Origin of the sequence: Jiangella mangrovi, assembly GCF_014204975.1 — a bacterium.
GTDB lineage: Bacteria > Actinomycetota > Actinomycetes > Jiangellales > Jiangellaceae > Jiangella > Jiangella mangrovi.
The window spans coordinates 4554585-5011322 of sequence record NZ_JACHMM010000001.1 but is presented as its reverse complement, the minus strand read 5'-3'; the positions used below and the strand labels follow the sequence as shown (position 1 = coordinate 5011322).

General features: G+C 73.0%; 419 protein-coding genes and 2 pseudogenes (2 of these 421 running past the window's edge). 271 read left to right on the top strand and 150 right to left on the bottom strand.

Features of this window, described 5'->3' with window-relative positions:
* A protein-coding gene (locus HD601_RS23185; RefSeq protein WP_184825872.1) for a phytoene desaturase family protein crosses the window boundary here: on the top strand, positions 1 to 78 show its end. The gene continues 1530 nt to the left of window position 1, outside the view; the window shows 78 of its 1608 coding nt (coding positions 1531-1608); its start codon lies off the left edge, out of view; its stop codon occupies positions 76 to 78.
* A 146-nt stretch (positions 79 to 224) separates the two neighbouring features.
* Here HD601_RS23185 and HD601_RS23180 read toward each other — a convergent pair whose 3' ends face one another.
* On the bottom strand, positions 225 to 1028 hold the full coding sequence (locus tag HD601_RS23180) for an IclR family transcriptional regulator (RefSeq protein WP_184825870.1): 804 nt from the start codon (positions 1026 to 1028) through the stop codon (positions 225 to 227).
* A gap of 129 nt (positions 1029 to 1157) precedes the next feature.
* Between HD601_RS23180 and HD601_RS23175 the strand changes: the two genes are divergently transcribed.
* Genes HD601_RS23175 through HD601_RS23160 form a run of 4 tightly spaced genes read left to right on the top strand, consistent with a single transcriptional unit; the run spans position 1158 to position 4913 of the window.
* Positions 1158 to 2324 carry an FAD-dependent oxidoreductase gene (locus HD601_RS23175; RefSeq protein ID WP_184825868.1) on the top strand — a complete coding sequence of 389 codons (1167 nt, stop codon included), beginning with the start codon at positions 1158 to 1160 and terminating at the stop codon, positions 2322 to 2324.
* 39 nt (positions 2325 to 2363) lie between these two features.
* Positions 2364 to 3440: a cupin domain-containing protein gene (locus HD601_RS23170; protein ID WP_184825865.1), complete on the top strand. Its 1077-nt coding sequence runs from the start codon at positions 2364 to 2366 to the stop codon at positions 3438 to 3440.
* Positions 3437 to 4252, top strand: a complete 816-nt coding sequence (locus HD601_RS23165; protein WP_184825863.1) for a fumarylacetoacetate hydrolase family protein — start codon at positions 3437 to 3439, stop codon at positions 4250 to 4252. The genes HD601_RS23170 and HD601_RS23165 overlap by 4 nt, the downstream gene beginning before the upstream one ends.
* A 7-nt stretch (positions 4253 to 4259) precedes the next feature.
* The gene (locus HD601_RS23160) at positions 4260 to 4913 is read left to right on the top strand and encodes a maleylpyruvate isomerase family mycothiol-dependent enzyme (RefSeq protein ID WP_184825861.1); all 654 of its coding nucleotides are present in this window, start codon (positions 4260 to 4262) and stop codon (positions 4911 to 4913) included.
* On the opposite strand, the gene HD601_RS23155 is transcribed toward HD601_RS23160, so the two are convergent.
* Entirely contained in the window at positions 4891 to 5865 is a 975-nt protein-coding gene (locus HD601_RS23155; RefSeq protein WP_184825859.1) for an alpha/beta hydrolase, read from the bottom strand. The two genes, HD601_RS23160 and HD601_RS23155, sit on opposite strands and share 23 nt — an antisense overlap.
* A gap of 66 nt (positions 5866 to 5931) precedes the next feature.
* Here HD601_RS23155 and HD601_RS23150 point away from each other — a divergent pair, with 66 nt between their 5' ends.
* Positions 5932 to 6549: a TetR/AcrR family transcriptional regulator gene (locus HD601_RS23150; RefSeq protein ID WP_184825857.1), complete on the top strand. Its 618-nt coding sequence runs from the start codon at positions 5932 to 5934 to the stop codon at positions 6547 to 6549.
* A gap of 28 nt (positions 6550 to 6577) precedes the next feature.
* Here the strand turns inward: HD601_RS23150 and HD601_RS23145 are convergent, their stop codons facing one another.
* On the bottom strand, positions 6578 to 7507 hold the full coding sequence (locus HD601_RS23145) for a shikimate dehydrogenase (protein WP_184825855.1): 930 nt from the start codon (positions 7505 to 7507) through the stop codon (positions 6578 to 6580).
* Positions 7508 to 7546: 39 nt separating this feature from the next.
* On the opposite strand from HD601_RS23145, the gene HD601_RS23140 reads away from it, so the two are divergent.
* Positions 7547 to 8281 carry an endonuclease/exonuclease/phosphatase family protein gene (locus HD601_RS23140; protein WP_184825853.1) on the top strand — a complete coding sequence of 245 codons (735 nt, stop codon included), beginning with the start codon at positions 7547 to 7549 and terminating at the stop codon, positions 8279 to 8281.
* A gap of 397 nt (positions 8282 to 8678) precedes the next feature.
* Entirely contained in the window at positions 8679 to 10007 is a 1329-nt protein-coding gene (locus HD601_RS23135) for a hypothetical protein (RefSeq protein ID WP_184825851.1), read from the top strand.
* Here the strand turns inward: HD601_RS23135 and HD601_RS23130 are convergent.
* From HD601_RS23130 to HD601_RS23100, 7 genes are read right to left on the bottom strand one after another with little or no spacing between them, the layout of a single operon-like run.
* On the bottom strand, positions 9994 to 10620 hold the full coding sequence (locus HD601_RS23130; protein WP_184825849.1) for a hypothetical protein: 627 nt from the start codon (positions 10618 to 10620) through the stop codon (positions 9994 to 9996). The genes HD601_RS23135 and HD601_RS23130 overlap by 14 nt on opposite strands.
* Complete coding sequence (locus HD601_RS23125) at positions 10617 to 11201, bottom strand: hypothetical protein (protein ID WP_184825847.1); 585 nt, start codon at positions 11199 to 11201, stop codon at positions 10617 to 10619. Before HD601_RS23125 ends, HD601_RS23130 begins: the two co-directional genes overlap by 4 nt.
* A gap of 50 nt (positions 11202 to 11251) precedes the next feature.
* Positions 11252 to 11908 (bottom strand): hypothetical protein, encoded by a 657-nt coding sequence (locus tag HD601_RS23120; protein WP_184825845.1) that lies wholly within the window; start codon positions 11906 to 11908, stop codon positions 11252 to 11254.
* Positions 11909 to 11932: 24 nt separating this feature from the next.
* A complete protein-coding gene (locus HD601_RS23115; protein ID WP_184830135.1) occupies positions 11933 to 12676 on the bottom strand; it encodes an ATP-binding cassette domain-containing protein in 744 nt (247 codons plus the stop codon).
* A gap of 18 nt (positions 12677 to 12694) precedes the next feature.
* Positions 12695 to 13732 (bottom strand): ABC transporter permease, encoded by a 1038-nt coding sequence (locus HD601_RS23110; RefSeq protein WP_184830134.1) that lies wholly within the window; start codon positions 13730 to 13732, stop codon positions 12695 to 12697.
* Positions 13723 to 14808, bottom strand: coding sequence for a substrate-binding domain-containing protein (locus tag HD601_RS23105; protein WP_184825843.1), 1086 nt, complete (start codon positions 14806 to 14808; stop codon positions 13723 to 13725). Before HD601_RS23105 ends, HD601_RS23110 begins: the two co-directional genes overlap by 10 nt.
* 58 nt (positions 14809 to 14866) lie before the next feature.
* Complete coding sequence (locus HD601_RS23100) at positions 14867 to 16828, bottom strand: glycoside hydrolase family 32 protein (RefSeq protein WP_184825841.1); 1962 nt, start codon at positions 16826 to 16828, stop codon at positions 14867 to 14869.
* Between the two features lie 229 nt (positions 16829 to 17057).
* On the opposite strand from HD601_RS23100, the gene HD601_RS23095 reads away from it, so the two are divergent.
* Together HD601_RS23095 and HD601_RS23090 are read left to right on the top strand one after the other, a co-directional pair.
* Entirely contained in the window at positions 17058 to 18164 is a 1107-nt protein-coding gene (locus HD601_RS23095; RefSeq protein WP_184825839.1) for a LacI family DNA-binding transcriptional regulator, read from the top strand.
* The gene (locus tag HD601_RS23090; RefSeq protein WP_184825837.1) at positions 18161 to 19111 is read left to right on the top strand and encodes a carbohydrate kinase family protein; all 951 of its coding nucleotides are present in this window, start codon (positions 18161 to 18163) and stop codon (positions 19109 to 19111) included. Before HD601_RS23095 ends, HD601_RS23090 begins: the two co-directional genes overlap by 4 nt.
* Here HD601_RS23090 and HD601_RS23085 read toward each other — a convergent pair.
* From HD601_RS23085 to HD601_RS23060, 6 genes are all read right to left on the bottom strand, one after another.
* A complete protein-coding gene (locus HD601_RS23085; RefSeq protein ID WP_184825835.1) occupies positions 19089 to 20354 on the bottom strand; it encodes a sigma-70 family RNA polymerase sigma factor in 1266 nt (421 codons plus the stop codon). The genes HD601_RS23090 and HD601_RS23085 overlap by 23 nt on opposite strands.
* Before the next feature lie 39 nt (positions 20355 to 20393).
* Positions 20394 to 20783, bottom strand: coding sequence for a YciI family protein (locus HD601_RS23080; RefSeq protein ID WP_184825833.1), 390 nt, complete (start codon positions 20781 to 20783; stop codon positions 20394 to 20396).
* A 153-nt stretch (positions 20784 to 20936) separates the two neighbouring features.
* Positions 20937 to 21401: a hypothetical protein gene (locus HD601_RS23075; RefSeq protein ID WP_184825831.1), complete on the bottom strand. Its 465-nt coding sequence runs from the start codon at positions 21399 to 21401 to the stop codon at positions 20937 to 20939.
* Between the two features lie 205 nt (positions 21402 to 21606).
* Positions 21607 to 21951: a type II toxin-antitoxin system PemK/MazF family toxin gene (locus HD601_RS23070; RefSeq protein WP_184830133.1), complete on the bottom strand. Its 345-nt coding sequence runs from the start codon at positions 21949 to 21951 to the stop codon at positions 21607 to 21609.
* Entirely contained in the window at positions 21945 to 22199 is a 255-nt protein-coding gene (locus tag HD601_RS23065; protein ID WP_184825829.1) for a ribbon-helix-helix domain-containing protein, read from the bottom strand. The genes HD601_RS23070 and HD601_RS23065 overlap by 7 nt, the downstream gene beginning before the upstream one ends.
* A 32-nt stretch (positions 22200 to 22231) precedes the next feature.
* The gene (locus HD601_RS23060; protein ID WP_184825827.1) at positions 22232 to 23101 is read right to left on the bottom strand and encodes an SDR family NAD(P)-dependent oxidoreductase; all 870 of its coding nucleotides are present in this window, start codon (positions 23099 to 23101) and stop codon (positions 22232 to 22234) included.
* Positions 23102 to 23190: 89 nt separating this feature from the next.
* Between HD601_RS23060 and HD601_RS23055 the strand changes: the two genes are divergently transcribed.
* The 4 genes from HD601_RS23055 to HD601_RS23040 all read left to right on the top strand — a co-directional run bounded on the left by HD601_RS23055 (position 23191) and on the right by HD601_RS23040 (position 28947).
* A complete protein-coding gene (locus HD601_RS23055) occupies positions 23191 to 23769 on the top strand; it encodes a TetR family transcriptional regulator (RefSeq protein WP_221441227.1) in 579 nt (192 codons plus the stop codon).
* A gap of 145 nt (positions 23770 to 23914) precedes the next feature.
* Complete coding sequence (locus HD601_RS23050) at positions 23915 to 25957, top strand: hypothetical protein (RefSeq protein WP_184825825.1); 2043 nt, start codon at positions 23915 to 23917, stop codon at positions 25955 to 25957.
* A 30-nt stretch (positions 25958 to 25987) separates the two neighbouring features.
* Entirely contained in the window at positions 25988 to 28000 is a 2013-nt protein-coding gene (locus HD601_RS23045; protein ID WP_184825823.1) for an NHL repeat-containing protein, read from the top strand.
* Positions 27997 to 28947 carry a phosphotriesterase family protein gene (locus HD601_RS23040; RefSeq protein ID WP_184825821.1) on the top strand — a complete coding sequence of 317 codons (951 nt, stop codon included), beginning with the start codon at positions 27997 to 27999 and terminating at the stop codon, positions 28945 to 28947. Before HD601_RS23045 ends, HD601_RS23040 begins: the two co-directional genes overlap by 4 nt.
* A gap of 220 nt (positions 28948 to 29167) precedes the next feature.
* Here HD601_RS23040 and HD601_RS23035 read toward each other — a convergent pair whose 3' ends face one another.
* Positions 29168 to 29881 (bottom strand): GntR family transcriptional regulator, encoded by a 714-nt coding sequence (locus HD601_RS23035; protein ID WP_184825819.1) that lies wholly within the window; start codon positions 29879 to 29881, stop codon positions 29168 to 29170.
* A gap of 113 nt (positions 29882 to 29994) precedes the next feature.
* Between HD601_RS23035 and HD601_RS23030 the strand changes: the two genes are divergently transcribed.
* The 9 genes from HD601_RS23030 (at position 29995) to HD601_RS22990 (ending at position 40821) form a co-directional block, all read left to right on the top strand.
* Positions 29995 to 30912, top strand: coding sequence for an ROK family protein (locus HD601_RS23030; RefSeq protein WP_184825817.1), 918 nt, complete (start codon positions 29995 to 29997; stop codon positions 30910 to 30912).
* A 1-nt stretch (position 30913) separates the two neighbouring features.
* Positions 30914 to 31654, top strand: coding sequence for a sugar isomerase domain-containing protein (locus HD601_RS23025; protein ID WP_343076441.1), 741 nt, complete (start codon positions 30914 to 30916; stop codon positions 31652 to 31654).
* On the top strand, positions 31651 to 32361 hold the full coding sequence (locus tag HD601_RS23020) for an SDR family NAD(P)-dependent oxidoreductase (protein WP_184825813.1): 711 nt from the start codon (positions 31651 to 31653) through the stop codon (positions 32359 to 32361). Before HD601_RS23025 ends, HD601_RS23020 begins: the two co-directional genes overlap by 4 nt.
* Positions 32358 to 33638: an FAD-dependent oxidoreductase gene (locus HD601_RS23015; RefSeq protein WP_184825811.1), complete on the top strand. Its 1281-nt coding sequence runs from the start codon at positions 32358 to 32360 to the stop codon at positions 33636 to 33638. Before HD601_RS23020 ends, HD601_RS23015 begins: the two co-directional genes overlap by 4 nt.
* A gap of 44 nt (positions 33639 to 33682) precedes the next feature.
* Positions 33683 to 34954, top strand: a complete 1272-nt coding sequence (locus HD601_RS23010; protein WP_184825809.1) for an ABC transporter substrate-binding protein — start codon at positions 33683 to 33685, stop codon at positions 34952 to 34954.
* A gap of 59 nt (positions 34955 to 35013) precedes the next feature.
* Positions 35014 to 35871: a carbohydrate ABC transporter permease gene (locus HD601_RS23005; RefSeq protein ID WP_221441225.1), complete on the top strand. Its 858-nt coding sequence runs from the start codon at positions 35014 to 35016 to the stop codon at positions 35869 to 35871.
* Positions 35868 to 36767 (top strand): carbohydrate ABC transporter permease, encoded by a 900-nt coding sequence (locus HD601_RS23000; protein WP_184825805.1) that lies wholly within the window; start codon positions 35868 to 35870, stop codon positions 36765 to 36767. The genes HD601_RS23005 and HD601_RS23000 overlap by 4 nt, the downstream gene beginning before the upstream one ends.
* Positions 36764 to 37780 carry an NAD(P)-dependent oxidoreductase gene (locus HD601_RS22995; protein WP_184825804.1) on the top strand — a complete coding sequence of 339 codons (1017 nt, stop codon included), beginning with the start codon at positions 36764 to 36766 and terminating at the stop codon, positions 37778 to 37780. Before HD601_RS23000 ends, HD601_RS22995 begins: the two co-directional genes overlap by 4 nt.
* Positions 37781 to 37890: 110 nt before the next feature.
* Positions 37891 to 40821, top strand: coding sequence for an alpha/beta hydrolase (locus HD601_RS22990; RefSeq protein WP_184825802.1), 2931 nt, complete (start codon positions 37891 to 37893; stop codon positions 40819 to 40821).
* A gap of 6 nt (positions 40822 to 40827) precedes the next feature.
* On the opposite strand, the gene HD601_RS22985 is transcribed toward HD601_RS22990, so the two are convergent.
* Positions 40828 to 41316 (bottom strand): SRPBCC family protein, encoded by a 489-nt coding sequence (locus HD601_RS22985; RefSeq protein WP_184825800.1) that lies wholly within the window; start codon positions 41314 to 41316, stop codon positions 40828 to 40830.
* A complete protein-coding gene (locus HD601_RS22980; RefSeq protein ID WP_184825798.1) occupies positions 41313 to 41669 on the bottom strand; it encodes an ArsR/SmtB family transcription factor in 357 nt (118 codons plus the stop codon). The genes HD601_RS22985 and HD601_RS22980 overlap by 4 nt, the downstream gene beginning before the upstream one ends.
* A gap of 92 nt (positions 41670 to 41761) precedes the next feature.
* Here HD601_RS22980 and HD601_RS22975 point away from each other — a divergent pair, with 92 nt between their 5' ends.
* Together HD601_RS22975 and HD601_RS22970 are read left to right on the top strand one after the other, a co-directional pair.
* On the top strand, positions 41762 to 42208 hold the full coding sequence (locus HD601_RS22975) for a CBS domain-containing protein (RefSeq protein ID WP_184825796.1): 447 nt from the start codon (positions 41762 to 41764) through the stop codon (positions 42206 to 42208).
* Between the two features lie 158 nt (positions 42209 to 42366).
* Complete coding sequence (locus HD601_RS22970; protein ID WP_184825794.1) at positions 42367 to 44922, top strand: outer membrane protein assembly factor BamB family protein; 2556 nt, start codon at positions 42367 to 42369, stop codon at positions 44920 to 44922.
* Between the two features lie 78 nt (positions 44923 to 45000).
* Here the strand turns inward: HD601_RS22970 and HD601_RS22965 are convergent, their stop codons facing one another.
* The 7 genes from HD601_RS22965 to HD601_RS22935 form a co-directional block, all read right to left on the bottom strand.
* Positions 45001 to 45558 carry a DUF937 domain-containing protein gene (locus tag HD601_RS22965; protein ID WP_184825792.1) on the bottom strand — a complete coding sequence of 186 codons (558 nt, stop codon included), beginning with the start codon at positions 45556 to 45558 and terminating at the stop codon, positions 45001 to 45003.
* A 148-nt stretch (positions 45559 to 45706) separates the two neighbouring features.
* Positions 45707 to 48097, bottom strand: a complete 2391-nt coding sequence (locus HD601_RS22960; RefSeq protein ID WP_221441224.1) for a WD40/YVTN/BNR-like repeat-containing protein — start codon at positions 48095 to 48097, stop codon at positions 45707 to 45709.
* A gap of 137 nt (positions 48098 to 48234) precedes the next feature.
* Entirely contained in the window at positions 48235 to 48720 is a 486-nt protein-coding gene (locus tag HD601_RS22955) for a hypothetical protein (protein WP_184825790.1), read from the bottom strand.
* Positions 48721 to 48743: 23 nt separating this feature from the next.
* Positions 48744 to 49625 carry an ABC transporter permease subunit gene (locus HD601_RS22950; protein WP_184825788.1) on the bottom strand — a complete coding sequence of 294 codons (882 nt, stop codon included), beginning with the start codon at positions 49623 to 49625 and terminating at the stop codon, positions 48744 to 48746.
* Entirely contained in the window at positions 49622 to 50668 is a 1047-nt protein-coding gene (locus HD601_RS22945; protein WP_184825786.1) for an ABC transporter ATP-binding protein, read from the bottom strand. The genes HD601_RS22950 and HD601_RS22945 overlap by 4 nt, the downstream gene beginning before the upstream one ends.
* A gap of 2 nt (positions 50669 to 50670) precedes the next feature.
* Complete coding sequence (locus tag HD601_RS22940) at positions 50671 to 51969, bottom strand: ABC transporter substrate-binding protein (protein WP_184825784.1); 1299 nt, start codon at positions 51967 to 51969, stop codon at positions 50671 to 50673.
* A complete protein-coding gene (locus tag HD601_RS22935; RefSeq protein WP_184825783.1) occupies positions 51966 to 52793 on the bottom strand; it encodes an ABC transporter permease subunit in 828 nt (275 codons plus the stop codon). The genes HD601_RS22940 and HD601_RS22935 overlap by 4 nt, the downstream gene beginning before the upstream one ends.
* A gap of 266 nt (positions 52794 to 53059) precedes the next feature.
* Between HD601_RS22935 and HD601_RS22930 the strand changes: the two genes are divergently transcribed.
* Entirely contained in the window at positions 53060 to 53344 is a 285-nt protein-coding gene (locus tag HD601_RS22930) for an antibiotic biosynthesis monooxygenase (protein ID WP_184825782.1), read from the top strand.
* Between the two features lie 9 nt (positions 53345 to 53353).
* Here the strand turns inward: HD601_RS22930 and HD601_RS22925 are convergent, their stop codons facing one another.
* The 4 genes from HD601_RS22925 to HD601_RS22910 all read right to left on the bottom strand — a co-directional run bounded on the left by HD601_RS22925 (position 53354) and on the right by HD601_RS22910 (position 56195).
* On the bottom strand, positions 53354 to 53746 hold the full coding sequence (locus HD601_RS22925; protein ID WP_184825781.1) for a DUF1761 family protein: 393 nt from the start codon (positions 53744 to 53746) through the stop codon (positions 53354 to 53356).
* Entirely contained in the window at positions 53739 to 54419 is a 681-nt protein-coding gene (locus HD601_RS22920; protein ID WP_184825780.1) for a hypothetical protein, read from the bottom strand. The genes HD601_RS22925 and HD601_RS22920 overlap by 8 nt, the downstream gene beginning before the upstream one ends.
* A 177-nt stretch (positions 54420 to 54596) precedes the next feature.
* Entirely contained in the window at positions 54597 to 55481 is an 885-nt protein-coding gene (locus HD601_RS22915; RefSeq protein ID WP_184825779.1) for an aminoglycoside phosphotransferase family protein, read from the bottom strand.
* A gap of 42 nt (positions 55482 to 55523) precedes the next feature.
* Positions 55524 to 56195 (bottom strand): LLM class flavin-dependent oxidoreductase, encoded by a 672-nt coding sequence (locus tag HD601_RS22910; RefSeq protein WP_221441223.1) that lies wholly within the window; start codon positions 56193 to 56195, stop codon positions 55524 to 55526.
* A gap of 51 nt (positions 56196 to 56246) precedes the next feature.
* On the opposite strand from HD601_RS22910, the gene HD601_RS22905 reads away from it, so the two are divergent.
* Complete coding sequence (locus HD601_RS22905; RefSeq protein ID WP_184825778.1) at positions 56247 to 56891, top strand: methyltransferase; 645 nt, start codon at positions 56247 to 56249, stop codon at positions 56889 to 56891.
* 5 nt (positions 56892 to 56896) lie between these two features.
* On the opposite strand, the gene HD601_RS22900 is transcribed toward HD601_RS22905, so the two are convergent.
* A complete protein-coding gene (locus HD601_RS22900) occupies positions 56897 to 57109 on the bottom strand; it encodes a CDGSH iron-sulfur domain-containing protein (protein WP_184825776.1) in 213 nt (70 codons plus the stop codon).
* The gene (locus HD601_RS22895; protein ID WP_184825775.1) at positions 57106 to 58065 is read right to left on the bottom strand and encodes an iron-containing redox enzyme family protein; all 960 of its coding nucleotides are present in this window, start codon (positions 58063 to 58065) and stop codon (positions 57106 to 57108) included. Before HD601_RS22895 ends, HD601_RS22900 begins: the two co-directional genes overlap by 4 nt.
* 126 nt (positions 58066 to 58191) lie before the next feature.
* On the opposite strand from HD601_RS22895, the gene HD601_RS35010 reads away from it, so the two are divergent.
* Complete coding sequence (locus HD601_RS35010) at positions 58192 to 58605, top strand: helix-turn-helix domain-containing protein (protein WP_184825773.1); 414 nt, start codon at positions 58192 to 58194, stop codon at positions 58603 to 58605.
* Positions 58606 to 58728: 123 nt separating this feature from the next.
* On the opposite strand, the gene HD601_RS22885 is transcribed toward HD601_RS35010, so the two are convergent.
* Both HD601_RS22885 and HD601_RS22880 read right to left on the bottom strand, forming a co-directional pair.
* Positions 58729 to 59346, bottom strand: coding sequence for an ATP-dependent Clp protease proteolytic subunit (locus tag HD601_RS22885; protein ID WP_184825771.1), 618 nt, complete (start codon positions 59344 to 59346; stop codon positions 58729 to 58731).
* A complete protein-coding gene (locus HD601_RS22880; protein ID WP_184825769.1) occupies positions 59343 to 59957 on the bottom strand; it encodes an ATP-dependent Clp protease proteolytic subunit in 615 nt (204 codons plus the stop codon). The genes HD601_RS22885 and HD601_RS22880 overlap by 4 nt, the downstream gene beginning before the upstream one ends.
* A gap of 142 nt (positions 59958 to 60099) precedes the next feature.
* On the opposite strand from HD601_RS22880, the gene HD601_RS22875 reads away from it, so the two are divergent.
* Positions 60100 to 60795, top strand: coding sequence for a class E sortase (locus tag HD601_RS22875; RefSeq protein ID WP_184825767.1), 696 nt, complete (start codon positions 60100 to 60102; stop codon positions 60793 to 60795).
* Between the two features lie 261 nt (positions 60796 to 61056).
* Here the strand turns inward: HD601_RS22875 and HD601_RS22870 are convergent, their stop codons facing one another.
* Complete coding sequence (locus tag HD601_RS22870; RefSeq protein ID WP_184825765.1) at positions 61057 to 61656, bottom strand: dihydrofolate reductase family protein; 600 nt, start codon at positions 61654 to 61656, stop codon at positions 61057 to 61059.
* A gap of 257 nt (positions 61657 to 61913) precedes the next feature.
* Between HD601_RS22870 and HD601_RS35005 the strand changes: the two genes are divergently transcribed.
* The gene (locus tag HD601_RS35005) at positions 61914 to 62624 is read left to right on the top strand and encodes a hypothetical protein (protein WP_221441222.1); all 711 of its coding nucleotides are present in this window, start codon (positions 61914 to 61916) and stop codon (positions 62622 to 62624) included.
* Positions 62597 to 62878, top strand: a complete 282-nt coding sequence (locus tag HD601_RS33160; protein ID WP_221441221.1) for a hypothetical protein — start codon at positions 62597 to 62599, stop codon at positions 62876 to 62878. Before HD601_RS35005 ends, HD601_RS33160 begins: the two co-directional genes overlap by 28 nt.
* Here HD601_RS33160 and HD601_RS22860 read toward each other — a convergent pair.
* Positions 62862 to 63740 carry an EamA family transporter gene (locus HD601_RS22860; protein ID WP_184825763.1) on the bottom strand — a complete coding sequence of 293 codons (879 nt, stop codon included), beginning with the start codon at positions 63738 to 63740 and terminating at the stop codon, positions 62862 to 62864. The genes HD601_RS33160 and HD601_RS22860 overlap by 17 nt on opposite strands.
* An 80-nt stretch (positions 63741 to 63820) precedes the next feature.
* Here HD601_RS22860 and HD601_RS22855 point away from each other — a divergent pair, with 80 nt between their 5' ends.
* Both HD601_RS22855 and HD601_RS22850 read left to right on the top strand, forming a co-directional pair.
* Positions 63821 to 64411, top strand: a complete 591-nt coding sequence (locus HD601_RS22855; RefSeq protein ID WP_184825760.1) for an ABATE domain-containing protein — start codon at positions 63821 to 63823, stop codon at positions 64409 to 64411.
* Positions 64412 to 64467: 56 nt separating this feature from the next.
* Positions 64468 to 65229: an SDR family NAD(P)-dependent oxidoreductase gene (locus HD601_RS22850; RefSeq protein ID WP_184825758.1), complete on the top strand. Its 762-nt coding sequence runs from the start codon at positions 64468 to 64470 to the stop codon at positions 65227 to 65229.
* A 241-nt stretch (positions 65230 to 65470) separates the two neighbouring features.
* Here the strand turns inward: HD601_RS22850 and HD601_RS22845 are convergent, their stop codons facing one another.
* Both HD601_RS22845 and HD601_RS22840 read right to left on the bottom strand, forming a co-directional pair.
* Entirely contained in the window at positions 65471 to 66130 is a 660-nt protein-coding gene (locus HD601_RS22845) for a response regulator (protein WP_184825756.1), read from the bottom strand.
* Positions 66127 to 67359, bottom strand: coding sequence for a sensor histidine kinase (locus HD601_RS22840; RefSeq protein WP_184825754.1), 1233 nt, complete (start codon positions 67357 to 67359; stop codon positions 66127 to 66129). The genes HD601_RS22845 and HD601_RS22840 overlap by 4 nt, the downstream gene beginning before the upstream one ends.
* Before the next feature lie 153 nt (positions 67360 to 67512).
* Here HD601_RS22840 and HD601_RS22835 point away from each other — a divergent pair, with 153 nt between their 5' ends.
* Complete coding sequence (locus HD601_RS22835) at positions 67513 to 68649, top strand: hypothetical protein (protein ID WP_184825752.1); 1137 nt, start codon at positions 67513 to 67515, stop codon at positions 68647 to 68649.
* Between the two features lie 204 nt (positions 68650 to 68853).
* Positions 68854 to 70077: a Cmx/CmrA family chloramphenicol efflux MFS transporter gene (locus tag HD601_RS22830; RefSeq protein ID WP_184825750.1), complete on the top strand. Its 1224-nt coding sequence runs from the start codon at positions 68854 to 68856 to the stop codon at positions 70075 to 70077.
* A 5-nt stretch (positions 70078 to 70082) separates the two neighbouring features.
* Here HD601_RS22830 and HD601_RS22825 read toward each other — a convergent pair whose 3' ends face one another.
* Positions 70083 to 70805, bottom strand: coding sequence for an IclR family transcriptional regulator (locus HD601_RS22825; protein ID WP_131977238.1), 723 nt, complete (start codon positions 70803 to 70805; stop codon positions 70083 to 70085).
* Between the two features lie 83 nt (positions 70806 to 70888).
* Between HD601_RS22825 and leuC the strand changes: the two genes are divergently transcribed.
* The 3 genes from leuC to HD601_RS22810 all read left to right on the top strand — a co-directional run bounded on the left by leuC (position 70889) and on the right by HD601_RS22810 (position 74316).
* The gene (leuC, locus tag HD601_RS22820; protein WP_184825748.1) at positions 70889 to 72298 is read left to right on the top strand and encodes a 3-isopropylmalate dehydratase large subunit; all 1410 of its coding nucleotides are present in this window, start codon (positions 70889 to 70891) and stop codon (positions 72296 to 72298) included.
* A 28-nt stretch (positions 72299 to 72326) separates the two neighbouring features.
* Positions 72327 to 72917: a 3-isopropylmalate dehydratase small subunit gene (gene leuD, locus HD601_RS22815; RefSeq protein ID WP_184825746.1), complete on the top strand. Its 591-nt coding sequence runs from the start codon at positions 72327 to 72329 to the stop codon at positions 72915 to 72917.
* Between the two features lie 130 nt (positions 72918 to 73047).
* Complete coding sequence (locus HD601_RS22810; protein WP_184825744.1) at positions 73048 to 74316, top strand: HU family DNA-binding protein; 1269 nt, start codon at positions 73048 to 73050, stop codon at positions 74314 to 74316.
* A 74-nt stretch (positions 74317 to 74390) separates the two neighbouring features.
* Here the strand turns inward: HD601_RS22810 and cofC are convergent, their stop codons facing one another.
* Positions 74391 to 75044, bottom strand: a complete 654-nt coding sequence (cofC, locus tag HD601_RS22805; RefSeq protein WP_184825742.1) for a 2-phospho-L-lactate guanylyltransferase — start codon at positions 75042 to 75044, stop codon at positions 74391 to 74393.
* Between the two features lie 114 nt (positions 75045 to 75158).
* Between cofC and HD601_RS35965 the strand changes: the two genes are divergently transcribed.
* From HD601_RS35965 to HD601_RS22790, 3 genes are read left to right on the top strand one after another with little or no spacing between them, the layout of a single operon-like run.
* A complete protein-coding gene (locus HD601_RS35965) occupies positions 75159 to 75974 on the top strand; it encodes a 1-acyl-sn-glycerol-3-phosphate acyltransferase (protein WP_221441220.1) in 816 nt (271 codons plus the stop codon).
* A complete protein-coding gene (locus HD601_RS22795) occupies positions 75971 to 76978 on the top strand; it encodes an NAD(P)H-dependent glycerol-3-phosphate dehydrogenase (protein ID WP_184825740.1) in 1008 nt (335 codons plus the stop codon). Before HD601_RS35965 ends, HD601_RS22795 begins: the two co-directional genes overlap by 4 nt.
* A 20-nt stretch (positions 76979 to 76998) precedes the next feature.
* Positions 76999 to 78117 (top strand): D-alanine--D-alanine ligase family protein, encoded by a 1119-nt coding sequence (locus HD601_RS22790; RefSeq protein ID WP_184825738.1) that lies wholly within the window; start codon positions 76999 to 77001, stop codon positions 78115 to 78117.
* Here the strand turns inward: HD601_RS22790 and HD601_RS22785 are convergent.
* The 3 genes from HD601_RS22785 to HD601_RS22775 are packed head-to-tail and all read right to left on the bottom strand — an operon-like array spanning position 78114 to position 79330.
* Entirely contained in the window at positions 78114 to 78626 is a 513-nt protein-coding gene (locus tag HD601_RS22785) for a GNAT family N-acetyltransferase (protein ID WP_184825736.1), read from the bottom strand. The genes HD601_RS22790 and HD601_RS22785 overlap by 4 nt on opposite strands.
* 9 nt (positions 78627 to 78635) lie before the next feature.
* Positions 78636 to 79115, bottom strand: coding sequence for a DUF3515 family protein (locus tag HD601_RS22780; RefSeq protein ID WP_184825735.1), 480 nt, complete (start codon positions 79113 to 79115; stop codon positions 78636 to 78638).
* Positions 79094 to 79330, bottom strand: a complete 237-nt coding sequence (locus HD601_RS22775) for an Lrp/AsnC ligand binding domain-containing protein (protein ID WP_184825734.1) — start codon at positions 79328 to 79330, stop codon at positions 79094 to 79096. Before HD601_RS22775 ends, HD601_RS22780 begins: the two co-directional genes overlap by 22 nt.
* An 83-nt stretch (positions 79331 to 79413) precedes the next feature.
* Here HD601_RS22775 and HD601_RS22770 point away from each other — a divergent pair, with 83 nt between their 5' ends.
* Entirely contained in the window at positions 79414 to 80367 is a 954-nt protein-coding gene (locus tag HD601_RS22770) for a thiamine-phosphate kinase (protein ID WP_184825733.1), read from the top strand.
* Between the two features lie 725 nt (positions 80368 to 81092).
* Here HD601_RS22770 and rpmB read toward each other — a convergent pair.
* Positions 81093 to 81281: a 50S ribosomal protein L28 gene (rpmB, locus tag HD601_RS22765; RefSeq protein ID WP_046771409.1), complete on the bottom strand. Its 189-nt coding sequence runs from the start codon at positions 81279 to 81281 to the stop codon at positions 81093 to 81095.
* Between the two features lie 132 nt (positions 81282 to 81413).
* On the opposite strand from rpmB, the gene HD601_RS22760 reads away from it, so the two are divergent.
* Together HD601_RS22760 and recG are read left to right on the top strand one after the other, a co-directional pair.
* Positions 81414 to 83030: a DAK2 domain-containing protein gene (locus tag HD601_RS22760; RefSeq protein ID WP_184825732.1), complete on the top strand. Its 1617-nt coding sequence runs from the start codon at positions 81414 to 81416 to the stop codon at positions 83028 to 83030.
* Positions 83030 to 85243: an ATP-dependent DNA helicase RecG gene (gene recG, locus HD601_RS22755; protein ID WP_184825731.1), complete on the top strand. Its 2214-nt coding sequence runs from the start codon at positions 83030 to 83032 to the stop codon at positions 85241 to 85243. The genes HD601_RS22760 and recG overlap by 1 nt, the downstream gene beginning before the upstream one ends.
* 308 nt (positions 85244 to 85551) lie before the next feature.
* Here the strand turns inward: recG and HD601_RS35960 are convergent, their stop codons facing one another.
* Complete coding sequence (locus tag HD601_RS35960) at positions 85552 to 85962, bottom strand: hypothetical protein (RefSeq protein WP_184825730.1); 411 nt, start codon at positions 85960 to 85962, stop codon at positions 85552 to 85554.
* A gap of 135 nt (positions 85963 to 86097) precedes the next feature.
* Here HD601_RS35960 and corA point away from each other — a divergent pair, with 135 nt between their 5' ends.
* The 12 genes from corA to ftsY all read left to right on the top strand — a co-directional run bounded on the left by corA (position 86098) and on the right by ftsY (position 97032).
* Positions 86098 to 87069, top strand: a complete 972-nt coding sequence (gene corA, locus HD601_RS35955; RefSeq protein WP_184825729.1) for a magnesium/cobalt transporter CorA — start codon at positions 86098 to 86100, stop codon at positions 87067 to 87069.
* Positions 87070 to 87115: 46 nt separating this feature from the next.
* Positions 87116 to 87676: a 16S rRNA (guanine(966)-N(2))-methyltransferase RsmD gene (gene rsmD, locus HD601_RS22740; protein WP_184825728.1), complete on the top strand. Its 561-nt coding sequence runs from the start codon at positions 87116 to 87118 to the stop codon at positions 87674 to 87676.
* Positions 87677 to 87696: 20 nt separating this feature from the next.
* Positions 87697 to 88176, top strand: a complete 480-nt coding sequence (gene coaD / locus HD601_RS22735; RefSeq protein ID WP_184825725.1) for a pantetheine-phosphate adenylyltransferase — start codon at positions 87697 to 87699, stop codon at positions 88174 to 88176.
* A 30-nt stretch (positions 88177 to 88206) separates the two neighbouring features.
* Positions 88207 to 88881, top strand: a complete 675-nt coding sequence (locus tag HD601_RS22730) for a F0F1 ATP synthase subunit B family protein (RefSeq protein WP_184825723.1) — start codon at positions 88207 to 88209, stop codon at positions 88879 to 88881.
* 75 nt (positions 88882 to 88956) lie between these two features.
* Positions 88957 to 89565 carry a YceD family protein gene (locus HD601_RS22725; protein WP_184825721.1) on the top strand — a complete coding sequence of 203 codons (609 nt, stop codon included), beginning with the start codon at positions 88957 to 88959 and terminating at the stop codon, positions 89563 to 89565.
* 2 nt (positions 89566 to 89567) lie between these two features.
* The gene (gene rpmF, locus HD601_RS22720) at positions 89568 to 89771 is read left to right on the top strand and encodes a 50S ribosomal protein L32 (protein WP_132107829.1); all 204 of its coding nucleotides are present in this window, start codon (positions 89568 to 89570) and stop codon (positions 89769 to 89771) included.
* A gap of 20 nt (positions 89772 to 89791) precedes the next feature.
* Positions 89792 to 90541, top strand: a complete 750-nt coding sequence (gene rnc, locus HD601_RS22715; RefSeq protein WP_184825719.1) for a ribonuclease III — start codon at positions 89792 to 89794, stop codon at positions 90539 to 90541.
* On the top strand, positions 90525 to 91385 hold the full coding sequence (mutM, locus tag HD601_RS22710; RefSeq protein ID WP_184825717.1) for a bifunctional DNA-formamidopyrimidine glycosylase/DNA-(apurinic or apyrimidinic site) lyase: 861 nt from the start codon (positions 90525 to 90527) through the stop codon (positions 91383 to 91385). The genes rnc and mutM overlap by 17 nt, the downstream gene beginning before the upstream one ends.
* Before the next feature lie 162 nt (positions 91386 to 91547).
* Positions 91548 to 91751: a hypothetical protein gene (locus HD601_RS35950; protein ID WP_131977300.1), complete on the top strand. Its 204-nt coding sequence runs from the start codon at positions 91548 to 91550 to the stop codon at positions 91749 to 91751.
* Positions 91752 to 91797: 46 nt separating this feature from the next.
* The gene (gene smc / locus HD601_RS22700) at positions 91798 to 95349 is read left to right on the top strand and encodes a chromosome segregation protein SMC (RefSeq protein WP_184825715.1); all 3552 of its coding nucleotides are present in this window, start codon (positions 91798 to 91800) and stop codon (positions 95347 to 95349) included.
* Between the two features lie 143 nt (positions 95350 to 95492).
* Positions 95493 to 95780, top strand: coding sequence for a hypothetical protein (locus HD601_RS22695; RefSeq protein WP_184825713.1), 288 nt, complete (start codon positions 95493 to 95495; stop codon positions 95778 to 95780).
* 55 nt (positions 95781 to 95835) lie between these two features.
* Positions 95836 to 97032 carry a signal recognition particle-docking protein FtsY gene (gene ftsY, locus HD601_RS22690; protein ID WP_184825711.1) on the top strand — a complete coding sequence of 399 codons (1197 nt, stop codon included), beginning with the start codon at positions 95836 to 95838 and terminating at the stop codon, positions 97030 to 97032.
* Between the two features lie 169 nt (positions 97033 to 97201).
* On the opposite strand, the gene HD601_RS22685 is transcribed toward ftsY, so the two are convergent.
* Positions 97202 to 99463, bottom strand: coding sequence for an MMPL family transporter (locus HD601_RS22685; RefSeq protein WP_184825709.1), 2262 nt, complete (start codon positions 99461 to 99463; stop codon positions 97202 to 97204).
* A 142-nt stretch (positions 99464 to 99605) separates the two neighbouring features.
* Here HD601_RS22685 and HD601_RS22680 point away from each other — a divergent pair, with 142 nt between their 5' ends.
* From HD601_RS22680 to HD601_RS35940, 4 genes and pseudogenes are all read left to right on the top strand, one after another.
* The gene (locus HD601_RS22680) at positions 99606 to 100805 is read left to right on the top strand and encodes a sensor histidine kinase (protein ID WP_184825707.1); all 1200 of its coding nucleotides are present in this window, start codon (positions 99606 to 99608) and stop codon (positions 100803 to 100805) included.
* Positions 100802 to 101479, top strand: coding sequence for a response regulator transcription factor (locus HD601_RS22675; protein WP_184825705.1), 678 nt, complete (start codon positions 100802 to 100804; stop codon positions 101477 to 101479). Before HD601_RS22680 ends, HD601_RS22675 begins: the two co-directional genes overlap by 4 nt.
* Positions 101480 to 101552: 73 nt before the next feature.
* Positions 101553 to 102596, top strand: a pseudogene (locus HD601_RS35945) (glycerophosphodiester phosphodiesterase); the annotation flags it as partial.
* Positions 102573 to 103586, top strand: a complete 1014-nt coding sequence (locus tag HD601_RS35940; RefSeq protein WP_343076519.1) for a glycerophosphodiester phosphodiesterase family protein — start codon at positions 102573 to 102575, stop codon at positions 103584 to 103586. The pseudogene HD601_RS35945 and the gene HD601_RS35940, both read left to right, overlap by 24 nt.
* Positions 103587 to 103656: 70 nt before the next feature.
* Here the strand turns inward: HD601_RS35940 and HD601_RS22665 are convergent, their stop codons facing one another.
* A complete protein-coding gene (locus tag HD601_RS22665) occupies positions 103657 to 104256 on the bottom strand; it encodes a LysE family transporter (protein ID WP_184825701.1) in 600 nt (199 codons plus the stop codon).
* Positions 104257 to 104325: 69 nt separating this feature from the next.
* Here HD601_RS22665 and HD601_RS22660 point away from each other — a divergent pair, with 69 nt between their 5' ends.
* Complete coding sequence (locus HD601_RS22660; protein ID WP_221441214.1) at positions 104326 to 105261, top strand: LysR family transcriptional regulator ArgP; 936 nt, start codon at positions 104326 to 104328, stop codon at positions 105259 to 105261.
* Here HD601_RS22660 and HD601_RS22655 read toward each other — a convergent pair.
* The 5 genes from HD601_RS22655 to HD601_RS22635 all read right to left on the bottom strand — a co-directional run bounded on the left by HD601_RS22655 (position 105255) and on the right by HD601_RS22635 (position 109415).
* Positions 105255 to 106898: a thiamine pyrophosphate-binding protein gene (locus tag HD601_RS22655; RefSeq protein WP_184825699.1), complete on the bottom strand. Its 1644-nt coding sequence runs from the start codon at positions 106896 to 106898 to the stop codon at positions 105255 to 105257. The two genes, HD601_RS22660 and HD601_RS22655, sit on opposite strands and share 7 nt — an antisense overlap.
* Positions 106898 to 107671 carry a cyclase family protein gene (locus HD601_RS22650; protein ID WP_184825697.1) on the bottom strand — a complete coding sequence of 258 codons (774 nt, stop codon included), beginning with the start codon at positions 107669 to 107671 and terminating at the stop codon, positions 106898 to 106900. Before HD601_RS22650 ends, HD601_RS22655 begins: the two co-directional genes overlap by 1 nt.
* Positions 107672 to 107843: 172 nt before the next feature.
* Positions 107844 to 108248 carry a VOC family protein gene (locus HD601_RS22645; RefSeq protein ID WP_184825694.1) on the bottom strand — a complete coding sequence of 135 codons (405 nt, stop codon included), beginning with the start codon at positions 108246 to 108248 and terminating at the stop codon, positions 107844 to 107846.
* On the bottom strand, positions 108245 to 108850 hold the full coding sequence (locus tag HD601_RS22640) for a dihydrofolate reductase family protein (RefSeq protein WP_184825692.1): 606 nt from the start codon (positions 108848 to 108850) through the stop codon (positions 108245 to 108247). The genes HD601_RS22645 and HD601_RS22640 overlap by 4 nt, the downstream gene beginning before the upstream one ends.
* A gap of 10 nt (positions 108851 to 108860) precedes the next feature.
* Complete coding sequence (locus HD601_RS22635; protein WP_184825690.1) at positions 108861 to 109415, bottom strand: dihydrofolate reductase family protein; 555 nt, start codon at positions 109413 to 109415, stop codon at positions 108861 to 108863.
* A 200-nt stretch (positions 109416 to 109615) separates the two neighbouring features.
* Between HD601_RS22635 and HD601_RS22630 the strand changes: the two genes are divergently transcribed.
* Positions 109616 to 110827 carry an MFS transporter gene (locus tag HD601_RS22630; RefSeq protein ID WP_184825688.1) on the top strand — a complete coding sequence of 404 codons (1212 nt, stop codon included), beginning with the start codon at positions 109616 to 109618 and terminating at the stop codon, positions 110825 to 110827.
* Positions 110828 to 110880: 53 nt separating this feature from the next.
* A complete protein-coding gene (locus tag HD601_RS22625) occupies positions 110881 to 111516 on the top strand; it encodes an alpha-ketoglutarate-dependent dioxygenase AlkB (RefSeq protein ID WP_184825686.1) in 636 nt (211 codons plus the stop codon).
* 10 nt (positions 111517 to 111526) lie between these two features.
* Here the strand turns inward: HD601_RS22625 and HD601_RS22620 are convergent, their stop codons facing one another.
* Both HD601_RS22620 and HD601_RS22615 read right to left on the bottom strand, forming a co-directional pair.
* Positions 111527 to 112120, bottom strand: coding sequence for a DUF3558 family protein (locus HD601_RS22620; protein WP_184825684.1), 594 nt, complete (start codon positions 112118 to 112120; stop codon positions 111527 to 111529).
* A 104-nt stretch (positions 112121 to 112224) separates the two neighbouring features.
* Positions 112225 to 113190, bottom strand: a complete 966-nt coding sequence (locus tag HD601_RS22615) for a helix-turn-helix domain-containing protein (RefSeq protein ID WP_221441213.1) — start codon at positions 113188 to 113190, stop codon at positions 112225 to 112227.
* 130 nt (positions 113191 to 113320) lie between these two features.
* Between HD601_RS22615 and HD601_RS22610 the strand changes: the two genes are divergently transcribed.
* Positions 113321 to 117655, top strand: coding sequence for a S8 family serine peptidase (locus HD601_RS22610; protein ID WP_184825680.1), 4335 nt, complete (start codon positions 113321 to 113323; stop codon positions 117653 to 117655).
* Positions 117656 to 117713: 58 nt separating this feature from the next.
* Here HD601_RS22610 and HD601_RS22605 read toward each other — a convergent pair whose 3' ends face one another.
* Positions 117714 to 117974: a hypothetical protein gene (locus HD601_RS22605; RefSeq protein ID WP_184825678.1), complete on the bottom strand. Its 261-nt coding sequence runs from the start codon at positions 117972 to 117974 to the stop codon at positions 117714 to 117716.
* A gap of 123 nt (positions 117975 to 118097) precedes the next feature.
* Here HD601_RS22605 and HD601_RS22600 point away from each other — a divergent pair, with 123 nt between their 5' ends.
* From HD601_RS22600 to HD601_RS22590, 3 genes are read left to right on the top strand one after another with little or no spacing between them, the layout of a single operon-like run.
* On the top strand, positions 118098 to 119027 hold the full coding sequence (locus HD601_RS22600) for an ABC transporter ATP-binding protein (protein ID WP_184825677.1): 930 nt from the start codon (positions 118098 to 118100) through the stop codon (positions 119025 to 119027).
* Between the two features lie 4 nt (positions 119028 to 119031).
* The gene (locus HD601_RS22595; protein WP_184825675.1) at positions 119032 to 119868 is read left to right on the top strand and encodes an ABC transporter permease; all 837 of its coding nucleotides are present in this window, start codon (positions 119032 to 119034) and stop codon (positions 119866 to 119868) included.
* Between the two features lie 44 nt (positions 119869 to 119912).
* The gene (locus HD601_RS22590; protein WP_184825672.1) at positions 119913 to 120800 is read left to right on the top strand and encodes an aminoglycoside phosphotransferase family protein; all 888 of its coding nucleotides are present in this window, start codon (positions 119913 to 119915) and stop codon (positions 120798 to 120800) included.
* Positions 120801 to 120809: 9 nt separating this feature from the next.
* Here HD601_RS22590 and HD601_RS22585 read toward each other — a convergent pair whose 3' ends face one another.
* Genes HD601_RS22585 through HD601_RS22570 form a run of 4 tightly spaced genes read right to left on the bottom strand, consistent with a single transcriptional unit; the run spans position 120810 to position 123526 of the window.
* On the bottom strand, positions 120810 to 121388 hold the full coding sequence (locus HD601_RS22585; protein WP_184825670.1) for a GNAT family N-acetyltransferase: 579 nt from the start codon (positions 121386 to 121388) through the stop codon (positions 120810 to 120812).
* A complete protein-coding gene (locus HD601_RS22580; protein ID WP_184825668.1) occupies positions 121385 to 121993 on the bottom strand; it encodes a histidine phosphatase family protein in 609 nt (202 codons plus the stop codon). The genes HD601_RS22585 and HD601_RS22580 overlap by 4 nt, the downstream gene beginning before the upstream one ends.
* Complete coding sequence (locus tag HD601_RS22575; RefSeq protein ID WP_184830128.1) at positions 121990 to 122922, bottom strand: alpha/beta hydrolase fold domain-containing protein; 933 nt, start codon at positions 122920 to 122922, stop codon at positions 121990 to 121992. The genes HD601_RS22580 and HD601_RS22575 overlap by 4 nt, the downstream gene beginning before the upstream one ends.
* Positions 122912 to 123526, bottom strand: a complete 615-nt coding sequence (locus HD601_RS22570) for a GNAT family N-acetyltransferase (protein WP_184825666.1) — start codon at positions 123524 to 123526, stop codon at positions 122912 to 122914. The genes HD601_RS22575 and HD601_RS22570 overlap by 11 nt, the downstream gene beginning before the upstream one ends.
* A gap of 94 nt (positions 123527 to 123620) precedes the next feature.
* Here HD601_RS22570 and ffh point away from each other — a divergent pair, with 94 nt between their 5' ends.
* From ffh to HD601_RS22480, 18 genes are all read left to right on the top strand, one after another.
* Positions 123621 to 125231, top strand: coding sequence for a signal recognition particle protein (gene ffh / locus HD601_RS22565; protein WP_184825664.1), 1611 nt, complete (start codon positions 123621 to 123623; stop codon positions 125229 to 125231).
* Entirely contained in the window at positions 125228 to 126322 is a 1095-nt protein-coding gene (locus tag HD601_RS22560) for an amidohydrolase family protein (protein WP_343076440.1), read from the top strand. Before ffh ends, HD601_RS22560 begins: the two co-directional genes overlap by 4 nt.
* Before the next feature lie 720 nt (positions 126323 to 127042).
* Positions 127043 to 127657, top strand: coding sequence for an ArsR/SmtB family transcription factor (locus HD601_RS22555; RefSeq protein WP_184825662.1), 615 nt, complete (start codon positions 127043 to 127045; stop codon positions 127655 to 127657).
* Between the two features lie 9 nt (positions 127658 to 127666).
* Positions 127667 to 127882 (top strand): hypothetical protein, encoded by a 216-nt coding sequence (locus HD601_RS22550; protein ID WP_184825660.1) that lies wholly within the window; start codon positions 127667 to 127669, stop codon positions 127880 to 127882.
* A 4-nt stretch (positions 127883 to 127886) separates the two neighbouring features.
* Complete coding sequence (locus tag HD601_RS22545; protein WP_184825658.1) at positions 127887 to 129107, top strand: MFS transporter; 1221 nt, start codon at positions 127887 to 127889, stop codon at positions 129105 to 129107.
* Positions 129108 to 129271: 164 nt separating this feature from the next.
* Complete coding sequence (gene rpsP, locus HD601_RS22540; protein ID WP_184825656.1) at positions 129272 to 129850, top strand: 30S ribosomal protein S16; 579 nt, start codon at positions 129272 to 129274, stop codon at positions 129848 to 129850.
* The gene (locus HD601_RS22535) at positions 129850 to 130089 is read left to right on the top strand and encodes an RNA-binding protein (RefSeq protein ID WP_092618113.1); all 240 of its coding nucleotides are present in this window, start codon (positions 129850 to 129852) and stop codon (positions 130087 to 130089) included. Before rpsP ends, HD601_RS22535 begins: the two co-directional genes overlap by 1 nt.
* Before the next feature lie 7 nt (positions 130090 to 130096).
* Positions 130097 to 130621: a ribosome maturation factor RimM gene (gene rimM / locus HD601_RS22530; RefSeq protein ID WP_184825654.1), complete on the top strand. Its 525-nt coding sequence runs from the start codon at positions 130097 to 130099 to the stop codon at positions 130619 to 130621.
* Between the two features lie 10 nt (positions 130622 to 130631).
* Positions 130632 to 131414 (top strand): tRNA (guanosine(37)-N1)-methyltransferase TrmD, encoded by a 783-nt coding sequence (trmD, locus tag HD601_RS22525; RefSeq protein WP_184825652.1) that lies wholly within the window; start codon positions 130632 to 130634, stop codon positions 131412 to 131414.
* A 130-nt stretch (positions 131415 to 131544) separates the two neighbouring features.
* The gene (gene rplS / locus HD601_RS22520; protein WP_343076518.1) at positions 131545 to 131898 is read left to right on the top strand and encodes a 50S ribosomal protein L19; all 354 of its coding nucleotides are present in this window, start codon (positions 131545 to 131547) and stop codon (positions 131896 to 131898) included.
* A 139-nt stretch (positions 131899 to 132037) separates the two neighbouring features.
* Entirely contained in the window at positions 132038 to 132775 is a 738-nt protein-coding gene (lepB, locus tag HD601_RS22515) for a signal peptidase I (RefSeq protein WP_184825648.1), read from the top strand.
* A gap of 1 nt (position 132776) precedes the next feature.
* On the top strand, positions 132777 to 133466 hold the full coding sequence (locus HD601_RS22510; RefSeq protein WP_184825646.1) for a ribonuclease HII: 690 nt from the start codon (positions 132777 to 132779) through the stop codon (positions 133464 to 133466).
* On the top strand, positions 133463 to 133771 hold the full coding sequence (locus tag HD601_RS22505; RefSeq protein ID WP_046772400.1) for a DUF2469 domain-containing protein: 309 nt from the start codon (positions 133463 to 133465) through the stop codon (positions 133769 to 133771). Before HD601_RS22510 ends, HD601_RS22505 begins: the two co-directional genes overlap by 4 nt.
* A gap of 132 nt (positions 133772 to 133903) precedes the next feature.
* Entirely contained in the window at positions 133904 to 134260 is a 357-nt protein-coding gene (locus HD601_RS22500) for a YraN family protein (RefSeq protein ID WP_184825644.1), read from the top strand.
* The gene (locus HD601_RS22495) at positions 134257 to 135798 is read left to right on the top strand and encodes a YifB family Mg chelatase-like AAA ATPase (protein WP_184825641.1); all 1542 of its coding nucleotides are present in this window, start codon (positions 134257 to 134259) and stop codon (positions 135796 to 135798) included. The genes HD601_RS22500 and HD601_RS22495 overlap by 4 nt, the downstream gene beginning before the upstream one ends.
* A 261-nt stretch (positions 135799 to 136059) precedes the next feature.
* Positions 136060 to 137235: a DNA-processing protein DprA gene (gene dprA, locus HD601_RS22490; protein WP_184825639.1), complete on the top strand. Its 1176-nt coding sequence runs from the start codon at positions 136060 to 136062 to the stop codon at positions 137233 to 137235.
* 78 nt (positions 137236 to 137313) lie between these two features.
* Complete coding sequence (locus HD601_RS22485; protein WP_184825636.1) at positions 137314 to 137520, top strand: dodecin family protein; 207 nt, start codon at positions 137314 to 137316, stop codon at positions 137518 to 137520.
* A gap of 70 nt (positions 137521 to 137590) precedes the next feature.
* Complete coding sequence (locus HD601_RS22480) at positions 137591 to 138520, top strand: tyrosine recombinase XerC (RefSeq protein WP_184825634.1); 930 nt, start codon at positions 137591 to 137593, stop codon at positions 138518 to 138520.
* Between the two features lie 172 nt (positions 138521 to 138692).
* Here HD601_RS22480 and HD601_RS22475 read toward each other — a convergent pair whose 3' ends face one another.
* From HD601_RS22475 to HD601_RS34990, 4 genes are all read right to left on the bottom strand, one after another.
* Positions 138693 to 139985, bottom strand: coding sequence for a pyridoxal phosphate-dependent aminotransferase (locus HD601_RS22475; RefSeq protein ID WP_184825632.1), 1293 nt, complete (start codon positions 139983 to 139985; stop codon positions 138693 to 138695).
* A gap of 152 nt (positions 139986 to 140137) precedes the next feature.
* Positions 140138 to 140410, bottom strand: a complete 273-nt coding sequence (locus HD601_RS22470) for a hypothetical protein (protein ID WP_184825630.1) — start codon at positions 140408 to 140410, stop codon at positions 140138 to 140140.
* Between the two features lie 2 nt (positions 140411 to 140412).
* A complete protein-coding gene (locus HD601_RS22465) occupies positions 140413 to 140643 on the bottom strand; it encodes a hypothetical protein (RefSeq protein WP_184825628.1) in 231 nt (76 codons plus the stop codon).
* A complete protein-coding gene (locus tag HD601_RS34990) occupies positions 140640 to 141674 on the bottom strand; it encodes a peptidoglycan DD-metalloendopeptidase family protein (RefSeq protein WP_184825626.1) in 1035 nt (344 codons plus the stop codon). Before HD601_RS34990 ends, HD601_RS22465 begins: the two co-directional genes overlap by 4 nt.
* Before the next feature lie 280 nt (positions 141675 to 141954).
* Here HD601_RS34990 and HD601_RS22455 point away from each other — a divergent pair, with 280 nt between their 5' ends.
* From HD601_RS22455 to HD601_RS22435, 5 genes are read left to right on the top strand one after another with little or no spacing between them, the layout of a single operon-like run.
* Complete coding sequence (locus HD601_RS22455; protein WP_184825624.1) at positions 141955 to 143532, top strand: ABC transporter substrate-binding protein; 1578 nt, start codon at positions 141955 to 141957, stop codon at positions 143530 to 143532.
* Positions 143529 to 144482, top strand: a complete 954-nt coding sequence (locus HD601_RS22450) for an ABC transporter permease subunit (RefSeq protein ID WP_184825622.1) — start codon at positions 143529 to 143531, stop codon at positions 144480 to 144482. Before HD601_RS22455 ends, HD601_RS22450 begins: the two co-directional genes overlap by 4 nt.
* On the top strand, positions 144479 to 145342 hold the full coding sequence (locus HD601_RS22445) for an ABC transporter permease (protein ID WP_184825621.1): 864 nt from the start codon (positions 144479 to 144481) through the stop codon (positions 145340 to 145342). Before HD601_RS22450 ends, HD601_RS22445 begins: the two co-directional genes overlap by 4 nt.
* Positions 145339 to 146355, top strand: coding sequence for an ABC transporter ATP-binding protein (locus HD601_RS22440; RefSeq protein ID WP_184825620.1), 1017 nt, complete (start codon positions 145339 to 145341; stop codon positions 146353 to 146355). Before HD601_RS22445 ends, HD601_RS22440 begins: the two co-directional genes overlap by 4 nt.
* Positions 146352 to 147308 (top strand): ABC transporter ATP-binding protein, encoded by a 957-nt coding sequence (locus HD601_RS22435; RefSeq protein WP_184825619.1) that lies wholly within the window; start codon positions 146352 to 146354, stop codon positions 147306 to 147308. The genes HD601_RS22440 and HD601_RS22435 overlap by 4 nt, the downstream gene beginning before the upstream one ends.
* On the opposite strand, the gene HD601_RS22430 is transcribed toward HD601_RS22435, so the two are convergent.
* Positions 147295 to 147906 carry a hypothetical protein gene (locus HD601_RS22430; RefSeq protein WP_184825618.1) on the bottom strand — a complete coding sequence of 204 codons (612 nt, stop codon included), beginning with the start codon at positions 147904 to 147906 and terminating at the stop codon, positions 147295 to 147297. The genes HD601_RS22435 and HD601_RS22430 overlap by 14 nt on opposite strands.
* A 678-nt stretch (positions 147907 to 148584) precedes the next feature.
* Here HD601_RS22430 and rpsB point away from each other — a divergent pair.
* The 7 genes from rpsB to HD601_RS22395 all read left to right on the top strand — a co-directional run bounded on the left by rpsB (position 148585) and on the right by HD601_RS22395 (position 155290).
* On the top strand, positions 148585 to 149565 hold the full coding sequence (rpsB, locus tag HD601_RS22425; protein ID WP_184825617.1) for a 30S ribosomal protein S2: 981 nt from the start codon (positions 148585 to 148587) through the stop codon (positions 149563 to 149565).
* 83 nt (positions 149566 to 149648) lie between these two features.
* Positions 149649 to 150473 (top strand): translation elongation factor Ts, encoded by an 825-nt coding sequence (gene tsf, locus HD601_RS22420; protein ID WP_184825616.1) that lies wholly within the window; start codon positions 149649 to 149651, stop codon positions 150471 to 150473.
* Positions 150474 to 150564: 91 nt separating this feature from the next.
* Positions 150565 to 151341, top strand: a complete 777-nt coding sequence (pyrH, locus tag HD601_RS22415) for a UMP kinase (RefSeq protein ID WP_184830126.1) — start codon at positions 150565 to 150567, stop codon at positions 151339 to 151341.
* 64 nt (positions 151342 to 151405) lie between these two features.
* On the top strand, positions 151406 to 151963 hold the full coding sequence (gene frr, locus HD601_RS22410; protein ID WP_184825614.1) for a ribosome recycling factor: 558 nt from the start codon (positions 151406 to 151408) through the stop codon (positions 151961 to 151963).
* A 22-nt stretch (positions 151964 to 151985) separates the two neighbouring features.
* Entirely contained in the window at positions 151986 to 152837 is an 852-nt protein-coding gene (locus HD601_RS22405) for a phosphatidate cytidylyltransferase (protein WP_184825612.1), read from the top strand.
* Positions 152838 to 152936: 99 nt separating this feature from the next.
* Complete coding sequence (rlmN, locus tag HD601_RS22400) at positions 152937 to 154058, top strand: dual-specificity RNA methyltransferase RlmN (protein ID WP_184825610.1); 1122 nt, start codon at positions 152937 to 152939, stop codon at positions 154056 to 154058.
* A gap of 128 nt (positions 154059 to 154186) precedes the next feature.
* Positions 154187 to 155290, top strand: a complete 1104-nt coding sequence (locus HD601_RS22395) for a DivIVA domain-containing protein (RefSeq protein WP_184825608.1) — start codon at positions 154187 to 154189, stop codon at positions 155288 to 155290.
* A gap of 168 nt (positions 155291 to 155458) precedes the next feature.
* On the opposite strand, the gene HD601_RS22390 is transcribed toward HD601_RS22395, so the two are convergent.
* A complete protein-coding gene (locus HD601_RS22390) occupies positions 155459 to 156193 on the bottom strand; it encodes an SDR family oxidoreductase (RefSeq protein ID WP_184825606.1) in 735 nt (244 codons plus the stop codon).
* A gap of 33 nt (positions 156194 to 156226) precedes the next feature.
* On the opposite strand from HD601_RS22390, the gene HD601_RS22385 reads away from it, so the two are divergent.
* From HD601_RS22385 to HD601_RS22360, 6 genes are all read left to right on the top strand, one after another.
* Positions 156227 to 156769, top strand: coding sequence for a MarR family winged helix-turn-helix transcriptional regulator (locus tag HD601_RS22385; RefSeq protein ID WP_184825604.1), 543 nt, complete (start codon positions 156227 to 156229; stop codon positions 156767 to 156769).
* A gap of 24 nt (positions 156770 to 156793) precedes the next feature.
* Positions 156794 to 157630 carry a M55 family metallopeptidase gene (locus tag HD601_RS22380; protein ID WP_184825603.1) on the top strand — a complete coding sequence of 279 codons (837 nt, stop codon included), beginning with the start codon at positions 156794 to 156796 and terminating at the stop codon, positions 157628 to 157630.
* The gene (locus HD601_RS22375; protein ID WP_184825602.1) at positions 157623 to 158918 is read left to right on the top strand and encodes a M20/M25/M40 family metallo-hydrolase; all 1296 of its coding nucleotides are present in this window, start codon (positions 157623 to 157625) and stop codon (positions 158916 to 158918) included. The genes HD601_RS22380 and HD601_RS22375 overlap by 8 nt, the downstream gene beginning before the upstream one ends.
* A gap of 32 nt (positions 158919 to 158950) precedes the next feature.
* Positions 158951 to 160921 (top strand): prolyl oligopeptidase family serine peptidase, encoded by a 1971-nt coding sequence (locus tag HD601_RS35935; protein WP_184825601.1) that lies wholly within the window; start codon positions 158951 to 158953, stop codon positions 160919 to 160921.
* The gene (locus HD601_RS22365) at positions 160918 to 161868 is read left to right on the top strand and encodes a S66 peptidase family protein (RefSeq protein WP_221441209.1); all 951 of its coding nucleotides are present in this window, start codon (positions 160918 to 160920) and stop codon (positions 161866 to 161868) included. Before HD601_RS35935 ends, HD601_RS22365 begins: the two co-directional genes overlap by 4 nt.
* A 125-nt stretch (positions 161869 to 161993) precedes the next feature.
* Positions 161994 to 162719 (top strand): ZIP family metal transporter, encoded by a 726-nt coding sequence (locus HD601_RS22360; RefSeq protein ID WP_184825600.1) that lies wholly within the window; start codon positions 161994 to 161996, stop codon positions 162717 to 162719.
* A gap of 18 nt (positions 162720 to 162737) precedes the next feature.
* On the opposite strand, the gene HD601_RS22355 is transcribed toward HD601_RS22360, so the two are convergent.
* The 3 genes from HD601_RS22355 to HD601_RS22345 are packed head-to-tail and all read right to left on the bottom strand — an operon-like array spanning position 162738 to position 166151.
* Complete coding sequence (locus HD601_RS22355) at positions 162738 to 163391, bottom strand: hypothetical protein (protein WP_184825599.1); 654 nt, start codon at positions 163389 to 163391, stop codon at positions 162738 to 162740.
* Positions 163391 to 164470: a hypothetical protein gene (locus HD601_RS22350; protein WP_184825598.1), complete on the bottom strand. Its 1080-nt coding sequence runs from the start codon at positions 164468 to 164470 to the stop codon at positions 163391 to 163393. The genes HD601_RS22355 and HD601_RS22350 overlap by 1 nt, the downstream gene beginning before the upstream one ends.
* Positions 164471 to 164501: 31 nt before the next feature.
* The gene (locus tag HD601_RS22345) at positions 164502 to 166151 is read right to left on the bottom strand and encodes a metallophosphoesterase family protein (protein WP_221441208.1); all 1650 of its coding nucleotides are present in this window, start codon (positions 166149 to 166151) and stop codon (positions 164502 to 164504) included.
* Positions 166152 to 166418: 267 nt separating this feature from the next.
* Here HD601_RS22345 and HD601_RS22340 point away from each other — a divergent pair, with 267 nt between their 5' ends.
* Together HD601_RS22340 and HD601_RS22335 are read left to right on the top strand one after the other, a co-directional pair.
* Entirely contained in the window at positions 166419 to 168629 is a 2211-nt protein-coding gene (locus HD601_RS22340; RefSeq protein ID WP_184825596.1) for an MMPL family transporter, read from the top strand.
* Between the two features lie 132 nt (positions 168630 to 168761).
* Positions 168762 to 169376, top strand: coding sequence for a TetR/AcrR family transcriptional regulator (locus tag HD601_RS22335; RefSeq protein WP_184825594.1), 615 nt, complete (start codon positions 168762 to 168764; stop codon positions 169374 to 169376).
* On the opposite strand, the gene HD601_RS22330 is transcribed toward HD601_RS22335, so the two are convergent.
* Genes HD601_RS22330 through HD601_RS22310 form a run of 5 tightly spaced genes read right to left on the bottom strand, consistent with a single transcriptional unit; the run spans position 169336 to position 175207 of the window.
* Positions 169336 to 170346, bottom strand: coding sequence for an oligopeptide/dipeptide ABC transporter ATP-binding protein (locus HD601_RS22330; protein ID WP_184825592.1), 1011 nt, complete (start codon positions 170344 to 170346; stop codon positions 169336 to 169338). The two genes, HD601_RS22335 and HD601_RS22330, sit on opposite strands and share 41 nt — an antisense overlap.
* On the bottom strand, positions 170343 to 171407 hold the full coding sequence (locus HD601_RS22325; protein ID WP_184825590.1) for an ABC transporter ATP-binding protein: 1065 nt from the start codon (positions 171405 to 171407) through the stop codon (positions 170343 to 170345). The genes HD601_RS22330 and HD601_RS22325 overlap by 4 nt, the downstream gene beginning before the upstream one ends.
* Positions 171407 to 172291 (bottom strand): ABC transporter permease subunit, encoded by an 885-nt coding sequence (locus HD601_RS22320; protein ID WP_184825588.1) that lies wholly within the window; start codon positions 172289 to 172291, stop codon positions 171407 to 171409. The genes HD601_RS22325 and HD601_RS22320 overlap by 1 nt, the downstream gene beginning before the upstream one ends.
* Positions 172288 to 173322 (bottom strand): ABC transporter permease, encoded by a 1035-nt coding sequence (locus tag HD601_RS22315; protein WP_184825586.1) that lies wholly within the window; start codon positions 173320 to 173322, stop codon positions 172288 to 172290. Before HD601_RS22315 ends, HD601_RS22320 begins: the two co-directional genes overlap by 4 nt.
* Before the next feature lie 7 nt (positions 173323 to 173329).
* The gene (locus HD601_RS22310) at positions 173330 to 175207 is read right to left on the bottom strand and encodes an ABC transporter substrate-binding protein (RefSeq protein WP_184825585.1); all 1878 of its coding nucleotides are present in this window, start codon (positions 175205 to 175207) and stop codon (positions 173330 to 173332) included.
* A gap of 328 nt (positions 175208 to 175535) precedes the next feature.
* Here HD601_RS22310 and dxr point away from each other — a divergent pair, with 328 nt between their 5' ends.
* The 10 genes from dxr to HD601_RS22260 all read left to right on the top strand — a co-directional run bounded on the left by dxr (position 175536) and on the right by HD601_RS22260 (position 187858).
* Positions 175536 to 176741, top strand: a complete 1206-nt coding sequence (gene dxr / locus HD601_RS22305) for a 1-deoxy-D-xylulose-5-phosphate reductoisomerase (RefSeq protein WP_184825583.1) — start codon at positions 175536 to 175538, stop codon at positions 176739 to 176741.
* A complete protein-coding gene (locus tag HD601_RS22300; protein ID WP_184825581.1) occupies positions 176741 to 178063 on the top strand; it encodes a M50 family metallopeptidase in 1323 nt (440 codons plus the stop codon). The genes dxr and HD601_RS22300 overlap by 1 nt, the downstream gene beginning before the upstream one ends.
* A 25-nt stretch (positions 178064 to 178088) precedes the next feature.
* On the top strand, positions 178089 to 179240 hold the full coding sequence (gene ispG, locus HD601_RS22295) for a flavodoxin-dependent (E)-4-hydroxy-3-methylbut-2-enyl-diphosphate synthase (protein ID WP_184825579.1): 1152 nt from the start codon (positions 178089 to 178091) through the stop codon (positions 179238 to 179240).
* Positions 179241 to 179289: 49 nt separating this feature from the next.
* Complete coding sequence (locus HD601_RS22290) at positions 179290 to 180135, top strand: GNAT family N-acetyltransferase (RefSeq protein WP_184825577.1); 846 nt, start codon at positions 179290 to 179292, stop codon at positions 180133 to 180135.
* A 43-nt stretch (positions 180136 to 180178) separates the two neighbouring features.
* Complete coding sequence (locus HD601_RS22285) at positions 180179 to 181402, top strand: CapA family protein (protein WP_184825575.1); 1224 nt, start codon at positions 180179 to 180181, stop codon at positions 181400 to 181402.
* A 72-nt stretch (positions 181403 to 181474) separates the two neighbouring features.
* Positions 181475 to 183235, top strand: a complete 1761-nt coding sequence (locus HD601_RS22280; protein ID WP_184830123.1) for a proline--tRNA ligase — start codon at positions 181475 to 181477, stop codon at positions 183233 to 183235.
* Positions 183236 to 183239: 4 nt separating this feature from the next.
* Positions 183240 to 184058, top strand: a complete 819-nt coding sequence (locus HD601_RS22275) for a helix-turn-helix domain-containing protein (RefSeq protein ID WP_184825573.1) — start codon at positions 183240 to 183242, stop codon at positions 184056 to 184058.
* Between the two features lie 514 nt (positions 184059 to 184572).
* Positions 184573 to 185484 (top strand): EamA family transporter, encoded by a 912-nt coding sequence (locus HD601_RS22270; protein WP_221441206.1) that lies wholly within the window; start codon positions 184573 to 184575, stop codon positions 185482 to 185484.
* A gap of 32 nt (positions 185485 to 185516) precedes the next feature.
* Positions 185517 to 186929 carry a Si-specific NAD(P)(+) transhydrogenase gene (gene sthA / locus HD601_RS22265; protein WP_184825571.1) on the top strand — a complete coding sequence of 471 codons (1413 nt, stop codon included), beginning with the start codon at positions 185517 to 185519 and terminating at the stop codon, positions 186927 to 186929.
* A 35-nt stretch (positions 186930 to 186964) separates the two neighbouring features.
* Entirely contained in the window at positions 186965 to 187858 is an 894-nt protein-coding gene (locus HD601_RS22260) for an alpha/beta fold hydrolase (RefSeq protein ID WP_184825569.1), read from the top strand.
* 13 nt (positions 187859 to 187871) lie between these two features.
* Here the strand turns inward: HD601_RS22260 and HD601_RS22255 are convergent, their stop codons facing one another.
* Complete coding sequence (locus HD601_RS22255; RefSeq protein WP_184825567.1) at positions 187872 to 188285, bottom strand: ferritin-like domain-containing protein; 414 nt, start codon at positions 188283 to 188285, stop codon at positions 187872 to 187874.
* Positions 188282 to 188800 (bottom strand): hypothetical protein, encoded by a 519-nt coding sequence (locus HD601_RS22250; protein WP_184825565.1) that lies wholly within the window; start codon positions 188798 to 188800, stop codon positions 188282 to 188284. The genes HD601_RS22255 and HD601_RS22250 overlap by 4 nt, the downstream gene beginning before the upstream one ends.
* A 144-nt stretch (positions 188801 to 188944) precedes the next feature.
* Here HD601_RS22250 and rimP point away from each other — a divergent pair, with 144 nt between their 5' ends.
* From rimP to HD601_RS22195, 11 genes are all read left to right on the top strand, one after another.
* Positions 188945 to 189439, top strand: a complete 495-nt coding sequence (gene rimP / locus HD601_RS22245; protein WP_184825564.1) for a ribosome maturation factor RimP — start codon at positions 188945 to 188947, stop codon at positions 189437 to 189439.
* Between the two features lie 4 nt (positions 189440 to 189443).
* Positions 189444 to 190445: a transcription termination factor NusA gene (nusA, locus tag HD601_RS22240; protein ID WP_184825562.1), complete on the top strand. Its 1002-nt coding sequence runs from the start codon at positions 189444 to 189446 to the stop codon at positions 190443 to 190445.
* A gap of 33 nt (positions 190446 to 190478) precedes the next feature.
* Positions 190479 to 190817: a YlxR family protein gene (locus HD601_RS22235; RefSeq protein ID WP_343076439.1), complete on the top strand. Its 339-nt coding sequence runs from the start codon at positions 190479 to 190481 to the stop codon at positions 190815 to 190817.
* A 90-nt stretch (positions 190818 to 190907) separates the two neighbouring features.
* Complete coding sequence (infB, locus tag HD601_RS35930; RefSeq protein WP_184825560.1) at positions 190908 to 193964, top strand: translation initiation factor IF-2; 3057 nt, start codon at positions 190908 to 190910, stop codon at positions 193962 to 193964.
* Between the two features lie 22 nt (positions 193965 to 193986).
* Positions 193987 to 194286: a DUF503 family protein gene (locus HD601_RS22225; protein ID WP_116948300.1), complete on the top strand. Its 300-nt coding sequence runs from the start codon at positions 193987 to 193989 to the stop codon at positions 194284 to 194286.
* A 4-nt stretch (positions 194287 to 194290) separates the two neighbouring features.
* A complete protein-coding gene (gene rbfA, locus HD601_RS22220) occupies positions 194291 to 194761 on the top strand; it encodes a 30S ribosome-binding factor RbfA (RefSeq protein WP_184825558.1) in 471 nt (156 codons plus the stop codon).
* Positions 194754 to 195626: a tRNA pseudouridine(55) synthase TruB gene (truB, locus tag HD601_RS34130; protein WP_184825556.1), complete on the top strand. Its 873-nt coding sequence runs from the start codon at positions 194754 to 194756 to the stop codon at positions 195624 to 195626. The genes rbfA and truB overlap by 8 nt, the downstream gene beginning before the upstream one ends.
* On the top strand, positions 195623 to 196066 hold the full coding sequence (locus tag HD601_RS22210) for a MarR family winged helix-turn-helix transcriptional regulator (RefSeq protein WP_184825554.1): 444 nt from the start codon (positions 195623 to 195625) through the stop codon (positions 196064 to 196066). The genes truB and HD601_RS22210 overlap by 4 nt, the downstream gene beginning before the upstream one ends.
* Positions 196067 to 196149: 83 nt before the next feature.
* Entirely contained in the window at positions 196150 to 196608 is a 459-nt protein-coding gene (locus HD601_RS22205; protein ID WP_184825552.1) for a MarR family winged helix-turn-helix transcriptional regulator, read from the top strand.
* Entirely contained in the window at positions 196608 to 198197 is a 1590-nt protein-coding gene (locus tag HD601_RS22200) for a DHA2 family efflux MFS transporter permease subunit (protein ID WP_184825550.1), read from the top strand. Before HD601_RS22205 ends, HD601_RS22200 begins: the two co-directional genes overlap by 1 nt.
* Positions 198198 to 198241: 44 nt before the next feature.
* A complete protein-coding gene (locus HD601_RS22195; RefSeq protein ID WP_184825548.1) occupies positions 198242 to 199183 on the top strand; it encodes a bifunctional riboflavin kinase/FAD synthetase in 942 nt (313 codons plus the stop codon).
* Here the strand turns inward: HD601_RS22195 and HD601_RS22190 are convergent.
* From HD601_RS22190 to HD601_RS22175, 4 genes are all read right to left on the bottom strand, one after another.
* Entirely contained in the window at positions 199180 to 199731 is a 552-nt protein-coding gene (locus HD601_RS22190) for a GNAT family N-acetyltransferase (protein WP_184825546.1), read from the bottom strand. The genes HD601_RS22195 and HD601_RS22190 overlap by 4 nt on opposite strands.
* A gap of 14 nt (positions 199732 to 199745) precedes the next feature.
* Complete coding sequence (locus tag HD601_RS36280) at positions 199746 to 200111, bottom strand: lasso peptide biosynthesis B2 protein (RefSeq protein WP_425503487.1); 366 nt, start codon at positions 200109 to 200111, stop codon at positions 199746 to 199748.
* A 335-nt stretch (positions 200112 to 200446) separates the two neighbouring features.
* On the bottom strand, positions 200447 to 202165 hold the full coding sequence (locus tag HD601_RS22180; protein ID WP_184825542.1) for an albusnodin/ikarugamycin family macrolactam cyclase: 1719 nt from the start codon (positions 202163 to 202165) through the stop codon (positions 200447 to 200449).
* Between the two features lie 62 nt (positions 202166 to 202227).
* Positions 202228 to 202368, bottom strand: a complete 141-nt coding sequence (locus HD601_RS22175) for an albusnodin family lasso peptide (protein ID WP_184825540.1) — start codon at positions 202366 to 202368, stop codon at positions 202228 to 202230.
* A gap of 160 nt (positions 202369 to 202528) precedes the next feature.
* Here HD601_RS22175 and HD601_RS22170 point away from each other — a divergent pair, with 160 nt between their 5' ends.
* From HD601_RS22170 to uppS, 5 genes are all read left to right on the top strand, one after another.
* Positions 202529 to 203755, top strand: coding sequence for an NsdA family TPR-like regulatory protein (locus HD601_RS22170; protein WP_184825538.1), 1227 nt, complete (start codon positions 202529 to 202531; stop codon positions 203753 to 203755).
* A gap of 153 nt (positions 203756 to 203908) precedes the next feature.
* Positions 203909 to 204178, top strand: coding sequence for a 30S ribosomal protein S15 (rpsO, locus tag HD601_RS34120; RefSeq protein WP_184825536.1), 270 nt, complete (start codon positions 203909 to 203911; stop codon positions 204176 to 204178).
* 233 nt (positions 204179 to 204411) lie between these two features.
* Complete coding sequence (locus HD601_RS22160) at positions 204412 to 206640, top strand: polyribonucleotide nucleotidyltransferase (RefSeq protein WP_184825529.1); 2229 nt, start codon at positions 204412 to 204414, stop codon at positions 206638 to 206640.
* A 7-nt stretch (positions 206641 to 206647) separates the two neighbouring features.
* Positions 206648 to 207967 (top strand): insulinase family protein, encoded by a 1320-nt coding sequence (locus HD601_RS22155; protein WP_221441204.1) that lies wholly within the window; start codon positions 206648 to 206650, stop codon positions 207965 to 207967.
* Positions 207967 to 208722 carry a polyprenyl diphosphate synthase gene (uppS, locus tag HD601_RS22150; protein WP_184825527.1) on the top strand — a complete coding sequence of 252 codons (756 nt, stop codon included), beginning with the start codon at positions 207967 to 207969 and terminating at the stop codon, positions 208720 to 208722. Before HD601_RS22155 ends, uppS begins: the two co-directional genes overlap by 1 nt.
* Positions 208723 to 208760: 38 nt before the next feature.
* On the opposite strand, the gene HD601_RS22145 is transcribed toward uppS, so the two are convergent.
* Genes HD601_RS22145 through HD601_RS22130 form a run of 4 tightly spaced genes read right to left on the bottom strand, consistent with a single transcriptional unit; the run spans position 208761 to position 213506 of the window.
* Positions 208761 to 210476, bottom strand: coding sequence for an HNH endonuclease signature motif containing protein (locus HD601_RS22145; RefSeq protein WP_184825525.1), 1716 nt, complete (start codon positions 210474 to 210476; stop codon positions 208761 to 208763).
* A 50-nt stretch (positions 210477 to 210526) separates the two neighbouring features.
* Positions 210527 to 212005, bottom strand: a complete 1479-nt coding sequence (locus HD601_RS22140; RefSeq protein WP_184825523.1) for a pyridoxal phosphate-dependent decarboxylase family protein — start codon at positions 212003 to 212005, stop codon at positions 210527 to 210529.
* A gap of 41 nt (positions 212006 to 212046) precedes the next feature.
* On the bottom strand, positions 212047 to 212508 hold the full coding sequence (locus HD601_RS22135; RefSeq protein ID WP_184825521.1) for a TrmH family RNA methyltransferase: 462 nt from the start codon (positions 212506 to 212508) through the stop codon (positions 212047 to 212049).
* Positions 212509 to 212537: 29 nt separating this feature from the next.
* Positions 212538 to 213506, bottom strand: a complete 969-nt coding sequence (locus HD601_RS22130; protein WP_184825520.1) for a GlxA family transcriptional regulator — start codon at positions 213504 to 213506, stop codon at positions 212538 to 212540.
* 16 nt (positions 213507 to 213522) lie between these two features.
* On the opposite strand from HD601_RS22130, the gene HD601_RS22125 reads away from it, so the two are divergent.
* On the top strand, positions 213523 to 214872 hold the full coding sequence (locus tag HD601_RS22125) for an MFS transporter (protein ID WP_184825518.1): 1350 nt from the start codon (positions 213523 to 213525) through the stop codon (positions 214870 to 214872).
* Positions 214873 to 215104: 232 nt separating this feature from the next.
* Here the strand turns inward: HD601_RS22125 and HD601_RS22120 are convergent, their stop codons facing one another.
* On the bottom strand, positions 215105 to 215845 hold the full coding sequence (locus tag HD601_RS22120) for a hypothetical protein (RefSeq protein WP_184825516.1): 741 nt from the start codon (positions 215843 to 215845) through the stop codon (positions 215105 to 215107).
* A gap of 216 nt (positions 215846 to 216061) precedes the next feature.
* Between HD601_RS22120 and HD601_RS22115 the strand changes: the two genes are divergently transcribed.
* The 5 genes from HD601_RS22115 (at position 216062) to ggt (ending at position 220901) form a co-directional block, all read left to right on the top strand.
* Positions 216062 to 217258: a hypothetical protein gene (locus HD601_RS22115; protein WP_184825514.1), complete on the top strand. Its 1197-nt coding sequence runs from the start codon at positions 216062 to 216064 to the stop codon at positions 217256 to 217258.
* Positions 217259 to 217310: 52 nt separating this feature from the next.
* Positions 217311 to 218051, top strand: a complete 741-nt coding sequence (gene dapB, locus HD601_RS22110; RefSeq protein ID WP_184825512.1) for a 4-hydroxy-tetrahydrodipicolinate reductase — start codon at positions 217311 to 217313, stop codon at positions 218049 to 218051.
* Complete coding sequence (locus HD601_RS22105; RefSeq protein WP_184825510.1) at positions 218048 to 218242, top strand: hypothetical protein; 195 nt, start codon at positions 218048 to 218050, stop codon at positions 218240 to 218242. Before dapB ends, HD601_RS22105 begins: the two co-directional genes overlap by 4 nt.
* A complete protein-coding gene (locus HD601_RS22100; protein ID WP_343076438.1) occupies positions 218239 to 218685 on the top strand; it encodes a hypothetical protein in 447 nt (148 codons plus the stop codon). The genes HD601_RS22105 and HD601_RS22100 overlap by 4 nt, the downstream gene beginning before the upstream one ends.
* A gap of 380 nt (positions 218686 to 219065) precedes the next feature.
* Positions 219066 to 220901, top strand: coding sequence for a gamma-glutamyltransferase (gene ggt / locus HD601_RS22095; RefSeq protein WP_184825508.1), 1836 nt, complete (start codon positions 219066 to 219068; stop codon positions 220899 to 220901).
* Between the two features lie 14 nt (positions 220902 to 220915).
* Here ggt and HD601_RS22090 read toward each other — a convergent pair whose 3' ends face one another.
* From HD601_RS22090 to HD601_RS22080, 3 genes are read right to left on the bottom strand one after another with little or no spacing between them, the layout of a single operon-like run.
* Positions 220916 to 221221 (bottom strand): NIPSNAP family protein, encoded by a 306-nt coding sequence (locus tag HD601_RS22090; protein ID WP_184825506.1) that lies wholly within the window; start codon positions 221219 to 221221, stop codon positions 220916 to 220918.
* A gap of 10 nt (positions 221222 to 221231) precedes the next feature.
* Positions 221232 to 221543 (bottom strand): AzlD domain-containing protein, encoded by a 312-nt coding sequence (locus HD601_RS22085; protein WP_184825504.1) that lies wholly within the window; start codon positions 221541 to 221543, stop codon positions 221232 to 221234.
* Positions 221540 to 222268: an AzlC family ABC transporter permease gene (locus HD601_RS22080; RefSeq protein WP_184825502.1), complete on the bottom strand. Its 729-nt coding sequence runs from the start codon at positions 222266 to 222268 to the stop codon at positions 221540 to 221542. The genes HD601_RS22085 and HD601_RS22080 overlap by 4 nt, the downstream gene beginning before the upstream one ends.
* Positions 222269 to 222342: 74 nt before the next feature.
* Here HD601_RS22080 and HD601_RS22075 point away from each other — a divergent pair, with 74 nt between their 5' ends.
* Positions 222343 to 222927 (top strand): ASCH domain-containing protein, encoded by a 585-nt coding sequence (locus tag HD601_RS22075; RefSeq protein WP_184825500.1) that lies wholly within the window; start codon positions 222343 to 222345, stop codon positions 222925 to 222927.
* 1 nt (position 222928) lies between these two features.
* Here HD601_RS22075 and HD601_RS22070 read toward each other — a convergent pair whose 3' ends face one another.
* The 3 genes from HD601_RS22070 to HD601_RS22060 are packed head-to-tail and all read right to left on the bottom strand — an operon-like array spanning position 222929 to position 225364.
* Positions 222929 to 223564 carry a TIGR02453 family protein gene (locus HD601_RS22070; protein ID WP_184825498.1) on the bottom strand — a complete coding sequence of 212 codons (636 nt, stop codon included), beginning with the start codon at positions 223562 to 223564 and terminating at the stop codon, positions 222929 to 222931.
* Positions 223561 to 224142, bottom strand: a complete 582-nt coding sequence (locus HD601_RS34115) for a GNAT family N-acetyltransferase (protein ID WP_184825496.1) — start codon at positions 224140 to 224142, stop codon at positions 223561 to 223563. Before HD601_RS34115 ends, HD601_RS22070 begins: the two co-directional genes overlap by 4 nt.
* Before the next feature lie 37 nt (positions 224143 to 224179).
* Positions 224180 to 225364, bottom strand: coding sequence for a nitric oxide synthase oxygenase (locus HD601_RS22060; protein WP_221441202.1), 1185 nt, complete (start codon positions 225362 to 225364; stop codon positions 224180 to 224182).
* A 397-nt stretch (positions 225365 to 225761) separates the two neighbouring features.
* Between HD601_RS22060 and HD601_RS22055 the strand changes: the two genes are divergently transcribed.
* From HD601_RS22055 to paaE, 6 genes are all read left to right on the top strand, one after another.
* Complete coding sequence (locus tag HD601_RS22055) at positions 225762 to 226685, top strand: hypothetical protein (protein ID WP_184825488.1); 924 nt, start codon at positions 225762 to 225764, stop codon at positions 226683 to 226685.
* Positions 226686 to 226773: 88 nt separating this feature from the next.
* Positions 226774 to 227736, top strand: coding sequence for a 1,2-phenylacetyl-CoA epoxidase subunit PaaA (gene paaA, locus HD601_RS22050; RefSeq protein ID WP_184825486.1), 963 nt, complete (start codon positions 226774 to 226776; stop codon positions 227734 to 227736).
* On the top strand, positions 227733 to 228020 hold the full coding sequence (gene paaB, locus HD601_RS22045; RefSeq protein ID WP_184825484.1) for a 1,2-phenylacetyl-CoA epoxidase subunit PaaB: 288 nt from the start codon (positions 227733 to 227735) through the stop codon (positions 228018 to 228020). Before paaA ends, paaB begins: the two co-directional genes overlap by 4 nt.
* Complete coding sequence (paaC, locus tag HD601_RS22040; protein WP_184825482.1) at positions 228017 to 228748, top strand: 1,2-phenylacetyl-CoA epoxidase subunit PaaC; 732 nt, start codon at positions 228017 to 228019, stop codon at positions 228746 to 228748. The genes paaB and paaC overlap by 4 nt, the downstream gene beginning before the upstream one ends.
* The gene (gene paaD / locus HD601_RS22035) at positions 228745 to 229218 is read left to right on the top strand and encodes a 1,2-phenylacetyl-CoA epoxidase subunit PaaD (RefSeq protein WP_184825480.1); all 474 of its coding nucleotides are present in this window, start codon (positions 228745 to 228747) and stop codon (positions 229216 to 229218) included. The genes paaC and paaD overlap by 4 nt, the downstream gene beginning before the upstream one ends.
* Complete coding sequence (gene paaE / locus HD601_RS22030) at positions 229215 to 230309, top strand: 1,2-phenylacetyl-CoA epoxidase subunit PaaE (RefSeq protein WP_184825478.1); 1095 nt, start codon at positions 229215 to 229217, stop codon at positions 230307 to 230309. Before paaD ends, paaE begins: the two co-directional genes overlap by 4 nt.
* Here paaE and HD601_RS22025 read toward each other — a convergent pair.
* Together HD601_RS22025 and HD601_RS22020 are read right to left on the bottom strand one after the other, a co-directional pair.
* On the bottom strand, positions 230297 to 230986 hold the full coding sequence (locus tag HD601_RS22025) for a response regulator (RefSeq protein ID WP_184825476.1): 690 nt from the start codon (positions 230984 to 230986) through the stop codon (positions 230297 to 230299). The two genes, paaE and HD601_RS22025, sit on opposite strands and share 13 nt — an antisense overlap.
* Positions 230983 to 231846 carry a sensor histidine kinase gene (locus HD601_RS22020; RefSeq protein ID WP_184825474.1) on the bottom strand — a complete coding sequence of 288 codons (864 nt, stop codon included), beginning with the start codon at positions 231844 to 231846 and terminating at the stop codon, positions 230983 to 230985. The genes HD601_RS22025 and HD601_RS22020 overlap by 4 nt, the downstream gene beginning before the upstream one ends.
* Positions 231847 to 231945: 99 nt before the next feature.
* Here HD601_RS22020 and HD601_RS22015 point away from each other — a divergent pair, with 99 nt between their 5' ends.
* The 6 genes from HD601_RS22015 to HD601_RS21990 are packed head-to-tail and all read left to right on the top strand — an operon-like array spanning position 231946 to position 237825.
* Positions 231946 to 232647: an ABC transporter ATP-binding protein gene (locus HD601_RS22015; protein WP_184825472.1), complete on the top strand. Its 702-nt coding sequence runs from the start codon at positions 231946 to 231948 to the stop codon at positions 232645 to 232647.
* Positions 232644 to 233372: an ABC transporter permease gene (locus tag HD601_RS22010; protein WP_184825470.1), complete on the top strand. Its 729-nt coding sequence runs from the start codon at positions 232644 to 232646 to the stop codon at positions 233370 to 233372. The genes HD601_RS22015 and HD601_RS22010 overlap by 4 nt, the downstream gene beginning before the upstream one ends.
* A 30-nt stretch (positions 233373 to 233402) precedes the next feature.
* Entirely contained in the window at positions 233403 to 234044 is a 642-nt protein-coding gene (locus HD601_RS22005) for an HAD-IA family hydrolase (protein WP_184825468.1), read from the top strand.
* On the top strand, positions 234041 to 235165 hold the full coding sequence (locus tag HD601_RS22000) for a PrsW family glutamic-type intramembrane protease (protein ID WP_184825466.1): 1125 nt from the start codon (positions 234041 to 234043) through the stop codon (positions 235163 to 235165). Before HD601_RS22005 ends, HD601_RS22000 begins: the two co-directional genes overlap by 4 nt.
* Positions 235166 to 235207: 42 nt before the next feature.
* On the top strand, positions 235208 to 236140 hold the full coding sequence (gene dapA / locus HD601_RS21995) for a 4-hydroxy-tetrahydrodipicolinate synthase (RefSeq protein WP_184825464.1): 933 nt from the start codon (positions 235208 to 235210) through the stop codon (positions 236138 to 236140).
* The gene (locus tag HD601_RS21990) at positions 236137 to 237825 is read left to right on the top strand and encodes a ribonuclease J (protein ID WP_184825462.1); all 1689 of its coding nucleotides are present in this window, start codon (positions 236137 to 236139) and stop codon (positions 237823 to 237825) included. Before dapA ends, HD601_RS21990 begins: the two co-directional genes overlap by 4 nt.
* A 65-nt stretch (positions 237826 to 237890) precedes the next feature.
* Here HD601_RS21990 and HD601_RS21985 read toward each other — a convergent pair whose 3' ends face one another.
* From HD601_RS21985 to HD601_RS21975, 3 genes are read right to left on the bottom strand one after another with little or no spacing between them, the layout of a single operon-like run.
* Entirely contained in the window at positions 237891 to 238331 is a 441-nt protein-coding gene (locus HD601_RS21985; RefSeq protein WP_184825460.1) for an SRPBCC domain-containing protein, read from the bottom strand.
* Complete coding sequence (locus HD601_RS21980; RefSeq protein WP_184825458.1) at positions 238328 to 238675, bottom strand: metalloregulator ArsR/SmtB family transcription factor; 348 nt, start codon at positions 238673 to 238675, stop codon at positions 238328 to 238330. Before HD601_RS21980 ends, HD601_RS21985 begins: the two co-directional genes overlap by 4 nt.
* Before the next feature lie 14 nt (positions 238676 to 238689).
* Complete coding sequence (locus tag HD601_RS21975) at positions 238690 to 239055, bottom strand: VOC family protein (RefSeq protein ID WP_184825456.1); 366 nt, start codon at positions 239053 to 239055, stop codon at positions 238690 to 238692.
* Between the two features lie 124 nt (positions 239056 to 239179).
* Between HD601_RS21975 and HD601_RS21970 the strand changes: the two genes are divergently transcribed.
* From HD601_RS21970 to HD601_RS21905, 14 genes are all read left to right on the top strand, one after another.
* A complete protein-coding gene (locus HD601_RS21970; RefSeq protein ID WP_221441201.1) occupies positions 239180 to 239647 on the top strand; it encodes a septum formation family protein in 468 nt (155 codons plus the stop codon).
* A 25-nt stretch (positions 239648 to 239672) separates the two neighbouring features.
* On the top strand, positions 239673 to 240059 hold the full coding sequence (locus tag HD601_RS21965) for a DUF4280 domain-containing protein (protein WP_184825452.1): 387 nt from the start codon (positions 239673 to 239675) through the stop codon (positions 240057 to 240059).
* Positions 240060 to 240208: 149 nt separating this feature from the next.
* Complete coding sequence (locus HD601_RS35925; RefSeq protein ID WP_184825450.1) at positions 240209 to 241780, top strand: phage tail sheath subtilisin-like domain-containing protein; 1572 nt, start codon at positions 240209 to 240211, stop codon at positions 241778 to 241780.
* 28 nt (positions 241781 to 241808) lie between these two features.
* Positions 241809 to 242288, top strand: a complete 480-nt coding sequence (locus HD601_RS21955; protein ID WP_221441200.1) for a phage tail protein — start codon at positions 241809 to 241811, stop codon at positions 242286 to 242288.
* Entirely contained in the window at positions 242285 to 242794 is a 510-nt protein-coding gene (locus tag HD601_RS21950) for a hypothetical protein (protein ID WP_221441199.1), read from the top strand. Before HD601_RS21955 ends, HD601_RS21950 begins: the two co-directional genes overlap by 4 nt.
* A 6-nt stretch (positions 242795 to 242800) precedes the next feature.
* A complete protein-coding gene (locus HD601_RS21945; protein WP_157740718.1) occupies positions 242801 to 242974 on the top strand; it encodes a DUF6760 family protein in 174 nt (57 codons plus the stop codon).
* The gene (locus tag HD601_RS21940; protein WP_184825448.1) at positions 242967 to 243452 is read left to right on the top strand and encodes a phage tail protein; all 486 of its coding nucleotides are present in this window, start codon (positions 242967 to 242969) and stop codon (positions 243450 to 243452) included. Before HD601_RS21945 ends, HD601_RS21940 begins: the two co-directional genes overlap by 8 nt.
* 2231 nt (positions 243453 to 245683) lie before the next feature.
* Entirely contained in the window at positions 245684 to 246259 is a 576-nt protein-coding gene (locus tag HD601_RS21935; RefSeq protein ID WP_184825446.1) for a hypothetical protein, read from the top strand.
* Positions 246259 to 246912 (top strand): CIS tube protein, encoded by a 654-nt coding sequence (locus HD601_RS21930; protein WP_184825444.1) that lies wholly within the window; start codon positions 246259 to 246261, stop codon positions 246910 to 246912. The genes HD601_RS21935 and HD601_RS21930 overlap by 1 nt, the downstream gene beginning before the upstream one ends.
* Complete coding sequence (locus HD601_RS35920; protein WP_184825442.1) at positions 246909 to 248669, top strand: phage baseplate assembly protein V; 1761 nt, start codon at positions 246909 to 246911, stop codon at positions 248667 to 248669. The genes HD601_RS21930 and HD601_RS35920 overlap by 4 nt, the downstream gene beginning before the upstream one ends.
* An 83-nt stretch (positions 248670 to 248752) precedes the next feature.
* Complete coding sequence (locus tag HD601_RS21920; protein ID WP_184830115.1) at positions 248753 to 249112, top strand: GPW/gp25 family protein; 360 nt, start codon at positions 248753 to 248755, stop codon at positions 249110 to 249112.
* 3 nt (positions 249113 to 249115) lie between these two features.
* Entirely contained in the window at positions 249116 to 251041 is a 1926-nt protein-coding gene (locus HD601_RS21915; RefSeq protein WP_184825440.1) for a putative baseplate assembly protein, read from the top strand.
* Positions 251038 to 251601, top strand: a complete 564-nt coding sequence (locus HD601_RS21910) for a phage tail protein (protein WP_221441197.1) — start codon at positions 251038 to 251040, stop codon at positions 251599 to 251601. The genes HD601_RS21915 and HD601_RS21910 overlap by 4 nt, the downstream gene beginning before the upstream one ends.
* Entirely contained in the window at positions 251582 to 252175 is a 594-nt protein-coding gene (locus HD601_RS21905; protein ID WP_184825438.1) for a hypothetical protein, read from the top strand. The genes HD601_RS21910 and HD601_RS21905 overlap by 20 nt, the downstream gene beginning before the upstream one ends.
* Before the next feature lie 88 nt (positions 252176 to 252263).
* Here the strand turns inward: HD601_RS21905 and HD601_RS21900 are convergent, their stop codons facing one another.
* The 7 genes from HD601_RS21900 to HD601_RS21870 form a co-directional block, all read right to left on the bottom strand.
* A complete protein-coding gene (locus HD601_RS21900; RefSeq protein WP_184825436.1) occupies positions 252264 to 258254 on the bottom strand; it encodes a carboxypeptidase regulatory-like domain-containing protein in 5991 nt (1996 codons plus the stop codon).
* Positions 258251 to 260845: a carboxypeptidase-like regulatory domain-containing protein gene (locus HD601_RS21895; RefSeq protein ID WP_184825434.1), complete on the bottom strand. Its 2595-nt coding sequence runs from the start codon at positions 260843 to 260845 to the stop codon at positions 258251 to 258253. Before HD601_RS21895 ends, HD601_RS21900 begins: the two co-directional genes overlap by 4 nt.
* 1 nt (position 260846) lies before the next feature.
* The gene (locus tag HD601_RS35915; RefSeq protein WP_184825432.1) at positions 260847 to 263120 is read right to left on the bottom strand and encodes a carboxypeptidase regulatory-like domain-containing protein; all 2274 of its coding nucleotides are present in this window, start codon (positions 263118 to 263120) and stop codon (positions 260847 to 260849) included.
* Positions 263117 to 263692 (bottom strand): Pvc16 family protein, encoded by a 576-nt coding sequence (locus HD601_RS21885; protein ID WP_184825430.1) that lies wholly within the window; start codon positions 263690 to 263692, stop codon positions 263117 to 263119. The genes HD601_RS35915 and HD601_RS21885 overlap by 4 nt, the downstream gene beginning before the upstream one ends.
* Positions 263693 to 263782: 90 nt before the next feature.
* A complete protein-coding gene (locus HD601_RS35910) occupies positions 263783 to 265492 on the bottom strand; it encodes an AAA family ATPase (RefSeq protein ID WP_184825428.1) in 1710 nt (569 codons plus the stop codon).
* The gene (locus HD601_RS33155; protein WP_221441196.1) at positions 265489 to 268785 is read right to left on the bottom strand and encodes an eCIS core domain-containing protein; all 3297 of its coding nucleotides are present in this window, start codon (positions 268783 to 268785) and stop codon (positions 265489 to 265491) included. Before HD601_RS33155 ends, HD601_RS35910 begins: the two co-directional genes overlap by 4 nt.
* A gap of 107 nt (positions 268786 to 268892) precedes the next feature.
* Positions 268893 to 269666, bottom strand: coding sequence for a TetR family transcriptional regulator C-terminal domain-containing protein (locus HD601_RS21870; RefSeq protein ID WP_184825426.1), 774 nt, complete (start codon positions 269664 to 269666; stop codon positions 268893 to 268895).
* A gap of 325 nt (positions 269667 to 269991) precedes the next feature.
* Here HD601_RS21870 and HD601_RS21865 point away from each other — a divergent pair, with 325 nt between their 5' ends.
* The gene (locus HD601_RS21865) at positions 269992 to 271593 is read left to right on the top strand and encodes a PucR family transcriptional regulator (RefSeq protein ID WP_184825424.1); all 1602 of its coding nucleotides are present in this window, start codon (positions 269992 to 269994) and stop codon (positions 271591 to 271593) included.
* Between the two features lie 39 nt (positions 271594 to 271632).
* Here HD601_RS21865 and HD601_RS21860 read toward each other — a convergent pair whose 3' ends face one another.
* From HD601_RS21860 to HD601_RS21840, 5 genes are read right to left on the bottom strand one after another with little or no spacing between them, the layout of a single operon-like run.
* Complete coding sequence (locus HD601_RS21860; RefSeq protein WP_184825422.1) at positions 271633 to 273240, bottom strand: hydantoinase/oxoprolinase N-terminal domain-containing protein; 1608 nt, start codon at positions 273238 to 273240, stop codon at positions 271633 to 271635.
* The gene (locus HD601_RS21855; RefSeq protein ID WP_184825420.1) at positions 273237 to 274310 is read right to left on the bottom strand and encodes an S-methyl thiohydantoin desulfurase domain-containing protein; all 1074 of its coding nucleotides are present in this window, start codon (positions 274308 to 274310) and stop codon (positions 273237 to 273239) included. The genes HD601_RS21860 and HD601_RS21855 overlap by 4 nt, the downstream gene beginning before the upstream one ends.
* A 60-nt stretch (positions 274311 to 274370) precedes the next feature.
* Positions 274371 to 276251: an FtsX-like permease family protein gene (locus tag HD601_RS21850; protein ID WP_184825418.1), complete on the bottom strand. Its 1881-nt coding sequence runs from the start codon at positions 276249 to 276251 to the stop codon at positions 274371 to 274373.
* Positions 276248 to 276940: an ABC transporter ATP-binding protein gene (locus tag HD601_RS21845; RefSeq protein WP_184825417.1), complete on the bottom strand. Its 693-nt coding sequence runs from the start codon at positions 276938 to 276940 to the stop codon at positions 276248 to 276250. Before HD601_RS21845 ends, HD601_RS21850 begins: the two co-directional genes overlap by 4 nt.
* Positions 276927 to 277475, bottom strand: coding sequence for a PadR family transcriptional regulator (locus HD601_RS21840; RefSeq protein ID WP_184825416.1), 549 nt, complete (start codon positions 277473 to 277475; stop codon positions 276927 to 276929). Before HD601_RS21840 ends, HD601_RS21845 begins: the two co-directional genes overlap by 14 nt.
* Positions 277476 to 277610: 135 nt before the next feature.
* Here HD601_RS21840 and HD601_RS21835 point away from each other — a divergent pair, with 135 nt between their 5' ends.
* The 7 genes and pseudogenes from HD601_RS21835 to HD601_RS21805 all read left to right on the top strand — a co-directional run bounded on the left by HD601_RS21835 (position 277611) and on the right by HD601_RS21805 (position 284310).
* Positions 277611 to 280157 carry an FtsK/SpoIIIE family DNA translocase gene (locus tag HD601_RS21835; protein ID WP_184825415.1) on the top strand — a complete coding sequence of 849 codons (2547 nt, stop codon included), beginning with the start codon at positions 277611 to 277613 and terminating at the stop codon, positions 280155 to 280157.
* Complete coding sequence (locus HD601_RS21830; protein ID WP_184825414.1) at positions 280150 to 280818, top strand: alpha/beta hydrolase; 669 nt, start codon at positions 280150 to 280152, stop codon at positions 280816 to 280818. Before HD601_RS21835 ends, HD601_RS21830 begins: the two co-directional genes overlap by 8 nt.
* Positions 280815 to 282248 (top strand): 30S ribosomal protein S12 methylthiotransferase RimO, encoded by a 1434-nt coding sequence (rimO, locus tag HD601_RS21825; protein WP_184825413.1) that lies wholly within the window; start codon positions 280815 to 280817, stop codon positions 282246 to 282248. Before HD601_RS21830 ends, rimO begins: the two co-directional genes overlap by 4 nt.
* Positions 282249 to 282257: 9 nt before the next feature.
* The gene (gene pgsA / locus HD601_RS21820) at positions 282258 to 282833 is read left to right on the top strand and encodes a CDP-diacylglycerol--glycerol-3-phosphate 3-phosphatidyltransferase (RefSeq protein WP_184825411.1); all 576 of its coding nucleotides are present in this window, start codon (positions 282258 to 282260) and stop codon (positions 282831 to 282833) included.
* Positions 282830 to 283300, top strand: coding sequence for a nicotinamide-nucleotide amidohydrolase family protein (locus HD601_RS21815; RefSeq protein WP_184825409.1), 471 nt, complete (start codon positions 282830 to 282832; stop codon positions 283298 to 283300). Before pgsA ends, HD601_RS21815 begins: the two co-directional genes overlap by 4 nt.
* 171 nt (positions 283301 to 283471) lie before the next feature.
* Positions 283472 to 283741, top strand: a pseudogene (locus tag HD601_RS34975) (helix-turn-helix domain-containing protein); the annotation flags it as partial.
* A gap of 98 nt (positions 283742 to 283839) precedes the next feature.
* Positions 283840 to 284310 (top strand): flavin reductase family protein, encoded by a 471-nt coding sequence (locus HD601_RS21805; RefSeq protein ID WP_184825407.1) that lies wholly within the window; start codon positions 283840 to 283842, stop codon positions 284308 to 284310.
* Here HD601_RS21805 and HD601_RS21800 read toward each other — a convergent pair.
* Both HD601_RS21800 and HD601_RS21795 read right to left on the bottom strand, forming a co-directional pair.
* Complete coding sequence (locus HD601_RS21800) at positions 284303 to 284749, bottom strand: GNAT family N-acetyltransferase (RefSeq protein ID WP_221441195.1); 447 nt, start codon at positions 284747 to 284749, stop codon at positions 284303 to 284305. The genes HD601_RS21805 and HD601_RS21800 overlap by 8 nt on opposite strands.
* A gap of 272 nt (positions 284750 to 285021) precedes the next feature.
* The gene (locus HD601_RS21795) at positions 285022 to 289644 is read right to left on the bottom strand and encodes an ATP-dependent helicase (RefSeq protein WP_184825405.1); all 4623 of its coding nucleotides are present in this window, start codon (positions 289642 to 289644) and stop codon (positions 285022 to 285024) included.
* Between the two features lie 65 nt (positions 289645 to 289709).
* Between HD601_RS21795 and HD601_RS21790 the strand changes: the two genes are divergently transcribed.
* The 9 genes from HD601_RS21790 (at position 289710) to rny (ending at position 298971) form a co-directional block, all read left to right on the top strand.
* A complete protein-coding gene (locus tag HD601_RS21790; RefSeq protein WP_184825403.1) occupies positions 289710 to 289904 on the top strand; it encodes a DUF3046 domain-containing protein in 195 nt (64 codons plus the stop codon).
* 21 nt (positions 289905 to 289925) lie between these two features.
* On the top strand, positions 289926 to 290522 hold the full coding sequence (locus HD601_RS21785; protein ID WP_184825401.1) for a hypothetical protein: 597 nt from the start codon (positions 289926 to 289928) through the stop codon (positions 290520 to 290522).
* A gap of 90 nt (positions 290523 to 290612) precedes the next feature.
* Positions 290613 to 291527 (top strand): ABC transporter ATP-binding protein, encoded by a 915-nt coding sequence (locus HD601_RS21780; RefSeq protein WP_184830112.1) that lies wholly within the window; start codon positions 290613 to 290615, stop codon positions 291525 to 291527.
* Complete coding sequence (locus HD601_RS21775; RefSeq protein ID WP_221441193.1) at positions 291527 to 292339, top strand: ABC transporter permease; 813 nt, start codon at positions 291527 to 291529, stop codon at positions 292337 to 292339. Before HD601_RS21780 ends, HD601_RS21775 begins: the two co-directional genes overlap by 1 nt.
* The gene (locus HD601_RS21770) at positions 292336 to 293145 is read left to right on the top strand and encodes an ABC transporter permease (RefSeq protein ID WP_184825399.1); all 810 of its coding nucleotides are present in this window, start codon (positions 292336 to 292338) and stop codon (positions 293143 to 293145) included. The genes HD601_RS21775 and HD601_RS21770 overlap by 4 nt, the downstream gene beginning before the upstream one ends.
* On the top strand, positions 293142 to 294446 hold the full coding sequence (locus HD601_RS21765) for an MFS transporter (RefSeq protein ID WP_184825397.1): 1305 nt from the start codon (positions 293142 to 293144) through the stop codon (positions 294444 to 294446). The genes HD601_RS21770 and HD601_RS21765 overlap by 4 nt, the downstream gene beginning before the upstream one ends.
* 154 nt (positions 294447 to 294600) lie before the next feature.
* Positions 294601 to 295638, top strand: coding sequence for a recombinase RecA (gene recA, locus HD601_RS21760; protein WP_184825395.1), 1038 nt, complete (start codon positions 294601 to 294603; stop codon positions 295636 to 295638).
* Between the two features lie 286 nt (positions 295639 to 295924).
* Complete coding sequence (locus tag HD601_RS21755) at positions 295925 to 296416, top strand: RecX family transcriptional regulator (RefSeq protein WP_221441192.1); 492 nt, start codon at positions 295925 to 295927, stop codon at positions 296414 to 296416.
* A gap of 920 nt (positions 296417 to 297336) precedes the next feature.
* A complete protein-coding gene (gene rny, locus HD601_RS21750; RefSeq protein ID WP_184825393.1) occupies positions 297337 to 298971 on the top strand; it encodes a ribonuclease Y in 1635 nt (544 codons plus the stop codon).
* Between the two features lie 9 nt (positions 298972 to 298980).
* Here rny and HD601_RS21745 read toward each other — a convergent pair whose 3' ends face one another.
* The 4 genes from HD601_RS21745 to HD601_RS21730 all read right to left on the bottom strand — a co-directional run bounded on the left by HD601_RS21745 (position 298981) and on the right by HD601_RS21730 (position 302288).
* Entirely contained in the window at positions 298981 to 299859 is an 879-nt protein-coding gene (locus tag HD601_RS21745; RefSeq protein ID WP_184825391.1) for an amino acid ABC transporter permease, read from the bottom strand.
* Positions 299856 to 300506 (bottom strand): amino acid ABC transporter permease, encoded by a 651-nt coding sequence (locus HD601_RS21740; protein WP_184825389.1) that lies wholly within the window; start codon positions 300504 to 300506, stop codon positions 299856 to 299858. The genes HD601_RS21745 and HD601_RS21740 overlap by 4 nt, the downstream gene beginning before the upstream one ends.
* 92 nt (positions 300507 to 300598) lie before the next feature.
* A complete protein-coding gene (locus HD601_RS21735; RefSeq protein WP_184825387.1) occupies positions 300599 to 301498 on the bottom strand; it encodes a glutamate ABC transporter substrate-binding protein in 900 nt (299 codons plus the stop codon).
* 34 nt (positions 301499 to 301532) lie between these two features.
* Positions 301533 to 302288, bottom strand: coding sequence for an amino acid ABC transporter ATP-binding protein (locus tag HD601_RS21730; protein WP_184825385.1), 756 nt, complete (start codon positions 302286 to 302288; stop codon positions 301533 to 301535).
* Positions 302289 to 302617: 329 nt separating this feature from the next.
* On the opposite strand from HD601_RS21730, the gene HD601_RS21725 reads away from it, so the two are divergent.
* From HD601_RS21725 to HD601_RS21695, 7 genes are all read left to right on the top strand, one after another.
* On the top strand, positions 302618 to 304090 hold the full coding sequence (locus tag HD601_RS21725) for a M14 family metallopeptidase (protein ID WP_184825383.1): 1473 nt from the start codon (positions 302618 to 302620) through the stop codon (positions 304088 to 304090).
* Between the two features lie 142 nt (positions 304091 to 304232).
* The gene (locus HD601_RS21720) at positions 304233 to 304898 is read left to right on the top strand and encodes a response regulator transcription factor (protein WP_184825381.1); all 666 of its coding nucleotides are present in this window, start codon (positions 304233 to 304235) and stop codon (positions 304896 to 304898) included.
* A 5-nt stretch (positions 304899 to 304903) separates the two neighbouring features.
* Positions 304904 to 306280 (top strand): ATP-binding protein, encoded by a 1377-nt coding sequence (locus HD601_RS34085; protein ID WP_184825379.1) that lies wholly within the window; start codon positions 304904 to 304906, stop codon positions 306278 to 306280.
* Entirely contained in the window at positions 306277 to 307239 is a 963-nt protein-coding gene (locus HD601_RS21710) for a TAXI family TRAP transporter solute-binding subunit (RefSeq protein ID WP_184825377.1), read from the top strand. Before HD601_RS34085 ends, HD601_RS21710 begins: the two co-directional genes overlap by 4 nt.
* Before the next feature lie 106 nt (positions 307240 to 307345).
* Positions 307346 to 309697 (top strand): M14 family metallopeptidase, encoded by a 2352-nt coding sequence (locus HD601_RS21705; RefSeq protein ID WP_184825375.1) that lies wholly within the window; start codon positions 307346 to 307348, stop codon positions 309695 to 309697.
* Positions 309698 to 309755: 58 nt separating this feature from the next.
* Positions 309756 to 311252, top strand: a complete 1497-nt coding sequence (gene miaB / locus HD601_RS21700) for a tRNA (N6-isopentenyl adenosine(37)-C2)-methylthiotransferase MiaB (RefSeq protein WP_184825373.1) — start codon at positions 309756 to 309758, stop codon at positions 311250 to 311252.
* A complete protein-coding gene (locus HD601_RS21695; protein WP_184825371.1) occupies positions 311245 to 311664 on the top strand; it encodes a VOC family protein in 420 nt (139 codons plus the stop codon). The genes miaB and HD601_RS21695 overlap by 8 nt, the downstream gene beginning before the upstream one ends.
* 209 nt (positions 311665 to 311873) lie before the next feature.
* On the opposite strand, the gene HD601_RS21690 is transcribed toward HD601_RS21695, so the two are convergent.
* The 8 genes from HD601_RS21690 to HD601_RS21655 form a co-directional block, all read right to left on the bottom strand.
* Positions 311874 to 316412 carry a ThuA domain-containing protein gene (locus tag HD601_RS21690; RefSeq protein ID WP_184825369.1) on the bottom strand — a complete coding sequence of 1513 codons (4539 nt, stop codon included), beginning with the start codon at positions 316410 to 316412 and terminating at the stop codon, positions 311874 to 311876.
* A 15-nt stretch (positions 316413 to 316427) separates the two neighbouring features.
* On the bottom strand, positions 316428 to 317303 hold the full coding sequence (locus HD601_RS21685; protein ID WP_184825367.1) for a sugar phosphate isomerase/epimerase family protein: 876 nt from the start codon (positions 317301 to 317303) through the stop codon (positions 316428 to 316430).
* Positions 317304 to 317401: 98 nt separating this feature from the next.
* Complete coding sequence (locus HD601_RS21680) at positions 317402 to 318574, bottom strand: purine-cytosine permease family protein (RefSeq protein ID WP_184825365.1); 1173 nt, start codon at positions 318572 to 318574, stop codon at positions 317402 to 317404.
* Positions 318571 to 319407 carry an ABC transporter ATP-binding protein gene (locus HD601_RS21675; protein WP_184825363.1) on the bottom strand — a complete coding sequence of 279 codons (837 nt, stop codon included), beginning with the start codon at positions 319405 to 319407 and terminating at the stop codon, positions 318571 to 318573. Before HD601_RS21675 ends, HD601_RS21680 begins: the two co-directional genes overlap by 4 nt.
* 8 nt (positions 319408 to 319415) lie before the next feature.
* Positions 319416 to 320429 carry an ABC transporter substrate-binding protein gene (locus HD601_RS21670; RefSeq protein ID WP_184825361.1) on the bottom strand — a complete coding sequence of 338 codons (1014 nt, stop codon included), beginning with the start codon at positions 320427 to 320429 and terminating at the stop codon, positions 319416 to 319418.
* Between the two features lie 47 nt (positions 320430 to 320476).
* A complete protein-coding gene (locus HD601_RS21665; RefSeq protein WP_184825359.1) occupies positions 320477 to 321346 on the bottom strand; it encodes an ABC transporter permease in 870 nt (289 codons plus the stop codon).
* The gene (locus HD601_RS21660; protein WP_184825357.1) at positions 321339 to 321680 is read right to left on the bottom strand and encodes a cupin domain-containing protein; all 342 of its coding nucleotides are present in this window, start codon (positions 321678 to 321680) and stop codon (positions 321339 to 321341) included. The genes HD601_RS21665 and HD601_RS21660 overlap by 8 nt, the downstream gene beginning before the upstream one ends.
* Positions 321681 to 321867: 187 nt before the next feature.
* Complete coding sequence (locus tag HD601_RS21655) at positions 321868 to 324120, bottom strand: hypothetical protein (protein WP_184825355.1); 2253 nt, start codon at positions 324118 to 324120, stop codon at positions 321868 to 321870.
* 66 nt (positions 324121 to 324186) lie between these two features.
* Here HD601_RS21655 and HD601_RS21650 point away from each other — a divergent pair, with 66 nt between their 5' ends.
* Positions 324187 to 324897: a class III extradiol ring-cleavage dioxygenase family protein gene (locus HD601_RS21650; protein WP_184825353.1), complete on the top strand. Its 711-nt coding sequence runs from the start codon at positions 324187 to 324189 to the stop codon at positions 324895 to 324897.
* 45 nt (positions 324898 to 324942) lie between these two features.
* Here the strand turns inward: HD601_RS21650 and HD601_RS21645 are convergent, their stop codons facing one another.
* Positions 324943 to 325152, bottom strand: a complete 210-nt coding sequence (locus tag HD601_RS21645; protein WP_184825351.1) for an antitoxin — start codon at positions 325150 to 325152, stop codon at positions 324943 to 324945.
* A gap of 137 nt (positions 325153 to 325289) precedes the next feature.
* Here HD601_RS21645 and miaA point away from each other — a divergent pair, with 137 nt between their 5' ends.
* The 3 genes from miaA to hflX all read left to right on the top strand — a co-directional run bounded on the left by miaA (position 325290) and on the right by hflX (position 328879).
* Positions 325290 to 326207 (top strand): tRNA (adenosine(37)-N6)-dimethylallyltransferase MiaA, encoded by a 918-nt coding sequence (miaA, locus tag HD601_RS21640; protein WP_281386921.1) that lies wholly within the window; start codon positions 325290 to 325292, stop codon positions 326205 to 326207.
* On the top strand, positions 326204 to 327043 hold the full coding sequence (gene dapF / locus HD601_RS21635; protein WP_184825349.1) for a diaminopimelate epimerase: 840 nt from the start codon (positions 326204 to 326206) through the stop codon (positions 327041 to 327043). Before miaA ends, dapF begins: the two co-directional genes overlap by 4 nt.
* A gap of 363 nt (positions 327044 to 327406) precedes the next feature.
* Complete coding sequence (gene hflX, locus HD601_RS21630) at positions 327407 to 328879, top strand: GTPase HflX (RefSeq protein ID WP_184825348.1); 1473 nt, start codon at positions 327407 to 327409, stop codon at positions 328877 to 328879.
* A gap of 12 nt (positions 328880 to 328891) precedes the next feature.
* Here hflX and HD601_RS21625 read toward each other — a convergent pair whose 3' ends face one another.
* The gene (locus HD601_RS21625; RefSeq protein WP_221441191.1) at positions 328892 to 330007 is read right to left on the bottom strand and encodes a glycoside hydrolase family 183 protein; all 1116 of its coding nucleotides are present in this window, start codon (positions 330005 to 330007) and stop codon (positions 328892 to 328894) included.
* Between the two features lie 97 nt (positions 330008 to 330104).
* The gene (locus tag HD601_RS21620) at positions 330105 to 331949 is read right to left on the bottom strand and encodes a S9 family peptidase (RefSeq protein WP_184825346.1); all 1845 of its coding nucleotides are present in this window, start codon (positions 331947 to 331949) and stop codon (positions 330105 to 330107) included.
* Positions 331950 to 332050: 101 nt separating this feature from the next.
* On the opposite strand from HD601_RS21620, the gene HD601_RS21615 reads away from it, so the two are divergent.
* Entirely contained in the window at positions 332051 to 334018 is a 1968-nt protein-coding gene (locus tag HD601_RS21615; protein WP_343076437.1) for an ATP-dependent DNA helicase, read from the top strand.
* Position 334019: 1 nt separating this feature from the next.
* Here HD601_RS21615 and lexA read toward each other — a convergent pair whose 3' ends face one another.
* Positions 334020 to 334748: a transcriptional repressor LexA gene (gene lexA, locus HD601_RS21610; RefSeq protein ID WP_425503426.1), complete on the bottom strand. Its 729-nt coding sequence runs from the start codon at positions 334746 to 334748 to the stop codon at positions 334020 to 334022.
* Positions 334749 to 334964: 216 nt separating this feature from the next.
* Here lexA and HD601_RS21605 point away from each other — a divergent pair, with 216 nt between their 5' ends.
* The 3 genes from HD601_RS21605 to HD601_RS21595 all read left to right on the top strand — a co-directional run bounded on the left by HD601_RS21605 (position 334965) and on the right by HD601_RS21595 (position 340310).
* Positions 334965 to 335426 carry a LysM peptidoglycan-binding domain-containing protein gene (locus tag HD601_RS21605; protein ID WP_184825342.1) on the top strand — a complete coding sequence of 154 codons (462 nt, stop codon included), beginning with the start codon at positions 334965 to 334967 and terminating at the stop codon, positions 335424 to 335426.
* A gap of 1434 nt (positions 335427 to 336860) precedes the next feature.
* Positions 336861 to 337382 (top strand): transcriptional regulator NrdR, encoded by a 522-nt coding sequence (gene nrdR, locus HD601_RS21600; RefSeq protein WP_184825340.1) that lies wholly within the window; start codon positions 336861 to 336863, stop codon positions 337380 to 337382.
* A 54-nt stretch (positions 337383 to 337436) separates the two neighbouring features.
* Positions 337437 to 340310 carry a vitamin B12-dependent ribonucleotide reductase gene (locus HD601_RS21595; RefSeq protein ID WP_184825338.1) on the top strand — a complete coding sequence of 958 codons (2874 nt, stop codon included), beginning with the start codon at positions 337437 to 337439 and terminating at the stop codon, positions 340308 to 340310.
* 60 nt (positions 340311 to 340370) lie between these two features.
* Here HD601_RS21595 and HD601_RS21590 read toward each other — a convergent pair whose 3' ends face one another.
* From HD601_RS21590 to HD601_RS21580, 3 genes are all read right to left on the bottom strand, one after another.
* The gene (locus HD601_RS21590; RefSeq protein ID WP_184825335.1) at positions 340371 to 341024 is read right to left on the bottom strand and encodes a DUF998 domain-containing protein; all 654 of its coding nucleotides are present in this window, start codon (positions 341022 to 341024) and stop codon (positions 340371 to 340373) included.
* A gap of 91 nt (positions 341025 to 341115) precedes the next feature.
* On the bottom strand, positions 341116 to 342315 hold the full coding sequence (gene solA / locus HD601_RS21585; protein ID WP_184825334.1) for an N-methyl-L-tryptophan oxidase: 1200 nt from the start codon (positions 342313 to 342315) through the stop codon (positions 341116 to 341118).
* The gene (locus HD601_RS21580; protein ID WP_221441190.1) at positions 342312 to 343151 is read right to left on the bottom strand and encodes a fused MFS/spermidine synthase; all 840 of its coding nucleotides are present in this window, start codon (positions 343149 to 343151) and stop codon (positions 342312 to 342314) included. Before HD601_RS21580 ends, solA begins: the two co-directional genes overlap by 4 nt.
* 18 nt (positions 343152 to 343169) lie before the next feature.
* Here HD601_RS21580 and mgrA point away from each other — a divergent pair, with 18 nt between their 5' ends.
* The 3 genes from mgrA (at position 343170) to HD601_RS21565 (ending at position 345588) form a co-directional block, all read left to right on the top strand.
* Entirely contained in the window at positions 343170 to 344231 is a 1062-nt protein-coding gene (gene mgrA, locus HD601_RS21575) for an L-glyceraldehyde 3-phosphate reductase (protein ID WP_184825332.1), read from the top strand.
* Between the two features lie 4 nt (positions 344232 to 344235).
* Positions 344236 to 344982 (top strand): methyltransferase domain-containing protein, encoded by a 747-nt coding sequence (locus tag HD601_RS21570; protein ID WP_184825330.1) that lies wholly within the window; start codon positions 344236 to 344238, stop codon positions 344980 to 344982.
* Between the two features lie 177 nt (positions 344983 to 345159).
* Positions 345160 to 345588 (top strand): DUF3040 domain-containing protein, encoded by a 429-nt coding sequence (locus tag HD601_RS21565; RefSeq protein WP_184825328.1) that lies wholly within the window; start codon positions 345160 to 345162, stop codon positions 345586 to 345588.
* 455 nt (positions 345589 to 346043) lie between these two features.
* Here the strand turns inward: HD601_RS21565 and HD601_RS21560 are convergent, their stop codons facing one another.
* From HD601_RS21560 to HD601_RS21550, 3 genes are read right to left on the bottom strand one after another with little or no spacing between them, the layout of a single operon-like run.
* Positions 346044 to 348410, bottom strand: a complete 2367-nt coding sequence (locus tag HD601_RS21560; RefSeq protein WP_184825327.1) for a transglutaminase TgpA family protein — start codon at positions 348408 to 348410, stop codon at positions 346044 to 346046.
* Positions 348410 to 349747, bottom strand: a complete 1338-nt coding sequence (locus HD601_RS21555; protein ID WP_184825326.1) for a DUF58 domain-containing protein — start codon at positions 349745 to 349747, stop codon at positions 348410 to 348412. Before HD601_RS21555 ends, HD601_RS21560 begins: the two co-directional genes overlap by 1 nt.
* 6 nt (positions 349748 to 349753) lie before the next feature.
* Positions 349754 to 350713 carry an AAA family ATPase gene (locus HD601_RS21550; protein WP_184830107.1) on the bottom strand — a complete coding sequence of 320 codons (960 nt, stop codon included), beginning with the start codon at positions 350711 to 350713 and terminating at the stop codon, positions 349754 to 349756.
* 638 nt (positions 350714 to 351351) lie between these two features.
* Between HD601_RS21550 and mraZ the strand changes: the two genes are divergently transcribed.
* From mraZ to HD601_RS21490, 12 genes are all read left to right on the top strand, one after another.
* Positions 351352 to 351783 (top strand): division/cell wall cluster transcriptional repressor MraZ, encoded by a 432-nt coding sequence (mraZ, locus tag HD601_RS21545; RefSeq protein ID WP_184825325.1) that lies wholly within the window; start codon positions 351352 to 351354, stop codon positions 351781 to 351783.
* Positions 351784 to 351954: 171 nt separating this feature from the next.
* Positions 351955 to 352923 (top strand): 16S rRNA (cytosine(1402)-N(4))-methyltransferase RsmH, encoded by a 969-nt coding sequence (gene rsmH / locus HD601_RS21540; RefSeq protein WP_184825324.1) that lies wholly within the window; start codon positions 351955 to 351957, stop codon positions 352921 to 352923.
* On the top strand, positions 352920 to 353306 hold the full coding sequence (gene ftsL / locus HD601_RS21535; protein WP_184825323.1) for a cell division protein FtsL: 387 nt from the start codon (positions 352920 to 352922) through the stop codon (positions 353304 to 353306). Before rsmH ends, ftsL begins: the two co-directional genes overlap by 4 nt.
* Positions 353306 to 355360 (top strand): peptidoglycan D,D-transpeptidase FtsI family protein, encoded by a 2055-nt coding sequence (locus HD601_RS21530; protein ID WP_184825322.1) that lies wholly within the window; start codon positions 353306 to 353308, stop codon positions 355358 to 355360. Before ftsL ends, HD601_RS21530 begins: the two co-directional genes overlap by 1 nt.
* Positions 355361 to 355379: 19 nt before the next feature.
* Entirely contained in the window at positions 355380 to 356894 is a 1515-nt protein-coding gene (locus HD601_RS21525; protein WP_184825320.1) for a UDP-N-acetylmuramoyl-L-alanyl-D-glutamate--2,6-diaminopimelate ligase, read from the top strand.
* A complete protein-coding gene (locus HD601_RS21520) occupies positions 356891 to 358288 on the top strand; it encodes a UDP-N-acetylmuramoyl-tripeptide--D-alanyl-D-alanine ligase (RefSeq protein WP_184825318.1) in 1398 nt (465 codons plus the stop codon). Before HD601_RS21525 ends, HD601_RS21520 begins: the two co-directional genes overlap by 4 nt.
* Entirely contained in the window at positions 358285 to 359346 is a 1062-nt protein-coding gene (gene mraY, locus HD601_RS21515) for a phospho-N-acetylmuramoyl-pentapeptide-transferase (RefSeq protein ID WP_184825315.1), read from the top strand. Before HD601_RS21520 ends, mraY begins: the two co-directional genes overlap by 4 nt.
* On the top strand, positions 359328 to 360791 hold the full coding sequence (murD, locus tag HD601_RS21510; RefSeq protein WP_184825313.1) for a UDP-N-acetylmuramoyl-L-alanine--D-glutamate ligase: 1464 nt from the start codon (positions 359328 to 359330) through the stop codon (positions 360789 to 360791). Before mraY ends, murD begins: the two co-directional genes overlap by 19 nt.
* Positions 360778 to 362028: a putative lipid II flippase FtsW gene (gene ftsW, locus HD601_RS21505; protein WP_184825311.1), complete on the top strand. Its 1251-nt coding sequence runs from the start codon at positions 360778 to 360780 to the stop codon at positions 362026 to 362028. The genes murD and ftsW overlap by 14 nt, the downstream gene beginning before the upstream one ends.
* A gap of 55 nt (positions 362029 to 362083) precedes the next feature.
* Complete coding sequence (murG, locus tag HD601_RS21500) at positions 362084 to 363175, top strand: undecaprenyldiphospho-muramoylpentapeptide beta-N-acetylglucosaminyltransferase (RefSeq protein WP_184825309.1); 1092 nt, start codon at positions 362084 to 362086, stop codon at positions 363173 to 363175.
* Between the two features lie 4 nt (positions 363176 to 363179).
* A complete protein-coding gene (gene murC / locus HD601_RS21495; protein ID WP_184825307.1) occupies positions 363180 to 364592 on the top strand; it encodes a UDP-N-acetylmuramate--L-alanine ligase in 1413 nt (470 codons plus the stop codon).
* A complete protein-coding gene (locus tag HD601_RS21490) occupies positions 364589 to 365341 on the top strand; it encodes a cell division protein FtsQ/DivIB (protein ID WP_184825305.1) in 753 nt (250 codons plus the stop codon). Before murC ends, HD601_RS21490 begins: the two co-directional genes overlap by 4 nt.
* Before the next feature lie 40 nt (positions 365342 to 365381).
* On the opposite strand, the gene HD601_RS21485 is transcribed toward HD601_RS21490, so the two are convergent.
* On the bottom strand, positions 365382 to 365702 hold the full coding sequence (locus tag HD601_RS21485) for a hypothetical protein (RefSeq protein ID WP_184825303.1): 321 nt from the start codon (positions 365700 to 365702) through the stop codon (positions 365382 to 365384).
* Positions 365703 to 365848: 146 nt separating this feature from the next.
* On the opposite strand from HD601_RS21485, the gene HD601_RS21480 reads away from it, so the two are divergent.
* On the top strand, positions 365849 to 367474 hold the full coding sequence (locus HD601_RS21480; protein ID WP_184825301.1) for an HNH endonuclease signature motif containing protein: 1626 nt from the start codon (positions 365849 to 365851) through the stop codon (positions 367472 to 367474).
* A 23-nt stretch (positions 367475 to 367497) separates the two neighbouring features.
* Here the strand turns inward: HD601_RS21480 and yidC are convergent, their stop codons facing one another.
* Complete coding sequence (yidC, locus tag HD601_RS21475) at positions 367498 to 368220, bottom strand: membrane protein insertase YidC (protein WP_184825299.1); 723 nt, start codon at positions 368218 to 368220, stop codon at positions 367498 to 367500.
* 532 nt (positions 368221 to 368752) lie between these two features.
* Here yidC and ftsZ point away from each other — a divergent pair.
* The 5 genes from ftsZ to HD601_RS21450 all read left to right on the top strand — a co-directional run bounded on the left by ftsZ (position 368753) and on the right by HD601_RS21450 (position 372550).
* Positions 368753 to 369931: a cell division protein FtsZ gene (gene ftsZ, locus HD601_RS21470; protein WP_184825297.1), complete on the top strand. Its 1179-nt coding sequence runs from the start codon at positions 368753 to 368755 to the stop codon at positions 369929 to 369931.
* A 17-nt stretch (positions 369932 to 369948) separates the two neighbouring features.
* Entirely contained in the window at positions 369949 to 370671 is a 723-nt protein-coding gene (gene pgeF / locus HD601_RS21465; RefSeq protein ID WP_184825295.1) for a peptidoglycan editing factor PgeF, read from the top strand.
* A 118-nt stretch (positions 370672 to 370789) separates the two neighbouring features.
* Complete coding sequence (locus tag HD601_RS21460; protein WP_184825292.1) at positions 370790 to 371317, top strand: cell division protein SepF; 528 nt, start codon at positions 370790 to 370792, stop codon at positions 371315 to 371317.
* Positions 371318 to 371424: 107 nt separating this feature from the next.
* Positions 371425 to 371703, top strand: coding sequence for a YggT family protein (locus HD601_RS21455; RefSeq protein WP_197683307.1), 279 nt, complete (start codon positions 371425 to 371427; stop codon positions 371701 to 371703).
* A gap of 46 nt (positions 371704 to 371749) precedes the next feature.
* Positions 371750 to 372550, top strand: coding sequence for a DivIVA domain-containing protein (locus HD601_RS21450; RefSeq protein ID WP_184825290.1), 801 nt, complete (start codon positions 371750 to 371752; stop codon positions 372548 to 372550).
* A gap of 57 nt (positions 372551 to 372607) precedes the next feature.
* Here the strand turns inward: HD601_RS21450 and ileS are convergent, their stop codons facing one another.
* Positions 372608 to 375775 carry an isoleucine--tRNA ligase gene (ileS, locus tag HD601_RS21445; protein ID WP_184825288.1) on the bottom strand — a complete coding sequence of 1056 codons (3168 nt, stop codon included), beginning with the start codon at positions 375773 to 375775 and terminating at the stop codon, positions 372608 to 372610.
* Between the two features lie 232 nt (positions 375776 to 376007).
* On the opposite strand from ileS, the gene HD601_RS21440 reads away from it, so the two are divergent.
* The 4 genes from HD601_RS21440 (at position 376008) to HD601_RS21425 (ending at position 378247) form a co-directional block, all read left to right on the top strand.
* Positions 376008 to 376271, top strand: coding sequence for a DUF167 family protein (locus HD601_RS21440; protein WP_184825287.1), 264 nt, complete (start codon positions 376008 to 376010; stop codon positions 376269 to 376271).
* Between the two features lie 91 nt (positions 376272 to 376362).
* Positions 376363 to 376818, top strand: a complete 456-nt coding sequence (locus tag HD601_RS21435) for a TraR/DksA family transcriptional regulator (protein WP_184825285.1) — start codon at positions 376363 to 376365, stop codon at positions 376816 to 376818.
* Positions 376791 to 377324 carry a signal peptidase II gene (gene lspA, locus HD601_RS21430; RefSeq protein ID WP_184825283.1) on the top strand — a complete coding sequence of 178 codons (534 nt, stop codon included), beginning with the start codon at positions 376791 to 376793 and terminating at the stop codon, positions 377322 to 377324. The genes HD601_RS21435 and lspA overlap by 28 nt, the downstream gene beginning before the upstream one ends.
* The gene (locus tag HD601_RS21425; protein WP_184825281.1) at positions 377321 to 378247 is read left to right on the top strand and encodes an RluA family pseudouridine synthase; all 927 of its coding nucleotides are present in this window, start codon (positions 377321 to 377323) and stop codon (positions 378245 to 378247) included. Before lspA ends, HD601_RS21425 begins: the two co-directional genes overlap by 4 nt.
* On the opposite strand, the gene HD601_RS21420 is transcribed toward HD601_RS21425, so the two are convergent.
* Positions 378240 to 379634, bottom strand: coding sequence for an FAD-binding oxidoreductase (locus tag HD601_RS21420; RefSeq protein ID WP_184825279.1), 1395 nt, complete (start codon positions 379632 to 379634; stop codon positions 378240 to 378242). The genes HD601_RS21425 and HD601_RS21420 overlap by 8 nt on opposite strands.
* A gap of 152 nt (positions 379635 to 379786) precedes the next feature.
* Here HD601_RS21420 and HD601_RS21415 point away from each other — a divergent pair, with 152 nt between their 5' ends.
* The 4 genes from HD601_RS21415 (at position 379787) to HD601_RS21400 (ending at position 388251) form a co-directional block, all read left to right on the top strand.
* Entirely contained in the window at positions 379787 to 382960 is a 3174-nt protein-coding gene (locus HD601_RS21415) for an AAA family ATPase (protein WP_184825277.1), read from the top strand.
* Between the two features lie 476 nt (positions 382961 to 383436).
* Complete coding sequence (locus HD601_RS21410; protein WP_221441188.1) at positions 383437 to 384096, top strand: chorismate mutase; 660 nt, start codon at positions 383437 to 383439, stop codon at positions 384094 to 384096.
* A 154-nt stretch (positions 384097 to 384250) separates the two neighbouring features.
* On the top strand, positions 384251 to 387721 hold the full coding sequence (gene dnaE, locus HD601_RS21405; protein WP_184830106.1) for a DNA polymerase III subunit alpha: 3471 nt from the start codon (positions 384251 to 384253) through the stop codon (positions 387719 to 387721).
* Entirely contained in the window at positions 387718 to 388251 is a 534-nt protein-coding gene (locus HD601_RS21400; protein WP_184825273.1) for a DUF2567 domain-containing protein, read from the top strand. The genes dnaE and HD601_RS21400 overlap by 4 nt, the downstream gene beginning before the upstream one ends.
* 51 nt (positions 388252 to 388302) lie before the next feature.
* On the opposite strand, the gene ybaK is transcribed toward HD601_RS21400, so the two are convergent.
* Together ybaK and HD601_RS21390 are read right to left on the bottom strand one after the other, a co-directional pair.
* The gene (gene ybaK, locus HD601_RS21395; protein WP_184825271.1) at positions 388303 to 388800 is read right to left on the bottom strand and encodes a Cys-tRNA(Pro) deacylase; all 498 of its coding nucleotides are present in this window, start codon (positions 388798 to 388800) and stop codon (positions 388303 to 388305) included.
* Positions 388801 to 388857: 57 nt separating this feature from the next.
* A complete protein-coding gene (locus tag HD601_RS21390) occupies positions 388858 to 392043 on the bottom strand; it encodes a glycosyl hydrolase family 95 catalytic domain-containing protein (protein WP_184825269.1) in 3186 nt (1061 codons plus the stop codon).
* Positions 392044 to 392243: 200 nt separating this feature from the next.
* On the opposite strand from HD601_RS21390, the gene HD601_RS21385 reads away from it, so the two are divergent.
* The 4 genes from HD601_RS21385 (at position 392244) to HD601_RS21370 (ending at position 396131) form a co-directional block, all read left to right on the top strand.
* Positions 392244 to 393218, top strand: coding sequence for an acetylxylan esterase (locus HD601_RS21385; protein ID WP_184825267.1), 975 nt, complete (start codon positions 392244 to 392246; stop codon positions 393216 to 393218).
* 515 nt (positions 393219 to 393733) lie between these two features.
* Entirely contained in the window at positions 393734 to 394522 is a 789-nt protein-coding gene (locus HD601_RS21380; RefSeq protein ID WP_221441187.1) for an IclR family transcriptional regulator domain-containing protein, read from the top strand.
* Positions 394519 to 395184, top strand: coding sequence for a bifunctional 4-hydroxy-2-oxoglutarate aldolase/2-dehydro-3-deoxy-phosphogluconate aldolase (locus HD601_RS21375; protein ID WP_184825265.1), 666 nt, complete (start codon positions 394519 to 394521; stop codon positions 395182 to 395184). Before HD601_RS21380 ends, HD601_RS21375 begins: the two co-directional genes overlap by 4 nt.
* Positions 395181 to 396131, top strand: a complete 951-nt coding sequence (locus tag HD601_RS21370; RefSeq protein WP_184825264.1) for a sugar kinase — start codon at positions 395181 to 395183, stop codon at positions 396129 to 396131. The genes HD601_RS21375 and HD601_RS21370 overlap by 4 nt, the downstream gene beginning before the upstream one ends.
* On the opposite strand, the gene HD601_RS21365 is transcribed toward HD601_RS21370, so the two are convergent.
* Positions 396128 to 396862, bottom strand: a complete 735-nt coding sequence (locus tag HD601_RS21365) for a VOC family protein (protein WP_184825263.1) — start codon at positions 396860 to 396862, stop codon at positions 396128 to 396130. The genes HD601_RS21370 and HD601_RS21365 overlap by 4 nt on opposite strands.
* Before the next feature lie 88 nt (positions 396863 to 396950).
* Between HD601_RS21365 and HD601_RS21360 the strand changes: the two genes are divergently transcribed.
* Positions 396951 to 397547: a TetR family transcriptional regulator gene (locus tag HD601_RS21360; protein ID WP_221441186.1), complete on the top strand. Its 597-nt coding sequence runs from the start codon at positions 396951 to 396953 to the stop codon at positions 397545 to 397547.
* Positions 397544 to 398137 carry a SanA/YdcF family protein gene (locus HD601_RS21355; RefSeq protein WP_184825261.1) on the top strand — a complete coding sequence of 198 codons (594 nt, stop codon included), beginning with the start codon at positions 397544 to 397546 and terminating at the stop codon, positions 398135 to 398137. Before HD601_RS21360 ends, HD601_RS21355 begins: the two co-directional genes overlap by 4 nt.
* Here HD601_RS21355 and HD601_RS34080 read toward each other — a convergent pair.
* Positions 398134 to 398580, bottom strand: a complete 447-nt coding sequence (locus HD601_RS34080) for a GNAT family N-acetyltransferase (protein ID WP_184825259.1) — start codon at positions 398578 to 398580, stop codon at positions 398134 to 398136. The two genes, HD601_RS21355 and HD601_RS34080, sit on opposite strands and share 4 nt — an antisense overlap.
* A gap of 87 nt (positions 398581 to 398667) precedes the next feature.
* Between HD601_RS34080 and HD601_RS21345 the strand changes: the two genes are divergently transcribed.
* The 4 genes from HD601_RS21345 to hisB all read left to right on the top strand — a co-directional run bounded on the left by HD601_RS21345 (position 398668) and on the right by hisB (position 402361).
* Positions 398668 to 399177, top strand: a complete 510-nt coding sequence (locus HD601_RS21345; protein WP_184825257.1) for a hypothetical protein — start codon at positions 398668 to 398670, stop codon at positions 399175 to 399177.
* Positions 399178 to 399361: 184 nt separating this feature from the next.
* A complete protein-coding gene (gene hisD, locus HD601_RS21340; protein WP_184825255.1) occupies positions 399362 to 400681 on the top strand; it encodes a histidinol dehydrogenase in 1320 nt (439 codons plus the stop codon).
* Positions 400674 to 401765 (top strand): histidinol-phosphate transaminase, encoded by a 1092-nt coding sequence (locus tag HD601_RS21335; protein WP_184825253.1) that lies wholly within the window; start codon positions 400674 to 400676, stop codon positions 401763 to 401765. The genes hisD and HD601_RS21335 overlap by 8 nt, the downstream gene beginning before the upstream one ends.
* Entirely contained in the window at positions 401762 to 402361 is a 600-nt protein-coding gene (hisB, locus tag HD601_RS21330) for an imidazoleglycerol-phosphate dehydratase HisB (protein WP_184825251.1), read from the top strand. The genes HD601_RS21335 and hisB overlap by 4 nt, the downstream gene beginning before the upstream one ends.
* Before the next feature lie 2 nt (positions 402362 to 402363).
* Here hisB and HD601_RS21325 read toward each other — a convergent pair whose 3' ends face one another.
* The gene (locus HD601_RS21325; RefSeq protein ID WP_184825248.1) at positions 402364 to 403557 is read right to left on the bottom strand and encodes a prolyl oligopeptidase family serine peptidase; all 1194 of its coding nucleotides are present in this window, start codon (positions 403555 to 403557) and stop codon (positions 402364 to 402366) included.
* A gap of 29 nt (positions 403558 to 403586) precedes the next feature.
* On the opposite strand from HD601_RS21325, the gene hisH reads away from it, so the two are divergent.
* From hisH to HD601_RS21285, 8 genes are all read left to right on the top strand, one after another.
* Positions 403587 to 404234, top strand: a complete 648-nt coding sequence (hisH, locus tag HD601_RS21320) for an imidazole glycerol phosphate synthase subunit HisH (RefSeq protein WP_184825246.1) — start codon at positions 403587 to 403589, stop codon at positions 404232 to 404234.
* Between the two features lie 2 nt (positions 404235 to 404236).
* Complete coding sequence (locus tag HD601_RS21315) at positions 404237 to 404977, top strand: methyltransferase domain-containing protein (protein WP_184825244.1); 741 nt, start codon at positions 404237 to 404239, stop codon at positions 404975 to 404977.
* Complete coding sequence (gene priA / locus HD601_RS21310; protein WP_184825242.1) at positions 404977 to 405702, top strand: bifunctional 1-(5-phosphoribosyl)-5-((5-phosphoribosylamino)methylideneamino)imidazole-4-carboxamide isomerase/phosphoribosylanthranilate isomerase PriA; 726 nt, start codon at positions 404977 to 404979, stop codon at positions 405700 to 405702. The genes HD601_RS21315 and priA overlap by 1 nt, the downstream gene beginning before the upstream one ends.
* Positions 405699 to 406460, top strand: a complete 762-nt coding sequence (hisF, locus tag HD601_RS21305) for an imidazole glycerol phosphate synthase subunit HisF (RefSeq protein WP_184825240.1) — start codon at positions 405699 to 405701, stop codon at positions 406458 to 406460. Before priA ends, hisF begins: the two co-directional genes overlap by 4 nt.
* A 167-nt stretch (positions 406461 to 406627) precedes the next feature.
* Positions 406628 to 407221: a choice-of-anchor L domain-containing protein gene (locus tag HD601_RS34075; RefSeq protein WP_184825238.1), complete on the top strand. Its 594-nt coding sequence runs from the start codon at positions 406628 to 406630 to the stop codon at positions 407219 to 407221.
* A complete protein-coding gene (locus tag HD601_RS35905) occupies positions 407130 to 407900 on the top strand; it encodes a choice-of-anchor L domain-containing protein (RefSeq protein ID WP_343076514.1) in 771 nt (256 codons plus the stop codon). Before HD601_RS34075 ends, HD601_RS35905 begins: the two co-directional genes overlap by 92 nt.
* A gap of 604 nt (positions 407901 to 408504) precedes the next feature.
* Positions 408505 to 410253, top strand: coding sequence for an ABC transporter ATP-binding protein (locus tag HD601_RS21290; RefSeq protein ID WP_246401683.1), 1749 nt, complete (start codon positions 408505 to 408507; stop codon positions 410251 to 410253).
* Positions 410250 to 412037 (top strand): ABC transporter ATP-binding protein, encoded by a 1788-nt coding sequence (locus tag HD601_RS21285; RefSeq protein WP_184825234.1) that lies wholly within the window; start codon positions 410250 to 410252, stop codon positions 412035 to 412037. The genes HD601_RS21290 and HD601_RS21285 overlap by 4 nt, the downstream gene beginning before the upstream one ends.
* Before the next feature lie 31 nt (positions 412038 to 412068).
* On the opposite strand, the gene HD601_RS34065 is transcribed toward HD601_RS21285, so the two are convergent.
* Together HD601_RS34065 and HD601_RS21275 are read right to left on the bottom strand one after the other, a co-directional pair.
* The gene (locus HD601_RS34065; protein ID WP_184825232.1) at positions 412069 to 412641 is read right to left on the bottom strand and encodes a septum formation family protein; all 573 of its coding nucleotides are present in this window, start codon (positions 412639 to 412641) and stop codon (positions 412069 to 412071) included.
* A 97-nt stretch (positions 412642 to 412738) separates the two neighbouring features.
* Positions 412739 to 413227, bottom strand: a complete 489-nt coding sequence (locus HD601_RS21275; protein WP_184825230.1) for a septum formation family protein — start codon at positions 413225 to 413227, stop codon at positions 412739 to 412741.
* Positions 413228 to 413368: 141 nt separating this feature from the next.
* Between HD601_RS21275 and hisI the strand changes: the two genes are divergently transcribed.
* The 6 genes from hisI (at position 413369) to trpC (ending at position 417469) form a co-directional block, all read left to right on the top strand.
* Positions 413369 to 413728 (top strand): phosphoribosyl-AMP cyclohydrolase, encoded by a 360-nt coding sequence (hisI, locus tag HD601_RS21270; RefSeq protein ID WP_184825228.1) that lies wholly within the window; start codon positions 413369 to 413371, stop codon positions 413726 to 413728.
* Entirely contained in the window at positions 413725 to 415257 is a 1533-nt protein-coding gene (locus HD601_RS21265; protein ID WP_184825226.1) for an anthranilate synthase component I, read from the top strand. Before hisI ends, HD601_RS21265 begins: the two co-directional genes overlap by 4 nt.
* Positions 415254 to 415838, top strand: coding sequence for a Trp biosynthesis-associated membrane protein (locus tag HD601_RS21260; RefSeq protein ID WP_184825224.1), 585 nt, complete (start codon positions 415254 to 415256; stop codon positions 415836 to 415838). The genes HD601_RS21265 and HD601_RS21260 overlap by 4 nt, the downstream gene beginning before the upstream one ends.
* Before the next feature lie 91 nt (positions 415839 to 415929).
* Positions 415930 to 416181, top strand: a complete 252-nt coding sequence (locus HD601_RS21255) for an HGxxPAAW family protein (RefSeq protein WP_184825222.1) — start codon at positions 415930 to 415932, stop codon at positions 416179 to 416181.
* Positions 416182 to 416253: 72 nt separating this feature from the next.
* Positions 416254 to 416535, top strand: coding sequence for a winged helix-turn-helix domain-containing protein (locus HD601_RS21250; RefSeq protein ID WP_221441183.1), 282 nt, complete (start codon positions 416254 to 416256; stop codon positions 416533 to 416535).
* Between the two features lie 118 nt (positions 416536 to 416653).
* Complete coding sequence (gene trpC, locus HD601_RS21245) at positions 416654 to 417469, top strand: indole-3-glycerol phosphate synthase TrpC (protein ID WP_184825218.1); 816 nt, start codon at positions 416654 to 416656, stop codon at positions 417467 to 417469.
* A 147-nt stretch (positions 417470 to 417616) separates the two neighbouring features.
* Here the strand turns inward: trpC and HD601_RS21240 are convergent, their stop codons facing one another.
* On the bottom strand, positions 417617 to 419395 hold the full coding sequence (locus HD601_RS21240; RefSeq protein WP_184825216.1) for a GMC family oxidoreductase N-terminal domain-containing protein: 1779 nt from the start codon (positions 419393 to 419395) through the stop codon (positions 417617 to 417619).
* A complete protein-coding gene (locus HD601_RS21235; RefSeq protein ID WP_184825214.1) occupies positions 419395 to 420291 on the bottom strand; it encodes a hypothetical protein in 897 nt (298 codons plus the stop codon). The genes HD601_RS21240 and HD601_RS21235 overlap by 1 nt, the downstream gene beginning before the upstream one ends.
* A gap of 204 nt (positions 420292 to 420495) precedes the next feature.
* Between HD601_RS21235 and trpB the strand changes: the two genes are divergently transcribed.
* The 8 genes from trpB to pyk all read left to right on the top strand — a co-directional run bounded on the left by trpB (position 420496) and on the right by pyk (position 433676).
* Positions 420496 to 421737, top strand: coding sequence for a tryptophan synthase subunit beta (gene trpB / locus HD601_RS21230; protein ID WP_184830104.1), 1242 nt, complete (start codon positions 420496 to 420498; stop codon positions 421735 to 421737).
* Positions 421734 to 422528 (top strand): tryptophan synthase subunit alpha, encoded by a 795-nt coding sequence (trpA, locus tag HD601_RS21225; RefSeq protein ID WP_184825212.1) that lies wholly within the window; start codon positions 421734 to 421736, stop codon positions 422526 to 422528. The genes trpB and trpA overlap by 4 nt, the downstream gene beginning before the upstream one ends.
* Positions 422528 to 423271 (top strand): DsbA family protein, encoded by a 744-nt coding sequence (locus HD601_RS21220; protein WP_184825210.1) that lies wholly within the window; start codon positions 422528 to 422530, stop codon positions 423269 to 423271. The genes trpA and HD601_RS21220 overlap by 1 nt, the downstream gene beginning before the upstream one ends.
* 88 nt (positions 423272 to 423359) lie before the next feature.
* On the top strand, positions 423360 to 424199 hold the full coding sequence (locus HD601_RS21215) for a DsbA family protein (protein ID WP_184825208.1): 840 nt from the start codon (positions 423360 to 423362) through the stop codon (positions 424197 to 424199).
* A 131-nt stretch (positions 424200 to 424330) separates the two neighbouring features.
* A complete protein-coding gene (gene lgt / locus HD601_RS21210) occupies positions 424331 to 425701 on the top strand; it encodes a prolipoprotein diacylglyceryl transferase (protein WP_221441182.1) in 1371 nt (456 codons plus the stop codon).
* Positions 425702 to 426229: 528 nt separating this feature from the next.
* Positions 426230 to 430750, top strand: coding sequence for a glutamate synthase large subunit (gene gltB, locus HD601_RS21205; protein ID WP_184825206.1), 4521 nt, complete (start codon positions 426230 to 426232; stop codon positions 430748 to 430750).
* Positions 430743 to 432209: a glutamate synthase subunit beta gene (locus tag HD601_RS21200; protein ID WP_184825204.1), complete on the top strand. Its 1467-nt coding sequence runs from the start codon at positions 430743 to 430745 to the stop codon at positions 432207 to 432209. The genes gltB and HD601_RS21200 overlap by 8 nt, the downstream gene beginning before the upstream one ends.
* Before the next feature lie 27 nt (positions 432210 to 432236).
* Positions 432237 to 433676, top strand: coding sequence for a pyruvate kinase (pyk, locus tag HD601_RS21195; RefSeq protein ID WP_184825203.1), 1440 nt, complete (start codon positions 432237 to 432239; stop codon positions 433674 to 433676).
* Positions 433677 to 433699: 23 nt separating this feature from the next.
* Here pyk and HD601_RS21190 read toward each other — a convergent pair whose 3' ends face one another.
* A complete protein-coding gene (locus tag HD601_RS21190; protein WP_184825201.1) occupies positions 433700 to 433924 on the bottom strand; it encodes a P-loop NTPase family protein in 225 nt (74 codons plus the stop codon).
* A 169-nt stretch (positions 433925 to 434093) separates the two neighbouring features.
* Between HD601_RS21190 and HD601_RS33150 the strand changes: the two genes are divergently transcribed.
* The 6 genes from HD601_RS33150 to yicI all read left to right on the top strand — a co-directional run bounded on the left by HD601_RS33150 (position 434094) and on the right by yicI (position 442200).
* On the top strand, positions 434094 to 434264 hold the full coding sequence (locus HD601_RS33150) for a hypothetical protein (protein ID WP_221441180.1): 171 nt from the start codon (positions 434094 to 434096) through the stop codon (positions 434262 to 434264).
* Positions 434251 to 434748 carry a LysE family translocator gene (locus HD601_RS21185; protein WP_221441179.1) on the top strand — a complete coding sequence of 166 codons (498 nt, stop codon included), beginning with the start codon at positions 434251 to 434253 and terminating at the stop codon, positions 434746 to 434748. The genes HD601_RS33150 and HD601_RS21185 overlap by 14 nt, the downstream gene beginning before the upstream one ends.
* A gap of 17 nt (positions 434749 to 434765) precedes the next feature.
* A complete protein-coding gene (locus HD601_RS21180; protein WP_184825199.1) occupies positions 434766 to 435659 on the top strand; it encodes an exodeoxyribonuclease III in 894 nt (297 codons plus the stop codon).
* Between the two features lie 41 nt (positions 435660 to 435700).
* Positions 435701 to 436861 (top strand): ROK family transcriptional regulator, encoded by a 1161-nt coding sequence (locus HD601_RS21175; RefSeq protein ID WP_184825197.1) that lies wholly within the window; start codon positions 435701 to 435703, stop codon positions 436859 to 436861.
* Between the two features lie 1017 nt (positions 436862 to 437878).
* Positions 437879 to 439876 carry a beta-galactosidase gene (locus HD601_RS21170; RefSeq protein WP_184825195.1) on the top strand — a complete coding sequence of 666 codons (1998 nt, stop codon included), beginning with the start codon at positions 437879 to 437881 and terminating at the stop codon, positions 439874 to 439876.
* Positions 439873 to 442200, top strand: a complete 2328-nt coding sequence (gene yicI, locus HD601_RS21165; protein WP_184825193.1) for an alpha-xylosidase — start codon at positions 439873 to 439875, stop codon at positions 442198 to 442200. The genes HD601_RS21170 and yicI overlap by 4 nt, the downstream gene beginning before the upstream one ends.
* A gap of 411 nt (positions 442201 to 442611) precedes the next feature.
* Here the strand turns inward: yicI and HD601_RS21160 are convergent, their stop codons facing one another.
* From HD601_RS21160 to HD601_RS21150, 3 genes are all read right to left on the bottom strand, one after another.
* Complete coding sequence (locus tag HD601_RS21160) at positions 442612 to 443466, bottom strand: carbohydrate ABC transporter permease (RefSeq protein ID WP_221441178.1); 855 nt, start codon at positions 443464 to 443466, stop codon at positions 442612 to 442614.
* 61 nt (positions 443467 to 443527) lie between these two features.
* On the bottom strand, positions 443528 to 444469 hold the full coding sequence (locus tag HD601_RS21155) for a carbohydrate ABC transporter permease (RefSeq protein WP_221441177.1): 942 nt from the start codon (positions 444467 to 444469) through the stop codon (positions 443528 to 443530).
* A 5-nt stretch (positions 444470 to 444474) separates the two neighbouring features.
* Complete coding sequence (locus tag HD601_RS21150) at positions 444475 to 445794, bottom strand: ABC transporter substrate-binding protein (protein ID WP_184825189.1); 1320 nt, start codon at positions 445792 to 445794, stop codon at positions 444475 to 444477.
* Positions 445795 to 445914: 120 nt separating this feature from the next.
* On the opposite strand from HD601_RS21150, the gene HD601_RS21145 reads away from it, so the two are divergent.
* Entirely contained in the window at positions 445915 to 448518 is a 2604-nt protein-coding gene (locus HD601_RS21145) for a hypothetical protein (protein ID WP_184825187.1), read from the top strand.
* Between the two features lie 92 nt (positions 448519 to 448610).
* Positions 448611 to 451469 carry an AfsR/SARP family transcriptional regulator gene (locus HD601_RS21140; RefSeq protein WP_184825185.1) on the top strand — a complete coding sequence of 953 codons (2859 nt, stop codon included), beginning with the start codon at positions 448611 to 448613 and terminating at the stop codon, positions 451467 to 451469.
* 22 nt (positions 451470 to 451491) lie between these two features.
* Here HD601_RS21140 and HD601_RS21135 read toward each other — a convergent pair whose 3' ends face one another.
* Positions 451492 to 452922 carry an MFS transporter gene (locus HD601_RS21135; protein WP_184825184.1) on the bottom strand — a complete coding sequence of 477 codons (1431 nt, stop codon included), beginning with the start codon at positions 452920 to 452922 and terminating at the stop codon, positions 451492 to 451494.
* 86 nt (positions 452923 to 453008) lie between these two features.
* On the opposite strand from HD601_RS21135, the gene HD601_RS21130 reads away from it, so the two are divergent.
* Positions 453009 to 453605 (top strand): TetR/AcrR family transcriptional regulator, encoded by a 597-nt coding sequence (locus HD601_RS21130; protein WP_184825183.1) that lies wholly within the window; start codon positions 453009 to 453011, stop codon positions 453603 to 453605.
* Between the two features lie 18 nt (positions 453606 to 453623).
* Here HD601_RS21130 and thrS read toward each other — a convergent pair whose 3' ends face one another.
* The gene (thrS, locus tag HD601_RS21125) at positions 453624 to 454835 is read right to left on the bottom strand and encodes a threonine--tRNA ligase (protein WP_184825182.1); all 1212 of its coding nucleotides are present in this window, start codon (positions 454833 to 454835) and stop codon (positions 453624 to 453626) included.
* 344 nt (positions 454836 to 455179) lie between these two features.
* On the opposite strand from thrS, the gene HD601_RS21120 reads away from it, so the two are divergent.
* From HD601_RS21120 to HD601_RS21100, 5 genes are all read left to right on the top strand, one after another.
* Entirely contained in the window at positions 455180 to 455317 is a 138-nt protein-coding gene (locus HD601_RS21120) for a hypothetical protein (RefSeq protein ID WP_184825181.1), read from the top strand.
* 77 nt (positions 455318 to 455394) lie between these two features.
* Positions 455395 to 455517: a type B 50S ribosomal protein L36 gene (ykgO, locus tag HD601_RS21115; protein WP_184825180.1), complete on the top strand. Its 123-nt coding sequence runs from the start codon at positions 455395 to 455397 to the stop codon at positions 455515 to 455517.
* Positions 455518 to 455550: 33 nt separating this feature from the next.
* Complete coding sequence (gene rpmG, locus HD601_RS21110; RefSeq protein ID WP_184825179.1) at positions 455551 to 455715, top strand: 50S ribosomal protein L33; 165 nt, start codon at positions 455551 to 455553, stop codon at positions 455713 to 455715.
* Positions 455716 to 455741: 26 nt separating this feature from the next.
* A complete protein-coding gene (locus HD601_RS21105) occupies positions 455742 to 456347 on the top strand; it encodes a DUF1707 SHOCT-like domain-containing protein (RefSeq protein ID WP_184825177.1) in 606 nt (201 codons plus the stop codon).
* Between the two features lie 31 nt (positions 456348 to 456378).
* On the top strand, positions 456379 to 456738 hold the start of the coding sequence (locus HD601_RS21100) for a DUF4118 domain-containing protein (RefSeq protein WP_184825174.1). The gene runs 384 nt beyond the window's last position; the window shows 360 of its 744 coding nt (coding positions 1-360); its start codon is at positions 456379 to 456381; the stop codon falls past the right edge of the window.

The window sequence follows — 456738 nt, the reverse complement described above, 5'->3', positions numbered from 1 at the left end:
GTCATCGCCGCCGACCTCGGCGTGAAACCGTGGTGGACGCCGACCGACGCCCGCGCGGAGCTCTCGGACCTTGCGTAGGGAGGCGGGGCGACCTTGCTGAGCTCGCCTTGGCACGGCTGGCCACGGTCTTGGCTCGGCTGGTCGGCGTTGGAGGGTCCGTTTCGTCCCTATTCCCAGGGCGGCCAGCCGAGCCAAGGCGGCACCCGCCGCCAACCGTCGAGCCGTCAGGCGGGTTCGGGGTGGTCGAGGCCGGCGCCGCGCAGGGCGGACGCCATCTCCTTGCGGGCCTCGAAGAGCTGCTCGAGCGCGCCGGCCTTGAGCAGCCGGTCCAGTCGCACGATGGGGGTGGCGACGGAGTACGCGGCCAGCGGGCGGCCGTCGTCGCCGAGGATGGACATGCCGATGGCGCCGATGCCGCCCTCGGACTCCTCGCGGTTGACGGCGTAGCCCTGCTCGCGGACGGTGTCGAGCTCGCCCAGCAAGGAGTCGAACTGGGCCCGGTCCAGGGCGTGCCCGGCGGTGAGTGAGCCCTTCCCGAGGTAGAGCCGGGCCAGGTAGTCGGTGTTCTCGTGGCAGAGCAGTGCCTTGCCGCCCGACGTGGTGCGTGCGGGCAGGACGGTGCCGGCGCGGTCGCCGACGCGCAGGACGGAGTGCGCCTCGACGGAGTGGAGGAACCGCACGTGCGCGCCGACCCGGACCACGAGGTTCGTCGTCTCGTCGAAGCGGATGCACAGCTCCTCGAGCAACGGCTGCAGGACCTGCCGGATCTCGCGGTTCCAGCTGGTGTTGAGGGCGCGGGCGCCCAGCGCGGGGCCGGGCGCGTACCGCTTGGAGTCGTCCTGGATGGCGAACCCGCGGTAGACGAGCATCGCCATGAGCCGGTGCGCCGTCGACACGGCGATGCCCAGCTCGGCCGCGACGTCGGTGAGCCGCACGCTGCCCTGGTCGCGCAGGATCTGCACGATGCGCAGCGCGTTGTCGACGGACGTGATGGGGTACGGAGGCCGCTGGATGGATTGCTTCCGCATAGCAGAACAGTACCGGCTGATCGCCCCGTCGGCGGATTCGTGGAGGGGAGACTTGGACCAGCGCCAGGGCGCTCTCGGAGGCTGACCACACCCGATGCAGGCGCCTCCAGAGACGAGAGGAGTTCTGCTGTGAAGAAAACGGGTCGCGTGATCGTCGTCGGCGGTGGCATCGGCGGGCTCTCGGCGGCCCTGGCGCTCCGGTCCCGCGGCGTCGCCGTCACCCTGCTGGAGCGGGCCGACGAGTTCGGCGAGGTCGGCGCGGGCCTGCAGCTGGCCCCGAATGCGACCCGGATCCTGGACGACTGGGGGCTGCTCGGCGAGACGATGCGGCAGGGCTTCGAGCCGCGCAGCCTGGTGCTCAAGGACGCCGTCAGCGGCGACGAGCTGACCCGGCAGGACCTCGGCACCGACTTCCGCAACCGCTACGGCGCCCCGTACGTCGTCATCCACCGCAGCGACCTGCACGCCATCGTGCTCGAGGCCGCCCGCGCCGCCGGCGTCGAGCTGGTCACCGGTGCCGACGTCGTCGCGGTCGCCGACCTCGAGCCCGGGGTCAGCGTCAGCGTCGCCGGTGAACCCGCAGGGCTGACGGCGGACGCCTGCGTGGCCGCCGACGGGCTGACCTCGCGCATCCGCGACACGATTGTCGGCGACGAGCCGGTCGCGTCGGGCTACGTCGCCTACCGCGGCACGCTGCCGGGGTCGGCGTCCGGACTCGACGACGTCGTCGCCTGGCTGGGGCCGGGCTGCCACTTCGTCCGTTACCCGCTGCGCCAAGGCGAGCTGCTCAACCAGGTCGCGGTCTTCCGCTCGGCCAGGTACGCGGCCGGCGACGACGAATGGGGCACCGTCGACGAGCTGGACGCGGCGTTCGCGGACTGCTGCGACGAGATCCGCGCCGGCACGCCGCACCTGTGGCGGGACCGGCGCTGGCCGATGTTCGACCGGGTCCCGACGACGCGGTGGCGGCACGGCTCGACGCTGCTGGTCGGCGACGCCGCGCACCCGATGTTGCAGTACCTCGCGCAGGGCGCCTGCCAGGCCATCGAGGACGCGGCCGCGCTCGGGCGGGCCGTCGACGCCGTCGGGCCGGGGAGTGCTGCCGATTGGCCCGCCGTCTTCGACGCCGTCGCCGCCGAACGGGAGCCGCGGACGTCGCGGGTGCAGCTGACCGCGCACCTCTGGGGCGACATCTGGCACACCGACGGGCTCGGCCGGACGCTGCGCAACGAGCTGCTGCGCCGCCGCGACACCAAGGACTTCCGCTACTTCGACTGGCTGTACGGCGCGGCCTGACCCCCGGCTGTTGACACGTTCCAAGGAGAGGACACCCCGATGACCGATCTGCAGCCGGACGAGGAGGCGGAGCTGAAGCAGCTCTACGCCGACTTCGAGGCCAACGACCTCACGCCGCTCTGGACCCAGCTGAACGACCTGATGCCGCTGGTGCCGGCGCCGTCCGCGAAGGCGCACGTGTGGCGCTGGAAGACGCTGCACCGGCTGGCCGAGCGCGCGGGCGACCTCGTCCCCGTCGGGCGCGGGGGAGAGCGGCGGGCGATCGCGCTGGTCAACCCGGGTCTGCCCGGCACGGCGTACGCGACGCCGACGCTGTGGTGCGCCATCCAGTACCTCGGCCCGCACGAGACCGCGCCCGAGCACCGGCACAGCCAGAACGCGTTCCGGTTCGTCGTCGAGGGCGAGGGCGTCTGGACGGTCGTCAACGGCGACCCGGTCGCGATGCGCCGCGGCGACTTCCTGCTGACGCCGGGCTGGCACTTCCACGGCCACCACAACGACACCGACCAGCCGATGGCCTGGATCGACGGGCTCGACATCCCGTTCACGCACTACTCCGACGTCGGCTTCTTCGAGTTCGGGTCCGAGCGCGTGACCGACGAGGCGTCGCCGCCGGTCTCGCGGTCGGAGCGGCTGTGGGCGCACCCCGGGCTGCGGCCGCTGTCGGAGCTGGACCAGCGGGTCAGCTCGCCGCTGGCCGCGTACCGCTGGGAGCACACCGACCGCGCACTCACCGAGCAGCTCGCGCTCGAGGACGAGGGCCACCCGGCGACGGTCGAGCAGGGCCACGCCGCGATCCGCTACGTCAACCCGACCACCGGCGGCGACGTCATGCCGACGATCCGCGCGGAGTTCCACCGGCTGCGGGCGGGGACGGCGACCAGGGCGCGGCACGAGGTCGGCTCGTCGGTCTGGCAGGTCTTCGAGGGCAGCGGCTCGGTCGTGCTCGGCGGCGAGGAGCGGCAGCTTGCGACCGGCGACCTGTTCACCGTCCCGTCGTGGGCCGCGTGGTCGCTGCGGGCCGACACCCAGCTGGACCTGTTCCGGTTCAACGACGGGCCGATCATCGACCGGCTCGGCTTCGCCCGCACCTGGATCCCGGAGGACGAGTCATGAGGCTGGCGACGGTACGGGTGGGCGACGGCGGCGGGACGGCTGCCGCCGTCGTCGACGATGACGGCCTGACGGTGATCGACGGCGTCCCGGACGTGGGGTCGCTGCTGACGGACCCGTCGTGGCGGGAGGTCGCGGCGGGCGCCGACGGCGAGCAGCTCGCGTTGGACGCGCTCGCACCGGTCGTGCCGCGGCCGGGCAAGGTGCTCTGCGTCGGGCTCAACTACCGCAATCACATCAAGGAGATGGGCCGCGAGCTGCCCGAACACCCGACGCTGTTCCCGAAGTACCCCGAGACGCTGATCGGCCCGTACGACCCGATCCGCTGGTCGGCGCACTCGGCCGCGCTGGACTGGGAGGCCGAGCTGGCCGTCGTCGTCGGCGCTCGCGTCTTCGAGGCGAGTGCCGCGGAGGCCGAGGCGGCGATCGCCGGGTACGCCGTCCTGAACGACGTGACGCTGCGCGACTACCAGTACCACACGACGCAGTGGCTGCCGGGCAAGAACTTCGCCGGCACGACGCCGCTCGGACCCTGGCTGACCACGGCCGACGCGTTCACCGACGGGCGCATCACGACGACGGTGAACGGCTCGCTCGTGCAGGACTCGTCGACGGCGGACCTGGTGTTCTCGCCGGCCGAGCTGATCGGCTACGTGTCGCGGTTCCTGCCGCTGGCGCCCGGCGACGTCATCGCGACCGGCACGCCGGGCGGGGTCGGCCACGCGCGCAAGCCGCCGGTCTACCTGCGGCCCGGCGACGTGGTCGAGACGGCGATCGAAGGGCTCGGGTCGCTGCGCAACGTGGTCGGCGGCTGAGCGCTCGATGGCTGCGCGGACCGACCGCACCACCGATCCGGCGATCGTGGCCGACCTGCTGCTCGCCCGGCGCGGGACGGCGTACTTCCTGCGCAAGCTGAAGGAGCTGCCCGACGACGCGCTGGGCGAGCCGTCGCTGCTGCCCGGCTGGACCCGCGCCCATGTCGTCGCGCACGTCGGCTACAACGCGCGGGCGCTCAGCCGGCTCGTCACCTGGGCCGCGACCGGCGTCGAGACCCCGATGTACCCGTCGCCGTCGGCGCGCGCCCACGAGATCGAGTTCGGCGCCACGCTGACGCCGAACGCGCTGCGCAACCTGGCCGAGCACTCCGCCGTCCACCTCAACGTCGAGTGGCGCGACCTGCCGCCGGACCGGTGGGCGGCGACGGTTCGGACGGCGCAGGGACGCGAGGTGCCGGCCGCGGAGACGGCGTGGATGCGGGCCCGCGAGGTCTGGCTGCACGCCGTCGACCTCGGCAACGGCGGCCGGTTCGAGGACCTGCCCGCCGACTTCCTCGGGCGGTTGCTGGCGGACGTGACGGGGACGTGGTCGCGACGTCCCGACGCGGTGCCGGCGCTGGCGCGGCTGGCGGCCTGGGCGACCGGCCGTTCGGCCGGTGGCGTCGGCGGTCCCGGCTTCACCGCGCCGCGGTGGCTGTGACCGTCCGGAGGAAGTCGTCGACCTCGCCCTGCCAGTCGCGGGCGGACGCGACGACGGCGGTCATGTCGTGCGAGCCGTGGACGTGACCGGCCCACTCGTGCAGCGTGACGGGCACGCGGGCGGCGGCCAGCCGCTCGGCGTAGGCGCGGCCGTCGCCGCGGAGGACGTCGAACTCGGCGGTCATGATCAGCGTCGGCGGGAGGCCGCTCAGGTCGGGCGAGAGCAGCGGCGAGGCGTACGGCTCGCCGCGGCGGTCCGGGTCGCAGTACCGCTCGATGTTCTCGGCCAGCTCGTCGTAGGTGAGGACGACGGCGTCCGGGTCGGCCTCGCGTTCGGCGTGGGCGAGGGTGAGGTCGAGCACCGGGATCTCGAGCACCTGCGCGGCCGGCCGCGGACCGCCACGGTCGCGGGCCATCAGGACGGCTGCGGCGGCGAGGTTGGCGCCGGAGGAGTCGCCGCCGATCGACAGCCGCCCCGGATCGACCTGAAACGTGTCAGCGTGGGCGGCGACCCAGCTCAGGGCCGCGTACACGTCCTCGGCGGGGACGGGGTAGCGGCGCTCGGGCGCCGGCCGATGGGCGACGGAGACGACCACGCTGCCGGTGCTGACGGCCCGACGGGCGAGGAGCGCGTCGCGGTGGTCGAGTGTGCCGAGCCACCAGCCGCCGCCGTGGACGTAGACGTGCCCGGGGCGCGGCTGCTCGTCGCCCGCCGGCTCGCCGCCCGGGTGATAGGAGCGGAGGTCGATGCTGCCGCCGTCGTCGGCCGTGATGGTGTGGTCGCGGTGGGTGACCAGCGCGGGCGCGGGGAGCGTGACCGTGGCCGCGCGCTGGTCCATGCCGCGGTGGATGGCGGCGCGTCGGTCGGCGACGCTCTGCGCGGGGTCGGCCGGGAACTGGCGCGCCTGGGCGATCCGGGACACCATCGGGTGGAGTTCGGGGAGGACGGGCATCGGCGGGCTCCTCTGCGTTGACTACAGTGACTGTAACGAAGGCTGGGATCGCGGGGTTTCACGGGCATGGTGGGAGTACGGGCGGAGCGCAAGCAGCGCACGCGCGAGCAGATCGCGGCGACGGCGCTGCGGCTGTTCGCCGAGCGCGGGTTCGAGGCTGTCTCCGTCGCCGAGGTGGCCCGGGTCGTGGGCGTCACCGAGAAGACGGTGTTCAACCACTTCGCGACCAAGGAGGACCTCGTCTACAGCGGCGACGAGGCGTTCGAGTCGGCGCTGGTCGACGCCGTCGGCGCCAGGCCGCCCGGCACGCCGGTCGCGGCCGCGGTGGCCGCGTTCCTGCTGGACCGCTACGCCGGCTTCGGCGACGACCCGGCCCGGCAGGAACGGCACGCGGTGCTCGCCCGGCTGGTCACCGACAGCCCGGCGCTGCAGGCCCGCGAGCGGCAGATCCTCGCCCGATACGCGTCGACGCTGAGCTCGCACATCGCGCTGGAGCTGGGGGTCGACGGCGACGGCGACGACCTGCGCCCGCAGGTGGTCGCCGAGGCGCTGATCGCCGCCCACGGCGCCGTCATCGGGGCCTTCCGCCGGGCGACGCTGTCCGGCGCGCCGCCCGCGCAGTACGCGCCGCGGGTGCTCGCCGCCGCCCGCGAGGCGTTCGGGCTGCTCGCCTCCCTGCCCTGAGCGGTTCAGCCGGGCAGCTGCCCTGAGCTCAGTCGGGCAGCATGCCCGCGGTGAACGGGACGCCGGCGATCGCCGTCAGCGCCGCGGCCCACCCGGCGACGAAGTAGTCCCAGCCGTCGACGGCGGTGGCGCCCTGCGCGCGGGCGTCGGCGAGGAACGTGAGGTCGCCGCGGTAGTTGAAGTCCCACGCCGTCGCCGATGCCGGGAGCACCGTGCCGGGCGGCAGGGGAGACCCGGGCCTGTCCTTGCCCAGCCCGGTCGCGTTGACGACGAGCGCGTGCTCGGGGATGCGGGTCGTGGCGCTGTCGCTGTCGCCGTCGCCGGCGGCGAGCAGGTGGAGGCGGTCGTCCAGGAGGCCGCACCGGTCCGCGGTGGCGCGGAACGCGGCCAGGGCGCCGTCGTCGCTGTCGATGACGGTGATGGTGCGCGGCCGGCGCGACTCGTCCAGCGTCAGGGCGAGCAGCAGCGCCGTCCCGGCCCCGCCCGCCCCGTAGACGACGACGTCGCGGCCGGCGGGGTCGAGCCGGTGCACGACGGCGGCCAGCGCGAGCGGGTCGCGGGCGAACCCGTCGACGACACCGCCGCCGACGCCGTCGTCGCGCCGGGCGAGCGCGTTGACCTCGAGCGTCAGCTCCGCGAAGGCGTCGATGCTCCGCAGCCGCGCGGCCGCGGCCCGGTACAGGCGGAGCTTGTGGCTGGTGACGACGGCGCCGGCGATCTGTGGGTTGGCGGCAATGGCGTCGACGAGGTCGCGGTAGGTGGCGGCTGGGGTGGTGGTCGGCAGGTCGACGCCGCGCAGCACCCACTCCGGCCGGCCGAGCCGCGCGGCCCACGCCGGGAACTCCTGGTGGATCCGCGACCCGCTGGTGTCGACGCCGACGAACGCGACCAGCCGCCGTCCGCCGTCGCTCCACGTCGCGAGGTCCTCGGGGGCGATCACGCGGCCGTCGTGCGTCACGCGGCCCAATCTACGGCGGGTCGGCTAGCGTGACCGGCGATGGCTGCGACCCGGGTCCTGCACTGGAACATCCACTCCTGGCGCGACGAGGACGGCGACCGGCCCGGCGGGCCGAACGCGGACGCCGTCGCCGCTGTCATCGCCGAGACGGACCCGCAGATCGTCTCCCTCGTCGAGGTCGACGAGCGGTGGGGTGCGGTGGAGTCGCTCGCGGGGCTGGCGTCGCGGTTCGGGTTCTCCTGGGTCTTCCCGCCCACCGTCCACTACGGCGACGACGACGGCCCGCGCGGCGGCTACGGCAACGCGCTGCTGGTCAAGGCGCGGATCCTGGCGGTGCAGCAGTGGCAGCTCCGGTGGCCGCCGCGCCCCTATGACGGCTCGGAGTCGTCCGAGGCGCGCAGCGTGCTGCTGGTGAAACTGGGCATCGGGCCGGACGGGCTCTGGGTCGGCAGCACCCACCTGCCCCGCCGCTCGGCCCCCGCACGATCAGCCGGGCTGGGACGGCTGCTCGAGCTGGTCGGCGGCCTCGACGCACCCTGGCTGATCTGCGGCGACTTCAACACCGCGGCCTCGTCGTGGGTTCCGGCCGACGGCTCCGTGCTCGTCCGCCCCTCGGCGCCGGAGCCGTCGTACCCGGCGAGCGCCCCCACCGAGCCGATCGACTACGTGGTCGCCGCTCCTGGGCTGACGGTGTCCGCTGCGGTTCTCGATCGTCCCGGCTCCGACCACCTCCCGCTCCGGGCGACGGTCACCGTCGGCGAGGGCGCAAGCTGATGCTCGCCCTCGTCGTCGACCGCACTCGTGCGGGCGGTCCTCACTCGCCGCATGGTCGATCGCGGCGGCCGGGGACGTGTTCCCCGAGCGAGTGAGGCGCACCCCGCGAGGAGTCTTGGCACGCCGGGGCGCTCCACAAAAGGGGCGAGTCGGGCGTGATAGGTCACGTCCAGCGTGCCAAGCACGACGCCCTGGCGTGCCAAGCCGGGCCCCAACCGGTCCCCGCGCGGTGACGTGCTCTCCATGCGAGTGAGGAGCGCCGTGGGAGCGGCACCGTGCCGAGCACGGCGCCCGGCCTTGGTTGAGCGGGATGGCGGATGGTTTGGTGGGGCCATAGCGCCACCAAACCGCCCACCATCGGGGGCGTCAGCCGTGCGGAGGCCCTATTCTCAGCTCGATGGCCGTGACCGAGACCCCCAGCCGCTCGCGCGTCGTCGCGACGCTGCGCTCGGCGGCGGTCGACGTTTTCGCGGTCCTCCTCCAGGCGGGGAAGCTGCTGGTGCGGCACTGGCCGGTGCTGCTGGCCATCCTGTTCGCCGGCGAGGCAGGCCGGTACGCCGCGCTCTGGGCGGCCATCGAGCTGAGCAAGATCAGCGGCACGCTGGGCGTTCTGGTGCTGGTGCTGGGGCCGCTCGCGGCGGTGTGCGCGCTGATCGCGGCGCTGTACGCGCTGAGGCACTCGCTGCCGTCGCTGCAGTCGTCGGCCGACGAGGCGGCGGCGATCGGCGACGACGACCAAGTCGGCCGCAGGCCGCGCACCAGCATCCTCACCGTCCTCGGCAGTGTCATGGTGCCGTTCCTGGCCATCTACGCGTCCTACGGGTACCTCTCCGAGGACGTCTTCCGGTTCATCAACACCGCCGTCACCGACGAGCTGTTCAACAACCCGGACGCGCTGCTCGGGACCGGTGACATCGACGTCGACCGGACGGCGCTCGCCACTGGCTGGCTGGCACTGGCGCTGGTCGCGGTCGCGATCGTGCTGCGCTACGGCCTGGGCATCCTCGCCCAGCGCAAGCCGATGAAGTGGATCCCGTGGGCGGCCGCGTACGTCGAGGTGCTCTGGCTCGTCACGCTGGCCCGCATGCTCGCCGTCCACCAAGAGGCCGCCATCACCTGGATCCAGGAGCGCAGCGTCGCCCGCGCCATCGCCGACGGGTGGGCGGCGGTGCTCGACTTCTTCGGGCCGGTCGGCCACGCCGTCGACGTCGGGACGACGTGGCTGTTCGAGCTGCTCAGCCAGGCCGACGCGCTGCTGGTCATCCCGGTCGCCTGGCTGACGGTGGGCGCCGTCGTCTACGGGCAGCAGCTGCGCGATCCCGAGCGCCGCCGCGCCACGTCGCACCGCCGGCCGCGCAGCGGGCTGGTCCGGCGCATGCACGCCCCGGCCCGGCAGGTCGGCAACGAGCTGACCGGCGGCCTCGGCGACCGGTTCGGCGCCCTCGCCAAGGGCCTGCGTCGGCTCGCCGTCGCCGGCCTGGCGCCCATGCTGCTGTTCGCGCTCGCGTTCGTCGTGGCGCAGCGCCTGGAGTACGCCGTCGACCTGCTGTGGCGCCTGGTGCTCGGGCCGATGCCGCTGGACGTCTACCTGGCCTTCGTGCCGCACACCGGCATGGTGTCGCACGTCATCGGGACCGTCGCCGTGGTGTGCCTGCTGGGTGCCGCGATCGACCGCGTGCTCGACCGCGGCGGCCACACCGAGCGGCAGACCGTCAGGATACGGTGATCAACAGCCCGTCCGGCGGGCCCCAGCTGAGCCGCACGTCGGTCACCTCGACGCCGTCGGGCAGCAGGACGACGGGGCTGACCGTCCACTCGTCGGGGCGGGTCGGGCCGGTGTCGGGGTCGAGGCCCTCGATGAGGTCGAGCTCCGGCCCGCGCGCGTCCGGCGGCACGCACGGCGACGTCGCCTGGCTGCGGATCGTCGGCGACGAGATCTCGTAGGCGTACTCGGTGCCCTCGGCGTCGCGCAGCACCAGGGAGCAGCCGGTCAGCGGGACGTCCGAAGGTGCCGCCAGCGTCAGGTCGACGGCGAGCGCCTGCACCCCCGCGGGCGGGTCCAGCACGTCGTCGTCGCTGACCGGGCCGAACAGCTCCGTGGCCGGGCGGACGCCGTCGAGGCGCACTCGCACGCTGAACGGCACGTCGCCGGTGCGGTCGTACTGGCTGGACGAGAACGTCACCCACTCGCCCTGCTCCCCGTGCTGCAGGTCGCGCGGCTTCTCCAGCCACCACTGCGTCTCGACGCGGTACGAGGCCGCCGCCAGCGCCGCGGCCGCCGCCACCGGCAGCACGAGCAGGCCCCAGCGGTTGCGCCGCCACCAGCCCGGCGACCTCACGACGCACCTCCGTCGACCGGATCGGCGACCTCGAGCGGCTCCTCGGCCGCCGCATACGCCTCGGCGTCGTCCGCGGTGAGCCCGAGGTCGACGACGGCGATGTCGTCGCGCCGGTGGTCCTCGTCGTTGTCGGGCAGAGCAATGACCAGGTGCGCCCCGGCGACGGCGTCGGCGGGCACCTCGATGGCGGTGGCCAGCTGTCGCGTGATGCCGGGCTGTGCCGCGCCGCCGGAGCTGTACGGGTTGCGCTGGCTGCCGGAGCGGAACACCCGGCCCTCGCCGTCGCGGATCGCCACGTACGCCGGGATCTGCGGCTCGCCGGCCGCGGTGTACGTCCAGTCGACGACGACGTAGACACCGGCACTGATGCGCCCGGTGCCGGCGGAGTCGACGATCCGGGTGGAGCCGTCGACGGCGGTGACCTCGACGGTGCCCCAGCGGGTCTCGATCGGCTCGCCGACGGCGCCGGCCCGTTCGAACGGCTCGGACGCCGCGGTCTCGGCCGGCATCAGGCCCTGGACGGCGCGGCCGGTCGCCAGCGCCGCGACCAGCAGCACGGCGAACGCGGTCTGCCGGGACATGCGAGCGAACCGCCCCACCGGCGGACGCGCCACGCGCCGGGCGCCGCCCATCAGGAGTCACCCTCGGGCTCGCTGACCGCGAGGTCGCCGGCCGCGATGGGCAGCGGGTCGAGCCACTCGTCGGTGTGGTCGATGGAGCTCTGCCGCAGCGTGTGCCCGACCAGCACGAGCCGCGCCTCGGCCGGCACGTCGGCCCGGGCGTCCTGCTCCCACACCAGCGCGACCTCGTACTCGAGGCCGGGCTGGATCGCGTCGAGGACGGAGCCGTCGGCCATGACGTAGGCGCCCTCGGCCGACACGGTCTCCTCGGGGTCGCGTGTGCGGCCGGGGACCTCGTACGACGGCACGCCGGGCATGCCGTCGAGGGTCACGCTCTCGTTCAGCAGGTAGCCGTACTGGGTCTTCGTTCCGGTCGCCTCGACCGTCGCGACGACGGCGAGTACGCGGGTCTCGTCGTCGCCCTCGGAGACGCCGGGTAGCTCGTCGACCACGCGCATGCGCTCGATGGTGACGATGAACGGGCCGACGTCGACGGTGTCGCCCTCGGCCAGCGGCGCGACCTCGGCGGCGGTCTTCTCCGTGGGGTCGAAGCCGCCGGCCACGAGCACGGTCAGCGCGACGGCGCCCGCCGCGCTGCCGGCCAGCGTCAGGTGCTGGCGCGAGGCTCCCCGGACCACCCGTCGCAGCCGACCCCCCGACTCAGCCATCACGGCACCAGAGTGTAAGGCCCGTCAGGCCGCCGCCGCTCCCGTCATGATCGCCACGCCCTCGGCCATGGTGTGCGACGACGGCGTGATGACGCCGGCCGACCGGCCCAGCCGCTGGATGTGGATGCGGTCGGCCACCTGCCAGACGTGCGGCATGTTGTGGCTGACCAGGATCACGCCCAGCCCGTTCTCGCGCAGCCGCTCGATCAGCGCCAGCACCTGGTTGGACTCCTTCACGCCCAGCGCGGCCGTGGGCTCGTCGAGCACGACGATGCGGCTGCCGAACGCCGCCGCCCGGGCGACCGCGACCGCCTGGCGCTGCCCGCCGGACAGCGACTCGACCGGCTGGGTGATGTTCTGGATGGTCGTGATGCCGAGGTCGCGCACGGCCGCCTCGGCGCGCGAGCGCATGCCCTGCTTGTCGAGCATGCGGAACACCGAGCCGAGAATCCCCGGCCGGCGTTCCTCGCGGCCGAGGTAGAGGTTGCTCGCGACGTCCAGGGCGGGGGCGACGGCGAGCGTCTGGTAGACGGTCTCGATGCCGGCGTCGCGCGCGTCCTGCGGCCGGCGGAAGACGACCTCGGCGCCGTCGGCGGTGATCGTCCCCGCGTCCGGCACCAGCGCGCCGGTGAGGCACTTGATCAGCGTCGACTTGCCGGCGCCGTTGTCGCCGATGACGGCGAGCACCTCGCCGGCGTGCACGTCGACGTCGACGCCGTCGAGCCCCACGACCCGGCCGAACGTCTTCACCAGTCCCCGGGCGGCCAGCCGCCGTCTGCGTCGTCGTCATGCCCGCACCCTCCTGATCCACTGGTCGACCGACACCGCCGCGATGACGAGGATGCCGACGGCGAGCAGGCGGTACTGGTCGTCGACGCCGGCCAGCGACAGCCCGATGGCGAACGACTGCACGATCAGCGCGCCGAGCAGCGTCCCCACGATGCCGCCGCGGCCGCCGAACAGGCTGGTCCCGCCGATGACGACCGCGGTGATCGACTCGAGGTTGGCGTCGGCGATGGCGTTCGGGCTCGCCGCCCCCGCCCGCCCGATCAGCACCCACGCGGCCAGCCCGTAGATGAGGCCGGCGACGGCGTACACGCTGAACAGCACCCGGCTGACCCGGATGCCGGCCAGCCGCGCCGCGTCGGAGTCGTCGCCGACGGCGTACACGTGCCGGCCCCACGCGGTCTGGCTCAGCGCCCAGCCGACGACCACGTACATGAGCGCGACGATGACGACGCCGTACGTCAGCCGGAAGTCGCCGATGGGGAACGTCGTGCCGGTCCAGCTCAGCAGGTCCGGCAGGTCGGCGCCGGGCACGCTCTGCCCGCCGGTGTAGATGAGCACGACGGCGGTGAAGACGCTGAGCGTGCCGAGCGTGACGATGAACGGCGGCAGCCCGACCCGGGTGACCAGCAGCCCGTTGAGGCTGCCCGCCGCCAGGCCGGCCGCGACGCCGATGACCAGCGCGATGGGCGCCGGCACGCCCTGCTCGGCGGCGAGCAGGGCGGCCAGCATGGACGAGAGCACCGCGATGGCGCCGACGGACAGGTCGATGCCGGCGGTGAGGATGATCAGCGTCTGCCCGATCGCCAGCGCCGCCACGACCGCCGTCTGCTGGATCAGCAGCGACAGCGCGGCGGGCGCGGCGAACCGGTCGTTGAGCAGGGTGAACGCGATGCACGTCAGCAGCAGGATGATCGCCGGGCTGAGCGCCGGGTGGGTGTGCAGGACGTGCTGGACGCGTTGCGCGGGGGCGCGGCGGCGGCGCTCCAGCTCCGCCGCCGCCCCACCCTGACCGCCGGGCTCGGTGGTCAGCCCCAGCACTTGTCCGCGCCCTCGGTCGTGTCGATGCTCTCGACGCCGTCCGCCGGCGTGTCCGTCACCAGCGCGACCCCGGTGTTGAAGAAGTCGAGGCCGTCGCTGGGCTGCGGGGCCTCGCCGCCGCGGGCGATGTCGGCGATCGCCTTGACGCCCTCGGACGCCATGAGCAGCGGGTACTGCTGCGACGTCGCGCCGATGCGGCCGTCCTTCACCGCCTGCACGCCGTCGCAGCCGCCGTCGACGGAGACGATGAGCACGTCCTCGGCGACGCCGGCCGCCTCGAGCGCGGCGTACGCACCCGCGGCGGACGGCTCGTTGATCGTGTAGACGACGTTGACGTCGGGGTTGCGGGTCAGGCAGTTCTCCATGGCCGTGCGGCCACCGTCCTCGGCGCCGCCGGTCGGCTCGTTGCAGACGATCTCGTACGTGCCGCCGGAGTAGTTGCCGGTCGCGGGCTCGTCGCCGTTGCGCTTGTCGTCGCCGAGCTCGATGCCCATGCCGGACAGGAAGCCCTGGTCGCGGTTGTAGTCGACCGACACGATCTTGTCGTTGAACAGGTCGAGCAGCGCGATGGTGGCGGGCTCGCCGCCCAGCTGCGCCGCCGCCCACTGGCCGATCAGCTCGCCGGCCTCGAAGTTGTCCGTTGCGAACGTGATGTCGACGATGTCGGCCGGGTCGGGCGGGGTGTCCAGCGCGATGACGAACAGGCCGGCGTCGCGGGCCCGCTCGATGGCCGGGTTGACGCCGGGGCCGTTGGGCACGATGAGGATGCCCTGCTCGCCGGCGGCGATGGCGTTCTCGATGGCCTGGATCTGGCCCTCCTCGTCACCGTCCTCGGCGCCGGCCGCGATGGTGAGGTCGACGTTCTCGGTCTCGGCGACCTCCTTCGCGCCGTCCTGCATGGCGACGAAGAACGGGTTGATCGAGTCCTTGGTGATGAGGGTGACGGCGACGGAGTCGCCCTCGCCCGCGGCGGTGGTGCCGCCGTCGTCGTCGGAGCCGCAGGCGGTGACGGCGAGTGCGGTGGCGACGGCGAGGGCTCCCGCCACGGCGAGCCGGCGTCGGGGGTGGGTCATGACGATCTTCCTTCTGCTCGGGTGCTGCTCTGCATCAGAGGGGTGGGGACGTCGACGGTCAGGGCACCGGCCCGACCTGGACGTTCTGGATGACCGCGGTGCCGTTGAACACGTTGAGGCCGAACTGGCCGCTGGGGATCGTGTCGTCGACGGCATCGATGACGGGCTCCGCGCCGCCGTCGAGGTATACCCGGATCCGGGAGCCCTCGGCCACCACTTTCAGGTGATAGGTGCGTCCGTACTCGACGTCCAGCGGGTAGGTGGCGATGTCGCGGCCCGGCCGCCAGAGCTTGATCACGTTGGCGTGGGCGTCGACGTTGGCGGTGTAGTGCCGGCTGGCGTCGCGGTTGGAGCGGAACGTGAGCGCCGCGGCGACGCCGGAGTCGAGGCGGACGTCGGCCTCGTAGGTGAAGTCGGTGCCGGTGGCGGTGTTCAGGTAGAACGCGTCGCCGCCGCTGGTGCCCTTCTTGCCGCCGGACGCGTCGGACCACACGCCGGAGTCGGTGTACCACTGCCCGCCGACGTTCGACTCGAAGGTGGACTCGCCGCCCCAGATGGACCCGAGCCGGTGCACCGTCATGCCGGTCAGCCGCACGTTCCCGTCGGTGAACAGGTCCATGGTGTCGCCGCCGGGCATGCTGTCGAAGTTGACGTTCAGGCTGCGGTACAGCCGGCCGTCGTTGCCGAAGATCTCGAGCTGGCCGCGGTCGATCAGCAGCCGCAGCTTCACCTTGCCGTCCTCGAGCGGCAGCGGGACGCCGTCGAGCGTCTGCGTCTTGGTGTCGTAGACGACCTCGTGGTCGAACCAGCCGTCGTCGCCGGTGCCCAGGCGGAAGCCGAAGCGCGGCTCCGTCCGGCCGATGACCTCGAACTCGGCCTCGATCTCGGTGGTGTCCATCTCGACGCCGTCGAGCAGCGCGGCCGCGCGGTCGCCGTCGAGCATGCGCGCCTTCCAGGTCTGCGTGTCGGTGCGCAGGGTCTCGATCTCCTCGACCGGCGTGCTCAGGACCGTCGGCGCGCCGTCGACGGTCTCGAGGCGCATCTCGACCGGGAAGGTGTGGTTGCCGGTCCAGACCGTGCCGCCGTTCTGGCCCTGCCAGGCCATGGACACGATGCGGTCGTCGGGCATGTTCGTGAAGGTCAGCCCGGCGTAGTAGCTGCTGCCGGCGTAGGTGTCGACCTGGTTGAACTGCAGCGGCGTGGTCTGGGTGGTGGTGAACGTGGTGCCGTCCCAGTCGCCGACGACGTACTCGCCGCCGCCGCCGTTGAGCACCCACTGGACGTTCTCGGGGTCGCCGTCGAGCGGCATCGCCACGAAGTCGGGGCACTCGAACAGCCAGTCGGCGTCGTAGCGCGAGGCGTGGGTCCAGTCGAGCAGGTTCGCCGACGTGTAGAAGTCCACCCCGTTGCCGCCCGGCGCGTCGGACCAGACGACCATGCCCCAGGTACCGGACTCGTCGTCCCAGAAGACCTTCGGGTCGCGGCTGGTGCCCTGCGGGACGACGACCTTGCGGCCGCCGTCGTAGGTCTGGAACGTGTCGCCGCCGTCGGTGGAGTAGAAGATCTGCACGCCGTTGGTGCCGGAGTAGACGACGATCGGGTCGTCGTCGCCGTCCTTCAGGCCGCTGACGTTGCCGGTGTCGACGACGCCGCCGCCGGACCACAGGTCACCCGGGTGGACGCCGGGCTCGAGCGCGATCGGCTGCTGCTTCCAGTGCACGAGGTCGGTGCTCGTCGCGTGCCCCCAGTGCATGGTGTCCCACTGCAGGCCGTGCGGGTTGTGCTGGTAGTAGAGGTGGTACTCGCCGTCGTAGTACAGCGGCGCGTTGACGTCGTTGATCCAGCCGCCGCGCGCGCTGAAGTGGAACTGGCCCCGGTTGTCCTCCTGGTAGTTGGTGACGGGGTAGGGGAACTCCGGGTAGTCCTGCACCGTCCCCGCCGACCCGGTCTGCACCATCACGCCCGCGATGCCGGCGGCCGCGGCGAGCGTCGCCACAGCGGACCGCACTCTCCTGCGCATACGTCCCAGCTCCCTTGCCAGTGATCGTGGTCAGGCTTTGACAACCTTGTCAGGGGAGTTTGGAGGTTCGTGGCGCGCGTGTCAATACTTGCTTTCTGCGGTGTTACGGGGCGATGATTCCGGCCCAGGAGGCGGCCTGACAATGTTGTCAAAGCGGCGGCGCGCGGGCGTCGCGCGCAGCGCCCGTCCGTCCCACCCGTGCCGGATACTGTGTCGAAGGGAGGGGCCCATGACCGAACACGCCGATCCGGCGGCGCATGCCGACGCGGCGGCGCAGGCCGACCCGGCGGCCGTGCCGTACCGGCCGCGGGCGACGCTGCGCGACGTCGCCGCCATGGCGGGCGTCAGCATGAAGACCGTCTCGCGGGTGGTCAACGGCGAGAACGGCGTCACGCCGCAGAAGGTCGACGCCGTGCGGCTGGCCATCACCCGGCTCGACTACCGCCCCAACCTGTCGGCCAGCGCGCTGCGCCGGTCCAGCGGCCGCACCGCCGCCATCGGCACCGTCCTCGAGGACCTCGCCAACCCGTTCTCCAGCGCGCTGCTGCGCGCCGTCGAGGACGTCGCCAACGAGCGTCGGGTGCTCATCCTCGCCGGCAGCGTCGACGAGGACCAGCAGCGCGAACGCGCCCTCGTCCGGGCGTTCACCGAGCGCCGGGTCGACGGCCTCATCGTCGCGCCGGTCGGCGAGGACCAGGGCTACCTGCGCGCTGAGATGGAGGCCGGCACGCCGCTGGTGTTCGTCGACCGCCAGCCGCAGGGCCTGCTCGCCGACTGCGTGCTGTCCGACAACGAGGCCGGCGCCGGGCAGGCGGTGCACCAGCTCGCCGACGTCGGCCACCGCCGCATCGCCTATCTCGGCGACCTCGCGGGCATCCCGACCGCGGAGCAGCGCTTCGCCGGCTACCAGCGGGCGCTGCTGGAGCGCGGGCTGCCGCTCGACCCCGCGCTGGTCGTCCACGACCTGCACACCGTCGACGACGCGGCCCGGGCGACGACGGCGCTGCTGCGTTCGGGCGGGGGCTCAGGCGACGGCGACGGCCCGACGGCGGTATTCGCCAGCCAGAACCTCGTCACCATCGGGGCCATCACGGCGCTGCAGGACCTCGGGCTCGAGACCTCCGTCGCGCTCATCGGCTTCGACGACTTCCCGCTGGCCGACCTGCTGAAGCCGCGGGTCAGCGTCATCGCGCAGAACCCGGCCGAGATGGGCCGGGTGGCGGCCGAGCTGCTGTTCCAGCGGCTCGACGGCGACCGCGGCCGGCCGCAGCGCATCCTGCTGCCGACGACGACGGTGCTGCGCGGCTCCGGCGAGATCCCTCCGGCGGTTCCATGAGGCCGGACGAGGCCTCCGGGGTCGCCGTCGTCGTCGGGGAGGCACTGACCGACGTCATCGTCGGCCGTTCCGGTGCCGAGACGCGACATCCCGGTGGCAGCCCGGCCAACGTCGCCTACGGCCTCGGCCGGCTCGGGCGGCGGACGGCGCTGGTCACCGAGCTGGGCGCCGACGCCGACGGCGACGCCATCAGGGCGCACCTGGCGTCGGCCGGCGTCGAGGTGCGCACGCAGGAGAGGGCGGCGCGGACGTCGACGGCGGTCGCGAGCCTCGGGGCCGACGGCTCCGCCGACTACAAGTTCGACCTCACCTGGGACCTCGGCCCGGTGGCGCTGGGCGGCGAGCCGCCGCTGGTGCTGCACACCGGCTCACTGGCGACGACGGTGCCGCCGGGGGCCGCGTCGGTCGAGCGGCTGGTGCGCGACGTCCGCGCGGGCAGCACCGTCAGCTACGACCCGAACATCCGGCCCGCGCTCATGGGCCCGGCCGGCGACCTGCGCGAGCGGGTCGAGCGGCTGGTGGCCGGCAGCGACGTCGTCAAGGCCAGCGACCAGGACACCGGCTGGCTGGCGCCCGGCCGCTCGCCGCTCGAGGTCGCGCGCGACTGGCTGCGGCTGGGGCCGGCGCTGGTCGTCGTCACGCTGGGCGGCGCGGGCGCCGTCGCCGTCAGCCGCGGGGGAGAGGTGCACGTGCCGGCCGCGCCGGTCACGGTCGCCGACACCGTCGGCGCCGGCGACTCCTTCACCGCCGGTCTGCTCGACGGGCTCTGGCACGAGGAGCTGCTCGGCGGCGCCGCGCGTGGGCGGCTGCGGGTGGTGCCGGCCGACGTCGTCGAGCGGGTCGTCCGCCGCGCGACCATGGCCGCCGCCGTCACCGTCTCGCGCGCCGGGGCCAACCCGCCCACCCGCGACGAGCTCGACGCCGTCAGCCGCGTGGCAGGCGGCTGAGGGCGGCCGCGCGCTCGAGCAGCAGGCGGCGCTCGCGGTCGTTGCGGGTGAGCTCTGCCGCGCGCTCGAACTCCGCGCGTGCCTCGTCCGGCCGGCCGAGCCGTTCCAGCAGGTCGCCGCGGACACTCGGCAGCAGGTGGTAGCCCTTCAGTGCGGGCTCGCCGGCGATCTGGTCGACGAGCGTGAGCCCGGCCGCCGGCCCGTACGCCATGCCCAGTGCGACGGCGCGGTTCAGCTCCGTGACCGCGGTGCCGCCGAGCCGGCCGAGCCGCTCGTACAGGTCGGCGACGGCGGCCCAGTCGGTGTCCTCGGGCCGGGCCGCGCGGGCGTGGCAGGCGGCGATGGCGGCCTGCAGGGCGTAAGGACCGGGCTGCCGCGTCAGCTGGGCCGAGCGGTCGAGGGCGTCCAGTCCGCGGCGGATGCGGGCGTGGTCCCAGCGGGTGCGGTCCTGGTCGGCCAGCAGCACGGGCTCGCCGTCGGGCCCCACCCGCGCCCGCAGCCGCGACGACTGCAGCTCCATGAGGGCGGACAGGCCGTGCACCTCGGGCTCGTCCGGCACCAGCGTCGTGAGGATGCGGCCCAGCCGGACCGCCTCGGCGCACAGGTCGGGCCGGGTCCAGTCGCTGCCCTCGGTGGCCGAGTAGCCCTCGTTGAACAGCAGGTACACGACTCCGAGGACCGCCGCCAGCCGGGCCGCCCGCTCGGCGCCGACCGGCTCGTCCAGCGCGGCGCCGGCCTCGGCCAGCGTCCGCTTCGCCCGGACGACCCGCTGCGTGATCGTCGCCTCCGACGTCAGGTAGGCACGGGCGATCTCGCGGCTGCTCAGCCCGCCGACCAGCTTCAGCGTCAGCGTCGTCCGCGCCTCCGCCGTCAGCGACGGGTGGCAGCAGACGAACATCAGCCGCAGCACGTCGTCCTCGACGTGGTCGACGGCGGCCGCGAAGTCCGGCTCGACGACGTCGGCGCCCCGGTCGCGCGCGATGGCTTCGTAGAGGACGTCGCGCCGCTCGTGCCGGCGGTAGAGGTCGACGGCCCGGCGCTTGGCGATGGTCATGAGCCAGGCCGCCGGCCGGTCCGGGATCCCCGCGCGCGGCCAGGTGTCGAGGGCCGCGACCAGGGCGTCCTGGGCGAGGTCCTCGGCCAGACCGACATCGCGCACGATGCGCACCAGCCCGGCGACCAGCCGCGTCGACTCCAGCCGCCAGACGGCCTCGACGGCGGCGCGGGTGGTCTCCTCGGTCACCCGTCGATTCGACCACCCGGCCGCGGGCGGGGCAAACCGCTAGGTTCTCGGCAGGTCCGGGTGCGGGTGGTCGGCGTCCTCGACCTGGCGCAGCTCGATCGACCCGGCCCAGCCGGGCCAGTGCTGCTGGTGCAGCCGGAGCATCCGCCGGGCCAGCTCGACCGCCTCCTCCCGGGACCGCACGTCGAGCATCGCGAACCCGCCGATCAGCTCCTTGGCCTCCGCGAACGGCCCGTCGACCGCACTGATCCGCCCATCGACCAACGACACGATCGCCCCGGCCGAGCTGGGCAGCAGCCCGCCCATGTCGACGAGCGATCCGGACACGCTCATCTCCTGCGCGAGGTCGCCGACCGCCTGGAACAGCTCCGGTGGCGGCGGCCCGGCCGGATTCGGCTCATCCGACCGGATGAACGACACGAACCGCATGATTGGCTCCTCTCGGTTCGACGGCGGGCGCCGTCATTCTCTCGCCCTGTCGTCGAACGGGAGCCCCGATTCCCGACACCATCGCGCCGGTTCCGCCCGCCACCCATGATCATCAAGGATTCGACCCCCTATGGTGTGGTCAATCCTTGATGATCACGGGACCTCGAGGTCGATGGTCTGAGGGTGGGTGGGCTCGGCCGGCGCGGTCCACGGGTCGCTACGGGCGTTGCCGTCGGGGGACTCTGCGGCGACGGCGAACTCGACGAGCCCGTCGTCGTTCGTGAGCAGGGCGTCGCGCAGTTCTGCGGGAATGCGCAGCTCGTAGCTCCCGTCCACACCCGACCTGGTGACGGCGACGGGGTGGGACGGTTCGCCGCTGGACGACGTGGACTCGAGCGTCACCAGCGCGTCGGCCACGCCCGTGCCGTCGGCGCGCAGGACCCGGCCGCGGGCGACCACGGGCTCGGACAGCTCGGCGGAGTCGGGGACGCCCGGCGACAGCGTCGGCGCGGGCGAGGTCGCGGCCGGCGGGTGGCCCGCCCCGTGCTCGGGCGTCGAGCAGCCGGCCGCGAGCAGCGCTGCCGCTGCGGTGGCCGCGACGGACGTCCTCGCCGTCATGCCGGCGAGTCTAGTTCGACGCCTTTCGGAAAGAATGCGACGGGCCGGTAGATGCAGCGCGAGCATGTAGACGCTGACGCCAACTGTTGGCGTCATTGTCTACACGGGCGAGAAATGGATCCGCGCGTGGGCGAAGCCCGTGGCGGTGAACGACCTGAACTACCCAAAACGCGGCTCAGATTAGGTAGTTGAGGTAGTTCCTTGCTCAGAGGCCGAGGACGCGATGGAGGCCGTCGTCGACGGCGAGCATGAGGTGCGGAGGGACCTGGCCGGCCCGCTCGCGCAGGTCGCGCTTGTCGACGGTGACCAGGGCGGCGACGGTGACGACGGAGTCGCGGGGGAGGCCGGTCGCCGAGGCCGGGAGGAAGACGTTGCCGGGGAGCTCGGCCCGCGCGGTGTTCGAGGTGACGACGGCGGCGAGGGCGGTGCCGAGGCGGCTGGCGTTGTAGGGGTCGGCCTGGACGATCAGCACCGGGCGCCGTTTGGCGGGACGGCTGCCGCGGGCCGGTCCGAGGTCGACCCAGTAGAGGTCGCCCCGGTGGATCACCAGTCGGGCTCGTCCCAGGTGGTGGCGGCGAGCGTGCCGCGACCGGCGGCGACGGCCGCCGAGGCGGAGTCGTCGTCGCCGGTGCGGTCGAGGATCGCGTCGATCTGTGCCGTCAGCGAGGCGTCGTCGAGGTGGCGGAGGTACTGCTCGGCGGCGCGCGCGAAGAACTCCGAGCGGCTCATGCCGAGTTCGGCCGCACGTTGCGTGGCGCGCTCGAACGTCTCGTCGGGCAGCGAGATCGCGGTCTTCATCCCCCGAGTATACCTCCGGGTATAACTCGGTACTACCGCTGTGCGGCACCCAGCGGATCGAGCTGCTCGGCGGTCGCGTCGTCGGCGACGGTCGACTCGCTGAGCTCACGATTCTGCTCGTCGGCCGCCAGCAGTGCCCGGCCGACGGCGGTGCCGTAGAGGTAGGCGTCCGGCCCGACGAGCAACCGCAGCGGCGGCTCGTCCATGGCGACCACGCGGAGCACCAGCTCGGCCACCTTGGCCGGGTCGCTGGCCTGGGTGAGGGCCGCCTCGCCCATCCGCGCCGCGTTGGCGCCGACCGTCTCGGCGTACTCCGGGCGGACGGGATCGACCCGCATCGACGAGCCGGCCCAGTCGGTGCGCATGCCGCCGGGCTCGAGGACGCTCACCCTGATGCCGAGCGGCTCGACCTCCGCGGCCAGCACCGACGAGAAGCCGCCGACCGCCCATTTCGCGGTCTGGTACGCCGCGAGCCCGGCCGACGCCATGCGCCCGCCGACCGACGACACCTGCACGATGTGCCCGCCGCGCTGCTCGCGCAGCACCGGCAGCGCCGCCCGGGTGACGTTGACGACGCCGAACAGGTTCGTCTCGACCTGCGCGCGGAAGTCCGCCGGATCGGTGTCCTCGATGCTGCCGAGGTTCGCGTAGCCGGCGTTGTTCACCAGCACGTCCAGCCGCCCGAACTCATCGACGACGGTGTGAACGGCCCGTTCCGCGGCGGCCGGGTCGGTGACGTCGAGCGGGACGACGACGAGCCGGCCGTCGGCACTGCCGAGGAGGTCGTCGAGGGCGTGCGGATCGCGGACCCCGGCGACCACCTGGTGGCCGGCGGCGAGTGCGGCGACGACGACGGCGCGGCCGAGCCCGCGGGAGGCGCCGGTGACGAGGAACGTGGACATGGCTCCAACTCCTAACTAACTGATTAGTTGATACCAGTGGACCGCGCGGTTCCCGGTTTGTCAACTAACTCGTTGGTAAGCTCGGTCACGTGACGTCCCCGATGCCCCGCGATGCCGAGGCGACCCGCCGCCGGCTGCTCGACGCCGCGCGCGACGAGTTCGCGGCCGTGGGCATCGCTGGGGCGCGGGTTGACCGCATCGCGGCCGCCGCGGCCAGCAACAAGGCGCAGATCTACCACTACTTCGGCAGCAAGGACGGCCTGTTCGACGCCGTCTTCGACGACCTGTGCCGGGCGACGCTCGACGCCGTCCCGGTCGACGCCGGCGCCCTGCCGGAGTACGCCGGGCGGCTGTTCGACTCCTACGAGGAGCGGCCCTGGGTGCAGCGGCTGGCCACCTGGTACCGGCTGGAACGCGCCGGTGCACGGCCGCTCGAGATCGTGCTCGAGAGCAACGCGGCGAAGGTGAAGGCCATCGCCGACGCCCAGGCCGCGGGCGCGCTGCCGTCGACGTTCACCCCGGTCGAGCTGCTCGGCCTGGTGCTGCACCTGTCCGGCTTCTGGAGCTCGAACACCCCCGAGTTCGACACCGCCGTCGACGCCATCGGCAGCGAGCGCCGCCGGGCCGTCGTCGTCCGCGCGGTCGAGGCCGTCCTCGCCGCACGCTGACCCCGTCGTCGACCCCTCGTCGATCCCGCCGCGCAGCCCCGGTGATCACGGGGCGAAATCCGGCATTGACCGAAATCCAGACAGGCCGCTAGGGTGCCGCCACAAGTGTCTATCTGTCTATACCGCTAGACAACCGGGAGGCACGATGAGCACCTTCACCCGCCGCGCACTGGTCACCGCCGCCACGGCCGGTGCCGCAGCCGGAGTCGTCGCGACCGCGCCGGCGGCCGGCGCCGCGCGACCCAGCCCCAGGAGGCTCTTCTCCGCGGGCGAGTTCGAGAGCACCATGGACCCGGCCGCCACGGGGGCCGCCAACGCGGCCGCGTTCCTGGCCGACGTCACCGCGGCGGACGGCCGGCAGGTCGTCGTCCCGCCGGGCACGTACACCGTCGCTCAGGTGATCATGACCGATCTGGTCGTCAACGTGCGGTTCATGCCGGGCGCGCTGCTGCTGCCCGACGCGAGCCTGCACGCCGTCGGCCCGGCCGGCCGCTGGTTCCACGCGACCAACTGCGACACCCGCCTGTACGGGCTGAACGCCGACGGGCAGAACCTCCCCGAGGACTGCTGGCGCTCCGACGGCGGCGAGTTCCGCGCGTACGACACGACCATGATCAACATGGGGTTCACCGATCTCGTCGGCAACTCCACGTCGCTGGGCACGCTCGGGATCCTGTGCAAGACGGTCAAGGAGGTGATCATCGACGGCTACGTGGGCCGCGACTTCGTCGGGCGCAAGGACGACGTCTACGCCAACCAGGCCGGCAAGGTCAACCACCTGATGATGTACGAGTGTGAGCGGGTCGCCATCCGCAACGTCACCATCTCCGGTGGTGAGGGCGAGGACAACGACTTCTTCCACCTGCTCGACCTGCGTCCGGTGCCGACCATGCACGGCACCATCGAGAGCTGCCACCTCTACTACAACGGGCAGACCCGGCGCTGCATGAAGTTCCAGGGCGGCAACTGGGACGTCCGCGACGTCCACTGCTACCCGGGGGCGGACTTCGTGTCGGTGAACCCGGCCGAGACCGACATCGGCGAGCAGAACCTCAACTGCATCGACTGGGCCGGCTCAGTCGAGGGCACGCTGCGCCTGTCCGGCAGCTACATCGACGCGACGGGGTACTCGGTCGGCGTCTCGCACACGTGGGGGCCGCTCGGGCGTGTGATCGTCGAGAACTGCACCATCGTCGGCGGCCGCCGCCTGGCCAAGCGGAACAACCCGGAGCCGCCGCACGCGTACTCCGAGACCCAGACCATGGGCTTCTTCGCGATCCCGCAGGACAACGACAGCGAGATCCGCGACAGCCTCATCAAGGGCTTCTCGCGCTCCGTCGTCGTGCAGGGCAACCGCAACCGGGTCGTCGGCAACACGATCGACGACCCGCAGATCTTCTGGCTGCAGGCCGGCAGCTCGACGGCGAAGGACTTCCTCGAGGTCAGCGACAACAAGGTCATGACGCGGACGCCGGGGGCCATGGCGACGCGCTGCAGCCGGATCGACAACTACACGAACGTCGAGGTCCGCGACAACACGCTGATCCGCGTCCCCGGCACCGTCGTCAACGACACCCACGGCGTCTTCATCGACATCACCAACGCGGGCGCTACCGGGTTCGCGACCAACAACCGCGCGCCCGCCGGCACGACGTCGGTCCGCGCCGGCGCGTCCAACGTCGCCGTCTACCAGAACCAGGGCCAGCTGCTCCGGCCGCTGCTCACCACCGGCCCCGTCGGCAACGGCGGCACGGGCGAGGACAACCTGCAGATCCAGGCGGTGCCGGCCTACAACCTGCACCGGATCGGCAACGCGGTGCGCTCGACCTTCACCGGCACCACCGCGAACAACGCCAACGCGAAGACCCTGCGCGTCTATGTCGGCACGACGGTGGTGCTGACCGCGCCGCTGACGCCCGGCCAGGCCGGCAGCTGGGAGGTCCAGCTCGTGGTCATCGCGGTCCCCGTCGTCGGCGGCGAGCTGAAGTACACCGTCAAGCTGCTGGAGTGCGACACCGCCGGGGCCGGCGCTCCGACCGTGGCCCTGGTCGCCACCGGCGCGACGACGCAGGTCACGACCCAGCCGATCATCCTCAAGACCACCGCCGAGGCCGTCGCGAACGGCGACGTCATCAGCCAGGTCGCGGTGACCGAGGCGCTCGACGGCCGGCACTTCATCTTCACCTGAGCCACTCAGTCCCGACGGGAGAACGTTTCAATGCCACGTCTCGCTCGACGAGTCGCGACGCTCGCCGTCGCCGGTGCCCTCGTGGTCGCCGGTGCGGCGAGCGCCCCGGCCGACCCCGCCGTCGACCCGGCGGCCGCTACCGAGGTGACCGAGGTCGGCACGCCGATCACCAACGTCGCCATCGACAAGGTCACCTACGCCACGCTGCCCGACGGCCGGCCCGTCATCTACACGGTGCTGCTCGGCTCCGGCACGACCAGCCTGCACGTCATCGACCTGCGCAGCCGCGAGTCGATCCGGTCGGTCCGGCTGCCGGGCGCCATCGGGTCGCGTGACCTCGCCGTCGCCCCCGACGGCACGGTCTACATCGCAACGTTTCAACAGGGTCGGCTGTACTCCTACGACTACGCGACCGACACGCTCACCGACCTCGGCCGGCCGTCGACGGCGGTCAGCTACCTGTACGGCCTGGGGATCGGTCCGGACGGGACGGTGTTCTTCGGCGGCTACCCGACGGGGCAGCTGTTCAGCTACGACCCGGACACCGGGGCGTTCCGCGACTACGGCAACCTCTCGCCGGACTCGCAGTACGTGCGCAGCGTCGTCGTCTGGGGCGACTCCGTGTACGCCGGGCTGGGGACGCAGAAGGCCCGGCTGGTCCGCGTCGACATCGCCTCCGGCGCCGTCACGCCGGTCCCGCTGCCGGCCCCGTACGACGCCGAGCACGAGGTCAACCAGGTCAGCCAGCGCGACGGTGTCGCCTACGTGCACCTGACCGCGTCGCGCACCATGCTCCGCTACGACCTCGACGCGCGGGAGTGGCTGACACCGCTCGGCCCGGCCGGCGGGCTGGACGTCTCGCCGATCTCGCCGATGCGCAAGGAGGTCTACTTCGTCGGCACCAACGGCCGGCTGCGCGCCTTCAGCACGCTCACCGGGCGCACCCGCGAGACCGGCGCGTTCCCGTCGATGTTCACGTCGCGCGGGTTCGCCTGGATCGACCTGCAGGAGGACGGCTACCCGGGCGAGTCGCTGGTGATGACCGACTACATCGGCCGGCTCTGGGTGCACAACCCGCGCACCGGTGAGTCCCGCGTCGACCAGCTGGACATCGTCGGCGAGCCGGTGCACATCCGGTCGCTGGGTGTGGGGCCGGACGGGCGCATCTGGGCCGGCGGCCTCGGCTCCGGCGGGCTGTCCTGGTACGACCCGGCGACGGGCGGCATGGAGCAGGTGCCGCGGGGGACCGTCGGGCAGACCGACGAGATGCTCCGCGTCGGCGACGACCTCTACCTCGGCACGTATCCCGCGGGATCGGTGCTGCTGTACCGGCCGTCCGAGCCGTTCGTGTGGGGCAGCAACCCGGGCCCCGTCGCGAACCTCGCCGGGCAGGGCCAGGACCGGCCGCTGGCGCTGGCGTCGGCGGCGGGCCGCGTGGTCATCGGGACGGTGCCGAACTACGGCCAGCTCACCGGCGCGATCAGCGTCTACGACCCGGCGACGGGGTCGGTCTCGGTCGACCGCGGGGTCGCCGGGACCGGCAGCGTCGTGTCGGCGGTCGCGATCGGCGACGTCGTCTACGCCAGCACGTCGAAGTGGGCGGGGCTCGGCATCGTGCCGCTGGAGGACGACGGCCGGGTGTTCGCGTACGACCCGGTCACGCGCACCAAGCTCTGGGAGGTCGTACCGTACCCGGGCACGCCCGCGGTCACGGAGCTGGCGGTGTCGCCGTCCGGCACCCTGTGGGGGCTGACCCGCGGGCGGCTGTTCGAGCTGGACGTCGACTCGCGGCAGGTCGTGCGTGAGATCGCGGTGCCGGCCGAGAACTGGGACACCGTCGACCACGTCTGGTCCGAGGGGCAGCGGCTCGCGGTGCTGCCCGACGGCACCGTGTACGCCGTCGTCGGCGGGCAGCTGCTGCGCGTCGACACCTCGACGGGCACGGTGACGACGGCGGCGGACGGCGTCTCCGCGGTCGTTCTGGGCGACGACGGCGCGTTGTACCTGTCGAAGGGCGCCGTGTTGCACAAGCTGGTGCCGTGAACGGATTCGTCATGACGGTGCTCGGCCCGGTCGACCCGGCCGGGCTGGGCGCCGTCGACGCCCATGAGCACCTCTTCCTGCACTCGGCCGCCTTGCAGGGCGACCAGTTCGGCGACGTCGATGCGATGGCTCGCGAGGTCGAGTCGGTGCAGGCCAGCGGCATCGACACGATCGTCGAGCTGACGCCGGTCGGGCTCGGCCGTTCGGTCACCGGGCTGGCGGCGGTGAGCCGGCAGACGGGGGTCCACGTCGTCGCCGCGACCGGCTACCACCGCGACGCCCACTACCCGGCGGGGCACTGGGTGTACCGCGAGCCTGCGTCGGTGCTGGAGGAGGTGCTCGTCGCCGACCTGACCAGCGGCATCGACGGGCGCGACTGGCAGGGACCGCAGCCGTCGCCGTCGTCGCACCGTGCCGGGATCATCAAGCTCGGCGCGTCCTACCAGCGGGCGTCGGCGGCCGAGCGCCTGCGGCTGTCCGCGGGTGCCGCGGCCGCGCGGCGGACGGGTGCGCCGGTCGCCGTCCACTGCGAGATCGGGACCATGGGCCCGGAGCTCCTCGACCTGCTCGCCGACGACGGCGTGCCGGCGAACCGGGTGCTGCTGGCGCACCTCGACCGCAACCCCGACCCCGGGCTGCACGCCGAGCTGGCCGCGCGCGGCGCCTACCTGCTGTACGACACCGTCGGGCGGATCAAGTATCGGCCCGACTCCGTGCTGCTCGAGCTGATCGGGCGCATGGTCGACGGCGGCTACGGCGACAAGGTCCTGCTGGGCACGGACGTGGGACGGCGCTCGCAGCTGCGCGCGTACGGCGGCGGGCCCGGCATGGCGGTGCTGGGGGAGACGTTCGTGCCGCGGCTGCGCGCCCTGGCCGGCGACGACGCGACGGCGGCGATCCTGCGCACCAACCCCTGGACCGCTTTGACGTGGTCCGCTTCGGAATGATCACGTTCACCACGAAATCCCGTGCCGTACTACGCCTGCAATCGTGGTGATGCTCGGGTGATCGTGGTGGGCGGCCCAGCCCGCTGCGGGAAAGCGGTTGTCCAGGGGCGCCACTACGTTTACCCGAGCGTCATGAGGCCTGCAATCGTGGTGCGGCACGGGATTTCGTGCTGAACGTGATCATTTCCAGGCGGGCGGGCGGGCGGGCGGGCGGGCAGGGTCAGCCGGGCTGGCGGAGCAGCTCGATGTCGAAGAGGTAGCGGCCGCCGACGTAGCGGGACTCGGTGAACTCGACCGGCACGTCGGCCTGGTCGTGGATGGTGCGCTGCTCGATCAGCAGCGGCGCGCCCGTCGGCACGTTCAGCCACTGCGCCTCCTGCACGTCCGCCGCGGCCGCCGTCAGCGTGCCGTAGGCCTGCGTGGGGGTGCGGCCGATCGCCTCGAGCGCCACGAACAGCGACGACTCCTCGAGGTTCGCCTCGAGCACCCCGGCGCAGACGGCGGGCAGCCGCACGTGCTCGACGGCCATGGGGACGCCGTCGGCGAGCCGGAGCCGCTGGATCGCGACCACCAGGCTGCCGACCGGGAGTTGCAGCGCGACGACCTCTTGGTCGGTGCCGGCGCGCACCCCGGACTGGAGCATGCGCGACCCGGCCTTGAGGCCGCGGCGGCGCATCTCTTCGGTGAACGAGAGCAGGGTGTTGATGCGACGGTGCACGGGCGTCTGCGCGACGAACGTGCCACGGCCGGACACGCGGTACAGCAGGCCGTCGGAGGCGAGTCGCTGCACGGCCTGACGCGCCGTCATGCGGCTGACGCCGAAGCGCCGGCACAGCTCGGCGTCGGACGGCAGCGGGTCGCCGGGCTGCGCCTTCGCGATCATCTTGCGCAGCTCACGCTCGATGATCACGTAGGCGGGCGGTGTGGTCGTCATCGTTCTGGCCCCCGACCTCGCAGTGGTTGACGAACTCACTAGCAGTATAGATACTCTACCCATCTAGACAGCCAGTCAGGTTGATCGGATCGGTCGGGAGAAGGGTTCGAGACGTGCGCGAGCAGGTCCTGGGCATCGATGTGGGCGGCACCACGGTCAAGTGGGCCGTCCTCGATGCGCGGACCGCCACCGTCGTCGTGCGCGGCAGCATTCCCACCGCGGACGACCCGCACACCGTCGCGGCCGAACTGGCCGCCGTCGCCGAGACCGCCGCCGGAGGCGACACCGCGGCCATCGGGGTCGGCGTCCCCGGCCACGTCGACCGGCGCACGGGGATCGTGCGGTTCGTGCCGAACCTGCGCGGCGACTGGCCCGGCTTCCCGCTCGCCGCCACCCTGCGCGCGTCCACCGGCCGCCCGGTCACCGTCCTCAACGACGCCCGCGCGTTCTGCCTGGCCGAATGGGTGCTCGGTGCCGCCCGCGGCCACGACGACGCGCTCTTCCTGACGCTCGGGACGGGCGTCGGCGGCGGGGTCGTCAGCGGCGGCTCGCTGCTGACCGGCCCGGACGACCGGCTGGGCGAGATCGGGCACCTCGTCCACGACCGCACCGGGCCGCGCTGCGGCTGCGGCCACCGCGGCTGCCTCGAGACCTACGCCAGCGCGACGGCGATCGCGCGGGCGGCCGGCCTGCCGACGGCGGAAGCCGCCTTCGAGGCCGCGACGAGCGACCCCGCGGCCAGCGAGGCCGTCGCCGCCGCCGGCCGGGCCGTCGGCGAGACCATCGCCAGCCTGTGCGCCGTCCTGCCCGCGGACCTGCTCGTCATCGGCGGCGGCGTCGCGGCAGGACTGCCGCAGCTGCGCCCGCACATCGAGCACGCGCTTGCCGAACGACGCGACTTCATCGGTGCGGTCGACGTCGTCGCGGCCAGGCTGGGGGCCGACGCGGGAGCCGTCGGCGCCGCCCTGGCCGCCACTCGGATCATGACGACGGACGGAGGTGGACGTGAGCTGGATTGGGCGAGCGCATGAGGTGCTCGACACGATCGCGCGGACGCAGGGTGAGGCCATCGAGACGGCCAGCCGGTACTGCGCGGAGTCGATCGGCGGTGGCGGCGTGGTGCACACCTTCGGCACCGGCCACTCGCGGATCCCGGTGGAGGAGCTCTTCCCGCGCTACGGCTCGTATCCCGGCTTCCACCCCATCGTCGAGCTGTCGATGACGTTCCACACGCAGGTCGTGGGCGCCAACGGGCAGCGGCAGGCGATGTTCATCGAGCGGGTCGAGGGCCTCGCCGAGCAGATCCTGGCGAACTTCACCCTGCGCGAGACCGACGCGATCATCGTGTTCAGCGCCAGCGGCCTCAACGCCGTCCCCATCGAGATCGCCCAGCAGGCCCGCAAGTCCGGCCTCAGGGTCATCGCGGTGACGGCGCTCGCGGAGTCGCGCTCGGCCCCGGTCCGGCACAGCTCGGGCACGCGCCTCGCCGACCACGCCGACGTCGTCATCGACCTGTGCACGCCGCCCGGCGACGCCCTGTGCAGCATCGACGGCCTCGACGTGCCGGTCGGCCCGGGCAGCACGCTGGCCGCCGTCGCGATCGTCAACGAGATCAAGGTGCGCGTCGCCGAGCTGCTGACGGCCGCCGGCACCATGCCGCCCGTGCTCACCAGCAAGGCGCTCGTCGGCGCCGAGGACTCCGCCGCCCGGTTCGAGGCGGCCTACCTCGAGCACGGGCGCCGCGCCGCCGAGGTCCTGCGGGGCACCCCATGAGGATCCTGGTCTGCGGCGGGTCCGGCGGCATCGGGTCGGCGTGCGTCGCCGCCCTGACCACCGCGGGCCACCAGGTCCACGCCGTCGACCGCGACGGGCCCGACGGCGTCGACATCACCGAGCCCGGGGGAGCGGAGAAGGCGGTCGCCCAGGCCGTTGACACGTTCCAAGGACGCCTCGACGGCGTCGTGCACGCCGTTGGCCGCTCGGGCCGGCGCCTCGGCGACGGGCCGGTCAGCACCTGCAGCGACGAGGCCTGGCGCGACGTCCACCGGGTCAACCTCGACTCGGTGTTCTGGCTGCTCCGCGCGGCGCTTCCGGTGCTGCGCCAGAACGACGGCGGCGGCTCGGTCGTCGTGGTCGGCTCGGCGCTGGCCCGCACCCTGGACCGCGACTTCCTCACCGCCGCATATCTCACCAGCAAGAGCGCCGTTGAAACGTTGGTCCGCGCGGCCGCGTTCGAGGGGGCGCCCGACGGCGTCCGCGTCAACGTCGTGGCACCCGGCCTGGTCGAAACCCCGATGGCGGCCCGCGCGCTGACCGACCCGGCCATCGCCGCGCGGCTCCCGGAATTGATGCCACTCGGTGACGGGCGCGCCAGCACACCGGCCGCCGTCGCCGCCGCCGTCGAATGGCTGCTGTCGCCGTCGTCGAGCCAGGTCACCGGCGCGGTGCTGCCCGCCGACGGCGGCTGGAGCCTGCGATGACCGCGGCGCCGCTGCTCTGGGAGGGCGACGTCGTCGTGGTCGGCGGCGGGTCCGCGGGCTGCGCGGCCGCGGTCGCGGCGGCCCGGACCGGCGCCCGGACGCTGCTGGTCGAGTCGGCCGGCTTCCTCGGCGGCACCGGCGCGGCCGTCCTCGACACGTTCTACGGCTTCTACGCCCCCGGAGGTGACGGGCGCGTCGTCGGCGGCATCGGCTGGGAGGTGGCCGCCGCCCTGCTCGACAGCAAGCAGGCGTTCGAGCGGCCGAACAGCTACGGCGCCGGCACCGGGGTCACCTACGAGCCCGAGGCGCTCAAGCTGGTCTGGGACCGCCTGACGCAAGCTGCCGCCGTCGACACCCTGCTGCACACGACGCTCATCGGTGTCGAGACCGACCCGGCCACCCGACGGGTCACCCAGATCACCGTCGCCACAAAGGCAGGAACCCGCATCGTCCGGGCGAACGCCGTCGTCGACGCCAGCGGCGACGCCGAGGTCGCCTGGCGGGCCGGTGCCGCGCTCGAACGGCCCAGCAAGGACCAGAAGCTGCAGCCGCTCACCGCGACGTTCCGGCTCGGCGGCGTCGACACCGGCGTCATCAGTACGAAGGACCTGCACGAGCGGCTGGCCAAGGCGGCCGAGTCCGGGCGCTACCGGCTGCCGCGCCGCGAGGGCTCGGTGCACCGGACGGTGCTGCCCGGCGTCGTGCACACGAACCTGACACGTGTCAGCGGGCTGGACCCGACCGACCCGTGGCAACTCTCGGCGGCGGAGGCCGAGGGACGGGCCCAGGTGGCCGAGTACGTCCGCTTCCTCACCGAGGAGGTGCCGGGGTACGAGGACGCCTACCTGCTCTCCACCTCGGTCCGGATCGGGGTGCGCGAGACCCGCCGGCTGATCGGGCGGTACGTGCTCACCCGCGACGACGTGCTCGGGGCGCGCGAGTTCCCCGACGCCGTCGCCCGCTGCGGCGCCCCCGTCGAGGACCACGACGGCGGCGAGTCGACCATCTGGGAGTACGTCGGCGGGCACCGGTCCGGACGCACCTACGGCGTGCCGTACCGCTGCCTGCTCCTCACGGAACTGGACAACGTCGCCGTCGCCGGCCGGTGCCTGTCCGCCACCCACGACGCGCACGCCTCGGTGCGCTCGATGGCCCAGTGCATGGCACTCGGCCAGGCGGCCGGGACCGCCGCGGCGCTCGCCCCGGGCGGCGCCGTCGGCGACCTCGACGCGACGGTCCTGCGGGACCGCCTGGCCGACGACGCGGCCGTGCTCTGAGAACCACCCCACGACACCTGGCAACAGAGAGAAGGAGACCGGAGATGCGTACTCGCTACGCTCCGACCGCAGCGGTGCTCGCCCTGAGCATCGGCCTGCTGGCCAGCGCCTGCGGTGGCGACGACGACGCCGACACCACCGGCGGCGAGGGCGGTGACAGCGGCGCCGTCTCGGGCGAGGTCACCATGTGGATCTACCCTGCGATCGCCGACGAGCCCACGCACCGCGGGTTCTGGGACGACACCATCGCGGCGTTCAACCAGGAGTACCCGGATGTCGACGTGACGGTCGAGATCTTCCCGTGGGCCGACCGCGACCAGGCCCTGACCACGGCCATCGCCGGCAACAGCGCCCCCGACGTCGTGTACCTGATCCCGGACCAGCTGCCGGGCTACGCCCGCAACATCGAGCCGATCGACGACTACCTGAGCGAGGACGAGAAGGCCGACTACCGGCCCAACGTCGTCGACTCCGTCAGCATCGACGGCCAGATGATGGGCGCGCCGATCCTGCAGAGCGTCCTCGCGCTGGTCTGCAACAAGCAGGTCTTCGACGCCGTCGGGCAGACGGAGTACCCCGAGACCTGGGACGACCTGCTCGAGATGGCGCCCACGTTCAAGGACGCCGGCTTCGACATGACGGCGTACGGCGGCGACGTCGCCAACTCGCTCAACCTGTCCTTCTACCCGCTGCTCTGGCAGGCCGGCGGCGACGTCTTCAACGAGGACGGCACCGAGGTCGCGTTCAACAGCGACGAGGGCGTCAAGGCGCTGGAGTTCGTGCAGCAGCTGGTCGAGGGCGGCTTCGTCGACCCGGCGCAGCTCACCACCGAGCCGCCGCTCGAGCAGACCCGCATCGCGCAGAACAAGGTCGCCTGCGTCTGGCACATGGAGCCGCAGTACCTCGTCGACTTCTGGGGCGAGGAGAACGTCGTCGTCCGGCCGCCGCTGACGGACGCCGAGCAGATCCAGTACGGCACCGTAGGCTCCCTGTCCATGCTGAACAGCTCGGAGAACAAGGACGCCGCCGGCGCCTGGATCGACTTCGCCACGTCCGCCGAGCGGGCCGCGGAGTACGACACCACCGGCAAGTTCTTCTCCACCAAGGAGTCCGTCGGCACGCTGTACGACGGCGACCCGATCCTGGGCGAGCTCGAGCAGTTCGCCGGCCTGACCACCGTCGGCCCGCTCAACGCGCACGCCCGCGAGGTCATGGGCGTGCTGGCGCCGGAGATCCAGGCGGTCCTCGTCGGCGACAAGGACCCGCAGCAGGCGCTCGACGACGCCGCCGAAGCGGCGAACCCGCTCCTCGGATGACCGTGAGCGGAACCGCGTCGGCCTCCCGCACGGCGCCTCGTCCGGCCTCCCGCCGGGCGATGCGCCGGCGGGAGGCCCGCATCGGGCTGCTGTTCGTCCTGCCGGTCCTGCTGCTGTTCCTGGCGTTCCGGTTCGGGCCGGCGATCGCGGGCGGCCTGCTCGCGTTCACCGACTACACGATCGGCGCCGAGACCAGCTGGACCGGCCTGGACAACCTGCAGCGCATGGTCGACGACCCGCTGTTCTGGCGGGCGCTGCGCACGACGCTGATCTACTCGGTGCTCGCGGTGCCGCTGTCGATCCTGGCCGCCCTGGGCATGGCGCTGCTGGTGCGGCGCTCGTTCCGCGGGGTCAAGCTGTTCCGGTCGATGTTCTTCCTGCCGGTCGTGACCAGCCTCGTGCTGGCCGGCATCGTGTTCACCTGGATCTTCTCGGCCGACGGCCCGTGGTCGTCGCTGCTGGGCGCCGTCGGGTTGCCGTCGGGCTCGTGGCTCTCCGACACCACGCTGGTGGTGCCGGCGCTGGTGATCGTCGCCGTGTGGACGCGCTTCGGCTTCGGCATGCTCATCCTGCTCGCGCGGCTGCAGGACATCCCGCGCGAGCTCGAGGAGGCCGCGCTGACCGACGGCGCCAACGCCTGGCACCGCTTCCGCTACATCGTGCTGCCCGAGCTGAAGCCGGCGCTGTTCTTCCTCGCGGTCATCGAGACGACGGTGTCGTTCCAGGTCTTCGACACCGTCTACGTCATGACCGGGGGCGGGCCGGCGCAGTCCAGCTACATGCTCGTCTTCCAGCTCTACGACCAGGCGTTCCGGTACTTCGACTTCGGGTACGCGAGCGCGATCGGGCTGGCGCTGTTCGTGATGACGCTGGTGGTCGCGCTGATCCAGCGGCTGACCCTGGGGAGGGACCGATGACCGCGCTGAGCACTCCGGCCGCGCTGGACGCCGACGTGGCCTCGGCGCCGCCGGGTGAGCGCCGTCCGTACAAGGCGCTCGAGCCCACGCGCGGCGGGAAGGCCGCGCGGGCGGTGCTGCTGTTCCTGGCCGCCGTCGTCACGCTGTTCCCGTTCTACGCGATGGTCGTGCTCTCGTTGAAGCCGACCGGCGCCATCGTCATGCCCGAGGCGCTGTTGCCGTGGCCGATCTCGGGCGAGGCGTACGAGCACGTCCTGGGCGCGGAGTCGGTGCTGCGCTGGACCCTGAACACCGCCGTCTACTCCATCGTGTCGGTGGTCGCGGTGCTGTTCCTGGCGTCGCTGGCCGGCTACGCGTTCGCCCGCAAGCGGTTCCCGGGCAAGGAGGTGATGTTCTGGTCGTTCATCGCGATGATCATGGTCCCGTACCACGTCACGCTGGTGCCGAGCTTCATCGTCATCTCCGAGGCCGGCGGCGTGAACACGTACTGGGGCCTGATCCTGCCGACGCTGGCGAACGCCCAGGCCGTGTTCCTCATGCGGCAGTTCATCAAGTCGCTGCCCGACGAGCTGTTCGAGGCGGCCATGCTGGACGGCTGCTCGGAGTGGCGCATGTACGTGTCCATGGTGCTGCCGCTGATCAAGCCGATCCTGGCGACGCTGGGCGTCTTCGTCTTCCTGTGGCACTGGAACGACTTCCTCTGGCCGCTGATCGTCGGGCAGAGCAGCGACATGCGCACGCTGACGACGGGCCTGGCGTCGCTGAACGCCGAGAACGCGCCGTTGAACGTCGTGCTGGCCGGGTCGGTGGTGGCGTTCGTGCCGATCTTCATGGCCTACCTGGTCGGGCAGCGCTACTTCACCGAGGGCGTCACCATGACCGGGGTCAAGGGGTGAGCGCTGTCGTCGCGGTGGCGGTGCCGGCGGACCTGCGGGCGCTGTTCTTCGCCGGCTCGCTGTGGTCGGAGCTGGCCTCGCTCGGTGAGCTGCGGGTGGTGGCCGACGACGACGGCGGCAGCCTCGGCTCCGCGGCCGGGCTGGCGGCGCTCGCCGGTCCGGCCGACGTGCTGGTGACGAGCTGGCCCTGTGCCGCCGTGACCGGGGACGTGCTGGACGCGGCACCGTCGCTGCGGCTGGTCGCCCACACCGGCGCGTCCGTGAAGCCGTATGTGAGCGCGGAGCTGTTCGCGCGAGGGGTCCGCGTCACCCAGGCCGGCGCCGCCATGGGCCGGGCCGTGGGGGAGCAGGCGTTTGCCCTGACACTTGCCCTCCTGCACCGCGTGCACCGGTTCGACCTTGCCCTGCGTACCGGAGTGCCCTGGGCCGACGCGAAGGCGTCGGCGCCGCCCCGGCACGAGCTGCTCGGCTGCCCCGTTGGCGTCGTCGGGGCGTCGCGGACCGGCCGGGCCTACATCGAGCTGGTGCGCGCGCTCGGCGGGATCGTCACCGTCGCCGACCCGTATCTGTCCTCGGAGGAAGCGGCGGAGCTGGGGGTGACGGTGGCCGACCTCGACACCGTCCTGCGCACGTCGCGGGTGCTCGCGCTACACGCCCCGGTGCTGCCCGAGACGCGGCGGATGATCGGCGCCCGCGAGCTGGCCCTCCTGCCCGACGAGGCGCTGCTGGTCAACACCGCGCGGGCGGCCCTCATCGACGGCGACGCGCTGCTGGCCGAGCTGCGCACCGGGCGCATCGACGCCGCCATCGACGTGTACGACGAGCAGCCGCTACCGGTCGACCACGCGCTGCGGTCGCTGCCGAACGTCCTGCTCACGCCGCACGAGGCGGGCGGCACGGTGGAGGCGCGGGTCCGTGGCGGCCGCATCGTCGTCGACGAGATCGCCCGGTTCCTCGCCGGCGAGCCGCTTCAGCACGAGGTCACCGAGGACCAGCTGGCGCGCCTCGGCTGATCAACTCGGGGGAAGGGTGTGGATACGAAATATCGGCGCTAAATCAATGAAATGGTACGGAAAGCTTCGCTGGACAGACTGTGGCTCCCTTCTACCCCTAGGAGCCATCTGTGGGCACGTCTGCTCGCCGGGGTCTCGTCCCCGGCGCGACGGCACTGCTGTCGTCCGCGTTGCTCGCCGCGCTGGTCGCGGGGCCGTCCCCGGCCGGCGCGGCACCGGCACCACCCGAGCCGGCGGCCGAGGTCGCGTCCGGCCCGAACTGGTCCGTCGAACGGGCGCCCGGCGGCTATCAGGTCACCGTCGAGCTCGATCGCCCGCTGCCGATCCGCGGTGACGCCCCGACGATCGTCGTCGACGGCGAGCCGATCGGCCTGGCCACCGAGTCCGGCGACGGCCGGTCGCTGACGGTCGTCACGGCCGACCCCGCGGTCGCGGCGGCTGACACCGTCGTCCCCGGGTGGTCGAGCGAGGCTCCCGCGGCGACGACGGCGCCCGCCCCGGACGCTAGTGCCGCCACCGTCGTGCCGGACGCGGCCATCGCCGCGATCGCGGCCGACCCGCTGGACCCGGGCCCGTTCGACTGGACCGAGTCGATCTACGCGTTCGGCGACCAGGCGATCCCGCTGGCCGCGATCGGCGGGATCCGCGGTGAGCTCGAGGGGAAGATCTACCTGCCCACGACCGGCGGCGCCCGGCCCACCGTGATCCTGCTGCACGGGCGGCACGGCTCCTGCTACGGCGCCGGCGAGGCCAACCCGAACCGCTGGCCGTGCGCGCCGTCGCCGGACGCGGACCCGGCCCGGCTCTCGATCCCGAGCTACCTGGGGTACGACGGCACCGCCCGCGCGCTGGCGAGCCACGGCTACGCCGTCGTGTCGATCTCGGCCAACGCGGTCAACGCGAACGACAACCAGCTCGCTGCCGACCAGGGCGCGCAGGCCCGCGGCCAGCTGCTCCTCGACACCCTGACCATGCTCGACCAGGCCACCAAGGGCCGCCGGGTCGCCTACTACGACGCCTGGACGGACCGTGAGGTCACCCTGAACCAGGCCCTCGCGGCAGGGTCCGCAGCCCTCGCCGCGCGGGCCGACGCCTTCCCCAACGGCGTCGACGCCCTCGACAGCGTGCGCGCCGCCGACCTGCGCGGCCGCTTCGATCTGAGCCACATCGGCATGATGGGGCACTCGCGCGGCGGCGAAGGCGTGACGTCGGCGACGGTGCTCAACCAGGCGCTGGCGCAGCCGTGGGCGATCGAGTCGATCCTGCCGCTCGCGCCGGTCGACTTCGGCCGCATGACCGTGCCGGACGTCCCGATGAACGTGATCCTGCCCTACTGCGACGGCGACGTCTCGAACCAGCAGGGCCAGCACATGCTCGACGACTCCCGCTACGCCTTCGACGACGACGTGCTGCGCAGCGGCGTGTGGGTCATGGGCGCCAACCACAACTTCTTCAACACCGTCTGGACCCCGGGGCAGTTCTCCTTCAGCGTCAGCGACGACTGGGGGAGCGCGACCCGGCGGGTCGAGCCAACCTGCGGCACCGACCCGTCCGTGGCGGCGACCTCGATCCGGCTGACCCCGGCCGAGCAGTACGACGTCGGGACGGCGTACATGTCGGCCTGGTTCCGGCTGACGATGGGCGGCGAGGAGCAGTTCCTGCCGATGTTCGACGGCGCCGGCGCGGTGCCGTCGTCGCTGGACGGGGCGGACGTGCGCAGCGTGTCGACGGCGCCGGCCGGGTCGCGGTCGACGTTGGCGACGTTCGAGGAACCGTCGCCGGCCGTGACGACGGTCGGCGCGGCGTCCGCCGTCGTGTGTGCGAGCCTCAGCGGCCGGACCACGCCGCAGGAGCTGCCGCCGTGCGCCTCGGTGCCGAGCGCGGTGGCGCCGCACTGGACCCCGGCGTCCAACGGCGGCAACGTGCCGGCGACGCCGCTGACCCGGCTGACCTGGGCCGCACCGGGTGACGGGCTCGCCGTCGCCGTCCCGGCCGGGCAGGCCGACGCGAGCGGGTTCGAGCGGCTCTCGGTGAAGCTAGCCGCCGACGAGACCGTGGCGACGGCGACGGACCTGGTGCTGTCGGTGACGGACGCTCGCGGTGCGACGTGGTCCGCGCCGGTTTCCGAGCTGAACCCGTACGCGCTGGTGCGGCTGCCGACGTCGGCCACCGACGCGGCGGCGAGCACGCTGAAGAAGATCGTGCTGCAGCAGGCCGACGTGGCGGTGACGGCGCTGGCCGCGGCCGGGCTGGACGTCACCGACCTGGTGTCCGTCGGGTTCACCGGGACGACGGCGGGCGCGGCGTACCTGTCCGACCTGGCGTTCGAGTCCTCCGCGGTCGGGACGGCGCAGGCGCGGACTTGGCGGACGATCGACGTGTTCGCGCCCAACGCCGACGAGGGCGACGGCCCCGGCACGACGGAGGTCGCGGTCTACCTCGACCGGCCGTCGCCGACGCCGGTGACCGGCTATGTGTCGGTGCTCGGCTCGGCGACCAGCCGGTTCGGCGCGACGATGCAGGCCGTGACGTTCGCGCCGGGCGAGACCTGCAAGGTCGTCACCGCCGGCCGCCAGGGCGACGACGCGCCGAGCACGAGCGCCGGGACGCAGGTCAAGGCCAGCGTCATCAACACCTCCGGCGCGGTGATGGGCAGCCGGTCCATCGGCTTCACCTGGCTGCGCGAGGACGACGGCGTGCTGGAGGACGCGGTGGAGCTGCCGTCCTACGGGACGCCCGGCTCGGCCTGCGCCGAGCTGGCCCGGGTGCAGGCGGGTGCGCGGATCGGCGCTCGCGGCGCGGTCCGGCCCGGCTCGGACGCGGTCGTGACGGCGTCCGGCTTCCGTCCCGGCGAGACGGTGACCGTCACCGTCGGCGACCTCGCGGCGGTCGACGTCGTGGCCGACGCGAGCGGCGCCGTCGCACACACCGTCGCCGTCCCCGCCGTCGTCGACGGCCGGTTCCTCGTGCTCACCGGGGTCGGCGCCGGCACCGGTCTGACCGCGACCGGCCAGCTGGTGGTGACGTCGCCCGGCCGCTGACACGTGTCAGAGGCGGAGGCGGGCGACCGTCTCGCGCACGCCCGGCTCGACGCCGAGGTCCAGCCAGCTCTGGACCTCGGCGTCGGTCAGGTGGTCCGGGAAGCCGAAGTGCACGGTCATCTCGGTGCCGCCGTCGACGCCGTCGCCGTCGTCGACGGGCTCGAACGTGACGGTGACGACGGGGTTGTCGTCGGGCCGGGCGGGGTCGAGAGCGGGCCAGCCGCCGTCGGCGCCCCAGGTGAACACGAGCCGCTCCGGCGGGACGATCTCGCGGTAGACGCCGCCGGTGGTGTAGCGGCGCTCCGGGCTCTCGACCATGTCGATGCGCCAGGCGCCGCCGACCCGCAGGTCGACCGTCGTCGGGTGCCGGTCGGCTGGTACACCGGTGTCGGCGAACCACCGCAGCAGGCCGGGGTCGGTCCAGGAGCGGAAGACCAGCTCGCGGGATGCGGCGAAGCGGCGGACGATGACGAAACCGCGGGTCAGGGTGCTCATCGGGACTCCTCGTCCGGGTGCGGGGGTTGCTCGGTCATCAGGGTCGTGAGGTGCTGCTCGAGGCGGTCGAACCGCTCCTCGAAGAACGCGCGGTACGGCGCCATCCAGGCGTCGACGTCGCGCAGGGGAGCGGTCTGGAGCCGGCACGGCCGCCACTGCGCCTCGCGGCCCTTGACCACCAGCCCGGCCCGCTCGAGCACCTTGAGGTGCCGCGACACCGCGGGCAGGCTCATCGCGTGCGGCGCGGCCAGCTCCTTCACCGTCGCCTCGCCGCGGGTGAGCTGCGCGAGGATCGAGCGCCGGGTCGGGTCGGCGAGGGCCGCGAAGGTGAGGCTGAGCTCGTCGTCGATCATGTAGTTACCCACTCGGTTAATTAACAATGAAGCTAAATACACCACCGTGCGCCGACGGTGTCAACCCCGGCGGTCTCGGGTATGGACCGGCGATGACGAGTGAGCGATCCATCGGCGACGTGATGACGCCGCACGTGGTGACCCTGCCGCCCGACGCGACCGTCCGCGAGGCGGCGGCGCAGATGCGCGAGCACGATATCGGCGACGTCGTGGTGGTCGACGGCGAGGGCGGCGGCGAGGGCGGCGGCATCCGCGGGGTGCTGACCGACCGCGACGTCGTCGTCCGGGTCGTCGCCGCCGACCGCGACGCCAACACCGCCACCGTCGGCGAGTGCTGCACCGGCGACGTCGTCACCGTCCGCCCGGACACCGGCCTCGACGAGGCGGTCCAGCGGCTGCGCGAGTCGGCCGTGCGCCGGCTGCCCGTGGTCGACGACGAGGGCCGCCCGGTCGGCATGGTCTCGATCGGCGACCTCGCCCGGTCCGACGACTCCCGCTCGGCGCTCGCCGACATCAGCGCCGCCCCGCCCAACACCTGACCCGCCGACACGGCGCCGGACGACACCCGACCGGGCGTCGCCGTCGCGCGAACTTCATCTCCCGGACATACGCCCAGCATCTGGGCGACTGGATACGATCGATCGTCCTTCCTACCGTCGGGCGCGCACCCCCCGACTCCCCGTAGGAGGGACCCCCCATGTCTGTACCCGAGCAACGCCGCCGCACGGCGGCCTGGCTCGCCCTGGGCACGGTGACGGCCGCGCTGGCCGCCACGCTCACGGCGACCGTGGCCGTCGATGACGCGCGGGCCGACGGCGGCGCCGTCGTCACCGGCACCGTGTTCGCCGACCGCGACGGCGACGGCACCCAGGAGCGTGGCGAGCGCGGCCTGGCCGGCGTCAGCGTGTCCGACGGCGTCACGATCGTGCGGACCGACCGGGACGGCCGGTACTCGCTCGAGACCAACCCGGCCAGGCGCACGCTGGAGATCGTCTTCGTGTCGCAGCCGGCCGGCTACGAGGCGCCGCCGGACGAGGCGATGACGCCGCGGTTCTACCGCGACCTGGGCGAGCTCGAGGCCGGCGAGCAGGCGAGCGCGGACTTCGGGCTGCTGGAGTCGCCGTGGAGCCGTACCCGCGACTTCACCTTCGGCCTGCTCGCCGACCCCCAGTCGCTGAACTTCACCGACGAGGGCCAGGCCATATTCGAGGACCTCGTGGGCGAGCTGAACGTGCTCACCGACCAGCCAGACTTCCTGATGGTCGCCGGCGACCTCACCGACGAGGCCCTCGACGAGGAGTTCGTCCGTTACAAGGCGACGACGGGGACGTCGCGGGTGCCGGTGTGGCCCGCCGTCGGCAACCACGACTTCTACGACAGCGCGATCTACGACAACTACCGCGAGCACCTCGGCCCGGAGTGGTACTCCTTCGACCACGGCGGCCGGCACTTCGTGATCCTCGAGAACACCTCCGGCTTCTCCGACCCCGCCCAGCTGGAGTGGATGCGCCAGGACCTCGAGCTGAACGCCGGCGGCGGCAAGGACGTGGTCGTGATGGTGCACCGGCCGATGAACACGCCCGCCACTGGCGGCGGCGGCAACAGCCCGGCGCCGTACATCGAGCTGATGGAGCAGTACGACGTCAAGCTCGTCCTGGCCGGGCACACGCACCGCAACGACGTCGACCTGTCGGTGGTCGGCGGGGCGGCGCACGTCGTCACCAACAGCTCCGCCACCACGTCGGACGCGGAGCCCAACGGCTTCCGCGTCGTCTCGTTCGACGGCCAGGAGGTCGACTACGGCTTCAAGATGTACGGCGTCTCGCACGCCCTCACGATCACCAGCCCGGCGCCGGGCAGCACCGTGCCGACGACCACCGACACGGTCCAGGTCAACGCCTACAACACGACGTCGACCGTCACCGGCGTCAGGTACCGGATCGACCGCGGCCCCTGGCGGCCGCTGCGTCAGAGCAACGACATGACGTGGGCGGGGCCGGTCCGCGGGCGCGCCCTGACCCCGGGCCGGCACACCATGGACGTCGAGGTCACCGACGACGGCGGGCAGGCGTGGACGGAGTCGTCGACGTTCACCGTCGTGCCGGCCGCCGACGTCGAGACGCCGCGCGGCGGCAGCCCCTGGTCGATGTTCAAGGGCGGCCCGTCCTACACCGGCGTCGCGCAGGACGTGCTGGCGCCGTCGCTGCGACCGGCGTGGAGCTACCGCACGCCCGGCACGATCCTCACGTCGTCGCCGGTCATCGCCGACGGCGTCGTGTACGCCGGCACCCGCGACGAGAACAGCGAGACGCACCGCGCCGTCCACGCCGTCGACCTCGCCACGGGCGCGCCGCTCTGGACGTTCCGCACCGACGGGGACGTCGAGGGCACGCCGGTGGTCGCCGACGGCCGGGTCTACGCGTCGACGGTCCGCGGCACGCTGTACGCCCTGGACGCCGGCACCGGCGCGAAGCTGTGGTCGGTGACCAAGGGCGACGAGCAGACCGACGGCGTGCACCGCGGCTGGATGTACGAGCCCCCGAACTACGCCGACGGCATCGTCTACCAGGTGTACAGCATGGGCGACCGGCGGCTGATGGCGCTGGACGCCGCGACCGGCGAGGCTCTGTGGGACGTCCGGCTCAACAGCGGCTGGATCGCCGAGACGGCGCCCACCATCGGCGGCGGCCGCGCCTACGTCGCCGGCGACGGCAGCTGGATGGTGTCCGTCGACGCCCGCACCGGGGCGGAGCTCTGGCGGCGGCCCAGCGGCGTGCCGTGCCGCAACACCACGCCGGCGTACTCCGGCGAGCTGCTCTACCTGGGCTGCACCGGCGACGACCTCATCGTCCTGAACGCGGCCACCGGCCAGGAGGTCTGGCGCTACTCCAGCCCGGACACGTCGTACGTCCGCGGCACTCCGACCGGCTCCTCGCCGGCCGTTGCCGACGGCGTCGCGTACATGGGCTTCTCCGACGGCAACGTGACGGCGCTCGACGCCCGGACCGGCGCGCTGCTGTGGACGCAACGGACCGGCGGCGGCATCACGTCGTCGCCCGTCGTCAGCGGCGGGACCGTCTACGTCGGGTCGAACGACGGGTACGTCTACGGGCTCGACCGCGCGACCGGAGCCGTCACGTGGCGGTTCGAGATCGGGACGTGGGTCGCGTCGTCGCCGGCGATCAGCGGCAACACGCTGGTGATCGGCGCCTTCGACGGCAACCTCTACGCGTTCACGTCGACGGAGGCCTAGCCGGTTGACACGTGTCAGGGCCCCTCACCCGTCGTGGGGTGAGGGGCCACTGATCGTGTGTCGTGCCGGGTGACGGCGTCAGCGCTTGCCGCCGCCGAGGAGGCCGCCGAGGCTGCCCAGGAGGTCGCCGAGGCCACCGCCGCCGCCCTGGCCGCCGCCCCCGCCCAGCAGGCCGCCGAGGATGTCGGCCAGCCCGCCGCCGGACTGCGCCTGCTGCGACGGCGCGGCCGCCTTGTCGCCGCCCTTGAGCTGGCCGGCGAGGTAGGACAGCACGATGGGCGCGAGCATGGGCAGCAGCTTGCTGACCAGGCCCGATCCGGCCTCGCTGTTGAAGCCGGCGAGTTGGTTGACGACCTGGTCGCGGTTGTCGCCGAACACGTTCTTGACGATCTTCTCGCCGTCGTCGGTGTCGACGTCGTCGAGGTTCACGCCACCCTTGACGAGCTCGTCGTCGTGTGCGTCGAGGGCCTTGGCGAGCGACCGCTCGCCGTCGGCGTCTTGGGCGTTGGCCTGCATGCCGCCGATGAGCGCCGGCAGCGCCTGCCGGGCCGCCTGTTCGGCGGTCTTCTCGTCGACCCCCAGAGAGGCCGCGATCTGGTCGATCGGAAGCCGGGACAGCAGGTCGTCGAAGTCCATGGTGGTGCCTCTCGGTCCGAGTCCAGCGGCGCGGCGGCTGCTACGTCGCGATCTGCGACGAGTATGCCGCCGCGCCGCCCGGCCCGCGACCGGTTCCGGCACTGCTACCAGCGGCGTGTCGTGCCCGCCGCCGGCAGCATCGCCGTCGTCACTGGCGGCAGGACGCGAGCACGCCGTTCACGCCGACGCCGGGATCGCGCAGCGGCAGCCGCGTCGACGAGCCGCGGCAGGTGGGCACGTCGACCTGGTAGATGCCGCGGCCGAAGGTCGCGACGCTGAGCTGCCGCGTCGGCTCGTGGTAGCGCAGGTACATGACGGGCGCGTTCGGCAGGTTGGTGCCGAGCGCGGCCCACTCGCCGCCGTTCCACGCCGACACGTACACGCCGACGTCGGTGCCGGCGAGCAGCAGGCCGTCGGTCGTGGCGACGACGGAGTTGACCGGTGCGTCCGGCAGCCCCTGCCCGATGTCGGTCCAGGTGGCGCCGCCGTCCTCGGTGACCATGACGTGCGGGCGGTCGCTGCCGGCGCGGAACCCGGAGAACGTCGCGTAGGCGATGTCCTCGTCGGCCGGGTTGACGGAGATGCGGGTCACCCAGGTGCCGGGCAGCTCGTCCTCGTCGACCTGGTTCCAGGTGGCGCCGACGTCGTCGGTCCACCAGAGGTTGCCGTCGTCGGTGCCGACGTAGATGGTGTCGCCGTCGGTGGGCGCGGCGGCGACGGCCGTGATGGTGCCCCACGGGTAGCCGTCGTCGTCGTTGGGGCCGCCGTCGGTGAGGTCGGGGCTGATGGCGGTCCAGGTGCGGCCGTTGTCGGTCGACCGGTTCAGCCGGTCGCCGGCGTAGTACATGACGTCGGGGTCGCTCGGGTCGAACTGCAGCGGCGTGAACCAGTTGCGCCGCTCCGAGGTCGTCTGCCCGGTGCCGATGTTCTGCCGCGGGGTGCCGCCACTGTTCTCGGACCGGTAGCAGGAGCCGTACTGGCTGCAGCCGAAGACGATGCTCGGGTTCTCGGGGTGGATGATCACCTGCAGGCCGTCGCCGCAGCCGATGGCGTCCCAGCCGCCGCCGACGCCGTTGTAGCCGCGGTTGCAGCCGTTGTCCTGCGCGCCGCCGACCTTGAGCTGGTTGTCGGTCTGGGCGACGTCGACGGAGTAGAACTGCGTGTACGGCTCGTGGGTGGCCTTGGTCCACGAGTTGGTGACGCCGTTGGTGTCCGAGCGGTACATGCCGCCGTCGTTGCCCAGGTAGACGCGGTTGGGCACCTTCGGGTCCCAGGCCATCTTGTGCTGGTCGGCGTGCACGCCGCCGGAGTTGGCGAACGTCATGCCGCCGTCGGTCGAGCGGCGCAGGTTCACGCCCATCATGAACACGTGGTCCTGGTTCGCCGGGTCGACGAAGAGCTTGCCGAACCACCAGCTGAACGTCGACTGCGAGGCCTGACCGGCGGTGACCGGCGTCTGCTGCCAGCTGTCGCCGCCGTCGTCGGAGCGGAAGAACGCCCGGAACGGACCAAGCGCGGTGCCGACGTACGCGTACAGCCGGTCGGGGTTGCTCGGCGCGAGCGCGAGGCCCCAGCGACCCTGATCGGGGTCGGTGGGCAGGCCGTTGGTCATCCGCTCCCAGGTGTCGCCGCCGTCGTCGGAGCGCCACAGGCTGGAGCCGGGCCCGCCGTACGTGCGCTGGTGCGGCTCGCGCAGGTGGTCCCACATGGCCGCGTAGACGCGGTCGGGGTTCGTGGGGTCGATGATGACCTCGGTGGCGCCGGTGGTCTCGTTCAACGGCGCCAGCACGCGGTCCCAGCTGTCGCCGCCGTCCTCGCTGAGGTAGACGCCGCGCTCGCCGCCGGGCACGAACAGGTTGCCCGCCGCCGCCGCGAAGATGCGGTCCTCGTCACTGGGGTCGATGGCGAACCGGGCGATGGCGTGGCTGTCGGGCAGGCCCACGTGCTCCCAGGTGCCGCCGCGGTCGAGCGAGCGATAGATGCCGTCGCCGCCGAACGTGATGGAGCCGCCGCCGGGCTGCGGCTCGCCCGTGCCGGCGAACAGCACTCCGTCGCTCGTCATGGCGACCGCGCCCATGCCCTGGACCCAGTCGTCGGGCCAGACGGCCTCGTAGGTCATGCCGGCGTCGCTGGAGCGCCAGACGCCGCCGGACGCGGCGGCGATGAAGAGCTGGTCCTCGACCTGTGGGTCGACGGCGATGTCGACGACGCGGCCGCCGATGTCGCTGGGGCCGAAGAACTCCCACTGCCGCTCCGCGAGCGGGCGGTACATGCTGCGGGTGCGGATCTCGACGTTGCGCGCCTCGGCGCGCGCCTCGGTGTAGACCTCGGTCGACAGCTCGGTGCTGCCGTCGCTCAGGCGCTGCGCCGTCATCCACTCGTCGGGCAACTCCATGGGTCCGGTGGCGGTGCTGGTGCTCAGGGTGGTCGTGCGCTCGTCGCCGTAGACCATGGCGGCGACGAGCGAGATTGCTGCGACGGGCGCGGCGACGGCCGCGACCCTCACGGTTCGGCGATAGCGGGCCAGTCTGGCGATCATGCCGGGGCTCCCTCTCCGCGCGGGAAGAAACGACCTTGGGGGCGGGCCGTGCGCGAAGGATAGCCACTGTCGTGTGAGATGTCACCGGACAATGTATGAGGATGACCACGAATCCTCACGACAGGTGTCGAACGGTGTCAGTCGCTCTGGAACTCCGGCAGCCCGGCGTCCTCGGAGTCCGGGCCCACGACGGCCATGAGCGCGGTGCCGTCGGCGCACAGCGCGGTGGCACGCAGGTACATCCGCCGGCCGCCGGCGCGCAGGAGCACCTCGGTCTCGAACACCTCGTCCTCGACGCGCAGCAGCTCGACGTCGGAGCGGCCCTCGTAGTCGGCGCGCAGGTCCAGCGGGGTCATCCGGATCGAGCCCTCGACGGTGACCAGCGCGCCCTGCTCGACGACGGAGGTGACCCGGGCGCCGTCGGGCAGCATCAGGCCGTCGACGGGGTCGTCGGTCTCGGGCGCCTCGTCCAGCGGGACCCGGTCGCACGAGGGGAGGTTGGCCAGCATCGCGTCGCCAGGGTTGCCCGGGCCGGCCGAGTCGTCCCCGTCACCTCCACAGGCGGCGAACGTCAGGGCGGCCAGGGTGGCGGCGGCGACGGCTGCGGTCCGGCGCGTGGTCATCGCCGCAGCCTGCCACATCGCCGTCACCGCAGCACCCGCCAGCGCCGCACCGCGAGCAGTTGCACGGCGATGATCGTCCCCGTGATCAGCATCAGCACGATCGTGATGAGCGCGGCGTAGGCGAACCCGGAGAACTCGAAGGCCTGGTCGAAGATGTAGACCGGCAGATACAGCGTCGCGTTCGCCGGCCGCCCGTCGGTCAGCACGTACGCCGGTACGAAGTTCACCTGAAGCGTCAGGATCGTGTCGCGCACGGCCAGCAGCACCAGCACGGGCGCCAGCAGCGGCAGGGTGATCCGGCGCAACTGCCCGAACGGGCCGCAGCCCTCCAGCGCGGCCGCCTCGTAGAGCCGGCCGTCGAGCAGCCGCCGCGCCGCCAGCACCACCACGAACCCCTCGCCGATCGGGAACAGCAGCATCAGCACCACCCCGACCCGCGCCGTCGTCGGGTCCGACAGCCAGGTGTAGCCGGGGTGGCCGAACAGCCCGAGCAGCTGGTTCAGCGGCCCGTACAACGGGTTCAGCACCCACAGGAACAGCACCGCCAGCGCGACGTCGGGGACGACGGTAGGCAGGTAGACGGCGGTGCGGAACCAGCGCCCGCCCGGCCGTGGCGCCGCGAGCAGCAGCCCCAGCCCGACCGCCGCGAGCAGCCGCAGCGGCACCGACAGGGAGACGTGGAACAGCGACGCCTCGAGGGTGTCGGCGAGGAAGGTGTCCTCGGTCAGCCGGCGCACGTTGTCGAGGCCGACGAACTGCGGGTCGCGGGTCAGCCCGGTGTGGTCGGTGAACGCGTAGCCGACGTTGAGCAGGGCGGGGACGGCGATCAGCAGGACGACGGCGAGGGCGTACGGCGCGAGGAACGCCCAGCCCGACAGCGACCGCCCGCCGTTGACACGTGTCACACGCGCCGCCCGGCGGCGTCGAAGCGGTGCAGCCGGTCCGGGTCGGGGCGCAGGCGGACGGCGTCGCCCGGGCGCAGGCCGAGCCGCGGCGGCGTGCGGACCGTGAGCCGGACGCCGTCGGGCCCCCGGGTCAGCAGCACCGCCTCGCTGCCGAGGGTCTCGACGGTCTCGACAGTCGCCTCGAGGGGACCGGCGGGATCGAGGGCGAGGTCCTCGGGGCGGATGCCGACGGTGCCGCCGTCGGTGTCCTTGCCGCTGATGGCGCCGCCGAGGAGGCCGCCGAGAAGGCCGCCGGCGGGGACGAGGTTCATCGGCGGGCTGCCGAGGAAGCGGGCGACGAAGGTGTCCGCGGGGGCGTCGTACACCTCTTGCGGAGGGCCGGCCTGGCGGACCCGCCCGCCCTCCATGACGACGACGCGGTCGCCCAGCGTCATCGCCTCGGCCTGGTCGTGCGTGACGTGCAGCGTGGTCGCGCCGAGCCGGCGGTGCAGGGCCAGCAGGTCGGTCCGGGTGGTGAGCCGCAGCTGAGCGTCGAGGCTGGCCAGCGGCTCGTCCAGCAGGTAGACGGCGGGCGAGCGGACCAGCGCGCGGGCGAGCGCGACCCGTTGCCGCTGCCCGCCGGAGACCTGGTCGGGGTAGCGGTCGAGCAGGTCGGCGATACCCAGGCGGTGGGCCGCGTCGGCCGCCTGGCGCCGCGCCTCGTCCTTGGGCACCTTGCGGACCCGCGGGCCGAACATGATGTTCTCGCGCACGGTGAGGTGCGGGTAGAGCGCGTAGTCCTGGAAGACCATGGCGACCGACCGGCGGTGCGGCGGGACGTCGCGCAGGTCCTGCCCGCCGACGGCGACGGTGCCGGCGTCCGGCCGCTCCAGCCCGGCGATGAGCCGCAGCACCGTCGACTTCCCGGAGCCCGACGGCCCGACGACGGTGACCAGCTCGCCCGCCGGGACGTCGAGATCGACGCCGTCGACGGCGCGCACCGGGCCGTACGCCTTGGCCAGCCCGGTGAGCCGCAGGCCGCCGCCGGCTGTCGTGACGGTCATCGTCAGGACCCGCCGGCGGGTTGCTGGAACAACGGGCGCAGCTCGTCCTCGAGCCGCCGCAGGCCCTCCTCGCGGTCGACCCTGCCGTAGAAGACCTCGGCGAGCAGGTCGTTCGCCTCGCCCTCGATGCGTGACCAGGTGGCAGTGCGCGGCGTGGCCCGCAGGTGCGGCTCAATGTCGAGGTACACCTGCGACGACGCCGGCGGCTCGGCCGGCGCGAGGAACACGTCGGAGTTCGCGACGTCGAGCCGCGACGGCACCGTCCGGCCGGACTCGGCGAGGATCGTCTGACCCTCCACCCCCATGGCGAACTCGATGAACTCCCAGGCCGCGGCGTGGTCGTCGAGGCCGGCGCTCATGCAGTAGGCGTCGCTGTGCAGGATCGACGCCGGCTCGCCGCCGGGCGCCACGGGCAGCGGCGCGACGTCCCACTCGAACCCCTCGATGCCGCGCAGCGTCGGCACCGCGACCCGGCTGTTCAGGTACATGCCGAGGGTGCCGCGCAGGAACCGGGCCTCGCTGGACTCGCTCTGCTCCTCGGCGTCGGGCGGGACGACGCCGTGCATGAGCTGCAGGTCGAGGAACCAGTCGACGGCTCGGCGCGTGGCGGGGTCGGTCGTCAGCGTGAAGGTGGTGGGCTCGTCCGGGTCGTCGACGACGTCGCCGCCGTTGGACCACGCGAACGGCGCGACCCGGATGACCGACGGCTCCACTCCCGCCCCGTACGTGCCGCCGCCGGTGAGCGCCGTCGCCGCCGCGAGGAAGTCGTCCCAGGTCCAGCCCTGGGCCGGCGGTTGCAGGCCGGCGGCCTCGAACAGGTCGCGGTTGTAGTAGACCACCAGCGACGAGAGGTTCTGCGGCATGCAGGTGAGCTCGTCCCCGTCGAACCGGAACGCGTCGAGCGCCCGCGGGCTGAAGTCGTCCTCGTCGAGCACGTCGCTGTCGTCGAGGTAGCCCTGGACCGGCTCGATGACGTCCTGCGCGGCGAACTGGCCGTAGCGGCGGAAGTTGAGCAGGAAGACGTCCGGCGGTTCGCCGCCCGCGAACGCCGTGGTCAGCCGCGCCATCAGGTCGTCCTGCGTGGCGACGGGGGAGAGCGTGACACCGACGTCGCTGGACTCCTCGAACGCCTCGACCAGCGACGTGTACCCGGCGACCTCCTCGGCGTCACCGAACAGCGTGACGGTGATCTCGCGGTCGTCCCCGCCGCCGTCGTCCCCGCTGTCGGTCTCGGAGCCGCAGGCGGCGGTGAGCAACCCGGCCAGGGCGACGGCGGTGGCCGTGCGGCGGGTGCGGGTCATGGGCGTCCTCTCCGTAGGGCGGCCAGGGGGTCGTCGCTCAGCAGGACGCGCTGGGCGAGCAGGAACACGACCACGCAGGGCAGGGTCGCGATGATGCAGCCGGCCATCAGCAGCGGCCAGTCGGTGGGGTTGAGCAGCAGCAGGAAGCGCAGCGCCAGCGGGAATGTGTAGCGGTCGCCGCTGTGCAGGTAGAGCAGCGGGTCGATGAAGTTGGCCCAGTGGAACGTGAACGCCAGCACCGCGACGGCGAGCGTGGCCGGGCGCACCTGCGGCAGCGCGACCCGACGCCAGACCGTCAGCCAGCCGGCCCCCTCCAGCCGCGCCGACTGCAGCTGGCTGTCCGGGACGCCGCCGAAGCTCCAGGCGTAGAGCAGCACGAGGAACGGGCTGACGGCGAGCAGCGCCGGCGCCAGCAGCGGCACGATCGTGTCGGTGACGCCGGCCAGCCGGAACACCTCGAACCGCGTCGCCCACACGGCGGTCACCGGAACCAGCAGGACCACGAGGAGCCCGATGACGGCCTTACGTCGTGTGGGCGGCGGGAGGAGCCGGACGCCGAACCCCGTCAGCGCCGCCGTCACGACGGTCAGCGGCACCGCGATCGCGACCACCGCGGCCGAGTTGGCCAGGTACCGGAACAGCGGGATCAGCTCCGGCAGCCGCCGGTACGCCTCGAGCGTCGCCTCAGGCGGCCACAGCTCGAGCGTCCGCGGCGGCGGCAGCCCCGCCGGGCGCAGCGAGCCCACCAGCATGAACCACAACGGCGCCGCGAACAGCGCGGCGACCAGCGCCGGCAGCACGAACCGCCCCGCCACCCGGCTCACGGGCGCGGGCCCGTCGGGAGGGGACGGCGGGCCGGCATGGCCCGCAATATGTCACATTCGCCGGAGCCCCGTCACCGGCCTTGATCTTGGCGCGGCCCGCCGGGCGGGACTTTCACCCGCTCTGGCGGGGACAACTCCCTCCTGACGGAGCGAAGGTCGGGCGTCGTGAGGTTGCGTGCGGGTCATCGCCCGCCCGCGCGGGGAGAACTCCCTCCTGAGCCGCGTATCGTCGGCTGGTCAGAAGCCGAGCCCTCGAGGAGCATGCCGTGATCATCGTCGCCGGGTATCTGCGCGTCGACGCCGCCGACCGCGAGGCGTACCTCGCCACCTGCGTCCCCGTCGTCGAGCAGGCGCGGGCGACCGAGGGGTGTCTGGACTTCGCGCTGTCCGCGGACCTCGTCGACCCGGAGCGGATCAACGTCCTCGAGCGGTGGGCGACGCGGGCGGCGCTGGACGCCTTCCGCGGCGACGGCACCGGCGACGAGCAGACCGCGCTCATCACCGGTGCCGACGTCCGCGAGTTCACCACCGAGTCGGAGACCCGGCTCTAGCCGGAGCCGCTAGCCGAGCACGCCGGCGACCAGGCCGATCGCCAGCAGCTTCAGCAGCCAGTCGCCGCCGTGGACGAGCGCAGTCCGTAGCGGGACACCCTCGTGGAACATCGCGCCGGTCCACAGCACGAGCGGGAACCCGACCCACAGCACCAGACCGAGCAGCAGCCCGCCGCCGGCCGACGACACATCCGCCGCGGCGGCCACGCCGATCACCACCGCGGCCAGCACGAGGTTGCGGGCGAGCTCGGCCACCGGCAGCAGCCACCTGGGTCGCGCCGGGACCTCCCCACGGCCGTCGCCGGACCCGCCCGGCACGCCGACCACCCCGTAGTACACGAACCCGATCACGAACGCCGCCACGGTGCCGACGGCGACGGCGAGCAGCGACACGTCAGGCATCGGAACCGCCCTCCAGCCGCGCCTTGAGCACGTCGAGCCGCTCGCGCCAGAACGCTTTCATGGCGGTCGCGGCGTCGGCGTCGGCGAGCCGGACGTGCGACAGGCTGAGCGTCGCCTTGTCCGCGCCCTTGGCGTCGAAGACGAGGTGCACACGCGAAGCGCCGCCGTCGAAGTCGAACCGCGCCGACTTCGCCCGGGTCGCCGTCCGCTCGACGAGCTTCCCGTCCGGCAGCCAGTCCTCTCGCTGCGACGGGTCGACGACGGCGTCGTAGAGCCGCTCGGCGCTCACCGCGACGGTCCGAGAGACGGTGACGGTGAAGCCGTCCTCCTTCTCGCCGACCGCGCGGCCGAGCCGGGCCTTCTCGTAGCTGCCGACGACGGCCTGCGCGTTCCACGCCAGCGGCACGACGCCGAGCTGGTCGGCGACCCAGCGGGCGGTCTCGCGGTGCGACTTGTCCGCCGCGCCCCATTCGTCGAGGAGTTCGAACCACTCTTCCCAGCCGCGGCCGGTGCGCTCGCGGATGGTCTCGTCGGAGGTGGCGAGGACGGGCGCCGTCGCACCGGCGGGAACGTCCTGTGCGGCGAGGAGCACGGCGCGCGCGGCGGTGTAGCTCTCGCCGGTCTTGGCCATGCGGGTGCGGACGAGATGCTTGAAGGATCGTTGCCTGGTCATCTGGTGTTCCTCTCGTCGGCGGCGCGACGCGACTCACGCTCACGACGTCCGCCGGAAAGGACACACCGAACCGGCATCCCGAGGACTCGAGCCCCCTTTGCCCCCGCTGACGCCGGTGGCGTGAGCACCGGAACCGAGGGTTGGGCGCGGGACGGCGCCACACCGGCAACGTACCACCTAGGCGAGCGAGGCGTCGATGACCTCACGGGCGAACGCGGCGAACACCGGGTTGGTCTCACGGTAGTAGGGCAGCGCGATCAGCCCTTTGGCCAGCGCATAGCCGCGGCCGCGGGCCCAGGCGGCGTCGTCGGGCGCGAGCTCCGCCCGGAACGCCTCTCGCGCGGCGCCGGTGAAGAGGGTCCACGCGGGCAGCAGGTCGTAGGCGCCGTCGCCGGCCCCGGCCGACCCGAAGTCGAGGACGGCGGACAGCTCGCCGCCGCGGGTCAGCAGGTTGAGGTGCAGCAGGTCGCCATGCACCCAGACCCGCTCGCCGTCCCACACCTCCGCGGCCAGCGCGTCCGTCCAGACGGCGGTCGCGGCGGCGGTGTCGACGGTGCCGGCGAGCGACGCGATCGCCTCACGCACGGCGTCGTCGTCGGCGGCGAGCAGCCGCTGCCCCTTGCCTTCCGGTGCGCCGCCGGGGTCGAGGTCTCGTAGCGCGCGGACGAACTCCGCCAGCCGGCCGGCGGTGCGCGGGTCGTCCAGACCTCTCCACTCCGGTGTGACGCCGTCGAGCCAGCGGTAGACGGCCCACCGCGCCGGGTAGCCCTCGCCCGGCTCGCCGGCCGCGACCGGCTCCGGGATCTCGAGCGGCAACCCGCCGCCGTCCGCCAGCCGGGGCAGCCACTCCAACTCGCTCTCGAGGTCGCCCGCCCACTCCGGGACCAGTGGCAGCCGGACCGACAGCTCGTCGCCGAGCCGGTAGACGGCGTTCACCGTCCCGGCCGACCGCACGCGCCGCAGCGCGAGGCCCGCCCACTGCGGGAACTGCGCGGCCAGCAGCCGGCGCACCAGGGCGGCGTCGATCTCGAGCTGGTCGGCGTGCATCCGCGGGGTCGTCATCGCGGGCATCCCACCGCGCGACACGGGCGCGTGTCCACCCATTTACGACGGCGTCAGCCGGCGGCCGGGCCGTCGTGGATGACGCCGCGGACCTGGTCGGCGGTGACGACGCCGGGCTCGAACTCGGGCAGCCACCAGGTCGTGCCGGGCGGCCCGGCGCATCGGCGCGACCTTGCCGGGCATGCCCGCGATCCACACGGGCACGCCACCGGGCCGGGACGGCGCGGGCAGGAAGCTGACGCCGTCGACCACGTAGTGCTCACCCCGGTGCTCGACCGTCTCGCCGGTCCAGGCGGCGGTCAGGATGTCCAGCCCCTCGTCGAGCATGCGGGCGCGGACGCGGTCGTCGAGCTCCTCGCCGGTGCGGCTGAACTCCTCGGCGAAGCGGTCGCTGCCCAGCCCGGCGCCGAAGATCAGCCGGCCGCCGGACAGCAGGTCCAGAGACGCTGTCTCGCGGGCCAGCTTCGCCGGCCGGCGGCGGGGGAGCGGCGTCACCATGGGCCCCAGAGCCAGCCGCTCGGTCGCCGTCGCGACCGCCGTCAGGGTGATCCACGGGTCAGCGACCGCCTGCACCGGCTCGCGCCAGCGCAGCTGGTCCCAGACGAACAGGCCGTGCCAGCCCGCCTCCTCGGCCTCGGCGGCCAGCCACATCACGACGGCGGGATCGGCCAGTTCGTCGAAGAGCGGCAGCCAGATCGCGGAGCGCAGCGTCATCGCGTCACCGTACCCGTACATGCGGGAGCCGACGAGGGGTAGAGCGCGTGGGTGACGACCGACCTCGCGCCGCGCACCGCCGCCTTCGGAGCGCTGCAGATCGACTACGACGCCCGCGTCCTGCGACCGCGCCCCTGGACGACCGCGCAGTCGGTCTGGGCCGCGGAGCTGCTGCACGACGCGCCGCCCGGGCCGGTGCTGGAGCTGTGCGCCGGCGCCGGCCAGATCGGGCTGCTGGCGCTGACGCTCGCGGGCTCCGGCCGCGACCTCGTCCTCGTCGACCGCGACGCCGTCGCCTGCGGGTTCGCCCGGGTCAACGCGGCGCGGGCGCGGCCGGCCGGCGCCGTCGACGTCCGGTGGTCGTCGCTGCGGAGCGCGCTGGCGCCGGCGGAGCGGTTCGCGCTGGTCATCGCCGACCCGCCCTGGGTCCCGACGGCGTCCGTCGCCCGGTTCCCGGACGACCCGGCGTCGGCGATCGACGGCGGGCCGGACGGGCTCACGGTCGCGTGGACCTGCCTGGACGTCATCGCCTCGCACCTGGCGCCGGGCGGGTCCGCCGTCGTGCAGCTCGGCACGGGGGAGCAGGTGGACCGGGTCGCGGCGCAGCTGGCCGGCGACCCGGCCTCGCGGTTGCGGGTGGTGGGGCGGCGGTCCTACGGGTCGCGGGGCGTGCTGGCGCTGGTGGTTGGGGCCTGACGAGGTCAGGGCTTCTGCTTGTCCGGGAGCACCTTGTGGGTGCCGTCGCACCAGGGCTGGTCGGCGGACTTGCCGCAGCGGCAGACCGCGCTGACCGGACGCGTGGTGCGGTGCTGACGGCCGTCGGCGTCCTCGACGACGTGCTCGCCGCGCAGCAGCAGCGGCCCGCCGGGGCAGATGACGACGTCGGGGTGGGCGAAGTCGCGCTGCTCGGTCATGCGGCGTCCCACTCGGCGAGCATGCGCTGGGCGAACCGGTCCTCGAGGCCGAGGCACGCGAGCGCGCCGAACGCGACCTCCGCGGCCTGTGCCGGCTCCTCCTCGACCAGCGCGGCGCAGATGGTGCGGACGGCGAGCTGCTCGTGGACGGCGTCGGCCTCGACGTGCTCGTCGTAGTAGGCGATCATCTCCGCCGGCAGGCCGAGCCGGTCCAGCCCCTGCGCCATGCGCCGCGACGGCATCGAGCTGGTCGCCTCGAACGCCGCCAGGTGCCCCAGTGCCGCGCCGCGCAGCCGGCGGTGCAGCCCGAACAGCGACATCGCGTTGTTCTGCACCAGCACCTCGACCGGGACGTCGTCGACGTACGCGCCGTAGTCCGACCGCAGCCCGGCCGCGTCGAGCCCGCGGACGAACAGGTGCGAGTGCAGCCGGTTCGGGTCGCCGCAGCCGTACTCGTCGTACTGCAACTCCATGAGCGCGGCCTTCGGCCCGGTGGTGAGGCGCGGCACCACCCACGCCGTCGGATCGGCCTCCTTGAGGTGGTAGATCGTGCGGTACCGCAGCAGCTCCAGGGTCTGCTCGACGGTGGCGTCGCGCTGCACGTACGAGGCGACCGAGGCGCCGTCGAACCCCTCGATCAGCGCGAACAGCGCGTCGCCGAAGGGCCCGTCCAGCTCCGGCGGCGGGAACGCCTCGCGCAGCTCGGCCTCGAAGGGCCGCTCGAGCCGGCGGCGCAGCGCCAGCAGCTCCGGCGCCCACTCCAGCTCGTCGTCGACGTCCTCGAAGCCGCGATAGTGCAGCTCGTACAGCGTCCACAGCGCCAGGTGCCGGTCGCCGTCGTCCGTCGCCTCGACCTCGGCGAGCCGGGCTGCGGCCGTCGCCGTCGTCGCTGCTCCGTCGTGCAGGGCGGCTCCCAGAGCCTCGCTCAGCTCGCCCCGTGCCTTCGGTACCCGCATCCGTCCCCCTCGTTCACTCGTCCGGCTCACCTGCAGTACCCACGCGACCCGGCCGGATGCGCGTCGAGGTTCGCCGGTGGCGAACCGCTCTCCCGGACGCGAGGCCGACGCCGTTAGCGTGGATGCATGAGCGGCCCGGAGGAACGCGAAGATCGGTCGACGCCGCTGCTGCGGACGATGCTCGGCGACGTGCTGCGGCGGACGCGACAGGACCAGGGCCGCACCCTGGCCGACGTCGCCACCGACGCCAAGGTCTCGATGCCCTACCTGTCCGAGGTCGAGCGCGGCCGCAAGGAGGCCTCGTCCGAGGTGCTCGCCGCGGTCTGCGACGCGCTCGGGCTGGAGCTGTCCGACCTGCTCGGCGAGGTCCGCCGCGACCTGGTCGAACACCGCGCGACGGTCATCCGCCTCGACACCGTCCGGGCCCTGCGCCGCCGCGAGCCGCTGCCGGTGCCCGCGCCCGTGGTCGCCCCGCGCAAGGTCCCGCGCCGCCGTCCGTCCACCGAGCGCAACGGCGACGTCCTCCTGCTCGCCGCCTGACGGCAGGTGTGCGCGGCGTTCGCTTCCGAGCGGATGTCCTCAGGCGACGTGTAGACGCTGATGCCAACTGCTGTTGGCATCAGCGTCTACACGTCGTTTCAGTTGCCCGCGCGGGCGTCGGCGTCAGCCGTAGACGGCGCCGGCGGGGATCGCCTTGCGACTGGCGATGATCTGGTCGGCGAGGCCGTAGTCGACGGCCTCCTGGGCGGAGAAGGTCTTGTTGCGGTCGGTGTCGGCGCGGATCTTGTCGACGGCGTGACCGGTGTGCCGGTGCAGGATCTCGTCCATCTCCGAGCGGACCTTGGCGACCTCCTTGGCCTGGACGGCGAGGTCGGGCAGGGTGCCGCGGGCCTGGCTGGACGGCTGGTGCAGCATGACCTTCGCGTGCGGCAGCACGAACCGCCGGCCGGGCGCGCCGGCCGCCAGCAGCACGGCCGCCGTCTCGGACGCCTGGCCCATGCACGTGGTCGACACCGGCGGCGTCACGTACTGCATCGTGTCGTAGATGGCGGTGAGCGCGCTGTACGTGCCTCCGGGCGAGTTGATGTACAGGCCGATCTCGAGGTCGGCGCTTGCCGACTCGAGGTGCAGCAGCTGCGCCATCACGACGTTCGCGACGCCGTCGTCGATGGGGGTGCCGATGAAGACGATGCGCTCGTTGAGCAGCCGCGAGTAGATGTCGAACGCGCGCTCGCCCGTCGGCGTCTTCTCGATGACCGTGGGGATCGTGTACTGGCTCACGCTCCCACCCCCACGACCGGGCGGCCCGACTGCGGCCGGACGTCGTTCATGTGCTCGACGATGTGGTCGATGAAGCCGTAGGCCAGCGCCTCGTCGGCGGTGTACCAGCGGTCGCGCTGGCTGTCCTCGTCGATCCGCTCGCGGGACTGGCCGGTGTGCTCCGCCGTCAGGGTCGTCATCAGCGCCGACGTGCGGGCCAGCTGCTCGGAGTAGATCTCGATGTCCGCCGCCGTCCCGCCGAACCCGGCCGAGCCCTGGTGCATGAGCACCTGCGCGTGCGGCAGGCTGAAGCGCTTCCCGGGCGTGCCGGCGGTCAGGAGGAACTGGCCCATGCTCGCGGCCAGCCCCATGGCCAGCGTGCTGACGTCGTTGGGGATGAGCCGCATGGTGTCGTAGATCGCCAGCCCGGCGCTGACCGAGCCGCCGGGGGAGTTGATGTAGAGACTGATGTCGCTGCGCGGATCCTCGGCGGACAGCAGCAGGAGCTGCGCGCAGAGCCGGTTCGCGACCTGGTCGTCGACCTCGGTGCCCAGGACGATGATGCGCTGGTGGAGGAGCCGGGTGGCCAGCTGGTCGTCGAGCGTCCCGGTGATGGGTCCCGCGTTCGTCACGGTGTTCTCCCTGCTCTTCTGCGGTTCAGGTGGTTCGTGATGTCCTGAGACCGATCATTCGTCGCGCGGGAGAGCCCCTCCAACACAATCTGCTGCCAGCAGAGGAGCATTGTGGCAATGCGTTTCGGGTTAGGGTCGGTTCATGCCAGGTCATGCCCGCCGGGGACGGCGTCGAGCCCCCCGCCGCTCGCCGGTCGCGACCGTCGCCGGTGGCGTCGGTGAGCTCATGCTGACCGCCGGCGCCGTCGTCCTGCTGTTCGTCGTCTACACGCTGTGGGGGACTGGCATCCAGACGGCGAACGCGCAGGACGACCTGCGCGACGAGCTCGGCGCGGTGGCTCCCGGTGGGGAGCTGACCAAGGAGCCGCCGTCAGTCGATGAGCTCGACCTCGGCGACGCGTACGGGCTGCTGCGCATCCCGCGGTTCGGCGCCGACTGGGAGTGGGTCGTCGTCGAGGGGGTGGAGCCCGAGGACCTCGAGAACGGCCCCGGCCACTACCCCGAGAGCGCCGACGCCGGCGAGGTCGGCAACTTCGCCGTCGCCGCGCACCGCTCCGGTCACGGCTGGCCGTTCGCGCCGTTCCCGGAGCTGCGCGTCGGCGACCGCATCGAGATCGTCACCGCTCAGGGCACCTTCGTCTACGAGCTCGACGACGCACCCGGCGGTCATCCGGACGGCAACAAGATCGACGTCGACGAGCTGTGGGTCGTCGCGCCGGTGCCGGGCGAGCCCGCCGGCACCGAGCCGACCGAGCGGCGCATCACGCTCACCACGTGCTGGCCGGAGATCGGCTCGTCGCACCGCATGTACGCCACCGGCGTGTTGATCGACGGTTAAGGCGTGTCTGACGGATCACTGGTTCCGCATCCTCGGATCCCGGTTGATCATGGAGATGAGCGGGTTTCCAGTGCCGTGGAAGCCGCTCTTCTCCATGGTCAACAACGACCTCATGCGGGTGAGGTGATCCCCGCGCGAGTGAGGACGTCCGCCGATGACAGTCGTCGTTGTGATGATCAGGTTCCCTCACGGCGCCACAGCGACCGCGAGGGAACGTGATCACGAACGGGTTGAAAGGCGCGTCGATCCGTCGGGCACACCCTAGCGCCGGCGGTCGTAGGTCAGGTAGATCGCGCCGGACTCCGAGGTCGACAGGTCGGCCAGCGACCACGAGGTCACCGGGATGCCGTCCTCGAAGAGCCGGGCGCCGCCGCCGACCAGCTCGGGGCAGAGGTTGAGCGTGAGCCGGTCGATCTCGTCGGCCACGAGCAGGGTGCGGATGATGCTGGCGCTGTTCTGCACGACGATGTCGCCGCCCGGCTCGTCGCGCAGGCGCTTCACGACGGAGACGGGGTCGCCGTCGGCGAGGCGGGAGTTCTGCCAGGGGGTCTCGGTCAGCGTGGTCGAGAAGACGATCTTCTCGACGTCGTCCAGCCAGCGGGCCAGGGTCCGGTCGCGGGGCTCGGCGTTCTCGTCCCGGGCGACGGTCGGCCAGTAGCCACCGAAGCCCTCGTAGTTCTTGCGGCCCAGCAGGATCGTCGTCGCGGTGGTGGTCATCCGGACCGACTGGTCGCGCATCGACTCGGTGACCGCGTGCGGCGCGACCCAGCCCATGTCGTACTCGCCGCCGGCGCCGTAGTAGCGGCCGTCGAGCGACAGGGACATGTTGGCGACGACCTTGCGGGTGGTGGTCTCGGTCATGATCGTGGTGTCCTTCGGTTCCGCCGGCGCCCCGATGGCGCCGATGGACCGATCGTGTCGCCGATCGCCGGCCGGAACATCTGCCACCTGGCCGATCTGCGCGACCTGCGCCAGAGGTATGTCCCCTGGGCCAGCTCGATGGCCCGGACCTTGCACGAGATCGCGGCGGGTGGAGCGGGGAACCGCAGCGCTTTCATGCCTGCCTCACCGGGAAACGGCGTTGCGTTCGCACGGCGAGGCGCGGAGGATCGGTGCGCATGGACGGCGATCCCGGGCTCGCGACGGCGATCGAGATCGCCTGCGACGAGTCCGGGTCCGAGGGCGAGCGGCTCACCGGCGGCAACACCGACGTGTTCGGGTACGGGAGCGTGCTCATCGACGGCGCCGCCGCGGCCGCGTGCGTGGCCGAGCTGCGGGTCCGCATCCGCTCGCCCGCCATGGAGTACAAGGCCAACCACCTGCTGCGGCGCAAGCACCGGGCGGCGCTGGCCTGGTTCCTCGGCCCGGCCGGGCCGATCGCCGGACGCGCCTGCGTGTATCTCGTCGACAAGCCATTCCTACTGGTCACGCGGGTGGTTGCGGAGGTCTCGGGCGGGACGGCGGCAGCTGCGGCCACGCTGTACCGGGCCGGGCCGGCGGTCTTCGGGGCGGCGCCGTGGACGGCGTTCCTGACGGCGTCCAACGCGCTGCTGCGGGCGGGCGGCCGGTGGCCGGCTCTGGACGACCCCGCGGCGGCGTTCGCGCGGGCGGTCGGCGCGCTTGCCCACACCGGGACCGAGGCTGACGCCGTCGTCGACGATCTGCGCAACGGGCGGGAGCGGCGGCGTCGTTGCGCGACGAGCTGGACCGGCTGCCGGGTGCGGTGCCGTCGCTCGACCCGCTGGTCCCGTCGTTCGCGCACACGGTCGAGCACTGGAGCGACGGCGGGCGCCCGGTTCGCGTGCTCCACGACGAGCAGCGGATCCTGACGCCGGAACGGCTCGCGGCGCTCGGCACGCTGAACGGGCGGCTGGCGGGGTTGCGGTTCGCGGACTCGATCGTCGAGCCGCGCGTACAGGTCGCCGACTTCCTGGCCGGGGTCGCGCGGCGGATCGCCGAGGACGCGCTGGCCGGTGCGCTCGACCCGGAGCTCGCCGGACTGCTGCGCCCGTACGTCGACCCGCGCTCGGTGTGGGCCGACGAGGCGAGCTGGGCGGCGCTGGGGCCTACTCGCGTGCGGTGAGGGGTTCGGGCTCCGGCGCGGCGGGTGCGGGTCGCTCGCGGTGGACGACGACGGCCGTGATGACGAGCGCGACGCCCAGGACCTCGGTCGCGGTGGGGATCTGCGTGAGCACGACGACGCCGATGACGGTCGCCGTCGCCGGAAGCAGGGCGACCATCAGCGCATACGTGCCGCGGGCGAGCCGGCGCATCGCGAGCTGGTCGAAGACGTAGGGCAGCACCGACGACGTGACACCGACCCCGACGGCGGCCGCCAGGAGCGCGAGGTCGGTGGCGGCGGGCACGGCGTCGGCGACGCCGATGGGTGCCGCCAGCACGGCCGCGATCAGCATCGCCATCGCGAGCCCGTCGATGCCGGCCAGCCGCTCCTGCCGCGACACCCGATGCGCGACCACGATGTAGCCGGTGAAGAGGACCATGTTGGCGATCGCGAAGGCGAACCCGGCCGGCGACCCGGTGAGGCTGACCTCGGCCAGCGCGCCGACGCCGGCAGTGGCGAGGAGCAGCGCGGCGACGTTGCGGCCGCTGCGGGCGGCCAGCGCCGCGAGCGCGATGGGGCCGGCGAACTCGATGGCGGCGACGGTGCCCAGCGCCAGGCGGTCGATCGCCAGGTAGAAGCAGGCGTTCATGAGGGCGAGCAGGGCGCCCCAGACGACGACGGTGCGTCGTTCGGTGGTCGTGGCGCCGGCCCAAGCGCGCCAGGGGCGGCGCCAGACGGCGAAGATCAACCCGGCCGACAGGATGCGCAGCCAGGCGACGCCCAGCGGCTCGAGTCGGGCGAACAGCAGCACCGCGAACGCCGGCCCGAGGTAGTGGAAGACCGCCGAGCCGACGAAGTAGAGCTCCGGGCGCACCCGTGGCATGCCGTCACTCCACCACGACGGCTGCTAACGTGTCAATGCCTAATAGATCGTTAGGTTCGTTCCTGTGCTCTGGAGGTCGGGTGGCGGAGGCGGTCGCGCTGGATCCGGGCGCGTACGGCGGGACGTACAAGCTCATCGGCGGTGCGGCCGCGCTCGACTTCGCCAACCTCGTCAGCTATCGCGACACCGATCGCGAGCACGACTGGCTGGCGCCGCCGTCGAACCTGGGGCTGTGGGTCGCGGCCGCGGGCCTGGATGTCGGTGGACCGGGATCGTCGGGGGAGGTTCGTGAGGCTCGTGAGCTGCGGGAACTGCTCGCGCGGGTGTTCCTGGCGGTCGCCGACGGTGTCGCGCCGGCCGCCGCCGATCTCGCCCGGATCGGGTCGCTGGCGGACGGGAGGAGCGGCGGGCGGCGGCTGGAGTGGGACGCCGATGCTGCCGTGGCGCGCTGGGTCGCCCCGCCGCCGTCGTTGCCGGTGGCGCTGGGGTCGGATGCGGCGGCACTGCTCACGTCGGCGGAGCTGCTGCGGCGCGTGACGGCGTGCGACGAGTGCCGCTGGGTCTTCCTCGACTCCACCCGCAACCGCAGCCGCCGCTGGTGCGATCCCGCCGACTGCGGCAACCGCTCGCGGCAGCGCCGCCACTACCAGCGACACCGCACCGCCGGCTGATCAGCGCGAATGCGCTGGGCCGGAGTGTGTCGGTGGTGGCGGCTAACGTGTTGATCATGGACATTCGAGATCGGGTGGCGGTCGTCACCGGCGGCGCGTCCGGCGTCGGCCGGGTCATCGCGCTGGCGCTGGCCGGCCGCGGGGCCGCCGTGCTGGTGGCCGACGTCGACGGCCAGCGGTGTGCCGACGCGGTGGCGGCGATCGAACGGGCCGGCGGGCGCGCGTCCCCGGTCGTGGTCGACGTGTGCGATCCGGCGGCCGCGGACGTGCTGGTCGAGGCCGCGGCGCGGGCGGGTCCTGTCGGTGTGCTGGTGAACAACGCCGGCGGGTGGGGCGGGTCGGGGCGGCGATTCCCCGACGCGGCGCCGGGTGAATGGGACGCGGTGCTCGACCTCAACCTGCGCGCGCCCATGCTGCTCACCCAGGCGATGCTGGGGCCGATGCGCGCGGCCGGCGGTGGCGCGGTGGTCAACGTGGCGTCGAGCGCGGGACACGAGCTGTCGCCCTACCGGTCCCCGGAGTACGGGGCCGCGAAGGCCGGGCTGATCCGCTTCACCGCCGCGGTCGCCGGGCTGCGCGAGACCCACGCGGTCCGGGTCAACTGCGTCGTGCCGGGCTGGATCGGTCTCGAGCGCGCCCACGCCGAACTGGCCGCCATGCCGCCCGAGGCGCGTGCCAAGGCCCCACCGCTCATCCCGCCCGAACACGTCTCGGCCGCCGTCGTCGACCTCGCCGAGGACGACGACCTGTCCGGGCGCGTCCTCGTCCTGCGCGGCGGCCGCCCGCCCGAGGTGCTCGCCCCCGAACCCTTCGAGTAACGCCGACGAGGGTGACCGAGGACGCTGTCCGGCGCCCTCGCCGAGGCGAGGACGACGGCCTGGCCGGCCGCGCGCGCATTGCGCGGCTCCCCGGGCCGAGGAGCCGGCGGGTCGTGTTCTCGTGTTGTGCGGCGGTGGCCGCCGGCACTGCACGCCCCGAGCCGTTCGAGTCGTGCCGACGAGGGTCACCAACGAGGGTGACCGACGAACCGCATCGAGGTGCGCGCGTCGGCGGGCGGTGTCAGGTGTCGCCGTCGGCGGTGACGAGCCCGCTCGCCCAGGCCCATCCGGCGACGGCGACGCGGTTGCGGACGCCGAGTTTCTGCTGGATGTTCGCCAGGTGGTTCTTGGCGGTGCCGGCGCTGATGAACAGCTCGGCGGCGATCTCGGCGTTGCTGAGGCCGCGCGCCACCAGCCGGGCGACCTCGCGTTCGCGGTCGGTGAGCACGTCGTCGGCGACGGCGCTGGGCGTGGGGCGGCGCAGGTGGCGCAGCAGCCGCACCGTCACCTGCGGGCTGATCAGGGTGTCGCCGGCCACCGCGGCACGGACCGCCTCGACCAGCAGCGTCGGCCCGGACCGCTTGAGCAGGAACCCGCACGCGCCGCCCGCCAGCGCCGCGTGCACGTAGGTGTCGAGGTCGAAGGTCGTCACGACGACGACCCGCAGCGGATCGGGGACTCCCGGGCCGGCCAGCCGCCGGGTCAGCTCCAGCCCGTCGATCCCGGGCATCCGGATGTCGGCCAGCACGACGTCCGGCCGGAGCTCGCGGGCGAGCCGCAGCGCCTGGTCGCCGTCGGCCGCCTCGGCGACCACGTGCATGTCCGGCTGCGCGTCGACGACCATCCGGAACGCGCTGCGGATCGCCTCCTGGTCGTCGGCGATGAGAACGCGGGTGCTCACGATGCGCCTCCGGTGCCCGCCGGTCCGGTCAGGGGCAACCGCGCCACCAGCCGCCAGCCCGCGCCGTCGGGACCCGCGCGCAGACTCCCGCCCAGCGCGCCCACCCGCTCGGCCAGGCCGGGCAGCCCGAGCCCGCCCGACCGGCCCAGGCCCGGCCCCGAGCCCACCGCCACGGGATCCGCGCTGCCGCCGTCGTCGAGCACCGAGACCTCGAGTTCGTCGCCGCACCGCCGCAACCGCACCTCGACGGCGGCGCCAGGGGCGTGCCGCCGGACGTTGGTGAGCGCCTCGACGATCACCCGGTGCGCCGTGCCGCCGACCTCGCGGGGGACCAGCGCCATCAGGTCGTCGTCGGAGTCCAGTCGCACCTGGGCGGGCCCGGAGGCGGCGAACCGCTCGACCAGCGCGGGCAGGTCGGCGAGCCCGGGCTGCGGGCGCACGACCCCGCTCCCGGAGCCGCCACCCGAGCCGCCGGAGCCACCCGAGCCGCTGCCAGAACCAATCTCGTCGTCGGTGCTCAACACGCGCACCGTCCGGTCCATCGAGGCCATGGCGCGCAGGCCGGCCGCCTCGATGCGGCGCAGCGCGTCGCCCGCGGGGGTGCCTGCGGGCGCGATCGTGCCCGCGGCCTGAGCCTGGGCGATCATCTCGCTAACGTCGTGGGCGACGTAGTCGTGCAGGTCGCGGGCGAGCTCGAGCCGCTGCGCCCGGCGAGCGGCGGCGACGGCGCGGGCCCGGCGGTCGTGCTGGTAGCGCAGGAACAGCCCGGCGCCCGCCGCGACGATCGGCGCCAGCGCCCAGAACGACACCGCGTAGACCGCCTCGAGCGCCGTCAGGTCGTCGGGCGCGCCTGCGTCGGTCGCCCGCAGCAGACTGGTCGCGCCGCCCAGTCCCGCCAGCACGGCGGCCGGCACCGCCGACCGGCCCGGCGCCCACCGCGCACACGCGCCGACCAGCCCCGACAACGCGAGCAGTTCGACCATCCCAAAGGGCGGCGAGCCCGGCCACGGCCCGGCCACATGGGCGGCCGTCGCGGCCAGCGAGACGACACCGGCGCCCGCGGCGCCCCACGCCAGCCAGGCTCGCGACCGCGGCCACCAGAGCGGCACGACGACCGCGACCACCAGGGCGCACCCCAGCGGCACCGTCCACGGCCGCGTCGCGCCCACGATCACGGCACCGGCCACGACGGCGCCCGTGACCACGAGGCGCCACGACCGGTCCGGCATGCCGTCGAGTCTAGGGAGCCGGCCGCCGGCGCACCCGTGCCGATCGGCACATCCGCGCCCGTCACGGCACGCGTGAACCGGCCGATCGGCATCTCGGCCGGGCGCCGCCGCCCCGGAACGCTGGAGCCAGCTCCCCGACGGAAGGCGAGGACCATGACGACCGCGACCATCACCACCACCGCACCACCCCGGCCGAGTCCGGTGCGCCGGGCGATCCGCGCCTGGCCGGCCTGGACCCCGTACGCCGCCGCCGTCTGGTCGGCCGGGTATGGCCTGCTCGGCCTGCTCTGGGCCCTGGGCGTCGACGGGTACCCGTTCGGCCCGGGCGACCTGCCGGACGCTCGCGAGGAGTCGATCCTCGGCGCGACGACCGCGGCAGGCGTCGGACCGTGGATCGCCGGCCTGGGGTTCGCCGGCGCGGTGATTGCCCTCACGATGGCCCGATTGCCCGCGGGACGTGCCCGGTTGCCCGCTCGGCTGCCCGCCAGGGTTGCCCGAGTTGCCCTGGCCGGCTGGGGCTGGGCGAGCGCGTTCCTGCTCGTGGTGCTCGTGCCCGACCAGCGCGTGCTCACCACCGTCGCGTACACGCCGCTCGCGCTGGTCGGCATCCCGTTCGGATGGCCGCCCATGGCCTACGGCGAGTTCGTCGAGACGGTCCTTCCCTGGCCGAACGTCAACCAGTGGATCTGTGTGTTCGGCGGGCTGCTGTGGGCGGCGACGGCGCTGGCGTTCCAGCGGCGGACGGCGTCGGCCTGCGTCCATTGCGGGCGCCGGGATGCTCATTCGTACGGCTGGACCTCGCGGGCGGGCGCCGCGCGCTGGGGCCGCTGGGCCGCCTACGCCGCCTTCCTCATGCCGTTCGCCTACGCGGTGGTCCGGTGGGCGTGGGCGCTCGGCATCCCCCTGACCATCAGCCAGGAGTTCCTCGACGAGCTGCACCGCAGCGGGATGGTCTGGGCCGGCGCCTATCTGGCGTCGTTCGCCGCGGCGGGCGGCGTGCTCACGCTCGGTCTCACGCAGCGGTGGGGCGTCATCTGGCCGCGCTGGGTGCTCGGCCTCGCCGGCAAGTCGGTGCCGCGCGCGTTCCCGCTGGTCTTCGCGACGACGGTGACGCTGGCGCTGGCCTCGGGAGGTTCGGTGATCCTGCGCCTGACCGACTGGTCCGACCCGGCCGAGTGGGCCGCCAACCCGCTCATGGTGCTGGCGCCGTGGTCCGTGCTGCTCGGCGCGGCGACGCTCGGCTACCACCTGCGCACCCGGCGCGCGTGCCGTGCCTGCGGACGAGGCTGACGGTGAACAAATCCGTCGCGCGCGGGCCGGGCGGCACCGTACGCTCGGCCCGTGCGCAGCCCCGAGGCGTCCAGATCCGAGCCACCGGCCGACCGGTGGCTCGCTCGACGCTGCCCTCGTTGAGGCACGCCCGAGCACCTCGCTGACTCCACCGGCCCGGCCCGACGCGTCCGTCGCCGTCCCCTCGGGTTCGTGGAGTCCTTCATGCCTGCTGTCGTCTACCTGCTCGCCCTGGCCGTGTTCGCCCAGGGCACCTCCGAGTTCATGCTCGCCGGCCTGGTGCCGCAGATCGCCGCCGGGTTGTCCGTGTCGGTCCCGGCCGCCGGGTCGCTGACCTCTGCCTACGCCGTCGGCATGGTCGTCGGCGCGCCCGCGATGGCGCTGCTGAGCCGCCGATGGTCGCCGCGCGCCGCCCTCCTGGCGTTCCTGACGGCGTTCCTGCTCGCCCACGTCGTCGCGGCCACCACCGGCAGCTACGCCGTCCTCGTCGGCACCCGGATCGTCGCGGCGCTCGCGAACGCCGGCTTCCTCGCCGTCGCTCTGTCGACGACTGCGGCGATCGCCGGCCCGCGCGCTACCGGCCGGGCGACGTCGGTGCTGCTCGGCGGGGTGACCGTCGCCTGCATCGCCGGCGTTCCGGGCGGCGCGCTGCTCGGCCAGTCGTGGGGCTGGCGGGCGCCGTTCTGGGCGGTCGCGCTCGCCTGCGTCCCGGCGCTGCTCGCCATCGTGCGCGCCGTCCCGCGGGCGACCGCCGACCACCGATCCACGGAGCCGACGGCGTCGGCTCGCGCCGAGCTCGCGGTGCTGCGCCGGCCCCGGCTGCGGCTCGTGCTGCTGCTCGGCGCACTGGTCAACGGCGCGACGTTCGGGGCGTTCACCTACCTCGCGCCCGTGGTCACCGACGTCGCGGGGCTGGGGAAGGGATGGGTGCCGCCGGTGCTCGCGCTGTTCGGGCTGGGCGCCTTCGCCGGCGTGACGGCGGGCGGGCGGCTCGCCGACCGGCCGGGCCTGCGCCGCACGCTGGGCCTGCTGACGACGGCGCTCCTGGCCGGCTGGGTGCTGCTCGCCCTGCTGGCGCACGTCGCCGCCGTCGTCGTCGCCGGGGCAGGGGTGCAGGGGACGCTCTCGTTCGCCGTCGGGTCGGCGTTGATCGCCCGCTCCCTCGCGGCCGCGGGCGACCGGGCGCCGCGGCTGGCCGGCGCCTACGCGACCGCCGCGATGAACATGGGCGCCGCCGCCGGGCCCTGGCTCGCCGGAGCGGCGATCGCCGCCGGAGCCGGGTACCGCTCGCCGCTCTGGGTGAGTGCGGCCCTGGTCGCCGCTGCCGCCGTCGTCACCCTTTCGTCGTTGATCTTGGAGAAAGCGCGGAATCGATCGGACATTCCGGGCGGTGACTCTGCCGTTACTCCAAGATCAACGAGAGGGTGACGGGGTCAGCCGTCCTCGGCGCTGCGCAGGACGCCGGTGAGGTGTTCGGCGGCGGCGAGGACGGCGGGAGCGTGCACGCGCCCGGGCTGTCGCGTCAGCCGCTCGATCGGCCCGGAGACCGACACGGCGGCGACCACGCGACCGGACGACGAGCGGATCGGCGCGGACACCGAGGCGACGCCGGGCTCGCGCTCGCCGACGCTCTGGGCCCAGCCGCGGCGGCGGACGGCGGCCAGCATGGTCGCCGTGAAGCGCGCGCCCTGCAGGCCGCGGTGCATGCGCTCGGGCTCCTCCCACGCCAGCAGGACCTGGGCGGCGGAGCCGGCGAGCATGGTGACGGTGGCGCCGACGGGGATGGTGTCGCGCAGGCCGCTGGGCCGCTCGGCGGCGGCGACGCAGATGCGCTGGTCGCCCTGGCGGCGGAAGAGCTGCGTGCTCTCCTGGGTGGCCTCGCGCAGGCGGGCCAGGACGGGTCCGGCGGCGGCCAGCAGCCGGTCCTCGCCGGCCGCCGTGGCCAGTTCACCGAGCCGTGGACCGAGGACGAAACGACCGTGCAGGTCGCGGGAGACGAGCCGGTGGTGCTCCAGCGCGACGGCGAGCCGGTGGGCCGTCGGACGGGCCAGACCCGTCGAGGCCACGAGGTTGGCGAGGGTGGCCGGGCCTGCCTCGAGGGCGGACAGGACCAATGCCGCCTTGTCTAGAACGCCGACTCCGCTAGAGTTGTCCATGACTCGATATTGCCATCTCAACATACGAGACCGCAAGTGGTGTGTATCCACGCAGATGGCGCGACGACGAAACGGAGCAGGTGATGGGCCAGACCCTGGCGGAGAAGGTGTGGGACGCGCATGTCGTGCGTCGAGCCGAGGGTGAGCCGGACCTCCTCTACATCGATCTTCATCTTGTCCACGAAGTGACCAGTCCGCAAGCCTTCGACGGCCTGCGGCTGGCCGGCCGCCCGGTGCGACGCCCGGATCTCACGCTGGCCACCGAGGACCACAACACCCCGACGCTCGACATCGACAAGCCGATCGCCGACCTCACCAGCCGCACGCAGATCGAGACGCTGCGTCGCAACTGCGAGGAGTTCGGCGTGCGCATCCACTCGCTGGGTGACGTCGAGCAGGGCATCGTGCACGTCGTCGGCCCGCAGCTGGGCCTGACGCAGCCGGGGCTGACGGTGGTCTGTGGCGACTCGCACACGTCGACGCACGGGGCGTTCGGCGCGCTGGCGTTCGGCATCGGCACCTCTGAGGTCGAGCACGTGCTCGCGACCCAGACGCTGCCGCTGCGGCCGTTCAAGACGATGGCGATCAATGTCGAAGGTTCGCTGAAGCCGGGCGTGACCGCGAAGGACATCATCCTCGCGGTCATCGCCAAGATCGGCACCGGCGGCGGTCAGGGCTACGTCCTCGAGTACCGCGGCGAGGCCATCCGCGCGCTGTCCATGGAAGCGCGGATGACGATCTGCAACATGTCCATCGAGGCGGGTGCCCGGGCGGGCATGATCGCGCCCGACGAGACCACCTTCGCCTACATCGACGGCCGCCCGAGCGCGCCGCAGGGCAAGGAGTGGGACGCCGCGCTGGAGTACTGGCGCACGCTCTACACCGACGACGACGCCGAGTTCGACGTCGAGGTGAGCATCGACGCCGACGCGCTCGAGCCGTTCGTCACGTGGGGCACCAACCCCGGCCAGGGGCTGCCGCTGTCCGCGTCGGTGCCCGACCCCGACAGCTTCGCCGACGAGTCCGAGAAGGCGGCCGCCCGCCGCGCGCTGGAGTACATGGCGCTCGAAGCCGGCACGCCGCTGCGCGACATCGCCGTCGACACCGTCTTCATCGGGTCGTGCACCAACGGTCGCATCGAGGACCTCCGGGCGGCTGCCGCCGTCGTCAAGGGCCGCAAGAAGGCCGACACCGTCCGCGTCCTCGTCGTGCCCGGGTCGGCCAAGGTCCGGCTGCAGGCCGAGCAGGAGGGCCTCGACCAGGTCTTCACCGAGTTCGGCGCCGAGTGGCGGCACGCGGGCTGTTCGATGTGTCTGGGCATGAACCCCGACCAGCTGGCCCCGGGCGAGCGCAGCGCGTCCACGTCGAACCGCAACTTCGAGGGTCGCCAGGGCAAGGGCGGCCGCACCCACCTGGTCAGCCCGCTCGTCGCGGCCGCCACGAGCGTGCGCGGCACGCTGTCGTCGCCCGCCGACCTCGAGCCCGTCGGCTGAGCGCCGCCTCAAGGAGAGACGCACACTCATGGAGAAGTTCATCCGGCACACCGGCGTCGGTGTCCCGCTGCGGCGCAGCAACGTCGACACCGACCAGATCATCCCGGCGGTGTACCTCAAGCGGGTCACGCGCACCGGCTTCGAGGACGGGCTGTTCGCGGCCTGGCGCGGCGACGAGACGTTCGTGCTCAACAACCCGGCGTTCGCGTCCGGTTCGGTGCTCGTCGCCGGGCCCGACTTCGGCACCGGCTCGTCGCGCGAGCACGCCGTCTGGGCGCTCAAGGACTACGGCTTCAAGGCCGTGCTGTCGTCGCGGTTCGCCGACATCTTCCGGGGCAACTCGGGCAAGCAGGGTCTGCTCACCGGCCAGCTGAGCCAGGACGACATCGAGCTCATCTGGAAGGCGCTCGAGAACGCTCCCGGCACCGAGGTGACGGTCGACCTCGAGCAGCGTGTCGTGACGTGCGGCGACATCGTCGCGCCCTTGCAGGTCGACGACTACACGCGGTGGCGGCTCATGGAGGGCCTCGACGACATCGGCCTGACGATGCGTCACACCGACGCGATCGACGACTTCGAGGCGGCCCGTCCGTCGCACAAGCCGCGCACTCTGGTCTGATCGAGTTCGCCCGGACCTGCGCCGTTCATCCGGCGTTGTCCTCGGGTCCACTTACCGTCCTCCTCGCCGTCTGACGTCTATGGTGGGTGACGAGAACTCGCCCGCCGGGCGAGACGGCTGAGGAGCAACGGTGGGGAAGAAGAAACTGATCGACCGCATTGCCGACGGGTTCGACGGCAATCGCGAGGTGGCGCAGCACGCTCTCGACTCCGTCGTCGAAGGCATCCAGCGCTCGCTGGCCAAGGGCGAGACGGTCGTGGTGAAGGGCCTCGGCGTCTTCGGCCGTGACAAGACCGAGGACAAGACCAAGGGCAAGAAGAAGGCGAAGAAGCGCACCATCCCGACGTTCAGCCCGGCCGACGAGCTGAACGACGTCGTCGCCGGCGTCAAGAAGGCGAGCACCCGCGTCATGGAGTCGGTGTCGCTGGTGCCGGCGAAGGCCGCGGCGGTGGCCGAGACGGCGACCCGCTCGGTCTCGGCGGCGGCCAAGAAGGCGGCCGGCGCGGTCCGCGGCGAGTCCGAGTCGACGACGGCGTCCGCTGCGGCCGGCGGTGCCGGTGGCGCCGCGAAGAAGGCGGCGTCGACGGCGCGCAAGGTGCCCGCCAAGCGGCCCGCGGCGCCGAAGAAGGCGGCCGGCCCGGCCCGCAAGACCGCCACCACGACGGCGAAGAAGACGGCGTCGTCCGCGACCGCCGCCAAGAAGGCGACCGGCGCCGCCGCCTCGTCCGCTTCGTCCGCGGCGAAGAAGGCCGCCCCGGCCGCGCGCAAGACCGCGGCGGCTGCCGGCGCGGCGCGCAAGACCGCGGCGAGCCCGGCCCGCAAGACCGCCGCCACGGCGGCCAAGAAGACCACGACCGCGCGCAAGACGACGCCGTCGTCGACCACGGCCGCCAAGAAGGCGACCTCGTCCGCGACGACCGCGGCGAAGAAGACTGCCTCGTCCGCGTCGAGCGCTGCGAAGAAGGCGACCCCGTCCGCATCGACGGCCGCCAAGAAGGCGACTGCGCCCGCGTCGACCACGGCCGCCAAGAAGACGGCCTCGTCCGCGTCGAGCGCTGCGAAGAAGGCGACCGCGCCCGCGTCGACGGCCGCCAAGAAGGCGACCGCGTCCGCGTCGAGCGCTGCGAAGACGACCTCGTCCGCGACGACGGCCGCCAAGAAGACGACGTCCACCGCGGCCCGGAAGACGACCACGGCGGCGAAGAAGGCGGCGCCGTCGGCGACCGCCGCCAAGAAGACGACGGCCACCGCGGCGAAGACCGCCGCCCCGGCGGCCGGCGCCAACGCGACTGCGGCGAAGAAGACGACCGCCACGCCGGCTAAGCGCGCCGCGGCCACGCCGGTCGAGCCGACCACGTCGGCGCCGGGCACCACCACGCCGCCCTCGACGCAGGGCTGAGTCCGGACACCCGACGAGCCGGGCGGCTGTCGCGAGCACGCCGCCCGGCTCGTCGCTGGTCGGGCAACGCCGCGTCAGAGCGCGACGTCGAGCTCCTCGAGCAGCGCGGTCGTGCGCGGGCCGACGCCCAGGCGGCGGGCGTCCCAGAGGTCGACGGCGGTGTCGACGTCGCGGCGGACCGACGGGATGCCGTCCAGTTCCAGCTCGACGGCGCCGGTCAGCCGGTGCGCCGCCCGTGACCGCCCGCCGAACTCCGGCTTGAACGGCGCGCCCGGGCCGGCGGCGTAGATGGTGGTCCCGATGCCGGCGGCGTCGGCGACGAACGACAGCGGGTGCTCGGCCGCCGCCTCGAGCACGCGCGAGAGCTCGGCCGGCCGCAGCGCCGCGAGGTCGGCCGACAGCGACGCCACCGCCACCTCGGCGCCGTCCACGGCACTGGAGCGCGCCTCGGCCGCGCCGTGCCGCAGTGCGGCGTTCAGCCCGGCGTCCGGCGCGTCGGCCACGACGTCGGCGCCCAGCGAGCGCGCCTCGTCGGCCGCCTCGGCGTCGTCGGTGACCACGATGACCCGGTCGACGAGGGGACAGGCCAGCGCCGCGAGGACGGTGTCGGCGGCGAACGCGCGCGCGAACCGCGGCCGGAACTCGCCGACGGCGTCGGCCAGCCGGGTCTTGGCGTGTTCGGGTCGCTTGACGGGGACGACGACCGTCCAGTGCTGCGGTGTGCTCATCGGGATCCAGTCTGGCGCATCGGCCGCCGCGGCGCGCCGGTGGCCGGTTCGACGCGCGCGCCCCGGGGGAGCGACACTGTCTGCGGGCATGCACCTGGGCGGAGGGAGAGGTACGTGGCGGGACCGAGTGCGAACGGGCCGGCGGGGGTGGGGTTCGCGTTCAAGTTCATCGCAACCCTGCTCCGTCCCTTCCTCATGGCGTTCACCCGTCAGAACTGGCGCGGCGGCGAGCACATTCCGCCGGCCGGCACCGGGGTGGTCGTCGCGGGCAACCACATCTCGCACTTCGACCCGCTCTCGTTCGCGCACTTCCTGTGGGACAACGGCCGGGCCACCCGGTACCTCGCCAAGTCCGGCGTGTTCCGGGTTCCGGTCTTCGGCCGGCTCATCACGGCCGCCGGGCAGATCCCGGTCTACCGCGAGTCGCGCGACGCGTCGCAGGCGTACCGGGCCGCGGTCGCCGCCGTCGACGCCGGCGAGCTGGTCGCGATCTACCCCGAGGGCACCATCTCGCGTGATCCCGGCCTCTGGCCCATGGTCGGCAAGACGGGGGCGGCGCGGGTCGCGCTCGAGACCGGCTGCGACGTCATCCCCGTCGCGCAGTGGGGCGCCAACCACGTGCTGGCGCCGTACTCCAAGCGCATCCGGCTGCTTCCGCGCAAGACCATGTCGGTGACGGCCGGGCCGCCGGTCGACCTCGACGACCTGCGCGGCAAACCGGTCGACGCCGTCGCCCTGCGCATCGCGACCGACCGCATCATGGCCGCCATCACCGCGCAGCTGGCCGAGATCCGCGGCGAGATCGCGCCGGCCGAGCGGTTCGACCCCAAGGCCGTCGGGCTGCCACCGGTCGGCGACCCCAAACACCAGCCCGACCAGCGCGAGGACCAGCCCGCAGTGCAGCCGCGCGAGACCGAGGAGCAGCCGTGACCCGCGCCACCGTCTTCGGGGCGGGCTCGTGGGGGACGGCGTTCGCCCTGGTCCTCGCCGACGCGGGCGCGGACGTGACCATGTGGGGCCGCCGGCCCGAGCTGTGCGAGGCCATCAACGACACCCACGTCAACCCCGACTACCTGCCCGGCGTCGAGCTGCCGCCGGTCATCCGGGCCACCCACGATCCCGCCGAGGCCGCCCACCGCGCCGACCTCGTCGTGCTGGCCGTGCCGTCGCAGTCGCTGCGTGCCAACCTCGCCGAGTGGGCGCCGGTGCTGCCGCCGTCGTCGGCCCTCGTCAGCCTGATGAAGGGGGTCGAGCTCGGCACCGCGAAGCGGATGAGCGAGGTCATCGACGACGTCACCGACGCCGGCCCGAAGCGCATCGCAGCGGTGTCCGGGCCGAACCTCGCCGGCGAGATCGCCCAGCGCCAGCCGGCCGCCAGCGTCGTCGCCGCGGAGTCCGAAGAGCTGGCCCAGCAGATCCAGAGGGCCTGCCACTCGCCGCACTTCCGCCCGTACACCAACCACGACCTCGTCGGCGCGGAGCTCGGCGGCGCCGTCAAGAACGTCATCGCGCTCGGCGTCGGCATCGCCGTCGGGCTCGGGTTCGGCGACAACGCCCGCGCCAGCGTCATCACCCGCGGGCTGGCCGAGACCGCCCGGCTCGGGGCCGCGCTGGGCGCCGACGCGTACACGTTCTCGGGGCTGGCCGGGCTCGGCGACCTCGTCGCGACCTGCATGTCGCCGCTGTCGCGCAACCGCTCGTTCGGCGAGAAGCTGGGCCGCGGCATGACGGTCGCCGAGATCGTCGCCGGCACCCGGCAGGTCGCCGAGGGGGTCAAGTCCTGCGAGTCGATCCTCGACCTCGCCGGCCGCCACGGCGTCGACATGCCGATCGTCGAGCACGTCACCGGAGTGGTCCGCGGCGAACTGACGCCGGCCGCCATGCTGGGGTCGCTGCTGTCCCGATCGGCCAAGCCCGAGCGTCACGGGCACTGAGGACGGGTATGGTCGGCGCGATGAACGCCACGCAGGACCGCCGCATCAGGGTCGCCGTCGTCTACGGGGGCCGCAGTTCCGAGCACGAGATCTCGTGCGTCACGGCCGGGGGAGTGCTCGCCGCCCTCGACCCGCGCCGCTACGAGGTGCTCCCCATCGGCATCACCACCTCCGGCCGCTGGGTGCTGACCGGCGGCGATCCCGGGTCGCTGGCCATCGGCACCGGCGGGCGCATGCCGCAGGTCGACGACGCCGGCGGCACCGTGGTGCTGCCCGGACGGGGTGAGCTGGCGGTCCAGTCGCCGGGCCAGGTCCCGCGCGCCCTCGGCGAGGTCGACGTCGTGTTCCCGCTGCTGCACGGCCCGTACGGCGAGGACGGCACCATCCAGGGGCTGCTCGAGCTGGCCGACGTCCGCTACGTCGGCTCCGGCGTGCTGGCCTCGGCCGTCGGCATGGACAAGCACGTCATGAAGCTGCTGCTGGCCGGCGCCGGGCTGCCCGTCACCCGGCACGTCCTGGTGCGCCCGTCGGCCTGGGAGCCGCAGCGCGACCGCGTCGTCGCCGAGGTCGAGGAGCAGTTCGGGTACCCCGTCTTCGTCAAGCCGGCGCGGGCGGGATCGAGCATGGGCGTCAGCAAGGTCCGTTCGGCCGAGGAGCTCGAGGCCGCCGTCCTGGCCGCCCGCGAGCACGACCCCAAGGTGCTGATCGAAGAGGCCGTCGTCGGCCGCGAGGTCGAGTGCGGCGTGCTCGAGGGCCCGGCCGGCGGCGAGCCCGAGGCCAGCGTTGTCGGCGAGATCCGCCTCGGCTCCGCGCACGAGATGTACGACTTCCAGGCCAAGTACCTGCCCGGCGACGACGTCGGACTCGACATCCCCGCCGACCTGCCCGCCGACGTCGCCGAGCGGGTGCGCCGGATGTCCGTCGACGCGTTCCAGGCGCTGTCCTGCGAGAGCCTCGCCCGGGTCGACTTCTTCCTGCGCGAGGACGGGTCGCTGCTGGTCAACGAGCTGAACACGATGCCGGGCTTCACGCCGACGTCGATGTTCCCGCAGCTGTGGGCGAAGACCGGCATCGACTACCCGTCGCTGGTGGACCGCCTCGTCGACACCGCGCTGCGGCGGCCGACGGGGCTGCGCTAGTCGTTGTCGCGCGCGTACACGACGAGGTCGAGGCCGTCGTGCGTCGTCTCCTGCCAGAGCGTGAAACCGAGCCGGCGCATGACGGCGATCGACCTCTGGTTCGCGGGCACGGTGATGGAGATGAGCCGGGGCAGGCCGAGCTCGCGGAAGGCGTGCGCCATCCACGCCGTCGCGGCCTCGGTGGCGTAGCCGTGGCCCCACGCGTGCCGGGCCAGCCGCCAGCCGATCTCGACCTCGCCGGGAAACCAAGGGTGCCGGTGGATGCCGGTGAAACCGAGGAACACGCCGTCGGACGTCCGCTCGACGGCCGCCAGCCCGAACCCCTCACTCAGGTGCTGCTCGCGCATCCTGGCGAGCATGCGGTCGGCGGCGGCACGGTCCAGGGGTCCGGTGGTGAAGTGCTCCATGACGGCCGGGTCGGCGTTCATGGTGGCCCACGCGTCGGCGTCGCGCGGCTCGATGGGGCGGAGGATCAGGCGGTCGGTCGTGAGGCTCGTGGGCTCAGGCACCGTTCGACGTTACTGCAGCTCCCGCTCCGGGACGGTGTCGAGGATGGCCGGCGCGAGGTCGGCCAGCACGTTCGCCTCGGGGGCGTAGTCGTCGGGGACGGCGACCTCGACCAGGATCTCGCGGTCGGCGGAGGTGAAGAAGGTGCCGCCGTCGCCCTCGTCGGGCAGCCAGCCGACGCCGTCGATCTCGAACAGCTGGGAGTCAGGGCGGTACGACGCCGGCATCGGGACGCCGCAGCGCAGCACGATGGCCGGCTGCCCCCAGGCGGCGACGTACTCCGAGGACGGGTCGACGTCGCGGCGGACGGCGTCGTCGACGGTGTCGGGCAGGGCGTCCTGCAGCGCCGCGCACACGTCGGCGCTGCCGGGCTCGGGCTCGTGCGGCGTCACCTCGACGGCGCCGTACCCGCAGCCGGCCAGCGCCGCCGACCCCGTCGCGACCGTCGTGAGCAGGAGGGCTCGGAGGGTCAGATGTGGACGACGGGGCACGTGAGGGTGCGGGTGATGCCGTCGACCGTCTGCACCTTCGCGACCACGAGCTTCCCCAGGTCGTCGACGTTGCCGGCCTCGGCGCGCACGATGACGTCGTACGGGCCGGTGACGTCCTCGGCGAGTGTGACACCGTCGATCTCGGCGATCTTGCGGGCCACCTCGGCGGCCTTGCCCACCTCGGTCTGGATGAGGATGTAAGCCTGTACGACCACGGGTTTGTCCTCCCACGCGTAAGTGTGCGAACGGTCAACCTACCTGGTCGAGGAAACGTGCGGGAGAAGAGGGAGCGCAGAGAATGCCCGACAGCGTTGGCGAGTTGGGAGAGTTCGGCCTCATCGGTGCCGTCACCGCACGGCTGCCGCAGGGCCCGGACGTCCTGCTCGGTCCCGGCGACGACTCCGCCGTGGTCGCCGCGCCGGACGGCCGTGTCGTCGTCACCACCGACCTGCTGGTCGAGAACCGGCACTTCCGCCGCGACTGGTCCGACGCCGTCGACATCGGTCACAAGGCGGCCGCCCAGAACCTCTCCGACATCGAGGCGATGGGCGCCCGCCCGACGTCGCTGGTGGTGGGGCTGGGGGTGCCGGCCGACCTCCCGGTGTCGTGGGCGCTGGGACTGGCTTCCGGTCTGGGCGACGAGGCCGCGCTGGTGGGAGCGTCGGTGGTGGGCGGCGACGTGGTCCGCTCACCCCTGGTGGTGGTGTCGGTGACCGCTTTGGGGTCGTTGGACGGTGGTCCTGCGGTGACGCGGTCGGGGGCGCGGCCCGGCGACGTCGTCGCAGTGTGCGGGCGGCTGGGCTGGGCGGAGGCCGGCTACCAGGTGCTGAGTCGCGGCTTCCGCACCCCTCGCGCCGTCGTCGAGGCGCACCGGCGGCCCGCGGTCCCGTACGGGGCGGGGGTCGAGGCTGCGTCGTTGGGAGCGACGGCGATGTGCGACGTGTCGGACGGGCTGTTGGGGGATCTGGGGCACGTGGCGGTCGCCAGCGGGGTGGTGATCGACGTGTCGGCGTCGGCGGTGACGGTGGCGCCGCAGTTGAAGGAGGTCGCGTCGGCGCTCGGGGCCGATCCGCTCTCCTGGGTGCTGACCGGTGGTGACGACAACGCGCTGGTGGCGTGCTTCCCGGCGGAGGTGTCGCTGCCCGAGCGGTGGACGGTGATCGGGGTCGTGTCGTCCGGTGAGCCGGGGGTGACGGTCGATGGTGCGTCGTATGGGTCGGCCGGGGGGCATGACCACTTCGCCGGGTCGTGAGGTTCTGCGGTGGGGTCCTGACGTGGGTCGGGCCCTGCTGTCTCCATTGTCGAGGGCGCGGGCGGCCGCCTCAAGCGGACCGAGTGGCGCTTCGCGCGAAGAGGACCGCTTGACCCGGCCGCCCGCGCCCTCGCTCTCCACAGCACCAGGGCCCCCTCCCCCCAAGGGCCCCGGCCCTCAGTGCTGCTGTTCTCTCTTTGCGTTGGCCGCTGACGGTTCCGCTGGGGTGTTCGGCAGTTGGTCTCGTTGTGGTCCACTTCCGCCGGCCGCTTGCTGTTGATGCCCGTGATCATCAACCTTTTGCGTCGTCAGGACAGCACAAAAGGTTGATGATCACGGGTCGGGTGCTCGGATTGATCACGTTCAGCGTGGTGGGGGTTGGGTGATCGTGGTGATGGCCCCGCTGCCGGGCCTGGTAAGCGGTTGCCGGGCGTCCTTCCCGAGGTGTTCTCCTGCTTCACGGGGCATGCATGCCTGGTGGAGCGGGAGTAGGCCTGCTTAACGTGGTCATTTCGAGGCCGGCGGGGCTGGATGTCGGCGGGGCCGGTCGCCATACCCCAGCGGGACCGCCAGCGGCCGGCGCAAAGAGAGCGCAGTGGGTCTGGGGGCCGGTCAACTGGGCAAACCCAGCCAACGGCCGCCCGGCACAACCGGAAGAACCCGGAAACGACAATGAGACGCCCCACCAAGGGGACGTCTCAGGGTCGTTCAGGTGCGGCGGAAGGTCAGCGGCGGGCGACCTTGCCGGCCTTGAGGCACGAGGTGCAGACGTTCAGCCGCTTCGGGGTGCCCCCGACGACCGTACGAACGGTCTGGATGTTCGGGTTCCAGCGACGCGGGGTCCGGCGGTGCGAGTGCGAGATCGAGTTGCCGAAGCCCGGGCCCTTGCCGCAGACATCGCAGGTGGCAGCCACGGAGACTCCTACTGAGACGGATTGGGAAGACGACATGTGGTGTGCCCGCACCGGAAACCCGATCCGAACAACCGCATCAGGGTACCGGTCCGGTGCGCCAAGAAACAAACCGACGCGGGGTAGTCTCGCGTGGTGCCACCGGTCCCCGACGCTGAGATCGTTCTGCGCTGGTGCGCCGCGGGCCTCGATGCGCTCGCGGCGGCACGCGAGGAGATCGATGCGCTGAACGTGTACCCGGTGCCCGACGGCGACACCGGGACCAATCTGTATCTCACCTTCGAGGCCGCCCGCGAAGCGGCCGAGCAGGCCGAGCCGACCCTCGCCGCGACGGCGGAGGCGATGGCGCGAGGCGCCCTCATCGGGGCCCGCGGGAACTCCGGCATCATCGTCGCGCAGATGCTCCGGGGTGTTGCCGACGTGCTGAGCCGGCCCGGAACCAGTCTCGCCGACGGACGAGCGCTCGCCGAAGGTCTCACCCGGGCGGCCGACGAGGCGCACCGGGCCGTCGCGGACCCCGTCGAGGGCACGATTCTCAGCGTCGCCCGCGCCGCCGCCCAGGCGGCGACCGCCCGCGCCACCGGACCCGACCCCAGCCTGCCCGCCGTCGCCCTCGCCGCGGCCGCCGCCGCCCACGACGCGCTCGACCACACGCCCGAACAGCTCGACGTCCTCGCCGACGCCGGGGTCGTCGATGCGGGCGGGCGGGGGCTGACGGTGCTGCTGGACGCGTTCGACACCGTGCTCACGGGACGGCGTCCGCTGCCGAGGCCGCGCACCGTCGGCACCCACACCGTCCCCGCGCCGGCCCTGCCCCCACCCCACGAACAGGACCAGAACGCCCCCGCCTACGAGGTCATGTACCTCCTCGACGCGACCCGGCCCCAGGTCGACGCGCTCAAGGAGACCCTCGCCGAGATCGGCGACTCGCTGGTCGTCAGCGGCGCGGGGGAGCAGTGGAACGTGCACGTGCACACCGACGACGCCGGCGCGGCCATCGAGGCGGGCATCGCCGCCGGTCGGCCGCACCGCATCAGCGTCACCTACCTCCCCGTCCAGCACGCGCCGCACCCGGCGGAGCAGCAGCGTGTCGTCGTCGCGTTCGCGGCCGGCGACGGGCTGGCCGAGCTGTTCGCCGAGGCGGGCGCCGTCGTCGTCGCCACCGCCACCGGGCACCGGCCGTCGACCGGCGAGATGCTGGCCGCCGTCGACCGCGGCGACGCCAGCCGCACCGGCGACGTCGTCATCCTGCCGAACGAGCGCGACGCGGTCCCGGTCGCCGAGGCCGCCGCCGCGGAGCTGCGCACCCACGGCCGGAGGGCCGCCGTCATCCCCGCCGTCGCCCAGGTGCAGGGCCTGGCCGCGCTCGCCGTCCACGAGCCGCACCGGGCCTTCGACGCCGACGTCGTCGCCATGACCGCCGCCGCGGGCCAGACCCGGCACGGCGCCGTCACCATCGCCGCGCGCGAGGCGGTCACCATGGCCGGCGTCTGCCAGCCCGGCGACGTGCTCGGCGTGGTCGACGGCGACTTCGCGGTCATCGGCTCGGATCTGCTGGACGTCGCCACGGAGGTGGTCGCCCGTATGCTCGCCGCAGGGGGTGAGCTGGTCACCGTCGTCACGGGCGACGGCGCCGGCCCCGGCCTCGCCGACGGTGTCGCGCGCGCGGTCCGCCGCGGGCACCCCGAGGCCGACACCGTCGTCTACCGGGGTGGACAGCCCCGCTACCCGCTACTGCTCGGAGTCGAGTGATGGTCGGATTCGACACGAAGCTGGCCGCCGTGGTCGGCGACAAGACCGCCAAGGCGCTGGCGAACACGCTGGACCTGCACACCGTCGGCGACCTCATGCGCCACTACCCGCGCCGCTACGTGCAGCGCGGCGAGCTGACGGAGCTGAGCTCGCTGCGCGAGGACGAGCTGGTCACCGTCGTCGCCATGGTGAAGACGGTCTCGAAGCGGAGCATGCGCAACCGGCGCGGCTCGCTCCTCGAGGCGGTCGTCACCGACGGCACCGGCGAGCTGAACCTCACGTTCTTCAACCAGGCCTGGCGTGAGCGCGACCTGCGGCCCGGGCGCATCGGCCTGTTCGCCGGCAAGGTCGGCGCGTTCCGCCAGCAGCGCCAGCTCGCCCACCCCGAGTACGAGATGTTCCCCGACGACGCCGCCGACATCCGCGAGGCGGCCGAGAAGTACGCCGACGAGATCATCCCGGTCTACCCGGCGAGCGTGAAGATGCCGTCGTGGCTGATCGCGAAGTCGGTCGACCTCGTGCTGCAGCAGCTCGGCGACCCGGACGACCCCATCCCCGCCGGCGTCCTCCGGAAGCGGCACCTGCCCGGCCTGGCCGAGGCGCTGCACGCGGTGCACCGGCCGAACGCCATCGAGAAGGCGTGGGCGGCGCAGCGCCGCCTCCGGTACGAGGAGGCGTTCGTCCTGCAGACGGAGCTGGCCCGGCGGCGGGTGTCGACGGCGGCGCTGGCGGCCACGCGGCGCAGGGCCACGCCCGGCGGGCTGGTCGACGCGCTGGACGAGCGGCTGCCGTTCGAGCTGACCGAGGGCCAGCGGCGGCTGGGCGAGCAGATCGCCGCCGAGCTGGACACCGAGCACCCCATGCACCGGCTGCTGCAGGGCGAGGTCGGCGCCGGCAAGACGGTCGTCGCGCTGCGGGCCATGCTGGCGGTCGTCGACGCGGGCGGCCAGGCCGCGCTGCTGGCGCCCACCGAGGTGCTGGCCCAGCAACACTACCGGTCGCTGACGGCCATGCTCGGCCCCCTGGCGCAGCGCGGCATGCTCGGCGGCTCGGACATCGGGACGCAGGTGGCGCTGCTCACCGGCTCCATGGGCGCGGCGGCGCGCAAACGCACGCTGCTCGACGTCGGGGTCGGCGACGCCGGCATCGTCGTCGGCACGCACGCCCTGCTCGAGGAGAACGTGCAGTTCTTCGACCTCGGCCTGGTCGTGGTCGACGAGCAGCACCGCTTCGGCGTCGAGCAGCGCGCCGCCCTGGCCGCCAAGAGCCGCGACGGCACGCGCCCGCACGTGCTGGTCATGACGGCGACGCCCATTCCGCGGACGGTCGCCATGACGGTCTTCGGCGACCTCGAGATCTCCACGCTCTCCGACGTTCCCCGCGGCCGCGCCGACGTCGCCACGCACGTCGTCCCGGTCGGCGAGAAGCCGCACTTCCTCGACCGCGCCTGGCAGCGCGTGCGCGAGGAGGTCGACAAGGGCCACCGCGTCTACATCGTCTGCCCGCGCATCGGCGACGACGGCGTCAGCGGCGGCCCGGGCGGGCCGGCCGCCTCGGCCGAGGAGGAGCCGCCGCCGCCCGAGGACGGCGAGGAGAAGCGGCGCCCGGCCGCCGTCCTCGAGCTGGCGGAGTACCTGCGCACCGGCCCGCTCGCCGGCGTGGGGCTCGAGGTGCTGCACGGCCGGCTGCCGTCGGACGCGAAGGACGCGGCCATGGCCGGGTTCGCGGCCGGGACGACGCCCGTGCTGGTCGCGACCACCGTCATCGAGGTCGGCATCGACGTCCCGACGGCGTCGATGATGGTCATCGTCGACGCCGACCGGTTCGGCGTCTCGCAGCTGCACCAGCTGCGCGGCCGCATCGGCCGTGGCTCGATCCCGGGCGTGTGCCTGCTGGTGACCGAGGCGCCGTCGGGCACCCCGGCCCGCGAGCGGCTCGACGCCGTCGCCGCCACCCGCGACGGGTTCGAGCTGTCGCAGGTCGACCTCGAGCACCGGCGCGAGGGCGACGTCCTCGGCGCGTCGCAGTCCGGCCACCGCTCCAGCCTCAAGCTGCTCCGGGTGATCCGCGACGCGGACACCATCGAGCAGGCGCGCGAGGACGCGTCCGCAGTCGTCGAGGGCGACCCCGACCTGACGGACCACCCGGCCCTGCTCGACGCCGTCAGGGCGGTCCTGGCCGAGCAGGAGGCCGACTACCTGGACAAGGCCTGAGCCGCGAGCGCCTGGCGACGAGGTCTGAGCCGCGAGCGCTCGGCGACGGGGCCTGAGCCGCGAGCGCTCGGCGACGAGGCCTGAGCCGCGAGCGCCTGGCGACAGGGCCTGAGCCGCGAGCGCTCGGCGACGGGGCCTGAGCCGCGAGCGCTCGGCGACGGGGCCTGAGCCGCGAGCGCTCGGCGACGGGGCCCGAGCCGCGAGCGGCCGGCCGACTTCGCCCGGTTGGCATGCCCCGCCCGGTTGGGAGGGGGCCCACCCTACGGGCGGGCACCGACAGTCGCCGCTTTCGCCGGCCCTCGCGGTGATCATCCAGGATCGGCGGGGTGATGGCCCCGCCGATCCTGGATGATCACGCAGATGCGGGCGGCCCGCGCGACGGCGGAACCGGCGGCGGCCGCGAGCAGGAACGCGCCCAGCCGCAGCGCGTCCGCCCGGCCGGTCAGGGCCAGTTCGCCGCCGTGGCCGAGCAGGAACGCCGTCGCCGCGCACCAGGCCACGACGCCGACGCACAGCGCCGCCACCAGGCGCGCCGCCCACAGCGCGTACACGCCGACGACGACCACCACCAGCCCGATCCGGACCTCGCCGTGCTCCGCGGGGACGGCGAGTGCCGCCAGCCCGCAGCCGGCGAACAGGGCGACGTAGCCGGTGACCAGCACGAACTCCAGCGGCCAGGAGGCGGCACGGGCGACGAACGGGGGAGGGGAGTCGGTCACGGCACCAGGCTGCGCCGACGCGCGACCGTCACCGCCGTCTCCGTACGGGACCCTGACGGCACGCCACCGAATCTCAGCGCTTTCTTGACGCCACTACGGGCCGGCGACAGCGCCGCGCGTGCTGGAATCGTCGGTGTGATCGTGGACAAGGCCATCTATCTCGACGGCGAGCGCGCGGAGATCGACGGCGACATCAGTGAGGCGTTCGAGCGGGCCAAGACGCGCGGCAACGCCTTCCTCTGGGTCGGCCTGTTCGAGCCCACACACGAGGAGTTCGACCTCATCGTCGACGAGCTGAAGCTGCACCCGCTCGCCGTCGAGGACGCCGTCAACGCCCACCAGAGACCCAAGCTCGAGCTCTACGGCGACACCCTCTTCGCCGTCCTCAAGACGCTCAAGCACCACGAGGACAAGCCCACGCTCGTCGTCGGCGAGATCATGCTGTTCATCGGCGAGGACTTCGTCATCACCGTCCGGCACGGGGCCATCAACCCGCTGGACATCGTGCGCGAGCGCGTCGAGGCGGAGAAGTGGCTGCTCGACGCCGGCCCGCCCGGCGTGCTGTACGCCGTCTGCGACCTGGTGGCCGACACCTACACGCGGCTGGCCCGGCACGTCGAGGCCGACGTCATCGAGACGGAGCGGCAGGTGTTCGAGCCCGGCGCCGACGACGCCACGGAGCTGATCTACGCGCTGAAGCGGCAGGTGCTGCAGTTCCGCATCGCCGTCGACCCCCTGGTCCCCGTCATGGAGGACCTCACCCAGGGCCGGGTCGCGCTGTGCGCCGGGCTCAGCGAGTACTTCCGCGACATCCTCGACCACCTGCTGCGGGTCGACCGCATGGTGGAGGCGCAGAACGAGCTGCTGACCGGCGCGCTCGCCGCGAACCTGTCGCTGGTGACCATGCAGCAGAACATCGACCTGCGCAAGATCTCGGCGTGGGCCGCGATCGTCGCCGTCCCCACGCTGATCGCCGGCATCTACGGCATGAACTTCGACCACATGCCCGAACTGCACTGGGCGATCGGCTACCCGCTCGTGTGGGCCGTCATGATAGGCGCGTGTCTGTTGCTCTATCGGAAGCTGCGCCGCAGCGGCTGGCTCTGAGGCCTCCGGGGTCCCTGAGGTCCGTACCACGTGGTCCGGTCCGCCCATGACCCGCATAGTGGCCGGCGCGGCCGGCGGCCGGCGGCTCTCGGTCCCCCCTGGTGAGCGCACCCGGCCGACGTCGGACCGCGTCCGCGAGGCGCTGTTCTCGTCCTTGGAGTCGCTGTACGGGGGAGCGCTGGGTGGGCTGCGGGTGCTGGACCTCTACGCCGGCACCGGCGCGCTCGGCCTGGAGGCGCTCTCGCGCGGCGCGGCGCACTGCCTGCTGGTGGAATCGGACCCCCGCGCGGCGGCCGTGATCAGGGCTAACGTCAAGTCCGTGGGTCTGCCGGGCGCCGTCGTCGCCGCATCGCCGGTCGAGCGGGTCCTGGCCGCGCCGCCGGAGGCCCCGTACGACCTCGTTCTGGCCGATCCTCCGTACGCGATGGTTGACGCCGAGCTGTCCGGGGTACTCGTGTCTCTGACCAAGGGCTGGCTCGCGCCCGAGGCCGTCGTGGTGGTCGAGCGTGACCGCCGCGGCGCCCCGGTGACCTGGCCCGACGGCATCACCGGCTCGCGCGAACGCACCTACGGAGAGACCATGCTCTGGTACGGTCGCGCCCGGTGATGTGATCAGCAGGAGGACGTGTGCGCCGCTGTCTGTGCCCGGGCTCGTTCGACCCGGTGACCAACGGGCATCTGGATGTCATCGAGCGGGCGGCGAGCCTGTTCGACGAGGTCATCGTCGCGGTCCCGGCGAACGTCTCGAAGAAGAGCCTGTTCACCGTCGACGAGCGGGTCGACATGCTCGGCAAGGCCTGTGCTCACCTGCCCCACGTGCGGATCGAGAGCGTCGAGGGCCTCTTGGTCGATTTCGCCCGGGAACGCGGCATTCCCGCTGTCGTGAAAGGCCTGCGCGCGGTCACGGATTTCGACTATGAACTACAGATGGCACAGATGAACCATCGCCTGTCCGGGTTGGAAACGTTGTTCGTCGCGACCAATCCGGAATACTCGTTCCTTTCGTCATCTCTGGTCAAAGAGGTAGCGTCCTATGGCGGTGACGTCGCTGGGCTGGTACCAGAGGTGGTGCTCCAGCGGCTTCATGAGAGATTGGGACGCCGGTGATCCCACTCCGGCACTCATGGGGGGATGGTCATGGAAGTTCATGACAAGATCGCCGAGATCGTCGCACTCGTCGACTCGGCGCGGACGATGCCTATGTCGTCCACCGCAATGGTGAACAAGCAGCAACTGCTCATCCTGCTCGACGAGGTCCGCGAGGGCCTGCCGGCCAACCTGCAGGCGGCCGAGGCGGTCCTGGGCCAGCGCGAGGCGCTGCTGCTCGAGGCCCGCGGCAACGCCGAGCGGGTCATCGCCAACGCCCAGGCCGAGCAGGCCCGGCTGGTGGCCGACCACACGGTGACGCAGGCCGCCCGCATCGAGGCCGAAGAGATCCTCCGTCAGGCCCGTGAGCAGGCCGAGAACATCCGCAGCGACGCCGACGACTACGTCGACGCGAAGCTCGCGCGGCTGGAGATCTCGGCGGCGCGCATCGTCGAGACCGTCCGCGACGGCCGCGAGCAGCTGCGCCACCCCACGGCGTACGAGGAGCTGTCTCAGCGCCGCAACGGCCACCCGGTCGTCGTTCCGGAGCTCGACGGCGCCCAGAACGGGGCCGACGAGTTCGCGCCGGGGTCCGACCCGCGGGTCGACCGGTTCGCCCCGGACGCCGACCTGACCGACGACGACCGGTCCGGTGACCTCCGTCCCGGTGACCACCACGAGCCGCGTGACGCCGAGACACACCAGCTGAAGTCGGGTTTGGGTTAGCGGCTCGATTCCAGTAGGATTCATCGTCGGCCTCTCGTTGAGGCCGAGATCTGCATGCCCTTACCAGCACGAGAGTTGACTACGCTGAGCACGCTCGATCCGCGCGCCCCGTTCGTCCTCGCCACGCACGAGCTCGGACGTCGGCCTGGCTCGACCCAGCGGCTCTCTCTCACGGTTCCGGCGCCTGCCGATCTCGGTCTGAGCGGAGTGGTCGGGGTGCCCGAAGGGGCCGACGTCGAGCTGGACCTCAGGCTCGAGTCGGTCATGGAGGGCGTGCTGGTGTCCGGCACCGTCCGGGCTCCCTGGTCCGGAGAGTGCGTGCGCTGCCTGGAGCCCGTCGACGGCGAAGTCGTCGCTGAGGTCCAGGAACTGTACGTCTACCCGGAACGGGCCGACGACCCCGACACCGAGACCGACGACGAGGAGATGCGGGTCGAGGACGACCTCATCGATCTCGAACAACCGGTCCGGGACGCGGTGGTGCTCGCACTGCCGCAGTCGCCGGTCTGCAGGGACGACTGCCCGGGCCTGTGCCCGGACTGCGGAGCCCGGCTGGCCGACGACCCGGACCACGCGCACGACACCACCGATCCGCGGTGGGCGGCCCTGGCCGGGCTGCTCGCCGATGACACGAACGAGACCGGCTCGCCCTCGAGGCAAACCGGCATGACCGAGGAGAGCTAGCCGTGGCCGTCCCGAAGCGGAAGATGTCGCGCAGCAACACCCGCCACCGCCGAGCGCAGTGGAAGGCGAAGCTGCCGCAGGTCCAGAAGCGCACCGTCAACGGTCGCACCACCTGGGTCGTCGCGCACCGCGCCACCGTGGTCGAGGACTCCCAGGGCACGCCGCTGTTCCTGGAGTACAACGGTCGCCAGGTCGGCGACGTCTGAGGGCTCGTCAGGAGCTCCCCATGACGGCCGAGACCCCACTTCTGTCCGTGCTGGAGGGGCGTCTCGGCGTGCCCGTCGACCCTGAGCTGCTGCAGCTGGCACTGACCCACCGCTCGTTCGCCTACGAGAACGGCGGGCTCCCGACCAACGAGCGGCTCGAGTTCCTGGGCGACGCGGTCCTGGGCCTGGTCGTCACCGACGCGCTGTACCGGCTGCACCCGGACCTCTCCGAGGGGCAGCTGGCCAAGCTGCGTGCCGCCGTCGTCAACATGCGCGCGCTCGCCGGCGTCGCCCGCGAGCTCGAGCTGGGTGGCTTCGTCCGCCTCGGCCGCGGCGAGGAGACCACCGGCGGCCGCGACAAGTCCTCGATCCTCGCCGACACCGTCGAGGCGCTCATCGGCGCCGTCTACCTCGACCGCGGCCTGGTCGAGACCTCCGCGCTCGTGCACCGCCTGGTCGACGACCTCATCGAGGCGTCCGCGCTGCTCGGCGCCGGGCTGGACTGGAAGACGTCGCTGCAGGAGCTGACGTCGCGGCACGCGCTGGGCGTCCCCGAGTACCGCATCACCGAGGACGGCCCGGACCACGCCAAGACGTTCACCGCCGACGTCGTGGTCAGCGGCGAGGTGCGCGGCACCGGCACCGGCCGCAGCAAGAAGGAGGCCGAGGCCCGCGCCGCCGAGCTGGCCTGGAAGGCCCTCAGCGAGGCCGCCGAGCCCCCCAAGCCGCCCGTCGACCCGGTCGACGATCCCGGTGCCCGAACTCCCTGAGGTCGAGGTCGTCCGGCGCGGGCTGGCCGCCCACGTCGTCGGCCGCGTCATCGACCACGTCGAGGTGGGCCACGACCGCGCGGTGCGCCGTCATGTCGCCGGCGCCGCCGACTTCGCCGACTCGCTGGTCAAGGCGGTCCTCACCGACGCGCGCCGCCGCGGCAAGTACCTCTGGCTGCCCCTCGACGACGGCGTCCGCGCGGTCGTCGGCCATCTGGGCATGAGCGGCCAGCTGCTGGTCCAGCCGGCGGCCGCCCCCGACGAGACCCACCTGCGGGTGCGGTTCGTCTTCGCCGACGGCGACCCCGAGCTGCGCTTCGTCGACCAGCGCACGTTCGGCGGGCTGGCGGTCGCCGGGCTCGGTCCCGACGGCGTCCCCGTCCCCATCGCGCACATCGCGCCCGACCCGCTCGACCCGGCGTTCGACGACGAGGTGTTCCGGCTGGCCCTGGGCCGGCGGCGCACGGGCGTCAAGCGCGCGCTGCTGGACCAGTCGCTGATCTCCGGCGTCGGCAACATCTATGCCGACGAGGCGCTGTGGCGGGCGAGGCTGCACTACGCGCGGGCCACCGAGACGCTGCGCCGGCCCGACGTCACGCGGCTGCTGCAGGGGATTCGCGAGGTCATGGCCGCCGCGCTGCGGCAGGGCGGCACGTCGTTCGACAGCCTGTACGTCAACGTCAACGGCGAGAGCGGATACTTCGACCGCTCGCTGCACGCCTACGGGCAGGAGGGCCGGCCGTGCGAGCGCTGCGGCACCCCGATCCGGCGTGACCCGTTCATGAACCGGTCGTCGTACACGTGTCCCCGCTGCCAGCCCCGTCCGCGGCATGCGCGCTGGTGAACGTGATGACCGATACCCGCGAACGTGTTGACCAAGAGGCATGCGCGGTGGGATGCTGGTAAGTGCTGCGGCCTGTGCGTCTCGGTCAGACTTGTGCCCGCCGCGGCCTCAATGATGAATGTTTGATCATATTCTCTATGGCCTTTGTGGAGGGCTTCGACAATGGCGAAGGCGCTGTTGGGTTATGTCGGGGGTACTGATCCCAGGATCGCAACCGAGGTCCAGCGCTTGCGTAGGCGGGTGACCGATCTCGAGGCACAGGTGCTCCGGCTCCAGGCGGAGAACGACCACCTGGCCGAGGCGGCTGTCGATCACAGCCGCCTGGTGCTCGACGACACACAGGTGCCGCAACCGGCCCTGACCTGAGGGTCGCGGTTGTAGGCTGACCCCCGAGTCCAGGGGAGTCGGTCTATTGCACCTGAAGAGCTTGACGTTACGGGGATTCAAGTCCTTCGCGTCGTCGACGACGCTGCGCCTGGAACCGGGCATCACGTGTGTGGTCGGTCCCAACGGCTCGGGTAAGTCGAACGTCGTCGACGCCCTCGCCTGGGTCATGGGCGAGCAGGGCGCCAAGAGCCTGCGCGGCGGCAAGATGGAGGACGTCATCTTCGCCGGCACCGCCGGGCGCCCCGCGCTTGGCCGTGCCGAGGTCGTCCTCACCATCGACAACACCGACGGCGCCCTGCCCATCGAGTACTCCGAGGTCACCATCTCGCGGACGATGTTCCGCAACGGCGGCTCGGAGTACGCCATCAACGGCCAGGGCTGCCGTCTCCTCGACGTCCAGGAGTTGTTGTCCGACTCCGGCATCGGCCGCGAGATGCACGTCATCGTCGGCCAGGGGCAGCTCGACGCCGTCCTCTCCGCCACGCCCGAGGACCGCCGCGGCTTCATCGAGGAGGCCGCCGGCGTCCTCAAGCACCGCAAGCGCAAAGAGAAGGCGCTGCGCAAGCTCGAGGCGATGCAGGCCAACCTCACCCGCGTGCAGGACCTCACCGCCGAGCTACGGCGGCAGCTCGGGCCGCTGGGCCGGCAGGCCGAGCTGGCCCGCAAGGCCGCCACCATCCAGGCCGACCTGCGCGACTCCCGGCTGCGCGTCCTCGCCGACGAGCTGGTGCAGGCCCGGGCGAGCCTCGAGCAGGAGGTCGCCGACGAGACCGCGCTGAAGACCCGTCAGGCCGAGCTGGTCCGCGCGCTCGAGCAGGCCCGCGCCGCGGAGTCGCGCCTCGACGCCGAGGTCGCCCAGGTGGCGCCGCGGCTGGCCCAGGCCTCCGACGCCTGGTACCGGCTGTCCGGGCTGCGCGAGCGGGTCCGCGGCACCGCGTCGCTGGCGTCCGAGCGGGCCCGGCACCTGTCCGCGGCCGGCGAGGTCCCGCGCACCGGCCGCGACCCCGACGAGCTCGAGCAGGAGGCTGCCGCCGTCCGCGAGCAGGAGGCGGAGCTCGACGAGCAGATCACCGCCGCCCGCGAGTCGCTCGACGACGCGCTGGAGGCGCGCCGCACGGCCGAGGAGGCCGCCGAGGCCGAGGAGCGCCGGCTGGCCGCCGCCGTCCGCGCCAGCGCCGACCGCCGCGAGGGCATGGCCCGGCTCTCGGGCCAGCTCGACGGCGCCCGCCGCCGCGCCGCCGCCGCCGAGGCCGAGCTGACCCGGCTCACCGCCGCCCGCGAGGAGGCGCAGCGCCGCGCCACCGCGGCCGAGCACGAGCACACCGTCATCGAGACCACCATCGCCGGGCTCTCCGTCGGCGAGGAGGGCCTCGACACCGAGCACGAGCGGGCCGCCGCCGCGCTGGCCGCCGCCGACGGCGTCCTGACCAAGCTGCGCGAGCAGGAGCGCGCCGCCGAGGGCGAGCGGGCCGCGCTGGTGGCCCGGCACGAGGCGCTGCAGATGGGCCTGGCCCGTCGCGACGGGTCCGAGGCGCTGCTGGCGGCGTCGGACCGGCTCTCCGGCGTCCTCGGCTCGGTCGCCGCGCTGCTCACCGTCGAGCCCGGCTGGGAGGCCGCCGTCGCCACCGCGCTGGGGGCCGCCTCCGACGCCGTCGCCGTCGGGTCCGTCGACGCCGCCGTCGACGCGCTGCGGCTGCTGCGCGACGAGGACCTCGGCCGGGCCGGCCTGCTGGTCGGCGGCGCGCCCTATGACGACCCGGGGACGTGGCAGCCGCTGCCCGGCGGGCTGCGCTACGTCGTCGACCTCGTCACCGCGCCGGCCGAGCTGCGGCCCGCGCTGACCCACCTGCTGCGCGGCGTCGCCGCCGTCGACGACCTCGCCGCCGCCCGCGCGCTGGTCGGCGAGCTGCCCGAGCTGGTGGCCGTCACCCGCGACGGCGACCTGCTCGGCCGCGACCGCGCCTACGGCGGGTCCAGCAGCGCGCCCAGCCTTCTCGAGGTGCAGGCCGCCGTCGACGAGGCCGCCGACCGCCTGGCCATCGCCACCGGCAAGGCCGAGGACCTCGCCCGCAAGCTGGCCGCCGCCGAACGGGCCCGCGCCGAGGCGGCCGCCGCCGAGTCGCACGCGTTGACGAAGCTGCGCGAGTCCGACGCCGAGCTGTCCGCCGTCGCCGAGCAGCTGGGCCGGCTCAGCGGCACCGCGCGCGCCGCCTCCGAGGAGGCCGAGCGGCTGGCCGACGCCGTCGCCCGCGCCGAGGAGGCCCGCGACCGCGACCTCGGCGCGCTCGAGGAGATGGAGGAGCGGCTCGCCGCGGCCGAGGAGACCGGCGACGACGACGTCGAGCCGTCCACCGAGGAGCGCGACCGGCTGGCCGAGCGGGTCCGCTCGCTCCGGCAGGCCGAGACCGAGGCGCGGCTGGCGCTGCGCACCGGCGAGGAGCGCGCCCGCGCCCTGACCGGCCGGGCCGAGAGCCTCGAACGGGCCGCCCGGCAGGAGCGGGCCGCCCGCGAGGCCGCCGTCGCCGCCGCACGCCAACGCGCCCGCGAGGCCCGGGTCGCCGACGCGGTCGGCCGCGGTGCCGCCGTCGTGCTCCGGCACCTCGAGCAGTCCCTCGAGCTGGCCGCCGAGGAGCGCGACGAGGTCGCCCGCGTCCGCACCGAGCGCGAGGCCGCCCTGACCCAGGAGCGGGCCCGCGTGCGCGAGGTGTCCACGGAGCTCGACGAGATCACGTCCTCGGTCCACCGCGACGAGCTGGCCCGCGCCGAGCACCGCATGCGGGTCGAGGCGCTCGAGACCAAGGCGCTCGAGGAGCTCGGCGTCGACCCCGGCACGCTGGTCGACGAGTACGGCCCGCACCTGCCCGTCCCGGTCCCGCCCGGCGACGACGGCGAGCCGCGCGAGCCCGTGCCGTACGTGCGCGAGCAGCAGCTGAAGCGGCTCAAGGCGGCCGAACGCGGCCTGACGGCGCTGGGCAAGGTCAACCCGCTGGCGCTCGAGGAGTTCGCGGCGCTCGAGGAGCGGCACGCGTTCCTCACCGAGCAGCTCGAGGACCTCAAGAAGACCCGCGCCGACCTCCTCGACATCGTCAAGGAGGTCGACGACCGCGTGCAGCAGGTGTTCGCGTCGGCCTTCGAGGACACCGCCCGCGAGTTCGCCGACGTCTTCTCGCGGCTGTTCCCCGGCGGCGAAGGTCGTCTGATCCTGACGGAACCGGACGACATGCTGTCCACCGGCATCGAGGTCGAGGCCCGGCCGCCGGGCAAGAAGGTCAAGCGGCTGTCGCTGCTGTCCGGCGGCGAGCGCTCGCTGGTCGCGGTGGCGTTCCTGGTCGCGCTGTTCAAGGCCCGGCCGAGCCCGTTCTACATCCTCGACGAGGTCGAGGCAGCGCTCGACGACACCAACCTCGGCCGGCTGCTGGGCATCTACGAGGAGCTGCGCGAGCGCAGCCAGCTCATCGTCATCACCCACCAGAAGCGGACCATGGAGATCGCCGACGCCCTGTACGGCGTCTCGATGCGCGGCGACGGCGTGACGGCCGTCATCTCACAGCGCATCCGCGAGTCCGAGCCGGTCTGAGTTTCGTCCGAGCCCGGCTGGGGCTCGTCGGAGCAACCGTCCGGACACGCCGCGCGTAATACCGGTGAGGGGCTTCACCGTTGCGCTACCGTCGGTGGTGCGAGAGTGAAAGATGTTACTGCTGTGACCAACGGGGGTGTCACATGACGGCAGTCGTCGTAGCAATGCTGGCGATCGTGATGGTGGCGACGGCCGTACTGGCCGCCGTCGGGGCCTACTACCACCTGGCGGGATCCGCGGCGGTGCAGCGCAGGCTGCGTCGCTGGCGATTTCTGGCCATGACACGCATGGATGACGGGCGCGAGGCCGCGTTCCACGGGCTGCGCATGGCGCGCCGCGGGCTCGCGAAGCGGCTGTCCCGCCCGGCGGTGGACGCGGGCGGCCGGCCGGCGCCGAGGCCGGCCGCCTCGCCCGCGCCGCGTCTGGGGTGACGACGACGCCGTCGGGCCCCGATGGGGTCCGGCGGGTCGCTGAGAACGTGCGAGGATGGCGGCCGTGGAGTACATCGTCATCGTCGTAGCCATCGTGGTCGTCGCGGCCGTCGCCCTGGCGGCCTTCCTGATCCCTCGTCGCCGACGGGGCCAGGTCGAGGCGCCGCCGCCACGGCCGGGGGTCGACTACCAGCCCGGCGTCGGTGACGACGCGACCACGCCGGTCGACGAGCAGCGGGCGCCCATCAGCGACGTCCGGCTGCCCGAACCCGTCCAGGCCGAGCCGGTCGTCGAGGAGCCGGCGGCGCCTGCCATCGAGCGGCCCGAGCCTGCGGCCGGACGGCTGGTGCGGCTGCGCTCGCGGCTCGCGCGCTCGCAGACGAGCCTGGGCAAAGGCCTGCTGAGCCTGCTGTCGCGCGAGCGGCTCGACGACGACACGTGGGAAGAGATCGAGGACACGCTGCTCACGGCCGACCTCGGTGTCGCGCCCACGCAGGAGCTGGTCGAGCGGCTGCGCACTCGCGCCCGGGTCGAGGGCATCCAGAGCCCCGAGGCCGCGCGCACCATCCTCCGCGAAGAGCTGCTCGCCCTGGTCGACCCGTCGCTCGAGCGCGCCCTGCGCACCGAGCGGCACGTCGAGGACGGCCGCCCCGCCGTCGTGCTGGTGGTCGGCGTCAACGGCACCGGCAAGACGACGACGGTGGGCAAGCTGGCCCGCGTGCTGGTCGCCGAGGACCGCGACGTCGTCCTCGGCGCCGCCGACACCTTCCGCGCCGCCGCCGCCGACCAGCTCACGACCTGGGGCGACCGCGTCGGCGTCGTCACGGTCCGCGGCCCCGAGGGCGGCGACCCCGCCAGCGTCGCCTTCGACGCCGTCAAGGCCGGCATCGAGCAAGAGGCCGACACCGTCCTCGTCGACACCGCCGGCCGGCTGCAGACCAAGGTCGGGCTCATGGACGAGCTCGGCAAGGTCAAGCGCGTCATCGAGAAGCACGGCCCGGTCGACGAGGTCCTGCTCGTGCTCGATGCCACCACCGGCCAGAACGGCCTCGTGCAGGCCCGCGTCTTCGGCGAGGTGGTCGACGTCTCCGGCATCGTCCTCACCAAGCTCGACGGCACCGCCAAGGGCGGCATCGTCGTCGCGGTCCAGCGCGAGCTCGGCGTCCCGGTCAAGCTGGTCGGCCTCGGCGAGGGCCCCGACGACCTCGCCCCCTTCGACCCCGAGGCCTTCGTCGACGGCATCCTCGGCTGACCGCGCGGTTCCGGCTCGAGCCGGGCGTGCTCGGCTGATGGTGGGTGGGCTAGTGGTGCTATGGCCCCACCAATCCGCCCGCCATCCAGCCGCGCTCACGTGCGGGCGCTGCGCGTTCTCGACGCCCCGCGACATCATGAGGGAAGGGCGAGACCGCTCGAGTCGGGGCTCACGTGCGGGCGGCGGGTTCCGGGGTCGGCTGCGCAGCCGCGGCGGGGAGGAAGAGCTCCGGCCGGCCCTCGACGTAGAGCTGGGGGAGCCGGCGGTCCAGCCACCCGGGCATCCACCAGTTCGCCCGCCCGAGCACGTGCATCGTCGCGGGCACGAGCAGCATCCGCACGACCGTCGCGTCGATGAGGATCGCCGCCGCCATGCCCAGGCCGAGCGACTTCAGCACGACGTCCGGGCTGGGGACCAGCGCCGCGAACACAGTCACCATGATCGCGGCCGCCGCGGTGATCACCCGCCCCGTCCCGGCCAGGCCGTCGACGATCGAGCGGGCGTTGTCGCGAGTGCGCAGCCAGGACTCGCGCATGCGGCTGATCAGGAACACCTCGTAGTCCATCGACAGCCCGAACAGCACCGTGAACATCACCACGGGCACGTACGCGGGCATCGGCGTCTCGGTGTCGATGCCGACCAGCTGACCGGCCCACCCGCCCTCGAGCACCAGCGCGACCACCCCGTAGGCGGCGACGACGGAGAGCAGGTTCATCACCGCGGCGGTGAGCATGACCACGACGCTGCGGAACGACACCAGCAGCAACAGCATCGACACCACCACGACGCCGCCGATGAGCAGCGGCAGCCCGCCCGCCATGGTCTCGTTGACGTCGATCGCCGCGGCCGTCACGCCGCCCACGTGCACGTCCAGCCCGGTCGACTCCGAAGCGGCCGGCAGCACGTCGTCGCGCAGGGTGTGGACGAGCGACTCGGTCGCAGCGTCCTGTGGACCGGTCGACGGCAGGACGGTGAGCAGCGCAGTGTCGCCGGCGGGGTCGAGCGCGGGCGGCAGGACGGCGGCCACGCCCGGGGTGGCGGCCACGGCGTCGGTCACGGCGGGCAGCGCGCTCTCCCCGTCGGACCCCGCACCGCCGAGCGACGTCACCAGCAGCAGCGGCCCGTTCGCCCCCGCGCCGAACCCGTCGGCGAGCAGGTCGTACGCCTGCCGCGCGGAGTGGTCCTCGGGGTCGTTGCCGGCGTCAGGAAAGCCGAACCGCGCGCCCAGGAACGGCGCCGCCAGCGCCAGCATCACGCCCGTGCCCAGCACGACGGCGACCACCCGGCGCCGCTCGATCAGCCGGCTCCACCGCAGCCAGCCGCGCGACGGCGCCAGATGTCCGCCGTCCGCCACGGCCACCGAACCCGCGCCGCGCCCGCGCCGCCCGAACCCCAGCCGCCACCGCTCGATCCGGTGCCCGAAGAACCCGAGCAGCGCCGGGAACAGCGTCGCCGACGCGGCCAGCACGACCAGCACCGCGACCATCGTCACGACGGCGGTGCCCTGCATGAACGTCAGCCCGGTCGCGAACAGCCCGAACATGCTGATCATCACGGTGCTGCCGGCCACCATGACGGCGCGCCCGGCGGTGTCCAGCGTCGCCACCGTCGCGTCGTGCGGCGACAGCCCGGCCGCCCGCCACTCGCGGAACCGCGTCACCATGAGCAGCACGTAGTCGATGCCGAGCGCGATCCCGAGCAGCGACGCCAGGATCGGCGCCCAGTTCGGCACGTCCATGACGGCGGCGACCAGCCCGGTCAGCGTCGAGCTCACCGCCAGCCCGGCGACGGCGACGCCGATCGGCAGGCCGGCCGCGACCACCGTCCCGAACGTCACCAGCAGGATGACGGCGGCCGCGACGATCCCGACCATCTCGCCGCCGAACTCGCCGGCCTCGGCGGTGCGGATCGTGTCGCCGCCCAGCGCGACGTCCAGCCCCGGCCGGGCCGCGGCCGACGCCGCGTCGAGCAGCCGCTCGGTGTCCGCGACCGGCATGTCCTCGGGCGCGTCGACGTCGAGGCCGAGGCGCGCCACCAGGGTCTGCCCGTCCGGCGCCACACCTCCGGGCGACGTGTAGGGGTCGTCGACGGCGGCGACGTGCGGCAGGTCGCGCAGCGAGTCCAGCAGCGCGCCCACCTCGGCCCGCACGGCCGGGTCGGTCACGGGGACGTCGTCGGAGCGCACCACGACGTCGACCGGCTCCCCGGCCTGCGCGGGGAACCGCTCCATGAGCAGCTGCTGCGCCTGCTGCGAGTCGCTGCCGGGCGTGGAGTAGTCGACCTCGTAGTCGCCGCCGAACGCCGCGGCCAGTCCGGCGGCGACGGCGAGCGCGGCGGCCCAGCCGAGCAGGACCCGGCGGCGGTGACGGAACGAGACGCCCGCGAGCCGGCCGAGCGGCCCCGGGCGCTGGTGCTGGACAGATGTCGTCATGCTCTCGATCATCGAAGGGCGACCCGGACCCCGTCGTCGCCCACTCGGAGCGTTCCCGAACGGCCGGCTACGCCCCCGGGAGTAGGGCCGTGGTCCCGCGGGCGGACGTTCCCACCAGCGCCGCGTCGCTACGATCGACCCCATGGAGCGGTTGGTACGACGTCTCCCGACGCTGTCGGCGCGCACCCAGGACGTGCTGATCGCCGGTTTCGTCACGCTGCTGCAGGTGCAGGGCACGCACGCCGCCGTCGTCGTGCAGGACGAGTTCGACCGGCCTGCGGCCACGGCGCTGGGCCTCGCCGGCAACGCCCTGCTGGCGCTCGGCGGGCTGGTGCTGCTGGTGCGGCGGCGCTGGCCGGTCCCGGTCTTCCTCGTCACGGCCGCCATCAGCGTCGGCTACTTCTGGTCCGGGTATCCCGACGGCCCCGGCTGGCTGTCGCTGTTCGTGGCGACGTACACGCTGACGGCGCACGGCGACGGCCGCCGGTCGCTGGTCGTCGCGGCCAACGGGCTGTTCGTGCTGTTCGTCTGCTGGATCCTGGCGGCCGACCTCGAACCGGGGGAGCTGGGCTGGCTGGCGTTCCGCATCGGGGCGACCATCATGGCGGCGGCGCTGGGCGAGTCGGTGCGCTCGCGCCGGGTCATCGCGGCCGACGCGGTGCGGCGGGCCGAGGAGGCCGAACGCACCCGCGACGAGGTGGCCCGCCGCCGGGTCGACGCCGAGCGGCTGCGCATCGCCCGCGAGGTGCACGACACCGTCGCGCACGCCATCGCGATCATCAACGTGCAGGCCGGCGTCACGGCGCACGTGCTGGACAAACGGCCCGAGCGGGCCCGCGAGACGCTGCTCACCATCGAGCAGACCAGCGCCCGGGCGCTGCGCGAGATGCGGGCGATCCTGGGGGTGCTGCGCGGCGACGACGACGGGCCCGGTCCCAGCCTGGCCGCCCTCGACGAGCTGCTGGCGGTGGCGCGGCGGGCGGGTCTCGACGTGACGGTGTCCGGCTCGGTCCCCGCAGGGGCGCTGCCCGAGGCGACCGACCGCGCCGCCTACCGCATCGTGCAGGAGGCCGTCACCAACGTCATCCGCCACGCCGGACCGGCCCGGGTCGCCGTCACGCTCGACCTGGCGCCCGGTGAGCTGCGGGTCGCCGTCGCCGACGACGGGGGAGACCTCACCGCCGCACAACAGGGGCCGCCGGTCGAGCCGGGCCGCGGCCTGGCCGGCATGCGCGAACGGTGCGAGCTGCTGGGCGGCGCGTTCGAGGCGGGGCCCGACGGCGCCGGCTTCCGGGTGAGCGCGCGGCTGCCGCTCGAGCGCGCCGAGGTGGCCGTCCGTTGACCAGCGCGGTCCGGGTCGTGCTGGCCGACGACCAGGTGCTGGTGCGCACCGGGTTCCGGGTGCTGCTCGACGTCGAGGACGACATCGAGGTCGTCGGCGAGGCGGCCACGGGCGCCGAGGCGATCGAACGCTGCCGCGAGACGCGCCCCGACGTCGTCCTCATGGACATCCGCATGCCCGTGCTCGACGGCATCGAGGCGACCCGGCGCATCGCGGCGATCCCCGGACTCGACCAGGTCAGGGTGCTGATCCTCACCACGTACGACACCGAGGAGTACGTGTTCGACGCGCTCGAGGCCGGCGCCAGCGGGTTCCTGCTCAAGGACGCCGGGCCGCAGGAGCTGCTGCACGCGATCCGCGTCGTCGCCGCCGGCGAGGCGCTGCTCGCACCGAAGATCACCCGCCGGCTGATCGCGCAGTTCACCGCCACGCGCGTGGCGCACCAGGTGGCCGAGGACCGCCTCGGCGTGCTCACCCAACGCGAGCGCGAGGTGCTGGCGCTCGTCGGCACCGGCCTGTCCAACGCCGAGATCGGCGCCGCGCTGTCGCTCAGCCCGGCGACGGCGAAGACCCACGTCAGCCGCGCGATGATCAAGCTGGGTGCGCGCGACCGCGCCCAGCTCGTCGTCATCGCCTACCAGACCGGACTGGTGCGCGCCAATTCGGTGAGCTGATGTCGGCCTGCCGGTCGGCTGCCGGTCACCTGAGCACACTACGGTGTTCAACCGGCGTGGACACGATCGCGCCATGTCGAAGCCAATCTTGCGTACCGCCCTCGCGGCCGCCGTGCTGGGCGCCGGGCTGCTCGCCGTCCCCGCACAGGCGGCGCCGCCCGGGGAGTTCGATCTGCAGGCGCATCGCGGCGGGCTGGGGCTGCGGCCCGAGAGCACGCTCGCCTCGTTCGGCAACGCCCTGCAGCTGGGCGTGTCGACGCTGGAGCTGGACATCCAGATCACCAAGGACGGGTACGCCGTCGTCACCCACGACCGGCGCATCAACCCGGCCAAGTGCGCCGACACCGCGCCGGTCACGCCGGGCGACCCGCAGTTCCCGTACGCCCAGGGCAGGTACATCAAGGACCTCACGCTCGCCCAGGTGCAGACGCTCGACTGCGGCGCCCGCCAGCTGGCCGGCTACCCGGAGCAGCAGGTCGTGCCGGGCGCCGGCATGCCGCTGCTGAGCGAGGTCTTCGACCTGGTGAAGGCCTACGACGCCGACGACGTCATGCTCAACATCGAGACCAAGGTCGAGGCCGGCGCGCCGCACGAGACCGCGCCGCGCGAGCAGTTCGTCCAGGTCGTCGCCCGCGAGATCCGTGACGCGACGATGGAGAAGCAGGTCACCATCCAGTCCTTCGACTGGGGCGCGCTCATGCGCATGGGTGAGGTGGCGCCCCGGCTGCGGCTGGTGGCCCTGACCAACTACGACTTCCTGCAGGTCGACCGGCCGGGCGCCTCGCCGTGGCTGGGCGGCATCGACATCGACGACTTCGACGACGACCCGATCGCGGCGATCGAGTCCTTCGGTGCCGACGCGTTCTCGCCGGTGCACGGCTTCCCGCAGGGCGGCTCCGTCGATGACCCGGGCTACGTCCCGTACGTCACCCGCGACATGGTGCGCCGCGCCCACCGGGCCGGCATCGAGGTGGTCCCGTGGACCATCGACGACCCCGCGACCATGAACAAGCTCATCGACGACGGCGTCGACGGCATCATCACCGACTACCCGGACCGGCTGCGCACCGTCCTGGCCGAGCGCGGGTTACGGCTGCCGGAGCCGATCGCGTCGCCGCTGGACGTCCAGGCGCACCGCGGCGGTCGCTGGGACCGGCCCGAGAACACGCTGCCGGCGTTCGCGCACGCGCTGGAGAACGAGGCGATCTCGACGCTCGAGCTGGACACCGGCGTGACGGCGGACGGCGTGCTGGTGGTGTCGCACGACCGGGCGATCAACGGCTCGCACTGCATCGACACCGCCCCGGCAACCCCCGGCGACCCCGAGTTCCCGTACGTCGGCGACCTGGTCCGCGACCTCACCCTCGCCCAGATCAAGACCATCGACTGCGGCACGAAGCTGCTGCCGGAGCTGCCCGAGCAGGTGGCGGCGCCGGGTGCGCGCATCCCGACCCTCGACGAGGTGTTCGAGCTGGTCGAGCAGAGCGGCCGCGACGATATTCGGTTCAACATCGAGACGAAGATCAGCCCGCTGGTGAACGACACCGCGCCGTACCAGGAGTTCACCCGGAAGCTGGTGTCGGCGATTCAGGCTGCCGGGCTCGAGGACCGGGCGACCATCCAGTCGTTCGACTGGCGCACCATCCGCTACGCCCGCCGGCTCGACCGCGACATCGAGACCGTCGCCCTCGTCTGGCAGTACGGCCCGGCCGAGTGCGCGTCGCTCGCCGACGAGTGCTCCCTGCAGGCGGTGTACGGCGACCGCTCGGTGACGAGCCCCTGGACCGGTGGCCTCGACTGGTGGCGGGTGCGCGACCTCGGCCGGCTGACCCGCCAGGCGGGCGCCTCGACGGTGTCGGCCAACTGGCAGGTCCACGACCCGGCGCAGGGGACCGTCGTGTCGTCGGACTGGTACCTGCGCGAGGACCCGTCCTACTTCCACGGCCCGACGATCGAGGAGCTGCACCGGCAGAACGTGAAGGTGGTCCCGTACACCATCAACGACGCGTCGATCATGCAGCGCCTCATCGACCTCGGCGTCGACGGCATCATCACCGACGACCCGAACCTGCTGATCGAGGTGGCCACCCTCAACGGCCTCCGCTGAGGGTCTCGTTCGCCCGATGAGGGGTGGTTTGGTGGCGTCATGGCGCCACCAAACCACCCCTCATCCCGAGTCAGCCGAGCAGGAGGCCGGCGCCGATCGCGACCATGACCAGCGCGATCAATCCGTCCAATACCTGCCAGGCGCGCGGCCGCTCGAACACCGAGCTCAGACCGCGGGCGCCGAAGCCGAGCGCGGTGAACCAGCCGACCGACGCCGCCATGGCGCCCAGTCCGTAGAGCCAGCGGCCGTCGTCGCCGTGCTGGTTGGCCAAGGCGCCCAGCAGCACGACGGTGTCGAGGTAGACGTGCGGGTTGAGGAACGTGAACCCCAGGCAGGCGAGGACCGCCGCGCGCGCCGTCGTCGCCGATCGGCCCGCCGACGACAGCGACGACGGCCGCAGCGCCCGCCGGGCCGCCAGCGCGCCGTAGCCGATGACGAACGCCGCGCCGCCGTAGCGGGCCACGTCGAGCGCCCACGGGTGCGCCGTCAACGCGGCGCCTAGCCCGGCGATCCCGGCGCCGATGAGCAGCGCGTCCGCCGTCGCGCAGACGAGCACCACCGGCAGCACGTGGCGTCGCGCGATGCCCTGGCGCAGGACGAACGCGTTCTGCGCGCCGATGGCGACGATCAGCGACAGGGAGGTGACGAACCCGATGGCGGCACTGGACACATCTCGACGCTACGGACGCGGCGACCCGAAGGCCAGCTCAAGTTTCTTCACCTTCATTAGCATGGCTTCATGATGCGGATCGACCTGGCGCAGCTGAGCGCGTTCGCCGCCGTCGTCGAGGAGGGCAGCTTCGAGGCCGCCGCCCGCCGGCTGCACGTGACGCCGTCGGCCGTGAGCCAGCGGATCAAGACGCTCGAGTCGCGCATGGGCCAGATCCTGGTCACCCGCACGCGACCGGCGGGGGCGACGCCGGCCGGGCAGGTGCTGGCACGCTACGCGGGCCAGGTGCGGCTGCTCGAGAGCGAGGCGCTGGCCGGGCTCGCCTCGGCCGGAGCGGGTTCCGCCGACGGCGTCGACGTGCGACTGGCGGTCGCCGTCAACGCGGACTCGCTGTCGACGTGGTTCCTGCCGGCCCTCTCCGGCCTGGCCTCAGAGCGGGACGCGCGGTTCGAGATCCACCAGGAGGACCAGGACCACTCGGCGACGCTGCTGCGCGAGGGCGCCGTCGTGGCCGCCGTCACCGCCGACCCGCGCGCCGTCCAGGGCTGCGCCGTCCGCCCGCTCGGGCGCATGCGCTACCTCGGGGTCGCGACGCCCGCCTTCGCCGCGCGGTGGTTCCCCGACGGCCCGACGGCGACGGCGCTCGCTTCCGCCACGACGCTGCAGTTCAACCGCAAGGACCTGCTGCAGACACGGTTCGCCCGCGAGGTCGCCGGCCGCCGTGTCGACCCGCCGGTCACCGTCCTGCCCTCGTCCGTGGGCTTCGCCGACGCGACGGTGCTCGGGCTGGCCTGGGCGATGCTGCCGGAGTCGATGGCGCGCGCGCCCCTGGCCGACGGCCGGCTGGTCGAGTTCGCGCCGGGCCGCCATCTCGACGTGCCGCTCTACTGGCAACGGTGGAAGCTCGAGTCGCCGCTGCTCGCCGAGCTGACCGACGCCGTGGTCGCCGCCGCGGGCGCTCCGGGTCAGCTGCGGGGTGCCCTCCGCCCAACGGCGGGTCAGTGACCGCGGAAGGCCTCCTCCAGCCACCACGAGCCCTGCGGCGCGGCGACCTTGGCGTCGATGAGCAGCGGCCGGCCGCGAGGCCCGTCGAGCCATTCGCGCACGGCGACGAGGTCGCCGATCGACCGGACGGTGACGCCGTCGAAACCGTACCCGGCGCCCACCGCGGCGATGTCGGTCGGCGGGAACGTCACCGTCTCGAGCGGCGCGGACGAGCCGAAGTGGTGCACCTCGGCGCCGTAGGCGTCGTCGTTGTAGACCACGACGACCATCGGCAGCCCCAGGCGCCGAACGGTGTCGAGCTCCGCGGCCGCCATCAGCGCCCCGCCGTCGCCCAGCGCGGCGACCGGGAGCCGGTCCGGCCGGGCCAGCGCCGCGCCGATCGCCGTCGCCAGCCCGAGCCCGATCGACTGGAACGCCTGCGTGAAGCAGAAGCCGAACTCGTCGGGCACGGAGAGGTACATGCTCGGGTAGCCCATGAAGTTGCCGGAGTCGACGGCGACGACGCGCTCGGCGGGCAGCAGGTCGTCCAGGGCGATCGTCAGCGACCGCGGGTCCACGCGACCGTCGCCGCCCCAGTCGTCGTGCGGCACGTCGCGCCAGCGCAGCTCCCGCGCGATCCGCTCGCGCACCTCCTCGCCGCGGTATCCGGGGCCCGACGGCGTCAGCTCACCCAGCGCCGTGGTCACCGCGGCCGCCACCGCCGCGCTGTCGCCGACCACGCCGAGGTCGACGGGGCGGTTGCGGCCGACGGCGTCCGGGTCGAGGTCGACCTGCGCGACCCGTGCCGAAGGCCCGATCAGCCGGCCGTGCCGCATGGTCCACATGTTCAGTACGCAGCCGAACCCGACGATCACGTCGGCCGACGAGATCAGCGACGCGGCCAGCGGCGACGCGAACCCGCCGGACACGTCCAGCGACCACGGGCTGCCGTGGAACAGGCCCTTCGCGACGGCGGAGGTCGCGACCAGCGCGCCGCAGGCGTCGGCCAGGGCGAGCAGCTCGGCGCGGGCGTGCCGGGCGCCGCGGCCGGCGATCAGCACCGGCCGTTCGGCCCCGGCCAGCAGAGCGGCCAGCTCACCCACGTCCGGCACCGGCACCGGCGGCGGAACCGGAGCCGCCGCGGGCCCGACCGGCCGCAGGCTGACGCCGTCGTCGATGAGAAGTCCCTGGACGTCGAGGGGCAGGTTGACGACGACGGTGCGCCGCTCGTCCCGCGCCAGCGCGTACGCCCGCGCCACGTCATCGAGGGCCGTCGAGGCCGACGACACCCGCACCGACGACGCCCCCACCGCGGACGCCAGCCCCGGCTGGTCGACGAAGAAGTTCGAGCCGGGCACGGTCGCCTCGGCCGCGAGCACCAGCAGCGGCGTCCGGCTCTTGGCCGCCTCGGTGATGCCGGTCAGCGCGTTGGTGAGCCCGCAGCCCTGGTGCAAGGTCACCGCCGCGACCTCGCCTGACATCCGCGCGTACGCGTCGGCCATGGTCACAGCACCCCCTTCGTGCCGGGCCGCGACGAACCGTGCGCCGCCGCTGACCAGCGCGTTCGTCACGTGGAAGTTGCCGCTGCCCACGACGCCGAACGCCTGCCGCACGCCGAGCTCCGCCAGCGCCCGCCCGGCCGCCTCGCCAACGAGCATCAGCGCTCGACCAGTGCCAGCACCCGTGCCGGGCTGCCCGAGCCGCCCACGATCGGCAGCGGCGCCGCGACGACCACCGCGCCCACCGGCGGCAACGACGCCAGGTTCTGCAGCTGCGTCAGGCCGTACTTCCCGGCGCCGAGCAGGAACGAGTGGCACGGGAACGCCGGGTCGAACGAGTGCGCGGCGCCCGCGTCGGTGCCGACGGTCTCGACGCCGATGCCCAGGATCGGCGCCTCGTCGGCCAGCCAGCGCGCGCACTCGATGCTGACGCCGGGCGTGTGCGGGCCGGTCTCGTTGGCGTTGAGGAACGCCTCCTGGTCGTCCGACCGCGCGTCCCAACCCGTGCGCAGCATGAGCCAGCCGCCGTCGGGCAGCGGGCCGTGCTCGGACTCCCACGCCTTGACGTCGTCGATCTCGAGCAGGAAGTCGGGGTCGGCCGCCGCCTGCTCCGTCACATCGACGACGGCGGCAGGCGCGACCAGGCGGGGGAGCGGTACCTGCGCGACGTCGCCGCCGTCCTGCCCGGTGACCCAGTGCACGGGCGCGTCGAAGTGGGTGCCGGTGTGCTCGCCGGTCGTGATGTTGTTCCAGTACCAGGCCGGGCCGCGGTCGTCGTAGCGGCTGATCTCCTGCAGCTGGAACGGGACCGTCTGGCCGAACGGCTCGGGGAGCTTCAGGATCGGCGTCTGCGAGCTCAGCGGCGCGGTGAGGTCGACGACCTCGATGCGGCCGCCGGCGACGGCGTCGAGCAGGTCGGCGAGAACGGTCATGTCGGCTCCTCTGCGGCGGTCCACGGGTCGGATCATCCTGGCCGGACCGGGCGCACCCCGTCCAGCGTCGATCGAGCCGTGGACGTCGCTGCCCGTTCGTCCCGCGTTCGCCTTCGTCGCGCCGGAGGCGGCGGATAACCTGCGGTCGACGGCTCCTGCGCGCAAGGGCTGGCTACGCCGCCGGTCGTGACGTCCACAACCCGAGGCTGATGCCCTGCGGGTCCCGGACGTTGGCGAACCAGTGGTCGTCGCCGCCGAGCAGGGTGCGGCCGCGCTCGCTGACCGCCCCGAGCGCCACCGCCCGCGCCACCGTCGCCTCGAGGTCGTCGACACGCACATACAGCCGCACGCCGGCGGCCGGGGCCGGCTGCCCCGGGAGCGCGGCCTGCAACCCGCCGATGCCGCGGCCGACGCCGTCGCCGTCGCCCCGCCTGATGAGCCAGTAGTCGCGGCCGAGCTCGGACCCCGGGCCGTCGAAGGCGCGCTCGAACGTCCAGCCGAAGAGCGCGCCGTAGAACGCCCGGGCACCGGCGGGGTCGGGCGTCTCGATCTCCCACCAGACGACGTCATGGGTCATGAGCGGGCCACGGGGAACACGAGATGGGTGACGCGGTCGCCCTGAACGCAGACCGTGGGGTTGCCGAGCATGACGTCGCCGGCCGAGAGCGTGCCGAAGAAGGGACGGTTGCCTTCGCCCATCACGACCGGGACGAGGTCGACGGCCACCTCGTCGAGCAGCCCCAGCTCCAGGCACTGCCGGGCGATGGTGCCACCGGTGACCGCGACGACGCGGTCGCCGGCGAGTGTCTGTGCATGAGCGACGGCGGCCGCCACCCCGTCGGTCACGAAGGTGAACGGCGCCTCGGGGTGTGCGTCGACCCAGTCGGCGGGGACCTGGTGCGTCACGACGACGATGGGGACGTCCATCGAATGGCGACCCTGCCAGCCCCCGGTCGCGTCGAACAGCGTCCGGCCGCAGACCAGTGCGCCGACCGAGGACACCCACTGCTGCCAGTGGTCCGAGCTGGCCGGAGTCAGATGGACGGCGAAGTCGCCGGCCGGAGTCGGGAGCTCGACCTCGCCGTTCTGCAGCCAGTCGAACAACCGGCCGATGGAGTTGTCCTGCTTGGCGACATATCCGTCGAGGGACATGATCGCCTGCGCCACCACCTTGCCCACGGTGCCTCCCTCAGGCCTGCTGCGGCCGGTAGATCTGCACCACGACGCCGCTGGGGAACGGCACGGCCTCGACGAGGTCCAGGTGCCGCGAGTCCGGCAGTTGGTCGAACAGCGCCCGTCCCCGGCCCAGCACCAGCGGCTGGACGAGGAGACGGTACTCGTCGATCAGGTCCGCCGCGGCCAGAGCGCCGGCGAGCCCTCCGCCGCCCCACACGATGACGTCCGGGCCGGGCGCGGCCTTGATGGCGGCGATCTCGGTCGCGAGGTCCCCACGTGCGACCCGCGTGACCGGCCAGTCCGCCTCGGCGTCGCTGAGGGTCCTGGAGAACACGACCTTGGGGATGTCGTTCATCGGTGCCGCGTACGGGTCGTCCGAGTGCGGCCAGAGCGACGACATCTGCTGGTACGTGACGCGACCCATGAGGTGGGCGCCGGCCTTGCTGATGCGGTCGATCTTCCACTGCTTGAGCTCGGCGCCCTCGGGGATCGCGACCCCGGGGTGCTCGCGGTCGCTGTCGACGAACCCGTCCAGTGACATCGACATGTACAGAATGACGTCTCGCATGACTTGTCTCTCCTCGATCTCGTTCGGCCCGGTCGACGGGCGCCGGCGACTCGCACGGCGTCCCAGCGAATCATCGGGTGGCTTCATCTCTGCTTCATGCTTCTCCCTACCGACCGCCCGCGGGCCCGGAACTCATCGCCGCCGCGCGGGTCCTCGCGGGGGCAGCGGCGGGTGCTGGGCTCCGGACCTACGATGGGCGGATGCGTCTGGGTGGCCGGTTCTGGCGGTTCTGGGCGGCGGCGACGTTGGCGAATCTCGGTGACGGCATTCGCGTGGCCGCGTTTCCGCTGCTGGCGGCGTCGCTGACCGACGACGCGTTCGCGGTGGCGGCGGTCGGCGCGGCGACGGCGCTGCCGTGGCTGCTGACGGGGCTGGCCGCCGGGTCGCTGGCGGACCGCCGTGGCGCGCGGACGCTGCTCGCCGGGGCCGATGCCGGCCGCATCGTCGTGTTGCTCGGACTGGTGGCGGCGCTGCTGACGGACACCGCGACGCTGCCGCTGGTCGCCGCCGCCGCGTTCGCGCTGGGTGTCGCCGAGACCGTCCGCGACACCGCCGCGCAGACCGTCGTGCCGCGGCTGGTGCCGTCGAGGCTGCTGGAGCGGGCCAACGGGCGGCTGGTCGCGGGCGAGGTGGCCGGCAACGAGTTCGTCGGGCCGCTGATCGGCGCGGGGCTGTTCTCGGCCGGCGTGGCGCTGCCGTTCGCGGCCAACAGCGCGACGCTGGCGATCGCCGTCCTGCTGGTGCTGTCGTTGCCCGCGTCGCTGCTGGCCGCGACCGCCCGGGGCGGCGAGGCCGGCGCGCCCGTGGTGGCCGACGGGGTGCGCGCCGGGCTCGGCTGGCTGGCGCGGCAACGGGTGCTTCGCGGGCTGCTGGGCGCGGTCGCGATGGTGATGCTCGCCGACGCCGCCTGGTTCGCGGTGTTCGTGCTCTACCTGGACGCGCGGCTCGACGCCGGCGCGCTCGGCTTCGGCGTGTTCCTCGCGATCGGCGGGGTCGGCGGCCTGACCGGCGCACTGCTCGCCGACCGCCTCATCGGCCGGCAGCGGCACCGGGCCGTGCTGCTGGGCAGCATCGCCGTCATCGCCGTGACACCGGCGCTTCTGCTCGCCGCTCCGACGACGTGGGCGGCGGTCGTCGTCGTGGTGGCGACCAGCGGCGGCTTCACGGTGCTGAACGTCGCGGCCGTCTCGGTGCGGCAGCGGCTGACGCCGCCGGGGCTGCTGGGACGGGTCACCGCGGCCTGGCGGACGGTGGTGTTCGGCGCCGGCGCGGTGGGCGCGCTCGGGGGCGGCGCGGTCGCCTCCTGGCAGGGTCTGCAGGCGCCGTTCGTGCTCAGTGCCGTCCTCGGCGTCGTCGCGGTCGCGCTCTGGTGGCTGTCGACCCGCCGCGGCTCCGGCCCGCTGATCGCGTAGCTCCGCGCACGCGACGGGTAGAACATTCGTTCGAACACGGCTAGTGTGGAGGCATGACCGTAGCGTTCCAAGCCTCCCTGCTCGACGGCGTCAGCGGTGGCGCCACGCTGGGCGCGCTCGGCGACACCGTCGAGCGCACCGCCCTCACCCTCGGCGCGTGGGTCGACGTCCGGCGCGGCTGGGTCGACGGGTCCGACCAGCTCTTCACAGGCCTCGTCGAGTCGGTGCCGTGGCGGGCCGAGCGGCGCGCCATGTACGACCGCGTCGTCGACGTGCCGCGGCTGGTCCGCTTCTACGGCGACGGCGAGCCGCTGCCCGATTCGTTGCTGACCGAGGCGCGCCAGGAGCTGAGCCGGCACTACGCGCACGAGCTGGGCGAGCCGTTCACCACGGCCGGCATGTGCTTCTACCGCGACGGCCGCGACAGCGTCGCCTGGCACGGCGACACCATCGGGCGCAGCAGCACCGAGGACACCATGGTCGCCATCGTCTCGCTCGGGGCGCCGCGCTCGCTGCTGCTGCGTCAGCGCGGCGGCGGCAGCGCGACCCTCCGCTTCGCCGTCGGCCACGGCGACCTCCTGGTCATGGGCGGGTCGTGCCAGCGCACCTGGGAGCACGCCGTCCCCAAGACCGCGAAGCCGGTCGGGCCGCGCATCAGCGTCCAGTTCCGCCCCACGGGCGTGCGCTAGGCGCTGCGGCTCAGGGCAGCGCGGGCTCGACCAGTGCGGCCAGCGCGGTCGCGTGCTCGCACGCCAGGTCCTGATCGCCGCCGACGGCGGTCGCGTCGACCCTCGAGGTCGCACTGACGCCGATGCCGATCCCGCAGCCGCCGGTGATGTCGATGAACCGCCGCGACTCGTGGGCGCCCATCGGCGCCGGCGCGTCGACGCTCTCCGCCACGATGTCGTCCAGGCCGTACGTGCCGAAGAACTCGACCGACACGGTGAAGCTCTCGGTGAGCGTCGGCCCCTCGAACCGGTAGCGGCAGACCCTCGCCTGGCCCAGCGTCTCCGGCTCGCCGCCGGTCAGTCCGAGCGACGCGAGCCCGGCAGCGTCCACCAGGGCGCACGGGTCCAGCGCGGCCAGCGCGGGATCGCCCTCGAACCCCGGCTCGGGGGTCGCGGTCTCCGGCGGCTCCGGCGGCTCCGTGGTCTCCGGGGCTTCGGGTGGCGTGGGCGCCGTGCTCACGTCCGCCGCCGGCTCGTCCTGCGGGCCGCCGTCCCCGCCGCACCCACTCAGCAGGACGAGGGCGGCGACGAGGACGACTGCGGTTCTGGATCCAGTTCTGCGCACGGCGCCACATCCTGGCACGCGGCGCCGACCGGCGCGGGCGGCTCGCCGTCCCGCACACCGTCCTGCGCCCGCAGCGCGCCCCCGCCCGTGGGTGGGTCGCGGGGTCAGAGCCAGCCGCGGCGGGCGGCCTGGATGCCGGCCTGGAACCGGTTCGTCGCCTCCAGCTCGTCGAAGAGGCGGCGGGTCCGGCGGCGCATGGTGCGGGTCGACAGCCCGAGCTGGCGGGCGATCGCGTTGTCGGTCAGCCCGGCGGCCAGCAGTTGCACGAGCTGCCGGTCGTCGTCCGGGACGTCCGCCACGGCCGCCGGCCCGAGCGGCGTCGCCCGCGCCCAGTAGGTCTCGAACAGCTCCACCAGCGCGTCGAGCAGCGTCGACTCGCGGACGATCAGCCCCTGTGCGTGATCGACGTCCATCGACAGCGTGAGCAGCGCGATCCGGCGGTCGGCGATCGCCAGCTTCATCGGCAGCCCGGCCAGCACGCGGGCCTGCTCGCCGCGGCTCGTGAGGTCGTTGACCTCGTCCATGGCGCCGGGGATCTCGAGCGCCTCGGGTGCGTAGACGGCCCGCCAGCGCACGCCGCTGCCGAGGCGGACGGGCTCGACGGGGTTGACGGCGGCCAGGACGTACGGCGGCCGGTCGAAGACCATCATCTCCGAGCGCACCTGGTGCTGCAGCCGCACGAACCAGCGGCCCTGCTCCTCGGGGCCGTCGAGCAGCTCGACGGTGCTGCCGCCGCCCTCCTGCCGCCGCACGGCGTGGAAGATCGACGACAGCGCGACGGCGGAGCTGCGCACGTGGTCCAGCTCGCCGGCGCGTTCCCGCACCAGCGCGTCGAGGGCGGCCTCGGGGTCGACGGCGGTGTAGCGGCGGCGCCGTCCGGACATCCGCGTGACCAGGCCGAGCGCCCGCAGCCGGGCGAAGGCGCGGTCGACCCGGCCTTCGGGCTGCCCCAGCTGCTCCGCCAGTGCCGCCGGCGTGGCGTCGGCGCAGGTCAGGAGCGCGCGGTAGACCTCCTCGTCGAACGGGCCGAGGCCCACGGGCGCGAGCGAGAAGTCCTCATCTGCCGTCATGGCACCAATGTGGCCGGATTGTGCCACCGGCCGCAACCGGCCAGGCGCAACCATTGATAGCGGAGGAGGCCAGCCAGTACGAATGGGCAATCCCCGCGGCTCCCCCCGGCCGCGGTCCTACCCCGGGAGCATGATGATTGCTCGACGACTCCGCGCCGGATCCGGCGCAGCACTCGCCGTCGCCCTCGCCGCAGCGGGCCTGACCCCCCTCGTCGCCGGCACGGCACCCCAGGCAGGCGCGGCCCCCGAGGCCGGCCAGGACGCCCGCGTCATCGTGCTCATGGCGGGTCCCGACGGCGATCCCGTCGCGCCCGCCGAGCTCGCGACCGCGAACGCCCGGACCGAGCGGGCCGCCGTCGCCGCCCAGCGCACCATGCTGGCGGCCGCCGCCGGCCAGGGCATCGACGCCCAGGTCGAGCACGAGTTCACCGACCTCGTGCACGCCGTCGCCCTCACCGTCGACGCCGAGGACGTCGACGCGCTGCGGGAGCTGCCCGGCGTCGCCGACGTACTCCCGGACCAGCGGATCCGCACCGCCACGGACGTCAGCGTGCCGCACATCGGCGCGCCGGAGGTGTGGGAACGGCAGGCGCCCGGCGGCGGCGCGGCCGACGGCACCGGCACGATCGTCGCGGTCGTCGACACCGGCATCGACTACACGAACCCCTCGCTGGGCGGCGGCTTCGGCGAGGGCCACAAGGTCGTCGCCGGCCACGACTTCGTCAACGGCGACGCCGACCCGATGGACGACAACGGCCACGGCACCCACGTCGCCGGCATCGTCGCGGGCACGGGCGCCGGCACCCCCGAGACCACCGGCGTCGCGCCCGGCGCGCTGCTCACCGCCTACAAGGTGCTCGACGGCTGGGGCGCGGGCTACGAGTCCGACATCATCGCCGGGCTGCAGGCGGCCGTCGACCCCGCGAACCCGTACCGCGCCGACGTCGTCAACCTGAGCCTCGGCGGCCCCGGCGACGGCACCGACCCCATCGGGCTGGCCGCCACGGCCGCCACCGAGGCGGGCGTCGTCGTGGTCGCGGCCGCGGGCAACTCCGGACCCGGCGAGCAGACCATGGGCAGCCCGGCACTGGCCGACGGCGTCCTCTCGGTCGGCGCGTCCGCGAGCGGCCTGGTGCTGCCGTCGGCCCGGCTGACGGCGCCGCGCGACGAGCCCATCGACACCTTCCGTGCGCCGTTCTCCGCGCCCGCGCCGACCACGCCGGTCGTGGGCGAGCTCGTCGACGTCGGCGACGGCTACGAGGAGGACTACGACCGCGTCGGCGACGTCACGGGCAAGGTGGTCGCCTACCGGCAGAACCTGCCGCGCAACCTCGCCGACGTCGCGCCGTTCCTCGTCGAGCAGGCGCGGCTGGCCGAGGAACGCGGCGCGCTCGCGCTCATCGCCTACACCGGCGGCGGTGGCGGCCCGGTCCTCGCGGCCGACGGCGTCGCACCCGGCGCCGACACGCCGCAGCAGGAGCCCGGCGTCGTTGACGTCCCGCTCTCCGGCGTCCTGGAGGAGCCGGGCGAAAGCTTCCGGCTGGACCGCCTCGTCGTCATGGGCCTGTTCGAGATGCAGTGGGAGCAGCTCAGCCGCGACCTCGCCGCCGGCCCGGTGCACATCGAGATCTCCGGCCAGGACGTCACCGACCAGATGGCCTCGTTCAGCTCCCGCGGCCCGGCGCCGGACTTCGACCTCGAGCCCGACATCGTCGCGCCCGGCATCGAGATCCGCTCGACCTGGCCGCTGGAGTTCTGGGCGCCCGGCGTCTACCGCATCTCCGGCACCAGCATGGCCGCGCCGCACGTGGCCGGCGCGGCGGCGCTGCTGCGCCAGCTCCGGCCGGACGAGTCCGTCGCGGACGTCAACGGGCGGCTCACCGGCTCGGCCGTGGCGGTCGAGGGCACCGGCCCGACGACCTCCGGCGCCGGTCGCGTCGACATCCCGGCGGCCGTCGACAGCCCGCTGATCGCCGCCCCGACGTCGGTCTCGCTCGGCCTGGCGGACCTGTCCGGCGCGACGGTCGGCGGCAGCGGTACGACGACGCTGCGCAACCCCGGTGACGCCGAGGTCGCCGTCACCCTCGCCGTCGAGCAGGCGCCGACCACCATCGGCACCGCCACCGTGACGCCCACCCATGGCACGATCCCCGCCGGCGGCGAGCTCGAGGTGACGGTCACCGTCGCCGCGGACACCCCGGACGGCGATGCCGACCTGACCGGCTGGGTCGTCGCGACGACGTCGGGCGACGGCGGCAGCCCCGCCACCGTCCGGGTCCCGTACCTGCTGGCCGCCCGGCACCTGGTCGTCCAGACGTCGCCCGACCCCAGCGACGGCACCTCGGAGGCCTTCATCTGGAGCCCGGCGCCGCTGGCCGAGCCGCCGACCGTGACGGTGACCCCGCCGCGCGGCCGCCCGGTCACCGTCCAGGCCGAGCACGACTACGACAGCTGGTACCGCGCGGAGCTCACCGGGTCGCGGGCCGGAGCGTACGCCGTCGGCGTCACCGCTGGCACGACGCTCGGCGCGATCATCACCGGAAGTGCGTCCTTCGAGGTCACCGCCCCTTCGGGCAACTCGGGCAACCCGGCCGCGTGGCAGCCGATCGGCCCCAATACGTCGTCCGGCCCGATCACCGTGAGCGGCGCCGACCCCGACACGGCCGCCGTCACGCAGTACGGCAAGCCGGGTCCGTGGACCACGGACGACGGCGGTGAGACGTGGCGGCAGCACAACCGGCTGCCCGTCGCGGCCGGCAGCGGCAACGACAACCTCGTCATCGCCGCCGACGACCCCGACACCATGTGGTACGCCGTCAACGCCGCCACCGGCCTCAGCTTCGGCGTCCGCCTCGACAACACCTACGAGGGCCGGATCCTGCGCAGCGAGGACGGCGGCGCGACCTGGCAGCAGCTCGACGTGCCCGACGCGCACACGATCGCGCTGCTCAGCGATCCGCAGACGCAGGTGCTGGTCGCCGTCCGGCCGGACGCGATCCTCGTCAGCCACGACGGCGGCGACGGCTGGGCGAGCTACCCGAACCCGGCCGGCAGTGACCTGACCGGCGCGGCCGTCAGCGGCGACGACCTGTACCTGGCCGGCTTCGACGCCGTCTGGGCGGTCCGCGGCATCCTGGCCGGCGAGCCGACCGGCAGCGACACCGTCTACAAGACCGAGGACGGCTTCGTCGAGGGCCTGGCCGCCACGGCCGACGGCGAGACCGTGGCCGCGTTGGTCGACGACGTCGTCATCGGCAGCCACGACGGCGGCGCCACCTGGGCCGAGCTGTACCCCGTCCCCGACGGCGGCGCCCTCGACCTCGTCGTCAGCGACGACCTGATGATGGTGACGACCTACCGCGACGTCCAGCACGTCAGCCGCGACGGCGGCACGACGTGGGAGCAGCTGCCCGAGCCGATCAACGGCGCCGTCGAGGACGACGTCCAGCCGTGGGCCGGCGGGCTGCTGTGGTCGTCGCCGGGCGCCGGGCTGTTCCTGACCGGCGACGACGGCGACGACCCGCGGCGCATCGGCGTCCAGGGCAGCACCGTCCACGACCTCGAGATCGCCGACGACACCGACGGCACGCCGCGGCTGCTCGCCGGCACCGACACCGACATCTACGCCACCGACCTGCCGACGCGGCCGAAGCTGCCGGCCGGCGGTGCGGAGTGGGGACTGTCGGGCTACGAGGCCTACGTCGGCACCCGCATCGGCCAGCTCGCCGTCGACCCGCAGGACCCGCAGACGGTGTGGAAGATCCGCAAGGACGCGCTGTCGCAGTTCTGGGTCTACCGCAGCACCGACGGCGGCCACGAGTGGGACCTGCGCGGACGCACCAACGAGGTGCCGCTGGACCTGGTGGTGGGGACGGCCGACTCCGACACCGTGGCGGTCTCGTTCTGGAGCCTCGGCGGGACGGGCCTGTACGTCACCCGCAACGGCGGCACGGTCTGGCGCAAGTACTTCCACGACCAGCTGTTCTGGTCCGTCGCCACCGATCCCGCGCACCCGGAGCGGCTCTGGCTGGCCGCCGACGACGGCCTCTACCGCAGCGACGACTTCGGCGTCACCGCGGAGAAGGTCGTGGACGGCCGGTACACGTCGGTGTCCGTCGACGGCGACCGCGTGGTCGCCGCCGGCCCGGCGATCCGCGTCAGCGACGACGGCGGCACGACCTGGCACGACGCGGACACTGGCGGGCTGCCGATGCTGGTCGGCGACCTGGCCGTCTCGCCGACGGACCCGGACACCTGGTACGCCGCGACCGGCTCGTTCAGCGCGAACGGGCTGATCAAGGGCGGCCGGGGCGTGCTGCGCAGCACCGACGGCGGGCGCACCTGGGCGAACGTGTCCGGCGGCCTGCAGAACCTGTCGGTGGTGTCACTGGAGATCAGCCCGGACGGCCGGTGGCTCTACGCCGGCACCCAGCTCGGCGGTGTGCACCGGGTGCGCACCAGATAGGTGCCCCCGGGTCCCCAGGCACGCCGCCGGGACCGGTGACGAGTGGGACGACGTGTCCTCAGCCGTCGTCCCACTCGTCACGCAACTCCTTGCGCAACACGTCGACCTGCACCATCAGCGCGCCGAGCAGCTCTTCGCGGTTCAGCCGGTTGGTGGTGCGGTACGACCACGCCGGCCGCCCGTCGGCGTCGAAGACCTTGATCAGCACGAACGCCTCGATGGCCGTCTCGCCCTGGGCGAGCGGGTGCACCTCGAGGCCGCTGAGCACCTGAGCGACCGGCACGCGCTCGTCGCCGGTCGAATCGGGGTCGCTGTCCATGGGCAGTATCCAAGCACTCCCTGACACCGCGCTCAGGGGCGACCCCGAGATGTCCCTGAGCTACCCCTGAAAGCACCCTTGAACTGCTGTTTTACCGTTCCCGGCGGTCGTAGCGTAGCCGCCATGATCACAGCGGAACGGCTGACGAAACGCTACGGAGACAAGACCGCGGTCGACGCGATCGACTTCACGGTCCGGCCGGGCGCGGTCACCGGCTTCCTCGGCCCGAACGGCGCCGGCAAGTCGACGACCATGCGCATGGTGATGGGCCTCGACCACCCGTCCGGCGGCCGGGTCACCGTCAACGGCAAGGCCTACCGCGACCTGCCCGCGCCGCTGCACGAGGTCGGAGCGCTGCTCGAGGCCAAGGCGATTCACGGTGGCCGCTCGGCGTACCACCACCTGCTGTGGCTGGCGAAGACCAACGGCATCCCTCGCCGTCGCGTCGACGAGGTCATCGGCCTGGTCGGGCTGGAGGCCGTCGCGCACAAGCGGTCCGGCGGGTTCTCGCTCGGCATGGGCCAGCGGCTCGGCATCGCCGCCGCGCTGCTCGGCGACCCCGGTGTGCTGCTCTTCGACGAGCCGGTCAACGGCCTCGACCCCGAGGGCATCCGCTGGATCCGCAACCTCATCCGTGCGCTGGCCGCCGAGGGCCGGACGGTGTTCGTGTCCAGCCACCTCATGTCCGAGATGGCGCTCACCGCCGACCACCTGCTGGTCATCGGGCGCGGGCAGATCCTCGCCGACACCGGCATGGCCGACTTCATCGCCCGCAACTCCGCCGCCCACGTGCGGGTGCGCTCGCCCCAGGGCGGGGCGCTGGCCGAGGCGCTGCGCGAGCACGGCTGGACGGTCCGCCGCGACGACGACGGCGCGCTGCTCGTCGAGGGGGCCTCGTCGGACCAGATCGGCGACGTCGCCGGCACCCGCGGCCTGTTCCTGCACGAGCTGAGCGTGGTCAACGCCTCGCTCGAGGAGGCGTTCATGCGTCTCACCGCCGACAGCGTCGAGTACCACGCCCGCACCGACCAGCCCGTTCTCGCCGGAGTGTGACCAGATGACCACAGCGACCCTCGAGCCGGCCGCCGCGAGCGCGCGGCCGGCGGCCTCCACCGGCGCGGCCCGGCTCACGTTCGGGCGCATCCTCGACGCCGAGTGGACCAAGATCCGCACCGTCCGCTCCACCGTCTGGACCCTCGCCTCCCTGTTCGTCCTCAGCGTCGGCCTGACGGCGCTGGTCTGCCTCGCGGCGGCCGGCGACCTCGCCAGCGGCGCCGCCGGCGACGAGCCGGTGGGCGCGTTCGCCACCTGGGGCCTGATGTTCGGCCAGATCGCCGCGCTCGTGCTCGGCATCCTGGTGGCCACGTCGGAGTACTCCAGCGGCATGATCCGCACGACGCTCGCGGCCGCGCCACGCCGGTGGTCCGTGCTCGCCGCCAAGACGACGGTGCTCACCGGGCTGCTGCTGGTGCTCGGCACCATCACGTCCGCCGCGGCGTTCCTGGCCGGCAACTTCTTCCTCGACCGCGAGGGCATCGGGTTCTCGGTCACCGACCCCGATGTGCTCCGGACCATGATCGGCGGCGGCCTGTACCTCGCCGTGCTGGGCGTGTTCGGCCTGGCGCTCGGCCTGCTCATGCGGCACACGGCCGGCGCGGTCACCGTCGGCATCGCCCTGATCTTCATCGTCGGCAACCTCGTCGGGCTCATCCCCGGCGCCACCGGCGAGTGGCTGACGAAGCTGATGCCGGGCAACGCCGGCTCGACCATCGCCACCGTCGAGTCCTTCAACCCGGACCTGCTCGGGCCGTGGACGGGCCTGGGGGTGTTCGTCGGCGAGGCGGCGCTGCTCCTGCTGGTCGCGGGGTGGCTGTTCCAGAAGCGCGACGCCTGAAACCTGGGTGCGCGACGGCGGTCGCGTCGGCTTCAATGGCCGGCGTGACCGCCTTCCGCATGCCCATGCTGCTCGCCCGCGCCGCCGACCGCGGCCTCGAGCCCGGCCTGACGGCGTGGGCGGCGTCGACGCTGCCGTCCCTGGTGCCGGCACTGGCCGAGCGGTGGGAGCTGAGGGTGGCCGAGCCGTACGAGCCGGGCGGGCAGGCGTCGTGGGTGGCTCCGGCGACGACGGCGGCAGGTGACGCCGTCGTGCTCAAGGTCGGCTGGCGCCACCCCGAGGCCGAGCACGAGGCCGACGGGCTGCGCTTCTGGGACGGCGACGGCGTCGTCCGCCTGCACGACGAGTTCGTCAGCGACGACACCCGGGCGTTGCTGCTCGAGCGGTGCACGCCCGGCACCTGGCTGAAGGACTCGATGCCGCCGCCGGAGCAGGACGTCGTGCTCGCGGGCATGCTGCGGCGACTCTGGCGCCGTCCGCCCGAGGGTCACCCGTTCCCGTCGCTCACCTCGATGTGCGACCACTGGGCGCGCGAGTTCGAGGCGCGGGCCGACGCCGTCGCCGACGAGCGAGGATGGGACCGCGGCCTGCTGCGCGAGGGCGTCGCGCTGTACCGCGAACTGCCGCGCACCAGCGACGACGACGTGCTGCTCTGCACGGATCTGCACCCCGAGAACGTGCTCGCCGCCCGGCGCGAGCCGTGGCTCGTCGTCGACCCGAAGCCGCACGTCGGCGACCGCACCTACGACGCGACCCAGCACATGTTCAACATGGAGCGGCTGCAGACCGACCCCGGGGCACTGTCGGACCGCATGGCCGGGCTGCTCGACCTCGACCCGAAGCGGCTGCGGCTCTGGCTGTTCGCCCGGTGCGTGCAGGAGGCGCCGGAGTGGGACGGCATGTACGAGGTGGCGCTGAAGCTGGCGCCGTAGTTCGGGCCGTCAGAAGTCGATGCGCATGACCTTGCGGCGCGGGGTCGGGTGGCCGACTTCCTCGAAGCCGGCGGCCGCGAACATGGCGACGGTGCCGACGTGCAGCTCCTCGAGGATCACCTTCGTCGTGGTGATCGGGTAGCCCTCGATCGCGCGGGCGCCGTTGTCCCGGGCGACGGGGGCGGCCGCCGCCGCGAGCGCCGTCGCGATGCCGCGCTTGCGGAAGCCGGCGCGGGTGACGAAGCAGGTCACCGCCCATACGCCCGAGTCGGCCGGGTCCTCGTCGCGGTCCTTCCAGGGGACGGTGAAGACGCGTCGGAGCCCTTCGTAGTCCGCGCGTGGCTGGACGTTGCACCAGCCGGCCGGCTCGCCGTCGAGGTAGGCGACCAGGCCGGATGGCTGGTCGTACTGGTCGCGCAGCCGTTCGGCGCGGTCCTCGGCGGGGAACGAGCCGAACGACTCGCGCGGCGCCAGCTTGTAGCGCTGGCACCAGCAGCGTTGTGGCGTTCCGCGGGTGCCGAACACCGCCTGCAGGTCCTCCCAGCTCGCCTCGTTCGCGGGAACGACGGTGATGGCCGGTGTGGTCATACCCGCAGCTCCGGTGGGAAGCCGGTCCACCGCAGCTCGCCGGGCAGGTGCCGGGTGTCGTTGTGCACCAGGACCGACGGCGCGCGCTCCGGCGCGTAGCGGATGACGGTGAGCGCGGCGTTGCCCTGGTTGACCGTCAGCCAGCGCCACGGCGGCGCGTCGAGGGCGTGCCGCAGCAGCCAGCCGACGGTGAACGCGTGCGTGACGACCAGCTCGTGCCGGTCGGCGTCACCATCGGCCGGGCCGGTGAACCGCTCGACCGCCTGCGTGGCCAGCTGGGCGCCCTGGTCGTCGGCGTCGTCGTCGAGCTGGTCGACGAACCGCCGATAGTGGGCGGGCGCCTCGTCGGGGCCGGGGCGGTACGGGACGTAGTCGCCCGCCGCCGGGTCCTGTTGCGGCTCGACCCCGAGGGCGGCGGCGACGATGCGGGCCGTCTCGGCAGCGCGGGGGAGCGGCCCGTGGTGGACCGAGGCGATGGGTGCGGTGGCGTCGCGGAGCCGCTCGCCGAGCAGGCGGGCCTGTTCGCGCCCGTTCGTCGTCAGGCCGATCTCGTCGGACGTGGCCTCGGCGTGCCGGGCGAGGTACAGGTAGCGGGTGGCGGTCATGGGTGCGGCTCCAGCAGGGTGGCGACGGCGTCGAGGACGGCCGGCCAGGCGGCCGACTCGGGGTCGATGAGCCCGAAGTGCTCCACACCGGGCATCTCCCGCAGCGTGGCTCGCGGTCCGGCCGCGGCGGCGTAGCGGCGGCTGAGATCGGGCGGGACCTGCCGGTCGTCTCTGCCGTGCAGCAGGACGACCGGGATGGCGGGCGGGACGAGTCGCATCGGGTCGGCGACGGCGTATCGCTCGGGCTGCGTCGTGGGATCGCCGTCGAGGAGCTCCAGCGCCGCGCCGTCGTCGAGCTCCAGCTCGGCCGCCGCGGTGAGGTCGAGGACCCCGGCGAGCGAGACGACCCCGGCGGGCGGGACGACCCCGGCGGGCGGGACGCCCCCGCCCGGCCGGGCTCGGCCGCCGGCCGGGGTCGCCCACCGAGAACCCGGCGGGAGCCGGTGCTGCGACGCCGCCCAGACCGCGAGATGCGCTCCGGCCGAGTGCCCCACGTGCACGATCCGGCTCACGTCGACCTCGACGGGTCCGCCCGCCGTCGCCGCCGCGACGAGGCCCGGGACCGTGTCGAGCGCTTGCGCGACGTCGTCGAATGTCTCCGACCAGCCGCCGCCCGCCCCGATCCGGCGGTACTCGATCGCGGCGACGGCGTATCCCGCGGCCGCGAGCCCGGCGCACTGCGGCCGCGTATGGGTGCGGTCGTACTCCGCTCGCCAGAATCCGCCGTGCACCACGACGACCAGCGGCGCATTGCCCGACGTGCCCGAGTAGCCCTCGCCCCCATCGGGGTTGCCCGAGTTGCCCGCGAGCAACTCGGGCACGTCGGGCAACCAGACGTCGGCGACCTGGTCGGGCAGGTCCCCGTAGGCGACCGTGAGCCGCGGCGGGGGAGCGGCGCGGGTCAGCACCTCGCGCGGATCACGCACCAGGTGCCCCGGCCAGGTCGTGGCGCATCACCCAGCGCGGCCGCCGGGCGCTGGTCGCGTCGGTGCCGGCGACCCGCCGGAAGCCGGCCCGCTCGAACATCCCGGTCGTGCCCACGTACGCCAGCGCCGTGCTGAGCCGCGCGCCGCCCGTCTCGACCGGGTAGCCCTCCAGCGCCGGCGCGCCGTGCGCCCCGGCGAACTCGACCGCCCCGTGCAGCAGCTCCTCCGCGAGCCCCTGCCGGCGGTAGCCCGTCCGCACCACGAAGCAGACGACGGACCAGACGGGGAGGTCGTCGACCGCGTGGATGGTCGTCGAGCGCACCAGCCGCTCCATCGCCGTCCGCGGGCCCACGTTGCACCAGCCCGCGGGCTCGTCGTCGACGTAGGCGAGCAGGCCGGGCGGCGGCTCGGCGGCGACCAGCTCCCGCAGCCGGTCCTCGCGGTCGGGGCCGGCCATGCGGCCGAACTCGCCCGACGGCAGCCGCCAGGCCAGGCACCAGCAGGCGTCCGCCCCCTCGCCGCGCGGGGAGAGCAGGGCGCGAAGATCGTCCCAGCGATCGGGCGTGGCGGGGTGGACCCGCACCACCGGGGCGACGTCGGCAGCCATACGGGGCAGTCTGGCGCATGCCGCGGGCGAGGGCAGCGCGTTACCCTTGCGATGGACCCCCGCACTCCGCCGACACCCGAGGACTCCAGCCGACGTGTTCGCCACCCTCAGTGACCGCCTCACCGCGACGTTCAAGAACCTGCGTGGCAAGGGTCGCCTCTCCGAGGCCGACATCGACGCCACCGCGCGCGAGATCCGCGTCGCGCTGCTCGAGGCCGACGTCGCGTTGCCGGTGGTCAAGGACTTCATCGCGGCCGTCCGCGAGCGCGCGCGGGGCGAAGAGGTCTCGCAGGCGCTCAACCCCGCCCAGCAGGTCATCCAGATCGTCAACGACGAGCTGGTCCGCATCCTCGGCGGCGAGACGCGCCGGCTGCGGTTCGCCAAGCAGCCGCCGACGGTCATCATGCTCGCGGGTCTGCAGGGTGCCGGTAAGACGACGCTGGCGGGCAAGCTCGCCCTCTGGCTCAAGGAGCAGGGCAAGCAGCCGCTGCTGGTGGCCGCCGACCTGCAGCGACCCAACGCCGTCACCCAGCTCCAGGTGGTCGGCGAGCGCGCCGGCGTTTCCGTGTGGGCGCCCGAGCCGGGCAACGGCGTGGGCGACCCGGTCTCCGTCGCCAGGTCCAGCATCGAGCACGCCACCAGCAAGCTCTACGACGTCGTCATCGTCGACACCGCCGGCCGCCTGGGCGTCGACGCCGAGCTCATGAAGCAGGCCGCGGACATCCGCGACGCCGTGAAGCCCGACGAGACGCTGTTCGTCGTCGACGCCATGATCGGCCAGGACGCCGTCAGCACCGCCCTGTCGTTCCAGGACGGGGTCGGGTTCGACGGTGTCGTCCTCACCAAGCTCGACGGCGACGCCCGCGGTGGCGCCGCGCTGTCGGTCGCGTCGGTCACCGGGAAGCCGGTCATGTTCGCGTCGGCGGGCGAGAAGCTCACCGACTTCGACGTGTTCCACCCCGAGCGCATGGCGTCGCGCATCCTCGACCTCGGCGACATGCTCACGCTCATCGAGCAGGCGCAGAAGGCGTTCGACGCCGAGCAGGCCGAGGACATGGCCCGCAAGCTGCAGGCCAAGGGTGGCAAGGAGTTCACCTTCGACGACTTCCTGCAGCAGATGCAGGCGATCAAGAAGATGGGCTCGTTCAAGAGCCTCATCGGCATGCTCCCCGGCGCCGGCCAGATGCGCGAGGCGCTCGAGGCGTTCGACGAGCGCGAGCTCGACCGCGTCCAGGCCATCGTCCACTCGATGACCCCGGGCGAGCGCGCCAACCCGAAGATCATCAACGGCTCGCGCCGCGCCCGCATCGCTCGCGGGTCCGGTCGCCAGGTCAGCGAGGTCAACCAGCTCATCGAGCGGTTCTTCATGGCGCGCGAGATGATGAGTCAGGCCGCGCGGGGCAAGCTCGGCGGCCTCGGCGGGATGCCCGGCATGCCCGGCATGGCGGGCGGCATCCCCGGCTTGCCCGGCATGGGGGGCAAGAAGAGCAAGGGCAAGCAGCCGAAGCAGGGCAAGAAGGGCAAGGGCGGGTCCCGTTCGGGCAACCCGGCCAAGCGAGCGGCCCAGCTCGCGGCCGCCGACGAGAAGCGCGCCGCGGAGCCGCAGCCCGGCCAGGTGCCCTCGGCCTTCGGTGGCGACGCGCCCGCCGGCGACGGCACGCTGGACCTGCCCGACGACATCGCGCAGTTCCTCAAGCGGCGGTGAGCGCGTCCGCACCGGCGCCCGCGCTGCACCTGCGCGGGGTCGTGCTGCCCGACGGCGAGCATCGTGACCTGTGGGTGCGCGACGGCCTCGTCACGTACGAGCCGGTGCCGGGAGCGTCGACGGTCGCCTCGGGCTGGATCCTGCCCGGCCTGGTCGACTTGCACTGCCACGTCGGCCTCGACGCCGGCGGCGCCGTCCCCGACGACGTCGCGGAGCAGCAGGCGCTGACCGACCGCGACATCGGCGTCCTCCTCATCCGCGACGCCGGCTCGCCCGCCGACACCCGCTGGATCGACGCGCGCCCGGACCTCCCGCGCATCGTCCGAGCCGGCCGGCACCTCGCCCGCACGAAGCGCTACCTGCGCAACTTCGGCTGGGAGATCGAGCCCGAGGACCTCGTCGCCTACGTCGAGCAGGAGGCCCGGCGCGGCGACGGCTGGGTGAAACTGGTGGGCGACTGGATCGACCGCGAGAAGGGCGACCTCTCGCCCTGCTGGCCTCGGTGGGCCCTCGACGCGGCGATCTCGCGGGCGCACGAGCTCGGGGCGAGGGTGACGGCGCACGTGTTCGGCGAGGACGCCCTGCCCGATCTGCTGGGCGCCGGCATCGACGGCATCGAGCACGGGACGGGGTTGTCGTCCGACCTGATCGGTGCGATGGCGTCGCGAGGTGTGTCGTTGGTGCCGACGCTGGTGAACATCGACAACTTCCCGAAGTTCGCGTCGCAGGGTGAGGCGAAGTTCCCCGCGTACGCCTCGCACATGCGGTCGCTGCACGCGCGGCGATACCAGAACGTCCGCGACGCGTACGACGCCGGCGTGCCGGTGTTCGCGGGGACCGACGCCGGGGGGCAGCTGCCGCACGGGTTGATCGCGCGCGAGGTGCTGGAGTTCGTGGCGGCGGGTCTTCCTGCCCCCGATGCCGTGGCCGCTGCGTCGTGGAAGGCCCGGTCCTACTTGCTGGGTGGGAGCGGGTTGGTGGAGGAGGGTTCGGCCGCGGATCTGTGCGTGTACGCCGCCGATCCTCGGGTCGATCCGTCGACGTTGCTGGAGCCGGTTCGGATCGTTCTGCGGGGGCGCGTGGTGCGCTGAGGTTCTGCAGGTATTTGAGGTTCTGCGGTGGGGTGCTGACGTGGGTCGGGCCCACTGCTGTCTCGATTGTCGAGGGCGCGGCGGCGCGCCTCAAGTCTGCGCGCGTGGTGGTCGGGTCGCTGCTGTGGTGGGGGCGCTGGACTTGACCCGCGCCGCCGCGCCCTCGCCTTTCACAGCACCAGGGCCCCCTCCCCAAATGGACCCGGCCCTCAGGCCCGCTGTTCTCTCTTCTCGCTGGCCGCTGGCGGTTCCGCTGTGGGTTCGGCCATTGGTCTCGCTGTGGTCCAGTTGCGCCGGCCGCTCACTGTTGATCATGGAGAAGAGCAGGTTCTGAAGCCCGTTTGAGGCGCATTTCTCCATGGTCAACAGTGGGCGGGCCCGCGCGGCGGCGTGGTGACGCCTCGCGATCCGGCTCACGCTCGGGAATCCGGCGCTTGCGGCCCGGATTCGGCTGCCAAGCGCCGGATTCCCGAGCGTGAGCCTGTTTCCGGGGCGTCAGCCTGCCTCACCCCATGATCATCAATGATCCAACCACCTATAGAGGGTTGGATCATTGATGATCATGGAAAATGGCCGGCGGGAACTGACCGCGGCGCGACCAGTTGCCGACCTTGCGACGGGCCGCCCGGCGAACCCCGTCCAGCCCACGTTTTCCCACCCCCGAACTTAATCCTCAAGAACCCTTGCTAAAGGCGTCTTTAGCAAGGTAGCTTTAGGGTCATGAACAACGAGGAGACCCAGAGGATCACCGATCCGCAGTCCATGCGGGCTCTCGCGCATCCGCTGCGCCTGCAGCTCATGGACCTGCTGGGCCTCGAAGCGGAACTGACCGCCACCCAGTGCGCCGAGCGCACGGGCGAGAGCGTCGCGAGCTGCTCGTTCCACCTGCGCATGCTGGCCAAGTACGGCTATGTCGAGCCGGGGGAGCAGCGCGGACGCGAGAAGCCGTGGCGGTTGGTGAGCCGCAGCCGCAGCATCGGCGCCGACGTCGAGAATCCGGAGTCGGTCCAGGAGGCGTCGTTGTTCGCCGGGGTCATCGTCGACCGCGAGGCGGCGCGCCTGCATCGGGCGCTCGGCCGGACGTCGGAGCTCGGGCCTGAGTGGCTCGACACCATGACCATCAATACGTCGTCGTACTGGATGACCGCGGGCGAGGCTCTCGAGATCGTCGAACGTCTTCGCGAGTTCCAGGATGACCTCGCCGAGCGGTTCGCCAGCCGCATCGAGGATCCCGCATCACGGCCCGAGGGCGCCCGCGTCGTGCACTTCCTCGGTTCCGTGTCGCCCGATCCTGACATCCACCCGCAGCCTGCCGCCGCAGACGACCAGCCGTAGGGGACCGCCATGTTCCTCGACCCCAGCATTCACTACGATCCGCACGCCGAGCGCCGCACCGCCGCGGCCGCCGAGCGCACCCGTCGCGCCCTGGCCCGCAGTCGCCGCCTGCACCGCTGGGCCGACCGGTCCGCGCGGCTGGCCGAGCTGCTCGACCGCCGCGCCCGCGACGGCCGGCCCCAGCTCAACCGGCCGGCCGTCGACCGGCTGATCAGCGCGGCCTGAGCCGATGCCGTCGGCGCTGGCGTACCGGCCGTTCCGCCGGCTCACCGTCGCCTGGACGTTCAGCAACTTCGGCGACAGCGCGCTCTACCTCACCGTCGCCATCTGGGCCAAGGATCTGACCGGCAGCAACGCCGCCGCCGGGCTGGTCTTCCTGGCGCTCGGCCTGCCCGTGTTCCTCGCGCCGCTCGCCGGGCAGCTGGCCGACCGCGTGTCGCGCAAGCGGCTCGTCGCCGTCGTCAACCTCGTCGCCGCCGCCGGGGTGCTGGCGCTGCTCGCCGTCGACGACGCCGCCGACCTGTGGGTGATCTACGTGGTCACCTTCGGCTACGGCTGGGTCGGCTACGTGACCTCGGCGGCGCAGTCGGGCCTGCTCAGGGACATGCTCGACGACGGCGACCTGGCCGGCGCGAACGGGCTGCTCACCACGTTGGACCAGGGTCTGCGCCTGCTCACGCCGCTGGCCGGCGCCGGCGTCTACGCGTTGTACGGCGGGGGAGCGGTCGCCGTCCTGACGGCGTCCATGCTGGTCATCGCGGCGTTGGTGCTGCTCACCGTCCGCGTCGACGAGAGCCCGCCCACGCCCGCCGCCGAGCGCGAGAGCTTCCGGCGCGAGCTGACCGCCGGCTTCCGGCACCTGCGCGCCACACCGGCGCTGGCCGACCTGATCCTGCTGCTCAGCATCGCGGTCGCCGTCACGGGCTTCGCCAACTCCGCCTCGTTCGCCATCGTCGAGGGCCTCGGCCTGCCGACCGAGTTCTTCGGCATCATGTCCAGCATCCAGGGCGGCGGGTCCATCGTCGGCGGCCTGACGGCGGCACTGCTCATCCGGCGACTCGGCGAGCGGGCCTCCGTCGGCGTCGGGCTCGTCGTCATCGGCGCCGGGCTGGGACTGGCCCTGACCCCGTCGGCCGCCGTCGTCCTTGTCGGTGCCGCCATTCTGGGGCTCGGCGTGGTGTGGGCCGTCGTCGGCATGGTGACGCTGCGCCAGCGGCTCACCCCGCCGCAACTGCAGGGCCGCACGTCGGCCGCCACGAACATGGCGCTCAACGGGCCGCAGGTGGTCGGGACCGCCACGGGAGCCGCGCTGATCGCCGTCGTCGACTACCGCGTGCTCGTCGCCGCCATGACCGTCACCATCCTGACCTGCGCGATCGTCCTGCTGGCCCGCAAGGTGACCGCACCTGACGCCGTCGTCGATGAGGAGCCGGCCGCCCAGCGGGTGTAGGAGTTGGGTCAGGACGCCGCCATCTGGCACAATGACCTGCTGAACCGGCGATCGTGCGGCCCTCTCACCCTCGAGCTCCGGATCCATCGAACCGTCGTCATCGGTGCCCCACTCAGGTGACGACGGCTCACCCGTGCGTGAACATCCAAGGAGACTCCACCCCAGTGGCTGTCAAGATCAAGCTGAAGCGGATGGGCAAGATCCGCTCGCCGCACTACCGCATCGTCGTCGCCGACTCCCGCACCAAGCGCGATGGCCGGGCCATCGAGGAGATCGGCCTGTACAACCCCAAGCTCGAGCCGAGCCTCATCAAGGTCGACTCCGAGCGCGCGCAGTACTGGCTGGGCGTCGGCGCGCAGCCGACCGAGCCGGTGCTGGCGATCCTCAAGGTCACGGGTGACTGGCAGAAGCACAAGGGCCTTCCGGGCGCCGAGGGCACGCTGAAGGTCGCCGAGCCGAAGCAGGAGAAGCGCGCCGCGTTCGACGCCGCTCTGGCCGAGGTCCACGGCGAGCCGAAGTCCGACGCCACCACGCCGAAGAAGAAGCCGGCCAAGAAGGCTGCGGCCAAGAAGGCCGAGGCCAAGGCCGACGAGGCGCCGGCCGCCGAGGCTCCTGCCGCTGAGGCTCCGGCCGAGGAGACCAAGGTCGAGGAGGCCAAGGTCGAGGCTCCCGCTGAGGAGGCCAAGGCCGAGGCGAAGGCCGACGACGCGCCGGCCGCCGAGGCGAAGGCTGACGAGTCCTGATGCTGGCCGAGGCGCTGGAGCACCTGGTCGCCGGGGTGGTCGACCACCCCGACGACGTCAGCGTGCGCACGCGTCAGCTCCGCCGCGGCCGCCTGCTCGAGGTCCGGGTGCACCCCGACGACCTCGGCAAGGTCATCGGCCGCGGCGGCCGCACGGCCACGTCGTTCCGCACGGTCGTCGCGGCGCTGTCGAACGACGGCGGCGTGCGCATCGACTTCGTCGACGTCGACGGGCGCTGACGACGGCGTGATCGTCACCGTCGGGCGCATCGGGCGCGCGCACGGCATCCGCGGCGAGGTCAGCGTCGAGGTCCGTACCGACACGCCCGACGAGCGGTTCGCCGACGGCGCCGTGCTCACCACCGACCCCGTCCGGCGGGGCCCGCTCACCGTGCGCGGGTCCCGCTGGCACAGCGGGCGGCTGCTGGTGACGTTCGACGCCGTCACCGACCGCACCGTCGCCGAGGGGCTGCGCGGCACGTTGCTGCTGGCCGAGGTCGCCGACGACGAGACCACGGGCGACCCCGACGAGTTCTTCGACCACCAGCTGGTGGGCCTGAAGGCCGTCGGGGTCGACGGCGCCGCCATCGGCGTGGTGCGCGAGATCATCCACGCCCCCGGCCAGGACCTGCTGTCCATCGAGCTCGGGGACGGCCGCGAGGCGCTGGTGCCGTTCGTCGTGGAGATCGTGCCGGAGGTCGACGTCGCCGGCTCGCGGGTCGTCATCGACCCGCCGCCGGGGCTGTTCGAAGAGGATCCGTCTGCTGAGTGAGGCCGTGCGCATGAGGATCGACGTCGTCACGATCTTCCCCGACTACCTCGCGCCGCTGGACCTGTCGCTGGTCGGCAAGGCCCGCGAGGCGGGCGTGCTCGACCTGCGCGTCCACGACCTGCGCGACTGGGCCACCGACCGGCACCGCACCGTCGACGACACCCCGTACGGCGGCGGCGCCGGCATGGTCATGAAGCCCGACGTGTGGGGTGCGGCGCTCGACGACGTCGTCGGCAGCGGCGACCCCGCCCGGGCCCCGCGGCTGCTGGTGCCGGCGCCGTCGGGCCGCCCCTTCACCCAGGCGCTCGCGCACGAGCTGGCCGCCGAGCCCTGGCTGGTGTTCGCCTGCGGGCGCTACGAGGGCATCGACGCCCGACTCGTCGAGGACGCCGCGACCCGCATGCCGGTGACCGAGGTGTCGCTCGGCGACTACGTGCTCAACGGCGGCGAGGTGGCGGCGCTGGTCATCGTCGAGGCCGTCGCCCGGCTGCTGCCCGGCGTCGTCGGCAACCCGGAGTCGCTGGTCGAGGAGTCGCACGGCGCCGATGGCCTGCTCGAGTACCCCGTCTACACCAAGCCGCCCACGTGGCGCGGACTCGACGTCCCCGAGATCCTGCTGTCCGGCCACCACGGCAACGTGGCCCGCTGGCGGCGCGACCAGGCGCTGCGTCGTACGGCCGAACGCCGTCCGGACCTCGTCGCGCGGCTCGATCCGTCGGCCCTGGACGCCCGCGACCGCGCGGTGCTCGACGAGGCCGGGTTTCCGGTTCAGCCGCCGTCTGTGGCAGACTGATCAGCTGTTGCCCGGCTCGCGACGCCCTGCCACAGGGGGACGCCGACGCGAAGGCCGGGAACCTGCGGTACACCCTGACAGCACACTGAATCCGTAGGCGACCTGTGGCGCCCGCGAGAGAGCGAACACGATCATGCACATCCTCGACTCCGTCGACTCCGCGCAGCTGCGCGACGACATCCCGGCCTTCCGCGCCGGCGACAACCTCAAGGTCCACGTCCGGGTCGTCGAGGGCAACCGCTCTCGTGTCCAGGTGTTCCAGGGCGTCGTCATCCGCCGTCAGGGCTCGGGCATCCGCGAGACGTTCACCGTCCGCAAGGTGAGCTTCGGCGTCGGCGTCGAGCGCACCTTCCCGGTGCACACGCCGGTCATCGAGAAGATCGAGCTGGTCACCCGCGGCGACGTCCGCCGGGCCAAGCTGTACTACCTGCGCAACCTGCGCGGCAAGGCCGCCAAGATCCGCGAGAAGCGCGAGACGGCCTGACGCTCCCCGCTCGGGGACCCGGTGGCACGGCACGGCACCGCCACCGGGTAGCGTGCCCGAGGCACGTATTGTTGCTCACGTGCCGCCGGAAGCGTTCGACTCTTCTCCGGGCTCGCCCCGGACACCCCAGGGGGATGCCGTGACCGAGGAGAGCCTGCCTCGGGGAGGCGACGGGAGCCCGCGTCGCGGTGGCGACGACAGCGAGCCGGCCGGCAAGCCGGCCCGCACCGGGCTGAGCGCCTTCTTCAAAGAGACCGCCATCGTGGTGGCGCTCTCGCTGCTCATCGCCACGGTGGTGCGCATCTTCCTCGTGCAGGCCTTCCTCATCCCGTCCGGGTCCATGGAAGACACGCTGCTCGTCGGCGACCGCGTGCTCGTGTCGAAGATCAGCCTGCAGTTCAGCGACATCCACCGCGGCGACGTCGTCGTGTTCGAGGATCCCGACCGCTGGCTCGGCGACCAGGCACCCGACGGCGGCTCCGGCGTCGGCGGCGCCATCAAGGACGTCTTCGAGTTCGTGGGCGTGCTGCCCGACGACTCCGAGGAGCACCTGATCAAGCGGGTCATCGGCGTCGGCGGCGACACCGTCCGCTGCTGCGACGACCAGGGCCGCATCCAGGTCAACGGGCACTCCATCGAGGAGTCCGCCTATCTCTACCCGGGCGACTCGCCGTCGCTCAACGAGTTCGAGCGCACCGTCCCCGAGGGCGAGCTGTTCGTCATGGGCGACCACCGCTCCAACTCCGGCGACTCCCGCATCCACGGCACGTTCTCGGCCGACCTCGTGGTGGGGCGCGCCTTCGCGATCGCCTGGCCGCTGAGCCGCTGGGGTGGGGTGAGCAGCCACGGCGCGTTCGACGGCGTCCCCGAACCCTGACATGTCGACCCTGGCCCGACGACGAGTCGTGGTCCGGCGCGACGCCGGGCTGTACGCCTACGAGCGGACGTTGGCCCGGTCCGGGTTCACGCCGGTCGCGGGCGCCGACGAGGCCGGACGGGGTGCCTGTGCGGGTCCGCTGGTGGTCGGCGCGGCGGTCCTGGCGCCGGGCAAGCGCGGCGAGATCCCGGGCCTGGCCGACTCCAAGCTGCTCACCCCTCTGGCGCGCGAGCGCGCCTACGACCAGGTGATCGCCCGCGCCGTCGCGTGGTCGGTCATCATCGTCCCGCCCGACGAGGTCGACCGCGTCGGGCTGCACCGCAGCAACATCATCGCCATGCGCCGCGCGCTGGCCCGGCTCGAGCCGGCGCCGTCGTACGTGCTGACCGACGGCTTCCCGGTCACCGGACTGGGGGTCCCGGGACTGGCCATGTGGAAGGGCGACCAGGTGGCCGCGTGCATCGCCGCAGCGTCGGTCATCGCCAAGGTCACCCGCGACCGCATCATGTGTGAGCTGCACGAACAGTGGCCCCACTACGGGTTCGACGCGCACAAGGGCTACGTGACCGACGATCACCAGAGCGCACTCGGCCGACACGGTCCGAGTCCGGTTCACCGACGGTCATACGCCAACGTCGCGCGCGTGGTATCCCTTGGAGACGAAGGCTGGAAAGGAGAGCCCGACCTATGAGTGCTGAGGATCTCGAGAAGTACGAGACCGAGATGGAGCTGTCGCTCTATCGCGAGTACCGCGACGTGGTCGGCCTGTTCTCGTACGTGGTCGAGACCGAGCGACGGTTCTATCTCACGAACAACGTCGACTTCCAGGTCCGCGGTGAAGGCGGCGACGTCTACTTCGAGGTGACCATGAGCGACGCCTGGGTGTGGGACATGTACCGCCCCGCGCGCTTCGTCAAGAACGTCAAGGTCGTCACGTTCAAGGACGTCAACGTCGAAGAGCTCGCCAAGAGCGATCTGGAGATCCCGAAGACCTGACGCCTGGCTCGTTCCGCCGGGCGCTCGCTCGTCCACAGGCCTGACCAGTTTCGCCGGCTGTCCACATTTCGCGATGTCGCGGTCGAACCGGCCGCTCGATCCCGCCAAGCTCGATGGCGGGAGGTGAGGCCGGTGCGAGTCAAGGACGGCATCGGTGCCTACGGCGAACGGGTCGCCGTGGAGCACCTGGAGCAGGCCGGGTTCGTCGTGCTCGAGCGCAACTGGCGCTGCGACATCGGCGAGATCGACATCGTCGCGCTCGACGGCGCCACGGTCGTGGTGTGCGAGGTCAAGACACGCAGCGGGCTGGGGTACGGCTCCGGCCTCGACGCGGTCACGCCGCAGAAGCTGGCCCGGCTGCACCGGCTCGCGCGCCGCTGGCGCGACGCCGCCGGGCGGGCCGGCGCCGAGCTCCGCGTCGACGTCGTCGCCGTGCACCGGCGCCGGCGGGGCGAGCCGCAGGTCGTGCACGTGCGGGGTGCGCAATGACGCGGCTGGCGCGGTGTCGCAGCGTGGCGCTCAACGGCGTCCGCGGCACCGTCGTCGACATCGAGGTGCACATCGGCGGCATGCCCGGCTTCTCGCTGGTCGGCCTGCCCGACGCGTCGCTGCACGAGTCGCGCGACCGCGTCCGGGCGGCTGTGCTGTCCAGCCGCGAGCCGTGGCCGCTGCAGAAGATCACGGTCAGCCTGTCGCCGGCGGCGCTGCCCAAGCGCGGCAGCCACTTCGACCTCGGCGTGGCGGTGGCCATCCTGGCCGCTGCCGACGAGGTGCCGCTCGACGCGGTCGACGGTGTCCTGTTCCTGGGCGAGCTGGCGCTCGACGGGCGGCTGCGGCCGGTGCGCGGGGTGCTGCCCGCCGTCCTGGCCGCCGAGCGGGCCGGGCTGGCACGCGCCGTCGTGCCCGAGGCGAACGCCGCCGAGGCGCGGCTGATCCCCGGCGTGCGGGTGTTCGGCGCGCGGTCGCTGCGGCAGGTGCTGGCCTTCCTGCGCGGCACCGAGATCCTGCCCGAGCCGGCGGACGAGCTGGAGGAGGCGGCCGACCCCATCCTGGCGACGCCCGACGATTCCGCCGACCTCGCCGACGTCGCCGGGCAGTCCGAGCCGAAGCGGGCGGTCGAGATCGCGGCGGCCGGGCACCATCACCTGCTGCTCACGGGTTCACCGGGGTCGGGCAAGACCATGCTGGCCCGGCGGCTGCCGTCGCTGCTGCCCGACCTCTCCCTCGACGAGTCGCTCGAGGTGACGTCCATCCACTCGATCGCGGGGGTCCTCCCGCCGGGACGGCCGCTGATCGTCCGGCCGCCGTTCGCCGACCCGCACCACACGTCGTCGGCCGTCTCGATCGTCGGCGGCGGGTCGCGGGTACCGCGGCCGGGCGCCGCGAGCCTGGCCCACCGCGGGGTGCTCTTCCTCGACGAGGCGCCGGAGTTCCCGCCGCGTGTGCTCGACTCCCTGCGCCAGCCGCTCGAGAGCGGCTCGCTCACGCTGGCGCGCGCCGAGGCGACGTCGGTGTTCCCGGCCCGCTTCCAGCTGGTGCTCGCGCAGAACCCCTGCCCGTGCGGCAACTTCGGCAGCACGGTGCACGAGTGCACCTGCCGGCCCGACGCCGTCCGGCGCTACGGGCAGCGAGTGTCCGGCCCGGTCCGCGACCGCGTCGACATCCAGGTCCAGGTCGACGCGCCCACCATGGCCGAGCTCGACGTCGCGGCCGAGTCCGCCGAGCCCAGCAAGGTCGTCGCCGACCGCGTCGCCGAGGCGCGGGCCCGCCAGGAGCGGCGGCTGCGCGACACCCCGTGGCGGTGCAACGGGGAACTGCCCGGCCCGTACCTGCGGCGCGAGCTGAAGTTGTCGCCCAGCGTCACCGCGCCCGCCTTCGCCGCCGTCCGGGCCGGACAACTCACCCTCCGCGGCGTCGACCGCGTCCTGCGGGTCGCCTGGACCATCGCCGACCTCGCCGGTCGCGACAGCCCCACCGCCTCGGATGTTCATGAGGCATTGAGACGGCGCCGGGGTGAGGCCGCATGAGCGCGGTGGCCGTTCGCGCCCGTCGGTCGCGCCGTGCGGGCGGCGGGGGTGCCGCGGTGATCGGTGCCGGCCGGGACTGCCCCGTGGCCGGCGGCGCGGTGGGTTGCTCGTGCGGAAGCGCGGTGGCCGCATGAGCGCGGTGGTGGTTCGCGCTCTCGGACGCGCCGTGCGGGCGGCGGGGGTGCCGCGGCGATCGGTGCCGGCCGGGACTGCCCCGTGGCCGGCGGCGGTGGGTTGCTCGTGCGGAAGGGAGGTGGCCGCATGAGCGGCGAGACCATGCGGCAGTCGGCCTCGTCCGCCGAGCGGGCGGCGCGGGCCGCGCTGAGCGCCGTCACCGAGCCGGGCGACAAGGTGGTCGCCCTGCGCGTGCGCGACACCGGGGCCGAGGCGACCTGGCACGCGATCTGTGGCGGCGACGACGCCCTCGACCGGACGCACGTGCTGCGGCGCCGGGCCGCGCAGGTCGACGGGGCCGACCTCCTCGAGCGGGCCGAGCAGGCCGGCCTGCGTTACCTGTGCCCGGGCGAGCCGGGCTGGCCGGCCCCGCTCGACGTCATGGCGGTGACTCTCGACTACGCCGAACCGGTGCCGCCGCCCCTGGGGCTGTGGCTGGTCGGCGACGGCGACCTCGCGGCCCTGGCCGAGTCGGCGGTCGCGATCGTGGGCTCGCGCAACTGCTCCCGTTACGGCGAGCGGGTCGCGTCGGACCTGGGGACCGACCTCGCGCTGGCGGGCTGGACGGTGGTCTCGGGCGCGGCGTTCGGCGTCGACGCCGCCGCGCACCGGGGCGCCCTCGCCGTCGGCGGCACCACCGTCGCGGTCCTCGCCTCCGGCGTCGACGTGCCGTACCCGCGCACGCACGCCCAGCTGCTCGAACGCATCGCGGCCGAGGGGCTGGTGGTCAGCGAGGTGCCGCCGGGGAGCCGGCCCATGCGGGCGTGGTTCCTCGAACGCAACCGCATCATCGCCGCGCTGAGCGCCGGCACGGTCGTCGTCGAGGCGGCGCCGCGGTCGGGGGCGCTCAGCACGGCGGCGTGGACGCAGAAGCTCAGCCGCGAGACGCTCGTCGTGCCGGGGCCCATCACGTCGGCGCTGTCGGCCGGATGCCACACCCTGGTGCGCAACGGTGCCGCCACGCTGGTCACGAGCGTCGGCGACGTGCTCGAGGCGGTCGGCCGGCTGGGCACCGCCGCCCCGGCCGACCCCGAGGCCGAGGCCCGGCCCATCGACGTGCTGCGGCCGGCCCAGCGCAAGGTCCGCGAGGTCATGATCGCCGGCGCCGTCGAGACCGCCGCTGGCCTGGCGGGACGCACCGGGCTGGCGGCGAGCACGGTCGACCCGGCGCTGCGCGAGCTGGCGGCCGGCGGCTGGATCACCCGGGTCGACGGCGGCTGGCGGCTCGGCGCGACGATCAGTCCACCCGAAAACCGTACATGACCTGCGTGAGAGGGGTATGCATGGAGATCATGGGCGCCAGGCCATCCGGCGGCGCCGACAGGGAGAGGGGAACCGAACATGGGCTCTGTCGCACGCATCACGAACATCAGCGCGCGGTCCGAGACGAGCTTCGACGACGCCGTCCGCATCGGCATCGCGCGGGCCAACCAGACGCTCCGCAACGTCTCCGGCGCCTGGGTCAAGGACCAGAAGGTCGAGATCCGCGACGGCGAGATCGTCGCCTACCAGGTGGCCATGGAGGTCACCTTCATCCTCGACGACTGACGGTGACTCGCCGGCGCCGCCCTCAGCGTGGCGGCGCCGGGCCGCCGCCGGGCTGCGCGATCCTGGATCCATGGACGCCGACGAGGACCTCCCCGAGCCGCTGGCCGGTGCGGTCGCGGAGTTCGCCCGGCATCTCGCGGCCGAGCGGAACCGGTCCGAGCACACCATCCGCGCCTACACCGGCGACGTCGCCGCCCTCATGGCGCACGTGGCCCGGCTCGGCCGGACCGAGGTGGGCCAGCTCGACCTCGCCGCGCTGCGCAGCTGGCTGGCCGGGCAGAGCACCCGCGGCCGGTCCCGCGCCACGCTCGCCCGGCGGGCGTCGGCGGCGCGCGTCTTCACGGCCTGGGCGCACCGCACCGGACTGCTGTCCGAGGACGTCGGCGCCCCGCTCGCCACGCCGAAGGCGCGCCGGGCGCTGCCCGAGGTGCTCCGCGCGGGCGAGGCCGCCACCCTCATGAACGCCGCGGCCGACGACGCCTCCGACGGCGATCCGGTCAACCTGCGCGACCACGCGCTGCTGGAGTTGCTGTACGCCACCGGCATCCGGGTCGGCGAACTGGTCGGCCTCGACGTCGACGACCTCGACCGCGAGCGGCGGGTCGTGCGGGTGCTCGGCAAGGGCCGCAAGGAACGGACCGTGCCGTACGGCCTGCCCGCGGCCGAGGCCCTGGACGTCTGGCTGCGCCTCGGCCGCCCGGCGCTGGTCGCCGCGACGACCGGCCCCGCCCTGTTCGTCGGGGTCCGCGGCGGCCGGCTCGACCAGCGTGCGGCGCGCACCGTCGTGCACCGGCGGCTGCAGGCGGTGCCGGGCGCGCCCGACCTCGGGCCGCACGGCCTGCGCCACACCGCCGCGACCCACCTGCTCGAGGGCGGGGCCGATCTGCGCAGCGTCCAGGAGCTCCTCGGCCACGCCTCCCTCGGTACGACGCAGATCTACACGCACGTCTCTGTCGAACGACTGCGCAAGGCCTACCAGCAGGCGCACCCGCGCGCCTGAACGCAACGGGCGCCCCGATCGCCGCGGCTCGGTGGGGCAACGCTCCGCGATGTGGGTGGCGCTGGTGTCGTCCTGGCGACAGTGACGCCACCCAGGGGAATGCTGCGCGAACGATGCGGCTCCGGTGTCGTCCAGGCGATACCGATCTCACACCGTTCGCGGCCCGCGCGGGTCAGCAGGCGACGCCGCGGGCGTGGACGGGGTCGGCGTGGCGGGCGAGGTCGCCGAGGACTTCGTCCAGCCGGTCCAGGTGCGCGCGGATCCACGGCAGCCGGGTGGGGTCGTCGGCGGCGAGGGCGGCGTAGCGCTGCACGTCGGTGTCGCCGTAGAGAAGGCTCGTCGCCAGCCGCATGCGCAGCGCGTCGTGGCCGCCCTCGAAGTCCGCCGCAGGCAGCCCGCCGAGGCCGTACGCGTCCAGCAGGAACGCCGTCAGCTGCCGACCAGTGATGATGCCATGCTCGCGCTCGAGGTAGTCGCTCCACCCGCTGAAGTCCGGGTAGAGGTAGAAGCCGGCCCGCGGCGTCGGCAGGACGGCGCCCGCCCGCTGCAGCCGGTCGGCGACCGCCCGGACCACGGCACCGTGCAGGCGGCGGCTGCGTTCGATCCGCTCGGTCAGCTCCTCGGGCTCGCCGAACGCGTAGGCGGCGGCGTACTGGACGGGGGCTGCCGGGCTGGACCACACCTCGCTCGCCACGCCCAGCACGTCGGCCAGGAGTGACCTGCCGAGCGGGCTGTCGGGCAGTCGCATGACGCCGAGGCGCCAGCCGCACAGGGCCAGGCTCTTGGACAGCCCGGTGGTGACGACCGTCCGCTCGGGCGCGAACTCGGCCGGGCTGTGCACGAACGTGCTGGGGTCGTGGACGAGGTCGCGGTAGATCTCGTTGGAGACGATGGTGAGGTCGAGCTCGCGGGCCACCCGGGCGATCTGCTCGATCGTGCCGCGCGACGCGATGTCGCCGGTGGGGTTGTCGGGTGTCGTGACGACGACGCTGCGGACGGTCCGGCCGGCGCCACGCGCGGCCAGCACGGCCTCGGCGACGAGGTCGGGCCGCGGCACGCCGCCCTGGCCCGGCACCGTCGGCACGTGGATGGGCCGGTGCCCCGTCAGCCGCGCCTGTGCCCGGTAGCTCACCCATCCCGGCGACGGTGCCACGATGTCGCCGCCGAGCGCCAGCAGCAGCCCGTACAGCAGCGGCTTGCTCCCCGGCCCGGCCACGACGAGGCCGGGGTCGGTGGGCAGGCCGCGACGGCCCCAGTAGCCCGCCGCCGCCTCACGCAGCTCGGCCGTGCCCGCGACCGGGCCGTACGCGTTGCGGCTGCTGCCGATGGCCAGAGCCTCGCGCAGCGCCGGATGGACCGGCAACCCCGCCTCGCCGAACCCGAGCGGCAGCACGGGCATGCCGTGCCGGCGCTTCTCCGCCAGAGCTTCGTTGAGGGCGAGGGTCGGGGACACAGGGACGGACATGCGGACGTCAGCTCCGGGCACATGAGGGCGGGCACGGCTGTGCCCACGAAGATCAACGGATCTCTCCAGGGTGCACAGTGGTGATCCACGGCACAACCGATTCCACTCGATGCGACGGACTGTGACGCCTGTGACATCGGCCCGTCATCTCCTCAGGCGGCGATCAGTTTGCCGTACCGCTGCCGCGCCGCCTCGCCGGATGTGCCGAGGTAGGACCCGATCAGCCACCACGGGTGTCCGGTCCGTCGCGCCTCGGCCACGGCCTCGACGATGTCCCGCTCGGCCTGGGCGCGTGCCTGAACGGCCCGATAGATGGCGGCCAGCGGGCGGGCATCCCTGAACGTGCTCGGGTCGGGCTCGTGCTCCTCGAAGCGGCGGGCGAGCTCGTCCGCGTGGGCGAGGATGTATTCGTGCGTGTAGGGCATGGTCACCACCTCAGGTACTTCGGTCGGGCGTTCATGGCGTGAACGATGGACGAGCCGAACTCGGACCGGACCACCCCGATCTCGAGCAGTTGGCCGGACCGGCCGGGGCCGATCAGCATGACCAGCCCGTCGTCCTGGTCTCGGTCCCTGATAGCGCAGCGGTAGGCGTGGAGCATGTCGTCGTCGGAGACACCGTGTTTGCGGGCGCTCTGTGCAATGGCGGGATCCGTCAACGACGGTACCCCTCGCGGAGTGCCTTCGCAAGGTAACTTGTCGCCGTCGTCGCCCCGGCAGGGAGCCAGGGGAGCGGGTCGGTGACCCGGCCGGCCGCGTACAGCATGAGGTGCAGGTGGCAGCCGGTCGAGAGGCCGGTGCTACCCGCCCGCCCGACCAGCTGGCCGGCCCGGACCTGCTGGCCCGGCGCCACCGAGAACGCCGCCAGATGGCTGTACGACGTGGTGAGGGGCGTGCCGCGGACGAGGCCGTGGTCGACGCTCACCCGCAGGCCGTACGGGCCGCGGTCGCCCACCCCGGTCACCCGGCCCGAGGCGGCCGCCCGGATCGGCGCCCCGCAGACAGCGGCGAGGTCGACGCCGTCGTGCAGCTTGCGCTCGCCGGTGATCGGGTGCACCCGCAGCCCGTACGGCGAGGTCACCCGCGGCACCGCGACCGGCCAGACGAGCGCGACCGACGGCGACGGCGACGCCGGCGGCACCGGCGGTGGCGCGCCCGACAAGGTCCGCGCGCCGAGCGGGAGCAGCCGCACCGGGCCGGCGCCGACCAGCGCGAGCGGGTCGGTGTACCGCTCGCCCTCGCGCGCTCCCCAGTGCAGGCAGGCCGCCGGCGCGCAGTGGCTCCCGGCCACCTCGAGCGTCCCGATGAGCGAGCCCGCGCCGACGTCGTCGCCGGCGGTGACGGAGGCGGCGACCGGCTCGTACGTGGTGCGCAGCCCGCCGTGGTCGATGACGACGACGCCCCGGCCGGCGAGCGGACCGGCGTAGACGACGCGGCCCGGCCCAGCAGCCCGAACCGGAGCGCCCGCCGTCGCCGCGAGGTCGACGCCGCGGTGACCGGACAGCCACGGCTGGTCGGGCGGGTCGAAGCCGTGGACGACCTCGGCCGGCCCGCCCGGCGGCCCGACGGGGTACACCCAGCCGGCGCCCGGTGGGATGGCACCGGAGGGCGACGAGGCGGCAGCGCGGTCTGCGGGCAGCAGGCCGAGCACGAGACCGAGCAGGGGGACGACAACGAGAAGAGGGCTCATGTCAGCGAGCTTCCGCGCCGAACCGGGCCGCGTCAGCCGGCCCGAGCGGATTTGGGGACGAGTCGGCGAATTCGCCGGCCCTGTGGACAACGCCTCCCGACTCGCGCCGCCACCGACACGCCGATCGATCCGCTCACAGGTCCGTCACGAAGTCGCAACGAACGGCGGCCCGCGCGGGGCTCGGCTGGACGACCCCACCCCCTCGACCGGAAGGGTCGAGGGCGAGACGGGTGCGACGAAACCGATGTGAACGATGCGAGCAGACGGGTATGGGTCTCATATGAATCGTGGAAAGGTCCGTGGTCATGCGGTCGCTCTCGCGGTGATCGCGCTGGTCAGCGCCGGTTGCGGCGGCGGGGACGACGTCGATCTCGACGATCCGGCGGGCTCCGGCGACCCAGACGGGAGCAACCTCGACCAAGACGACCCAGATGGCCAGGGCGGAACCCTGGTCGCAGCGATCTCGGCCCAGCCCGACCAGTTCGACCCGCACAAGACCCAGGCCTACGCCAGTTTCCAGATCCTCGAGAATGTCTACGACACGCTCGTCGTCCCGGACGCGGAGGGCGAGTTCCAGCCCAGCCTCGCGACCGAGTGGACCACCAGCGAGGACGGCCTCACCTGGACCTTCACGCTCCGCGACGGCGTCACCTTCCACGACGGCAGCGCCTTCGACTCCGCGGACGTCGTCTACTCGTTCAACCGGATCATCGACGAGCAGCTGGCCAACGCCTACCGCTTCGCCAGCGTGGCAGACATCCAAGCAACAGACCCGCGGACGGTGACGATCACCCTCAGCACGCCGACCCCGGCCCTGCTGGACAACATCGGCGGCTTCAAGGGCATGTCGATCATCCCCGAGGGCGCCGCCGAGGCCACCGACCTCGCCACCACGGCCATCGGCACCGGCCCGTTCACCCTCGAGGACGCCGGCGCCGGCGGCGTCACGCTGGCCCGCTACGACGACTACTGGGGCGACCCGGCCATCGTCGACGGCGTCGAGTTCCAGTACGTGAGCGAGCCGGCCGCCGCGCTCACCGCCCTGCGCTCCGGCGACGTCCACTGGACCGACAACGTCCCGCCCCAGGACATCGAGGGCCTCGAGGACGACGAGGAGGTCGAGCTCGGCGTCACCCCCAGCGTCGACTACTGGTACCTCGCCATGAACGAGGCCAGGCCGCCGTTCGACAACCGCGACTTCCGCCGCGGCGTCGCGTTCGGCATCGACCGCGACGAGGTGACGGAGGCGGCCCGGTTCGGCGCCGCCACCACGAACCAGAGCGCCATCCCCGAGCAGAGCCTCTGGTACCACGAGTACGCGCCCTTCGAGCACGACCCCGACCAGGCGACCGACCTCATCGGGGCCAACAGCACCGCCAGCCCCCAGCCCATGGGCCTCATGGTCACCGACGAGTACCCCGAGACCGTCCAGGCCGCGCAGGTCATCCAGGCGCAGCTGGCCGAGGTCGGTGTCGAGGTCGGGATCGAGCAGGAGACGTTCGCGACCTGGCTGGACCGCCAGGCCGCCGGCGACTACGACGCGTTCCTGCTGGGCTGGCTGGGCAACCTGGACCCGTTCGGCTTCTACCACGCGCAGCACGTCTGCGAGGGGACGTCGAACTTCCAGGGCTACTGCAACCCCGAGGTCGACGACCTGCTCACCCAAGCGGCCGCCGAGACCGACCAGGACGCCCGCAAGGCGCTCTACGACCAGGCGGCGGAGCTCATCGTCGACGACGTCAGCTACCTGTACCTCTACAACCCCGACGTCGTGCAGGCCTGGGCCCCCGGCCTCGAGGGCTACGAGATCCGTCCGGACAAGGCGATCAACTTCGAGACCGTGAGGCTCCCGGAGTGACCCGCTACGCGCTGCGGCGGCTGGCTCAGTCGGTCGCGGTGCTGCTCGGCGTCAGCGTGCTGGTCTTCGCGATCATGCAGCTGGTGCCGGGCGACCCGATCCGCGCCGCGCTGGGCCAGCAGGCCGACCCCGAGACGGTCGCGGCCCTGCGCGAGCGGGCGGGTCTCGACGACCCTGTGCCGCTGCAGTTCCTCACCTGGATCGGCGGCGCCGTCACGGGCGACTTCGGCGTCAGCTTCCGCACCGGCGAGACGGTGCTGTCGCTGATCCTCGAGCGCGTCCCGGCGACGCTCAGCCTCGCCGGAGCGGCCATCGTCGTCGCCCTGCTCATCGCGATCCCGCTGGGCACCGCGTCGGCGCTGCGTCCCCGCAAGCCGGTCGACTGGTTCGCCAGCCTCTCCAGCCAGGCCGGGCTGAGCGTGCCGGACTTCTGGCTCGGCATCATGCTCATCCTGGTCTTCGCCGGCACCCTCGGCTGGCTCCCCTCGAGCGGCTACACGCCGCTCACCGGGGACCCCGTCGACTGGGCGCGGCACCTGATCCTCCCGGCCATCACCGCCGGCGTCTCGAGCGGCGCGATCCTCACCCGGTTCGTCCGCTCGTCGGTCCTGGAGTCGCTCGGCCAGGACCACGTGCGGACCGCCCGGGCCAAGGGCATGCGCGCCCGCGACGTCCTGACCTGGCACGTGCTGCGCAACGCGCTGGTCCCGCTGGTGACGGTGGGCGGTGTCCAGCTGGCCTACCTGCTGTCCGGCGTGGTCGTCGTCGAGTTCGTGTTCGCCTGGCCCGGGCTGGGGCAGCTGGCCTTCCAGGCGGTCGAGTCGCGCGACTATCCGGTGCTCCAGGGCGCCGTGCTGCTGTTCGCGTTCATCTTCCTGCTGGTCAACCTGGTGGTGGACCTCACGTACGCGCGACTGGACCCGCGCATCACCTACCGGAGCGCGCGATGAGAGCGGCCGAAACCGCCAAACTGCTGTTCCGGGGCCCGACGGCGATCGCTGCGGCCGCCGTCCTGGTCGCCCTGGTGGTCACCGCGTTCCTCGGCGAAGTGATCGCACCGTACGACGCCACCGAGACCGACGTGTCCAACCGGCTGCAGGGCCCGAGCGGCGACCACTGGTTCGGCACCGACGAGCTCGGCCGCGACGTGCTGTCCCGGGTGATCCTGGGTGCGGAGGTGTCGCTGCGGGTCGGCGCCGTCGCCGTCGGCATCTCGCTGGTCGCGGGCGTGCTGATCGGCCTGCTGGCCGGCTACTACGGCCGCTGGGTCGACGACGTGCTCATGCGGCTGTCCGACGTGTTGTTCGCGTTCCCGGCGATGCTCATGGCGATCGCCGTCCTCGCGATCCTCGGTCCGGGCTCGACCAACGCGATGATCGCCATCGGCATCGTCTACACGCCGATCTTCGCCCGCATCACCCGGGCCAGCGTGCTCAGCGTCCGCGAGGAGGTCTACGTGAAGGCGGCCCGCTCGGCCGGCGCCGGCGACCTGCGCATCATCGGGCGGCACGTGCTGCCGAACGTCACCGCGCCGATCATCGTCCAGACGTCGATCAGCCTGGCGTTCGCGATCCTGTCCGAGGCCGCGCTGAGCTTCGTCGGGCTCGGCACCCAGCCGCCGGACCCGTCGTGGGGGCGCATGCTCTCCGAGGGCCGCGGCTTCGTCGAGCAGGCGTGGTGGATGGCGGTCTTCCCGGGCCTCGCGATCTTCGTGACGGTGCTCGCGTTCAATGTGCTCGGCGACGCGCTGCGCGACGTGCTCGATCCCCGTCAACGCCAGGCCATGGCCGGAACCGGGGTGAGCGCATGAGTGCGCCGGCGCAAGCGCCCCTCCTCGCCGTCGACGACCTGCACGTCGCCTTCCGGACGCGACGGGGACCGGCCCGCGTCGTCAACGGGCTCTCGTTCGAGCTGCACCCGGGCCGCACGCTCGCCGTCGTCGGCGAGTCCGGGTCGGGCAAGTCCGTCAGCTCGCTCGCCCTGCTCGGGCTGCTGCCCGGCACCGCCGACGTCCGCGGCAGCGCGATCTTCGACGGCGACGAGCTGATCGGCCGCTCAGAAGAGGAACTCCGGAAGGTGCGGGGGGCGGGCATCGGCATGGTCTTCCAGGACCCGATGACCTCGCTGAACCCCGTCCTCACCGTCGAGCGGCAGATCGGCGAGGCGCTGCGGGCGCACGAGAAGGTGTCCGGCGACGGCGTCCGCTCCCGCGCCGCCGAGCTGCTGACCGAGGTCGGCATCCCCGACGCGACGGCTCGGCTGCGCGCGTACCCGCACCAGCTCTCCGGCGGCATGCGCCAGCGCGTCATGATCGCCATCGCGCTGGCCGGGAACCCGAAGGTGCTCATCGCCGACGAGGCGACGACGGCGCTCGACGTCACCGTCCAGGCGCAGATCCTCGAGCTGATCGAGAAGCTGCAGGACGAGCACGGCATGGGCGTCGTCTGGATCACCCACGACCTCGGTGTCGTCGCCGGCATCGCCGACCACGTCGTCGTCATGTACGCGGGCCGCTGCGTCGAGGAGGGCGCCGTCGACGAGCTGTTCGGCCGCCCCGCGCACCCGTACACGCGCGGGCTGCTCGGCGCGCTGCCGGTGGTCGACGACCCCCGGCCCGCGCGGGCGCGCGACGAGCTGGCGACCATGCCCGGACTCCCGCCGGACCCCGTCGAGCTGCCGCCCGGCTGCCCGTTCCACCCGCGCTGCCCGGTCCGCGCCGACGCCCGGTGCGCGACGGAGCCGCCGCCGCTGGCGCCCGTGCCCGGCAGCGCCGTCGAGCACCGTGCGGCGACGTTCTACCCGGAGGAGGCGGCGCGCGGATGAGCGACGTGCTGGTGCGGGCCAGCGACCTGAAGGTGCACTTCGGCGACGTCCGCGCCGTCGACGGTGTCGACCTGGAGGTCCGCCGCGGCGAGACGCTGGGGCTGGTGGGGGAGTCCGGCTGCGGCAAGTCCACCCTCGGCAACGCGCTGCTGCGGCTGGTCGAGCCGACGAACGGGACGGTGGAGTTCGACGGCGTCGACGTGACGGCGGCCGGACGGCGCGAGCTGCGGGCGCTGCGCCGGCGCACCGCGATGATCTTCCAGGACCCGTACGCCTCGCTCGACCCGCGCCGGACCGTCGCGGAGTCGATCGGCGAGCCACTGGCCATCCACAAGCTGCACCAGGGGCGGGCGGCGCGGCGGGCCCGCGTCGGCGAGCTGATGGAGGTCGTCGGGCTGGACCCGCGCCTCGGCGGACGGTACCCGCACGAGTTCTCCGGCGGGCAGCGCCAGCGCGTCGGCATCGCGCGGGCGCTGGCCGGCGAGCCGGACTTCGTCGTCTGCGACGAGCCGATCGCCTCGCTCGACGTGTCGGTGCAGGCGCAGGTGGTGAACCTGCTGGTGCGGCTGCAGCGCGAGCTCGGGCTGACCTACCTGTTCGTCTCGCACGACCTCGCGGCCGTGCGGCAGGTGGCCGACCGGGTCGCCGTCATGTACCTGGGCCGGGTGGTCGAACTGGGCGACGGCGCCTCCGTGTCGTCGGCGCCCGCGCACCCGTACACCGAGGCGCTGGTGTCCGCCGTCCCCGTCCCGGAGCCGTCGCGGGAGCGGTCGCGGCGGCGGATCGTCCTCACCGGCGACGTGCCCAGCCCGGCCGATCCGCCGTCGGGCTGCCGGTTCCGCACCCGCTGCCCGAAGGTGTTCGAGCCGTGCCCGGACCACGATCCCGTGCTGCAGCCGACCGGCCCCGAGCAGGCGGCCGCCTGCCACCTGCACGGCGTCACTGACCGGTGACGGGCTCCTTGGGCGTGACGGGGTCAGCTGCGGCCCGCGCGGGGGTGGCGTCGGCGCGGGCGGCGGAGCGGCGCCACCACAGCACGCCGGCGACGGCTCCGACGACCAGCAGCGCGGCGCCCGCGATCAGCAGCGGCAGCGTCGACGCCCCGCCGGCGTCGAAGTCCCAGGGCTGGGTCGCCGTGTCGGCCGTGAACAGCGTCCCCGTCTCGCCCACGTTGGAGACGACCGTCCGGTAGGACTCGTTGATGTCGGTCAGCGCCGCCACCGTCAGCTCGACCTCGGAGACCGGCTCGGCGCAGTCGAAGACCAGCCGCGCGCCCTCGCCCAGCGGGTCGATGGCGTCGACCCGGCCCGCACAGGTGGCGCCGTCCTGGCTCACCGTCAGATGCTGGAGCAGGTAGTCCGAGACGCCGGGGGAGCGGGCCAGCAGCTCGGCGCCGGTCAGCGCGTCCGCGTCGGGCACGTCGAAGGCGCCGACGTGCTCGCCCAGCGACACCCAGTCGTCGTCGGCCGCGACCCACTGCATGGTCACCTGGGTGCCGTCGGTGCTGACGGTGGCGGTCAGCGGCGGACCGAACGGATGGGCGGGAAGCACGCCCGACAGCCAATCGCACCGCCGTGAACCCGCGGTGAACGCCGGGCGGTCAGTGGGATGTCGGTTCCGCGAGTGACGCGGTCGTCGTCCGAGCGGACGGTGCGGAGTCGCTGCGGGAACGATGTGTGATCACTGTCGTGATGACGACAGTGATGCCCCACCGTTGCCGCACCGAACTCACACCGTCGTGCTCACCGCGGTGAACAGCTGGCTCACGAAGCACTCCCACCGCCGGCGGCGGCGTGTGGAACCAGGACGATCCTGCAGCCCAGGACGTCCGCGACGCCGAGCAGTGAACGCAGCCGGCTCGACGAACGTCCGGTTTCCAGTGCCTGCAGGCTGGACCGGGCGATGCCGGCGAGGTCAGCGACACGCGGCCAGCAGCGTGTCTTAAGCCCGCTGTTCCGGGCATAGATCGTCGTGGTTCGAAACTCCTGGCCGTTGGAGCCGGGGTGCCGGGGACCGGTACACTGGTGAGCGGCCCAGTTCTGCTGGGTCAAATTCGCGTGCCCTGAGCACGGTCCTACGCCGTCGGTCCTGACGTCCGCACCAGCGGGCGGCGGGTGGCGGTAGGCCGGTGGGCACCAGGCGCGGCGGCCGACAACCGTCGCGATGAACCGGAACGAGCGTGCCGGAATGCGAGTGTCTCGCGCCGGCGCGAGAGGAGGGGACGAGGCCATGGCCGTCGTCACCATGCGTCAGCTGCTCGAGAGTGGTGTCCACTTCGGGCACCAGACCCGGCGCTGGAACCCGAAGATGAAGCGCTTCATCTTCACCGAGCGCAACGGCATCTACATCATCGACCTGCAGCAGTCGCTGTCCTACATCGACCGCGCCTACGAGTTCGTCAAGGAGACCGTCGCCCACGGTGGCACGGTGCTCTTCGTCGGCACGAAGAAGCAGGCCCAGGAGGCCGTGCGCGAGCAGGCCACCCGCGTCAACATGCCCTACGTCACCGAGCGGTGGCTGGGCGGCATGCTGACGAACTTCCAGACCGTCAACAAGCGGCTGCAGCGGCTCAAGGAGCTCGAGGAGCTCGACTTCGACGACGTCGCCGGCTCCGGTCTGACGAAGAAGGAGCTTCTCATGCGCAAGCGTGAGAAGGACAAGCTCGAGCGCACCCTGGGCGGCGTGCGCAACATGGCCAAGGTGCCCAGCGCGGTGTGGATCGTCGACACCAAGAAGGAGCACCTCGCCGTCGACGAGGCGCGCAAGCTCGGCATCCCGATCGTCGCGATCCTCGACACCAACTGCGACCCCGACGAGGTCGACTTCCCGATCCCGGGCAACGACGACGCCATTCGTGCGGTCAGCCTGCTGACCCGCGTCGTCGCCGACTCCGTGGCCGACGGCCTGCTGGGCCGCCAGGGTCAGCGTGGCGAGGTCTCCGACGGCGCCGAGCTGGCTTCGGACGAGCCGCTGGCCGAGTGGGAGAAGGAGCTGCTGCAGCAGTCCGACGCCACCACGGCCCCCGACGCCGCTCCGGCCGAGGCCCCCGCGGCCGACGCTGCTGCCGAGGCCCCGGTCGCCGAGACCACCGAGGCCCCTGCTGCCGACGCCGCCGCGGCCGAGGCTCCGGCGACCGAGGAGGCCCCCGCGGCCGACGCCGCCGAGGCTCCGGCCGAGACCGTCGACGAGCCTGCCGCCCAGCAGGCCTGACGAGACCAGCACCGGCCCGGACGGACGTCGTCCGGGCCGGTCACCAGACCACGCCAGCGAACTAGTCAGAGAGAAGTGTGAGGATGCCGAACGTCACTGCGGCCGACGTCAAGCGGCTGCGCGATGCCACCGGTGCGGGCATGATGGACGCGAAGAGGGCGCTGGAGGAGACCGGCGGCGACTTCGACCAGGCCATCGAGGCACTGCGCATCAAGGGTGCGGCCAAGGCCGCCAAGCGCGCCGCCGAGCGCACCACGGCCAACGGCCTGGTCGCGGCCAACGGCCCGGCCATGATCGTGCTGGCCTGCGAGACCGACTTCGTCGCCAAGAACGAGGACTTCCAGAAGCTGGCCGCCGACATCGTCGCCGCGGCCGCCGAGGCCAAGCCGGCCGACGTCGACGCGCTGCTGAACGCGCAGCTCGCCGACGGCCGCAAGGTCAGCGAGGCCCTCGACTCCGCCGCCGCGGTCATGGGCGAGAAGATCGAGATCGGCGGGGTCGCCGTCGTCGACGGCGAGTTCGCCACCTACCTGCACCGTCGCGCCGCCGACCTGCCGTACCAGGTGGGCTCGTACGTCGTGTACACCTCCAACGGCTCCGAGGGCGCCCAGCAGGCCGCCCGCGACGCCGCCATGCAGGTCGTCGCGCTGAAGGCCACCTACGCCACCCGCGACGAGGTCCCCGCGGACGTCGTCGAGAACGAGCGGCGCATCGCCGAGGCCACGGCCCGCGAGGAGGGCAAGCCCGAGGGCGCCCTGCCGAAGATCGTCGAGGGCCGCGTCAACGGCTTCTTCAAGGAGACCGTGCTGGTCGACCAGCCGTCGGTCAAGGAGTCGAAGAAGTCCGTCGGCGCCGTGCTCGCCGACGCCGGTGTGACGGTCCAGCGGATCGTCCGCCTCGAGGCCTGACCGGGCCGGTCGTACCCCACCGACGCCCAGGACAGCACATCTCGACGCACAGGAGGCCGGCACCGTGACGGAGACCAATGGAACCGGAGCGGTGCCGGCCTCGGCCGTCCCCGACGCCGTCGACGCCGCTCCTGGGCGGCCCGTCCGGGTGCTGCTGAAGCTCTCGGGCGAGGTGTTCGGCGGCGGCGCGGTCGGCGTCGACCCCGAGGTCGTCAAGGGCATCGCGAGCCAGATCGCCGAGGTCGTCGTCAAGGACGGCGTCCAGGTCGCCGTCGTCGTCGGCGGCGGCAACTTCTTCCGCGGCGCGGAGCTGCAGCACCACGGCATGGACCGCGCCCGCGGCGACTACATGGGCATGCTGGGCACGGTCATGAACTGCCTGGCGCTGCAGGACTTCCTCGAGCACCTCGACGTCGACACCCGGGTGCAGACCGCCATCACCATGGGGCAGGTCGCCGAGCCGTACATCCCGCGCCGCGCCGCCCGGCACCTCGAGAAGGGCCGCGTCGTCATCTTCGGCGCCGGCGCCGGCATGCCGTACTTCACGACGGACACCGTCGCCGCCCAGCGCGCGCTCGAGATCGGCTGCGACCGCCTGCTCATGGGCAAGAACGGGGTCGACGGCGTCTACGAGGCCGACCCCCGCAAGGACCCGACGGCGCGCAAGTACAGCAGCATCACCTACGCCGACGTGCTGCGGCAGCGGCTCAACGTCGCCGACCCGGCCGCCTTCAGTCTGTGCATGGACAACCAGCTGCCGATCGTCGTGTTCGGGCTCGGCGAGCCCAACGGCATCGCGCGTGCCATCCGCGGCGAGCGCATCGGTACCTTGGTCGCCTCGAACATCGAGACGATCGTCGAGGGCTGAACGCGGCGGCAGCGCCTGCACAGTCCTCTAGGATCGTCGCCACACAGCAAGCGAAGGAGTAGTGGTGATCGACGAGACCCTCCTCGAGGCCGAGGAGAAGATGGAGAAGGCCGTGTCCGTCGGCAAGGAGGACTTCTCGTCCATCCGCACCGGCCGGGCCCATCCGTCGCTGTTCAACAAGATCGTGGTCGACTACTACGGTGCGCCGACCCCGGTCAGCCAGCTCGCGTCGTTCCACGTGGCCGACGCCCGCATGATCACCGTCCAGCCCTATGACAAGGGCTCGCTGGCGGCCATCGAGCGGGCCATCCGCGACTCCGACCTGGGTGTCAACCCGACCAACGACGGCAACATCGTGCGCGTCGTGCTCCCCACGCTCACCGAGGAGCGCCGCCGCGAGTACATCAAGCTGGCGCGCGAGAAGGCCGAGGGCGCGAAGGTGTCCATCCGCAGCGTGCGCCGTCACGCCAAGGAGACGCTGGACAAGCTCGCCCGCGACGGCGAGGCCGGCGAGGACGAGGTCAACCGCGCCGAGAAGCAGCTCGAGTCGGTGACGAAGACCTACGTCGAGCAGATCGACGAGTTGCTCAAGCACAAGGAAGCCGAGCTTCTCGAGGTCTGAGGGCTGGCGACGACACGTGGTGATGACTGACGGGGCGACAGGTTCGACCGGCAGCCGGTCCCGCCGGCACGGGCGGGCCGGCCGCGACATGCGCGCGGCCAGCCTGGTGGGGCTCGGGCTGGGCGCGATCGTGCTCAGCACCCTGTTCCTGTTCAAGCCGGCGTTCGTGGGCCTGGTCGTCATCGTCATGGTCGTGGCGGTCTGGGAGCTGGCGACGGCGCTCGGCGCGCGCTCCGTCGCGGTCCCGGTCGTGCCGGTCGTGCTCGGCACCGTCCTCATGCTGGTGGGCGCCTATCTGGGCGGCGGCTCGCCGCTCATGGTCGGCCTCGGCCTGACGGTGGCGGCCGTCAGCGCTTGGCGGCTCGGCGACAGCCGGCCCGGGTACCTGCGCGACGTGTCGGCCGGCATCTTCACCAGCGTCTACGTGCCGTTCCTGGCCGGCTTCGCCATGCTCATGGTGCGCCACGACGACGGCGCCTGGTGGGTGTTCGCGCTGCTGGTCGTGGTGGTCGCGTCCGACACCGGCGGGCTGCTCGCCGGCGTGCTGGCCGGCCGGCATCCCATGGCGCCCAGCGTCAGCCCGAAGAAGTCCTGGGAGGGGTTCGCCGGCTCGGTGGTCCTCGGCGTCGGCGTGGCCGTCCCGGTGGCGGTGTACGCGTTCGACGCGCCCTGGTGGACCGGCGTGGTCCTCGGCGTGACGGGCGTCATCGGCGCCACGCTGGGCGACCTGGGCGAGTCGCTGATCAAGCGCGACCTCGGCATCAAGGACATGAGCCAGCTGCTGCCCGGTCACGGCGGCCTCATGGACCGCCTCGACTCCCTGCTGCCGACGGCGCCCCTGGTCTGGTTCGTGCTCGAGTACATCGTCACCTAGCGGGGCTGGGGCGTTCAGACGCGGGGTGACCGGCCGATCGGCCCCCTCGACCTCGACATACGTCATCAGCGCGCCGAACGTGGGACAATGGTCGCCATCATGCCCAGACCCGGTGAGCTCACGCTCGTTCCCGCCCGACGTGGCAAGCCGCCCCGCCACCTCGCCGACCTCGACGTCGACGCTCGCCGACAGGCGGTGGCCGAGCTCGGCGAGAAGCCGTTCCGGGCCGACCAGCTCTCCCGGCACTACTTCGCGCGCTACGTCAACGACCCCGCGCAGATGACCGACGTGCCGGCGTCCGTACGCGACACGCTGGCGGCCACCATGCTGCCCACCCTCACGACGGCGGTGAAACACCTCGAGACCGACGGCGGCACCACGCGCAAGACGCTGTGGCGGCTGTTCGACGGCGCCCTGGTCGAGAGCGTGCTCATGCGTTACACCGGCGACCGCCCGCGGGTCACGCTGTGCGTGTCGAGCCAGGCCGGCTGCGGCATGAACTGCCCGTTCTGCGCCACCGGTCAGCAGGGCCTCACCCGCAACATGTCCGCGGCCGAGATCATCGAGCAGGTCGTCGCCGCCGAGCGCATGCTGGCCGACGGCGAGATCCCCGGCGGAACCGGACGGGTCACCAACGTCGTCTTCATGGGCATGGGCGAGCCGCTGGCCAACTACAAGGCCGTCGTCACCGCCGTGCGCCGCATGACCGACCCCGCCCCGTCGGGCCTCGGCATCGGCCGGCGCGGCGTGACGGTGTCCACCGTCGGCCTGGTGCCGGCCATCGACAAGCTGGCCGCCGAGGACCTCGGCGTCCGGCTGGCGCTGTCGCTGCACGCGCCCGACGACGAGCTGCGCGACGAGCTGGTGCCGGTCAACACCCGCTGGAAGGTCGGCGAGGCGCTCGACGCCGCTCGGGCCTACTTCGAGAAGACCGGCCGCCGGGTGTCCATCGAGTACGCGCTGATCCGCGAGATCAACGACCACGCGTGGCGCGGCGACCTGCTCGGCAAGCTGCTCAACGAGCGCGGCCGGGGCTGGGTGCACGTCAACCCGATCCCGCTCAACCCCACGCCCGGCTCGAAGTGGACGGCCTCGCGCCCCGAGGACGAGGCGGCGTTCGTCGCCGCGCTGGAGGACAGGGGCATTCCGGTGACCATCCGGGACACCCGCGGAAGCGATATCGACGGGGCGTGTGGTCAGTTGGCTACCGTTGGTGATTAGTATGCATTGCGCTTGGCTCGGCCGGTCTCGGGGGATATCGGCTTCGCGGGCTGCGAGCTGGCTGGACTCGCGGCCCGGGGAATCGCCCGAAGCCGGCCGTTCTGTGTTCGGGAGGAGAGTGACACCTGGTGGCCGTCAGTCGCGAGCCTGAGTTCCGCACCACTCGTATGCGTGAGGGCTATGACCTGGATGCCGTCGACGACTTCGTCGACGTGGTGATCGATGCTCTGGATGGCCGGTCCTCGGGGCGTGGCATCACGCCCGAGCAGATCGAGGCCGAGGAGTTCAAGGTCGTCCGCATGCGCGAGGGCTACGTCATGGACGACGTCGACGACTGGCTCGACGCCGCCGCGTCGGAGCTGCGGACCCGCCGCAAGGCCGCCGCGCAGCAGCAGGCGCCGTCGCACCAGCAGGCGCAGCAGCACCAGCAGGTGCCGGCCAACGCCTACGCGCAGGGCATCCCGCCGGTCGGCCCGCCCATGGGCGCCGCGCCGGTCGCGCCGCCGGTGCAGGCCCCGCCGCCCGCCGCGCCGCCGGTCATGCCGCCGCCGGCCGCCACGGGCTACGGCCAGCCGTCCGGGCCGCCGTCGAACCCGTCCTACCCGGCCGCCTACTACGACACCCCCCACGGGACGTCGCACGGCACCAGCCAGTACGACACCCAGGCGTACGACCCGCTCACCGACTCCGCGGTCAACGAGCTCGACCCCGTCCTGCGCGCGCTCGACCCCGGCTACGTGCAGCCCACGGCGCCGGCCGCGCCGCCGCCGCAGGAGCAGTACCAGCGGGCGCCCGAGCAGCCCGTCGAGGACGCCTCGCTGGCGCCGTCGTCCACGCCGTCGACCGGCCTGCACCACATCGAGATCTGGGTCCGCGACCTCGACTCCGCCACCCGCTCGTTCGGCTGGCTGTTCGAGCGCCTCGGCTGGACGCTCTTCCAGGCCTGGGAGAACGGCCGGTCCTGGCAGGCGCCCGGCGGCGGCCCGTACGTCGTCATCGAGTGCTCGCCCGACCTCAGCTGGGTCGCGTACGACCGCAAGGCGCCGGGCCTCAACCACCTCGCGCTGGCCGTGCCGGAGCAGTGGATGGTCGACCGCATCGTCTCCGAGGCGCCGGCGTACGGCTGGCACCTCATGTTCGCCGACCGCCACCCGCACGCCGGCGGCCCGCACCACTACGCGGCCTACATGGAGAACGACGACGGCTACGAAGTCGAGGTCGTCGCCCCCTGACGGACGTGGCGGGCCCGCGGCGGGTGCCGCCGGCCCGATCCGTCGCGCGCGCCGCCCGTTGATCATGGAGAAGGTCGGGCCGTCAGCGCGCGGGAAGCCATCTTTCTCCATGATCAACACGGCCGGCGGCGTCGTTGGGGTCGCCGCCGGCGGTGCCGGCCGGCGGACTCACCTCCCCAGGTACGCGCCGCCGTTGACGTGGAGGACCTGGCCGGTGACGTGGCCGGCGGCGGGCGAGGCCAGGTAGTGGACGGCGGCCGCGACGTCGTCGACGGTGCCGGCGCGGCCGTTCATCGTCTCGCCGATGTTCTTCAGCCGCCGCTCGTCCGTGAGCCGGCCCTGGAAGAACTCGGTGCCGGCGGTCAGCCCCGGGGCGACGAGGTTCGTGGTGATGCCGCGCGGGCCGAGGTCGGCGGCGAGCGACGCCGTCCACGACTCGACGGCGCCCTTGGCCGCGCCGTAGCTGCCGCCGCCCCGCTTGGCCGCGATCGAGCTGATCGTGACGATCCGGCCGCCCGACGGCATCCGCGGCAGCAGCGCCGTCGTCATGAGCACCGCGGTCAGGACGTTGGCGTCGAAGTTCTCGCGCCATGCCGCCGCCACGGCGGCGAGGTCGCCGGGCGCCGGCGCGGGCCGGCCGAAGGCGGTGTTGCCGCCGGCCGTGTTGACCAGGACGTCCACCGTCGCCGGCATCCGGTCCAGCGCCTCGGTGACGGCGGCCGGGTCGGACGCGTCGAAGTCGACGGCGCTGACCTTCGGACCCAGCTCCTCGACCACCTCGTCCAGCTTCGACCGCCGCCGCCCGGTGACGACGACGGTGTCGCCGGCGGCCGCGAAGCCCGCGGCCACCGCCCGCCCGATGCCGGTCCCGCCGCCGGTGACGACGATCGTGCGTGCACTCATGCGCAAACTCCTTTAGTGCTAAAGTATCTGGTGATGACAGCCTACCCCGAACCGCGAGACGACGGTGCCGACCGCATCCAGGCGGCCTGGCGGCGCGAGCTGCCGGGCGTCCCCGTCGGCTCCATCGGCGTCATCACGCGCGTCTGGCGGCTGGGCCAGCTGCTCGCCGACGACCGCCGCCGCACGCTGGAGCGGCTCGGCATCGACAACCCGACGCTCGATCTGCTCAGCACCCTGCGTCGCAGCGCGCCGCCGTACCGGCTGACGCCGAGCCAGATCGCCGAGCGCAGCTTCGTCACGGCCGGCGCGGTGTCGCAGCGCATCGCGCGCGCCGAGGCCGCCGGGCTGGTGCGGCGCGAGCGCTCGGCCGCCGACGGCCGCTCCGTCGTCGTCGCGCTGACCGACGAGGGGCGCGAGCTCAACGAGCGCGTCGTCGCCGACCTGCTGCGGCACGAGGAGACGCTGCTCGACGGCCTCGACGACGCGCAGCGGGCTGCGCTGGCGGAGCTGCTCAAGACGCTGCTCGGCGACCTGACGACACGCTTCGGCGCCCAGGACCGACCGACGTCCCTGTGAGCAAACCGGATAGCGTAGCCCCCTATGAAGGTGCTGATCTCGGCCGACATGGAGGGCGCGACCGGCGTCACGTGGCCCGCAGACGTCGAGCCGGGGACGGAGCAGTGGCAGCGCTGCCGGGCGATGTTCACGTCCGACGTCAACGGCGCCATCGCGGGCCTGTTCGACGGCGGCGCCGACGAGGTGCTGGTCAACGAGGCGCACGCGACCATGCGCAACCTGCTGCTCGAGCAGCTCGACGAGCGCGCCACCATGATCACCGGGCGGCACAAGGCGCTGACCATGGTCGAGGGCCTGCAGGCCGGCGACGTCGACGGCGTCGTCTTCCTCGGGTACCACGCGGGCGCGGGTGCCGAGGGCGTCCTGGCGCACACCTACCTGCCCAACTCCATCACCGGCGTGTGGGTGAACGGCGATCCCGCCAGTGAGGGCCGGCTGAACGCGCTGGTCGCGGCCGAGTACGGCACGCCGGTCGTGCTCGTCACCGGCGACGACCGCGCCTGCGACGACGCCGCCACGTATGCCCCACTGGCCCGCACGGCCGCCGTCAAGGACTACGTGTCGCGCTACGCGGCCCGCTGCCGCCCGCCGGCGCGCACCTTCGAGACCATCCGCGTCGAGGCCAAGCATGCCGTCGCGCTCGCCGTCCGGCACGAGCCCGCCACGAACCGCGGCCCGTACACCGTCGAGATCGAGGTCGACGCCACGCAGCTGGCCGACTTCGCGGGTATGGTCCCGACGGTGGAACGCGTCGCCGAGCGCCGGGTGCGCTACATCGCCGGCACCGCGTACGACCTGATCCGCTGCTTCAAGGCGGTCACCACCCTGATCTCGAACGGCATCGAGAACCACTATGGCTGAGCCCGACGTCCTGACCCTGGCCTCCGACCTCATCCGCATCGACACCACGAACCCCGGCGACGGCACTGGGCGTGAGCGGCCGGCCGCCGAGTACGTCGCCGAGAAGCTGGGCGAGGCCGGCATCGAGGCCACGCTCATCGAGTCCGCGCCGAACCGCGCCAACGTCGTCGCCCGCATCGCCGGCACCGACCCCGGCCGCGACCCGATCCTCGTCCACGGTCACCTCGACGTCGTGCCGGCCGAGGCCGCCGACTGGTCGGTGCACCCGTTCTCCGGCGAGGTCCGCGACGGCATGCTCTGGGGCCGCGGCGCCGTCGACATGAAGGGCATGGACGCGATGATGCTCGCCGTCGTCCGGGCCTGGGCGCGCGAGGGCCGCCGCCCGCCGCGCGACGTCGTCCTCGCGTTCACCGCCGACGAGGAGGCCAGCGCCGCGCACGGCTCCACCTGGCTCGTCACCAAGCACGCCGACCTGTTCGAGGGCGTCACCGAGGGCATCAGCGAGTCCGGCGGCTACACGTTCCACGCCGGCGGCCGCAGGCTGTACCCCGTCGCCGCGGGGGAGCGGGGGACCGCCTGGCTGAAGCTGACGGCGCGCGGCCGGGCCGGCCACGGGTCGCGGATCAACGGCGACAACGCGGTCGCGGCGCTGGCCGGGGCGGTGCACCGGCTGGCCGAGTACCGGTGGCCGATGCGGCTGACGCCGACGGTGCGGGCATCGCTCGAGGGCATCGGCGCGGCGCTGGGCGTACCGGTCGACCTGTCCAGCGACGACGGCGTCCGGGCGACGGTCGAGCGCTTCGGCCCGGCGCGGGTCCTGGTCGAGGCGGTGCTGTCCAACAGCACCAACCCGACCATGCTGAGCGCCGGCTACAAGGTGAACGTCATCCCCGAGACGGCGACGGCGTACGTCGACGGCCGGGTGGTGCCGGAGGCGCGGAACGAGTTCGAGGCGACGGTGACGTCGCTGGCCGGCCCGTCCGTCGCCTGGGAGTACGCGCACGCCGAGGTCGCGCTGTCCGCCGACCCCGCGTCGCCCACGTTCGCCGCCATGGCCGGCGCGTTGCTGGCCGAGGACCCGGACGCGCACGTCGTCCCCGTCTGCATGGCCGGCGGGACCGACGCCAAGCAGTTCTCGCGGCTCGGCATCACCGGCTACGGCTTCGCGCCGCTGCGGCTGCCGCCGGACCTGGACTACTCGGCGCTCTTCCACGGCGTCGACGAGCGGGTGCCCGTCGACGCGCTGGAGTTCGGCGTCCGGGTGCTCGACCGGTTCCTCACCACCTGACCTCTGCCGTCCTGCGTCTGGAGAGAAGCACCGTGCCCGATACCGCACCGTACGGGAGCTGGCCGTCGCCGGTGACCGCCGAGATCGTCGCCGAGAACGACGGCCGTCCCGGCTGGGTCAGCCACGACGGCGGGGCACTGTGGTGGACCCGCCCCCAGCCCGCCGAGGGCGGCCGGGTCGCGCTGCTGCGGCTGCGCGACGGCGCGTCCGAGCCCGAGGTCGTGCTGCCGGCGCCGTGGAACCTCCGCACCCGGGTGCACGAGTACGGCGGCATGGCGTACGTGGTGGTGCCCGACGGTGGCGCCGGTGCCGCCGTCGTCTTCGCCGAGTACACGGACCAGCGGCTGTACCGGTACATCCCGGGCTCGGACGACGAGCCGGCACCGCTGACGCCGTCGCCGCAGATCCCGTCGGGGCTGCGTTACGCCGAACCGGTGCTGTCGCCGTCGGGCACCGAGGTCTGGTGCATCCGCGAGGAGCACACCGGGCCCGCGCCGACCGACGTGCGGCGGGCGCTGGTCGCGGTGCCGCTGGACGGGTCCGGCGACGTGCGGGTGCTGGTCGAGGACACGCACTTCCTCGCCTGCCCGCGCCCGTCGCCCGACGGCCGGCGGCTGGCATGGATCGGCTGGGAGCACCCGGACATGCCGTGGGACTCGACGGTGCTGCGGGTGGCCGCCGTCGGGCCGGACGGGACGGTGGGCGATCCCGTCACCGTCGCCGGCGGGGAGTCCGAGTCGATCGCGCAGGCCGAGTGGGAGACGCCCGACGCGCTGCTGATCGCGACCGACCGCACCGGCTGGTGGAACCTGCACCGGGTCCGGCTGTCCGAGGACGACGGCGGCGCCGGCGCTGCTCGCGTGGGCGAGCCCGAGGTGCTGTGCGACCGCGCCGAGGAGTTCGCCGGGCCGCTCTGGCAGCTGGGGCTGCGCTGGTTCGCGCCGCTCGAGGGCGGCGACGTCGTGGTGATCCGCGGTCGGGCGGCGGCCCGTCTGAACGTGCTCGACACCCGGTCCGGTCTGCTCTACGACCTGCTCGAGGACCAGCACACCGAGTGGGCGCCGACGCTCGCGGTGTCCGGGCGCACGGTCTACGGCGTCGCGGCGTCTCCGGTCACGCCGTTCGAGGTGGTCGAGGCGTCCGGCGGCGCGGTGTCGGCTGTCGTGCAGTCGACGCTGTCGGTGCCGGTCACGTCGCTGCCGCGGCCGGAGGCACGGACGTTCCCGGGTCCGGGCGGGCGCGAGGTGCACGCGATCGTGTACGAGCCGTCGGGCTCCCGGTTCGGCGGCATGGCCGGTGAGAAGCCGCCGTACGTCGTGTTCGCGCACGGCGGGCCGACCAGCAGGGTGCCCATGGTGCACGACCTCGAGGTCGCCTACTTCACCAGCCGCGGGCTCGGCGTCGTCGAGGTCAACTACGGCGGCTCGACGGGGTTCGGCCGCTCCTACCGCGAGCGGCTGCGCGGCCAGTGGGGCGTCGTCGACGTCGAGGACTGCGTCGCCGCGGCGAAGGCCCTCGTCGACGAGGGTGCGGCCGACGGTTCGCGGCTGGCGATCCGCGGTGGCTCGGCCGGTGGCTGGACGTCGGCGGCGGCGATCGCGTTCACCGACGTCTTCGCCTGCGCGACGATCATGTACCCCGTCCTCGACCTGGTCGCGTTCCGCACCGGCGAGACCCACGACTTCGAGTCGCAGTACCTCGACGGGCTGGTCGGGCCCTGGCCCGACGCCGAGTCGGTGTACCGCGAGCGCTCGCCCATGAACGTGCCGGAGAAGTTCACCGTCCCGTTCCTGCTGCTCCAGGGGCTCGAGGACGAGGTCTGCCCGCCCGGCCCGACCGCCCGCTTCGTCGAGCGGATCGACGAGATCGGCGGGCCGCCGCACGAGTACATCGCGTTCGAGGGGGAGCAGCACGGCTTCCGCCGGAAGGAGACGATCGTGACGGCGCTGGAGAAGGAACTGGAGCTCTACGCGAAGGTCTTCGGCTTCACGGCGTCGTCGTGACGGGGACGCCTGCGGTTCCTGCTGTGGTGCCGCTGCGGCGTCCGGGCCGGCTCACCCCGGGTGACCGTGTCGCCGTCGTCGCCCCGGCCGGTCCGGTGCCCAAGGACCGGCTCGAGGCCGGGTGCGCGGTGCTGCGGTCCTGGGGCCTCGACGTCCTGGTGATGCCGCACGTGCTGGACGCGCACCCGTCGCTGGACTACCTCGCCGGGTCCGATCTGGATCGGGCCCGGGACCTGCAGGAGGCGTGGTGCGACCCGTCCGTGGCGGCGGTCCTGTGCGCGCGCGGCGGCTACGGCGTGCAGCGGCTGTCCGAGCTGCTGGACTGGTCCGCCATGGCGGCGGCCGCGCCCAAGATCTTCGTCGGCTACAGCGACATCACGGCGCTGCACTCGGCGTTCGCGCGGCGTCTCGGCGTGGCGACCCTGCACGGCCCGATGGTCGCGACGGAGGCGTTCGTCTCGTCGCCGTCGACCGCTTCCCTGCTGCGGTCGCTGCTGTTCACGCCGTCGTCCCCGTCGTCGCTGGTGCTGGGCGCGTCGTCGGCGCGTGCGCTGGTGCCCGGGGTGGCGTCGGGCGTGACGGTGGGCGGCTGCCTCGCGCTGCTGGCGTCGGAGATCGGCACGCCGACGGGGCTGCCGTCGGCGGCGGGCGCGGTGGTGCTGCTGGAAGATGTGGGGGAGAAGGCGTACCGGCTGGACGGGTTCGTGACGCACCTGCTGCGCTCCGGCTGGTTCGACGGCGTCTCCGGCATCGCCCTGGGGTCGTGGCACGAGTGCGAGCCGGTGGAGGAGCTCATGCTGGATCGGCTGGGTGGGTTGGGGGTGCCGATCGTGACCGACCTCGGCTTCGGTCACGGCCCGTCGACCATCACGGTGCCGCTGGGCGTTCCCGCCACGCTGGACGCTTCCGCGGGCACCCTCACCCTCGACGTCCCCGCCCTGGTCTAGGGGTACGGCCCATGATCATCCAGGATTCGTGGTGCCCTGACCCCACGGATCCTTGATGATCATGAGTGCAGGCGACGTGGTCGAAATCTGAGTCCCGCGCCGGGCGCGAGGGCTATCGTCCGAACGTGAGCGCGTTGCTGTGGGGGCTGCTGGCCAGCTCGTCGCTGATCATCGGGGCGTTGATCGTGCTCGCCCGGCCGCTGCCGCAGCGGCTGGTGGCGCTCGTCATGGCGTTCGGCGCCGGCGTGCTGATCAGCGCCGTCGCGTACGACCTCGTCGAGGACGCGTTCGAGGAGAGCAATGGGTGGGTGCTGCTCACCGGCCTGATCGCCGGCGCCGTCACCTTCTACGTCGGCGACCTGATGATCGACCGGATGGGCGGCGCGAACCGCAAGCGCTCGACCGGTGCCCAGGCGGCCGGCGGCGGCGCGGCCATCGCGTTCGGCACCGTGCTCGACGGCATCCCGGAGTCGGTCGTCCTCGGCACGACGCTGGTCGCTGGCGGTGGCGTGAGCGTCGCCATGCTGGCCGCCGTCTTCCTGTCGAACCTGCCCGAGGCGATGTCCGCGACCGCTGGTTTGAAAGCCTCCGGCACCTCGAGCCGGTCGATCCTGCTCCTGTGGGCGGGGACGACGGTCGTGTCGGGCGTGGCCGCCTGGGCCGGCTGGTACTTCCTCGGGTCGGCCGGTGGTGGGACGGTGGCGCTGGTCCAGGCGTTCGCGGCGGGCGCGCTGCTCACCATGCTGACGGACACGATGGTCCCGGAGGCCTACGAGTTCGGTGGTCCGTCGACCGGGCTGGCGACGGTGCTCGGCTTCAGCGTCGCGTTCGGCCTGAGCACGCTCGCCTGAGTGGTTTCGTCATGAGGGCTACTCGTCGCGGGGCTCGCGGTCGGCGAGGATCTTGTCGACGGCGGCAGCCTGCTCCGTGTGGCCGGTCTCGAGGTAGCTCTGTTTCGCGTCGAGCAGGTCGGCGCGCGCCTCGGCGACCCGGTCGCCCTCGGCCGGGCCGGACCGCTTGCCGGCGGCCGTCAGCTCGGCGAGGCGGTCCCGGAATCCGGGCGGCTCGGGCCGCGAGTACTCCACCTCCGCCCCCGGCTCACGGTAGGCGGCGAGGTCTTCGATGGTGACGCCGCGCGCTTCCAACCACGTCAGGGCTTCCGGGCGCACCCGCTCGGGATGCCGGTACGGGATGTCGCGCATGTAGGTGGTCATCCGGTGCCGACCCCAGCGCTCGCGCGGGACGGGGTATGGATCGTCCTGCGGCGGCTCCGCCCCGAACACGTCGAACCAGAGGTTCCGCAGGTATTCGTCGGTGGTCCATTGCGTCTCCGACGGGAACGGCCCGACCGACGAGTCACGGATGTGCCCGGCCAGTTCGTCGCGAAACCCGCGGATGTTCTCGTGATTGGAATCGAGCCACGCCGGGACGTTGTCGCAAGCCTCCACATAGAAGTCGATCAGATCGCCGCCATAGTCGCTGAACTCCTGGCGCCACCGTCGAAAGTTCTCGCTGATCTCCATCACAGCTCCACGTAGTCCAGCAGGTTGTCGCGGTCGTCGAAGAAGTAGCTCGTCACGAGGCGCCATGATTGATTCGGCCGCCGGACCAGGATCATGAGGCTCCCGGGCCGCTTACCCCGCGTCACCATGTCGTAGTCGCGGACCGCGGGTGGCGCACCGAGACCGGCCATGGAACCGTCGCGGGTGCTCTTCCAGAGTGCATCGCCATCCTCCGTGTCCGTACCTGGCCCGCGAACCATGACCACATCGTCAGAGCTGATGCCCGCATCCGACGGGCGCAGGAACACCCTGGCGATCGTCTTGCCACCGGTCAGACGATTCAGGTGGGCGTCAAGTTCGGCCTGGGTCCGGCCGGCCGCCCCGAGTAATGCGGCCAAGGGCTTGGCGACGGCCTCCGGCGAAGCGTAGTGGCCGCTCGTTGCGCCGACTCCGTGCGGACCGTCGCCGTGACCACGCCAGGACTCCGCGGACCCGTCCGAGTTGAGCCTCCAGCCATCCACGCCCGCGGGATCCAGTTGCCATTGAGTGCGGGCGATCTGCTGTTCGCGGCGGAGGTGGTGGCCGTGGCGCTGGACGGCGTGTGCGGAGTGCCCGAACAGGAGCTTCCGAGCGAGTTCCTGCAGCTTCGGTGGGAAGCGAGCCACCACCTGGTTGATCGCGCGCCGATGGGCGTCCGCATCGGGGAGGTTCTGCTGGACGGTCGCGGTGTCCTGGGCGGTCGTCACCACACTCACGGCAGGGGCGGGCGGCGGCGGGATCGAGATGACCGGCGCCGAACCAGAGCCATGGCCGTCGGCGGGGCGTAACAGGGCTTCGATCTCGTCGGCGTAGCCCGGGAGCACGTGTGCGATCGACGCGAACGCGTCCTCACGGGCCGCCGTCATCTCGGTGCCGGTCAGCCGGACCCCGTGTGCCTCCTTGACGAGATCGGCCTGTTCGAGCGGCTCGACAGTGTTCTCGACAAGCTTTCGGATCGAGCGGTCCAGACCTTCAGCGAGCGCCGGCAGTTCGTCGTGCAGGGCGCGCAGCGACTCCGCCGCGCGCCGCACGCGATCGCCGTCGTCGCCACCGCCCTGCATCGTCTCACGGTAATGGAAGAGCCGGCAGAACTCAGCGCTTCCGGCCGTGCAGCAGGGGGTTGGCGACCTCGAGGTGGCGAAGCACCTCGTTGACCTCGTTGTCCCCGGACGCGCCGGCCAGCCCGAAGTCGCGCGCCTCGATGACCACGCGGTCGGCGTAGACGTCGATGGTGAGGCCGCGGTTGATGTCGCGGGTGGTGACCTCGCCGATGCCGCTCGTGTTCTCGCCGCGCGCGTCCCACTCGATGTGCATGGCACCGGTGTTGATGGCGAGGAACCCGTCCGGGTGGCCGCCGGGGACGCGCCGGCGGACGGCCCAGTCGCCGAGCTCGAACGGGTAGTGGGTGTGGCCGGTCAGGAAGATCACGTTCGGGTGCTCGCCGAACATGGCGGTCAACTCGTCGTTGCGGTCGTAGCTCTCGTGGTACCAGGGGATCCACGAGGCCGACACGGTGTCGCCGAGGGGGAAGTGGGCGATGACGAGGACCTGCTTCTTGCGCGCGGTCCAGTAGTCCAGCCGCTCGTCGAGCCAGGCCACCTGCTCGTCGGACATGCCGACCTCGGGCGGACGGGGGAACTCCTGGCCGATCACGAGCACGGGCACGTCGCCGCCGCCACCGGACAGCACGTACTCGCCGTACACCTCGTCGCGGCCGGCGAAGTCGAGGAACCGGTCGCGCAGCGTCTCCCACGACTCGGCCGCGTAGCTCTCGTGGTTTCCGATCGCAGCCACCAGTTCAGGAGGCATGATCCCCGCCGCCTCCGCGCCGGACACGACGTCGTCGATCTGGCGCCACTCCGCCAGCGTCCCCGTCGGGACGATGTCGCCGGCGATCAGCAGGCCGGCGCCGTCGGGCCGGACGGCGTCGAAGTCGCGCAGGCCGTGGGCGAAGTCGCGCGGGTGACCCTGGATGTCGCTGACGACCCAGAGCTGCGTGGCGTCGTCCAACGACGGCGTCGCGGTGGCGGTCGTGCGCACCGAGACGCTGTCGATCGCCCAGTACCAGGAGTTGCGCGGGGCGTCGAGGCGCCACCTGAACACCGCCTGCCGCACGCCGGACGGGACGGCGAAGCGCAGCACCTCGGTGCTGTTGGCGAGGTCGCCGTCGTAGTCGTTCGTCGTGTTGGTGGAGTCGTAGCGCAGCAGCGTCGTCTCCTCGCCGCTGCCGTCGAACTCGACGGTGACCGTGGCGGACTGGCCGGTCCACGGCCGCAGGTGCGAGTCGAAGGCCAGCTCCAGCTCGGGGTGGCCGAACACCCGGACCGGCCGCGAGACCAGCGTGGTGTCGAACCGCCCGGCGGCACCGGTGCCGTCGTCGTACTCGTCGGAGTCGGCGACGGCGATGACGTCGTCGGCGCGGCCGAAGCGGAACCGCATCTGGTCCTCGGCCGCGGTCCAGAACTCGCGCGTCGTGAAGGACCAGCCGCGCCAGTCGTCGACGCCGCCGGCCTCCATCTCGGGCGTGACCTCGACCGACCAGCCCTGCGGGGGCCGGTGGGAGTAGCCCTCCGCCTCGACCGAGGCGGACAGGCCGTTGAAGCTCTCGCGCCAGAGGGTCTGCTGACCCAGGCGCGCCTCCTCGGCGACCGCGGCCGTGTCCATGACCGCCAGCGGGGCCGCCACCGCGGCGGTCATCAGTGCGGCCGTCACACCTGCGCGTCTGCGCGCTCGGATCGTCATGGCCGGACGGTAGGGGGCGGAAGTGACCATCGGTCAGGAATCCGGCAAAGCGGAGATGACGAGCGGCCGTCCTGCCCGCGAAGCAAAGTTGCCAACCGAGAAGATTTGCACAGTCCGCAAGAAGTCAGTTAGTGTCAGATTGCGGCCGGGGCAGCCTGGTAGTCGCAGTCTCACACCGGCGTGGGGCACCGGTCACCTCGCTCTCAGGCTGTTCACAGCTTCGCCGTGGTGTTCTGACGTCGCTCTTCTCAACCCTTGGAGTCATCGGTGGCGACATTCCTCTACCGGCTCGGCCGGTTCTCCTATCGGCGCCGCGGGGTGGTGCTGGCCATCTGGCTGGGCCTCGTCGCGCTTTTCGGGGTGGGCGCCTCGACCCTGTCCGGACCCACGTCCGACACGTTCTCCATCCCCGGCACCGAGTCCCAGGAAGCGTTCGACCTGCTCGAGGAGCGCTTCCCGGGCGGCAACACCGACGGCGCCACGGCACGCGTCGTGTTCGCCGCCCCCGAGGGCGAGACGCTCACCGACCCGGACAACCAGGCCGCGGTCGAGGACGTCCTCGCCGAACTGACGACGGCGCCGCAGGTCGCCGCCGTCCCCGACCCGTTCGAGATCGGCACCGTGTCCGAGGACGGCACCATCGCGTTCTCGCAGGTCACCTACACCGTGCCGTTCTTCGACCTCACCGACGAGGCACGCGAGGCGCTCACCGCCGCGGCCGACACCGGTCGCGACGCCGGCCTGACGGTCGAGCTCGGCGGCGAGGCGGCCATGAGCGACGAGGAGCCGGCCGGCACCGAGCTCATCGGCATCGGCGTCGCAGCCGTGGTCCTCATCATCACGTTCGGCTCGCTCATTGCGGCCGGCCTGCCGCTGCTGACCGCCGTCCTGGGCATCATGATCGGCATGGCCGCCATCACCGCGGCCAGCGGGTTCATGGACATCGGGTCCAGCACGCCGACGTTGGCGCTCATGCTCGGCCTGGCCGTCGGCATCGACTACGCGCTGTTCATCGTGTCGCGGTTCCGGCACGAGCTGGCCGTGGGCCGCGACGGCGAAGAAGCGGCCGGCCGCGCCGTCGGCACCGCCGGGTCCGCGGTCGTCTTCGCCGGCCTCACCGTCATGATCGCCCTGGCCGGCCTGTTCGTCGTCAACATCCCCATGCTGACCGAGATGGGCGTGGCCGCCGCGCTCACCGTCGGCATCGCCGTCGTCATCGCGCTCAGTCTGCTGCCGGCGCTGCTCGGCTTCGCCAAGCACCGGGTCCTGGGCGGCAAGATCCCGGGGCTGCGGCACATCCGCGAGCGGGCCGACGACGGCGGCAAGCCCACCCTGGGCCGGCGCTGGGCCAACCTCGTGACCCGGCGGCCGATCCCGGTGCTGGCCATCGCGGTCGCGGGCATGCTCGCGCTCGCCGCGCCGCTGCTCGACCTGCGCCTCGGCCTGCCCGACGAGGGCAGCTCGCCGCCCGGCAGCACCCAGCGCGAGGCCTACGATCTCACCGTCGAGGGCTTCGGTGCCGGCTTCAACGGCCCGCTCACGGTGGTCGTCGACGGCGCCGGCAGTGCGGACCCGCTGGCTGCCGCGAACGCCGTCGCCGAGTCCCTCGAGGGTCTCGACGGGGTCGCCACCGTCACGGGGCCGGTACCGAACGAGGCCGGCGACACCGCGATCATCAACGTCGTGCCCGAGTTCGGCCCGGGCAGCGCCGAGACCGAGGCCCTGGTCGGCGACATCCGCGACCAGGTCGGCGCCGTCGCCGAAGAGTCCGGGGCCAGCGTGTCCGTCACCGGCGCCACGGCCGTCAACATCGACTTCTCCGAGCGGATGACCGAGGCGCTGCTGCCGTACCTGGCGCTCGTGGTCGGGCTCTCGTTCGTCCTGCTCATGCTGGTGTTCCGGTCACTGCTGGTGCCGCTGAAGGCCGCGCTGGGCTTCCTGCTGACCATGGGTGCGACGTTCGGCGCCATCGTCGCGGTGTTCCAGTGGGGCTGGTTCAACGGCCTGCTGGGCATCGAGCAGACCGGCCCGATCATCAGCATGCTGCCGATCTTCCTCATCGGCGTGGTGTTCGGCCTGGCCATGGACTACCAGGTCTTCCTCGTCACGCGGATGCGCGAGGAGCACGTGCACGGCGCGTCGCCGAAGGACTCCGTGGTCATCGGCTTCCAGCACGGCGCCCGCGTCGTCAGCGCGGCCGCGCTGATCATGATGAGCGTGTTCGCCGCGTTCATCTTCGGCGGCGAGGACGTCATCATGCAGGTCGGCCTCGCGCTGGCCGCGGCGGTCGCGTTCGACGCGTTCGTCGTCCGCATGACCATAGTCCCGGCCGCCATGACGCTGCTGGGCAGCCGGGCCTGGTTCCTGCCACGCTGGCTCGACCGGCTGCTGCCCAACGTCGACGTCGAGGGCGAGAAGCTCAGCCGGCACCTGCAAGAGGCGCCGGCGTTGCCGGAACCGGAGCCGGCACAGCGCTAGACCCCCCGGTGAAAGGACGGGCGGCCCGACGGAGAGGTCCGGGCCGCCCGTTCGCCTGTCCGGGACCGCTGTGCAAGTTTGCATTCACCGAAGTTTTGCGCGTGCCGCAAAAAATCCACTAGAATAGTTGACATGACAGGAGAAGTGGGCCTGCGCGAGCGCAAGAAGGCGGCCACCCGCGCCGCCCTCAGCGCCGCCGCCAACCGGCTCGCCGTCGAACTGGGCGTCGAGCACGTCACCGTCGAGGCCATCGCCGCGGCCGCCGACGTCTCGCCTCGCACGTTCCACAACTACTTCTCCAGCCGCGAGGAGGCGATCGTCGCCTCCATCATCGACTGGTCGGAGCGGCTGATCGACGAGCTCGAGCTGCGTCCGGCCGACGAGCCCGTGTGGGACAGCCTGCAGCACGTGTACCTCGGCACGCTCGACGACAGTCCCGCGGCCCGCGACCGCATGATCGCACAGATCGACATGGTCATGGCCAACCCCACGGTCATCGCCAGCCAGCTGGCCGCGTTCGACGCCATGCGCCGCCGGTTCGCCGCGGCCATCGCGGCGCGCACCGGTACCGACGCGGGCCGCGACCTCTACCCGCACCTCATCGCCGGCGCCGCTGCCCAGGCCGTCAAGACGTCCATGGAACTGTGGGCGCACGGCCTGACCGACCGGCCGCTGCGCGAGATGGTGGCCGAGGGGTTCGAGCAGTTCAGGGCCGGGCTGCCGCAGCCGGGTCGTCAGCCGGGCTGACCGCCGACGCATAGTGGCAGGCCACCTGGGTGGCCGTCCCGCCGGCCAGGACGCCGGGGTCCTCGCCGCGGCAGCGCCCGTCCACGCCGGCCGCGGCCGCCGCGCCCGAGGCCAGCACCGGACAGCGGGCGTGGAACCGGCAGCCCGACGGGATCCGGGTCGGGTCCGGCGGCTCGCCCTGCAGCACGACGGGCGCGCCGGGCGACTCCGGCAGCACCGACAGCAGCGCCTGCGTGTACGGGTGCTCCGGCGCGGTGAGGATCTTCTCCACCGGCCCGGTCTCGACGATGCGGCCCAGGTACATGACGGCGACCCGGTCGGCGATGTTCCAGGCCAGCCCGAGGTCGTGCGTCACCACCAGCGCCGCCAGCCCCAGCTCGTCGCGCAGCCGCAGCAGCAGCGCCAGGATCTCGCCGCGCACCGACGCGTCCAGCGACGCGACCGGCTCGTCGGCGACGATGACGTTCGGCTCCAGGACCAGCGCGCCGGCGATGACCACGCGCTGGCGCTGCCCGCCGGACAGCTCGTGCGGGAAGCGCAGGAAGAACCGCTCCGGCGGCCGCAGCCCGGCCCGCGACAGCGCGTCGGCGACCCGTTCCCGCTCGTCGGGGACGTCCCCGTGGATGCGCAGCCCTTCGGCGACGGCGTCGTAGACCGTGTGCCGCGGGTTCAGCGAGCCGCTCGGGTCCTGCAGGACGAGCTGCACGTCGCGGCGGAAGCTCTTGAGCGCGCGCGAGGTGTAGGCCAGGGGAGTGCCGCGGTGCAGCACCCGCCCGGAGGTCGGCTTCTCCAGCCCGAGCAGCGTCCGGGCCAGCGTCGTCTTGCCGCAGCCGGACTCGCCGACCAGAGCGACGATCTCGCCTGGCGCGATGTCGAGGTTGACGCCGTCGACGGCGCGCGCCCGGCCGCCGCCCCGGCGGGCCTCGAACTCGACGTGGACGTCGTCGGCGGACAGGATCGGGTCGCTCACGCGGACTCCCTCTCGCTTGCGGCCAGACCCACGCCGTCGTCCGGCAGCACCCGCACGCAGGCCGCGCGGGCGCCGTCGCCGGCCGGGCGTGCCTCCCTGACCTTGCGGAACTCGCCGCCGTCTGGGACCTGGCGGTCGGCCGTCGGCCAGAGCTCAGGGTCGACGGCGTCGCAGTGGTCCAGCCGCACGGCGCAGCGGGGGTGGAACGCGCACCCGGCGGGGAGGTCGGCGGGGTCGGGCGGGTCGCCGGCCAGGCCCTGCGGCCGCCGTCGCGACGCCGGGTCGCCGATCCGCGGGAACGCCGCCGCCAGCGCCGCGCCGTAGGGGTGCCGGGCCGCGCCGAACACCGTCGCCGCCGGGCCCTCCTCGACGATGCGGCCGGCGTACATGACGGCGAGCCGGTCGCAGGTGTCGGCGAGCACGGACAGGTCGTGGCTGATCATCAGCAGGCTGATGCCCTGCTCGGCGACCAGCGACTCGATCAGCGTCAGGATCTGCGCCTGGATCATCACGTCCAGCGCGGTCGTCGGCTCGTCGGCGACGATCAGCTGCGGGTCGCAGGCCAGCGCCATGGCGATCATGACCCGCTGGCGCTGCCCGCCGGACAGCTCGTGCGGGTAGGCGTCGGCGCGCCGGGCGGGCAGGCCGACGTGCTCGAGCAGCTCGCCGACGCGGCGCCGGACCTCCGCGTCGCCCGTCTTGGGGGAGTGCAGCCGGATCGGCTCGGCGATCTGCGCGCCGATGCGCTGGACGGCGTTGAGCGAGTGCATGGCGCCCTGGAAGACGATCGATGCGCCGGCCCAGCGGACCGCCCGCAGCCGGCCCCACGACATCGACAGGACGTCCTCACCGTCGAAGCGGATTTCACCGGTAAAGCGGGCCGTGGTCGGCAGCAGCCGCAGCAGCGCCAGCGCCATGGTCGACTTGCCGCAGCCGGACTCGCCGGCCAGGCCCAGCTTCTGGCCGGCGTCCAGCGCGAACGACACGCCGCGCACGGCGGGCACGTCGCCCCCGGCGGTCCGGTAGGTGACCGTCAGGTCGTCGACCTCGAGCAGAGCCATCAGCGGCGCTCCCTCAGCTTCGGGTTCAGGACGCCCTCGATGGCGCGGCCGACCAGCGTGAACGCCAGCACGACCAGCACGATCGCGATGCCCGGCGGCAGGATGTACCACCACATCCGCGAGCTGACGGCGCCGACGTCGCGGGCCGCCTGGATGGTCGCGCCCCAGGACGCCGTCGTCGGGTCGCCGAGCCCCAGGAACGCGAACGTCGACTCCGTCAGGATCGCAGAACCCACCATCAGCGTGGTCTGGGCCAGCACGATCGGCATGACGTTGGGCAGCACGTGGTTCGACATGACGTGCAGGTGCCCGCCGCCCAGTGCCCGGGCCCGCTCGATGTACGGCCGCGCCTCGACGGCGAGCGTCTGGGCCCGCACCAGACGCGCCGTCGTCGGCCAGGACGTCACGCCGATGGCGACGATGATCGTCGTCAGGCTGCGGCCGAGCACGGCGGCCAGCGCGACGCCCAGGACCAGCGACGGCATGACGAGGAACCAGTCGGTCACGCGCATCAGCAGGCTGGAGCCCCAGCCGCCGAAGTGCCCGGCCAGGATTCCGAACAGGGTGCCGAACGCGATCGAGATGAACGTCGCCCAGAACCCGACCGTCAGCGAGACCCGCGACCCCCAGATGATCATGTCGATCATCGAGCGGCCGGAGCGGTCCGTGCCCAGGGGGAACTCCGCGCTCGGCCCCTCGAGCGGCGACCCCGGCGGCCGGGTGACGCTCAGCGCGTTGTCCGGCGTGATGACCGGCGCCAGCAGCGCCGTCAGCACGAAGAGCGCCAGCACGACCAGCCCGAAGACCCCGGCGCGGTTCTGCCGGTAGGACGACCAGAACCGCGCGACCGTCCGCCGTCGGCGGGCCCACACCAGCCCGTTCACGGCCGCACCCTCGGGTCGAGGACGGGGTAGAGCAGATCGGCCAGCAGGTTCATGAGGATCACCGCCGCGGAGAACAGGATGAACAGCCCCTGCACCAGTGGCAGGTCCGGCACGCTGAGGCCGGAATAGAACAGCTGGCCCAGACCGGGCCAGGTGAAGATCGTCTCGACCAGCACGGCGCCGAACACCACGAAGCCGAGATTGACGAAGATCAGCGTGACGGTGGGCAGCAGCGCGTTGGGGACGGCGTGCCGGCGCCGCACGATGACGTCGCGCAGCCCCTTCGCGCGGGCGGTGACGATGTAGTCGCTGCCCATCTCGTCCAGCAGCGACGATCGCATGATCATCAGGTACTGCGCGTAGACCACGGCCACCAGCGTGACCAGCGGCAGCACCATGTGGTGGGCGATGTCGGGGATGCGCTCCCAGCCCTCGACGCCGGTGCTCTCCATGCCGCTGGTCGGGAACCAGCCGAGCTCGGAGGCGAAGATCACGATGAGGATCAGGCCCAGCCAGAAGCTCGGCACCGACCACAGCGTCAGCGCGACGCCGGTGTTGACGCGGTCGCCGACGCTGCCGTGGTTCCACGCGCCGCGCACGCCCAGCCACAGCCCGAGCGCCGCCGAGATCACCACGCTGGTGCCGACCAGCAGCACCGTCGGCCAGATCCGGTCGCCGATGAGGTCGGTGACCGGCCGGTTGAACTGGAACGAGTCGCCGAAGTCCAGCCGCAGGACGCCCGTCAGGTAGGACCAGAACTGCTCGACCAGCGGCTTGTCCAGCCCGAAGTCGCGGCGCAGCTGCTCCTGCTGCTCGATGCTCACAGGACGGCCGTGCGTCATCGTCCGCACCGGGTCGCCCGGGATGATGCGGAACAGGAAGAAGCTGGTGAGGATGACGGCGAACAGCGAGATCAGCGACCCGCCGAGCTTCTCGCCGTAGTACCGCAGCCTGCGCCGGACGCCGGACCGGTCCCGCACGCTTTGAGCGAGCTGCGGGACCGGCGCGGTCGGCAGTGCCGAATCAGCCATCGAGCTCCTACTCGCGGTCGTCCGCGGTCGCGCCGCGGCGCCGGAGCAGCAGGAAGGCCAGCAGCAGGACCACGACCACCGCGGCGACGATGCCGACGATCAGGCCGGTGTTCGACCCGTCGTCGTCGCTGCCGCCGTCGTCGCCGGAGCCGCCGCTGCCCGCGGAGTCCTCCTCGCCGGCCGGGACCGCGGACCACCAGCTCCAGTAGCCGTCCTGGCCGTAGTAGTTGCCGCCCGGGTCCGGCTGCGGCGTCATCGACGCGATGACGTCGCTGCGGTAGGCCTCGAGCTGGTCGGCGTAGCCCCACACGACGAAGACGTTGTCGTCGTAGAGCGTCTTCTGCATGTCCTTGACGATGCCGGCGCGGGTGTCGACGTCGAGCTCGGAGAGCTGCTCGGCGTAGAGCTGGTCGTAGGACTCGTTGCAGTAGTACGCGTCGGACAGGTACGGCCCGCCGAGCTCCGTCGGCAGCCCGCTGCACAGGTTGATCGACAGGACGTAGTTCGGGTCCGGGTTGACGTTCCAGCCGGTGGTGAGGATGTCGTAGGTGCCCTCGTCGAGCAGCGAGCCGACCTCGGACACCGGCTCGACCAGCAGCTCCATGCCGGCCTCGCCGGCCCACTCGGCCATCATCTCGGCGGCCTGGATGTACTGCGGGTTGTCGCCGTGCACGTTGAACCGGAACGAGAGCGGCCGCCCGTCGGGGCCGACGCGGACGCCGTCGTCACCGGGCGCGTAGCCGGCCTCGTCGAGCAGCCGGTTGGCCTCGTCGATGTCGAACCCGATCGTCTCGTCCTCCGACGGCTCCCAGTGGTAGGTGTCGTAGCGCGACGGGATGTAGCCGCCGTTGGCCTCGCCCAGGCCGCCGTAGGCGACCTCGTAGATGGCGTCGCGGTCGATGGTGCGCACGAGCGCCTCGCGGACGACGGGGTCCTGCAGCGCCGGGTGGCCGTCGCCGAACGGGGTGCCGTCCTGCAGCCGCGCGCCCGGGTTCAGCGTGATGGCCTGGAACCGCTTGCCCTGGGCGGCGCTGACGGTGATGTTCTCCTCGTTCTGCAGCGTCTCGTACTGCGCCGGCGTCAGGCCGAAGACGAAGTCGACCTCACCGCTGCGCAGCGCCTCGACCTGCGCGTCGGGGTCGTCGATGTAGCGCAGGACCAGCTGGTCGAACTTCGGCGCGCCGCGCCAGTAGTCCGGGTTCGCCTCGAGCGTGATCGACACGTTGGGCTCGTACTCGGTGAGGACGAACGGCCCGCTGCCGACGATGGGGAACTCGGTGTCGTTGTTGAACGCGCCGAAGTCGCTCACCTGCGACCAGATGTGCTCCGGCAGGATCGGCACGTCCAGCGCGAGCATGGTGACCTGCGGCTCGTCGAGGACGATCTCGACGGTGTGCTCGTCCGTGGCCGTGACCGAGGCGAAGTTCTCCACGAAGTTGCCGTTGGCCTCGGCGGCGGCCGGGTCGGTCATCATCGTGTTGAACGTCCAGGCGACGTCCTCGGCGGTGACGGGCTCGCCGTCGGTCCAGGTGGCGTCCTCGCGGATGAAGTAGGTCCAGGTGAGGCCGTCCTCGGACGTCTCCCAGTCCTCCGCGAGCGCCGGGATCGTCTCACCGGTCTCGGGGTCGTAGTTGGTGAGGAAGTCGTACATCCAGCGGCCCATGTTGGTGGTCAGCAGCCGGACCGCGATGAACGGGCTCAGCGAGTCGACCTCCTGTGCCACCGCGATGGTGAGCGACGTCGGCTCGTCGTCGCCGGAGTCGCCGGAGTCGTCTGTGGCCGCGGTCGCGGCCGTCGTGCCGGCGGCGGCGAGCCCGGACAGGGCCAGCCCGGCCGCGGCCACACCGGCGGCGAACCGCCGGGCGCGGGAAACGGATGTCGCCATGATGGGGGGTACCTCGCATTCGACACGCGCAGACGCGCCAGTAGACCTATTGGCGGGTTGGTCTACCATCGGCCGCTCTGCGACGTCAATGGTCTGGACCTCTGGCGTGTCCGAACGTCCTGCGGCCGTTGCGGGATCGCAACGGGACGGCAGATCTTCCGGTGACGTGCGAGTGTGCCGGACGATCGGCGGCGGGGGCCGGGGTTCGCTGGACGCTCGCTGTCGATCATGGAGAAGAGCGGCTTCCGGGCGTGATTTGGGCCGACCTTCTCCATGATCGACAGTGCCGCTCAGGTTGTGCTCAGGCGGGCGGGGGAGAATGGGATCCATGCAGAGCGTCCGCGACGTCGTCATCCTCGGCTCGACCGGATCGGTGGGCACCCAGGCCATCGACGTCGTGCAGCGCAACCCGGAGCGGCTGCGGGTGACGGGCCTGGCGGCGGGCGGTTCCGACCCGGCCACGCTGGCCGCGCAGGCGCTGGAGCTCGGCGTCGAGACGGTCGCCGTCGCGAAGGCGGGCGCCGCCGAGGACCTGCTGCTCGCGTTCTACGCCGCCGCCCGCGAGCGCGGCTACGAGACCGGGGAGTATCGCGTCCCCAAGGTCCTGGCCGGCCCCGACGCCGCCGCCGAGCTCGCCGCCACCCAGGACGCCGACGTCGTGCTCAACGCCATCACCGGCTCCATCGGCCTGGCGCCGACGCTCGCGGCCCTCGACAGCGGCCGGACCCTCGCCCTGGCGAACAAGGAGTCGTTGATCGCCGGCGGCACCCTCGTCAGGCAACGGGCCAAGCCGGGCCAGATCGTCCCCGTCGACAGTGAGCACAGCGCCCTCGCCCAGTGCCTGCGCTCCGGCGCCAGCCCAGAGGTCCGCAAGCTCGTCCTCACCGCCAGTGGCGGCCCGTTCCGCGGCCGCACGCGCGCGCAGATGACCGACGTCACACCGGAGCAGGCGCTGGCCCACCCGACGTGGAGCATGGGCCCGGTCGTCACCATCAACTCCGCCAACCTCGTGAACAAGGGTCTCGAGCTCATCGAGGCGCACCTGCTGTTCGACGTCCCGTTCGACGCCATCGAGGTCGTGGTGCACCCGCAGTCGATCGTCCACTCCATGGTCGAGTTCATCGACGGGTCGACGATCGCGCAGGCCAGCCCGCCGGACATGCGCATCCCCATCGCCCTGGCGCTGTCCTGGCCGGACCGCCTGGCCGACGCCGCACCGGCCTGCGACTGGACCAAGGCGTCCACCTGGGAGTTCGAGCCGCTCGACGACGAGGCCTTTCCCGCCGTCGAGCTGGCGCGGCACGCCGGCACCCGCGGCGGCCTCGCGCCCGCCGTCTACAACGCGGCCAACGAGGAGTGCCTGGCCGCGTTCGTCGCGGGTCGCCTGCGGTTTCCGGGCATCGTGGACACCATCGCCCGTATCCTTGACGAGTACGGTGGTGGTGACGCACGGAGCGTCGACGACGTGGCGGCCGCCGAGCACTGGGCGCGCGCCCGGGCCCGCGAGCTCGCCGGATCGGAAGAGGAACGCTGATGGACCTGCTGGCCGTCGTCGGCATCCTGCTCTTCGCGGTCGGGCTGGTCGTCTCGATCGCCCTGCACGAGATCGGCCACCTGGTGCCGGCCAAGCTGTTCGGCGTCAAGGTCAGCCAGTACATGATCGGCTTCGGGCGCACGGTGTGGTCGCGCAAGCGCGGCGAGACCGAGTACGGCTTCAAGGCCGTCCCGCTGGGCGGCTACGTCCGCATGATCGGCATGTTCCCGCCCGAGCCCGGCGGCGACGGCACCCAGCTGCGGCAGTCGAGCACGGGGCTGTTCCAGACCATGGCCCGCGACGCCCGCACGGCCTCGCGTGAGGAGATCCAGCCCGGCGACGAGGGCCGCCTCTTCTACCGCAAGGCCTGGTGGAAGAAGCTCATCATCATGCTCGGCGGGCCGGCCATGAACGTCGTCCTGGCCATCGTCCTGGCCGGCGGCGTGCTCATGACGTTCGGCAACCCGGACAAGCCGGTGTTCGCCCCCGTCGTCAGCGTCGTCAACGAGTGCGTCATCCCGGCGTCGCAGGCCGCCGAGGCCGGCGACGACTGCACCGGCTTCCCCGACGCGCCCGCGGCCGCGGCCGGCATCCTGCCCGGCGACCGCGTCCTCGAGATCGAGGGGACCCCCGTCACCACCTGGACCGAGGTCTCCGCCGCCATCCAGGCCGCGGGCGAGGGCCCCATGCCCATGGTCATCGAGCGCGACGGCCGGCGCATGGACCTCACGCCCGACCTCATCATGGCCGAGCGGCCCGACCCCGACGGCCCCGAGGGCGCCACCGTCGACACCAGCTTCCTGGGCATCGCCCCCACCCTCGACCACTTCCAGCAGGAGTCCGTCGGCGGCACGCTCGCCTGGACCGGCGGGTTCATCAGCAACACCGCCGAGGCCATGTCGCGCATCCCTCAGCGCATGGTCGACGTGTGGGACGCCGCGTTCGGCGGCGGCGAGCGCAACCCCGAGACCCCGGTCAGCATCGTCGGCGCCGGGCGCATCGGCGGCGAGATCGCGTCGGCCGACGGTCTCACCGCGGCGCAGCGGGTGGCCACGTTCGTCATGATGCTGGCCTCGTTCAACATGGCCATCGCCATCTTCAACCTCGTGCCGCTGCTGCCGCTCGACGGCGGGCACGCCGCGGGCGCCATCTGGGAGGCCATCAAGCGGGCCTTCGCCAAAGTGTTCCGCCGCCCCGAGCCGCAGCCGGTCGACGTCGCCAAGGCGCTCCCGCTGGCCTACGGGGTGGCCGTCGTGCTCATCGGCATGAGTGCCCTGCTGATCTACGCCGACCTCGTCAACCCCGTCCGGCTACTGGGCTAGAGCGCAAGGAGAGAGTGGAATTCGCATGAACGTCGCCCTGGGGATGCCGCAGCTGCCGCCGCCCGTGCTCGCGCCGCGCCGGCCGTCGCGCAAGATCCACGTCGGCAAGGTCGAGGTGGGCGGCGACGCGCCCATCAGCGTGCAGTCCATGACCACCACGCCGACCACCGACATCAACGCGACGCTGCAGCAGATCGCCGAGCTCACGGCGGCCGGCTGCGACATCGTCCGGGTGGCGGTGCCCAGCGCCGACGACGCCGACGCGCTGCCCGCCATCGCGAAGAAGTCGCAGATCCCGGTCATCGCCGACATCCACTTCCAGCCCAAGTACGTGTTCGCGGCCATCGACGCCGGCTGTGCCGCCGTCCGCGTCAACCCGGGCAACATCAAGAAGTTCGACGACAAGGTCGGCGAGATCGCCAAGGCGGCCAAGGACGCCGGCATCTCGCTGCGCATCGGCGTCAACGCCGGCTCGCTCGACCCGCGGCTGCTCGAGAAGTACGGCAAGGCCACCCCCGAGGCGCTGGTCGAGTCCGCGGTCTGGGAGGCGTCGCTGTTCGAGGAGCACGACTTCCACGACTTCAAGATCTCGGTCAAGCACAACGACCCCGTCGTCATGGTCCGCGCCTACGAGCTGCTGGCCGAGCGCGGTGACTGGCCGCTGCACCTCGGCGTCACCGAGGCCGGCCCGGCGTTCCAGGGCACCATCAAGTCGGCGACGGCGTTCGGCGCCCTGCTCTCCAAGGGCATCGGCGACACCATCCGGGTCTCGCTGTCCGCGCCGCCGGTCGAAGAGGTCAAGGTCGGCAACCAGATCCTGCAGTCGCTCAACCTGCGCCCCCGCAAGCTCGAGATCGTGTCCTGCCCGTCCTGCGGCCGCGCCCAGGTCGACGTCTACACCCTCGCCGACCGCGTCACCGCGGGGCTCGAGGGCATGAAGGTTCCGCTCCGCGTCGCCGTCATGGGCTGCGTCGTCAACGGCCCTGGGGAGGCGCGCGAGGCCGATCTCGGCGTAGCATCCGGCAACGGCAAGGGCCAGATCTTCGTCCGGGGCGAAGTGATCAAGACGGTGCCCGAGTCGGAGATCGTCGAGACGCTGATCGAAGAGGCCATGCGGATCGCCGAGACCATGGAGGACGCCGGCGGGGACGGCGGCCCCGTGGTCACCGTCGCCTGACGGCGACACGGCGGCGTCGCAAGGGGGAGCTCGGGGGAGAGGGGGCGACGTGCTCAGTACGTCGACGGCGGTGCGCCCGCTGAGCCAGGCCGACCTGGACGACGCCGTCGCGCTGCTCGACCGCGACCCCTGTCTCGACGTGTTCGTCGGCGCCCGCGTGCACGCGTCCGGACTCGCGCCGTCGCGGCTGGCCGGCGAGCTGTGGGGGTACTACGAGGACCACCGGCTGCGCTCGCTCTGCTACTCCGGCGCCAACCTGGTGCCGGTGGCCGCGTCGGCCCGGGCCGCCCGCACGTTCGCCGACCTCGCCGTCCGCCGCGGCCGGCGCTGCTCGTCCATCGTCGGGCCCGCTGACGCCGTCCTCTCCATGTGGGACCTGCTGCGCCCCGAGTGGGGGCCGGCCCGCGAGGTCCGCGCCTGCCAGCCGGTCATGGCGCTGCGCTCGCGGCCCGCCGTCACCCCCGATCCGCAGGTCCGCCGGGTGCGCCCGGACGAGATCGACCTCCTGCTGCCGGCCGCCATCGCGATGTTCACCGAGGAGGTCGGCGTCTCGCCCACCGGTACCGACGGCGGCGCGTACTACAAGGCGCGGCTCACCGAGCTGGTCCGGGCCGGCCGCGCGTTCGCCCGGTTCGAGGACGGCGAGATCGTCTTCAAGGCCGAGATCGGCGCCGTCACGCCGTACGCCTGCCAGGTGCAGGGTGTGTGGGTGCGGCCCGACCGTCGCGGCGAGCGGCTCTCCGTCGGCGGCATGGCGGCGGTCGTCGACCACGCGCTGCGCGAGATCGCGCCGGCCGTCACGCTCTACGTCAACGACTTCAACGTGGCCGCGCGCGGCGCCTACCGGCGGGTCGGCTTCGCCGAGGTCGGCCGCTTCGCGACCATCATGTTCTGAAGTCGCGCATGCTCGTCACCTTCGTCAGGCACACTGGTCGGCGATGAACCGCCGACTCGCCCGCCTCGCCGCTGCTACCACCGTCGCCGGCCTCCTCGCTCTCACGGCCTGCGGAAGCGACGACGGCGACAGCTCCGGCGCCGCTCCTCCCTCGTCCCCGGGCACGCCGACGACGTCACCGTCGCCGACTCCCACGCCCACGCCGACGCCGGACCCGCGGACGTTCACGCTGGTCGCGACCGGCGACGTGCTGCTGCACGAGCGGCTGTGGACGCAGGCGCGCAACGACGCCGGGCCGGGCGAGGAGATGGACTTCGCGCCGCAACTGGCGAACATCGCGCCGATCGTCGAGGGCGCCGACCTCGCCGTCTGCCACATGGAGACGCCGCTCGCGCCCGCCGGCGGGCCGTACGAGGGCTACCCGACGTTCTCGGGGCCGCCGCAGGTCGTGACGGCGCTGGCCGAGACCGGCTACGACGCCTGCACCACCGCGTCGAACCACACCTTCGACCAGGGCGCCGCCGGCGTCGACCGCACGCTCGACACCCTCGACGCCGCCGGGCTGGCCCACGCCGGGTCGGCCCGCACGCCCGAGGAGTCGGAGCAGATCACCCACGTCGAGGTGCCCGTGACCGACGGCGAGCCCGTCGACGTCGCGCTGCTGTCGTACACGTTCGGCTTCAACGGCATCCCGGCGCCGAACGGCGAGACCTGGCGCGGCCACGAGATCGACCCTGCTCGGATCCTGGCCGACGCCGCCACCGCCCGCTCCGAGGGCGCCGACGTCGTCGTCGCGGCCCTGCACTGGGGCGACGAATACGTCCACGAGCCGAACACGCTGCAGAGCGAGCTGGCGCCGCAGCTCATCGCGTCGCCCGACATCGACCTGCTGCTCGGCCACCACGCGCACGTCGTCCAGCCGATCGAGAACGTCGGCGGCGAGTGGGTCGTCTACGGCATGGGCAACCTCATGGCCAACCACGCCGAGCCCGAGGGCCCCAAGGCCGAAGGGCTGCTGACGCGGTTCACCTTCACCGAGTCCGCGGGCGGCGCCGGGGCGTTCACCGTCACCAAGGCCGAGTTCCTGCCGCTCTACCAGACCTACACACCGCCGGTCGAGGTGCTCGACGTGCCGGCCGCGCTCGCGAGCGGCGACACTGGGACGGCGACCGCGGCCCGGCTGCAGGAGGCGCTGGAGCGCACCACCGAGGTGGTGGACAGTCGCGGCGGCGCGGCTGCCGGGCTGACCATGCTGGAATCCCCGTGACCCGCTGCTGAGCGGGCGGTTATCCTCGTCCTTCGTTGCCCGATCCGTCCCGTGAACGCCCTGGAGAGCACCGTGATCCTGCGCATGTCGACGTTGTTCCTGCGAACCCTGCGCGAGGACCCGGTCGACGCCGAGGTGCCGAGTCACAAGCTGCTCGTCCGCGCCGGCTACGTCCGCCGCGCCGCGCCGGGCATCTACTCGTGGCTGCCGCTTGGGTACACGGTGCTGCGCAACGTCGAAGAGATCGTGCGGCAGGAGATGAACGCCATCGGCGCGCAGGAGGTGCATTTCCCGGCGCTGCTGCCGCGCGAGCCCTACGAGGCCACCCAGCGGTGGGAGGAGTACGGCGACAACATCTTCCGGCTCAAGGACCGCAAGGGCGGCGACTACCTGCTCGGCCCGACGCACGAAGAGATGTTCACGCTGCTGGTCAAGGACCTGTACTCGTCGTACAAGGACCTTCCGCTGTCGCTGTACCAGATCCAGACGAAGTACCGCGACGAGGCCCGGCCGCGCGCCGGAATCCTGCGCGGCCGCGAGTTCGTCATGAAGGACTCCTACTCCTTCGACGTCTCCGACGAGGCGTTCATGACGTCGTACCTGGCGCACCGCGGCGCCTACATCAAGATCTTCGACCGGCTCGGGCTCGACTACGTCATCGTCCAGGCCACGTCGGGCGCCATGGGCGGCTCGGCCAGCGAGGAGTTCCTCGCCACGGCCGAGAACGGCGAGGACACCTACGTCCGCTCGGCCGGCGGCTACGCGGCCAACGTCGAGGCCGTGCGGGTGCAGGCGCCGCCGCCCGTGCCCTACGACGACGTCCGCGCGGCGCACGCCGAGGACACCCCGGACACACCGACCATCGACACGCTGGTCGCCCACCTCAACGAGCGCTTCCCGCGCGACGACCGCCCCTGGCAGGCGTCGGACACGCTGAAGAACGTGCTGGTGGTCCTGCACCACCCCGACGGCACCCGCGAGCCGCTCGCCATCGGCGTCCCCGGCGACCGCGAGGTCGACGAGAAGCGGCTGCAGGCGCAGATCGAGCCGGCCGAGCTCGAGCCGTTCACCGAAGCCGACTTCGCGAAGCACCCCGCGCTGGCCAAGGGCTACATCGGTCCCGGTGTGCTCGGTGAGAAGAACCCGTCCGGCATCCGGTACCTCGTCGACCCCCGCGTCGTCGAGGGCACCCGCTGGGTCACCGGCGCCGACACCCCCGGCAAGCACGTCATCGACCTCGTCGCCGGGCGCGACTTCACGCCCGACGGCACCATCGAGGCCGCCGAGGTGCGCGCCGGCGACCCCGCGCCGGACGGCTCCGGCCCGCTCGAGACCGCCCGCGGCATCGAGATGGGGCACATCTTCCAGCTCGGCCGCAAGTATTCCGAGGCGCTGGGCCTGCAGGTGCTCGACGAGAACGGCAAGCTGGTCACCGTCACCATGGGCTCCTACGGCGTCGGCGTCTCGCGCGCCGTCGCGGCCATCGTCGAGAACTCCCACGACGAGCTCGGCATCATCTGGCCGCGCGAGGTCGCGCCGGCCGACGTGCACCTGGTCGCGACCGGCAAGGACGACGCGGTGTTCGCCGCGGCGGCGTCCATCGCCGAGGAGCTGGACGAGGCGGGCGTGCGGGTGCTCTACGACGACCGCCGGGGCGTCAGCCCGGGGGTGAGGTTCAAGGACTCCGAGCTCATCGGCGTGCCGACCATCGTGGTCGTCGGCCGCGGGCTGGCCGACGGCGTCGTCGAGATCAAGGACCGCGCCACCGGCGAGCGCGAGGAGGTCGCCGTCGGCGCCGTCGTCGACCGGCTGCGGGAGATCGTCGCAGAATAGGGGCATGACGGGTCCGCCCGATGGCGTCTACCCGGCCGGCGCGGCACACCCCGCGCTGGCCGGCGACGTGGTCGGCTACTGCGGGTACGTCGAGTCCTCGCCGGTGCCGGTGCGACGGCGTGAGCTGCCCGGCCCGCGGGTGCCGGTCATCGTCAGCTTCGGCGACGTGTTGTCGGTCAGTTCTCCCGGGGTCAGCGGCGAGCTGACCTCGTTCGTCGCCGGCTTCCACGACACCTACGCCGTCACGGAGTTCGCCGGCAGCCAGGCGGGACTGCAGATCGACCTCACGCCGCTCGGGGCGCACCGGCTGCTCGGCCTGGCCGGCGCCGACCTGCGCGACGGATCCCTGTGCCTGAGCGACGTGCTCGGACGCTCCGGCGACGAGTTCGTCGCGCGCCTGGTCGACGCGCCGGACTGGGCGTCGCGGTTCGCGCTGGCCGACGCGTTCCTGCTGCGCCGCTCGTCCGCCGCGCGCGAGGCCGACCCCGAGGTGGGGTGGGCGTGGGAGCGGCTCGCGTCGACCGGCGGGCGGCTGCGCGTCGCCACCCTGGCCGACGAGGTGGGCTGGAGCCGCCGGCACCTGGCGAGCCGGTTCCGCCACCAGGTGGGCCTCGGCCCCAAGGAGGCGGCGCGGGTGCTGCGGTTCGCGCGGGCGGTGCGGCGCCTGCGGGCCGAGCTGCCGCCGTCGTCGATCAGCGACCTCGCCGCCGGCACCGGGTACGCCGACCACAGTCACCTCGTCCGCGAGTTCCACGCGCTGGCCGGCTGCACGCCGTCGCAGCTGGCGGCCGAGCTGCGCGGCGCGCCGGTCGCGGTCCCCTGAACCCGCGCGGCCGGCACCTCACTCGCCTCTAGACCGTGTGCCGGCGGATCGCGCTGCCGGACTGGTGCCGACGGCGGGTGAGGTGCCGCTCCGTCGGGTGGAGCGCGTGGTGCCGCTGTCGGTGCCGGCCTGTAGGGTGGGCCCTCCCAGCCGGGCGGGCCATGCCAACCCTGCGCGTCGCGCGCGAACACCACCCGCGCCGTCGTCGGCACCCGTGTGACCGGCACGTCACTCGTCAATAGGCCGCATGCCGGCGGTTCCAGCCGTCGATCCGGTGCCGACTCTGGCGCGGTGCCGCCCGGCCGGGCGGGTCATGCCGGCCCGCACGCCCCGAACCTCCCGTATGATCCCCTCATGCACCGGACGTACCCGATCACCCCGCCCCCCGCTCTCTAGCGGGGCGCGTCTTCCTGCGCGCCGGCTGCCCCTCTCTGGGTGGCCGGCTTCGTGCGCCTTCCTGTGCCGTGTCCCGCTCCCGCGCGCCTCATTCCTTTCTCGTCGCAGGAGCTGATCCGTGGACCACACCCGTACGCTCGCACCCACGTCCGACCGCACCCACCTGCTCGCCGTCGTCGGCGCCGGCGTCCTCTGGGGCACCGGCGGCCTCACCGGGGTGCTGCTCATCGACCGCACCGGCCTCGGCGTGCTCGCCGTCGCCGCCTACCGGCTGCTCGTCGGGGGAGGGCTGGTCGCGCTCTGGCTGCTGGCCACCGGCCGGCTGACCCGGCTGCGCCTCGGCGGGCGCAGCGTCCGCCGGCTGGTGCTGCTCGGCGCCCTGGCCGCGCTGTACCAGAGCTGCTACTTCGCCGCCGTCTCGCTGACCTCGGTCAGCCTGGCGACCCTCGTCACCCTCGGCGCGTCGCCCGTCCTCGTCGTCGCCGCCGAGAGCGCGCTCGGGCGGCGGCGGCCGTCGGGGCGGATCCTGCTGGCCATCGCGACGGCGATCGCGGGGCTCGCGCTGCTGGTCGGCACGCCGGCCGCGGGTGACCCGAAGGCGGTACTGGCGGGGACGGCGTGCGCGCTCGGCTCGGCGGCCGGGTTCGCCGCCATCACCATGCTGGGCGCTCGCCCCGTCGACACCCTCGGGCCGCTGCCGACGGCGGGCCTGTCGTTCTGCGCCGGCGGGTTGCTGCTGCTCCCGGTCGCGGCGCTGACCGGCGGCGTCACCGTCGGGCTCGATGCCGGGACGGTGGCCATGCTGCTCTACCTGGGGCTGGCGCCGACGGCACTGGCCTACGGCCTGTACTTCACCGGCCTGCGCACGGTGGCCACCGGGTCGGCGGCGCTGATCTCGCTGATGGAGCCGATCACGGCAGCCGTGCTCGGCGCAGTCGTGCTGGACGAGCGGCTCGGCACGGCCGGGCTGGCCGGAGCGGTGCTCATCGGCGTTGCCGTGCTGATGACGGCGACGGGCAGGCGCCGCTAGCGTTGGGTCCAGGCGACCCCGGGAGCAGACGCATGGACGAGCCCGAGTACGACTACGACCTGCTCGTCATCGGCTCCGGGCCGGGCGGGCAGAAGGCCGCCATCGGGGCGGCCAAGCTGGGCAAACGGGCCTGCGTGGTCGAGCGTCGGCACATGATCGGCGGCGTCTGCGTCAACACCGGGACCATCCCGTCGAAGACCCTGCGCGAGGCCGTGCTGTACCTCACCGGCCTGTCCATGCGCGAGCTGTACGGCCAGTCGTACCGCGTCAAGCACGAGATCACGGTGCAGGACCTGCTGGCCCGCACCCAGCACGTCATCGGCCGCGAGATCGAGGTGGTGCGTGCACAGCTGTTCCGCAACCACGTCGATCTCGTGGTCGGCACCGCGCGGTTCGTCGACGCGCACACCGTCGCCGTCGAGGGGCCGGGGGAGCGCCGTCAGGTCACCGCCGCGAACGTCGTCATCGCGACCGGCACCACCCCGGCCCGCCCGGCCCACGTCGAGTTCGACGAGGGCCGGGTGGTCGACTCCGACGGCATCCTCACGCTCGAGCGCGTCCCCGACTCCATGGTCGTCGTGGGGGCCGGCGTCATCGGCATCGAGTACGCCTCGATGTTCGCCGCGCTCGGCACCCGCGTCACCGTCGTCGAGAAGCGGGCGCAGATGCTCGACTTCTGCGACCCCGAGGTGGTCGAGTCGCTCAAGTTCCACCTGCGCGACCTCTCGGTGACGTTCCGGTTCGGCGAGGAGGTCGAGAAGGTCGAGATCGGCTCGCACGGCACCGTCACCACGCTGGCCAGTGGCAAGCGGATCCCCGCCGAGACCGTCATGTACTCCGCCGGCCGGCATGGCGTCACCGCCGAGCTGGGCCTGTCCGAGGCCGGGCTGGCGGCCGACGCGCGCGGGCGCATCACCGTCGACGCCCAGTACCGCACGACGGTGCCGCACATCTTCGCTGTCGGCGACGTCATCGGCTTCCCGGCGCTGGCCGCCACGTCGATGGACCAGGGACGGCTGGCGTCGCTGCACGCGTTCGGCGAGCCGGCCAACGAGCTGCGCGAGATCCAGCCCATCGGCATCTACACGATCCCCGAGATCTCCTACTGCGGCCGCACCGAGGTCGAGCTCACCCAGGAGGCCGTCCCGTACGAGGTCGGCATCTCCCGCTACCGCGAGCTCGCCCGCGGCCAGATCGTCGGCGACTCCTACGGCATGCTGAAGCTCCTGGTCAGCCCGACGACGCGGCACATCCTGGGGGTGCACGTCTTCGGCACCGGCGCCGCCGACCTCGTCCACATCGGCCAGGCCGTCATGGGCTGCGGCGGCACCGTCGACTACCTCGTCGACACCGTCTTCAACTTCCCGACGCTGTCCGAGGCCTACAAGGTGGCCGCGCTCGACGTCACCAACAAGCTCCGCGCGCTGGACCGCTTCGACCTTTGAGAATAACCAGTGAGTGGCTGGGTACGGTTACTCGCATGAGACACGCAGCGAAGACCAGACATCTCGACCACGACGTCGGCGGGCTGCGGGTGCACTACCGCGAGGCGGGCGTCCCGTCGTCGACGGCGGTGCTGCTCCTGCACGGTTTCCCCGCGTCGTCGCACTCGTTCCGCGCGGTGCTCCCGGTGCTGGGCGAGCACGTCTACACCGTCGCGCCGGACATGCCCGGGTTCGGGTTCTCCGACGCGCCGCCGCCGGACGAGTACGAGTACACCTACGAGCGGCTGTCGCAGGCCATCGAGGCCCTGGTCGACGACCTCGGGGTGGAGCGCTACGTCCTCTACGTGACCGACTACAGCACGCCGGTCGGGTACCTCATGGCGCTGCGCCACCCGGAGCGGATCCTGGGCCTGGTCGTGCAGAACGGCAACACCCACGACGCGGGCATGGGCGAGACCTGGGACACCGCGCGGCAGTACTGGGCCGAGCCGACCGAGGAGAACCGCGCGAAGCTGCCCGACTGGCTGACCTTCGAGGGCACCCGCGACCAGTACCTCAGCGGCCTGTCACCGGAGCTGCAGGTCCTGCAGCCGCGCGAGACGTGGCACCTGGACTGGGAGCGGCTCACGCGGCCCGGCAACGTCGAGGCGCACTTCCAGCTCTTCGTCGACTACCAGCACCACGTGGCCCGGTTCCCCCGGATCGCCGCCTACCACCGCGAGCACCAGCCGCCGTGCCTGGTGCTGTGGGGCCGCCACGACATCTACTTCGACATCGCCGAGGTCCTGGCCTACCACGAGGACCTGGACACCCTCGAGGCGCACATCTACGACGGCGGGCACCTGTTCCTCGAGACGCACGCCGCCGAGGTCGCCGAGCAGCTCGTCGCCTTCACCACCGAAGTCCTCGACGCCGCGAGGCCCAGCTAGACGGACTCGGGCGTCAGACGCGGCCGTCGAGGCCGGGGAACGCGGCCGGGGCGCCGCCCCAGGCCAGCGCCTGGACGGCGACCGAGACGACCCCGCGGGCGGCGAGTTCGCGCAGCTCCGGGCTGTCGGCAGCTCCGACCAGGTCCGCGTAGAGCCCGCCGAGCCGTTCCTCGAGCAGCACCGCCAGTGCCCGCGCCGACGCCTCGTCGGTGACGGGGGAGGGCAGCGCGTATCCCGGCTCGGCCGCCACGGGATCCTCGCCGGCGGCGCGGATGAGCGCCGTCAGCGCGTCGCGCCGCTCACGGTGGGCGGCCAGCGCGGACAGCGCGGCCGGGCCGCCGTCGGGCAGGTGCGCGCCGACCACGCCGTAGCCGTACACGCACGCGTGCTCGCCGGCCAGCGCGGCCTGGGTGGCGTCGAGGCTCATGACAGCACCACCCCGTGGCTGGCCTCGGAGGCGGCGATGGACGCGAGCACGGCCGCCAGCCGGGGCCCGGCCGCGGCCAGGCAGGCCGCGACGCACGCGTCGGCGGCGGCGCGTTCGGCGTCGGCGACGGCGCTCAGCGCGGCCCCCGCCTCGCCCGGCACCTCCGGCGTGGCAGCCACGGAATCAGCTGCAGAACCGAACGGGAGCGGCCCGTCGTCGCGCAGCGCGGCGAGGTGCGACTCGTGGTGCGCGGTCAGCGGCTCCAGCCGCGGCGCGAGGTCCGGATGGGCGGCGACGGTGGCCGCGTGCAGCGCCAGCAACCCCTGTTCCGACGCCACCGCGCGCCAGCGCAGCTTCACGTCGGCGTCGAGGGACGAGCGGGCGCCGGGCGCGGCCTTCGGACGCGGGTCGGCGGCGCAACCCGACAGCGCGGCGAGCGCCCCGGCGCCGAGGACCGGAGCCCCGGCGACCAGCGCGAGCAGCCGCCGCCGGCCGTCGTCCACCCTCTGCGTCACGGGGGACACCGTAACCGGTGAGAACCCGCCCGTGGATCACCGGCCGGAGCTGTAGTCTTGGCTACTCTTGGCGGCAGGGAGTCAAGAACACCGCCATTCCATGAGACACCATGAGACAACTCGACATCGAGGAAGGGGCACCCGATGACATCGGCGACCCGTGACCTTCTCCAGCAGGTCATCGAGCCCGTGGTGGCGTCGGAGGGGCTCGACCTCGAGGAGCTCGAGCTGTCCCAGGCGGGCCGCCGCGGCCGGCTGCGCATCATCGTCGACGCCGACGGCGGGGTCGACCTCGACCGCTGCGCCGAGGTGTCCCGCCACATCTCCAAGACCCTGGACGACTCCGGCGTCATGGGCGAGCACCCGTACACCCTCGAGGTCAGCTCGCCGGGGGTCTCCCGGCCGCTGCGCCTGCCCCGGCACTGGTCGCGGGCGACGGGCCGGCTGGTGCGCGCCACCCTGCACGACGGCGGCGAGGTCACCGGCCGCGTGGTGTCGGCCGGCCAGGACTCCGCCGTGCTCGACGTCGACGGCGGCAGCCGCGAGCTCGCGTACACCGACGTGCGCAAGGCCAAGGTCCAGGTCGAGTTCCGCAAGACCGACGACTCCGAGCTGGACGATTTCGAGGAAGAGGACTGAGAGCGTGGACATCGACCTTTCGCTCCTGAGAGCACTGGAGCGGGAGAAGGACATCTCCTTCGACCTGGTCGTCGAGGCGACGGAGCGCGCTCTGCTGCTCGCCTACCAGCGCTCCGAGAGCCACCAGCCGCGCGCCCGCGTCGAGCTGGACCGCAAGACCGGGCACGTCACCGTCTGGGCCCAGGAGCACGACGATGACGGCGCCGTCGTGCGCGAGTGGGACGACACCCCCGCGGGCTTCGGGCGCATCGCCGCCACCACCGCGAAGCAGGAGATCCTGCAGCGGCTGCGCGACGCCGAGGACGAGAACACGTTCGGCGACTACCTCGATCGCGAGGGCGAGATCGTCTCCGGCACCATCCAGCAGGGCCGCGACCCCCGCACCGTCATGGTCAACCTCGGCAAGGTCGAGGCGGTGCTGCCGCCGGCCGAGCAGGTGCCGGGCGAGCGCTACGAGCACGGCAGCCGCATCCGCTGCTACGTCGTGCAGGTGCGCAAGGGCCAGCACGGCCCCGTCATCACGGTCTCGCGCACGCACCCGAACCTGGTGAAGAAGCTCTTCGTGCTCGAGGTGCCCGAGATCGCCGACGGCACGGTGCAGATCGCCGGCATCGCCCGCGAGGCCGGGCACCGCACGAAGATCGCCGTCTTCTCCACCGTGCCGGGGGTCAACGCCAAGGGCGCCTGCATCGGGCCCATGGGCTCGCGGGTCCGGGCGGTCATGTCGGAGCTGCACGGCGAGAAGATCGACATCGTCGACTGGTCCGAGGACCCCGCCGAGCTGGTCGCCAACGCGTTGTCGCCGGCGCGCGTGCAGCGCGTCGAGATCGTCGACGCGGCCGCCCGGTCGGCCCGCGTGACGGTGCCCGACTTCCAGCTCTCGCTGGCCATCGGGCGCGAGGGACAGAACGCGCGACTGGCCGCGCGGCTCACCGGATGGCGCATCGACATCCGTCCCGACACCGAGCCCGACACGGCCGAACGGGGTGCCGGGACGCCCGCGTGACCGTTCAGGCGTGATAGACGCTAAACTGTTCGAGTGAATGACCGCGCATCCGGCCGGTCACCTGTGCGCACCTGCGTAGGTTGCCGGTCCCGCGAGGTCAAGTCCGAACTGCTCCGTGTCGTCGCGGGCGGTGCCGGCGCCGAACGGGCGCTGGTTCCCGACCTCGACGGACGGCTCCCGGGCCGGGGTGCGTACCTGCACCCGAGTCAGGGATGCCTCGACCAAGCCGAGCGTCGTCGGGCGTTCTCGCGCGCACTTCGCGCCGAGGGGCCGCTCGACGATGCTGAGCTGCGTCGATGGCTTGCCGAGCACGAGGAACGACACGGACGGCCGCAACGGCCGGCCGGAATGGATGAAGGAGACACGACGTGACGCTCACGAGCGCTCGATGAGCACGCAGCGATGAGCACGCGCACCACCTAGCCGGTCCGAGCCGACACGCCCGGGCCGAGGAGGAGAGCAGTGGCAAAGGTCCGGGTACACGAGCTCGCGAAAGAGCTCGGTGTGACGAGCAAGGATGTCCTCGGCAAGCTGGGTGACCTCGGGGAGTACGTCAAGTCGGCATCGTCGACTGTCGAGGCTCCCGTCGTCCGCAAGCTTCGCGACGCATTCGCCAATCAATCGACCGGCAAGGGGACCCCGCGGTCTCCCGGTCGTCCTGGCCCCACGGCCAGGCCAGGAACACCCACCCCCAGTCCCACGAACAACGCACCGGCGCCGGCACCCGCCGCGCCGGGGGCGAAGCCTGCCCCGCGCCCGGCCGCTCCGGCTCCCGCGGCCGAGCAGCAGGCTCCGGCCGCCCCGCCCGCGTCCCGGCCCACGCCGGGTCCGCGTCCGGCCCCGGCGCCGAGCCCGCGCCCGGCTGCCGACCAGGGCCAGCCGGCCCAGCAGGGTCAGCCGAGCCAGCCCGGCCCGCAGGGCCCGCGGCCCGGCGGCCAGGGCGCACGCCCGGGCCAGGGCCCGCGTCCCGGCGGCGGCGACCGGCCGCGTCCGGGTTCGGACCAGGGCCAGCGGCCCAGTGGCGGCGAGCGGCCGCGTCCGGGCGGTCCCAAGCCCGGCCCCGCCGCGCCGCGTCCGGCCGGCCCGCGTCCGGGCAACAACCCGTTCGGCGGCGAGAACACCGGCATGGGCCGGCCTCGTCCCGGCGGCGGCCCGCGTCCGGGCAACAACCCGTTCTCGTCCGGTGGCTCCACCGGCATGCAGCGTCCCGGCTCGCGCCGCGACGGTGAAGGCCGCGGCGCCGCAGGTCCGGGCGGTCCGCGTCCCAGCGCTCCGGCGCCGCGTCCGGGCGGTGGCCCGGGTGCCGGCGGCCCGCGCCCCAACCCCGGCATGATGCCGCCGCGCCCGTCGCAGCGGCCCGGTGGCGGTGGCGGTGGCGGCGAGCGCGGTGGCCGTCCCGGCGGTGACCGCGGCGGTCGTCCCGGTGGCGGCGGCGGTCGTCCCGGCGGTCCCGGCGGTGGCGGCGGCGGTCGTCCCGGTGGCGGCGGTGGCGGCGGCTTCGGTGGCGGCGGTGGCCGTCCCGGTGGTGGCGGCGGCTTCGGCGGCGGTCCCGGCGGTGGCGGTCGTCCCGGTGGCGGCGGTGGCCGCGGCCGCGGTGGCACGGCCGGCGCGTTCGGCCGTCCCGGCGGCAAGCCGGCCAAGAGCCGCAAGAGCAAGCGCCAGAAGCGCCAGGAATACGACAACATGCAGGCCCCGTCGATCGGCGGCGTGCGGCTGCCGCGCGGCAACGGACAGGTCGTCCGGCTGCCCCGTGGCGCGTCGCTCGCCGACTTCGCCGAGCGCATCGACGTCGACCCCGCGCAGCTGGTCCAGGTCCTGTTCGGCCTCGGCGAGATGGTCACGGCCACTCAGTCGGTCGACGAGGACACCTTCCGGGTGCTGGGCGAGGAGCTCGGCTTCGAGATCCAGATGGTCTCGCCCGAGGACGAGGACCGCGAGCTGCTCGAGTCGTTCGACATCGACTTCGACGCCGAAGAGGGCGACGAGGACGCGCTGGTGGCCCGGCCGCCGGTGGTCACCGTCATGGGCCACGTCGACCACGGTAAGACGAAGCTGCTCGACGCGATCCGCAAGGAGAACATCGTCGAGTCCGAGGCCGGCGGCATCACCCAGCACATCGGTGCCTACCAGGTCTACGTCGAGCACGAGGGCGAGCAGCGGGCCATCACCTTCATCGACACCCCGGGTCACGAGGCGTTCACCGCCATGCGTGCCCGTGGTGCCCAGGTGACCGACATCGTCATCCTCGTGGTGGCGGCCGACGACGGCGTCATGCCGCAGACCATCGAGGCGCTGAACCACGCCCAGGCGGCCGGTGTGCCCATCGTCGTCGCGGTCAACAAGATCGACGTCGAGGGCGCCAACCCGGCGAAGATCCGCCAGCAGCTCACCGAGTACAACCTGGTGGCCGAGGAGTACGGCGGCGACACCATGTTCGTCGACGTCGCGGCGAAGCCGGGCATCAACATCGACAAGCTGCTCGAGGCCGTCCTGCTCACCGCGGACGCGGCCCTCGACCTGCGGGCCAACCCCGAGATGGACGCTCGCGGCGTCGCGATCGAGGGTCACCTCGACCGCGGCCGCGGTCCGGTGGCCACCGTCCTGGTGCAGCGCGGCACGCTGCGCCCGGGCGACGCCATCGTCACCGGCCAGTCCTACGGCCGGGTGCGCGCCATGCTCGACGAGTACGGCAAGCCGGTCGAAGAGGCCACGCCGTCGCGGCCGGTCCTGGTGCTCGGTCTCACCGCGGTGCCCGGCGCCGGCGACAAGTTCCTCGTCGCCGACGACGACCGCACCGCGCGCCAGATCGCCGAGAAGCGCGAGGCCATGGAGCGCAACGCCGCCCTGGCCAAGGCCCGCAAGCGGGTCACGCTCGAGAGCTTCATGGCCGAGAGCAAGGTCGAGACGCTGAACCTGATCCTCAAGGGCGACGTGTCCGGCTCGGTCGAGGCGCTCGAGGACGCGCTGCTCAAGATCGACGTGGGCGACGAGGTCAACCTCAACATCATCCACCGCGGCGTCGGCGCCATCACGGCCAACGACGTCAACCTCGCCTCCATCGACCAGGGCATCATCATCGGCTTCAACGTCCGGCCGCAGAGCCGGACGGTCGAGGACCTGGCCGACCGCGAGGGTGTGGAGATCCGGTACTACTCGGTCATCTACGCGGCGATCGAGGAGATCGAGGCGGCCCTCAAGGGCATGCTCAAGCCGGAGTTCGAGGAGGTCCAGCTCGGCACCGCCGAGATCCGCGAGGTGTTCCGGTCGTCCAAGATCGGCAACATCGCCGGCTGCATGGTCACCAACGGCATCATGCGGCGCAACGCGTCGGCGCGGCTGGTCCGCGACGGCGTCGTGGTGGGCGAGGGCCTCACGGTCGTGTCGCTGCGGCGCGAGAAGGACGACGTCACCGAGGTCCGCGAAGGGTTCGAGTGCGGTATCAGCCTCGGCTCGTTCAACGACATCAAGGTCGGCGACCGCATCGAGACCTACGAGATGAAGGAGAAGCCGCGCGGCTGACGCCGTCCGCGGGACCCGAGCCGTGTTCGTGGGAACGATCACGTTCGACCTGCTCCTCGGCGACGTCCGCTCGTTGAAGCAGAAGCGCGCCGTGGTTCGGCCCATCGTGGCCGAACTGCGGCGCCGCTTCGACGTCGCGGTGGCCGAGGTCGGACACCAGGACCTGCACCGCCGCGCGGAAGTGGGGGTCGCCGTCGTCGCCGGCGACTCCCGTCAGTGCATCGACGTGCTCGACGCCGTCGAGCAGCACGTCGCGTACCGCCCGGAGATCGAGCTGCTCTCCACCCGGCGGCGGATCCACAACGATGAGGACGAGGAGTAGTGCCATGGCCGATCCAGCGCGGGCACGCAAGCTGGCCGACCGGATCCGCGAGATCGCGGCCGAGACGCTGGAGCGCCGGGTCAAGGACCCCCGCCTGGGGTTCGTGACGGTCACCGACGCCCGCATCACCGGCGACCTCCGCGACGCCACCGTCTTCTACACCGTCTACGGCAGCGACGAGGAGCGCGCGGCCACAGCCGTCGCCCTCGAGAAGGCGAAGGGCCTGGTCCGCTCCGAGGTGGGGCGGCGCACCGGCGTCCGGTTCACGCCGACGCTGGAGTTCGTGGCCGACGCCATCCCCGAGAACGCCGCGAACATCGACGACCTGCTCCGCACGGCGCGCGAGTCCGACGAGCGGGTCGCCCAGGTGGCCGCCGACGCCGAGTACGCCGGCGACCCCGACCCGTACCGCAAGCCGGCGGAGGACGACGAGGACGACGTCGACGAGTCCGAGGGCGACGACGCCCGTGGCTGACCTCGACGGCCTCGTGGTCGTCGACAAGCCCGGCGGCTGGACGTCGCACGACGTCGTCGCCCGGATCCGCCGGCTGGCCGGCACCCGCCGGGTCGGCCACGCCGGCACGCTCGACCCCATGGCCACCGGCGTCCTGGTCGTCGGCGTCGGCAAGGCCACCAAGCTGCTCGGCCACCTGGCGCTGACGGAGAAGGAGTACGACGCCACCATCCGGCTCGGCGCCACGACCGTCACCGACGACGCCGAGGGGGAGGTGACCGCGACGGCGGACGCCTCGGCGGTCACCGACGCGGCCGTCGCCGACGGCGTCGCCGCGCTCACGGGGCCGATCCAGCAGGTCCCCAGTGCCGTCTCGGCCGTGAAGATCGACGGCGTGCGCTCGTACCACCGGGTCCGCTCGGGCGAGAACGTCGAGCTGCCGCCGCGCGACGTCGTCGTCAGCCGCTTCGACGTGCTGGCGTCGCGGCGCGAGGGGGAGTTCCTCGACCTCGACGTCACGGTCGTCTGCTCGTCCGGCACCTACATCCGGGCGCTGGCCCGCGACCTCGGCGCGTCGCTGGGCGTCGGCGGTCACCTGACGGCTCTTCGCCGCACGGCGGTGGGACCGTACGGGCTCGCGGCCGCCCACACGCTCGAGGCGCTGGCCGAGGAGTTCGTCCTGCTCCCCATCGCCGAGGCGGCCGCGGCGGCGTTCCCGCGCCTCGACGTCGACGCCGACACCGCGGGCAAGGTCGCGCACGGCATGCCGCTGCCGGCCACGGGACTCGGGCCGGGCCCCGTCGCCGTCTTCGCGCCGGACGGTACGCTGCTGTCGCTGGCGGAGGACCGCGGCTCCCGGGCGAAGCACCTGGCGGTGTTCGTATGAATGATCGGCAGCGGGTCCACGAGGACCTCGAGGCGGAGCTGGCGTTCCTGTGGCGCCGCGTGCGCCGGCTGTCGATCGACCTCGCCCGGCAGGTCGACGAAGGGCTCGAGGCCGCGGCGTACGGGCTGCTGGGCCTGCTGGCCGACGGCGGCGACGTGCGCGCCGCCGACCTCGCCGAGAAGCTCGGTCTGGACAAGTCCACCGTCAGCCGCCAGGTCACGCAGATGGAGTCGCTCGGGCTGATCCAGCGGGTCCCCGATCCCCAGGACGGCCGGGCCCGGCTCATCCACATCACCGCCGAGGGCCGGTCGCGGGTCCTGCAGCTGCGGGCGGCGCGCGGCCGCTGGTTCGGCGAGGCGCTGGAGCACTGGCCGGCGGCCGATGTCGACACCCTGGCGGTTCTGCTGAAACGCCTGAACGAGTCCCTGGCCCAGGAGTAGCCTCTCGGGAATAAAGTTGTGTGCTGCAACCATTAACCATATAGTTGCAGTAACCAACCATCTGAGGGCGGTGACGCGCGGCCATGCGCAGCGAGGTCTGGAGCGAGCTCGTCGAACAAGGGCGGCTCCTGGTCCGCATGGGCCGGCTGCTCACGCACCGCCACGTCGAGATCTACGAGGGCGTGGGTCCGACGCTGGGCGGGATGCTCGCCACGCTGAGCAAGGAGGGGCCCATGCGGCTGACGGCACTCGCCGACCGGCTGCAGGTGGACCCGTCCGTCGCCAGCAGGCAGGCGTCCGAGCTGGTGGAACGTGGGCTGGTGGAGCGCCGTCCGGATCCGGACGACGCGCGCGCCGGCCTGCTCGACGTCACCGCCGAGGGCCACGCGACCCTGCGGCGCGCCATGGAACGCAGCACGGAGGTCATGGCCTCCGCGCTGGCGGACTGGAGTGACGCAGAGGCCCGGCAGCTGGTTGACCTGCTCACCAAGCTCAACACTGATCTCCGCGAGGACCTCTGCGGAGAGAAGGGACGCGTCTGATGGCGAACTCCGCCGGTTCCGTCGAGGTACCGCAGGAAACCGCGTCGGCGATGACCCACCGACAGGTGCTGGAGGCGATGTCCGGGCTGCTGCTCGCCATGTTCGTGGCGATGCTGTCCGGGACGATCGTCGCCAACGCGCTGCCGCGCATCATCGGCGACCTGGGCGGCAACCAGGACCAGTACACCTGGGTCGTGACGGCGACCCTCCTCGCGGCCACGGCCACCACCCCGATCTGGGGCAAGCTGGCCGACCGCATGAACAAGAAGCTGCTGGTGCAGCTGTCGATCACCGTCTTCGTGATCGGCTCGGTCCTGGCCGGGTTCTCGCAGAACACGGAGTCGCTGATCGGCTTCCGCGTGCTGCAGGGCCTCGGGCTGGGTGGCCTGCAGGCGCTCGTGCAGATCGTCATGGCCTCGATCGTCAGCCCGCGCGAGCGCGGCCGGTACATGGGCTACTTCGGTGCCGTCATGGCCGTCGCGACGGTGGGTGGCCCGCTGCTCGGCGGGTTCCTCGTCGACTCCGAGCTGCTCGGCTGGCGCTGGTGCTTCTGGGTCGGCGTGCCGTTCGGCATCGCGGCCCTGATCCTGCTGCAGCGCACCCTGAAGCTCCCCGTCCTGACCGCCGACACCAAGATCGACTGGCTGGGCGCCCTGCTCATCCCGGGCGGCATCAGCGTGCTGCTCATCTGGGTCACGCTGGCCGGCAAGAACTTCGCCTGGATGTCGTGGCAGTCGGCTCTCTTCGTGGCCGGGGGCGTGCTGCTGATCGCGTTCGCCGTCGCCGTCGAGCGCCGGGTCCAGGACCCCGTCGTGCCGCCGCGGCTGCTGAAGCAGCGGACCATGGTGCTGGCGATCATCGCCAGTGTCGCCATCGGCATCGCGATGTTCGGGTCGTCGGTCTTCTTCGGGCAGTACTTCCAGATCTCCCGCGGCTACTCGCCGACGGCGGCCGGCCTGCTGACGCTGCCGATGATCGTCGGCCTGCTGCTGGCGTCGACGATCACCGGCCAGCTGGTGACCCGGTTCGGGCGGTGGAAGAGGTTCCTCGTCGCCGGGTCCGCGCTGATCGTCGTCGGGCTGGGGCTGCTGGGGACCATCGACCACTCCACCTCGCTGGTGCTGATCGGCGTCTACATGGCGATCCTCGGCGTCGGTGTCGGGTCGAGCATGCAGAACCTGGTCCTCGCCGCGCAGAACGGCCTGGACTACCGCGACCTCGGCGCCGGGACGTCGACGGTGACGTTCTTCCGCTCGCTGGGCGGCGCGGCCGGCGTCTCCGTCCTGGGCGCGATCCTGGCCACGCACGTGACCGAACTGATCAGCGACGGTCTGGCCTCGGTTCCGGGGGCGGGGGACGCCACCCAGAGCGGCGGCTCCACGTCGCTGGACCTCAGCGGCCTGCCCGGGCCGGTGCGGGTGATCGTCGAGCACGCCTACGGCGACGCGACCGCCCTGGTGTTCCTCATCGCCGGCGTGATCGCGCTGATCGCCTTCGTCGCCGTCCTGTTCATGCGCGAGACCTCGCTGCGGACGACGGTGGGCGACGCCGAGCCGGCGGAGCTGGAGGAGGTCACCGCGCGGGCATAATGGCCTTGTCGATTGACAGGACCTCGAACCCGGGAGAGACGCTCGTGCACCACTGGACCGATCTGGGCCAGGTCCCTCCCGGGTTCGGGCCGTCGGTCGTCACCATCGGCAACTTCGACGGCGTCCACCTCGGCCACCGTCAGGTGCTCACCCGCATGGTGGCCGACTCACGTGCCGGCGGCTCGCAGGCCGTCGCCGTCACCTTCGACCCGCACCCCCGGCAGCTGCACCGCCCCGAGGACGCGCCTGCGCTGATCACCGGCGTGCGCGACAAGCTCGAGCTGCTCGCGTCGACGGGCCTCGACGCCGTCCTCGTCCAGCCCTACACCTGGGAGTTCGCGCGGCAGTCGCCCGAGGAGTTCGTCCGCCGTTTCCTCGTCGACGGGCTGCACGCCGTCACCGTCGTCGTCGGCCATGACGTCCGGTTCGGCTGGCAGAACGCCGGCGACCTGTCGACCATGCTGTCGCTGGGCGCTCGGTACGGCTTCTCGGTCGAGGTGATCGACGAGGTGAAGACGCCCGACGGCGGCCGGCGTTGGTCGTCGACGTGGGTGCGCGAGCTGCTCGCCGACGGCGACGTCAGTGGCGCCAGCGAGATCCTGGGCCGGCCGCACCGCCTGCGCGGGATGGTGGTGCTCGGTGACCAGCGCGGCCGCGACCTCGGCTTCCCGACGGCGAACCTGTCGGCCGACGCCGACGGCCTGGTCCCGGCCGACGGCGTGTACGCGGGCTGGCTGGCGCGGGCCGCCGACCGCGAGCGCATGGCGGCCGCCATCTCCGTCGGCACCAACCCCACGTTCGACGGCGTGTCCCGGCGGGTCGAGGCCTACGTCATCGGCCGCACCGACCTCGACCTCTACGGCGACGAGATCGTCCTCGAGTTCGTCGAGCGGCTGCGCCCCACGCTGCGGTTCGACTCCGTCGACGACCTCGTGGCCACCATGACCGACGACGTCGCCAAAGCCCGGGTGGTGTTGGGCGTCTAGGGGATGGCGCTGGGGCCGGGGAAGTCGGCCCTCACGGCGTCCATCAACAACTCGTCGCAGGACTCGCCGCGCCACCAGCCCGCCTGCCGGAGCCTGCCGGCCGGCCGGAACCCGGCCTTCTCGTAGGCCCGGACTGCCCGGACGTTCGGCTCCAAGACCTTCAACCAGACCATCCGTAGGGCGGCCATGTGGAACGCCCAGTCAAGGGTCAGGAGGGTCGCCTCCGCCGCGAAGCCATGTCCACGCGCCTCCGGCGCCAGGACCATCACGAATTCTGCCGTTCGTACGGCGTGGTCGACGTACAGCACCGTCGTTCCGACTGGTCTGTCATCGGTCAGCCGCACGATCTCGAATCGGGTCTGGCGATCGCTGCGCGCTTGCGCCTCGTACCCGGCCGCGCGCGTCTCCCAACTCTGCGGCGCCTGGTTGCCGTAGCCGAGAATCGTCTCAGGGTCGTTCTCCCAGCGGTGATACTCCCGCAGGTGCTCGGCTGTGGTCATGGCCAGGGCCAGACGCTCACCGCTCAGTAGGAGATGCGGTTGGTTCATAGGGCGCCTCCGGGCTATTGATTGATCGGGGTGTAATGCGCGGTATCGGCAGGCTCTTCGATGGGATTCCCCTCATGGTCTGCGAGCCACGCGTGGAACCGGAGGGGGTCGACGGCGACCCCCTGTGTCCAACGACCACGGCGACCGCTCAGCGCCAGCAGGAGGTTTGCCGCAGCAGACTCCTCCAAGCAGGCGATTCGAGCTGGGACGCCACGCGCGGCCCACCGTATCGAACGCACAGACTGGCGTATGGCGGATTCATCGGCCCACGGAAGGCGTCTTCCTGCTCGGGTCAGCCAGAGCATCCGCGTGAACTGCCGACGTCGAGGGCCGAGGCCCCGAACAGCCAGCGTGAGCAACAGCACCGGGACGGCTGCCAGACGCCACCGCCACGACGCGATCGGAACCGGGCGTAGATGTGCCGAGACTTCGTGAGTGCCTCAGGAGCTGGCGGGCTCGGGCACGTCGATCAAGGACGGTGTCGACGTGACCGTGTCGGATCGAACCAGCCACCCCCGAGCTCGGAAGGCAGCCAGCGAACTGCCGTTGATGGACTCGGCTCGAAGCGGAGACCGGCTGTGTAGCGCCTCCCACGTCCCCCGGGCCGTGCCGGTGAGCGCTGCGATGTGGCCGTTCTGTCGATCAACGACCACGAGAAGATGCTCGGTTCTGATCGTCTGCGTCGATGGCGCCGGAGACCATGGGACGGGTGTGTTCATGCCACACCTTCACTCGCTGCGCTGTAGACCCAGGCAGTGGGCTCATCACGCTGGACACTGCGCAGCCAGATCTCAGCCGCGATGACAGGTGCGATGCGGCTCCAGGCCACCTCGAGGCCGAATGCAGCCTGATTGAGCTGCCGCCGCACCCACGATGGTCGAATGAGCCCCCGCCCGGCCAGCTCGCCGTCGGCGAGGTCGAGGAACTGGCGAAGGTTCTGGCGTAGCCCTCGATGGTGATCAGCAGCGAAGGTTCCCTTCGCGCCGCGGAGCCGGACGCGGTCGGGCACCAAACCGGTCGCCGCGTCGCTCAGCATCGGCTTGTATCGATGGGGCGATGCACGATGGCGAACCGGTATGGTCAGCACCGCCTCAAGAAGGCGAGCGTCGAGGTAGGGATTTTCCAGCGCGATGCCGAAGGTGTCGGCCAGTTGAGCTTCGGTTCGTGCGGTTCTGGCTGTGTGGCGCACGTCGTCGATCAGGAACTCGTCTGCGCGGCCCAGCCCGTGCTTGGGTGCTGCGCCCAGCAATGCGGATACCCGATCCTGCGCCTCACGAGTCAGTCCCGTTGCCTGCGAAAGGCCGGCGAGTGCCGCCGCGTTCCCACTGACCGCGTCCCGTAGCCCGGCCCACGGGCTCGTGTGACGAAGCCGTGCCCAACCCTGTGCGTGGTGCGCGACTCGCAGCAGTCGACCTGCGCGGAGGAGGTCCGTGAGGTACACGGGAGGTGCCGCGAAGAGCGTGTCGCCGCCGTCGCCGGTCAGGTGGCAGACGACGTCCGCCGCGCGCAGCACGTCCAGCTCCGCCGACAGGCGACTCCAGGTCGTGGTCGACGGGGCAGGCTCGTCCGTCGCGGGGATCCCGCTGATGTTGGAGTAGGGCAGGTGAGCGTCGGACAGCGGGAGCTCGAGGTGATGGAGGTTCGCGACTTCCGCGGCTGTCCTCCTCGCATAGTCGAGGTCGCCGCCTCGGTTCATTCCAACGGGGTGCACGGTCACGGCGGTCACGGGCTGACGGCGTGCCGCGAGGACGGCCAGAGTCGTCGAGTCCAGGCCGCCGGACAGGTCGGTTGAGGACTTGTTCCCAGCGATGCGGCAGCTGACCGCGGCCTCCAACGTCTTGCCTATCTGGTCAACGGATCGACCTGGCTGGGCTTGCGGGCGGCGCCACGCCTCGTGCACGGTCGGCGATCGACCTGCGTTCATGCTGAGGCGATGTCCCGGTGGGACGAGTTCGACACCTGTCCATGCCGATGCCCCGGGCAGGGTGCGATGCGGCGCCATGAGATTTGCGGCAAGCCAGAGATCATCGACAGTTGCTCCGGTCAGCCCTGCGAGCGCTCGAGAGCTCGAAGCCCAGACGATGCCGTGATTGTCCGCGCGGGTGATGTAGATGGGCGCAGCGCACGCGGGGTCCGTGAGGACGGTGACGGACCCGTCTCGCCGCGCGAAGACGAGCGTGTAGGCGCCGGACCAGGTGGTCGAGGCCCAGTCGGGCAGCTCGTCAGGCAGAAGCTCGAGGTCCCTCGCTGTCGCGGAACACGGGCCGAGCACCACCAGCGTCCCCGCCCGGCGCTCGTCGGTTCTGACGTGACCGGCCGGCCAGCTGCCGACGACCCAGGTCGCAGGGTAGGTCGTCAGGAGCCGGGCTCCAGCGGGAATGCGAGCCGTGCCGAGCAGCCCTGTGCCGCCCCCGAACAAGCGAGCGTTCATCATTTGCCTCCGCCCTCTGCTGCTCACGGTGGCAGGGCTGCTGTGCCACCGTGAGCAGCAGGTCCTCAGCCGTACGGGTATCGCTTGTCCTCGACGCTGCTGCCGCTGCCGCCGGTCGTCAGCGAAACGGCATCGCCGAGATCGGTGATCTCGTCGCTCCGGTCGAGAACGCGATCGTCGCGCTGCGAGTCAGGTCGTTCCGGCATGTCTGGTCACCTCCTTCGGAATCGCCAGGCACTCCATCCCGGGGCGATCGGGTGCTCTAGATCGACCATCGCCCGCCGCATCTCTGTCGTGAAGGTGTCATGTCGGTGACGCGCTGTTGTCACCTGGCACGTCACCACGCGACATGTGAGACTTGATCGCATGGCAGGGCAGCCCATCGCAGCGTGGGCACAACGCATCCGCCGCGAGCGCACCTTGCGTGGGTGGTCGCAGGCGGACGCGGTGCGCGCACTGCTGGCCCACGGCGACTCTTCATTGCCGGATCGCGAGCACATCCTGCGTCGGTGGAAATCGTGGGAGGCCGGGGAGTCCACACCGAGTGGTCGCTACCAGGGATTGATCGCCAAGACCTTCGGCACCACCCGCTATGCGATCTTTCCGGCCCCGCAGCGGTCGGACGAGATCGCGGGTACCGGCATGGACACGCTCGAGATCCTGACCCGGCTCCAGCGTTCGGATGTCGACGGGGCGACGCTGGACGCTCTCAGGATCACCGTGGATCGGTTGTGTTCCGAGTATGCGTATGTGCCAGCCGATCAACTGCTCGTCGAAGGTCGGGACTGGCTCACGAGAGTTGCCGATCTCCGGCAGCGCCGCCTTACCCTTACCCAGCATCAGGAGGTCCTGGTACTCGCCGGCTGGCTCGCCCTCCTGGTCGGCTGCGTGGAGTACGACCTCGGGCAGGCGCATGCCGCCGAGTCGACTCGGCGCGCGGCGCTGAGCCTGGGCACCGAGGCGGGCCACGGTGAGATTCAGGGCTGGGCCCACGAGATGCGCGCCTGGTTCGCCCTCACGTCCGGTGACTACCGAGGTGTGGTTGAGGCCGCTCGAGCCGGTCGGGCCGTGGCCGGCGCCTTCAGCGTCAATGCCCAGCTCGCGGCGCAGGAAGCCAAGGCCTGGGCGCGGATGGGAGATAGGCGTCAGGTGGAAGTGGCGCTCGATCGCGGCAGAGATGCGCTCGATGCGCTGCCATATCCGGACAATGTTGCTCATCACTTCGTGGTCGATCCAGCGAAGTTCGACTTCTATGCCATGGATGTCTATCGGATCGTCGGCGTCGATTCGGTAGCGGAAAGCCTGGCCCAAGAGATCTTGAAGTCGGGGTTCGCTCATCGCGCGCCGATGCGAGTCGCGGAGGCGCGGATCACCCTCGGCGTGGTCGCCGCGCGTACGGGCGAATTGGAGCAGGCGGTCGATGAGGGGCGACGGGCGATCTCCGACGGTCCCAGGCGATCCCTGCCCTCTCTGCACATGGCGGCGGACGAATTGGCCGTGGAGCTCCGCACGAGGTATCCGGACGAGAGCTCGGCCCGCGAGTACGTCGAGAGGGTGCAGGATCTGGGTTCGACCACGACAGAACCGAGTTGACGGCGGACGACGGGAACGTTCTGGGGGTGGCTCGATTCGATCCTGGCTGCGGCGCGCTGGTATCCTTGGCGCCGCCGTCAGAACGGCCGCGGTTTCAGAGTGCACCGGTGGACATGCCCGGTTGCGCCGCGCAGCGATTTCAGAAGGAGTTCCGTGCCGACCGACACGAAGACCAAGCAGACCATCATCGCCGAGCACGCCCGCGGCAACGGCGACACGGGCTCGCCCGAGGTGCAGGTGGCGCTGCTCACGCACCGCATCAACCACCTCACCGAGCACCTGAAGGTGCACAAGCACGACCACCACAGCCGCCGCGGGCTGCTGCTGCTGGTCGGCCAGCGCCGCCGGCTGCTCAAGTACATGCAGCGGGTCGACATCGAGCGCTACCGCGCGCTGATCGAGAAGCTCGGCCTGCGCCGATGAGCTGAGGCCGTGGGGAGCGGACTCCCGTGTCGGGAGCCGCTCCCTTCGGCATATCAGCCATCGGTACCAATTCAATAACGCCAATCGATTCAGGGCGGCCGACTTGAACGCGGCAGGCCGGTCCTCGGTTGTGGTCCTCGGGTCTGTGGCGTGACCCGCGGGCTTCCATCGAAGACCGGCGCGTACGAGATCTCATTCGAGCGGCCTCCCGTGATGCTCCAGGAGGACGACCCATGTCGGGTCCGCAGATTCACAGCGCCGAAGCCGTCATCGACAACGGCAGGTTCGGCAGTCACACCATTCGCTTCGAGACCGGCCAGCTCGCGCAGCAGGCGGCCGGCTCCGCCGTCGTCTACCTCGACGACGAGACCATGCTGCTCTCGGCCACCACGGTGTCCAAGAACCCGAAGGACCACCTCGACTTCTTCCCGCTGACGGTCGACGTCGAAGAGCGCATGTACGCCGCGGGCCGCATCCCCGGCTCGTTCTTCCGCCGCGAGGGCCGGCCCAGCGAGGAGGCCATCCTCACCTGCCGGCTCACCGACCGGCCGCTGCGCCCGTCGTTCACCAAGGGCCTGCGCAACGAGGTCCAGGTCGTCATGACGGTCATGTCGCTGCACCCGGACCACCTGTACGACGTCGTCGCCATCAACGCGGCGTCCGCGTCGACCCAGCTCGCCGGGCTGCCGTTCTCGGGCCCCGTCGGCGCCGTCCGGGTCGCGCTCATCGAGGACCAGTGGGTCGGCTTCCCGAACCACTCGCAGCTGTCCGAGGCCGTCTTCGACATGGTCGTGGCCGGCCGGGTGCTGCCCGACGGCGACGTCGCCATCATGATGGTCGAGGCCGAGTCCACCGCTGAGACGTGGGGCCTGGTCCAGGCCGGTCGCACGGCGCCCACCGAGGACGTCGTCGCCGCCGGGCTCGAGGCCTCGAAGCCGTTCATCACCGCTCTGGCCAACGCGCAGAAGCAGCTGGCCGACGCCGCGGCGAAGGAGACGGCCGAGTTCCCGATCTTCCTCGACTACACCGACGAGATCTACGCCGCCGTCGAGGGCGCCGCCCGCGACGAGCTGGCCAAGGCGCTGACCATCGCGGCCAAGCAGGAGCGCGAGGAGCGTCTCGACGAGATCAAGGCGTCGGTCAAGGAGCGCCTGGCCGAGCAGTTCGAGGGCGCCGAGAAGGACATCAGCGCCGCGTTCCGGTCGCTGACCAAGTCGGTCGTCCGCGAGCGCGTCCTGCGCGACCAGGTCCGCATCGACGGCCGCGGCCTCACCGACATCCGGACGCTGTCCGCCGAGGTCGGCCCCATCCCGCGGGCGCACGGCTCGGCGCTGTTCGAGCGCGGCGAGACGCAGATCCTCGGCGTCAGCACCCTGAACATGCTGAGCATGGAGCAGAAGCTCGACACCCTCTCGCCCGAGAAGTCGAAGCGCTACATGCACAACTACAACTTCCCGCCCTACTCGACCGGCGAGACCGGCCGGGTCGGCTCGCCCAAGCGGCGCGAGATCGGCCACGGCGCGCTCGCCGAGCGGGCGCTGCTGCCGGTGCTCCCGGCGCGCGAGGAGTTCCCGTACGCCATCCGGCAGGTCTCCGAGGCGCTGGGCTCCAACGGCTCGACGTCCATGGGCTCGGTCTGCGCGTCGACGATGTCGCTGCTGAACGCGGGTGTGCCGCTGCGCGCCCCGGTCGCCGGCATCGCCATGGGCCTCATCTCCGGTGAGGTCGACGGCGAGCAGCGCTACGTCACGCTCACCGACATCCTCGGTGCCGAGGACGCCTACGGCGACATGGACTTCAAGGTCGCCGGCACGCGCGAGTTCGTCACGGCGCTGCAGCTCGACACCAAGCTCGACGGCATCCCGGCGTCGGTGCTGGCCGCCGCGCTGCAGCAGGCCCGCGACGCCCGGCTCACGATCCTCGACGTCATGGCCGAGGCCATCTCCGAGCCGGACGAGATGAGCCCCTACGCGCCGCGGATCATCTCCATCAAGATCCCGGTCGACCAGATCGGCGCGGTCATCGGCCCCAAGGGCAAGGTGATCAACCAGATCCAGGACGACACCGGCGCCGAGATCGCCATCGAGGACGACGGCACCATCTTCATCGGTGCGGTCGACGGCCCGTCCGCCGAGGCGGCCCGGTCGCAGATCAACGCCATCGCCAACCCGACGATGCCCGAGGTCGGCGAGCGCTACCTCGGCACCGTCGTCAAGACGACGAGCTTCGGCGCGTTCGTCTCGCTGCTGCCGGGCAAGGACGGCCTGGTGCACATCTCCAAGCTGCGCGCCCTCGCCGGCGGCAAGCGGGTCGAGAACGTCGACGACGTCGTCTCGGTCGGGCAGAAGATCCAGGTCGAGATCACCGAGATCGACGACCGCGGCAAGCTCGCCCTGACGCCCGTCGTCGACGAGGAGCCCGCTGCCGAGTCCGCGCCCGCCGGCGAGGCCGGCGACGCCTGACGGTCGCGTGACAACCCCGTCGACGCGGACGTTGCTGGGGGAGGACGACGGCGGACTGGTCCGCCGCACCGTCCTCCCCGGCGGCCTGCGTATCGTCACCGAGGCTGTCCCGACCGTCCGGTCGGTCGCCTTCGGCATCTGGGTGGGCGTCGGCTCGGTCGACGAGCAGCTCACCGAGGCCGGCGCCACGCACTACCTCGAGCACCTGCTGTTCAAGGGGACGCCGAAGCGCACGGCCCTGGACATCTCCGCGGCCATCGAGTCCGTGGGCGGTGAGATCAACGCCTTCACCGCCAAGGAGTTCACCTGCTACTACGCGCGGGTGCTCGACACCGACCTGCCGCTGGCGGTCGACGTCGTGTCCGACATGGTCACGTCGTCGCTCATCGCGCCGGCCGACGTCGAGAGCGAGCGCGAGGTGGTGCTTGAAGAGATCGCCATGCGCGACGACGACCCGTCCGACGCCGTGCACGACCTGCTGGCCACCCGCATGTGGGGCGACAGCCCGCTGGGCCGGTCCATCCTCGGCACGGTCGAGAGCATCACGGGCATGGCCCGCGACACCGTCAACGACTACTACCGGCGCCACTACCTGGCCCGCAACATGGTCGTCGCCGTGGCCGGCAACGTCCGTCACGACGAGGTCGTGGCGCTGGTCGAGAAGGCGTTCGGCGAGGCCGGCTTCCTCGACAGCAGCGACGAGCCCGCGGCACCGCGCACGGGTGGCGAGGCGCCGCCGGCCGGTCAGGGCGTCACGCTGCTGCACCGGCCGACCGAGCAGGCCAACGTCGTGCTGGCCGTCCCCGGACTGGCCCGCAATGACGAGCGCCGGTTCGCGCTCGGCGTGCTCAATGCGGCACTGGGCGGCGGCATGTCGTCGCGGCTGTTCCAAGAGGTCCGCGAGCGGCGCGGGCTGGCGTACTCGGTCTACTCCTACGCGGCGCAGCACGCGGCGGGCGGGCTGCTCGGCGTGTACGTCGGGTGCCAGCCGAAGAAGGTCGACCAGGTGCTCGAGCTGTGCCGCACCGTGCTGGCCGACGTCGTCGCGGGCGGCATCACGCCCGAGGAGCTGGCGCGCGGCAAGGGACAGGCCCGCGGCGGGCTGGTGCTCGGGCTCGAGGACACCAGCGCGCGCATGAGCCGGCTGGCCAAGGCCGAGCTGGTCTATGACGAGCTGCCGAGCGTCGACGAGCTGATCGCCCGGGTCGACGGCGTCAGTATCGACCAGGTCTCCGATCTCGCCCGCGCCCTGCTGCCGGCGACGCCGACGCTCGCCGTGGTCGGGCCGTTCGAGTCGGCGGGCCGGTTCGAGGCCGTGCTGGACTGATGCCGCTGTCGCCGCGCGTGCTGCTGTACCGGTGGTATGCGCGGCGCCTGTCCGCGTCGGTGCGGTCGGCCGGCGTGCTGCCGCGGCACATCGCCGTCGCCATGGACGGCAACCGGCGCTGGGCCCGTCAGGCCGGCTACGCCGACCCGACCGTCGGGCACCGGTTCGGCGCCGAGCACATCGACGAGCTGCTGACCTGGTGTTCGGCCATCGGGATCGGTCACGTCACCGTGTACGTGGCGTCGTCGGACAACCTGCGCAAGCGCTCGTCCGACGAGGTCGACCACCTCATGCGCATGGTCGAGGAGGTCGTCGCGACTCGGCTGGCCTCGCCGGGGCACGAGTGGCGGCTGCACGTGGCCGGCCGGCTCGACCAGCTGCCCGACAGCACCCGCGACGCGCTGAAGCTCGCGGTGGAGTCGACGGCGGGGCGTTCCGACGGGCTGGAGCTGACGGTCGCGATCGGCTACGACGGCCGTCAGGAGATCGTCGACGCCGTCCGCTCCTTCCTCGACGACGGCGGCTCGGCGGACGGGATGACGCCCGAGGCCATCGCCCGCCACCTCTACACCCGCGGCCAGCCGGAGCCCGACCTCGTCATCCGCACCAGCGGCGAGCAGCGGCTGTCCGGCTTCCTGCTCTGGCAGGCCGCGCACGCCGAGCTCTACTTCTGCGACGCCTACTGGCCCGGCTTCCGCCAGGTCGACTTCCTCCGGGCGCTGCGCACCTACGCCCGCCGGACGGCGCGGCAGTAGCACCCCCAGGCCGCCGAACCGCGGTCGAGCGTGACGCCTCAGGCTGCTCGGACGTGGTCGGGTGGATGCTTGGGCGAGCCGGTTTCGCGCAGCGTGGCTTGCAGGTCGACACGCCACGGCACAGTGCCGAGGGCGTCGACGACCCGGTGGTAGGTGTTGCGTCGTGGTTGCCGGCCGGGGTCGATCCACGGTGGCGGGATGAACTCGGGGTGGCCGTCGGCGCCGACGCGCACGGTCCAGCCGCGGTGGTGGACGCTGCGGTGGTGGTGTCCGCAGAGCAGCACGAGGTTGTTCAGGTCGGTGGCGCCGCCGTCGGCCCAGTGCTCGATGTGGTGTGCCTGGGTCCAGGCGGCCGGGCGGGAGCAGCCGGGGAACGCGCATCCCTTGTCACGGGCCACGAGCGCGACCCACTGTCCGGGTGTCACGGTTCGGTACTGCCGGCCCACCTCGAGCGGGACTCCGTCCGGGCTGGTGAGCACGCGGGACACGCCGGCGTCACAGGCCAGCCGGCGCAGCGCTTCGGGGGTGATCGGCGTGCCCCACATGGACACCGCTTTCGGGCAGCCGGGCTGCTGACGCAGGGTCGGCAGCGACGCGATGACGGTGATGTGCGGCCGGGCGCCACGCGCGCCGGGCAGGAGGTCGCCGTGGTCCATGGCTCGCTTGCACAGCTCGATGAGCGCCTCACCGGTCCGGGTGGCGTGTGCGCGCGGATCCGGGGTGCCGTCGGCGGCGGGGTTGGGCGCGGCCAGCGGGGCCAGGGCCGTCGTGATGAGATCGGCCGCCTCGGCTGAGAAGCAGCCGTAGGCCCGGACCGTGCCGTCGCCGTTGTCCACGAAGCCGAACATCGTCGTGGCCTCGGCCCGCTCTTCGGGCCGGTCGTTGTCCAGACGCTCACCGGAGCCCGGCGCGTCGGCGCCGGTCGGCTGCGGGCCTGCTGTCTCCCGCTCGTGCTGGCGGGCCAGCTCGTGTGCGCCGGTGACGGCCGTGGCCAGGTGGGAGCCGAGGCGGGCGAGGTTGCGGGGATCGTGGCGGGTGGCCTGCACGGCGAGGAACGCTTCGGCCTCGGCCCACGTGAGGGTATCGATCGAGGCCGGCAACCTCTTGAGCGCGCGCTGGATGACCTGGGCGTGCTCGACGGAGATGGTGCCGGCCCGCAGCGCCCATGCCGTGCACGGCAGGTACCGGCGAGCGGCCGGCGTCAACTCCGCCAGGGCCGCCACGGGTATGCCCAGACCACTCCGGGCGCGGTCGTCGGCTGTGACCGTGGCAGCGGCAGCAGCGGTCACCGGCTCGGCGGCGGCGACGCCTGCATCGGCCCGACCTGTTCCATCAGCTGCCGGATCCGGATAGCCGGCACCGTGACCGGCACCGATCACCTCGCTGCTGGCAGCGTCGTGCACGATGCCGGCGACGCCGAGCAACTGGGCGTCCACGTCCAGCAGTGCGGCCAGCTCGACCCGTCCCTTCGCCACACCGTGGTCGAGCCGCAGCCGATCGCGCAGCCAGTCCGACGTCGACGTCGCACCGACCGATGTGCCGAGCCCGCGGCGATCGGCCTCGCGGACCAGCCCCAGCCCCAGCGTTGCGAGGCGCGCGGAGAGGGCCTCGTGGGCCACCGTGAGCCGCGCCAACTCGTCGGAGCCAAGGCCCCACATGGGCGCATCCTCGACGCTCGAGATCGCCGACTCCACAGCGTCCAGCGCCGCGGCCACCGGGTGACCACGCACAGGAGAAGGAGTCGAATCGAACATGTAAATGATCTTAACCGGACCCACCGACAAGGTCGGAAGGCGACCGCCCTCTAGCCGGCCGCGTGCAGCCGCCGGCCATGCGTCACCACGTCGTCGACGAGCGTCTCGACGTGTGAGGCCTCGGTGCGGTAGCTGATGAGGCAGGCCCGGATCGCGTACCGGCCCCGGATCACGGCGTTCGACGGGTACACCCGGCCGGCACGTTGCACGGCGTAGAGGATGCGCTCGTTGAGGTCGTCGAGGTACGCCTCGCCGAGGTCGGCGCCACCGGGCGGCACGTACCGGAAGCAGACGATCGACAGCTCGGGATCGGCCAGCGCCTCCAGCTCGTCGTGCGCTCCGACCAGGCGGTGCAGCCAGGCGGCCAGCTCGACGTCGTGGCGGATGCGCCGTGCCATGGCGTCCCAGCCCTGCGCCAGCAGCGACACCCAGACCGGCAGCGCGTCGAACGGCCGCGTGAACTGCGGAGTCCACTGGTAGCGCAGCACCATGTCGTTCAGCACGGTGGCGTCGAGCTTCGTATAGTCGGGCTGCAGGGTGAACGCGGCGATGTGGCGGGCCTGGTCGCGGAAGAGCACGAGGCTGGCCGAGATCGGGATGTTCATCCACTTGTGCGGGTCGCAGGTGACGGAGTCCGCCCGCGAGATCCCGGCGAACCGCGGCTTCAGCTCGTCGACCATGGCGGCCGGCCCGCCGTACGCGGCGTCGACGTGGAACCAGCAGCCGTATCGCTCGGCGACGTCGGCCAGCTCGTCCAGCGGGTCGATCGCGCCCATCTCCGTCGTCCCCGCGGTGGCCACGACGGCGAGCGGCTTGACGCCGTCGGCGATGTCCTGCCGGATCGCTGCCTCGACGGCGGACGCCTGCAGCCGGAACCGGTCGTCGGTCGGCACCCGCCGCACGGCCGCCGTCCCGAGGCCGAGCAGGTCCGCGGCCCGGTCGACCGTCTCGTGCACGTCGTCGGACGCGTAGATCGCCAGCCGCGGACCGCCGGCGACCCCGTCGCGCCGCACGTCCCAGCCGGCCAGCGAGTCGCGGGCGACCGCGAGCGCCATGAGGTTCGCCGTCGCGCCGCCGGTGACGAACGCGCCCGACGTCTCCGGCGGCAGCCCCAGCCGGGCGGCGAACCAGGCCAGGACGTGGTTCTCGATCTCCGTGGCGCCGGGGCCGAGCGGCCAGCCGCCGAGGTTCTGGTTGATGCCGGCCGCCAGCAGCGCCGCGGGCGCGCCCGGAACCGTGCCGGCGCCGGTGATGTAGGCCATGAACCCGCCGTGCCCGGTCTGCGCGCCGTGCTCCATGACGACGGTGCGCAGGTGCTCGAGCAGCTCGTCGTCGGTCAGCGGCTTGTCCGGCACGTCGCGGCCGTCGACGACGGCGGCCCGGGTCTGCGCGGGCGTGTGCGGATGGGCGACCGGCAGTTCCGGCAGCCGCCGCAGGTACTCCGTCCAGAGGTCCAGGGCGGCCGTGCCGAACTCGGCGGCGCGGTCGGGAGTCCAGTCGAGGTCGGTGAGGGGTTCGGGTCGCTGCATGGCCCGACGCTACTCCCGCGCCCGTGTGACGGAGCGGGTGATCAGATCCCGTGATAGTCGTGCTGGCGCCAGGCCTCGTAGACGGCGACGGCGGCGGAGTTCGAGAGGTTGAGCGAGCGCCGTCCGGCCAGCATCGGGATCCGGACGCGGTCGGTGACCATCGGGTCCGCGAGCACGTCCGGCGGGAGGCCGGTCGGCTCCGGGCCGAACAGCAGGACGTCGCCGGGCCGGTAGGCGATGTCGCTGTGCCGCGTGGTGCCGCTGGTGGCGAAGGCGAAGACGCGCTCGGGCTGGAGGGCCGTCCAGGCGGCGGCGAGGTCGTCGTGCACCGTCACGTTCGCGAGGTCGTGGTAGTCGAGGCCGGCGCGGCGCAGCTTGGCGTCGTCGAGGTCGAAGCCGAGCGGGCGGATCAGGTGCAGGTGAGCGCCCGTGGCGGCGACCATGCGGATCGCGTTGCCGGTGTTCGGCGGGATGCGCGGCTCGTAGAAGACGACGTGGAACACGGTGCGAGAGTACGGGGTGGGCGACGGCGTCAGCTGCGGAAGGTGCGGCGGTAGCCCGACGGCGACACGCCCAGGCTGGCGCGCAGGTGCTGGCGCATCGAGGCGGTCGTGCCGAAGCCGCAGCGGCGGGCGACCTCGTCGACGCTGAGGTCGCTGTCCTCGAGCAGGTGCCGGGCGCGGTCGACGCGCTGCTGGATGAGCCACTGGCCGGGGCTGACGCCGAGCTCCTGGCGGAACCGGCGGGTGAACGTGCGCACGCTCATCGACTGCCGGGACGCGAGGTCATGCAGCGTCAGGGGCTGGTCGAGGTGCGCGACCGCCCAGCTGCGCGCGTCGGCCGTGGTCAGCGCCTCGGGCTCGGGGACCGGCCGGTCGACGTACTGGGCCTGGCCACCGTCGCGCCACGGCGGGACGACGCAGCGGCGAGCGGCGCGGTTGGCGACGGCGGTGCCGAAGTCGCGGCGCACGATGTGCAGGCACAGGTCGACTCCGGCCGCGACCCCCGCGGAGGTGAGGATGTCGCCGTCGTCGATGAACAGCACGTCGGGATCGAGCTTGACCTGCGGGAACAGCTCGGCGAAGCGGTCGACGCTGCGCCAGTGCGTGGCGGCCGGGCGGCCGTCGAGCAGCCCGGCGGCGGCCAGCGCGAACGCGCCGGTGCAGATCGAGACGATGCGCGTGCCGGGCGTGATGCGGGCGAACGCCGCCGCGAGGTCGTCGGGGAGGGTGCCGTCGCGCGACACGCTGGTGGTCTCGTACGACGCGGGGACGACGACGGTGTCGGCCCGGGCGAGCGCCTCGGGGCCGTGCGGGACGACGACGTCGAAGTCGGCGTCGGTGCGGACGGTGCCGCGGTCCAGGCCGCAGGTGTGCACCTCGTACAGCGGGCGGCCGTCGGTCGTCCGGGCCGCGCCGAAGATGCGCGCCGGGATGGCCAGCTCGAACGGGATGACGCCGTGCCGCGCGAGCACGACCACGCGGTGGGGTCCTGCGGTCATGGCCGGATTCTTTCACATGGTGACTGTCCGGCCACTGGCGGCGTCGGCGGTGGTGCTTCAGGATCGTCGGGTGACGCCGACCGTGCCCGTCCGCCCGCCGCGTCAGGTGGGCCGGATTCATCGCGCCTGGTGGGTGGCATTGGTGGCGTTCGTCGCGCTGGTCGGGGCGGCGGCGTTCCGGGCCACGCCGAGCGTGATGATCGAACCGTTCCGCGAGGAGTTCGGCTGGTCGCACGGGACGATCTCGTTCGCGATCTCCGTCAACATCATGCTGTACGGGCTGACCTCGCCGTTCGCGGCCGCGCTGATGGAGCGCTTCGGCATACGCCGGGTCGTCGCGTGCGCGTTGTCGCTGGTCGCGGCCGGCAGCGGCCTCACGGTGCTCATGACGGCGAGCTGGCAGCTGGTGCTGTGCTGGGGCCTGCTGGTCGGGCTGGGGACCGGGTCCATGGCGCTGGCGTTCGTCGCCACCGTCACCGACCGCTGGTTCGTGGCGCGCCGCGGCCTGGTGTCGGGCATCCTGACCGCCGGGACGGCGACCGGCCAGCTGGTCTTCCTGCCGCTGCTCGCCGTGCTGGTCCAGGACCGCGGCTGGCGGTCGGCGTCGCTGGTCGTGACGGGGGTGGCGGTGGCCGCGGTGCCGCTGGTCTGGTTCCTGCTGCGGGACCGGCCGGAGGACGTGGGGGTGCGGGCGTACGGCGCGCCGATGGACGCGCCGCCGTCGCCCGTGGTGGCGGCCGGCGGGGCGGGCCGGCGGGCGATCGGCGCGCTCACGTCGGCCGCGCGGACCAAGGCGTTCTGGCTGCTGGCCGGGACGTTCGCGATCTGCGGCGCGTCGACCAACGGGCTGGTCGGCACCCACTTCGTCCCCGCGGCGCACGACCACGGCATGCCGGTGACGACGGCGGCCGGGCTGTTGGCGGTGGTCGGGATCTTCGACCTGATCGGCACGGTGGCGTCGGGCTGGCTCACCGACCGGTTCGACCCGCGGCTGCTGCTCGGCGTGTACTACGCGCTGCGCGGGGTGTCGCTGATGGTGCTGCCGCTGCTGCTGGCCGACACGGTGCACCCGCCGATGCTGTTCTTCATCGTCTTCTACGGCCTCGACTGGGTCGCGACGGTCCCGCCGACGATCGCCCTGTGCCGCGAGCACTTCGGCGCGTCCGGCCCGATCGTGTTCGGCTGGGTGCTGGCGTCGCACCAGATCGGGGCGGCGCTGGTCGCGTTCGGCGCCGGCCTGACGCGCGACGCGTACGGCAGCTACGACATCGCCTGGATCGGCGCCGGCGCCCTGTGCGCGATGGCCGCGGCGATGGCGCTGGCGATCCGTCGCGGGGTGGTGGCGCGACCGGGCGTGCCGGTGTAGGGGGCGCCGGCGGCATCGCGACGGTGTGTGATCACTGCCCCGTGTGGGTGAGGAGACGGTCGTCACAGCGACAGCAACGCCACACAGATCACGCAGCGTTCTCAGATCGACCTGGCTGATGCGCGCCACTATCGGGCCTCGACGCGCTCGTGAGTGCCTGACGGATCAGCGAGAGGTGCGGGGGTGGTCGACGACGGCCTGCGGACGATCCGTCGGACACGCTGAGGTGTACCTAGGCCGCGTCGGCTCTCACCGCGTCGGCGATGCGGCGGGTGGCGCGGCTGGCACGCTGGCGGGCGGCGGCCCAGGTGAGGCCGTGGCGTTCGGCGGCGGCCTTGCCGCCCGGCCGGCCGGCGGGCGGCGCGTAGATGTCGACGAGGAGGGTGGCCTCGTCGTGCGTGACCGTGCCGTTGCCGACCGCCCAGGCGAGGAGCTCGAACAGCTCGAGGTCGGGTGGGGAGTCGGTGGCGGCCGCCGGGTGCAGGTCCTCGGGACCGGCCGGGGTCTCGTGGCGCTGGTGGGCCAGCTCGTCGACCGTGAGCCGGAGGGTGTCCATGGCGATGTTGGCCGCGACCTTGACCGGCCGCCGGGCGACGGGGTAGCTCGCGACGACCGTCCAGAGCGCCGTGACCGCCGCCTGCTCGAGGGCGGCCCGCGAGTCGCGGCCGGCGTGCGTGGCGGCGATGCGGACCGCCTTGCCGAGCATGAGCTGGAACACCGACCGCAGCGCGAGCGCGTCGCCGTCCTGTCCTCGGCGCAGCAGCGCGAGGAGCACGCCGTCGGCGTCGCGGCGGACCGCGAGCTCGAGGTCGGCCGGCGCGGTGACCGACGGGATCCGCCAGCGGGCGACGGCGTGGGCGGAGGCGGGGGCGGCGCAGAGCCGCGCCCACTCGGCGTTCAGCTGCCCGACGAGGCTGTCGTCGCTGCGGCGGGCCGGGCCGGCGACCGGGGCGGGGGCTGGGGTCGTGATCACGGTCCCACACTCGCGTCCGACCCTTGCCCGCAAACTTGCCCGCAGGCCGTGCGCGCGGATCAGAACGGTTGCCCGAGTGGTTGGACCAGTTGCCCGGATGGTCTGGCGCGCGGATGCGGCGGCCGGCCGTCCACAGCCAGAACGAGTTCGCCGACTTGTCCACATTCCGGGGATTCGATCTTGAAAGTGGGCCGCCGATCGAAGGAGGGTCGAGGCATGACGAAGACACGAGCAGACAAGCGCCGCGCCAAGCGGCGAGCCGCCCACAGCCACCGTGGCACCGGCCCGGCCCTCTTCACCGACCTGCACCGCGACTACCTCATCGCGGCGATGTTCGCCGAGCAGGACGGTGACCTCGTCGACGCGCTCGAGTGCCTGCGAAGAACACCGCATCGGCGGGGCAGCGGCTGGGAGAAACAGGTGGCCGACCTGGTGACGCTCGGCGATCGGGCCGAGCCGTGGCAGTGGGCGCGGTTCGCCGTCGCCGCGGCGCAGCGGTGGGTCGCGGGCGTCCCGAGCCCCATGGCGGCGCGGATCGAGCGCGAGATCTGCGCCGGCGCCGGCGATGTGGGCGACCTGGGCGAGCCGAACGATCCGGCGCTGCCCTGGCGCACCCGCGCGCTGCAGATCACGCTGTCGCGCACGGTCGCCGACTCCCTGCTCTTCGACGAGCTCCTGCTCGAGCTGTTCCTGGTGCGGGTCGCGCCCGAGCTGGAGCGGCGGGCCGGTGGCGGGCGCGACTGGGCGATGGCGCCGGGACGCGTCTACGAGATGGGCGAGGTGACGGGGGTCGAGCTGACGGTGCGCGACCGGGCTGCGGGGGAGCGGCGGGTGGTGCGGCACCTCGGCGAGGCGCTGGGCGCGGCACCCGGGTCGTTGGTCTACGGCCGGCTGCTCGATGTGCCCGGTGTGCCCGGCTCGCCGGCGACCGTCTTCGCGAGCACGCCGCTCGTGGTCGACGAGCCGGCGGCCCAGCGGCTGGAACGCCTGATCGCCGAGGACACGCACGACCTCGCCGAGTGGGGCGGCGCGCTCGGCGCGGCGGCGCGCTCCGGCGCCGCGCACCTGCCGCCTCCGCCGGACATCGAGGGGGAGCCGGCGGCCGGCGTCCGGCTGCTCATGGAACAGGGCCTCGACCGCCTGGCGGCCGAGCGGTTCGCGCTCATCCAGTCGCTCGTCGCGATGCACGCGATCGACCCCGGTGCCACGCCGGTCATCGCCCATCACGCCGCGGAGGCGTTGGCGGACCCGGCGGTCGAGGCCGAGGTGCGGCGACGGCTGGCGGGGCCGGCCTACGTCGAGCTGTGGCTGTCGCTCGCGGCGGCGGCCAACGGCCTGGACCGCGAGCGGTACCTCGCGCTGGCCGACGCCGAGGCGGCGACACCGGTCCCGGAACGGGAACCCGGCCGATGACGACGACCGACCAGGGTGGGAGGTGATCGACGGCATACGCGAGACTTGGCGCATGACGTTGCGGGTTGCGGTGATCGGCGCGGCCGGTCGCATGGGGCAGCAGGTGTGCCGGGCGGTCGAGGAGGCCGCCGACCTCGAGCCGGCCGGCCGGTTCGACGTGGGCGACGACCTCGGCGATCTCGGCGGGGCCGACGTGGCCGTCGAGTTCACGGTGCCGGGCGCGACGCTGGCCAACGTGCTGCACTGCGTCGAGCGGGGCGTGCACGTGGTGGTCGGCACGACCGGCTGGACCGACGAGTCGTTGCACCAGGTCCGGGCGGCGCTCGCCGTGCAGCCGAAGGTGGGCGTGCTCATCGCGCCGAACTTCGCCATCGGCGCGGTGCTCACCATGCGGTTCGCCGCGCAGGCGGCGCGGTTCTACGAGTCCGTCGAGGTGATCGAGCTGCACCACCCCGACAAGGTCGACGCGCCCAGCGGGACGGCGGTGCGCACCGCCGAGGTCATCGCCGAGGCACGCCGGGCCGCCGACGTGCCGCCGGCGCCCGACGCGACGGCGAGCGGGCTCGACGGCGCCCGGGGCGCGCGGGTCGACGGCGTGCCGGTGCACGCGGTCCGGCTGCGCGGGCTGGTGGCGCACGAGGAGGTGCTGTTCGGGTCGGCCGGCGAGACGCTGACGATCCGGCACGACTCCTTCGACCGCGAGTCCTTCATGCCGGGCGTACTGGCCGGCGTGCGCGGCGTCGTCGACCGGCCCGGGCTGACGGTCGGGCTCGAGGAGATCCTCGACCTGTGAGCACGGGCGAGCGCGCGGGGACCGGTGAGCGCGGGCAGCTCGGTCAGCTCGGGCGGTTCGGCGGGTGTGTGCGGGCTGGCGAGTGCGCGCGGACCGGTAGCTCGAGCGGGTCGGTGGGCGTGGGCGGGCTGGCGGGCGCGGGCGGGTCGGCGGGCGCGGGCGGGTCGGCGAACGTGCGGGCAGGCCGGTGAGGGGCGAACGGCGCGACCGGGTGTGGGCCGCCGGCATGGCGGTCCTCGTCGGGGCGCTGCTGGTGCTGGTCGTGTGGCGCGGCGTGCTGCTCCTCGCGTCCGGGACGGTCGCCGGTGCGGGCATCGGGGTCGCGGTCGTGGTGATCGCGGTCGTCGGCGCCTGGGTGCTGTGGCGGTCGGTGCGGTTCGGGCTGCACATGCAGACGCTCGCCCGCGAGCTCGAGGACGAGGGCGGTCTGCCGGTCGACGACCTGCCGCGCCGGCCCAGCGGCCGGGCCGAGCGGGGCGCCGCCGACGAGCTGTTCGAGCGCCGCCGCGCCGAGGCGGAGGCCGACCCGGAGGACTGGCGCGTCTGGTTCCGGCTGGCGCTGGCCTATGACGACGCGGGCGACCGGTCGCGGGCCCGCGAGGCCGCCCGGCGCGCGATCGCCCTGCACGGCTGAGCGCGAGGGTCTCGGCCGGCCCAGGCGTGCGGCCGGCGGCGCCTGCCTCACGGCGGGACGGCTGACGGCGGGACGGCTGACGGCGGGGTGCCTGATGGCGGGGTGCCTGATGGCGGGGTGCCTGACGGCGGGTGGTCGCTCGCCGCGCGCGACCAGACCTCACCCGGCGCGGGAGCACCTCACCCGTCCGAGGACCGGATCGGGTCCGGACACGTGCGGGCACGTGTCCTCACGCGAGTGCGGTGTGCTCCGGGCGGGCGAGGCCGGCGGCGGCTCCGAACCGACTGGTCCGTCCCGCGTTCTCCGATCACTTCTCGCCGGGATTGAAATCCGGCAAGGTAGGGGGGTCACACGGGGGCGGGTGCTGAGGAGGACGGGTGATGGGTGTGCAGCGGAGCAGGCGGACGGCGGCAGTGGCCCTCGTCGGGACGATCGCCCTCGCGGGAGCCGGACTCCTCGCGCCGGCCCAGGCCGCCGAGGGCCCACACCGGCACCAGGGCAGTCCACCGCCCAAGCAACCCACGGCCGTCGGAGCCGGGGGCGCCGTCGCCACCGTCGACGCCGACGCCACGGAGGCCGGCCTCGAGGTGCTGCGCCGCGGCGGCAACGCCGTCGACGCCGCCGTCGCGGCGGCCGCGGCCCTGGGCGTCAGCGAGCCGTTCTCGTCCGGCATCGGCGGCGGCGGGTTCTTCGTCTACTACGACGCGAGGTCCGGTGAGGTCAGCACGCTCGACGGCCGCGAGAGCGCCCCGGCGACGGCTACCGAGCAGCGGTTCATCGACCCCGCGACCGGGGCGCCGCTCGCGTTCGCCGACGCCCGGGTCAGCGGCCTCTCCGTCGGCACGCCGGGCACGCTCGCGACCTGGGACGAGGCGCTCGACCGCTGGGGCCGGCGCAGCCTCGCCCGCAATCTGGCGCCCGCGATCGAGCTGGCCGAGGACGGGTTCGTCGTCGACCAGACCTTCCGGTCGCAGGTCGAGGGCAACGCCGCCATCTTCGCCGACTTCCCGGCCTCGGCCGAGCTGTACCTGCCCGGCGGTGCTCCGCCCGCCGTCGGCACGGTGCTGCCGAACCCCGACCTCGCCGACACCTACCGGCAGATCGCCCGGCACGGCATCGACGAGTTCTACGAGGGGCCCATCGGCGCCGAGATCGCCGCCACCGTCCAGGATCCGCCGGTGCGCGACGGCGCGACCCGCACCGTCCGCCCCGGCGACCTGACGACCGCCGACCTCGCCGGCTACGAGGTCATCGAGCGCGAGCCGACCCTCGTCGACTACCGCGGCTTGCAGGTGTACGGCATGCCGCCGCCGTCGTCGGGCGGGTCGACCGTCGGCGAGGCGCTGAACATCCTCGAGAACTTCGAGCTCGGCGCCATGGACGAGGCTCAGGCTCTGCACCACTACCTCGAGGCGACGGCGCTCGCCTTCGCCGACCGCAACCGTTACGTCGGCGACCCCGACGTCATCGACGTGCCGCTGGACGAGCTGCTGTCGCAGGAGTTCGCCGACGAGCGCGCCTGCCTCATCGACCCCGACGCGGCCGCGCCGAAGCCGGTCGCGCCCGGTGTCCCCGACGGCGACTACGGCGGCTGCGCGACGGCGGCCGACCCGGTCGCCGTCGCCGATGAAGGCTCGACGACGCACCTGACGACGGCCGACCGGTGGGGCAACGTCGTCGCCTACACGCTCACCATCGAGCAGACCGGCGGCAGCGGCATCGCCGTCCCGGGCCGCGGCTTCCTGCTGAACAACGAGCTCACCGACTTCAACTTCGCCCCGACCCAGGGCAGTGCGCCCGACCCGAACCTGCCCGGCCCGGACAAGCGGCCGCGCTCGTCCATGGCGCCGACCATCGTGCTCGACGGCGACGGCGACCCCCTGCTGGCGGTCGGCAGCCCCGGCGGCGCGACGATCATCGGGACGGTCCTGCAGACGCTGGTGAACCGGATCGACCTCGGCATGGACCTGCCCGAGGCGCTGGCCGCGCCGCGGCTGTTCCAGCCGAACAGCGCCAACACGTCGGCCGAGCCCGCCATCGACGGCGGCCCGCACGGCGCGCTCCTCGAGGGCGAGTTCGGGCACACGCTCGCGCCGACGGCGGAGATCGGCGCGGCGACCGGCATCGAGTTCCTCGGCAAGCACCAGCTCCAGGCCGTCGCCGAGCCGGTCCGCCGTGGCGGCGGCAGCGCGGGGGTCGTCCGGCCCCGACGCTGACCCCGGAACCGACGCTAGGGGAGGAGCGGGCGCATGAACGTCCGCTCCCATCGGACGACGCACCCGGTCTCGTCGCGGAACGCGTCGATCGCGACGAAGTCCGGGTGCACCCCGAACAGCTGCCGGTACTCCTCGTAGGCGGCCAGGCTCGGGAAGCTGAACAGCGCCAGGGCCTGGTCGCTTGCCCCCTCGGCGGGCAGGAAGTACCCGTGGTGTGACCCGCCGTGTGCGTTGACGAGCTCGATCCAGCGACGGCTGAAGTGCTCGAACTCCGGGGTCTTGGCGGGATCGATGGTGTAGGTGACGACACAGGTGATCACGCGGGCGACCCTACGTCAGCGCGCGCAGCACCGCCGTCGTCACCGCGGCGACGATGATCACGACGAGGAACGACTGCCGCAGGATCAGCGCGACGACGCCGGCCGCGACCGCCGCGAGCAGCCGCAGGTCGAGACCCAGGCTCCCGGCCGAGTCGAACAGCTCGACGGCGACCAGCGCGGCCAGCATGGCCACCGGCAGCATGGCCGCCACCCGCTGGACGTCGTCGCGCTCGAGCACCGACGCCGGCAGCGACACGCCCGCCAGCTTCAGCGCGTAGCAGCCGAGCGACGCGACCACGACCGCGACCCAGACCCCGGTCATCGGGCCGCCTCACGGCCGGTGCGGCCGGCGCGACCAGGGCGTCGCGGCAGCAGACCGGCGACGACGGCGATCGGCGCGGCCGCGAGAACGGGGACGCCCGCCGGCACCAGCGGGATCAGGGCCGTCGCCACCAGCGCACCGCCCGCCGCCACCACCCGCCCCTCCACCGTCCGCAGCCGGGGCCACAGCAGTGCCAGGAAGGCCGCCGGGATCATGGCGTCGAGGCCCAGCGTCTCGGGCTCGCCGATGGCCGACCCGCCCAGCGCGCCCACCAGGGTCCCGGCGTTCCACAGGATGAACAGCAGCACGCCGGTGGTCCAGAACGCGTACCGCTGCGACTCCGGCTCGTCGTGTCCGACCGCCATGGCCGTCGTCTCGTCGATGACCAGCTGCGCCGTGACCAGCCGCCGCGGCCCGGAGAGCGACCGCCGGCCGAGGATCCGGGTCAGCGGGACCCCGTAGAACGCGTTGCGCACGCCGAGCAGCAGCGCCGTGGGGACGGCGGCCAGCCCGGCGCCGCCGCTGCCGATGACGCCGACCAGCGCGAACTGCGACGCGCCGCTGAACATGACGAGGCTGAGCACCATGGTCTGCCACACGTTGAGGCCCGACGCGACCGAGACGGCGCCGAACGAGGCGCCGAAGGCGGCGGCGTAGGCGGCGATGCCGGCGGCGTCGCGCCGGATCGCGCTGCGCGATTCCTGACCGCGCGATTCCTCACCCATGCGGGCAGACAGTACTCATCCGGACCGACAGTCATGAACCCGGTTCCGCATCGCGATACCGGTACGCTGGCCGCGTGCTGTTCCAGAAGCGTTTCTGGGCGGGCATCGCCGACGGCACGGTGACGCTGGCGTTCCGGCGGTGGGCCCGCCAGCAGGTGCTGCCCGGCCGCCCGTACCGCACGCCGGCCGGCCGCATCGAGGTCACCGCCGTCACGGTCGTCGACCCGGCGTCCATCAGCGACGACGACGCCCGCGCGGCCGGGCACCCGGACGCCGCGAGCCTGCTGGCCGACCTCCCCGGCGACCCCGCCAACCCGACCTACCGCATCGAGTTCCACCCGGCGACCGACGCCGACCCGCGGGCCGAGCTGGCCGCGGGCGGCGACCTCGACGCCACGGAGATCGAGACCATCACCAAGCGCCTCGACCGCCTCGACCGCGCCTCGTCCTACGGCGCCTGGACCCGCGAGACGCTGCGCCTCATCGAGCAGCACCCCGAGCGCCGGGCCGGCGACCTCGCGGACCTGGTGGGCCGCGAACGGGCGCCGTTCAAGCTCGACGTGCGCAAGCTGAAGAACCTCGGGCTGACGCAGAGCTTCCCCATCGGCTACCGCATCTCGCCGCGCGGCCGCGCCTACCTCGACGCCGTCGAGGACTGACTCACCGGCGCGGCTGGTCCGACGGCCCCACGTGGTCGTCGAGCCACTGCTTCAACGGCTCCAGCTCGCGCCACGCCTCGGCGACCCGCACGGCCGCGGACGGCGTGTGCAGCCAGTCCGGCGCGCCGAAGTCCCGCCAGCCGACCAGCGTCTTCTGCCGGAGCAGGTCGATGCGCGGATGGTCGGCGTCGTAGCCGCGCGGCCGGGTCTTCAGCGCCTCGCCGTCGACCACGAATCCGGCGTCGCGCGCCGTCTCGACGATCTCGACGAGCGCCTCGCCACGCCGTGAGTCGTCGACGGCGGCTCGGTAGCGGGCGACCTGGTCCGACGCCATCTGGTAGTAGCCGGCGGCGATGAACATCCCGGCCGCGCTGACGTGCACGTAGTGCCCGCCGACGGAGAGGCCCTGCTGCGTCTTGTACGGGGTCTTGTCGGCGGCGAAGCGGACGTCGCGGTAGGGCCGGAAGAGCCGGACGGTGCCGAACTCGGGGGACAGCTCGTCGGCCAGCGCCCGCATGGGGTCGCGGACGGACTTCTCGTAGACGTGCTTGTGCGCGGTCCAGAACGACTTGGTGTTGTCGTTCTCGAGGTCCTCGTAGAAGTCCAGCGCCTCGACCGGGATGCCTGCGAACGTCACGACGCCGCCCCCGAATCCGGCGACTCGTCCGACAGCGACGTGTGCAGCCGCACCTGCCGCAGCGTCGCCGACCCGTCGCCGGTGAGGTCGAGCGTGCGGTGCGCGGAGTCGGGCGCCCAGCCGGCCGGCTCGAGGAACCCGCGCAGCGCGTCGTCGCCCACGACCAGCCAGATGCGGGCGCGGGTGAACCCGTCGGCGCGCAGGGTGTCGGCGACGGCGGCCAGCAGCCGCGAGCCGTGGCCCTCGCCGAACGCGGCCGGGTCGACGTGGAAGGCGACGATCTCGCCGTCGGCGGGCTGGGCGTCGGGGTCCTCGGACGGCGCCGTGGCCGCGAATCCGACCACGCGGCCGGCCTCGAGCGCGACGAGCACGCGGTGGCGGGCCGACGGCGGACGGGTGACGGCCTCGCGCCAGGCGGCCGCGAACGACGGAGCGTCGACGTCGGCGAGCAGCGCGGGCGGCAGCAGGGAGCCGTAGGACGCCGTCCACGCCCGGGCCTGCACGGCACCGATGGCGTCGGTGTCGGCGGCCCAGGCGAGACGGACGGAACGATCGGCGACGATGGGCGGCTCGGACACCCGCCCAACGATACGACTCCCCGATCCTGCGGGAGCGCTACGCCCCGGTCTTCGCGTGGTACGGGCACTCCGCGGGGACGGCGTCCTCCTGCGGCGGCGTCCAGCCGGTGCCGGCCAGGAACCCGGGCAGCACCGTCGAGTCGTCGTAGTAGCGGTGGTAGACCGGCGACGTCGTGCCGGACATCGGCGGCACCACCCACGACCACTCGGCGTGCGCGGGGCGTCCGGCCCGCTCCTCCTTGTCGACGAAGCGCATGAACATCTCCGACTCGGTGTGGTGGTCGGCGATCTTCGCGCCCGCGACGTCGAACGAGTGCAGCACGGCGCGGTTGATCTCGACCAGGACGCGGTCCTTCCAGAGCGACCGGTCGTTGTCGACGTCGAGGCCGAGCAGCCGGCCCACCTGCGTCATGCGGTCGTAGCGGTCGGCGTCGACGAGGTTGCGCGAGCCGATCTCCGTCCCCATGTACCAGCCGTTGAACGGCGCCGTCGGGTAGGTGATGCCGCCGATGCGCAGCGGCATGGAGGAGATCGCCGGGACGGCGTGCCACTTGAGGTCCAGCTCGGCGAACCAGGGGTACTCCGGGTGGGACAGAGGTACCTCGAGGACGGCGTCGCCGGGGATGTCGAACAGTCGGACGCCGTCCTCGGGGGTCTCGATGGCGAGCGGCAGCACGTCGAAGTCGGTGCCCTTGCCCGACCAGCCCAGGCTCTCGACCCAGCGGGTGAACTCCGCCTGGGCGGGGTCGCCGATGACCGACTCCATGCCCTGGTAGCCGGCGTAGCGGACCAGCTGGCTGTTGCGCAGCCGCGGCGCGGGCCGGCCCGGCTGGTCGGGGGCGAAGAGGGTGAGGACCGGCCTGATGCGCCCGTCGTTGGTGGCGACGCGCAGATGCTCGACGCACTCGGCGGCGACGCCCTCGGCGGTGCGGACACTGCGGCGGTCGCGCACGATCAGGCTGCGCCAGTAGAGCCGGCCGATGCAGCGGTTGGCGTTGCGCCAGGCCACGCGGGCGCCGAACTCGAGCTCCTCGGTGGTGTGGCCGAACGTGCCCCGGCGGCCGAACTCGACCAGCGCCTCGCTGAAGCGCTCTTCGGGGTCGGGAGCGTGGGGGTTCTCAGCGGCGTGCTGGCGGAAGAACGCCTCGGCTTCGCTGAGATCGACGGAGTGGATCGGAACGTCCGGAAGGCCCGGATGGTGATGCGTCCCATCGGTCGTCACAGGGTCAGCTCCTCCGCTGTCGCAGGTGGCGTCTCGCCGTCGATGCGTGATGCGGACATTTCCGGCAAGCCGCCCCGAACATGATCATCCTGCCGGGAAAATGACGCACCGTCACGGATGATCTCAGAAGGCGGACGGCGCCGTCTGCCGTTCCGGCGAATCCATCCGGACCCGCCGAAGTCGTCCGGAACCGGACGCCGTCGAGCCGCCAGGCAATGCCGCAGCTCATCGCCTATATCTGGACAAACCGGACAACATGACCATGAGTGAGGTCGTGAGAAGAGTCTCACGCGTCACAGAGACACCCTCCGTGACGGCCGTCACGCTGAGTAACGAGGCGTGGCTGCCGGGCCGATATTCGGTGGACCCGAGGCGTCCGGACGGCGAGTGTGGAGGCATGACGCAGAACGGCTCACGGACGGCGCTCGGCCGGGTCCTGCGCCGGGTCGAGAACGACGGCGGCGACGGCGTGCTGGCCGCGCTGGCGGGCCTGCCCGGCGCCGACCTCACCACTCTGCAGCTCGAGCTCGCCCGCCGCCGGGCCGCCGCGCTGTCGCCGGCCGACGTGCTCGCGCAGTACCGCCGCGACCGGTTCACCGCGCCGTCGCCGGTGCCGTTCCGTGCCCTGCGCCGGGTCGAGGACGCCCTGCTCGACGCCGTCGCCGCGCAGCCGGAACCGGCCGACGTCGTCACGCTGGCGCCGCTGGCCCCGCTCGGCACCCACTCCGTGCTCGCCACCGTCGACCAGAACAAGGTGGTCACCACTGCCCGCGGCACCGACGTCGCCGCCGACCCCACCAACGCACTGGCGCTCGAGGCCGCCGTCCGCCGCCGGGCCGCCGCGCCGCGCGACGTGGTCCGGCTGGCCGCCGTCCAGCGGGTCGTGCGGGCGCAGTTCGTCGACGCGGCCGGCATGTTCGCCCACTTCTCCCTGTTCGCGCAGGTCACTGCCGGCCGCGACCCCGGCGGCCGGAGCTTCGAGCGGGCCGCGCTGGCCGAGCAGCTCAGCGTCGTCACCCGGGCTCTCGACGGGCTGGGTGCCGACGGCGTCGAGGTGCGGCTGACCGTGCTCGACCCGGCGTTCCGGGCCGTGGCCGACGGCGTGGCCGGAGCCGGCGCCGTCGACGACCCCGATCGCGCGACCGGCCGCGGGTACTACGAGGGCCTGTGCTTCAAGGTCGTGGCCCGCTTCGGCGGCGGGGAGCCACAGGAGGTCGGCGACGGCGGGTTCGTCGGCTGGGCCCGCGACCTGCTCAGTAACGGCAAGGAGCGGCTGCTCATCAGTGGCCTGGGCGTCGACCGGCTGGCGTCGTTCTCGTGACGCGGCGGCGGACGCAGCGCGGCCGAGGTGTTACACCCGGCCAACAGGGATGCTGGACAGGTGTCACATCGGGACCTAGCCTGGAACCATGGCGGGTACCGACGAACGAGAGGCGGCGTTCTACGCGATCGTCGACTCCGACGGGCGCATCGAGCCGCGTGACGACATGCCCGAGGCGTACCGGAAGACGCTGATCCGGCAGATCGCCCAGCACGCGCACTCCGAGATCATCGGCATGCAGCCCGAGGGCAACTGGATCAGCCGCGCGCCGAGCCTGCGCCGCAAGGCGATCCTGCTGGCCAAGGTCCAGGACGAGGCCGGTCACGGGCTCTACCTCTACGCGGCGGCCGAGACCCTCGGCGTCTCGCGCGACCAGGTGCTCGAGCTGCTGCACACCAAGCGGCAGAAGTACTCGTCGATCTTCAACTACCCGACGCTGACGTGGGCCGACGTCGGCGCCATCGGCTGGCTGGTCGACGGCGCCGCCATCACCAACCAGGTGCCGCTGACGCGCTGCTCCTACGGCCCGTACGCCCGGGCCATGGTCCGCATCTGCAAGGAGGAGTCGTTCCACCAGCGGCAGGGGTTCGAGTCGCTGCTGACCCTCACCCGTGGCAGCGCGGCGCAGAAGGCGATGGCGCAGGACGCGCTGGATCGCTGGTGGTACCCGAGCCTGGCCATGTTCGGCCCGCCCGACACCGGCGAGCAGGTGAGCGGCGGGCACACCGAGCAGTCCATGCGGTGGGGCATCAAGCGGTTCAGCAACGACGAGCTGCGACAGCGGTTCGTCGACATGACGGTGCCGCAGTCCGAGGTCCTCGGGCTCACCATCCCCGACCCGGACCTGCGCTGGAACGACGAGCGCGGCCACTACGACTTCACCGCCCCCGACTACGACGAGCTGTTCCGCGTCATCAAGGGCGACGGCCCCTGCAACGCGCAGCGGCTGGCGCACCGGGTCGCGGCGCACACCGACGGTGCCTGGGTGCGCGAGGCGGCCGCCGCCTACGCCGCCAAGCAGCGCGCCAAGACGCGGACGGAGGCAGCGTGACCAGCGCCGAGTGGCCGCTCTGGGAGGTCTTCGTGCGGGCCCGGCGCGGGCTGTCGCACATGCACGTCGGCAGCCTGCACGCGCCCGACGCCGCCATGGCCGTCCGCAACGCCCGCGACGTCTACACCCGCCGCGGCGAGGGCGTGTCGATCTGGGTCGTCCCGTCCGACCAGATCACCGCCAGCAGCCCCGAGGAGAAGGACGCCTTCTTCGACCCCGCCGCCGACAAGGTCTACCGGCACCCGACCTTCTACGAGATCCCGGCCGAGGCGAAGCACCTGTGACCGGACTCCAGCCGCAGCCGTACGCCCTCGCCCTCGGCGACGACGCCCTCGTCCTGGCCCAGCGGCTGGGCGAGTGGGTCGCTCGCGCGCCGGAGCTCGAAGAGGACGTCGCGCTGGCCAACATCGCGCTCGACCTGCTCGGCCAGGCCCGCACGCTGCTCACCTACGCCGGCGAGCTCGAGGGCGCGGGCCGCGACGAGGACGCGCTGGCGTACTGGCGCGACGACCGCGACTTCCGCAACGTGCTGCTGGTCGAACTGCCGGGCGGCGACTTCGCGCAGACCATGGCCCGGCAGCTGGTCTTCGCCGCCTACCAGTACGAGCTGTACGACCGGCTGCGCGCCGGCGCCGACGAGACGCTGGCCGCCGTCGCGGGCAAGGCGGTCAAGGAGGTCCACTACCACCGCGACCACGCCACCCAGTGGGTGCTGCGCCTGGGCGACGGCACCGACGAGAGCCGCCGCCGCATGGTCGCCGCCCTCGACGCCGTCTGGCCGTACGCCGACGAGCTGTTCGAGCCGTTCGACGGTGCCGGCGTCGACCCGGCCGGCCTGCGCGAGCCGTGGACGGCGTACGTCGGGTCCGTGCTGGCCGAGGCCGGCCTCGCCGTCCCGGAGCCGGACGGGCGCCGCAGCGGTGGCCGCCGCGGCCTGCACACCGAGCACCTCGGCTACCTGCTCGCCGAGATGCAGCACCTGCACCGCTCGCACCCGGGGGCGACGTGGTGAGCGCCGTGCGCGAGGTCGTCGCCGCGGTCCAGGACCCGGAGCTGCCGGTCGTCACGATCGAGCAGCTCGGCATCCTGCGCGACGTCCGGGTCGACGACGGCGGCCACGTCACCGTCGACATCACCCCGACCTACTCCGGCTGCCCGGCCATGGACGCGATCCGCGCCGACATCGAGTCCGCACTGGCCGAGTACGGTATCCACAGTGTCGACGTCCTGACAGTGCTGGCGCCGGCCTGGACGACCGACTGGATCACCCCGGACGGCCGAGCCGCCCTCCAGGACCACGGCATCGCGCCGCCCGGACCGGCCGCGCACGGCACCGTCACCGCCCTCACCCTCTCCGTCCGCTGCCCGCACTGCGGCTCGCCCGACACCCGCGAGCTGTCCCGGTTCGGCTCGACGGCGTGCAAGGCGCTCTGGGTCTGCCGGTCCTGCCAGGAGCCGTTCGACCACATGAAGGCGCTATGACGGTCACCCAGTCGCAGCCGACCCGCCGGCACTCCGTCACCCATCGGCTCCGGGTGGCGGCGGTGGAGGCGCTCACGCCCGACGCCGTCGCCGTCACGTTCGCCGTCCCCGCCGAGCTGGCCGAGGACTACGACTTCGCCGCCGGCCAGCACGTCAACGTCACCCTGCCCGGCGGCGACGGCGTCAGGCGCAGCTACTCGATCTGCTCGCCCGCGGGGTCGGGAGTGCTTCGCATCGCGGTGAAGCGGATCCCGTCGGGCGTGTTCTCCTCGCACGCGCTGACGACGCTGGCGGCCGGCGACGAGCTGGACGTCATGACGCCGGCCGGCCGGTTCACGCCGTCGTTCCACCCGGAGCAGGCCCGGCACTACGCCATGGTCGCGGCCGGCAGCGGCATCACGCCGGTGCTCTCGATCGTCGCGACGGCGCTGGACACCGAGCCCGACAGCCGGGTCACGCTGCTCTACGGCAACCGCACGTCGTCGTCGGTGATGTTCCTGGACGAGCTGGCCGACCTCAAGGACCGCCACCCGGGCCGGCTGCAGCTGGTGCACGTGCTGTCGCGCGAGCCGGGGACGACGGAGCTGCTGTCGGGGCGGCTCGACGGCGACCGGCTCGGCCGGCTGCTCGACACCCTGCTGCCGCCGGACACCGTCGACGACTGGTACCTGTGCGGGCCGTACGAGCTGATCACGACCGCGAGGCACGTGCTGGCCGGCCGCGGCGTCGACCGCGCGCACGTCCACGCCGAGCTGTACCACGTCGGCGACCCGCCGCCCGCCGTCCGCAAGGAGGCTCGCGAACAGGCCGTGACCTGCGCCGTCACCGCCGTGCTCGACGGCCGCCGTACCGCCGTCACCGTCGACGACCCGGACGAGACCGTGCTCGAGGCGGTCCTGCGGGTCCGCAACGACGCGCCGTTCGCCTGCAAGGGCGGTGTCTGCGGCACCTGCCGGGCCAAGGTGCTCGACGGCGCCGTCACCATGGAGCGCCGCTACGCGCTCGAGGACGACGAGGTCGAGGCCGGCTACGTGCTGACTTGCCAGTCGCACCCCACCACGCCCACCCTCGAGGTCGACTACGACGCCTGACCCGCCCGCCCGGCCAGCCCGTTCTCGTACGCGGCGATGACCAGCTGGGCGCGGTCGCGGGCGGCCAGCTTGGCCAGCAGGTGACCGATGTGCGTCTTCACCGTCTTGACCGAGATGAACAGCGCGGCCGCGATCTCGTCGTTGGACAGCCCGGACGCCACCAGCGCCAGCACCTCGGTCTCGCGCTCGGTCAGCACGTCCAGCCGCGGGCGGTCGCGCTCGGGTCCGGCGGGGCGCTCCAGGTAGTGCTCGACCAGCCGGGTGAGGATGCTCGGCGCGAACAGCGACTCGCCCGAGGACGTGCGCCGGACCGCGTCGAGCAGCTGGTCCGGCCGGGCGTCCTTGAGCAGGAAGCCGCTCGCCCCGGCCCGCAGTGCGGCGTACACGTACTCGTCCAGCTCGAACATGCTGAGCACCAGCACCCGGACGGCGGCGAGCGCGGGATCGCCGGTGATCCGCCGGGTCGCCTCGATGCCGTCGCCGCCGGGCATGCGGATGTCCATCAGGACAACGTCGGGCCGCAGCTCGCCGGCCAGCTCGACCGCCTCGCCGCCGGTCGCGGCCGTCCCGGCGACGGCGAGGTCCGGCGCGGCGTCGAGCAGCAGCGCCAGACTGTGCCGCAGGAGCGGCTGGTCGTCGGCGACCAGCACCCGGATCGGCTCCGGCGCGGTGGTCACGGTCGGGCTCCGTCGGGGAGGCGCGCGACGACGGCGAACCCGGCGCCGTCGGGGCCGGCGTCGAGGACGCCGCCGATCGCCGTCACCCGTTCCCGCAGGCCGTCGAGCCCGTGCCCGGCGCCGGGCCGCGGCTCCCAGCCCGCGGCGGGACCGTCGTCGGCGACCGTCACCGTGACCGCACCGCTGCCGCCGTCGTCGCTGCGCACGACCACCCGCGCCGTGGTCGGGCCGGCGTGCCGGGCGGTGTTGCTCAGCGCCTCGCGGACGACCGCGCACACGGTGAGCTGCACGCCGGGGGAGACGCCGTCCAGGGACGGCAGGTCGAGGGTCGCGTCCAGTCCGGCGCCGCGGGCCGCCGAGACGAGACCGGGCAGGTCGGCCAGCGACTCCGCCGGGCGCAGCGCCGCCGCCGAGTCGGGGGTGCGCAGGACCGTCAGCATGCGGCGCAGCTCGGTGGTGGTCTCGCGGCTGACCGCCTCGATGTCGGTCAGCGCCCGCGCCTGCTCGGCGCGCCCGTCCGGGCCGGAGAGCCGGGCGGCGACGGCGGCCCGGACGGTGATCAGGCCGAGGCCGTGCGAGACGAGATCGTGCAGGTCACCGGCGATGCGCAGCCGCTCGGCCTGGGTCGCCCGCTCGCCGGCCCAGGACGCCAGCCGGTCCTCGTGGGCGCGGCGTTCGCGGCGGGTGCGCAGCACGGCCCACCCGGTCACCAGCACCGCGATGCCGACGACGACCAGTGGCAGGACCCGCGCCGTCGAGCCCTGGACGCCGACGGTCATGAGCGCCGCGACCAGCAGGGCGAGCAGCGCCCAGGCCACCGGCCAGGCCCGCGAGCGCCAGGTCGGCCGGCCGGTCTCCATGCCGCGAGTCTAGGGACGGCGCCGGCTGCGGGCATCGGACCGTGGTCCGAGCGACCGTGGCCCGATGACAGCCCGGCGCCGCTCGGCTGACATGGGCGCATGCTCTCTATCGACGATGTGGTGAAACGCCGCGGCGCCCGCGAGGTGCTCTCCGGCGTGACCTTCCGGGCCGAGCCGGGCCGGGTGACCGCCTTCCTCGGACCGAACGGCGCGGGCAAGTCCTCGACGCTGCGGATCCTGCTCGGGCTGGACCGGCCGACGTCGGGCCGGGCGCTGGTGGACGGCCGGCCGTACGCGTCGCTGCCGCGGCCGCTGCGCGTGGTGGGGTCGGTGCTGGACGGGTCCGGGGCGCACAGGTCCCGCTCGGCCCGGCAGCACCTGGCCTGGGTGGCCCGCAGCAACGGCATCCCGCGGCGCCGGGTCGGCGAGGTGCTGGAGCAGGTGGGCCTGGCGGACGCGGCGCGGGTGCGGGCCGGACGGCTGTCGCTCGGCATGGGGCAGCGGCTGGGCCTGGCCGCCGCGCTGCTGGGGGAGCCGCCGGCGCTGGTGCTGGACGAGCCGGTGAACGGGCTGGACCCCGAGGGGATCCGGTGGATCCGCCGGCTGCTGCGCGCGCACGCCGACGCCGGCGGGACGGTGTTGCTGTCCAGCCACCTCATGGCCGAGGTCGCGGAGCTGGCCGACGACCTGGTGGTCATCGCCGCCGGCCGGGTGGTCGCCGCCGGGCCGCTGGACCGCGTCACCGCCGGGCACCCGACGCTGGAGGACGCCTTCTTCGCGCTGACGGGAGGGACCTCGTGACCGCCGTCGCGGATGCGTTCTCGGCCGAGCTGCGCAAGGTGCTCACCCTGCCCGCCACGCTGGCAGCGCTGGCGGTCGCTGTGCTGGGACCGGTCGCGCTGGCCGCGCTCACCGCGTCAAGGGATCCGGGCGGGTCGGCGGCGGAGGCGGCGCTGGACGCGGGGCCACTGGTCATGGTCGGCGCGATCGTGCTGGGCGTCGTCGCCGTCAGCAGCGAGTACGCCGCAGGCCGGCAGATCGCCTCGACGCTCGCCGCCGTGCCGCGCCGCGTGAGCGTGCTGGCGGCGAAGGCGGCGGTCGTCGCCGGCCTGGTCGCGGCCGCGGCGGCCGTCGCGTTCCCGGCCGCGCTGCTCGCCGCACGCCTGGTCGCCGGCCCCGGGCCGGACGTGGACCGCGTGCTCGGCCGGGCCGTCGGTGGTGGCGTCTACGCCGTCCTCACCGCGCTCATCGCGCTGGCGATCACCGTGTTCGCCCGCGGCGGCGTGGTCCCGCTGGTCGTGCTGATCGCGAACGGCTCGGTGGTGTCGGTGTCGTTCCTGCTGTACCGGGCGACGCCGCTCGCGCGGTACCTGCCCGACCTCGCGGGCATGCGGATGCTCGCCGGGGAGGACCGGCTGGCGATCGACGACGCGCTCGGCCCGGTGACCGGCGGGCTGGTCATGGCCGCGTGGACGGCCGCGCTGCTCGCTATCGCCGCCGTCGTGCTGGCGCGCCGCGACGCCTGACCCGTCGGAGCGCCCCGGTACAGTCGCGGGGTGGTGCTCAAGGCGGAAGCGATCCTGCTCGACCTCGACGGGACGCTGGTCGACTCGACCGACTCCATCGCGCGCTGCTGGCTGCGCTGGTGCCGGCAGTTCGAGGTCGACCCCGCCCGGCTGGCCGACGCGCACGGGCGCACCACCGCCGACATCGTCGCCGACCTGCTGCCCGGCCACCGGGTCGCGGCCGCCATGGCCCGCATCGACGAGCTCGAGATCGAGGACGCCGGCACCGTCCGCCCCATGCCCGGGGCGGCCGAGCTGCTGGCCGCCATCCCGGCCGGGCGCCGCGCCGTCGTCACCTCCGGAAACGCCGTCCTGGCCGCCGCCCGCATGAGCGCCGCCGGGCTGCCCGCTCCCGCCGTCGTCGTCACCGCCGACGACGTCATCCGCGGCAAGCCGCACCCGGAGCCGTACCTGCTCGGCGCCGAGCGGCTCGGGTTCGAGCCGGCCCGGTGCGTCGTGGTCGAGGACGCGCCCAGCGGCATCGCGGCGGCGCGGGCGGCCGGCATGGCCGTCGTCGGCATCGCCTCGACGCACGAGGCCCGCCGGCTCGAGGCCGACCTCGTCGCCGACAGCCCGGCGCAGGTGCGGGTCGACGGAACCGGCCCGCTCCTCGTGGACGTCGTAGTCGAGTGAACGAGCTCCTCGTCCAGCACCAGCCGTGGAGCCGGCAGCAGCGCCGCCGCGTCTTCTGGCCGGTCCTCGGCCTGGTCGCGGCGGCCATCTGCGCCGTCGCCGTGGTCGGGCTGGCGGTCGGCGACCTCGAGCCCGCCACCGTCGCCACCGCCACGCTGTTCGCGCTGCTCCCGGTCGTCGTGGTCGTCGGGGCGTTCCTCTGGCTGGACCGCTGGGAGCCCGAGCCCGGCCGGACCATGCTGGCGGCGTTCCTGTGGGGCGGCGGCGTCGCCACCCTGGGGGCGCTGGTGGTGAACTCCGTCGTCGCGGTCACCTACGGCGAGTACACGTCGTCGGTGGTCTCGGCGCCGTTCGCCGAAGAGGCGCTCAAGGGCGCGTTCCTGGTCGGCCTGCTGTGGACGCAGCGCCACGAGCTGGACGGGCTGGTCGACGGCATCGTCTACGCGGGGCTGGTGGCGGCCGGGTTCGCGTTCGTCGAGAACATCCTCTACCTGGGCCGGGCGTTCGACACCGCCTCGATCGACGGCTACACGGTGTTCGTCGTGCGCGGGGTGTTCTCACCCTTCGCCCACCCGCTGTTCACCGTGTTCATCGGCATCGCGGTGGGCATCGCGGCGCAGCGCCGGTCGGTGGGCGCGCGGATCGTGCTGCCGTTCCTCGGGTACCTGCTGGCCGCCGGGCTGCACGCGCTGTGGAACGCCTCGGCGCTCTGGGACGACGACGGCAGCGGCTTCATCGCCGTCTACGTCGTCGTCATGGTGCCGCTGTTCGCCGGCATGCTGAGCATCGCACTCTGGCAGCGCCGCCGCGAGCAGCGGGTCATCGCGGCGCGGCTGGGCGAGTTCGTGCAGGCCGGCTGGATCCCCTGGTACGAGCTCGAGCTGCTGTCGACCATGCGCAGCCGGCGGCGCTGGATCACGGCCATGAAGACGCAGTACGGGCGCGACGCCGCCCGCGCCGTCCGCACCTACCAGGGGTCGGTCACGGAGCTCGCGTTCCTCGTCACCCGGCTGCGCCACGCCCGCGCCGACGAGCAGGACGACCCCCGGCTGGCCGAGCTGCTCGCGGCGGTCACCAGGACCCGCGCCCACGCCGTCGCCCTGACCAGCACCGGACGGTGAGGCAGGTCGGTCCGGGGGGCCGGATCACGGTAGCCTTTGTCCATGCCTGACGAGCTCTTCACCCTCGCCGCCGCCACCACGGGTGCGCCGGCGGCCGCACCGTTCGGCCGCATGTCGGTCGCCATGGTCACGCCGTTCCTCGACGACGGCGGTCTCGACCTCGAGGGCACCGCCGCCCTGGCGGAGAAGCTCGTCGACCAGGGCTGCGACGGCCTCGTGGTCAGCGGCACCACCGGTGAGAGCCCCACCACGTCCGACGCCGAGAAGGACCTCATCCTGCGGGCCGTGCTCGAGGCCGTCGGCTCGCGCGCCCGCGTCGTCGCCGGCGTCGGCACCAACGACACCCGCCACACCAGCGAGCTCGCGCAGGCCGCGCAGAAGGCCGGCGCGCACGGGCTGCTGCTGGTCACGCCCTACTACAGCCGGCCGCCGCAAGAGGCGCTCTACCAGCACTTCGTCGCCGTCGCGTCGGCCACCGACCTCCCGGTCATGCTCTACGACATCCCCGTCCGCACCGGGGTGCCCATCGCCACCGAGACCCTGCTCCGGCTGGCCGAGCACGACCGCATCGTCGCGGTCAAGGACGCCAAGGGCGACGTGTTCGCCTCGTCCGAGGTCATCGCCCGCAGCGGACTGGCCTACTACTCCGGCGACGACGCCCTCAACCTCGCGCTGCTCACGCACGGCGCCGTCGGCGTGGTCAGCGTCGTCGGCCACGTGGCGGCCGCCCAGTACGCGCAGATGATCCGCGCCGTCGACTCCGGCGACCTGCGCCGGGCGCTCGACCTGCACCGTCAGGTCATCCCGGCCGTGCGCGGCATCATGACCCGAACCCAAGGAGCCATCATGGCCAAGGCCGCCGTCCAGCACCTGGGCGTGATCCGGCACCGCACGGTCCGCTCGCCCCTCATCCCCGCCACCGACGAGCAGGTCGCGCTGCTGCGCGCCGACCTCGCCGAGGCGGGGCTCGCATGAGCCATCCGCACCCCGAACTCTCCACGCCCCCTCCGCTCGCCCCCGGCGCGCTGCGCCTCGTCCCGCTCGGCGGGCTGGGCGAGGTCGGCCGCAACATGACCGTGTTCGAGCACGGCGGGCGGCTGCTGATCGTCGACTGCGGCGTGCTGTTCCCCGAGGACAACCAGCCCGGCGTCGACCTCATCCTCCCCGACTTCGAGTACATCCGGGACCGTCTCGACGACGTCGAGGCCATCGTCCTCACGCACGGGCACGAGGACCACATCGGCGCCGTCCCGTTCCTACTGCGCGAGAAGCAGGACATCCCCGTCGTCGGGTCCCGGCTCACCCTGGCGCTGGTCGAGGCGAAGCTCAAGGAGCATCGCATCGACGCCTACCAGCTGCAGGTCAAGGAGGGGCAGACGGAGCGGTTCGGCCCGTTCGAGGTCGAGTTCCTCGCCGTCAACCACTCCATCCCCGACGCGCTGGCGCTGGCCATCCGCACGCCCGCCGGCGTCGTGCTGCACACCGGCGACTTCAAGATGGACCAGCTGCCGCTCGACGGCCGGCTGACCGACCTCAACGGGTTCGCCCGGCTCGGCGACGCCGGCGTCGACCTGTTCATGGTCGACTCCACCAACGCCGAGGTGCCCGGCTTCACCCCGCACGAGCGCGACATCGCCGACGTCCTCGACGGCGTCTTCGCCCGCGCGCCGCGCCGTGTCGTGGTCGCCTCGTTCGCCAGCCACGTCCACCGCGTGCAGCAGGTCCTCGACGTCGCCGTCGCGCACGGCCGCAAGGTCGCCTTCGTCGGCCGGTCCATGGTCCGCAACATGGGCATCGCCCGCGACCTCGGCTACCTCACCATCCCCGGCGGCACGCTGGTCGACCTCAAGTCGATCGACAACCTGCCGCCCGAAGAGGTCGTGCTCATGTCCACCGGGTCGCAGGGCGAGCCCATGGCGGCGCTCTCGCGCATCGCCAACCGCGACCACCCGGCCATCCGCATCGAGCCCGGCGACGTCGTCGTGCTGGCGTCGTCGCTCATCCCGGGCAACGAGAACGCCGTCGGCCGCGTCATCAACGGCCTCACCCGCGAGGGCGCCACCGTCGTGCACAAGGGCAACGCCAAGGTGCACACGTCCGGGCACGCCTCGGCCGGCGAGCTGCTGTTCGTGTACAACCTGGTCAAGCCGCGCAACGTCATGCCGATCCACGGCGAGACCCGGCACCTGTTCGCCAACGCCGACATCGCCGTCGCCGCCGGCGTGCCGCGCGACCGCGTGGCGCTGGCCGAGGACGGCGTCGTCGTCGACCTCGTCGACGGTGTCGCCCGCGTGGTGGGTGCGGTGCCGTGCGGCTACGTCTACGTCGACGGCTCCAACGTCGGCGGCGTGGCCGAGGCCTCGCTCAAGGACCGCCGCATCCTCGGCGAAGAGGGCTTCATCTCCGTCGTCGTGGTGGTCGACTCCGTCACCGGCAAGGTCACCGGCGGCCCCGAGATCCACGCCCGCGGGTTCGCCGAGGACGAGTCCGTCTTCGACGACATCCGGCCCGAGCTCATCACCGCGCTCGAGAAGGCGGCCGAGGGCGGCAACGCCGACACCTACCAGCTGCAGCAGACGGTGCGCCGCACCATCGGCCGCTGGGTCGGCGGCCGGCTGCGCCGCCGCCCCATGATCATCCCGGTGGTCGTCGAGTCCTAACGGGCCCGGCCGGGATGGTTGAGGGATAGGTGTCGCCTGAGCAGCACCGATCCCTCAACCATCGCTCACGCCGCGTCGGCGGCGGCCTCGCCCAGTGCGGCGAGGATCCGCCGCCAGCCGTTGCCCATGATCGTGCGCGACAGCTGGGCGGCGGGGGAGTCCGGGTCGAAGCCGCGGTGGGTGAAGAGCAGCCGGGTCCCGCGTCCTTCGGGGCGCAGCGCGAAGCTCACCACCCAGCCCGACGGCTCGGGCGCCGCGGCGTCGTCCCAGCTGAAGCTGATCAGCTCCGGCTCGACCAGCTCGAGCACCTCGCAGGCGACGGTGCCGGAGAAGCCGACCGCCTCGATCGGCTTGGCCGTCATGGTGAACCGGGCGCCGACCCGCGGCTCGAAGCCGTCGGGCGGCATCAGCCAGCGGGCCAGCAGCTCCGGCGCCGTCAGCGCCCGCCAGACCAGCGCCGGCGGGTGCGGGTAGAACTGGTCCAGCTCGATCTCGGTGCGGGTCACGCGTCGCCACCCTCGCTCAGGTCGTCGAGCACGTCGCCGAGGTCGGTGAGCCGGGCCCGCCAGTACCGCTCGTAGGGCGAGAGCCAGTCGCGGACGCCGACCAGCGGCTCGGCGTGCACGGCGTAGTAGCGGTGCCGGCCGCGCTGCTCCTCGCGGACGAGGTCGGTGTCTCGGAGCACGCGCAGGTGCTCCGAGACGCTCGGCCGGGCCATGTCGAACCGCTCGGCGATGTCCTGCACCGTCTGCTCGCCGTCGAGCAGCAGGTCGAGGATGTCGCGGCGGGTCGGGTTGGCCAGCGCGCCGAACAGCCGGTCGGCCGGCGACGACTTGCCTCGCTGCGGCACGGGCGCGAACCCCGTCAGGCCGCGGGCGCGGACAGCACGTAGCCGTTGCCGTCCGGGTCGGCGAACGTGGCCTGGCGTCCCCAGGGCAGCTCCGTGGGGCCGTCGACGGTGACCCCGGCGGAGCGCAGCCGGTCGACGTCGGCGTCGAGGTCGGACGAGGCCAGGATGGTGCCGGCCGACGAGCCGGCCGTGGCGCCGGGGAACGGGCGGTGCAGCACGATCGTCGTCGCAGCGCCGGGCGGGGCGACCTCGAGCCAGCGGTTGTCGCCCATGGCGACGTCGGTGCGGACCTCGAAGCCGAGCACGTCGGCGTAGAAGGACCGGGCCCGCTCCTGGTCGTCGACGAACACGGTCAGCGTCTGGATCTGTGTCAGGCTCATGCCCCGAACCATAGGTAGGAAAAATCCTACGTGTCAACCGTTCATGCCTCCGCGCATGGGCCGCGGGCCTGTCCCGGCCGGAGGTCGCGGCCCTAGCCTCGGTGACGGGCGGAGGAGGTGTGCGGTGCGGTCTGCCGGTGTCGCGGTGCTCGCGCTGAGCGCGTTCGTTCTGGCGGGCTGCGGCCTGCTGGGCGACGACGGCGACGGCGGCGCCGTGGGCGTGCTCGACATCGAGGCCGGCCAGTGCTTCACCGCTCCGGGCGAGGTGCAGGCCGAGCTCACCGAACTGGCCGGCGTGCCGTGCGACAGCGAGCACGACCAGGAGGCGTACGCCGTCGTCGCCTACACGGGGCCGGACGGCGAGGCGGCCGACGCGTTCCCGGGGGCCGACGCGCTCACCCGGTTCGCCGACGGCGCCTGCGCGGAGGAATTCGGCGAATACGTCGGCACGAACTATCTGGATTCGGCGTTGTTCTTCACCTATCTGCTCCCGTCCGTGCGCGGCTGGGAGGACGGCGACACCGATGTCGTGTGTTTCGTGACCACGACGGGCGAGAAACTGGACGCCTCGGTGCGCGACTCCGGAATGTAGGCGCAATTCGCGAGGGAGAGACGACATGGGCGCTCCGCAGGTGGTCGACTCCGCCCAGATCATGTGCACGTTCGGCTCCGCGCCGTCGTCGCTCGGGGTGCTGCCACTGGCCCGGGTGATGGTCGAGGGCCGGCCCGCCGCCACCGTCGACGACGCCGTTCCGCTGGTCAACATCCGGCCGTTCGGCACCTGCCTCACCTTGGCGAATCCCATGGTCGCAGCCGCAACGAGCGCCGCGATGGGCGTGCTGACGCCGCAGCCGTGCATCCCGGCGACGTCGAGGTGGCTGCCCGGCTCGCCCTTGACGCGAGTCGGCGGGCGGAACGCGCTCACCGTCGCGTCGACCTGCACCTGCCAATGGGGCGGGGTCATCGCCGTCACGCAGCCGGGAAGCGTGCGCACCACGTCCTGACGAGAATTCCCGGTCCATGCGCGCGTGCATGTTCCGAGGGAATTCCGAATCGCCGGAGCAGTGGCCGAGAATGGTGCCTCGTACGATTCCGGGACCGGCAGGGAAATGGTCGTACCGGTGCGGATCCCACGCCTGAGAAAGAGGTCGTCGTGCCCACTTACGCAGCGCCAGGAGTGTACGTCGAAGAGGTTCCCTCGTCGCAGAAGGTCCTCACCGCGGTCCCCACGGCCATCGCCGCCTTCGTCGGGTTCACCGAGCGCGCGCCGGCCGACGACCCCGCCGACCCGCAGGGCCTGGCGCCGCGGCTCGTGACCAGCTGGACGCAGTACGAGCAGCTGTACGGCGGCTTCGTGAAGGGCGCCGTGCTGCCGCTCTCGGTCTACGGCTACTTCCAGAACGGCGGCTCGCTCGCCTACATCGTCCGCGTCCCCAACAACGAGCCGGCGGGGGAGCCGTCGACGGTGGGGCTGCCGGCGTCCGACCGCAGCCTCGGCAGCCCGCTGGTCATCGAGAGCGTGGAGCCCGACGCGGACCTCACGGTCGCCGTCACGGCGCAGGAGCCGGCCGACGACGACAGCCCCGACCCGGCGCCGTTCACCATCGACGTCGTCCAGGGCGGCGAGGTCGTCGAGTCCTACCCCGACCTCACGCTGGGCGGACCGCGCGATGCCGCGACCGTGGTCAACGCCGCATCGACGCGCGTCACGGTGAAGGTCGCGCTGGCCGACGACACCGACCTCACCGGGCAGCTGGACCTGCTGCGGCCCGGCCAGTACCCGCTCGAGCGCGCCGCGCCCCGTCCGGTCCCGGTCAGCGGCCGGAAGTTCGCCGGCTCCGAGTCCGCGCGCACCGGCATCAACGGCCTGGCCATCGCCGAGGACGTCACCATGGTCCTGGTGCCCGACCTGATCACGGCCGCGACCCGCGACGACGGCAGCCTCGACCTCGGGCTCTGGAAGGCCGTGCAGACCGCGCTGATCGCGCACTGCGAGCAGTACTCCAACCGCATGGCCTTGCTCGACGCGCCGCCCGGCATGACGCCGCAGCAGATCAAGGAGTGGCGCTCCGACCAGGCGCAGTACGACTCCGCGTTCGCCGCGCTCTACTACCCGTGGGTCAGCGTCGAGAACCCCGGCGCCACCAACGGCGATGCGACCGCGCTGATCCCGCCGTCGGGCCACGTCGCCGGGGTGTGGGCGCGCACCGACGAGACCCGCGGCGTCTGGAAGGCGCCCGCCAACGACACCATCCGCGGCGTCCTCGACGTCGAGCGGCCCGTGACCCAGAACGAGCAGTCGCTGCTCAACCCCATCGGCATCAACTGCATCCGCCCGTTCGGCACCCGCGGCATCCGCGTCTGGGGCGCCCGGACGCTCTCGTCGGACACCGACTGGACGTACCTCAACGTGCGCCGGCTGTTCAACATGGTCGAGGCGACGATCATGGACGGCACCCAGTGGGCGGTCTTCGAGCCCAACGACGTGAAGCTGTGGGAGGGGGTCTCGCGGACCCTCACCGGCTTCCTGCACGGGCTGTGGCAGGCCGGGGCGCTGTTCGGCCAGTCCGCGGCCCAGGCCTTCTACGTGAAGTGCGACGCCGAGACCAACCCGCCGGAGTCGATCGACCAGGGGAAGCTCGTCGTCGAGGTGGGTCTCGCGCCGGTCAAGCCGGCCGAGTTCGTGGTGTTCCGGATCAGCCAGACCAAGCAGAGCGCCGCCTGACCGGCGACCGCGACCGAAGGAGACCGACGTGCCTGAGGCAGGACTGTTCAAGCTCGACCCGATGATCGCGATGAACTTCTTCCTCGAGATCGACGGCGAGGTGGTGAGCGCGCTCATGTCGGTGTCCGGGCTGGACATGGAGATCGGCGTCATGAAGGTGACCCAGACCGGCAAGGACGGCAAGAAGCAGCAGGTCAAGTCGATCGGTCAGGTCGTCGAGACCCCCGACGTCCAGCTGACCCGCGTGGCGTCCAACGACATGACGCAGGACCCGCTGTGGAAGTGGTTCAACGACATCCGCACCACGGGCCTGGGCGCGGAGCGCTCCACGAAGCGCAAGAACGGCTCCGTCGTCATCTACAACTCGTCGCTGACGGAGGTCGCGCGGTTCAACTTCTTCAACGGCTGGCCCAGCAAGATCGCCACCGACCAGCTCTCCGTCGACGGCAGCGACGCCGTGAAGGAGAACATCACGCTGGTCGTCGAGCGTCTCGAGCGGGTCAAGTGAGCCTGCAGACCCGGTACGAGTTCGTCCTGCCGCGCGGGTACGTCGACGGCGACGGCGCACTGCACCGGACCGGGACGATGCGCCTCGCCACGGCCCGCGACGAGCTCGAACCGCTGCGCGACCCCATGGTCGACGGTCCCGACGACCCGCGGCTCACGATCCTCGTGCTCGCCCGGGTCGTCGAGTCGCTCGGGTCGCTGGAACTGGTGACGGCGCACGAGATCGAGAACCTGTTCGCCGTCGACCTCGCGTTCCTGCAGGACTTCTACGGCGTCATCAACTTCGGCAGCCAGGGCGACTACGAGGCGCTGCTGCAGAGTCAGCAGGAGTTGCTCGGGCCGGTGACGGCGTCGTCGCCGGCGGGGGCTTCGGCGTCGGCGTCGGCGGGGGTCTCCGGGGACGAGGCGCCGGGCGAGCCGGTCGCCGTCGGGGCCCCGGAGCCGGCGCTACGAGGGGCGCGGCCCGGGCGGTCGGCGATCGAGGAGCTCCCGGGCGTCGGCAGGTGAGCCGGGGTGCTGCGCTACCCGGCCGACGCGCTCTGGCAGGAGATCGCGTACCTCGCCTACCACCTGCACTGGCCGCTGGACACGTTGCTCGACCTGGAGCATCTCGACCGGGTCCGGATGATCCGGGCCGTCGGTTCGTTGAACGACCGCGCGTGGGAGGCGGTGCGCGAGCATGCCTGAGGCCGATTTCCTCGGCGGTGAGCCGACCAGCTCGAACCGGTTCCTCTTCGAGGTCGACGGCGTCGAGATCGGGATCTTCCGCGAGGTGCGCGGCCTGGAGGTGACCGCCGAGCTGGAGGAGTACGCCGAGGGCGGCGAGAACGGCTACGTGCACCGTCTGCCCGGCCGGCTGCGCTGGCCCAACCTGGTGTTCCGCCGCGGCCTCACCCAGGGCGACGCGCTGTTCGCCTGGGTGAACAAGACTGCAGGTCAGGGCTTCGCAGCCGCGGGCGACTCGCTGGTCCGCAGCACCGGCGCCGTGACGGTGCTCGGCGAGCGCGGCGACCGGCTGCGCGCCTGGGAGTTCGACGGCGTCTTCGCGGTCCGCTGGGTCGGCCCCCGGTTCGACGTCGAGAGCGCGCAGTCGCTGGAGGAGGAGCTCGAGGTGGCGCACAACGGCTTCCGGTCGCGGACCACGAGCGGATCGGGGGCGGCGTGAGCGAGGACTCGGCCGAGGGTGTGGACCGGTCGGCGCTCGGGCGAGCGGCGGCGGCCCGGCATCGTCCCGCGCGGCGCGCCCGCGGGGCGTCGGACCGCTCCGGCCTGGGCGACCTCGCCTCGGGTTTCCACGACTTCGCCGCGACCGTCGGCCGCTCCCGGGTGATGCGGCGCGCCCTCACCTCCGTCGTCGGTCCCGGCGTCACCGAGCGGTCCCGCCCGGTCTCCGCTTCCTCCGACGCCGACGCCGACGCCGCCGTGCGACCGCCGCGCTGGTGGTGGCCGACGGACTCGGGGTCGCCTTCGGGTTCGGCTCCGGGGCTGGCCCGGGTGGTGCGGCGGGTGCCGACGGAGTCGACGTATGCGCCCGGCGGGTTCTCCGGTCGGCTCGCCCCCAAGGCGGTCCCGATGCGGCTGCCGGCCGAGGTCGCGGCCGCCGGTCCCATGCTCGCGCCCCAGGATCAGCGACGCCGGTCGGCGCCGCGGGCCGCTTCGACGGCCTCGGCGGCGTCCGTGGCCGGTGCGGTCGAGGGGGTCTCACGCGCCGCGACCGGATCTCACTCCTCCTCGACCATGGTGACACCGCCGCGCGGGCGGCTCGCCTCCCGCGTCGCCGCGGTGACGGTGCAGCGCAGCGCGACTCCTGGTCGTGCGAGTGGGGCGTCCGTGGCTGGTGCGGTCGAGGGGGTCTCACGCGCCGTGGCCGGGTCTCACTCCTCCTCGAGGATGTTGACGCTGACGCCAACTGTTGGCACCAGCGTCTACACGTCACCGACGGATTCTGCCCCGCGCCCGCCGCGCGGCCGGCTCGCCTCCCGCGTCGCCGCGGCGACGGTGCAGCGCAGCGTGGCGAGTGGCGGGTCGGGCTCGGCGGGAGCCGTCGGCGGTGGTGCGGTCGCGGTGGGGCGGCTCGCCGCTCGTGTCGCGGCAGCGACGGTGTGGCGCAGCGCCGCTCGCAGCGCGATGGCCGGTCCTGATCGGGGCCGGCAGTCCGGCTCTGTTCGTGAGGTCCCTGTCTCCGGTGCCGGTGCCTACGTAGGCGCGTGGCGGCGGTTCGACTCGCGCATCGCGGCGCTGCGCGGCTCGGCTGACCTCGCCGGTGCCCGGCGATGGAGGTCGGACGCCCGTCCGGTCGACGTCGGGTTCGGCAGCGCGGCGGCCGGACGGCCGGTGCGGGGCTCATTCGCGTCCCGCATCGCGGCGGCGACCCTCTGGCGTACGGCGGCCGGAGCCGGGGATGCACCCGGCGCGGTGCCCGCCGGTCGCGATGTGACGGCGACGCGGCCTGCGTGGGGACGGCTCGGCTCGCATGTGCCGGCTGCGACGGCGTGGCGTGGTGCGGTTCGTAGGGACTCGGCGGGTCCCGCCGGTGCCCGGCGATCGAGCGCGGCCTCCAGTCCGGTCGACGTCGGGTCTGGTAGCGCGGCGGCCGGCCGGCCGGTGTGGGGCGCCTTCGCATCCCGCCTCGCGGCGGCGACGGTGGGGCGCTCGGCAGCCGGCTCGGAGGCGGCCGGCGCTGGTGCGGTCGCGGATCAGCCCGTGAGGGGACGGCTCGCATCCGGTGTCACGCGCACGACGGTATGGCGCTCGGCGGTCGGAGCGGGGTTGGCCGGGGTTGCTGGCGGCGGTGTGGCCTTGGCTCGGTCGGCGTGGGGGCGGTTCGGTTCTCGTGTCGCAGCGGCGACAGGAGGGCGCAGTGTGGATCTCGCCGGTGCCCGGCGGGGGAGCGTGGCGGTGCGTCCGGTCGATGTCGGGTTCGCGAGTGCGGCGGCCGGTCGGCCGGTGTGGGACACCTTCGCGTCGCGCATCGTGGCGTCGACCGGGTGGCGTGGCATGACCGGTCCGGGAGCGGCCGGGCCCGTCGCGGGTTCGGCCGGCGGTGCCGGCTCGGCGGAGTCGACGCCGGGTCGGGTCGGGTCCCGGATCCCGCGAGTGACGGTGTGGCGTAGCGTCGCCAGGGCGGCCGGTCCGGGCGATGTCCCGCGGGTCGGATCGGCTCGCGAGCATCCCGCCCGAGCCGCCGGGTCGGGTCTCGGGGCGAACGGCGGGTCTGGTTCGCGGCCCGCGTGGGAACGGATGGTCTCTCACCCGGCGGTGGTGACAGTGGGGCGCAGTGTGGCTCGCGGCGTGACAGCCGGTCCGGGCGATGCCCCGAGGGTGGGTGAGGCGGGTCGGCCGGCCGACGTCGGGTCCGGGGGCGCGGCGGCCGGCCGAGCGGCGAGGGGACAGCTGGTGCCCAGCATGACGGGCACGCTCAGCGCGGCCGGTGCGACCCTGTGGCGCGGACCGCAGGCTGACGCCGTCGTCGATCGGAGGGTGGGGGCGCACGAGCTGGCGCCGGCCGTGCTCGGGAGGGTGCTGCCGGGGACGACGACCATCTTCCGGGCCGAAGCGGGCGCCGGGCTGGCGGGGATGCTGGCGGGCGCCCGGACGGATCGGGTGGCGCCGCCGCGGATGTCGGTGGCGCCGGCGCCGGTGGCGGTGCTCGATCCACCGGTGACCCAGCCGGCCAGGGGGTCGAGCATCCAGCCTCCGGCCGGGGTGGTCCCGCAGGGCGGCCCCGGGCCGCAGCCGGCCGCAGCGGCGCCGATCACCACGACCGCCGACGACGCCCCGGCCCCGGACACGGCCGGACCGGGTGCCACCGGACCAGACCTGACAGACCCGCCACACCAGCGCTGGCGGCTCACCGACCTCGACCCCGCCGACCTAGCGGAGCTGGCGGACCTGGTGCTGGACCGGATCGAGGGACGAGTGCGCGGCGAGCTGGAGCGGCGCGGTCGCCGCGGAGTGCCGGGGGTGTTCTAGTGGCGACGGAGAAGGCGTTCCTCGAGATCGAGGGCGGGGAGCGGCTGCCCTGCCTGTTCAACCCGGCCCAGTTCACGGTCGGCCGGACCAATGAGTGGTCGGGCGACCGGTTGCCGGGCAAGGGCGTCCCGACGCTGCGGTATGCGGGCGCCCGCTCCGGCTGGCTGCGCATGGAGCTGTTCTTCGACACCACGCACGACGGCAGCCCGGTGACGAAGTACACGGGGAAGATCGTCGGGCTGATGGAGGTCGACCTGTCGCTGCCGGGCACCGACGAGACGACGAACAACGCGCGGCCGCCGTACGTGACGTTCCACTGGGGCGACCTGCACTCGTTCAAGGCCGTCGTCAGCGACCTGGAGCTGGCGTTCACCTACTTCTCGTCGGCGGGGGTGCCGTTGCGCGCGCGGCTGCGGCTGACGCTGCGCCAGTACGAGCCGTCGAACGCGTTCGGGCCGCAGAACCCGACGTCGGGGACGCCGCGGCCGCACCGGGTGCACCGGGTCAGGCCGGGGGAGACGCTGGACCGCATCTCGGCCACGTACTACGGCGACGCCACCCGGTGGCGGGCGCTGGCCGAGGCGAACGCCATCGCCGACCCGCTCGACCTGCGGCCCGGCCGACTGCTCTCGATCCCGAGGATGGAATCGTGAGCGGGGTCGCGCCGGAGATCCTGGTCGACGGCGCGGCGCTGACGGCCGCCTCGCTCCAAGCGCTGGTCGAGCTGCGCGCCGAGCGCGGGCTGCGCAGCGTCGGTACGATCACCCTGCGCTTCACCGATCCCGGCTACGCCCTCGCGTCGAAGACGACGTTCAAGGTCGGCGTGCGCATCGAGGTCGGGGTCGTCGGCGGCGGCGTACTCGCCGGAGGCGCCGTGACGGGCCTCGCCGTCGAGCAGCGCGACGGGCTCCCGCCGGAGCTGGTCGTCACCGCGCACGACGACGCCCGTCTGCTCACCGGGAGCCCCACGGTGCGGACCTTCACCAACCGCTCGTTCCGCGACGTCCTGGCTCAGGTGGCCGGCGACGCCGGGCTGGGTGTGCGGACCCCGCCGGCCCCCGGGGCACAACCGCACGTCCTGCAGGTGGGCACCGACCTCGAGTTCGTCGACGAGATCGCCGACCGGCTCAGCTGGGACTGGTGGATGGAGGGCAAGACGCTCGTCGCCGAGCTGCCCGGCCGCGGTCCCGAGGTGAGCCGCGCGCTCGGCACGGACCTGCTGGAGTTCTCGGTGAGCGCGGTCGACGTGCCGCAGGAGGTCCGCGTCCACGGCTGGGACGTGTGGAAGAAGGAGGCCATCGTCTCGGGGCCCGCCAAGGTCGAGGAGGCGGCCGCGCGTGGCAGGGGACCGCTGGCCGACCTCGTCTTCCGCGCCGCCTCGGATCGGAGGACGCGGCCCATCGACGTCGTCCGGACGGTGGCGGACGGCGGGGAGGCCAGCGCCGTCGCGGCGTCGCTGCGCGACTCGATCGCCCGTGCCGCGGTCACGGCCGGCGGGCGGGGCCCGGCGGACGCGGGCATCGCGCCAGGCGTGGCGCTCACCGTGACGAACGCGGGCCCGCTGTCGGGGACGTACCACGTCAGCCGGGTCGAGCACGTCTACCGGCGCGGCGGCTTCCACACCCGGTTCGTGGCGGGCGACCGGTCACCGGCCACGCTCGTGGACCTGCTCGGCGGCCGCGAAGACGTCGGGCGCGGCCGGGCCGACACCGGCGGCCGGTACTACGGCCTGATGAGCGGCGTCGTGAGCGATCTCAAGGACCCGGAGAAGCGCGGGCGCGCGCGGGTGGTGTTCCCGGCGATCTCGCGGGACCAGGCCAGCGACTGGGCCCGCATCGCGACGGTCGGCGCCGGCGGCAACCGCGGACTCGTCGTGATCCCCGAGGTCGACGACGAGGTCCTGGTGGCGTTCGAGGGCGGCGACCTGCGCCGGCCGGTGATCCTCGCCGGCCTGCACAACGGCAAGGACAAGATCCCGGAGCACGACGTGGCCCACGGTGTCGCGCACCGGCGGTTCACCTCGCGGCTCGGCCACGTCGTGGAGCTGGCCGACGGCGCCCAGCCGGCGGAGCAGCACGTCCTGCTCGCGCTGGCCGGCGGGGAGCACCGGATCCGGCTGGGGAAGGACCGCCTGGACGTCGAGGTGCCGTCGGGCGTGCCGCTCTCGATCAAGGCCGGCACCACGACGATCGTCGTCGACGGCAGCAACGGGCTCACCATCGAGGCCGACACCATCGCCGTCAAAGCCCGCAGGCAGCTGAGCCTCGAGGGCCCGACCGTGCAGATCAAGGCGACCCAGGCGCTGGACCTGAGCGCCGGAACCAACCTGACGGTGAAGGCGGCGGGGGCCACCAGCATCGAGGCCGACGGCATGACCACCGTCAAGGGGAAGGCGGTGGCGATCAATTGACCGACGACGACCGCCCCGTCCGCGCGCCGCTGCCGCCCGACCGCCTCGACGCCGACGTCGTCGGGCGCGGGTTCTTCTGGCCGATGCAGGTCGACCACACCGGCTCGATCCGGCTGACGACGGGGCCGGAGGAGCTGGACCGGTCGATCCGGGTGATCCTGCTGACAGCGCCGGGCGAGCGGGTGATGCGCCCGCACTTCGGCTGCCGCATCTGGGAGCTCATGTTCGAGCCGGTGACGCCGAACCTCGTCGGGCTGATCGCCGAGGCGGTGCGCGAGGCGATCGCCCGGTGGGAGCCGCGGGTCGAGGTCGAGGAGGTGACGCCGGTCCAGGACGAGGAGGAGTCCGGGCTGGTGCGCATCGGCATCGTCTACCGCGTCCGCACCACGAACGACCGCCGCAACCTGGTCTACCCGTTCTACGTCATCCCGCGTGAGGAGTGAGCCATGCCGTTGCCCGCACCGAACCTGGACGACCGGCGGTTCCAGGACATCGTCGACGAGGCGAAGCGGCTGATCCCGCGGTACTGCCCGGAGTGGACCAACCACAACGTCGCCGATCCCGGCGTCGCTCTGATCGAGCTGTTCGCGTGGATGAGCGAGAGCGTGATCTTCCGGCTCAACCAGGTGCCCGAGAAGCTGTACGTGCACTTCCTCAACCTCGTCGGCATCGAGCCGTTCCCGCCGTCGGTGGCCCGCGCCGACCTCACGTTCTGGCTGTCCGCGGCGCTGGAGCGGACGGTCGTCGTGCCGGCGGGGACCCCGGTGGCGACGGCGGGCGCGCCGGACCGCGTCGTGTTCGCCACCGTCGACGACCTCGCCATCCGCCCGCCGGAGCTGACGGGGCTGCTCACCGCGGACGCGGCCGAGCGGATCAGCGACCGGTGGACCGACTTCACCGTCCTCGGCCTGCCGGTCGAGTGCTTCTCGCCGGGACTGACCCCGGGCGACGCCGTCGTGCTCGGGTTCGCCGACAGCCTGGCCGGCGCCGCCGTCCGGCTCACCATCGCGGCCGAGGCCGAGGGGATCGGCGTCGACCCGCGCCGTCCGCCGCTGGCCTGGGAGGCATGGACGGGGGAGGCCTGGGTGTCCGCCGTCGTGCACCGCGACACCACCGGCGGGCTGAACCGCGACGGCGAGATCGTGCTGCTGATTCCGCGCGAGCACCGGTCGCTGCTGCTGGGCGAGCGGACGGCGTACTGGGTGCGCGGCCGCCTGCGCGCGCCCGAGGCCGGTCAGCCGACGTACCGGCGTCCGCCCCGCATCAGGTCGCTGGAGGTGGCGGCCATCGGCGGCACGACGGCGGCCGAGCACGCCAGCGCCATTCCGGCGGAGACGCTGGGCCGCTCCACCGGGGCGCCGGGCCAGGTCTTCGCCGTGTCGGCGGCGCCCGTGCTGCCCCGGCGCGGCGACGAGCTGGTCCGCGTCGTCGACCGCGGCGGCGCGCACACCTGGACCGAGGTGCCCGACTTCACCGACAGCGGCCCGGGCGACCGGCACGTCGTGTGGGACTCCGCGACCGGCGAGGTCCGGTTCGGGCCGCGGGTGCGCTATCCCGACGGCGGCAGCCGCCAACACGGCGCCGTCCCGCCCGACGGCGCTGAGATCGTCGTGAGCGGCTACCGCACGGGCGGCGGCCGGGCCGGCAACGTCGGCGCGCACACCCTGACCGAGTTGCTGACGACCGTGCCCTACGTGACGTCGGTGACGAACCTGGCCCCGGCCACGGGCGGGGTCGATGCCGAGACCGTCGCCGAGGCGAAGGTCCGCGGCCCGCTGACGCTGCGCACCGGCCGCCGCGCCGTGACCGCGGGCGACTTCGAGCGGCTGGCCCGCGAGGCGTCGGCGCAGGTGGCGCGGGCGCGGTGCCTGCCCGGCGACGGGTCGGCGCGGGTCATGCTGGTGCCGCACGTGCGCAGCCATCCCCGCGACCACCGGCTCGACGACTTCGCGCTGTCCGCGCCGCTGCTGGACACCGTCGGCACGCACCTCGACCGGCACCGGCTGGTCGGCACCGCCGTCGAGCTGACGACGCCGTTCTACCAGGGCGTCAGCGTGGCGGCCATGGTCCGGACGGCGACCGGCCGGCCCGCGGAGCTGGTCAGCGGCCGCATCGTCGAGGAGCTCACTCGGTACGTGAACCCGCTGACCGGCGGGCCCGACGGCACCGGCTGGCCGTTCGACGCCGACCTCAGCTTCGCCGCCGTCTCGCAGCTGATCGAGGCCGTCGACGGCGTCGACCGCGTCGACGAGGTGCTGCTGTTCGAGTTCGACCTGCGCACCGGCCGCCGGCTGGGCAGCGGCCGCGACATCATCAGGCTGGCCCCAGACTCCCTGTTCCTGTCCGCCGCGCACCAGGTGGTGGTCCGGTGAGGTCGCCGCAGTGGCTGGTGACGCAGATGCCGATCGGCATGCTGGACGACGACTTCTTCGTCCGGTTCCTGTCGATCTTCCAGCACGGCGCCGACTCGCTGGCCGAGGGCGCGGACAACCTCGAGCACCTGGGCGACGTGGCCGTGGCGCCGGACGCCATGGTGCGGTGGCTGGCCGGCTGGATCGGCCTCGACGGGCTGGACCCGTCGCTGCCCGACCGCGCCGCCCGCACCGTCGTCCGGGCCTCGGCGCAGACGCTGGCCTGGCGCGGCACCCGGCACGGGCTCACCCGCACGCTCGAGGTGCTCAGCGGCGGCCCGGCCGAGGTCGTCGACGGCGGCGGCGTCTGGCTCGACGGCGAGGCGCCTCCCGACCCCGCGTGGGTGCGGATGACGGTGACGACGACCGGCTGGCTGTCCGAGCCGGACTTCGCCGCCGTCGTCGCCGACGAGGTGCCCGCGCACGTGCGGGGCGAGCTGTGGGTCGGCGAGCGGCTGATCTGGACGTCGGTGAAGGCGTCGGCGAGGGACGGAGGCGGGCATGGCCCTGGAGCGCACTGATCCCGAACCGCCGGTCGCCCCGGCCCGCGTCGACGTCACCCCGGCCGCGCTGGAGCCGCTCGACGGACCGGCCGGGCCGCCGGTCGCCGTGTCCGCGGTCGGTCCCGCGCCCGCCTTCGCGTCCATGGCCGGCGGCGAGGCGACCGAGCCGGTCGTCTGCCCGCGCTGCGGCACGCCCGGTCTGGTCGACCTCGCCCGGCGCGACGCCGCCGGCTTCTGCTCCCGCTGCGACTACCCGCTGTTCTGGGCGGTCCGCCAGTCCGCGCATGGCGGCGCGGAGGCCGGCGACGACGCCCGCCGCCGGCTGCCCGGCACCGTCGGCGCCCAGACCATCGCGTCGCTGCCCTGCCCGCACTGCGCCGAGCCGAACCCGCCGCGCGCCGCGGTCTGCCTGCGCTGCGGCCGGCCCATGGTGGTCGTCCCGGAGCCGCTGCCGGTCGCCGTCGTGGCCCCGCCGCCGCCCGCGCCCGCCCCGCCCGCTCCGGTCCCGTGGGTGGCCCCGTGGTGGCTGATCCTCTTCGTCGTGGGCCTGATCGTGCTGACCGGCCTGAGCCTCGTCGCCCTCCTCGGCTGAGTATGGCGCCTCCCCAACCGAGTTGATCATGGAGAAGGTCGGCCCCCGAAGCGCTCGGGAGCCGACCTTCTCCATGATCAACGGGTCGTCAGGGGTCGACGACCTCTTCCTCGGCGACGGTGACGGTGACGGGGTCGGACTCGACGGCGAGGTCGCCGGTGCCGTAGCGGACGGTGAAGGTGTACTCGCCCGGCTCCAGGTCCTCGACGGTGAAGTCGTGCTCGCCGTCCGCGCCGGGGTTGACGGCCGCGCCGACCGGGCCGTCGTCGTCGAACAGCCGCAGCGTGCGCCCGCTGACCACGGGGTCGACGGTGGCGACCAAGGACACCGGGGAGCCGGCCTCGACCTCGCCGGCCGGGCCGGTCAGGGTGACGACCGGCTCGATCACGGTCACGGTCAGCAGGTCCGAGGAGTCGCGGTGCTCGCCGGACTCGAAGAGGGCCTCGACGGTGTGCGCGCCGGGGTCGTCGAACGTGTGCTCCACCTCCGCGGCTCCGTCCGAGACGTCCACGGAGTCGACCTCGTCGCCGTCGACGAGGAAGGTGACGGTGCCGCCGTCGACCGCCTCGCCGCCGGAGGTCACCGTCGCCGTCAATGTGGCGTCGACCCCCGCGACCGGCTCCCCGGGCGCGACCGCCAGCTCCAGCTCCGTCGCGGGCGGGCCGTCGACGCGGAACCGGGCGGCCACGTCGGAAGCCGACGCCGGCACCGAGACCGAGCCGGGCGTCACCGTCCAGCCGCCGAACCCGTCCGGCAGCTCGGCCGCGACGGTGTACGCGCCGGCGGGCAGGTAGGCGGTGACGGTGCCGGCGTCGACCAGCAGATCCTCGGTGAACACCGACGCGTCGTCGGCGTCGGTGATCGCGACGGCGAGCGACCCCGGCGCGTCCGGCTCGGCCGACCGGGCGTCCATGCGCACCCGCACCTCGGTGACCTCGATCGCGAGGTCGCGGGTCCCGTCCTCCGGCTCGCCGCTCTCGTGGACGCCCACGTGCCCGGCCGGCCCGGTCAGCGTCGCGGACCAGTCGCCGGCCGGGACCTGCGCGAACGTCGTCGTGTACTCGTCGCCGCCGGCCCGCACCAGCGGCTGCGGCGCCGGGGCCGGGCCGCCACCCTCGCCGCCTTCGTCCACCAGCCGCACCAGGGCGCCGGTGAGGTCCCAGCCGTTGACCGACTCGGCCGTGACGGTGATCGGCTCGGCCTCGGCGTAGAGGACGATGTCGAACGCGACGATCTGCCCGGCCGCCACGGTCACCGTCCGCGTGGTCGGCGAGTACGGCTGGCCGGCCCGCGGGCGCACGTCGACCAGGTAGCCGCCGTCGGCCAGCCCGGCGAACTCGAACACCGAGCCGGGCCGGACGGGGTCGCCGTCGGCCGCCGGACAGCGGTCGTCGACCACCGCCGAGACCGGGCACAGCCAGGTGTCGACCTCGTCGAGCGGCGCGGCGGCGGTGCCGCCGGACTGGCCGCTGACCGTGCCCTGGATCGTGTTGGTCAGCTGCGTCACGGGCACGTTGAAGGTGCTGGCCGCGCCGGGCTCGGGACGGACGGTGAGCGTCAGCGGCGCGTAGTTCTCGCCGCTGACCCGCAGTGTCTGCGGCACGGGCGGCACGCCGGTGAACCGGTAGCAGCCGGTGCCGCCGTCGCACGGTTCCGCCGTCTGGACCAGGCCGCCGCGCAGCAGCTCGACGGTCATGCCGGGCAGCGGCTGCGGCGGCTCACCGCCGGTCCCGGGCACGTAGACGTTGACGAACACCTCGACGGGCTCGGCGGTGACGGCGACGACGAAGGGGTCGGCGTTGCCGTCGGGGTAGACGGCCTGGTGGTCGGCGGTGATCTCCACCGGGAGCGGCGCACCCTCGAACGCGTACCCGTCGGGCGGGTCGGCCCGCACCTCCCAGTCGCCCGGCAGCAGCCCAGCGACGTCACGAGTGCCGGTGATGGTGAACCGGCCGCCCGGCCCGGACACGGCGGAGAACTCCAGTCCGGACTCGTGCCGGGCGACGACGGTGGCACCCACCAGCGACGCCGCGACGACCTCACCGTCGACGACGGTGTGCGAGCGCAGCACGCCGCTGATCTCGCCCAGCTTCACCAGCGACAGCTGGTAGGAGCCGACGCCGTCGGGCGGCACCTGGAACGGGGTCGGGTCCGGCGCCGGCACGCCGCCGGTGACCAGCCGTCCCGCGGTGAAGTAGTCGAACCGGTAGCCGGCCGCCTCGACCCGGACGGTGTACTGGCCGCCGGGCGGCAGCAGGCTGGGCAGCTCGGTGAAGACGGTCCGGTTGGTGCCCGGCTCCGCGGCCCGGGTCTGCTCCGGCACGCCCGGCGCGCTGAGCACCAGCCGGGCGCCGTAGACGGGCTCGCCGGCCGCGTCGACGGTGGCGATCTCGAGGGCGCCGTGCCGCGAGAGCACGAACCCCTCGAGCTGCTGCCGGCCGCCGGTCGTGGAGAGCGCGACGTCGAGCTCGACGGTGACGTCGGCGTAGCCGGCCAGCCGCGCCTCGACGGTGTACCGGCCCGGCCGCGCCAGCGTCGCCCGGGTGTCGCCGGGGCCCTCGCCGCACTCGTTGGTGTAGCCGGTGTCGACGCGTTGGGCCGGGTCGGACCAGATCAGGCAGCCGCCGGGCGTGACGGCGATCCGGGTCGCCTCCGCGCCGGGCGGCGTCCCCGTCACCGTCAGCTCGGCCTGCGACAGGTCGGCGGCCACGGCCGGGACCAGCTGGACCCGGCCCTGCACCGCCCGCCCGACCGGCGTCAGCGTGAGCCGCAGCTGCTGCCCGTCGGACACCGCGACGTCGGTGAGCCGGGACCGCTCGTAGCCGTCCTTCGTCGCCGTCACGTCGACCCGCGAGTCGACGATCGGCAGCACGGCCTCCGGCAGCCCGCCGCCCTGCCCGGGCTCGGGCACCACGGCGAACAGGCCGTCGGCGTCGGTGAGGACGGTGGCGCTCTGGTACTCCGGCAGCAGGCCGTCGTAGCCGACGATGCCGGTGACCTGCACCTGCACGCCGTCGACCCCCACGGGGCCGCCGTCGTCCAGCTCGTGCAGCACCTGGCCGGTGAAGCTGCGCGAGGCGCCGGTCAGCGTCAGCGCCAGCGGGATCTCGTTGTTCAGCCCGACGGTCGACAGCACCTCTCCGGTCAGCACCCGCGGCGGGTCCGAGCCCGGGACCGGCCAGCCGAACACCAGCCGGTACTCCACGCCCGGCTGCAGGTGGGTGACGGCGTAGACACCGCTGTCCTCGTCGGTGCGGTCGACGCGGACCTGCTCGGTGACGTCCTCGTCGCCGACGAGCACGCGGAGGGCGGCGCCGGCCGCTGGCTGCGTGGCGCCCTCGCCGTCGTTGGCCTGAACGGTGACGCGCAGCCGCCCGAGCCGGTCCAGCGCGGCGTCGTAGCGGCGCACGTCGCCGGGGTACAGGCCGATCTGCACCGGGGCGACGGGGCGGTACTCCGGGTCGCCCGGCCGAACGGAGACGTCGTAGTAGCCCGACGGCAGCCCGGTCAGCTCGTAGCTGCCGTTGAGCCCGGTGAACGCGCAGTGGGCGCCGCCGTCGATCCGGCACAGCGGGGCGTCCGGATCCGGCGTGACGGGGACGCAGTCGCCCAGGCCCTCGGGGTCGACGCCGGCCGGGACGGCGACGACGCAGGTGCCGTCGGGGACGTTGCCGACGCGCGCCGTGATGGTGCCGACGATCGACGGGGCCGGCAGCAGTGCCGCGACGGGCGCGTTCACCGTCGCGTCCATGGGCACCTCGACGCGGATCCGCTCCGGCTCGTAGCCGGGCGCGGTCACCGTCAGCTCGTACAGGCCCGGCAGCAGCCCGGGCTGGTCCGGCGCGGGCAGCGTGTAGGAGGCGTCGGGTGCGAACGTCGTGGTCAGCTCGCGCGGCTCGCCGTCGATGCCGGTCGCGGTCGTCGTGACGGTGACCAGGCACTCCTCGCCGGGCAGCAGCGCGGGACAGCTGACCGGGCCGCCGCCGGTGCTCGCGTCGACGGCGCGGCCGACGATCACCGACGTGTCGGTGAGGCCGTTGCCCGGGATCGGCGTGAGCGCCAGGTCCGCCGTCGCCGCCGACCCCGCCGTTACCTCGACCCGCGCGTACGCCGTGACGTGCCCGAATACCTCGCCGGACAGCACGTACGAGCCGGGCGCGACGCCGGAGATGCGGTAGCCGCCGGTGTCGGCCGCGCTCATGACCTTGTACGCCGCGCCCTCGTCGCCGGAGAGCGTCAGCCCGGCCGCGAGCGGGGTGCCGGCGTCGTCGGTGACGGTGCCGGCCACCTCGCCGCCGGCCGGGACCAGCCGGGTGTCCAGGCGTCGCACGGCCTGGTCCGGGTCGGTGAGCGTCACCTCGCGGGTCTGGGTCTGGTAGCCCTCGCCGGCGACGGTGACGGTGTAGCGCCCGGGCAGCGGCAGGTCCGGCAGCGTGAACAGGCCCGGCCCGCCCGCGTCGTCGCCGGTGGTGGCGGTCGTCGCGGTGCGGGTGGTCTCACCGTCGTCGGCCGTGACGGTGACGCCGCCGAGTCCGCGGGTGGCGCCGGTGCCGTCGCGCCCCGTGACCTGGCCGGTCAGCGTGGCGACCCCGCGGCGCAGCGCGAGGTCCCGCGACTCCTCGGCGCCCGCGTCCAGCTCGACCAGCGCAGCGCTCGCGCCGAGGCCCTCGGCGGTCGCCGTCACCAGATACGTCGACGGTGTCGACAGCCCGTCGACCGCCCAGCTGCCGACGTCGCCGGTGGTGCTCGTGCTGGTGGTGACGGTGACGGTGCCGTCGGTCAGGGTCAACTCGGCGCCGCCCACGGGCCCGTCCGGACCGGTGACCGTGCCGGACAGCCGGCCGTCACCCGCCCGCAGCTCCACCTCGATCGGCTCCGCGGCGGTCGCGGCGTCGACGACCCGGCGCTCGGTCTGGAAGCCGGCCTTCGACACCGTGACCAGGTAGTGGCCGCCGGTGCCGAGGCCGGCGAACGCCCACGCGCCGTCCTCGTTGGTGACGGTGCTCCGGGTCGGGCCGACGGGGTCGCCGTCGCCGTTGGTCGTGGTGGGGACGGCCGACGGCGGGACCTTGGCGTCGTCGCCGGCCTCGCCGAACGCGGCCGTGGGCGCGATGGCAACGGTGACGCCGTCGGGCTGGTCGGCCTGCACCACGCCGCTGACCCGCAAGGCCTCAGGGCCTTCGCCGTCGGTCTCGTCACCTCCGCCGGATCCGCCGCCGTCATCGCCGGTCGCGCCGTCGCCGTCCGCACCCGAGCCGCCGCTGCCGCCGTCGTCACCGGAGCCCGCATCCGCAGACGCGCCCGCCTCGGCCTGCCGGTCCTCGAGCCGGTCGACCAGCCGGGGGAGCCCGACGACCGCCGCCGCGGCCCAGACCGCGAGCACCGCCGCCAGGGCGACCGCCCGCTTGGCGGCCGACCCGATCAGGGGCCGCGCGACCACCACGCCGCGCGCCGTCGCCGGGGCGTGCGGCCCGCGCGCGACCGCCGTGTACTCGAACCGCGTGGTGTCGCCGGTGAGCCGGAGCCGGCGTGGGCCGGCCCGCCCACCCACCGCCACAGCGGACCGACCCGGCACCTCCACCGTGCGCCGCCGCAGCTTGGCCCGCAGGCCGTCCGGGGCGTGCAGCTCGAGGTCGACGGTCGCCGGCTCGGGCGCGGCGTTGGTGAGGACGAGCCGGATGCGGCGGCGCCAGGCGGTGCGCACCTCGCCGGGCTCCGCGGCGACCGTCACGGCGGGCGGCCGGTCGACCGTCAGCGCCGACTCGGCGACCGCGGCCCGGCTGGTCACCGCGCCGGTGCCGGGATCGCTGCTCTGCGCGGCCACGACGAACGGGTAGCCGGCGGCGACGGTGCCGGCCGGCGGGGTGAGCGCCAGCTCGATGGTGGCGACGGTCCGCGGCGGCAGCGCGACGATGCGGGCCGGGACCGGCGCCCAGCCGCCGTCGAGGCCGAGCACGGTGAGCGTCACGTCGCGCGGCCCGTCGGCGCCGTGGTGCACGCGCACCGTCAGCGCGGCGGGATGGCCGGCGGCGCTCTGTGGCTCGTGCGCGACCTCGACGACCGGCGCTGCCTCGATCATTGCCAGTCCCCGCTCGGTGTGGAGCCCATGGGTGCGGCCGCGGCGACGTTCAGGGTCACGGTGGCCGCCTCGCTGGCCTCGACGGTGATCGGCGGCGAGGCCGCGACCGGCGCCGCCCCGGCCTGCAGCCGCACGTCGACGACGTAGTGCTCCGGGGCGTCCAGCTCGGCGAAGACCGCCCGGCCGCCGGCGTCGGTGCGCACCGACGCGACCGGCGCCGCCGCGGTGCCGTACTCGGTGGCCCGGTAGAGGTTGACGACGGCGCCCGCGACCGGCCCGTCGGCGGCGACGACGGTGGCCGTGACCGACGCGGGCGCGGCGAGCTGCAGGTCGAGGTCGCGGTCGCGCCCGGCCTCGAGGGTGACGGTGGCCGCGGCCGGCGTGGAGCCGGGGCGCGAGGCGGTGACGGTGTAGGTGCCGGGCGGCAGCTGCGGCAGCACGTAGCGGCCGACGTCATCGGCCGGCTGCGACGACGACGTGACGGTGTACGTGCGCGCGCCGGACACCGCGGTGACGGTGACGTTGCCGGCCGGGCCCACCCCGCCGTCGACGGCGTTGCGCACGCTGACCGTCCCGGTGAGGTCAGCCCCGGCCGGATGCAGCGCGGCCGTGACGCCGTCGGCCGGCGACCCGCCCGCCGTGATGGTCCCGAACGAGTCGAGCACCACCTGCACGGTCTGCGCCGCGAGGTCGGGCCGGGCGAACGTGACGGTGTACGTGGCCGGGACGGCGAGCCCGCCGAGCCGCCACGACCCGGCGCCATCGCCGGCGCTCTGCGTGACGGTGCCCAACGTCGTCGTGCCGTCGCTGACGGTGACCTCGACGCCGGTGGCCGGGTCGCCGCCGGGCAGCTGCGTCACCCGCCCGAACAGCTCGCCGGCGTCGGTGCCCAGCGTGACGGAGACCCCGGTCAGCTGCTGCCCGGCGGACAGGTTCAGCGTCAGCGTCTCCGCGGCGTGCCCGGGGGCGGCGACGACGACGGTGAAGGTGCCCGGCGTCGGCAGGTTCCGCAGCGTGAACGCGCCGACGTCGCCCTCGGTCAGCGACACCGTCCGCGCGGTGGAGTCGCCGGCCGTCGCGACCACCGACGCACCGCCGATCGGCCCGGCCGCGCCTCGCACCTCGCCGGCGATGACACCGTCGCCCTCGCGCAGCCGGATCGTGATGCCGGAGCGCTCCTCGCCGCCGGCCAGGTCGACCCGCTGCACCTCGGTCGCGTAGCCGGGCTTGCCGACCACGACGTCGTACACCGCGGGCGAGGGGACGCCGTCGATCTCGAACGAGCCGTCGGAGCCCACCGGCACCTCGCGCAGCGCCGCCCCGGCCGCGCCGCCCGGCGGGTCGGGGGCGGCGCCGTCGGCCACGCCCTCCTCGGCCTGGTCGCCGAGCTGGTCCAGCGGGATCCGCAGGCTGACCGTCGCGCCGGACACGTCGGCGCCCTCGACGGTGCCGGCCAGCACCGCGGGCAGCCCGCCGAGCGCCACGTCGGCCGCGTCGGGGCTCTGACCGGCGGTGATCTCGACCGGCGCCGCATCGGCACTGTCCATCGCCGCCGGGAACCAGAGGTCGGAGTAGCCGGCGCCGCGGAAGCGCAGCAGGTAGGCGCCGTCGGAGAGCCCGTCGACGGCGTACGTGCCGTCGTCGGCGGTCGCGGTGGTGGCGACCGGCGTGGTGGGGTCGTCCTCGGCGAACGCCTCGACGGCCACGCCCGGCAGCGGCGCGCCGGTGGTGATGAGCACGACCGTCCCGGCCAGCGTCGCGCGCCCGGCGCCGGCGGAGTCGTCGCGCGACTGCGCCACCTCGATGGCGAGGTCGCGGTCGGCGGCCGACCGGTTCACCACGCCGGCCAGCGCGACGGTGATGACGACCGCGAACACCGTCACCGCGGCGAGCAGACCGGCCAGCGCGATGGCCCCGCGGCCCAGGACCGGGCGCTGCACCATGCTGCCGGGCGCCTCGCCCAGCGGCTCGCCGGCGGAACCGGGCGGGCCGGGCTGCTCCGGCTCGCCGGCCGGGTCCAGCCGCACCAGCAGCGGCCGCACCGCGGGCGAGCCGAGCAGCGGGCGGCGGGCCCGTGCCTCGACGCGGGCGGACAGGCTCTCGCCCGGGGCCAGCAGCACCGCCGCGGGCACGAACCGGAAGTCGACGCGGTCCTCAGGGTCGGTGCCGGCCAGCACGCCCTCGACCGTCGTGTTGCCGGTGTTGCGCACCGTCACGCCGAACGACGCGCGCCGCCCGGCGGTGACCGCGGCCGGGTCCAGCGTGAGCGTGGTGCCCGGCGCCGGCGTGACCCGCAGCTCGAGGTCGGCGACGGTGGCGTGGCGCGGCGGCGTCGTCTCGCGCACCTGCACCGCCAGCCGGCGCGCGCCCGCGGGGAGGTCCGGCGGCGGGGTCAGCGTGACGGTGACGACGACGCTGCTGCCGGGGAAGAGCGTCGGCGTGGCGTCGTCGACGGCGACCCAGGCCGGGTCGGCGCCGAGCACCCGCACCTGGTAGCCGCTGATGATCTCGCCGGTGTTGGTGATCTCGACCCGCACCGTCGCGGGCCCGCCGGCGGCCTCCAGCACCTGCGGCGTCGCGGTCACGCGCATGTCAGCGCACCGCCTCGAGCCGCAGGTTCGCGACGGCGTCCGCAGCCGGCTCGACCTCGGCGACGGTGCTCGCGCGCACCCGGCCGCCGACCCGGACCGAGACCGTGTAGACGCCGGCCGGGACCTCGGCCACCACGTACCGGCCGCCCCCCGTCGACGTCGTGCTCCACACCGTCGCACCGTCGGTGACCTCGACCGTCAGACCGGCCGCGGCGTCGCCCTCGGCGTCGGTGACCCGCCCGCCGACCCGGCCCAGTCCGTCCAGCATGGTCACGGTCAGGGGCGGCGTGACGGCCGACCCGGACACCGTCACCGGCACCGTCTGCGGCTGGTAGCCCTCGTGCTCGAACGTGAGCGTGTACGCGCCCGGCGCCAGCCCGCTCACCGTGAAGCCGCCGACGGCGCCGTCGGTCAGCGTCGTCGTGGTCACCGGCTCGGCCAGCCCGCCCACGGTCACGGCCGCGCCGCCCAGGCCGTCGCCGCCCGGCGTCAGCAGGGTGCCCGTGACGGTGCCGGCGCCGCCGGTCAGCGACACCGCCAGGTCGGTGACGGCCTGCCCGGCGGCCAGCTCGACCACCGCGGTCTGCGCCGTGTAGCCGTCGAGCACGAACGTCAGCACGTAGGTGCCGGGGGTCGGCAGGCCGGGCAGCACGAACCGTCCGACCTCGCCGACGGTGGGCGTGCCCGCGGTGACCGCCTCGTCGCCGACGGTGGTGCTGACGGTGACGCCGCCCAGCGGCCGGCCGCCGCCGGTGACGACGCCCGCGATCTGCCCATCGCCCGTCGCCAGCCGCACCTCCGAGACGAACCGCTGCTGCCCGCCCGCGAGGTGCTCGACGACGGTGGCGGGCCGGTACCCGTCGGCCTCGAAGGTCAGCTCGTAGGTGCCCGGCGCCGGCAGCCCGGCCAGCGTGTAGGACCCGTCGTCGCCGGTGGTCGCGGTGTACTCCGCGGGCGCTTCATCGGAGTCGGTGGCGGCGGCCCAGGCCGGGCGCGCCGTCACCGTCGCCGGGACCGGATCGGCCGCGTCGCCCGGGTCGACGGCGCCGGTGATCGACGCCGGCTCGCCCGCCACGACGACGTCGGTGCCGTCGGTGGTGCGCTGCGCCGCGGCGGCGACGGGCTCCGCTCCGGCCTCGTCCGGCGCGGCCGGGTACCAGACCGGCGGGTAGCCGTCGGCGCCGAAGCGCAGCAGGTACTCGCCGGGGAACAGCCCGGCCAGCGTGTACCCGCCGTCGGCCTGGCTGGCCGCCGAGCTGACCACGACCAGCCCGTCCGGCGTGCGCCGCAGCGCTTCGACGGTGAGCTGCCCGACCGGCTCGCCGCTGGCCGCCCCCGTGACCGTCCCGGTGATGGTGCCGCCCACGCCCGGCGGCAGCAGCCCGTCCTTGGGCAGCGCCCCGGCCGGCGCCCCGGCTGCGGCCGTGTCGGCGGCGTCGTCGCTGGTCCCGGCCGACTCGGCGCTCGTGGCCGCAGCTGCCTCCGTCGCCGCGAAGAACGAGGCCGGCGCCGTCTTCACCGCGGGCTCCGCGCCCAGCACCTGGGTGATGCCCAGCAGGAACGCCGTCGCCCACAGCGCGACGATCGAGGCCAGCACCAGCACCGTGAGCAGCCCGCGCCCGACCACGGGCCGCTGGCGCAGCGTCAGTGGCAGGCTCGCCTCCGCGTCCGGGCCGCTGACCTGCGCGGTGATGGACCGGTCGAGGTCCCCGCCTAGCCAGCGCCGCGGCGCGCGAGCCGTGATCAGCGTGGTGGCGACCGCCCCGGGACCCAGCCGCAGCGTCGCCGGGGTGAAGCGCAGGGCGGTGGCACGGTCGGCGTCCGCGGCGGAGCAGGTGAGGTCCAGCGTGGTGTTGCCGCGGTTGGCGACCTCGACGGCGAACTCGGCGCGGCCGCGGGTGCGCACGACGCTGGGCCGGGCCGCCAGCGCGACCGACGGGCGCCGCGGCACGACGAGGTCGAGGTCGACGGTCTCGGCGGCCGGCCCGGCGTGCTGCGAGTCCACCGCGACGACGACGGGGTGCCGGCCGGCCGGGTGGGTGGGCGGCACCGTGACGGCGACCGCGATGGTGCCCTCGGCGTCGGGGAACAGCGACAGCAGCGGCGGCCGCGCGGTGACGGCGTCGGGCGGCAGCCCCACGGCCCGCACGGTGAACCCGTCGATGACCTCCGCGGTGTTGGTGACGGTGAGCAGCACCTCGGCGCTGCCGCCGGGCTCGACGTCGAGGCGCCCGGTGCCGGCCGTGACGCGGGGGCCGGTGCCGACGCGGCTCACGGGCGCCGCCCGGTCTCGGTGACGGCCGACACGGCGCGGGTGCGGCCCTCGACCCGCTGCACCGGCGGCGCGGCCGGACGCCACGCCGGCGGCGGCACGGGCGCGGTGACGACCAGCGTGAACGAGGCCTTGTGCGGGCCGTCCAGCGACGCCCACAGGTCCCGTGGCCGGTCCGGGCCGTCGGCCGCCAGCGCGAGCCGGACCTCGTCGGCGCCCGGCAGCAGCTGGTGGCTCAGGAAGCAGGTGACGACGTCGCCCAGCAGCCGGTGCTCGTCCGGGACGGTCGAGGCCCAGGCGCTGACGAGGTACTGCAGCTCGATCAGGGGAGTGGCCGCACGCTCCTCGCGAGCGCCGTCGGGCCCGACCCGGAAGCCGCCGCCCACCGGCGGCAGCGGGCTGCGCGCGACGCCGTAGAGGAACAGGTTGACGGCGACCCGGCTCAGCTGCGCGGACCAGCCGCCGGAGGGCTGCTCGAAGGAGACCTCGCCGACCTCGGGCGGCAACGGCAGCGCGGAGCGCAACAGGCCCTCCAGGCCCTCGTCCACCGCCGGGATCAGCATCGTGCCGCCCACCGCCCCTCGTACGACCGCGGCTTCTCATCCAACCCGGCGGGAGGCTCCGGCGGCAGGTCCGGCGAACCTGCGAGACCGCATGAACGCCGGTCAGGCGGGGACGTGGCGGCCGAGCTTGATCATCTCGCGGCGCAGCGCCTCGGTCAGGACCGCCATGGTGACGACGGAGTCCTCGTCGGCGGCCAGGAACGCCGCCCGCAGCGCCGCGTTGCGGATGTTGCCGCCGGACAGCTCGTACGTGGCGAGCCGGTCCAGGTCGAGCTCGCCGCGGTGCTCCGGCGCGGGCAGGCAACGGTCCCAGATGTGGCGCCGCTCGGCCGGGCCCGGCATCGGGAAGTCGACGGCGACGTGGATGCGCCGGGCGAACGCCTTGTCCAGGTTCGCGGCCAGGTTGGACGCCAGGACCACGATGCCGTTGTGCTGCTCGAGCCGCTGCAGCAGGTAGGCGACCTCGATGTTCGCGTAGCGGTCGTGGGCGTCGGACACCTCCGAGCGCTTGCCGAACAGCGCGTCGGCCTCGTCGAAGAACAGCACGCACGGCACCGAGCCGGCCGCGTCGAAGACCTGGCCGAGGTTCTTCTCCGTCTCGCCGATGTACTTGCTGACCAGCTGCGACACGTCGATCTGGTAGAGGTCCAGCTCGAGCGCGCCGGCGACGACCTCGGCGGCGAGCGTCTTGCCGGTGCCGGACTGCCCGGCGAACATCGCGATGGTCGCCGTCGGCGCGGCCCGTCCCAGCCCCCAGTCGGTGAGCACCCGGCGCCGCTGCCGCTGCCGGATCATCACCTCGCGCACCAGCGTCAGCCGGTCCGGCGGCAGCACGAGGTCGTCCCACGTGGCGGCCGGCTCGATCCGCGTCGCCAGCCGGTCCAGTCGGCCGTGCGCCAGCCAGCGCACCGCCCGCGCCGGGTCGCCGAAGCGCGGCGCCAGCTCGGCGACCTGCTGCACCTGGGTGGCCGTCGGCAGCATGGGCAGCCGGTCCGCGGCGGGGCCGAAGACCGCCTCGACCTCGGCCGCCGTCGCCTGCGCGGGCGCCACCGGCAGGTGCCGCCACGGCCGCCGGGGGAGCGACTCCACCGGCAGGTCGGCCGCGCTGGTCACCGCCCATGGCAGGTGCGCGGCGGCGTCGACCCGGCCGCGGCCGTACGGCGTCAGCTCGCCGTCCAGCTCGAGCACGACACCGCTGCCGGACACCGTCGCGTACCGGACCACCGCGTCCCAGCCGGCCGGCGACTCCGGCGGAGGGGTGAGCAGCAGCCGCGGCGCCGCCAGCGCGGCGATGACCGCCTGCAGCCGGCGCACCCGGTCCGGCCCGGCGACCAGCACCAGGTCGGCGTCGCCCTGCGCCGCGATCGCGACGTCCTCGGCTCCGTCCGGCAGGCCCGGGTCGCGCGGGGTCTCGCCCAGCAGCCACCACACCAGCAGCGGTGCCGCCCGGACCAGCGCCCCCGCCCAGCCGCCGCTGCCGCCGTCGCCGATGCTCAGGAGCGCCGCCCGGCACAAGCCGCCGTCAGGGGCGGCCGGGTGGCGGTCGGCACCGAGCCGGGTCGCGACCCGGCCCAGCTCCAGCGCGGTGAGCGGCGGCAGCCCGGCCAGCTCGGCGGCGGCGAGGACGGCGAGCGCCTCGGTCTCGGCGGGCGTCAGTGCGGCGTTGGCGGCGACGGTCGCGAACGCGGAGTCGCCCTGCAGGCTGCCCTTCAGCTCGTCCCGGGCCTTCGCCAGCGCCTTGTCGTGCGCCTTGTCCGGCGCCTGGCCGGTCCGGAGCGCCAGGTCGCCGAACGTCTGCCAGGGCTCGGTCACTGCGGCTGCTCGGCCAGCGCGATCAGCTCCTGCTGCACGTCGGCGGGCACGGCCGGCAGCGCGTCGTCGGCCGGCTGCTGCTGCGCCTGCTGGACGGCGGGCTGGGCCTGGGGGAGCGCGGGCGGCGGCGCCAGCAGCTGCTGGACGGCGCCCTGCACGGCCGGCGGCGCCGCGGCGACCAGTTTCGCGCGGACGGCCCGGCCGGGCGGCGGAGGCGGCGGGGCGGCGTTCCCCGGAGCCGGTGGCGGCGCGGCGGCGGGCGCCGCGGGCGGTTGCCGCACCCCGGCGGGCACCTGGGCGTCGTCGACGACGGGCAGCGGCGCACCGGGCGGGGCGGAGGCGTCGGGAGTGATCTCGTCCCACGTGGACTCGACGAAGGCCTTGCTCTTGTCGGCCGCGGCGAGCGCCGGAGCGGTGTCGACGGGCGCCACGACGCGGAACCTCGATCCGGGCGGGAACGTCACCTCGCCCTCGTGCTCGGGGTTCTCGCCGTCGGCGATCGCCTCGGCGGCCGACAGCAGCAGCGTCCAGCGCCCGGTCTTGACCGTCCGGATCGTCACCCGCAGGTCGTAGGCCTTGCCCTGGTCGGTCTGCATGAAGTCCAGCGGCTGGTGTGCCGCGGCGAACGTGCTGAGGAAGTCCGCGTGCTCGATGACCCGCCCCACCGGCCAGGTCTCGGCCGCCTTGGCCAGGGTCTCCTTCGTGACGCCTGCGGCTCGCAGACGCCCGCCGCTGCGCTGGGCGCGGTACACCGGGCCGCGGTACACCGGCAGCTTGCGCAGCCCGGTGCTCGCCGCCAGCGCCACCGCCCGCTGCTTCTTCGTCAGCTTCCGGTCGCCCGTCAGCGCGGAGTTCAGCTCGTTGTAGAACGCACCCTGCGTGTAGAAGTAGATCGCGTACCGCTCGACGGGGGTGAGCCCCTCGATCGCCTCGATCTGCGCCTGCACGCGCTTCCAGGTCTCGACGGCGCCCGTGGCGGCCTGGCGGTGCCACTTCTCCTCGAGCGCCCGCTTCTTGGCCACATAGTCCTGGGCGGCGGGGTCGAGCGCGTTGAGCGCGGCGGCGAACTTCGACTCCGCCTGCTGTGCCAGGCGGTGGATCGTGTCCTTCGCCTCCGGCCAGATCGTGGTCTGGTAGCGCTGAGCGCCGGCCCGGTCGATCTCGTCGGGCGACGGCAGCTTCGCCGGGTCGCGCTCGGCGGCGGTCACGTCGGCGGCCAGCTTCACGCTCTGCAGGATCATGCCGGTGGACCCGACGTACTGCTCGACGTAGGCGGCCACCACCTGGTTGGCGGGCAGCGGGCCGAGCTCGGAGTACAGGACGTCGTAGCCCGGCGTCCGCTGCGCCTCCGAGATGACCCGCGCCGGGTTGCCGGAGTGCAGCTGTACCGTCCTCAGGATCTGCAGGGCGGCCGAGCGCTGCCGCTTCGTCGTCAGCAGGCCGCCCGTCCCGTGACCGATGCCGAGCGCGGCGTTGATGGTCTTGAGCGACGACTGGATCTTCGCGTCGTGCGACCAGCGGTAGCCGGTGCTGCGGTAGTAGTCGTGCCAGCGCTCGGCCAGGTCGGCCGGGACGGCGCCGCCCGCGGCCTTCAGCTGCTTCGCGTAGTTCGCCACCTGCGCCTGAGTGTCCTTGAGGTCGTCATGCAGGACCCCGCGGTTCTCCTTCGAGGTGGCGTGCTGCTGATAGGCACCCGGGAGCGCCATGCCGACGCCGGCCTCGACGGTCTGCGCCGCGATCGGCGAGATGGCGCCGTACGCGGCCGGGCCGGCCTTCGGGTCGATGTCGGTGAGGCCGTAGCCGCGGGCCGCCACGACGACCTCGTAGAAGCTGTGGTCGCGCCGCGGCAGCATCTCGCCGAGCGCCGCCAGCCGGACCAGCTCCAGCTCGGCCTTGCCCGCGCCGAAGTACCGGGCCAGGTGCAGGTACATGTCCGTCGACCCGGACAGCCCGCCGACCAGGCTGGTCTGGCGCTTGCCGGCCTCCTTCGCCTCGGCGGCCTCCGCGCCGATGCGGTAGACCGCGAAGCCCGGCGTGTACGTGGGCAGCGCGACGTTCGCGTACTCCTGGACCATGAGCCGGCGCTGTTCGTCCTCGCTCAGCTGGTCCCAGACCAGGTTCTTCTTCGTCGCCGCGGTCTTGGCCTTGCCGTCGCCGCCGGCGATCGACGTGAGCTCGGCCAGCGAGAGCTGGATGCCCACGAAGTCGGACTCGCCGATGGTCCGTGCCTCCTGCGCGGCCAGGCTGTCCGCCTCGACGTCGCCGCGCACCTCGCGCTGCTGGCCCTCGACCCGCGCCTGCCGGCCGAAGTAGTTGCGCAACTGGCGCTCGCCGCCCGGCTGCGCGGGACTCACGTCGACGCCGCGCAGCTGCTTGACGTCGAGGCCCCACTGCGCCTTGAGCTGCTGGTCCCGGGCCGTCTGGGTCTGCCCCTGCGTGCGCTTGGTGGAGGCCTGGCGCACGCTGTGCATCGTCTTCTTCAGCGTGTCGTGGCGAATGGCCTGGTAGACGAGGCTCATCTTGGTGCGCAGGCTGCCGGCCGCGGTGCTGCGGGCGATGGCGGCGAGGCCGGCCAGAGACCGCACGTCGGGCGCGCCCGGCAGGGCGCGCAGGTCCTCGGGACGGCCGAGGGCGTGACGCAGGAACTGCGCCTCGTCCCCTCCCTTGGTGGCGTGGGCCCTCGCCAGCACCTTGTGGATGCCCATGAGCAGGTACTCGCCGCCCTGCAGCGCCTGGGGCTGGTCGGCCAGCCACTTGCCGAGCGCGACGTCGAAGCCCTCGGTGTACTGCGCGATCATCTGGTCGGTGACGACCTTGACCGCCTTGCGGTCGCTCGCCGGCGACCGGTGGACGACGCCGGCGGCCGCGGTGCCGAGGGAGGGGTTGGGACCGTGGTGGGCCGCGTGCTCGGCCTCGCGTTCGGCGTGGTCGTCCGGCGACGACACCCGCAGCTCCCCGCCGGCTGTGTTGGGCCCGCCGTGCTGGGCGACGTGAGCGAGCTCGTGCGCCAGCAGCCGGTCGCCCGCCGTCGTGCCCGGGGCGAAGCGGCCGCGGCGGAAGAACACGTCGTTCTGGACGGTGAACGCGTCGGCGGCGAGGCTGCGGCTGAGCCGGTCGGCGCCGTCGTCGGTGTGCACCCGCACGTGCGACAGGTCGGCGCCGAACCGCTGCTCGTAGGCCTCCCGCACGGGGCCGCTGAGCGTGGAACCGCCGCGGCGGGCGGCGTGCACGGCGGCGGCCGTGTCCTCCTGGACCTTGCCGCTGACCGGGTCGAACGCCACCCGCTCTCTCATGGCAGCGAGCGTACGGGCGCCGGGCGGGCGCGCGGCCGGCCGCGATTCATGCGCGTTCGCCTGTCTCGCGGAGGTCGCGCGCCCGCCCCGGCGCGTGCTCAGCCGGCTCAGCCGGCCGCCGCCAGCGGCATGTTCACCACCGCGTGGCCCATGGTCGGCATGGCGTCCCGCGGCGTCGGCGGCGTCAGCAGTGCGTCGATCAGTGCGAGGCTGGCCTGGGCGAACAGCGTCCCGGCGCGCAGCGGGTCGTGGTCGAACGCGTCGGGGTCGGTGAGGTAGCGCAGCGCGAGGCCGTAGGACATCGCGTTCACCGCCTCGGCGATGTCGCCGGACCCGATGCCCGGCAGCGGCTCGCGCCCGGCCGCCGCGTAGTGCTCGTCAGCCAGTTTCGCCCACCGCTCGCGGTCGTCGGAACGGGCCTGGCGCATCATCGCGTTCACCGCCGGATTCGTGGCCGCCAGCGAGGTGAACATCGCCCAGAGCGGGAACGCCTCCTCGCCGAGCATGCGGTGGATCGCGGCCGCGGCGATGCGGTACGCCTCGGGGGTGCTCACCGGCTCGTCGCCGTGGGCCGCCGCCACCTGGTCCATCTGGGCGTGGATGGACGACGTCTCCACCCGCTGCACCACCCAGGCGATGAGGTCGCGGTGGTAGTCGGCCATGCGGATCCAGCGGTCCTCGACGATCGCCTTGCTGCGCCGCAGCCCGGAGTGCTGGTTGTACGCGCGGACCAGTTCCTCGCGGGTCGGCCAGCGCAGCTGCGGCACCCGCTGGGTGAGGTCCGTCGTCACCTCCGACTGCGGTTCCAGCATGAGCCCGACCCCCAGATCGAGCAGCGTGTGCGTGTCGGGATCGTCGGCCTGCGTGTGCGACCGCCGCAAGTGTCTCAGGACAGACCCCACCCTGGTCTCGGCCATCGTGCTCTCCCACCCTCGAGTGCCTGACGCCCCCCGCAGACGATGGTGGAATCGCTAGATCATCTTGGCCATGTGCGGAGTGCACGGTCGCGAGCGCGCCCATGTGTATTCCGCCCTATCGGTCGAATGATGACCGTGTGACCTGAAACACGACCAGTCACGGGCAACCGGTGAATTGCACACGATTGTCCGGATCGAGGGTTTCCACGTACATCCGGATCCTGGGCACTGCCTGCGGAAACCGGCCTCCATAATGGCGCCGTCCAGGGGCCGCGACATACTGGATGACATGCCGCCCGCAGAATCCGCCGTCATGCTGGCGGAATTGCTCGCGCTCGGGCTCGTCGGCGAGTACGACGTCGTGGCCGGGCGGCGCGGGCTGGCGCACGAGGTCACGTCGGTGGTCGTCGGCACGTCGCTGCGCCAGCTCGACGAGCTGCCCGCCGGCTGCCTGCCGCTGTTCCCGCGCGAGCGGCTCGCGGTCGAGGAGGTGTCGGCCGACGTCGCGCTGCGGGTGGCGCACCGGCGCGGCCTGGCCGGGCTCGTCGTCGAGCGCACCACGCACGCGCTGCCCGAGATCACCGGCCGGCTGGCCGACCGCTTCGGCATGCCGCTGGTGCTGGTGGCCCGGCTCGACGCGCATGCCGCGGCTGCCGCCGTCGACCGGCATCTGCGCGGACCGCGGCTGGCCGGGCTGCGCATGGTCGACGCCATGCTGACCCGCCTGCGGCAGGTGCCCGACAGCGCCGAGGGGCTGCTCGCCGCGGTGCAGGCGGCGGCCGGGGTGCCGGCGGCCATGGTCGACGGCCGCGGCCTGACGGTGGCCGGCGACCCCGCCACCGTCGACCCCGCCACCCGGGCCGAGCTGGTGAAGCGGCTGCCCCCCGGTGGTCCGGCGGCACCCGTGACGCTGTTCGGCGACGGCCACACGCTCATCTGCCATCCCGCCACCGTCGCCGACGGACTGCCGGCCAACCTCTGGCTCGTGGCGCGGCTGCCGCTGGCCGGGCGCGGCATGGTCGAGTCCGTCGGCCGGGTGCTCGCGCTGGCCTCGTGGGCCTACACCGCCTGGATCGCCACCAAGTCCCTCGACGGCGAGCGCGAGGCCCGCTACCGCGCCGTCGTCCTGGCCGACGTCGTCGAGTATGCCGACGACATCGCCCCCGGCACCTCCGAGCGGGCGACGGCGCTGGGCTGGCGGCTCAGCGGCTGGCACGTCGGCATCCACCTCAACATCGACCAGGCCGTCGGCCCCGGCGTCCGGCCCACCTCACTCATCGCCGGGCTCGAGCGGGTGCTCCGCGACAACGACCTCCCGCACGACCTCATCCAGCGCCCGGGCGGCTGGGCCACCTGGCGCACCCAGGACGCCGAACCCGAGCCCGAAGAGGTCGACCGCCTGGCCCGCCGGCTCGGCCACGCCCTGCGCACCTTCCGCGACGACCACCCCGGCGTGCTCGTGGCGGGCGGGCTGGGCGCGGGCCACGACGGCGCCGAGGGCATCGGCGCCTCGCTGCACGAGGCGCGCCAGGCCAGCCTCCTCGCCCGGGCGCGCGGCGGGTCGGGCGCCGTCGAGACCTTCGGCTCCATGAGCGTCGACCGCCTGCTGTCGGGCTGGCAGCGCTCCGAGCCGCTGCTGCGCGCGACGTCGTCGCTGCTGGCACCGCTGCGCGAGGTCGACCCGGGTGGCGACCTCGTTCGCACGCTGATGGTCTACCTCGACCACGAGTCCTCGGCCACGGCCACCGCCAACGTCCTCAACGTGCACCGCAACACGGTCCTGCAACGGCTCGAGCGGATCCGTGCGTTGCTGCCGCTCGACCTCTCCCAGCCCAACGACCGTCTGGTCGCCCACCTCGCCGCCCGCGCCGTCGCCGACGAGGACACCTGACCGCCTGCCCGCCGTCGTGATCATCAAGGATCGGTGGGGTCAAGACCCCACCGATCCTTGATGATCATGAGGGAGTGCGTCGGCGAGGGGGCCGACGGCGGTCACGACGACCCGGGCGGAGTCGCCGGGCAGGTAGGCGAGCGGCACTTCGGAGATGCGGGTGATCCGCACCCGGTCCGGCGCGGCCCCGGCCCGGACGGCGGCCTCGTGGGCGAGCCGCCGGGCCTCGTCGAGGCAGGCCTGACGGCTGGTGACGTCGAAACGGTAGACCTGGTGGACGGTGCCGGAGGCCTCGGCGACGGCTGCGCCGACGGCGTTCGCGACGGCGCCGTCGGCGGGCCGGACCACGGCTCGGATGCCGGGCAGCTCGTCGGGCACCAGGTGCGCGCCGCCGCCGACGGCCACCAGCGGCAGCGTCGTTCGCGAGGCCCGCAGCCGGTCGGTCAGCTCGGCCAGCCGGCGGTCGACGGAGGCGACGACGGCGGCAGCGGTGGCCGCGTCGACGGGCAGGTCGGGCGCCGGGACCGTGCCGAACGCCGTCCGGCCGGCCGCCACGGACACGTCGCTGAGCGTCAGCACCGGTCCGCCGAAGATCAGCGCCTCGGTGCCGATGGCGGCGCCGACGCTCTCGGGGCCGACGGCGAACCCGCCCTCGACGGCGAACCCGCCCCCCGACGCGGGCCGCACGACGCTCCCGCCGCCGAGCGCCGCGGAGATGAGGTCGGGCAGCCGGTAGTTGGTGCGCACCCCGCCGATCTCCGTCGGCATCGTCGAAACCCGGGGGAAGCCGCCGCTGAGCACGCCGACGTCCGTGGAGCTGCCGCCGACGTCGACCACCACGGCGTCGTCGAGCCCGCTGAGGTGGTGGGCGCCGCGCATGGAGTTCGTCGGGCCGGAGGCGATGGTGCGCACCGGGTAGCGGGCGGCGCGGTCGGCCGTCAGCAGGGTGCCGTCGTTCTCCGTCAGGTACGTGTCGCACTGCAGGTCCATTTCGCGCAGCGCCGCGCCGAGCCCGCGCAGGAGCCCCGCCGTCACCCCGGTCAGGGCGCCGTTGAGGATCGCGGCGTTCTCGCGCTCGATCAGCCCCAGCCCGCCGACCCGGTGCCCGGCGGTGACGGTGCCGGCCGGCAGCAGCCGGTCCAGGATGTCGACGGCGCGCTGCTCGTGGTCGGCGTTGGTGGCCGACCCGACGGCGGCGACGGCGACGGCGTCGGCCCGGCCCGCGCAGGCCGCCGCGAACGCCGTCACGGCCTCCTCGTCGAGCGGGGCGATCTCGCCGCCGTCGTACTCGTGTCCGCCGCGCACCATGGCCACCGGCCCGCCGACCACGTCGACCAGGTCGCCCGGCCAACCGGTGAACGGCGGCACCAGCGACGTCGCCGGCGCGCCGATGCGCAGCACGCCGACCCGGGCCAGCATGCGCCGCTCGACGATCGCGTTCACCGCCTGCGTCGTGCCGAGGACCAGCCGGGCCACGGCCCGCCGGTCGACCTCGGCCAGCACCGCGGACAGCGCCTGGCGGATCCCCGTCATGAGGTCGCCGCTGGTGACCGCCTTGTGCCGGGCGACGACGGTCCCGTCGCGGTCGACGACGGCGGCGTCGGTGTTGGTGCTGCCGACGTCGACGCCCAGTCGCAGCGTCCTCACGCCGGCAGCCTCCGCTCCACGTAGTCGAGGTCGTAGCCGAAGGCGCGCGGCCCGGCCAGCGCCAGCCCGTCCGGGCGCAGCCACCGCTCGTGCGCGGGCATGACCAGCACCTCGACCCGCTGGCCGTACGTCACGCTCTCGGTGGTGACGGGCCAGCCGGTGTCGACGTCGAGCAGCGTGATGACGTCGGGGACGGTGGCGACGGCGCGGCCGTTCTCGGTGACGACCAGGTTTTCGTTCTGGAAGTCGACGCGCAGCAGGCGGTCCGGCGCGGCCAGGTGCTCCAGCGTGGCGGTCCCGCGCGTCCAGCCGCCGGACGTGCGCCGCAGCACGTCGGTCACCGTGCCGTTGAACACGACCTCGGCGCCGGTGAAGGCGAGGAAGTCCGCGTGCGCGTCCGGCCGGCCGGCGTGGATGGCACGCAGCCGCCGGCCCACCTCGAGGCAGTGGCTCAGCGACCCCAGCGCGGCGTGCTCGCGGCACTGCTCGCCGCTCATCGGGTAGGCGGCGACGGTGGCGACCATGCCGAGCTCGGCGACGGCGGCCCGGGTCAGCCGCTCGCCGGTGCGGTTGTCGTTGGCGTCGATGACCAGCGCGTTGCCCAGCGCGCCGACGACGCAGACCGGCGACACGTCGATGCCGGCCAGCGTGAACAGCGTGGTCTCGAGCTGGGGGAGGGCGCGGCGCATGCCGTCGGCGTCGACGCACGGCAGCCCCACCTCGGCGGCCGCGACCAGCGGGAACAGTGTGTTGATGGCTCCGATCTCGAGCGGCAGGACGGCCACGCCCGTACGGCCGGCGAAGCGCTGCATGGCCTCGAGCGCCCGCCGGGCGTCGCCCTCGCCGGGGAACTTCTCGACGAGGACGGTGGGTGCGCCGACCACCGCGACCGGCAGCACCAGGCCGCCGTCGGGCACGTCGGCCGCCTCGATGACCGGCACCGGCCCGTACCGGTCGATGGCGCGGCGCAGCATGAGCTTGGCCAGGTGCGGGTCGCCGCCCCCGCCGCAGCCGAGGACGGCCGCGCCGAGGGCCAGATCGTCCACATCAGCGCCGTCCACCTGATGCACGCACCGCTCCGTTCGGCCGGGGACCCCGGCACGACGATACGGGGACCGACGGCGCTCGGCTCACTCCTTGCGGATGTGCTCGGGAGCCAGCCGCCCGGCGGTGCCGACGACGGTGACGGCGGCGATGACCGCGGCGGCCAGCACGGCCGCGCCGATGAGCAGCCCGCCCTGCCGCCACGGCGCGTCGCCCATCTCCGAGCCGAGCTGCAGGTAGGTGCTGCCGGCGAACAGCCCGCTGCCGATCGCGGCGGCGCAGCCGAGCCCGGTGGGCAGCGCCGCCTCGAGCCACTGGGCACGCCGCAGGACACCCGGCGGGGTGCCGACCAGGCGCAGCGACACCAGCTCGCGCCGCCGGCCGACGGCCCTGTCGATGGCGGCGATCGCGAAGGTCAGCAGCCCGATGGAGAGGACGACGGCTGCCAGGGTCCAGACGACGGTGCGCAGGCCGGCGACGAAGTCGTAGTACTCGAGGTCGACGTACGAGGTGGAGGTCAGGCCGGTCGCCTCGAGCTGCGGGTAGAGGTCCCGCCCGGGCTCGGCCAGCACGACGACGGTGGCGTCGGTGCCCGCGAGCACGGCCTCGATGCCAGGCGTGTCCGGCGGGACCAGGAACGTGGCCGACAGCGGGCGGAAGTCCCAGTACGGCTGATCGGGGTCCGTGCCGGCCGGCCCGGTGACCAGCTCGCCCGAGAGGGCCACCTCGACCGGCTCGCCGCCCTCCACGCCGTCGCGCACGGCCCGCAGCGCGACGGGTCCGGGCGGCTCCTCGCCCGGCATCCAGGGCGACTCCAGGGTGGAGACCCGCCCGTCGACGCAGCGCAGCGTCTCGCCGGCGAATGCCCGGAGCTGGTCGCAGCCGGCCACCACGGCGCTGGCCGTGAACGGCTCGTCGCCCCACCCCGGCCACTCCAGGGTGCCGCTGAGCGTCGGGAAGGCGAACGTCTCGCGGACCCCGTCGATGGCCTCGACCTGCCGGCGGGCGTCGTCGAGCCGGTCGGCGGGCACGGTGACGGTGGCCCGCTGGCCGTTCTCGACCTGGTCGGCCGCCTCGACGTACTGGGAGGTCTCCTCGAACGCGACCAGCACCGCGCGGGCGCCGATGACCAGGAACAGGCCGACCATGAGCGCCCCGATGACCCGGGTCGCGGCGGCGGGCTGGGCCTGCAGCCGGCGGGCGGTGAGCGTCGCCGTCGGGCTGCTCGACACCCGCAGCAGCAGGTCGGCGACGAGCCGGACGAAGACGGGGACGACCAGGACGATGCCCGCGGCGACCAGGGCGACCCCGGCGAACAGCACCACGACCTCGGTGTTGCTGATGAGGAAGTCGTCGTTGAAGGTCCGCGCCAGCAGGCAGACGACCAGGCCGGCGGCCAACGGCGCCGCCCGCCACGGCGACGGCCGGTGCGCGTCGGCACGGCGGGCCTGCTCGACGGCGCGTCGGGCGTCCAGCCGCTGCGGCAGGACGGCGACGGCGGTCGTGGCCAGCGGCATGCCCAGGACGACGACGGCCCAGGCGAGCGGCGGCGGGGCGTACCCCGTCAGGGGCAGGAGGATCATCGTCAGCACGACCCCGGCCGCGGTACCCGCCACCGCCGCCAGCCCGGCCTCGGCGGCCGCCACCACGCGGGTCTGCGCGGCCGACAGACCGAGCAGCCGCAGGTTCGCCAGGCGCCGGTCGCGCAGCTGCGCCGAGAGCCGCCCGACCGTGGCCGCCAGCACGAACACCGGCAGCGCGACGGCGCCGACGACGGCCGCCATGACCCGGCCGACCTCCTGCTCGGAGAACGCCGCGGTGTCGCCGATGCGGCCGTGGGCGATCGCCCACACCGTGAGCAGGACCCAGGTGCCGGCGGCGCCCGTGCCCAGGACCGCGAGCGACCGGGCCCGCCGCCCGGGCGACCCCCACGCCAGCCGCACCCCGAGCGCGACGGCGGCCCTCACCCGACGACCCCGCGGGCGCCGAGCGCCGCATCGTGCGCCCCGTCGAGCGCACCGTCGCGCATCACCACGAGCTCGTCCAGGTGCGACGCGACCAGGTTGTCGTGCGTCACCACCAGCAGCGTGGCGCCGATGCCGGTGCTGAGCGCCACCATGGCGTCGAGCACGGCCTCGGCGTTGACGGTGTCGAGCGAGCCGGTGGGCTCGTCGGCCAGCACGACCCGCGGCTCGTGCACCAGCGCCCGGGCGACGGCGGCCCGCTGCGCCTGGCCGCCGGAGACCGCGCCGGTGCGCGAGTCGGCCACGTCGGCGACCCCCAGCTCGCCGAGCAGCTCCAGCGCGCGGGACCGGGCGGCGGCGTGCCGGGTGCCGAGCAGCTGCAGCGGCAGCATGACGTTCTCGGCGACCGTCAACTCCGGCACGAGGTCGCCGAACTGGAAGACCACGCCCATCCGCTCGAGCCGCAGCCGGCTGCGCTCGCGGTCGCTCAGGCCGGTGAGGTCCTGCCCGTCCACGAGGACCTGCCCGTGGCCGGGCACCAGCACGCCGGCCAGGCAGTGCAGCAGGCTGGACTTGCCCGACCCGGACGGCCCCATCAGCGCGGTGCGCGAGCCCGGCGCGAGGGTCAGGCTCACGTCGCGCAGCGCCGTGGTCGCGCCGTAGGTCAGGGTGACGCGGTCAGCCTCGAGCATCGTCGGCTCCCTTGTCGGCCTCGAGCTGGTGCCGGATGGCGCCGAGCCGCGTGCCCGACTCCTCGATCCAGCGCAGGTCGGCGTCGAGGTGCGCCAGTTCGTAGGTGACGGCCAGCAGGTCCGGCCCGGTGGCCTCGCGGCGCAGGGCCTGCAGGGCGCGCATGCGGGTCAGGTGCGACTCGCGCTGGCGGGCCAGCACCTCGGCGGGGTCGCGGCCGGACAGCAGCGCGACGGTGACCCGTGCGTGCAGGGTGCCGGCGGCGATCTCGGGCGGCTGCGGCTCGGTGACCCACGCGTCGACGACGCCGGCGCCGCGGGCGGTGATGCGGTAGAGCCGGCGGTCCGGGCCGTGGCCGGCCTCGACCTCGACCTGGTCGGCCAGGCCGTCGCGGGTGAGCCGGGCCAGCGTCGCGTACACCTGGCCGAACGCCAGCGGACGCCGCCGGGCGAACCACCGGTCGTAGTTCTGCTTCAACGTGTACCCGTAGGCCGGGGCGGGTTCGAGCAGGGCGAGCAGGGTCGTCGAGGTGCTCATGCCGGCGTACTGTACACCGGGCGTATACGCCGTGTGTATAGCTGGCCCGAACTCGGTTCGGTTCGGACATTTCGCTCGACGCGCCGGGACGCGTGTGACTGAAGATGCGACTGAGTCAGATGTAGTGTGATCACCATGGCGACCCGAACAGCCACGGCTCGGTCGCGAAGCTCGTCGGGTACGCCCAAGCGGCGTACCCCGGCTCGCGGCCGCAAGCGTCGCGCACCCGAACCGCCCCCGCCGCCTCCGCCGCCGGAGCCGAGTCTCGTCGCCCAGTTCTTCGGCGGCATCGGCCGGATGATCGTCGGCATCTGGATGGGCATCGCCCACCTGGTCGGAGGCACGGCGCGCAGCGTCGGGCGCACCGCCACCAGCCTCGAGGCCTCCCAGCGCCGCGACGGCGTGGGGCTGTTCCTCATCGGGACGGCGTTCATCGTCGCCGCGTCGGTGTGGTGGACGCTCGACGGCCAGGTCTACGAGGCCGTCTACCAGGGCATCGCCGGGGCCATCGGCACCGGCGCCTACGTCGCGCCGGTGCTGCTGATGATGGCCGCCTGGCGCACCCTGCGCCACCCCGACCGCAACGGCCCCGGCGGCCGGCAGGTCATCGGCTGGGTCTGCCTCGCGCTGGGCACGCTCGGCCTCGCGCACATCGCCGGCGGCATGCCCCGTCCCGTCGACGGGCAGATCGCCATGGAGCGGGCCGGCGGCGCCATCGGCTACGTCTCGTCCACCATCCTCGCCGACCTGCTGACGGTGTGGGTGGCCGGACCGCTGCTGGGCCTGCTGACGCTGTTCGGCGTGCTGGTCATCACCGGCATCCCGCTGTACGAGGTCACCGCCCAGCTGCAGGCGGCCGGCGTCGTCGTCGGGGGCTGGCTGGGCTTCCGCCGTCCCGAGGTCGACGAGGAGGAGGGCGGCGGGCGCGACCGGCTGGCGCCCACCGACGCCGAGGCCTACGACTCCCCGGTGCTGCGCGAAAAGCCCAAGCGCAAGCGGAAGCGAGACCCCGAGGCCGACGACGCCGACACCGCGGAGCTGGCCGGCCTGGGCTCCGACGACGCCGACTCCGAGGACGACGCCGACGCGCCGGCGGAGCCGTCCGTCGTCGCCCGCGAGCTGCGCAAGCGCAAGAAGGCCGCCGACGGCCCCGCGGAGCCGCCGCCGCACACGCCGATCCCGCAGCGGGTCGAGCAGCTGGCGCTCTCGGGCGACATCACCTACACGCTGCCGTCGAGCGACCTGCTCCGGCAGGGCAGCCCGCACAAGGCGAAGTCGTCCGCGTCGGACCAGGTCGTCGACTCCCTCATGGGCGTGTTCGACCAGTTCAACATCGACGCCGTCGTCACCGGCTACACCCGCGGCCCGACGGTCACCCGTTACGAGGTCGAGCTCGGCACCGCCGTCAAGGTCGAGCGGGTCACGGCGCTGTCGAAGAACATCTCCTACGCCGTGGCCAGCGCCGACGTGCGCATCCTGTCGCCCATCCCGGGCAAGTCGGCCATCGGCATCGAGATCCCGAACACCGACAAGGAGATCGTCAGCCTCGGCGACGTCATGCGCTCGCCGGTGGCCCGCAAGGACCACCACCCGATGATCGCGGGCCTCGGCAAGGACGTCGAGGGCGGCTTCGTCGTCACCAACCTGGCGAAGATGCCGCACCTGCTGGTCGCCGGCGCCACCGGCTCCGGCAAGTCCAGCTTCATCAACTCGATGATCACGTCGTTGCTCATGCGGGCGACGCCCGACGAGGTCCGGCTGATCATGGTCGACCCCAAGCGGGTCGAGCTGTCGGCCTACGAGGGCATCCCGCACCTCATCACGCCGATCATCACCAACCCGAAGAAGGCGGCCGAGGCGCTGCAGTGGGTCGTGCGTGAGATGGACATGCGCTACGACGACCTCGCCAACTTCGGCTTCCGGCACGTCGACGACTTCAACAAGGCCGTCCGCGCCGGCAAGGTCAAGGCGCCCGAGGGCAGCGAGCGGGTGCTGACGCCGTACCCGTACCTGCTGGTCATCGTCGACGAGCTGGCCGACCTCATGATGGTCGCCCCGCGCGACGTCGAGGACTCCGTCGTCCGCATCACCCAGCTGGCGCGTGCCGCCGGCATCCACCTGGTGCTCGCGACGCAGCGGCCGTCGGTCGACGTCGTCACCGGCCTCATCAAGGCCAACGTGCCGTCGCGGCTGGCGTTCGCGACGTCCTCGCTGGCCGACTCCCGGGTCATCCTCGACCAGCCGGGGGCGGAGAAGCTGGTCGGCCAGGGCGACGGGCTGTTCCTGCCCATGGGCGCGAGCAAGCCGATCCGTGTCCAGGGCGCCTGGGTCACCGAGACCGAGATCGCCGCCGTCGTCGGCCACTGCAAGGAGCAGCTCGAGCCGGACTACCGCGAGGACGTCACCGCCGCGGCGGCCGCGTCCAAGCGCGAGGTCGACGAGGACATCGGCGACGACCTCGACCTGCTCTGCCAGGCCGCCGAGCTGGTCGTCAACACGCAGTTCGGCTCCACGTCCATGCTGCAGCGCAAGCTCCGCGTCGGGTTCGCCAAGGCCGGCCGGCTCATGGACCTCATGGAGAGCCGCGGCATCGTCGGCCCGTCCGAGGGGTCCAAGGCCCGCGACGTGCTGATCAAGCCCGACGAGCTCGACGAGGTGCTGGACGTCCTGCGCGGTGACTGAGCCGCCGGACCCCCAACCCGTTCTCACGGAGGACCGGCCGCGCGGCGACGTCCGCGCGGCCGTCCTGCTGCTGCACGGCGGCCGGTCGGAGAGCCGCGAGCCGGTCCGCGCCCGGCAGCCCTCGGTGGTGCGGCTGCGGCCGTTCGCCGGGGCGCTGCGGCGGGCCGGCGCGCCTCTGGGGCTGACGGTGTGGCGGCTGCGGTACGCGATCCGCGGCTGGAACGGCGCCGACGAGTCGCCGCTGGCCGACGTGCGCTCGGCACTGGCCGCCGTGCGGGCGCGTGACCCGGAGGTTCCGATCGCGCTGGTCGGCTACTCCATGGGCGGCCGGTCGGCGATCCGCGTGACCGGGGAGGCGGGGGCGGGGGAGGGCGTCGTCGCCGTCGCCGCGCTGGCGCCGTGGCTGACGCCGTCCGAGACGCCGTCGATGCTGGCCGGGCGGCACGTGCTGCTCATGCACGGCACCGCCGACACCACGACCGACCCGCGGGCGACGACGGCGTTCGCTGCGGCTCTGGACGGGGTGGCGGCGTCGGTGCGGCACGTCCCGGTGCCCGATGACGGGCACGCGCTGCTGCGCCACCCGTTCGTCTGGCACCGCGAGGTGACGCGCTTCGTCCTGGCGCGCACCGGGCTGGCGGTAGAGTGGCCGCCGACATGAGTAGGCATTCCGTCGCGATCGTCACGCTCGGCTGCAGCCGCAACGAGGTCGACTCCGAAGAACTGGCCGGCCGCCTCGACGCCGACGGCTTCGAGCTCGTCGACGACCCCGCAACCGCCGAGACCGTCCTCGTCAACACCTGCGGCTTCGTCGAGCAGGCCAAGAAGGACTCCGTCGACTCCCTGCTGGCCGCCGCCGACCTCAAGGCGTCGGGCGCCACCAAGGCCGTCGTCGCCGTCGGCTGCATGGCCGAGCGCTACGGAGTCGAGCTGGCCGGCGAACTGCCCGAGGCCGACGCCGTCCTGGGCTTCGACGACTACGCCGTCATCGGCGAGCGGCTGCGCGGCATCCTCGGCGGCTCCGCGCACGTCTCGCACGTGCCCCGCGACCGGCGCAAGCTGCTCCCCGTCACGCCGATCGATCGCCAGGCCGCGGCCGGAGCGGTGCCAGGACACGCGGCCGCCCCCGACCTCCCGACCGGGCTGGCGCCCGCGTCCGGGCCGCGGGCCGTGCGGCGGCGGCTCGACGGCGGCCCCATGGCGCCGCTCAAGCTGGCCAGCGGCTGCGACCGCGCCTGCACGTTCTGCGCCATCCCCATGTTCCGCGGCTCGTTCCTGTCCCGCCGGCCGTCCGACGTGCTGGCCGACGCGCGCTGGCTGGCCGGGCAGGGCGTGCGCGAGCTCTTCCTGGTCAGCGAGAACTCCACGTCCTACGGCAAGGACCTCGGCGACCTCCGGCTGCTCGAGACGCTGCTGCCATCGCTGGCCGAGGTCGACGGGATCGAGCGGGTGCGCGTCTCGTACCTGCAGCCGGCCGAGATGCGCCCCACGCTGGTCGACGCCATGCTGTCCACGCCCGGCGTCGTCCCGTACTTCGACCTGTCCTTCCAGCACGCCAGCACGCCGCTGCTGCGCCGCATGAAGCGGTTCGGCGGGACGGAGTCGTTCCTGTCTCTGATCCAGACCGTCCGCGACCGGGTGCCGGAGGCCGGCATCCGCTCGAACGTCATCGTCGGATTCCCCGGCGAGACCGAGGACGACGTCGCCGAGCTCGAGTCGTTCCTCACCCAGGGCCGCCTCGACGTCGTCGGCGTGTTCGGCTACTCCGACGAGGACGGCACCGAGGCGGCCTCGTTCGACGGCAAGCTCGACGCCGACGAGATCTCCGAGCGGGTCGAGCGCATCAGCGACCTGGTCGAGGAGCTGGTCGCCCAGCGGGCCGAGGACCGCGTCGGCGAGACCGTCTCCGTCCTGGTCGAGTCGGTGGCGCCCGACGGCGTCGTCGAGGGCCGGGCGGCCCACCAGGGACCCGAGGTCGACGGCACCACGACGGTGTCCGGCGTGCGCGCAGCGGTGGGTGACATCGTCACCGCGACCGTCACCGGCAGTGACGGCGCCGACCTCGTCGCCGCACCCGTCGCAGTGCCCTAGCCTTGCCCCGTGGCCGAACCGACACCCGTTCCACCCAGCCCGTGGAACGTCCCGAACGCACTGACCATCCTGCGGGTCGTGCTGGTGCCGCTGTTCGGCTGGCTGCTGCTGCGCGAGGGCGGCGACGACGACGCGTCGCGCTGGCTGGCGTTCATCGCGTTCGCCGTCGCCATGTTCACCGACCAGATCGACGGCGAGATCGCGCGCCGGCGCGGGCTGGTCACCGACTTCGGCAAGATCGCCGACCCGATCGCCGACAAGGCGCTCACCGGCATGGCGTTCGTCGGGCTGTCCATCCTGGGTGAGCTGCCCTGGTGGGTCACGGTGGTCGTGCTGGTCCGCGAGTGGGGCATCACGGCGCTGCGGTTCGCCGTCATCCGCTACGGCGTCATGGCCGCCAACCGCGGGGGCAAGCTCAAGACCGCGCTGCAGACGCTGGCCCTCGGCCTCTACATCATGCCGCTGCCCGGCTGGGCCGACCCCGTCGAGGCGTCGGTCATGGCGGTCGCCGTCATCGTCACCGTCGTCACCGGCATCGACTACGTGCTGTCGGCCATCCGGCTGCGGCGCAGCGCGACGTCGTGAGTTCCGCCGAGGAGGTCGTCCGCGGGCTGATCGATCGCGGGCGGTCCGTCGCCGCCGCGGAGTCGCTGACCGGCGGGCTCGTCTGCGCCGCCCTGACGTCGGTGCCGGGGGCGTCCGCCGTCGTGCGCGGGGGAGTGGTCGTGTACGCGACGGAACTGAAGGCGTCGCTGGCGGGCGTGCCGCCGTCGGTGCTGGACGCGGACGGGCCGGTCGCGGCGTCGACCGCCGCGGCCATGGCGGCCGGGGTGCGCTCGCGGCTGGGCGCCGACATCGGCCTGGCCACGACCGGCGTGGCCGGGCCGGATCCGCAGGACGGTCACCCGCCGGGCACGGTGCATGTCGCGGTGGCGACGGCGGACGGGGTGCGGGTGCGTTCGTTCACCGGCGCCGACGCCCTGCCGGGTGGTCGCGACGAGGTCCGCGCGGCGACCGTCGAGGCCGTGCTGGCGCTGCTGTCCGAGGTGTGAGACGCGGTCCCGGTGATCGGGAATCTCCGGGCGTGCCGAGTCGTTTCAACGCGTGAGATGAATTCTTCTGTGCACCCCGTCGTTCCCGGCGAGGCTGGAAACGCAAACGTACGAATCAGAAGGTACGGTGGACTCAAGCACAGTCGAGACGAATCGCGAGAGGGGTAGCCGATGGTTCTCATCAGACGGCTCGTCGGCGATGTCTTGAGGCGTCGCCGGATCGAGCAGGGCCGCACCCTTCGCGAGATCTCGGCAGCGGCGCGCGTGAGTCTCGGGTACCTGTCCGAGGTCGAGCGTGGCCGCAAGGAAGCATCGTCCGAGCTGCTCGCGGCCATCTGCGAGGCGCTCGATCTGCCGATGTCCGAGGTGCTGCGCGAGGTCAGCGACGAGATGATGCGCGTCGAGGCGGCGGCGGTGGGTGCGCTCACCGAGCTGCGTCCTCGCGAGTCCGCCCGGCCACGCGACGTCGTCAAGGTCGGCTGACGCTGCTGCCGGAGTCCACGTCCCGGCCGAAGCCTGCGCCCGAGTTCCGTGACGCCATGGCCCGCCTCGCGGGCGGTGTGGCGTTGCTCACGGTGCTCGACCCGGTCGGGCGCGACTGCGGCCTCACCGTCACCGCCGTGTCATCGGTGTCGCTGGAACCGCCGTTGATCATGGCCTGCGTGAAGAAGGACGGCTTCATCCACGACGCGCTGTTCGTCGCCGACGGCTGGTCGCTGTCGTTCCTCGCCACCGATCAACTCGACCTGTCCCACTACGGAGCTCGCGAGCGCCATCCCGGCGCTCGCGACGACTTCTCGCCCTGGCCGACCCGGCGCTCGGGCCACGGCGAGCTGGTCTTCACCGGCGCGGCCGCCGCCGTCGAGTGCGTGCCGCACTCACTGGTCGACGCCGGCGACCACACCATCGCCCTGGGCCGGGTGGTCGCGGTCGCCCACGACGTCACCGGCGTGCTGCCCCTGGTGCACGTCGACCGCCGCTACTACGAGCCAGGCCCCGAGATCACCTGATCACGGGCGCCGCCGTCGGCCCGGAGCGGATCATGAACCGGTCGATCACCTCGATCGGGCCGAACCCCAGCGGCTCGTACACCCCATGGGCATCGAGGGTGGCGAGCATCCAGCGCTCGACGCCGGCGTGGTCGGGGTGCTCGAGGACGGCATTCACCAGGATGCGGGCCAGGCCCTGGCCGCGGTGCTCCGGCAGCACGAACACGTCGGCCAGCCACGCGAACGTCGTCGCGTCGCCGACCACGCGCGCGAACCCCACCTGCTCGCCGTCGCGCGCATAGAGACCCACGCCGAACGACCGGGCGACGGCGCGCTCGGTGGTCTCGCGCGAGCGGTGTTTGCTCCAGTACGCCGTCAGCAAGAATCCGGTGATGACGTCGATGTCGAGCCGGGCCGGGTCGTCGTCGACCTCGTAGCCGGCGTGCGTCGCGAGAATCACCAGCCCAGATTACGGTGGCCGGGCGTGTCGCGGTTCGAGCGAGAGAGTCCGATGCCGGCGTGTAGACGGTGAGGCCAACTGCAGTTGGCATCAGCGTCTACATGCCGATGCTGGACTCTCGCTCCTTGAAGCGGCCGACCTACCCACCCGTCACCGGCCCGCTGTGCCCGGCGGCGTCGGCCGTCGCCGCTGGTCGCATGGGCCCTTGACTGCGGCCCCGCTTCTCGCGTCTGGCTGGCCGCGCGGGGTCGCGCCGCGCCGCCTCATCTCTCTCAGCCGCGCAGCCGCAGCCCTCGCGGGGTGACGTGGAAGCCGGCCGCGGTGAGGGCCTCGCCGAGCGGGGTGGTGGTGACCTGCTCGCCGTCGGCGCGTTCGACCCGCAGCGCTCCGAGGGCGCCCTCGCGCACCGACAGCGCCAGGGCGTCGGCGGCAGCGCGCAGGTGAGCGGCTTCGTCGGTCCAGGACAGCAGGGTCCGCCCGCCCCGCTCGACGTACAGGGCCAGGGCGCCGTCGATGAGCACGACCAGCGCGCCCGCCTTGCGGCCCGGCCGGTGCCCGGCCGAGCCGGACTCGCCGCGTTCGGGCCAGGGCAGCGCCGCGCCGTACGGGTTGGCGGGATCGGTCGCCGCCAGCACCAGCGCGCTGGCCGGGCGGTCGTCGTCGAGTTGGGCGAAGGACCGGAGCCGGTCGACCGCGCCGGGCGTGCCGAACTGCGCCGCGCCCAGCCCGGCCACGAAGTAGCCGCGGCGGGCCCGGCCGGTGTCCTCGAACGCCGACAGCACCCGGTAGGCCGCCGCGAACCCGCCCGGCAGCCGCTCGGCCTGCACCGCGCCGCGGGTGACGACGCCGTGCCGGTCGAGCAGTGCCTCGGCGGCCGCGTGCGCGCGCCGGGTCGTGTCGGTGTCGCGGTCGGGCAGCAGCGACCAGCGGCCGGCGGCGGCCGGAGGGCCCGTGCGCGAGGGCATGGCCGGACGACCGCGGGCGTACCGCGACCGGGGCCGGGCCGGGCGGGACCGGTGTGCCGGCCGGCCGGAGAGCAGCGAGCGCAGCGGCGTCAGGGTGTCGTTGGTGACCAGCCCGGCCCACACGAGGTCCCACAGCGCCGTCGTCAGCGCAGGGTCGTCGGGCGGGGTCTCGACCAGCGGCGTCACCGCGTCGCTGAGCTGCCGGAAGAAGTACGCCCCGCCACCGGCCAGCGTCACGAGCACCGCTGCGTGCAGCGGCGCCTCGGCGTCGGCGAGGTCGACGTCGGGCAGGGTCAGGTGCGCGGTGTCGGCGAGGTGCAGCGACACCCAGCCGTCCGACCCGGGCAGCGTCCCGTGCCCGGACCACACCACCTCGCCGGCCGCGGTCAGCTCGTCGAGCCACGCGGGCGTGTAGCCGGCCACCCGGGCCGGCAGGACCAGGGACTCCAGCGCGCTGGCCGGGACCGCCGACCCGCCCAGCTGCTCGACCACCCGCAGCACGCCGTCGGGCCCGCGCAGCGAGCTGCCCACCGACTGCCAGGCCGGCAGGAACCGTCCCAGTGTCGCGGCGTCGACCGGCTCGGCTTCCTTCCGCAGCGCCGCCAGCGACCGGCGGCGCAGCAACCGCAGCACCTCGGCGTCGCACCACTCGGTGCCGGTGCTGCCGGGGCGCAGTTCGCCCTCGACGACGCGCCCCTCGGCGGCCAGCCGACGCAGCGTCGACACGACCACCGCGACGCCCAGCCCGAACCGCGTCGCGACGTCGGCGGCGTGGAACGGGCCGTGGGTGCGGGCGTAGCGGGCCACGATGTCGCCGAGCGGGTCGGCCACGGGCGCGGTGAACGCGTCGTGCACCCCGCCGGGCAGTGCCACCCCGAGCGCGTCGCGCAACCGGGCGGCGTCCTCGACCGCGGCCCAGACCTGCTGGCCGGCGATGCGCACGGCGATGACCCGCCGCTGCCGGACCAGCTCGTCGAGATGACCCGGCGCGTCGGCCGGCTCCGACGACCGGGCCGCCACCTCGTCCGTCGTCAGCGGGCCGAGCAGCCGCAGCAGGTCGGCCACGCCCTCGACGTGCTGGGCCTTCCGCTCGGGGACCAGCCTCTGCAGCTCGGCCTCGGTGCGCTCGACCACCTCGAGGTCGAGCAGCTCGCGCAGCTCGGTCTGGCCCAGCAGCTCGGCCAGCAGCGCGGAGTCGAGCGTCAGCGCCTGCGCCCGCCGCTCGGCCAGCGGGGAGTCGCCCTCGTACATGAAGGCCGCGACGTAGCCGAACAGCAGCGACCGCGCGAACGGCGAGGGGGTGGCGGTCTCGACCTCGACCACCTTGACCTGCCGGCCGGCGACCCGGCGCATGAGGTCGCGCAGGCCGTCGAGGTCGTAGACGTCCTGCAGGCACTCGCGCATGGTCTCGAGCAGCATGGGAAACGAGCCGTACTTCGACGCGACCTGCAGCAGCTGGGCCGAGCGCTGCCGCTGCTGCCACAGCGGGGAACGGCGGTCGGGGGAGCGGCGCGGCAGCAGCAGCGCCCGCGCGGCGCACTCGCGGAACCGCGACGCGAACAGCGCCGACCCGCCGACCTCGCCGGTGACGATGTCGTCGAGCTCGTCGGGGTCGAGCACGACCAGCCGGGCGTCGGGCGCCTCCGCCCCGGACAGCTCGCCGGAGCCGACCCCGTCGACACCGATGCCCATGCCGTCGAAGGTGTCGGGGATGCGCAGGACGATGCCGTCGTCGGCATGTGCGGCCTGGACGTCGACGCCGTAGCGCTCGCGCAGCCGGGCGCCGATGGCCAGTGCCCACGGCGCGTGCACCCGGGCGCCGTACGGCGAGTGCAGGATCAGCCGCCAGTCGCCGAGCTCGTCGCGGAAGCGCTCGACCACCAGGGTGCGGTCGTCGGGGACGTGGCCGGTGGCCTCGCGCTGCTCGCGGACGTAGTCGAGGAGGTTGTCGACCGCCCACTCGTCGAGCCCCGCGCTCGCCGCCCGCTCGCGCGCCTTCGGCTCGGGCAGCTTGTTCATCTCGCGGACGAACGCGCCGACGGCGGCCCCCAGCTCGGCCGGCCGCCCCAGCGTGTCGCCGTGCCAGAACGGCAGCTTGCCCGGGTGTCCGGGGGCGGGGGAGACCATGACGCGGTCGTGGGTGATGTCCTCGATGCGCCAGCTGGTGGCGCCGAGCGCGAAGACGTCGCCGACCCGCGACTCGTACACCATCTCCTCGTCGAGCTCGCCGACCCGGGCCCCGCCCCGGCGCGGATCGGAGCCGACCAGGAAGACGCCGAACAGGCCGCGGTCGGGGATGGTTCCGCCGCTGGTGACGGCGAGCCGTTGCGCGCCCGGGCGGCCCTTGAGCACGCCGGCGGCGCGGTCCCAGACCAGCCGCGGCCGCAGCTCGGCGAACTCGTCGGACGGGTAGCGCCCGGCCAGCATGTCGAGGACGGCGTCGTAGGACGACTGCGGCAGCGTGGCGAACGGGTGCGCCCGGCGGGCCAGTGCGAGGACGTCGTCGACCGTCCAGTCGTCCATGGCGACCATGGCGACGATCTGCTGGGCGAGCACGTCGAGGGGGTTGCGGGGGACCGCCATCTCCTCGATCTGCCCGCTGACCATGCGCTCGGCGACGACGGCGGTCTGGACGAGGTCGCCGCGGTACTTCGGGAACAGCACGCCGCTGGAGACCGCGCCGACCTGGTGCCCGGCCCGGCCGACCCGCTGCAGCCCGCTGGCCACCGACGGCGGCGACTCGACCTGGACGACGAGGTCGACCGCGCCCATGTCGATGCCCAGTTCGAGGCTGCTGGTGGCGACGACGGCGGGCAGCCGGCCGGACTTGAGGTCGTCCTCGATGAGCGCCCGCTGCTCCTTGCTGACCGAGCCGTGGTGGGCGCGCGCGATGGTGGCCGCACCGCCGTGCGTCGACCCCGCCTGCGCCATGAGCGACGCGGGCGGCGGGTGGTTGGTCGTCGGCTTCTCCTCGGCCGGGCGCTCCTCGTCGCGCTCGGCCGCGATCTCGTTCAGCCGCGCCGTCAGCCGCTCGGCCAGCCGCCGCGAGTTGGCGAAGACGATGGTCGACGAGTGCTGCTCGACGAGGTCGACGACCCGCTGCTCGACGTGCGGCCAGATGGAGGCGGTGCCGCCGTCGCCCTCCTCGTCGAACCCGACCGGCGCCGGCACCGGGGGCGCGACGGCGTCGAGCTCGTCGAGGTCGGGCACCGGCACGACGACCTTGAGGTCCCACCGCTTCTCGCTGGGCGGGGTGACGATCTCGACCGGGCGGCTGCCGCCGAGGAACCGGGCCACCTCTTCGATGGGCCGCACCGTCGCCGACAGCCCGATGCGCTGCGCCGGCGTCTCGAGCAGCGCGTCGAGCCGCTCGAGCGACAGCGCCAGGTGGGCGCCGCGCTTGCTGCCGGCGACAGCGTGCACCTCGTCGACGATGACGGTCTGGACGTGTCGCAGCGACTCGCGCGCCTGGGACGTGAGCAGCAGGAACAGCGACTCGGGCGTGGTGATGAGGACGTCGGGCGGGCGCTTGGTGAAACGCCGTCGCTCGTCGGCGGGGGTGTCGCCGGAGCGGATGCCGACACTGATGTCGGGCGCCGGCAGGCCGAGGCGGGCCGACGCGTGCCCGATGCCGGCCAGCGGCGCCCGCAGGTTCCGCTCGACGTCGACGGTGAGCGCCTTGAGCGGCGAGACGTAGAGGACACGGCAGCGATGGGTGGGGTCGTCGGGCACCGGCTCCGACGCCAGACGGTCCAGCGCCCACAGGAACGCGGCGAGCGTCTTGCCCGACCCCGTCGGCGCCACCACCAGCGCGTTGTTGCCGGCCGAGACCGACCGCCAGGCGCCCTCCTGTGCCGCCGTGGGCGCGGCGAACGACCCGGCGAACCACGCACGCGTGGCCGGGCCGAACAGTTCGAGGACGTCTGCCATCCACCCATCATCGCCCGGCCCACCGACAAGGTCGGCGCGTTCACCGTTCGGCATATCCTTGCGCCGTGCGGCTGACGGACTTCTGGGAACGGATGGAACACCATCTGGGCGCCACGTACGCGGACTCGTGGGCGCGCGACTACGTCATCGACGGCCTCGGCGGGCGCACGGTCCACCAGGCCCTCGCGGCGGGCGAGGACACCAAGGTCGTCTGGCGCGCCGTCGCCGACGCGCTGCACCTGTCCCCGGGCGACCGCTGAGACCTGGGTGGGATGGGCCGAATGTCTGTCCGGCAGGTGATCCTTGCCGCGGTCGCGATCGCCGCGATGGCGGTGGCGGCCGGTTGCACCGTCCGCGTCGGCGGTGACGAGGACGACGACGGCGCCCGGCTCTTCGGCGACGGCGTCACCCTCCAGTGGGACCTGACCCGGCCGCTCGAGGCGGAGGCCCTGGGACTCCCGGCGGACCAGATGGTGATCGTCGACGTGCCCGACGACCCCACCGTGAGTCTCACGCTCCCCACCGGCACCTGGTCCGGGCGTACCGAGGAGATGACGGTGACCACCCGGCACGGCTTCGTGGACCAGGTCAACCTGTTCTGGACCGAGGCCGACGGCCAGGCCGCCGCCGACCGGATGGTGGCGGACGCGGAGCTCCTCGGTGTCGACGCCGCGCAGGTCGCCGGATGGGCCGAGAGTGCGCGGTGGGCCGAGACCGCCGACGTCAACGTGACACGCCACGAGGACAACTACAACGGCGCGAACGGCGCGGTGTCCACCGCGATCAAGCCCACGATGACCATCGGCGAGGGCGACGGAACGCCGGTCCGCCTCTGGTACCTGTTCTACGTCCGGGACGTGGTCGAGACGGCGGGCTGAGCGGGCGCATCCGTCCGGAAACTCGGATGCCCGCTGTCGGAAGGCCGGGGTAGCGTCCGGTTCGTGACAGAACGCCCCGGCGACCCGCCCATGATCAGCGCCCACCGGCTCACGAAGCGGTTCGGCGGGTTCACCGCGGTCGACGCCATCGACGTCGAGGTGCGGCGGGGCGAGGCGTTCGGGTTCCTGGGGCCCAACGGCGCCGGCAAGTCGTCGACCATGCGCATGATCGGCTGCGTGTCGCCGCCCTCCGACGGCAGCCTGCGCATCCTCGGCATGGACCCCGCCGCCGACGGGCCGGCCATCCGGGCGCGACTGGGGGTGGTGCCGCAGCGCGACACCCTCGACGAGGAGCTGACGGTCCGCGAGAACCTCCTGGTCTACGGCCGCTACTTCGGCCTGTCGCGGGCACACGTCCGCGCCAAGGCCGCCGAGCTGCTCGAGTTCGCCCAGCTCACCGAGCGCGCCGACAGCGTCGTCGAGCCGTTGTCCGGTGGCATGAAGCGGCGGCTGACCATCGCCCGGTCGCTGGTCAACGACCCCGAGCTGCTGCTGCTCGACGAGCCCACCACCGGGCTCGACCCGCAGGCCCGGCACGTGCTGTGGGACCGGCTGTTTCGGCTCAAGCGCTCCGGCGTCACGCTGGTCCTCACCACGCACTACATGGACGAGGCCGAGCAACTGTGCGACCGCCTCGTCGTCATGGACGGTGGGCGCATCGTCGCCGAGGGGTCGCCGCGCGAGCTCATCGCGCTGCACGCCACCCGCGAGGTGCTCGAGCTGCGCTTCGCCGACGACGACCACGCGCCCTACGCGGCCAAGCTCACCGACCTCGCCGAGCGCGTCGAGGTGCTGCCCGACCGCCTGCTCCTCTACACCGACGACGGCGACGCCACGGCCGCCGCCGTGCAGCAGCGCGGCCTCGAGCCGCTGTCGGTACTGGCCCGGCGCTCCACGCTCGAGGACGTGTTCCTGCACCTCACCGGCCGGACGCTGGTCGACTGATGACGACGGCTACGGGGACGACCGCCGTCCAGCCGCGCGAGGGGCGCATGGCCCGGCGCGCCTTCGCCTACTGGCTCACCAACTACCGCCGGGTCTGGCGCGGCTCCCTCATCAGCGGCTTCCTCGGCCCGCTGTTCTTCCTGGTCGCCATGGGGTTCGGGCTCGGCACGCTGATCGACGACGGCGCCACCGGCGGTCTCGGCACACCCGGCTACGTGCAGTTCATCGCGCCGGGCATCCTCGCCGCCCAGGCCATGCAGACCGCCGTCGGCGAGTCGACGTTCCCCGTCATGGGCGCCCTGAAATGGCAACGGCAGTACCACGCCATGCTGGCCGCGCCCCTGGGCATCGCCGACGTCGTCCTCGGGCACGTCGTGTTCGTCACCATGCGTGTCGCCATCACCAGCGTGGCGTTCGCCGTCGTCGCCGTCGTGCTGGGCGCCATCACGTCCTGGTGGGTGCTGCTGGCGGTCCCGGCGGCGGTGCTGACGGGGCTGGCGTTCACCACACCGGTGTTCGCGTTCGCCGCCCGGCAGGACGACGACAGCGGCTTCAACGTGCTGTTCCGGTTCATCGTCATGCCGATGTTCCTGTTCTCCGGCACGTTCTTCCCGGTCGAGCAGCTGCCCGGCGTGCTCGAGGCGGTCGCCCGCGTCACGCCGCTCTGGCACGGCGTCGAGCTGTGCCGGAGCCTGGTCACGGGGACGGCGACGGCGCTCGGCTCGCTCGGGCACGTCGCGTACCTGACGGCGTGGGCCGCCGGCGGGCTGTGGCTGGCGTTCGCGAGCTTCCGGAAGCGGCTGGTCACATGAGCGCGGTCAGCACGCTCGCGCGGGCGCTGCCCGTCCCCGCCGGCGCCGGCATGGCCCGGGCGCTGGTCGAGCGCAACGCCCGCGCGTTCCGGCACGGCTGGGTCACGCTGGTCAGCGGACTGTTCGAGCCGTTGTTCTACCTGTTCTCGCTGGGCGTGGGGCTGGGCGCCCTCATCGGCGACGTCGACGCCGGCGGCGGGCGCATGGTCGACTACGCCGTCTACGTCGCGCCGGCCATGATGGCGGCCGCGGCCATGAACGGCGCCGTCTTCGACTCCACGTTCAACCTGTTCTTCAAGCTCAAGTACGCCAAGCTCTACGACTCCGTGCTGGCCACGCCGCTCGGCCCGCGCGACGTCGCCGTCGGCGAGATCACCTGGGCGCTGCTGCGAGGGCTGCTGTACTCGACGGCGTTCCTGGTGGTCGCGGCGGCCGCGGGCGTCGTCCGGTCGTGGTGGGCGGTGCTGGCGCTGCCGGCGGCGAGCCTCATTGGGCTGGCCTTCGCCGCCGTCGGCATGACGGTCACCACGTATCTGCGCAGCTGGCAGGACTTCGACTACATCCAGCTCGCGCTGCTGCCGATGTTCCTGTTCTCGGCCACGTTCTACCCGCTGTCCACGTACGACGAGTCCATCCGGTGGGTCGTCCAGGCGACGCCGCTCTACCACGGCGTCGCGATGACCAGGGACCTGATGCTCGGCGACGTCTCGTGGGGCATCCTGGCGCACGTGGCGTATTTGTCGGTGATGGGTGTCGTGGGCCTGCTGTTGGCGGCCCGCCGCATCGAACGGCTGCTGCTCCGGTGACGGCGGCAGAGACGGCCGGGGCGGGCGGGGCGGACGAGGCGGACGAGGCGCAGCTGGAGGCCGCCGCGATCCAGCGGCACACCGTCCGCACGCTGGTCGCGAGCCAGGTCGCGGGCGGGCTGGGCATCTCCGCGGCCATCGCCGTCGGCGCCGTCGTCGTCACCGAGGTGTTCGAGCGCGAGGACCTCTCCGGTCTCGTGCAGAGCACCCAGGTGCTCGGCGCGGCGCTGCTGGCCATGCCGGCGGCGTCGCTCGCGGTGTCGCACGGACGGCGCATCGGGCTCGGCCTGGCGTACGGGCTGGGGGCCGTCGGCGCGCTCCTCGCGGTCCTGGGCACGCAGTGGCAGGTCTTCCCACTCCTGCTGGTGGGCACGGCGCTGCTGGGCGGCGGGACGGCGGCCGGCCTGCAGGCCCGTTATGCGGCCACCGACCTCGCGCCGGCGGGCAGCCGCGGCCGGGCGCTCTCCGTCGTCGTCTGGTCGACGACGGTGGGCGCGGTGGCCGGTCCCAATCTCGCCGGGCCCTCGGGCGACGTCGCCGAGGCCATCGGCATCGAGCCGCTGGCCGGGCCGTTCCTCATCGGTGTCGTGGTGCTGGGGCTCGGCTCGCTGGTGGTCCTGGCCGGGCTGCGTCCCGACCCGTTGCTGACGGCGCGGCGGCTGGGTGGCGGGTCCGCGGCATTCGTGCGCCGACGGGGTGTGCTGCGGGCCGGGTGGTCGGCCATCTCCGCCAGCCCGCCCGCGGTGCTGGGGCTGCTCTCCGTCGTCATCGGGCACACCGTCATGGTGACCGTCATGGTCATGACGCCGGTGCACATGACGCACGGCGGCGCCTCGATCTCGATCATCGGCTTCGTCATCAGCGTCCACGTCGCCGGCATGTACGCGCTGTCGCCGGTCATGGGCTGGCTCGTCGACCGCGTCGGACGGGTGCCCGTGATCCTCGGCGGCGTGCTGATCCTGCTGGTCTCCGTCGCGCTGGCCGGTACGGCCCACGAGGGCCACTCGCCGGGGCTGACGGCGGGACTCTTCCTGCTCGGACTGGGCTGGTCGGCGTGCATGGTGGCGGGGTCGACGCTGCTCACCGACGCCGTCGGGGCAGACGACCGGCCCGCGGTCCAGGGCGCGTCCGACCTGCTCATGGGGCTGGCGGCGGCCGGCGGGGGAGCGCTGGCCGGGGTCGTGGTGGGGTCGTACGGGTACGGCGTCCTCAACGCCTCGGCGGCGGCCCTGCTGGCCGCTCCGGCCGTCGCCATGCTGATTCCGGCGTGTCGCTCGCTCTCGAACACCCGTTCGGCATAGAGTCTGTTCTGTCCACACCGGAGGTCGCTCGGCGCGGTTGTCCACAATCTCGGGAGTTCGTTCCCGATCTTGTTGGTGGCACCGCGTAACGTCTCCGGCGATGACCAAGAAAACGCAGGGCCGTGCGCCGGCCCGTCGACCCCAGGTGGTGCCCATGGCTGTTTCCTCGGACCGCGACAAAGCGCTCGAGGCCGCGCTCGCGCAGATCGAGCGCTCGTTCGGCAAGGGCTCGGTGATGCGGCTGGGCGAGGAGGCTCGCGTCCCCATCGAGGTGATCCCCACCGGGGCCATCTCCCTCGACGTCGCGCTCGGCATCGGCGGGCTGCCGCGCGGCCGGGTGATCGAGATCTACGGCCCCGAGTCCTCCGGCAAGACCACCGTCGCGCTGCACGCGGTGGCCAACGCCCAGCGCGCCGGCGGCGTCGCGGGCTTCATCGACGCCGAGCACGCGCTCGACCCCGACTACGCGAAGGCGCTGGGGGTCGACACCGACTCCCTGCTCGTCTCCCAGCCCGACACCGGTGAGCAGGCGCTCGAGATCGCCGACACCCTCATCCGGTCCGGCGCGCTCGACATCATCGTCGTCGACTCGGTGGCGGCGCTGGTGCCCAAGGCCGAGATCGAGGGCGAGATGGGCGACAGCCACGTCGGCCTGCAGGCCCGGCTCATGAGCCAGGCGCTGCGCAAGATCGCCGGTGCGCTGAGCCAGTCCAAGACCACCGCCATCTTCATCAACCAGCTGCGCGAGAAGATCGGCGTGTTCTTCGGCTCGCCCGAGACCACCACCGGCGGCAAGGCGCTGAAGTTCTACGCCTCCGTCCGCCTCGACGTCCGTCGTATCGAGACGCTCAAGGACGGCACCGACGCGGTCGGCAACCGCACCCGCGTCAAGGTGGTCAAGAACAAGGTCGCGCCGCCGTTCAAGCAGGCCGAGTTCGACATCATCTACGGCGAGGGCATCAGCCGCGAGGGCGGCCTCATCGACCTCGGCGTCGAGCAGAGCATCGTGCGCAAGTCCGGCGCCTGGTACACCTACGAGGGCGACCAGCTGGGGCAGGGCAAGGAGAACGCCCGCAACTTCCTCAAGGACAACCCCGACCTCGCCGACGAGATCGAGAAGAAGATCAAGGAGAAGCTGGGCGTCGGCCCGAAGGTCAACGTCCCGGTCGAAGAAGCCCCGGTCGACTTCTGAGCCGGTGGTGAGCAGCAACGCCGGGCGGTCGCGTCGCGGCCGCCCGGGACCCTCCGACGACGACCACGGGGCCGGCGAGCCCGGCGTGGGCGAGTCCGAGCCCGGGACCGATGCACGCGTGAGGCGGTCCCGGGCCGGCAGATCCCACGCCGGCGGTGAGTCTGGTGTCGGTGGGTCTCGCTCTGGTGGGTCTCGCTCTGGTGGGTCTCGCGCTGGTGGGTCCCGAGGCGGCGGCCGGCGCGGCGGTGAGGATCGCGAGCTCGATCCCGACGCCGACCCGGAGTCCGTGGCGCGAACGGTCGCGCTGAACCGCCTGTCGGTCGCGCCGCAGACCCGCGCCCAGCTGGACGCCGCCATGGCTCGCAAGGGCGTCCCCGAAGAGGTCCGCGACGGCGTCCTCGACCGCTTCGCCGACGTCGGCCTGGTCGACGACGCCGCCTACGCCCGCGCCTGGGTCGAGTCCCGCCACGCCGGCCGCGGCCTCGCCCGCCGTGCCCTCGGCTACGAGCTGCGCAAACGCGGCGTCGAACCCAAGGTCGCCGCCGAAGCCGTCGAGACCGTCGACCCCGAGCAGGAGGAGCGCACCGCCCGCGCCCTGGTCCAGCAGCGCCTCGCCAGCACCCGCCGCCTCGACCCCGTCGCCCGCACCCGCCGGCTCACCGGCATGCTGGCGCGCAAGGGCTACCCGCCCGGCCTGTCGTTCCGCGTCGTCCGCGAAGTCCTCGAGGCCGACGGCGTCGACGGCATGGACCTTCCCGAGGAGTTCCTCGCCGACTGAGGTCCTTTCTTGGGTTCGTGTGGTTGCGCTGGGTTTCCCCCGGCCCCCTGCTGCCCATTCTCTTGGCCGCGGACGCGCGCCTCAAGCGGACCCTGGTGGCGCTTCGCGCCGTGGGGGTCCGCTTGACCCGCGCGTCCGCGGCCTAAGAACGGGCAGCTATCAGGGGGCCGGGGGGAGTCTGGCGACGGGTGGGTGGCTCATTGCTGGCTTCGGTCGTCCTCGATGGTGGCCGCCGTCTTCAATAGCGCCAGCCGTCTTCTGCGCTCTGGCGGGGCCGCAGAGGACGGTTCTTGCCATCGAAGACGGCTGGCGCCATTGAAGTCGGGCCGCGGTGCTGTCGGGAGGGACTTTCCTCGCTATAGCGGGGAGAACTCCCTCCTGACGGGCGTCGTGGGCGAGTTACTGCTGCTGGACGACTCGTGGCTGGGCCGCCCACCACGATTACCTGAGCCTCATCACGCCTGCAATCGTGTTGGGGCTCGGGTCATCCTCATGATGTAGGCGATCGTTGATGATCATCGCTGTCCACAGCCCCAGGCACGCCGTCGGAGAACGGCGGGGCGCGCCCACCTCACCACCTCGGCAGAACCTCGAACCCCCGGCCGAACCCGGGGCGCGGCACGCGTTCCCGCTGCTTGACCGTGTGTACACCCTTACGTAACCTCAACTCCAAAGGTGGAGAACAACTCCGCGACCGCGGATCGGACATAGTGAACACGGCAAGGCTCAACACCACAGTTCCGCCGAGGCCCGCGCAGGGCAGGCCGAAGCGGCTCGTCGAGGTGTGCGTGCCGCAGCGCTGATGTGGCACGTCGGTGGTTCGAGACTCGCATCGTCCGCGGTGCGGGTGCGGTCGTGGTGCGGTTCCCGCCAGCAGCCGGTCTGCCTGCGCAGTCCGCGATATGTGAGGGAGCCCGCCGATGGACACCGGAACGGCAATTCTGCTGGTCGGACTGGTTGTCGTGGCGCTGCTGGCAGTAGCGCTGTTCGTTCTGTTCAGCCGGCTGCGTGGCGTCGAGGGCGCCCGAGCCAACTCCGCTGAGCTGTTCGCCCAGATCGAGGCCGACTCCGTGCGGCTGCGCTCGGCCGCCCAGTCCGAGGCCGACGAGGTCCGGACCGCTGCCCGCCGCGAGGCCGAGGAGCTGCGGACCAAAGCCGCCACCGAGGCGTCGGAGCTGAAGGCACGCGCCGCCGCCGAGGCCGACAAGGCCCGCGAGCGCGCCGACGAGGCCAGCGCCGGCCTCCGCGAGCAGCGCACCGACCTCGACCGCCGCGAGCAGAAGCTCACCGAGCGTGAAGAGCGCGTCACGGCCGACACCGAGGCGTTGGAAGAGCGGCTGCAGCAGGTCGAGGCGCAGACCGCGGAGCTCACCGCCCGCACCGCTGAGCTCGACGCCCTCGAGGCCGAGCGGCGCGCCGTGCTCGAGCGGACCGCGCAGCTGACCGCCGAGCAGGCGAAGGCCGAGCTCGTCGCCACCGTCGAGGACGAGGCGAAGCGCGCCGCCGTCATGCGGGTGCGCGACATCGAGAAGGAAGCCAACGAGAACGGGCAGGCGCGCGCGCGAGAGATCATCACGCTGGCCATCCAGCGCCTCGCCAGCGAGCAGACGGCCGAGTCGGTGGTGTCGGTGCTGCACCTGCCGGGCGATGAGATGAAGGGTCGCATCATCGGCCGCGAGGGCCGCAACATCCGCGCCTTCGAGCAGGTCACGGGCGTCAACCTCATCATCGACGACACCCCCGAGGCGGTGCTGCTGTCCTGCTTCGACCCGGTTCGCCGCGAGGTGGCCAGGCTGACGCTCGAAGAGCTGGTGCTCGACGGGCGCATCCACCCGCACCGCATCGAGGAGCAGTACGAGAAGAGCAAGGCCGAGGTCGAGGCCCTGTGCGTGCGCGCCGGCGAGGACGCCCTCGTCGAGATGGGCATCACCGACATGCACCCCGACCTCGTCGCGCTGCTCGGCCGGCTGCGCTATCGCACGTCGTACGGGCAGAACGTGCTCAAGCACCTCATCGAGTCGGCGCACCTGGCCGGCATGATGGCCGGCGAGCTCGGCCTCGACGTCAAGCTGAACAAGCGGTGCGCGCTGCTGCACGACATCGGCAAGGCGCTCACCCACGAGGTCGACGGCAGCCACGCGCTCATCGGCGCCGAGATCGCCCGCCGCTACGGCGAGAACGACGACGTCGTCCACGCCATCGAGGCCCACCACAACGAGGTCGAGCTGCGCACCGTCGAGGCCGTCCTCACCCAGGCTGCCGACGCCATCTCCGGCGGCCGGCCGGGCGCCCGCCGCGAGTCCCTCGAGGCGTACGTGCGCCGGCTCGAGCGGCTGGAAGAGATCTCGATGAGCCACGACGGCGTCGAGAAGGTCTTCGCCATGCAGGCCGGCCGCGAGGTCCGGGTCATGGTGCTGCCCGACGTCGTCGACGACATCCAGGCGCAGGTGCTGGCCCGCGACATCGCCAAGCAGGTCGAGGAGGAGCTGACCTACCCCGGCCAGATCCGCATCACCGTCGTCCGCGAGTCCCGCTCGACCGAGTTCGCCCGCTAGATCACACCGCTAGACCGAGACGCCGGTGGCGCTGGTCCCGCCGATGGCCGCGTCGTCGGCCTTGGCCACGCCACCGGCCGCCTTCTTCGTGCCGCGCCGCTCCAGATAGACCGCGAGCCGCGACAGCGTGAAGTTGACGGTGATGTAGATGGCCGCACCCACGACGAAGAACTGGAACCAGTAGCGCTGCCCGAAGAACTGGGTGTTCAGCTGCAGCCGTCGCAGCAGTTCGGCGTAGCCGATGATGAAGCCCAGCGAGGTGTCCTTCAGCAGCACGACCAGCTGGCTCACCAGCGACGGCAGCATGCGGCGGACGGCCTGGGGGAGCAGGACGGTGAACAGCGTCTGCCGCCGTGACAGCCCCATGGCGTACGCGGCCTCCGACTGCCCGCGCGGCAGCGACACGATGCCGGCCCGCAGGATCTCGGCGAAGATCGCGCAGTTGTAGACAACCAGGCCGAAGACGACGCCCCAGAAGATCGGCAGCCCGATGGCGATGACGCCGAAGAACATCAGCAGCACGACCGGCAGGCCGCGGAAGAACTCGATGACGACCGTCGTCGGCCAGCGCACCGCACCCACGACCGACATGCGCAGCACCGCCAGGATCACGCCCAGCGCCAGCGCGAGGACGGCGGCGATGCCAGCGGCCCGCAGGGTCGCGCCTAGCCCGTCGATGAGCAGCGAGCTCCAGACGTCGCCCGCGGTCTGGCCCTGCGGCGGGTCGGTGAAGATCTGCCAGCGCTCGGGGTCCCACTGGTCGCGCGAGTCGAGCTGACGGTAGGCGAGGTACAGCAGGCCCAGGACGAACACGGCGCCGAGGACCGACCACAACATGGTCCGGCGGCGGGTCCGGGGACCGGGGGCGTCGTACAGGATGGAGCTCATCGGGCGAACGCCACCTTCCGCTCGACGTAGCCGGCGAGGATTCCGGCCGGAATCGTGATGACCAGGTAGAAGGCCGCGATGCCGATCAGGACGGGGATGATGTCGGCCGGGTGCGCGTTGGTGAGCTGCCGGGCGACGCCGAACAGCTCGGCCACGAAGAACCCGCCGGCGACGGAGCTGTTCTTCGTCAGCGCGATGAAGATGTTGATCAACGGTGGCACGACCGTCCGGAACGCCTGCGGCAGCACGACCAGCCGCAGCGTCTGCGGGAACGTCAGCCCGATGGCCCGCGACGCCTCGGCCTGGCCCAGGCCGACGCTGTTGATGCCCGAGCGGACCGCCTCGCACACGAACGCCGCGGTGTAGACCGACAGCGCGACGACCGCCGGGATGAAGAAGTCGTCCGGGGTCCAGCCCAGCTGCGGCGCCACGAAGACGAAGAAGATGAAGACCAGCGTGAGCGGCGTGTTGCGCACCAGTTCGACGTACGCGGTGCCGAACCAGCGCAGCGTCGGCACCGGCGACACCCGGAAGGCACCGAGGATCGTCCCCACCACCAGCGCGATGACGGCGGACAGCAGGGTGAGCGCGAGGGTCGTGGTGAACCCCTCCCAGTACAACGGGAGCTCGTCGATCACGGTGTCCATCAGGCGGCCCTTCCGGCGGCGGGAACGTCAGAACTCAGAACGGATGGACCGCCGCGCGAGGCGGCGGTCCATCCGGCGAGGTGAGCGCAGGCTCAGTAGCGGTCGACCTGCGGCGGCTCCGGCGTCTCGAGGACCGCGCCCGCGGTCTCTTCCCACGCCTCGGCCCAGCGGCCGTCCTCGAAGGACTCCTCGAGGACGTCGTTGATCCAGTTGCGGAACTCGGTGTCACCGTGGGTGAGGCCGATGCCGTAGGGCTCCTCGGTGAACGGGTCGCCGACGAGCTTGAACTCGCCCGGGTTCTGGTCGACGAAGCCGGACAGGATGACGTTGTCGGTGGTGACGGCGTCGACCTGGCCGTTGCGCAGCGGCTCGAGGCAGTCGGAGTACGCGCCGGTCGGGAAGAGCTCCGCCTCGGGGTAGTTGGTGCGGATGTTCTCGGCGGGCGTCGAGCCCTCGACCGAGCAGACCCGGCGGCCGGCGAGGTCGTCGGGGCCGTTGATGTCGCTGTTGTCCTCGAGCACCATGATCGTCTGGCCGGCGATGAAGTACGGGCCGGCGAAGTCGACGAGCTGCTTGCGCTCGTCGTTGATGGTGTAGGTGGCGACGACGATGTCGACCTGGCCGTCCTCGATGAACGGCTCGCGGTTGGCCGACACGGTCTCGACCCACTCGATGTTGTCCTCGCTGATGCCCAGCTCGCCGGCGATGATCTTGGCGATCTCGACGTCGAAGCCGACGGGCGTGCCGTCGGGGCCGACCAGGCCGAACAGCGGCTGGTCGAACTTGGTGCCGACGGTGATGCTGCCGGCCTCGGCCAGCTCGGCCATGGTGCTGCCCTCGGGGAAGTCACCGGCCTCGGCGGTGGGCTCGGAGCCGCTGTCGCCGCCGTCGTCGCCACCGTCGTCGTCGCCGCACGCGGCCAGGACGAGGGTCGCGGTCAGCGCCGTCGCAGCCAGGGCGCTGTAGCGCCGCAGGGTCGATCGGGTACGCATCGTGTGCACTCCTTAACGATGACTTTCGTCGTTCTCAGTGAGTCAGGATCTTGCTGAGGAAATCTCTGGCCCGGTCGCTCTGCGCGTTGGTGAAGAACTCCTCAGGCGTGGCCTCTTCGACGATGCTGCCGGCGTCCATGAAGACGACGCGGTTCGCCGCCCGGCGCGCGAACCCCATCTCGTGGGTGACGACGACCATCGTCATGCCCTCGTGGGCGAGGGTGATCATGACGTCCAGCACCTCGTTGATCATCTCGGGGTCGAGTGCCGACGTGGGCTCGTCGAACAGCATGACCTTGGGCTTCATGGCCAGCGCGCGGGCGATGGCCACCCGCTGCTGCTGGCCGCCGGACAGCTGGGCCGGCAGCTTCGCGGCCTGGTCGGCGACACCGACGCGGTCGAGCAGCTCCATGGCCGACTTCTCCGCCTCGGACTTCTTCACCCCCTTGGCCTTGATCGGGCCGAGCGTGACGTTCTGCAGCACCGTCTTGTGCGCGAACAGGTTGAACGCCTGGAAGACCATGCCGACGTCGGCGCGGAGCCGGGCCAGCGCCTTGCCCTCCTCGGGCAGCGGCCGGCCGTCGACCGCGATGGTGCCGGAGTCGATGGTCTCGAGGCGGTTGATGGTGCGGCAGAGCGTGGACTTGCCCGACCCGGACGGCCCGATGACGACGACGACCTCGCCGCGGTCGACGCTCAGGTTGATGTCGCGCAGGACGTGCAGGCTCCCGAAGTGCTTGTTGACGTCGCGCAGCTCGACGAGCGGGCCTGCGGGCGTCTCGACGCTCATCGGGAGACGCCTCGGCTGCGGTTCCGGCTCATGGACTCACACCACCACCTTCACGACGAAACCCGGGACAAGCGTCAACCGTATGGGGGAGACGACCGCCTGTCATGCCCTTTGAGCTGCGGTTGAGGTCACCTCTTGGTAACGAACTGGGAACTCGGAGCGTGACCTGACGCAGCCGTTCCGGTCACGGATCGCCCGCGGCCGGGCCGAAACCTCAGCACCTGCTCAACACGGGTTCACCCCGGGGCCGGGCGCTGCTTGCATGCGGGTGCGGGGGCAGGAGCCACGAAGCGGCAGGGCGGCCGGCCCGGCCCCGACGAGGAGGTTTCATGACGATGGGACGTGCCCGACTGCGAGCGGTCCTGGCGGTGCTGGCGACGACGGCGACGACGGCGGCCGTGCTGGCCGCGGCGGCGACGACGGCGACAGCCGCCGAGGACCTGCCGAAGACCGGATTCGAGCTGCGCGAGGGCGGCGACTGGACCACGTTCGCCGAGGAGCAGGCCTACCTGGAGGACATCGACGCGCTGACCGAGAGGCTCGACATCGAGCAGTTCGGCACCACGCTGCAGGGCCGGCCGATGCACTTGGCCCGCATCGGCAACCCGGCACCGCCGCCGGTGGAGGAGCTGGACGGCACCAAGACCGTGTTCATCGTCTGCAGCCAGCACGGGAACGAGCCGGCGCCGCGGGAGATGTGCCTGCAGGAGATCCGCGACCTCGCCTTCACCGAGGACCCGGCGCTCCTGGAGTTCCTGCGGACGACCACCGTCCTGGTGGTGCCGACGGCGAACCCGGACGGCCGCGAGGCGAACACCCGCGGCAACGCCAACCGCACCGACATCAACCGCGACCACCACTATCTGGAGGAGCTGGAATCGCAGGCCATCGGGCGCGTCATGCGCGACGTGCGGCCCACGATCTCCTGGGACGCGCACGAGATGGGTTCGCGGACGCTGGACTTCGCGATGCTGTGGCCGCGCAACCTCAACGTGGACGATCCGTTGCGGGCGCTCTCCGGCGAGCTGGCGCAGAGCATGCGCGACGTCCTCGAGGACGAGGACTACGTGGTCGACTGGTACACGTCGAGCACCGAGGGCGACGAGCGCATCTTCCGCAACGTCGCGGGCCTGCGCGGCGGCGTCGGCCTGCTGACCGAGAGCAGCACGGCCAACCCGCCCCTGGAGCGGGTTCGTATGCAGGAGCTCGGCTTCTACTCCACGCTCGACTTCGCCATCGAGAACGGCGACGAGGTGCAGCAGGCCATCGCCGAGGCCCGCGCGAACGAGCTGGTCAAGGGCGCCTCGGGTGCGCCGGTCTTCTGGGGTGGCCAGGACAACCTCCCGCCGACACCTGAGGAGGTCCTGTCGCCGGCCGCCTGCGCGTACGTGCTCACCGACGACCAGCTCGCCGCGACCGAGTTGCACCGCGACCTGTTCCGGGTCGAGTCCTACGCCTCCGGCCGCGGGTTCGTGCCGATGGCGCAGGAGGCGCGGCCGATCGTGCCGCTGTTGTTCGACGGCGACGCGCGCTACCCGATCGTCGAGGCCCGGCGCGAGTACCCGGACCTGCGCGGCACCGTCGTCGTCGGCGGTGTGGACAGCGGGGTGCCCAACACGACGCTCGCCGACGGCTGCACCGTGAACAACCGGGTGCAGGAGGACGCGGAGTGGGCCGGCCACGGTGCGTTCGTCCGGCACGTCACCGCGGTGGTGAACGAGCTGCGCGCCGACGGCGTCCTCACCACGCGTGAGGGCGGCGCGATCGTCCGGGCGGCGGCGCGGTCCGGCGTGGGCCGCTGACGCCGGAAGTCACCCCGAAAGTCGCTGGACGCCGCCGAGACCGCAGCTCGGCGGCGTCCAGCTCTGTCACGGCCGCTGTCAAGTGCCGTGTGATATGGCATCATTTGGCGCACATCATCCCGATCCCCGGAGCGTGATCCCCATGCGCGTGGTGCTGGTCGAGGACGACAACCATGTGGCCGGCGCCCTGGCGGCGGTGCTCACCCGGCAGGGCTACGACACCGTGCGGGCCGAGGACGGGGCGGCCGCGCTGCGTGCCGTCGATGCCGGCACCGACATGGTGCTGCTCGACCTGGGGCTGCCCGACATGGACGGGATCGACCTGTGCCGGCGCATCCGCAGGGTCTCCGACGTCCCGGTCATCATGGTGACGGCGCGTTCGCAGGTCAACGCCCGGGTCAAGGGCCTCGAAGTGGGCGCCGACGACTACCTGGTCAAGCCGTACGACGTCCGCGAGCTGCTCGCCCGCATGGGCGCCGTCGACCGCCGCGGCCGCTCGCGGGTGAGCGCCGGCGGCGAGCTGGTGCGGGTGGGCGACGTCGTCATCGACCTCGCGGCGCGCCGGGTCGAGGCGGGGTCGCGGACGGTGGTGCTGACGAAGAAGGAGTTCGACGTCGTGGCGCTGCTGGCCCGCCACCCCGGCGTCGTGCTGCCGCGCGAGCGGATCCTGCGCGAGGTGTGGCAGACCAGCTGGCGCGGGCTCGGCCGCAGCCTCGAGGTGCACGTGGCCTCCATCCGGCGCAAGCTCGGGCCCGACGACGTCATCGAGACCGTCCGCGGCGTCGGCTACCGCCTGGCCTCGCGGTAGGCCGGGTGCGCGCCCGTCTGATCGCGGTGCTCACCATCCCCCTGGCCGCGCTGCTGGTGGTGCTGGGCGTCGCCTACGCCCGAAGCCTGTCGCACGCGGGCCACCAGGACCTGTACCTCGACCGGCTGGCCGACGCGAACCTGTTCGTCGCGACGGCCCGGCAGGCGTTCGCGGCCGGCGACCCGCAGCTGGTCGACCGCGAGCTGGACCGCTACCGCGACGTCTACGGCATCGAGGCGGCGGTGCTCGACAACAGCGGCGGCATCTGGGCGACCAACGGGCTGCGCGTCGACGACCTCGCGGCGCCGCGGCAGCGGGTGGTCGACGCCGCGCTCTCCGGCCGGTCCGACAGCACGCTGGACGAGATGTCGCCGTGGTCGGCGGGGGAGCTGCTGGTCGCCGAGCCGGTCTTCGACAGCGGCGACCTGCTGGGCGCCGTCGTCACGTCGTCCAGCAGCCGGCAGCTGGCCGAGCAGCACCGGCGGCAGCTGATCGTGGTGCTGCTCGGCGGGGTCGCGGCCGTCGCCGCGTGCGTCCTGCTGGCCAGCCGGCTCGCGCACTGGGTGCTGCGGCCGGTGCGCATGGTCGACGCCGCCATGACGGAGATCTGGCACGGCCACGTCGGCGCGCGCATCGCCGGCGCCTCGGGCCCGCCGGAGCTTCGCCGCGTCGTGACGGCGTTCAACGGCATGTCCGAGAAGGTCGAGCAGCTCATCTACAAGCAGCAGGAGTTCGTCTCCAACGCCTCGCACGAGCTGCGCAACCCGCTGAACGCGCTGCTGCTGCGCATCGAGGACCTGCACTTCTCGCTCGGCGACGACGCGGGCTCGGAGATCGAGCACGTCCGCGAGGAGGGCCGGCGCCTGGCCCGGATCCTGGACGCCCTGCTGATGCTCGCCCGCGACCAGGCGGCGGCGGGCGCGGCCCCGGCCGAGCTCGGAGCGCTGGTCCGGGGCCGGCTGGACGCCTGGCAGCCGGTCGCCCGCGAGACCGGCGTCGCCGTCGTCCTGGACGTGCGCGGTGAGGTCTGGTGCGAGGTCGACGACATCGTCGTCGAGAGCGCGCTGGACGCCGTCGTCGACAACGCCCTGAAGTTCGCCCCCGCCGGCAGCGCCGTCGACGTGCGGGTGGAGCCGGCCGGCGACCACGCCCGCGTCACCGTCCGCGACCGCGGGCCCGGCCTCGACCCGGAGGAGATCGAGCACGTGGCCGACCGGTTCTGGCGCAGCCCACGGCACCAGAACGTCCGCGGTGCCGGACTCGGGCTGGCCATCGCCACCGAGTTCCTCGGCTCCTGCGGCGGGCGCCTCGAGGTGGCCGCGGCCGACGGCGGCGGGCTCGCAGTCACGCTGTGGGTCCCGCGAGAGGCGCCGGGCGCATGAGACGCGTGCGGGCCGTGCTGGCTGCCGCGGCCTTGACGGCGGTGGTCGCGACCACCGGCGGCTGTGTGGGCGGCGGGCCGGAGCCCGCGGCGGCGGCCGCGCCGATCGTGGTGGCCGGCGGCGGCACCACCGGCGTCTACTACAGCTACGGCGACCGGCTGGCCGGCGAGCTGGCCGAGCGGCTCGGCGTCGGCGCGAGCGTCGCCGAGACCGCAGGGTCGGTCGAGAACCTCGGGCTGGTGGCCACCGGCGAGGCGCTGCTCGGCTTCACCGCCGCCGATGCCGCGGCCGACGCCGTCGCCGGCCGGGCGCCGTTCGACGGGCCGCTGCCGATCCGGTCGGTCGCGCGCCTCTACGACGACCTCGTCCACGTGGTCGTCCCGGCCGCGTCCGACGTCACCGAGCTGGGCGACCTGCGCGGCCGCCGGGTGTCGCTCGGCGCGGTCGGCTCCGGCACCGAGGTCATCGCCCGGCGGCTGCTCGCCGCGGCCGGCGTCGCCGAGGGCGAGCTGCTGCTCGACCCGCTGGGCATCGACGCGTCCATCGCCGCCCTGCGCGAGGGCCGGCTCGACGCGTTCTTCTGGTCCGGCGGCCTGCCGACACCGGGCGTGGCGGAGCTGGCCGCGGCGGTGCCGATCCGGCTGGTGGAGCTGCGACCGGTGATCGACGAGGTCAGCCGCGCCCACGGCGGCGTCTACCGGCAGGCCGTCGTGCCCGCCGGCGCGTACGGCCTGGCCGAGCCCGTCGTGACCATGGCCGTCCCCAACTTCCTGGTGACCAGCGCGGAGGCGGACGAGGCCGTCATCGCGGAGGTCACCGGGATCCTGTTCGACCGGCGGGCCGCGATCGCCGAGGGGGTGGCGGCCGCTGCCCAGCTGAACGGCCGCCGGGCGATCTACACAGGGCCGGTCGAGCTGCATCCGGGAGCGCTGCGTCACTACCGAGAAAGGAAGCCCTGACCAGCTAGCTCAAGAGCTGCTCAAGTGGGTTCCGGCCGTCGCGGCCGGGCTGCTTGCGTGGTGCTTTCCCCCCAACTCCGGGCCTGTGCCCGAGGAGGTCGCCACCATGAACATCACTCGACGAGCGGCGCGGGCGGTGATCGTCGCGACCGCGACGGCCGGCCTGGCCGCGGCCGGGCTGTCCGCCCAGGCCAACGATCCGGCGCCGGCCGCCGACCCGGTCCGCCAGGAACTGCCGCTGCCGGCCGAGCGCGTACTGCGCCTGTACGTCCCCGGCAGCGAGGCCCTGTACGCCATGCAGGACGCCGGCTACGACTTCACCGGCGACTTCCAGCGCCTGCCCGACGGCATCCTGGTCGACGCCCTGGTCACCGAGGAGCAACTGGCCGGCCTGGCCGGCTTCGGCGCCGCCGTCGCCGGCGAGTCGGCCCCCGCGGCGCTGACGGCGACACCGTCGGCCCCCGCGGCGCGCAGCGTCGCACCCACCGCGGCGGCCGACGCGGACACCGTCGTCATCGGGCGGGTCGACTGGTTCACCACCAAGGGCCAGGGCTTCCTGTCCGTCGAGGTGAAGTCCGACGCGCTGCAGGAGGCGGCGCTGACGCTGGACTGGGACGGCGGCTCCGTCGAGATCGAGCCGTACATCGACTCCGGCGAGTACCTCTACCACCGCGTGCTGACGCGCGTCGACGGCCCGCGGCCGGACACGATCACCGTCACCAGCTCGCTGGGCGGCACCGCGACGGCGGAGGTTACCGACTGGCTGCACGCGACCGACTCCGACATCGACCGGCCGGGGTACGAGTACGGGTTCATCGACGGCTACCTCAACCCGACGCAGGTCTACGAGCGGCTGGAGGCGCTGCACGAGGCGCACCCCGGCGTCACCGAGATCGTCGAGCTGCCGAACCGGACCAACGGCTACCGCCGGCTGTCCCAGGCGCTCTTCGGGACGGCGAACGACAGCCGGGTCGGGGTCGACTCGCGGGCCTGGGGCCACGAGGGCGGCAACGAGGTCTCCGTCGAGCTGCGTGCCCCCGGCGTCGCGAGCAGCGCGCTGGACGTCACCGTCGACGGCGACGCGGTGACCGTCCACCTGGCGACCGACGCGGCCGGCGCCGTCACCAGCACCGCCGCGCAGGTCGTGGCCGCGCTGAACGCCGAGGCCGGCTCGCTGGTCCGGGCGTACACGTACCGCGGCAACGCCGGCGCCGGCGTGGTCGCGGCGGCCGCGCCCACGCTGCTCAGCGACAACCTGGCCGCGCCGCCGTCGATCTCGCGCGACCCGTTCCCGATCCGGGCGCTGCGCATCGGCAACCACCGCGACGGCTCCCGGCCAGGCGTGCTGATCATCGCCCAGGACCACGCCCGCGAGCGGGTGACGCCGCTGGTGGCGCTGGAGGCGGCCGAGCGGCTGCTGGCCAACCGCGACAACGACCGCACCACCCGGCGGATCCTCGAGAACGTCGACATCCTCATCGTCCCGTCCAACAACCCCGACGGCGGTCACTACAACTTCTTCGACCGCACCGGCCAGCGGCGCAACATGACCAACCACTGCCCGATCACCGGTTCGGCGGACGTCCTGGCTCGCGGCAACTGGGGTGTGGACCTCAACCGCAACTACCGGGTCGGCTCCGCGCTGGACGGCTACGACGGCGCCTCGTTCTCGTGCACCAGCGACACCTACATGGGCCCGGACAAGCTGTCCGAGCCCGAGGCGCGCAACATCGTCTGGCTCGCCGACACCTACGACAACCTCAAGTTCTTCATGACGGTGCACAGCTCCGGCGGGCAGCTGTTCTGGCAGCCGGGCGCCTACATCGCCGACGGCCGCATCACCACGCCGCGCCCGCCGCTGCGCGACGAGACCTACTACTGGGAGATGGCCGAGGAGATCCTCTCCAACGTCAAGGGGCTGCGCGACACCGTCGTCCAACCGGGCAACGTCGGCGGCTCGTCCGACGTCCTGTACTCGTCGGCCGGCAACGTCCGCGAGGACCTGTACTTCAACTACGGCATCTACGCGTTCGGCTGGGAGATCGGCGGCGTCCAGTGGAACCCGGAGACCGGTGAGTTCGATTCCGGCGGCGGCTTCATCCCCGAGTGGGACGAGGCGAACCTGCAGTACCAGGAGTACGCCAGCGGCGTGATCGAGATGTTCGAGATCGCCATGGCGTACGGGCAGGACCAGCGTCCGGCGACGACGCGGCTGGTGCAGGAGCGCCAGGCCGACGGCACGGTGCACGTGACGTTCGATCCCAGCGAGCCGGCGTCGATCCACTACACGACCGACGGCAGCACGCCCACGACGGACTCGCCGGTCTACGAGGCGCCGGCGATGCGCGAGCCGGGCGAGGTCATCGAGGTCTCCGCGACGACGACGTTCCGCTGGATCTCCGTCGACGTGAAGGGCCAGCTCGAGAACGCGAAGCGGTTCACCGTCCGCGTGCGCTGAGGCGTGGGCGCTCGCCCCGGCAGTCCTGTCGGGGCGAGCGCTTATCCTGTGTAGCGACATGAACGCGCGCACATACGAGGTCCGCACTTACGGGTGCCAGATGAACGTCCACGACTCCGAGCGGCTGTCCGGGCTGCTGGAGGACGCGGGCTACACGCGCGCGGGCGACGGGGCGGCGGCCGACGTCGTCGTGCTCAACACCTGCGCCGTCCGCGAGAACGCCGACAACAAGCTGTACGGCAACCTCGGTCACCTCGCGTCGGTCAAGGCCGGCCGCGACGGCATGCAGATCGCCGTCGGCGGCTGCCTGGCGCAGAAGGACCGCTCCGAGATCACCCGCCGGGCGCCCTGGGTCGACGTCGTCTTCGGCACCCACAACGTCGGGTCGCTGCCCGCCCTCCTCGACCGTGCGCGGGTTGAGCAGGAGGCGCAGGTCGAGATCGTCGAGGCGCTCGAGACGTTCCCGTCCGACCTCCCGTCGCGACGCGAGAGCCCCTACGCAGCGTGGGTCGCCGTCAGTGTGGGCTGCAACAACACCTGCACGTTCTGCATCGTGCCGGCGCTGCGCGGGCGCGAGCGCGACCGCCGTCCGGGCGACGTCCTGGCCGAGGTGCAGGCGCTGGTCGCCGAGGGCGTCATCGAGGTCACGCTGCTGGGCCAGAACGTCAACGCGTACGGCGTCGAGTTCGGCGACCGCTTCGCGTTCGGCAAGCTGCTGCGCACCGTCGGCGCCGTCGACGGGCTCGAGCGGGTCCGGTTCACCAGCCCGCACCCGCGCGACTTCACCGACGACGTCATCGCGGCCATGGCCGAGACTCCCGCGGTGATGCCCCAGCTGCACATGCCGCTGCAGTCCGGGTCCGACCGTGTGCTGCGCGCCATGCGCCGCTCGTACCGGCAGGAGCGCTACCTCGGCATCGTGTCGAAGGTGCGCGAGGCCATGCCGGAGGCCGCCATCACCACCGACATCATCGTCGGCTTCCCGGGCGAGACCGAGGCCGACTTCGAAGAGACGCTGTCGGTCGTGCGCGAGGCGCGGTTCGCGTCGGCGTTCACCTTCCAGTACTCCAAGCGCCCCGGCACGCCGGCCGCCACCATGGACGACCAGGTGCCGCCCGAGGTGGTGCGCGAGCGCTACCAGCGCCTCGCCTCGCTGGTCGAGGAGGTGGCCTGGGACGAGTCCCGCGCCTTCGTCGGCCGCGACGTCGAGGTCCTGGTCGCCGACGGCGAGGGCCGCAAGGACGGCGCGACGCACCGGCTGTCCGGCCGGGCCCGCGACAACCGCCTGGTCCACTTCACGGTGCCGTCCGGGGCCGAGGCGCCGCGGCCGGGCGACATGGTGACGGTGCAAGTCAGCTACGCCGCCCCGCACCACTTGGTCGCCGACGGACCCACCTGGGCGCTGCGGCGCACCCGTGCCGGCGACGCCTACGAGCGAGCGACGACGACGGCGCCGGCTGCGGTCGCGCCCGGCGTGCTGCTGGGCATGCCGACGGTGGGAGCCCCGGCTCCGCTGCCGGTCGCCGACGCCGCTCCCGCCTGCGGGCATGCCTGACCGGCTGCCCGAGCCGGCGCTCCGCGCCGTCGACGCGGTGGTCGTCCGGGTGCCCGACCTCGACGCCGGGCTCGCGTTCTACCGCGACGAGCTGGGACACGAGTTGCTCTGGCGGCACGACGCCATCGGCCAGGCCGGGCCGCGGCTGCCCGACGCCGAGAGCGAGCTCGTGCTGGCGACCGACGTCCCGCCCGGTCCCGCCTGGCTGGTCGACGCGGTGGAGCCCGCGGCCGAGCGGTTCGTGGCGGCCGGCGGGCGGGTGGTCTCGCCGCCGGCCGACGTCCCGGTGGGCCGGGTCGCCGTCGTCGAGGACCCGTTCGGCAACCCGCTGGTGCTGATCGACCTCTCCCGCGGCCGCTACACCACCGACGCCGCCGGCCGCGTCACCGGACTGACCCCGCCCCCGAGTTGATCTTGGAGTTCCGGCGGTATTCATCGGATAAATCGGGCCGCAACTCCGCGGTTGCTCCAAGATCAACTCGGGCGGGGTCGCGGTGGGCAGTGTGAGGAGGGACTTTTCCTCGCTATAGCGGGGAGAACTCCCTCCTGACGCCGCGGGCGGACTCGCCGGCCGGCGACGGGACGCTGCGGATCGTCCCGCCGCCGGCCGAGCCCTGATCGCTACGCCGCGTCGTCGACCAGCAGCGCCAGGATCCGCCAGTAGTTGCCGGTCGGGCTGGACAACCGCAGGTCCACCGTCCGGCCCTCGGCGCCGCCGTCGAGCGTGAACTGCTCCCAGGCGTACGACCCGGTCGGCAGTGTCGCCCGCGCCGGGACCACCACGGCGCCGTCGGCCTCGACGACGAAGCCACTCGTCGAGAAGTCCGGGTCGCCGGTCAGCAGCGACACGGTGTGCGGTCCCGGCGGCAGCGTCACCCGCAGGACACCCGGACCCCGGTTGTCCAGCACGAAGTCGCGCCGCAGGGCGTCCGGGTGCCCACGGTCGCGCGACAGCGGCGCGCCCGTCACCCAGCCGTACCCGCGGGCGGCGTCCCAGGCGTGCGACGGCGCCAGCCGGGCGTAGGACTCCAGTACCGGGCTGGTGTCCGAACCGCCGTCCAGCGCGTACACGAGCTCGGAACCGTGCGGGACGGCGTAGGTGCGGGCCGACGGCGTCCCGGCCACCACCACACCGGGCACCGTCACGGACGCCGTCAGCACGGCCTCGGCGACCGGACCGGCCACGATCCCGCCGGCCGGCGCCGTCACCGGCACCTCCAGCGTCGCCGACTCACCGGCGCCGAGAGTCGCCGTCGCGGTCCCGGCGGTCCAACCGGACGGGACGGTGACCGTCGCTGTCACGTCCGCCGCGGCCGCCGACCGGTGGTTGGTCACCGTCACCGCGGCCACCGACGACCGACCGGTGAACAGCGGCGCGCCGACCGTGACGCCGTCCGCCGACACCGCCGGCCGCACGACCACGGGCGCCGACAAGGGCACCGTGACCCGGTCGCGGCCCACGTGGGCGTACCCGGCCGACCCGGTCAGCGCGATCTCGCCGGGCGTCGCGTCGGCCGGCACCGTCACGTCCCACGAACCGGTCAAGGAAGCGCCCACCGCCAACGACGCCGCCGACGTCGGGCCGACGGCCTGCGCCTGCCAGCCGTCGGGCACGGCCAGCTCGACCGCCGGCGCCCGGACCGCAGCGGAACCGTCGTTGGTGAGCGTCGCCGTCACCCGGACCGTCTCGCCCGCCGTGACCTCGCCGCCGTCGGCCGCCAACGCGGCACTGACGCCGTCGACCAGGCCGATGACTCCCTCGAGCGCGGCCGCCGCATCGTCCAGCGGTGCCACCAGCGCCGAGGCGACCTCCGCGGGCAGACCCTGGTCACCGACCCACTGCCGGGACTGGTTGACGAAGATCAGCGCGCGGTCCAGTGACCGTGCGAAGTCCGGGTCGTCGGTCGCGGTGTCCATGGCCGCGGCCAGCTCGCCGTCGATCCGGCCGGCCGCGCTCTCCAGGTACTCGGCCTGCTCGTCCGACAGCTCGTCCGCGTGCTCCGATGCCGCCGCCGACAGCGACCGCACCGCCGCCCGGGCCGCGCGGACGCCGTCGAGCAGCGTGTGCCCGAAGTGGAACGCGTCGAGGTTGAACAGGTAGTCGTCGCCGGGGTTGTTCGTGAAGACCAGGAACAGCTCGTGGCTGCCGCCCGGATCCTCCACCGGCACCGACACCGATTCGAACGCGTACGAGTCGCCGGTCGGTTCGAGCCGGCCGCTGCCGATGACGGGGCCGTCGACGGCGTCCAGCCGCACGGACACCGTCCCGCCGGTGCCGGACGACGCGTACCGGAAGGTCAGCTGGTTCACGCCGCGCAGGTTGACCGGCTCGTAGGAGAGGTAGTCGCCGTGGCCGATCTGGCCGACCATGCGGTTCCCGGTGCCCTCCTGCGTGTCGTAGAGGATGACGTCACTGGCCGACGTCCAGTGCTCGGCCTGCTTGTGCCGCGGCTGAAGGATCGCCGAGTCGCCGCCGGTCAGCGGGGAGACGCCGTCGCCGCCGCTGTCGGTGTAGGTGGAGTCGACGATGTAGAAGATGTTGTCGATGTGGCTGTGCCCGTCGTCGACGATGGTCTGGATCTCGCCCGTGCAGCCGGTGTACTGCTCCAGCGGGTGACCGTGCTGGTCGTGCCCGAGCGCCGGCTGGGTGACGACGGCGTCGCAGTCGACACCCGCACCGCTCACGCCGTCCTCGGCGTCGTCGACGCGCACCTCGAAGGGCACCGGCTCGCCGAAGTCGAAGATCTGCCCGTCCAGCGGCTCGACCAGCTCGACCTCCGGCCGGGTGTTGCCGACGCTGACCGGCACGTTGGCCACGCCGGTGCGACCGGTCGGGTCGGTGACCACCAGCTGGGCCGTGTAGTCGCCGTTCGACGTGTAGGTGTGCGACGGATTCGCCTCGGTCGAGTCGACGGAGCCGTCGGAGTCGAAGTCCCACGCGTAGGTGATCTCGTGCTCGTCCGGGTCGCCGGAGCCCTCGCTGGAGAACTGGACGGCGAGCGGCGGCTGCCCGGTGTTCGGGTCGGCCGACGCGCGGGCGACGGGGGAGCGCTCGCCCGGCTTCGCATAGTTGATCTTGTAGATGCCGGAGTCGGTGTTCGGGTCGCCGCGGCCCGAGCCGCCGTAGTTCGAGCCCCACTCGATGACGTACATCGAGCCGTCCGGGCCGAACTGCAGGTCGATCGGGCGCAGGAACTCCACGCCGGGCATGAACGGGTTGATGATCGCCGGCTCGCCGGCCTCGTCGAGCTGGACCTCGAAGATCGCGTTGCGGGTCCACTCGGCGATGAAGACGGTGTCGTCGTAGTAGGCGGGGAACTTCGCCTCCGACGGGTTCTCGCCGTCGAAGTGGTACGTCGGGCCGCCGATGGCCAGCCGCCCGCCACTGCCCAGCTCCGGGTACTCCGGCGTGACCTCGTACTGGTACGGCAGCCAGGCCGGCTGGGCCGGCGGCAGCTGCGTCAGGCCGGTGTTGTTCGGCGAGTCGTTGACCGGGCCGCCGGCGCAGTCGTACAGCGGGCCGGACTCGCCGGTGGCGTAGTCGTGGTCGTTGTAGGCCTTGTTGGCGCCGATGCAGTGCGGCCAGCCGAAGTTGCCCGCCGTTCGCGCCTGGTTCCACTCGTCGTAGCCGCGGCTGCCGCGCTCGGGGCTGTCCACGCGGGCGTCCGGGCCGACGTCGCCCCAGTAGAGCCAGCCGGTCTCGGAGTCGACGTGGATGCGGTACGGGTTGCGCAGCCCCATGACGTAGATCTCCGGGCGCGTGCCCTCGGTGCCGGGCGCGAAGAGGTTGCCCTCGGGGATCGTGTAGGTCCCGTCGTCCTCGGGGTGGATGCGCAGGATCTTGCCGCGCAGGTCGTTGGTGTTCGCCGACGACCGCTGTGCGTCGTTGTACTCGAACCCGGGCCGCTCGTCGGTGGCGCCGTAGCCGCCGCAGCAGGGCGAGGAGTTGTCGCCCGTCGCGACGTAGAGGTTGCCGGCGGCGTCGAAGTCCATGCCGCCGCCCTCGTGCGCGTTGACCTCGCGCTGCGACGGCAGCTCGAAGATCGTCTCGCGCGACTCCGGGTCGACGGTGCCGGTCGCCTCGTCGTAGGTGAACCGCGCGATGACGGTGTTCGGTTCGTCCGCGGGGGAGTAGTACAGGTAGAGCCAGTGGTTGGTGGCGAAGTCCGGGTCCAGCACGATGCCGTGCATGCCGTGCGTGTGCTCGACCAGCACGTCGAACCGCACCGCGAGCTCCGTCCGCGCCGTCGCCGGGTCGTACACCTTGACGTCGCCGCCGCGCTGCACGAAGAAGACCCGGCCGGTGTCGTCGATGTCCATGGCCAGCGGGTCGTCGGTGTTCCCGTCGAGCTGGATCTTCTCGAAGTTGTGGTTCGACGTCGCGCCGCAGTCGCCGTCGGCCACGCCGGCCGCCCACTGGATACCGCCGAGCAGGTGCTGCAGGAACAGCGGCTCGTCGGTGAAGGCGGACGGCGCGTGCCCCATGCCGGTGTACCAGGAGCGGCCGCCGTCGAAGTTCTGGCACCAGCTGATCGGGTGGTCCGACCCCATCCGGTGCCCGGTGTAGGACTTCGAGTCGAAGCTGGCCAGCACGTGCACGTCGCCACGCGGGTTGGTGACGAAGTCGTACGGCTCCTCGGTGCGGGTCCACTCCTGCGGAAGGTGGCTGGTCGACGGGTGCACGGTGTCGTCCACCTCGACCTCGAGCTCCTGCACCGGCGGGTGGCTGAGGAAGAACGCGCCGACCAGCTCGCCGTACCACTCCCAGTCGCGCTCGGTGCCCGACGCGGAGTGGATGCCGACGTAGCCGCCGCCGGCCTGGATGTAGCGCTCGAACGCCGCGCGCTGGTCCGCGTTCAGCAGGTCGCCGGCCTGGGGAGTGGAGTTGGTGTTGTTGAAGATCACGACCTCGTACTGGGCGAGCGTCTCGTCGGTGAAGTTCGCGGGGTCGTCGGAGATCGTGACATTGAACCCGTGCTCCTCGCCGAGCGCCTCGATGGCGGCCTGACCAGCGGGGATGGAGTCGTGGTAGAAGTTCGTGACGCGCGAGAAGACCAGCGCGTCGAAGCTCTCGGCGGTGGGTTCCTCGACGGCGGACGCCAGCGCGCCGCCGGTCAGTGCCGTGGCCGCCAGGGCGGCGGCGAGTCCGATTCTCAGCATCGCTCGGCCCGCCGCTCAGAAGCGCAGATCGCGCAGGTGGCGGAAGCTGTTGCGGGCCGTGGCGAGCTCGTCGGCCGGGTTGTCGTGCTCGACGAGGAACTGCCGGACGCCGCCGCGGTGGGCGTGCTCGAACATCGCCGCGAAGTCGAGGATTCCGGAGCCGACGTCGGCGAACCCGCCGCTCGGCGCCATGTCCTTGACGTGCAGCGCCGGGAACCGGGCCGGGTGCTCGACGAAGTAGTCGCCGGCGTCGTAGCCGCCGCGGGCCGCCCAGTAGACGTCGAGCTCGTAACCGACGAGGTCCGGGTCGGTCTCCTCGAGCAGCACGTCGTAGAGCACGCGGCCGCTGTCGGTGCGGAACTCGGCGTCGTGGTTGTGGTGCAGGACCTTCAGGCCGTAGCTCGCGGCGACCTCGCCGGCCCGGTTGAAGTTCGCGGCGGCCTGGCGGATGCCGTCGAGCGTGTACAGCGAGCCGGGCAGGCTGGAAGTGACGACCCAGTGGCCGCCGAGCGTCAGGACGTCCTCGCAGGCGCCCTCGAGGTTGTTGGTGAGCCGGTCGTAGCCGACGTGCTCGAGGACGGCGTCGAGGCCCGCGTCGTCGAGCATGGTGCGGATCGCGGCGGCGCTGTGGCCGTGCCGGCCGCTGACGCCGACGGTGGCGTAGCCGATGTCGGCGAGGGCCTGGACGGTGCCGGCGAAGTCGACGGCGAGCGAGCGGCGCATCGTGTACAGGTGCATGCCGATGGCCGGACGGGGGATCAGGCGGTTACCGCTTCCGGCCGCGGCGGCGGGGAGGGCGCCGACGGCGGTCGCCGCGGTTCCGGCGGCGAGAGCGGCGGCTGCCGCCGTCGTACGGAGGAAGGAACGGCGGTCCAGCAGGCGTCGGGGCATGGGGGAGCTCCACCTTTCGTTGTTCGACGGTGAACTTCTCGCGGTGGTAAGCGCTTTCCGAATGTGATGCGTACGCTAACGGCGGGACACGGACGGAGTCAACGCCTGGATCGAATCCGGATGAATCCGTTCATCGCGGCCGTGCAGGCGACCGCGGCGGCGAGTCCGGCCAGCGGCGCGCCCGGCACGCCGGCGATCGTCAGAGCGACGCCGAGGGCGGCGGCGGGCAGCCACATGGCGGCGTGGACGGGGCGCGGCGGCCGCCGCTGCCGCCGCCGGGCCCGGGCCTCCCAGCCGAGCGGGACGACCAGCGGCGGCAGGACCGCGGCGAGGACCGTCAGCCAGGGGAGAAGGGCCTTCTCGAACCCGGTGAGCGCCAGCGCCAGCCCCGCCACGCCGAGGACCGCCGTCGCCGCCGGGTCGCGCAACCGGGTCACCGACCGCAGCGCCAGCCCGCCGGAGTGGAACGCCGTCAGGCAGGGTGCCGCGACGGCGACCACCACCAGCGCCGTGCCCAGCTCCGAGGTGCGCAGGTGACCCACCAGGTCGGCGGAGTCGCTGCGGAGGGCGATCGTCGTCCCGGCGGTGGCGGCCACGAGCGTCGGCAGCACCAGGATCGCGGCGCACGCCCACAGGTCGCCGCGCCCGCGCAGGCCCGCGGTGAAGTCCGGCGCCCGCACCGCGAACACCGCGACGTACCCGACGAAGACGGCGATGTCGGTGAGCAGCGCGCTGGTGCCGCCGTCGCCGAAGCCCAGGTCCAGCGGCTCACCGGCGGGGGCACCGTGGGTCGCGATCACGACGATCAGTGCGAGCGCCGCCGCCGTCGTGACCAGGGCGATCGCGTTCCAGCGGTGCAGCCCGCCGGCCGCGAGCACCAGCAGCGGCAGCCCCAGCACGACGACGCCGACCCACTTCGGGCTGCCGAGCAGCGAGGCGAGCGCCGACCCGCCCAGGGCCGCGTTGAACCCCAGCCAGCCGGCCATGGCCAGCGTCATGAGCACGCCGACCAGCGTGCGGTCGCCGCGCGGGAGGTACGCCTCGAGCACCGCCGCCAGCGGGCGGCCCTCGCCGCCGGGCGGGCGCAGCCCCAGCCGTCCGGGCACGAGCAGCAGCACCGTCATGGCGACGCCGCCCAGGAGCAGGGCACCGACCGGCACGGGGCCGTCGTGCCGGTCGGCGAGTCCTGCTCCGAGCACCAGCGCCGCCGGGCCGGTGCCGATGGCGAGCCACGCGCCGGCGGTGTTCCACCAGCGGCGCTCGCCCGTCATCCGTGGTGGCCGCTGGCCCCCAGCAGCACCCGGATCTCGCGCGCCAGTTCCTCGAACGTCGGACTCGACATGGTGGCACCGTAGTCGCGAACGGCCGGCAGGTCGACGTCGTAGACCCGCTCGATCCGGCCCGGCCGCGGTGTCATGACGACGACGCGCTGGCCCAGGTAGACCGCCTCCGCGATCGAGTGCGTGACCAGCACGACGGTGGTGCCGGTCTCGCGCCAGATGCGGTGCAGCTCGACGTTCATGTGCTCGCGGGTCAGCGCGTCGAGGGCGCCGAACGGCTCGTCCATGAGCAGCACCGGCGGCTCGTGCAGCAGCGCGCGGCACAGGGCGACGCGCTGCTGCATGCCGCCGGACAGCTCGTGCGGCAGGGCGGACTCGAACCCCGTCAGGCCGGTCAGCTCGATCAGCTGGTCGGCTTTGGCGGCGGCCTGGCGCTTGTCCATGTTGCGCATCTCGGCCTGCAGCAGGATGTTGGCCCGGACGCCGCGCCACTCGAGCAGCGCGGCCCGCTGGAAGGCGAAGCCGATCTCGCGCTGCGGTCCCTTGACGTCGTTGCCCAGGAGCTTCACCTGCCCGCTGCTCGGCGGCACCAGCCCGGCGACGATCTTCAGCAGCGTCGACTTCCCGCAGCCCGACGGGCCGACGATGCTCACGAACTCGCCCGCCCGCACCGACAGCGAGACGTCCGTCAACGCCGTCGTCCGCTTCCGCTTGCTGGTGAACCTGCAGGTGAGGTCGGTGATGTCGATGGTGGTGCCGGGTGTCTGCTGCGCGTTGGTGGTGGCGGCGGGTGCCGTCGGCTCGGTCGTCACGGTCTCCGGCATCTCCGTCCTCACCCGGCCTCGCTGAAGGACGACTCCCAGTAGGTGGCCGGGTTGGCCGGTTCCTCCAGGGCGCCGTTCTGCGACAGCAGGTCGATGGTCTCCTGCCACTGGTCCTCGGTGTTGGCGCCGGGCGTGCCCGCGTCGGCGAGGCTCAGCAGGCCGATGCTCTGCTCGAGCTGGGCGCGCAGCACCTCGGCCGGCGGGGTCTCGTCGGCGCCCTCCTCCATGGCGGCCGCGGCGCCGTCCGGATCCTCGGCGGCGGCCTCCCACGACCGCGCCGTCGCCCGCACGAACGCCTCGACCAGCTCGGGGTCGTCGTCGATGGTGTTCTGATGCGCGATCAGGCCCGTGCCCAGCAGGTTCATGCCCCACTCGGAGTACAGCAGCGCGTCGACGTCCTTGCCGCTGATGTCCTCGATGGTCGGGCCCTGGTCGTGGAAGAAGCCCATGATCGCGTCGGCGCGGCCCTCGACCAGGGCGGCGATCTTGCCGGCGGGGTCGACGTTGACGACCTCGACGTCGTCGGGGTCGACGCCGTTGAGCTCCAGCCAGGCGGGGAACGTCGCGTACATGGCGTCGCCCGGCGTGCCGGCCACGACCTTGCCGACGAGGTCCGTGGGCTCGCTGATGCCCTGGTCGGTGAAGAACTCGACCGACGCCGGGCCGCTCTGCAGGAAGACGCCGAGGCTCTTGACCGGCATGCCCTCGGTGATGCCGTTGAGCAGCGGCGGCGTGTCGGCCCAGCCGAAGTCGGTCTGCGACTGCGCGACCTGTTGCACCGTCGTGCCGGAGCCGCTGCCCGGCCGGATTTCTAGGTCGATGCCCTCCTCCTCGTAGATCCCCTCGGCGACGCCGTAGTAGAACGGCGCGTGCTCGCCGTAGGGGACCCAGTTGAGGGTCAGCGTCACCGCGGCGAGGTCACCGCCGTCGCCCTCGCCCGCGGCGGTGGGTTCGTCGTCGCCTCCGCAGGCGGACAGGGCGAGGAGTGCCACGGCGGAGGTGGCCAGCAGGCTGCGTCGCATGGTCGGCCCTTTCAGGACGTGGTTCACGAGGGGGTTCATGAGGTGGTTCAGGACGTGGTGAGGGGGATGCCCTGGCGGCGGCTGGCGTGCCAGGGGATGAGCAGTGCCTCCGCGGCCTCGACCAGGACGAACAGGACGACGCCGAGGGCGGACATCAGGATCAGGTCGGCGAACAGCAGCGACGAGTTGAGGTTGCCGCTGGCCAGCAGCAACACGTAGCCGAGCCCTTCGTCGGCGCCGACGAACTCGCCGACCACCGCGCCGACGACCGCCAGCGTCACGGCGACCTTGAGGCCCGACAGCAGGTGCGGCAGCGCGTTCGGGAACCGGATCTTCCGGAACGTCTTCCACCGGCTCGCGCCCATGGTCGCCGACAGGTCCAGCAGCTCCGGATCGGTCGAGCGCAGGCCGGCGACCCCGGAGACCACGATCGGGAAGAACGCGATCAGCACCGCCAGGATCACCTTCGGCATCGGCCCGAACCCGAACCAGACGACGAGGATCGGCGCGATGGCGATCTTGGGGATGACCTGCGCGAACAGGATCAGCGGGTAGAGCGCCTTCTCGAGCGTGGGGGAGTACACGATGACGACGGCGGCCAGCATGCCGATGACCGCGGCGAGCAGGAAGCCGACCACCGTCTCGTACGTCGTCACCCACGTGTGCCGGGCCAGCATCTCGCGCTCGGTGACCAGCTCGTTCGCGACGTCGCCGGGCGTGGGGACCAGGTAGGCGGGGAACACCTCGGCAGCCGTGATCGCCCACCAGCCGAAGCCCAGCAGCACCAGCAGCAGCGCGGGGCGCCAGGCGGCGGACAGGATCTGGGTGGCGCGCTGGGCGGCTCCCGTGCGGGGCGGTGCGGCGTCGTCGTCGGGCGTGGCGGAAGGAGGCGCGGCCCTGGAAATCACCTCAGGCATCGAAATACTCGTCCTCGTCGTCGGCGGCGGGGATGGCGACGACCAGCGCGCGGAGCTCGCCGATCGCCCGGTGCCGGGTGCCCGGCGGGATCAGGAACGCGCTCAGCGGCCCGGCCGGATGCGCGACGCCGTCGAGCTCGACCTGCCCCTCACCCTCGAGGACGACGTAGATCTCGGTCGCCTTCCGGTGGTAATGGCTGGTCGCGGCCTCGACGTCGAGCAGGTGGACGCTCGCCGTCCCCGGTTCCACGTCCACGAACGCCCGGCGGGTCTGCCCGCACGAACACGCCTTCGGCTCGATCTCCTCGAGCCTGGCCGTCGCGGGTGCTGCCATTCGCGCCTCCCTGGCGGAAGTACGTCGGCGGAAAACGCTTTCCTGTGTCGGCCGACGTTACCGGGGTGTTGCGGAGGCGGTCAAGAGTTCTTGCCCCTGGGGCCCGTTGATCATGGAGAAGGTCGGGTCTCCGGCGCTCCGGAGCCCGACCTTCTCCATGATCAACAAGGGTCCGCGGCGGCGGACCCTACGGGCGGGGTGGCGGTGGCGGGGGCGGAGTACCCGGCGGGACGCCGACGACCCGAAGCGGGGCGCGCTCGGGCGCCTTCTGGGGCGGCGGTGGCGGGGGCGGGGTGCCCGGAGGGACGCCGACGGCGGTGCGCTGCGGTGCGGGGGCGGGCGTGGGTGCGGCAGGCCGGGAGCGGCGGCCGCGGATCGTGTCGCGCAGCTGGCTACGCCACGACGGCGCAGACTCTTCGGCCGGCCGCTCGGCCGGTCGCGTGGGCGGCTTCTCGACCGGTTTCGCGGGCGGTTCCCCGGCCGGCTTCTCGATCGGCTTCGAGGCGGCCGGTGGGCCGGGGTCCGCGGTCCTGCTCTCGCGCGCCGACGGTGCTGCCCACCGTGGCCGCCCGCCCTTGCCGCCGGGGTCCTGCCTGCTCGCGGCGCGCTCCGGCGGAGTCGGCGCGCCGGCCCCGTTCTCGGCGACATCGGCGGACTCGTCCAGCCGCTCGACCCGAATCACCGTGAGCCGCCGCAGCGCGTCGCGGCGTGCCCACGGGACGACCTCCTGCGCATCGAGCGGCGTGGCCGGACCGCTGCCGCCTCCCGTGGCTCGGCCCGGCTCCTTCTCGTCGAGTTGCTCGAGCCGGGACGCCGTCACCCGGCGCAGCGCGTCGCGGGCCCGGACCCAGGCCGGCGCGCCGCGATCCTCGCCCTCGCGATCCGGTGTGCGGTCCGGCTGCGCTTCGGGTGGCTGCCCCTTCGTCTCCTCGATCCGCGTCGCCGTGAGCCGGCTCAGCGTGTCGCGGGCCCGGACCCAGGCCGGCGCGCCGCGATCGTCCGCGGCCGGCTCGGTGGCCGGCGCCACGACCTCCGGCGCCGGTTCGGCCGGCGTCGGCAGGCCGGTCCCGGCGCGGCTGGAGACGTCGCGGAAGGCCGTCACCTGGGCCGACTCCTCGCGCGGCTCCTCGGCGCCGGCGGCCCACAGCCGCACGAGTGCGGCCCTGGCACGAGCCGTTCCTGACTCGCGGGTCGTCGTGGTCGCTGGTTCCTTCCGGGCGGCGGGCTCGGACCGCGGTGGCTCCTCGGCGTCGCTCGGCACGCCGAGTCCGGCGCGGCTGGAGACGCCGCGGAAGGCCGTCACCTGAGCCGACTTCTCGCGCGGCTCCTCGGTGCCGGCGGTCCACAGCCGCACGAGTGCGGCCCGGGAGCGAGCCGCCCACGACGGACCCGGGTCGTCGACGGTCTCAGCGGGAGTCGCGTCGCGCGCGGCGGCCGGGGTGGGGGAGGGCTGCGGCCTCGCGGCGGCGAGGCGGCTGCGCAGATCCTGGCGGGCGGCAGCCTTCGACTCCGCGGCCTTCGGTACGGGCGGCCGGGGCTGGGTGGCCGGCGGCGGCTGGACAGCCGGTGCCGTCGTCCCCGTGGAGCCGGACGCGAGCCGCCGGTTGAGCGCGTCGCGGAGCTGAGCCCGGGAGCGGCCGGCGACGGTGATCTCGTTCTGCGCCGCCTGCGCCCGCTGCTCCGGCTTGCCCGTGCGGGCGGACCCCGGCGGGGCGGCGAAGCGGCGCCGGGTGACGGCGGACGGGCGGCTCGGCGACTGCGCCGCCACATTGCTCGACCGGGGCTGCGGCTCCGGCTGGGCCGGCACTTCCGGCTGCGCGGGCGCCTCCTCGATCGCCGCCACCGGAACCGGCGCCACCGGCTCGCGCACCGGAACCGGCGCCACCGGCGCCACCGGCTCGGCCGGAGCCAGGACCGGCGGCGCAGCCGCGTCCACAGCAGGTGCCTCGGCCCTCGGTTTCGGCGGCCGCACGGGTGCGAACCGCCGCTTGACGGCGACCCGCAGCCGGACCCGCGCGCGGTCGGCGATCGCGAGCGTCGCCAGTGCGCCCGTCACCCCGACGACCAGGGTGGCGACGGCGCGGAGCTCGGCCGGGACCCGGGCCAGTGACCACCAGCCCTCGAACGTCGCCAGCGCGGCCACGCCCGACAGTGCGGCGGCGACCACGATGCCGCCGCGGTGCGGCCGCGGCACCTCGGGCGCGGGCTGCGCCTCCCACAGGATCAGCGCGCCCATGGCGGCCAGCGCGAACCCGAGTACGCTGCCCAGTCCGCCGAGGTCGGCCATGCCCATGATGAGGCCCGCCGTCACGAGCAGGCGCGACGGCAGTCCTGCGCGGTCGCGGCGGCGCGCCGGTAGCCAGGCGATGATGCAGCCGAGACCGATCAGCAGGACCACGCCGGCGATGGCGAGGCGGGTGCTGTGGTCGGCGTCGAACATATCCGACATTCGACCATGAAGAAGGTCCGCGGCGCAGCCCGGACGCTCCGCGTCTAGTCTTCGGATGTGCTCATCTCCGCGGCCGTCTGCCCGTATCCGCCGCTGATGGTGACCGGCATCGGCCGGCCCGGCGACGTGAGGCTCGACGATGTCCGCGCGGCCTGCTGGTCCGCGTTGGACGATCTGCGCTCCGCCAGCCCGGACCTTCTCGTGGTCGTGGGGCCGGGGGAGTCGACCGCCGACGACGCCCCGCGGGCGGGCAGTTTCGCCCCGTACGGCGTCGACCTGACGGTGGGGCTCCCGGGACCGGGCGACGACGGCGCGAGCGGTACCGCGCCGCTTTCCGTCGCCGTCGGTGCCTGGCTGCTCGAGCGCGACGGCTGGGACGGCGATGTGGTGGCGGCGACGGTGGCCACGGACGCGGCCGACGGCGACTGCGTCGACCTGGGTCAGCGGCTCGCCAGCCGGGCCGACCGCGTGGCGCTGCTGGTCATGGCCGACGGGTCACCGCTGCGGGCCGACACCACCCCACAGGCCCTTCGTGCCCGCGCCCGGGCCTACGACGCCGCGTTGGCGGCGGCGCTGCGCGACGGCGATCCGCAGCGGCTGCTGGACCTCGACGCGGCGCTGGCCGCGGAGGTCGGGTCGCCGGGGCGCAAGGCGCTGCGCGTGCTGGCCGGCGCCGCCGACGACGAGCTGTTCGACGCCGAGGTGCTCTACGAGGACGCCCCGTACGGCGTCGGCTACCTGGTCGGCGTCTGGGAGCGGCACGGCTGACGGCACGACGGCCAGAGCACCCGTACCGCCCCCAGGGCGACGGCGTCAGGCCGGCTTGTCGTCCTCGCCCTTCTCGCCGTCGAGGCCGTCGATGAAGTCGCGGGCCTTGTCGTCGACGCCCTCGAGGTGCTCGCTGTACTTGCCGCCGGTCTTGTCGTCGATGAAGTCGGTGGCCTTGTCGACGCCGTCGCTGACCTTGTCGGCGTTGTCGGAAATCAGGTCGGTGACCTTGTTCTTGATCTCGTCGAAGCCCATGATCGGCACTTCCCCTCGTTGACGTGGGCCGTCGAGCCGCCCCATGCGGCCCGACCCGTACCCCCATCGTCGTTCATACCCCCAGGCAGAACGGCCCGCAACGCGTTCGGGGCATTCCGCCGTCGTGGCACACTCGGCTGGTGAGCGAGCCCGTCACCGTCGTCGCCGTCGTCGGAGCCACCGCCGCAGGCAAGAGCGACCTGGCCGTCGACGTCGCCCTGCGGCTGGGCGGCGAGGTCGTCAACGCCGACTCCATGCAGCTCTACCGGGGCATGGACATCGGGACGGCGAAGCTCACCGAGGACGAGCGCAGGGGCGTCCCGCACCACCTGCTCGACCTCTACGACGTCACCCGCCCGGCCACCGTGGCGGAGTTCCAGCAGCTCGCGCGCGACGCCATCGACGACTGCCGGGCCCGTGGCGTCACGCCGGTGCTGGTGGGCGGCAGCGCGCTCTATGTACGCGCTGTGCTCGACCGGTTCGAGTTCCCCGGCACCGACCCCGAGGTCCGGGCGCGCCTCGAGGGCGAGCTGGCCGAGGTCGGCGCCGCCGTCCTGCACAGCCGGCTGGCCGGGCGCGATCCCGCCGCCGCGGCCGCCATCCTGCCCAGCAACGGCCGCCGCGTGGTCAGGGCGCTCGAGGTCATCGAGCTGACCGGCCGCCCGTTCACCGCCACGCTGCCGCCGCGGCGGTACCGCTACGACGACGTCGTCCAGATCGGGCTCGACGTGCCGCGCGACGTCCTCGACGAGCGCATCGAGCTGCGCGTCGACCGCATGTGGGAGCAGGGCCTGGTCGACGAGGTCCGGCGGCTGGAGGCGCTGGGGCTGCGCGAGGGCCCGACGGCGAGCCGGGCGCTGGGCTACGCACAGGTGCTGGCGTTCCTGGCCGGCGACTCGACGGAGCCGGCCGCCCGCGACGAGACGGTGCTGCTCACGCGGCGTTTCGCCCGCCGTCAGCACGCCTGGTTCGGCAAGGACGACCGCATCGGCTGGATCCCGTTCGACGCCGATGACCGGTTGGAGCGCGCTCTGACCTACCATCGTCGGTCGTGAACGGCATCTCCTTCGTCAAGGGTCACGGCACCCAGAACGACTTCGTGCTGCTGCCGGACGCCGACGGCGCCCTGGCCGAGCGGCTCGACGAGAAGGCGGTGCGGCGCCTGGCGGACCGGTACTCCGGCATCGGCGCCGACGGCGTCATCCGCGTCACGCGCACCGAGACCTCCGAAGAGGTCCGCAAGCAGGCCGACGAGGGCGAGTGGTTCATGGACTACCGCAACGCCGACGGCTCCATCGCCGAGATGTGCGGCAACGGCGTGCGCGTCATGGCCCGCTACCTGTGGGAGAACGGCCTGGTCGATGGGCCGGTGCTGACGCTGGCCACGCGCGGCGGCGTCCGGACGGTGCACGCCGAGCCGGACGGCCGGCTGACCGTCGAGATGGGCCGGGCCAAGCCGGCCGCCACCCGCCAGCTGGCGTTCGTCGCCACCGGCGGACGCACCTGGGAGGCGGTCCCCGTGCGGGTGCCCAACCCGCACGCCGTCGTGTTCGTCGACGACCTCGACGAGGCCGGCGCGCTCACGTCGGCGCCCGACCTGCGCCCGGCAGCGGTCTTCCCGGACTCCGCGAACGTCGAGTTCGTCGCCGCGCGGGGGCACAAGCACATCGCGCTGCGGGTGTGGGAGCGCGGCGTCGGCGAGACCCGCTCCTGCGGCACCGGCGTCTGCGCCGCGGCGTGGGCGGCCATGCGGCGCGACGGGGCCGGCGCCGGTGCGCGCTACACCGTCGACGTGCCCGGCGGCCAGCTCGTCGTCACCGAGCGTCCGGACGGGGAGCTGCTGCTCACCGGGCCGGCTGTGCTGGGGATTCGCGGAACGGTCGATCTCTGAAACGTGTTGTGACCTAGATCACAGCATCCTGGGAAACCCCGAGGACGTCTCCTTCAGTAGAAGGAGCACGACGTCAGACTCGCGATCGATGCGCACCAGGCGCGAGCGGGCCTAACGTGGTGTATGTGGCCGGCGACGAGGCCGGCCGCGCGCCTGACGGGAGGCGGTGCCATGGGTGCTACGGAGAAGCAGCGACGCGAGGCCGTGCTGCTGGAAGTGGCCCGCCGAGCCCAGGAGAAGTCCACGGGCAAGGCCGAGCGGCGGGCCGCCACACTGCGGGCGGCGGCGAAATTACGGTGGGCGGCGTCCACCGGGTCGAGCTATGGTCGCTCCTGAAGACGTCGTTCGGCGAAAGCAGGAGAATTGAGCAATAGTCCAGGCCACGCATACAACCCCTATGACGACTCCGCCGAGGCGCCGGAGGCCGAGGAGTTCGACCTCCTCGAGGACCTCGACGGCGACACCACCGGGGACTACGACCTGGACGAGCGCCACGCGCTGCGTCGTGTGGCGGGCCTGTCGACCGAGCTCGAGGACGTCACCGAGGTCGAGTACCGGCGGCTGCGACTCGAGCGGGTCGTGCTCGTCGCGGTCTGGCCCGGCGGGTCCTTCACCGATGCCGAGAACTCCCTCTCCGAGCTGGCGGCGCTGGCCGAGACGGCCGGTTCGCAGGTGCTCGAGGGGCTCGTGCAGCGTCGTCAGCACCCCGACAACGCCACCTACATCGGCTCCGGCAAGGTCCAGGAGCTTCGCGAGGTCGTGCACGCGCACGGCGCCGACACCGTCATCGTCGACGGCGAGCTGACGGCGTCGCAGCTGCGCAACCTGGAGGACAAGGTCGACGTCAAGGTCGTCGACCGCACCATGCTGATCCTCGACATCTTCGCCCAGCACGCGAAGAGCCGCGAGGGCAAGGCGCAGGTCGAGCTGGCCCAGCTCGAGTACCTCTCCCAGCGGCTGCGCGGCTGGGGCGCGAGCCTCTCCCGGCAGGCCGGTGGCCGGGCCGGCGGCGCCGGGGGCGGCGTCGGCACCCGTGGTCCCGGTGAGACGAAGCTCGAGACCGACCGCCGGCGCATCCGCACCCGGGTCACCAAGCTGCGCCGCGAGCTCGCCGACATGCGCGTCGCCCGCGACACCAAGCGGGCCGACCGCCGCCGGCACGCGGTGCCCGCCGTCTCCATCGTCGGCTACACCAACGCCGGCAAGTCGTCGCTGCTCAACCGCCTCACCGGCGCGGGCGTGCTGGTCGAGGACGCGTTGTTCGCCACCCTCGACCCCACCGTCCGCAAGGCGCAGACGCAAGAGGGCCGCGTCTACACGCTGGCCGACACGGTCGGGTTCGTCCGGCACCTGCCGCACGAGCTGGTCGAGTCGTTCCGTTCCACGCTCGAGGAGGCCGGCGACGCCGACCTCCTCGTCCACGTGGTCGACGGCTCGCACCCCGACCCCGAGGGGCAGCTGACGGCGGTCCGTGGCGTCCTCGCCGACATCGGCGCGGGCGGGGTCCGCGAGGTCGTCGCCGTCAACAAGTCCGACGCGGCCGACCCCATGGTCGTCGCCCGGCTGCTGCGCAACGAGCCGCACGCGGTCGCCGTCTCGGCCCGCACCGGGGCCGGCCTCGATACGCTGCGCGCGCTCATCGAGAGCGAGCTGCCGCAGCCGCCGGTCGAGGTCGACGCGCTGGTGCCGTACGACCACGGCGAGCTGGTGGCGCGGGTGCACACCGTCGGCGAGGTGCTGTCGGTCGACCACGAGGCCGAGGGCACCCGCGTGCGGGCCCGCGTGCCCGAGGCGCTGGCCGCGGCGCTCGAGCCGTACGCCGTCGCCGCCCGCTGAGCCCGTCGCCCGTCAGTCCTCGAAGCGCACGGTGATGAAGCGCGGGCGGTAGATGGTGACGTCCTCGTAGTGGTCGGTGTTGACGAACGTGTTCACGTTGTACGAGACGACCAGCCCGCCGTCGCGGTCGAGGTGCGGGTGGGCGTGGGCGTTGTACGTGAACACGTTCGCGTCGCCGTAGCTGCCGCCCGCGCCGGTCTCCGGCGTGGTGTACAGCACCGTCTTGTCGGTGAACGGCCCGTACGGGGTGCACGAGGCGTAGGCGACGATCTCGGCGCTCAGCGGGACGGTCGTGTCGTGGGTGACCAGCAGGTACCGGCCGTCGTGCCATGACACGCTGTACTCGTTGCCCACGCCCGGCATGACCCGCACGGAGTCCGCCTCGTTCGCCGACCAGCCGGTGGCGGTGCGGTACTGCCAGGCGCCGAGCAGGCTGGTGCCGAACACCCGGGCGACGTGCAGGTACTTCTCCGAGCCGAGGTCCTCGACGCCGTAGACGTAGGTGAACGCGCCGGCGCGGCGGATCGCCGACGCCCACGAGATGCCGGCGCCGGACGGCAGCGGGTGCACGCTGAGCGGTTCGTCCGGGTCCGCCGGCGAGAACCGGGCCAGGACGTTGCGGTTCCAGCGCCAGTCCCAGGCGCCGGGGCCGAACCGCTCGTACTCCTGGTACGTGCCCTCGATGACGCCGAGGCTCGCGTGCGCGTCGCCGGCCCAGAACCAGTGCGAGTCGTCGGCGGGCGGCAGCAGCGGCTCGGGGTCGTCGGCGCTGCCCCGGTAGACGGTGCTCAGCTCGTCGCCGTCCTGGACGACGAAGGAGTTGTTGATGAACGGGGTGTCGCCGCCCTCGTCGGTGACCGGGGAGCGCCCGCCGTCGGCGTCGACCCGGCCGAGGAAGGTGTCGGAGAAGACCCAGAAGACGCGGCCGTCGGGCAGCGGGACGGAGTAGGTGCCGTCGGCTCCGGTCCAGTCGTCCAGCGCGGTGTTGTCGTTGCCGTACGTGGTGAACGTGCTGGTCAGCTCGGCGTCGGGGGTGGCGCTGAGGAGTCCGGGCACCTCGGCGCACGGCACCTGGGCGGCGGTCGCGGTGGCGGCGCCGCCGAGGGTGAGGACGAGGGCACTGGACATGACAACGGGGTAACGGGAACGAAATGCCATGTCAGTGTTCTAGTCATTAGATGACTTTCTGTCCAGATGTCACCCAGTTGTCGTGTCTGTCCAGATGTCAGTCCTGCTGGACCCGGCCGCCCAGGTGGGTGGCGAGGAACCGCTCGGCCGCGGCGTAGAACCGCTCGCGGTTCTCGGGCTTGGCCAGGCCGTGACCCTCGTCCTCGAACAGCAGGTACTCGTGGTCGAGGCCCTTCTCCTCGAGCGCGGCGACGATCTGCTCGGCCTCGGCGACTTTGACGCGAGGGTCGTTCTTGCCCTGCGCGACCAGCACCGGGATGGCGATCTGGTCGACCTTCGACAGCGGCGAGCGGTCCCAGAGCATGTCTCGCTCGGTCTCGGGGTTGCCGACGCGGGTGTGCATGATGGCGATCTGCGGCTTCCAGTACTCCGGGACCGACGCCAGCAGCGTGAGCAGGTTGGACGGGCCGACCATGTCGACGGCGCAGCGGAACACGTCGGGCGTGAAGGCGGCGCCGGCCAGCGCGGCGTAGCCGCCGTACGAACCGCCGTAGATGCCGACCCGGTCGCGGTCGATGAGGCCCTGGCCGACCAGGTGGTCGACGGCGTCGAGGAGGTCGGTGTGCATGGCCCGGCCCCACTGCTTGTTGCCGGCGTTGCCGAAGGCCTTGCCGTAGCCGGTGGAGCCGCGGAAGTTCACCTGGACGCACACGTAGCCGCGGTTGGCGAACCACTGCGCCTCGGGGTTGTAGCCCCAGGTGTCGCGGTGCCAGGGCCCGCCATGCACGTTGAGCACCGCCGGCAGAGCGGTGCGGTCGACGCCGCGCGGGTAGGTGAGGTAGCCGTGGACGGTGAGGCCGTCGCGGGCGGTGTAGGTGAACGGCTCCATCTCGGCCAGCTCGTACTCGTCGAGCTCGGGCCGGTGCGAGAACAGGAACGTCAGCGCGCCGGAGTCGCGGTCGTAGGTGTGGAAGCGCACCGGGCCGTCGGACAGCTGGTCGTGGATCAGCCAGGTGCGGTCGTCGCGGACCGCGCGGGAGATGCCGACCTCGCCGCGCAGCCGGCCGAGCAGGCTGTCGACCTCGGCGCCGAACTCGGGGTCGAGGTACGTCCAGGTCTTGCGGTCCTTGAGGAACGTGACGGCCTGCGGCTCCAGCGTCTCGGGGTGCTGGGCGATGCCGCCGGCGTCGTACTCGGCGTCCTCGGCGAGGACGGTCTGCTCGCCCGTGGCGAGGTCGACGCGGAGCACCCGGGCGGCGTTGACCCCCACGCTGGACAGCAGGTAGGCGACCGAGCCGTCGCGGCTGTAGCCGGCGACGCCCGTGGTCAGGATGTCGTCGGGGCCGATCTCGAACCAGGGCTCGTCGGTGCCGTCGTCGCCCCGGCGGTAGACGACGGCGCCGCCCTCCTCGGTCATGGCCATGCCGCCGCGGACGCGCAGGTCGGAGTCGACCATCCAGCCGGCATAGCCGGGGTTGGCGGCGATCTTCGTCAGCTCGCGGGTGCCGAGGTCGAGGGAGTAGACGTCGTGCAGCTCGGGGTTGTCGGCGTTGAGGCCGATGAGCATGGACGTGGGGTGCCAGCGGTTGTGCTCGAGGATGTACGCCGTGACCTTGTTCTGCGGCGTGGCCAGCGTGGCCTCGCCGGTCTCGAGGTCGAGCGCGTAGAGCCGCCAGTCCTCGTCGCCGTCGGTGTCCTGCAGGTACACCAGCGTGCGGTCGTCGTGGCAGAACATGAACGTGCGGATGCCGCGGTCGCGGTCGTGCGTGACCGGGCGGGCGGCGGCGGGGTCGTCGGCGGGACCGACCCACACGTTGAGCACGCCCTCGTCGGGAGCGACGAAGCCGAGCCGGGAACCGTCGGGCGACAGCGTGGGGGCTGCCCGCTCGGGGTTGCCGAACAGGACGTCACGGGGGATCAGCGGCACCGCGTCATACGTCATTCAGGCATTCCATCATGGCCCTCGGACAGGGTCGAGACAGGCCGGAGGCCGGCCTGTGGACAACCGCTTTCCGGGGTGGCGGGTCGGGTAATGTCGGGCCGGTGAAAGAGGGCGATGTGACGGTCGAGAAGCTCTTGACGGCGGCCGTCGGTGCCGTCGGTGGCGCCGAACGCCCTGGTCAGGTCGAGATGGCCGAGGCGGTCGGCGAGGCCGTCACCGAGGGCAAGCACCTGCTGGTCCAGGCCGGCACCGGCACGGGCAAGTCGCTGGCCTACCTCGTGCCGTCGCTGCTGCACGCCGACGCCTCCGACGGCCCGGTCATCGTCGCGACGGCGACCCTCGCGCTGCAGGCGCAGCTCGTCGACCGCGACCTGCCGGCGCTGGCCAAGGCGGCCGAGCCGCTGCTGGGCCGGCTGCCCAAGTGGGCCACCCTCAAGGGGCGGGCCAATTACGCGTGCCTGCACCGCGTCCGCGACGGCGCCCCCGACGACCAGGGCGAGCTGGTCCCCGTCGAGGAGCTGTCGGCCGGCAAGCTCGGTGCCGAGGTGCTGCGCGCCCGCGAGTGGGCCGAGGAGCAGGCGGCGTCCGCCGGCACCGGCGACCGCGACAAGCTCGAGCCGGGCGTCAGCGACCGCGCGTGGGCGCAGGTGTCGGTGTCGTCGCGCGAGTGCCTGGGCGCCACCCGCTGCCCCTACGGCAGCGAGTGCTTCGCCGAGGTGGCCCGGGCCCGCTCCGACGGCGCCGACGTCGTCGTCACCAACCATGCGCTGCTCGCCATCGACGCGCTCGAGGGACTGCCGGTGCTGCCCGACCACGACGTCGTGGTGGTCGACGAGGCGCACGAGCTGGCCGCCCGGGTCACCAGCGTGGCCACGGCCGACCTGTGGCCGGGCGTCATCGACCGCGCGGCGGTCCGCTCGCGGGTGCACGTCGACGACGGCGATGCCGAGGAGCTGCGGGCGGCGGGCGAGCACCTGCGCCAGGCGCTGCTCGACGCGCCGGTGGGCCGGCTCGACGCCGTGCCCGAACGCCTGCTGACGGCGCTGGTCGAGCTGCGCGACGCCGCGCGCGCCGTGCAGTCCGGGTTCACGAAGTCCGCGCGCGAGGAGCGTGCCGCCGACGTCGAGGCATCCCGGCGGGCGGCCAAGACCATGGTCGACGACGTGTTCGGCACGGCCGAGCGGCTGGTGGCGAACACCGAGCACGACGTCCTGTGGGTCGAGGACCGCGAGCGGGTCGGCCGGTCTCTGCGGGTGGCGCCGCTGTCGGTCGCGGGGCTGCTGCGCGAGCGGCTGTTCGGCCAGAACACCGTCGTGGCGACGTCGGCGACGCTCGAGCTGGGCGGCTCGTTCGACGCCGCGGCGGGCGCGTTCGGGCTGCAGGGCGAGGGCGCTCCGGCGTGGACGTCGCTCGACGTCGGGTCGCCGTTCGACTACGGCAAGCAGGGCATCCTGTACGTCGCCCGCGACCTCCCGCTGCCCGGACGCGACGGCCTGCGCCCCGAGGTGGTCGACATGCTGGTCGAGCTGATGGCGGCGGCCGGCGGGCGCACGCTGGGGCTGTTCTCGTCGCGGCGGGCGGCCCAGGAGGCGGCCGAGGCGGTGCGCAAGCGGCTGCCCGACATCCCGCTGCTGTGCCAGGGCGACGACGTGGTGGCGACGCTGCTGCGCACGTTCGCGGCCGACGAGAAGACCTCGCTGTTCGGGACGCTGTCGCTCTGGCAGGGTGTCGATGTGCCGGGCGGGGCCTGCCAGCTGGTGGTCATCGACCGCATCCCGTTCCCGCGGCCCGACGAGCCGCTGGCGTCGGCGCGGCAGCGGGCGGTCGAGAAGGCGGGCGGCAACGGCTTCATGTCCGTTGCCGCCACGCATGCCGCGCTGCTGCTGGCGCAGGGTGCCGGGCGGCTGATCCGCAGGTCGAGCGACCGTGGCGTGGTGGCCGTGCTCGACCCGCGGCTGGTGACCGCCCGGTACGGCAGCTACCTGCGGGCGTCGCTGCCGCCGATGTGGTTCACCACCGACCAGTCCGTGGTGGTGGGAGCGCTCCGGCGGCTCGCGACGTCGGCCTAGCTCAGATACGCCGCATGACGGCGACGACGCGGCCGAGGATGGTGGCGTCGTCGCCGGGGATGGGCTCGTAGTCGGCGTTGTGCGGCAGCAGCCAGATGTGGCCGTCGCGCTTCTTGAACGTCTTGACCGTCGCCTCGCCGTCGATCATGGCCGCGACGATCTCTCCGTTCTCGGCCACCGGCTGCTGCCGGACGACCACCCAGTCGCCGTCGCAGATGGCGGCGTCGACCATGGACTCGCCGACGACGCGCAGCATGAACAGCGTGCCCTCGCCGACGAGCTCGCGGGGGAGCGGGAAGACGTCCTCGACCGCCTGCTCGGCCAGCACCGGTCCACCGGCGGCGATGCGCCCGACCATGGGCACGTACGACGGTGTCGGCAGGCTGCTCTCCTCGTCGAGCAGGGCCTCGCGGGTGAAGTCGCCGGGCGCGGTGCCGGGCGGCAGCACCTCGAGCGCGCGCGGGCGGTGCGGGTCGCGGCGGATGTAGCCCTTGTTCTCGAGCACGCCGAGCTGGTGGGCGACGCTGGACGGGCTGGACAGGCCGGCGGCCTGGCCGATCTCGCGCATGCTGGGCGGGTATCCACGACGGCCGACCGACTCGCGGATGACCTCGAGCACCTTGCGCTGCCGCACCGTGAGGTCGGCCGGGTGCTGATGCGTCTCCGGGAAGTTGTGCACCGAGGCGACGGCTGCCTCGCCGCGCTCCTCGTCGTCGTTGTTGGCCACCACGCCACCTCCGGTAGATATTCCGTTCGGTGCGACGGCGCTTCGCAGCATCCGTTCGAAAACGCGTCGCACGGTCGAATGATGGCCTCACAGTAGCCCGAATGCACGACACGATCAAACATCTGTTCGAACGTGTCTCGACTTTGTCAGTGGCACCGTGTACAACTTTTCGTACAGTCGTTCTATCGAACGGTTGTGCGACATGGACCGGAGGCTGACATGGCGACGACGACCTACATCCCGCCGTTCGAGACCCGCACGCGCGTGGTCATCGAGCCCGAGCGCACCGACGAGCTGCCGCGCCGGCACGTGGCCCGGCGGCGCCCCTCGGGCCTCCCCGCTCCGGTCGCGTGCGCGGGCTCGGCCGAGCCCACGCTGCACGGCGCCCGGCTCACCCGGCGCGGGCGTGTCGTGGTCGCGTTCGCCTGGCTGCTGCTCCTCGTGGCCGGCGTGCTGGCGTTCGTCCGGCCCTGGGAGGGTGGCGAGGGCGCGGGCGCCGGCTCGGCGGTCGTCACCACGGTCGAGGTGCGGGGCGGCGACACGCTCTGGGAACTCGCCACCGACGTCGCGCCCACCGCAGACCCGCGCGAGACGGTCGCCGCCATCATGGAGCTGAACGGCCTCTCGTCCGCCGGCGACATCCAGCCGGGCGATCTGCTGAAGCTTCCTGCTTCTCGCTGACGTTCACCTGGCGCTCGGTTGTCGGCGGGCACTGCCTCCGTGCTGCGTTGATGATCGGTGCCTAGTTCTGCGGGGATGTTTGCTGAGTTGGTCGGGCCCCTGCTGTTCTTCATTGTCGAGGGCGCGGCGGCGCGCCTCAAGTCTGCGCGCGTGGGGGTTGGGTCGCCGCTGTGGTGGGGGCGCTGGACTTGACCCGCGCCGACGCGCCCTCGCCTTTCACAGCACCAGGGCCCCCTCCCCGGAATGGACCCGGCCCTCAGACCCGCCGTGCTCCTGTTCCGCTGGCCGCTGGCGGTTCCGCTGGGGGTGTTCGGCAGGTGGTTCTGCTGGGGTGGGGTCGCGCCGGCCGCTGGCGGTGGTGGTGACGCCCGGCAAACCGGCTCACGCCTCGGAATCCGGCGCTTGCGGCCTGGATTCCGCTGCCAACCGCCGGTTTCCGAGGCGTCCGCCGGTTTCCGAGGCGTCGCGCCGCCCTGATTCCATGATCATCAACCTTTTGGGCTGCTCTGGCGACACCAAAGGTTGATGATCATCGGCTGGGTGCTCGAGATGATCACGTTCGGCACGAGTTCTCGTGTCGTACTAGGCCTGTAGGCGTGTTGAGGGTCGGGTAATCGTGGTGATGGCCCGCCAGGCGGCCTGGTAAGCGGTTGCCTGGCGGCGTCACGAGGTGTTCTCCTGCTTCACGAGGTCTGCAGGCCTGGTGGAGCAGGGAATTGGGTGCTGTACGTGGTCATTTCGAGGCCGGCGCGGCCGCCACCCACGGCGGGACTGGCTGCCGATCCCACGGCGCGACCGTCAGCGGCCAGCGGAACAGGAGCGCGGCGCCGCTAAGGGCCGGGGTCATTCTGGGGGAGGGGTCCCTGGTGGTGCTGTGAGCGGGGGCGCGGGAGTCCGGGTCAAGCGGTCCCCGATGCGCGAAGCGCCCATTGGTCCGCTTGAGGCGGTCTCCCGCGCTCCCGACAATGGAGAGCAGCAGGGGGCCGGCCAACTCGGCGAACCCGGCGTACGGACGCCCGGCGGACCTCACCACAACATCTTGTGTCCACAGGCGCGCCCTGGCTGCGGTTTCCACAACCCCACAGTCCACCGCCAGCTGACCCCGTCGCACCCCCAGAGAAGGCCGGCAAACGCTCGCTCACCTGCGAAGACGCCACCGCCCACCCCGTACCACCTACGCGAACCCGCAGGTCGCTCACAACCGCCGCGACTCGCCGTCACCGATGATCGACTCATCCGTGACCAGCGGCTTTGAAACAGGTCCCGCGAGTCCGGCCATGTCGGTTGCAGACGCCCCTCCGCGCGACGTACGGTACCCCTACATGTAGTAGTTACACGGGTGTAAGCTGTCCACAGATTGTGGTCGAGAGTGCACAGGTTGTCCCCATCTCGTCCACAGCTCCAGACACAGGTCCCCAGCGAAGGAGGTGCGCGATGCACTGTCCGTTCTGCCGTCACGCCGACAGCCGGGTGGTCGACAGCCGCACCGCCGACGAGGGCACCGTCATCCGGCGCCGGCGGCAGTGCCTGGCCTGCGAGCGCCGGTTCACCACCGTCGAGCAGCTGACGCTGGCCGTGGTGAAGCGCTCGGGCGCCACCGAGCCGTTCAGCCGCGAGAAGGTCGTCGCCGGGGTCCGCCGGGCGTGTCAGGGCCGGGGCGTCAGCGAGGACGACCTCGCCAGGCTGGCCCAGCGGGTCGAGGAGCAGTTCCGCGCCCAGGGGAGTGCGGAGATCCCCAGCCGCGAGGTGGGCTTGGCCATCCTGGTCCCGCTGCGCGAGCTGGACGAGGTCGCGTACCTGCGGTTCGCCAGCGTGTACCGCGACTTCGACAGCCTGGACGACTTCGAGAACGAGATCGCGACGCTGCGGGCCGACCGCGAGCTGGCGCAGCGTCGCCGCGACGAGGGGACCGAGGGGCAGGAGCGCGACTCCACCCTCACCGTCGCGGAACCGTAAGCAGCACGTCGAGTACGACATTCGGGTTCAAGCCGGGGGAAGTGAGGAAGGTCCATGACGGAGACGGTGAGCGGGCCGAGCCGGGGCAGTGCGGGCGGCAAGGCGGCGGCGCGGACGAAGAAGGCTCGGGGCTTGAGCATCGGGCGCATCTACACCACCGCCGGTGTGCACCCGTACGACGAGGTGACGTGGGAGCGCCGCGACGTCCTCCAGCAGAACTGGAAGACCGGCGAGACCGTCTTCGAGCAGAAGGGCGTCGAGTTCCCCGACTTCTGGTCGCTGAACGCGTCGACCATCGTCACCACCAAATACTTCCGCGGCGCCGTCGGCACCGACGTGCGCGAGTGGAGCCTGCGGCAGCTCATCGACCGTGTGGTCAAGATGTACCGCAACTCCGGTGAGGCCGAGGGCTACTTCGCCACACCCGACGACGCCGAGGTGTTCGAGCACGAGCTGACCTGGATGCTGCTGCACCAGGTGTTCAGCTTCAACTCGCCGGTCTGGTTCAACGTGGGCACGAAGTCGCCGCAGCAGGTGTCGGCGTGCTTCATCCTGTCGGTCGACGACTCCATGGACTCGATCCTCAACTGGTACCGCGAAGAGGGCATGATCTTCAAGGGCGGCTCCGGCGCCGGCCTCAACCTCTCGCGCATCCGCTCCAGCAAGGAGCTGCTGTCCTCCGGCGGGACGGCGTCCGGCCCGGTCAGCTTCATGCGCGGCGCCGACGCGTCGGCGGGGACCATCAAGTCCGGCGGCGCCACCCGGCGTGCCGCCAAGATGGTCGTCCTCGACGTCGACCACCCGGACGTCGAGGAGTTCATCCAGACGAAGGCGCGCGAAGAGGACAAGATCCGCGCGCTGCGCGACGCCGGCTTCGACATGGACCTCGGCGGCGCCGACATCGTCTCCGTCCAGTACCAGAACGCCAACAACTCCGTCCGCGTCAACGACGAGTTCATGCGCGCGGTCGAGGCCGGCGACGAGTTCGGCCTGCGCGCCCGCATGACGGGCGAGGTCATCTCCACTGTCGACGCCAAGAAGCTGTTCCGCGACATGGCGCAGGCGGCATGGGAGTGCGCCGACCCCGGCATCCAGTACGACGGCACCATCAACGACTGGCACACCAACCCCGAGACCGGCCGCATCACCGCGTCCAACCCGTGCTCGGAGTACATGAGCCTCGACAACTCCAGCTGCAACCTCGCCAGCCTCAACCTGATGAAGTTCCTGCAGGCCGACGGGAGCTTCGACAGCGCCACCTTCGCCAAGGCGGTCGAGCTGATCATCACGGCGATGGACATCTCCATCACCTTCGCCGACTTCCCGACCGAGTCGATCACCGAGACCACCCGCGCCTACCGCCAGTTGGGCATCGGCTACGCCAACCTCGGCGCGCTGCTCATGGCGTCGGGCCTGGCCTACGACTCCGAGGGCGGCCGGGCGCTGGCCGCGGCCATCACGTCGCTCATGACCGGCGCCGCCTACAAGCGCTCGGCAGAGCTCGCCGGCGTCGTCGGCCCGTACGACGGCTTCGCCCGCAACGCCGAGGCGCACGCCCGGGTCATGCGCAAGCACGCCGCCGCCAACGACGACCTCCGCTCGGTCGCCAGCCTCGACGCCGACGTGCGCAGCCTCGCCACGAAGGTCTGGGCCGAGGGCAACAAGATCGGCGAGAAGAACGGCTGGCGCAACGCGCAGGCCTCGCTGCTCGCCCCCACCGGCACCATCGGCTTCATGATGGACTGCGACACCACCGGCATCGAGCCGGACTTCTCGCTGGTCAAGTTCAAGAAGCTGGTCGGCGGCGGCTCCATGCAGATCGTCAACCTGACGGTGCCGAAGGCGCTGAAGAAGCTCGGCTACACCGACGAGACCATCGAGGCGATCGTCGAGTTCATCGCCGAGCACGGCAACGTCGTCGACGCCCCGGGCCTCAAGCCGGAGCACTACGAGGTGTTCGACTGCGCCGCCGGGCAGCCGCGGGCCATCGAGCCCATGGGCCACGTGCGCATGATGGCCGCCGTCCAGCCATTCCTGTCCGGCGCCATCTCCAAGACGGTCAACATGCCGGAGTCGGCGACGGTCGAGGAGATCGAGGACGTCTACCTGCAGGGCTGGAAGCTCGGCCTCAAGGCGCTGGCCGTCTACCGCGACAACTGCAAGGTCGGCCAGCCGCTGTCCGACGCCAAGGCGAAGACCGCCGACGCCACGCCCGCCAAGGACGTCGTCGTCGAGTACCGGCCGACCCGCCAGCGGTTGCCGAAGACCCGGCCGAGCCGGACCACGTCGTTCACCGTCGGTGGCGCCGAGGGCTACATGACCGCCGGCTCCTACCCCGACGACGGCCTCGGCGAGGTCTTCCTGAAGCTCGGCAAGCAGGGCTCGACGCTGGCCGGCATCATGGACGCCTTCTCGATCGCGATCTCGATCGCGCTGCAGTACGGCGTGCCGCTCGAGACCTACGTCGAGAAGTTCACCAACATGCGCTTCGAGCCGTCGGGCATGACCGACGACCCGGACGTGCGCATGGCGCAGAGCGTGGTCGACTACATCTTCCGTCGCCTCGCCCTGGACCACCTGCCGTTCGAGTCGCGCGCCGCGCTCGGCATCTACACGGCGTCGGAGCGGTCCCGCCAGCTCGACACGGGCGAGTACACCCCCGACACCTCCGACGTCGAGGTCGAGGTCGACACGTTCCGGCAGTCGGCTCCGGTGACGCCGCAGGCCGAGGCCAAGCCGACTCCGGCGCCCGAGGTCGCGGCCGCCCGCCCGGCCCCGGTCGAGGCGCACACCTCCGCCGAGCTGCTCGAGGTCATCCAGGGCACCAGCACCGACGCACCGCTCTGCTTCACCTGCGGCACGAAGATGCGCCCGGCCGGCAGCTGCTACGTCTGCGAGGGCTGCGGCTCCACCAGCGGCTGCAGCTGACGCACGCACACGAGACGGCCGCGGGGATTCGTCCCCGCGGCCGTCTCGTGCGTTCGGGGGTCAGCGGGCCAGCTTGGCGCAGGTGACCGACAGCCAGACCCAGCCGGCGAGGATGCCGGCCGTGAAGGCGAGCACACCCCAGGTGGCGCCCGCGCTGCCCGCGATCGCGACGAACCCGGCGAGGATCGCGATGCCGGTGCCGGCGGAGTAGCGCCAGGCGCCGATGCGCCCGGCCCGGCGCAGCCGGCGACCGAGCACGAAGCATGCCACCGCCAGGCAGGTGAAGCCCACCGCGCCGGCCGCCAGGTGCGCCGACCCGTGCCACGTCACGGTCGCCTCCGCGGCCGTCGTGCCCGCGGGGAACCCCTCGACCGGGTCGGCGACGAAGACGGCGGCGCCCAGCAGAGAGAGGCCGTAGACGCCCACGAGCCGGGGCGTCCACGTCCCCGCGACGCCCGATCGTCGCAGCCCGGCCGCGGCGGACACCGTCAGGACGGCCGCCACCGCGAAGTTGGTGATCTGCACCCAGCCGAAGTCGCCATTGGCCAGCACGCTCGCCGCGTGCCGGGTCGGGTCGTAGCCGTCGCGGAAGAAGTACTGCGCCACCACCGTCGCCACGTAGAGCGGGCCGGCGACGACGCCCGCGGCGAGGAGGCGGGACGAGCGGCGGGTGACGGCGGAAGCGGCGGTGGGAGTGGCGGCGATGGCGGTCATGGTCCCGGTCCTTTCGGAGGGTCGTGGGTGCCCGGTTGCGCCCACGCTCCCACCGAAAAGAAAATCTGTCAAGGACAAAGAAAGTTGTCGGTTACGACGTCACCCCACGCAGCCGGTGCGTCGCGACGAACGACGGGTCGGTGATCGCGGGCCGGTCGGCGCGGAAGGCGTCGATCGGGTAGGGCGTCGAGCCGGAGGTCGCGAGGTCGGCGAGGATCCGGCCGATGAGCGAGGCGAACTTGCCGGCGTGCCCGCCGCCGACCGCGGTGACGATGCGGGGGTGGCCTGGGACGTGGTCGATGATGAACTCGCGGTCCGGCGGCAGGTCGTACACGCAGGTCTTCGTGAGCAGCTCGGGGCCGACGGCGTCCGGCAGCCGCTCGCGCAGGAAGTCCAGCACCAGCGACGTCTCCGCGGGGTCCGGCGCCGTCGACCGGGTCGCCTGTGTGACGTAGCGGCCGGTGAGGTCGCGCGCAGCCTTGACCGCGACCTCGCCGTAGACGGGGAAGCCGTAGAAGAACTCCTCACCGTGCCAGATCCACATCGGGAACCGGTCCGGCGCGAACGCCCGCAGGTGCGGCGTCGCGAAGTAGCTGACCTGTTCCTGGCTGAGCCGGATCCGCAGGTCCACGCCCAGCGAGGCCAGCAAGGACGGCGTCCACGACGCGGCGCACAGCACGACCGAGCCGGCCGAGACCACCGAGCCCGACCCGAGAGTGACGGTGACGCCGTCGGCCGACGACGACAGCGCGGTCACGGGGGTCGACGGCGCGAACTCGACGCCGAGGCCGCGGGCGAGGGCGATGTGCGCCGCCGTCGCCCGGCGGATGTCGAGGATGCCGCCGTCGGGCTGGTACAGGCCCACGACGTCGTCGCCCACCCGCCACTGCGGCCACCGCGCCCGCACCTCGGCGCCCGACAGCCGCGACCACGTCACCCCGGACGCCGCCAGTGGCGCGAGCGACGCCTCGTACGCGTCCAGCTCGACCGCGCCGGGCGTCCCCGCCACGGCCAGGTCGAGCCCGCCGGTCCGGAACACCACCTGCAGCCCGGTCAGCGACTCGATCTCGGTCCAGCACTCGTACGCCGACGGCGTCAGCGCGGTGTAGGCGGGGGAGTGGTAGGCGTGCCGGATGATGCGCGAGTGGTCCTCCGAGGCGCCGCGCCCGTGCCCGAGCTCGTACTGCTCGAGCACCAGCACGTCGCGGTGGCCGGCCGCCGCCAGCCGGTACGCCGCGGCGGCGCCCAGCGCCCCGGCCCCGATGACGACGTGTTCGTAGGTGCGTTTCACGACGACCTCCGCGGCTTCACTCCGGCCACCAGCTCCTTCACCCGCGACGGCTCGACGTAGCGGGCCCGGACGGCGCCGCCGGCGAGCTTGCGGACCAGCACGTCCGACGGCAGCGGCTGCTGCGACGCCAGCAGCACCACGTTGCCGTACCGGCGTCCGCGCAGCTGCCCGGGCTCCGCGATCAGGGCCACGTGCGCGAACACCTCGAGCGCCGTCGCCGCCTCGACCCGCGACTCGCGCACCTGCGCGGTGTCGGCGACGTTGCCGGCGTAGAGCCCGCCGGGCGTCAGCACCCGCGCGACCTCGGCGTAGAACTCCGTCGTCACCAGGTGCGGCGGCACTCGGGCGCCGTCGAACGCGTCGCGGACGACGACCGCGGAATGCGCGTCGGGCAACGACGCCAGCCCCACCAGCCCGTCAGCCGCCTTCAGCCGCAGCCCGCGCACCGACCGCAGCCCGAACGCCTGGCGCATCAGCGTGACCAGCGCGGCGTCGATCTCGAACACCGTCTGCGGCGAGCCGGGCCGCGTCGCCGCCACGTACAGCGCGAGCGTGCAGCCGGCCCCGCCGATGTGCACGGTGGGCAGCGGCGCGTCGGGCGCCGCGCCCGGCGGTCCCGCGGCGTCCAGGACGTGCCCCATCCACTGCATGTACTCGAAGTCCAGCCGGGTCGGGTCGCCGAGGTGGACGTAGGAGCTGGGCACGCCGTTGACCATGATCGACCAGCCGCCGGGGTCGGAACGGTCGGCGATCAGCTCCGCCGTCCCGGACTCGATGTCGTGCGCTCCGGCGAACCGGTCGGGACGGGGGCGGTCGCTGCCACGGGACGGGGGCACGAGCGATAGGTTCGCAGCATGGCTGACCGTCCGCAAAAGAACCTCCACGTAGGCGCGCCGTACCGGGCCGACGAGGCGCGCTACATCGACACCCCCTACCGCCGCAGCGGCCGCACCGGCCTGAAGCTGCCCGCCGTCTCGCTGGGCCTGTGGCAGAACTTCGGCGACGAGTCGCCGCTGGCCACGCAGCGGGCCATCCTGCGTACCGCGTTCGACCGCGGCGTCACGCACTTCGACCTGGCCAACAACTACGGCCCGCCGCCGGGGTCGGCGGAGAAGAACTTCGGCCGCATCTTCGCCGAGGACTTCCGCCCGTACCGCGACGAGCTGATCATCTCGACGAAGGCCGGCTACGACATGTGGCCCGGCCCGTACGGCGAGTGGGGCTCGCGGAAGTACCTGCTGGCCAGCCTCGACGCGTCGCTGGACCGCATGGGGCTGGACTACGTCGACATCTTCTACTCGCACCGGTTCGATCCCGACACGCCGCTCGAGGAGACCATGGGCGCCCTCGACACCGCGGTGCGGTCCGGGCGGGCGCTGTACGCCGGCATCTCGTCCTACTCGCCGGAGCGGACGCGCGAGGCGGCGGCCATCATGCGCGAGCTGGGCACGCCGCTGGCCATCCACCAGCCGTCCTACTCGATGTTCAACCGCTGGATCGAGGCCGGCCTGACCGAGGCGTGCGGCGACGAGGGCCTCGGCATCATCGCCTTCTCGCCGCTGGCGCAGGGGCTGCTGACGAACAAGTACCTCGGCGGCGTCCCCGAGGACTCGCGAGCGGCCCGGGGCGGCTCGTTCTCGCCGTCGCTCGTCACCGACGACGTCGTCGCGCGGCTGCGGGCCCTGAACGGCATCGCGGAGTCGCGCGACCAGACGCTCGCGCAGCTGGCGCTGTCGTGGGCACTGCGCGACGAGCGGGTGACGTCGGTGCTCATCGGCGCCCGGACGGTGGCGCAGCTCGACGACAGCCTGGGCGCCCTCGACCGGCTCGACTTCAGCGACGACGAGCTGAACGAGATCGACAAGCACGCGGTCGAGTCCGGCCTGAACATCTGGGCCCGGTCGAGCGACGCGTGACCCGATGAACGAGCGTGTCCGGCGCAACCCGCGCACCGAGGCCGTCTGGGCCCAGCTGTACGAGGCACTGGCCGCGCTGACCACGTCCACCGGCCGCCGGGTGCTCGACATCGTCGACCTCGGCGGCGGGAGTGGCGTGTTCGCCGTGCCGCTGGCCCGCATCGGCCACCGCGTCACCGTCGTCGACCCGAGCCCGAACGCGCTGGCCACGCTGGCGCGCCGGGCCGCCGAGGCGGGCGTCGCCGAGCGGGTCACGGCCGTCCAGGGCGATGCGGCGGGACTGGCGGCGGTCGCTGACGATGTCGACGTCGTCGTGTGCCACGGGGTGCTCGAGGTCGTCGACGACGTCCCCGGGGCGGTGGCCGGGCTCGCGGCCTGCCTGCGCCCGGGCGGCGTCGCCAGCGTCCTCGTCGCCCAGCGCTACGCGGCCGTGCTGGCCAAGGCGCTGGCCGGCCACCTGGCCGACGCGCGCCGGCTGCTCGACGACCCCGACGGGCGGTGGGGCGGGTCCGACCCGCTGCCGCGCCGATTCGACGAGGACGGCGTCAGGGCGCTGCTGGAGGAGGCCGGGCTCGAGGTCACCGGGGTGCACGGCGTCCGGGTCCTCACCGACCTCGTCCCCGGCAGCGCCGTCGACGACCCGGCCGAGGTGGCCGCCCTGGCCGAGCTCGAGGCGGCCGTCGTCGCCCATCCGGCGTTCCGGCCCGTCGCGGGGGCGCTGCACGTGCTGGCGGTGCGGCCCGGCGGCTGATCTCGCCCGAATCGGGTGATCTCGCCCGTCGCGCCATGACGTGTGCTGTACTGGCATGACGGTCCGGCAGATCCACCGGCTTCGGCCGAGCGGCTGGCTTTCCTGCGTGGCGTCGGCCGCATATGCTGGTCCTTACAGCAGGTGCCCATAGGTTTCCGTGTTCATTGGAGGGGAACGGTGCCACTCTCCGATCATGAGCAGCGGCTGCTCGAGCAGATGGAGCAGGCGCTGCTCGCCGAGGATCCGAAGTTCGCCACCGCGATGCGTGGCGCGGATCTTCGGCGGCGGTACCGGCGGCGTGCGGTACTCGCCGGCCTGGTCTTCCTCGTCGGCGTCGTGATGCTCATGACCGGCGCGGTGACGCAGGTGATCGCGCTGGGTGTGGCGGGTTTCGTCGTCATGCTCGGCTCGGCGTTCTACGCAGTCACCTCGTGGCGGCGCGTCCCGCCCACCGACGGCACGGCCGCGGCGGGCGACGTCCCGGACATCAGCCCCGGTTCGCCCCGCCGTCAGCGCCGCCCCAAGGGCCCGCGCAACAGCGGCTCGTTCATGGAGCGCATGGAGCAGCGGTGGCGCAACCGCCGCGAGCGCGGCTACGGCCAGTAGCCCTCTGATCCACGCGTGAGCGCCGCCCCGGTCATCGTCGGGGGCGGCGCTTCGTCGTGTCCGCGACCTGCAGATGCCGACTCCGAGTAGCCACTGACGTCGTCAGAGACGCCCGCCAGGCCCGGTGGTCCGGACCTAGCGGCATGAGAGATCCCTCACGTGCGCGCGTACCTCATCCGCCGGAGGCTGCATTCAGCCGTCCCACAGGGCCGCGGAGCGGCCCTGGATCGAGTGAGGTGATCCCCACGCGAGTGATGCCGCAGGCGACCTCTGTTCGTGCCCGGTCTGGTATCGCTGCCACCGCACCTCTCTGTGATCATCAAGGATCGGTGGGGCCATGACCCCACCAATCCTTGATGATCACGTCGGCCGGTCGCGGTTTCGCTGATCCGTCAGGCGCTCCCCAGTGCCGAGCAGTCGATCCGCACCGCCGAATGTCCGTCGAAACACGCCCGTCAGCCGCCGGTGCGGCGGGGCGACGAGACGCGACGGCGGATGGCCGCCGACGAGGTGGCGGCCCGCATCTTCTCGCCGGTGACGTCGATCCAGTCGAAGGCGTCGATGAGCCGGCGGTTGGCCTCTTCGGCGGAGTCGCGCAGCCGGGTCGGCAGCAGGAACGCCTGGACGCGCCGGCTCAGCGAGGCGGACCGGGCGATGGGCCGCAGGACGAGGTCGGTGTCGGAGCGCAGCGCCTCGACGGCGCCGGGCTGCCGGGCGTAGCGGGCCCGTTCGACGGCGCCGACCAGGTGGTTGAGCACCTCGCGCTCGTCGGCGTCGAGGGACGCCGCCTCGGCGACCCGGCGGCCGGTGACGCGCGGGGTCGCGGCGGGATCCCAGGCGATGCCCGCGTCGCGCGAGACTTCGCGCAGGTCGGCCCAGGCGGCCTCGGCGGACAGGGCGGGGTCGTCGCCGGCGCGCCGCCAGCGCAGCTCGCGGCCGACCCGGGCAGCCACCGTCGGCGTCAGGAAGAACGCCACCAGCGCCAGCGCACCGATGACGATCAGCGGCCACTGCGACGAGGAGCCCTGAGCGCCCGCCGCGCCGCCGCCACCGAGCTGGTCGTCGCGCGGGACGGCCGGCGCCGTGGCCGACGACGTCGGCGCCGGCGCGTTCGGGTTGGTCTCAGGGGTCTCGGGGTTGGCGTTGGGGACGAGCGTCCAGTCGGGCGCCTGCCCGGTGACCGACGCCGGGGTGGGCTCGAACCGGATCCAGCCGGTGCCCTGGAAGTACAGCTCGGGCCAGGCGTGGGAGTCGTGCGAGCGGACCAGCCAGGTCCCGTTGCCCTGGGAGTCGCCGGGGGTGAAGCCGACGGCGACGCGGGCCGGGATGCCGAGGTAGCGGGCCATGATCGCCATGGTGGCGGCGAACTGCTCGCAGTAGCCGCGGCGTTCGTCGAGGAAGTCCTCGAGCGCCGTGGACGAGTGCCCGGGCTGCGACTGGATGTCGTAGGTGAACCCGCCGCTCGGGCCGCGGAACCACTCTTGGAGGGCGGCGGCCTCGGTGAAGGAGTCGGTGGCCCCGGCGTCGGCGACGATCTGGTCGGCGAGCTCGGTGACCACGGGCGGGAGGTCGTCGGGCAGCTCGAGCATGGCGTCGACGTCGTCGCTGGGGGAACCGGCGCCGCGCAGCTGCTCGATGCTGGGGTTCAGGGCGAGGGCGTCGGCGGTGTAGCTGCGCGCCCGCACGTCGTCGCCGTCGGCCACCACGTCGAGGGTCTCGGCGTGGAAGCGCCAGTCGCCGTCGATGACGATGCGCTGGGTCGGGTAGGGGAGCGGCAGCCAGCTGGAGCTGAAGTCGTCGGTGACCCGGATGTCGTACTCGACGACCGGGTACTCGCCGTTGTCGAGGCCCTGCGGCCAGGGCATCCCGCTGTCGACGGAGTTGGGCACCGGCCGGTCGGAGGTCTTCCACTCCTCGCCGTCGAACACGTCGAGGGTGACGATGCGGATGTAGGCGGGCTCGTCGTCGGACGAGGTGTACTGCATGACCTCGACGTTCTCGCGGCGCTGCAGGTTGCGCTGGAGATCGACGATGGGATTGTCGGTGCGGATGGTCTGCCCGCCACCCCCGCCCCCGCCACGTCCCGGGCCGAGCATGCCCTCGGTCAGGACCGGCGCCATGCCGGGCACCGCCACCGCCACGATGAGCGCCACCGCGCCGACCCGGCGGCCGTTGCGGGCCAGGGAGTCGGTCTCGGGGATGCCGCTGCGCCGCGCCGACGGGCTGGCCGAGCGTCCCCACGACGCGACCCGCGTGCGTCCCTCGGACACCAGCAGCGCCAGGAACCCGACCGCCGGCGGCAGGAACCACCACCAGTCGAGGCCCGTGGCCAGCACCGACGCGGAGATGGTGTAGCAGGCCGCCAGCGGGATGCCGGCCAGCGGGACCTTGCGCAACCAGACCGCCACGGCGTCGACCAGCACCGCCACCACGCCGGCGCCGCCGACCACGAGCATGAGGATGCCGCGGGGGACCGGGACCGGGGCGATGTACGTCGTCGTGACGTCGGTGCCCTCTTGGAACACGTCGATGAGGCGGGTGGCCCAGTCGGTGGTGGGGATGAAGCCGAGCAGCGCGACGTCGTTGGCCACCAGCACGCCGAGCCACAGCACCACGACGGCGAGCTGCGCGACCGGCACCAGCAGCGACGGCACGCCGAGCTTGCGCAGCACGTAGCCGGTGCCGGCGACCAGCGCGACGGCGATGCCGGCGGGCACGATCCAGTCGTCGGTGAGCGTGATGGCGAACAGCGGCAGCACCGACAACCAGGCGGCCAGTGCCGCGACGATGGTCAGGCGGCCGTGCGCACTCAGCGACGACATCAACGCACCTCTCGTCCGCTGGGGGCGGTGGCCGCGGTGGCGCCGGCGGGCTCGACGACGGGGGCCGTGACGGCGGGACGCTGCAGGCCGAGACGCTCCCAGAGCGTGGTCAGGTGCTCGCCGCGCTTGGCGACGATGACGTTCCAGCCGGCGCTGCGCAGCACCTGGACGGCGCCGGTGAGCCGGACCTGCTCGCGGGTGTTCTCGCCCAGCGAGGTCCAGGTCATGACGTCGAGGACGACGGCGAGGGCCGCCGTGGAGCCCTGTCGCAGGCTCGCGACGACCCGCGCCTCCTGCTCGCTGAGCCGGCCGAACACGCCGACCAGCAGGCCGGTGGCGGCGTCGGCGCCGCTGAGGAGGTCGGGCCAGCGCCCGACGGAGGCGTCGCGCTGCGGCTGGACGACGGCGAGCGCGTCGAGCAGCGAGACCTTGGCGTCGCCGGGTCCGCTGGCGGGGTCGTGCCAGTTCGTGGAGACGGAGCTGCCGTGGTCGGTGGCGAGCCGGACGGCGTAGCCGCGCTCGGCCAGGTGGACGCCCATGGAGGCGGCGGCCGTGACGCTCCACTCGAGCGAGGAGTCGATGCCCTCGCCGGTGTGCCCGGCGGTGCGGGTGTCGAGCAGGATGGTGGCGCGGCTCTGCCAGGGCTGTTCCTCGCGCCGGACCATGAGCTCGCCGTGGTGCGCGGTGGCCCGCCAGTGCACGCGGCGCATGTCGTCGCCGATGCGGTAGGCCCGGATGGTGGCGTCCTCTTCACCCGCGGCGGCGATGGCCCGCGGCCGGCTCTCGCCGCTGCCGCTCCACTCGCCGACCAGCCGGACGGGCGGCAGCTTGTGCACCGTCGGCGTGACGATGAGCGTGCCGACGTCGCTGAACGCGCGCTTGAGCTCGACCATGCCGAACGGGTCGGTGACCCGGACCGTCAGCGGGCCGACCTTGTACCGCCCGCGCACGACGGGGTCGATGGCGTACGTGACGTCGCGGCGGAACCGGGACCACACGTGGTCGAGGACGAACCGCGGCCGCGCGCCCAGGGTGAACGGGATGCTGTCCTCGACCAGCAGGACGCCGGTGGGGATGCGGGCGGAGTTGGCCAGCCGCAGGTGCACTGTCGCCCGCTCGCCGACGGAGACCCGTGGCGGCTCGACGGAGCGCGACGCCGCGAGCCGGACCCGGCTGCGCAACGCCACGACGAGGCTGATGGCGGGGATGACGGCGAGCAGCAGGCCGACCCGCAGCACGTCGCGCTGACCGGCCAGGACGGCGGCCACGATGGCGCCGCCGCCCACGGCCAGGAAGGCCCAGCCGCGCCGCGTCAGTCCGGACAGCGCGTCGTTCATGGGCGGCTACCGCGCCGGTTCGGGCTGCGGGACGCGCTGCACGAGGTCGGCGACGATGCCCGCGGCGTCGCGGCGGCCGATCTGCGCCTCGGCCGTGGGCAGCAGCCGGTGGCCGAGCACGGGCGCGGCCAGCGCCTGGATGTCGTCGGGCAGCACGTACTCGCGGCCCTCGAGACCGGCCCACGCCTTGGCCGCGCGGATGAGGTGCAGCGTGGCCCGCGGCGACGCGCCCAGCCGGAGGTCGGGCGACGTGCGGGTGGCGCTGGTGAGGGCGACCGCGTACTCCTTGATGGGGTCGGCGACGTACACGCCGCGGACCAGCCGGACCAGCTTGTGCACGTGCGCGGCGTCGGTGACCGGCTCGAGCGGGTCGAGCGCGCTGGTGGAGCCGTGCGTGTCGATCATCTCGATCTCGGCCTGCGGCGACGGGTAGCCCATGGACAGCCGCATCATGAACCGGTCGCGCTGCGCCTCGGGGAGGGGGTAGGTGCCCTCCATCTCGATGGGGTTCTGGGTGGCGACCACCATGAACGGCGCCTCGAGCTGGTAGGTGGTGCCGTCGACGGTGACCTGCCGCTCCTCCATGCACTCGAGCAGCGCCGACTGCGTCTTCGGCGAGGCGCGGTTGATCTCGTCGCCGACGACGATGTTCGCGAACACGCCGCCGGGCTTGAACTCGAACTCGCGGGTCGACTGGTTGAACACCGAGACGCCGGTGACGTCGCTGGGCATGAGGTCGGGGGTGAATTGGATGCGCCGCACCGAGCAGTCGATGGCCCGGGCGACCGACTTGGCCAGCATGGTCTTGCCGACACCGGGAACGTCTTCGATGAGGATGTGGCCCTCGGCCAGCAGCACCGTCAGCGCCAGCTTGATGACCTCGGGCTTGCCCTCGACCACCGAGCCGATGGCCGACTGGATGCGCGCCGCGGTGTCGGCGAGGTCGGACAGCGCCAGCTCCGACACCTGTTCGCTCGGCCGTGGCTGACGGCCCGGGTTGAACGGCTCAGGCACGTTTCCTCCTTCGATCCCCGACCTCGTCGGCGTGACGTGCCTCGGCCGATCGCGGAACTCCCGCTTTCCAGTGTTGCAGTGTGCGACGTGTGAGTGGTCGCAGAGGTTCCGATCGGCCCCGGCTTGACCCCTACCCGCAGAGCCTATGTCCACTCGCTATGCAGGCGCATCCATACGAACTGGACATTCGCACCTGACATGTCCGGCGGAAGTCGCCAGTCGACGGTGTCGGGGCGGGCGCGCGGCGCCGATTCCCCACTCTCCTCCACCACAGCCCTCCACCCGGAGGGCGCACCTCGCTGAGCAGGTGCGACTCCGGCGCCGTCGAGCCCGGAGTGCCCTCCGCGCCGCCGCGGCGCCCCACCGCGCCCCACCACTGCCCGCCGCAGGCTGACGCCGTCGTCGACACCTCTCTGACCTGCGGATACGCCGTGCGAACCCGTCCTGGCGCCGTCCCGCACCGAACCCGCGAGTGGGGCGTGGTGGGGCGCAGTGGGGCTGAATGTGGTTGCAAGTGGGGAGGAGTGGAGTAGAGTGGCGGGCAGTGGAGGAAGAGTGGTCCGGAAGCTCGGACGGCGGGGAGGTGGGCCGTGTTCCTCGGTACCCACACGCCCCGGCTGGACGAGAAAGGGCGGCTCATCCTTCCGGCGAAGTTCCGGGACGAGCTGGCGGAGGGCGTCGTGATCACACGAGGGCAGGAACGCTGTCTCTACGTGTGGCCGCGCGCCGAGTTCCTCCGGTTCACCGAGCAGCTGCGCGCCGCGCCCATCACGCACAAGGGCACGCGCGACTTCGCTCGCATGCTGGCAGCGGGGGCCAGCGACGAGGTCCCGGACAAGCAGGGCCGCATCACCATCCCCCCGGGTCTGCGTACGTACGCGGCCCTGGAGCGCGAGTGCACCGTCGTCGGTGCCATGACGCGGGTGGAGATCTGGTCCGAGCAGGCCTGGGAGACGTACCAGGCCGAGAAGGAGCCGATGTTCGCCGACATCTCCGAGGAGGTGCTCCCGGGCATCTTCTGACCACCGAACGGAAACGCACGACGAGGTCTCCGGCCGCTCCACCTCTTGACACCACTTCCCCGGTGCCAAGGGGCCAGAGCCGGCAGCCAAGCCCGAGCGGGCGGGGACCTGGTCGTACGAGCCGCAGGTGGCAACGCAACGAGGCAACGACGAAGAGACGCGGGGGTGTCGATGACTGAGCAGGGGGCGCACGTCCCGGTGCTGCTCGACCGTGTCGTCGAGCTCTTGGCCCCGGCACTCGACGCGTCCGCGCCGTCGGAGGACCGGCGCGTGGTCGTCGACGCCACGCTGGGTCTCGGCGGGCACGCCGAAGCCCTGTTGCGCCGCAGCTCCACGGCCCACCTGGTGGGCCTCGACCGCGACCGCGTGGCGCTGGCCCGGGCGACCGAGCGGCTCGCGCCGTTCGGCGACCGGTTCACCGGCGTCCACGCGGTCTACGACCGGATCGCCGACGTCTTGGCGGGCCTCGGCATCCGGCGCGTGCATGGTGTCCTGTTCGATCTCGGCGTCTCGTCGCTGCAGCTGGACGAGGCCGAGCGCGGGTTCGCGTACTCGCAGGACGCGCCGCTGGACATGCGCATGGACCAGTCCACCGGCATCACGGCGGCCGAGGTGCTCAACACCTACCCGGCCGCCGACCTCACCCGCATCCTGCGCCGCTACGGCGAGGAGCGGTTCGCCTCCCGCATCGCCGCCGCGGTGGTGCGGGAGCGCAAGCGTGCGCCGTTCGACACCAGCCCCCGGCTGGTCGAGCTGATCCGCGACACCATCCCGGCACCCGCCCGGCGCACCGGCGGCAACCCGGCCAAGCGCACGTTCCAGGCGCTGCGCATCGAGGTCAACGGCGAGCTGGAGGTGCTCGAGCGGGCGCTGCCGGCCGCCATCGACGCGCTCGCCGTCGGGGGCCGCATCGTCGTGCTGTCGTACCACTCGCTCGAGGACCGCATCGTCAAGCAGCTGTTCGCGGCGAGGACGACCAGCACCGCGCCGCACGGTCTCCCGGTCGAGCTGCCCGAGCACCGGCCCGAGCTGCGGCTGCTGACCCGCTCCGAGCCGCCCACGGACGAGGAGATCGCCGCCAACCCGCGCGCGCAGTCGGCCAGGCTGCGCGCGGTCGAGCGGATCAGGGAGGCCGCATGAGCGCCGAACGCGCCGCCTACGCCCCGGTCGCCGCGCCGCGCCGGCCGTCGCTGCGCAGCGTCCCCTCCCGCGCCTCCCACGCACCGCGCGCACCGTTCGTCGTGCTGGTGCTGCTGGTGCTCGGCATCGGCCTGATCGGGCTGCTGATCCTCAACACCGCCCTGCAGCAGGGCTCGTTCGAGCTCGGCGAGATGCAGTCGACCACCGACGAGCTGCGCGACCGGCAGACCGACCTCGCCGACCGCGTCGCCGCCCGCAGCGCCCCCGACGCGCTGGCCGACGAGGCCGACCGCCTCGGCATGGTCCCGGCCGACGAGGCGCCGCGCTTCCTCGAGCTGCCCGGCTCCGGCGGCACGCCCGCCGCCGGCGGCGGGGACGGCTGATGCCGCCGAAGCGCCCGGACGGGCGCGGGGGAGCGGCGGGGGCCCGACGGGGTCAGCCTGCGGCGCCGCGCAAAGCCGCCCAGCCCCGGAAGGTCGCCCAGCCCCGTAAGGCTGCCCAGCCGAAGAAGGCCTCCCAGCCGCGCAAGGCCGCCGCGCCCCGACCGGCCCGCAAGACCGCGACCCCGGTCCGCGCGGGCGCCGCCGCCACGGCGGCGCGCAAGCCGGCGGGCAAGAAGAGCTCTCCTCGCAAGCCGACGCCGGCCAAGGCGTCGCGGCCCGCCGCGAGGCCGCCGAAGCGACCCAAGGCGCCCAAGCCGCCGAAGCAGCCGCGCACCGTCCGGCTGGCCGACCCGCGCAAGCGCCTGCGGGTCACGCTGTTCGGCGTCTGCGTCATCCTGTCGCTGTTCGGCGGCCGGCTGATCCAGTTGCAGGGCGTCGACGCGTCCACCTACGCCGCCGTGGCCGACAAGATCGGCCTCAAGACCGTCCCGGTGCGGGCCGAGCGCGGCGCCATCCTCGACCGCGACGGTGAGGCACTGGCCAGCACCGTCGAGGCCTACAACGTCGTCGTCGACCAGACGCAGGTGAAGAACCCGGCCGCGTACGCGCTGCAGCTCGAGGGCATCCTCGGCACGAAGGCCGCCGACCTGCAGCGCGACCTCAGCGGCGACGACCAGTACGTCGTCATCGCGCGCGGCGTGCCGGGGGCGACCTGGCGGCAGATCCGCGGGCTCGGGCTGACCGGCTTCACCGCCGAGACCGCGGCCGCCCGCGACTACCCGGCGGGCACCGTCGCCGGCAACGTCGTCGGGTTCCTCGGCGCCGACGGCCTGGGGCTCACCGGGCTCGAGCAGTCCATGGACCAGACGCTGGCCGGCACCGACGGCGAGGCGACCTATCAGTTCAGCCCGGGCGGCATCCGCATCCCGAACAGCTCCGCGAACCACGTCACCGACCCGGTGGCGGGGACGGGGCTGCGGCTGACGCTGGACAGCGACGTGCAGTGGCACACCGAGCAGGTCCTGACCGAGGCGGTGGCCAACGCCGGCGCGGCCGACGGCGTCGCCGTCGTCATGGACGTCGACACGCAGGAGATCGTGGCGCTGGCCGCCACGCCCGGTTTCGACCCCGCCGACCCGAGCGAGACCGAGGCGGCCGACCGCGGCAGCGCCGCCGTCGAGGACGCCTACGAGCCCGGCTCGGTGTTCAAGCCGATCACGATGTCGGCGGTCGTCGACCAGGGCCTGGCCGACCACACCACGTCGTTCTCGGTGCCCGACAGCATCCGGCGCAGCGGAGAGACGATCCACGACTACTACAGCCACGGCGAGGACCAGATGACCCTCGCCGGCATCGTCGCGAAGTCCAGCAACGTCGGCACCGTCCTGGCCGCCGAGACGCTGGACAAGGACGTCTACCACGACTACCTGCAGCGCTTCGGGTTCGGCACGGCGCCGGACCTCGGCATGCCGGGCGAGACCGGCGGCCGGCTGCCGTCGGGCGACGACTTCACCGACCTCACCCGCGACAACATCGCGTTCGGGCAGGGCATCTCCGTCAGCGCGGTCCAGATGGCGTCGGCGTACGCGACCATCGCCAACGGCGGCGTGCGGGTCGACCCGCGACTCATCGCGGCGACCATCGGCCCGGACGGGCGCGAGACGCCGGTCGAGCCGTCGGCGCCGGAGCGGGTCGTCAGCGAGGCCACGGCCGCCGAGGTCACCACGATGATGGAGGCCGTCATGGGCGAGGGCGGCACCGGCAAGCCGGCCCTCGTCGACGGCTACCGCATCGCCGGCAAGACCGGCACGGCGCAGCGCGTCGACCCCGAGTGCGGCTGCTACGCGGACTACAACTCGTCGTTCATGGGCTTCGCGCCGGCCGACGACCCGCAGTACGTCGTCACCGTCTCGCTCTTCGACCCGCAGAACGGCAACTCCGGCAGCGCGCTGGCCGGTCCGGCCTTCGCGGACATCATGCGGTTCGCCCTCGAGCAGGGCGGTGTGGCGCCGACGGGCACGGAGCCGCCGCAGGTGCCACTCTTCGCCGACTGACCGAGTAGATTGCTCTGTCGTGCCCGACCGCCCAGGACTGCGACCCGATCACGTCACGCCGCTCCCACTGACGGTGCTCCACGCCGACGCGCCGGCCGACGTGCTCGTGACCGGGGTCACGCACGACTCCCGGCAGGTCCGGCCCGGCGACCTCTACATGGCGCTGCCCGGCGCGGTGACGCACGGCGCCCGGTTCGCGGCGGCGGCCGCCGAGTCCGGCGCGGTCGCGATCATGACCGACGACGACGGCGTCGGCCTGGCCGGTGACCTGCGGATTCCGGTGCTCCGAGTCGTCGACCCGCGGTCCCAGGTCGGCGACATCGCCGCGACGGTGTACGGGCACCCGGCGCGCGACCTGCTGATGCTCGGCGTCACCGGCACCAACGGCAAGACCACGACGACCTACCTGCTCGAGGCCGGGCTGCGCGCCGCCGGGCACACGACCGGCATCATCGGCACCGTCGAGACCCGGGTGGGCGACGAGCGCGTGGCCAGCGTCCGCACCACGCCCGAGGCCACCGACGTGCACGCGCTGCTCGCCGTCATGCGCGAGCGCGGCGTCACGGCCTGCGCCATGGAGGTTTCGAGCCACGCCATGGTGTTCGGGCGGGTCGACGGCGTGGTGTTCGACGTCGCCGGGTTCACCAACCTCACCCAGGACCACCTCGACTTCCACACCGACCTCGAGGACTACTTCGCCGCGAAGGCCCGGCTGTTCACGCCGTCGCACGCGCGCCGGGCGGTCGTCGTGGTCGGCGACCAGTACGGCCTCCGGCTGGCGTCGTCGACGTCGTTGCCGGTGGTGACCGTCGCGCCGCCGCACATGCACGCCGACGCCGACTGGCAGGTCGACTGCCACGGCGACCGCGCGACGCTGGCGGGGCCCGACGGCGCCAAGCTGGAGTTGCGGGTCCCCATTCCGGGCGAGTTCAACGTCACCAACGCGGCGCTGGCGGTGACCATGCTGCTCGAGGTGGGGGTCGACACCGCAACGGCGGTCGACGGCATCGCGTCGAGTCCCGGCGTCCCCGGGCGCATGGAGCGCGTCGGCGACCCCGCGGTCGCCGCACCTGTCGCCGTCGTCGACTTCGCGCATACGCCGGACGCCATCGACAACGTCCTGCAGGCGCTGCACCCGCGCGGCCGCCTGATCGTCGTCGTGGGGGCGGGCGGCGACCGCGACCGCGAGAAGCGGCCGCTCATGGGGGCGGCCGCCGCGCGCGGCGCCGACGTCGTCGTCGTCACCGACGACAATCCCCGCTCCGAGGACCCGGCCGCCATCAGGGCCGCCGTCGCCGCCGGCGCCCACGCGGTGCCGGACGCGGAGCGGGCGAGGGAGATCCTCGTGGTGGACGGCCGCCGCGAGGCCATCCGCGCCGCGCTGGGGAGCGCGCGCGGGCCCGACGACACCGTCGTCGTGCTCGGCAAAGGGCATGAACAAGGGCAGGAGATCGCAGGCGTCGTGCATCCATTCGACGATCGAGACGTGCTCCGCGAGGAGCTGGTGCGGTGGAGCGAGGAGAAGACAGCTTGATTCCGCTCACCTTGGCCGAGATCGCCTCGGCCACCGGCGGCCGGCTGGACGCCGTCGCCGACCCCACCGCCCGGGTGACCGGCGCGGTGGTGACCGACTCGCGTGAGGTGGTCGCGGGCGGCCTCTTCGTCGCGCGGCAGGGAGAGGCGCAGGACGGGCACGACTTCGCCTCCGCCGCGGTGTCGGCCGGCGCGGTCGCGGTGCTGGCCTCGCGGCCGGTCGGCGTGCCGGCCATCGTCGTCGACGACACCGAGGTCGCGTTCGGGCAGGTGGCGCGCGCCGTCATGGATCGGCTGCCGTCGCTGACCGTCGTCGGAGTCACCGGGTCGTCCGGCAAGACCACCACGAAGGACCTGCTCGCGCAGGTGCTCGAGCCGCTGGGGCCGCTGGTCGCGCCGCCCGGCTCGTACAACAGCGAGGTCGGGGTCCCGCTGACGGTGACCCGGGTCGACGGCGACACCCGCACGCTCGTGGTCGAGATGGGCGCGCGCGGGCCGGGGCACATCGCCTACCTGTGCGGCATCGCGCCGCCCCGGATCGGGATCGTGCTGAACGTCGGCAGCGCGCACCTCGGTGAGTTCGGCGACCGCGAGACGATCGCGCGGACGAAGGCGGAGCTGGTGACGTCTCTGCCGGCTGCCGACGCCGGCGGGGTGGCCGTGCTCAACGCCGACGACCCCGTCGTGCGCCGCATGGCAGAGCAGACCGAGGCGCAGGTCGTCATGGTCGGCGAGTCGGTCCACTCCGACATCCGGGCCGAGGACGTCGTGCTCGACGACGGCGGCAGGCCGTCGTTCCGGCTGGTCACGGCCGACGACTCGGCCGACGTGTCGCTGCGGCTGGTCGGCGAGCACCAGGTGTCGAACGCGCTCGCCGTCGCTGCGGCGGCGCTGGCGCTGGGCGTGCCGCTCGCCGACGTCGCTTCGCGGCTGTCCCAGGCGCTGCCGCGGTCGCGGTGGCGCATGGAGGTCACCGAGCGGCCCGACGGCGTCACCGTCGTCAACGACGCCTACAACGCCAACCCCGAGTCGATGCGCGCGGCGCTGAAGACGCTGGTGTCGATGGGCCGCCCGGCCGAGGCACGGACGTGGGCGGTCCTCGGCGAGATGCGCGAGCTGGGGGAGTCGTCGGTGGCCGAGCACGACGCCATCGGGCGGCTCGCCGTCCGGCTCAACGTGTCGCGCCTGGTGGCCGTCGGCGACGGCGCCCGCGCGATCCACCAGGGCGCCACGCTCGAGGGATCGTGGGACGGCGAGTCCGCATGGGTGCCCGACGTCGACGCCGCGCTCGCGCTGCTGCGCTCCGAGCTCCAGCCCGGCGACATCGTCCTGGTCAAGTCGTCGCGTGACTCCGGCCTGCGCTTCCTGGGCGAGCGGCTGGTGGAGGACAAGTGATCTCGATCCTCACGGCCGGCGTCGTCGGCCTCGTGGCGTCGATCCTGGGTACCCCGCTGGCGATCCGCTGGCTGGTCAAGCGCGGCTACGGCCAGCTGATCCGCGACGACGGGCCGACCAGCCACCACACCAAGCGCGGCACGCCCACCATGGGCGGCGCCGTCATCATCATCGCCGCGGTCATCGCGTACTTCATGGCGCACCTCGTCCGGCCGTCGCCGCCGACCGCGTCCGGGCTGCTGGTGCTGTTCCTGATCGTCGGGCTCGGCGTCGTCGGGTTCCTGGACGACTGGATCAAGATCTCCAAGCAGCGCAGCCTCGGCCTGCGCAGCCGCGCCAAGATGGCCGGGCAGATCGCAGTCGCCGTCGTGTTCGCGGTCCTGGCCATCAACTTCCCCGACGAGCAGGGCTACACGCCGGCGTCGCAGGCGCTGTCGGTGCTGCGCGAGACGTCGTGGGAGCTGCCGGCCGTGGTGTTCGTGCTGTGGGCGCTGTTCCTGATCTCGGGGTTCTCCAACGCGGTGAACCTCACCGACGGGCTGGACGGCCTGGCCACCGGTGCCTCGGTCATGGCGTTCGGCGCGTACACGCTGATCGGCGTCTGGCAGCTGAACCAGTCGTGTGGTGTGTCGCCCGGGCCGAGCTGCTACGAGGTGCGCGACCCGCTCGACCTCGCCGTCGTGGCGGCGGCGATGGTGGGGGCGTGCTTCGGGTTCCTGTGGTGGAACGCGGCGCCGGCGAAGATCTTCATGGGCGACACCGGGTCGCTGGCGCTGGGCGGCGGGCTGGCGGGCCTCGCCATCACCACCCGGACCGAGCTGCTGCTCCTCGTCCTGGGCGGGCTGTTCGTGCTCATCACGATGTCGGTGATCCTGCAGGTCGGCTGGTTCAAGATCTCCGGCGGGAAACGGCTGTTCCGCATGGCGCCGCTGCAGCACCACTTCGAGCTCAAGGGCTGGGGCGAGGTCACCATCGTCATCCGGTTCTGGATCATCGCCGGCATGTTCGTGGTGCTCGGCCTGGGCCTCTTCTACGCGGAATGGGTGGCGACGGCGTGAGCGGTGCGGTCTCGTGGCTGGCTGATGCTCGCCGCGACAGTCCGTGGTCGGCGCTGCAGGTCACGGTCGCCGGGTTCGGCGTGTCCGGGTACGCGGCCGCCGACACGCTGATCCAGCTGGGCGCGCGGGTGACGGTGCTGGAGGACCGCGACGGTCCGGCCGAGCAGGAGCGGGCGACGATCCTGCGCATCCTCGAGGCTCGCGTGGAACTCGGTCCCGGGTCGACGGCTGTCCTGCCGGCGGGGACGCAGCTGGTCGTGACGTCGCCGGGGTGGAAGCCGTCGTCGCCGCTGCTGGCGCAGGCGGCCGCCGCCGGGATCCCGATCTGGGGCGAGGTCGAGCTGGCCTGGCGCATCCGCGACCCCGCAACGCCCTGGCTGGTCCTCACCGGCACGAACGGCAAGACGACGACGGTGCGGATGCTGACGTCGATGCTGCGCGCCTCCGGGCTGCGCGCCGTCGCGGCCGGGAACGTCGGCGACCCGATCGTGTCCGCCGTCATGGACCCCGGCGGCCACGACGTCATCGCCGTCGAGCTGTCGAGCTACCAGCTGCACTGGACGTACTCGATGGCCGCGCGGTCGGCGGCGGTGCTGAACGTCGCGCCCGACCACGTCGACTGGCACGGCTCCATGGACGCCTACGCCGCCGACAAGGCGCGCATCTACGCCGGCGTCGAGACCGCGTGCGTCTACAACGTCGCCGACCCCGTCACCGAGCAGATGGTGCGCGACGCGGACGTCCGCGAGGGCGCCCGGGCCATCGGGTTCACGCTGGGCATCCCGGCGGTCGGCATGGTCGGCGTGGTCGACGAGTACCTGGTCGACCGGGCGTTCATCGCCGAGCGGCAGACGTCGGCGGCGGAGCTGGCCGCGGTCGGCGACGTCGAGCCGGCGGCGCCGCACAACATCGCGAACGCCCTGGCCGCCGCGGCGCTGGCCCGGTCCATCGGGGTGCCGGCCGTGGCCGTGCGCGACGGGCTGCGCGGGTTCGTGCCGGACGCGCACCGGATCGCGACTGTGGCGACCGTCGACGATGTCACGTACGTCGACGACTCCAAGGCGACCAACCCGCACGCGGCGGCGGCGTCGCTCGCGGCGTTCGACTCGGTGGTCTGGATCGCGGGCGGGCTGGCGAAGGGGGCGTCGTTCTCCGAGCTGGTCGAGGGGGTGCGGGAGCGGCTGCGGGGGGTCGTGCTAGTGGGCGCCGACCGTGCCGTCATCGCCGAAGCGCTCGCACGACACGCACCGGATGTACCGGTTGTCGAGGTTCCGGACACCGACAATGAGGCCATGGACCGCATCGTGGCCGCCGCCGCCGGGCTCGCCCGCCCGGGCGACACCGTGCTGCTGGCGCCGGCGTGCGCGTCCATGGACATGTTCGCCAACTACGCGGCCCGTGGCGACGCGTTCGCCGCTGCCGTGCGGCGCCGTGAGCACGGTTGATCAGGAGGCGCCGGCCGCTTCCGAGCGGCCGATGCGGACAGCGGCGTCCGAGTCGCTGCGCCGGCTGCTGCAGCGGCCGCTGGCGTCGTACTACCTCGTGCTCGGCTCGGCCGGGTTGCTGCTGGTCCTCGGCCTGATCATGGTGTTCTCGGCGTCCAGCGTGACGTCGCGGCTGCAGTTCGGCTACCCGTACTACTTCTTCGCCCGGCAGGTCGCCTGGGTCGTGGTCGCGCTGCCGCTGGCCTGGGTGGCGTCGCGGATGCCGGCCCGGCTGCTCCGGCGCTTCGGGCTGCCCATGCTCGTGGTGGCGGCCATGCTGCTGGCGCTGACGTTCGTGCCCGGGCTCGGCGTCACCCGCGGTGGCAACACGAACTGGCTGGACTTCGGCGGGCCGTTCCTCATCCAGCCGTCCGAGCCGGCCAAGCTGGCGCTGATCATCTGGGGCGCCGGCGTCTTCGCCATGAAGGGCCGGCTGCTGACGCAGTGGAAGCACCTGATGATCCCGTTCGTACCGGTGTCGGGCGCCGTGGTCGCGCTGACGATCGGCCAGCACGACCTCGGCACGGCGCTCGTGCTCATGGCGATCGTGCTGACGCTGCTGTGGGTCGTGGGCGTGCCGACGTGGCTGTTCGGGCTGGCGCTCGGTGTGGTGGGTGTGGTGGGCGCGTACTTCGTGACGGCGTCGGAGAACCGCATGTCGCGCGTCGTCAGCTTCCTCGACCCGTTCTCCGACTTCTCCGGCACCGGGTACCAGGCGGCCAACTCGATCTACGCGTTCGCGACCGGCGGCTGGTGGGGGAGCGGGCTGGGGGCGAGCCGGCTCAAGTGGGGCCAGCTGCCCGAGGCCCACACCGACTTCATCTTCTCCATCCTCGGCGAGGAGCTGGGGCTGCCCGGCGCCCTCATGGTGCTCGGGCTGTTCTTCCTGCTCGGGTTCGCCGGCATCCGCATCGCCATGCGCACCACCGACACCTTCACCCGGCTGGCGGCGGCCGGCATCACGGGCTGGCTGATCGTCCAGGCGATCATCAATCTGGGCAGTGTCCTGGTCGTGTTCCCGGTCATCGGCGTGCCGCTGCCGCTGGTGTCGTACGGTGGCGCTTCCATGGTCGTCGCCATCGTCGCCGTCGGCATCCTGATGGCACTGGCCAAGGAGGAGCCGGGCGCCCGCGAGGCGCTGGCGGCCCGCAAGCAGGCGCGACGCGAGCGTCGCCAGTCGAGGAGGATCCGCGGGTGAGCACTCTCATGCGTCCGAGCGTGTCGGACGCGCCGTGCCCGGGGAGGATCGTCGCGTGAAGGTCGTCCTGGCCGGCGGCGGGACCGCCGGGCACATCGAGCCTGCCCTCGCGACCGCCGATGCCGTGCTCCGCGCCGACCCCGGCGCGCAGGTCACGCTGCTCGGCACCGAGCGCGGGCTCGAGACCCGCCTGGTCCCGGAGCGCGGCTACGAGCTGGCGCTGATCCCGCCCGTCCCGCTGCCGCGCCGGCCCTCGCCGGACCTGCTCCGGCTGCCGATGCGGGTGCGCACCGCCGTCCGCCAGACCACCGACCTGCTCCGCGCGAAGCAGGCCGAGGTGCTGGTCGGCTTCGGCGGCTACGTCGCGCTGCCGGCGTACCTGGCCGCGCGCCGGGCCGGCGTGCCGATCGTCGTGCACGAGGCGAACGCCAAGCCGGGCCTGGCCAACCGCGTCGGCGCCCGCTTCACGACGTTCGTCGGCGTCGCGACACCGGCCATCGAGCTGCCGCACGCCCAGCACGTCGGCATCCCGCTGCGCCGCTCGATCGCCCTGCTGGACCGTGCCGCGTCGCGGGCCGAGGCCCGTGCCTTCTTCGGCCTCGACCCCGACTTGCCCACGCTGCTCGTCTTCGGCGGCAGCCAGGGTGCGCGGCGCATCAACGACGCGGTCGCCGGGTCGCTGGACCAGCTGCTCGAGGCCGACTTCCAGGTGCTGCACGCCGTCGGGCCGGCGAACGCCGAGGCCGCGGCGGCCGCGACCCGCCCCGGGTACGTCCCCGTGCCCTACGTCGACCGCATGGACCTCGCCTACGCCGCCGCCGACCTCGCCGTCTGCCGGGCCGGAGCCATCACCTGCGCCGAGCTGTCCGCCGTCGGGCTGCCCGCCGTCTACGTCCCCCTTCCGCACGGCAACGGTGAGCAGCGCTTCAACGCCCTGCCGACCGTCACCGCGGGCGGCGGGGTGCTGGTCGCGGACGGCGAGCTGACGCCGTTGCGGCTCATCGCCGAGGCGGCTCCGCTCCTGGGTGACCAGGCTCGATTGGACGCGATGGGTGCCGCAGCGGTTACTCTCGGTCGTCGCGACGCCGACGATCGTCTGGTGGACATGGTCCGGCGCGCGGCCGCACAGAAGAGCGTCGGAGGTTGACCACGTGATCGTCTCGCCACCGGAGCGGACCGTGCCCGCGGAGAAGCTGGGCCGGGTCCACTTCGTCGGCATCGGCGGTGCCGGCATGAGCGGCATCGCCCGCATCCTGCTCGCCCGCGGCGTCCCGGTGTCCGGCAGCGACGCCAAGGACTCCGGCGGCCTCGCCGGCCTGCGCGCGCTCGGAGCCGAGGTGCACGTCGGCCACGACGCCGCGAACGTCGGACTGGCCGAGACCGTCGTCGTCTCGACCGCGATCCGGGAGAACAACCCCGAGGTCGTCGAGGCGCGTGCGCGTGGGGTGCAGATCCTGCCCCGGGCCGCCGCGCTGGCCTCCGTCATGGCCGGGCGGCGCGCGATCGCCGTCGCCGGCACCCACGGCAAGACCACCACGACGTCGATGACCACCGTCGCCCTGCAGCACTGCGGCGCCGACCCGTCGTTCGCCATCGGCGGCAACCTCAACGAGTCCGGCGCCAACGCCCACGACGGCAGCGGCGACATCTTCGTCGCCGAGGCCGACGAGAGCGACGCGTCGTTCCTCGCCTACGACCCCGAGGTCGCCATCGTCACCAACGTCGAGGCCGACCACCTCGACTTCTACGGCACCGCCGAGGCCTACGTCGCCGCCTTCGACGCGTTCGTCGACTGCGTCACCGGCTTCCTCGTCGTCTGCGCCGACGACCCCGGCTCGCGTGCGCTGGGGGAGCGGGCGGCCGCGCGCGGGGTCGTGGTGCACACGTTCGGCGAGTCGCGCGGCTCCGACGTCCGCGTGACCGCGCTCGACATCGCCGGCCCGGGCGCCTCGTTCGAGCTGGTCGCGCGCGGCCGCCGGCAGGAGCGGATCCAGCTTCAGTTGCCCGGCCGGCACAACGCGCTCAACGCCGCCGGCGCCTTCACCGCCGCGCTCGGCATGGGCTTCGCGGCCGGCGACGTGCTCGATGGCCTGGCGGGCTACACCGGCACCCGGCGCCGGTTCGAGCTCAAGGGCGTGGCCGGCGGCGTCCGCGTGTACGACGAGTACTCGCACCACCCCACCGAGGTCGCCGCCGCCCTGGCCGCCGCCCGCGGGGTCGCCGGACCCGGCCGCGTGATCGTCGTGTTCCAGCCGCACCTGTTCAGCCGCACCCGCATCTTCGCCGAGGAGTTCGGCGTCGCCCTGGGCGCGGCCGACGAGGTCATCGTCATGGACGTCTACGCCGCCCGCGAGGACCCCGAGCCCGGTGTCACCGGCGCGCTGGTGGCCGCGAACGTGCCGCTGCCGCCGTCGCAGGTGGTGTTCGAGCAGTCGTGGTCGGCCGTGCCGGAGTTGGCGGCGTCGCGTGCCGAGCCCGGCGACATCCTGCTGACCGTCGGCGCCGGCGACGTCACGCTCATCGGTCCCGAGGTGCTGGACGTGCTGGCGGCCAGGTCGCGATGAGCGTCGCGTCGCGGTCGCCCAGCGCCCAGCTCTTCGCGGCCAGGGCGCGGCGGCAGCGGCTGCGGCGCCTGCTCGGCGTGCTGCTCGTGCTGGTCGGCGTGGGTGCGGTGTCCGCGCTGGCGTGGCTGGTGGGCTGGTCGAGTGTGCTCTCCGTGAAGTCCGTGTCGGTCGAGGGCGTGCCGTCGTCGCAGTCGGACGAGGTGCTGTCGCTGGCCGAGGTGCCCATGGGCACGCCGCTGGCGCGGGTCGACACCGACGCCATCCGCGATCGGGTCGCCGAGCTGCCCGAGGCGGCCGCCGTCGACGTCACCCGCTCCTGGCCGACGACGCTGACCATCGAGGTCACGCCGCGCGAGCCGGTGGCCGCCGTATCGGCCGACGGGTCGTGGTGGAACGTCGACGAGACCGGCGCCCTGTTCGGCGCCGCGGACGCCCGCCCGGACGGGCTGCCCGTGCTCACCGCACCCGGAGGCGACGACTCCTCCGAGGTCGACGAGGCTGTCCGCGCCGCCGGCGTCACCGTCCTGACCGGGCTGCCGTCGTCGCTGTACGAGCTGGTCGAGACCGTCGAGGCGCGCTCCGAGGCCGACGTCAGGCTCGGCCTCGCTGACGGCGCCACCGTCCGCTGGGGCACCGCCGACGACCTCGATCGCAAGGCCGAGGTCCTGCTCGCGCTGATCGCCGCCCAGGACGAGCCGCCGTCCGCTTACGACGTCACGGCGCCCGACCACCCGGCCGTCGACCCGTAACCGCCAGGCGGCGCGCCCGTGGGCGTCGCCCTGTGGCGCCCTACGTCCCGCGGCCGCACACGGGGCAGAGGGTGAGGACGCCGGTTCCGCCGCCGGGATCTCGCGCGAGCAGGGCCGGTGGTCGCGGCTGTGCGCATCGGCAGGTCTGCTGGGCGCGCGCGGCGAGCTTCTCGGCGTGTAGTGCCGCCTTCGCGTGCCCGCGCCGCCGGGCGCGGTCGTCGCGGACCTCACGGTTGCGCAGCCGCCGGGCGTGGCGCTTCGCGAGGTCGGACAGGACCCGCTCGCGGATGAGCCGCGCGATCTCGTCGTTGAAGGCGCCGCGAGCCGGCGCCTCGGTGGGGGTGATCTGAAGGTTCGTCATGCCTCCATCTCGCCAGATCGGCGAGCGCCGCGCCACCGCGAAATCCGGAAATGTGGACAACCGCGCCCACCAATTCTTCCTGTGGATGACCGCCCGTCCTCGGCGTCGAACCGACCTTGTCGGTGGGTGCGGATAAGTTCACGTACATGTTCGAATTCGCCGCTCCGCCTGAGGCTCCGCCCGACTTCGGTCCTGCGGATGCTGACTGCTGGGCGGAGCCGTGCGACGACGCCACGCGCGTCCTGCTGGACGAGTTGGCTGCCTCGTACGCGGCCGCGCCCGCGGCGGGAGTGCTGCCGTTCGGGGTCGAGGACCTGCCGCCGGGCGCGGAGTTGGCTGGTGTGCTCGCCGGTCTGCCGGAACGACGCCGATCGTCGGCAACGGTGGATGTGTACGACGTGGTCGAGGAGGTCGCCGCATGGGAGCGGCAGGTCGCCTGGGCCGAGGCCGGTCGGGCGAAGGCGTTGGCCGAGCTGGCGGCGCGGGTCGAGCTGCGCCCGGCCGAGACGGGCTACCGGTCGGTCAACCCCATCACCAACACGGCGGTGGTGGTGGCGGGGCGGTGTCAGCTGACGGCCAAGCAGGCCGAGGGCCTGGTCGGACCCGCGGTGCAACTCCTGCGTGACTTCCCGGACACGTGGGCGGCGTGGTGGGCCGGGTTGATCGACTGGCGGCGGGTCCGCGCCATCCTGGACGAGCTCGGCGGGCAGGACCCGGACGTGCGGCGGCGGGTCGAGGCGGCCGTACTGCCGCGGGCGCCGCAGCTGGACTCCGTCGCGCTGCGGAAGCTGATCCGGCAGTTGCTGCACGAGCTCGCGCCGGTGTCGGCGGCGCAGCGCCATCAGGTCGCCCGCGACTCCCGCTATGTCATGGTGACCCCGGCGTCGGATGGGATGGCTCACCTGGAGGCGCGGTTGCCAGCCGAGGACGCCGCCGCCCTGAACACCGCCCTGAACGCCGCCGCCGCGGACTTGAAGCGCGCCGACATCGCGGCGGGCGGGCCGGTCAGATCGAAGGACCAGCGCCGCGCCGACGCGCTCGCCGAGATCGGCTGGGCCGCCCTGACGGCGTGCGCCGACGGCGCCACCGGCCACGCGATGTTCGGCCATTCCGCCGCCACCACGCCCGACCACGCCGGCACGGCTGGTCAGTCCGCGGCTGCCGGCTCGACCACGGCCGCTGCGTCCGGCTCCGGCACTGGCCGTGCCACGTCTGCCGGCTCGACCACCGGCTCGACCGGTGCAACGGGCACCCGGGCACCGAAGCGGCGGGCGCGGCCGGTGAGCGTGCAGGTCACCATCCCGTTCGGGTCCCTCGTCGGGTTGAGTGATGAGCCGGGTGAGCTCGAGGGGTACGGGCACATCACCGCCCAAGTGGCGCGCACCCTGGCCGAAGAAGGGGTGTGGACGTGGTTGAAGACCGACCCGGGCACCGGGCACCTGCTCGACATGGGCCGCACCCGGTACCGGCCGTCCAAGGCGCTCGCGGACTTCATCACCGCCCGCGACCGGACCTGCCGGATGCCCGGCTGCCACCGTCCCGCCCGCGGCTGCGACATCGACCACATCAAGGAGTTCGCCGCCGGCGGGACCACCTGCGCCGCGAACTGCCACACACTGTGCGAGACGCATCACCTGCTCAAACACCGCGGGCGCTGGCGAGTGACCCGGCTACCTGACGGAACCACTCGATGGACCAGCCCCACCGGGCACACCTTCACCCGACCACTCGAGCGGATCGGCCCCGTCAGCGGAGCCGGCCCGCCCAGGTGAGCAGCCGCGGCGCGCAGCCGCGGTCAGGCGGTCGCGGGCAGAGGACCGTTACGGCTGAGCAGCCAGCGCTCGGTCGTGGTCCAGGCGCCCGAGAACAGCAGGTAGAGGGCGGCGGCGAGCGGCACGAACGCGGCGACCAGGACGGTGCCGTAGGGGAGGACGCGCATCGTCCGGGCCATCATGACCTCGACCTCGGTCGTCGCCTGCTGCCGGGCCAGGCGCGACGAGCACCACGCGACCACGACCAGCAGCATCAGCACCGTGCCGAAGACGATCAGCGAGGCCGGAACCACGCCGGCACCGAGCGCCGCGACCCAGCTGTCGCTGAGCGGCACCCCGAACAGGGTGTGCGTGAACAGGGCGTTCGCGCTGCCGTGCAGCGTCGGAGCGGAGAACAAGCGGTACAGGACCATGAAGAACGGCACCTGGGTCAGCGACGCGCCCAGGCCGGCGAACGGCGACGTGCCGTGCGAGTGGTGCAAGGCGGCCAGTTCGCGGCGCAGCCGGACGGGATCGCGGCGGAAGCGTTCGCGCAGCCGCAGTTCGGCGGGCCGCAGGGCCAGCCGCGTCCGGCCGGCGCGGGCGGCGCGCAGGCTCAGCGGCAACAGCAGCAACCGCACGAGGACGACGACGAGCAGGACGGCGACTGCCGTCGAGGCGTCACCGGCGAGCGGCTCCGCAGCGGAGGAGAGGGCGAGGACCAGATCGGAGACGGCCAGGGCAGGCGCGTCGAGCAGAGAGAGCACGGTGGGACGACCCTTCGGAACGAGAGCACGAATGCGGACAGCTGAGGGGGACCAGGTGTCCGGACGGAGCTCTCGGCCGCGGGCGGGCGGCGGCGTCGGGGTCGGTCTGCGAGGTGGCGACCGGGGGAGCGGTGGCGACGCGGCGCATGGCGGTGCCGGCGCCGAGCTGGGCGGCGGGGACCCGCGCGCGCGACGTCGCGGCCATGGCCAGCGCCATGACGAGGACGGCGAGCAGGGCGACCACGCCGGGGGCCGACCCGAGCGGCATGGTGAGGAGGCCGGCGAGCAGGACGGCGACACCACCGGCCACGCCGCAGAGCCACCGCATCATGCGGACCAGAGTAGACGCCGGACGGACGAGCGCGGCGACGGGCGGCGGGGAAAGACAACGAGAAACGCAATCGGCCCGGTCTCGGCGTGTCTACGGACGCCGGACCGGGTTCGCGCTTAGCGTTTCATCATCCTCAGGTTGACATAACTATAAACCTCAACTTGAGGGTGAGGGTTTGAACTCGACGAAAGGCGATGTCCAGTGACTGCTCCGCAGAACTACCTCGCGGTGATCAAAGTCGTCGGCATCGGCGGCGGCGGAGTCAACGCGGTCAACCGCATGATCGAAGTCGGCCTCAAGGGCGTCGAGTTCATCGCGATCAACACCGACGCGCAGGCGCTGCTCATGAGCGACGCCGACGTGAAGCTCGACGTCGGCCGCGAGGCGACCCGGGGCCTGGGTGCCGGCGCCAACCCCGACGTCGGCCGCAAGGCCGCCGAGGACCACGCCGAAGAGATCGAAGAGGTGCTCAAGGGCGCCGACATGGTCTTCGTCACGGCGGGCGAGGGCGGCGGCACCGGCACCGGCGGCGCGCCCGTCGTCGCGCGCATCGCCCGGTCGCTGGGCGCCCTGACCATCGGTGTCGTGACGCGCCCGTTCATGTTCGAGGGCCGGCGGCGGGCCATGCAGGCCGAGGCGGGCATCGAGGCGCTGCGCGAAGAGGTCGACACCCTCATCGTCATCCCGAACGACCGGCTGCTGTCCATCAGCGACCGCCAGGTCAGCGTGCTCGACGCGTTCAAGAGCGCCGACCAGGTGCTGCTGTCCGGTGTCCAGGGCATCACCGACCTCATCACCACGCCCGGCCTGATCAACCTCGACTTCGCCGACGTGAAGTCGGTCATGAGCAACGCCGGCTCGGCGCTCATGGGGATAGGGTCCGCGCGCGGCGAGGACCGCGCGGTCGCGGCGGCCGAGATGGCGATATCGAGCCCGCTGCTCGAGGCCTCCATCGACGGCGCGCACGGCGTGCTGCTGTCGGTGTCCGGCGGCTCCGACCTCGGGCTCTTCGAGATCAACGAGGCGGCCAACCTGGTCGCGCAGGCGGCGCACGACGACGCCAACATCATCTTCGGTGCGGTCATCGACGACGCGCTCGGCGACGAGGTCCGGGTCACCGTCATCGCGGCCGGGTTCGACGGGGGCGCGCCGGTCCGCCGCGAGCTCGGCACGGTCAAGAAGGCCGAGGCGGCGGCTGCCATCGGCTCGGTCGCGACGGCCACTCCGGCGGCCGCCGCGAAGCCGGGCGACCAGGGGGACACGGGCGGCGACGACGGTGACGGCGCACCCGCCGCGCCGCCCGCCCCACCCCGTGAACAGCGTCGGATCGTCCCGGCCACGCCCAGTGACGACCTGGACGTGCCCGATTTCTTGAAGTAGCACAGGCTGAAGTAGGCATGCTCCGCGACACCAGTGCGGCCGGTTCGGTCCGGTTCGCCTTCACCGATCGGCACGACGGGGTCAGCTCGGCGCCGTACGACGCGCTCAACCTCGGCGGCCACGTCGGCGACGACCCCGCCGCCGTCGAGCGGAACCGTGAGCTGCTGGCGACGGCGATCGGCCTGCCCCGCGACGCCGTGAACTACATGAACCAGGTGCACGGCAACGCGGTCGCCGTCGTCGACGGGCCCTGGACCGGCCCCGCGCCCGAGGTTGACGCGCTCGTCACGACCCAGCCCGGCCGGGCACTCGCCGTCCTCGTCGCCGACTGCGTCCCCGTCCTGCTCGCCGACCCGGAGGCGGGAGTCGTCGCTGTCGCCCATGCGGGCCGGCCCGGGCTCGCGGCCGGCGTGGTCCCTGCGGTCATCTCGGCCATGCGCGACCTCGGCGCCCGCAAGCTGGTCGCCCGCGTGGGCCCGGCCGTGTGCGGCCGCTGCTACGAGGTCCCCGAGGCGATGCGGGCCGAGGTCGCCGCCGTCGTCCCGGAGTCGTGGGCGGTCACCCGGCAGGGCACGCCGGCCCTCGACGTCCCCGCCGGCGTCGTCGCGCAGCTCCGTACCGCGGGCGCTGCCGTCGAGGCCTCCGCGACCTGCACCATCGAGGACCCGCACAGCTACTCCTACCGCCGCGACGGCGTCACCGGCCGGTTCGCCGGGGTGGCGTGGATGAGTCAGGCGTGATTGGTGTGACTACTGCGACTCGCGGGCGTGTCGCGCTCGCAATCCCCGGTTCTGCTGACCCCTGGGGCTAGCGTTGCTGATCACAGGGGACCGTCCACCATTAGTGCGGAGGACTTGAATGGCCGGCGCAATGCGCAAGGTTGCGGTCTACCTCGGCCTCGTGGAGGACCGAGACCGCTACGACGACGAGTACGACGAGGACGCGTACGCGGACGAGTACGACGACGCCGTCGAGGAGTACGAGGAGCCCGCCGAGGAGCCGCGTCGCGAGCGGGAGCGAGCGCCCGAGCGCGAGCACACGGCGACGGTGGCCTCGCTCGCCGACCGCCGGCCCGTCGCGGCCGTACGAAAGGCACCAGCCATGCGTGAGGCGCGCATCACGACGCTGCACCCGCGGACCTACAACGAGGCCCGCACGCTCGGCGAGCACTTCCGCGACGGCACGCCGGTGATCATGAACCTCACCGAGATGGACGAGGCCGACGCCAAGCGGCTGGTCGACTTCGCGGCGGGCCTGATCTTCGGCCTGCGCGGCAGCATCGACCGGGTGACGGCGAAGGTGTTCCTGCTCACACCCGCCGACGTCTCGGTGACCGCCGAGGACAAGGCACGCATGGTCAGCGGCGGGTTCTTCAACCAGAGCTGATCCGGGTGGGGCGCGAGTGAGATTCTCAGAGAACTCGCGCCCGGCTCGCGGGTGTCCATGTCATCGAACCCGGCCGACGTCCGGTAAGTTCAGGTGTTGTGTCGGCTGTGAGTCAGATTCTCTCCGCGGTGTTGTGGCTGTTCTTCATCGCTCTGCTGATCCGGCTCGTGGTCGACTGGATTCAGGTCTTCGCGCGCGAGTGGCAGCCCAAGGGGCTGGTGCTCGTGGTGCTGGAGGCCATTTACACAGTGACCGATCCGCCATTGCGGGCGATCCGTCGGGTCCTTCCGCCACTGCGGATCGGCTCGGTCGCCCTCGACCTGGCGTTCATCGTGCTGATCATCCTGGTCCAGATTCTGCTTGTAGTTGTCGGATCCCTAGGATGACGCGGTACGGTGACATTCTGCCTATGCCCACATCCGAGGTGACGCTATGCCACTGACGCCCGAGGACGTCCAGAACAAAGAGTTCACGACGGTCCGCCTGCGCGAGGGTTACGACATGCAGGAGGTCGACGAGTTCCTGGACGAGGTCGAGGCCGAGCTCGCGCGCATGCAGCGGGAGAACGACGAGCTGCGCGACAAGCTCTCCGCCGTGACCCGTGGCGGCGGACTCGCCGCGTCGGCCGAGCCCATCCAGGCTCCGCGCCAGCCCGAAGCGCCCAAGGCGCCCGAGGCTCCGCCGTCGGCCGCCGCTGCCGTGCCCGTGGGGGTGCAGCCCAGCGACGCCGCGGCCAAGGTGCTCGCCCTGGCCCAGAAGACGGCCGACGAGCTCGTCGCCGACTCCAAGGCCGAGGCCGACCGCCTCATGAACGACGCGCGCACCCGTGCCGAGAAGCTCGACTCCGAGACGAAGGCCAAGTCCGCGAAGATCGAGCAGGACGCCCGGCAGCGGGCCGACGCGATCGAGCAGGAAGTGCAGAAGCGCCGCTCCCAGGTCTTCGGCAAGCTCGAGACCGACCGCGCCGACCTCGAGCGCGAGCTCGAGACCCTGCGCGCCTTCGAGCGCGAGTACCGCAGCCGGCTCAAGTCCTACCTCGAGCGCGAGCTCCGCAAGCTCGAGACCGGCGGCGTCGACGAGGCCGACACCGGCGTGGGGCAGGTCCCCGCGGCGGCAGCGGGTGGCGGCGGTGCGCCGCAGCAGTCCGGTCCGAGCGGCAACAACGCTCAGACCGCGCCGTCCGGCGGTTCGCTCCGCTCGGTCGCCAGCCTCCTCGACGACGAGCAGCGCTGACGCCGCAACCAGCGACTGAAGGGGCCCGACACCGGCGGTGTCGGGCCCCTCGCTTTGTCAGCCCTGCAGCCGGCGCAGGCGGAACGTCAGGCCGAGCTCCTCGTCCGTCCGCTCCGGCGCGCCGTCCAGCGCGGCCAGGTCGTCGTGCACCGCGGCCGCCAGCACCTCGTCGGCCAGCAGGGCGCCGTGCTCGCGCAGCGCCTCGGCCATGGCCTCGGACGCCGACCACGCCAGCTCGATGCGGTCGGACACCTCGAAGCCGGCCGACTTGCGCGCCTCCTGGACCAGCCGCACCGCCTCGCGGACCAGACCGGCCCGCACCAGCGCGTCGGTCAGGGTGAGGTCGAGCGCGACGGTCTCGCCCTCGCGGGCGACCGCCCAGCCCTCGCGCGGCGTCTCGGTGACGATGACGTCGTCGGGCGTGACGTCGACCGGCCCGAGGCCGTCGACCTCGACCGTCGCCCGGCCGGAGGTCTTCAACGTCGACGCGAGCGCGCCCGCGTCGGCCGCCGCCACGGCCGCGGCGACTCGAGGCGTGTCCTTCGCGAACCGCTTGCCCAGCGACCGGAAGTTCGCCTTGGCAGACACGTCGACCAGGTCCTCGCCCGCGCCGGCCTCGGACAGCGACAGCACCGACACGACGTTGAGCTCGTCGGCGATCTCGGCCCGCAGCTCCGGCCGCAGCGTCTCCCAGCCGCGCGCGCCGACCAGCGCCCGGGCCAGCGGCTGGCGCGTCCGGACCTTCGACTCCGCCCGGGCCGCCCGGCCCAGCTCGACCAGGCGCCGCGTCAGCGACACCTCGGCGCGCAGGGCGTCGTCGATCAGCGAATCGTCCGACGACGGCCACGACGCCGCGTGCACCGACGGCGCCGCGTCCGGGTCGGCCGGCACGACGAGGTCCTGCCAGACCCGCTCGGTGACGAACGGGACCATGGGCGCCATCAGCCGCGACAGCGTCTCGACGCACTCGTGCAGCGTCGCCAGCGCCGCCGGGTCGCCGTCCCAGAACCGCCGCCGCGACCGGCGCACGTACCAGTTCGAGAGGTCGTCGACGAACGCCGTCAGCTTCGCGCCCGCAGCCTGCGTGTCGAAGCCGTCGAGCGCGGCGTCGACCTCGCGGACCAGCCGGTGCAGCTCCGACAGCGCCCACCGGTCGAGGACCGGCCGGTCGGCCACGGGCGGCACGTCGGCGGAACCGGGCGTCCACCCCGCCGTCCGCCCGTACAGCGACAGGAACGACGCGGTGTTCCAGTAGGTCAGCAGCACCTTGCGGACGATCTCTTGCAGGCTGGCGTGTCCGACCCGGCGCGGCAGCCACGGCGAGCCGCTGGCCAGCATGAACCAGCGGACGGCGTCGGCGCCGTGCTCGTCCATGAGCGGCATCGGCTCGAGGATGTTGCCCAGGTGCTTGCTCATGCGCCGGCCGTCCTCGGCGAGGATCAGGCCCAGGCAGACGACGTTCTCGTACGACGACCGGTCGAACACCAGCGTGCCGATGGCCATGAGCGTGTAGAACCAGCCGCGGGTCTGGTCCAGCGCCTCGCAGATGTACTGCGCCGGGTAGGACTTCTGGAACGCCTCGGCGCTGCCGGGGGCGTACGGGTACCCGGCCTGCGCGAACGGCATCGAGCCGGAGTCGTACCAGACGTCGATGACGTACGGCTCGCGGCGGAACGTGCCGGGCACGCCGTCGACCGTGAACGTGACGTCGTCGACGTAGGGCCGGTGCGGGTCCAGCTCGGAGAGGTCCTGACCGGACAGCTCCGACAGCTCCGCCAGCGACCCCACGCACACCATGCGTGACGGGTCCTCGTCGTTGCGCCAGATGGGCAGCGGCGTGCCCCAGTACCGGTTCCGCGACAGCGCCCAGTCGACGTTGCCGCGCAGCCACTCGCCGTAGCGGCCCCACTTGATCGTCTCGGGGTACCAGGTGGTCTTCTCGTTCTCGCGCAGCAGCGCGTCCTTGATCTGCGTCGTGCGGATGTACCAGGACGGCTGCGCGTAGTAGATGAGGGGCGTGTGGCAGCGCCAGCAGTGCGGGTACTCGTGCTCGTACGGGACGTGCTTGAACAGCACGCCGCGGTGCTCGAGGTCGGCGACCAGGTCGGCGTCGGCGCGCTTGAAGAACTGCCCGCCGACCAGCGGGACGTCCTCGGCGAACGTGCCGTTGGAGCGGACCGGGTTGACCACGGGCAGGCCGTAGCGGCGGCAGACCCGCAGGTCGTCGGCGCCGAACGCGGGGGACTGGTGCACCAGCCCGGTGCCGTCCTCGGTGGTGACGTACCCGTCGACGACGAGGTAGTGGGCGTCGGGGATGTCGACCAGCTCGAACGGGCGCTGGTAGGTCCAGCGCTCCATCTCGGCGCCGGTGAACGTGCCGACGACCTCGGCGCCCTCGCCCAGGACGGAGTCGAGGAGCGGCTCGGCGACGACGAGCAGCTCGGACGAGCCGGCCGCCCGCGCCGCCACGTACGTGACGTCCGGGTGGGCGGCGACGGCGGTGTTCGAGACCAGCGTCCACGGGGTCGTGGTCCAGACCAGCAGCGATGCCTCGCCCGCGAGCGGACCCGACGTCAGCGGGAAGCGCACGTACACCGACGGGTCGACGACGGTCTCGTAGCCCTGCGCCAGCTCGTGCGAGGACAGCGCCGTCTCGTCGCGGGGACAGTACGGCGACACCCGGTAGTCCTCGACCAGCAGGCCCTTGTCGAAGATCTGCTTGAGCGACCACCAGACGCTCTGGATGTACGACGCGTCCATGGTGCGGTACGCCTGCGAGAGGTCGACCCAGTAGCCCATGCGCTCGGTGAGCTGCTCGAACGCGTCGACGTGGCGCAGGACCGACTCGCGGCACTTCGCGTTGAACTCGGCGACGCCGTAGGCCTCGATGTCGCTCTTGGCCTCGAAGCCCAGCTCCTTCTCGACCGCGATCTCGACGGGCAGGCCGTGGCAGTCCCAGCCGGCCTGGCGCGGGACGTGGTAGCCCTTCATCGTGCGGTAGCGCGGGAAGACGTCCTTGAAGACGCGCGCCTCGATGTGGTGGGTGCCGGGCATCCCGTTGGCGGTGGGCGGCCCCTCGTAGAAGTTCCACTGAGGGCGGCCCTCGCTGGCCTTCACCGTCTGCGCGAACACGTCGTTGTCGCGCCAGAACGCGAGGACGTCGTGCTCCAGCGCCGGAAGGTCGACCTGGGCGGGCACCTCGCGGTAGCCGGTGGGGTCGGTCATCTCTTCTCTCGAATCCTCCGTCGACTCTGCTCCGACGGAGGGACGAGGCGCGCCCCGCGGTACCACCCTCCTTGACCAGCGACGCTGGTCCGCTTCGTTCGCCGCGGCCGGGTCTAGTGAGCACCAGGGTGCCGTTCTTCCGGCGGCTCGGAGGTGATGGCCCCGTCAACGCCTGCTCGCGACGGTGCCAGTGTACGCCGCGACCACGCTGCGACGACCTATTCTGGGCGGCGTGCGTGTGACGATCCGGGTCCGGCCGGGCGCCTCCCGGACGGCGGTGGGCGGAACGTACGGCGACGCCCTGGTCGTTGCCGTCCAGGAACGGGCCGTGGACGGCGCCGCCACCACGGCCGCCCTGGACGCCGTCGCCGCGGCCCTGGGAATACGGAAGCGGGAGGTGACGTTGCTCACCGGCACGACCAGCAGGACGAAGACTGTCGAGGTCCCGGACGCTGCGGCGTCGCGGCTGGCAGAACTCATGCGCGAGGCGCATTGATGCTGGGCGATTCTCGATCTATCCTCGCGGCACCTGGCTCTTGCTCAGGGGTGGGCGGGGTACACGGGGGAACGGAAGGGTGGCGAGGCAGATGGCTGGTGCGAAGGCGAAGGTGGACACCGTGGCCGGAAACAGCAAGGTCGAGGCCGCTGAGGCGGCCGTTCTGGTGGTCCGCGAGGACGAGGACCCGTGGAGTGAGGACGAGCTCACCGAGGTGCGCGAGCAGCTGAACTCCGACGCGACACGGCTGCGCCAAGAGATCGCCGACGCCGAGGCCGACATCGCCGACCTCCTGCGCAGCGGCGACAGCGGCGGCGAGGACCAGGCCGACACCGGCACGAAGACGTTCGAGCGCGAGCACGAGATGTCGCTGGCGGCGAGTCACCGCGACATGCTCATCCAGACCGAGCGTGCGCTGGGCCGCATCGAGAACGGCACGTACGGCATCTGCGAGAGCTGCGGCAATCCCATCGGCAAGGCCCGGTTGCAGGCGTTCCCGCGGGCCACTCTGTGCATGACGTGCAAGCAGCGGCAGGAGCGCCGCTGACGGACGGAGGGCGCCGTCGTGCCGGCGTCCTCCTGGCCGTGGCCGCCGCCGTCCTCGCAGCCGACCAGCTGACGAAGATCCTGGCGGTGGCGCTGCTCGACCCCGGGCGCGCGGTCCCGGTCATCGGCGAACTGGTGCAGCTGCGGCTCATCCGCAACCCCGGCGCCGCGTTCAGCCTGGCCACCAACCTGACGCCGGTGCTGACGGTGGTGGCGCTGGTCGTCGTGCTGGCCATCCTCGCGGTGTCGCGCCGGGTGGCGAACACCCCGTGGGCGGTGGCGCTCGGCGCCGTGCTGGGCGGCGCGCTCGGCACGCTCACCGACCGCATGTTCCGCATGCCCGGGCCGTTCCGCGGCCACGTCGTCGACTTCGTCGAGCTGCCGAACTGGCCGGTCTTCAACGTCGCCGACTCCGCCATCGTCGCCGGTGCGGTGGTGGTCGCGGTGCTCAGCGTGCGCGGCATCCCGCACGACGGCGCCCGCCGTCGCGAGGTGGTCCCCACATGAGCGAGCACCGCAGCCTCCCCGTCCCCGACGGGCTCGAGGGCGAGCGCCTCGACGCCGCCCTGGCCCGGCTGTTCGGGTTCTCCCGCAGCAAGGCCGCCGCGCTGGTCGAGGACGGCCACGTCGTCGTCGACGGCGACGTCGCCCTGAAGTCGGCCCGCGTGCGCGGCGGCTCCTGGCTCGAGGTCGAGATCCCGGCGCCGCCGGCGCCCGTCCAGATCGTCCCCGAGCACGTCGAGGGCATGCGCATCGTCCACGACGACCCCGACGTCGTCGTGGTCGACAAGCCCGTCGGCGTCGCGGCGCACCCGAGCCCCGGCTGGACCGGCCCGACGGTGGTCGGCGGCCTGGCGGGCACCGGGTTCCGCATCTCCACCAGCGGCGCGGCCGAGCGGCAGGGCGTCGTGCACCGGCTCGACGTCGGCACCAGCGGGCTCATGGTCGTGGCCAAGTCCGAGCGCGCCTACACGTCGCTGAAGCGCCAGTTCAAGGAGCGCACGGTCGACAAGGTCTACCACGCGCTGGTCCAGGGCCACCCCGACCCGTCCCGAGGCACCGTCGACGCACCCATCGACCGCCACCCGCACCACGACTACAAGTGGGCCGTGGTGGCGGGCGGCAAGCCGAGCGTCACCCACTACGAGACGCTCGAGGCGTTCCCGGCGGCCAGCCTGCTCGAGATCCACCTCGAGACCGGCCGGACGCACCAGATCCGGGTGCACCTCAGCGCGCTGCGCCACCCCTGCGTCGGCGACCTCACCTACGGCGCCGACCCCACACTGGCCGCCCGGCTCGGGCTGACCCGGCAGTGGCTGCACGCCAAGCGGCTGGGCTTCGAGCACCCGGGGACGGGGGAGTGGGCCGAGTTCACCTCGGCCTACCCCGACGACCTCCAGCACGCCCTGGACCTCATCCGGCCTACGTAGCCGGCCGGATGTTCTGGTTGACGCGGAACAGGTTCTCCGGGTCGTACTGCGCCTTGACCTGCGCGAGCCGCTCGTAGTTGCCGCGGTAGCTGGCGCGGACCCGGTCCTGGCCCTCGTCCATCATCATGTTCACGTACGCCCCGCCGGCCGAGTACGGGTGCAGCGCCTCGAAGTAGTCCACCGACCACGCGCTGATGAGGCCGACGTTGGCCGGGTCGGCGTCCACGCCGGCGAAGACCGATCCCCAGCGCGCGTCCCGGTAGCTCCACGCGGTGTCGGCGGAGCCGTGGTCGTGCGCCGCGCCGTCGATCGGGTACAGGTGCATCGTCGACTTCCACGTGGGCAGCCGGGCGCCGAAGTCGGCGTGGATCGCGACCGCCTCGTCCGGGATCTCCGTCACGAAGTCCGCCCGCCAGTGCCACTGGTCGCCCGGCGGGTAGAGGCCGTCGAAGGCGCTCTGCAGCGCCGGGTGCGGCATCGGCGACGGCGCGTGCAGCAGCGGCTCGGGCAGCGCGTCCAGCAGCGGCGCCATGTCCGCGGCGGCCTGCTCGGCGGAGCCGACGTGGCACCAGACGACGCCGCAGACGGTGCGCAGGTGCAGCTCCTCGGGGAACGGCGGCGCCGGCGGCACGGCGCCCACCAGGAAGAACCCGTTGAGCTCGCGCGGCGCGGCCGGCAGGAAGTCGCGGTAGGCCGCGAGCACCTCGGCCGTCTGCTCGATCGCCCAGAACGTCGGGCCGGCGACGACGGTGTCGAGCTCGTGCAGCCGGAACAGGAACGACGTCACCACCCCGAAGTTGCCGCCGCCACCACGGACCGCCCAGAACAGGTCCGGGTGCTCCGCCGCGCTGGCCGAGACGCGCTCGCCGTCGGCCAGCACCATCTCGACCTCGAGCAGGTTGTCGATGGCCAGGCCGAACGCCCTGGTCAGGTGCCCGAGGCCGCCGCCCAGCGTGAGCCCGCCGACCCCCGTCGTCGAGATGATCCCGCTGGGCGTGGCCAGGCCGAACGCGTTGGTCGCCCGGTCGACCTCGCCCCACGTGCAGCCGCCCCCGACGCGCACCGTCCGCGCCTCGGGGTCGACGGTGACCTCGCGCAGGTCGCCGAGGTCGATGACCACGCCGTCGTCGACGACGCCCAGGCCGCCCCCGTTGTGGCCGCCGCCGCGCACGGCGAGCGGCAGGCCGTGCTCGCGCGCGAACCCGACGACCAGGGCGACGTCGTCGGCGTCGGCACACCGGGCGATCAGCGCCGGGCGCCGGTCGATCATGGCGTTGTAGACCTTGCGGGCCTCGTCGTAGCCGGCGTCCTCCGGCCCGGTCAGCCGGCCGCGGACGCCGCTCAGCTCGCGGCGCGCGAGGCGCCCGGTCTCGATGTCGGTGCTCATGGTTCCCCCCGTGGGTGGTTCGTTCGGACGCCGGCGACGGTGCCAGGTCGCGTTGCGGTGGCGTTGCGGCCGCGCCGCGCCCGCGCTGCGCCCGCGTCGTGCCAGCCTCTTGACCTGCGCGGACCGGCGTAGTACCACCGGGTGGCAGGGGGGTGGACGCCGCGGACGGTGTCGAGCTGCAGGTGTGCCTGGTCGGCGAGCTGACCGTGGTGCGGGTGGGCCGGGCGCTGCCCGCCGGCGAGGTGGGCGACCGCAAGGGCCGCACCCTGCTCGCGCTGCTGGCGGTCGCGGGCGGCCGGCTGGTCCCGGTGGACCGGATCGTCGAGGCGCTGTGGGGCGAGCAGGGCCCGCAGCGGCCCGCGGCGAGCGTGGCGACCCTGGTGAGCCGGCTGCGCGCCGCTCTCGGCCCGGACGTGGTGGCCGGCGGCCGCTCCGGCTACCGCCTCGGCGACGGCACGCAGGTCGACCTGCACCGGGCGGCCGACCTCGTCGCCGAGGCCGAGATCCGGCTCGGGAACGCGGAGCCGGCGTTCGCCCTGGCCGCCGCCCAGGCCGCGCTCGACCTCGTCGGGGCGGCGCCGCTGCTCGCCGACGAGACGGACGCGTCCTGGGCCGGCGAGGGCCGGCGGCTCCAGGCGGACGTGGCCGGGCGGGCCCGCGCGGTCGCCGCCGAGGCGGGCCTGCGGACGGGGGACGTCGCGGCGGCGCTGGCCGCGGCGGAGGCGGCGGCCGAGGCCGAGCCCCTGGACGAGCGGCCGGCCCGGGCCCTGATGCGCGCCTACGACGCCGCCGGCGAGCCGGCCCGCGCCCTGGCGGTGTTCGAGCGGCTGCGCGCCGGGCTCGCGACCGAGCTTGGCATCGACCCGGCGCCGTCGACCCGGGAGTTGCACGTCGCGATCCTGCGCCAGCAGGTGGCGCCGGCGGGGGCGCGGCCGGAGGCCGGACCCGGGCCGGCGTCGGAGCGGCTCGCCGGGCGGGACGCGGAGCTGGCGGGCCTCACCCGTCGCTGGGAGCGCGCTGTCGCGGGTGACGGCGCGCTGGTGCTGCTCGCGGGCGCGGCCGGCATCGGCAAGACCGCGCTGGCCGACGAGACCGCGCGGCTGGCCCGGCTGACCGGCGGCCGGACGCTCGAGGCTCGCTGCTACGACGTCGAGCGCTCGCTGTTCCTGCAGCCGGTCGCCGAGGCGCTCGGCCGCCTGGTCACCCGGCTGCCGGTGCCGGTGCTGCGCCAGGCCGCCGCGGACCGGGCCGACGCCCTCGCGACGCTGGTGCCCGAGGTGGCCGAGCTGCTGGGCGCGCCGGTGCCGGAGCGGCGCAGCGCGGCGGCCGAGCGCCGCCGGGTCTACGACGCGGTGGTCGTGTTCCTGCGCCGGCTGGCCGCCCGCCAGCCGCTGCTGCTCGTCGTCGACGACCTGCACAACGCCGGGGTGGCCACCGTCGAGCTGCTGCACTACCTCGGCCGGAACACGGCCGGCGGCCGCCTGCTGGTGGTGGCGACGGTGCGGGCGGACGAGGGCGAGCGGGTCCTGGCCGCCCTGGCCGACGTGTCCGAGCGCGTCGACGTCGGCCCGCTCGACGACGCGGCGATCGAGCGGCTCGCCGCCGAGGCCGGCCAGGAGGCGCACGGCGCCGAGATCGCCCGGCGCACACGCGGGCACACGCTGTTCGTGGTCGAGACGCTGCGCGCCCTGGCGGCCGGCGAGGAGGGGATCCCGGACTCGCTGAGGGCCAGCGTGATGGGCCGGGTGCGCCGGGCCGGAGCCCAGGCCGAGGAGCTGCTGCACGCCGCGGCCGTGCTGGGCTCGTCGTTCACGCCCATGACGCTGGCCGGGCTGCTCGACGTCAGCGCCCAGGAGGCCGCGCGGCGCTGCCACCGGATCCTGCCCACCCGGCTGCTCGTGGTGGCCGGCCGCGCCTACGAGTTCGAGAACGACCTCGTCCAGGAGACCCTCTACGCCGCGACGCCGCAGCCGACCCGGGTGGCGTACCACCTGCGCGCGGCGGACGTGCAGGCCGGCAACCCGGAGGCGGTCGGCTGGCATGCCGGCGCGGCCGGCGACTGGGCCCGCGCCGCGCCGGGCTGGCTGGCCGCGGGGGAGCAGGCACTTCGCCGCTACGCCGTCGGCGACGCCGAGGCGCTGCTGGGCCAGGCCATCGACGCGGCCCGCCGTGGTGGGGACGTCGCGCTCGAGGGCCGGTCTCACCTGGCCCGGGGCCGTGCGCGCGAGGCGATGTACCGGTACGACGACGCCGTCGCCGACCACGCCGAGGCGCTGCGGGCGGCGCGCGCCGGCGGCGACCGGCTCCTCGAGATGCGCGCCCTGCGCCAGCTGGGCGGCCCGGCCTGGGCCGGCGGCGGGCGGCCCATCGCCGAGGGGACGGCCCACCTCGAGGAGAGCCTGCGGCTGGCGCAGCTGCTGGGCGACCGCCCGGCCGAGTCCGAGCTGCTGGCCTGGCTCTCGGTGCTGTCGGCCAACCGGCTGCGGTTCGGCGACGCGCTGGCGTACGGACGGCGGGCCCTGGCGCTGGCCCGCGACATCGGCGACGACGACGCCCTGGCCGTGGCCCTCGACGGGGCGAAGACCGCCCACGCCTACCTGGGCGAGGTGCGTGAGCTGCAGGAGGTGCTGGACGAGCTCGAGCCTCTGTGCCGGCGCTCGGGCGACCTCTGGCTGCTGCAGTGGTGCCTGTTCGAGTCCGCCTTCCCCTCGATCGCCCGCGGCGACTGGGACGCCGCCACGGCCCGCGTCGAGGAGGCGCTGGCGGTCAACCGCCGCAGCGGGTACAGCGGCTACGAGTCCTGGTACGTGTCCAACCTCGGCTGGATCGCCCGGCTGCGGGGCCGGTACGACGACGCCGTCCGGCTCGGCCGCCGGTCGCTGACGCTGCAGGCGCACGCCTGGTTCAGCGCGGCGAGCCTGGCCACCTACGCCACGACGCTTCTCGAGCTGGACGGGCGCGACGAGACCGCCGAGGCCGTCGCCCTCCTGGAACGCGGACTGGCGGTGGCCGGCCGGCACCGTACCGAGGCCTACCGGCTGCCCTGCCTGGCGGCGCTGGCCTGGGCGACCGGCTCGCGCGAGCTGCTCGACGAGGCCGACGCCATGGTGCGCGCCGTCAGCACGCCGCCCGGGTCGGCCTGGCTGTACGGCGCCGACACCTACGTCGCGGTCGCCCGCGCCTGGCTCCGCCACGGCGACCCCGGCGCGGCGGCCGAGGTGCTCGCACCGCTGGCGTCGGCGGCCGAGCGGACCGGCTGGACCGCCCCGCTCGAGGCGGCCCGCGACGTCGCGGCGGTCTGCCGCGAGGCGCTGCGAGCCCGCTGACCCCGCGCTGGGCCCGGCCCGCGTCGGACGATGATCATCAACCTTCTGTGTCGTCCTGACAGCACAAAAGGTTGATGATCATGGAGAGGGACGATCGAGCCGGGGGCGCACCTCACCCGCCGGAACGCCGGATGCGGGCGGTGGCCACGGGCTCATCCGGCTCCCGGGCGGGTGAGGTGCCGCCCGCGCGAGCGAGGCCGGGCTGGAACGCCCGCGCGTTGTCGGTGCCCGCCCGTAGGGTGGGCTCCCTCCCAGCCGGGCGGGGCATGCTCCCGGCGACCTCGTCTCGTCATGTGAACAACCGGTCCAGACCGTGGACAGGCGGCCGGGTGCGCCGGTACCGTCGCCGTCATGCGCACGTCTCTCGCCTTTATCGGGCCGGCCCGGGTGGCCGGCCGCGTCGAGGCGTAGCGCGGCCTTCATCCGAGTCGGCTCCTCTCGTCATCCGGCCCTCACGGACACTCAGGAGCATCCGCGTGACCGCACCCACCCAGCCCCCGGCCGCGACCGGCCGAACGGCCACCGAACCGGCCAGCGCCTCGCCGGCGTTCGGCGGGCCGCGGCCGCTCGTCATCGCGCCCGAGGGGGCCGGTGGCGACCTCTGCCACCACGACGTCCCCGCCGGCTCCGTCACGGTCGTGGCCAGCACCGACCCGGCGGCGATCGCCGCCGCGCGGGCGCGCGGGCTGCCCGTCGTCGTGAACCTGGGGGAGCGGCCCGAGCTGGCCGCTGCCGCCGTCGCCGCCGGTGCCGACGGGTTGTGGCTCGACACCCCGAGCGCCGCGGCCGCAGGGCAGGCCCGCGAGGCCGCCGCCCGGCTGGCGCCCCTGGTCCGGCCCTCGGTCCCGGACACCCTGGACGGCTGCCGGGCCGCCATCGACGCCGTCGACGCCCTGCTGGCGACGCTGCTGGAGCACCGGGTGGCGCTGGCCGGACGGGTGCAGCATCTCAAGCCCGTGGGCGGGCACGCGGGGCGCGACCCGCGGCGCGAGGCCGCCATCGTGGCCGCCATGGCCGAGCGGGCGCCGTCGCTCCCGCCGGAGCAGCTGGCCCGCATCGTGACCGCCATCATCGAGGCCGGACTGGACGTCGCCGAGGCGGACATGTCGGGCGAACCGCCCGTCTGGCGGCTGTGAGCCGGCTCTCCTCGGAGTGGCACCGCGAGGCTGTCAGAACCGCGGCATAGGGTGTCTCTAGTCCCCGGCGCGAGCGGCTTCCGCCGGTGGAGTGTCACCTGAGGAGGCGTCAGTGTCGAGCTTCGTGCACCTGCACGTGCATACCGAATACTCCATGCTCGACGGCGCCGCACGCCTCGACGACCTCTTCACCGAGGCCGCCAAACAGGGCATGCCGGCACTGGCGACCACCGACCACGGCAACGTGTTCGGCGCCTACGACTTCTACAACAAGGCCAAGAAGCACGGCATCAAGCCCATCATCGGCACCGAGGCGTACCTGACGCCGCGCACCAGCCGGTTCGACAAGACCCGCGTGCGGTGGGGCGACGGCGGCGGCGACGACGTCTCCGGCAGCGGCGCCTACACGCACATGACGATGTTCGCCGAGAACACCGGCGGCATGCACAACCTCTTCCGGCTGTCCTCGCTCGCCTCCATCGAGGGCTTCTACTTCAAACCGCGCATGGACCGCGAGCTGCTGCAGAAGTACTCCGCCGGCATCATCGCGACCACGGGCTGCCCCAGCGGCGAGGTCCAGACGTTCCTGCGGCTGGGCAAGTACGACGAGGCCATCAAGGCCGCGTCGGAGTTCCGCGACATCTTCGGCAAGGACAACTTCTTCCTCGAGCTCATGGACCACGGGCTCGACATCGAGACCCGCATCCGCGAAGACCTCCTGCGCCTCGGCAAGGACCTCGGCCTCCCGCTGCTGGCCACCAACGACCTCCACTACACCCACAAGTCCGACCACGAGGCGCACGCCGTCCTGCTGTGCGTGCAGTCCGGTTCCACACTGGCCGACCCCAAGCGGTTCAAGTTCGACGCCGAGGACTTCTATCTCAAGACCGCCGCAGAGATGCGCGAGAAGTGGGCCGACTACCCCGAGGCCTGCGACAACACCCTGCTCATCGCCGAGCGCTGCGACGTCAAGTTCGTCGAAGAGGCCGGCAAGTACATGCCGCGCTACCCCGTCCCTCCGGGCGAGGACGAGGTCTCCTGGTTCGTCAAGGAGGTCGAGGCCGGCCTGCACCGCCGCTTCCCGGGCGGCATCAGCGACGAGGTCCGGGCCCGGGCCAACTACGAGACCGAGGTCGTCACCACCAAGGGGTACGCCGGCTACTACCTGGTCGTCGCCGACTTCATCAACTGGGCCAAGGACAACGGCATCCGGGTCGGCCCCGGCCGTGGCTCCGGCGCGGGGTCCATCGCGGCGTACGCCATGGGCATCACCGACCTCGACCCCATCCCGCACGGCCTGATCTTCGAGCGGTTCCTCAACCCCGAGCGCAAGTCGATGCCCGACTTCGACATCGACTTCGACGAGCGCCGGCGGGGCGAGGTCATCCGCTACGTCACCGAGAAGTACGGCACCGACCACGTCGCCCAGATCGTCACCTACGGCACCATCAAGGCCAAGCAGGCCATCAAGGACGCCTCCCGGGTGCTGGGCAACCCGTTCGCCGTCGGCGAGCGCATCACCAAGGCCATGCCGCCGGCCGTCATGGGCAAGGACATCCCGCTCGGCGGCATCTTCGACCCCGAGCACAAGCGCTATGCCGAGGCGGGCGAGTTCCGGTCGCTGTACGAGTCCGATGCCGAGGTGCGCCGGGTCGTCGACACCGCCAAGGGCCTCGAGAACCTGAAGCGCCAGTGGGGGGTGCACGCGGCCGGCGTCATCATGTCGTCGGCGCCGCTGCTCGACACCATCCCCGTCATGAAGCGCGAGCAGGACGGCGCCATCATCACCCAGTTCGACTACCCGACCTGCGAAGAGCTCGGGCTGGTCAAGATGGACTTCCTGGGCCTGCGCAACCTCACCATCCTCGACGACGCGCTGAAGAACATCGTCCGCAACGGCAAGGACGCCATCGTCCTCGAGGAGCTGCCGCTCGACGACCGCGGCACCTACGAGCTGCTCGGCCGCGGCGACTCCCTGGGCGTGTTCCAGCTCGACGGCGGGCCCATGCGCTCGCTGCTGCGGCAGATGAAGCCCGACAACTTCGAGGACATCTCGGCCCTCATCGCGCTGTACCGCCCCGGCCCCATGGGTGCCAACAGCCACATCAACTACGCGCTGCGCAAGAACAACCAGCAGCCCATCACGCCCATCCACCCGGAGCTGGCCGAGGCGCTCGAACCCATCCTCGGCGGCACGTACGGCCTGATCATCTACCAAGAGCAGGTCATGGCCATCGCCCAGCACCTCGGTGGCTACTCGCTCGGCAAGGCCGACCTGCTCCGCCGGGCCATGGGCAAGAAGAAGCGCGAGGTCCTCGACGCCGAGTACGTGCCGTTCTCCGACGGCATGAAGGCCAACGGCTTCGGCGACGCCGCCATCAAGACGCTCTGGGACATCCTGGTCCCGTTCTCCGACTACGCGTTCAACAAGGCGCACTCCGCGGCCTACGGCGTCATCGCGTACTGGACCGCCTACCTCAAGGCGCACTACCCGGCCGAGTACATGGCCGCCGTGCTCACCTCCGTCCGCGACGACAAGGACAAGACGGCGCTGTACCTGTCCGAGTGCCGCCGCATGGGCATCAAGGTGCTGCCGCCCGACGTCAACGAGTCCGCCGGCGACTTCACCCCGGTCGGCACCGACGTCCGCTTCGGCCTCACCGCCATCCGCAACGTCGGCGCCAACGTCGTCGACGGCATCGTCGCGGCCCGGCAGGAGAAGGGCCGGTTCGAGACCTTCCCCGACTTCATGGACAAGGTCCCGGTCCACGTCTGCAACAAGCGCGTGGTCGAGTCGCTGGTCCGGGCCGGCGCCTTCGACTCCCTCGGCTACGCCCGCCGCGCGCTGGCCGCCGTCGTCGACGACGCCGTCGACACCGTCATCTCGCTCAAGCGCAACGAGGCGGTCGGCCAGTTCGACCTGTTCGGCGGCGCGGGCGACGACGCCGGCGGCGGCTTCGAGGTCCAGGTGCCCGAGCTCACCGAGTGGGACAAGAAGCAGAAGCTGGCGTTCGAGCGCGAGATGCTGGGGCTCTACGTCTCCGACCACCCGCTGCTCGGGCTCGAGCACGTCATCGCCAACGCCTCCGACCGGCCCATCTCCGCGCTCGCCGACGAGAACGAGGTGGCCAACGGCACCACGCTGAGCATCGGCGGGCTCATCACGTCCATGCAGCGCAAGGTCAGCAAGCGCGGCGACACCTGGGCCATCGTCACCATCGAGGACCTCGAGGGGTCCATCGAGGCGATGTTCTTCCCGGCCACCTACCAGCTCTACGCGCTGCAGCTGGCCGAGGACGAGATCGTCGTCGTCAAGGGCCGGCTCGACCGCCGCGAAGAGGCGCCGCAGCTCATCGCGGCCGAGCTGAGCCTGCCCGACCTCTCCGACGGCCCGTCCGGCCCGGTCGTGGTCACCATGCCCATGACCCGGTGCACGCCGCCGGTGGTCGAGCGGCTCAAGGACGTGCTGACCACGCACCCGGGCGTCACCCCGGTGCACCTGAAGCTCACCGGCACCGGCCGCACGACGGTCATGAAGCTCGACGACCGCCTGCGGGTCACCCCGTCGACGGCGCTCATGGGCGATCTCAAGCAGCTCCTGGGCCCCACGTGTCTGGCGTCGTGACGACCCGCGCCGAGCGGCTGGGCCACACGGGTCCGGGCCCGGTCCGCGTCGTCGCGCAGATCGTGGTCGCCTCCGTCGTCGCCGGCATCGTCATGGGCGTGCTCTGGTGGCTGCTCTCGCCCGACGTGCGCTGCGTGGTGGTGGACGGGCAGCTGTCCCCGAGCTCCTGCGAGAGCCGGGTGATCTTCGAGCGCGACGCGGTGTTCACGCTGCTCGGCGCCGGCTTCGGCCTGGTGTTCGGCGCGGCGTTCGCGGTCTGGCACCGACGCCACCCGGTGACGACCCTCGTGGCGCTGGCCGTGTTCGGGGTGGCCGGCTCGCTGATCGCGCGGTTCGCCGGCGGGCTGCTCGGGCCCAGCGACGACGTCGCCGGGCTCGCCGACGGCACCGACCGCCTCTACCCGCTGCTGCTCGACGCCGACGCCGCGCTGCTGGTGTGGTCCATGGTCGCGGTCGTCGTCGCGGCGATCATCGCGCTGTTCCGCGAGGACCAGACGCCGTGGAGCGTGCCCGGCCCTGCCGAACGCTGACCCGGCCCCGCACCGGCCGCTTTGGGGGGAACGACCGGTGCGGTGCTCGCGTCAGCTGGTGCGGCCGATGGTCGCCGTCTTGGCCCCCGTCAGCCTGATGAGGTCGGCCGGCGTGATCTCGACGTCGAGACCACGCCGCCCGGCCGAGACGAACACCGTCGGGAAGCCGAAGGCCGACTCGTCGACGATGGTGGGCAGCCGGCGCCGCTGCCCGAACGGACTGATTCCCCCGACCACGTAGCCCGTGGCCCGCTCCGCCTGCGACGTGGCGGCCATGACCGCCCGCTTGCCGGCGGCGGCCCGGGCCAGCGACTTGAGATCCAGCGACCCGGACACCGGGACCACGGCGACCACGAGCTCGTCGTCGACCTCGGCGAGGAGGGTCTTGAAGACGCGCGTCGGCACGACACCGAGTGCGCGGGCGGCCTCCAGGCCGAACGACGGCGCGGAGGAGTCATGGTGGTACGGGTGCATCGTGAACGGCACCCCGGCTCGCTCCAGCACCAGCGTGGCCGGTGTTCCTGTTCGCTGGCGTGTTGTTGTCCCCATTAGGGCAATCTAGACCCATCACTAGTGATTCGTCATCGCACGCGCCGCGTTTCGATCTCACCCGTAGACCTGCACCTCCGCCAGGGACAGCGCATTGTTACCCACGAGTTGTACTCGGACGTAGCGTCCCGTGCGCCCAACGTCGACGAGCGACGGAGTGCCGCCCTGCCCGGTGTGGTGGTAGGCGAAGACGCCCGGCTGGGCCAGCGTCTGGCTCAACGAGCCCGACGTGAACGGCGTGTCGGAGACGAGCACGTAGAAGTTCGTCAGCCGGTCCGAGCAGCAGTCCGTGCGGTTCCAGACCGCGATCTCGTCGATGTCCTCGACGGCGCCGAGGTCGACCTGCCACCACGACTCCGGCTGGAACTGCGTGTGCGTGACCGACCCGCCGCCCCAGTTGCCGCTGGTGTTGCCGTCGACCGCCCGCGACGGCACGCCGCCGGCCTCCATGGTCGACTGCGTGGCGGTCCTGCCGCGGGCGAGGTTCGGCCGCAGCACCTGGACGCCGAGGCGCACCGGGATGGTCCAGTCGTCCGACGCGACGGTCGCGGTGAACTGGTAGGCGCCGTCCGGCGTGCCCTCGGGGATGGTGAGGGCGAGCTCGGCGGTGCGGGTGTTTCCCCTGGTCACGGGCGCCATCCGGACCGTCGACGGCGTCACGGTCCAGCCCTCGGGGGCCTCGAGCCGGATCCGCGTCGTCGGGATCGCCCGCTGCTCGGCCGGCGCCAGGCTCACGGTCACCGGGATCGTCGTGCCCGGACGCTGGGTCCCGGTGGACACCGTCGCGCCGACCCGGACCTGCGGCACGATCCGGTACGACTCGCCGGCCTCGGTGCTGAACCGCAGCCGGTCGCCGTCGGCGCTGGACGGGACCACCGTGCCGTCGCCGTCGTACACCCGCACCGGGCCGGCGAAGGCGGCGTTGCGCAGCACCGTCTCGCCGCCGCGGTCGGCGTCGAGGCGGATCTCGGTGGGCAGCCCGGCCGCCCAGTCGACGCCGACGGTGTACGCCCCGCGGGCGCGCAGGCCGTCGAGGCTGCCGGTGTGCCAGGCCGACGGGAGCGCCGGGAGCACGTCGATGGTGCCGGTGTGGCTCTGCAGCAGCATCTCCGCAACACCCGCCGTGCCGCCGAAGTTGCCGTCGATCTGGAACGGCGGGTGGGTGTCCCACAGGTTCGGCAGCGTGGAGCTGGAGAGCAGCTCGCGGAGCATGAGGTGGGCGTGGTCGCCGTCGAGCAGCCGGGCCCAGAAGTTGACCTTCCACGCCTTGCTCCAGCCGGTGCCGCCGTCGCCGCGAGCCTCCAGCGACACCCGCGCCGCCTCGGTCAGCTCGGGCTCGGTGAGCGGGGCGATCTGCGCACCGGGGTGCAGCGCGTAGAGGTGCGAGACGTGCCGGTGGTCGTTGTTCGGGTCGTCGATGTCGATCTTCCACTCCTGCAGCTGGCCCCACTCGCCGACCCTCAGGCCGGGGTCGAGCCGCGCCAGGGTGTCCTGCAGGACCGCGCGGTGCTCGGCGTCGACGCCCAGCTGCTCCGACGCTGCGATGGTGTTCGTCAGCAGGTCCCAGATGATCTGCTGAGACATCGCGGCGCCCGCGGAGTACGGGCCGTGCTCGGGGGAGAAGCTCGGCGAGACGACCAGCGTGCCGTCGCGGGGGTCCTCGACCAGGAAGTCCAGCCAGAACTCAGTGGCCTCGCGCATGATCGGGTACGCCGTGTCGGCCAGGAACTCCTCGTCCTGCGTGAACAGCCAGTGCTCCCACAGGTGCCGGGCCAGCCAGCCGTTGGACTCCGGGAACCAGAACGACGTCGGCCAGTCGTGCACGCCGGTGTAGCCGAACGGGGTCGTCTCGTTCTGCACCACCCAGCCGTCGGCGCCGAACATCTCCTGCGCGCTGACCCGGCCCGGCGCCCGCAGCGAGTCGATGTAGTCGAACAGCGGCGCCGTCGTCTCCGAGAGGTTGGTGACCTCGGCCGGCCAGTAGTTCATCTGCAGGTTGATGTTGACGTGGTAGTCCGCGCCCCAGGGGTTCGACGTGCCCTCGGCCCAGACGCCCTGCAGATTCGCCGGCAGCGACCCGGGCCGCGACGACCCGATCAGCAGGTAGCGGCCGTACTGGGCGTAGAGGACCTCGAGGTAGCGGGCGTGCTCGGGCGGCAGCGTGCCGGCGGCGTAGCGGGTGCGCAGGTCGTCGGTCGTCGTTCCGGCCGGCGCCTGCTGGCCGAGGTCCAGCGTGAACCGGTCGAACAACTCGGTGTAGTCGGCGACATGGGCCGCGCGCAGGTCGTCGTAGCCCTTGGACGCGGCGGCGTCGACGGTGGCTGTGACCTTCGCGTGCGGGTCGTCGCCGCGGTAGGCGGGGTAGACGTCGCTGTAGTTCGTGCCGGCGCTCAGCACGATGGTGACGGCGTCGGCATCGGTCACCTGGACCGCGTTCGCCGTCCCGCCGAGGCTGCCGCCGTCGGGGATCACCTGCAGCTGCGACTCGAACCGCATCTGGTTGTCGTTGAGGTTGCCCGCGACGGTGAGCCGGCCGCCGTCGCGCGTGACCTGCGTGTTGCTGCGGCCGCTGGGGATGGTCTGCGAGACGCCGACGTCGATCGCGCCCGGCTGGTCCGCCGTCAGGCGGGTGACGAGGACGCCGTCGGGATAGCTGGCGAAGTACTCGCGGGTGTAGGTGACGCCCGCTCGTTCGTAGGTGACGGAGGCTGTGCCGTCGCCGAGGTCGAGGTCGCGCCGGTAGCCGCTGACGCCGTCGCCCGCGCCGGTGCCGAAGTCGAGCCGGAGCTCGCCGAACGTCGTGTACGAGCCGAAGTCGTCGCGGCCCTGACCGAGCAGCTGGGTGATGACCTCGGGCGTCACCTGGGTCTGCTCGTCGATGAGGTCGCGGGCGTCCTGCAGCGCGGTCGGCCGCGGCGCCGTCCAGTTGCCGCCGGTGTACTGCCGGCCGGGCGCCGGGCCCCCGATCCATAGGGTCTTCTCGTTGAACTGGATGCGCTCGGTGCCGACCTGGCCGAAGACGACGCCGCCCAGCGCGCCGTTGCCGATCGGCAGGCCGTGGCTCTCCCACGAGGTCGCCGGCTCGTCGTACCAGAGGACGAGGTCGGATGTCTGTGCGCTCTGCGGGGATTCAGGTGGGGCGAGCGGTTCGGCCGTCGACGTGCCCGCCGTCAGGGCCGCCACCGTCGTCACCGCCGTCGCCATGCCTCCGAGTGCCAGCCCTGCTCGTCTCCGTCGGCTCATTGCCGGGCCTCCACACACGCCGTTGGGGGGAATACATCGGATGTGTCGGAGGATACGGTGAGTGATCGCTGCGGGCAATAGGGGTGATCACGGGGTGAATGCGGGTCTTCTGATCGGATCTCTGGGGGTCGGCTAGAGTGCGCTCAACTGGTCAGACCACAGCATCCGACCCTCAACGACGCCCGCGGAGGACGCCCGCCATGCCGTTGTTCGACAAGCCGCTCCCGGAACTGCGTGAGTACCGCCCCGAGCGCGACGAGCAGCCCGACTTCGACGACTTCTGGTCCCGCACGCTCGCCGAGGCCGCCGAGTTCCCGCTCGACCCCGAGTTCACCCCCTACGACGCCGCCCTCAGCCTCGTCGACGTGTACGACGTGCGGTTCTCCGGCTGGGGCGGGCACCGGATCGCCGGCTGGTTCCTCGCCCCGGCCGGGGCCACGGCGCCACTGCCGACCGTCGTCCACTACATCGGCTACGGCGGCGGCCGCGGCTTCCCGCACGACTGGCTGGCCACCGCGGTCGCCGGGTTCGCGACCTTCGTCATGGACACTCGCGGCCAGGGCTCCAACGGCACGCCCGGTGACACCCCGGACCCCGTCGGCGGCCAGAACGCGCAGACCCCGGGGTTCATGACCCGCGGCATCCTCGACCCCGCCGACTACTACTACCGCCGCGTCTTCACCGACGGCGTCCGCGCGGTCGACGCGGCCCTCACCCACCCCCTCGTCGACCCGTCGCGGCTCGTCATCGGCGGCGGCAGCCAGGGCGGCGGCATCGCGACCGCGGTGGCCGGACTGCGACCCGGGCTGGCGGGCGCCATGATCGACGTGCCCTTCCTGACCGGCTACCGGCGCGCCACCGAGATCGTCGAGACCCAGCCGTACTACGAGATCGCGCGCTACCTCTCCATCCACCGCGGCTACGAGGACCGGGTGTTCCGCACCCTGTCCTACTTCGACGGCATGAACTTCGCCGCGCGGGCGACGGCGCCGGCCCTCTACAGCGTCGCCCTCATGGACACCACCTGCCCGCCGTCGACGGTGTTCGGCTCGTTCAACCACTACGCGGGCCCGAAGGAGATCCGGGTCTGGCCCTACAACAAGCACGAGGGCGGGCAGACCTTCCAGACCCGCGAGCAGCTGCACTGGCTGCGCGACATCGCCAAGGGCGCCTGACGGTCCGCTTCGCATCGGGGACCGGTCAGGCCTCGCGGCCGGCCGGCCCTGGACGGGCACCGCTGGCCTTCGACGGCTGCCTTGTCTAAACTGGGGTGCACCGGCCCATCGAGGTGGGAACCGGTAGTGAGCCTGGGAAGGTCCCGCTGGCCGGGGTCCCGGGCTCGCGGCATGTCAGGGGACGATCACCAGCTCGGTGAGCTTGTGCGCCAGAACCTTCCGATACCGGCCATCGCCCGAACAGTCGGCCAATACGGCACCTGCCACGATGTCCGCTATCGCGAGCGCCGGTTCGGCGGGGCCGGGCTCGTGCTCCAGCCGAAGTGCAGCCGGCACCAGACCTTGTGCGCGCAGTCCGTCCAGGAGTTGCCGATCCCGCTGATTCTGCTTGGCCTCGCGTGCCTCGGCGATGACTCGAGTGACGCCACAGTCTGCCGATCGGCACTGACGCCCGATCCGATAGGATGGCTCATCTACGCAACGTGGTTGTGCAGAGTGCAACGGAGGGTGAGCCGGTGGAGCGGAACACGTCGTCGTCGCTGCGGCGCGGGCTCGCGCTGCTCGACGCGGTGTCCGCGGTCACGGGGGCGGGCGGCGCGACGCTGACCGAGCTCGCCGCCGCCGTCGGCGTGCACAAGAGCTCGGCGCTGCGCCTGCTGGCGCCCATGGCCGAGTCGGGGCTGGTCCGGGTCGAGCAGGGCAGGTACCTGCTCGGCCCGCGGACCGCCCAGCTCGGCCGCGTGTACCTCGACTCCGTCGATCTTCGGGCGCTGGCGCAGCCGGCGCTGCGCCGCCTGGTCGAGGAGTCGGGGGAGTCGGTGCACCTCGTGCTGCCCGACCTGCCGGACATGGTCTACATCGACAAGATCGACGGGCCAGGGCGGGTGCGGATGAACTCCTACGTCGGATCGCGGCAGCCGGCGCACTCGACCGGGGTCGGGCGGGCCTACCTCGCGTTCGCCGACGCGGCCGCCGTCGACGCCGTCGTCGCGCACGGGCTCACCCCGCGGACCGACCGGACGGTGACCGACCCGGCAGCGTTCCGGGCCGGGCTCGCCGTCGTCCGCACGTGCGGGTACGCCGTCGACGACATCGAGAACGAGCTCGACATCCGCTGCGTCGCCGCGCCGGTGTTCGACCACGACGGCGCCGTCGCGGCCGCCGTCTCGGTCGCCGGCCTGGCCACGCGCGTCACCCCCGACCGCTTCGACCGGCTGGGCGAGCTCGTCGTCGCCGCGGGCCGGGCGATCTCCGAACAGCTCGGCGCACCCGACAGCGCACCCCCACGAGAGGAACCACGATGACCGACCGCATCCCCCCGAGCGCGCAGCTGCGCGAGACCGGGGTCATGGCGATCCTGCGGGCCCGCTCGGCCGACCGGTTCGGCGAGGTCAGCCGCACCCTCGTCGACGCCGGCATCACCTGCCTGGAGATCACGCTGACCTCGCCGGGCGCTGTCGGAGCGATCCGCACCATTCGCCAGGTGCTGCCGGACACCGTCGACGTCGGGGCGGGGACCGTCATCGACGCGGACCAGGTGCACGCCGTCGTCGAGGCCGGGGCCGGGTTCGTCGTGTCGCCGTCGTTCGAGCCGGAGGTCGTCGCCGCCGCCCGCGAGGCCGGCATCCCGGCGTACCCGGGCGTCTTCACGCCGACGGAGGTGCTGGCGGCCTGGCGTGCCGGCGCGGCCGTGGTCAAGCTCTTCCCGGGCTCGGCGGTGGGACCGTCGTACATCACCGCGCTGCGCGGCCCGTTCCCCGACATCGCGATCATGCCGACCGGCGGGGTCAGCCTCGCGAACATCGGCGACTGGATCCGGGCCGGCGCGGCGGGCGTCGGGCTGGGCGGGCCGTTGCTGGGCGACGCCGCCGACGGCGGCGACCTCGGCGCGCTGGCGGAGCGGGCGGCGACGGCGCTCGCCGCGGTCCGGGAAGCGCGGGCCGGCGCGGCGGGTGGCGCCGCATGAGCGCGGCCAGCGGGCTCGTCACCATCGGCGAGGCGATGGCGCTGGTCGCGGCCGCGCAGACCGGCGGGTGGGCGCACCACCGCGACCTCGAGCTGTCCGTCGCCGGCGCCGAGCTGAACGTCGCCGTCGGGGTGCGGCGGCTGGGCCGGCCGGCGACCTGGATCAGCCGGGTCGGGGCCGACGGATTCGGCGAACTGATGCTGCGCGAGCTGCGCGCCGAGGGCGTCGACGCCGTCGCCGCCGTCGACGACACCCGTCCCACGGGGCTCATGGTCAAGGAGCGGCCGAACAGCCTGCACACGCGGGTCCGGTACTACCGGGCCGGCAGTGCGGCATCGGCGCTGACGGCGTTCGACCTCCCGCTCGAGCGGATCCAGCGGGCCGCCGTCCTGCACGTCACCGGCATCACGCCCGCGCTCGGCCCCGGCCCCGCGTCGGCCGTGCAGCTCGCCGTCGACACCGCACGGGCGGCGGGCGTGACGGTGTCGCTGGACGTCAACTACCGCTCGGCGCTGTGGAGCCGGTCCGACGCGGGCGAGTCGCTGACGCCGCTGGTGAAGCAGGCCGACGTGCTGTTCGCCGGGCCCGAGGAGGCGTCGCTGATCGTGCCCGAGGCGGACCCGGAGGACATGGCGTACCGGCTGGCCGAGCTCGGGCCGCAGCAGGTCGTCATCAAGATGGGCGCCGACGGCGCCGTCTCGCTGATCGACGGCGAGCTGCGGCGCACGCCCGCCATCCCGGTGCAGGTGGTCGACACCGTCGGCGCCGGCGACGCGTTCGTGGCCGGTTACCTCACCGAGCTGATGGAGGGCGCCGGGGCCGACCGGAGACTGGCGACGGCGGTCGCTGCGGGCGCGTTCGCCTGCACCGCCCTCGGCGACTGGGAGGGCCTGCCGACCCGCGCCGACCTGCCGGCCCTGCAGGCCACCGAGGCGGTGCACCGCTAGGCCAGGGCGTCGTCCAGCTCGCACAGCTGCGCGAACGTCGGTGCGAGCTGATCACGCTCGTCAGTGGTGAGCTCGACGGCACGAGCCTCGGCGACCGCCGTCCGAGCCGCCGCGGGGTCGTCGAGGCGCAGCCGCAGCTCGGCCAGGAAGGCCAGTGCCTCGACCCGGTGGGTGGCGTCGACCTCGGCCTCGGCGGGTGCGCGGCCGAGCGCGCCCGCGAGGATCTTCGCCGCCTGGGCGACGTCGCCGTGCGAGTCGGCCAGCACGACGGCGTTGGCCACCGCCTGGGTGAGCTTGTCGCCGTCGTCGATCGTCGTGACGGGTGCGACGGCCGCGCCCGCCGGGCTGTCGCGCATGACCCGGATCCAGTTGCCGCTGGGGTCGATGAGGCTGAAGCCGCTGAGGTTGCCGGCGTTCTTGCGCCGCCGCGGCCGGGTGATGCGGGGGAAGCCGCTCATGGGGAGCTTGCCGAAGCTGGACCGCAGCCCCGCGGCGAACGCCTCGAAGAGCGGCTCGGTGTCGTCGACCAGGACGAGGCAGGAGCTGTAGGACTCCTCGGGCTTGAAGCCGTCCATGCCGAAGTACTGCAGGTCGAGGTCGCCGCGGCGCAGCGCCACGACCGGGTTCGGGCGCTGCTGGTAGTAGGCGACCTCGAAGCCGAGCGGCAGGTAGAAGTCGCGGATCTCGTCGATGGAGGCGCAGGGGAGCAGCGGGATCGTCCGGGTCGGCATGCCTCATTGCACCACGGCCGGCCTGCGTGCTCGTGGTAGCGTCGAGGAAAGGCGAGCGAGTGCTCGTGTTTCTGTGGCGAGGAGGGCCGTGACCGGACGGCAGGCGCGCGGGCAGGCGCGGATGGACCAGATCCTGACGGCGGCGGCCGAGGCCTTCGCGGAGTCCGGCTATGAGGCGGTCAGCACCAACGCCATCGCGGCGCGGGCCGGCATCTCGCCCGGCTCGCTCTACCAGTTCTTCGCCAACAAGGACGACATCGCGCACGCGCTGGCCGAGCGGTACGCGCGGGCGCTCAGCGAGGCGCACGGCGCCGCGTTCGACGGCGCCGACCTCGCCGCCGTGCCGTTGGACGAGCTGATCGCCGTCATCACCGGGCCGCTGGTCGAGTTCAACCTGGACCACCGCGGCTTCAAGGCCCTGTTCGCCCGGCCGGACCTGCCGCCGTCGCTCACCGCCGCCGTCGCGCCCCTGCACGCCGCACTGCTCGGGCGGGTGACGGCGCTGCTGGCGGCGCGTTCACCGGGTCGCCCGGAGGCTGACGTCGAGCGCACGGCGACAGTGGCGATCCAGCTGGTGCGGGCGATGATGCCGCTGATCGCGGCGGCCGACGGTGCTCATCGCGACGCCCTGGTGGGGGAGCTGCGCGCCGTCCTGCACGGCTACCTCGAGCCGGTGCTGCGATGACGCGCCGGCGCTGGATCGTCGTGGCCGCGGCTGCCGCCGTCGTCGCCCTGGCCGTGCCGTCGATCTGGGCGTACACCGCGAGCGCGGGCCGGATCCTGTCCTCGCCGGCCGACGCGCCGTCGACCGACGTCACCATGGTGATGGGCGCCGGCGTGCGCGCCGACGGACGGCCGTCACGGCTGCTGGCTGGGCGGCTCGACGTCGCGGCGGCGCTGTACCACCTCGGGCGGACGCGGACGCTGCTGGTCAGCGGCGGTACCGCGCCCGGCGGCTACGACGAGCCGGCGGCGATGCGGCGGTATCTCGTCGGGGCGGGGGTGCCGGATGAGGCGATCGTGGAGGATCCCGGCGGGGTCGACAGCTGGTCGTCGTGCGTGCGGGCCCGCGACGAGTTCGGGCTGTCGCAGCTGCTCGTGGTGAGCCAGCGGTTCCACCTGCCGCGGACGGTCGCGCTGTGCCGCTCGGTCGGCATCGACGCCGTCGGTGTGGCGCATGACTCGAAGGACTCCAACCCGCCGGGGACGCGGCAGGGCTACCTGCGCGAGGTGGCCGCCTCGGTGCCGGCGATGGTGCGGGCTCTGTTCGGCTAGCGGAGCGACTTCGCGAACCAGTGGTGAACGTGGGCGGTGTCGCCGTATGGGTCGACGGCGTCGTAGCCGGCCGATCGGTAGAGGGCGGCGGCCTCGGTGAGGACCTCGTGGGTGCCGAGGCGCAGGGTGGTGAGCCCCAGGTCGTCGTGGGCGTGGTGTTCGAGCTCGGTGAGGAGGCGGCGGCCGAGGCCCTGGCCGCGGGCGTTCGGGTGCACCCACATGTGCCGCACCTCGCCCGTCTGCGGCGCGATGGTGCGTACGGCGGCGCAGCCCATCCCGTCGCCGGCGACGAGCAGGACGCCCGCGGGCGGGGTCAGCTCGCTCGCCGCCACCAGGTCGCCGTCGTCGAATCCCTCGGGGAAGCGGGTCCGCAACTCGGCCGCGTAGGCCGTGAGGCACCGACGCGCGAGTGGCGACTCGGGGTCGATGGCGCGGATATCCACAGGAGGATTCTCTGACTGCAGTCAGGAAAAATCCAGAGCTGTGGACAACCGAGATTCGGGCCGTCCGGGGCGGCACACTTGGGCGCTGTGTCCCTGCATGCCTTCGTCGACGAGTCGGTCGCCGGCGCCTACATCGTCGCGGTCGCCCTCGTCCGCGCGAGTGAGGTCGCCGCCGGCCGGCGGCTGATGCGTGGGCTGCTGACCGGTGGCCAGAAGCGCATGCACTTCTACCAAGAGAGCGACCGTCGCCGATCCAAGATCCTCAAAGGCATTGAGGAGCTGGGGCCCGAGTTCCGCGTCTACCTGACGAAGAAGCGCAAACACGCTCGTGATGCGTGCCTCGAACGGATGATTCCCGATCTGGTCGCTGCCGATGTGCGGCGGTTGGTGATCGAGCGGGACGAGTCGCTGGTACTGGCTGAGCGGCGATTGTTGTACCAGCTGACCAGAGACGACAGGCCGGGCCTCGAATACGTGCACCTGCGCGCCAAGGAAGACCTGCTGCTGTGCCTGCCGGACGCGATCGCGTGGTGCTGGTCGCGCGGCGGCGGATGGCGGGAGCGGGTGGCCGCCTACACCACCGAGATCGCGCTCTAGACAGCGCGAAGCCCCGCCCACCCACCGTCCGGAAGGCTGCGGGGCTCACTTCCTCGGGCTAGTGCCCTCGGCCACCGTCAGGATATCTCGTCGCCGCCGATGCGAGCAATCGCGCTGTGGACACCGCATCTTGCGATGCGGGCAATGCGTCCGAGGGGTGAACGGCGCACATAGACTCGGGTGAGTGATACGCCGCATCGACCTGCGGGGGAGGCTCGCCGCCGGCGAGACCCTCGACTACCGCACGCTCGTCCCACGCGCCCCGGTCGACGTCGAGGCCGCGCTCGACGCCGTCCGGCCGATCTGCGCCGACGTGCGGCATCGGGGCCTGGCGGCGATCCAGGAGCTGACTCTACGGTTCGACGGCGTCGAACTGGCGGACGTGCGGGTGCCGCAGCGGGCCATCGACACGGCGCTCGCCGGCCTCGACCCGCGCGTCCGGGCCGCCCTCGAGGAGTCCATCCGCCGTGCCCGGCTGGTCCATGGTGACCAGCGCCGCCAGGATGTCACCACCGCGGTCGTCCCGGGCGGCACCGTCACCGAGCGGTGGATCCCGGTCGAGCGGGTCGGCCTCTACGTCCCCGGCGGGCTGGCGGTCTACCCGAGCAGTGTCGTCATGAACGTCGTCCCGGCGCAGGCCGCGGGCGTGGGCAGCCTCGCGGTCGCCAGCCCGCCGCAGCGAGACTTCGACGGCCTGCCGCACCCCACCATCCTCGCCGCGTGCGCACTGCTCGGCGTCACCGAGGTCTATGCCGTCGGCGGCGCGCAGGCGCTCGCCATGTTCGCCTACGGCATCAGCGACGGTGTCGGCGTCACGCCCGTCGACCTCGTCACCGGGCCCGGCAACGTCTATGTCGCGGCGGCGAAGCGGCTGCTGCGCGGCGTCGTGGGCATCGACGCCGAGGCGGGGCCGACGGAGATCGCGGTGCTCGCGGACGAGACCGCGAACGCCACCCACGTCGCGGCCGACCTCATCAGCCAGGCCGAGCACGACCCGCTGGCCGCCTCCGTTCTCGTCACGGACAGCGACGCCCTCGCCGACGCCGTCACCGCGGAGCTCGACCTGCGCACCAAGAGCACCAAGCACGACGAGCGCGTCCGCACGGCCCTCGGCGGCGAGCAGTCCGGCATCGTGCTCGTCGACGACCTCGACCAGGGCCTCGCCGTGGTCGACGCCTACGCGGCGGAGCACCTCGAGATCCAGACCCGCGACGCGCCGACGGTCGCGAGCAGGGTCCGGAACGCGGGCGCGGTCTTCGTCGGCCCGTGGTCGCCGGTCAGCCTGGGCGACTACGCGGCCGGTTCCAACCACGTCCTGCCCACCGGCGGCAGCGCACGGCACTCGTCCGGCCTGTCGGTGCAGACGTTCCTGCGCGGCGTCCACGTCGTCGAGTACGACGAGGCCGCCCTGAGGAACGTCGCCGACGACGTCCGAGCCCTGGCCAACGCGGAGGACCTGCCCGCCCACGGCGAGGCGATCACGGCGAGGTTCACCGATGAGTGAGCTCCCCATCCGCGACGAGCTGCGCGGCTTCGAGCCCTACGGCGCGCCGCAGCTCGACGTGCCGGTCTGCCTGAACGTCAACGAGAACCCGTTCGCGCCGTCGGAGCAGCTGGTCGCCGACGCCGCGCGGGCGGTCGCGCACGCCGTCCGCGATCTCAACCGCTACCCCGACCGCGAGGCGACGACGCTGCGCGAGCGGCTCGCGACCTACCTCCACGGCGAGGCCGGCGTCGCCCTCGACACCGGCCAGGTGTGGGCGGCCAACGGCTCCAACGAGGTCATGCTGCAGATCCTGCAGGCCTTCGGCGGTCCGGGCCGGACGGCGCTCAGCTTCGCCCCGACGTACTCGATGTACCCGGAGTACGCCCGCGACACCTCGACGGCCTGGGTCACGGCGCCGCGCGACGAGCACACCTTCGCCATCGACCACGACGACGCCCTCAAGGCCGTCGCCGAGCACCAGCCCACCGTCGTCTTCATCGCGTCGCCGAACAACCCCACGGGGACGGCGGTCCCGCTCGGCCTGGTCACGGCCCTGCACGAGGCCACCGACGGCATCGTCGTCGTCGACGAGGCGTACGCGGAGTTCCGCCGCGACGGCGTCCCGAGCGCCCTCACGCTGCTCGCGACCCACCCGCGGCTCATCGTCACGCGCACCATGAGCAAGGCGTTCGCGTTCGCCGGCGCCCGGGTCGGCTACGCGGCCGCCAGCACGCAGATCGTCGACGTCCTGCGGATCGTCCGGCTGCCGTACCACCTCTCCGCGGTCACGCAAGCGGTCGCCGTCGTCGCCCTCGAGCACGCCACGGAGCTGCAGGCCCGTGTCGCCCAGCTGCGCGACGAGCGCGATGCCCTGGCCGTCTGGCTGCGCGAGCAGGGCCTCGAGGTCGCCGACTCCGACGCGAACTTCGTGCTCTTCGGCCGGTTCGCCGACCGGCGCGCCGTCTGGCAGGGTCTGCTGGACCACGGGGTCCTGATCCGCGAGACCGGCCCGGACGGCTGGCTGCGGGTCTCCGTGGGGACGCCCGAGGAGACGACGGCGTTCAAGGTCGCCCTGATCGACGTACTGAAGGAGCTGTCATGAGCCGCACCGCCAAGGTCGAGCGCGCGACCAGCGAGAGCAAGGTCAGCGTCGAGCTGGACCTCGACGGCGAGGGCCGCCACGACATCGCCACCACGGTGCCGTTCTACGACCACATGCTGACGGCGCTCGCGCGGCACTCGCTCATCGACCTCACCGTACGCTCCGAGGGCGACACCCACATCGACGTCCACCACACCGTCGAGGACACCGCCATCGTCATCGGCCAGGCGCTGCGCGAGGCGCTCGGCGACAAGCTCGGCATCGTCCGCTACGGCGAGGCGACCGTCCCGCTCGACGAGGCCCTCGCGCACGCCGTCGTCGACGTGTCCGGGCGACCGTACTTCGTGCACTCCGGCGAGCCGGCCGGGCAGGAGTTCGTGCTGATCGGCGGCCACTTCACCGGGTCGCTGACGGCGCACGTGCTCGAGAGCCTGGCCCACCACGGCGGTCTGACCATGCACGTGCGCGTGCTCGGCGGCCGCGACCCGCACCACATCGCCGAGGCGCAGTTCAAGGCCGTCGCCCGGGCGCTGCGCGCCGCCGTCGCCATCGACCCGCGCGAGCGCGGCGTGCCGTCGACCAAGGGCGCGTTGTGACGCTAGCCCTCAGTGCCGACGCGGGCGCCGTCGTCGCCCCGCGTCCCCGACGGCAGCCCGGTCAGGAAGCGCTCGACCGCGTCCTCGTAGGCCGACGGGTCCAGGTTCCAGCTGCGGACGTGCTCGGCCTCGGTGCGCAGGAAGGTCACCAGGTCGGGCCTGGCCTCGGCGAACCGCTCCGACGACGTCACCGGGACGGTGGTGTCGGCCGAGCCGTGCACCAGCAGCACCGGCAGGTCGAGGCGGTCGGCGTGCGCGACCTGGTCCATGGCCCAGACGTTGATGCCGGTGCGGGCCCGCACGACCGAGGCCGCGACGGTGGCGCCGAACGCCGGCACTCCGCGCAGCCGCGCCTGGTAGACCAGGATGTCCGGCCAGGACAGCACGGGGGAGTCGTAGACCACCCCGGCGACGCCGTCCGATCCGGCGACGCGCAGGTGGTTGCCGACGATCGCGCCGCCCATGGAGTAGCCGGTCAGCACGACGTCGCGAGCCCCCTGCGACCTGGCCCAGTCGATGGCCGCGGCGAGGTCCTCGGACTCCGTCCAGCCCAGGCCGTACTCGCGGTGCGGGCCCTCGGGCGCGCCGTCGTCGTTGCGGTAGGCGATGGACAGCTGCGGCAGGCCGAGCCGGTGCACTGCCGGGACCAGCCGGTACGCCTGGCCCCGCGTGGCGCCGCGGCCGTGCACGTGGATGAGCCAGCGGTCGCCGTCGGCCGGGACGTACGTAGCGGGGTAGCGGCCCAGCGGGCCGTCGAACTCGATGACCTGGGCGTCCAGCCCGGCGACCCGCGACAGGTCGTAGAGGTCGGCGGGCGCGGCGTAGTAGGCCACGCGGACCTTCGTGCCGACGGCGGGCAGCTGCGGGTAGGGGCTGATGCTGCGCAGGACGTACTCACCGGCCACGTCGATGTCCGGCCCGACCCGGGCGAACCCGCCCGGCCACTCGAGGCCCACGACGCCGGGCTCCTGGGCGCCCGCGCCGCTCAGCGTGACGGTGCTGCCGACGACGGCGACGACCTCGACCGGGTAGTCCGGCGGCTCGGGGCGCACCTGCAACAGCTCGTCGGCGTAGTACCAGCCGCCCGCACCGGTGGTGGCCAGGCCCGCCACGGCGACCGCCGCGGAGCCCACGGCCACCCGCAGGGGCCAGCGCCGTCCGGCACCGGCAAGCGCACCGGCATCGTCGAGGGTCACCTTCGCAGTCTGACACGCCGAGGTGGACGATGAGTGACGTGCACGCCAAACGAGATGTGGTCGTCCTCGACTACGGATCCGGCAACGTCCGGTCCGCGACGCGCGCCCTGGAGAAGGTCGGCGCGAACGTCACGCTGACCGCGGACCGCGCGGCGGCGGCCGAGGCCGACGGGCTCGTGGTCCCCGGTGTCGGCGCGTTCGCCGCGTGCATGGCCGGCCTGCGCGCCGTCCGCGGCCACGAGGTGGTCGGCCGGCGGCTTGCGGGCGGCCGGCCGGTGCTGGGCATCTGCGTGGGCATGCAGATCCTGTTCGAGCGCGGCGTCGAGCACGGCGTCGAGGCCGAGGGCATGGGCGAATGGCCCGGCACCGTCGAGCAGCTGCAGGCGCACCCGCTGCCGCACATGGGCTGGAACACCGTCGAGGCGCCGGCCGGTTCGGTGCTGTTCGGCGGCGTGGAGAAGGAACGCTTCTACTTCGTGCACTCGTATGGTGTGCGCGACTGGGTGATGCCGCCACCGGAACGGTTGCGCCCGCCGCTGGTGACGACGTCCGAGCACGACGGCGACACCTTCGTCGCCGCCGTCGAGAACGGACCGCTGAGCGCGACGCAGTTCCACCCGGAGAAGTCCGGTGATGCTGGTCTGCAGTTGCTCGAGAACTGGGTGAGGAGTCTGTGACCGTGACCAACTGGGACGCACGGGCCTACAATCGCGACTTCGCGTTCGTCGCGGCCTACGGTGCGGAGCTGCTCGACTGGCTGAAGCCGCAGCCGGACGAGTCCATCCTCGACCTCGGCTGTGGCACGGGCGAGCTGACCGCCCGCCTCATCGACGCCGGCGCGCGGGTCATCGGGCTCGACTCCGACCCGGCCATGATCGACGCCGCCCGCGAGCGGCTGGGCGACGCCGCCGAACTGCGGGTCGCCGACGCGCACGACTTCACCGTCGACGAGCCGGTCGACGCCGTCATCTCCAATGCCGCGCTGCACTGGATGACGTCGCAGGTCGAGGTGCTCGGCTGCGTGTCCGACGCGCTGCGCGAGGGCGGCCGGTTCGTCGCCGAGATGGGCGCCACCGGCAACGTCGCCGCCATCACCACCGCCGTCGACCGCGCCTGCCGCGAGGCCGGGCTGCCCGACCGCACCTGGCCGTGGTTCTTCAACTCGCCGGCCGAGTACGCCGCCATGCTCGAGGACGCCGGGCTCGAGATCCGCCAGCTCGACTTCTACGACCGGCCGACCAAGCTCACCGGCCCCGACGGCATGACGAAGTGGCTGGAGATGTTCGCGTCGTCGCAGGTCGAGGGGTTGCCCGCCGAGGTGCTGGCGCGGGCCGAGGAGCTGGCCCGCCCGGCGCTCTGGCGCGACGACGCCTGGTGGGCCGACTACCGCCGGCTCCGGTTCCGGGCGGTGAAGCTCTGATGACGGTGCTCGAGCTGCTGCCGGCCGTCGACGTCGCCGACGGGCAGGCCGTGCGCCTGGTCCAGGGCGAGGCCGGATCCGAGACGTCCTACGGCGACCCGCTCGAGGCCGCGCTGGCCTGGCAGAGCGCCGGCGCGCCCTGGGTGCACCTGGTCGACCTCGATGCCGCGTTCGGCCGCGGGTCGAACCGCGAGTTGCTGGCCGCGGTGGTCGGGCGCCTGGACGTCGACGTCGAGCTGTCCGGCGGCATCCGCGACGACGCGTCGCTGGAGGCCGCGCTGGCGACGGGGTGCCGCCGGGTCAACCTCGGCACCGCCGCGCTGGAGGACCCGGAGTGGACGGCGTCGGCCATCGCCCGCTTCGGCGACCGCGTCGCCGTCGGGCTGGACGTGCGCGGCACCACGCTGGCCGCCCGCGGCTGGACCCGCGAGGGCGGCGACCTGTGGGAGGTGCTCGAGCGGCTCGACCGCGACGGCTGCGCCCGCTACGTCGTCACCGACGTCACCAAGGACGGCACGCTGCGCGGACCGAACCTCGACCTGCTGCGCGAGGTCTGCGCGCGGACGTCCCGGCCGGTGGTCGCGTCGGGCGGGGTGTCGAGCCTCGACGACGTCGCGGCGCTGCGGTCGCTGGTGCCGATCGGCGTCGAGGGCGCGATCATCGGCAAGGCGCTGTACGCGGGCCAGTTCACGCTGGAAGAGGCCTTGAAGGTGGCCATCTCGTGAGTGTGGCCGTCCGGGTCATCCCCTGCCTCGACGTCGACGCCGGCCGCGTGGTGAAGGGCGTGAACTTCACCAACCTGCGCGACGCCGGCGACCCCGTCGAGCTGGCCGCCGCCTACGGGGCCGAGGGCGCCGACGAGCTGGTGTTCCTCGACATCACCGCGTCGTCGGACGACCGCTCGACCATGTACGACGTCGTCTCGCGCACGGCCGAGCAGGTGTTCATCCCGCTGACCGTCGGCGGCGGCGTCCGCTCCGTCGACGACGTCGACCGGCTGCTGCGCGCGGGCGCGGACAAGATCGGCGTCAACACCGCCGCCGTCGCCAGGCCCGAGCTCGTCGCCGAGATCGCCGGCCGGTTCGGCAACCAGGTGCTCGTGCTGTCGGTCGACGCGCGGCGCGGCGGCGACACCGAGTCCGGTTTCGAGGTCACCACGCACGGCGGGCGCCGCGGCACCGGCATCGACGCCGTCGGCTGGGCGGCCCGGGCCGCGGAGCTGGGGGCGGGGGAGATCCTGCTGAACTCAATGGACGCCGACGGCACCAAGGACGGCTACGACCTCGCCATGCTGACCGCGGTACGCGCCGTCGTCGACGTGCCGGTGATCGCCAGCGGCGGCGCCGGAGCGCTCGCGGACTTCGCGCCCGCCGTCGACGCCGGAGCCGACGCCGTCCTGGCCGCGAGCGTCTTCCACTTCGGCGATCTGCACATCGGCGAGGTCAAGTCGGTGCTGGCCGAATCCGGGCATACCGTCCGTTGAACATCGTTCGATGATCTAGCGGGTCGAGTCCCCTCAAATGGGGTGTTTGCGGCTATGCTGACGCGGTCCGCCGCGTGCGTGGGCGGACCCTGACACGACACTTTTCTTCTTTTGCTTGTGTGACGGCGGCGCCGTAGGCCCGCCGTGCCTTGAGGGGGGCACCCACAGTGAGGTCTCTGTCGTCTGTCCACAGGACGTCCGCGCTGGTCGCGGGCGGCCTCCTGATCCTCGCGACGGCCGGTGCGCCGGCGGCCCTGGCCGCCGACGAGCCGGCCGAGCGCACCTTCACCCAGTCCCTCGCCCCCAAGGGCGAGGGCGTCGGCGACCAGACCGTCGTCGACCTCGACACCGGCGACCTGACCGTCGAGGAGATCGTCCAGACCCTCGTCGGCGACGGCGTCACCGTCGACAATGTCGCGTACACCGGCAGCCCGGTCTCGGCCGGCCTGGCCGGCGGGTTCGACGACGTCTTCGGCGTCGCGGGCGGCGTCCTGCTGTCGTCCGGCGCCGTGGGGGGCGAGCGCAGCAGCGTCCTCGGCCCCAACGTCGCCGACGACATGACCACCGAGGTCGCCACGCCCGGCGACACCGACCTGTCCGAGCTGTCCGAGCTTCGCGACCAACGACGCCGCGGTGCTCGAGTTCGACTTCGTCCCCGAGACCGGCCAGATCCGCTTCGACTACATCTTCGGCTCCGAGGAGTACAACGAGTGGGTCGGCTCGGAGTACAACGACGTCTTCGGCTTCTACGTCAACGGTGAGAACTGCGCCGTCGTCGGCGACGACGCCCAGCCGGTCTCGATCAACACCATCAACGCCGGGGCGCACGCCGACCTCTTCACCGACAACGAGGACGCATCGGTGGCCACCGAGCTCGACGGCTTCACGACGGTGCTCACCTGCGCCGCCGAGGTCCAGGCCGGCGAGACCAACCACATCAAGCTGGCCATCTCCGACGCGTCGGACTACGCCTTCGACTCCACCGTCCTCATCGCGGCGGGGACCTTCGAGGCCAACCACGCGCCCGTCGCCGTCGACCAGACCGTCGAGACCACCGTCGACACCCCGGTCGACATCACGCTGACCGGCACCGACGAGGACGGCGACGAGCTCACCTACGCGCTGGCGTCCGAGCCGGAGCACGGCACGCTGAGCGGCGACGGCGCCGACCTCACCTACACGCCGGCCGAGGGCTACGCCGGCGACGACGCCTTCACCTTCACCGTGTCCGACGGCTCGGCGACGTCCGAGCCGGCGACCGTGTCGATCACGGTCGCGGAGAAGCCGACCGCCACGCCCACGCCCACCCCGTCGCCGTCCGAGACGGGCGAGCCGCTGCCCGACACCGGCGCCGGCCTCGGGCTGCCGCTGGCTGCCGCCGTCCTGTTCGGCATCGTCGGGCTGGCGTTCGTGCTCCGGTCGCGCCGGAGCGCCGCCTGACGCCGTCGTTCCACCCGTCGCTGCCCGTCTCGCCCCTTGTGGGTGAGGCGGGCAGTTCGGCGTTGGGGGTGCTGACGTGGGTCGGGCCCCTGCTGTCTTTCATTGTCGAGGGCGCCTTCAACAGCACCAGGGCCCCCTCCCCGGAATGGACCCGGCCCTTAGTGGCGCTGTGTCTTGGGTTGCGCTGGCCGCTGGCGGTTGCGCTGTGGTGTTCGGCGATGGGTCTCGCTGTGGTCCAGTTCCGCCGGCCGCTCACTGTTGATCATGGAGAAGGGCGGCTTCCGAGGCGCTGTTGAGCCGACCTTCTCCATGATCATCAAGGATCGACCACAGCATGGTGTGGTGAATCCTTGATGATCATGGTGCGGCCGCCGGTCACCGCGATTGCCGAGTCATGTCGGGGCCGGCGGGCGCGGAAACCGATTACAGGTGTGTCGGTGGCTGTTGGTACCGTACAAAGCCGGGCACCCCACGGAATTCGAGCGAGCGGTCGACCACGCCTGCGCTCCGTCCGTGGCCGCAGCGTGGAGCGCAGAGAGCGAGTGACGTGAGGGACGAGCGGCAGGCCACCCTGCGCGAGGGGGTCCGGATCCTCGTCCGGGCCATGCGGGACGAGCCGGTCATCCTCGGCATCGCGGTCGCGGGCAGCGCGGTGTACGGGTTCGCGACGGTGGCGGCGGCCGAGGTCATCGGGCGGGTTACCGACCGCGTGGTGGTGCCGGCGTTCCGCGACGGCGAGACGACCACGGGCGCCCTTGCCCTGGCGGCGCTGGCCATCATGGTGACGGCGCTGGTCAAGGCCGGCGGCATCGTGGTGCGCCGGTACTTTGCCGGGCTCGGCCAGTATCGCCTCAACGCCCGCTACCGGCGTCGCGTCAGCCGCCAGTATCTTCGGCTGCCGCTGGCCTGGCACCACCAGCATTCCACCGGCCTGCTGCTGTCCAACGCGAACGCCGACGTCGAGTCGTCGTTCTGGCCCATCGCGCCGCTGCCGTTCGCGCTCGGCGTCGTGGTCATGCTGATCTTCGCGCTGGTGTCGATGTTCCTGGCCGATCCGCTGCTGGCGCTGGTCGGCGTGCTGGTGTTCCCGGCCATCCTGGTGCTGAACTTCTTCTACCAGCGCCGGCTGTCGCCGCTGGCCACGCGGGCGCAGGCGCTGCGGGCCGAGCTGTCGGGCGTCGCGCACGAGTCCTTCGACGGCGCCATGGTCGTCAAGGCCATGGGCCGCGAGGCCGACGAGACCGCCCGGTTCGCCAAGGTCGCCGGCCAGCTGCGCGACGCCAACTCCGCCGTCGGCCGGGTGCGCGGCGCGTTCGACCCCATGATGGAGGCGCTGCCCAACCTCGGCGTGCTCGCGGTGCTGATCATCGGCTCGGCGCGGGTCGCCGAGGGCCAGATGGCGGCCGGCACGCTGGTCCAGGTCGCCTACCTGCTCACCATCACGGCGTTCCCCATCCGCGCCATCGGCTTCGTGCTCGGCGAGCTGCCGCGCGCCACCGTCGGCTGGCGGCGGGTGCAGGCGGTGCTCGGCGCGACGGGGGCGCTCCCGCACGGGACGAGCAGCCTCAACGGCTACGGCGAGCCCGCCCACCTCGGCGTCCGCGACGTCAGCTACTCCTACGTCGAGGGCACGCCGGTGCTCGACGGCGTCCACCTCGACGTCGAGCCGGGCCGCACCATCGCCGTCGTCGGGTCCACCGGGTCGGGCAAGTCGACGCTGGCCAGCCTGCTGGTCCGGCTGGTCGACCCGGGCAGCGGCGCGGTGCTGCTCGACGGCACCGACCTGCGCCAGCTCGAGCCCGGCGCGGTCGCCGGAGCCGTGTCGCTGGTGTTCCAGCAGCCGTTCATCTTCGAGGACAGCGTCCGCGACAACGTCACCCTCGGCCTGGCCGTGCCCGACGCCGACGTCTGGGCCGCACTGCGTCTCGCCCAGGGCGACCGGTTCGTGCACGAGCTCGCCGGCGAGCTCGACGCCCGCATCGGCGAGCGCGGCACCACGCTGTCCGGCGGGCAGCGCCAGCGGCTGGCGCTGGCCCGGGCCCTGGTCCGCAAGCCACGGCTGCTCGTCCTCGACGACGCCACCAGCGCCGTCGACCCCGAGGTCGAGCGGCGCATCCTGGCCGGCCTGCGCGACGCCGCGCTGCCGTCCACCGTCGTCGTCGTCGCGTACCGGCGGGCCACCATCGCGCTGGCCGACGAGGTCGTCTACGTCGAGGACGGCAAGGTGTCCGCGCGCGGCAGCCACACCGAGCTGCTGACGGCCTCGCCCGGCTACCGCGACCTCATCACCGCCTACGAGCGCGACGCCGCCGAGCGGGCCATGGCCGGCACCGACGCGAAGGACCCCGCATGAGCACCGCTTCGCAGCTGGGCGAGGTCCGCACCGACGACGGCGCCTGGCGGACGTTCCGCCGGGGGCTCGCGCTCTCGCCCGAGATCACCACCGGCCTGACGGCGACCCTGCTGCTCGCGCTGGTCGCGACGGCCGGGCGCGTCGTCGTGCCCATCGCCGTCCAGCAGACCGTCGACGGCGGCCTGAACGCCGGCGACGGCCCCGACCTCGGCTACGTCCGCTGGATGATCGCGCTGGCCGGTGTGGGCGTCGTCATCACCGTCGTCGCCGCCTACTTCATGAACCGGCGCATCTTCAAGGCCAGCGAGGCCGGGCTCGCGACGCTGCGGACCAAGGCGTTCCGGCACGTGCACGACCTGTCCGTGCTCACCCAGGACACCGAGCGGCGCGGCTCGCTGGTCTCGCGGGTCACCAGCGACGTCGACACCATCTCGCAGTTCGTCCAGTGGGGCGGACTGATCATGCTGGTCAGCATCGGCCAGCTGATCATCGCGACCATCGTCATGGCGATCTACAGCTGGCAGCTGACGCTGCTGGTCTGGATCTGCTTCCTGCCGTTGTTCCTGGCGCTGCGCACGTTCCAGCGCATGCTCTCGTCGGCTTACATGATCGTCCGCGAGCGGGTCGGCGGCATGCTCGGCGCCATCTCCGAGTCCGTCGTCGGCGCCCAGGCGGTCCGGGCGTACGCCGTCGAGGGCCGCACCCAGCAGCGCATCGACGACGCCGTCGAGTCACACCGGGTCGCGGCCAGCCGGGCGCAGCGGCTCGCGGCGACGGCGTTCTCCACCGGCGAGGTCGTGGCCGGCCTGGCCAACGCCGCCATCGTCGTGGTCGGCGTGCTGCTCGGCGTGGCCGGCGACATCTCGCTCGGGCGCATGCTGGCGTTCCTGTTCCTGGTGACGCTGTTCGTGGCGCCGGTCCAGGTGGGCACCGAGGTGCTCAGCGAGGCGCAGAACGCCATCGCCGGGTGGCGGCGGGTGCTGGGCATCCTCGACACCCCGGCCGACGTCGCCGATCCTGGCGACGACGGCGTCAGCCTCCCGCGCGGGCCCATCGACGTCCGGTTCGAGCACGTGTCGTACGCCTACCCCAGCGGCCCGACGGTGCTGCACGAGGTCGACGTGGCCATCGCCCGGCACACCCGGGTGGCGGTGGTCGGCGAGACCGGCTCGGGCAAGACGACGTTCGCCAAGCTGCTCACCCGGCTCATGGACCCCGTCGACGGCCGGGTGCTGGTCGACGGCATCGACCTGCGCGAGGTGCGCTTCGACTCCCTGCGCGAGCGGGTCGTCATGGTGCCGCAAGAGGGCTTCCTCTTCGACGACACGCTGGCGGCGAACCTGCGCTACGGCCGGCCGGACGCCAGCGACGACGACCTGCTGATCGCCGTCACGGAACTGGGCCTGGGGGAGTGGCTCGACTCCCTGCCGTTCCGGCTCGAGACACCGGTCGGGCAGCGCGGCGAGTCGCTGTCGGCGGGCGAGCGGCAGCTGGTGGCGCTGGCCCGTGCCTACCTCGCCGACCCCGACCTGCTGGTCCTCGACGAGGCCACCAGCGCCGTCGACCCCGCCACGGAGGTCCGGCTGGCCCGGGCGCTCGAGGGCATCTCCCGCGGCCGCACGTCGGTGACCATCGCGCACCGGCTGTCCACCGCCGAGGCCGCCGACGAGGTCTTCGTGTTCGACCGCGGCCGCCTCGTCGAGGCCGGGCCGCACGCCGAGCTGGTCGAGAAGGGCGGCATCTACGCCGCCCTGCACGCCGCCTGGGTCAGCCAGTCGCGCTGACCCAGGCGTGCGTGGTCCGGGCCGAGCCCGGTCAGCGGTTGGCGCCCTCGAGGGTGCCGCTCACCGGACCGGACGGGTCGAGCACGGTGCAGACGAGCTCGCGGTCGCCCTCGGCCCACGACTCCTCGGTCGGCTCCAGCCACCGGATCTCGAGGACCGACTCGTTGTAGTCCATGCCGACGAACGTGGCGAACTCGCTGATGCAGTCGCTCTCGACCTGCGTCTGGAACGCCTCGGCGCCCGGGAAGCTGCCGTCGCCCTCGGGGACCTCGAAGACCGCGAAGACCTCCTGGTCGTGCTCGTCCTCGCAGGCGATGACGGTCAGCTCGCTGACCTGCTCCTCGGCGTTGAAGTTGCTGATGCAGTCGCCCAGGCCGACGTCGAAGACGTCCTGGGTGTCGCCCTCGGGAGCCTCGGACTCCTCCTCGGCGGGCGGCTCGGTCTCTTCCTCGGCGGGGGTCTCTTCGCCCTCGGCCGCGGTCTCCTCGCTGGTGGTGGTCTCGTCGCCGTCGCCGGCGTCAGAGGCACCGTCGCCACACGCGCTGAGGCTCAGCGCCGCGGCGGCGGCCAGGGCCGTGACAGCGGTTCGAATCGTGATACGCACGAGCTTTGTCTCCTTCAGGTTGAACACGCCGATCGACGGCGTTGTGCTGCCGCCGTCCGCGGACGGACGGCGGAGTCCATTGGGGGTGCCCACGACGTCAGCGGTTCGCGCCCCGTAGCGAACCGGTCACGGGGCCGGCGGGGTCGTAGACCAGGCAGACCAGCTCGCGGTCGCCCTGGTCCCACGACTCCGCCGTGGGCTGCAGCCAGGTGAAGTCCAGCGCCGACTCCTCGTAGGCGAGGCCGACGAACGTCTGGAACTCCGTCGTGCACGTCTCGACGGCCTGGGTCTGGAGGTCGTCGTCGCTGGGGAGCTCGCCGTCGGGGACCTGCGCCGTCGCGTAGACCTCCTGCGCGTGCTCGTCCGTGCACGGGACGACGGCGACGTCGGTGACCTGCTCGGAGTCGGCGAAGTCGCCGAGGCAGTCGCCCACGCGCACGTCGAAGACGTCCGCGGCGTCGGCGGTCTCGGTGACGTTGCCCGACGCGTCGCGCTTGGGCTCGCCGTCGTCGCCCGAACAGCCGGTCACCAGGATCGCGGCGGCTACGGCCGACACCGCCGCGGCGGCGCGGAACGTGCTTGCCACGAGAAAGCTCCTTCGTCAAGGTCCGGTTACCGGGACGTACCCAACCACCGCACCCTAGTAGGTCATCGTCTCGTCCACGATGCGATACCGGAACTCCGGAGGCGTGTCCTTCGCCCGGACGCCGTCGGGGACAATGGGCAGATGCCCGGTCTCGACCCCTCCGTAGCCGCCCGGCTGAAGCTGACGCCCGACGGTCTGCTGCCCGCCGTCGTCCAGCAGCACGACACCGGTGAGGTGCTCATGCTCGCCTGGATGGACGCCGAGGCGCTGCATCGCACCCTCACGACCGGCCGGGCGACGTACTGGAGCCGCAGCCGCGCCGACTACTGGGTCAAGGGCGAGACGTCCGGCCACCGGCAGTGGGTGCGTGAGGTGCGCCTCGACTGCGACGGCGACACCCTGCTGCTGAAGGTCGACCAAGAGGGCCCGGCCTGCCACACCGGCACCCGCACCTGCTTCGACGACGGCCTGCTCGACTCCGTCGAGGGGACGGCGGCATGAGCGCGCCGCTGCCCGTGACGCCGGACCTCGAGAACTTCCGCGTCCTCGCCAAGGAGCGCCGCGTCATCCCCGTCGTGCGGCGCCTGCTGGCCGACGGCGAGACCCCGGTCGGCGTCTACCACAAGCTCGCCGGCGGGCGGCCGGGCACGTTCCTGCTCGAGTCCGCCGAGCACGGCGGCGTGTGGTCGCGCTACTCCTTCGTCGGCGCCCAGTCCGCGGCCGTCCTCAGCGAGCGCGACGGCGAGGCGGTCTGGCACGGCAACCCGCCCGTCGGCCTGCCCTCGGGCGGCGACCCGTGGGAGGCGCTGCGCGGCACGCTGCAGGCACTGCGCAGCCAGCGGCTCCCGGGACTGCCGCCGCTGACCGGCGGGCTGGTCGGGTTCGTGTCCTACGACGCCGTCCGCCGGCTCGAGCGGCTACCGGAGACGACCACTGACGATCTCCATCTGCCCGACATGTCGTTCCTGCTGGCCACCGACCTCGCCGTCCTCGACCACGACGACGGCACCATCCTGCTGGTCGCCAACGCCGTCAACTGGGACGACAGCGACGAGCGGGTCGACGAGGCATGGGCCGACGCCGTCGCCCGCCTCGACCGCATGACCACCGAGCTGGCGCGGCCGACACCGTCGTCCGTGGCGTCCTACGACCCCTCCACGCCACCGCGGCACGACAGCCGCACCGAGAAGGGCGACTTCCTGGCCGCCGTCGAGCGGGCCAAGGAGGAGATCCGGGCCGGCGAGGCGTTCCAGATCGTGCTCTCGCAGCGGTTCGAAACGGCGACGCCCGCAGATCCTCTCGATGTCTACCGCGTGCTGCGTCGCGACAACCCGAGCCCGTACATGTACCTCGTCCGGCTGCCCGGTCCCGACGGCGACGGTGACGGCGCCTACTCCGTCGTCGGGTCCAGCCCCGAGGCGCTGGTCAAGGTCAACGGCGACCGCGTCATGACGCACCCCATCGCCGGCACCCGCTGGCGCGGCGAGACGCCCGAGGCCGACGCCGCGCTGGCCGACGAGCTGCTCGCCGACCCCAAGGAGCGGGCCGAGCACCTCATGCTCGTCGACCTCTCCCGCAACGACCTCGGCCGGGTCTGCGCGCCCGGCACCGTCGAGGTGGTCGACTTCATGACGGTGCGCCGCTACAGCCACGTCATGCACATCGAGTCGACGGTCGTGGGGCGGCTGCGCGACGACCACGAGGCGCTCGACGTGCTGGCCGCCTGCTTCCCGGCCGGCACGCTGTCCGGCGCGCCGAAGGTCCGGGCCATGGAGATCATCGACGACCTCGAGCCGGTCCGCCGCGGCGTGTACGGCGGCGTCGTCGGCTACCTCGACTTCGCCGGCGACCTCGACGTCGCCATCGCCATCCGCACGGCGCTCATCCGCGACGGCGTCGGCTATGTGCAGGCCGGCGCGGGCATCGTCGCCGACTCCGACCCCGAGGCGGAGTGGACCGAGTCGCGCAACAAGGCCGCCTCGGCGCTGCGGGCCATCGCCGTCGCCGAGACGATGCGGCCGGTGGAATGAGCCCGTCCGCCCGCCGCGAGTACCTCGGCGCGCTGGTCCTGCTGGCCGCCGGGGGAGTGCTCGGGCTGGTCGCGGCGTCGCGGCCGTGGGGGAGCGCGCGGCTGGAGTCGTCACTCTCCGTGACCTCGACGACGGTGTCCGGCTCCGACCTCGTGCCGCTCGCCCCCGCCGTCGCCCTCGTGGCGCTCGCGGCCGTCGTGGCGATCCCGGCGGTGCGGCGGCTGGGCCGGCGCATCGTGGGTGCCGTCCTGGTCGTCCTGGGGGTCGTGCAGGCCGTCCTGGCGGGGCTGACGCTGCCGGACCTCGCCGGGCGGGTCCAGGACTGGCTCGACAGCAGCCCCGAGGGCCTCGGCTCGGCCGAAGAGATCACCACCTCGCCGGGCTGGGCGGTCGCCGTCGTCGCCGCCGGTCTGCTGGTCGCGGCCGCCGGCACGCTGGTCGCCGTCCGCGGCCCGGGCTGGCCGGGCATGGGCGCCCGCTACGAGCGCCCTGCCGGCGGCGAGGGTGCGCCGGCCCGGCGCCCCGCCGAGGGCAACCGCGCCACCTGGGACGCCCTCGACCGCGGCGACGACCCCACCTGACGCACCGGTACGGAGGTCGGCCGACGGGCGACCCCGGTCATCCGGCACAATGAGCGGTAACGACGCCAGGACGACAGGAGACGAGACACAGATGGCGCACAACGAGCACGGCCACACCCCGGCTGCGTGGACCACGGTCATCCTGATCCTCGCCGGTTTCGTGGTCGGCTGCATCGCCGTCATCCTGCTGAACTGGCCGCTGTTCTGGATCGGTGGTGTCGGCCTGATCGTCGTGGCCGGCATCGTCGGCAAGATCATGCAGATGATGGGCCTCGGGCAGCGCGACCCGCAGGCCGGCCCCCGCCAGCCCGCCGCCGCGACGGGCGAGGACCGCATCGGGTAGGCCATGGCACCCCCCGGCAGGACGACGTCGGACCGGGCCCCCGAGGGCCCGCCGGTCGTCTCTGTCGGTGGCGTGACGCTCGACGTCGACCATCGCACCATGGCGACGCCCGGCGGGCGCGAGGTCGCGCTCACTCCGTTGCAGGCCGCGCTGCTGGCCCATCTCATGAGCCGGGCCGGGTGCGTCTGCACGCGCGAGGAGCTCATGTGCCAGGCGCTGGGCTACCCCGTCCCGGTAGGCACCCGGACGGTGGACGTGCACGTCGCGACCCTGCGGGGCAAGCTCGGCGGGGCGCTCACCATCCGCTCGGTCCGCGGGGTCGGGTACGCCCTCGAGCCGTTCGCGGACACCTGAAGCACATGATCGTCGGGCGCCCTTCACCGGGGGTATGTCGAGAGCACTCATCACGCGCAGTTACTCTGGACCAGCCGGGTCGTTCGATCCGGGCCCGCGGCACCGGCGAGAGGCGGAGATGAGCGTTCTCGAAGAGATCATCGACGGTGTGCGCGCCGACCTGGCCGAGCGAGAGAGCCGTTGCCCTCTCGATCAGCTCAAGGAGAAGGCGGCCAAGCAGCCGCCGGCCCGTGATCCGCTGCCCCTGCTCCGTTCGCCGGGTGTCTCTGTCATCGCAGAGGTGAAACGGTCGAGCCCGTCGCGCGGTTCCCTCGCCGAGATCGCCGACCCCGCCGCGCTCGCGGTCGACTACGAGGCCGGCGGCGCCGCGGCCATCAGCGTGCTCACCGAGCAGCGCCGGTTCGGCGGCACCCTCGAGGACCTCAAGACCGTCCGGGCCGCCGTCGACGCCCCCGTGCTGCGCAAGGACTTCATCGTCACCAGCTACCAGCTGTGGGAGGCACGGGCCTACGGCGCCGACCTCGCGCTGCTCATCGTCGCCGCGCTCGAGCAGATCGCGCTGGTCAGCCTCATCGAGCGGGCCGAGTCCATCGGGCTCACGCCCCTGGTCGAGGCGCACACGGCCGACGAGGTCCAGCGGGCCGCCGACGCCGGCGCGAAGCTCATCGGCATCAACGCCCGCAACCTCAAGACCCTCGAGGTCGACACCACCACGTTCGAGCGGCTGGCGCCGTCGGTGCCCGACGGCATCGTCAAGATCGCCGAGTCCGGCGTGAAGTCGCCGCGCGACGTCATCGACCTCGCCCGGGCCGGCGCCGACGCCGTGCTGGTCGGCGAGACCCTGGTGACCGGCAAGGACCCCCGAGCCGCCGTCGCCGACCTCGTCGCCGCGGGCGCCCACCCAGCCCTCAACCGCGGCAGCCGCCAGGGCTGACCGCCCGCCGCCGGCCGCGCGGCCGGCGGCTAATCGCCACCGAATCCTGGTGGAGTTGATCATGGAGAAGGGCGGCTTCCGAGGCGATCGGAAGCCGCCCTTCTCCATGATCAACTTCGGCGGCGCGGGCGACGGGGCGGGCCCCGGTCAGGTTCGGGTGAGCAGCGCCTCCGTCACGCGGGCGTCGGTCGAGACGACAGGCGACTCCGACCCGACCCAGGGGTCGCCGCCGAAGTAGGTCGAGAAGATCTTCTCCGCGGTCCGGGTGGCCAACGCCTGCGCCGTCAGGGTCGGGTTCGGGCCGCCCAGCGAGTTGGCCAGCGCCGAGTTGTCGGCCACGAACAGCCGCTTGACCCAACGCGCCTCGGCGTGAGCGTCCAGCACCGAGTCCGCCTCGGACAGACCCATCCGCATCGACGACTGCACGTGCAGCAGCAGCGGCGGCCAGTCGACCCGCACCACCTTGCGTGCGCCGGCCGCCCGCAGCGTCTCCGCCGCGCGCCGGGCGACGAACTCGCGGTTGCGCAGCGTCCGCGCCGACCGCTGGCGCTGGTGGAACGAGACCTTCGGCACCGGGCCGTGCTCGTCGGCCGGCAGCGCGGACAGCGTGACGCGGTTCTGTGCCTCGACGTCGTCGTCGGTGATGCACAGGATGTTCAGCAGCCGGTCGACGCCGTTCATGAGGGCGTCCTTGAGCTCCGGCCCGATCATCCGGCCGGCCGCGCCGTCCCACGGACCCGTCGGTCCGCGACCGTTCGAGTAGTGCCCGCGGATGCCGCTGTCGGAGAAGACGGCGGCGAACTGCTGCAGCCCGGGCGGCAGGCCGACGTTCTCCATGCCGCCGCGGCCGGGGAAGTCCGCCCGCGCCGCCGACGCCGCGCCGCGGCTGGAGCCGGTGTCGTCGTCGAACAGACCGATGACCCAGTCGAAGAAGTGGTCGGTGTAGCCGCGGCCGACCCAGTCGTTGGGGTTCGGCAGCCGGCTGTTCAGCCACAGTCGCGGGCTCTCGGTGCAGCCGGCGGCCAGGACGACGACCCGCGCGTCCTCGCGGCGCGTCTCGCCGCTCGCGCCGTCCCTCCAGGTCACCCCGGTCGCCACGGTTTCGCCGCCGCGCTCCTCACTGTGGATCCGGGTCACGACGGCGTCAGCGATCAGCTCCGCGGCCCGCCCGCCCGCCGCCCACGACGTCGCCGTCAACGCCATGGGCACGTAGCTGTTGTCGGTCGACCGCTTCGCCGCCAGGTTGCGCGGCGCGCCGGCCGGCTTGCTGCAGCCCTGCATGCAGTAGCCGCAGAAGGTGCACCCCGTCGCCGACGGGTACCGCAGCCGGGGGTCGTCGCGTCCCGTCACACGGCCCGCGAACCCGCCGGGCTGCAGGATCGCGTTCTCCTGCGGCCGGAACGAGTCCTCCGTCGTCGTCTTCGTGGTCTGCACCTGCAGCCCGATGCCCTCGCAGCCGCGGAAGAACACCTGCTCCTTGGTGCCCATGGCGGCGGTCTGGACGGGCAGCGTCGCCTCGACCCACTCGAAGTACGGCACCAGCTCCTCGTACGCGAACGGGAACGGGTGCGACGTGTCGTACAAGTCGCGGTCGGCGCCGTCGTATCCCGCGAAGACGCCGGGGTAGGCGCGCGGGCAGTTGCCGAAGTAGTGCTGCGTCGTGCCGCCGACGCCGGACAGCTGCCAGATGAACGAGTTCTGCGGCGTCTCGCGGTACCACGCCGGCGCCTCGCGGTCGGCCGGGCCGAACCGCAGGAACCCGGTGAGCGGGTTGTTGGCGTCGTTCTCGTAGTGCGTCCACTCGCGGTCGGGGTCGGCGTGGCGCGGCCCGGCCTCGAGGATCAGCACGTCAAGGCCGCGCGCGGCCAGCTCCTTCGCGACGACGGGGCCGCCGCCGCCCGCGCCGATGACGATGACGTCGCGCATCAGGCCTCCACCTCGGTGCGTCCCTCGTAGTAGCCCAGGAAGTCGTCCCAGCCGTCGACGACGCCGTCGGGCTGGTAGCCGGACAGCTCCCAGCCCACCGGCCGCTCCGTCAGCCGCCGGGACGCACCGTCGTACACGCCCCACTCGTTGTAGGAGCCGAAGGCGGAGAACTCGAGCAGCGCCCCGGCCAGGAACCTCAGCAGCCCGCTGATCGACGAGCGCAGCGGCTCGGGCAGGCCGGAGTCGAGCAGCGCCACCAGGTCGGCGTCGGGCCCCTCGAGCAGCTCGAACGCGCGGCACTTCTCGTCCAGCGTGAGCCGGGCGAACGGCGACAGGAAGGGCCCGTTCAGCGCCAGCGGGTTCACCTGGGTCGCGACGACGTTCAGCAGCAGCGCCACCACCAGCGACAACGGCAGGGTCTCGTCGTTCTCGAGCAGCTCCTGCAGCACCCGGTCCAGCGACCAGACGGTCGGGTACAGCGGCCCGAGCAGCCCGGGCGGCGGCAGGCCGATGTCGTCGACGGCGGTCGTCAGCGCGGCCGCCAGGGGAGTGGCGAGCTGGTCCGGGAACGGCACGAAGTGGTCCAGCGCGTCGAGCATGAAGTCCGCGCCACGGGCCTCCAGCGCGCCCGGCTCCGGCCGCGGCGTGCCCTGCGCCTTCGAGTAGGCGTCCGGGCCGGGGCAGACCATGACGACCAGCCCGCTGATGGTGTCGCGGGCGAGCTCGGCGAGGACAGGGCGCAGCAGGCCCACCAGCGGTGGCAGCAGGTTCGGGGACGCGGCCGCCGACGGCGCCGCGAGCGGTGCCGCCAGGGCCGGAACCGCTGCGGCCGCGCCGAGCACCCCCATCCGGGCGAGGAACGCGCGACGGCCGAGGTCGCGGCTGGGCACGGCCATGATGTGCCTCTCTGTTACTCACGAGTACGAGCGCTGGAACGTAACGACGGCGCTGACCCAGCGTCAAGCGGTTCGGCAAATCCCGACGCGATTGGGGACGTGTCCACCCCCTGCGATACCGTCACGGGGTGACGGCGCACGGCTGCGCTCTCGTCACTGTCAGCCATCTCTGCAACGCATCGAGGAGCTACTCGGGTGGACACCATGCCCGACCACGGGCACGTCCTTGCCGCTGGTCACGACGACCGGCCCGGCCGGTTCGGCCCCTACGGCGGCCGCTACGTCCCGGAGGCGCTGATCGCGGCGCTCGACGAGCTCGACCGCGAGTACACGGCGGCCCGCCAGGACCCCGCGTTCCAGGCCGAGCTCACCCACCTGCTCACCACGTACACCGGCCGGCCGACGCCCGTCACCGAGGCGGCCCGGTTCGGCGAGCAGGCGGCCCACGGCGCGCGCATCCTGCTCAAGCGCGAGGACCTCAACCACACCGGCTCGCACAAGATCAACAACGTGCTGGGCCAGGCGCTGCTCACCAAGCGCATCGGCAAGCAGCGGGTCATCGCCGAGACCGGGGCCGGCCAGCACGGCGTCGCCACGGCCACCGCGGCCGCGCTCATGGGCCTCGACTGCGTCATCTACATGGGCGAGGAGGACACCCGCCGCCAGGCGCTCAACGTCGCCCGCATGGAGCTCCTCGGCGCCACCGTCGTTCCGGTGAAGACCGGCTCGCGCACGCTCAAGGACGCCATCAACGAGGCGCTGCGCGACTGGGTCACCAACGTCGCCACCACCAACTACGTCTTCGGCACCGTCGCCGGGCCGCACCCGTTCCCGACGCTCGTGCGCGACCTGCAGCGCATCATCGGGGTCGAGGCGCGCGAGCAGGTGCTCGAGCTGACCGGCAAGCTACCCGACGCGGTCGCGGCCTGCGTGGGCGGCGGCTCCAACGCCATCGGCATCTTCCACGCCTTCATCGACGACGCCGACGTCGCGCTGTACGGCTTCGAGGCGGGCGGCGACGGCGTCAGCACCGGCCGGCACGCCGCGACGATCACGGCCGGCACGCCGGGCGTGCTGCACGGCGCCCGGTCGTACCTGCTGCAGGACGAGATGGGCCAGACCATCGAGTCGCACTCCATCTCCGCCGGCCTCGACTACCCCGGCGTCGGCCCGGAGCACTCGTGGCTGAAGGACATCGGGCGGGCGACGTACGAGCCGGTCGACGACGCCGACGCCATGGAGGCGTTCCGGCTGCTCTGCCGCACTGAGGGCATCATCCCGGCCATCGAGAGCTCGCACGCGCTGGCCGGCGCCCGGCGGCTGGGCGAGCGGCTCGGGCCCGACGCCACGATCCTGGTGAACCTGTCCGGGCGCGGCGACAAGGACGTCGACACCGCCGCCAAGTGGTTCGGCATCATGGACGAGTCCGGGGAGGTCGCGCCGTGAGCACGACGGTCGCGTTCGAGAAGGCGCGTGCTGAGGGCCGGTCCGCGCTGGTCGGCTACCTGCCCGCCGGGTACCCGTCCGTCGACGGCTCCATAGCGGCGCTGACGGCCATGATCGAGGCCGGCGTCGACATCGTCGAGGTCGGACTGCCCTACAGCGACCCGCTCATCGACGGTCCGGTCATCCAGGCCGCCGTCGACGCCGCGCTGCGGGCCGGCACCACCACGAAGGACGTCCTGCGCGTGGTCGAGGCGGTCGCCGCCACCGGCGCGCCGGCCGTCGTCATGTCGTACTGGAACCCGCTCGACCGCTACGGCGCCGCCGCGTTCGCGCGCGACCTCGCCGCGGCCGGGGGCTCCGGCGTCATCACGCCCGACCTCACGCCCGACGCCGACGACTCCTGGATCCCGGCGGCTCGCGAGCACGGTCTCGACACCGTCTTCCTGGTGGCGCCGTCGTCGACCCCTGAGCGCATCGCCATGACGACGGCGGCCTGCCGCGGCTTCGTCTACGCGACCTCCGTCATGGGCGTCACGGGCACCCGCGAGCAGGTCGGCGACGCCGCGGCCGGACTGGTCGAGCGGACGAAGGCGACCACGGAGCTGCCGGTCGCCGTCGGGCTGGGGGTCTCCACGGCCGCTCAGGCCGCCGAGATCGCGGCCTACGCCGACGGCGTCGTCGCCGGGTCCGCGTTCGTGCGCCGGCTGCTCGACGCCGCCGACCCCGCGGCCGGGGTCGCCGCCGTCGCCGAGCTGGCCGCCGACCTCGCCGGGGGAGTGCGGACGCGCTGATGGCCAGCAAGCGGGAAGCCGCCCGGGAGCGCGCGGCGGCGCTGCGCAAGGAGGCCGAGGCCAAGGCCCTGGCCGAGCGCCGCCGCGAGCGGTTCCTGCGGGCCGGCATCTCCGTCGGCATCCTGGTCGTCATCGCCGTCATCGCGATCGTGCTGGTCAACCGGTCGTCCGACGGTCCCGAGGGCACCGGCGCCATCCCCTCGGGCACCGTCGACGGCGGCACCGGGGTCGCCGTCGGCGACGAGTCGGCGCCTGTCACCGTCGACTACTGGTTCGACTTCCAGTGCCCGTTCTGCGGCCAGTTCGAGGCCGAGAACGGTCCCGTGCTCGAGGAGCTGGTCGCCGCCGGAACGGCCCGCGTGGTCTACCACCCCGCGGCGTTCCTCGGCGAGGAGTCCGACCGCGCCAGCAACGCGTTCGGCTGCGCCGTCGACGCCGGCCGGCCGGTCGAGTACCTCACGGAGCTGTTCGCGAACCAGCCGCCCGAACGCACCGGCGGCTACACCACCGACGACCTGCTCGCGGCCGGCCAAGCGGTGGGGCTCGACGACGCCGTCTTCGAGTCGTGCGTCCGCGACGGCACCTACTCCGACTGGGGCCGGCACGTCCTCGACGCCTTCCGCGACGAAGGCCTCGAGGCAACCCCGTCGGTGCTGCTGAACGGCGAGCCGCTGGAGAATCCGGCCGGCCTCAGCGCCGCGGACTTCCGCGCGACCGTCGAAGGGGCCGTGACGACATCGTGACACCCCGATCCGGAACTCCCGTCGTACTCAATGAAGTTGTACCCTCGTCAATCCCCGTGACCCGACTCGTGTCGAAGGAAGCCCAGCGATGAGCAGCAAGAAGGCCGAGGCCCGCGAGCGCATCAAGGCCATGCGCGAAGAGCAGGCGCGCCAGGAGAAGCGGCGCGAGCGGTTGATGAAGTACGGCGTCGCCATCGCCATCGTTGCCGCGGTCGCGATCATCGCGGTGGCCGTGGCGGCCAGCCGCGGCGGCGACGACGGCCCGATCAGCGTTCCCGACGCCGCCGGCACCGGCAACGGCCTGCAGATCGACGGCGACGGCCAGGGCGTGCTCACCGGCACCGCGGACGCGCCGGTCACCATCGACTACTGGATGGACTTCCTCTGCCCGCACTGCCGCGACTTCGAGGGCGCCAACGGCAGCGCGATCCAGGCGCTGGTCGACTCCGGCGAGGCGAACATCGTCTACCACCCGCTCGACTACACCGGCGGCGTGTACTCCCGGCGGGCCAACAACGCCTTCGCCTGCGCCTCCCAGGAGGGCATGGGCACGGAGTTCAAGGACGCGGCGTTCGCCGCCCAGGGCACCCAGTGGTCCACCAGCTCGCTGGTCGACCTCGGCGAGCAGGTCGGCATCGGCGGCGACTACGAGGGCTGCGTCCGCGACGACGAGTTCGAGGACTGGGCGGCCGCGGTGCCGAACACGGCGCGCGACCACCAGGTCGAGGGCACCCCGACGGTGTTCGTCAACGGCGAGCTGCTCGACGCCAGCCAGTGGACGCCCGAGGGCATCCAGGCCGCCGTCGCCACCGTCGCCGCTGGTGGCAGCCTCGCCACGCCGGCGCCTGACGCCACCGGGACGGCCCCGGCCACCCCGCCGGCCACGCCGCCCGCGGGCGAGACTCCGAACCCGTCCGCTACACAGTGAGTGCGAGGGTGGCCCCGCGCCCAGCGGCCCGCCGCCCGGAGAACGCGCCGGTGGCTCTGCAATCAGGCGCCCAGTGAAATGGAGCACACCGCGGTGATGTACTACTCCGACTGGTCCGGTACGGTTCGCCTGTGATCGCGACTCCGGCCATGGTGCTGCCCGCCTCCATTCCGAGCCCCAGCAGCGGTTCCTGGGACATCGGCGGCTTCGAGCTGAGGGCCTACGCCCTGTGCATCATGGCCGGCATCGTGCTGGCGATCTGGGTCGGCAACAAGCGCTGGCTCGCCCGTGGCGGCGAGGCCGGCGTGGTCGCCGACGTCGCGGTGTGGGCGGTGCCGTTCGGCATCATCGGCGGACGGCTCTACCACGTCATCACCGACAACCAGCTGTACTTCCGCGAGGGTCGCGACCCCTGGCAGGCGCTGCGCATCTGGGAGGGCGGCCTGGGCATCTGGGGCGCCATCGCCATGGGCGGCCTGGGTGTGTGGATCGCCTGCCGGCGTCGCGGCGTGCCGTTCGCGGCCATGGCCGACGCCCTGGCGCCGGGCATCCTGCTCGCGCAGGCCGTCGGCCGGTGGGGCAACTGGTTCAACCAGGAGCTCTTCGGCAAGCCGACGGACCTCCCGTGGGGTCTAGAGATCGACCCCGTCAACCGCCCGGCCGGCTACGCCGACGTCGCCACGTTCCACCCGACGTTCCTCTACGAGTCGCTCTGGGCGGTGGGCCTGGCGTTCCTGCTCATGTGGCTCGACAAGCGCTACGCGATCGGCTTCGGCCGGCTGTTCGCGCTGTACGTCGCCGGCTACACGCTGGGCCGCGGCTTCTGGGAGTACCTGCGCATCGACCCCGCCAACGACGTCTTCGGCATCCGGGTCAACCTGTGGGTGTCCGGCATCATCTTCGTGGCGGCCGTCGCGTACTTCTTCTGGTCGCTCAAGAAGCACCCCGGCCGCGAGGACCCCGAGACGCTGCGCGGCTTCTACGACGAGCCCGACCCGTTCGACGAGGACAAGGCGAAGGACGGCGACGAGGCGCCCCTCACCCTCCCCGACGACGATGACGACGACGGCGACGGCGTGAGCTCGGCGGCCGCCGCCGACGGCGAGAAGCCCGACACCGAGAAGCCCGACGGCGAGAAGCCCGAGACCGAGGCGAAGCCGGCTGAGGAGAAGGCCGACGAGCCGGCGCCGGCGGCCGTCGCCACGAAGACCGCGGCGAAGAAGACCACCACGGCGAAGAAGGCCCCGGCGAAGAAGACGACGGCCGCCGCCGCCACGGCTCCGGCCAAGACGACCGCGAAGACCACGACCGCCAAGAAGACGCCCGCCGCGTCGAAGACCACCGCCGCCAAGAAGACCGCGACGAAGAAGGCCACCACCGCGGCGGCCAAGAAGGCCCCCGCGGCGGCCAAGAAGGCGCCCGCCAAGAAGGCCGCGCCCGCCGAGCCGCCGGCCGACGCGCCCGCCGCCGACTCCACCGGCACCCCCGCGCCCGGCAGCTGACGTCGCCCGAATCGCATCAGTGTGAGATCTCTGCGGGATCGGTGTGGCGATACTGTCGCTCCGACCACAGCTCCTTCACGCCGATCACGCAGCGATCTCACACGTAGCGACGCGGTCACCGTGTGAGGCGGGCGAGCGTCCACGCTCGTCCGGTCCGCGGCGCCCGGAGATCCGTCAGACGCTCCCTGGGGTGGGTCCCACACGATCGCGGCGGTTGGTTACGTCACGAAACGGCCACGAACCGCTGACGCCACGCCCGGGGTGGCCACCTTCACAGGTGCGTGGACGTCAACGTATTTGTCCCGGTCCGACAGTCCGCTGACCTGACGATCTGCGGCAACGACCGGTCATCGGCGGACGATCCGATGGTCGTGAGCGGGTTCTCTCCGGTGGTGAGCGGCCCGCGCGTCGATATCATGGAGAGACGCCACAACACACAACGGCCGAAGTGTTGTAATCTCCACGAAACTCAAGCACGGGCCAGCGCCGTCCCTGCACCCGCCGCCAGTCTGCGACGACGGGAGTGCCATGCGCCTCACGCCCGCCACTCAGGGCCTGTACGACCCGAAGTTCGAACACGACGCCTGCGGGGTGGCCTTCGTGGCCACGCTCGACGGCGTGGCCAGCCGCGCCATCGTCGATCGCGGGCTGACCGCCCTGAGCAATCTCGACCACCGGGGCGCCTCGGGCGCCGAGCCCGACTCCGGCGACGGCGCCGGCATCCTGCTCCAGGTCCCCGACGCGTTCTGCCGGGCGGTCGCCGGCGTCGAGCTTCCCGCCGCGGGGCACTACGCCACCGGGCTGGTCTTCATCCCCGACGACGACGCGCAGGACGCGCAGGTCGTCGAGGCCACGGCGCGCTACGCCGCCGAGGAGGGGCTGACGGTCCTCGCCTGGCGCGAGGTGCCCACCACGCCCGGCCTGCTGGGGGCGACGGCGCGCTCGACGCTGCCGCGCATCCGGCAGCTGTTCGTCGCCGACATCGACGACGCGCGCACCAGTGGCATCGAGCTCGACCGCAAGGCGTTCGCCCTGCGCAAGCGGCTCGAGCGTTCGGCCGGGGCGTACTTCCCGAGCCTGTCGTCGCGCACCATCGTCTACAAAGGCATGCTGACCACCGGCCAGCTGGAGCCGTTCTTCCCGGACCTGTCCGACGAGCGGCTGGCTTCGGCCATCGCCGTCGTGCACTCGCGGTTCTCGACGAACACGTTCCCGAGCTGGCCGCTGGCGCACCCGTACCGCTTCGTCGCGCACAACGGCGAGATCAACACCGTCCAGGGCAACCGCAACTGGATGCGCGCCCGCGAGTCCGAGCTGGCCAGCGAGGTCATCGGCGGCGACCTGTCGCGGCTGTACCCCGTCATCGCGCCCGACGGCAGCGACTCCGCCAGCTTCGACGAGGTGCTCGAGCTGCTGCACCTGGGCGGGCGGAGCCTGCCGCACGCGGTGCGCATGATGATCCCCGAGGCGTGGGAGAACCACCAGGGCATCCCGAAGGCGCGACGCGACTTCTTCGAGTTCCACAGCACCATCATGGAGCCGTGGGACGGCCCGGCCGCGGTCGTCTTCACCGACGGCAGCCTGGTCGGCGCGGTGCTCGACCGCAACGGCCTGCGCCCGGGCCGCTACTGGATCACCGACGACGGCCTCGTCGTGCTGGCGTCGGAGGCCGGGGTGCTCGAGCTCGACCCCGCCACCGTCGTGCGCAAGGGCCGGCTCGAGCCGGGCCGCATGTTCCTCGTCGACGTCGACGGCCACAAGGTCATGGACGACGACGAGGTCATGGACGACCTCGCGGCGCAGGAGCCGTACGGCGAGTGGCTGCACGCCGGCCTCATCCGCCTCGGCGACCTCCCCGAGCGCGAGCACGTCGTGCACACCCACGCCAGCGTCACCCGTCGCCAGCAGACCTTCGGCTACACCGAGGAAGAGCTGCGGCTGCTGCTCGCGCCCATGGCCAAGGCCGGGGCCGAGCCCATCGGATCGATGGGCACCGATACGCCCATCGCGGCGCTGTCGAACCGGCCGCGGCTGCTGTTCGACTACTTCTCGCAGCTGTTCGCGCAGGTCACGAACCCGCCGCTCGACGCCATCCGCGAAGAGCTGGTGACGTCGCTGGCCGGCACCATCGGTCCCGAGGGCAATCTGCTCGACCCCGGCCCGGCGTCGTGCCGCCAGCTCGTGCTGCCGTTCCCGGTCATCGACAACGATCAACTCGCCAAGATCATCCACATCAACCGCGACGGCAACCTGCCCGGCTACGCCACGCACGTCATCCGCGGCCTGTACGACGTCGCGGGCGGGGGAGCGGAGCTCGGCAGGCGGCTGGCGGAGATCTGCGCCGAGGCCTCGAAGGCCATCGAGGCCGGCGCGCGCATCATCGTGCTGTCCGACCGCCACTCCGACACCACGCTGGCGCCCATCCCGTCGCTGCTGCTCACGTCCGCGGTGCACCACCACCTCATCCGCGAGAAGAGCCGCACCATGGTCGGCCTGGTCATCGAGGCCGGCGACGTCCGCGAGGTGCACCACGTGGCGCTCCTCATCGGCTACGGCGCCGGCGCGGTCAACCCGTACCTCGCCATGGAGAGCGTCGAGGACCTCGTCCGCCAGGGCACGCTGCTCCCGGACGTCAGCCCCGAGAAGGCCGTCGCCAACCTCATCAAGGCGCTCGGCAAGGGCGTGTTGAAGGTCATGAGCAAGATGGGCGTCTCGACGGTCGCGTCCTACACCGGCGCGCAGATCTTCGAGGCGGTCGGCCTGGCCAAGGACGTCGTCGACCGGCACTTCACCGGCACCACGTCGCGCCTGGGCGGCATCGGCCTCGACGCCGTCGCCGAAGAGGTCCGCCGCCGCCACGCCCGGGCCTACCCGCGCGGCGGCAGCGCCACCCGGCACCGCAAGCTCGAGGTCGGCGGCGAGTACCAGTGGCGCCGCGAGGGCGAACCGCACCTGTTCGACCCCGAGACGGTCTTCCGGCTGCAGCACTCCACCCGGGCCGGCCGCTACGACGTCTTCAAGCAGTACACCCGGCAGGTGAACGAGCAGTCGTCGCGGCTCATGACGCTGCGCGGGCTGTTCACGCTGAGGACCGGCGAGCGCCCGCCCGTCCCGCTCGACGAGGTCGAGCCGGTCTCGGCCATCGTGCGGCGCTTCTCCACCGGCGCCATGTCGTACGGCTCCATCAGCAAGGAGGCGCACGAGACCCTGGCGATCGCCATGAACCGGCTCGGCGCCAAGTCGAACACCGGCGAGGGCGGCGAGGACACCGACCGGCTGCACGACCCCGAGCGGCGCAGCGCCATCAAGCAGGTGGCCAGCGGCCGGTTCGGCGTGACGTCGGACTACCTCTCCAACGCCGACGACATCCAGATCAAGATGGCGCAGGGCGCGAAGCCCGGCGAGGGCGGCCAGCTGCCCGGCCACAAGGTGTACCCGTGGGTGGCCCGCACCCGGCACTCCACCCCGGGCGTCGGCCTCATCTCGCCGCCGCCGCACCACGACATCTACTCCATCGAGGACCTCAAGCAGCTCATCCACGACCTCAAGAACGCCAACCCGGCCGCGCGCATCCACGTGAAGCTGGTGGCCGAGGTCGGGGTCGGCACGGTCGCCGCGGGCGTCTCGAAGGCGCACGCCGACGTCGTGCTCATCTCCGGGCACGACGGCGGCACCGGCGCCGCGCCGCTGACCAGCCTGAAGCACGCCGGCGGCCCGTGGGAGCTGGGCCTGGCCGAGACGCAGCAGACGCTGCTGCTCAACGGCCTGCGCGACCGCATCGTTGTGCAGACCGACGGCCAGCTCAAGACCGGCCGCGACGTCGTCGTCGCGGCGCTGCTGGGTGCGGAGGAGTACGGGTTCGCGACGGCGCCGCTGGTGGTGTCGGGCTGCATCATGATGCGGGTCTGCCACCTCGACACCTGCCCCGTGGGCGTCGCGACGCAGAACCCCGAGCTGCGCAAGAAGTTCACCGGCCGGCCCGAGTTCATCGTGAACTTCTTCGAGTACATCGCCGAAGAGGTCCGCGAGTACCTGGCCGAGCTGGGCTTCCGCAGTCTCGACGAGGCCATCGGCCGGGCCGACCTGCTCGACACCGAGGCGGCCGTCGGCCACTGGAAGGCGGCCGGGCTCGACCTCTCGCCCATCCTGCACGTGCCGGAGCTGCCCGATGGCGCCGCCCGGCGGCAGGTCGTCGGCCAGGACCACGGCCTCGAGAAGGCGCTGGACAACCAGCTCATCACGCTGGCCACCGACGCGCTCGAGCACGGCGAGCCGGTGCAGATGCGCCTCGAGGTGCGCAACGTCAACCGCACGGTCGGCACCATGCTCGGCCACGAGGTCACGAAGCGCACCGGCGGCGCGGGTCTGCCCGACGACACCATCGACGTCACGTTCACCGGCTCGGCCGGGCAGTCGTTCGGCGCGTTCCTGCCGGCCGGTGTCACGCTGCGGCTCGAGGGCGACGTGAACGACTACCTCGCCAAGGGGCTGTCAGGCGGCCGGGTCGTCGTCCGCCCCGACCGCGCGGCGCCGTTCGCGGCCGAAGAGAACATCATCGCCGGCAACGTCGCCGCCTACGGCGCCACCGGCGGCGAGCTGTTCGTCCGCGGCGTGGTGGGCGAGCGGTTCTGCGTCCGCAACTCCGGCGCCACCGCCGTCGTCGAGGGCGTCGGCGACCACGCGCTCGAGTACATGACGGGCGGCACCGTCGTCATCCTGGGCCGCACCGGACGCAACATCGCGGCCGGCATGTCCGGCGGGACGGCGTTCATCCTCGACCTCGACACCAGCCAGGTGAACCCCGACATGGTCGAGGTCGAGACCCCCGACGCCGGCGCGCTGACGCAGCTGCACGCCGTCATCCAGAAGTACCGCGACGAGACCGGCTCGGCCGTCGCCGAGGAGCTGCTGGCCGACTGGGCGCTGGCCCAGGCCCGGTTCTCGCTCATCATGCCCACGGACTACAAGCGAGTGCTCGCCGCCAAGGCCGCCGCCGAGCGCGATGGACGCGATGTCGACGTCGCGATCATGGAGGCGGCGCATGGCTGACCCACGAGGCTTCCTGAAGACCCCGCGGCAGGGCGCAACACCGCGCCCGGTCGAGGAGCGGCTGCGCGACTGGAACGAGGTCTACCCTGCACCGGGCATCGGCCGCACCCTGCTGCCGATCATCGTCGAGCAGGCCGGGCGCTGCATGGACTGCGGCATCCCGTTCTGCCACCACGGCTGCCCGCTGGGCAACCTCATCCCCGAGTGGAACGACCTCGTCTGGCGCGACGACTGGAAGGTGGCGGCCGAGCGGCTGCACGCCACGAACAACTTCCCGGAGTTCACCGGGCGGCTGTGCCCGGCGCCGTGCGAGGCGGCCTGCGTGGTCGCCATCGCCGACGACGCCGTCACCATCAAGAACGTCGAGGTGTCGATCATCGACAAGGCGTTCGACGAGGGCTGGGTGGCGCCGCTGCCGCCGGAGCGGCTGACCGACCGGACGGTGGCCGTCATCGGCTCCGGCCCGGCCGGGCTCGCCGTCGCCCAGCAGCTGACCCGCGCCGGGCACACCGTTGCCGTCTACGAGCGGGCCGACCGCGCGGGCGGGCTGCTGCGCTACGGCATCCCCGAGTTCAAGATGGAGAAGAAGCACCTCGACCGCCGGCTGGACCAGATGCGGGCCGAGGGCACCATCTTCCGCACCGGCGTCGAGGTCGGAGCCACCCTCACCGGCAAGGAGCTGCGGGCCCGCTACGACGCCGTCGTGCTGGCCGTGGGCGCCACCGACTGGCGCGACCTGCCGATCCCGGGCCGCGAGCTCGACGGCGTCCACCAGGCCATGGAGTACCTCCCGCAGGCCAACCGCGTCGCGCTCGGCGAAGCCGTCCCCGGCCAGATCACGGCCGAGGGCAAGCACGTCGTCATCATCGGCGGCGGCGACACCGGCGCCGACTGCCTGGGCACCGCGCACCGGCAGGGCGCGGCGTCGGTCACGCAACTCGAGATCATGCCGGAGCCCCCGGGCAGTCGGCACGTGTCGACGCCGTGGCCCATGTGGCCGCTGCTGCTGCGCACGTCCAGCGCCCACGAGGAGGGCGGCGAGCGCGTCTACGCCGTCTCCACGCTCGAGTTCACCGGCTCCGAGGGCAAGGTGACGACGCTGCGGCTGGTCGAGGTCGAGCGGACGTCGTCGGGCTTCGAGCCGGTGCCCGGCAGCGAGCGCGACCTGCCGGCCGACCTCGTCCTGCTGGCCATGGGCTTCGTCGGGCCGGAGAAGTCGGCGCTGGTCGAGCAGCTCGGCGTCGACCTCGACGCGCGGGGCAACATCGTGCGCGACGAGTCGTTCGAGACCACGGTCCCGGGCGTCTTCGTGGCCGGCGACGCCGGCCGCGGCCAGTCCCTCATCGTGTGGGCGATCGCGGAGGGCCGCTCGGTGGCCGCCGCCGTCGACCGGAAGCTGACGGGGGTCGACCGGCTCCCGTCGCCGGTCTCGCCCACCGACCGTCCGCTCGCGGTGTGAGCCCGATGACGACTAGTGTTGGCGGACGTGCGTAGAGCGAAGATTGTTTGCACTCTTGGTCCAGCGACCGACTCGCCGGAGCGGCTGCGGGAACTGATCGACGTCGGCATGGACGTCGCGCGGTTCAACCTCAGTCACGGGAGCCACGCGGAACACGAGGAGCGGTACCTCCGGGTGCGCAAGGCGGCTACTGAGGCCGAGCGCAACGTGGGCGTCCTCGTCGACCTCCAGGGCCCGAAGATCCGGCTGGGCGAGTTCGCCGGCGGCTCGGCGGAGCTCGAGGTCGGCCAGACCTTCACCATCACCGTCGAGGACGTCGACGGCACGGCCGAGCGCGCCTCCACCACGTACAAGGGCCTGCCCGGCGACGTGAAGGCCGGCGACTCCGTGCTCGTCGACGACGGCCGGCTGTCGCTCGAGGTCACCGAGGTCACCGACACCGACGTCGTGACCACGGTCGTCATCGGCGGCAAGGTCTCCAACCACAAGGGCCTGAACCTCCCCGGCACCGCCGTCAGCGTGCCGGCGCTGTCCGAGAAGGACATCGAGGACCTGCGGTGGGGGCTGCGCATCGGCGCCGACATGATCGCCCTGTCGTTCGTCCGGTCCGCCGCCGACGTCGACGACGTCCACCGCATCATGGCCGAAGAGGGCGTCCGGCTGCCGGTCATCGCCAAGGTCGAGAAGCCGCAGGCGGTCGAGAACCTCGCCGAGATCGTCGACGCGTTCGACGGCGTCATGGTCGCCCGCGGCGACCTCGGCGTCGAGCTGCCCCTGTGGGACGTCCCGCTGGTGCAGAAGCGCGCCGTCGAGCTCTGCCGGCGCCGGGCCAAGCCGGTCATCGTCGCCACCCAGATGCTCGACTCCATGATCACCAACCCGCGGCCCACCCGCGCCGAGACCTCCGACGTCGCCAACGCCGTCCTCGACGGAGCCGACGCCGTCATGCTGTCCGGCGAGACCAGCGTGGGCGCCTATCCCATCGAGACCGTCGCCACCATGGCGAAGATCGTCGAGACGGTCGAGGAGCACGGCCTCGAGCGCATCCCGCCGCTGGGCACCCAGCCCCGCACCAAGGGCGGCGCCATCACCAAGGCCGCGGTCGAGACCGGTGCCCTGCTGGGTGCGAAGTACCTGGTCGCGTTCACGCAGAGCGGCGACTCCGCCCGGCGCATGGCCCGGCTGCGTCCCGACATCCCGCTGCTGGCGTTCAGCCCGCTGAGCGCCACCCGGCACCAGCTGGCGCTGTCGTGGGGCATCGAGGCGTTCACCGCCGAGCACGTCGACCACACCGACGAGATGGTCAAGCAGGTCGACCGCATGCTGCTCGAGCAGGAGCGGTGCCGCCGTGGCGACCTCGTCATCATCGTGGCCGGCTCGCCTCCCGGCATCCCCGGCTCGACCAACGCCATGCGGGTGCACCGCATCGGCGACGCCGTCGGCAAGGTCGCGCCGGCGTACCACTGACGGGAACTGCTGCCGGCCGCCGCTCAGGCGTTGGCCGGCAGCAGCACCTCGTCCAGCTGGCCGTCCTTGGCCGACTCGACGATGGTGCGGAACTGCGCCAGGCTCATCTGCACGCGCTGGCCGAAGTCGTCGGTGATGACGACTCTGCGTTCCGGGGGAGCGTTGTGGTCCAGGAACAGTTCGGGGCAACCGCAGTCGCAATTGCCGCAGAACGTCTGGATGTGCTGGAGAGGGGCCTCGTGATTCATGGGCGGCCTCGATTCTCTTGGTTCGCCGAATGTCCGCAGCGACATTGGTTCGGACCGTAACCGAAACCGTCGATCACGAACAGTCTTGTTCTTCCGTTGTGACGGCGAGTAAAATCGCGGCGGTCGCGGTGGTGTCTTTGGCCCGTTTCCGGCCGGGTTAGGCTGGTCCGTGACCATCGGACAGGCACTGCTCTCGTTCTCCGTCGTCGCCGCCCTCCTCACCGTCATCCCCGGGCTCGACACCGCCCTGGTGCTCCGCGCCGCCGTCAGCCGCGGCCGCGGGCACGCCGTCGCCGCCGCTCTGTTCTTCCTCTCCCTTGCGGGTCTTGCCGACGCGTAGGGACCTCGCGGTCAGCCCCCTCCCAGGCATCGGCGCCGGCTGCCTGGCCTGGGGCGTCGCGGCCGCCGGGGCGGTGTACCTGGTCGGGCTGGGCGCGCACCTGCTGTGGTCGAGCTTCCGGCGGCAGGACGGCTCTGACGATGCTGTTTCGGGGCCGGACGGGGTGCCGGATGTCGACCGCGGGTCGCTGTGGGTCTCGTGGCTGACCGGACTGGGCACGAACATCCTCAATCCGAAGATCGGGGTGTTCTATGTGGCGACCATTCCGCAGTTCATTCCCGACGGCACCTCGCCGCTGCTCATGGGAATTCTGCTCGCCGTCGTGCACAACCTCATCGGAATGGCCTGGTTCGCGTTCGTCATCACCGGTGCCGGATTCATGGCGCGCACGCTCGGACGGTCCCGGTTCGCGCGCGTGGCCGACCGCGTCACGGGCGTCGTCCTGGTCGGTTTCGGGCTGCGGCTCGCCCTGCAGCACCGCTGACGCCGTCGCCGTCGATCATGTCGGTGGGCGGGACTACGGTAGGTCCGGTGAGAGTCGCCACGTGGAACGTCAACTCCGTCAAGCAGCGCATGCCGCGGCTGCTGCCCTGGCTCGACCAGCGCCGGCCCGACGTCGTCTGCCTGCAGGAGACCAAGCTGGGCGACGACGCCGCCCAGGAACTGCTCGGCGCGGAGCTCGACCAGCGTGGCTACCAGGCGGCCTTCCACGGTGAAGCACGCTGGAACGGCGTCGCGCTGTTCTCCAGGGTCGGCCTCGACGACGTCGTCACGGGGCTGCCGGGCGGGCCGGGATTCCCGCACCAGGAGGCGCGCGCCGTGTCGGCCACCTGCGGGGGAGTGCGGGTGCACTCGGTCTACGTCCCCAACGGCCGCGAGCCCGACTCCGAGCACTACGCCTACAAGCTGCAGTGGCTGGCGGCCCTGCGCGCCCAGGTCGAGGCCGGGCCCGACGCCGTCATGGTCTGCGGCGACATGAACATCGCCCCCGCCGACGCCGACGTGTTCGACCCCGACGCCTACGTCGGGCAGACCCACGTCACCCCGCCCGAGCGGGCCGCGCTGGCCGACCTGCAGTCCGCCGGCCTGCACGACGTCGTCCGTGACCGCTGGCCGGCCGAACGGGTCTTCACCTACTGGGACTACCGCGCCGGCATGTTCCACAAGGACCTCGGCATGCGCATCGACCTCGTGCTGGCCAGCTCGGCGGTGGCCGGCCGGGTGGCGGCGGCCTGGGTCGACCGGCACGCGCGCAAGGGCACCGGCCCCAGCGACCACGCGCCGGTCATCGTCGACCTCGACGAGGCCCCCGACGGCGACATCGGCCCCGTGGTGCCCCCGCCGTCGGCCGCCGCCCCGCGCCGCGGCTCGGTCCGGCTGCCCCAGTCGAAGTAGCGCTGCCGACTTTCGTCGTGGGCTGGCGTTAGGCTCACGGCATGTCTGCGTTGCCGGAGGCGCGTACGTGGCCGCGCCTGCACGATGCGCAGCGCCGGGTGCTGCTCGAAGTGCTCATCCACGGCGCGCAGTCCCGGGTCGCCATCGCCCGCCGCCTCGGCCTGTCCCGCACCAGCCTGACCCGGCTGGTCCGCGAACTGGTCGAGCTCGGCTTCGTCGAAGAGGGCGACGTCCACCTGCGGCCCACCCGCGGCCGCCCGCCCGAGCTGCTCAACGTCCGCCCCAACGCCGCGCACCTGCTCGGGGTGAAACTGACCGGCGACGCGCTGTACGCGGTGGTCACCGACCTGACGGCCCAGGTGGTGGCGTCGGAGGAGCACCGGCTCTCGTCCCGTTCGGTCGATGACGTCGTCGGGCTGATCGGCGACGTGGCGGGGTCGCTGCTCTCGGGCCGCGAGCTGCCCGCCGCGGTGGGCGTGTGCCTGGCCGGCGACGTGCGACGATCCGGCGGTGAGGAGTTCGTCGACCGCTCCCTCTTCCTCGGCTGGGACGGCGTCCCCTTGGCCTCGCTGGTGTCGGCCGCCACCGGGCTGCCCGCCGTCACCAGCAACGACGTGCAGGCCCTGGCGGCCGGGCACCACTGGTTCGGTGCGGGCGTCCAGCTGACGTCGATGGTCGTGTTCGGCATCGGCGCGGGCATCGGCGCCGGCGTGGTCTCGGGCGATGAGCTGGTGTCGGGAGCGCACGGGCGGCCGGGGAAGATCGGGCACGCCCGGCTCCCGTCGTCGCTGGGGACCGGCGCCCCCTGCCACCACGGCCACGACACCTGCGTGCACAGCTTCGTCACCATGCCGGCCATCGAGTTCAACGCGGGTGTGGCTGCGGGTTCGTATGGGGAGGCGGTGTCGCGGGCGCGGGCGGGGGATGAGGCGGCCGTGCGGGCGTTCCGGCTGTCCGCCTACGCGCTGGGCGTGGTCGTCGCGCAGTTCGTCAACGTGCTGGATCCGCAGAAGGTCGTGGTGACCGGCGAGGGGACCGACATGCTCGACCTCGCACCGCGCGACTTCGAGAAGGCGCTGGCGGATCAGCTCGAGGACAACCACGTCGCGGATGGTGTCGTGATCGATCGGCAGCCCTTCGAGTTCACCCACTACGCGCGGGGTGCTGCGGTGGGGGCGTTGCGGAGTCTGCTGTCGGAGTGATCAGTTCGGCGGGATGTTTGCTGAGTTGGTCGGGCCCCTGCTGTTCTTCATTGTCGAGGGCGCGGCGGCGCGCCTCAAGTCTGCGCGCGTGGGGGTTGGGTCGCCGCTGTGGTGGGGGCGCTGGACTTGACCCGCGCCGCCGCGCCCTCGCCTTTCACAGCACCAGGGCCCCCTCCCCGGGATGGACCCGGCCCTCAGACCCGCTGGTGTTCTGTTCCGCTGGCCGCTGGCGGTTCCGCTGGGGTGTTCGGCAGTTGGTCTCGCTGTGGTCCAGTTTCGCCGGCCGCCGGCGGTGGTGGCGACGCCTCGCGATCCGGCTCACGCTCGGGAATCCGGCGCTTGCGGCCTGGATTCCGCTGCCAACCGCCGGTTTCCGAGGCGTCCGCCGGTTTCCAGGGCGTCTGCGCCGCCCCTGGACCATGATCATCAACCTTTTGGGCTGCTCTGGCGACGCGAAAGGTTGATGATCATCGGCTGGGGTGCTCGAGATGATCACGTTCGGCACAAGTTCTCGTGTCGTACTAGGCCTGTAGGCGTGTTGATGGTCGGGTAATCGTGGTGATGGCCCGCCAGGCGGCCTGGTAAGCGGTTGCCTGGGGACGTCACGAGGGGTTCTCCTGCTTCACGAGGTCTGCAGGCCTGGTGGAGCAGGGAATTGGGTGTTGTACGTGGTCATTTCGAGGCCGGCGGGGCCGTCACCCACGGCGGGACCGGTCGCCACACCCCAGCGGCGCCGTCAGCGGCCAGCGGAACAGGAGCGCAGCGGGTCTGGGAGCCGGGGCCATTCTGGGGGCGGGGTCCCTGATGGTGCTGTGAGCGGGGGCGCGGGAGTCCGGGTCAAGCGGTCCCCGCTGCGCGAAGCGCCCAATGGTCCGCTTGAGGCGGTCTCCCGCGCTCCCGACAATGGAGAGAGCAGGGGGCCGGCCAACTCGGCAAACCCGGCCAACGGCACACCCGCCGAACCCCCAACGACGAACCCCGCGCGATTTTGTTCCACTGTGTGACTAAAATGGTCGCGTGGCAGAAGTGACCTGGCCGACCATCGGCTTGAGCTACGGCGGGGACTACAACCCGGAGCAGTGGAGCGAGGACGTCTGGCTCGAGGACGTCGAGCTGATGCGCGAGGCGGGGGTGAACCTGGTCTCCGTCGGCATCTTCGCCTGGGGGAGTCTGGAGCCGCGCGAGGGGCAGTTCGAGTTCGGCTGGCTGGATCGGGTGCTGGAACTCTTGCACGGCGCCGGGATCGCCGTCGACCTCGCCACGCCGACGGCGTCGCCGCCGATCTGGCTGCACCGCAAGCATCCCGACATTCTGCCCGTCAGCCGGACCGGGCAGCGGTACGCGCAGGGCGGCCGGCTGGGGTGGTGCGCGAGCCACCCGACCTGGCGTGAGCACTCGCTGCGCATCGTCCGCACCCTCGCGGAACGGTACGGCGACCACCCCGCCGTCCGCATGTGGCACGTCGGCAACGAGTTCGGCGGCGGGAACCGGCTCTGCTACTGCGACCACTCCGCGGCACACTTCCAGCGCTGGCTCGCGCAGCGATTCACGACCATCGATGCGCTCAACGCCGCGTGGGGGACGGCGTTCTGGGGCCATCGGTACGCCGGCTTCGACGACGTGCTGCCGCCGCGTGACGCCGAGAGCCCGGGCAACCCGAGCCTCGAACTCGACTATCGCCGGTTCGCCTCCGACGCGCTGCTCGAGCAGTATCGCGCCGAGCGGGCCGTGCTGCGCGAGCTGAGCCCGGACCGTCCGGCCACCACGAACTTCATGGTCGGCCGCGGCCCGCACGTCGTCGACTACGCCGGCTGGGCCGCCGACATGGACCTGCTCGCCAACGACCACTACACGTACACCGACGACGACGCCCGCGCGCAGGACGTCGCGTTCGCCGCCGACCGGATGCGCGGCCTCTCGCGCGGCGCGCCGTGGCTGCTCATGGAGCATTCCACCAGCGCCGTCAGCTGGCAGCCTCGCAACCGCGCCAAGGACCCCGGCGAACTGGCACGCAACTCCCTCGCGCACGTGGCCCGCGGGTCGGACGGCGCGATGTTCTTCCAGTGGCGGCAGTCCGCGTCGGGCGCGGAGCAGTTCCACTCGGCCATGGTTCCGCACGCGGGCCGCGACACCCGGCTCTGGCGCGAGGTCGTCGAGCTCGGCGCCACCCTGCGCGACCTCAGCGACCGAGGACTCCGGAACACCCGCACCGAGCCTGCCCGCGTCGCCCTGATCATGGACGACGCCGCCGGCTGGGCCTGGCAGGCCGGCCCGAAGCCGCACCACGACCTCGACCTCAACGCCGTCGCCCGCGCGTACCACCGGGCGCTGTGGGAGCGGAACGTGCTGGTGGACGTCGTCCCGCCGGGCACGGACCTGGACGGGTACGCCGTCGTGCTGGTGCCGGGCCTGTTCCTCGTCGACGGCGACCTCCCGGCCCGCCTGCGCGCGGCGGCGAACGATGGCGCGCAGGTCGTCGTCGGCTTCCTCTCCGGCATCGTCGACGCGCACAACCGCGTCGTCCTCGGCGGCTACCCGGGCGCCTTCCGCGACCTGCTCGGCGTCGTCGCCGAGGAGTTCCGCCCACTCCGCGACGACCAGTCCGCGACGCTCGACAACGGGTGGACGGCGACGGCGTGGACGGAGCACGTGCGCCTCGCCGCCGACGACACCGAGACCGTCGCCGCCTACACCGACGGCGCCATCGAGGGGCTGCCCGCCGTCACCCGGCGCCCCCTCGGAACCCAAGACGGCGCCGCCTGGTACGTCTCGGCCCGCCTCGACGAGGCCGCCCTCGGCGAATTGCTCACGCGCGTGACGGAGGCTGCCGCCGTCGTCCCCACCGCCGACGCCCCACCCGGTGTCGAGGTCGTCCGGCGCATCGGCGACGACGGCGTCAGCTTCCTGTTCGCGTTCAACCACTCCGGCGCCGAGGTGACGGTGTTGCCCGTCGGCGCCGACCCCGTCCGGCTCGCGGCCGGAGCCGCCACCGTCGTCCAGGAGGCCCGGCGATGAAGTTCACCGACGGGTTCTGGCAGCTCCGCCCGGGCGTGCACGCGCTCTACGCGGCCGAGGCCTACGACATCTGGCGCGGCACGGCGGACGGCACGCTGGTGGCGTACGCGCCGACGCAGCGGATCGCGAAGCGCGGCGACACCCTCAACCGGCCGCTGCTCACCGTCACGCTCACGGCGCCGATCCCGGGCGTCATCGGCGTGCGCATCCAGCACCACGCCGGCGGGCCCGAGCACCGCGGCTTCGAGCTCGCGCGCGCCGAAGGCGACGGCGGCCACCACGCCGCCGTCGTCATCGACGAGACCGGCGGCCGGCTCACGTCGGGCGAGCTGACGGCGACCATCACCCGGGGCGCGCCGTGGAACCTCACCTTCACCGGCGCCGACGGCCGGGTGCTGACGGCGTCCGGCGCGAAGTCGGCCGGCTACGTCCGCCTCGACGCCGACGCGCAGGTCGACCGCGGCTACGTCGACAACGCCCGCTCCGGTTCGGTGTCCGGGCGGGCCGAGACGTACGTGCACGAGCAGCTGACCCTCGGCGTCGGCGAACTGATCTACGGGCTGGGCGAGCGGTTCGGCCCGCTGGTGAAGAACGGCCAGAACGTCGAGATTTGGAACGCCGACGGTGGCACCTCCAGCGAGCAGGCCTACAAGAACGTCCCGCTCCACCTGAGCAACCGCGGCTACGGCGTGCTGGTGAACCACCGCGGCCACGTGTCCTACGAGGTGGGCTCCGAGGCCGTCGAGCGCGTCCAGTTCTCCGTGCCCGGCGAGCTGCTGGAGTACTACGTCATCCACGGGCCGGACCCGAAGGCGATCCTCGAGCGCTACACCGCGCTGACCGGCCGCCCGGCGACGGTGCCGGCGTGGTCGTACGGGCTGTGGCTGTCGACGTCGTTCACCACCGACTACGACGAAGAGACCGTCAACCGGTTCATCGACGGCATGGCCGAGCGCGACATCCCGCTGAGCGTCTTCCACTTCGACTGCTTCTGGATGCGCGAGTTCAACTGGTGCGACTTCGAGTGGGACCCGCGCACCTTCCCGGACCCGAAGGGCATGCTGACCCGGCTGCACGACAAGGACCTGCGGGTCTGCGTGTGGATCAACCCGTACATCGCGCAGCGCTCGCCGTTGTTCGCCGAGGCCCGTGACGCCGGCTTCCTGGTCCGCCGTCCCGACGGCTCGGTCTGGCAGTGGGACCTCTGGCAGGCCGGCATGGGGCTGGTCGACTTCACCAACCCGGCCGCGTCCCGCTGGTACCAGGACAAGCTGCGCGGCCTGCTCGACCAGGGCGTCGACTGCTTCAAAACCGACTTCGGCGAGCGCATCCCCGTCGACGTCGTGTACGCCGACGGCTCCGACCCGGCGGAGCTGCACAACCACTACACCCAGCTCTACAACCGCGCCGTCTTCGACGTGCTGTCCGAGGTCCGCGGGTCCGGCGACGCGGTGCTCTTCGCGCGGTCGGCGACGGCGGGCGGCCAGCAGTTCCCGGTGCACTGGGGCGGCGACTCCACCTCGACCTACGAGTCGATGGCCGAGACCCTGCGCGGCGGGCTGTCGCTGTCGTTCAGCGGGTTCGGCTTCTGGAGCCACGACATCGGCGGCTTCGAGGGCACCCCGGACGCCGGCGTGTTCAAGCGGTGGACGGCGTTCGGCCTCCTGTCGTCGCACAGCCGGCTGCACGGCAGCAGCTCGTACCGGGTGCCGTGGCTGTTCGACTCCGACGAGTCCTCGCCGGAGAGTGCGGTGAGCGTGACGCGGCTGTTCACGCGGCTGAAGCTGCGGCTGATGCCGTACCTGTACGCGGCGGGGGTTCTCGCGTCGGAGACGGGGGTGCCGGTCATGCGGCCGATGGCGCTGGAGTTCCCGTCCGACCCCGCCACGGCGTACCTCGACCGGCAGTACATGCTCGGCCCGGACCTGCTGGTGGCGCCCGTCTTCACCGCCGACGGGACGGTGTCCTTCTACCTGCCCGCCGGCCGGTGGACGTCGCTGCTCTCGGGTGCGTCGACCGACGGCGGCCGATGGGTCACCGAGACCCACGGCTTCGACAGCCTGCCGCTGTACGTCCGCGACGGCGCCGTCCTGCCGTGGGGTGCGCGCGACGACCGCGCCGACTACGACTACCTCGACGGCATCGAGCTGGTCGCCTACCCGTCGGCGTCGGCTGCCGAGGCGACCACGACGGTCCGCGTGCTGACGCCGTCGGGCCGCGAGGCGACCTTCACGGTGACCAGGGCCGCCGACGGCCAGCTGACCGCGTCGTCGAGCGAGCCGGAAGGCAGCTGGACCCTCCGCGCTCACACCTCACCCGCCTGACGGTCACCTCACCCGCGTGAGGGCCGGATGGCGGCTGATGCCGGGTTCCATGCGGTCTTCACGCGGGTGACGTGCCCTCATCGCGAGCGACGACGACTCCGTCGCTCGTCCTCGATGGCAGGAACCGTTCTCGCCAACTGTCGGGGACGGTTTTCGACATCGAGGACGGCTCAAGAGTCGAAGACGGCTCTTCTCCGGCGGGCGCACCCGCCTGACGGTCACCTCACCCGCGTGAAGGCCGGATGGCGGCTGATGCCGGGCTCTGTTCGGTCCTCGCGCGGGTGACGTGCCCTCGTCGCGAGCGACGACGACCCGTCGCCCGCGCGCACACCCGCTGACACGCGAATGGCGGGCGGTTCGGTGGCGCCAGGGCACCACTGAACCGCCCGCCATCGCGGGCGACGCCACGAGCTACGAGCGGAGGCTGCCGGTCGTCAGGCCGGAGCGCCAGAACCGCTGCAGGCTGATGAAGACGATCGCGATCGGGATGATCGAGATCAGCGAGCCGACGACGGTGAGGATCTGCAGGCCGGGGATCGAGATGGCCGACTGGTTCCAGCCGGTCAGGCCGACCGTCAGGGGCATGAGCTCCTGGTCGGTCAGCACCAGCAGCGGCAGCAGGTAGCTGTTCCAGCTGCCCAGGAACGCGAACAGTAGCACCGTCACCAGGCCGGTCCTCATCAGCCGCAGGCCCATCGAGGCGAAGATGCGGAACTCGCCGGCGCCGTCGATGCGGGCCGCCTCGACCAGTTCCAAGGGGATCGATGCCTGCGCGTAGATGTAGCAGAGCAGCACTCCGAAGGAGTACACCAAAGCCGGCAGCAGCAGCCCGGCGTAGGTGTTGTTGAGACCCATCTCGACCAGCAGCACGTACGTCGGCTGGGCGATCACCGTTCCGGGCACCAGCATGCTGGCCAGCACGGCGGCCAGCAGGACCTTTCGGCCGCGGAAGCGGTAGATGGCCAGCGCGTAGCCGGTGATGGCGCAGACGAACGTCGTCAGGGCCGAGCCGAACACGGAGTAGATGATGGAGTTCAGCGACCAGCGCCAGAAGATGCCGTCGTCGTAGCTGCTCAGCTCGCGCAGGTTGTCCCAGAGGTGGAAGCCGGCGAAGGCGAAGCCGGGGGTGGAGAACAGGTCGCCGGTCGACTTCGTCGAGGCGATGACCAGCCAGGCCACCGGGATGAGGAAGTAGACGGCGGCGACCACGACGGCGAGCGTGCAGGCGATCATCCAGCCGCGGCTCACGCGCTCGCCGGCGGTCATGACGGTGCCGTGGTGATGCCTCTTGGGTGCGGACGGCGACAGCTGCGGTCGTGTAGCGAGGTCAGACGCCATCGGACACCCCGTTCCGGCGGCGCGTCAGGCGCAGGACCACCACGGAGACGACGAGCGTCGCGAGGCCGAGGACGACGGCCATCGCGGACGCGAGGTTGGGGTTGCGGTCCAGCGTCGACGCGGCGTAGACGGCCATGTTGGGCGTGTAGTCGCTGGGGATGTTGGACGTGATCGACTTCAGCACCTGCGGCTCGTTGAACAGCTGCAGTGTGCCGATGATCGACGAGAGCGTGGTCAGCAGCACGGCCGGCGCGATCATCGGGATCTTGATGCTCAGTGCGATGCGCAGCTCGCCGGCGCCGTCGATGCGGGCCGCCTCGTACATCTCGCGGGGCACGCCCTGGAGGGCCGCGAACAGGATGATCATGTTGATGCCGACGGTGGACCAGGTGGCGACGTTCGCGATGGACCAGAGCACCATCCCCGGCGCGAGGAAATCGGCATCGATCCCCAGAGCCGACAGCCCGCCGACCAGAGGGCTGACCGACGGCTGGTACAGGAAGCCCCACAGCAGCGCCGCGATGACGCCGGGGACCGCGTACGGCAGGAAGACCGCGAACTGGAAGAACCGGCTCCCGCGCACCAGCCCGGTGTCGAACAGCAGCGCCAGCGCGGCCGCCACGATCATCATGACCGGGATCTGGACGACGCCGTAGAGCAGCACCCGGCCGAAGCCGACGACGAACTCGTGGTCCTGCAGCGCCCGCACGTAGTTGTCGAGGCCGACGAACACCCGCTCGACCCCGCCGAAGCCGAGGCCGGCCGCCTGCTGCGAGAACAGGCTGTTGGCGATCGCCACCCCGATGGGCGCGATGAGGAACACGATGAAGAGCACCACGAACGGTGCCACGAAGACGTAGGGGACCAGGCGGCTCCCGGCGGGCGACATGCGCTTGCGCCGGGAGCCCCTGACAGCCGTGACCGATGCCATGGAGGTCAGTCTGCGACGCTCAGCCCGCGCGACTCGAGGTCGGCGACGGTCGCCTCCTGCGCCTTGTCCAGTGCGTCGGCGTAGGTCTGCTGGCCGGTGACGACCTTCGAGAACTCGTCGGCGATCGCCTGGAACGCGGTGGCGAAGTTCGGCCCGGCGGACCAGGTGTCCGGCTCGGACTGGACGGCGTCGGCGTAGACCTCGTTGATCACCTGGTTGGCGAAGAACGGCTGCGGCTGGTACAGCGAGTCCGACTCGAGGCCGTTGAGCGTCGACGGGAACAGCCCGCCGTCCTCGATGAGCGGGGCCTGGGTCTCGTCGGAGCCGTCGAGCCAGCTGATGAACGTCGCGGCGGCCTCGGGGTTCTCGGCGCCGCGGAGCACGACGACGATCGAGCCGCCGGTGTCTCCGGCCGCGGGCTGGCCGTCCTTCGACGGCATGGGCGCGACCTGCCAGTTGCCGGCGGTGTCGGCGGCGTTCTCCTCGAGCAGCGCCGGGAACCAGGCGGCCTGGATGATCGTGGCGATGCGGCCCTCGTTGACGGCGGCCCAGTACTCGGGCGTCCACATGGGGACGGTCGAGATGAGGCCCTCGTCGAGGAGGGTCTGCCAGCGCTGCGCGACCTCCTTGCTCTCGGCGCCGTTGACCGACACCTTCCAGGAGTCGCCCTCGGTGCCGTACAGCGAGGCGCCGTTCTGGTGCACCTCGACCTGCCACTGCGCCGCCTCGGTGGGCGACAGGTTGGCGATGACGACGTTCGGGTCGGCGGCGTGCAGCGCCCGGGCCGCGGCGAGGTAGTCGTCCCAGGTGGTGGGGACCTCGATGCCGTGCGCGGCGAAGATGTCGCTGCGGTACATCATGGCGGCCGGGCCGACGCCCTGCGGCAGGCCGTAGACGCCGTCGGCGACGCTCACGGCCTTCCACGAGCTGGGCGTGTAGTTGGACTCGTCGTCGCCCACGAACTCGGAGATGTCCTGGACGCGGTCGTTGATGACGTAGTCGGTGAGGACGTCGGAGCTGAGCTGCACGATGTCCGGGCCGGAGCCGGCGTCGACCGCGGCCTCGACCTTCTCGCCGTCGTCACCGGTCATGCGGTGGAACTCGACCTGGACGTCGGGGTTCGCCTCGTTCCAGGTGGCCACGAGGTCTTCCATGCCCGGCACCCATCCCCAGTACTCCAGGGTGGTCGTGCCGCCACCGGCCTCGTCGGTGGTGTCCGACTCGTCGTCGCTCCCGGACGAGCAGCTCACGAGGACCGCCGCTGCGAGGGCGATCGCGCCGAACCGGGCGACACGACGGGTCGGATACAGCATCTTTGCTGTCATCGAGTGTGTCCTTCCTGACGGCGGTGTCTCCCCAACACCCGCCTGATCCCACAATTTTGTGCCGGGGGGGAACAAAATGTCAAGATGAACCCCGGAGACCCCGCGAAGGAGACTGACGCCATGCCGTATCCGCTGACCCTGCACCCCGACCGGGAGAGCGCGGCGGTCTCGTCGCCGGCCGCGCAGTGGGCGCTGTCCGTGCTGGGCGACTGGGCGACGACGGCGTCAGCTGCCGGTCCCGCTCGGCTCACCGTCCGCGTGCTCGGGACGGACTCGGCCGGGGCGGCGGGGCTGTGGGCAGCGGCGACGGGGACGCCGCCGGACGCGCCCGAGTCGTTCGTCGTCGGCACCTCGCCCAGCGGGCTCATCGTCATCGGCAGCGACGGCGCGGGCGTCGCGTACGCGCTGCTCGAGCTGCTGGACCAGCTGAACCTGACCGGCGAGGTGACCGGCCTGCCGCTTTCAGGTACGCCGTCGAACCGGGTCCGCGGCGTGTTCCGCTCGTACGTGAGCAAGGTCGAGGACGAGTCCTGGTACCTCGACCGCGCGTTCTGGGACGACTACCTGACCGAGCTGGCGACGCACCGGATCAACCGGCTGCAGCTGGCGTTCGGCATCGGCGTCGAGTACGGCCACGACCCCGGCGTCACCGAGAACTACCTGCTGTTCTCCTATCCGTTCCTGGTCGAGCTGCCCGACTTCGGGGTGCGCGTCGCGGGACTGCCGGACGAGGAGCGGCGGGCGAACCTCGACGCGCTCCGCTACGCCAGCGACGAGGCGGCCCGCCGCGGCATCGAGTTCTTCGTCGGCTTCTGGACGCAGGGCATCGAGCTCGATGACGCCATCGTGGGGGAGTGGACGGTCGAGGGCGTCACCCCCGAGAACCACGCCGCCTACGCCGCCGCGGCGATCCGCGAGATCCTGCTCGAGTGCCCGGGCATCGCCGGCGTCACGCTGCGGGTGCACTACGAGAGCGGCATCCCGGAGCCGGCGGAGAAGTACTGGACGACGGTGTTCGACGGCATCTCCGCGGCGGGCCGGCCGGTCGCCGTCGACCTGCACTCGAAGGGGCTCTCCGCGGAGACGCTCGCCGCCGCCCGCGAGTCCGGCCTGGACGTCCTCGTGACGGCGAAGTTCCTGGCCGAGCACCTGAGCCTCCCGTACCACCAGGCCGCCATCCGCGAGAGCGAGCTGCCGGTCGAGACCGTCGACGCCGCGTTCGCCACCGTCACCCGCGGCGCCCGCCGGTTCACCCGCTACGGCTACGCCGACTACCTGCGCCACGACCGCGACTACCGCGTCGTCTACCGGCACTGGCCCGGGACGCAGCGGCTGCTGCTGTGGGGCGACCCGGCGTTCGCGGCCGGCTACAGCCGCATCGCCTCGTTCGGCGGGGCTGACGGCGCCGAGTTCTTCGAGCCGCTGGCCTACAAGGGCCGCAAGGGCTCCGGCAGCCCCGGCGGCCGGCAGGTCTACGCCGACCCTGCGCTGGCCGAGGGCGCGGCCGAGTGGCGCAAGTACGCCTACTTCTACCGGCTGATCGGCCGGCTGCTCTACGACCCCGACGCCTCGCCCGAGCAGTGGCGGCGCTGGCTGACGGCGACGTTCGGGGCCGCTGGGGCGGTCGAGGCCGAGCGGGCGCTCGCCGTCGCCAGCCGGATCCTGCCGCTGGTCAGCGTCGCGCACGGGGTGTCCGCCGCGAACTCCGTCTACTGGCCGGAGATGTACGAGAACCTCGGCATCGCCAATGGGGGCTCGCCGAACGAGTACTACGTCAGCGACTCCCGGCCGCCGCACACGTTCGGGACGGCGTCGTCGCTGGACCCCGAGGTCTTCGCGACCATCGCCGAGACGGTGTCCGTGCTGCTGGGCCAGGCCGCGCCGGACGGCCGCGAGACGACGCTCGACGTCGCCCGGCGGCTGGACGGGCTGGCGACGCTGGCGTCGGTGAGCATCGGGGCGTTCGAGTCGGCGACGCGGTCGCAGGCAGGCGCGTCGTCGCCGGACGTGCGCCGCTGGATCGTCGACGTCCGCGCGCTGGCCGGGCTCGGACGGTTCTTCGCCGCCAAGCTGCGCGCCGGGCTCGGCTACGAGCTGTTCACGAGCACCGGGTCGGCGGCGTACCTGCAGTACGCCGTGTCGCGCTACGCCGTCGCCGCCGAGGCCTGGCGCGAGGTCGCGGTCGTCACCGCCGGATACAAGACCGACCTCGCCTTCGGCAAGGCGGCGCACCTGCGCGGCCACTGGGCGGACCGGCAGGCGTCGATCGACCGCGACGTCGCCGACCTGCGGGCCGAGCTGGCGGCGGCGCCGGCGGGCCCGGAGCCGGCGATCGACCTGGCCGCGCTGGAGGCGGCGGGGGCGACGGCGGGGACTGCGACCGGGGCTGCAGCCGGGGCTGCGGGGCCGGAGCTCGCGCACGTGCCGCCGGGGTCGTTCCGGCCGGGCGCGGACCTGGTGCTGCGGCTGACCGGGCCGGGTCCCGACGGCGCCGGCGTCGCCCTGCGCTACCGGCACGCCAACCAGGCCGAGCAGTACGTCGAGACGCCCGCCGTCCGCACCGGCGACGGCTGGGCCGCCACCGTCCCGGGCGCCTACACCGACTCGCCGTTCGACCTGATCTACGCGTTCGTCGTGCACGGCCCTGCGGGCGAGGCGCACCGCATCCCGGGCCTCCCGGAGTCGCTGGACACCCCGCCCTACTTCGTCGCCGTCCGCTTCTAGACCCGGCACCCGCTGCCGACCCAGCCTCCCGACCCAGCCCCCGACCCTGGCGTGCGCGGCATCCTGCGCGGCATGCTGGGGCAGGGGGTGTCATGGACTCGACCGTGCGGGTGGGGCTCCTGGGGCCGGTCCGGCTGGCCGTCGGCGGCGACGACGTCGCGGTGCCCGGACCCAAGCGGCGCGCCGTCCTCGCCGTCCTCGCCCTGGCCGAGGGGCGCGCCGTCACCGCCGACCACCTGCTCGACGTGCTCTGGCCCGGGGAGCTGCCCGAGTCCGGCCGGGCCGCGCTGCACAGCCACGTGTCCCGGCTGCGCGGGCATCTCGGGGCCGCGTCCGGACGGCTCGAGACGCTCGACGGGGGGTACCGGCTGCGGCTGGTCGACGGCGAGCTCGACCACGTCCGCGCGCGTGCGCTGCTGGCCCAGGCCCGCATCGCCACCGACGACCCCGCGGCCGCCGTCGAGCTGCTGCGCTCCGCGCTGGCGCTGTGGCGCGGCCCGGCGCTGGCGGAGCTGGCCGCCGTCGAGCCGCTTGCGACCGCCGCCACCGGGCTGGACCTGCTGCGCCGCGACGTGACCGAGGCGCTGGCCGGCTGCCTGGCCGACGCCGGCGCCGCCGGGGACGCCGCGTCAGCCGCCGAGGCCGTCGTCCTGGCCGGCGACCTCCTGGCCGCCGACCCCCTGCGCGAGCCGGCCGCCCGGCTGCACGTGCGCGCGCTCGCCGCTGCCGGTCAGCGGGCCGACGCGCTCGCGGCCGGGCGGGCGTTCCGCCGGCGGCTCGCCGACGAGGCCGGCATGAACCCGTCGGCGGAGCTGGGTGACCTCGAGCGGGCCGTGGCGGGCGGGTCGCTGATCGGGCGGGCGCCGCGGCAACGGCGCACGCGGGTCGCCGAGCACCCGGTGCACCCCGGCGCGACGGACGGGCCCGTGCTGCCGCGGCCGGCGGGCGTCCTGCGCGGCCGCGACGCGCAACTGGCCGCCGTCGAGCGCCTGCTCGCGACGGAGCGGCTGGTGACGCTGGTGGGGCCGGGCGGGGTGGGGAAGACCCGGCTGGCCCTCGAGGTGGCGCTGCGGGCGGGCGCCGTGGCGGTGCTGCCGCTGGCGGCCGTGACGGACCCGGCGTCGGCGCCGCACGCGCTGGCCGGCGCGATCGGGCTGAACGTCGTGCACGGTGACGTGCTGGCGGCGTGCGCCGCGGTGCTCCGGACGGGTCCGGGCCTGCTCGTCGTCGACGGTTGCGAGCAGCTGCCCGGCGCCGCTCGCGACACGGTCGCGACCCTGCTGGGCGCCTGCCCGGACCTGACGGTGCTGGCGACCGGCCGAGAGCCGCTCGGACTGGACGCCGAGTGCACGTCGAGGCTGGCGCCGCTGCCGCTCCCGACGGCGTTCGCCGACGGCGACGCGATCCGCTCGGTGCCGTCGGTCGCGGTCGTCCTCGACCGGGCCGAGCAGGCCGCAGCGGGCGCCGTCGGCGATGAGGAGCTGCCGCTGGTCGCCGCGATCGTCCGCGCCGTCGACGGGGTGCCGCTGGCCCTCGAACTGGCGGCGGCGCGGCTGACGGAGTTCTCGACGGCCGAGCTGCACGCCCGGCTCGACGGCGCGGCCGACGTCGTCGCGTGGTCGTACGACCTGCTCGGCGACGACGAGCGGCGGTTCCTCCGGCACCTCGCGGCGTTCCCCGACGGCGTCGACCTGCCGGTCGCCGAACGGATCGGGGCGGACCTCGGGGTCGCCGACCCGGCCGCCGCGCTGGCCCGGCTGGCCGGTGCCGCGCTGGTGAGCGCCGGGCCCGAGCGGCCGGTCCGGTACCGCCTGCCCGAGCCTGTGCGCGCGTTCGGCCGCGACCGGCTGGCGGCCGGCGGTGAGGAGGCGGCGGCGGATGGGCGGCTGCTGCGCTGGGCGCTGGACACCGTCGCCTGGATCGACGCCGCGGTCTTGTCCGAGGACGAGCCGGCCGCCGACGCCTTCCTGCGCCGCGAGCTGCCGAACCTGCGCGCCGCGTGGGCGCTGGCCCGCCGGACCGGCAACGTCGACGCCGCGGTCGCGCTGGTCACGGGGCTGTCCGAGGTGTCGTCCCGGCGCGACGTCGCCGAACCGCGCGGCTGGGCCGAGGAACTGGCCGCCGACCCCGTCGTCGAGACGCACCCGGCGCGCGCGGACGTCGTCGCCGTCACCGCCGATGCCGCCTACCGCCGCGGCGACCGCGGGCTGGCCGAGCGGCGGGCCCGGGCCGGGCTGGAGCCGGCGGCGTCGGGGTCGGGGTCGCCGTCGGCATCGCGGGCGGCGTGGAGGTGCCTGACGACGCTCGCCCAGGCCGAGCTCGCTCAGGGCCGCTTCGCCGAGGCCGCCGAGCACGCGCTGGCCGCGGCCGCGATCGACCCCTGGCCGGCGACGGCGTACGGGACGGCCGCGCTGGCCCGCCTGTACGACGGCGACCGCGACGGCGCCCGCGCGCTGACCGGCCCGATGGCCGACGCCGCCGGGTCGCCGACGGCGCGGGCGTTCACCGCCTACGTCGAGGCCGAGATCGCCAACGCGGCGGGGGAGTGGGAGCCGGCCGAGCAGTACTACGCCACCGCGATCGCCGGGTTCCGCGCGTCGGGCGCCACCGCCGGCACCGGCCTGGCCGCCGTCGGCCTGCTGACCGCCCGTGCCGACGCCGGCCGCCTGCACGACGCGCTCGAGGGCTACCGCGACGCGGTCGAGTACTTCGCCCGGACCGGCGCCTGGACCCAGCTGTGGGTGACGCTGCGCACCCTCGCCGACCTGCTGCGCCGGCTCGGCGACGGCGGCCCCGCCGCGATCCTCGACGCCGCCGCCGACCGCGCGCCCGATGCCCCGCTGACCCGGCCGCCCGGCTCGCCGCTCGCCGACGCCCCGCCCGGCGGCGTCCCCGGCCGGGCCGCCGTGCTGCGGCTGGCCCGCGACGCGATCGCCCGCAACCTCCCGTAGCCGCCGCCCGCGGGGCGGGGGATCAGTGGACGGGCATGGCGGCGTGGTCCGGGCGGCCGGCCGGGACCAGCAGCAGCGCCAGGGCGGCGGCGACGACGGCGGCCACAGCGCCGACGGTGTACGCGGCGGTGAACCCGTCCGTGCCGACGGCGCCGGGCGCGAGGTCCGCGGCGGCGACGCTGGAGGCGACGGCCACGCCGAGGGCGGCGCCGAACTCGTGGAACGTGCTCACGATGCCCGACGTCAGCCCGGCGTCGTGGTGGTCGACGTGCGCCAGCGCGCTCGTGGTCGCGGTGACGAAGCCGGCGCCGAGCCCGGCCGCTGCGATGCTCATGCCGGTGACCAGCGCCGCCGCGCCGACACCCGGGTCGGCCAGGGTGGTCGCGACGGCGGCGAGGGTCGCTCCGGCCGCGGCCACGACCAGAGCCACGCCGGCGACCGGACGCGGGCCTGCCCGGCCGACAGCCTGCCCGCCCGCGTGGGCCCCGGCCGCCGTCGCGACCGCCACCGGCAGGAACAGCAGGCCGGTCGTCAAGGCGCCGTACCCCCGCACGTGCTGCAGGAAGAACGAGCCGAGGAAGAACGACGAGATCAGCAGTCCGGTCGCGACCAGCATCAGCAGCACGCCGGCCAGCACCGGCCGCCGGGTGAGCAGCCACGGGTCGATCAGCGGTGCCCGGAGCCGGCGCTGCAGCGCGACGAACCCCGTGTACAGGACCAGTGCGGCCGCGACCGGCGCCACCGTCGGCGTCGCCGTCCACCCGTCGTCGCCCGCGTTGACCAGGCCGTAGATCAGCGCCGCGGTGCCGGCCGTCACGAGCAGCGCGCCCGGCACGTCCAGTCGCGGCCGTCGTGCGCCGCCGGATCCCGCCGGGGCCGGCGGCGTCAGCGGCAGCCGCCGCCGCAGCAGCGCCAGCACTGCCAGTCCGACCGGCACGTTGACGTAGAAGATCCACGACCAGCCCGGCCCGGCCGTGAGCAGTCCGCCGACCAGCACGCCGGCCGCCGAGCCGGCGCCGCCCAGCGCGGACCACACGCCGAGCGCCCGGTTCCGCTCGAGCCCGTGGAACGTCGTCGCGACGATCGACAGCGCGGCGGGGGAGAGCAGCGCGGCGGCGGCGCCCTGGACGATCCGGCCGCCGATCAGCGACTCCGCGTTCCACGCCAGCCCGCTGGCCAGGGACGCCGTCGTGAACAGCGCCAGGCCCGCGAGCACCACGCGCCGAGCCCCGACGAGGTCGGCGAGCCGGCCGCCGAGCAGCAGCAGCCCGCCGAACATCAGCGTGTACGCCGAGACGACCCAGGTCAGCGCCGTGCGGCCGAGCTCCAGCTCCGCGCCGATGTCGGGCAGGGCCACCGCCACCACCGTCACGTCCAGCACCAGCATGAATTGTGCGACGCCGAGCAGCGCCAGGAGCCGCCAGCGGCCGGCGGCGGTGGGGTGGGCGTTCATCGCAGCTCCTAACCTGAACAACTGTGTTCGACTTCTGCACGGTACAGTAACTCGAACACAGGTGTTCGACAAGATGGGAGCGGGCGATGCCGGTCACGACAGGCCGCCGGGCGGACGCACAGCGCAACGTCGCCGCGATCCTCGACGCGGCCGGGGCCCGCCTCGTCCGTGATCCCGACGCGAGCGTCTCCGACATCGCGACGGCGGCCGGGGTCGGGCGGGTCACGCTCTACGGGCACTTCGCGTCGCGCACCGAGCTGGTCGACGCCGTGTTCGTCCGCGCCATGGCCCGCGCCCACGAGGCGCTCGACGCCGTCGACCTCGGCGGCGACGCGCGGCAGGCGCTGGCCCGGCTGGTCGGGTCCAGCTGGCAGGTCGTCGACGAGTCGCGGATGCTGCTGGTCGCGGCGCAGCGCGCGCTGCCCCCGGAGCGGATCCGCGACCTGCACGAGAACCCCATGCGACGGGTGCGCTCACTGCTCGACCGCGGCCGGGCCGACGGCGTGTTCCGCTCCGACCTGCCCGCCGACTGGCTGGTCGCCGTCTTCTACACCGTCGTGCACGGGGCGGCCGACGAACTCGGCGCGGGCCGGCTCGCCGCCGATGCCGCGCCAGGCGCCATCACGGCGACGCTGCTGGCCGCGCTCACGCCGCCCGGCGACCCCGTCCCGGCACCGGTCTGAGGGCGGGCGGCGCCGTCGTCACCAGAGGTCGACGGCGTGAGCGCCCACCCGGGCGGCGATCCGGGCCACCGCCTCGGCCGACGGCAGCGGGTCGAGCCGCCGGCCGTCGCGCAGCCGCAGCGCGACCTCGTCGCCGTCGGCCTCACGTGCGCCGACGACGGCGACGTACGGGACCAGCCGGGCGTCGCGGACCCGGGCGCCGAGACTGCCCAGCTCCGCCGCCGCGACCTCGGCCCGCAGCCCGGCGTCCAGGCACCGCTCGACCACGGCTCGCGCGGCCGCGTCCTGCTCCGACGCCACCGGCAGCACCACCACCTGGACCGGCGCCAGCCAGGGCGGGAAGGCGCCGCCGTGCACCTCGATGAGGTGCGCGACCGCCCGTTCCATGCTGCCGACGACGCTGCGGTGCACCATGACCGGCCGGTGCTTGGCGCCGTCGGGCCCCACGTACTCGAGGCCGAACCGCTCGGGCTGGTGGAAGTCGATCTGGACGGTGGACAGGGTCGACTCGCGGCCGGCGTCGTCGGCGATCTGCACGTCGATCTTGGGGCCGTAGAACGCCGCCTCGCCCTCCTCGGCCTCGTACTCCTCGCCGGACGCCTTCAGCACGTCGACCAGTAGGTCGGTGGCCCGCTGCCAGGCCGACGGCGCGCCGGCGTACTTGCCGCCGTCGCCCGGGAGCGAGAGCCGCAGCCGCGCCGGGCGGATGCCCATGGCCGCGTGCGCGTTCCTGATCAGGGCGAGTGCCGCGGCCGCCTCGGACGCCGCGTCGGACTCGGCGCAGAACACGTGCGCGTCGTTGAGCTGGATGGCCCGGACCCTGGTCAGTCCGCCCAGCACGCCGGAGAGCTCGGACCGGTACATGCCGCCCAGCTCGGCGATGCGCAGCGGCAGCTCGCGGTAGGAGTGCCCGCGCGACCGGTAGATCAGCGCGTGGTGCGGGCACAGGCTCGGCCGCAGCACCAGCTGCTCGCCGCCCACGTCCATGGGCGGGAACATGTCGTCGCTGTAGTGCGACCAGTGGCCGGACAGCTCGTACAGCTCGCGTTTGCCGAGCACGGGTGAATGCACGTGGCGATAGCCGGCCCGCCGCTCGACGGCGTGGACGTACTCCTCGAGCGCGTGGCGGACGGCGGCGCCGGCGGGCAGCCAGTACGGCAGCCCGGCGCCGATGAGCGGGTCGGTGTCGAACAGGTCCAGTTCGCGGCCGAGCCTGCGGTGGTCGGGCATCGTGGTCTCCTCGTGGATGGGGGCGAGTGACCACGTGGCGACGCCCCGGGGCTCTCGCCCCGGGCGTGGGTGGACAGGTGTCAGCGCGCCGGGACGGACTCCGGCGTCGTCGTGAGCTGGACACGCTGCTGCATGGCCCGACGGTAGCAGCGGCGGCCCGGCGGGCGCGCGCGGATTTCCGCCGGCCCGGCCACTGTTGATCCTGGAGAAGGGCGCCTCCCAGGTCGCTCGTAACCCGACCTTCTCCGTGATCATCCAAGTTCAGGGGCGTGATGGCGCCTCCTTTCTCGGATGATCATGGACTGGTTGTGGCGCCTTGGGGCCGACTGTGTGCACCCTGGCTCATGACCGAGCGACAGATGTTCGTCCCGCGTGATCAGATCGCGACGGCGTTCCGGACCGCGGCGACCATCGACGCCGACCGGTTCCGGCGCGAGATCGACGATGCCGTCGAGCAGGATCCGCTGAGCCGAGACTGGTGAGCCGACGCCGCCTGAATGGGAACAACTGTGCCGCCTCTGCGGTTATGAGAATTGTTCTCGTCAGGAAGAGGTGCCCCATGAAGGTCCGCAACTCGCTCCGGTCGCTGAAGAACCAGCCCGGCTCGCAGCTGGTCCGCCGTCACGGCCGGCTGTTCGTGATCAACAGGCAGAACCCGCGGCTGAAGGCTCGCCAGGGTTGATGACGGCTCGACTCCCACAGGAAGGAACGTGACATGGCGCGTAACGATCTCCGTCCGGTCGTGAAGCTGCGGTCGACGGCGGGTACCGGGTTCACGTACGTCACCCGGAAGAACCGCCGCAACGACCCCGACCGGCTGGTGCTGCGCAAGTACGACCCGCTCGCGGGGCGGCACGTGGAGTTCCGCGAGGAGCGCTGATCTGTCGCGGTCGTAGGATCGCGGCCATGGCCGATGACGACGACCGGCGCGCCGCCCTGCAGCGCGTCTCCGACGCGGAGCGCGAGAAGGTGGCCGAGCGGGTCCGCGCGGCCGCCGCCGACGGGCGGCTCGGCCTGGACGAACTGGACGACCGCCTGGGCTCCGCGCTCGCTGCGCGCACGCGCGGCGACCTCGACGCCGTCGTCGCCGATCTCGGTGACGACGGCGTCGTCGTGCGTCCGGTGACCGACGCCGCCATCCGGGCCGACGGCTCGTCGGTGCAGCGGGTCGGCCGGTGGGACGTGCCGGCGCGGCTCACGGTGAAGTCGTCGATGTCGTCGGTGCTGCTCGACTTCACCGAGGCGACGTTCACGGCGCCGTCGGTCCGCATCGACGTCGAGGTGTCGGCGGGGTCGCTGCGCCTCGTCGTCCCCGAGGACGTGGCCGTCGAGGTCGACGTCGAGCCGCGCTTCTCCAGCGTCGACGTCAAGGTGCCGGACCGCCCGGCCGCGCCGCGCGCCGTCGTCACCGTCGGGGGATCGCTCAGCATGGGCAGCATCAGCGTGCGGCGGCCGGGCTGGCGCCGTCGCCGGCAGCTGCGCAAGGCGTCAAGAACCCGTCAAGATCCTTGACTCCGCCGCGGCGCGGAGGGTTGATGGAAGGGTGGAGACACGGGATGGACGGCTCGCCCTGATCCTCGCGCTGGCGTTCACGGCGCCGCTGGCCGCGTGCGCCCTGCTGGCGCTGGTCCGCGACGACGTCTCCAACGCCAACGCCGCCCTGGTCCTGGTGCTCATCGTGGTGGCCGCGGCGGCGACGGGCCGGCGCTCGGCCGGGATCGTGGCGGCCCTGTCCAGCACCGCCTGGTTCGACTTCTTCCTCACCCGGCCCTACCAGACCTTCACGATCGACGACCGGGACGACGTCGAGACGGCCGTGCTGCTGACGCTGGCCGGGCTCGCCGTCACCGAGATCGCGCTGTGGGGACGGCGGCAGCAGGGCCGCGCGAGCCAGCGCGAGGGC

Bases quoted from the DNA above. Each gene is read 5' to 3' on its own strand.
- trpB (WP_184830104.1), top strand. From the start codon at position 420,496: ATGCCCGACCACGGGCACGTCCTTGCCGCTGGTCACGACGACCGGCCC.
- HD601_RS22255 (WP_184825567.1), bottom strand. From the start codon at position 188,285: ATGAGCCTCGACGCCACCCAGGCCGCGCTGGCCGGCGAGCACGCGTGC.
- HD601_RS21570 (WP_184825330.1), top strand. From the start codon at position 344,236: ATGAACGAGCGTGTCCGGCGCAACCCGCGCACCGAGGCCGTCTGGGCC.
- HD601_RS23005 (WP_221441225.1), top strand. From the start codon at position 35,014: ATGCGCCGGCGGGAGGCCCGCATCGGGCTGCTGTTCGTCCTGCCGGTC.
- HD601_RS21215 (WP_184825208.1), top strand. From the start codon at position 423,360: ATGAGCAGCAAGAAGGCCGAGGCCCGCGAGCGCATCAAGGCCATGCGC.
- HD601_RS21530 (WP_184825322.1), top strand. From the start codon at position 353,306: ATGCCGCCGAAGCGCCCGGACGGGCGCGGGGGAGCGGCGGGGGCCCGA.
- HD601_RS21485 (WP_184825303.1), bottom strand. From the start codon at position 365,702: ATGACGAACCTTCAGATCACCCCCACCGAGGCGCCGGCTCGCGGCGCC.
- HD601_RS21425 (WP_184825281.1), top strand. From the start codon at position 377,321: ATGAGCGAGCACCGCAGCCTCCCCGTCCCCGACGGGCTCGAGGGCGAG.
- ftsL (WP_184825323.1), top strand. From the start codon at position 352,920: ATGAGCGCCGAACGCGCCGCCTACGCCCCGGTCGCCGCGCCGCGCCGG.
- HD601_RS22180 (WP_184825542.1), bottom strand. From the start codon at position 202,165: ATGATGAACGCTCGCTTGTTCGGGGGCGGCACAGGGCTGCTCGGCACG.
- HD601_RS21375 (WP_184825265.1), top strand. From the start codon at position 394,519: ATGACCGACCGCATCCCCCCGAGCGCGCAGCTGCGCGAGACCGGGGTC.
- HD601_RS21490 (WP_184825305.1), top strand. From the start codon at position 364,589: ATGAGCGTCGCGTCGCGGTCGCCCAGCGCCCAGCTCTTCGCGGCCAGG.
- HD601_RS23100 (WP_184825841.1), bottom strand. From the start codon at position 16,828: ATGCGCAGGAGAGTGCGGTCCGCTGTGGCGACGCTCGCCGCGGCCGCC.
- HD601_RS21420 (WP_184825279.1), bottom strand. From the start codon at position 379,634: ATGAGCACCGACATCGAGACCGGGCGCCTCGCGCGCCGCGAGCTGAGC.
- HD601_RS23155 (WP_184825859.1), bottom strand. From the start codon at position 5,865: ATGCCCGTCCTCCCCGAACTCCACCCGATGGTGTCCCGGATCGCCCAG.
- recA (WP_184825395.1), top strand. From the start codon at position 294,601: ATGGCTGTTTCCTCGGACCGCGACAAAGCGCTCGAGGCCGCGCTCGCG.
- HD601_RS23015 (WP_184825811.1), top strand. From the start codon at position 32,358: ATGACCGCGGCGCCGCTGCTCTGGGAGGGCGACGTCGTCGTGGTCGGC.
- HD601_RS22920 (WP_184825780.1), bottom strand. From the start codon at position 54,419: ATGACCAGGCAACGATCCTTCAAGCATCTCGTCCGCACCCGCATGGCC.
- HD601_RS22260 (WP_184825569.1), top strand. From the start codon at position 186,965: ATGAGACACGCAGCGAAGACCAGACATCTCGACCACGACGTCGGCGGG.
- HD601_RS21685 (WP_184825367.1), bottom strand. From the start codon at position 317,303: ATGCCCCGACGCCTGCTGGACCGCCGTTCCTTCCTCCGTACGACGGCG.
- HD601_RS22345 (WP_221441208.1), bottom strand. From the start codon at position 166,151: ATGACGATCCGAGCGCGCAGACGCGCAGGTGTGACGGCCGCACTGATG.
- HD601_RS22020 (WP_184825474.1), bottom strand. From the start codon at position 231,846: ATGGAGACCGGCCGGCCGACCTGGCGCTCGCGGGCCTGGCCGGTGGCC.
- HD601_RS22570 (WP_184825666.1), bottom strand. From the start codon at position 123,526: ATGGCTGCCGACGTCGCCCCGGTGGTGCGGGTCCACCCCGCCACGCCC.
- HD601_RS21160 (WP_221441178.1), bottom strand. From the start codon at position 443,466: ATGACCGCCGGCGAGCGCGTGAGCCGCGGCTGGATGATCGCCTGCACG.
- HD601_RS21785 (WP_184825401.1), top strand. From the start codon at position 289,926: ATGTCTGTCCGGCAGGTGATCCTTGCCGCGGTCGCGATCGCCGCGATG.
- HD601_RS21390 (WP_184825269.1), bottom strand. From the start codon at position 392,043: ATGAGCCGACGGAGACGAGCAGGGCTGGCACTCGGAGGCATGGCGACG.
- HD601_RS21665 (WP_184825359.1), bottom strand. From the start codon at position 321,346: ATGCCTGAGGTGATTTCCAGGGCCGCGCCTCCTTCCGCCACGCCCGAC.
- HD601_RS21200 (WP_184825204.1), top strand. From the start codon at position 430,743: ATGGCTGACCCACGAGGCTTCCTGAAGACCCCGCGGCAGGGCGCAACA.
- HD601_RS22310 (WP_184825585.1), bottom strand. From the start codon at position 175,207: ATGGCGACATCCGTTTCCCGCGCCCGGCGGTTCGCCGCCGGTGTGGCC.
- HD601_RS22285 (WP_184825575.1), top strand. From the start codon at position 180,179: ATGAACCGCCGACTCGCCCGCCTCGCCGCTGCTACCACCGTCGCCGGC.
- hisI (WP_184825228.1), top strand. From the start codon at position 413,369: ATGCCCGGTCTCGACCCCTCCGTAGCCGCCCGGCTGAAGCTGACGCCC.
- HD601_RS22630 (WP_184825688.1), top strand. From the start codon at position 109,616: ATGCGTCTGGGTGGCCGGTTCTGGCGGTTCTGGGCGGCGGCGACGTTG.
- HD601_RS23095 (WP_184825839.1), top strand. From the start codon at position 17,058: ATGACCGAACACGCCGATCCGGCGGCGCATGCCGACGCGGCGGCGCAG.
- HD601_RS22390 (WP_184825606.1), bottom strand. From the start codon at position 156,193: ATGAGTGCACGCACGATCGTCGTCACCGGCGGCGGGACCGGCATCGGG.
- HD601_RS22375 (WP_184825602.1), top strand. From the start codon at position 157,623: ATGGCTGAGCCCGACGTCCTGACCCTGGCCTCCGACCTCATCCGCATC.
- HD601_RS22205 (WP_184825552.1), top strand. From the start codon at position 196,150: ATGCGCAGCGAGGTCTGGAGCGAGCTCGTCGAACAAGGGCGGCTCCTG.
- HD601_RS23165 (WP_184825863.1), top strand. From the start codon at position 3,437: ATGAGGCTGGCGACGGTACGGGTGGGCGACGGCGGCGGGACGGCTGCC.
- HD601_RS21595 (WP_184825338.1), top strand. From the start codon at position 337,437: ATGACGGAGACGGTGAGCGGGCCGAGCCGGGGCAGTGCGGGCGGCAAG.
- HD601_RS22580 (WP_184825668.1), bottom strand. From the start codon at position 121,993: ATGACCGCCACCCGCTACCTGTACCTCGCCCGGCACGCCGAGGCCACG.
- miaB (WP_184825373.1), top strand. From the start codon at position 309,756: ATGAACGCGCGCACATACGAGGTCCGCACTTACGGGTGCCAGATGAAC.
- rnc (WP_184825719.1), top strand. From the start codon at position 89,792: ATGACGGCCGAGACCCCACTTCTGTCCGTGCTGGAGGGGCGTCTCGGC.
- ybaK (WP_184825271.1), bottom strand. From the start codon at position 388,800: ATGGGGACAACAACACGCCAGCGAACAGGAACACCGGCCACGCTGGTG.
- HD601_RS22945 (WP_184825786.1), bottom strand. From the start codon at position 50,668: ATGACCGTCACGACAGCCGGCGGCGGCCTGCGGCTCACCGGGCTGGCC.
- HD601_RS23080 (WP_184825833.1), bottom strand. From the start codon at position 20,783: ATGCGGTTCGTGTCGTTCATCCGGTCGGATGAGCCGAATCCGGCCGGG.
- HD601_RS21915 (WP_184825440.1), top strand. From the start codon at position 249,116: ATGCCGTTGCCCGCACCGAACCTGGACGACCGGCGGTTCCAGGACATC.
- HD601_RS21940 (WP_184825448.1), top strand. From the start codon at position 242,967: ATGCCTGAGGCCGATTTCCTCGGCGGTGAGCCGACCAGCTCGAACCGG.
- HD601_RS21780 (WP_184830112.1), top strand. From the start codon at position 290,613: ATGATCAGCGCCCACCGGCTCACGAAGCGGTTCGGCGGGTTCACCGCG.
- HD601_RS23020 (WP_184825813.1), top strand. From the start codon at position 31,651: ATGAGGATCCTGGTCTGCGGCGGGTCCGGCGGCATCGGGTCGGCGTGC.
- HD601_RS23135 (WP_184825851.1), top strand. From the start codon at position 8,679: ATGGCCGTGACCGAGACCCCCAGCCGCTCGCGCGTCGTCGCGACGCTG.
- HD601_RS21255 (WP_184825222.1), top strand. From the start codon at position 415,930: ATGGCGCACAACGAGCACGGCCACACCCCGGCTGCGTGGACCACGGTC.
- mgrA (WP_184825332.1), top strand. From the start codon at position 343,170: ATGGCTGACCGTCCGCAAAAGAACCTCCACGTAGGCGCGCCGTACCGG.
- pgeF (WP_184825295.1), top strand. From the start codon at position 369,949: ATGCTCCGCGACACCAGTGCGGCCGGTTCGGTCCGGTTCGCCTTCACC.
- HD601_RS23075 (WP_184825831.1), bottom strand. From the start codon at position 21,401: ATGACGGCGAGGACGTCCGTCGCGGCCACCGCAGCGGCAGCGCTGCTC.
- HD601_RS23160 (WP_184825861.1), top strand. From the start codon at position 4,260: ATGGCTGCGCGGACCGACCGCACCACCGATCCGGCGATCGTGGCCGAC.
- HD601_RS22615 (WP_221441213.1), bottom strand. From the start codon at position 113,190: ATGACGGCAGATGAGGACTTCTCGCTCGCGCCCGTGGGCCTCGGCCCG.
- HD601_RS22955 (WP_184825790.1), bottom strand. From the start codon at position 48,720: ATGACCACGCGCCGGACCGCAGCCGTCGCCGCCGCCACCCTGGCCGCC.
- HD601_RS22510 (WP_184825646.1), top strand. From the start codon at position 132,777: ATGTCGACCCTGGCCCGACGACGAGTCGTGGTCCGGCGCGACGCCGGG.
- leuC (WP_184825748.1), top strand. From the start codon at position 70,889: ATGGGCCAGACCCTGGCGGAGAAGGTGTGGGACGCGCATGTCGTGCGT.
- HD601_RS21435 (WP_184825285.1), top strand. From the start codon at position 376,363: ATGGCTGGTGCGAAGGCGAAGGTGGACACCGTGGCCGGAAACAGCAAG.
- HD601_RS21645 (WP_184825351.1), bottom strand. From the start codon at position 325,152: ATGGGCTTCGACGAGATCAAGAACAAGGTCACCGACCTGATTTCCGAC.
- HD601_RS22975 (WP_184825796.1), top strand. From the start codon at position 41,762: ATGACGAGTGAGCGATCCATCGGCGACGTGATGACGCCGCACGTGGTG.
- HD601_RS22455 (WP_184825624.1), top strand. From the start codon at position 141,955: ATGAATCGTGGAAAGGTCCGTGGTCATGCGGTCGCTCTCGCGGTGATC.
- HD601_RS21370 (WP_184825264.1), top strand. From the start codon at position 395,181: ATGAGCGCGGCCAGCGGGCTCGTCACCATCGGCGAGGCGATGGCGCTG.
- HD601_RS22610 (WP_184825680.1), top strand. From the start codon at position 113,321: ATGATGATTGCTCGACGACTCCGCGCCGGATCCGGCGCAGCACTCGCC.
- HD601_RS22535 (WP_092618113.1), top strand. From the start codon at position 129,850: ATGCTGGCCGAGGCGCTGGAGCACCTGGTCGCCGGGGTGGTCGACCAC.
- uppS (WP_184825527.1), top strand. From the start codon at position 207,967: ATGCCGCTGTCGCCGCGCGTGCTGCTGTACCGGTGGTATGCGCGGCGC.
- HD601_RS22440 (WP_184825620.1), top strand. From the start codon at position 145,339: ATGAGTGCGCCGGCGCAAGCGCCCCTCCTCGCCGTCGACGACCTGCAC.
- HD601_RS21845 (WP_184825417.1), bottom strand. From the start codon at position 276,940: ATGCTCGAGGCTGACCGCGTCACCCTGACCTACGGCGCGACCACGGCG.
- ykgO (WP_184825180.1), top strand. From the start codon at position 455,395: ATGAAGGTCCGCAACTCGCTCCGGTCGCTGAAGAACCAGCCCGGCTCG.
- HD601_RS21190 (WP_184825201.1), bottom strand. From the start codon at position 433,924: ATGAATCACGAGGCCCCTCTCCAGCACATCCAGACGTTCTGCGGCAAT.
- HD601_RS22965 (WP_184825792.1), bottom strand. From the start codon at position 45,558: ATGGACTTCGACGACCTGCTGTCCCGGCTTCCGATCGACCAGATCGCG.
- HD601_RS23125 (WP_184825847.1), bottom strand. From the start codon at position 11,201: ATGTCCCGGCAGACCGCGTTCGCCGTGCTGCTGGTCGCGGCGCTGGCG.
- HD601_RS21735 (WP_184825387.1), bottom strand. From the start codon at position 301,498: ATGCGTACCCGATCGACCCTGCGGCGCTACAGCGCCCTGGCTGCGACG.
- trmD (WP_184825652.1), top strand. From the start codon at position 130,632: ATGAGGATCGACGTCGTCACGATCTTCCCCGACTACCTCGCGCCGCTG.
- HD601_RS22655 (WP_184825699.1), bottom strand. From the start codon at position 106,898: ATGCTCGTTGGCGAGGCGGCCGGGCGGGCGCTGGCGGAGCTCGGCGTG.
- HD601_RS33155 (WP_221441196.1), bottom strand. From the start codon at position 268,785: ATGAGAGAGCGGGTGGCGTTCGACCCGGTCAGCGGCAAGGTCCAGGAG.
- HD601_RS22685 (WP_184825709.1), bottom strand. From the start codon at position 99,463: ATGACGACATCTGTCCAGCACCAGCGCCCGGGGCCGCTCGGCCGGCTC.
- rimO (WP_184825413.1), top strand. From the start codon at position 280,815: ATGAGTAGGCATTCCGTCGCGATCGTCACGCTCGGCTGCAGCCGCAAC.
- paaA (WP_184825486.1), top strand. From the start codon at position 226,774: ATGGCGGGTACCGACGAACGAGAGGCGGCGTTCTACGCGATCGTCGAC.
- HD601_RS22915 (WP_184825779.1), bottom strand. From the start codon at position 55,481: ATGACGACCCCGCGGATGCACGCCGACCAGCTCGAGATCGACGCCGCC.
- HD601_RS22115 (WP_184825514.1), top strand. From the start codon at position 216,062: ATGACGAAGACACGAGCAGACAAGCGCCGCGCCAAGCGGCGAGCCGCC.
- HD601_RS22480 (WP_184825634.1), top strand. From the start codon at position 137,591: ATGGACGCCGACGAGGACCTCCCCGAGCCGCTGGCCGGTGCGGTCGCG.
- HD601_RS22680 (WP_184825707.1), top strand. From the start codon at position 99,606: ATGGAGCGGTTGGTACGACGTCTCCCGACGCTGTCGGCGCGCACCCAG.
- rny (WP_184825393.1), top strand. From the start codon at position 297,337: ATGGACACCGGAACGGCAATTCTGCTGGTCGGACTGGTTGTCGTGGCG.
- HD601_RS21865 (WP_184825424.1), top strand. From the start codon at position 269,992: ATGCCGCCCGCAGAATCCGCCGTCATGCTGGCGGAATTGCTCGCGCTC.
- HD601_RS23170 (WP_184825865.1), top strand. From the start codon at position 2,364: ATGACCGATCTGCAGCCGGACGAGGAGGCGGAGCTGAAGCAGCTCTAC.
- dprA (WP_184825639.1), top strand. From the start codon at position 136,060: ATGAGCGGCGAGACCATGCGGCAGTCGGCCTCGTCCGCCGAGCGGGCG.
- HD601_RS22605 (WP_184825678.1), bottom strand. From the start codon at position 117,974: ATGGACAGCGACCCCGATTCGACCGGCGACGAGCGCGTGCCGGTCGCT.
- HD601_RS22925 (WP_184825781.1), bottom strand. From the start codon at position 53,746: ATGCCTGACGTGTCGCTGCTCGCCGTCGCCGTCGGCACCGTGGCGGCG.
- HD601_RS22895 (WP_184825775.1), bottom strand. From the start codon at position 58,065: ATGCGGGTACCGAAGGCACGGGGCGAGCTGAGCGAGGCTCTGGGAGCC.
- paaE (WP_184825478.1), top strand. From the start codon at position 229,215: ATGACGGTCACCCAGTCGCAGCCGACCCGCCGGCACTCCGTCACCCAT.
- HD601_RS22940 (WP_184825784.1), bottom strand. From the start codon at position 51,969: ATGACCCGCACCCGCCGCACGGCCACCGCCGTCGCCCTGGCCGGGTTG.
- HD601_RS22350 (WP_184825598.1), bottom strand. From the start codon at position 164,470: ATGCAGGGCGGTGGCGACGACGGCGATCGCGTGCGGCGCGCGGCGGAG.
- HD601_RS22275 (WP_184825573.1), top strand. From the start codon at position 183,240: ATGACGGGTCCGCCCGATGGCGTCTACCCGGCCGGCGCGGCACACCCC.
- HD601_RS23150 (WP_184825857.1), top strand. From the start codon at position 5,932: ATGGTGGGAGTACGGGCGGAGCGCAAGCAGCGCACGCGCGAGCAGATC.
- hisB (WP_184825251.1), top strand. From the start codon at position 401,762: ATGAGCCGCACCGCCAAGGTCGAGCGCGCGACCAGCGAGAGCAAGGTC.
- HD601_RS21625 (WP_221441191.1), bottom strand. From the start codon at position 330,007: ATGTCCAGTGCCCTCGTCCTCACCCTCGGCGGCGCCGCCACCGCGACC.
- HD601_RS21140 (WP_184825185.1), top strand. From the start codon at position 448,611: ATGGACTCGACCGTGCGGGTGGGGCTCCTGGGGCCGGTCCGGCTGGCC.
- HD601_RS22200 (WP_184825550.1), top strand. From the start codon at position 196,608: ATGGCGAACTCCGCCGGTTCCGTCGAGGTACCGCAGGAAACCGCGTCG.
- HD601_RS22645 (WP_184825694.1), bottom strand. From the start codon at position 108,248: ATGACCCATGACGTCGTCTGGTGGGAGATCGAGACGCCCGACCCCGCC.
- HD601_RS21905 (WP_184825438.1), top strand. From the start codon at position 251,582: ATGGCCCTGGAGCGCACTGATCCCGAACCGCCGGTCGCCCCGGCCCGC.
- leuD (WP_184825746.1), top strand. From the start codon at position 72,327: ATGGAGAAGTTCATCCGGCACACCGGCGTCGGTGTCCCGCTGCGGCGC.
- HD601_RS21990 (WP_184825462.1), top strand. From the start codon at position 236,137: ATGAGCCATCCGCACCCCGAACTCTCCACGCCCCCTCCGCTCGCCCCC.
- ftsY (WP_184825711.1), top strand. From the start codon at position 95,836: ATGGCGGCCGTGGAGTACATCGTCATCGTCGTAGCCATCGTGGTCGTC.
- HD601_RS21965 (WP_184825452.1), top strand. From the start codon at position 239,673: ATGGGCGCTCCGCAGGTGGTCGACTCCGCCCAGATCATGTGCACGTTC.
- HD601_RS22325 (WP_184825590.1), bottom strand. From the start codon at position 171,407: ATGGCTCTGCTCGAGGTCGACGACCTGACGGTCACCTACCGGACCGCC.
- HD601_RS22585 (WP_184825670.1), bottom strand. From the start codon at position 121,388: ATGACCACACCGGCCATCACCGTCGTTCCCGCGAACGAGGCGAGCTGG.
- HD601_RS22770 (WP_184825733.1), top strand. From the start codon at position 79,414: ATGCCCGACAGCGTTGGCGAGTTGGGAGAGTTCGGCCTCATCGGTGCC.
- HD601_RS21385 (WP_184825267.1), top strand. From the start codon at position 392,244: ATGCCGTTGTTCGACAAGCCGCTCCCGGAACTGCGTGAGTACCGCCCC.
- rlmN (WP_184825610.1), top strand. From the start codon at position 152,937: ATGCCCAGACCCGGTGAGCTCACGCTCGTTCCCGCCCGACGTGGCAAG.
- HD601_RS22650 (WP_184825697.1), bottom strand. From the start codon at position 107,671: ATGACCGTTCTCGCCGACCTGCTCGACGCCGTCGCCGGCGGCCGCATC.
- dnaE (WP_184830106.1), top strand. From the start codon at position 384,251: ATGCTCGACGGCGCCGCACGCCTCGACGACCTCTTCACCGAGGCCGCC.
- dapA (WP_184825464.1), top strand. From the start codon at position 235,208: ATGCCTGACGAGCTCTTCACCCTCGCCGCCGCCACCACGGGTGCGCCG.
- HD601_RS21920 (WP_184830115.1), top strand. From the start codon at position 248,753: ATGCAGGTCGACCACACCGGCTCGATCCGGCTGACGACGGGGCCGGAG.
- rpsB (WP_184825617.1), top strand. From the start codon at position 148,585: ATGGCCGTCGTCACCATGCGTCAGCTGCTCGAGAGTGGTGTCCACTTC.
- HD601_RS21365 (WP_184825263.1), bottom strand. From the start codon at position 396,862: ATGCCGACCCGGACGATCCCGCTGCTCCCCTGCGCCTCCATCGACGAG.
- yicI (WP_184825193.1), top strand. From the start codon at position 439,873: ATGAAGTTCACCGACGGGTTCTGGCAGCTCCGCCCGGGCGTGCACGCG.
- HD601_RS22475 (WP_184825632.1), bottom strand. From the start codon at position 139,985: ATGTCCGTCCCTGTGTCCCCGACCCTCGCCCTCAACGAAGCTCTGGCG.
- HD601_RS21705 (WP_184825375.1), top strand. From the start codon at position 307,346: ATGAACATCACTCGACGAGCGGCGCGGGCGGTGATCGTCGCGACCGCG.
- HD601_RS21720 (WP_184825381.1), top strand. From the start codon at position 304,233: ATGCGCGTGGTGCTGGTCGAGGACGACAACCATGTGGCCGGCGCCCTG.
- dapB (WP_184825512.1), top strand. From the start codon at position 217,311: ATGACGTTGCGGGTTGCGGTGATCGGCGCGGCCGGTCGCATGGGGCAG.
- hisH (WP_184825246.1), top strand. From the start codon at position 403,587: ATGAGTGACGTGCACGCCAAACGAGATGTGGTCGTCCTCGACTACGGA.
- HD601_RS21145 (WP_184825187.1), top strand. From the start codon at position 445,915: ATGCCGTATCCGCTGACCCTGCACCCCGACCGGGAGAGCGCGGCGGTC.
- HD601_RS22175 (WP_184825540.1), bottom strand. From the start codon at position 202,368: ATGCCGGAACGACCTGACTCGCAGCGCGACGATCGCGTTCTCGACCGG.
- HD601_RS22875 (WP_184825767.1), top strand. From the start codon at position 60,100: ATGCCAGGTCATGCCCGCCGGGGACGGCGTCGAGCCCCCCGCCGCTCG.
- gltB (WP_184825206.1), top strand. From the start codon at position 426,230: ATGCGCCTCACGCCCGCCACTCAGGGCCTGTACGACCCGAAGTTCGAA.
- HD601_RS21460 (WP_184825292.1), top strand. From the start codon at position 370,790: ATGGCCGGCGCAATGCGCAAGGTTGCGGTCTACCTCGGCCTCGTGGAG.
- HD601_RS22625 (WP_184825686.1), top strand. From the start codon at position 110,881: ATGACCGTAGCGTTCCAAGCCTCCCTGCTCGACGGCGTCAGCGGTGGC.
- HD601_RS22600 (WP_184825677.1), top strand. From the start codon at position 118,098: ATGATCACAGCGGAACGGCTGACGAAACGCTACGGAGACAAGACCGCG.
- HD601_RS35010 (WP_184825773.1), top strand. From the start codon at position 58,192: ATGAGCGGCCCGGAGGAACGCGAAGATCGGTCGACGCCGCTGCTGCGG.
- ileS (WP_184825288.1), bottom strand. From the start codon at position 375,775: ATGACCGACCCCACCGGCTACCGCGAGGTGCCCGCCCAGGTCGACCTT.
- HD601_RS22835 (WP_184825752.1), top strand. From the start codon at position 67,513: ATGACGACCGCGACCATCACCACCACCGCACCACCCCGGCCGAGTCCG.
- tsf (WP_184825616.1), top strand. From the start codon at position 149,649: ATGCCGAACGTCACTGCGGCCGACGTCAAGCGGCTGCGCGATGCCACC.
- HD601_RS22790 (WP_184825738.1), top strand. From the start codon at position 76,999: ATGAACGCCACGCAGGACCGCCGCATCAGGGTCGCCGTCGTCTACGGG.
- HD601_RS22860 (WP_184825763.1), bottom strand. From the start codon at position 63,740: ATGCCACGGGTGCGCCCGGAGCTCTACTTCGTCGGCTCGGCGGTCTTC.
- HD601_RS35005 (WP_221441222.1), top strand. From the start codon at position 61,914: ATGGACGGCGATCCCGGGCTCGCGACGGCGATCGAGATCGCCTGCGAC.
- HD601_RS22380 (WP_184825603.1), top strand. From the start codon at position 156,794: ATGAAGGTGCTGATCTCGGCCGACATGGAGGGCGCGACCGGCGTCACG.
- HD601_RS22315 (WP_184825586.1), bottom strand. From the start codon at position 173,322: ATGGCTGATTCGGCACTGCCGACCGCGCCGGTCCCGCAGCTCGCTCAA.
- rsmD (WP_184825728.1), top strand. From the start codon at position 87,116: ATGACCCGCATAGTGGCCGGCGCGGCCGGCGGCCGGCGGCTCTCGGTC.
- HD601_RS22870 (WP_184825765.1), bottom strand. From the start codon at position 61,656: ATGACCGAGACCACCACCCGCAAGGTCGTCGCCAACATGTCCCTGTCG.
- HD601_RS22210 (WP_184825554.1), top strand. From the start codon at position 195,623: ATGAATGATCGGCAGCGGGTCCACGAGGACCTCGAGGCGGAGCTGGCG.
- HD601_RS21770 (WP_184825399.1), top strand. From the start codon at position 292,336: ATGAGCGCGGTCAGCACGCTCGCGCGGGCGCTGCCCGTCCCCGCCGGC.
- HD601_RS22555 (WP_184825662.1), top strand. From the start codon at position 127,043: ATGAACAACGAGGAGACCCAGAGGATCACCGATCCGCAGTCCATGCGG.
- HD601_RS21285 (WP_184825234.1), top strand. From the start codon at position 410,250: ATGAGCACCGCTTCGCAGCTGGGCGAGGTCCGCACCGACGACGGCGCC.
- HD601_RS22840 (WP_184825754.1), bottom strand. From the start codon at position 67,359: ATGCCGGACCGGTCGTGGCGCCTCGTGGTCACGGGCGCCGTCGTGGCC.
- HD601_RS22595 (WP_184825675.1), top strand. From the start codon at position 119,032: ATGACCACAGCGACCCTCGAGCCGGCCGCCGCGAGCGCGCGGCCGGCG.
- HD601_RS21175 (WP_184825197.1), top strand. From the start codon at position 435,701: ATGTCTGCGTTGCCGGAGGCGCGTACGTGGCCGCGCCTGCACGATGCG.
- HD601_RS22130 (WP_184825520.1), bottom strand. From the start codon at position 213,506: ATGACCGCAGGACCCCACCGCGTGGTCGTGCTCGCGCGGCACGGCGTC.
- HD601_RS21450 (WP_184825290.1), top strand. From the start codon at position 371,750: ATGCCACTGACGCCCGAGGACGTCCAGAACAAAGAGTTCACGACGGTC.
- HD601_RS22695 (WP_184825713.1), top strand. From the start codon at position 95,493: ATGACGGCAGTCGTCGTAGCAATGCTGGCGATCGTGATGGTGGCGACG.
- HD601_RS22145 (WP_184825525.1), bottom strand. From the start codon at position 210,476: ATGTTCGATTCGACTCCTTCTCCTGTGCGTGGTCACCCGGTGGCCGCG.
- HD601_RS23045 (WP_184825823.1), top strand. From the start codon at position 25,988: ATGCCACGTCTCGCTCGACGAGTCGCGACGCTCGCCGTCGCCGGTGCC.
- HD601_RS21740 (WP_184825389.1), bottom strand. From the start codon at position 300,506: ATGGACACCGTGATCGACGAGCTCCCGTTGTACTGGGAGGGGTTCACC.
- HD601_RS22015 (WP_184825472.1), top strand. From the start codon at position 231,946: ATGCTCTCTATCGACGATGTGGTGAAACGCCGCGGCGCCCGCGAGGTG.
- HD601_RS34990 (WP_184825626.1), bottom strand. From the start codon at position 141,674: ATGAGCCCTCTTCTCGTTGTCGTCCCCCTGCTCGGTCTCGTGCTCGGC.
- HD601_RS23120 (WP_184825845.1), bottom strand. From the start codon at position 11,908: ATGGCTGAGTCGGGGGGTCGGCTGCGACGGGTGGTCCGGGGAGCCTCG.
- HD601_RS21480 (WP_184825301.1), top strand. From the start codon at position 365,849: ATGTTCGAATTCGCCGCTCCGCCTGAGGCTCCGCCCGACTTCGGTCCT.
- HD601_RS21260 (WP_184825224.1), top strand. From the start codon at position 415,254: ATGAGCCCGTCCGCCCGCCGCGAGTACCTCGGCGCGCTGGTCCTGCTG.
- HD601_RS21265 (WP_184825226.1), top strand. From the start codon at position 413,725: ATGAGCGCGCCGCTGCCCGTGACGCCGGACCTCGAGAACTTCCGCGTC.
- HD601_RS22470 (WP_184825630.1), bottom strand. From the start codon at position 140,410: ATGCCCTACACGCACGAATACATCCTCGCCCACGCGGACGAGCTCGCC.
- HD601_RS23140 (WP_184825853.1), top strand. From the start codon at position 7,547: ATGGCTGCGACCCGGGTCCTGCACTGGAACATCCACTCCTGGCGCGAC.
- HD601_RS23180 (WP_184825870.1), bottom strand. From the start codon at position 1,028: ATGCGGAAGCAATCCATCCAGCGGCCTCCGTACCCCATCACGTCCGTC.
- HD601_RS23050 (WP_184825825.1), top strand. From the start codon at position 23,915: ATGAGCACCTTCACCCGCCGCGCACTGGTCACCGCCGCCACGGCCGGT.
- HD601_RS22830 (WP_184825750.1), top strand. From the start codon at position 68,854: ATGCCTGCTGTCGTCTACCTGCTCGCCCTGGCCGTGTTCGCCCAGGGC.
- HD601_RS21835 (WP_184825415.1), top strand. From the start codon at position 277,611: ATGGCGACCCGAACAGCCACGGCTCGGTCGCGAAGCTCGTCGGGTACG.
- sthA (WP_184825571.1), top strand. From the start codon at position 185,517: ATGGACGAGCCCGAGTACGACTACGACCTGCTCGTCATCGGCTCCGGG.
- HD601_RS21745 (WP_184825391.1), bottom strand. From the start codon at position 299,859: ATGAGCTCCATCCTGTACGACGCCCCCGGTCCCCGGACCCGCCGCCGG.
- rsmH (WP_184825324.1), top strand. From the start codon at position 351,955: ATGACTGAGCAGGGGGCGCACGTCCCGGTGCTGCTCGACCGTGTCGTC.
- rimP (WP_184825564.1), top strand. From the start codon at position 188,945: ATGACATCGGCGACCCGTGACCTTCTCCAGCAGGTCATCGAGCCCGTG.
- HD601_RS22550 (WP_184825660.1), top strand. From the start codon at position 127,667: ATGTTCCTCGACCCCAGCATTCACTACGATCCGCACGCCGAGCGCCGC.
- HD601_RS21135 (WP_184825184.1), bottom strand. From the start codon at position 452,922: ATGAACGCCCACCCCACCGCCGCCGGCCGCTGGCGGCTCCTGGCGCTG.
- HD601_RS23000 (WP_184825805.1), top strand. From the start codon at position 35,868: ATGACCGCGCTGAGCACTCCGGCCGCGCTGGACGCCGACGTGGCCTCG.
- HD601_RS23105 (WP_184825843.1), bottom strand. From the start codon at position 14,808: ATGACCCACCCCCGACGCCGGCTCGCCGTGGCGGGAGCCCTCGCCGTC.
- HD601_RS22985 (WP_184825800.1), bottom strand. From the start codon at position 41,316: ATGAGCACCCTGACCCGCGGTTTCGTCATCGTCCGCCGCTTCGCCGCA.
- HD601_RS21180 (WP_184825199.1), top strand. From the start codon at position 434,766: ATGTCGGTGGGCGGGACTACGGTAGGTCCGGTGAGAGTCGCCACGTGG.
- HD601_RS22910 (WP_221441223.1), bottom strand. From the start codon at position 56,195: ATGACGCTGCGCTCCGCGATCTGGCTGCCGCTCTTCGACGAACTGGCC.
- HD601_RS22900 (WP_184825776.1), bottom strand. From the start codon at position 57,109: ATGACCGAGCAGCGCGACTTCGCCCACCCCGACGTCGTCATCTGCCCC.
- HD601_RS22730 (WP_184825723.1), top strand. From the start codon at position 88,207: ATGGAAGTTCATGACAAGATCGCCGAGATCGTCGCACTCGTCGACTCG.
- HD601_RS21555 (WP_184825326.1), bottom strand. From the start codon at position 349,747: ATGAACGACGCGCTGTCCGGACTGACGCGGCGCGGCTGGGCCTTCCTG.
- HD601_RS22080 (WP_184825502.1), bottom strand. From the start codon at position 222,268: ATGGGTGAGGAATCGCGCGGTCAGGAATCGCGCAGCGCGATCCGGCGC.
- HD601_RS21660 (WP_184825357.1), bottom strand. From the start codon at position 321,680: ATGGCAGCACCCGCGACGGCCAGGCTCGAGGAGATCGAGCCGAAGGCG.
- HD601_RS21975 (WP_184825456.1), bottom strand. From the start codon at position 239,055: ATGAGCCTGACACAGATCCAGACGCTGACCGTGTTCGTCGACGACCAG.
- trpC (WP_184825218.1), top strand. From the start codon at position 416,654: ATGAGCGTTCTCGAAGAGATCATCGACGGTGTGCGCGCCGACCTGGCC.
- HD601_RS21655 (WP_184825355.1), bottom strand. From the start codon at position 324,120: ATGTTCGACGCCGACCACAGCACCCGCCTCGCCATCGCCGGCGTGGTC.
- HD601_RS23010 (WP_184825809.1), top strand. From the start codon at position 33,683: ATGCGTACTCGCTACGCTCCGACCGCAGCGGTGCTCGCCCTGAGCATC.
- HD601_RS21150 (WP_184825189.1), bottom strand. From the start codon at position 445,794: ATGACAGCAAAGATGCTGTATCCGACCCGTCGTGTCGCCCGGTTCGGC.
- HD601_RS21840 (WP_184825416.1), bottom strand. From the start codon at position 277,475: ATGAGCACCTCGACGACCCTGCTCGCCCTGCTCGAACCCGCCCCGGCC.
- ispG (WP_184825579.1), top strand. From the start codon at position 178,089: ATGAACGTCGCCCTGGGGATGCCGCAGCTGCCGCCGCCCGTGCTCGCG.
- HD601_RS21290 (WP_246401683.1), top strand. From the start codon at position 408,505: ATGCGGGACGAGCCGGTCATCCTCGGCATCGCGGTCGCGGGCAGCGCG.
- thrS (WP_184825182.1), bottom strand. From the start codon at position 454,835: ATGCCCGACCACCGCAGGCTCGGCCGCGAACTGGACCTGTTCGACACC.
- HD601_RS22055 (WP_184825488.1), top strand. From the start codon at position 225,762: ATGACGCAGAACGGCTCACGGACGGCGCTCGGCCGGGTCCTGCGCCGG.
- HD601_RS22125 (WP_184825518.1), top strand. From the start codon at position 213,523: ATGGTGACTGTCCGGCCACTGGCGGCGTCGGCGGTGGTGCTTCAGGAT.
- HD601_RS22160 (WP_184825529.1), top strand. From the start codon at position 204,412: ATGTCGGGTCCGCAGATTCACAGCGCCGAAGCCGTCATCGACAACGGC.
- HD601_RS22170 (WP_184825538.1), top strand. From the start codon at position 202,529: ATGGCAGGGCAGCCCATCGCAGCGTGGGCACAACGCATCCGCCGCGAG.
- HD601_RS21795 (WP_184825405.1), bottom strand. From the start codon at position 289,644: ATGGCAGACGTCCTCGAACTGTTCGGCCCGGCCACGCGTGCGTGGTTC.
- HD601_RS21240 (WP_184825216.1), bottom strand. From the start codon at position 419,395: ATGCGCGACGTCATCGTCATCGGCGCGGGCGGCGGCGGCCCCGTCGTC.
- HD601_RS21105 (WP_184825177.1), top strand. From the start codon at position 455,742: ATGGCCGATGACGACGACCGGCGCGCCGCCCTGCAGCGCGTCTCCGAC.
- HD601_RS21130 (WP_184825183.1), top strand. From the start codon at position 453,009: ATGCCGGTCACGACAGGCCGCCGGGCGGACGCACAGCGCAACGTCGCC.
- HD601_RS21675 (WP_184825363.1), bottom strand. From the start codon at position 319,407: ATGCCGGAGACCGTGACGACCGAGCCGACGGCACCCGCCGCCACCACC.
- HD601_RS21775 (WP_221441193.1), top strand. From the start codon at position 291,527: ATGACGACGGCTACGGGGACGACCGCCGTCCAGCCGCGCGAGGGGCGC.
- HD601_RS22335 (WP_184825594.1), top strand. From the start codon at position 168,762: ATGACAGGAGAAGTGGGCCTGCGCGAGCGCAAGAAGGCGGCCACCCGC.
- HD601_RS21725 (WP_184825383.1), top strand. From the start codon at position 302,618: ATGACGATGGGACGTGCCCGACTGCGAGCGGTCCTGGCGGTGCTGGCG.
- priA (WP_184825242.1), top strand. From the start codon at position 404,977: ATGACGGTGCTCGAGCTGCTGCCGGCCGTCGACGTCGCCGACGGGCAG.
- rbfA (WP_184825558.1), top strand. From the start codon at position 194,291: ATGGCCGATCCAGCGCGGGCACGCAAGCTGGCCGACCGGATCCGCGAG.
- HD601_RS21355 (WP_184825261.1), top strand. From the start codon at position 397,544: ATGACGCGCCGGCGCTGGATCGTCGTGGCCGCGGCTGCCGCCGTCGTC.
- HD601_RS23090 (WP_184825837.1), top strand. From the start codon at position 18,161: ATGAGGCCGGACGAGGCCTCCGGGGTCGCCGTCGTCGTCGGGGAGGCA.
- HD601_RS22140 (WP_184825523.1), bottom strand. From the start codon at position 212,005: ATGCAGCGACCCGAACCCCTCACCGACCTCGACTGGACTCCCGACCGC.
- nrdR (WP_184825340.1), top strand. From the start codon at position 336,861: ATGCACTGTCCGTTCTGCCGTCACGCCGACAGCCGGGTGGTCGACAGC.
- HD601_RS22960 (WP_221441224.1), bottom strand. From the start codon at position 48,097: ATGATCGCCAGACTGGCCCGCTATCGCCGAACCGTGAGGGTCGCGGCC.
- HD601_RS21680 (WP_184825365.1), bottom strand. From the start codon at position 318,574: ATGACGGGCGAGCGCCGCTGGTGGAACACCGCCGGCGCGTGGCTCGCC.
- HD601_RS22385 (WP_184825604.1), top strand. From the start codon at position 156,227: ATGACAGCCTACCCCGAACCGCGAGACGACGGTGCCGACCGCATCCAG.
- HD601_RS21560 (WP_184825327.1), bottom strand. From the start codon at position 348,410: ATGTCGTCGCTGAGTGCGCACGGCCGCCTGACCATCGTCGCGGCACTG.
- HD601_RS22445 (WP_184825621.1), top strand. From the start codon at position 144,479: ATGAGAGCGGCCGAAACCGCCAAACTGCTGTTCCGGGGCCCGACGGCG.
- murD (WP_184825313.1), top strand. From the start codon at position 359,328: ATGGGTGGCGACGGCGTGAGCGGTGCGGTCTCGTGGCTGGCTGATGCT.
- rpmG (WP_184825179.1), top strand. From the start codon at position 455,551: ATGGCGCGTAACGATCTCCGTCCGGTCGTGAAGCTGCGGTCGACGGCG.
- HD601_RS21335 (WP_184825253.1), top strand. From the start codon at position 400,674: ATGAGTGAGCTCCCCATCCGCGACGAGCTGCGCGGCTTCGAGCCCTAC.
- HD601_RS22825 (WP_131977238.1), bottom strand. From the start codon at position 70,805: ATGGACAACTCTAGCGGAGTCGGCGTTCTAGACAAGGCGGCATTGGTC.
- HD601_RS23065 (WP_184825829.1), bottom strand. From the start codon at position 22,199: ATGAAGACCGCGATCTCGCTGCCCGACGAGACGTTCGAGCGCGCCACG.
- HD601_RS21710 (WP_184825377.1), top strand. From the start codon at position 306,277: ATGAGACGCGTGCGGGCCGTGCTGGCTGCCGCGGCCTTGACGGCGGTG.
- HD601_RS22970 (WP_184825794.1), top strand. From the start codon at position 42,367: ATGTCTGTACCCGAGCAACGCCGCCGCACGGCGGCCTGGCTCGCCCTG.
- HD601_RS22405 (WP_184825612.1), top strand. From the start codon at position 151,986: ATGACTGACGGGGCGACAGGTTCGACCGGCAGCCGGTCCCGCCGGCAC.
- HD601_RS21605 (WP_184825342.1), top strand. From the start codon at position 334,965: ATGGCGACGACGACCTACATCCCGCCGTTCGAGACCCGCACGCGCGTG.
- HD601_RS21895 (WP_184825434.1), bottom strand. From the start codon at position 260,845: ATGCGCGTGACCGCGACGCCGCAGGTGCTGGAGGCCGCCGGCGGGCCC.
- HD601_RS21690 (WP_184825369.1), bottom strand. From the start codon at position 316,412: ATGCTGAGAATCGGACTCGCCGCCGCCCTGGCGGCCACGGCACTGACC.
- HD601_RS22660 (WP_221441214.1), top strand. From the start codon at position 104,326: ATGATGCGGATCGACCTGGCGCAGCTGAGCGCGTTCGCCGCCGTCGTC.
- cofC (WP_184825742.1), bottom strand. From the start codon at position 75,044: ATGAGCACACCGCAGCACTGGACGGTCGTCGTCCCCGTCAAGCGACCC.
- HD601_RS21120 (WP_184825181.1), top strand. From the start codon at position 455,180: ATGACCGAGCGACAGATGTTCGTCCCGCGTGATCAGATCGCGACGGCG.
- HD601_RS22355 (WP_184825599.1), bottom strand. From the start codon at position 163,391: ATGGAGATCAGCGAGAACTTTCGACGGTGGCGCCAGGAGTTCAGCGAC.
- HD601_RS22190 (WP_184825546.1), bottom strand. From the start codon at position 199,731: ATGAACCAACCGCATCTCCTACTGAGCGGTGAGCGTCTGGCCCTGGCC.
- HD601_RS22980 (WP_184825798.1), bottom strand. From the start codon at position 41,669: ATGATCGACGACGAGCTCAGCCTCACCTTCGCGGCCCTCGCCGACCCG.
- HD601_RS21590 (WP_184825335.1), bottom strand. From the start codon at position 341,024: ATGACCGCCATCGCCGCCACTCCCACCGCCGCTTCCGCCGTCACCCGC.
- HD601_RS21235 (WP_184825214.1), bottom strand. From the start codon at position 420,291: ATGGCCGTGCCCAGCCGCGACCTCGGCCGTCGCGCGTTCCTCGCCCGG.
- HD601_RS23060 (WP_184825827.1), bottom strand. From the start codon at position 23,101: ATGTCCACGTTCCTCGTCACCGGCGCCTCCCGCGGGCTCGGCCGCGCC.
- HD601_RS21220 (WP_184825210.1), top strand. From the start codon at position 422,528: ATGGCCAGCAAGCGGGAAGCCGCCCGGGAGCGCGCGGCGGCGCTGCGC.
- HD601_RS21730 (WP_184825385.1), bottom strand. From the start codon at position 302,288: ATGAGCGTCGAGACGCCCGCAGGCCCGCTCGTCGAGCTGCGCGACGTC.
- HD601_RS22545 (WP_184825658.1), top strand. From the start codon at position 127,887: ATGCCGTCGGCGCTGGCGTACCGGCCGTTCCGCCGGCTCACCGTCGCC.
- HD601_RS23035 (WP_184825819.1), bottom strand. From the start codon at position 29,881: ATGACGACCACACCGCCCGCCTACGTGATCATCGAGCGTGAGCTGCGC.
- HD601_RS21695 (WP_184825371.1), top strand. From the start codon at position 311,245: ATGCCTGACCGGCTGCCCGAGCCGGCGCTCCGCGCCGTCGACGCGGTG.
- HD601_RS22435 (WP_184825619.1), top strand. From the start codon at position 146,352: ATGAGCGACGTGCTGGTGCGGGCCAGCGACCTGAAGGTGCACTTCGGC.
- HD601_RS22635 (WP_184825690.1), bottom strand. From the start codon at position 109,415: ATGCGAGACGTCATTCTGTACATGTCGATGTCACTGGACGGGTTCGTC.
- HD601_RS21900 (WP_184825436.1), bottom strand. From the start codon at position 258,254: ATGATCGAGGCAGCGCCGGTCGTCGAGGTCGCGCACGAGCCACAGAGC.
- recG (WP_184825731.1), top strand. From the start codon at position 83,030: ATGGTCGGATTCGACACGAAGCTGGCCGCCGTGGTCGGCGACAAGACC.
- HD601_RS22505 (WP_046772400.1), top strand. From the start codon at position 133,463: ATGAGTGCTGAGGATCTCGAGAAGTACGAGACCGAGATGGAGCTGTCG.
- ggt (WP_184825508.1), top strand. From the start codon at position 219,066: ATGGGTGTGCAGCGGAGCAGGCGGACGGCGGCAGTGGCCCTCGTCGGG.
- dxr (WP_184825583.1), top strand. From the start codon at position 175,536: ATGCAGAGCGTCCGCGACGTCGTCATCCTCGGCTCGACCGGATCGGTG.
- HD601_RS22495 (WP_184825641.1), top strand. From the start codon at position 134,257: ATGACGCGGCTGGCGCGGTGTCGCAGCGTGGCGCTCAACGGCGTCCGC.
- HD601_RS22485 (WP_184825636.1), top strand. From the start codon at position 137,314: ATGGGCTCTGTCGCACGCATCACGAACATCAGCGCGCGGTCCGAGACG.
- HD601_RS22850 (WP_184825758.1), top strand. From the start codon at position 64,468: ATGGACATTCGAGATCGGGTGGCGGTCGTCACCGGCGGCGCGTCCGGC.
- HD601_RS21805 (WP_184825407.1), top strand. From the start codon at position 283,840: ATGGCCCGCCTCGCGGGCGGTGTGGCGTTGCTCACGGTGCTCGACCCG.
- HD601_RS22085 (WP_184825504.1), bottom strand. From the start codon at position 221,543: ATGACCGGGGTCTGGGTCGCGGTCGTGGTCGCGTCGCTCGGCTGCTAC.
- HD601_RS21620 (WP_184825346.1), bottom strand. From the start codon at position 331,949: ATGACGTATGACGCGGTGCCGCTGATCCCCCGTGACGTCCTGTTCGGC.
- HD601_RS35950 (WP_131977300.1), top strand. From the start codon at position 91,548: ATGGCGAAGGCGCTGTTGGGTTATGTCGGGGGTACTGATCCCAGGATC.
- HD601_RS22300 (WP_184825581.1), top strand. From the start codon at position 176,741: ATGGACCTGCTGGCCGTCGTCGGCATCCTGCTCTTCGCGGTCGGGCTG.
- HD601_RS21155 (WP_221441177.1), bottom strand. From the start codon at position 444,469: ATGGCATCGGTCACGGCTGTCAGGGGCTCCCGGCGCAAGCGCATGTCG.
- HD601_RS21670 (WP_184825361.1), bottom strand. From the start codon at position 320,429: ATGCGACGCAGCCTGCTGGCCACCTCCGCCGTGGCACTCCTCGCCCTG.